The 461,373-nt window shown below is 31.7% G+C and carries 351 protein-coding genes, 9 tRNA genes, 9 rRNA genes, 1 other RNA gene, 4 pseudogenes, 4 riboswitches and 1 other annotated feature (2 of these 379 running past the window's edge); of the genes and pseudogenes, 283 read left to right on the top strand and 91 right to left on the bottom strand.

Translation table 11 applies throughout. The features are described from left to right. The 11 genes and pseudogenes from ACWJJ2_RS13070 to ACWJJ2_RS13020 all read left to right on the top strand — a co-directional run. Window positions 1-1,346, top strand: a 16S ribosomal RNA gene (locus ACWJJ2_RS13070); it begins 172 nt to the left of the window's first position. A gap of 292 nt (window positions 1,347-1,638) precedes the next feature. Continuing rightward, a 23S ribosomal RNA gene (locus tag ACWJJ2_RS13065) occupies window positions 1,639-4,564 on the top strand. 85 nt (window positions 4,565-4,649) lie between these two features. Beyond that, window positions 4,650-4,766, top strand: a 5S ribosomal RNA gene (gene rrf, locus ACWJJ2_RS13060). Together the 16S, 23S and 5S rRNA genes form the textbook arrangement of a ribosomal RNA operon. A gap of 455 nt (window positions 4,767-5,221) precedes the next feature. After that, window positions 5,222-6,545: pseudogene (locus ACWJJ2_RS13055) on the top strand (group II intron reverse transcriptase/maturase). A gap of 264 nt (window positions 6,546-6,809) precedes the next feature. Then, complete coding sequence (locus ACWJJ2_RS13050; protein ID WP_216304604.1) at window positions 6,810-7,094, top strand: Tn3 family transposase; 285 nt, start codon at window positions 6,810-6,812, stop codon at window positions 7,092-7,094. A gap of 156 nt (window positions 7,095-7,250) precedes the next feature. Beyond that, window positions 7,251-8,075: a MerR family transcriptional regulator gene (locus tag ACWJJ2_RS13045; protein ID WP_216304603.1), complete on the top strand. Its 825-nt coding sequence runs from the start codon at window positions 7,251-7,253 to the stop codon at window positions 8,073-8,075. Window positions 8,076-8,096: 21 nt separating this feature from the next. Then, complete coding sequence (locus ACWJJ2_RS13040; protein WP_165415006.1) at window positions 8,097-9,071, top strand: serine hydrolase domain-containing protein; 975 nt, start codon at window positions 8,097-8,099, stop codon at window positions 9,069-9,071. A gap of 877 nt (window positions 9,072-9,948) precedes the next feature. Beyond that, a 16S ribosomal RNA gene (locus ACWJJ2_RS13035) occupies window positions 9,949-11,466 on the top strand. Between the two features lie 292 nt (window positions 11,467-11,758). Then, window positions 11,759-14,684 (top strand): 23S ribosomal RNA (locus ACWJJ2_RS13030). A gap of 116 nt (window positions 14,685-14,800) precedes the next feature. Then, window positions 14,801-14,917: ribosomal RNA gene (gene rrf / locus ACWJJ2_RS13025) — 5S ribosomal RNA — on the top strand. 166 nt (window positions 14,918-15,083) lie between these two features. Next, entirely contained in the window at window positions 15,084-16,544 is a 1,461-nt protein-coding gene (locus ACWJJ2_RS13020; RefSeq protein ID WP_268064015.1) for an IS1182 family transposase, read from the top strand. Window positions 16,545-16,720: 176 nt separating this feature from the next. On the opposite strand, the gene ACWJJ2_RS13015 is transcribed toward ACWJJ2_RS13020, so the two are convergent. Further along, a complete protein-coding gene (locus ACWJJ2_RS13015) occupies window positions 16,721-17,452 on the bottom strand; it encodes an NAD-dependent protein deacylase (protein WP_216304651.1) in 732 nt (243 codons plus the stop codon). 549 nt (window positions 17,453-18,001) lie between these two features. Here ACWJJ2_RS13015 and ACWJJ2_RS13010 point away from each other — a divergent pair. The 6 genes from ACWJJ2_RS13010 (at window position 18,002) to ACWJJ2_RS12985 (ending at window position 24,095) form a co-directional block, all read left to right on the top strand. Next, a 16S ribosomal RNA gene (locus tag ACWJJ2_RS13010) occupies window positions 18,002-19,519 on the top strand. 292 nt (window positions 19,520-19,811) lie between these two features. After that, a 23S ribosomal RNA gene (locus tag ACWJJ2_RS13005) occupies window positions 19,812-22,737 on the top strand. A gap of 116 nt (window positions 22,738-22,853) precedes the next feature. Continuing rightward, window positions 22,854-22,970, top strand: a 5S ribosomal RNA gene (gene rrf, locus ACWJJ2_RS13000). Window positions 22,971-22,975: 5 nt separating this feature from the next. Beyond that, window positions 22,976-23,051: transfer RNA gene (locus tag ACWJJ2_RS12995), tRNA-Phe, on the top strand. 6 nt (window positions 23,052-23,057) lie between these two features. Next, a tRNA-Cys gene (locus ACWJJ2_RS12990) sits at window positions 23,058-23,132 on the top strand. A 462-nt stretch (window positions 23,133-23,594) separates the two neighbouring features. After that, window positions 23,595-24,095, top strand: a complete 501-nt coding sequence (locus tag ACWJJ2_RS12985) for a hypothetical protein (protein WP_165414588.1) — start codon at window positions 23,595-23,597, stop codon at window positions 24,093-24,095. A gap of 421 nt (window positions 24,096-24,516) precedes the next feature. Here ACWJJ2_RS12985 and ACWJJ2_RS12980 read toward each other — a convergent pair whose 3' ends face one another. Next, window positions 24,517-25,662, bottom strand: coding sequence for a zinc-binding metallopeptidase family protein (locus tag ACWJJ2_RS12980; RefSeq protein WP_216304504.1), 1,146 nt, complete (start codon window positions 25,660-25,662; stop codon window positions 24,517-24,519). 260 nt (window positions 25,663-25,922) lie between these two features. Here ACWJJ2_RS12980 and ACWJJ2_RS12975 point away from each other — a divergent pair, with 260 nt between their 5' ends. The 9 genes from ACWJJ2_RS12975 (at window position 25,923) to ACWJJ2_RS12935 (ending at window position 32,081) form a co-directional block, all read left to right on the top strand. Beyond that, window positions 25,923-26,135 (top strand): sigma factor G inhibitor Gin, encoded by a 213-nt coding sequence (locus ACWJJ2_RS12975; protein ID WP_165414586.1) that lies wholly within the window; start codon window positions 25,923-25,925, stop codon window positions 26,133-26,135. Further along, entirely contained in the window at window positions 26,114-27,562 is a 1,449-nt protein-coding gene (locus tag ACWJJ2_RS12970) for an aminotransferase class I/II-fold pyridoxal phosphate-dependent enzyme (RefSeq protein WP_216304503.1), read from the top strand. The genes ACWJJ2_RS12975 and ACWJJ2_RS12970 overlap by 22 nt, the downstream gene beginning before the upstream one ends. Window positions 27,563-27,589: 27 nt before the next feature. Beyond that, window positions 27,590-28,210: a dTMP kinase gene (tmk, locus tag ACWJJ2_RS12965; RefSeq protein WP_165414584.1), complete on the top strand. Its 621-nt coding sequence runs from the start codon at window positions 27,590-27,592 to the stop codon at window positions 28,208-28,210. A gap of 15 nt (window positions 28,211-28,225) precedes the next feature. Next, window positions 28,226-28,555 (top strand): cyclic-di-AMP receptor, encoded by a 330-nt coding sequence (locus tag ACWJJ2_RS12960; RefSeq protein ID WP_165414583.1) that lies wholly within the window; start codon window positions 28,226-28,228, stop codon window positions 28,553-28,555. Between the two features lie 57 nt (window positions 28,556-28,612). After that, window positions 28,613-29,557 carry a DNA polymerase III subunit delta' gene (locus ACWJJ2_RS12955; RefSeq protein WP_220286928.1) on the top strand — a complete coding sequence of 315 codons (945 nt, stop codon included), beginning with the start codon at window positions 28,613-28,615 and terminating at the stop codon, window positions 29,555-29,557. Between the two features lie 131 nt (window positions 29,558-29,688). Continuing rightward, on the top strand, window positions 29,689-30,600 hold the full coding sequence (locus tag ACWJJ2_RS12950; RefSeq protein ID WP_165414581.1) for a PSP1 domain-containing protein: 912 nt from the start codon (window positions 29,689-29,691) through the stop codon (window positions 30,598-30,600). Window positions 30,601-30,611: 11 nt separating this feature from the next. Next, on the top strand, window positions 30,612-30,815 hold the full coding sequence (locus ACWJJ2_RS12945; protein ID WP_165414580.1) for a heavy-metal-associated domain-containing protein: 204 nt from the start codon (window positions 30,612-30,614) through the stop codon (window positions 30,813-30,815). Between the two features lie 130 nt (window positions 30,816-30,945). Next, window positions 30,946-31,197 (top strand): YkuS family protein, encoded by a 252-nt coding sequence (locus ACWJJ2_RS12940; RefSeq protein ID WP_165414579.1) that lies wholly within the window; start codon window positions 30,946-30,948, stop codon window positions 31,195-31,197. A 227-nt stretch (window positions 31,198-31,424) separates the two neighbouring features. Then, entirely contained in the window at window positions 31,425-32,081 is a 657-nt protein-coding gene (locus ACWJJ2_RS12935) for a LysM peptidoglycan-binding domain-containing protein (RefSeq protein ID WP_216304499.1), read from the top strand. A 154-nt stretch (window positions 32,082-32,235) separates the two neighbouring features. Here ACWJJ2_RS12935 and ACWJJ2_RS12930 read toward each other — a convergent pair whose 3' ends face one another. Continuing rightward, window positions 32,236-32,892 (bottom strand): PIN domain-containing protein, encoded by a 657-nt coding sequence (locus ACWJJ2_RS12930; RefSeq protein ID WP_216304498.1) that lies wholly within the window; start codon window positions 32,890-32,892, stop codon window positions 32,236-32,238. 218 nt (window positions 32,893-33,110) lie between these two features. Here ACWJJ2_RS12930 and ACWJJ2_RS12925 point away from each other — a divergent pair, with 218 nt between their 5' ends. The 6 genes from ACWJJ2_RS12925 to ACWJJ2_RS12900 all read left to right on the top strand — a co-directional run bounded on the left by ACWJJ2_RS12925 (window position 33,111) and on the right by ACWJJ2_RS12900 (window position 40,402). Beyond that, window positions 33,111-33,860: a tRNA1(Val) (adenine(37)-N6)-methyltransferase gene (locus tag ACWJJ2_RS12925; RefSeq protein WP_462953383.1), complete on the top strand. Its 750-nt coding sequence runs from the start codon at window positions 33,111-33,113 to the stop codon at window positions 33,858-33,860. Window positions 33,861-33,914: 54 nt separating this feature from the next. After that, window positions 33,915-34,757: a 16S rRNA (cytidine(1402)-2'-O)-methyltransferase gene (rsmI, locus tag ACWJJ2_RS12920; RefSeq protein ID WP_462953382.1), complete on the top strand. Its 843-nt coding sequence runs from the start codon at window positions 33,915-33,917 to the stop codon at window positions 34,755-34,757. Between the two features lie 117 nt (window positions 34,758-34,874). Continuing rightward, window positions 34,875-36,002, top strand: coding sequence for a C40 family peptidase (locus tag ACWJJ2_RS12915; RefSeq protein WP_216304495.1), 1,128 nt, complete (start codon window positions 34,875-34,877; stop codon window positions 36,000-36,002). Between the two features lie 988 nt (window positions 36,003-36,990). Next, window positions 36,991-37,584 carry a DUF1836 domain-containing protein gene (locus ACWJJ2_RS12910; RefSeq protein WP_216303293.1) on the top strand — a complete coding sequence of 198 codons (594 nt, stop codon included), beginning with the start codon at window positions 36,991-36,993 and terminating at the stop codon, window positions 37,582-37,584. Window positions 37,585-37,801: 217 nt separating this feature from the next. Further along, entirely contained in the window at window positions 37,802-38,008 is a 207-nt protein-coding gene (locus ACWJJ2_RS12905; protein WP_216303294.1) for a hypothetical protein, read from the top strand. A 480-nt stretch (window positions 38,009-38,488) separates the two neighbouring features. Beyond that, complete coding sequence (locus tag ACWJJ2_RS12900) at window positions 38,489-40,402, top strand: EAL domain-containing protein (protein WP_216303295.1); 1,914 nt, start codon at window positions 38,489-38,491, stop codon at window positions 40,400-40,402. 80 nt (window positions 40,403-40,482) lie between these two features. Here ACWJJ2_RS12900 and ispF read toward each other — a convergent pair whose 3' ends face one another. The 3 genes from ispF to ACWJJ2_RS12885 all read right to left on the bottom strand — a co-directional run bounded on the left by ispF (window position 40,483) and on the right by ACWJJ2_RS12885 (window position 43,466). Then, the gene (gene ispF, locus ACWJJ2_RS12895) at window positions 40,483-40,950 is read right to left on the bottom strand and encodes a 2-C-methyl-D-erythritol 2,4-cyclodiphosphate synthase (RefSeq protein ID WP_216303296.1); all 468 of its coding nucleotides are present in this window, start codon (window positions 40,948-40,950) and stop codon (window positions 40,483-40,485) included. Between the two features lie 1,025 nt (window positions 40,951-41,975). Further along, window positions 41,976-42,755, bottom strand: coding sequence for a 23S rRNA pseudouridine(2604) synthase RluF (gene rluF, locus ACWJJ2_RS12890; protein ID WP_462953381.1), 780 nt, complete (start codon window positions 42,753-42,755; stop codon window positions 41,976-41,978). Window positions 42,756-42,893: 138 nt separating this feature from the next. Next, complete coding sequence (locus ACWJJ2_RS12885) at window positions 42,894-43,466, bottom strand: anti-sigma-I factor RsgI family protein (protein ID WP_220286924.1); 573 nt, start codon at window positions 43,464-43,466, stop codon at window positions 42,894-42,896. 226 nt (window positions 43,467-43,692) lie between these two features. Here ACWJJ2_RS12885 and ACWJJ2_RS12880 point away from each other — a divergent pair, with 226 nt between their 5' ends. Then, entirely contained in the window at window positions 43,693-43,821 is a 129-nt protein-coding gene (locus tag ACWJJ2_RS12880) for a hypothetical protein (RefSeq protein WP_268064034.1), read from the top strand. An 82-nt stretch (window positions 43,822-43,903) separates the two neighbouring features. Here the strand turns inward: ACWJJ2_RS12880 and cls are convergent, their stop codons facing one another. Next, window positions 43,904-45,358 carry a cardiolipin synthase gene (gene cls / locus ACWJJ2_RS12875; protein WP_216303299.1) on the bottom strand — a complete coding sequence of 485 codons (1,455 nt, stop codon included), beginning with the start codon at window positions 45,356-45,358 and terminating at the stop codon, window positions 43,904-43,906. A gap of 337 nt (window positions 45,359-45,695) precedes the next feature. On the opposite strand from cls, the gene ACWJJ2_RS12870 reads away from it, so the two are divergent. Both ACWJJ2_RS12870 and truA read left to right on the top strand, forming a co-directional pair. After that, window positions 45,696-47,228 carry a YiiX/YebB-like N1pC/P60 family cysteine hydrolase gene (locus ACWJJ2_RS12870; RefSeq protein WP_216303300.1) on the top strand — a complete coding sequence of 511 codons (1,533 nt, stop codon included), beginning with the start codon at window positions 45,696-45,698 and terminating at the stop codon, window positions 47,226-47,228. Window positions 47,229-47,342: 114 nt separating this feature from the next. Continuing rightward, entirely contained in the window at window positions 47,343-48,080 is a 738-nt protein-coding gene (truA, locus tag ACWJJ2_RS12865) for a tRNA pseudouridine(38-40) synthase TruA (protein ID WP_216303301.1), read from the top strand. Between the two features lie 164 nt (window positions 48,081-48,244). On the opposite strand, the gene ACWJJ2_RS12860 is transcribed toward truA, so the two are convergent. Together ACWJJ2_RS12860 and ACWJJ2_RS12855 are read right to left on the bottom strand one after the other, a co-directional pair. Continuing rightward, window positions 48,245-48,430, bottom strand: a complete 186-nt coding sequence (locus ACWJJ2_RS12860) for a hypothetical protein (RefSeq protein WP_216303302.1) — start codon at window positions 48,428-48,430, stop codon at window positions 48,245-48,247. Between the two features lie 112 nt (window positions 48,431-48,542). Then, window positions 48,543-49,403, bottom strand: a complete 861-nt coding sequence (locus ACWJJ2_RS12855) for a putative ABC transporter permease (protein WP_216303303.1) — start codon at window positions 49,401-49,403, stop codon at window positions 48,543-48,545. A 178-nt stretch (window positions 49,404-49,581) separates the two neighbouring features. On the opposite strand from ACWJJ2_RS12855, the gene ACWJJ2_RS12850 reads away from it, so the two are divergent. The 13 genes from ACWJJ2_RS12850 to ACWJJ2_RS12790 all read left to right on the top strand — a co-directional run bounded on the left by ACWJJ2_RS12850 (window position 49,582) and on the right by ACWJJ2_RS12790 (window position 64,858). After that, window positions 49,582-50,157 carry a nucleoside recognition domain-containing protein gene (locus ACWJJ2_RS12850; RefSeq protein WP_220286922.1) on the top strand — a complete coding sequence of 192 codons (576 nt, stop codon included), beginning with the start codon at window positions 49,582-49,584 and terminating at the stop codon, window positions 50,155-50,157. 49 nt (window positions 50,158-50,206) lie between these two features. Further along, entirely contained in the window at window positions 50,207-50,743 is a 537-nt protein-coding gene (locus tag ACWJJ2_RS12845) for a spore maturation protein (protein WP_165414495.1), read from the top strand. A gap of 247 nt (window positions 50,744-50,990) precedes the next feature. Next, a complete protein-coding gene (locus ACWJJ2_RS12840) occupies window positions 50,991-51,716 on the top strand; it encodes an ABC transporter ATP-binding protein (RefSeq protein WP_216303305.1) in 726 nt (241 codons plus the stop codon). After that, window positions 51,709-53,373, top strand: coding sequence for a putative ABC transporter permease subunit (locus ACWJJ2_RS12835; RefSeq protein WP_462953380.1), 1,665 nt, complete (start codon window positions 51,709-51,711; stop codon window positions 53,371-53,373). The genes ACWJJ2_RS12840 and ACWJJ2_RS12835 overlap by 8 nt, the downstream gene beginning before the upstream one ends. Before the next feature lie 505 nt (window positions 53,374-53,878). Continuing rightward, window positions 53,879-55,819 (top strand): methionine--tRNA ligase, encoded by a 1,941-nt coding sequence (gene metG / locus ACWJJ2_RS12830; RefSeq protein ID WP_220286921.1) that lies wholly within the window; start codon window positions 53,879-53,881, stop codon window positions 55,817-55,819. 159 nt (window positions 55,820-55,978) lie between these two features. Further along, window positions 55,979-57,496 carry a DUF445 family protein gene (locus ACWJJ2_RS12825; protein ID WP_462953379.1) on the top strand — a complete coding sequence of 506 codons (1,518 nt, stop codon included), beginning with the start codon at window positions 55,979-55,981 and terminating at the stop codon, window positions 57,494-57,496. A 221-nt stretch (window positions 57,497-57,717) separates the two neighbouring features. After that, window positions 57,718-58,485 carry a TatD family hydrolase gene (locus ACWJJ2_RS12820; protein WP_220286919.1) on the top strand — a complete coding sequence of 256 codons (768 nt, stop codon included), beginning with the start codon at window positions 57,718-57,720 and terminating at the stop codon, window positions 58,483-58,485. Window positions 58,486-58,754: 269 nt separating this feature from the next. Continuing rightward, a complete protein-coding gene (locus tag ACWJJ2_RS12815) occupies window positions 58,755-59,795 on the top strand; it encodes a 3D domain-containing protein (protein ID WP_216303310.1) in 1,041 nt (346 codons plus the stop codon). Window positions 59,796-59,995: 200 nt separating this feature from the next. Then, window positions 59,996-60,559, top strand: coding sequence for a ribonuclease M5 (gene rnmV / locus ACWJJ2_RS12810; protein WP_165412902.1), 564 nt, complete (start codon window positions 59,996-59,998; stop codon window positions 60,557-60,559). Further along, window positions 60,540-61,376 carry a 16S rRNA (adenine(1518)-N(6)/adenine(1519)-N(6))-dimethyltransferase RsmA gene (gene rsmA, locus ACWJJ2_RS12805; RefSeq protein WP_220286918.1) on the top strand — a complete coding sequence of 279 codons (837 nt, stop codon included), beginning with the start codon at window positions 60,540-60,542 and terminating at the stop codon, window positions 61,374-61,376. The genes rnmV and rsmA overlap by 20 nt, the downstream gene beginning before the upstream one ends. Window positions 61,377-61,453: 77 nt before the next feature. After that, complete coding sequence (locus tag ACWJJ2_RS12800; protein ID WP_462953378.1) at window positions 61,454-62,971, top strand: DUF7922 domain-containing protein; 1,518 nt, start codon at window positions 61,454-61,456, stop codon at window positions 62,969-62,971. A gap of 111 nt (window positions 62,972-63,082) precedes the next feature. Then, window positions 63,083-63,667 (top strand): hypothetical protein, encoded by a 585-nt coding sequence (locus tag ACWJJ2_RS12795; protein ID WP_216303313.1) that lies wholly within the window; start codon window positions 63,083-63,085, stop codon window positions 63,665-63,667. A 360-nt stretch (window positions 63,668-64,027) separates the two neighbouring features. Further along, the gene (locus ACWJJ2_RS12790; protein WP_220286916.1) at window positions 64,028-64,858 is read left to right on the top strand and encodes a hypothetical protein; all 831 of its coding nucleotides are present in this window, start codon (window positions 64,028-64,030) and stop codon (window positions 64,856-64,858) included. Window positions 64,859-64,923: 65 nt separating this feature from the next. Here ACWJJ2_RS12790 and ACWJJ2_RS12785 read toward each other — a convergent pair whose 3' ends face one another. Further along, the gene (locus ACWJJ2_RS12785; protein ID WP_165412906.1) at window positions 64,924-65,103 is read right to left on the bottom strand and encodes a hypothetical protein; all 180 of its coding nucleotides are present in this window, start codon (window positions 65,101-65,103) and stop codon (window positions 64,924-64,926) included. 222 nt (window positions 65,104-65,325) lie between these two features. Further along, on the bottom strand, window positions 65,326-65,526 hold the full coding sequence (locus ACWJJ2_RS12780) for a cold-shock protein (protein WP_071611001.1): 201 nt from the start codon (window positions 65,524-65,526) through the stop codon (window positions 65,326-65,328). A 496-nt stretch (window positions 65,527-66,022) separates the two neighbouring features. On the opposite strand from ACWJJ2_RS12780, the gene nrdD reads away from it, so the two are divergent. Both nrdD and nrdG read left to right on the top strand, forming a co-directional pair. Then, complete coding sequence (nrdD, locus tag ACWJJ2_RS12775) at window positions 66,023-68,131, top strand: anaerobic ribonucleoside-triphosphate reductase (protein ID WP_462954343.1); 2,109 nt, start codon at window positions 66,023-66,025, stop codon at window positions 68,129-68,131. A gap of 93 nt (window positions 68,132-68,224) precedes the next feature. Continuing rightward, the gene (gene nrdG, locus ACWJJ2_RS12770; RefSeq protein WP_220286914.1) at window positions 68,225-68,713 is read left to right on the top strand and encodes an anaerobic ribonucleoside-triphosphate reductase activating protein; all 489 of its coding nucleotides are present in this window, start codon (window positions 68,225-68,227) and stop codon (window positions 68,711-68,713) included. 98 nt (window positions 68,714-68,811) lie between these two features. Here nrdG and ACWJJ2_RS12765 read toward each other — a convergent pair whose 3' ends face one another. Then, entirely contained in the window at window positions 68,812-69,447 is a 636-nt protein-coding gene (locus ACWJJ2_RS12765) for an MBL fold metallo-hydrolase (RefSeq protein WP_220286913.1), read from the bottom strand. A 168-nt stretch (window positions 69,448-69,615) separates the two neighbouring features. Further along, a complete protein-coding gene (locus tag ACWJJ2_RS12760; RefSeq protein ID WP_216303341.1) occupies window positions 69,616-71,514 on the bottom strand; it encodes a type I glutamate--ammonia ligase in 1,899 nt (632 codons plus the stop codon). Window positions 71,515-72,078: 564 nt separating this feature from the next. Continuing rightward, window positions 72,079-72,297: a binding site (T-box leader), on the top strand. Between the two features lie 127 nt (window positions 72,298-72,424). Between ACWJJ2_RS12760 and ileS the strand changes: the two genes are divergently transcribed. The 5 genes from ileS to ACWJJ2_RS12735 all read left to right on the top strand — a co-directional run bounded on the left by ileS (window position 72,425) and on the right by ACWJJ2_RS12735 (window position 82,730). Next, a complete protein-coding gene (gene ileS / locus ACWJJ2_RS12755) occupies window positions 72,425-75,526 on the top strand; it encodes an isoleucine--tRNA ligase (protein WP_462953377.1) in 3,102 nt (1,033 codons plus the stop codon). A 221-nt stretch (window positions 75,527-75,747) separates the two neighbouring features. Continuing rightward, window positions 75,748-76,746: a LacI family DNA-binding transcriptional regulator gene (locus ACWJJ2_RS12750; RefSeq protein WP_462953376.1), complete on the top strand. Its 999-nt coding sequence runs from the start codon at window positions 75,748-75,750 to the stop codon at window positions 76,744-76,746. A 123-nt stretch (window positions 76,747-76,869) separates the two neighbouring features. Continuing rightward, on the top strand, window positions 76,870-80,934 hold the full coding sequence (locus ACWJJ2_RS12745; protein WP_462953375.1) for an AAA domain-containing protein: 4,065 nt from the start codon (window positions 76,870-76,872) through the stop codon (window positions 80,932-80,934). A 117-nt stretch (window positions 80,935-81,051) separates the two neighbouring features. Next, on the top strand, window positions 81,052-81,465 hold the full coding sequence (locus tag ACWJJ2_RS12740) for a hypothetical protein (RefSeq protein ID WP_216303320.1): 414 nt from the start codon (window positions 81,052-81,054) through the stop codon (window positions 81,463-81,465). A 197-nt stretch (window positions 81,466-81,662) separates the two neighbouring features. Next, window positions 81,663-82,730, top strand: coding sequence for a mannose-1-phosphate guanylyltransferase (locus ACWJJ2_RS12735; RefSeq protein ID WP_216303321.1), 1,068 nt, complete (start codon window positions 81,663-81,665; stop codon window positions 82,728-82,730). A gap of 41 nt (window positions 82,731-82,771) precedes the next feature. On the opposite strand, the gene ACWJJ2_RS12730 is transcribed toward ACWJJ2_RS12735, so the two are convergent. From ACWJJ2_RS12730 to ACWJJ2_RS12720, 3 genes are all read right to left on the bottom strand, one after another. Next, window positions 82,772-84,460 carry a sugar phosphorylase gene (locus tag ACWJJ2_RS12730; protein ID WP_216303322.1) on the bottom strand — a complete coding sequence of 563 codons (1,689 nt, stop codon included), beginning with the start codon at window positions 84,458-84,460 and terminating at the stop codon, window positions 82,772-82,774. A gap of 15 nt (window positions 84,461-84,475) precedes the next feature. Further along, window positions 84,476-87,085, bottom strand: a complete 2,610-nt coding sequence (locus tag ACWJJ2_RS12725; RefSeq protein ID WP_216303323.1) for a glycoside hydrolase family 38 N-terminal domain-containing protein — start codon at window positions 87,083-87,085, stop codon at window positions 84,476-84,478. 70 nt (window positions 87,086-87,155) lie between these two features. Further along, window positions 87,156-89,111: a fructose-specific PTS transporter subunit EIIC gene (locus ACWJJ2_RS12720; protein ID WP_462953374.1), complete on the bottom strand. Its 1,956-nt coding sequence runs from the start codon at window positions 89,109-89,111 to the stop codon at window positions 87,156-87,158. A 197-nt stretch (window positions 89,112-89,308) separates the two neighbouring features. Here ACWJJ2_RS12720 and ACWJJ2_RS12715 point away from each other — a divergent pair, with 197 nt between their 5' ends. Beyond that, complete coding sequence (locus ACWJJ2_RS12715; protein ID WP_462953373.1) at window positions 89,309-90,058, top strand: MurR/RpiR family transcriptional regulator; 750 nt, start codon at window positions 89,309-89,311, stop codon at window positions 90,056-90,058. A gap of 130 nt (window positions 90,059-90,188) precedes the next feature. On the opposite strand, the gene ACWJJ2_RS12710 is transcribed toward ACWJJ2_RS12715, so the two are convergent. From ACWJJ2_RS12710 to ACWJJ2_RS12695, 4 genes are all read right to left on the bottom strand, one after another. Continuing rightward, window positions 90,189-90,875, bottom strand: a complete 687-nt coding sequence (locus ACWJJ2_RS12710; protein ID WP_216303326.1) for an ABC transporter ATP-binding protein — start codon at window positions 90,873-90,875, stop codon at window positions 90,189-90,191. Window positions 90,876-90,887: 12 nt separating this feature from the next. Beyond that, entirely contained in the window at window positions 90,888-92,417 is a 1,530-nt protein-coding gene (locus ACWJJ2_RS12705; protein ID WP_216303327.1) for an ABC transporter permease, read from the bottom strand. A 112-nt stretch (window positions 92,418-92,529) separates the two neighbouring features. Next, window positions 92,530-93,987 carry a sensor histidine kinase gene (locus ACWJJ2_RS12700; protein ID WP_216303328.1) on the bottom strand — a complete coding sequence of 486 codons (1,458 nt, stop codon included), beginning with the start codon at window positions 93,985-93,987 and terminating at the stop codon, window positions 92,530-92,532. Beyond that, window positions 93,980-94,669: a response regulator transcription factor gene (locus ACWJJ2_RS12695; protein ID WP_216303329.1), complete on the bottom strand. Its 690-nt coding sequence runs from the start codon at window positions 94,667-94,669 to the stop codon at window positions 93,980-93,982. The genes ACWJJ2_RS12700 and ACWJJ2_RS12695 overlap by 8 nt, the downstream gene beginning before the upstream one ends. Window positions 94,670-94,982: 313 nt before the next feature. Between ACWJJ2_RS12695 and ACWJJ2_RS12690 the strand changes: the two genes are divergently transcribed. The 9 genes and pseudogenes from ACWJJ2_RS12690 (at window position 94,983) to ACWJJ2_RS12650 (ending at window position 105,160) form a co-directional block, all read left to right on the top strand. Further along, window positions 94,983-95,675, top strand: a complete 693-nt coding sequence (locus ACWJJ2_RS12690; protein ID WP_462953372.1) for a response regulator transcription factor — start codon at window positions 94,983-94,985, stop codon at window positions 95,673-95,675. Between the two features lie 88 nt (window positions 95,676-95,763). Beyond that, window positions 95,764-96,686: pseudogene (locus tag ACWJJ2_RS12685) on the top strand (ABC transporter ATP-binding protein). After that, window positions 96,679-97,434 (top strand): ABC transporter permease subunit, encoded by a 756-nt coding sequence (locus ACWJJ2_RS12680; protein WP_462953371.1) that lies wholly within the window; start codon window positions 96,679-96,681, stop codon window positions 97,432-97,434. The pseudogene ACWJJ2_RS12685 and the gene ACWJJ2_RS12680 overlap by 8 nt, the downstream one beginning before the upstream one ends. 204 nt (window positions 97,435-97,638) lie before the next feature. Next, window positions 97,639-98,556, top strand: coding sequence for a sensor histidine kinase (locus ACWJJ2_RS12675; RefSeq protein WP_462953370.1), 918 nt, complete (start codon window positions 97,639-97,641; stop codon window positions 98,554-98,556). Window positions 98,557-98,838: 282 nt separating this feature from the next. Continuing rightward, window positions 98,839-99,681, top strand: coding sequence for a lysostaphin resistance A-like protein (locus tag ACWJJ2_RS12670; protein ID WP_462953369.1), 843 nt, complete (start codon window positions 98,839-98,841; stop codon window positions 99,679-99,681). A 298-nt stretch (window positions 99,682-99,979) separates the two neighbouring features. Next, complete coding sequence (locus ACWJJ2_RS12665; RefSeq protein ID WP_216303342.1) at window positions 99,980-101,371, top strand: beta/alpha barrel domain-containing protein; 1,392 nt, start codon at window positions 99,980-99,982, stop codon at window positions 101,369-101,371. Between the two features lie 52 nt (window positions 101,372-101,423). Further along, window positions 101,424-103,358: an aconitate hydratase gene (locus ACWJJ2_RS12660; RefSeq protein ID WP_462953368.1), complete on the top strand. Its 1,935-nt coding sequence runs from the start codon at window positions 101,424-101,426 to the stop codon at window positions 103,356-103,358. Window positions 103,359-103,362: 4 nt separating this feature from the next. Next, window positions 103,363-104,367: an isocitrate/isopropylmalate dehydrogenase family protein gene (locus ACWJJ2_RS12655; protein ID WP_220320331.1), complete on the top strand. Its 1,005-nt coding sequence runs from the start codon at window positions 103,363-103,365 to the stop codon at window positions 104,365-104,367. Window positions 104,368-104,479: 112 nt separating this feature from the next. After that, the gene (locus tag ACWJJ2_RS12650) at window positions 104,480-105,160 is read left to right on the top strand and encodes a pseudouridine synthase (RefSeq protein ID WP_216303337.1); all 681 of its coding nucleotides are present in this window, start codon (window positions 104,480-104,482) and stop codon (window positions 105,158-105,160) included. Window positions 105,161-105,217: 57 nt separating this feature from the next. Here the strand turns inward: ACWJJ2_RS12650 and ACWJJ2_RS12645 are convergent, their stop codons facing one another. After that, the gene (locus ACWJJ2_RS12645; protein WP_216303338.1) at window positions 105,218-105,538 is read right to left on the bottom strand and encodes a DUF1540 domain-containing protein; all 321 of its coding nucleotides are present in this window, start codon (window positions 105,536-105,538) and stop codon (window positions 105,218-105,220) included. 398 nt (window positions 105,539-105,936) lie between these two features. Here ACWJJ2_RS12645 and ACWJJ2_RS12640 point away from each other — a divergent pair, with 398 nt between their 5' ends. The 3 genes from ACWJJ2_RS12640 (at window position 105,937) to ltrA (ACWJJ2_RS12630) (ending at window position 110,509) form a co-directional block, all read left to right on the top strand. After that, on the top strand, window positions 105,937-107,577 hold the full coding sequence (locus tag ACWJJ2_RS12640) for a family 14 glycosylhydrolase (protein ID WP_216303339.1): 1,641 nt from the start codon (window positions 105,937-105,939) through the stop codon (window positions 107,575-107,577). Window positions 107,578-108,138: 561 nt separating this feature from the next. Continuing rightward, the gene (locus ACWJJ2_RS12635) at window positions 108,139-108,585 is read left to right on the top strand and encodes a hypothetical protein (RefSeq protein WP_253198201.1); all 447 of its coding nucleotides are present in this window, start codon (window positions 108,139-108,141) and stop codon (window positions 108,583-108,585) included. A gap of 514 nt (window positions 108,586-109,099) precedes the next feature. After that, window positions 109,100-110,509, top strand: a complete 1,410-nt coding sequence (gene ltrA, locus ACWJJ2_RS12630) for a group II intron reverse transcriptase/maturase (RefSeq protein ID WP_462952630.1) — start codon at window positions 109,100-109,102, stop codon at window positions 110,507-110,509. 66 nt (window positions 110,510-110,575) lie between these two features. Here ltrA (ACWJJ2_RS12630) and ACWJJ2_RS12625 read toward each other — a convergent pair whose 3' ends face one another. Beyond that, entirely contained in the window at window positions 110,576-111,367 is a 792-nt protein-coding gene (locus ACWJJ2_RS12625; RefSeq protein WP_216304161.1) for a 3'-5' exonuclease, read from the bottom strand. 243 nt (window positions 111,368-111,610) lie between these two features. On the opposite strand from ACWJJ2_RS12625, the gene ACWJJ2_RS12620 reads away from it, so the two are divergent. The 8 genes from ACWJJ2_RS12620 to ACWJJ2_RS12585 all read left to right on the top strand — a co-directional run bounded on the left by ACWJJ2_RS12620 (window position 111,611) and on the right by ACWJJ2_RS12585 (window position 121,410). Further along, entirely contained in the window at window positions 111,611-113,773 is a 2,163-nt protein-coding gene (locus ACWJJ2_RS12620) for a DNA topoisomerase III (protein WP_462953367.1), read from the top strand. Between the two features lie 289 nt (window positions 113,774-114,062). After that, a complete protein-coding gene (locus tag ACWJJ2_RS12615) occupies window positions 114,063-116,330 on the top strand; it encodes an ABC transporter permease (protein WP_462953366.1) in 2,268 nt (755 codons plus the stop codon). Window positions 116,331-116,360: 30 nt separating this feature from the next. Next, a complete protein-coding gene (locus tag ACWJJ2_RS12610; RefSeq protein ID WP_462953365.1) occupies window positions 116,361-117,119 on the top strand; it encodes an ABC transporter ATP-binding protein in 759 nt (252 codons plus the stop codon). A gap of 15 nt (window positions 117,120-117,134) precedes the next feature. After that, window positions 117,135-117,821: a response regulator transcription factor gene (locus tag ACWJJ2_RS12605; RefSeq protein ID WP_462953364.1), complete on the top strand. Its 687-nt coding sequence runs from the start codon at window positions 117,135-117,137 to the stop codon at window positions 117,819-117,821. 4 nt (window positions 117,822-117,825) lie between these two features. Next, window positions 117,826-119,214, top strand: coding sequence for a sensor histidine kinase (locus ACWJJ2_RS12600; RefSeq protein WP_462953363.1), 1,389 nt, complete (start codon window positions 117,826-117,828; stop codon window positions 119,212-119,214). Window positions 119,215-119,329: 115 nt separating this feature from the next. Then, window positions 119,330-119,551 carry a YdbC family protein gene (locus ACWJJ2_RS12595; protein WP_216304148.1) on the top strand — a complete coding sequence of 74 codons (222 nt, stop codon included), beginning with the start codon at window positions 119,330-119,332 and terminating at the stop codon, window positions 119,549-119,551. A gap of 271 nt (window positions 119,552-119,822) precedes the next feature. Beyond that, a complete protein-coding gene (locus ACWJJ2_RS12590; protein WP_462953362.1) occupies window positions 119,823-120,392 on the top strand; it encodes a sigma-70 family RNA polymerase sigma factor in 570 nt (189 codons plus the stop codon). Then, complete coding sequence (locus ACWJJ2_RS12585) at window positions 120,382-121,410, top strand: DUF4179 domain-containing protein (RefSeq protein WP_462953361.1); 1,029 nt, start codon at window positions 120,382-120,384, stop codon at window positions 121,408-121,410. The genes ACWJJ2_RS12590 and ACWJJ2_RS12585 overlap by 11 nt, the downstream gene beginning before the upstream one ends. Before the next feature lie 123 nt (window positions 121,411-121,533). Here the strand turns inward: ACWJJ2_RS12585 and ACWJJ2_RS12580 are convergent, their stop codons facing one another. From ACWJJ2_RS12580 to ACWJJ2_RS12570, 3 genes are read right to left on the bottom strand one after another with little or no spacing between them, the layout of a single operon-like run. Then, a complete protein-coding gene (locus tag ACWJJ2_RS12580) occupies window positions 121,534-122,010 on the bottom strand; it encodes a zinc ribbon domain-containing protein (protein ID WP_462953360.1) in 477 nt (158 codons plus the stop codon). A 13-nt stretch (window positions 122,011-122,023) separates the two neighbouring features. Beyond that, window positions 122,024-122,329, bottom strand: coding sequence for a hypothetical protein (locus ACWJJ2_RS12575; RefSeq protein ID WP_462953359.1), 306 nt, complete (start codon window positions 122,327-122,329; stop codon window positions 122,024-122,026). Then, on the bottom strand, window positions 122,319-122,891 hold the full coding sequence (locus ACWJJ2_RS12570) for an RNA polymerase sigma factor (RefSeq protein ID WP_462953358.1): 573 nt from the start codon (window positions 122,889-122,891) through the stop codon (window positions 122,319-122,321). The genes ACWJJ2_RS12575 and ACWJJ2_RS12570 overlap by 11 nt, the downstream gene beginning before the upstream one ends. A gap of 239 nt (window positions 122,892-123,130) precedes the next feature. On the opposite strand from ACWJJ2_RS12570, the gene ACWJJ2_RS12565 reads away from it, so the two are divergent. The 6 genes from ACWJJ2_RS12565 (at window position 123,131) to ACWJJ2_RS12540 (ending at window position 131,448) form a co-directional block, all read left to right on the top strand. Next, complete coding sequence (locus ACWJJ2_RS12565) at window positions 123,131-124,870, top strand: ABC transporter ATP-binding protein (RefSeq protein ID WP_462953357.1); 1,740 nt, start codon at window positions 123,131-123,133, stop codon at window positions 124,868-124,870. 10 nt (window positions 124,871-124,880) lie between these two features. Then, entirely contained in the window at window positions 124,881-125,786 is a 906-nt protein-coding gene (locus ACWJJ2_RS12560) for a CPBP family intramembrane glutamic endopeptidase (RefSeq protein ID WP_216304144.1), read from the top strand. A gap of 349 nt (window positions 125,787-126,135) precedes the next feature. Beyond that, window positions 126,136-126,345, top strand: coding sequence for a helix-turn-helix transcriptional regulator (locus ACWJJ2_RS12555; protein ID WP_462953356.1), 210 nt, complete (start codon window positions 126,136-126,138; stop codon window positions 126,343-126,345). A gap of 173 nt (window positions 126,346-126,518) precedes the next feature. Continuing rightward, window positions 126,519-129,239, top strand: a complete 2,721-nt coding sequence (locus ACWJJ2_RS12550) for a penicillin-binding transpeptidase domain-containing protein (RefSeq protein WP_462953355.1) — start codon at window positions 126,519-126,521, stop codon at window positions 129,237-129,239. Between the two features lie 286 nt (window positions 129,240-129,525). Further along, complete coding sequence (locus ACWJJ2_RS12545) at window positions 129,526-130,155, top strand: CAP domain-containing protein (RefSeq protein WP_216304141.1); 630 nt, start codon at window positions 129,526-129,528, stop codon at window positions 130,153-130,155. Window positions 130,156-130,605: 450 nt separating this feature from the next. Then, window positions 130,606-131,448 (top strand): CPBP family intramembrane glutamic endopeptidase, encoded by an 843-nt coding sequence (locus ACWJJ2_RS12540; RefSeq protein ID WP_216304140.1) that lies wholly within the window; start codon window positions 130,606-130,608, stop codon window positions 131,446-131,448. Between the two features lie 127 nt (window positions 131,449-131,575). On the opposite strand, the gene ACWJJ2_RS12535 is transcribed toward ACWJJ2_RS12540, so the two are convergent. Both ACWJJ2_RS12535 and ACWJJ2_RS12530 read right to left on the bottom strand, forming a co-directional pair. After that, on the bottom strand, window positions 131,576-131,848 hold the full coding sequence (locus tag ACWJJ2_RS12535; protein ID WP_369811875.1) for a spore coat protein: 273 nt from the start codon (window positions 131,846-131,848) through the stop codon (window positions 131,576-131,578). A gap of 22 nt (window positions 131,849-131,870) precedes the next feature. Beyond that, window positions 131,871-132,080, bottom strand: a complete 210-nt coding sequence (locus tag ACWJJ2_RS12530) for a hypothetical protein (protein ID WP_165413274.1) — start codon at window positions 132,078-132,080, stop codon at window positions 131,871-131,873. A 282-nt stretch (window positions 132,081-132,362) separates the two neighbouring features. Here ACWJJ2_RS12530 and ACWJJ2_RS12525 point away from each other — a divergent pair, with 282 nt between their 5' ends. The 3 genes from ACWJJ2_RS12525 (at window position 132,363) to ACWJJ2_RS12515 (ending at window position 135,713) form a co-directional block, all read left to right on the top strand. Further along, on the top strand, window positions 132,363-133,394 hold the full coding sequence (locus ACWJJ2_RS12525) for a glycosyltransferase family 4 protein (RefSeq protein ID WP_216304139.1): 1,032 nt from the start codon (window positions 132,363-132,365) through the stop codon (window positions 133,392-133,394). Window positions 133,395-133,398: 4 nt separating this feature from the next. Next, window positions 133,399-134,388, top strand: coding sequence for a lysylphosphatidylglycerol synthase transmembrane domain-containing protein (locus ACWJJ2_RS12520; RefSeq protein WP_462953354.1), 990 nt, complete (start codon window positions 133,399-133,401; stop codon window positions 134,386-134,388). A gap of 140 nt (window positions 134,389-134,528) precedes the next feature. Continuing rightward, window positions 134,529-135,713 (top strand): glycosyltransferase family 4 protein, encoded by a 1,185-nt coding sequence (locus ACWJJ2_RS12515; RefSeq protein WP_216304138.1) that lies wholly within the window; start codon window positions 134,529-134,531, stop codon window positions 135,711-135,713. A 25-nt stretch (window positions 135,714-135,738) separates the two neighbouring features. Here the strand turns inward: ACWJJ2_RS12515 and ACWJJ2_RS12510 are convergent, their stop codons facing one another. Then, on the bottom strand, window positions 135,739-135,852 hold the full coding sequence (locus ACWJJ2_RS12510) for an IS3 family transposase (RefSeq protein WP_369811874.1): 114 nt from the start codon (window positions 135,850-135,852) through the stop codon (window positions 135,739-135,741). A 195-nt stretch (window positions 135,853-136,047) separates the two neighbouring features. Between ACWJJ2_RS12510 and ACWJJ2_RS12505 the strand changes: the two genes are divergently transcribed. From ACWJJ2_RS12505 to larB, 12 genes are all read left to right on the top strand, one after another. Next, window positions 136,048-136,965, top strand: coding sequence for a DUF1861 family protein (locus ACWJJ2_RS12505; RefSeq protein ID WP_220286851.1), 918 nt, complete (start codon window positions 136,048-136,050; stop codon window positions 136,963-136,965). A 196-nt stretch (window positions 136,966-137,161) separates the two neighbouring features. Next, a complete protein-coding gene (locus ACWJJ2_RS12500) occupies window positions 137,162-138,961 on the top strand; it encodes an ABC transporter substrate-binding protein (RefSeq protein WP_216303393.1) in 1,800 nt (599 codons plus the stop codon). A gap of 55 nt (window positions 138,962-139,016) precedes the next feature. Beyond that, window positions 139,017-140,003, top strand: a complete 987-nt coding sequence (locus ACWJJ2_RS12495) for an ABC transporter permease (protein ID WP_462953353.1) — start codon at window positions 139,017-139,019, stop codon at window positions 140,001-140,003. Next, a complete protein-coding gene (locus ACWJJ2_RS12490; RefSeq protein ID WP_462953352.1) occupies window positions 140,004-140,915 on the top strand; it encodes an ABC transporter permease in 912 nt (303 codons plus the stop codon). A gap of 10 nt (window positions 140,916-140,925) precedes the next feature. Beyond that, on the top strand, window positions 140,926-141,918 hold the full coding sequence (locus ACWJJ2_RS12485; protein WP_216303391.1) for an ABC transporter ATP-binding protein: 993 nt from the start codon (window positions 140,926-140,928) through the stop codon (window positions 141,916-141,918). A gap of 1 nt (window position 141,919) precedes the next feature. Beyond that, entirely contained in the window at window positions 141,920-142,891 is a 972-nt protein-coding gene (locus tag ACWJJ2_RS12480; RefSeq protein WP_462953351.1) for an ABC transporter ATP-binding protein, read from the top strand. Window positions 142,892-142,949: 58 nt separating this feature from the next. Then, entirely contained in the window at window positions 142,950-145,217 is a 2,268-nt protein-coding gene (locus tag ACWJJ2_RS12475) for a hypothetical protein (RefSeq protein WP_462953350.1), read from the top strand. Further along, window positions 145,204-146,283: a glycoside hydrolase family 130 protein gene (locus tag ACWJJ2_RS12470; protein ID WP_216303389.1), complete on the top strand. Its 1,080-nt coding sequence runs from the start codon at window positions 145,204-145,206 to the stop codon at window positions 146,281-146,283. Before ACWJJ2_RS12475 ends, ACWJJ2_RS12470 begins: the two co-directional genes overlap by 14 nt. Window positions 146,284-146,374: 91 nt before the next feature. Beyond that, window positions 146,375-147,412, top strand: coding sequence for a LacI family DNA-binding transcriptional regulator (locus ACWJJ2_RS12465; RefSeq protein ID WP_462953349.1), 1,038 nt, complete (start codon window positions 146,375-146,377; stop codon window positions 147,410-147,412). A 47-nt stretch (window positions 147,413-147,459) separates the two neighbouring features. After that, complete coding sequence (locus ACWJJ2_RS12460; RefSeq protein ID WP_462953348.1) at window positions 147,460-149,049, top strand: alpha-amylase family glycosyl hydrolase; 1,590 nt, start codon at window positions 147,460-147,462, stop codon at window positions 149,047-149,049. A gap of 200 nt (window positions 149,050-149,249) precedes the next feature. Continuing rightward, a complete protein-coding gene (larC, locus tag ACWJJ2_RS12455) occupies window positions 149,250-150,503 on the top strand; it encodes a nickel pincer cofactor biosynthesis protein LarC (RefSeq protein WP_462953347.1) in 1,254 nt (417 codons plus the stop codon). A gap of 57 nt (window positions 150,504-150,560) precedes the next feature. Continuing rightward, window positions 150,561-151,307, top strand: coding sequence for a nickel pincer cofactor biosynthesis protein LarB (gene larB, locus ACWJJ2_RS12450; RefSeq protein WP_216303385.1), 747 nt, complete (start codon window positions 150,561-150,563; stop codon window positions 151,305-151,307). 108 nt (window positions 151,308-151,415) lie between these two features. On the opposite strand, the gene ACWJJ2_RS12445 is transcribed toward larB, so the two are convergent. Then, the gene (locus ACWJJ2_RS12445; RefSeq protein WP_220286857.1) at window positions 151,416-152,549 is read right to left on the bottom strand and encodes a glycosyltransferase family 4 protein; all 1,134 of its coding nucleotides are present in this window, start codon (window positions 152,547-152,549) and stop codon (window positions 151,416-151,418) included. A gap of 185 nt (window positions 152,550-152,734) precedes the next feature. On the opposite strand from ACWJJ2_RS12445, the gene ACWJJ2_RS12440 reads away from it, so the two are divergent. From ACWJJ2_RS12440 to ACWJJ2_RS12425, 4 genes are read left to right on the top strand one after another with little or no spacing between them, the layout of a single operon-like run. Then, entirely contained in the window at window positions 152,735-153,745 is a 1,011-nt protein-coding gene (locus ACWJJ2_RS12440) for a CotS family spore coat protein (RefSeq protein WP_462953346.1), read from the top strand. 4 nt (window positions 153,746-153,749) lie between these two features. Continuing rightward, window positions 153,750-153,974 carry a hypothetical protein gene (locus ACWJJ2_RS12435; RefSeq protein ID WP_216303382.1) on the top strand — a complete coding sequence of 75 codons (225 nt, stop codon included), beginning with the start codon at window positions 153,750-153,752 and terminating at the stop codon, window positions 153,972-153,974. A 53-nt stretch (window positions 153,975-154,027) separates the two neighbouring features. After that, window positions 154,028-154,780 (top strand): protein kinase family protein, encoded by a 753-nt coding sequence (locus ACWJJ2_RS12430; protein ID WP_220286858.1) that lies wholly within the window; start codon window positions 154,028-154,030, stop codon window positions 154,778-154,780. 32 nt (window positions 154,781-154,812) lie between these two features. Continuing rightward, window positions 154,813-155,868, top strand: a complete 1,056-nt coding sequence (locus ACWJJ2_RS12425) for a CotS family spore coat protein (RefSeq protein ID WP_216303380.1) — start codon at window positions 154,813-154,815, stop codon at window positions 155,866-155,868. A gap of 71 nt (window positions 155,869-155,939) precedes the next feature. Here ACWJJ2_RS12425 and ACWJJ2_RS12420 read toward each other — a convergent pair whose 3' ends face one another. Continuing rightward, on the bottom strand, window positions 155,940-157,070 hold the full coding sequence (locus ACWJJ2_RS12420) for a glycosyltransferase family 4 protein (RefSeq protein ID WP_462953345.1): 1,131 nt from the start codon (window positions 157,068-157,070) through the stop codon (window positions 155,940-155,942). A 139-nt stretch (window positions 157,071-157,209) separates the two neighbouring features. Here ACWJJ2_RS12420 and ACWJJ2_RS12415 point away from each other — a divergent pair, with 139 nt between their 5' ends. From ACWJJ2_RS12415 to rho, 18 genes are all read left to right on the top strand, one after another. Further along, entirely contained in the window at window positions 157,210-158,214 is a 1,005-nt protein-coding gene (locus ACWJJ2_RS12415) for a CotS family spore coat protein (RefSeq protein ID WP_165413253.1), read from the top strand. 120 nt (window positions 158,215-158,334) lie between these two features. Beyond that, window positions 158,335-159,249, top strand: coding sequence for a sporulation peptidase YabG (gene yabG, locus ACWJJ2_RS12410; RefSeq protein WP_216303378.1), 915 nt, complete (start codon window positions 158,335-158,337; stop codon window positions 159,247-159,249). A gap of 262 nt (window positions 159,250-159,511) precedes the next feature. After that, window positions 159,512-159,787 (top strand): Veg family protein, encoded by a 276-nt coding sequence (locus ACWJJ2_RS12405; protein ID WP_369811873.1) that lies wholly within the window; start codon window positions 159,512-159,514, stop codon window positions 159,785-159,787. A 403-nt stretch (window positions 159,788-160,190) separates the two neighbouring features. Continuing rightward, complete coding sequence (locus ACWJJ2_RS12400; RefSeq protein ID WP_216303377.1) at window positions 160,191-161,753, top strand: DUF3794 and LysM peptidoglycan-binding domain-containing protein; 1,563 nt, start codon at window positions 160,191-160,193, stop codon at window positions 161,751-161,753. A gap of 283 nt (window positions 161,754-162,036) precedes the next feature. Further along, a complete protein-coding gene (ispE, locus tag ACWJJ2_RS12395; RefSeq protein WP_165413250.1) occupies window positions 162,037-162,879 on the top strand; it encodes a 4-(cytidine 5'-diphospho)-2-C-methyl-D-erythritol kinase in 843 nt (280 codons plus the stop codon). 187 nt (window positions 162,880-163,066) lie between these two features. Further along, window positions 163,067-163,258 (top strand): CLC_0170 family protein, encoded by a 192-nt coding sequence (locus tag ACWJJ2_RS12390; RefSeq protein ID WP_216303376.1) that lies wholly within the window; start codon window positions 163,067-163,069, stop codon window positions 163,256-163,258. Window positions 163,259-163,445: 187 nt separating this feature from the next. Beyond that, window positions 163,446-164,906 carry a spore germination protein gene (locus ACWJJ2_RS12385; protein ID WP_165413248.1) on the top strand — a complete coding sequence of 487 codons (1,461 nt, stop codon included), beginning with the start codon at window positions 163,446-163,448 and terminating at the stop codon, window positions 164,904-164,906. 36 nt (window positions 164,907-164,942) lie between these two features. Then, window positions 164,943-166,064 (top strand): GerAB/ArcD/ProY family transporter, encoded by a 1,122-nt coding sequence (locus ACWJJ2_RS12380; protein WP_220286859.1) that lies wholly within the window; start codon window positions 164,943-164,945, stop codon window positions 166,062-166,064. Further along, window positions 166,054-167,229 carry a Ger(x)C family spore germination protein gene (locus ACWJJ2_RS12375; RefSeq protein WP_258876438.1) on the top strand — a complete coding sequence of 392 codons (1,176 nt, stop codon included), beginning with the start codon at window positions 166,054-166,056 and terminating at the stop codon, window positions 167,227-167,229. The genes ACWJJ2_RS12380 and ACWJJ2_RS12375 overlap by 11 nt, the downstream gene beginning before the upstream one ends. Before the next feature lie 61 nt (window positions 167,230-167,290). After that, complete coding sequence (spoIIR, locus tag ACWJJ2_RS12370; RefSeq protein ID WP_165413245.1) at window positions 167,291-167,920, top strand: stage II sporulation protein R; 630 nt, start codon at window positions 167,291-167,293, stop codon at window positions 167,918-167,920. 72 nt (window positions 167,921-167,992) lie between these two features. Further along, entirely contained in the window at window positions 167,993-169,363 is a 1,371-nt protein-coding gene (gene ypeB / locus ACWJJ2_RS12365) for a germination protein YpeB (protein WP_216303373.1), read from the top strand. Between the two features lie 407 nt (window positions 169,364-169,770). Beyond that, the gene (locus ACWJJ2_RS12360; RefSeq protein WP_462953344.1) at window positions 169,771-170,802 is read left to right on the top strand and encodes a D-alanine--D-alanine ligase family protein; all 1,032 of its coding nucleotides are present in this window, start codon (window positions 169,771-169,773) and stop codon (window positions 170,800-170,802) included. Between the two features lie 78 nt (window positions 170,803-170,880). Further along, complete coding sequence (locus tag ACWJJ2_RS12355) at window positions 170,881-171,864, top strand: tRNA 4-thiouridine(8) synthase ThiI (protein WP_216303371.1); 984 nt, start codon at window positions 170,881-170,883, stop codon at window positions 171,862-171,864. Between the two features lie 14 nt (window positions 171,865-171,878). Next, window positions 171,879-172,301 (top strand): YwiB family protein, encoded by a 423-nt coding sequence (locus tag ACWJJ2_RS12350; RefSeq protein ID WP_462953343.1) that lies wholly within the window; start codon window positions 171,879-171,881, stop codon window positions 172,299-172,301. Between the two features lie 155 nt (window positions 172,302-172,456). After that, window positions 172,457-172,750 (top strand): ribose-5-phosphate isomerase, encoded by a 294-nt coding sequence (locus ACWJJ2_RS12345; protein ID WP_216303370.1) that lies wholly within the window; start codon window positions 172,457-172,459, stop codon window positions 172,748-172,750. A gap of 245 nt (window positions 172,751-172,995) precedes the next feature. Further along, window positions 172,996-174,594, top strand: a complete 1,599-nt coding sequence (locus tag ACWJJ2_RS12340) for a CTP synthase (RefSeq protein ID WP_220286863.1) — start codon at window positions 172,996-172,998, stop codon at window positions 174,592-174,594. A 281-nt stretch (window positions 174,595-174,875) separates the two neighbouring features. After that, window positions 174,876-175,220 carry a hypothetical protein gene (locus tag ACWJJ2_RS12335; protein ID WP_216303368.1) on the top strand — a complete coding sequence of 115 codons (345 nt, stop codon included), beginning with the start codon at window positions 174,876-174,878 and terminating at the stop codon, window positions 175,218-175,220. 207 nt (window positions 175,221-175,427) lie between these two features. Continuing rightward, window positions 175,428-176,897 carry a transcription termination factor Rho gene (gene rho / locus ACWJJ2_RS12330; RefSeq protein WP_216303367.1) on the top strand — a complete coding sequence of 490 codons (1,470 nt, stop codon included), beginning with the start codon at window positions 175,428-175,430 and terminating at the stop codon, window positions 176,895-176,897. Window positions 176,898-176,962: 65 nt separating this feature from the next. Here the strand turns inward: rho and rpmE are convergent, their stop codons facing one another. Then, window positions 176,963-177,181, bottom strand: coding sequence for a 50S ribosomal protein L31 (gene rpmE, locus ACWJJ2_RS12325; RefSeq protein WP_165413047.1), 219 nt, complete (start codon window positions 177,179-177,181; stop codon window positions 176,963-176,965). 195 nt (window positions 177,182-177,376) lie between these two features. Between rpmE and ACWJJ2_RS12320 the strand changes: the two genes are divergently transcribed. The 9 genes from ACWJJ2_RS12320 to upp all read left to right on the top strand — a co-directional run bounded on the left by ACWJJ2_RS12320 (window position 177,377) and on the right by upp (window position 184,874). Next, entirely contained in the window at window positions 177,377-177,961 is a 585-nt protein-coding gene (locus ACWJJ2_RS12320; protein WP_165413048.1) for a thymidine kinase, read from the top strand. Between the two features lie 2 nt (window positions 177,962-177,963). Further along, window positions 177,964-178,872, top strand: coding sequence for a DUF1385 domain-containing protein (locus ACWJJ2_RS12315; RefSeq protein ID WP_462953342.1), 909 nt, complete (start codon window positions 177,964-177,966; stop codon window positions 178,870-178,872). A gap of 54 nt (window positions 178,873-178,926) precedes the next feature. Continuing rightward, complete coding sequence (gene prmC, locus ACWJJ2_RS12310; RefSeq protein WP_216303365.1) at window positions 178,927-179,778, top strand: peptide chain release factor N(5)-glutamine methyltransferase; 852 nt, start codon at window positions 178,927-178,929, stop codon at window positions 179,776-179,778. A gap of 130 nt (window positions 179,779-179,908) precedes the next feature. Further along, window positions 179,909-180,985, top strand: coding sequence for a peptide chain release factor 1 (gene prfA / locus ACWJJ2_RS12305; RefSeq protein ID WP_216303364.1), 1,077 nt, complete (start codon window positions 179,909-179,911; stop codon window positions 180,983-180,985). Window positions 180,986-181,533: 548 nt separating this feature from the next. After that, window positions 181,534-182,262, top strand: coding sequence for a ZIP family metal transporter (locus ACWJJ2_RS12300; protein ID WP_216303363.1), 729 nt, complete (start codon window positions 181,534-181,536; stop codon window positions 182,260-182,262). Between the two features lie 127 nt (window positions 182,263-182,389). Then, the gene (locus tag ACWJJ2_RS12295) at window positions 182,390-183,436 is read left to right on the top strand and encodes an L-threonylcarbamoyladenylate synthase (protein ID WP_216303362.1); all 1,047 of its coding nucleotides are present in this window, start codon (window positions 182,390-182,392) and stop codon (window positions 183,434-183,436) included. Window positions 183,437-183,490: 54 nt separating this feature from the next. Next, a complete protein-coding gene (locus tag ACWJJ2_RS12290) occupies window positions 183,491-183,688 on the top strand; it encodes a hypothetical protein (protein WP_216303361.1) in 198 nt (65 codons plus the stop codon). 79 nt (window positions 183,689-183,767) lie between these two features. Continuing rightward, a complete protein-coding gene (gene rpiB / locus ACWJJ2_RS12285; protein WP_216303360.1) occupies window positions 183,768-184,217 on the top strand; it encodes a ribose 5-phosphate isomerase B in 450 nt (149 codons plus the stop codon). A gap of 27 nt (window positions 184,218-184,244) precedes the next feature. Beyond that, window positions 184,245-184,874, top strand: a complete 630-nt coding sequence (gene upp, locus ACWJJ2_RS12280; RefSeq protein WP_165413055.1) for a uracil phosphoribosyltransferase — start codon at window positions 184,245-184,247, stop codon at window positions 184,872-184,874. 86 nt (window positions 184,875-184,960) lie between these two features. On the opposite strand, the gene ACWJJ2_RS12275 is transcribed toward upp, so the two are convergent. Both ACWJJ2_RS12275 and ACWJJ2_RS12270 read right to left on the bottom strand, forming a co-directional pair. Continuing rightward, window positions 184,961-185,506: an NADH peroxidase gene (locus ACWJJ2_RS12275; RefSeq protein WP_216303359.1), complete on the bottom strand. Its 546-nt coding sequence runs from the start codon at window positions 185,504-185,506 to the stop codon at window positions 184,961-184,963. 203 nt (window positions 185,507-185,709) lie between these two features. Continuing rightward, window positions 185,710-186,405: a Crp/Fnr family transcriptional regulator gene (locus tag ACWJJ2_RS12270; protein ID WP_462953341.1), complete on the bottom strand. Its 696-nt coding sequence runs from the start codon at window positions 186,403-186,405 to the stop codon at window positions 185,710-185,712. 189 nt (window positions 186,406-186,594) lie between these two features. Here ACWJJ2_RS12270 and ACWJJ2_RS12265 point away from each other — a divergent pair, with 189 nt between their 5' ends. From ACWJJ2_RS12265 to mreB, 19 genes are all read left to right on the top strand, one after another. Next, window positions 186,595-187,323, top strand: a complete 729-nt coding sequence (locus ACWJJ2_RS12265; protein ID WP_216303357.1) for an ATP-binding protein — start codon at window positions 186,595-186,597, stop codon at window positions 187,321-187,323. A gap of 234 nt (window positions 187,324-187,557) precedes the next feature. Next, a complete protein-coding gene (locus ACWJJ2_RS12260) occupies window positions 187,558-188,046 on the top strand; it encodes a deoxycytidylate deaminase (RefSeq protein WP_216303356.1) in 489 nt (162 codons plus the stop codon). Window positions 188,047-188,162: 116 nt separating this feature from the next. Next, window positions 188,163-189,191 carry a glycosyltransferase family 4 protein gene (locus tag ACWJJ2_RS12255; protein WP_216303355.1) on the top strand — a complete coding sequence of 343 codons (1,029 nt, stop codon included), beginning with the start codon at window positions 188,163-188,165 and terminating at the stop codon, window positions 189,189-189,191. 43 nt (window positions 189,192-189,234) lie between these two features. Then, window positions 189,235-190,365, top strand: coding sequence for a non-hydrolyzing UDP-N-acetylglucosamine 2-epimerase (wecB, locus tag ACWJJ2_RS12250; protein WP_220286867.1), 1,131 nt, complete (start codon window positions 189,235-189,237; stop codon window positions 190,363-190,365). A 716-nt stretch (window positions 190,366-191,081) separates the two neighbouring features. Beyond that, window positions 191,082-191,456 (top strand): ATP synthase subunit I, encoded by a 375-nt coding sequence (locus ACWJJ2_RS12245; RefSeq protein WP_216303353.1) that lies wholly within the window; start codon window positions 191,082-191,084, stop codon window positions 191,454-191,456. Window positions 191,457-191,460: 4 nt separating this feature from the next. Beyond that, window positions 191,461-192,141, top strand: a complete 681-nt coding sequence (locus ACWJJ2_RS12240; RefSeq protein ID WP_165413063.1) for a F0F1 ATP synthase subunit A — start codon at window positions 191,461-191,463, stop codon at window positions 192,139-192,141. A gap of 27 nt (window positions 192,142-192,168) precedes the next feature. Beyond that, window positions 192,169-192,417: an ATP synthase F0 subunit C gene (gene atpE / locus ACWJJ2_RS12235; RefSeq protein WP_165413064.1), complete on the top strand. Its 249-nt coding sequence runs from the start codon at window positions 192,169-192,171 to the stop codon at window positions 192,415-192,417. A gap of 94 nt (window positions 192,418-192,511) precedes the next feature. Next, the gene (locus tag ACWJJ2_RS12230) at window positions 192,512-192,985 is read left to right on the top strand and encodes a F0F1 ATP synthase subunit B (RefSeq protein ID WP_187351425.1); all 474 of its coding nucleotides are present in this window, start codon (window positions 192,512-192,514) and stop codon (window positions 192,983-192,985) included. 1 nt (window position 192,986) lies between these two features. Continuing rightward, entirely contained in the window at window positions 192,987-193,520 is a 534-nt protein-coding gene (locus tag ACWJJ2_RS12225; protein WP_216303352.1) for a F0F1 ATP synthase subunit delta, read from the top strand. A 16-nt stretch (window positions 193,521-193,536) separates the two neighbouring features. After that, on the top strand, window positions 193,537-195,054 hold the full coding sequence (gene atpA / locus ACWJJ2_RS12220; RefSeq protein WP_165413066.1) for a F0F1 ATP synthase subunit alpha: 1,518 nt from the start codon (window positions 193,537-193,539) through the stop codon (window positions 195,052-195,054). Window positions 195,055-195,172: 118 nt separating this feature from the next. After that, window positions 195,173-196,027: an ATP synthase F1 subunit gamma gene (gene atpG, locus ACWJJ2_RS12215; protein WP_216303351.1), complete on the top strand. Its 855-nt coding sequence runs from the start codon at window positions 195,173-195,175 to the stop codon at window positions 196,025-196,027. Between the two features lie 15 nt (window positions 196,028-196,042). Beyond that, on the top strand, window positions 196,043-197,437 hold the full coding sequence (gene atpD, locus ACWJJ2_RS12210) for a F0F1 ATP synthase subunit beta (RefSeq protein ID WP_216303395.1): 1,395 nt from the start codon (window positions 196,043-196,045) through the stop codon (window positions 197,435-197,437). A gap of 45 nt (window positions 197,438-197,482) precedes the next feature. Further along, the gene (locus ACWJJ2_RS12205) at window positions 197,483-197,881 is read left to right on the top strand and encodes a F0F1 ATP synthase subunit epsilon (protein ID WP_462953340.1); all 399 of its coding nucleotides are present in this window, start codon (window positions 197,483-197,485) and stop codon (window positions 197,879-197,881) included. Window positions 197,882-198,173: 292 nt separating this feature from the next. After that, window positions 198,174-198,893, top strand: a complete 720-nt coding sequence (locus ACWJJ2_RS12200) for a YwmB family TATA-box binding protein (protein ID WP_462953339.1) — start codon at window positions 198,174-198,176, stop codon at window positions 198,891-198,893. A 26-nt stretch (window positions 198,894-198,919) separates the two neighbouring features. Further along, on the top strand, window positions 198,920-200,185 hold the full coding sequence (gene murA, locus ACWJJ2_RS12195) for a UDP-N-acetylglucosamine 1-carboxyvinyltransferase (protein WP_216303348.1): 1,266 nt from the start codon (window positions 198,920-198,922) through the stop codon (window positions 200,183-200,185). A gap of 325 nt (window positions 200,186-200,510) precedes the next feature. Continuing rightward, window positions 200,511-201,554: a stage II sporulation protein D gene (gene spoIID / locus ACWJJ2_RS12190; RefSeq protein ID WP_216303347.1), complete on the top strand. Its 1,044-nt coding sequence runs from the start codon at window positions 200,511-200,513 to the stop codon at window positions 201,552-201,554. Window positions 201,555-201,791: 237 nt separating this feature from the next. Then, the gene (locus tag ACWJJ2_RS12185) at window positions 201,792-202,571 is read left to right on the top strand and encodes a M23 family metallopeptidase (protein WP_216303346.1); all 780 of its coding nucleotides are present in this window, start codon (window positions 201,792-201,794) and stop codon (window positions 202,569-202,571) included. A gap of 119 nt (window positions 202,572-202,690) precedes the next feature. After that, window positions 202,691-202,945 carry a sporulation transcriptional regulator SpoIIID gene (gene spoIIID, locus ACWJJ2_RS12180; protein ID WP_165413074.1) on the top strand — a complete coding sequence of 85 codons (255 nt, stop codon included), beginning with the start codon at window positions 202,691-202,693 and terminating at the stop codon, window positions 202,943-202,945. A 126-nt stretch (window positions 202,946-203,071) separates the two neighbouring features. Continuing rightward, window positions 203,072-204,106 (top strand): rod shape-determining protein, encoded by a 1,035-nt coding sequence (mreB, locus tag ACWJJ2_RS12175; protein WP_216303345.1) that lies wholly within the window; start codon window positions 203,072-203,074, stop codon window positions 204,104-204,106. A gap of 125 nt (window positions 204,107-204,231) precedes the next feature. On the opposite strand, the gene yyaC is transcribed toward mreB, so the two are convergent. After that, entirely contained in the window at window positions 204,232-204,786 is a 555-nt protein-coding gene (gene yyaC, locus ACWJJ2_RS12170; protein ID WP_216303344.1) for a spore protease YyaC, read from the bottom strand. 357 nt (window positions 204,787-205,143) lie between these two features. Between yyaC and ACWJJ2_RS12165 the strand changes: the two genes are divergently transcribed. The 9 genes from ACWJJ2_RS12165 to ACWJJ2_RS12125 all read left to right on the top strand — a co-directional run bounded on the left by ACWJJ2_RS12165 (window position 205,144) and on the right by ACWJJ2_RS12125 (window position 211,254). Continuing rightward, window positions 205,144-205,218, top strand: a tRNA-Thr gene (locus ACWJJ2_RS12165). Between the two features lie 5 nt (window positions 205,219-205,223). Beyond that, a tRNA-Tyr gene (locus ACWJJ2_RS12160) sits at window positions 205,224-205,308 on the top strand. 42 nt (window positions 205,309-205,350) lie between these two features. Continuing rightward, a tRNA-Val gene (locus tag ACWJJ2_RS12155) sits at window positions 205,351-205,426 on the top strand. Window positions 205,427-205,458: 32 nt separating this feature from the next. Further along, window positions 205,459-205,533, top strand: a tRNA-Thr gene (locus ACWJJ2_RS12150). A 5-nt stretch (window positions 205,534-205,538) separates the two neighbouring features. After that, window positions 205,539-205,623: transfer RNA gene (locus tag ACWJJ2_RS12145), tRNA-Tyr, on the top strand. Between the two features lie 102 nt (window positions 205,624-205,725). After that, window positions 205,726-205,828: riboswitch (SAM riboswitch) on the top strand. A gap of 85 nt (window positions 205,829-205,913) precedes the next feature. Next, the gene (metK, locus tag ACWJJ2_RS12140) at window positions 205,914-207,089 is read left to right on the top strand and encodes a methionine adenosyltransferase (protein ID WP_220286871.1); all 1,176 of its coding nucleotides are present in this window, start codon (window positions 205,914-205,916) and stop codon (window positions 207,087-207,089) included. 206 nt (window positions 207,090-207,295) lie between these two features. Then, the gene (recD2, locus tag ACWJJ2_RS12135; protein WP_216303969.1) at window positions 207,296-209,527 is read left to right on the top strand and encodes an SF1B family DNA helicase RecD2; all 2,232 of its coding nucleotides are present in this window, start codon (window positions 207,296-207,298) and stop codon (window positions 209,525-209,527) included. 45 nt (window positions 209,528-209,572) lie between these two features. Further along, window positions 209,573-210,601, top strand: coding sequence for a hypothetical protein (locus ACWJJ2_RS12130; RefSeq protein ID WP_216303968.1), 1,029 nt, complete (start codon window positions 209,573-209,575; stop codon window positions 210,599-210,601). Between the two features lie 53 nt (window positions 210,602-210,654). Next, complete coding sequence (locus ACWJJ2_RS12125; RefSeq protein ID WP_268064027.1) at window positions 210,655-211,254, top strand: ComF family protein; 600 nt, start codon at window positions 210,655-210,657, stop codon at window positions 211,252-211,254. A gap of 305 nt (window positions 211,255-211,559) precedes the next feature. Here ACWJJ2_RS12125 and ACWJJ2_RS12120 read toward each other — a convergent pair whose 3' ends face one another. Next, window positions 211,560-212,978, bottom strand: a complete 1,419-nt coding sequence (locus tag ACWJJ2_RS12120; RefSeq protein ID WP_462953338.1) for an IS1182 family transposase — start codon at window positions 212,976-212,978, stop codon at window positions 211,560-211,562. Between the two features lie 334 nt (window positions 212,979-213,312). On the opposite strand from ACWJJ2_RS12120, the gene hpf reads away from it, so the two are divergent. From hpf to prfB, 3 genes are all read left to right on the top strand, one after another. Beyond that, window positions 213,313-213,846, top strand: coding sequence for a ribosome hibernation-promoting factor, HPF/YfiA family (hpf, locus tag ACWJJ2_RS12115; protein ID WP_165413081.1), 534 nt, complete (start codon window positions 213,313-213,315; stop codon window positions 213,844-213,846). Window positions 213,847-214,043: 197 nt separating this feature from the next. Beyond that, window positions 214,044-216,545 (top strand): preprotein translocase subunit SecA, encoded by a 2,502-nt coding sequence (gene secA, locus ACWJJ2_RS12110; RefSeq protein WP_216303966.1) that lies wholly within the window; start codon window positions 214,044-214,046, stop codon window positions 216,543-216,545. A gap of 138 nt (window positions 216,546-216,683) precedes the next feature. Beyond that, a protein-coding gene (gene prfB / locus ACWJJ2_RS12105) for a peptide chain release factor 2 (protein ID WP_216303965.1) occupies window positions 216,684-217,791 on the top strand; the annotation gives its coding sequence in 2 pieces (ribosomal slippage) (window positions 216,684-216,761 and window positions 216,763-217,791; 1,107 coding nt in all). Between the two features lie 171 nt (window positions 217,792-217,962). On the opposite strand, the gene arcC is transcribed toward prfB, so the two are convergent. The 4 genes from arcC to arcA form a co-directional block, all read right to left on the bottom strand. Beyond that, window positions 217,963-218,913, bottom strand: coding sequence for a carbamate kinase (arcC, locus tag ACWJJ2_RS12100; protein WP_165413083.1), 951 nt, complete (start codon window positions 218,911-218,913; stop codon window positions 217,963-217,965). Between the two features lie 85 nt (window positions 218,914-218,998). Continuing rightward, window positions 218,999-220,411, bottom strand: coding sequence for a basic amino acid/polyamine antiporter (locus ACWJJ2_RS12095; protein WP_216303964.1), 1,413 nt, complete (start codon window positions 220,409-220,411; stop codon window positions 218,999-219,001). 95 nt (window positions 220,412-220,506) lie between these two features. Continuing rightward, on the bottom strand, window positions 220,507-221,505 hold the full coding sequence (argF, locus tag ACWJJ2_RS12090; protein ID WP_253198256.1) for an ornithine carbamoyltransferase: 999 nt from the start codon (window positions 221,503-221,505) through the stop codon (window positions 220,507-220,509). A 27-nt stretch (window positions 221,506-221,532) separates the two neighbouring features. Beyond that, window positions 221,533-222,756, bottom strand: a complete 1,224-nt coding sequence (gene arcA, locus ACWJJ2_RS12085; protein WP_216303963.1) for an arginine deiminase — start codon at window positions 222,754-222,756, stop codon at window positions 221,533-221,535. Between the two features lie 710 nt (window positions 222,757-223,466). Here arcA and aroD point away from each other — a divergent pair. Then, window positions 223,467-224,231: a type I 3-dehydroquinate dehydratase gene (gene aroD, locus ACWJJ2_RS12080; RefSeq protein WP_462953337.1), complete on the top strand. Its 765-nt coding sequence runs from the start codon at window positions 223,467-223,469 to the stop codon at window positions 224,229-224,231. Between the two features lie 74 nt (window positions 224,232-224,305). On the opposite strand, the gene ACWJJ2_RS12075 is transcribed toward aroD, so the two are convergent. After that, a complete protein-coding gene (locus ACWJJ2_RS12075; protein WP_462953336.1) occupies window positions 224,306-225,646 on the bottom strand; it encodes a Na+/H+ antiporter NhaC family protein in 1,341 nt (446 codons plus the stop codon). Window positions 225,647-225,892: 246 nt separating this feature from the next. Continuing rightward, entirely contained in the window at window positions 225,893-227,329 is a 1,437-nt protein-coding gene (gene proS, locus ACWJJ2_RS12070; RefSeq protein WP_216303961.1) for a proline--tRNA ligase, read from the bottom strand. Window positions 227,330-227,776: 447 nt separating this feature from the next. On the opposite strand from proS, the gene ACWJJ2_RS12065 reads away from it, so the two are divergent. Beyond that, window positions 227,777-229,945, top strand: coding sequence for a Tex family protein (locus ACWJJ2_RS12065; protein WP_220287803.1), 2,169 nt, complete (start codon window positions 227,777-227,779; stop codon window positions 229,943-229,945). 57 nt (window positions 229,946-230,002) lie between these two features. Further along, a riboswitch (FMN riboswitch) is annotated at window positions 230,003-230,181 on the top strand. A gap of 91 nt (window positions 230,182-230,272) precedes the next feature. Further along, window positions 230,273-230,902 carry an ECF transporter S component gene (locus ACWJJ2_RS12060; RefSeq protein WP_216303959.1) on the top strand — a complete coding sequence of 210 codons (630 nt, stop codon included), beginning with the start codon at window positions 230,273-230,275 and terminating at the stop codon, window positions 230,900-230,902. Window positions 230,903-231,013: 111 nt separating this feature from the next. Here ACWJJ2_RS12060 and ACWJJ2_RS12055 read toward each other — a convergent pair whose 3' ends face one another. The 4 genes from ACWJJ2_RS12055 to tsaE form a co-directional block, all read right to left on the bottom strand. Continuing rightward, window positions 231,014-231,931, bottom strand: coding sequence for a polysaccharide deacetylase family protein (locus ACWJJ2_RS12055; RefSeq protein ID WP_216303958.1), 918 nt, complete (start codon window positions 231,929-231,931; stop codon window positions 231,014-231,016). 131 nt (window positions 231,932-232,062) lie between these two features. Continuing rightward, entirely contained in the window at window positions 232,063-232,512 is a 450-nt protein-coding gene (rimI, locus tag ACWJJ2_RS12050; RefSeq protein ID WP_216303957.1) for a ribosomal protein S18-alanine N-acetyltransferase, read from the bottom strand. Further along, window positions 232,505-233,218 (bottom strand): tRNA (adenosine(37)-N6)-threonylcarbamoyltransferase complex dimerization subunit type 1 TsaB, encoded by a 714-nt coding sequence (gene tsaB / locus ACWJJ2_RS12045; protein WP_216303956.1) that lies wholly within the window; start codon window positions 233,216-233,218, stop codon window positions 232,505-232,507. Before tsaB ends, rimI begins: the two co-directional genes overlap by 8 nt. After that, window positions 233,215-233,673 (bottom strand): tRNA (adenosine(37)-N6)-threonylcarbamoyltransferase complex ATPase subunit type 1 TsaE, encoded by a 459-nt coding sequence (tsaE, locus tag ACWJJ2_RS12040; RefSeq protein WP_216303955.1) that lies wholly within the window; start codon window positions 233,671-233,673, stop codon window positions 233,215-233,217. The genes tsaB and tsaE overlap by 4 nt, the downstream gene beginning before the upstream one ends. A 130-nt stretch (window positions 233,674-233,803) precedes the next feature. Here tsaE and ACWJJ2_RS12035 point away from each other — a divergent pair. The 10 genes from ACWJJ2_RS12035 to nth all read left to right on the top strand — a co-directional run bounded on the left by ACWJJ2_RS12035 (window position 233,804) and on the right by nth (window position 242,383). Further along, window positions 233,804-233,879: transfer RNA gene (locus ACWJJ2_RS12035), tRNA-Trp, on the top strand. A 40-nt stretch (window positions 233,880-233,919) separates the two neighbouring features. Continuing rightward, a tRNA-Trp gene (locus tag ACWJJ2_RS12030) sits at window positions 233,920-233,995 on the top strand. A 114-nt stretch (window positions 233,996-234,109) separates the two neighbouring features. Continuing rightward, window positions 234,110-235,090 (top strand): NAD(P)/FAD-dependent oxidoreductase, encoded by a 981-nt coding sequence (locus ACWJJ2_RS12025; protein WP_216303954.1) that lies wholly within the window; start codon window positions 234,110-234,112, stop codon window positions 235,088-235,090. A gap of 597 nt (window positions 235,091-235,687) precedes the next feature. Continuing rightward, entirely contained in the window at window positions 235,688-236,599 is a 912-nt protein-coding gene (gene cysK, locus ACWJJ2_RS12020; RefSeq protein ID WP_216303953.1) for a cysteine synthase A, read from the top strand. A 283-nt stretch (window positions 236,600-236,882) separates the two neighbouring features. Next, window positions 236,883-237,476, top strand: coding sequence for a serine O-acetyltransferase EpsC (gene epsC / locus ACWJJ2_RS12015; RefSeq protein ID WP_187351438.1), 594 nt, complete (start codon window positions 236,883-236,885; stop codon window positions 237,474-237,476). Between the two features lie 14 nt (window positions 237,477-237,490). Next, window positions 237,491-238,483, top strand: a complete 993-nt coding sequence (gene queG, locus ACWJJ2_RS12010) for a tRNA epoxyqueuosine(34) reductase QueG (protein WP_216303952.1) — start codon at window positions 237,491-237,493, stop codon at window positions 238,481-238,483. 38 nt (window positions 238,484-238,521) lie between these two features. Next, a complete protein-coding gene (locus ACWJJ2_RS12005; protein WP_165413622.1) occupies window positions 238,522-239,229 on the top strand; it encodes a lysophospholipid acyltransferase family protein in 708 nt (235 codons plus the stop codon). 223 nt (window positions 239,230-239,452) lie between these two features. Continuing rightward, on the top strand, window positions 239,453-240,646 hold the full coding sequence (locus tag ACWJJ2_RS12000; protein ID WP_216303951.1) for a glycine C-acetyltransferase: 1,194 nt from the start codon (window positions 239,453-239,455) through the stop codon (window positions 240,644-240,646). A 122-nt stretch (window positions 240,647-240,768) separates the two neighbouring features. Then, window positions 240,769-241,728, top strand: a complete 960-nt coding sequence (locus ACWJJ2_RS11995) for an L-threonine 3-dehydrogenase (RefSeq protein ID WP_220287729.1) — start codon at window positions 240,769-240,771, stop codon at window positions 241,726-241,728. 19 nt (window positions 241,729-241,747) lie between these two features. Then, a complete protein-coding gene (nth, locus tag ACWJJ2_RS11990) occupies window positions 241,748-242,383 on the top strand; it encodes an endonuclease III (RefSeq protein WP_216303950.1) in 636 nt (211 codons plus the stop codon). A 126-nt stretch (window positions 242,384-242,509) separates the two neighbouring features. Here the strand turns inward: nth and trhA are convergent, their stop codons facing one another. Next, a complete protein-coding gene (gene trhA / locus ACWJJ2_RS11985; RefSeq protein WP_216303949.1) occupies window positions 242,510-243,163 on the bottom strand; it encodes a PAQR family membrane homeostasis protein TrhA in 654 nt (217 codons plus the stop codon). A gap of 351 nt (window positions 243,164-243,514) precedes the next feature. Between trhA and ACWJJ2_RS11980 the strand changes: the two genes are divergently transcribed. Both ACWJJ2_RS11980 and pepT read left to right on the top strand, forming a co-directional pair. Beyond that, entirely contained in the window at window positions 243,515-244,105 is a 591-nt protein-coding gene (locus ACWJJ2_RS11980; protein ID WP_165413627.1) for a DUF1836 domain-containing protein, read from the top strand. A 178-nt stretch (window positions 244,106-244,283) separates the two neighbouring features. Next, a complete protein-coding gene (gene pepT / locus ACWJJ2_RS11975; protein WP_462953335.1) occupies window positions 244,284-245,510 on the top strand; it encodes a peptidase T in 1,227 nt (408 codons plus the stop codon). A gap of 117 nt (window positions 245,511-245,627) precedes the next feature. Here pepT and ACWJJ2_RS11970 read toward each other — a convergent pair whose 3' ends face one another. After that, window positions 245,628-247,046 carry an IS1182 family transposase gene (locus ACWJJ2_RS11970; protein WP_462953334.1) on the bottom strand — a complete coding sequence of 473 codons (1,419 nt, stop codon included), beginning with the start codon at window positions 247,044-247,046 and terminating at the stop codon, window positions 245,628-245,630. A gap of 402 nt (window positions 247,047-247,448) precedes the next feature. On the opposite strand from ACWJJ2_RS11970, the gene ACWJJ2_RS11965 reads away from it, so the two are divergent. Both ACWJJ2_RS11965 and ACWJJ2_RS11960 read left to right on the top strand, forming a co-directional pair. Continuing rightward, complete coding sequence (locus ACWJJ2_RS11965; RefSeq protein WP_216304583.1) at window positions 247,449-248,735, top strand: S1C family serine protease; 1,287 nt, start codon at window positions 247,449-247,451, stop codon at window positions 248,733-248,735. A gap of 172 nt (window positions 248,736-248,907) precedes the next feature. After that, window positions 248,908-249,099: a hypothetical protein gene (locus ACWJJ2_RS11960; RefSeq protein WP_165413630.1), complete on the top strand. Its 192-nt coding sequence runs from the start codon at window positions 248,908-248,910 to the stop codon at window positions 249,097-249,099. 137 nt (window positions 249,100-249,236) lie between these two features. On the opposite strand, the gene ACWJJ2_RS11955 is transcribed toward ACWJJ2_RS11960, so the two are convergent. Beyond that, window positions 249,237-251,237: a fructose-1,6-bisphosphatase gene (locus ACWJJ2_RS11955; RefSeq protein WP_216304582.1), complete on the bottom strand. Its 2,001-nt coding sequence runs from the start codon at window positions 251,235-251,237 to the stop codon at window positions 249,237-249,239. Between the two features lie 259 nt (window positions 251,238-251,496). Further along, window positions 251,497-253,170 carry a SulP family inorganic anion transporter gene (locus ACWJJ2_RS11950; RefSeq protein WP_462953333.1) on the bottom strand — a complete coding sequence of 558 codons (1,674 nt, stop codon included), beginning with the start codon at window positions 253,168-253,170 and terminating at the stop codon, window positions 251,497-251,499. Window positions 253,171-253,579: 409 nt separating this feature from the next. On the opposite strand from ACWJJ2_RS11950, the gene ACWJJ2_RS11945 reads away from it, so the two are divergent. The 3 genes from ACWJJ2_RS11945 to ACWJJ2_RS11935 all read left to right on the top strand — a co-directional run bounded on the left by ACWJJ2_RS11945 (window position 253,580) and on the right by ACWJJ2_RS11935 (window position 256,360). Continuing rightward, complete coding sequence (locus ACWJJ2_RS11945) at window positions 253,580-254,596, top strand: MarR family transcriptional regulator (protein ID WP_462953332.1); 1,017 nt, start codon at window positions 253,580-253,582, stop codon at window positions 254,594-254,596. Window positions 254,597-254,916: 320 nt separating this feature from the next. Further along, complete coding sequence (locus tag ACWJJ2_RS11940) at window positions 254,917-255,486, top strand: LemA family protein (protein WP_462953331.1); 570 nt, start codon at window positions 254,917-254,919, stop codon at window positions 255,484-255,486. Window positions 255,487-255,496: 10 nt separating this feature from the next. Then, the gene (locus tag ACWJJ2_RS11935; RefSeq protein ID WP_462953330.1) at window positions 255,497-256,360 is read left to right on the top strand and encodes a TPM domain-containing protein; all 864 of its coding nucleotides are present in this window, start codon (window positions 255,497-255,499) and stop codon (window positions 256,358-256,360) included. Between the two features lie 195 nt (window positions 256,361-256,555). On the opposite strand, the gene ACWJJ2_RS11930 is transcribed toward ACWJJ2_RS11935, so the two are convergent. Next, window positions 256,556-257,275: an IS3 family transposase gene (locus ACWJJ2_RS11930; RefSeq protein WP_462953329.1), complete on the bottom strand. Its 720-nt coding sequence runs from the start codon at window positions 257,273-257,275 to the stop codon at window positions 256,556-256,558. A 354-nt stretch (window positions 257,276-257,629) separates the two neighbouring features. Between ACWJJ2_RS11930 and ltrA (ACWJJ2_RS11925) the strand changes: the two genes are divergently transcribed. Then, window positions 257,630-259,039, top strand: coding sequence for a group II intron reverse transcriptase/maturase (gene ltrA, locus ACWJJ2_RS11925; RefSeq protein WP_462952630.1), 1,410 nt, complete (start codon window positions 257,630-257,632; stop codon window positions 259,037-259,039). A 248-nt stretch (window positions 259,040-259,287) separates the two neighbouring features. Here ltrA (ACWJJ2_RS11925) and ACWJJ2_RS11920 read toward each other — a convergent pair whose 3' ends face one another. Beyond that, the gene (locus ACWJJ2_RS11920; protein WP_462954342.1) at window positions 259,288-259,554 is read right to left on the bottom strand and encodes a helix-turn-helix domain-containing protein; all 267 of its coding nucleotides are present in this window, start codon (window positions 259,552-259,554) and stop codon (window positions 259,288-259,290) included. Between the two features lie 367 nt (window positions 259,555-259,921). Between ACWJJ2_RS11920 and ACWJJ2_RS11915 the strand changes: the two genes are divergently transcribed. Next, on the top strand, window positions 259,922-260,143 hold the full coding sequence (locus tag ACWJJ2_RS11915; protein ID WP_462954341.1) for an IS3 family transposase: 222 nt from the start codon (window positions 259,922-259,924) through the stop codon (window positions 260,141-260,143). A gap of 783 nt (window positions 260,144-260,926) precedes the next feature. Here ACWJJ2_RS11915 and ACWJJ2_RS11910 read toward each other — a convergent pair. The 4 genes from ACWJJ2_RS11910 to ACWJJ2_RS11895 form a co-directional block, all read right to left on the bottom strand. Beyond that, the gene (locus ACWJJ2_RS11910; RefSeq protein WP_462953328.1) at window positions 260,927-261,670 is read right to left on the bottom strand and encodes an IS3 family transposase; all 744 of its coding nucleotides are present in this window, start codon (window positions 261,668-261,670) and stop codon (window positions 260,927-260,929) included. 132 nt (window positions 261,671-261,802) lie between these two features. Next, window positions 261,803-263,503 carry an ABC transporter ATP-binding protein gene (locus ACWJJ2_RS11905; protein WP_462953327.1) on the bottom strand — a complete coding sequence of 567 codons (1,701 nt, stop codon included), beginning with the start codon at window positions 263,501-263,503 and terminating at the stop codon, window positions 261,803-261,805. A gap of 50 nt (window positions 263,504-263,553) precedes the next feature. Beyond that, window positions 263,554-263,820, bottom strand: a complete 267-nt coding sequence (locus tag ACWJJ2_RS11900) for a thioesterase II family protein (protein ID WP_462953326.1) — start codon at window positions 263,818-263,820, stop codon at window positions 263,554-263,556. Window positions 263,821-264,288: 468 nt separating this feature from the next. Continuing rightward, a complete protein-coding gene (locus ACWJJ2_RS11895; RefSeq protein WP_462953325.1) occupies window positions 264,289-264,984 on the bottom strand; it encodes a 4'-phosphopantetheinyl transferase family protein in 696 nt (231 codons plus the stop codon). A 680-nt stretch (window positions 264,985-265,664) separates the two neighbouring features. Here ACWJJ2_RS11895 and ACWJJ2_RS11890 point away from each other — a divergent pair. After that, window positions 265,665-265,799, top strand: a complete 135-nt coding sequence (locus ACWJJ2_RS11890; protein ID WP_462953324.1) for a hypothetical protein — start codon at window positions 265,665-265,667, stop codon at window positions 265,797-265,799. A gap of 404 nt (window positions 265,800-266,203) precedes the next feature. Here ACWJJ2_RS11890 and ACWJJ2_RS11885 read toward each other — a convergent pair whose 3' ends face one another. The 5 genes from ACWJJ2_RS11885 to ACWJJ2_RS11865 form a co-directional block, all read right to left on the bottom strand. Continuing rightward, window positions 266,204-266,878: a tyrosine-type recombinase/integrase gene (locus ACWJJ2_RS11885; protein ID WP_462954340.1), complete on the bottom strand. Its 675-nt coding sequence runs from the start codon at window positions 266,876-266,878 to the stop codon at window positions 266,204-266,206. A gap of 216 nt (window positions 266,879-267,094) precedes the next feature. Further along, window positions 267,095-267,274 carry a hypothetical protein gene (locus ACWJJ2_RS11880; RefSeq protein WP_462953323.1) on the bottom strand — a complete coding sequence of 60 codons (180 nt, stop codon included), beginning with the start codon at window positions 267,272-267,274 and terminating at the stop codon, window positions 267,095-267,097. Window positions 267,275-267,635: 361 nt separating this feature from the next. Then, window positions 267,636-268,481 (bottom strand): group II intron maturase-specific domain-containing protein, encoded by an 846-nt coding sequence (locus tag ACWJJ2_RS11875; RefSeq protein WP_462953322.1) that lies wholly within the window; start codon window positions 268,479-268,481, stop codon window positions 267,636-267,638. Between the two features lie 140 nt (window positions 268,482-268,621). Next, entirely contained in the window at window positions 268,622-270,397 is a 1,776-nt protein-coding gene (gene ltrA, locus ACWJJ2_RS11870) for a group II intron reverse transcriptase/maturase (RefSeq protein ID WP_462953321.1), read from the bottom strand. A 551-nt stretch (window positions 270,398-270,948) separates the two neighbouring features. Then, window positions 270,949-271,185 carry a reverse transcriptase domain-containing protein gene (locus ACWJJ2_RS11865; RefSeq protein ID WP_462954339.1) on the bottom strand — a complete coding sequence of 79 codons (237 nt, stop codon included), beginning with the start codon at window positions 271,183-271,185 and terminating at the stop codon, window positions 270,949-270,951. A 159-nt stretch (window positions 271,186-271,344) separates the two neighbouring features. Between ACWJJ2_RS11865 and istA (ACWJJ2_RS11860) the strand changes: the two genes are divergently transcribed. Next, the gene (gene istA, locus ACWJJ2_RS11860) at window positions 271,345-272,940 is read left to right on the top strand and encodes an IS21 family transposase (RefSeq protein ID WP_462953320.1); all 1,596 of its coding nucleotides are present in this window, start codon (window positions 271,345-271,347) and stop codon (window positions 272,938-272,940) included. Then, the gene (gene istB / locus ACWJJ2_RS11855) at window positions 272,937-273,701 is read left to right on the top strand and encodes an IS21-like element helper ATPase IstB (RefSeq protein ID WP_258876041.1); all 765 of its coding nucleotides are present in this window, start codon (window positions 272,937-272,939) and stop codon (window positions 273,699-273,701) included. Before istA (ACWJJ2_RS11860) ends, istB (ACWJJ2_RS11855) begins: the two co-directional genes overlap by 4 nt. 202 nt (window positions 273,702-273,903) lie before the next feature. Here istB (ACWJJ2_RS11855) and ACWJJ2_RS11850 read toward each other — a convergent pair whose 3' ends face one another. The 4 genes and pseudogenes from ACWJJ2_RS11850 to ACWJJ2_RS11835 all read right to left on the bottom strand — a co-directional run bounded on the left by ACWJJ2_RS11850 (window position 273,904) and on the right by ACWJJ2_RS11835 (window position 275,931). Further along, window positions 273,904-274,164, bottom strand: coding sequence for a reverse transcriptase N-terminal domain-containing protein (locus tag ACWJJ2_RS11850; RefSeq protein ID WP_462953319.1), 261 nt, complete (start codon window positions 274,162-274,164; stop codon window positions 273,904-273,906). Window positions 274,165-274,687: 523 nt separating this feature from the next. Then, entirely contained in the window at window positions 274,688-274,924 is a 237-nt protein-coding gene (locus ACWJJ2_RS11845; protein ID WP_462954338.1) for a DDE-type integrase/transposase/recombinase, read from the bottom strand. Between the two features lie 132 nt (window positions 274,925-275,056). Beyond that, window positions 275,057-275,101, bottom strand: a pseudogene (locus ACWJJ2_RS11840) (hypothetical protein); the annotation flags it as partial. A gap of 341 nt (window positions 275,102-275,442) precedes the next feature. Further along, window positions 275,443-275,931 (bottom strand): helix-turn-helix domain-containing protein, encoded by a 489-nt coding sequence (locus ACWJJ2_RS11835; RefSeq protein WP_462954337.1) that lies wholly within the window; start codon window positions 275,929-275,931, stop codon window positions 275,443-275,445. Between the two features lie 253 nt (window positions 275,932-276,184). Here ACWJJ2_RS11835 and ACWJJ2_RS11830 point away from each other — a divergent pair, with 253 nt between their 5' ends. The 23 genes and pseudogenes from ACWJJ2_RS11830 (at window position 276,185) to ACWJJ2_RS11720 (ending at window position 342,953) form a co-directional block, all read left to right on the top strand. After that, window positions 276,185-276,610, top strand: a complete 426-nt coding sequence (locus ACWJJ2_RS11830; RefSeq protein ID WP_462954336.1) for a transposase — start codon at window positions 276,185-276,187, stop codon at window positions 276,608-276,610. After that, a complete protein-coding gene (locus tag ACWJJ2_RS11825; RefSeq protein WP_462954335.1) occupies window positions 276,606-277,250 on the top strand; it encodes an IS3 family transposase in 645 nt (214 codons plus the stop codon). Before ACWJJ2_RS11830 ends, ACWJJ2_RS11825 begins: the two co-directional genes overlap by 5 nt. Before the next feature lie 28 nt (window positions 277,251-277,278). Then, entirely contained in the window at window positions 277,279-277,488 is a 210-nt protein-coding gene (locus ACWJJ2_RS11820; protein ID WP_462953318.1) for an IS3 family transposase, read from the top strand. Window positions 277,489-277,940: 452 nt separating this feature from the next. Further along, window positions 277,941-278,309 (top strand): MFS transporter, encoded by a 369-nt coding sequence (locus ACWJJ2_RS11815; protein WP_462954334.1) that lies wholly within the window; start codon window positions 277,941-277,943, stop codon window positions 278,307-278,309. A 110-nt stretch (window positions 278,310-278,419) separates the two neighbouring features. Next, the gene (locus tag ACWJJ2_RS11810) at window positions 278,420-279,016 is read left to right on the top strand and encodes an MFS transporter (RefSeq protein ID WP_462953317.1); all 597 of its coding nucleotides are present in this window, start codon (window positions 278,420-278,422) and stop codon (window positions 279,014-279,016) included. Window positions 279,017-279,248: 232 nt separating this feature from the next. Beyond that, window positions 279,249-280,445: a pyridoxal phosphate-dependent aminotransferase gene (locus tag ACWJJ2_RS11805; RefSeq protein WP_462953316.1), complete on the top strand. Its 1,197-nt coding sequence runs from the start codon at window positions 279,249-279,251 to the stop codon at window positions 280,443-280,445. A gap of 523 nt (window positions 280,446-280,968) precedes the next feature. Beyond that, window positions 280,969-281,109, top strand: a complete 141-nt coding sequence (locus ACWJJ2_RS11800; protein ID WP_462953315.1) for a hypothetical protein — start codon at window positions 280,969-280,971, stop codon at window positions 281,107-281,109. Window positions 281,110-281,258: 149 nt separating this feature from the next. Further along, on the top strand, window positions 281,259-281,690 hold the full coding sequence (locus tag ACWJJ2_RS11795) for a reverse transcriptase domain-containing protein (RefSeq protein ID WP_462953314.1): 432 nt from the start codon (window positions 281,259-281,261) through the stop codon (window positions 281,688-281,690). A gap of 180 nt (window positions 281,691-281,870) precedes the next feature. After that, window positions 281,871-282,613 (top strand): annotated as a pseudogene (locus tag ACWJJ2_RS11790) (transposase); the annotation flags it as partial. A 585-nt stretch (window positions 282,614-283,198) separates the two neighbouring features. Further along, window positions 283,199-284,368: a group II intron reverse transcriptase/maturase gene (ltrA, locus tag ACWJJ2_RS11785; protein ID WP_462953313.1), complete on the top strand. Its 1,170-nt coding sequence runs from the start codon at window positions 283,199-283,201 to the stop codon at window positions 284,366-284,368. A 202-nt stretch (window positions 284,369-284,570) separates the two neighbouring features. Beyond that, window positions 284,571-284,885, top strand: coding sequence for a hypothetical protein (locus ACWJJ2_RS11780; RefSeq protein WP_462953312.1), 315 nt, complete (start codon window positions 284,571-284,573; stop codon window positions 284,883-284,885). Between the two features lie 345 nt (window positions 284,886-285,230). Further along, window positions 285,231-285,737 (top strand): group II intron maturase-specific domain-containing protein, encoded by a 507-nt coding sequence (locus ACWJJ2_RS11775; protein WP_462953311.1) that lies wholly within the window; start codon window positions 285,231-285,233, stop codon window positions 285,735-285,737. Window positions 285,738-286,159: 422 nt separating this feature from the next. Then, window positions 286,160-290,713, top strand: coding sequence for an amino acid adenylation domain-containing protein (locus tag ACWJJ2_RS11770; protein WP_462953310.1), 4,554 nt, complete (start codon window positions 286,160-286,162; stop codon window positions 290,711-290,713). 66 nt (window positions 290,714-290,779) lie between these two features. Continuing rightward, entirely contained in the window at window positions 290,780-299,773 is an 8,994-nt protein-coding gene (locus tag ACWJJ2_RS11765; protein WP_462953309.1) for an amino acid adenylation domain-containing protein, read from the top strand. Window positions 299,774-299,986: 213 nt separating this feature from the next. Continuing rightward, a complete protein-coding gene (locus tag ACWJJ2_RS11760; RefSeq protein WP_462953308.1) occupies window positions 299,987-303,889 on the top strand; it encodes an amino acid adenylation domain-containing protein in 3,903 nt (1,300 codons plus the stop codon). 69 nt (window positions 303,890-303,958) lie between these two features. Beyond that, window positions 303,959-312,652, top strand: coding sequence for an amino acid adenylation domain-containing protein (locus ACWJJ2_RS11755; RefSeq protein ID WP_462953307.1), 8,694 nt, complete (start codon window positions 303,959-303,961; stop codon window positions 312,650-312,652). Between the two features lie 57 nt (window positions 312,653-312,709). Continuing rightward, a complete protein-coding gene (locus ACWJJ2_RS11750; RefSeq protein ID WP_462953306.1) occupies window positions 312,710-321,040 on the top strand; it encodes an amino acid adenylation domain-containing protein in 8,331 nt (2,776 codons plus the stop codon). A gap of 138 nt (window positions 321,041-321,178) precedes the next feature. Continuing rightward, window positions 321,179-325,003 carry a non-ribosomal peptide synthetase gene (locus tag ACWJJ2_RS11745; RefSeq protein WP_462953305.1) on the top strand — a complete coding sequence of 1,275 codons (3,825 nt, stop codon included), beginning with the start codon at window positions 321,179-321,181 and terminating at the stop codon, window positions 325,001-325,003. A 48-nt stretch (window positions 325,004-325,051) separates the two neighbouring features. Further along, window positions 325,052-337,714, top strand: coding sequence for an amino acid adenylation domain-containing protein (locus tag ACWJJ2_RS11740; RefSeq protein WP_462953304.1), 12,663 nt, complete (start codon window positions 325,052-325,054; stop codon window positions 337,712-337,714). Window positions 337,715-337,922: 208 nt separating this feature from the next. Next, on the top strand, window positions 337,923-340,421 hold the full coding sequence (locus tag ACWJJ2_RS11735; RefSeq protein WP_462953303.1) for an FtsX-like permease family protein: 2,499 nt from the start codon (window positions 337,923-337,925) through the stop codon (window positions 340,419-340,421). A gap of 12 nt (window positions 340,422-340,433) precedes the next feature. Continuing rightward, window positions 340,434-341,126 carry an ABC transporter ATP-binding protein gene (locus ACWJJ2_RS11730; protein WP_462953302.1) on the top strand — a complete coding sequence of 231 codons (693 nt, stop codon included), beginning with the start codon at window positions 340,434-340,436 and terminating at the stop codon, window positions 341,124-341,126. Window positions 341,127-341,323: 197 nt separating this feature from the next. Further along, entirely contained in the window at window positions 341,324-342,244 is a 921-nt protein-coding gene (locus tag ACWJJ2_RS11725) for an ABC transporter ATP-binding protein (protein ID WP_462953301.1), read from the top strand. Continuing rightward, on the top strand, window positions 342,237-342,953 hold the full coding sequence (locus ACWJJ2_RS11720) for an ABC transporter permease (protein ID WP_462953300.1): 717 nt from the start codon (window positions 342,237-342,239) through the stop codon (window positions 342,951-342,953). The genes ACWJJ2_RS11725 and ACWJJ2_RS11720 overlap by 8 nt, the downstream gene beginning before the upstream one ends. A gap of 5 nt (window positions 342,954-342,958) precedes the next feature. Here the strand turns inward: ACWJJ2_RS11720 and ACWJJ2_RS11715 are convergent, their stop codons facing one another. From ACWJJ2_RS11715 to istA (ACWJJ2_RS11675), 9 genes are all read right to left on the bottom strand, one after another. Continuing rightward, window positions 342,959-343,885, bottom strand: a complete 927-nt coding sequence (locus ACWJJ2_RS11715; RefSeq protein WP_462953299.1) for a sensor histidine kinase — start codon at window positions 343,883-343,885, stop codon at window positions 342,959-342,961. Window positions 343,886-343,887: 2 nt separating this feature from the next. Beyond that, window positions 343,888-344,595 (bottom strand): response regulator transcription factor, encoded by a 708-nt coding sequence (locus ACWJJ2_RS11710; RefSeq protein ID WP_462953298.1) that lies wholly within the window; start codon window positions 344,593-344,595, stop codon window positions 343,888-343,890. A gap of 702 nt (window positions 344,596-345,297) precedes the next feature. Beyond that, window positions 345,298-345,429 carry a hypothetical protein gene (locus tag ACWJJ2_RS11705; protein WP_462953297.1) on the bottom strand — a complete coding sequence of 44 codons (132 nt, stop codon included), beginning with the start codon at window positions 345,427-345,429 and terminating at the stop codon, window positions 345,298-345,300. Continuing rightward, a complete protein-coding gene (locus ACWJJ2_RS11700) occupies window positions 345,416-346,147 on the bottom strand; it encodes a thioesterase II family protein (RefSeq protein ID WP_462953296.1) in 732 nt (243 codons plus the stop codon). Before ACWJJ2_RS11700 ends, ACWJJ2_RS11705 begins: the two co-directional genes overlap by 14 nt. A gap of 98 nt (window positions 346,148-346,245) precedes the next feature. Next, window positions 346,246-346,443, bottom strand: coding sequence for a 4'-phosphopantetheinyl transferase superfamily protein (locus tag ACWJJ2_RS11695; RefSeq protein WP_462954333.1), 198 nt, complete (start codon window positions 346,441-346,443; stop codon window positions 346,246-346,248). Between the two features lie 62 nt (window positions 346,444-346,505). Continuing rightward, entirely contained in the window at window positions 346,506-346,682 is a 177-nt protein-coding gene (locus ACWJJ2_RS11690) for a 4'-phosphopantetheinyl transferase family protein (RefSeq protein ID WP_462953295.1), read from the bottom strand. After that, the gene (locus tag ACWJJ2_RS11685) at window positions 346,679-346,852 is read right to left on the bottom strand and encodes a hypothetical protein (protein ID WP_462953294.1); all 174 of its coding nucleotides are present in this window, start codon (window positions 346,850-346,852) and stop codon (window positions 346,679-346,681) included. Before ACWJJ2_RS11685 ends, ACWJJ2_RS11690 begins: the two co-directional genes overlap by 4 nt. Before the next feature lie 788 nt (window positions 346,853-347,640). Next, window positions 347,641-348,384 (bottom strand): IS21-like element helper ATPase IstB, encoded by a 744-nt coding sequence (gene istB, locus ACWJJ2_RS11680; RefSeq protein WP_462953293.1) that lies wholly within the window; start codon window positions 348,382-348,384, stop codon window positions 347,641-347,643. Then, on the bottom strand, window positions 348,372-349,934 hold the full coding sequence (istA, locus tag ACWJJ2_RS11675; RefSeq protein WP_258280587.1) for an IS21 family transposase: 1,563 nt from the start codon (window positions 349,932-349,934) through the stop codon (window positions 348,372-348,374). The genes istB (ACWJJ2_RS11680) and istA (ACWJJ2_RS11675) overlap by 13 nt, the downstream gene beginning before the upstream one ends. A 173-nt stretch (window positions 349,935-350,107) precedes the next feature. On the opposite strand from istA (ACWJJ2_RS11675), the gene ACWJJ2_RS11670 reads away from it, so the two are divergent. From ACWJJ2_RS11670 to ACWJJ2_RS11655, 4 genes are all read left to right on the top strand, one after another. Continuing rightward, on the top strand, window positions 350,108-350,620 hold the full coding sequence (locus tag ACWJJ2_RS11670) for a LemA family protein (protein WP_462953292.1): 513 nt from the start codon (window positions 350,108-350,110) through the stop codon (window positions 350,618-350,620). Window positions 350,621-350,663: 43 nt separating this feature from the next. Continuing rightward, entirely contained in the window at window positions 350,664-351,494 is an 831-nt protein-coding gene (locus tag ACWJJ2_RS11665) for a TPM domain-containing protein (RefSeq protein WP_462954332.1), read from the top strand. Between the two features lie 368 nt (window positions 351,495-351,862). Next, window positions 351,863-352,195, top strand: a complete 333-nt coding sequence (locus tag ACWJJ2_RS11660) for a PadR family transcriptional regulator (protein ID WP_462953291.1) — start codon at window positions 351,863-351,865, stop codon at window positions 352,193-352,195. After that, window positions 352,188-352,715: a DUF1048 domain-containing protein gene (locus ACWJJ2_RS11655; protein ID WP_462953290.1), complete on the top strand. Its 528-nt coding sequence runs from the start codon at window positions 352,188-352,190 to the stop codon at window positions 352,713-352,715. The genes ACWJJ2_RS11660 and ACWJJ2_RS11655 overlap by 8 nt, the downstream gene beginning before the upstream one ends. A 488-nt stretch (window positions 352,716-353,203) precedes the next feature. On the opposite strand, the gene ACWJJ2_RS11650 is transcribed toward ACWJJ2_RS11655, so the two are convergent. Beyond that, a complete protein-coding gene (locus ACWJJ2_RS11650; protein WP_462953289.1) occupies window positions 353,204-354,118 on the bottom strand; it encodes a class I SAM-dependent methyltransferase in 915 nt (304 codons plus the stop codon). A 1,469-nt stretch (window positions 354,119-355,587) separates the two neighbouring features. On the opposite strand from ACWJJ2_RS11650, the gene ACWJJ2_RS11645 reads away from it, so the two are divergent. The 3 genes from ACWJJ2_RS11645 (at window position 355,588) to ACWJJ2_RS11635 (ending at window position 359,113) form a co-directional block, all read left to right on the top strand. Beyond that, window positions 355,588-357,396, top strand: a complete 1,809-nt coding sequence (locus tag ACWJJ2_RS11645; RefSeq protein ID WP_462953288.1) for a reverse transcriptase domain-containing protein — start codon at window positions 355,588-355,590, stop codon at window positions 357,394-357,396. A 444-nt stretch (window positions 357,397-357,840) separates the two neighbouring features. Next, a complete protein-coding gene (locus ACWJJ2_RS11640) occupies window positions 357,841-358,530 on the top strand; it encodes a reverse transcriptase domain-containing protein (RefSeq protein WP_462953287.1) in 690 nt (229 codons plus the stop codon). A gap of 13 nt (window positions 358,531-358,543) precedes the next feature. Further along, window positions 358,544-359,113 (top strand): reverse transcriptase domain-containing protein, encoded by a 570-nt coding sequence (locus ACWJJ2_RS11635; RefSeq protein WP_462953286.1) that lies wholly within the window; start codon window positions 358,544-358,546, stop codon window positions 359,111-359,113. A gap of 305 nt (window positions 359,114-359,418) precedes the next feature. Here the strand turns inward: ACWJJ2_RS11635 and ACWJJ2_RS11630 are convergent, their stop codons facing one another. The 5 genes from ACWJJ2_RS11630 to ACWJJ2_RS11610 form a co-directional block, all read right to left on the bottom strand. Continuing rightward, window positions 359,419-360,573 carry a glycerate kinase gene (locus ACWJJ2_RS11630; RefSeq protein ID WP_462953285.1) on the bottom strand — a complete coding sequence of 385 codons (1,155 nt, stop codon included), beginning with the start codon at window positions 360,571-360,573 and terminating at the stop codon, window positions 359,419-359,421. Between the two features lie 43 nt (window positions 360,574-360,616). After that, complete coding sequence (locus ACWJJ2_RS11625; protein ID WP_220287252.1) at window positions 360,617-361,939, bottom strand: 6-phospho-alpha-glucosidase; 1,323 nt, start codon at window positions 361,937-361,939, stop codon at window positions 360,617-360,619. A gap of 20 nt (window positions 361,940-361,959) precedes the next feature. Then, window positions 361,960-363,582 (bottom strand): PTS transporter subunit EIIC, encoded by a 1,623-nt coding sequence (locus ACWJJ2_RS11620; protein ID WP_216302333.1) that lies wholly within the window; start codon window positions 363,580-363,582, stop codon window positions 361,960-361,962. Window positions 363,583-363,650: 68 nt separating this feature from the next. Next, entirely contained in the window at window positions 363,651-366,215 is a 2,565-nt protein-coding gene (locus ACWJJ2_RS11615) for a glycoside hydrolase family 38 N-terminal domain-containing protein (RefSeq protein ID WP_462953284.1), read from the bottom strand. Between the two features lie 155 nt (window positions 366,216-366,370). Then, a complete protein-coding gene (locus ACWJJ2_RS11610; protein WP_165413641.1) occupies window positions 366,371-367,093 on the bottom strand; it encodes a MurR/RpiR family transcriptional regulator in 723 nt (240 codons plus the stop codon). Window positions 367,094-367,490: 397 nt separating this feature from the next. Between ACWJJ2_RS11610 and ACWJJ2_RS11605 the strand changes: the two genes are divergently transcribed. From ACWJJ2_RS11605 to ACWJJ2_RS11595, 3 genes are read left to right on the top strand one after another with little or no spacing between them, the layout of a single operon-like run. Continuing rightward, window positions 367,491-368,063 (top strand): GNAT family N-acetyltransferase, encoded by a 573-nt coding sequence (locus tag ACWJJ2_RS11605; RefSeq protein WP_216302331.1) that lies wholly within the window; start codon window positions 367,491-367,493, stop codon window positions 368,061-368,063. 22 nt (window positions 368,064-368,085) lie between these two features. After that, on the top strand, window positions 368,086-368,193 hold the full coding sequence (locus ACWJJ2_RS11600; protein ID WP_216302330.1) for a LemA family protein: 108 nt from the start codon (window positions 368,086-368,088) through the stop codon (window positions 368,191-368,193). 10 nt (window positions 368,194-368,203) lie between these two features. Further along, complete coding sequence (locus ACWJJ2_RS11595; protein ID WP_216302329.1) at window positions 368,204-369,082, top strand: TPM domain-containing protein; 879 nt, start codon at window positions 368,204-368,206, stop codon at window positions 369,080-369,082. Window positions 369,083-369,217: 135 nt separating this feature from the next. Here the strand turns inward: ACWJJ2_RS11595 and ACWJJ2_RS11590 are convergent, their stop codons facing one another. Next, on the bottom strand, window positions 369,218-369,817 hold the full coding sequence (locus tag ACWJJ2_RS11590; RefSeq protein WP_462953283.1) for a DUF4230 domain-containing protein: 600 nt from the start codon (window positions 369,815-369,817) through the stop codon (window positions 369,218-369,220). A gap of 314 nt (window positions 369,818-370,131) precedes the next feature. Here ACWJJ2_RS11590 and glgP point away from each other — a divergent pair, with 314 nt between their 5' ends. The 4 genes from glgP to ACWJJ2_RS11570 all read left to right on the top strand — a co-directional run bounded on the left by glgP (window position 370,132) and on the right by ACWJJ2_RS11570 (window position 375,093). Beyond that, complete coding sequence (glgP, locus tag ACWJJ2_RS11585) at window positions 370,132-371,751, top strand: alpha-glucan family phosphorylase (RefSeq protein ID WP_220287261.1); 1,620 nt, start codon at window positions 370,132-370,134, stop codon at window positions 371,749-371,751. 479 nt (window positions 371,752-372,230) lie between these two features. After that, a complete protein-coding gene (locus ACWJJ2_RS11580) occupies window positions 372,231-372,386 on the top strand; it encodes a recombinase family protein (RefSeq protein WP_220320379.1) in 156 nt (51 codons plus the stop codon). 217 nt (window positions 372,387-372,603) lie between these two features. Then, window positions 372,604-373,164, top strand: a complete 561-nt coding sequence (locus ACWJJ2_RS11575) for a VanZ family protein (RefSeq protein ID WP_462952628.1) — start codon at window positions 372,604-372,606, stop codon at window positions 373,162-373,164. A gap of 567 nt (window positions 373,165-373,731) precedes the next feature. Next, window positions 373,732-375,093: an NAD(P)/FAD-dependent oxidoreductase gene (locus ACWJJ2_RS11570; protein WP_220287266.1), complete on the top strand. Its 1,362-nt coding sequence runs from the start codon at window positions 373,732-373,734 to the stop codon at window positions 375,091-375,093. Between the two features lie 234 nt (window positions 375,094-375,327). Here ACWJJ2_RS11570 and ACWJJ2_RS11565 read toward each other — a convergent pair whose 3' ends face one another. The 3 genes from ACWJJ2_RS11565 to ACWJJ2_RS11555 form a co-directional block, all read right to left on the bottom strand. Further along, window positions 375,328-376,356, bottom strand: a complete 1,029-nt coding sequence (locus tag ACWJJ2_RS11565) for a branched-chain amino acid aminotransferase (protein WP_216302323.1) — start codon at window positions 376,354-376,356, stop codon at window positions 375,328-375,330. Window positions 376,357-376,625: 269 nt separating this feature from the next. Beyond that, window positions 376,626-376,769, bottom strand: coding sequence for a hypothetical protein (locus tag ACWJJ2_RS11560; RefSeq protein WP_462953282.1), 144 nt, complete (start codon window positions 376,767-376,769; stop codon window positions 376,626-376,628). Between the two features lie 127 nt (window positions 376,770-376,896). Next, entirely contained in the window at window positions 376,897-377,535 is a 639-nt protein-coding gene (locus ACWJJ2_RS11555; RefSeq protein WP_462953281.1) for a RusA family crossover junction endodeoxyribonuclease, read from the bottom strand. Between the two features lie 539 nt (window positions 377,536-378,074). Between ACWJJ2_RS11555 and ACWJJ2_RS11550 the strand changes: the two genes are divergently transcribed. The 5 genes from ACWJJ2_RS11550 to tsaD all read left to right on the top strand — a co-directional run bounded on the left by ACWJJ2_RS11550 (window position 378,075) and on the right by tsaD (window position 383,266). Further along, window positions 378,075-379,202 (top strand): tyrosine-type recombinase/integrase, encoded by a 1,128-nt coding sequence (locus tag ACWJJ2_RS11550; protein ID WP_462953280.1) that lies wholly within the window; start codon window positions 378,075-378,077, stop codon window positions 379,200-379,202. Next, on the top strand, window positions 379,195-381,177 hold the full coding sequence (locus tag ACWJJ2_RS11545) for a tyrosine-type recombinase/integrase (RefSeq protein WP_462953279.1): 1,983 nt from the start codon (window positions 379,195-379,197) through the stop codon (window positions 381,175-381,177). The genes ACWJJ2_RS11550 and ACWJJ2_RS11545 overlap by 8 nt, the downstream gene beginning before the upstream one ends. Further along, the gene (locus tag ACWJJ2_RS11540; RefSeq protein WP_462953278.1) at window positions 381,177-381,551 is read left to right on the top strand and encodes a DUF6262 family protein; all 375 of its coding nucleotides are present in this window, start codon (window positions 381,177-381,179) and stop codon (window positions 381,549-381,551) included. Before ACWJJ2_RS11545 ends, ACWJJ2_RS11540 begins: the two co-directional genes overlap by 1 nt. A gap of 57 nt (window positions 381,552-381,608) precedes the next feature. Then, a complete protein-coding gene (locus tag ACWJJ2_RS11535; RefSeq protein WP_462953277.1) occupies window positions 381,609-382,070 on the top strand; it encodes a GNAT family N-acetyltransferase in 462 nt (153 codons plus the stop codon). A gap of 173 nt (window positions 382,071-382,243) precedes the next feature. After that, entirely contained in the window at window positions 382,244-383,266 is a 1,023-nt protein-coding gene (tsaD, locus tag ACWJJ2_RS11530) for a tRNA (adenosine(37)-N6)-threonylcarbamoyltransferase complex transferase subunit TsaD (RefSeq protein WP_216302320.1), read from the top strand. 105 nt (window positions 383,267-383,371) lie between these two features. Here the strand turns inward: tsaD and ACWJJ2_RS11525 are convergent, their stop codons facing one another. Then, entirely contained in the window at window positions 383,372-384,478 is a 1,107-nt protein-coding gene (locus tag ACWJJ2_RS11525; protein WP_216302319.1) for an AI-2E family transporter, read from the bottom strand. A 317-nt stretch (window positions 384,479-384,795) separates the two neighbouring features. Here ACWJJ2_RS11525 and ACWJJ2_RS11520 point away from each other — a divergent pair, with 317 nt between their 5' ends. The 15 genes from ACWJJ2_RS11520 to kamE all read left to right on the top strand — a co-directional run bounded on the left by ACWJJ2_RS11520 (window position 384,796) and on the right by kamE (window position 402,191). Beyond that, complete coding sequence (locus ACWJJ2_RS11520) at window positions 384,796-385,419, top strand: TetR/AcrR family transcriptional regulator (RefSeq protein ID WP_216302318.1); 624 nt, start codon at window positions 384,796-384,798, stop codon at window positions 385,417-385,419. Between the two features lie 24 nt (window positions 385,420-385,443). After that, window positions 385,444-387,555, top strand: coding sequence for an efflux RND transporter permease subunit (locus tag ACWJJ2_RS11515; RefSeq protein WP_462953276.1), 2,112 nt, complete (start codon window positions 385,444-385,446; stop codon window positions 387,553-387,555). A gap of 42 nt (window positions 387,556-387,597) precedes the next feature. Continuing rightward, complete coding sequence (locus tag ACWJJ2_RS11510; protein WP_462953275.1) at window positions 387,598-389,925, top strand: methyl-accepting chemotaxis protein; 2,328 nt, start codon at window positions 387,598-387,600, stop codon at window positions 389,923-389,925. A 347-nt stretch (window positions 389,926-390,272) separates the two neighbouring features. Beyond that, complete coding sequence (locus tag ACWJJ2_RS11505) at window positions 390,273-391,367, top strand: hypothetical protein (RefSeq protein WP_220287271.1); 1,095 nt, start codon at window positions 390,273-390,275, stop codon at window positions 391,365-391,367. A gap of 38 nt (window positions 391,368-391,405) precedes the next feature. Beyond that, on the top strand, window positions 391,406-391,663 hold the full coding sequence (locus ACWJJ2_RS11500) for a cysteine-rich small domain-containing protein (protein WP_216302314.1): 258 nt from the start codon (window positions 391,406-391,408) through the stop codon (window positions 391,661-391,663). 105 nt (window positions 391,664-391,768) lie between these two features. Beyond that, window positions 391,769-391,949: riboswitch (Lysine riboswitch) on the top strand. A 201-nt stretch (window positions 391,950-392,150) separates the two neighbouring features. After that, complete coding sequence (kal, locus tag ACWJJ2_RS11495) at window positions 392,151-392,531, top strand: 3-aminobutyryl-CoA ammonia lyase (RefSeq protein ID WP_216302313.1); 381 nt, start codon at window positions 392,151-392,153, stop codon at window positions 392,529-392,531. Between the two features lie 158 nt (window positions 392,532-392,689). Further along, window positions 392,690-393,514 (top strand): 3-keto-5-aminohexanoate cleavage enzyme, encoded by an 825-nt coding sequence (kce, locus tag ACWJJ2_RS11490; protein ID WP_216302312.1) that lies wholly within the window; start codon window positions 392,690-392,692, stop codon window positions 393,512-393,514. A 48-nt stretch (window positions 393,515-393,562) separates the two neighbouring features. Then, complete coding sequence (atoD, locus tag ACWJJ2_RS11485; protein WP_220287272.1) at window positions 393,563-394,216, top strand: acetate CoA-transferase subunit alpha; 654 nt, start codon at window positions 393,563-393,565, stop codon at window positions 394,214-394,216. 1 nt (window position 394,217) lies between these two features. Beyond that, entirely contained in the window at window positions 394,218-394,883 is a 666-nt protein-coding gene (locus ACWJJ2_RS11480; protein WP_165412589.1) for a 3-oxoacid CoA-transferase subunit B, read from the top strand. Window positions 394,884-394,895: 12 nt separating this feature from the next. Further along, window positions 394,896-395,933 carry an L-erythro-3,5-diaminohexanoate dehydrogenase gene (gene kdd, locus ACWJJ2_RS11475; RefSeq protein WP_216302310.1) on the top strand — a complete coding sequence of 346 codons (1,038 nt, stop codon included), beginning with the start codon at window positions 394,896-394,898 and terminating at the stop codon, window positions 395,931-395,933. Between the two features lie 142 nt (window positions 395,934-396,075). Beyond that, window positions 396,076-397,329, top strand: coding sequence for a lysine 2,3-aminomutase (gene kamA, locus ACWJJ2_RS11470; RefSeq protein ID WP_220287273.1), 1,254 nt, complete (start codon window positions 396,076-396,078; stop codon window positions 397,327-397,329). A gap of 37 nt (window positions 397,330-397,366) precedes the next feature. Further along, a complete protein-coding gene (gene kamB, locus ACWJJ2_RS11465) occupies window positions 397,367-398,374 on the top strand; it encodes a lysine 5,6-aminomutase reactivase subunit KamB (RefSeq protein WP_216302308.1) in 1,008 nt (335 codons plus the stop codon). 1 nt (window position 398,375) lies between these two features. Beyond that, a complete protein-coding gene (gene kamC, locus ACWJJ2_RS11460) occupies window positions 398,376-399,836 on the top strand; it encodes a lysine 5,6-aminomutase reactivase ATPase KamC (RefSeq protein WP_216302307.1) in 1,461 nt (486 codons plus the stop codon). A gap of 10 nt (window positions 399,837-399,846) precedes the next feature. Next, window positions 399,847-401,403, top strand: coding sequence for a lysine 5,6-aminomutase subunit alpha (gene kamD, locus ACWJJ2_RS11455; RefSeq protein WP_216302306.1), 1,557 nt, complete (start codon window positions 399,847-399,849; stop codon window positions 401,401-401,403). Next, window positions 401,403-402,191 carry a lysine 5,6-aminomutase subunit beta gene (kamE, locus tag ACWJJ2_RS11450; RefSeq protein ID WP_220287274.1) on the top strand — a complete coding sequence of 263 codons (789 nt, stop codon included), beginning with the start codon at window positions 401,403-401,405 and terminating at the stop codon, window positions 402,189-402,191. The genes kamD and kamE overlap by 1 nt, the downstream gene beginning before the upstream one ends. A gap of 93 nt (window positions 402,192-402,284) precedes the next feature. On the opposite strand, the gene ACWJJ2_RS11445 is transcribed toward kamE, so the two are convergent. After that, window positions 402,285-403,631, bottom strand: coding sequence for a short-chain fatty acid transporter (locus ACWJJ2_RS11445; RefSeq protein WP_220287276.1), 1,347 nt, complete (start codon window positions 403,629-403,631; stop codon window positions 402,285-402,287). Between the two features lie 172 nt (window positions 403,632-403,803). After that, window positions 403,804-405,153, bottom strand: a complete 1,350-nt coding sequence (locus ACWJJ2_RS11440) for a TIGR00366 family protein (RefSeq protein ID WP_216302303.1) — start codon at window positions 405,151-405,153, stop codon at window positions 403,804-403,806. Window positions 405,154-405,422: 269 nt separating this feature from the next. Between ACWJJ2_RS11440 and ACWJJ2_RS11435 the strand changes: the two genes are divergently transcribed. Next, a complete protein-coding gene (locus ACWJJ2_RS11435) occupies window positions 405,423-406,694 on the top strand; it encodes a M14 family metallopeptidase (protein WP_216302302.1) in 1,272 nt (423 codons plus the stop codon). Window positions 406,695-406,756: 62 nt separating this feature from the next. Here ACWJJ2_RS11435 and abc-f read toward each other — a convergent pair whose 3' ends face one another. Beyond that, window positions 406,757-408,682: a ribosomal protection-like ABC-F family protein gene (gene abc-f / locus ACWJJ2_RS11430; RefSeq protein WP_216302301.1), complete on the bottom strand. Its 1,926-nt coding sequence runs from the start codon at window positions 408,680-408,682 to the stop codon at window positions 406,757-406,759. A gap of 281 nt (window positions 408,683-408,963) precedes the next feature. Here abc-f and ACWJJ2_RS11425 point away from each other — a divergent pair, with 281 nt between their 5' ends. The 12 genes from ACWJJ2_RS11425 to ACWJJ2_RS11370 all read left to right on the top strand — a co-directional run bounded on the left by ACWJJ2_RS11425 (window position 408,964) and on the right by ACWJJ2_RS11370 (window position 420,840). Then, the gene (locus ACWJJ2_RS11425) at window positions 408,964-409,602 is read left to right on the top strand and encodes a redox-sensing transcriptional repressor Rex (protein ID WP_165412578.1); all 639 of its coding nucleotides are present in this window, start codon (window positions 408,964-408,966) and stop codon (window positions 409,600-409,602) included. Between the two features lie 193 nt (window positions 409,603-409,795). Continuing rightward, window positions 409,796-410,575 (top strand): short-chain-enoyl-CoA hydratase, encoded by a 780-nt coding sequence (locus tag ACWJJ2_RS11420; RefSeq protein ID WP_462953274.1) that lies wholly within the window; start codon window positions 409,796-409,798, stop codon window positions 410,573-410,575. Window positions 410,576-410,657: 82 nt separating this feature from the next. Beyond that, window positions 410,658-411,797 (top strand): acyl-CoA dehydrogenase, encoded by a 1,140-nt coding sequence (locus ACWJJ2_RS11415; RefSeq protein WP_165412576.1) that lies wholly within the window; start codon window positions 410,658-410,660, stop codon window positions 411,795-411,797. 14 nt (window positions 411,798-411,811) lie between these two features. After that, window positions 411,812-412,594 carry an electron transfer flavoprotein subunit beta/FixA family protein gene (locus ACWJJ2_RS11410; protein ID WP_216302299.1) on the top strand — a complete coding sequence of 261 codons (783 nt, stop codon included), beginning with the start codon at window positions 411,812-411,814 and terminating at the stop codon, window positions 412,592-412,594. Window positions 412,595-412,614: 20 nt separating this feature from the next. Beyond that, entirely contained in the window at window positions 412,615-413,622 is a 1,008-nt protein-coding gene (locus ACWJJ2_RS11405; protein WP_462953273.1) for an electron transfer flavoprotein subunit alpha/FixB family protein, read from the top strand. 118 nt (window positions 413,623-413,740) lie between these two features. Continuing rightward, window positions 413,741-414,589, top strand: coding sequence for a 3-hydroxybutyryl-CoA dehydrogenase (locus ACWJJ2_RS11400; protein WP_165412573.1), 849 nt, complete (start codon window positions 413,741-413,743; stop codon window positions 414,587-414,589). 201 nt (window positions 414,590-414,790) lie between these two features. Beyond that, entirely contained in the window at window positions 414,791-415,957 is a 1,167-nt protein-coding gene (locus ACWJJ2_RS11395; RefSeq protein WP_462953272.1) for an iron-containing alcohol dehydrogenase, read from the top strand. 410 nt (window positions 415,958-416,367) lie between these two features. Further along, window positions 416,368-417,237, top strand: a complete 870-nt coding sequence (locus ACWJJ2_RS11390; RefSeq protein WP_462953271.1) for a sulfide/dihydroorotate dehydrogenase-like FAD/NAD-binding protein — start codon at window positions 416,368-416,370, stop codon at window positions 417,235-417,237. Further along, on the top strand, window positions 417,237-418,619 hold the full coding sequence (gltA, locus tag ACWJJ2_RS11385; protein ID WP_216302295.1) for an NADPH-dependent glutamate synthase: 1,383 nt from the start codon (window positions 417,237-417,239) through the stop codon (window positions 418,617-418,619). The genes ACWJJ2_RS11390 and gltA overlap by 1 nt, the downstream gene beginning before the upstream one ends. Window positions 418,620-418,731: 112 nt before the next feature. Further along, window positions 418,732-419,154: a C-GCAxxG-C-C family (seleno)protein gene (locus tag ACWJJ2_RS11380; protein ID WP_220287509.1), complete on the top strand. Its 423-nt coding sequence runs from the start codon at window positions 418,732-418,734 to the stop codon at window positions 419,152-419,154. Window positions 419,155-419,165: 11 nt separating this feature from the next. Beyond that, complete coding sequence (locus ACWJJ2_RS11375; protein WP_216302344.1) at window positions 419,166-420,047, top strand: DNA-3-methyladenine glycosylase family protein; 882 nt, start codon at window positions 419,166-419,168, stop codon at window positions 420,045-420,047. A gap of 79 nt (window positions 420,048-420,126) precedes the next feature. Beyond that, entirely contained in the window at window positions 420,127-420,840 is a 714-nt protein-coding gene (locus ACWJJ2_RS11370) for a TVP38/TMEM64 family protein (protein ID WP_216302293.1), read from the top strand. Window positions 420,841-420,871: 31 nt separating this feature from the next. Here the strand turns inward: ACWJJ2_RS11370 and ACWJJ2_RS11365 are convergent, their stop codons facing one another. Then, the gene (locus tag ACWJJ2_RS11365; RefSeq protein ID WP_220287507.1) at window positions 420,872-421,582 is read right to left on the bottom strand and encodes a TIGR01906 family membrane protein; all 711 of its coding nucleotides are present in this window, start codon (window positions 421,580-421,582) and stop codon (window positions 420,872-420,874) included. Window positions 421,583-421,874: 292 nt separating this feature from the next. Between ACWJJ2_RS11365 and ACWJJ2_RS11360 the strand changes: the two genes are divergently transcribed. The 8 genes from ACWJJ2_RS11360 (at window position 421,875) to ACWJJ2_RS11325 (ending at window position 432,663) form a co-directional block, all read left to right on the top strand. Next, on the top strand, window positions 421,875-422,162 hold the full coding sequence (locus tag ACWJJ2_RS11360) for a co-chaperone GroES (RefSeq protein WP_165412565.1): 288 nt from the start codon (window positions 421,875-421,877) through the stop codon (window positions 422,160-422,162). A gap of 78 nt (window positions 422,163-422,240) precedes the next feature. Then, entirely contained in the window at window positions 422,241-423,869 is a 1,629-nt protein-coding gene (gene groL, locus ACWJJ2_RS11355) for a chaperonin GroEL (protein WP_165412564.1), read from the top strand. Between the two features lie 199 nt (window positions 423,870-424,068). Then, a riboswitch (purine riboswitch) is annotated at window positions 424,069-424,166 on the top strand. A 153-nt stretch (window positions 424,167-424,319) separates the two neighbouring features. Beyond that, window positions 424,320-425,774: an IMP dehydrogenase gene (guaB, locus tag ACWJJ2_RS11350; RefSeq protein WP_165412563.1), complete on the top strand. Its 1,455-nt coding sequence runs from the start codon at window positions 424,320-424,322 to the stop codon at window positions 425,772-425,774. A 73-nt stretch (window positions 425,775-425,847) separates the two neighbouring features. Next, window positions 425,848-427,377 carry a glutamine-hydrolyzing GMP synthase gene (gene guaA, locus ACWJJ2_RS11345; RefSeq protein ID WP_216302343.1) on the top strand — a complete coding sequence of 510 codons (1,530 nt, stop codon included), beginning with the start codon at window positions 425,848-425,850 and terminating at the stop codon, window positions 427,375-427,377. A gap of 336 nt (window positions 427,378-427,713) precedes the next feature. Further along, window positions 427,714-428,154 (top strand): hypothetical protein, encoded by a 441-nt coding sequence (locus ACWJJ2_RS11340; RefSeq protein ID WP_462953270.1) that lies wholly within the window; start codon window positions 427,714-427,716, stop codon window positions 428,152-428,154. Between the two features lie 478 nt (window positions 428,155-428,632). Next, window positions 428,633-430,042 (top strand): group II intron reverse transcriptase/maturase, encoded by a 1,410-nt coding sequence (gene ltrA / locus ACWJJ2_RS11335; RefSeq protein WP_462952630.1) that lies wholly within the window; start codon window positions 428,633-428,635, stop codon window positions 430,040-430,042. 307 nt (window positions 430,043-430,349) lie between these two features. Then, entirely contained in the window at window positions 430,350-431,060 is a 711-nt protein-coding gene (locus ACWJJ2_RS11330; protein WP_165412561.1) for an ABC transporter ATP-binding protein, read from the top strand. Continuing rightward, a complete protein-coding gene (locus tag ACWJJ2_RS11325) occupies window positions 431,053-432,663 on the top strand; it encodes a hypothetical protein (protein WP_462953269.1) in 1,611 nt (536 codons plus the stop codon). The genes ACWJJ2_RS11330 and ACWJJ2_RS11325 overlap by 8 nt, the downstream gene beginning before the upstream one ends. A gap of 172 nt (window positions 432,664-432,835) precedes the next feature. On the opposite strand, the gene ACWJJ2_RS11320 is transcribed toward ACWJJ2_RS11325, so the two are convergent. Together ACWJJ2_RS11320 and ACWJJ2_RS11315 are read right to left on the bottom strand one after the other, a co-directional pair. Next, a complete protein-coding gene (locus ACWJJ2_RS11320) occupies window positions 432,836-433,027 on the bottom strand; it encodes a hypothetical protein (RefSeq protein ID WP_165412559.1) in 192 nt (63 codons plus the stop codon). 298 nt (window positions 433,028-433,325) lie between these two features. Then, window positions 433,326-434,606 (bottom strand): glycoside hydrolase family 18 protein, encoded by a 1,281-nt coding sequence (locus ACWJJ2_RS11315; protein ID WP_216302289.1) that lies wholly within the window; start codon window positions 434,604-434,606, stop codon window positions 433,326-433,328. A gap of 386 nt (window positions 434,607-434,992) precedes the next feature. Here ACWJJ2_RS11315 and ACWJJ2_RS11310 point away from each other — a divergent pair, with 386 nt between their 5' ends. The 12 genes from ACWJJ2_RS11310 (at window position 434,993) to ACWJJ2_RS11255 (ending at window position 449,675) form a co-directional block, all read left to right on the top strand. Continuing rightward, window positions 434,993-436,342, top strand: a complete 1,350-nt coding sequence (locus tag ACWJJ2_RS11310) for a glucose-6-phosphate isomerase (protein WP_216302288.1) — start codon at window positions 434,993-434,995, stop codon at window positions 436,340-436,342. Between the two features lie 17 nt (window positions 436,343-436,359). Further along, window positions 436,360-436,797, top strand: coding sequence for a YaiI/YqxD family protein (locus ACWJJ2_RS11305; RefSeq protein WP_216302287.1), 438 nt, complete (start codon window positions 436,360-436,362; stop codon window positions 436,795-436,797). Window positions 436,798-437,131: 334 nt separating this feature from the next. Further along, the gene (locus ACWJJ2_RS11300; protein ID WP_220287495.1) at window positions 437,132-439,138 is read left to right on the top strand and encodes a triple tyrosine motif-containing protein; all 2,007 of its coding nucleotides are present in this window, start codon (window positions 437,132-437,134) and stop codon (window positions 439,136-439,138) included. Window positions 439,139-439,269: 131 nt separating this feature from the next. After that, complete coding sequence (locus ACWJJ2_RS11295; protein WP_462953268.1) at window positions 439,270-439,986, top strand: pseudouridine synthase; 717 nt, start codon at window positions 439,270-439,272, stop codon at window positions 439,984-439,986. A gap of 486 nt (window positions 439,987-440,472) precedes the next feature. Continuing rightward, window positions 440,473-442,659: a ribonuclease R gene (rnr, locus tag ACWJJ2_RS11290; RefSeq protein ID WP_462953267.1), complete on the top strand. Its 2,187-nt coding sequence runs from the start codon at window positions 440,473-440,475 to the stop codon at window positions 442,657-442,659. Between the two features lie 178 nt (window positions 442,660-442,837). Continuing rightward, complete coding sequence (gene smpB, locus ACWJJ2_RS11285) at window positions 442,838-443,338, top strand: SsrA-binding protein SmpB (RefSeq protein WP_216302283.1); 501 nt, start codon at window positions 442,838-442,840, stop codon at window positions 443,336-443,338. 225 nt (window positions 443,339-443,563) lie between these two features. After that, window positions 443,564-443,917: a transfer-messenger RNA gene (gene ssrA / locus ACWJJ2_RS11280) on the top strand. Window positions 443,918-444,334: 417 nt separating this feature from the next. Then, window positions 444,335-445,114, top strand: a complete 780-nt coding sequence (locus ACWJJ2_RS11275; RefSeq protein ID WP_216302282.1) for an ABC transporter ATP-binding protein — start codon at window positions 444,335-444,337, stop codon at window positions 445,112-445,114. Further along, entirely contained in the window at window positions 445,089-447,035 is a 1,947-nt protein-coding gene (locus tag ACWJJ2_RS11270; RefSeq protein ID WP_216302281.1) for an FtsX-like permease family protein, read from the top strand. Before ACWJJ2_RS11275 ends, ACWJJ2_RS11270 begins: the two co-directional genes overlap by 26 nt. A gap of 319 nt (window positions 447,036-447,354) precedes the next feature. Then, complete coding sequence (locus ACWJJ2_RS11265) at window positions 447,355-448,026, top strand: response regulator transcription factor (protein WP_216302280.1); 672 nt, start codon at window positions 447,355-447,357, stop codon at window positions 448,024-448,026. Further along, the gene (locus tag ACWJJ2_RS11260; RefSeq protein ID WP_216302279.1) at window positions 448,023-449,042 is read left to right on the top strand and encodes a sensor histidine kinase; all 1,020 of its coding nucleotides are present in this window, start codon (window positions 448,023-448,025) and stop codon (window positions 449,040-449,042) included. The genes ACWJJ2_RS11265 and ACWJJ2_RS11260 overlap by 4 nt, the downstream gene beginning before the upstream one ends. Window positions 449,043-449,462: 420 nt before the next feature. Continuing rightward, window positions 449,463-449,675 (top strand): hypothetical protein, encoded by a 213-nt coding sequence (locus tag ACWJJ2_RS11255; protein WP_216302278.1) that lies wholly within the window; start codon window positions 449,463-449,465, stop codon window positions 449,673-449,675. A 115-nt stretch (window positions 449,676-449,790) separates the two neighbouring features. Here ACWJJ2_RS11255 and ACWJJ2_RS11250 read toward each other — a convergent pair whose 3' ends face one another. Continuing rightward, window positions 449,791-450,846: a 3D domain-containing protein gene (locus ACWJJ2_RS11250; protein WP_216302277.1), complete on the bottom strand. Its 1,056-nt coding sequence runs from the start codon at window positions 450,844-450,846 to the stop codon at window positions 449,791-449,793. 435 nt (window positions 450,847-451,281) lie between these two features. Between ACWJJ2_RS11250 and ACWJJ2_RS11245 the strand changes: the two genes are divergently transcribed. From ACWJJ2_RS11245 to ACWJJ2_RS11205, 9 genes are all read left to right on the top strand, one after another. Then, the gene (locus ACWJJ2_RS11245; RefSeq protein WP_216302276.1) at window positions 451,282-451,965 is read left to right on the top strand and encodes a response regulator transcription factor; all 684 of its coding nucleotides are present in this window, start codon (window positions 451,282-451,284) and stop codon (window positions 451,963-451,965) included. A 105-nt stretch (window positions 451,966-452,070) separates the two neighbouring features. Continuing rightward, window positions 452,071-453,078: an ATP-binding protein gene (locus tag ACWJJ2_RS11240; RefSeq protein WP_216302275.1), complete on the top strand. Its 1,008-nt coding sequence runs from the start codon at window positions 452,071-452,073 to the stop codon at window positions 453,076-453,078. A gap of 72 nt (window positions 453,079-453,150) precedes the next feature. Continuing rightward, on the top strand, window positions 453,151-453,915 hold the full coding sequence (locus tag ACWJJ2_RS11235) for an ABC transporter ATP-binding protein (RefSeq protein ID WP_216302274.1): 765 nt from the start codon (window positions 453,151-453,153) through the stop codon (window positions 453,913-453,915). After that, window positions 453,902-455,824 carry an FtsX-like permease family protein gene (locus ACWJJ2_RS11230; RefSeq protein WP_216302273.1) on the top strand — a complete coding sequence of 641 codons (1,923 nt, stop codon included), beginning with the start codon at window positions 453,902-453,904 and terminating at the stop codon, window positions 455,822-455,824. The genes ACWJJ2_RS11235 and ACWJJ2_RS11230 overlap by 14 nt, the downstream gene beginning before the upstream one ends. Then, window positions 455,817-456,788, top strand: a complete 972-nt coding sequence (locus ACWJJ2_RS11225; RefSeq protein ID WP_216302272.1) for an alpha/beta fold hydrolase — start codon at window positions 455,817-455,819, stop codon at window positions 456,786-456,788. Before ACWJJ2_RS11230 ends, ACWJJ2_RS11225 begins: the two co-directional genes overlap by 8 nt. Before the next feature lie 252 nt (window positions 456,789-457,040). Continuing rightward, on the top strand, window positions 457,041-457,910 hold the full coding sequence (locus ACWJJ2_RS11220) for a DUF1002 domain-containing protein (protein ID WP_216302271.1): 870 nt from the start codon (window positions 457,041-457,043) through the stop codon (window positions 457,908-457,910). A gap of 496 nt (window positions 457,911-458,406) precedes the next feature. Further along, a complete protein-coding gene (locus tag ACWJJ2_RS11215; protein WP_220287718.1) occupies window positions 458,407-459,054 on the top strand; it encodes a TetR/AcrR family transcriptional regulator in 648 nt (215 codons plus the stop codon). Further along, the gene (locus ACWJJ2_RS11210; protein WP_220287716.1) at window positions 459,047-460,396 is read left to right on the top strand and encodes an MFS transporter; all 1,350 of its coding nucleotides are present in this window, start codon (window positions 459,047-459,049) and stop codon (window positions 460,394-460,396) included. The genes ACWJJ2_RS11215 and ACWJJ2_RS11210 overlap by 8 nt, the downstream gene beginning before the upstream one ends. 18 nt (window positions 460,397-460,414) lie before the next feature. Further along, window positions 460,415-461,373, top strand: partial view of an FtsX-like permease family protein gene (locus ACWJJ2_RS11205; protein WP_462953266.1) — the 5' portion only. 1,396 nt of this gene lie beyond the right edge of the window; 959 of the gene's 2,355 nt are visible here — the first part of the coding sequence; the start codon lies at window positions 460,415-460,417; its stop codon lies beyond the right edge, outside the window.

Here is a 461,373-nt window from a genome sequence, read left to right as displayed (position 1 = left end):
ATATGTTTTGGTCGCATGATCGAAACATCAAAGGATTTTTCTTCGGAAAATTCCACTTTGAGATGGACCCGCGGCGCATTAGCTAGTTGGTGAGGTAACGGCTCACCAAGGCGACGATGCGTAGCCGACCTGAGAGGGTGATCGGCCACATTGGAACTGAGACACGGTCCAGACTCCTACGGGAGGCAGCAGTGGGGAATATTGCGCAATGGGGGAAACCCTGACGCAGCAACGCCGCGTGAATGATGAAGGCCTTCGGGTTGTAAAGTTCTGTCTTCTGGGACGATAATGACGGTACCAGAGGAGGAAGCCACGGCTAACTACGTGCCAGCAGCCGCGGTAATACGTAGGTGGCAAGCGTTGTCCGGATTTACTGGGCGTAAAGGATGCGTAGGCGGACATTTAAGTCAGATGTGAAATACCCGAGCTTAACTTGGGTGCTGCATTTGAAACTGGGTGTCTAGAGTGCAGGAGAGGTAAGTGGAATTCCTAGTGTAGCGGTGAAATGCGTAGAGATTAGGAAGAACACCAGTGGCGAAGGCGACTTACTGGACTGTAACTGACGCTGAGGCATGAAAGCGTGGGGAGCAAACAGGATTAGATACCCTGGTAGTCCACGCCGTAAACGATGAATACTAGGTGTCGGGGGTCGAACCTCGGTGCCGCCGTTAACACATTAAGTATTCCGCCTGGGGAGTACGATCGCAAGATTAAAACTCAAAGGAATTGACGGGGGCCCGCACAAGCAGCGGAGCATGTGGTTTAATTCGAAGCAACGCGAAGAACCTTACCTAGACTTGACATCCCCTGCATAACCCAGAGATGGGCGAAGTCCTTCGGGACAGGGTGACAGGTGGTGCATGGTTGTCGTCAGCTCGTGTCGTGAGATGTTGGGTTAAGTCCCGCAACGAGCGCAACCCTTATCATTAGTTGCTACCATTAAGTTGAGCACTCTAGTGAGACTGCCCGGGTTAACCGGGAGGAAGGTGGGGATGACGTCAAATCATCATGCCCCTTATGTCTAGGGCTACACACGTGCTACAATGGTGAGTACAAAGAGATGCAAGACCGCAAGGTGGAGCCAAACTCAAAAACTCATCCCAGTTCGGATTGTAGGCTGCAACTCGCCTACATGAAGCCGGAGTTGCTAGTAATCGCGAATCAGCATGTCGCGGTGAATACGTTCCCGGGCCTTGTACACACCGCCCGTCACACCATGAGAGTTGGTAACACCCGAAGTCCGTGAGGTAACCGTAAGGAGCCAGCGGCCGAAGGTGGGATTGATGATTGGGGTGAAGTCGTAACAAGGTAGCCGTAGGAGAACCTGCGGCTGGATCACCTCCTTTCTAGGGAGTAGATGTATTGACTTCGGTCGATGCAATAGAAGAATATTAATTTGTTCTTCAAAAATATCTATTGTAATTAATCGTACCTAGTTCTCTGTTTAATTTTGAGAGACTAATTTTATCTAACTCTTAGGAGTTAGATAATGAATAGTTTTTCTTAAAATGTTCTTTGAAAATTGCACAGTGAAAAAAGTTGTTTTAAAAAAATTAAAACTACGCAAGTAGTTTATAAATTGATTTAATACAATTTCGCAAAATTAATATAACCGTCTATGTAAATAGACAGAATCAAGGTCAAGCTACAAAGGGCGCATGGCGAATGCCTTGGCACTAGGAGCCGAAGAAGGACGCGTTAAGCTGCGATAAGCTTTGGGTAGGCGCAAATAGCCTGTGATCCAAAGATTTCCGAATGGGGGAACCCACATAGTAACAACTATGTACTGCATACTGAATAAATAGGTATGCAGAGGTAGACCCGGGGAACTGAAACATCTAAGTACCCGGAGGAAGAGAAAGAAACATCGATTTCCTAAGTAGCGGCGAGCGAAAGGGAAAGAGCCCAAACCCAGGTCTTTGACCTGGGGGTTGAGGATAGATCATAAATACTGCAATTCCTTAATTGAAGATAGCTGGAAAGCTGCTCCGCAGAAGGTAATAGGCCTGTAAATGAAAAGGAAGAACAGTCAGATCTAATCCAGAGTACCACGAGACACGTGAAACCTTGTGGGAAGCTGGGAGGACCACCTCCCAAGGCTAAATACTACCTAGTGACCGATAGTGAAGAAGTACCGTGAGGGAAAGGTGAAAAGAACCCCGGAAGGGGAGTGAAATAGAACCTGAAACCGTGTGCCTACAACCGGTCGAAGCACTTTATATGTGTGACGGCGTGCTTTTTGTAGAACGAGCCAACGAGTTACGATATGTAGCAAGGTTAAGTACTTAAGGTACGGAGCCGAAGGGAAACCAAGTCTGAATAGGGCGCATAGTTGCATGTCGTAGACCCGAAACCGGGTGACCTATCCATGGCCAGGATGAAGCGGAAGTAAAATTCCGTGGAGGTCCGAACCACGTTGGTGTTGAAAAACCATGGGATGAGCTGTGGATAGCGGAGAAATTCCAATCGAACTCGGAGATAGCTGGTTCTCCTCGAAATAGCTTTAGGGCTAGCGTCGATTAATTGAGTAATGGAGGTAGAGCACTGAATGGGCTAGGGGCTGACAACAGTTACTGAACCCTATCAAACTCCGAATGCCATATACTTTTATTTCGGCAGTCAGACTGCGAATGATAAGATCCGTAGTCAAAAGGGAAACAGCCCAGACCATCAGCTAAGGTCCCAAAGTGTAAGTTAAGTGGAAAAGGATGTGGGATTTCTAAGACAACTAGGATGTTGGCTCAGAAGCAGCCACTCATTTAAAGAGTGCGTAATAGCTCACTAGTCAAGAGATCCTGCGCCGAAGATGTCCGGGGCTAAAACTTACCACCGAAGCTATGGGTGTACACAATTGTGTACGCGGTAGAGGAGCTTTCTGTACTGGCTGAAGTCATACCGTAAGGAGTGGTGGACGGTACAGAAGTGAGAATGTTGGCATGAGTAGCGAGAGTTAAGTGAGAATCTTAACGGTCGAAAACCTAAGGTTTCCTGAGGAAGGCTCGTCCTCTCAGGGTTAGTCGGGACCTAAGCCGAGGCCGAAAGGCGTAGGTGATGGACAATCGGTTGATATTCCGATACCACCAATGGACGTTATTAGAAATGGGATGACGCAGGAGGATAAGATGTGCACACTATTGGATGTGTGTCTAAGCATTTAGGCGGAGCAAGCAGGCAAATCCGTTTGCTCTTAACGCTGAGATGTGATGGGGAAGGGAATTTATTCCCGAAGTATCTGATTCCACGCTGCCAAGAAAAGTCTCTATCGAGGATATTGGTGCCCGTACCGCAAACCGACACAGGTAGGTGAGGAGAGAATCCTAAGACCATCGGAAGAATTGTTGTTAAGGAACTCGGCAAATTGACCCCGTAACTTCGGGAGAAGGGGTGCCTACGTAAGTAGGTCGCAGAGAATAGGCCCAAGCAACTGTTTAGCAAAAACACAGGTCTCTGCTAAAGCGAAAGCTGATGTATAGGGGCTGACGCCTGCCCGGTGCTGGAAGGTTAAGGGGATTACTTAGCGCAAGCGAAGGTATGAACTTAAGCCCCAGTAAACGGCGGCCGTAACTATAACGGTCCTAAGGTAGCGAAATTCCTTGTCGGGTAAGTTCCGACCCGCACGAATGGCGTAATGATTTGGGCACTGTCTCAACAACACATCCGGCGAAATTGTAGTGCAAGTGAAGATGCTTGCTACCCGCGATTGGACGGAAAGACCCCGTAGAGCTTTACTGTAGCTTAGCATTGAATTTCGGTATTGTCTGTACAGGATAGGTGGGAGACTGAGAAACATGGGCGTCAGCCTGTGTGGAGTCATCCTTGGGATACCACCCTGACAGTACTGAGGTTCTAACTGGAGGCCATGAATCTGGTCACAGGACATTGTTAGGTGGGCAGTTTGACTGGGGCGGTCGCCTCCAAAAAAGTAACGGAGGCGCCCAAAGGTTCCCTCAGCGCGGTTGGAAATCGCGCGAAGAGTGCAAAGGCAGAAGGGAGCCTGACTGCGACACTTACAAGTGGAGCAGGGACGAAAGTCGGGCTTAGTGATCCGGTGGTACCTCGTGGGAGGGCCATCGCTCAACGGATAAAAGCTACCTCGGGGATAACAGGCTGATCTCCCCCAAGAGTCCACATCGACGGGGAGGTTTGGCACCTCGATGTCGGCTCGTCGCATCCTGGGGCTGAAGTAGGTCCCAAGGGTTGGGCTGTTCGCCCATTAAAGCGGCACGCGAGCTGGGTTCAGAACGTCGTGAGACAGTTCGGTCCCTATCCGTCGCGGGCGTAGGAAATTTGAAGGGAGCTGTCCTTAGTACGAGAGGACCGGGATGGACAAACCTCTGGTGCACCAGTTGTCACGCCAGTGGCATCGCTGGGTAGCTATGTTTGGAAGGGATAAACGCTGAAAGCATCTAAGCGTGAAGCCCACCCTGAGATGAGATTTCCCATAACTCGCACGTAAGTGCGATGTTAGTAAGACTCCTGGAAGACCACCAGGTTGATAGGTTAGAGGTGTAAGCATGGTAACATGTTCAGCTGACTAATACTAATAAGTCGAGGGCTTGACCTAAATAATTAGAAATAACGCGAAGCTTCGGACGTAAGGAAGAAGACTAATTCACTGTGCAATTTTCAGAGAATATTTATATTCTCAATCTGGTGATTATGGCATGAAGGTAACACCCGTTCCCATACCGAACACGAAGGTTAAGCTTCAATGCGCCGATGGTACTGCAGGGGTGACCTTGTGGAAGAGTAGGTTGTCGCCAGGTAAGAAAAAAACCGCTAAGTTATACTTAGCGGTTTTTATTGTGCGCCCGGCATGGGCGCAATCTAATGGGTGAAAGTCCCTAGCACGGGTTAATAGTGCCAAGTGCATAGCTTAAGACAAGGGTGTCCATCGTGAGATGGAATCTGAAGGAAGTTGGCGGCCAAACTCCGGTCTGACGAACAGAAACTACATATAAGGCATATGCTTGTGGGTAAGTTTGCAATACAAAACGAAGCCCAAAACTATTCGAAACAAGTGGTGTAAATGTAGCAGATAGATGGAGTGAAAGATTGCGTTCTTACCCGGGGAGATCTGATAGGTAAGTTGTGGATATGAATTTAGAAATAACAACCCATACAGTGATGTATGGCTGAACTATCAGAAGTCAGCAGACGTCATAGTACCATGCAAAACGCGTTAGCGTGGGAAGGACTGAACAATAGGAGGTTTGGAATTTTGAAGGATACGAGAAAATATGATAAAAGCAGACAACTTCATAAAGAAGGCTCTCTACGAGAGAATAGAGTGGAACTCGAAGGTAATGTAGAAGTGCATAGTATTTCCTCTATGTCAGAAGAAGGAAGAAACGATGTGAATGAATATGATAATGGTTTACTCGAGCAGATATTATCGAGAGATAATATGAATAAAGCATATAAAAGAGTAAAAGCCAATAAAGGAAGTCATGGGATTGATGGTTTGACAGTAGATGAACTTCTACATTATCTAAAAGAGCATGGACAAGAATTAAGGCAATCATTATTAGAAAGTAGATATAGACCTCTAGCCGTAAGAAGGGTAGAAATACCAAAACCTGACGGTGGAATTAGGCTACTTGGAATACCTACTGTATTAGATAGAGTTATTCAACAAGCGATATCACAAACTCTAATACCAATATATGAAAAGAAATTTTCTGATAATAGTTACGGTTTTAGACCTTTAAGAAGTGGAAAACAAGCTGTTGAAAAATGTAGGGGATATATTAATGCTGGACATACATGGACGGTGAATATAGACCTTTCTAAATACTTTGATACGATAAATCATGATAAATGGGGTATTTATGAATACAGAAGAAGGAGCACCTCAAGGCGGGCCTTTGTCCCCATTATTAAGTAACGTAATGTTACATGAACTCGATGTAGAACTAACAAAACGAGGACTAAACTTTTGTAGATATGCTGATGATGCGAATATATACGTCAAAAGTGAGAAATCAGCAAATAGAGTAATGAAGAGTATTACGAGATTTATTGAGGAAAAGTTAAAGCTTAGAGTGAATAAAGAAAAGAGTACAGTAGATAGACCTTGGAAACTTAAATTTTTAGGATTTTCATTTTACCGAGCAAAAGGTGAATACAGAATGAGAGTTCCTCAAAAACCTATAATCAAATTCAAAGCAAAGCTAAAAGAATTAACTTCAAGAAGTAATGCGATGAGCATGAAATATAGGTTTATGAAACTTAAGCAAGTGATAGTTGGATGGATAAATTATTTTGCTATTGCAGACATTAAAAGTATTCTTAAAACACTTGATGAATGGTTAAGGCGAAGAATTAGAATGTGTTTTTGGAAACAATGGAAAAAGATTAAAACAAAATATGGGAACCTTGTTAAATTAGGAATACCAAACAATAAAGCTTTGCAACATGCAAATACAAGGAAAGGCTATTGGAGAACATCCAATAGCCCTATATTAAACAAAACATTGACCAATAAATACCTTAAAAATATAGGATTAGTTTCTATATCTGAGACATATTTATTAAAATATTAATTTCTATTGAACCGCCGTGTACCGAACGGTATGCACGGTGGTGTGAGAGGTCGCTAAATAAATTAATTATTTAGCTCCTACTCGATTGTACGCCTGAAATTGGCGCTTACCTGTCGGTGAAAGTCCGATGCGGGGGAATGGTACCAACCGTTAGATTAAGACAAGGGTGTCCACCGTGAGGTGGAATCTGGAGGAAGTCGGCAGCAAAACTCTGGATAGAAAATTGTAGGGGATATATCAATGCTGGATATACATGGGCAGTAGATATCGATATACTGCCAACATAAACAGCCCTATGCTAAATATTGGGGAAATGGCAGTACTTCGTCGTCAGATGGTGTAAGAGTTAAATCGGCAATTGAAGCTTTAAATGAATGCTATAACCCTCATTATGACTTAGAGAAAGGTGTGACAATGTACTCAGCTGTAAGTGATCAGTATTTAAGATTTGGAATAGGTATTATAAATACAAATTCAAGAGATGCAATTCATATAGTTGATATAATTCTCAACTATAAAATAGAACTTGAGATTGAAGAACTAGAGTAAAGTAATTAGGAGCAGGCAGATTATTTAATAATCTGGCTGTATTCATAGTAACAGAAACTATTTATTTTTTATAAGTGTAATTGACTTTAACCTTAGGGGAAGGTTTATTATTGTATTTGAGGATAGATGAATATGAAAGGAGGATGAGTTGGATTTATGCTTTCAATTGGAGAGTTTTCGAAGATATGTCAAGTGTCCACCAAGACACTTAGGTATTATGCAGAGATTAGTCTAATTAATCCGGAAGAAATTAATCCAGAGAATGGATATCGATATTACTCTATAAAACAGTTAGAAACAATGCTTCTTATTAAGCGTTTAAAATCGTATGAAATTTCATTAGAAGAAATAAAAACCCTTTTACAATTAGAAAAAGATCAGTTTGAAGAAAAATTAATAGTGTTGTTGAATAAAAAGAAATATGATATTCAAGCAAAGGTAACAGCCTATGATATAATGCTGCAACAACTAAGTAACGATATACAAAATCTTCAAAAAGGTGAATCTGTATTTAGCAATATAAAAGATTTAGATATTATGCTTGTAGAAGTACCGGCTATGTATATTTTATCAATTCGTAAATTAGTAAGTATAGAAGAATGCAATTTAGGATATGACGTATTTTTTAATCAATTGTATAAAAGAATAGCAGAAGATGGTCTTACAATGATAGGTCCGCCAATGACAATATATCATAGTGAGGAATATTTATTTGAAAGGTATGATATTGAATTTGCAATTCCAATTAAAGAATATGTCACCGGTACAAAAGATTTTAATCCGGGATTGTGCATTAAAACCCGACTTAAAGGAGCCTATTCAGAAATTACTTCAGTATATGCAAAGCAACATGAATGGGTAGAACAAGAAAGATATTGTGTGGCAAAACCTCCATTTGATGTTTATGTAACAAATCCTCTGGAAACTGAGAGACCGAAAGATTTTATCACAGATGTGTATTTACCCGTGAAGAAGGTTTGATTAATGTGAGGAGGAAATAATGTGTTTAAAAAAGAATACTTTCATGGTGATCTAGAAGAATTAATAGCAAAGAAATATAAAAATATAGCAGGTATTGTTGTTGTGAAAGATAGCAACACGATTTATGAAAATTATTTCAATGGTTATAGAAGAGGAGATACAGTTCATGTTGCTTCGGTAACAAAAAGTGTATTATCTGCACTGATAGGAATTGCTATTGATAAAGGATTTATAGAGAGTGTAAACCAAAAGGTGCTGGATTTCTTTCCAGAGTATGATAGCACACTCGTAGATAGTAAAAAGCAAGAAATAACGATAAAACATCTTATTACAATGACAGCACCATATATTTATAAGCGAGAACCTTTTAAAGAATTATGTAGTAGTTCAGATTGGGCAAAATATGCGCTTGATTTATTAGGCGGAAAAGATGAGTGCGGTACATTCAAGTATTCTACAGCCGGAGCGCATTTATTATCTGTAATACTTACAAAAGCAACCGGAAAGACAGCAAGAGAATTTGCAAATGAATATTTATTTGAACCAATTGGAATGAAACAACCGCCAAATTATGAAATGACTACTGCTACCTATATGGATTTTATTAAGGGTAAGAATGTTTGTGGATGGGTATCTGATCCTAAGGGGAACAGTACCGGTGGTTGGGGAGTTACTTTATCAGCAGTTGATATGGCTCGATTTGGACAACTCTATTTGAATTATGGAAATTGGAATGATAAACAGATAATTTCAAGAGAATGGATTGGGGAATCTCTACAGGATAATTCAAATCATTATGGATATCTTTGGTGGCTATTTAAAGAAGATGAATTTGCGTATTGTGCTATTGGGGATGGAGGTAACGTGATTTGTTGCTTACCAGAAAGAAATATGGTAGTTGCTATTGCTTCTAAATTTATGATGCTACCAAAAGATAGAATGAAATTAATAAAAAATTATCTGCTGCCATTATTAGATAAAGAAAAAAGTATATAAGTATAATCTCCACGTCAAATTCCAATTTGTAGAGTTAATGTAACATAAGTTTAGATTCAGTTCTGTCGTATCTTTCTTATTTTATGTCATTCCATACCAGCCATAAAATAGTAGTCTGTTTTTGATTTATAGTTCATCAAAAATGGAGAGTAATATCTTGTAGCTGTTTTTTCACGAATCGTTTCAATACCCCATATATTTAGTCTATCAGAGTTTTGGAAGTCGAAATGGACTTACTTGTTTTGGAAAAGTTGGAATACTCGGAGTATTGATTGAGAAGCTATTTACTTTTATAAGTGGAATAGTTATTATGAAGAATCATGTAAATATATTAACATGACTATTAGTAGCAACGAATTTTGGTAATCTGTACAAAGGTCTTATAATATTAAACAGAGTATCTAGATTATTAGTATAAATGATACTTACCCATGTGTATCAGGATGCGGAATATTGAATTATTTAGACTTATATGTAGAAATATGAATATAATCTAGCTAGAGCACCTATGTTGTGAAATTATACTCTTATTTATATGATAGAATACTCCTTGTCGTCACAAACGAGTGCACGATAAACTAAGTGTTGATAACTATTTAATATGTTTTCAAATGAAAATAAGTTTTAAAAAGTTGTTGACAAAACAAGAAATACCTAGTAATATAGTAGAAGTCGTCACATGATGACAAAGCAAATTGGTCTTTGAAAATTAAACAGAGAAATAGGTAAAGATAGCGAAATAATATTTCGTTAAACCAGTTAATTACTTTAGTATAAAGTAAAATTTAGTCGTAAGACTAAAAGTATGTAATGAGCTTGCGTAACAACTTAACAGTTGTCGCAGATTAATCATTTCAACTAAAAAAGTGTAAACTTTTAAATTGAGAGTTTGATCCTGGCTCAGGACGAACGCTGGCGGCGTGCCTAACACATGCAAGTCGAGCGATGAAACCTTTCGGGGTGGATTAGCGGCGGACGGGTGAGTAACACGTGGGTAACCTGCCTCAAAGAGGGGAATAGCCTCCCGAAAGGGAGATTAATACCGCATAATATGTTTTGGTCGCATGATCGAAACATCAAAGGATTTTTCTTCGGAAAATTCCACTTTGAGATGGACCCGCGGCGCATTAGCTAGTTGGTGAGGTAACGGCTCACCAAGGCGACGATGCGTAGCCGACCTGAGAGGGTGATCGGCCACATTGGAACTGAGACACGGTCCAGACTCCTACGGGAGGCAGCAGTGGGGAATATTGCGCAATGGGGGAAACCCTGACGCAGCAACGCCGCGTGAATGATGAAGGCCTTCGGGTTGTAAAGTTCTGTCTTCTGGGACGATAATGACGGTACCAGAGGAGGAAGCCACGGCTAACTACGTGCCAGCAGCCGCGGTAATACGTAGGTGGCAAGCGTTGTCCGGATTTACTGGGCGTAAAGGATGCGTAGGCGGACATTTAAGTCAGATGTGAAATACCCGAGCTTAACTTGGGTGCTGCATTTGAAACTGGGTGTCTAGAGTGCAGGAGAGGTAAGTGGAATTCCTAGTGTAGCGGTGAAATGCGTAGAGATTAGGAAGAACACCAGTGGCGAAGGCGACTTACTGGACTGTAACTGACGCTGAGGCATGAAAGCGTGGGGAGCAAACAGGATTAGATACCCTGGTAGTCCACGCCGTAAACGATGAATACTAGGTGTCGGGGGTCGAACCTCGGTGCCGCCGTTAACACATTAAGTATTCCGCCTGGGGAGTACGATCGCAAGATTAAAACTCAAAGGAATTGACGGGGGCCCGCACAAGCAGCGGAGCATGTGGTTTAATTCGAAGCAACGCGAAGAACCTTACCTAGACTTGACATCCCCTGCATAACCCAGAGATGGGCGAAGTCCTTCGGGACAGGGTGACAGGTGGTGCATGGTTGTCGTCAGCTCGTGTCGTGAGATGTTGGGTTAAGTCCCGCAACGAGCGCAACCCTTATCATTAGTTGCTACCATTAAGTTGAGCACTCTAGTGAGACTGCCCGGGTTAACCGGGAGGAAGGTGGGGATGACGTCAAATCATCATGCCCCTTATGTCTAGGGCTACACACGTGCTACAATGGTGAGTACAAAGAGATGCAAGACCGCAAGGTGGAGCCAAACTCAAAAACTCATCCCAGTTCGGATTGTAGGCTGCAACTCGCCTACATGAAGCCGGAGTTGCTAGTAATCGCGAATCAGCATGTCGCGGTGAATACGTTCCCGGGCCTTGTACACACCGCCCGTCACACCATGAGAGTTGGTAACACCCGAAGTCCGTGAGGTAACCGTAAGGAGCCAGCGGCCGAAGGTGGGATTGATGATTGGGGTGAAGTCGTAACAAGGTAGCCGTAGGAGAACCTGCGGCTGGATCACCTCCTTTCTAGGGAGTAGATGTATTGACTTCGGTCGATGCAATAGAAGAATATTAATTTGTTCTTCAAAAATATCTATTGTAATTAATCGTACCTAGTTCTCTGTTTAATTTTGAGAGACTAATTTTATCTAACTCTTAGGAGTTAGATAATGAATAGTTTTTCTTAAAATGTTCTTTGAAAATTGCACAGTGAAAAAAGTTGTTTTAAAAAAATTAAAACTACGCAAGTAGTTTATAAATTAATTTAATACAATTTCGCAAAATTAATATAACCGTCTATGTAAATAGACAGAATCAAGGTCAAGCTACAAAGGGCGCATGGCGAATGCCTTGGCACTAGGAGCCGAAGAAGGACGCGTTAAGCTGCGATAAGCTTTGGGTAGGCGCAAATAGCCTGTGATCCAAAGATTTCCGAATGGGGGAACCCACATAGTAACAACTATGTACTGCATACTGAATAAATAGGTATGCAGAGGTAGACCCGGGGAACTGAAACATCTAAGTACCCGGAGGAAGAGAAAGAAACATCGATTTCCTAAGTAGCGGCGAGCGAAAGGGAAAGAGCCCAAACCCAGGTCTTTGATCTGGGGGTTGAGGATAGATCATAAATACTGCAATTCCTTAATTGAAGATAGCTGGAAAGCTGCTCCGCAGAAGGTAATAGGCCTGTAAATGAAAAGGAAAAACAGTCAGATCTAATCCAGAGTACCACGAGACACGTGAAACCTTGTGGGAAGCTGGGAGGACCACCTCCCAAGGCTAAATACTACCTAGTGACCGATAGTGAAGAAGTACCGTGAGGGAAAGGTGAAAAGAACCCCGGAAGGGGAGTGAAATAGAACCTGAAACCGTGTGCCTACAACCGGTCGAAGCACTTTATATGTGTGACGGCGTGCTTTTTGTAGAACGAGCCAACGAGTTACGATATGTAGCAAGGTTAAGTACTTAAGGTACGGAGCCGAAGGGAAACCAAGTCTGAATAGGGCGCATAGTTGCATGTCGTAGACCCGAAACCGGGTGACCTATCCATGGCCAGGATGAAGCGGAAGTAAAATTCCGTGGAGGTCCGAACCACGTTGGTGTTGAAAAACCATGGGATGAGCTGTGGATAGCGGAGAAATTCCAATCGAACTCGGAGATAGCTGGTTCTCCTCGAAATAGCTTTAGGGCTAGCGTCGATTAATTGAGTAATGGAGGTAGAGCACTGAATGGGCTAGGGGCTGACAACAGTTACTGAACCCTATCAAACTCCGAATGCCATATACTTTTATTTCGGCAGTCAGACTGCGAATGATAAGATCCGTAGTCAAAAGGGAAACAGCCCAGACCATCAGCTAAGGTCCCAAAGTGTAAGTTAAGTGGAAAAGGATGTGGGATTTCTAAGACAACTAGGATGTTGGCTCAGAAGCAGCCACTCATTTAAAGAGTGCGTAATAGCTCACTAGTCAAGAGATCCTGCGCCGAAGATGTCCGGGGCTAAAACTTACCACCGAAGCTATGGGTGTACACAATTGTGTACGCGGTAGAGGAGCTTTCTGTACTGGCTGAAGTCATACCGTAAGGAGTGGTGGACGGTACAGAAGTGAGAATGTTGGCATGAGTAGCGAGAGTTAAGTGAGAATCTTAACGGTCGAAAACCTAAGGTTTCCTGAGGAAGGCTCGTCCTCTCAGGGTTAGTCGGGACCTAAGCCGAGGCCGAAAGGCGTAGGTGATGGACAATCGGTTGATATTCCGATACCACCAATGGACGTTATTAGAAATGGGATGACGCAGGAGGATAAGATGTGCACACTATTGGATGTGTGTCTAAGCATTTAGGCGGAGCAGACAGGCAAATCCGTTTGCTCTTAACGCTGAGATGTGATGGGGAAGGGAATTTATTCCTGAAGTATCTGATTCCACGCTGCCAAGAAAAGTCTCTATCGAGGATATTGGTGCCCGTACCGCAAACCGACACAGGTAGGTGAGGAGAGAATCCTAAGACCATCGGAAGAATTGTTGTTAAGGAACTCGGCAAATTGACCCCGTAACTTCGGGAGAAGGGGTGCCTACGTAAGTAGGTCGCAGAGAATAGGCCCAAGCAACTGTTTAGCAAAAACACAGGTCTCTGCTAAAGCGAAAGCTGATGTATAGGGGCTGACGCCTGCCCGGTGCTGGAAGGTTAAGGGGATTACTTAGCGCAAGCGAAGGTATGAACTTAAGCCCCAGTAAACGGCGGCCGTAACTATAACGGTCCTAAGGTAGCGAAATTCCTTGTCGGGTAAGTTCCGACCCGCACGAATGGCGTAATGATTTGGGCACTGTCTCAACAACACATCCGGCGAAATTGTAGTGCAAGTGAAGATGCTTGCTACCCGCGATTGGACGGAAAGACCCCGTAGAGCTTTACTGTAGCTTAGCATTGAATTTCGGTATTGTCTGTACAGGATAGGTGGGAGACTGAGAAACATGGGCGTCAGCCTGTGTGGAGTCATCCTTGGGATACCACCCTGACAGTACTGAGGTTCTAACTGGAGGCCATGAATCTGGTCACAGGACATTGTTAGGTGGGCAGTTTGACTGGGGCGGTCGCCTCCAAAAAAGTAACGGAGGCGCCCAAAGGTTCCCTCAGCGCGGTTGGAAATCGCGCGAAGAGTGCAAAGGCAGAAGGGAGCCTGACTGCGACACTTACAAGTGGAGCAGGGACGAAAGTCGGGCTTAGTGATCCGGTGGTACCTCGTGGGAGGGCCATCGCTCAACGGATAAAAGCTACCTCGGGGATAACAGGCTGATCTCCCCCAAGAGTCCACATCGACGGGGAGGTTTGGCACCTCGATGTCGGCTCGTCGCATCCTGGGGCTGAAGTAGGTCCCAAGGGTTGGGCTGTTCGCCCATTAAAGCGGCACGCGAGCTGGGTTCAGAACGTCGTGAGACAGTTCGGTCCCTATCCGTCGCGGGCGTAGGAAATTTGAAGGGAGCTGTCCTTAGTACGAGAGGACCGGGATGGACAAACCTCTGGTGCACCAGTTGTCACGCCAGTGGCATCGCTGGGTAGCTATGTTTGGAAGGGATAAACGCTGAAAGCATCTAAGCGTGAAGCCCACCCTGAGATGAGATTTCCCATAACTCGCACGTAAGTGCGGTGTTAGTAAGACTCCTGGAAGACCACCAGGTTGATAGGTTAGAGGTGTAAGCATGGTAACATGTTCAGCTGACTAATACTAATAAGTCGAGGGCTTGACCTAAATATATAATTAAAAGTAATGCGAAATACTTCTTTCGTAAGAAAGAAGCGAGGCTTTGAGCGTGAGCGAAAAGACTAATTCACTGTGCAATTTTCAGAGAATATTTATATTCTCAATCTGGTGATTATGGCATGAAGGTAACACCCGTTCCCATACCGAACACGAAGGTTAAGCTTCAATGCGCCGATGGTACTGCAGGGGTGACCTTGTGGAAGAGTAGGTTGTCGCCAGGTAAGAAAAAACCGCTAAGTTATACGAGGCCACTGAAAAACTATATGAAAAATCGTCATCTAATTAAAGATGGCGATTTTTTTATATAAAAGACTAAAAAACAAAAAGGAATTTTAAAAGATATGTCGAATTAGTATAGTAGAATAAAATAAAAGGGGCTAAACTATTATGCTAAAAGGACAATTGGAAATAAAAATAAATACATACCATAGCTTATATTCGTTAATTATTCCGAAAGATAACATTTTAAAGCAAATTAATGACCTTGTTGACTTTTCATTTGTTTATGACGAATTGATGATTAACTATAGTTCATCTATGGGTAGAGGTGCTATTAACCCCATAATGCTATTTAAATATTTACTTTTGAAAGTAATATATGAATTGTCTGATGAAGATGTTGTTGAAAGAACTCTTTATGACATGTCCTTTAAATATTTTCTAAATTTAGCCCCAGAAGAAACAAATTTAATAAACTCAAGTACACTAACTAAATTTAGAAAGCTTCGCCTTAAAGACATGAATTTATTGGATTTATTAATAAACAAGACTGTAGAACTTGCTATAAAAGAGGGAGTTTTAAAAAGTAAAGCAATAATAGTTGATGCTACGCATACCAAGTCACGTTATAACCAAAAGTCAGCAAGCGAGGAATTATTGAAACGTGCAAAAAACTTAAGAAAAACATTGTACGGAGTACATCCTGGTATTAAAGAAGAGTTACCTAATAAAGTTACAACTGGAGTACTTGAAGATATTCTTGAGTACTGCAAATTATTAATTGATACCATAAACGAGAAGCCAGAAACTGCAGCAAATCCAGCTGTGAAAACTAAATTAAACTACTTAATTGAAGCTATTAATGATGACTTAGAAAATCTAAAAATATCAAAAGATGAGGATGCAAAAGTGGGGCATAAAACTGAGGATAGTTCTTTTTTTGGATATAAATCACACCTTGCTATGAGTGAAGAACGTTTAATTACAGCAGCTGTTATTACAACTGGCGAAAAAAGTGATGGAAAGGAGCTCATAACCTTAATAGAAAAAAGCCGTGAGGCTGGTATAGATGTAAATGAAGTAATTGGAGATACAGCTTATTCTGAAAAGAAAAACCTAGAATATACAAAAGAAAATAAAATTGCATTAATTTCAAGACTAAATCCTGTAATTTCACAAGGAATGCGAAAAAAAGAAGATGAATTTGAGTTTAATAAAGATGCTGGTTTATTTGTATGTCCGGCAGGTCATATGGCTATTAAAAAAGCAAAACAGGGAAAGAAGAATGTTGGTAAAAATCAAGTGCTAACCTACTATTTTAATGTAGAAAAGTGTAAAAATTGTGTTCATAAAGATGGGTGTTATAAAGAAGGCGCTAAATCTAAAACTTATTCAGTTTCAATAAAGTCAAATACTCACAAAGATCAAATAGAGTTCGAAAAAAGTGAATATTTTAAAAAACGAGCTAGGGAACGTTATATGATAGAGGCTAAAAACAGTGAACTTAAGCACCAACATAGCTATGATGTAGCAATATCGTCAGGCTTAATTAGTATGCAAATTCAAGGTGCATTATCAATCTTCACTGTGAATCTAAAGAGAATAATTAAGTTGAAAAGCATGAAATAGGGCTTTTAAAACTTAATTATAAAATAAAAAGCATGAGATATCCAAAATATGAATATCTCATGCTTTTTCTATTCAAGCTTGAAAACTCTACTAAATAAAGAGTGCTTTTTTCAGCGGCCTCAGTTATACTTAGCGGTTTTTATTTGGTTAAAAAACTGAATTTATATTCGACTAAATTAAAATTTACATACTGTACTTAAAACTTTACCTATGCTATCATGAATTACTAAATTTGCTTGTTTGTCGTAAGGGGTAGAAGACTTGTTAATAAGAATTAAATTATTTCCTCTGAAATATTTTATAAGATTTGCAGCGGGATATACCACAAGAGAAGTGCCACCCACAATCAGTGTATCAGCAATACTTATCGATTTAATAGAGCTGTTTAAGACAGACATATCTAAACTTTCATCATAAAGAACTACATCTGGTTTAATAATACCACCACAGACATTACAGTTAGGAACTATGGTTTTACTATTTAACACATAATCTAAGTTAAAAAATTTATTGCATTTCATACAGTAATTTTTATGTATAGATCCATGAAGTTCGTATACAGTTTTGGATCCTGCCATTTGATGCAAACCATCAATATTTTGAGTGATTATAGCTTTTAATTTATTCTTTTCTTCTAGGGTAGATAATGCAATATGCGCATCATTGGGAATTGCATCTTCAAAAATCATGTTGGATTTATAAAATTTAAAAAAGTCCTCGGTATGATTTATAAAAAAAGAATGACTTAAAATAACTTCAGGAGGAAATTTCAAATCAGTTTCTATATTATATAGACCCTTTGCAGAACGGAAATCAGGAATACAACTTTCTGTAGATACGCCTGCACCTCCAAAAAAAACTATACTAGCAGTGTTTTTTATAATTGTTTTTAATAATCTATAGCACATAAGCTCAACTCCTTAACTATAGTATAACAGTCTAAAAAAGTTAGTTGTTGTTAATAAGAAAATAAAATATAATAGGAACTTCAAAATCTACAAATATAGTTAAAAAACTATATACTTATCCTAGTGTATCAATATGTGATATTATTAGAATTAATAGTGAATAGTGGAGAGAAATGAGAATAAATTGAATATATGAGCCATAATTCAAATATACGATTATTTTGTTGTGTTAAAATAATTCTTGTCGTCGAAAGAAAGTGATGATGTCGGGTTTGAGGATGTTAACATATAAAAAAGTGTTGACAAAATTAAAACTAAACAGTAAAATAGTAGAAGTCGTCACATGACGGTAGATACGAATAACAAATTGGTCTTTGAAAATTAAACAGAGAAATAGGTAAAGATAGCGAAATAATATTTCGTTAAACCAGTTAATTACTTTAGTATAAAGTAAAATTTAGTCGTAAGACTAAAAGTATGTAATGAGCTTGCGTAACAACTTAACAGTTGTCGCAGATTAATCATTTCAACTAAAAAAGTGTAAACTTTTAAATTGAGAGTTTGATCCTGGCTCAGGACGAACGCTGGCGGCGTGCCTAACACATGCAAGTCGAGCGATGAAACCTTTCGGGGTGGATTAGCGGCGGACGGGTGAGTAACACGTGGGTAACCTGCCTCAAAGAGGGGAATAGCCTCCCGAAAGGGAGATTAATACCGCATAATATGTTTTGGTCGCATGATCGAAACATCAAAGGATTTTTCTTCGGAAAATTCCACTTTGAGATGGACCCGCGGCGCATTAGCTAGTTGGTGAGGTAACGGCTCACCAAGGCGACGATGCGTAGCCGACCTGAGAGGGTGATCGGCCACATTGGAACTGAGACACGGTCCAGACTCCTACGGGAGGCAGCAGTGGGGAATATTGCGCAATGGGGGAAACCCTGACGCAGCAACGCCGCGTGAATGATGAAGGCCTTCGGGTTGTAAAGTTCTGTCTTCTGGGACGATAATGACGGTACCAGAGGAGGAAGCCACGGCTAACTACGTGCCAGCAGCCGCGGTAATACGTAGGTGGCAAGCGTTGTCCGGATTTACTGGGCGTAAAGGATGCGTAGGCGGACATTTAAGTCAGATGTGAAATACCCGAGCTTAACTTGGGTGCTGCATTTGAAACTGGGTGTCTAGAGTGCAGGAGAGGTAAGTGGAATTCCTAGTGTAGCGGTGAAATGCGTAGAGATTAGGAAGAACACCAGTGGCGAAGGCGACTTACTGGACTGTAACTGACGCTGAGGCATGAAAGCGTGGGGAGCAAACAGGATTAGATACCCTGGTAGTCCACGCCGTAAACGATGAATACTAGGTGTCGGGGGTCGAACCTCGGTGCCGCCGTTAACACATTAAGTATTCCGCCTGGGGAGTACGATCGCAAGATTAAAACTCAAAGGAATTGACGGGGGCCCGCACAAGCAGCGGAGCATGTGGTTTAATTCGAAGCAACGCGAAGAACCTTACCTAGACTTGACATCCCCTGCATAACCCAGAGATGGGCGAAGTCCTTCGGGACAGGGTGACAGGTGGTGCATGGTTGTCGTCAGCTCGTGTCGTGAGATGTTGGGTTAAGTCCCGCAACGAGCGCAACCCTTATCATTAGTTGCTACCATTAAGTTGAGCACTCTAGTGAGACTGCCCGGGTTAACCGGGAGGAAGGTGGGGATGACGTCAAATCATCATGCCCCTTATGTCTAGGGCTACACACGTGCTACAATGGTGAGTACAAAGAGATGCAAGACCGCAAGGTGGAGCCAAACTCAAAAACTCATCCCAGTTCGGATTGTAGGCTGCAACTCGCCTACATGAAGCCGGAGTTGCTAGTAATCGCGAATCAGCATGTCGCGGTGAATACGTTCCCGGGCCTTGTACACACCGCCCGTCACACCATGAGAGTTGGTAACACCCGAAGTCCGTGAGGTAACCGTAAGGAGCCAGCGGCCGAAGGTGGGATTGATGATTGGGGTGAAGTCGTAACAAGGTAGCCGTAGGAGAACCTGCGGCTGGATCACCTCCTTTCTAGGGAGTAGATGTATTGACTTCGGTCGATGCAATAGAAGAATATTAATTTGTTCTTCAAAAATATCTATTGTAATTAATCGTACCTAGTTCTCTGTTTAATTTTGAGAGACTAATTTTATCTAACTCTTAGGAGTTAGATAATGAATAGTTTTTCTTAAAATGTTCTTTGAAAATTGCACAGTGAAAAAAGTTGTTTTAAAAAAATTAAAACTACGCAAGTAGTTTATAAATTAATTTAATACAATTTCGCAAAATTAATATAACCGTCTATGTAAATAGACAGAATCAAGGTCAAGCTACAAAGGGCGCATGGCGAATGCCTTGGCACTAGGAGCCGAAGAAGGACGCGTTAAGCTGCGATAAGCTTTGGGTAGGCGCAAATAGCCTGTGATCCAAAGATTTCCGAATGGGGGAACCCACATAGTAACAACTATGTACTGCATACTGAATAAATAGGTATGCAGAGGTAGACCCGGGGAACTGAAACATCTAAGTACCCGGAGGAAGAGAAAGAAACATCGATTTCCTAAGTAGCGGCGAGCGAAAGGGAAAGAGCCCAAACCCAGGTCTTTGATCTGGGGGTTGAGGATAGATCATAAATACTGCAATTCCTTAATTGAAGATAGCTGGAAAGCTGCTCCGCAGAAGGTAATAGGCCTGTAAATGAAAAGGAAAAACAGTCAGATCTAATCCAGAGTACCACGAGACACGTGAAACCTTGTGGGAAGCTGGGAGGACCACCTCCCAAGGCTAAATACTACCTAGTGACCGATAGTGAAGAAGTACCGTGAGGGAAAGGTGAAAAGAACCCCGGAAGGGGAGTGAAATAGAACCTGAAACCGTGTGCCTACAACCGGTCGAAGCACTTTATATGTGTGACGGCGTGCTTTTTGTAGAACGAGCCAACGAGTTACGATATGTAGCAAGGTTAAGTACTTAAGGTACGGAGCCGAAGGGAAACCAAGTCTGAATAGGGCGCATAGTTGCATGTCGTAGACCCGAAACCGGGTGACCTATCCATGGCCAGGATGAAGCGGAAGTAAAATTCCGTGGAGGTCCGAACCACGTTGGTGTTGAAAAACCATGGGATGAGCTGTGGATAGCGGAGAAATTCCAATCGAACTCGGAGATAGCTGGTTCTCCTCGAAATAGCTTTAGGGCTAGCGTCGATTAATTGAGTAATGGAGGTAGAGCACTGAATGGGCTAGGGGCTGACAACAGTTACTGAACCCTATCAAACTCCGAATGCCATATACTTTTATTTCGGCAGTCAGACTGCGAATGATAAGATCCGTAGTCAAAAGGGAAACAGCCCAGACCATCAGCTAAGGTCCCAAAGTGTAAGTTAAGTGGAAAAGGATGTGGGATTTCTAAGACAACTAGGATGTTGGCTCAGAAGCAGCCACTCATTTAAAGAGTGCGTAATAGCTCACTAGTCAAGAGATCCTGCGCCGAAGATGTCCGGGGCTAAAACTTACCACCGAAGCTATGGGTGTACACAATTGTGTACGCGGTAGAGGAGCTTTCTGTACTGGCTGAAGTCATACCGTAAGGAGTGGTGGACGGTACAGAAGTGAGAATGTTGGCATGAGTAGCGAGAGTTAAGTGAGAATCTTAACGGTCGAAAACCTAAGGTTTCCTGAGGAAGGCTCGTCCTCTCAGGGTTAGTCGGGACCTAAGCCGAGGCCGAAAGGCGTAGGTGATGGACAATCGGTTGATATTCCGATACCACCAATGGACGTTATTAGAAATGGGATGACGCAGGAGGATAAGATGTGCACACTATTGGATGTGTGTCTAAGCATTTAGGCGGAGCAGACAGGCAAATCCGTTTGCTCTTAACGCTGAGATGTGATGGGGAAGGGAATTTATTCCTGAAGTATCTGATTCCACGCTGCCAAGAAAAGTCTCTATCGAGGATATTGGTGCCCGTACCGCAAACCGACACAGGTAGGTGAGGAGAGAATCCTAAGACCATCGGAAGAATTGTTGTTAAGGAACTCGGCAAATTGACCCCGTAACTTCGGGAGAAGGGGTGCCTACGTAAGTAGGTCGCAGAGAATAGGCCCAAGCAACTGTTTAGCAAAAACACAGGTCTCTGCTAAAGCGAAAGCTGATGTATAGGGGCTGACGCCTGCCCGGTGCTGGAAGGTTAAGGGGATTACTTAGCGCAAGCGAAGGTATGAACTTAAGCCCCAGTAAACGGCGGCCGTAACTATAACGGTCCTAAGGTAGCGAAATTCCTTGTCGGGTAAGTTCCGACCCGCACGAATGGCGTAATGATTTGGGCACTGTCTCAACAACACATCCGGCGAAATTGTAGTGCAAGTGAAGATGCTTGCTACCCGCGATTGGACGGAAAGACCCCGTAGAGCTTTACTGTAGCTTAGCATTGAATTTCGGTATTGTCTGTACAGGATAGGTGGGAGACTGAGAAACATGGGCGTCAGCCTGTGTGGAGTCATCCTTGGGATACCACCCTGACAGTACTGAGGTTCTAACTGGAGGCCATGAATCTGGTCACAGGACATTGTTAGGTGGGCAGTTTGACTGGGGCGGTCGCCTCCAAAAAAGTAACGGAGGCGCCCAAAGGTTCCCTCAGCGCGGTTGGAAATCGCGCGAAGAGTGCAAAGGCAGAAGGGAGCCTGACTGCGACACTTACAAGTGGAGCAGGGACGAAAGTCGGGCTTAGTGATCCGGTGGTACCTCGTGGGAGGGCCATCGCTCAACGGATAAAAGCTACCTCGGGGATAACAGGCTGATCTCCCCCAAGAGTCCACATCGACGGGGAGGTTTGGCACCTCGATGTCGGCTCGTCGCATCCTGGGGCTGAAGTAGGTCCCAAGGGTTGGGCTGTTCGCCCATTAAAGCGGCACGCGAGCTGGGTTCAGAACGTCGTGAGACAGTTCGGTCCCTATCCGTCGCGGGCGTAGGAAATTTGAAGGGAGCTGTCCTTAGTACGAGAGGACCGGGATGGACAAACCTCTGGTGCACCAGTTGTCACGCCAGTGGCATCGCTGGGTAGCTATGTTTGGAAGGGATAAACGCTGAAAGCATCTAAGCGTGAAGCCCACCCTGAGATGAGATTTCCCATAACTCGCACGTAAGTGCGGTGTTAGTAAGACTCCTGGAAGACCACCAGGTTGATAGGTTAGAGGTGTAAGCATGGTAACATGTTCAGCTGACTAATACTAATAAGTCGAGGGCTTGACCTAAATATATAATTAAAAGTAATGCGAAATACTTCTTTCGTAAGAAAGAAGCGAGGCTTTGAGCGTGAGCGAAAAGACTAATTCACTGTGCAATTTTCAGAGAATATTTATATTCTCAATCTGGTGATTATGGCATGAAGGTAACACCCGTTCCCATACCGAACACGAAGGTTAAGCTTCAATGCGCCGATGGTACTGCAGGGGTGACCTTGTGGAAGAGTAGGTTGTCGCCAGGTAATGTGGCTGGATAGCTCAGTCGGTAGAGCAGAGGACTGAAAATCCTCGTGTCCCTGGTTCGATTCCTGGTCTAGCCACCAAGTTATGGCGCTATAGCCAAGCGGTAAGGTCAAGGTCTGCAAAACCTTTATTCCCCGGTTCAAATCCGGGTGGCGCCTCCAAAACACTTTGTAAATATTACAAAGTGTTTTTTTTGTGGTGTGCCCAGCAGGCTTGTGGAGCCAATAGGCTGAGAAGGGTCTATCTAACCTAACTAACGGAGGGTTGTACAATAAATATTTGAACCTAATTACACGATGTCTACCTACTTCATTATTTGTTATAGTAAATGGTAAAGTTTTGCTTATTTTAGATATGCTCAGTTAATTTTTTAGTGGATATAAATAAATAAAATATCTATAACTTTTATTTAAATTAAGAAATATAGCGAAAAAGCTAGAAATACCTATATTGATACATATGGATTAGTATAAATAACATATATGGGCATATATTATGGTATACGCACTATAGGGAGCTTAGTACAAGTAGATTAATATATGAAATGCTAGTATAATCACATATGTTGGTCACAAAACTATTTATATCTAGTATTTTTAATTGATTTAGGGGGTCTGGCTTTTATGTATAAAGAGATGGTTCAAAGAAAAAAGTTTCCAGCTATAGTATTGTTATTTATTACATTAATTGTATTTATATGCTTATCAGACGTATTCACTAAAGTAAGTATAGGCAGAATAAATATTAAGACGTTTGTAACTATGTTCTTTAATACACTAATGATTGCTCTTTGCTATATGGAGTTTTCAAAATGTAAGGTTAAGTATAAGTATTCAATCGTAGCAGATCAATTCATTATCCATAAGATAAAAGGTGAAGAGGTTAAAATACTAGAAGATATTAAATTAAAGGATATAGATTATATTGGTAAATATAAAAACTACAGTGCAGGTGTTCATATTAGTAGCAGTAAAAAGTATATTTGTTCTACGTTTATTGGGAGTAAGTTTTGTTGTATATATAAAGTAGGAGATAACTTTAAAAAATTTTATTTTGAGCCTAGTGATGGGTTTATGAATAAAATTAAATTACTAAAAGAAAAAGCATATTTTAAAAATAAATAATAGATATATATAAGAAGTATAATTGAGTTATGATTATACTTCTTTTTTATATGTGCCAGGCAGGGAATTAACTAGGTTGTGAAAGTCCACTGTGTGGGTCTGTAGTTGCCGATCACTAGCTGAAGGAGGCCCTAGGTAGGGTTCCAACCTAAGGAATACGAATATTTAATGGATAATACTGTATTATTTGTAGAAAAAGAAACTATTTATTAAAGTAAAGGGTGAGAAAACAAAGGTAGACCGAGTATGGAAATTAAGTTTCTTGAGCTTTCATTTTATAGGTCCAAAGATTAAGTTAGGGTGTAGAATACATCCAAAATCTATTGCCAAGATGAGAAAGGGCTATTGGAGAATCTCCAACAGCCCAATTATGAGTCGCTCATTAACAAATGATACTTTAAAGAAACGTTTTAATTGCATATTATTTTAATTCAAGTCCAATTTCTTTTAATAACTCTTCTTTCTCAATAATATCGAGGCCTGTTAAGGCAAGAGCTTCTGCAGCTTTTATCATATTATTTTTACAAAAATCTGTTTGAGTTTCTAGAGCAAATGCAGGTGAGGGGCAACTCAACGAGGAATCTTCTGTAATAGATATGGATGGATATATGCATGGAGTAATATGACTTATAGAACCTATTCCCAGACCATATAGAGTATTTTTACAACAAGCAATATCGATGATGCCGCATTCTTTTAAGTTGTGTGTAAATATTCTTGATAAAGATTTATTTGTCAAAAGCTCTTGTGAAGGCAATTCAAATATGCTTATTTCTCCGGTTATATTCATTATTTGAGATAGTGATTGAATAAAGGTTACAATAGTTTTTTCTAGAGATTTAGCTTCTTTTAGGCTAGGAGCTTTTAAATAAAATTTGGCCTCTGATTCAGAAAATTCATTAATGCGCGAAGAGGCATTTTCTATAGAAATGCTATCAATAAAATACCTGTTGTGCAATCCTTTTAATAATTGACTTAATGTATTAAGTATAAATAAATAGGAATCCAAAGATGAAAGGTTACTAAGAGCTTCATTGTTATTATTAATAGTTTGGGTACATTTAAGTTTAAGTGGAATTGTAGCCATGGAGGTGCCGCTTTCCGCATTGCTTGTATCACAGTGAGGAGCAATAATAACATCCATATCATCAAAACATTTTTCCTTTGCTAAAGCTAATTCTGCGCCGTTTGTGTACTCGCCTGGGCATCCTAATAGAAGTACACTTCCACCGCTTTTAGATATTACTTTTGATAATCCTAATGCTGCCGCAATAGAAATGCTAGCATTCACGTTATTACCAAAAATATGACCTACATTTTCAGTAGACGTGTATTTGCATATATAGCATATCTTAGGGTGGCCATTTCCATATTGAGCATAAAAAGAAGTAGGAATATTACAATAATTTTCTTGTATTTCAAAACCATGAGCTTTTAACATATTTATTATGTAAGAATAACCTTTATACTCTTTATAACTCGTTTCTGGATTAGTATAAAGATAATTAGATAAATTGTGGATATCTTCTTTTATACTGCTTATATAACTTATAATTTCTTGTTTCATAGCCTTCGCTCCTTTCAAAATGTTCATACCTATTAACACATTTAGTATAACCAAAGGTACATAAATATATTGATAATAATAAATAATATTTTATAAGTTTAAATAATAATTTTATATAGCTATTTATGGCATAAAATGTAGATAAATATATTTTAAATTATTAAGTGGACAAAATAAGAAACCGTACTTAGTTGAATAAAATATAGTATAAGAGGCTATACTGTAGGTAATTTTTAATTAGCAAGTTTAAGGGGGAAATTATGAAAAAAGAAAAATGTATTATATGTAGAAAGCCTCTAAATGATGGTATAATAATAAATGGAAGAGGGATTTGCAATAATTGCGAAGGAAGAATTATAGAATCAAAGGCTAATACTGATTTTTATGAATATTACAAGAACTGTATAAGAAAGACTTTGGTGCAGTTTATACCAAGAGGAGTGACTAAGGATTGTCAAGATTACCACTTGTAGATGGAGTGTTAAAATATATAAAAGAAAAAAATGTTTCCTTTTGTATGCCAGGGCATAAGGGAGGGCTTGGGTTTTTTAAAACGATAAGAGGCAAGGAGCTTTACGAAAATTTTATAAAGGGAGATATTACTGAGGTCGATGGACTAGATAATCTCCACCATGCAGAAGGAATAATAAAAGAGTCTCAAGAGTTATTGAGTGAATACTATGGAAGTATTAAATCTTATTTTCTAGTGAATGGTAGTACTAGTGGGAACTTAGCTATGATTTTTTCATCCTTCAATGAGGGTGACAAAATCATTGTAGAGAGAAATTGTCATCGCTCGATATTTAATGCCATTATTATGAGAAAACTAAAGCCAGTATATATTAAAAATGAAATTCATCCAAAATATGATGTTCCTTTTCCTTTAGATAAGGAGCATTTTTCCACTTTAATTAATGAAAATAAAGATGCTAAAGGGATTATTGTTACCTACCCTAATTATTATGGTATATGCTTTGATTTATCATACATTACTCAAATTGCTAGAAAATATAATATTAAGGTATTAGTAGATGCCGCTCATGGTGCGCATTTTGGTGCCAATAAGTTATTACCCGAAAACCCTTTGAAAATGGGAGTTAATATGGTAGTTATGAGTGCGCATAAAACTCTACCTAGCCTAACGCAAACAGCTTTTTTACATGTAGGAAAAGGCACGGATATCAGTAAGGTAGATTTCTATGCAAGTGCCTTTTTAAGTACAAGTCCATCTTATATGCTTTTATGTTCTATGGATTATGCAAGATTTTATCTTCAAGAGTGTGGTGAAAATGATTATGAAGAGTTAATTAAAATATGTAAATTTAATAGAGAGAGAATCAATAGATTAGGCAAATTTCACATTATAGGTGAGGAAGATTTATTAGTTGTATCAGAGAATTCCACTAAATATGATAATAAGTATACTATGGATTTAACTAGATATATATTAAATGTACCTAAGGGGTATAGTGGACATAAGTTATTAGAATATTTAAGAATAAACAATATTCAAGCTGAAATGAGTGATAGTAGAAATGTAGTTTTAATATTTTCACCCTTTAATAATCAGCAGGATTTTGAAGTGTTATACATAGCCCTGAAAAACTGTGATATGAACAATTTAAAGGGGAAATATGTAGAATTAATAGATTATGGTATGCCAATGCCAATTATGTACCCATATGAAGTAATGGATAGAGAAAAAACTATGGTAGAGTTAAAAAATTCACAGGGGAAAATAAGTGCAGTAGCAATAGTTCCATATCCACCAGGAATACCTATTGTAATGCCTGGAGAAAGACTAGATGAGGATACTATAGCTGTTATAGAATATTACTTGCAATGCAATGTAACAGTACTTGGAATTAATGATGGGAAAGTAGCAACAGTAGAAAAATAGACTATTAATATTGGTGGAGGGGATTGAATGGAAAGAGGGCGTCTAATAGCACTAGAAGGCCCAGATGGTTCAGGGAAAACTACTCAAATACAATTACTAGAAAAGCATCTAAAAGAATTGGGATTTGAAGTAGTAAGAACTAGGGAACCGGGTGGCACAGAAATTAGTGAGAAAATCAGAGAAATAATATTGGATAATGATAATTGTAATATGAGTTATATGTGCGAGGCATTACTCTATGCTGCGTCTAGGGCTCAACTAGTTAGCGAGGTTATAAAGCCAGCCTTAGACATGGGTAAGATAGTTATATGCGACCGTTTTGTATATTCTTCAATGGTGTATCAAGGCATTGGCCGCGGACTCGGATTGGAAAGAATAAAGAGCATGAATGAAGCCGCTTTAGATGGATTAGAAGCAGATTTAATATTTATGATTACTATCCCATATGAAGAAGGATTAAATCGAAAAAAAATGCAAAAGACTTTAGATCGTTTAGAAAATGGCGGGAATGAATTTCATAAAAAAGTTTTTGAAGGTTACTTAGAAATTTGTAGGAAATATGGTAAAATAGAAGTAATAGATGGTAATAGGAATGTAGATGAAATACATAAAGATATAATAAACAGAATAAAAAAAATAAAATTATAAAAAGGGTGGGGTTAAATGAAATTAGTTATTGCAATAGTACAAGATGATGATGCAAATGATTTAATTAAGGAAATAACAGACAAGGGTTTTAGGGTTACAAAATTAGCTACAACCGGAGGGTTTTTGAAATCAGGCAATACAACATTACTAATGGGTGTTGATAAAGAAAAGGTAGATGAAGTTTTAGCCATTATCGAGGAAGTATGTAAGGAAAGAAAGCAAATAATATCATCACCTTCACCTGTAGCTGGTTCTACTGGAGTATATATGCCATTTCCTATTGAAGTGGAGGTAGGTGGAGCAAATGTATTTGTAGTTGACGTAGACAAGTACATAAAGGTATAACTAATTAGAAGCAAGTATATATAAATCTATACTTGCTTCTATGTATGGAGGATCAAAATGAATTTTGAGAGCATAATAGGTCATAATAGTATAAAAAATCAAATAAGTAAATCTATAGAATCGGATAGGTTATCACATGCTCACCTTTTAGTTGGGGAGGATGGAATAGGCAAAAGTATAGTAGCTAAGAATATAGGGTTAAAGGTTTTAGGAAAAAATCAAGATAGACAATATGTTGATTTGGTAGAATGGAGAATAGAAAAAAACAAAAGTACCATAGGGGTTAACTCTATAAGAGCTTTAATTGAAGAAATTAACAAAAAACCTTATGAAGGTGATAGGAAAGTTATTATTATTTACAATGCCCATAAAATGACGGTGCAAGCTCAAAATGCTTTTTTAAAAACAATCGAAGAGCCACCTAAAAACGTGATTATACTTTTATTATGTGAAAATCTTGAAGTTATATTGGACACAATAAAATCAAGATGCCAAATACATAAACTAAAGAATTTAAACGTAGATGAGATGAAAGAGTTTTTAAAAATAAATTATTATGATTTATCTTTAGAGGAGATAAGGGTTGTTATAGCTTTTAGTGATGGAATACCAGGAAAAGCTGAAAAGTTTATTCAAGATAATAATTTCAAGGATATTAGAAATATTACCTTGGAAATATTGCTTAATCTTAATAAAGTTGGAACTGAAGAGCTAATTAAATATGAAAAAAAATTATCTAATCAAAAAGAAAATTTTGAAGAAATATTAACTGCATTTCTTTCGTATATTAGGGATACCATAATATATAAAGAAATTGAAGAAGAAGATTTAATTCTTAACATAGATAAGTTATTAAGTATAAAAGAATTGGCTAATATATTTTCATTTATTAAATTAAATGGTATTATAAGCATAATAAATGATACTAGGGAGAATTTAGTTAGGAACGTTAACCCGGGGTTGACGTTTGAAGTAATGCTATTTAAAATGCAGGAGGTTTAACGACATTTCAGAAGGTAAGGTTCCCACTTATATAAGTGGGAGTTACCTACCTTAGCAAAAATAAAACTTCAGTGGTAGTTAAATCCCCTTCTGAAGTCGTTAATATGCAGCTGCGAAGGAGATGATTTAACATGGTTACAGTAATAGGAGTACGATTTAAAAAAGCTGGTAAAATATATTATTTTAGTCCAAATGGTATAGATATTCAAAAGGAAAATAAGGTTATTGTTGAAACCGTAAGAGGGATAGAATTCGGAGAATGTGTTATTGGCATAAAGGAAATACGAGAAGATGATATAGTATCTCCCCTTAAATGCGTTATCAGAAAGGCTACAGATGGAGATGCAGAAAAAGACTTAGAAAATAAAAGAAAAGAAAAGGAAGCCTATGAAGTATGCTTAGATAAGATACATAAACATGAACTAGATATGAAACTCATAGATGTAGAGTATACTTTTGATAATAATAAAGTTATATTTTACTTTACAGCAGATGGAAGAGTGGATTTTCGTGAATTAGTAAAGGACTTAGCGGCGGTATTTAGAACCAGAATAGAACTTAGACAAATAGGAGTTAGGGATGAAGCAAAAATGATAGGTGGGCTTGGACCGTGTGGTAGACCTATGTGTTGTTCAACTTTTTTGGGCGAATTTGCACCAGTGTCTATAAAAATGGCTAAAGAGCAAAATTTATCATTAAATCCTACAAAAATTTCAGGTATTTGTGGTAGACTTATGTGCTGTTTAAACTATGAGCAGGACACATATGAAAGAATAAGAAAAACTTTACCTACTTTAGGATCCATAGTAGACACACCTTATGGTAGAGCAGAAGTTATTGGGAATAGTGTTGTAAAAGAAACTGTGAAAATTAAGATAAAACTTAATGGGAGCGATGAAGAAATAGTAGAGGTTAAAATCGAAGACTTAACATTAATTTCTGGAAGATATGAAGATTCTGTTATCGTGGAGAATATTAAATTGGAGTTAGATGGAAATGAGGAAGATTCATATGTTGTAAAAGAACTATTTAAAGATAACTAGGGGGGGGGAAGATGAAGTCGGTTATAAAAGTATACAATATGAATACTTCGGAGGATATTAGTAACATTAATGTAGCAATATCTAATAATCAAGGGGTAGTTGCTTGCCAAATAAATAGTGTAAGCAAAGAAATAGAAATAATATATGATGATTATTTTGTTTCATTGGATAATTTAATTGAGGCAATTGAGGTAGTCGGGTATACAGTTATATAAAGAAATCAGAGAAACTTTCTCTGGTTTCTTTTCTTTGTTTTTTGCTATGTTAAAAAGTAAAGTATAAATGGATTCATATGAATACGCATTTTAGAATTGGAGATAATAATTTTGAAGGGAGGCTTAAAATATGAAAAAATTAGCAGTGCAAAAGGGATTAAACCCAATTAAGGATTACTTGAGTGACGAGGGATATACAGTCAAAGAGTTTGATAATAGAAAAAAAAATGCAGGTAATTTTTTTAATAAATATGATGCTGTTATTGTCACGGGCGAGAATCAAGATATTATGGGTATAGAGAATACTATATCAAAAACTTCAATTATTAATGCAACTGGAATGACGGGTGAAGAAGTTAAGATGCAAATAGAAAAAAAATAGTATTTAACAAAAAGTAATATATTGGGATATAGAGGCTGTTAACTTACATTCAAAGGTTAACAGCCTATTTTTCTGTTGAAATACATTTAAAATATACTGATAATTTTTGCAAAAATATAAATTAGTTTTAAACAACAATAAAATAATTTGGAGGTATGAGAATTTTAAATTAAGTCAATAATTTAAATGTAAATCATTGACTAATAAATATGAAAGGGGTTTTAAATATGAGTATGAAAAAAGGAATAATTAGTATATCTACGATTGCTGTAGTAATGTTAGGAGTGTTTTTTTCTATGAAGTTCATTGGAGGAAGAGAAAATGTTGCTAATGTAAAATTACAAGATGATAGTATAGTGCAAAGCAATAAAATAATACCTACAGATAATAATGAGACGGTAACAAATAAAAATACTCAAGGGGAAAGCACTAATGAAATGGATGCTGCTTATATAAATGACAAAACTAACGTTGGAATGTATACTGTTAAAGAAAATGACACAGTGTTTAGTATAGTAAAAACGTATACACCTAGTCAGGACAAAAGCAAAATGGTTGAATTTATTAAAAGTAGGAATGGTATAAATGAATCTTACAAAATTGCAGCGGGTCAGAAAATAGTAATTCCTTATGAAAAAGCAATTAAAGATTCAACTGCTGTAGTTGAAAAAGCTAAAACAGATAAAACAGCTAAAACAGCTGTAGTTAAAAAATCTAAAACTGGTGACTACACTGTTAAAAGCAAAGATACATTAACTTCAATCGCCAAAAATAATATGACTTCATATAATGTGAAAAAAGCGATAGAAATGTTAAAAGAAACAAATAAAATTACAAATGAGGATGCTATAAAAGAAGGCACAATTATTAATATTCCAAAATAATAGCTATAAAAAAGAAGTGTAATTTTGAGTCTCTCAAAGTACACTTCTTTATTTATAGTGCAAGTAATTGATGCATTAAATCATCTCCTGTGGAGTTACACAGCTTCGAAAAAAATGAATTAACGACGGTAAAGTTGAAACAAATATTAGTTTGTTAAATCCTAAGTATTTGCATTTTACTACTTTCAGCAAAAATAAAGTCACCATCCAAAGTTAGTAAAAAGTCTATATTATTGTACTCCGCAGTAGCTATGTGGAAAGCATCATTTACAGATAATAGGTTTTCACACATGAATTTTTTAACTAGAGATATACACTCTTCAGGAATGTTAAGATATTTTATATTTATAATTTTTTCTAGTTCTGAAATTATTTCTACGGACTTATTGTAATAGATATTCAATAAATCTCTTTTCATAGAATTTTTAGAAATATTATCAAAATACCTTTTATATGGAATATGAATAAGTCTGTCTTTTTTCTTTTCCTTTAATATTTTTGTATCATGACGGCTAAAGCTATTTGCTATAGATCTAATGTTGACGGCTGAGTTATAGGGTCTATTATTGCTTATTTTACATTGGATGTCACTAATGAACAATTTATAAAGTATTTTATTTAAAACTTCTGCAGAGATGATACTGGTAGTGTAAAACTCACAACTTCCTTCAGAAAGTTGCTTTAAGCATGATAAACAATCACTATGCTTAATATCATCATCATATATTAAGCTGAGCAAGAAGGAGGCATCTAATAAAACAGAATTCTTATTGAAAACTATATTTTTAAAAGGATATAATATTAATTGCATTTTTAACCTCATTATAATCGATTATTATATAATTAATGTATATTCAACAATGGTTACTAATAGTAGTTTTATAATAAATTAGATTGGTGATAAATAAAATAAAATATATTTATTATTTTATAATCTGTATTCTCTTGATTTAGCAACAAAAATTGAGGTATACTTCTGTTGTTGTTATGTATAAAGTAAATATAGATTTCATAGAAAGGAGATACATAATGGGGTTTTTAGGAGATGATGAAACTTTAGATGATCTTAATTTAAAGGGAATTCATGTTATTCAAAAAAAACATGCTTTCCGGTTTGGGGTGGATGCAGTATTACTTGCTAATTTTGCTAAAATAAGAAGAAATGCTAAAGTTGTTGATTTATGTACTGGTACAGGAATAATTCCTTTCATATTAGCAGGTAAAACATATGCAAGTAATCTAATTGGTGTGGAAATTCAAAAGGAATTTGTTGATATGGCGAATCGATCTGCACGATATAATAATTTAGAACATAAAATAAAATTTATAAATGGAGACTTAAAGGATATAGAACTCATTAAAAGCATTCCCAAGGTAGAAATTGTTACAGTTAATCCACCTTATAAACTTCAAAATTCAGGATTAATAAGTTTAGATGATAAGAATGCTATAGCAAGACATGAGATTTGTTGCACATTAGAAGATGTAATTATTGCATGTAGAGCTTTGTTGAAGGATAATGGACGGATGTATATGGTACATAGGCCTGATAGATTAGTTGATATTTTATGCGCTATGAGAAAACATAGAATTGAGCCTAAACGTATAAGAATGGTGCATCCTAGTGTAAATAAGGCGCCTAACATTGTACTCATCGAGGGACAAAGAGATGGAGGAACCTTTTTAAAATGGGAGCCCCCTCTTTATGTTCACACTGAGGATGGTGGGTATACTCAGGAAATTGCTGATATGTATAATTCAAATACAATAGAATATTAAATAATTTAAAGGTAGAGCCAATTAATGCAAATATTAAAGTAAAGGGTGATAAGAATGTCAGGAAAATTATACTTAGTTCCAACCCCTATAGGCAATTTAAAGGATATAACGCTCAGAGCATTAGAAGTGTTACAAAATGTAGATATAATAGCGGCAGAAGATACGAGGCAAAGCTTAAAATTACTAAATCATTTTAATATAAAAAAGCCACTTATAAGCTATCATCAACATAATGAACAAGGAAAAAGTCAAAATATAATTGAGCAGATAAAAGAAGGTAAAAATATAGCTATAATTAGCGACGCGGGATCGCCGGGAATATCAGATCCGGGAAGCGTAATAGTTTTAAAGTGTATAGAACAGAACATAGAATTCGTAGTGCTTCCTGGTGCCACTGCAATTACTACTGCACTTGTATATTCAGGACTTAATACTACAAAATTCATATTTAGAGGATTTTTACCTAGGGAAAATAAAGATAGAAAGCCTATTATTGATGATTTAATAAATAGGAGTGAAACTTTAATTTTCTATGAGGCTCCTCACAGACTCTTAAAAACTTTAGAATTTTTATATGAAAGTATTGGAAACAGAAAAATATCAATGTGCAGGGAACTTACAAAATTATATGAAGAGATAATTAGGTTGAGTTTAGAAGAAGCTGTGGAATATTATAAACAAAACGCCCCAAGAGGAGAATATGTATTAGTAGTTGAAGGTAAGAGTAAGGAAGATATAGATAAAGATGAAAGAGCTAAATGGGATTTACTAACTATAGAAGAACATATACAAAAACATATGGATGAGGGAATAAATAAAAAAGATGCAATGAAAAAAGTTGCAAAAGATAGAAATATGCCTAAATCAGAAGTATACAAGCATTCATTGGAAATTTAACCTATGTTCCCAATGAATACTTGCGCAAAATAGTGTTATAATAAAAATGTCGTTTTAAGAGTGAATAAATTATAAAAGTACATATATATATATATTTTTTGATATGGGGGGATTAAGTTGCGAAAAAAAATAATATCGCTTATAGTAACAATTGGACTGGCTGCTACAATAAATATACAGGTATTGGCAGATCCATTATCGGATAAGCTTAGTAATCAAAAGGGCCGGCTTGAGGAGCAAAAAAACGAGTACAAGAAAATACAAGATAATGTTGCGGATATAGAAATTTCAATTGAAAAATTGGATTCGAGCATAGGAAAAATGGGCATAGAAGTGGATAAAACAAAAGATAAAATAGGTGAGACCCAGAAGCAAATAGAAAAAACAACAAAGGATATACAAGTTGCAGAGGCTAATATTAAAGAAGAAGAGGACTTATTTAATAAGAGAATGCGAAGCATGTATATGAATGGTGCGGATAGCTATTTGGAAGTTTTATTGGATTCCGAGGGAGTAGAAGATCTTATTTCAAGGGTTGACAACATTAAAAAAATTGTGGAATATGATAATAAAATTATTGGACAATTAACAGCTGAAAAGAGTAAAATTGAAAATAAAAAGGTTGTGCTTGAAGCTGAAAAAACTAAGTTATTAGTGTTGAAAACTGATAATGAAAATAAGATAGGCAAGCTTAAAGAAAAGAAGCAAGAACAAGATGCATTAATCAAGGAAGCTGAAAAGAAAAAACAATTATATGCTGGCAAGATTAGTGATGGACAAGCTACCGTAGATGCTACTATGAAGCAAATACAACAAATAAGAGATAATGCAGCTAAGACTGCTCAATCTAATGTTACTCCATCTAGAGGATCAGGATCAGCGTCAGCGTCACTTAGCTCTAATGCGATAGTTGCTTATGCAAGTAATTATTTAGGAACACCATATGTTTGGGGTGCTGCTGGTCCTGAATATTTTGATTGTTCTGGGTTTATGCAACATATATATAACCATTTCGGAGTTTCATTAAGCCGAACTACATATACACAGATAAATGAAGGATCATATGTATCTAGAGAAGCTTTGCAACCAGGAGATTTGATTTTCTTTGGTTCAGCGTCAGATCCACATCATGTGGGAATGTATGTAGGAAATAACTCATATATTCATGCACCTCGTACGGGAGATGTGATTAAAATATCAGAATTGACACGAGGAGATTACCTTACTGCAAGAAGAGTTAAGTAATTTTGAATAAAAAAACAGGCTATTTTAATAGTCTGTTTTTTTATTCACGAGAAAATTGTAAAGTTTGATTTTTATAAAACCGTAAATTGACCACAGAAAATATAAGATGGATGATATTTTCTGTGGCTAATTATCGAATACTAATATAAACGAGTTCAAGAAAAATTGCAATATTAATAGCAAAAGAGGGAATAGAAAAGATATGTGGTATTGCTGAGGGGGGGTAATAAGTTTGAGTGTATAAAACATAGCTGACTAAAGCAGGAGTGGATTAGTCAGCTGTTTTTTGGGGAGATTAGATAGTATAGGGAGGGTTAGTTTGCAAGTGATTTCAGATATAGCTAAAATCACTTGCAAACTATAATAATTTATTTAAATAAGATAAAAATCAAATGGCAGAAAAAGATAAAAATTGAAAGTAGAAAAATAATTTAATACTCTTTTCTCCACACAAGGATTAACAGTTTATGAACAGGTGATAATGTATAATGTGGATAAGAAACTTGTCAGAATTACTTTTAATATGTAAATGCTTTTAAACAAGGCTTTCCGTGTAAACTAAATTGTCCACAGCTTCTGTTGATTAAATGTTAAAAACAGTGGATAACTTAATTATAATGGTTAAAATTTAGATGTTTGCAATATTAACTGTGAATTAAATCAAATTGCATAACGAGAATCTTGTAAAAGAGTAGAGTATATTGCGTATTATAAATAATGTTAAAAATTAGTGGGTTTTCAAACTAATAATTTATATTAACCGCTATTTATTATTAAAGTATACAGAGCGAAGAAAAAACAACATTAATATGGTAATATTTTTATATGCGAATCTTAGGTTAGTTATTTTCAAATTTCTACAGAAATAATGCAAATTATAAAAAAAAGAAAATAACTTGTAATAGTATATACATACCCTATAATATAATTATATGATCAAGACTATAAAATATATTTTATTTAGTATATTAATTTTGGAAGGTGACAAATGGTGGATAAGGCTAAATTTACTCTAGATAATATAATTTCATTATCAAAATCGGTATCCGAAAACAGCATAATTCTGTATGAAGAATTACCTCAGTACGATTTGTTTTTATCACAAGTGATTGATTACTTAAATGATAAATTTGATGCTGATAATTACACTAATAATATAGTACAGAATTATATAAAAGGCGGAGTTATATCTAAGCCAGAAGATAGTAAAAAAAGAGGCTATACAAAGTTACACCTTGCCCAATTAGTCTTACTTAGCTACATGAGACCTATACTTACGTCAGAGGAAATTAAAAAAGTCTTTAGACTAGCGTTCAATGAAATTAATGATAGAGATGATGATATTATTTCATGGGAGAAAGCTTATAAAATTTTCTCTGATATGCAAAAGGAAAGCCTTAATCATTTCGTAGAAAATCAGTTTTGTGATAAATCAAAATTACAAAGTATAATTAATGCTTTAGATTTAAAAGAAAGTGACGAGGAAAGAATAACAGTGTTTTTAGTTGTAATGACATTGGTATCACAAGCTAGTGCAATAAAAAAATTAATAAGAAAAATTGTAGATGATTATGAAAATTAAAAAATATAGAAGTGTATATTAACTATTTTAAGCGGGGGGATAACAGAAAATAAAAATTAATATTTATTCAGAAATAGGAATGAAGATCCATTTATAATGGATCCAATGCCAAATCTTAAAAAAATAAATCAAAATTAATAGCATTTTCAGCATAAATAGTAGTACACCATAATATTTATTAACTTATAGTTAATAAATATTAAAGGGGTAGATGAATATGATTGGTAAGGTACCAACATTAATTTATGATCTGTGTGGGGACAAAGTAGAAGTTATGAATTACACGAAAGTTTTTTTTGAAAATCAGAATGAAGAGGGTTATGTGCTTCATGTAGAGCAACATGATAGAGTTACATCTATAAGTGAATTTGATTTAGAGAAAAGAGAAGATAAGTATTATTGCACTAGGAAGTTGTTTAGCTAACTAAATTTTTGAACATAGTTTTAACGACATTTCAGAAGGAAGGTCTCCTACTTCTATAAGTTGGAGTTACATGCCCTAATAAATAGAAAACTTCAGTGGGAGTATAAATCTCCTTCTGAAGTCGTTAATATGCAGCTCCGCAGGAGATGATTTAACGTCATTTATTTAATCACACAAGCTTTATAATTAATAAAGCTTGTGTGATTTTCTGCGTTTATAGTAATATTATATATTTGTAGTATAATCAAATAATGATAAGTATATTTTAGCTTATAAAAAGAAAACACTGTTTATAAATATAAGGGTGAATTAACCGATAAATAGTGTAAATCATATATTATAGTGAAATTAATAGTTTATACACTGTTAACTTAACTCGAAATAGTTTATAATTTATAAAATTAACATATGAAATGCAATAAGTCTGGATAAAGGTATGTTTAGCTATAGTATAATAATAATTGGTGTAGGGGGTAAAATATGCTAAGCCAGAAAGAGAAAACAATGATTTTAGAAAATTTTGCAGAAGAAAATCAACCTATAGAAATAATAAATAAATTAAATGATGGACAATCTGAGGCGGCGGTATATACTGTGGAATTTAGTGAATCGCGTAAATTAGGAGTTCTAAAAATTCAGGAAATGAATGAAAGCGGATTACATAATAAAGCATTCTTACAAGCAATAGAGAATGGAATTGAAGGATATATTCCTGAAATTATTGATGAAGTGGAAATACAATGTGAAAATAATTTAAAGAGATTTGGAGTTTTATATGAATTAGGCGGAGATAATGTACTGGGAATTAAAACATTGAAATATTCAATGGAAAATGAATTAGCATTAGTTAAGCAAACTTCAGAACAAGTAGCTAAATTTTTATATAATTGGAATAAGCCTCATATCTCTGAAATTAAATCTCCTATTGATATAATGAAAACTTCCTTAGGTTATAGATTTATGGATGAGAAATTTATAAAGGGTTTTGAAACATTAATGATCGATGAGGATAAAAAATGGCTAGTCATTGATGGAGTTGATAAATTTTTTCCGAATCCATATAAATTTTTTGCAGATGAAAAGGTATGGTGTGGTCGTAAAATAAAATATTTAGATTCATGCATACATGGTGATTTGCACGGAGGAAATATAATTGTTTCGGTGAAAAAACCGTCTATTATTGATTTTGGAAGTTACCAACTTCATAGTAATATTTTTTATGATACAAGGTATTTAGAAATACATTCTTTAATGGACTATTTAAAATTCGATAACAATAAACAAAGAAAATTTTGGATTAGTTTATGTGACGAATTAACAAAAAATGTTAAATATGTTGATATTCCAGATGGAGAAGGAGCTAGTATATTGAGAGATATAATACCAGAATTAAGACATGGTATAGACTATTTGCTCTCGGATTCTAGAAATAAACTATATGAGCCATCTTTTTATTTAGCTGGAGTTTCTGCAGGATTGAATTTCATTCGTAAAACAAAGGATGAAAATAAAAGGATGGCAGCAATGATATATACAATGTATAACTTAAGAGCAGTTTTAAAGCATGAACTTATAGATTTATATAATCCTAGCTTATTATCGAGCACTAGTGTTCAATGGTTTTTAGATGAAGCTTCAATAAGTGAGTATCTAGATAATGATTCAATATATAAAATTGACGAAAAGGCATATCACATTTCGGGTATAATAAAAAATAAGTCTATAGAGCTTACAGTTGAGCCTATTATAAACTTAAACAGTGGCAGGGTTAAATCATTAGAAATACTAGTTAGGGATTCAAGATTAGAATTTTTCCCGGATGAAATGTTTGAAAAAGCTAGACTTACCGGGGATTTGGAAAACCTTACTATGCTAGCTTGTGACAAATTAAATAACTATCTAAACAAACTTGAACCATTTATTGAAGAAGGATTATTTTTTAAGCTTCAATCGGATACAACTAGGCATACTATAAAAAAAGTTATAAAGAAATTGGAAGGGACAAACTTAGTTTTAGAAATTACACAACGTATACCAAGAAGTGCATTTTGGCGTAATTTTGCTGATGAATTAAAATTCAAATTAGCTATGGATAACTTTGGAGAAGGTAACTCTAATATGGTAGAATTGATAAAAATGAAGCCACATTTTATAAAAATTTCTCAGGAGATAGTAAAAGATGTGCATAAAGATGAAATAAAAGCATTGATGATAGAACATATGGTTAAAATGGGGATAAAAACAGGAATGAAGATTATAGCCGAGGGAATACGAACCTTGGAAGAAAAGGAAAAGCTAATGGAACTAGGTGTTGAATATGGACAAGGTACGTATTTTTCTTCAGCCATGCTTATTGATCATGCAGATTATGGAATTTGGAAACAAGGATTTTAGAATTTTAACGACATGTCAGAAGGAAGTCTCCCACTTCTATAAGTGGGAGTTACAGACCCTAACAAACAGAAAATAAAATTTTATTTTAAAAGACAGATGGCATTAGAAGAGATCCCTTCTAGGCGGCCAGTAAAACCAAGGCCTTCCTCTGTAGTAGCTTTAATGTTAACTTTATCTATAGGTAATTGTAGAGCAGTTGCAATATTTATTACCATAGGGGGTATATGGGGCGCCATTTTAGGGTTTTGTGCAATTATTGTAGCATCAATATTTTCGATTATGTAATTCTTATTTTTTATTAAACTGCCTACATATTTAAGTAGGACAATGCTAGACATGCCTTTATATTTAGCATCAGTATCGGGGAAATGATTTCCAATGTCACCAAGAGCCGCAGCACCTAAAAGAGCATCTATGATAGCGTGAACAAGAACGTCTGCGTCTGAATGCCCTAGTAATCCAGCCTCGTGCGGTATGGTTACTCCACCAAGTATTAAACTTCTACCCTTAACTAATTTATGAACATCATAGCCCATTCCAATTCTCAAGCGAATTACCTCTTTTCAATTTAATTTATAAATATTTTAAATATATAGAAATGTAACAGTAGGAATATATACTTTTCTTTATATAATATAGCATTTCATGAGAAGGTAATCAAGAAAATTTATTCGCGCAACACATTAAAATATGTAGTGAGGCACTCACGGATTTAGTAATAGGAAATATGATGAGAAAATAGCCAATAAGTTATTAACATGTTATCCACAAAACTGTGGATAGTGTGCATAACTTAATAATAAAATTTAGAAATATTTTATTTAGAATGCAAGTATTTACATAAAAAATTCTAAAAACGTCTATAATTAATACTATAAAGTATTCATTAACATCAACCCCACATATTATCCACACAAAAGCTGTGGATAATGTGTATAAGCCTTAAATGTTTTATATAAATTTACAAAAACATACATAATTTTAGTGTATTTGTGGATTAGTAAATCTTAATGTGTACAATCTGTTAGTCTAAATAAAAAATAGTAAAAAATTTCAAATTATTAGTAAATTTATGAAAATAATAGAGTGAAATATAACGTAATATTTATAGAAAAATAAATATTAATTACTTAGAAAGGATTTTAAAAGGTTGAGAAAAAGTTGTCAAGTTTTTTAGTGATAACTATAACAAATTGTTTAGTAGCGTGCCTAAGCACCAGAAATGTAATTAAAATGTAATAGCTATAAAACAGTAAAAAATTAAAAAGATCTCAAATTGTAGGGAGTCCCATAGAAGAAATTACCTTTGAGTCAGTAAAAAAATATTGGATAATATCTCATAGAAAAAGACTAAAGAAATATTTGAATTCAAGGGTAATAAAGAGATAATTACTAATAAATTTAAAGATATATTTACAAAAAAAAGCAGAAGTTAAATAAGATAGTTATTATTAACTAAGACTAACAAGTTATCCACAATTTCTGTGTGAATAATGTTGATAACCTTTATATAAGCCAAAAAGCACACAAATTTGTGTGCTTTTTAACTACATTTAAGCATAGAAGATGATGTTTAAGCATTTTCAGTTTTAATAGAATCAGAAATTAACTTATTAATACCGACTAGTTCTTTTGGCGTTAGATATCTCCATTTCCCAAGGGGTAAGTTGTCTATAGAAACATTCATAATTCTAAGCCTTTCAAGTTTCACAACAGCATACCCTAAATGCTCACACATTCTTCGTATTTGACGGTTAAGTCCTTCTGTTAAAGTTATTTTAAAAACATATTTGCCTTCTTTTTTTACAAAACATTTTTTAGTTATAGTATTTAGTATAGGAATACCATTTGCCATACTCTTTATGAAATTAGGGGATATAGGTTTATCTACAGTAACAATATACTCTTTTTCGTGGTTATTACCTGAACGTAAAATTTTATTCACAATGTCTCCATCGTTAGTTAGAAATATAAGACCTTGAGAAGGTTTATCAAGGCGACCAATGGGGAAAATTCTTTTTTTAAAATTTATAAAATCTATGATATTTCCATTAACTTTATGCTCAGTAGTGCAGGTTATTCCAACGGGTTTATTGAAAGCTAAGTAGACAAATTCTACTTTATGTTTTAATGGTTTACCATTTATTTCAATGTGATCAGCTGCAGATACTTGAGTGCCCATTTCAGGGATTTTGCCATTTAAGGTGACATTGCCTTTGTCAATCAGTTTATCTGCTTCACGCCTAGAGCAAAAACCCGTTTCACTTATAAATTTATTTAATCTAATTTTTAAAGCACTATTTTCATAGGGCTGAATAATGTTTTTCTCTTTTTCATTAGGTGTGGTTTTCATTTTGCACCGTCCTTTGGAATTATAAAATAAGATTAAGGTATACAACTCATATTATATGGTTAAATCATCTCCTGCGGAGATTAAATGTCGTTAAATAATCATACAAATAGTTGTAAGGGTATCTTAAGCGGGATACCCTTAGTCAATTACAGCTTGACCATTATTATTTAGTGATACCTTGAAATTATGTGTACCAGCATACCTATTAAACTCAGTTAAGTTAATTGGAGTTTTATTTTTATTTTCAGAAACAAATATATAAATTTTTAAACCGTCGTCCGCATGTGCTTTAGTTAGGTATTTTTGTTTAAGCGATTCATCTAAAATTAAATGAAGTGCTTCATCCAAGGATTTATTTTCTAAATTTACAAGTTGTTTTATTTTATAGCCTCCAGGACTTCTGCCTTCTACTTTTGTAATTTTATTTGAACCGTTTACCTCCATTTTTAGAGAACAATTCATGTCGACTATAACAGAAAAATTATATCTATTATCCAAATATAATTTTCTTATTGAAAATAAAAGTAATAGGATGCAAGAAATAGCCAATAAGTACTTCCAAACGGAAATGCTTCGAAATTCTTTACCTACATATAGTTCGCCTATTTTAGGATGAGCCGTATGCTTTTCAAGGGTTACAAATTCATTATTTTGGGTTATGATATAGACCTTATTTTTTTCAATGTTAATTATTTTACCAGATTTTTGCATAGTGGCACCCCTTTTATATGCTGTAAGTGTATTTAAAAATGATAATGGATTGGAACTTATGCCTGCCACGGTTATGGCGAGGAGATAAACCTAAGTAACTATTTACAGGAGGATAAATGTAATAAATTGATTTTATAATTATAGAGGCTGATAAGCATTATATTCAGGATTTAAGGAAACTAGAATATACAAAGTATGCACTGAGTTTCAATTATTATTATATCACATGAGAAGCTTATTAATAATTCCATTAGTTCATAAAGATAAGAAATATGGATTAGTAATAATTCTAAATCATAAAATGGGAGCATACAATGAAATTAAGAGGGCTAATGATTTCCCTTTTGTTATTTAGTATATATTTTAGGGTCAAAATAAATTAGGAATATTATAATAAAAAACCTCACAAACATTAAAAAAGTTTGTGAGAGTTTTTATTACAATATAGGCGAAAGTAATCTTGAAATAGATTCCTTAAATTTAACAATAAAACTTCTATTAACATATTTTTCGAGAGTTAATTCATCGCAAAATTTTAAATCGTCCATAAAAAAATGTTCTAAGTCGGAAGTTATTTCTTTATCATATATAAAAGCATTAATTTCGAAGTTTAAAGTAAAGCTTCTAATATCTAAATTAGCGGTGCCTATGGAGCTTATAGACTTATCAATAGAAAGAAATTTACTGTGAAGAAAGCCCTTAGTGTAGGTATAACATTTTACGCCTGATTCTAGTAGCTCTCCCATATAAGATGTAGAAGCCCAATACACAAAGGGATGATCTGGTTTACTAGGTATCATTATGCGAACATCGACTCCGGATAAGGATGCTATTTTTAAAGCTTCTAATATACTGTCATCTGGAATGAAATAAGGAGTTTCTATAAAAATATTGGTTTCAGCTTTGCTAATCATTTTTAAATATCCATTTCTAATAGACTTCCAAGTTGAATCAGGACCGCTTGAAACTATTTGTAGACCTGTATTCCCAAGGTGAGCTCTGTGAGGGAAATACTTGTTATCAAAAATTGAATTTTCATTGGCGGCAAATCTCCAATCCATTAGGAAGTGCAATTCCAATGCATCTATTGCATCGCCCTGTATGAATAAATGGGTATCTCTCCAAAACCCAAATTTTTTAGAAAGACCTAAATATTCATCACCAATATTAAAACCACCTATAAAGCCATATTGACCATCGATAGTACAGATCTTACGATGATTTCTAAAATTTACTCTTAGATTTATATAAGGAACAAAGGGTGGGAAGAAACAAACAACTTTTCCGCCAGCCTCAATTAGTGGGGCGAAAAAGCGCTTAGGCACTTTAAGGCATCCCATACCATCATAGAGTAATTCTACCTCCACCCCTTCTTTAGCTTTTTGGGATAAAATTTCAAGAATAGTTCTTCCTAGATTATCATTTTGAAATATATAATACTCCATATGGATATATATTTTTGCATTTTTAAGGTTTTCTTTAAGTTGATCAAATTTTGATTTGCCATCAGTAAATATGGTTACCTTGTTATTATTAGTGTAAAAAGAATTATCACTGCAAAGATTAAGTGTCATAATGTCAGAGTATTTACTTAAAAAAGGATTAGTTTTAATTAAATCTTCATTATTTAAGAACTCCTTTTGTTTATCAATAATTGAGGTAAGATTCTCTTTTTCTTCTTTTTTTAGAGAAAATAATTTTTTTCTTTTCAAATTTTGACCAAGAAATAAGTATAGAATAAATCCTATGGTAGGTAAAAATAGTAATACCATAAGCCAAGTCCAAGTACTTGCAGGATTTTTGCGTTCAAGAAATACAACTGCCAAGGCGAAGAGGATATTGATAATAAATAATAAATTTAAAAAATGTAACAATAGTTCATTTGTAAACATATGTGCCTCCAAAAATTCATTTTATCTTATAATGATAGTATACATATAAAAGCGTATAAAAAAACATTAAAAATACGTATAAATAGAATATCTATTTTTTTATTAAATGTTTTTTGAGTAAAATAGAAATATTTCAGTATTATAATTTATATTATTAAAGGAATAGTAAGTTTTATGGTATAATAAAATTAAATTGCTGAAATCAACTTATGTGAAGAAGTATGTTTTGAATTGAATTTATGAATATATTAATAATATGTATTGTTTTTTTATTTGTGCATGAAGGTTTATACTAGATTGCTACTTTAAAAATGAGAATGGAATCGGGGATAAGGATATGGGGTTAGTTCATAGAATAGTTGATGAGGAAATAAACAAATCCTTAGAGCTTATAAAAGAATTAGAACTTGTGATGAATGAGATTCAAAGTAGCGAAAGTCTATTTAGTTCTAATATTCAAAATATGTCTTTAACTAACAAACAAAGTATATTAGAAAAGTGGGTTAGTTATGTAGGATGTTATAATGAATTGAATGAAACACGGGAAAAATATAAAAATAAACTTATATTAAAACATACAGAAGATTCACACACTAAATATAAAAATATATTATTAATTTATGCCTCTACCATAGCGATACGTAAAAATGCTGTATTGTTAGCTAACATTATAGAAAAAAATAAGTATTTGGAGTCAATGTTAAATGAGGCTAGGCCCGAATATAATATTAATAAAAAACAATATTATTATATTACACAAGAAATTACAGAAATTTATTATATGATATCTTTGTTTAGGAATAAGCATTACTTTGATTTTATGGTAAATCACTATGAAGTTTATGGATATGAAAGAGATGAAAACGAAGAAGAATTATTAAATTATGCAAGTTATAATTATTTAAATGTTATAAAACTTGTTAAAAATCATAGAAATATTGTTAAAAATAATATGATTAATTTTTTTGGAAAAAATATTTTTGATTTTTGGTTCCCATTTCAAAAATGGATCGCTATAAGTATTACTGGAGTTGATTACTCTAGTAGAAAAGAGAAATATGTTAGTAATGAAGATATTAATATTATAAAAGAAGAATTGCTACCAGGGGATATACTTTTAAAGAGGAACAATTATCAACTAACCAACCTGGGATTACCAGGATTTTGGACTCACACTGGGATTTATATAGGCTGTTTAGAAAAATTGGACAAGTATTTTAACGACATCCCACTGGGGGATTGTTTGTGTGTTTCAGAGTATGTAAAAGTAATTTATCCTAAAGTATATGATAGTTTATGCAATGAAAATAATGGAGAATATATTATAGAAGTTATTGCCCCTGGTGTGGTAATAAATCCTCTAGATGCTATTGCAAAAGTTGACTATTTTTCTGCATTACGTCCTAAATTACCTAAAGAGGATAAATTAAAAGCATTGTTTACAGCGTTTGAATCTTTAGGGAAGGCATATGATTATAATTTTGACATTATGACAGATAATGCTTTGTTTTGTAGTGAATTAATTTATAAATCGTATTTATGTTCAAGGAATAAGAAAGGGCTTACATTTAACTTAGAAGCAAAAGCTGGCAGGCTATTACTTTCACCTAATAATATTATTAAAAAATTTGATTCAGAATTTGATAGTGAAAATGCAGAATTTGATTTTGTAATATTTTATGATGGTAGTGAAAGAGAAAGAAAAGCTATAAGGAAAAACGAAAATGATTTAAAAATAACTTGGAAGCTATCTAAGTGGAGAATGTTAAGGAGAAGGGTTATTTTAAAAACAGAAATAAGGTATCCTATAGTAATATTAAATTCAGCATTATCAAAATTAAAAATTATTTTATATGGTGTGTTTTATTAATTATGATATATGTATATAATATAAGCATTGTATTAAAAATATGGTTAAGTATTAAAAAATATAGTTAAAATATTAGATTAAATTCTAAAACAGAAAGTAGGATAAATAATAAATATGAGAAATATAAAAATTGTAATAGAATATGATGGTACTAGGTATAAAGGATGGCAAAGACTTGGAGATAGCGATAATACGATTCAGCACAAAGTAGAAGCCGTTTTAAGTAAGATGGCAGAAGAAAATATTGAAATTATTGGGTCTGGAAGAACAGATGCAGGAGTACATGCAACAAACCAAGTAGCAAATTTTAGAACAGAATGCACAATGCCAGATCATAAAATGCGTAGTTATTGCTATGAATATTTACCAGAAGACATTGTAGTGAAGACGGTCGAAGAAGTGGATCTCAATTTCCATGCTAGATATAATGCTAAAGTTAAAAAATATGTATATAATATTTGTAATAACAAAGCACACAATGTTTTTACTAGAAAATATGATTATCATGTGCCACAACCTCTAAATATTGAAAATATGAGAAGAGCAGCAGAAATTTTAATAGGAGAACATGATTTCCAAAGTTTCACAACACTTAAAACAAAGAAAAAGTCTACTATAAGAAATATTTATACAATAAATATCGTAAATGATGATGGAAATATAGAAATTAGTGTTCAAGGAAATGGATTCATGAAAAATATGGTGAGATTAATAGTTGGGACACTTGTTGAAGTGGGCCTGGGTGAAAAATCTGTAAATGAAATTAGTGATATTTTAGATAAAAAAGAAAGAAAATATGCTGGACATATTGCACCAGCAAAAGGCTTATTTTTAGAAGAAGTTAATTATTAAAAACCAATAAAATGGTTAATATTACAGCACCAAAGGTGATGATTTAAAAGAGGCACATAAGTATTAACTTATGTGCCTCTTTTTAGTTTTATGTTTAGTTAAAACATCTCCTGTATAGATGAGCATCTTATTTGAATATACCTTATGTAGCTATATATGCCAAACTACAGTATTCCTTCATTCTTTAATATATCTTCAATTTCATCAACTTTTCTAGAGAGAATATAAAAACTATCTTTTAATATATTTTTTGGAAGAGGAGTTTCTTTTATAGTTTTTTCTAACACGTCTATAGTGTCGAGTGCATCATCAATGCCCTTTTGTGCTAGTTTTAGATTAGCTTCTTTCATTTTTTAATCTCCTTTAACTTATGTTATTTCATTAAATATACTTAAAACCTAACATTAGTAATTACTAATTTCAAGTTAAGAATGACTTTTATTTTATGTAAAACTGAAAAAATTAACTTTTCTTATTCTTAAGAATTTTATTTTTAACATCTTTCAAAATAGAATCGAAACCTTTGAATTTTACGTCAGGAAAGGCTTTTATAAGTCTTGAATAATCGGGGGATTTTTTGAAAACCAAAGAATCATATTTTACTTTCAATTCTTTTATGATAGTCTCAACGTCAGATTTTTTCTTACTCATCTTAATTTCGGCACTTTCTATTAACTGGTCCAATTTAATTTTTAATTCAGACATATCCTTAGTATTCCCTAAATTTAATTTAAAATCTGGAAGTTTATCGATTAAATCTGAATATACTGTATTTAATTGGGTTAATAGGGACCTTAATTTAAATATTGTATTCACAGTAATTATAAAATCAATGAAGAAATATAGGAATAGAATATAAAAAAGTGTTATGCCTGGGATAGGTGGTATTAAATTTACTATGTAAATAATATAGGGGTGAATTACCTTCAAAATAAATATGGAAACAAAGCCCCATATTATAGAAAAGGATAAGCAAATTCTACCCTTAAGATTGTATGGCTCATCACTGTAATCCCACCAAGTACTATTAAATGCAGTTTCTAGAATATAACCTGTCATATACTCTAGAGCAGAGGTTAAAAATACTGAACCTAAAAAAAGGAAAATATAATTAGTTTCAATATGCTTTAGCAAAACAATTATTGCCAAAGTACCAAAACCATAAATAGGACAAAAGGGACCGTGGAGGAAGCCGCGGTTAATGAATTCTTTTTTCTTAACTGTAGCATATACTGTTTCAAGACACCATCCCATAAAGGAATAGATAATAAAATAATAAAAAAGCGTAAATACGCTAGAATTTAACAAAGTCATATTAATCATAGATTAACTCCCTTTTTTTTAGCCCATTGTACATTGAATAAGAAAATGATAACACAAAAAGCGTTTTTTTTATAGTATATGGGATGAATAAATATTATTATATGCAATTTTATAGAAATAACTACATATATATTAATTAAGCAATGATAATTTAATTTGAATTCTAGGAGGAAAATACATGATAAATATTATTTGGTTTTTAATTTTATCATTTGGGACAATTATTGGTATTGTTACAGGAAAAGGAGAGATTTTATCAAAAGTTATTGTTTCATCAACAACTAGTGCTGTGGAATTAGTAATGGGACTCGTTGGAATGATGTGTCTTTGGTGTGGGATAATGAGAATTGCTGAAAAAAGTGGATTAACTGATAAATTGGCAAGGCTGCTTAGGCCAATATTAAAAATAATATTTAAAGAAGCTGGAAAAAACCAGAAGGCGATGGCTAGTATTACCATGAATTTAACAGCCAATATGATGGGACTTTCTAATGCAGCCACACCCTTGGGCATAAAGGCTATGGAAGAGATGCAGAAAATTAATAATGAAAAAGATATAGCTAGTGATGACATGGCTTTATTTTTAGTTTTAAATGCTGCATGCATTCAGCTTCTGCCTACAACGGTGATATCTATTAGGGCTGCGTATAACTCTCAAAATCCAGCAATTATTATAATACCTGCAATAATTGCAACAGGTACTGCTGCAGTCTTAGGCGTGGTTTATTGTAAAATTCTACAAAGGTATTTTTAAATATATAGAAATATTAATGTTTAAATTTAGATGGGGTAGGTGAAATAGGATGATTATAGCTAATTTAGTATCGTATATTTTAAAGGGAATAATTCCAATTATCATAACGCTTGTGGTAATATATGGAGTTATTAAGAAGGTGAAGGTATATGAGTGTTTTGTTGAAGGCGCAAAGGACGGAATAACTATTTGCCTGAAAATTTTTCCGTATCTTTTGGCTATGATTATAGCTGTTAATGTATTTAGGGCTTCCGGGGCTTTAGACTTTTTTATTTATTTAGTAAAACCAGTTGTTGTGTTTATTGGACTCCCCCCTGAAGTTGTTCCTTTAGTTTTAATAAAACCACTTTCAGGAAGTGGAGCTTTAGGAGTATTCACTGATATTATAAAGCAATATGGAGCAGATAGTTACATAGGACGCGTGGCATCCATAATAATGGGATCAACAGAAACCATTTTTTATACCTTGACAGTATATTTTGGAGCGGTAAATATAAAAAAAATAAGGCATACACTAGTAGCAGCAATATTAGCAGATATTACAGCAATTATAATGGCAGTTAACCTGGCTAAGTTCTTCTTTTAAGGACATTTTAAAAGGGAAGTTCCCCATTTATATAAGTGGAGATACATAATATAAGAAAGAGAAAACTTCAGTGGGGTATAAATCTCCTTCTGAAGTTATTAATGTTGCAGCTTCGAAGAAGATTAAACTTATAACACAAATTGTAAAAGAAAGAAAAAGTATGATATTATAAATATACTGGAGTAAAATAAGGTAGATAACAGATATAATTGTTATTTATATTAGAAGAATGTAAGGGGGATATAATATGATTGAAATTACTGGCGTAAATAAGAGCTATAATGGTAAGAATAAAGCTGTAGACAACATAAGTCTAACTATAAGGGACGGAGAGATATTTGGATTTTTAGGCCCAAATGGAGCAGGTAAAACTACTACCATAAAAATGATTACTGGAATATTAAGTGCTGATAGCGGAAGAATCAATATCAATGGAATTGATATTGAAAAAAATGATTTAGAGGCTAAAAAATTATTTGGCTTTGTACCAGACAATCCGGACATGTTCTTAAGACTTAAGGGTATTGAGTATTTAAACTTTATGGCAGATATTTATGATGTGCCAAGTATTATTAGAAAAGATAGGGTCGAAGCTTTAGCAAATAGATTTGAAATGAGCAATGCGCTAACGGACCAAATTCAAAGTTATTCTCATGGTATGAGACAAAAGATAATTATTATGGGAGCACTTCTTCATGAACCAGAAGTTTGGATTTTAGATGAGCCAATGACGGGCCTTGATCCTAAATCTTCATATGTTTTGAAGGAAATGATGAAAGAGCATGCAAATAACGGGAAAACCGTATTTTTCTCAACTCACGTTCTAGAAGTAGCTGAAAAAATATGCGATAGGGTTGCTGTAATAAATAAGGGGAAAATATTATTCTGTGGAACCCTTGAAGAACTAAGGGAACATTTTAAAGCCAGTGGGTCACTTGAAAAAATCTTCTTGGAGATGACTGAAAATGTATAAATTTATAGCGCTAACTAAGGTATTATTAAAAACAGGAACTGGATCCCCTAGTAGTAAGAAAGATAAAAAAAAGATAAAAGGAATATTGCTTGGATTACTTTTAGTACTAGCATTCACACCTATGGCTAAAGGGTTTGGAGAGTTTATATTTACGGCCTATGATGGATTACATCAAATTGGTCAAGAAGCAGTTATATTGGGATTTGGATTATCTATTGTTAGCGTTGTAATTTTCTTTTTTGGTATTTTTTATGCTATGAGTATATTTTATTTTTCTATGGATGTAGAAAATTTATTACCACTACCTTTTAAGCCATGGCACATTATGGGAGCTAAATTTGCTGTAGTATTAATTTATGAATACTTCACAGAAATAATATTTTTTTCGCCTACAATAGTTGCATACGGTATAAAGAGTAATGCAGGGGTGTTGTATTATGGCTATGGAGTTATTATATTTTTACTCTTGCCTATAGTTCCTTTAGTAATTGCATCTGTAATTAATATGATTATAATGAGATTTACTAATATAGCTAAAAATAAGGATAGGTTTAGATTAGTGGGTGGACTTATGGCTATGTGTTTTGGTGTAGGAATAAACATATATATCCAAAGGTTTTCACAAAATCTAAGCCAATCAGAAGTTACTAAAATGTTTGCACAGGGAAATAATTCCTTAGTTGGTTTGGCAACAAAGCTATTTCCTAGTACTAAGATAGCTGTAAATAGTTTAATTAATACTACTAATGTTCAGGGGTTTATCAATTTGATTTTATTTATAGTAATAACATTAGCTGCATTAATGATATTTATAATGTTGGGTGAAGCATTGTATTTTAAAGGTGTTATGGGGATATCTGAAACAACCTCAAAAAGGAAAACTCTTAGTAGCATTGAGCTTATAAAAAATACGGCACAAAATTCCTCACTAAAGGTATATATAATAAAAGAGTTAAAGCTTTTATTTAGGACACCGATTTATTTTATGAATTGTGTACTTATGAATTTTTTATGGCCAGTATTTTTGCTTATACCAATTTTTGCACAAAAAGGTGCTAGTTCTCAACTTAATATGTTAGCTAAGTTTTTACAAAACAACAAAAGTTCAGGCGTAGCATTAGGCGGCTTCTTTGCATTTATGATTTTTGCATCTTGCAGTAATGCAATTGCAACTACAGCAATATCAAGAGAAGGTAAAAATGTATTTATATTAAAATACATACCTATGAAATATAAAGATCAGCTTATGGCAAAGGTATTATCTGCAGTAGTTTTAGGAATAGCTGGTATGCTTATGGTAACTATAATTGGTTTAATATTTCTTAAGATACCGATAGATTTAGTTTTATTAATGATTATAGTTGGTTTTTTTGGAATAGTATTTACATCTTTTATAGGGATATTTATTGATTTGAATTTCCCTAAACTTCAGTGGAGTACAGAGCAAGAGGCAATTAAACGGAATCTTAATGTTATGATTAGTATAATTATTTGCATAGCTTTAGGTGGGCTTACAGTATTTATGGTTATCAAATTTGAACTAACTAAATGGACTACATTTGCTATAATAGCATCTTCATATGCGATTATAGATGTAGTGCTGTATTACCTGTTAGGTACAAAAGGGGTAGAAATATTAAGAAAAATAGAGTCGTAAAATATAAAATAATGTTGACCTAAGTATAATTTATTGATTTTAGGATAAAAATATTGACATAGTGATTTATTTGCAATATGATTATTATTAAACAAATGCAATGATGAGAAGAGTAATAAGCCTAATTGTTAAAAGAGAGCTGAGAAGGGTGAAAATCAGTAGCAAGGTAGCTTATGAAGATGGCCTTTAAGCATATTATCTAAGTGAAAAATTTAAAGTTTATTGTGAAAATATACTTTTAAATTTAATTGTTAGGATAATACGGGAGCAACCGTTATATTGACAGGTGATGATGGTCACCCATTGAGGTCTTTATAGTGATGTAAAGATAAATTAGAGTGGTAAAACGTTAAATACGTCTCTAAACAGAATTTTTTTCTGTTTAGAGACTTTTTTATTTTCCGGGAAATTATAATCTTTAGGGATTATTAAAGCTAGTTAATATATTTATATTCATGGGATTGAGAACTATAAATAATTTCAATACGAGAGGTAGGATAAAACTATGACTAAAAAAACTTTTTACATTACTACACCAATTTATTATCCATCAGCAAAACTACACATCGGTAATACCTATACAACTGTTGCGGCGGATGCAATTGCTAGATTTAAGAGACTTACAGGCTATGATGTAATGTTTTTAACGGGAACAGATGAGCATGGTCAAAAGATTCAAAGAATAGCCGCGGAAAAAGGGGTCACTCCAAAACAGTATGTAGATAAAGTAGTAGCGGGCATACAAGAATTGTGGGAGCTTATGGACATAAGCTATGATAAGTTTATAAGGACTACAGATGAGTATCATAAGAAGTCTGTTCAAAAGTTATTTAAGCAGCTATATGATCAAGGTGACATATATAAAAGTGCATATGAAGGATGGTACTGCACTCCCTGTGAATCTTTCTGGACAGAAACTCAGGCAGTAGATGGGAAATGCCCTGATTGTGGGAGGCCTGTGGAGAAAGCAAAGGAGGAAGCGTATTTTTTCAAAATGTCAAAATATGCTGACAGACTTATAGAATATATAGAGACCCATCCAGGGTTTATTCAACCAGAATCAAGAAAAAATGAAATGTTAAATAACTTCTTAAGACCAGGGCTTCAAGATTTATGTGTTTCAAGAACAACCTTTGACTGGGGAATACCGGTAGAATTTGATCCAGGCCACGTTATATATGTATGGGTAGATGCTTTATCAAACTATATAACAGCCCTTGGATATAATGGCGAAGATACATCTTTTTATGAGAAATTCTGGCCGGCGGATGTACACTTAATAGGTAAAGATATATTAAGGTTCCATACAATTTATTGGCCAATTATGCTAATGGCATTAGACCTACCGCTTCCAAAACAAGTATTTGGCCATGGCTGGCTTCTTGTTGACGGTGGAGTAAGAATGGCTAAATCCAGAGGAAATGTAGTGGATCCGGTAACACTAGTGAATCATTTTGGAGTGGATGCAGTAAGATATTATCTACTTCATGAAATACCATTTGGTTCAGATGGAATATTTACTAGTGAAATATTCATAAGGAAAACAAATTCAGACTTAGCTAATGATTTAGGAAACTTATTATCAAGAACAGTAACAATGGTAGAAAAGTATTTTGACGGCGTTATTCCAGCACCATCAGAAAAAGCTGATGTTGATAATGAACTAATAGAACTAGCGCTTGCAGTTCCAGGTAAGGTAGAGAAAGCGATAGGAGATTTGAAAATTTCTGAAGCATTGGACCATGCTTGGACACTTATTAGACGGACTAATAAATATATAGATGAAACAACCCCATGGATACTTGGAAAAGATGAATCGCAAAAGGGAAGACTGGGTACAGTATTGTACAATTTAGTAGAATCATTAAGAATGACATCAGTATTGATATCGGCGTTTTTACCAACTACAAGTAAGAAAATAAATGCTCAAATAAATGCAGAAATAACTACATGGGACAGCTTGGCATCCTTCGATGGAACAAGTGCAGGAACAAAAGTTAATAAAAGTGATATAATGTTCCCAAGAATAGATGTAGAAGCTAAAATAGAGGAGCTTGATGCACTTGTAGAAGCACAAAGAAAAGCGGCGCAAAAGCCTACTATGGAGAAATTAAAAGAAGAAATTACTATAGAAGATTTCGACAAGATAGATATGAGAGTGGTTAAAGTATTAGAGTGCGAGCCAATGAAAAAAGCTAAAAAGCTTCTTAAGCTAAAAGTAGATTTAGGTGGAGAAGTAAGACAAGTAATTTCAGGAATAGCTCAGCACTATAAGCCAGAAGAACTAATTGGAAAGTACGTAGTATTAGTAGCTAATTTAAAGCCTGTTACTTTAAGGGGAGAATTATCACAGGGGATGATAATTTCAGCAGCTACAGAAGACGATAGCAAGCTATTTGCAATATCGGTGCCGGGTGAATTACCTACTGGAAGTACAGTAAGGTAATTTGAGTTTAGAAAGCATGAAGTGCTAGTAAATTAGACTTCATGCTTTTGCATTTGAATGTGCCTTATTTAGGGTACATCGACCTATTGAACTTTAATAAGGATAGATTTATAATTAGTTGTTATAAATACTACTAAGAATTACAAGGAGGTAAATAATATGAAATTTATTATAGGTTCTTTAATCGGAGCTGTTATCGGGTATATAACCAATTGGTTAGCTATAAAGATGTTGTTTAGACCTCACAATGAGATTAGACTTTTTAAATTTAAAGTTCCATTTACTCCAGGTCTTATACCAAAAGAAAAATCTAGAATTGCTAAAAGTGTGGGTGAGTCTATAGGCCAACATCTTTTGACAAAGGAAACAATTATGGAGTCTTTATGCAGTGAAGATATGAATCAGCAATTGGATTCTTGGGTGAAAAGTAAGGTGTCTGCTATGGGGAATAGCGAGAATGTAGTAGAAGATGAGATAAAATCCCTATTAGGCGATGAATATTGTGCTTTTTTGCAGAATACTAACACTAATCTTTCTAAATTACTTATAGAGTATATAAATGAAGAAGATGTTAAACAAGGTATTGCTAAATATGCATATGCACAAATAATGCTAGAACTAAAGGTTAAACCACAAACCATTTGTGAAAGTGAATTATATAATTCAATAAAAAATAAAGCGTTAAACATGGTTATTGAGTATAAAAATTCGGAAGAATTTTATAAGGAAATTCAAAAAATATTAAAAGATAAGGTAGCTCAGTTAGTGGTTTTAGACAAGAATTTTGAGGAAGTTATACCTAGTAAGATGATAAGCAATTTAAAAGTGTATGTTTATGGGAAAAGATATAATATTGCCATGGAAATAAAAAAAACAATGAAAGAAGAAAAAAACAGTCAGAAATTAAGAAAAATTGTAGGGGAAACAATAAGTACTAAACTAAGCCCCATGATAGCAATGTTTATGAATGTGGATAGTGTTTATGAAAAAGTTGCAATTGGGATAGACGAATTCTTAGATGATACGAAAAATCATAATGATATTGCCTTAATTATTAATGATATAATAGACAAGTTGCTCAAAAATTCAATATCTACTGTGCTTTCTGAATTACCAGGAGAAGGGATAGACGGCGGTATAGAGCCTTTGATTAATTTATTTACAACAAAGGTTGTAGATGAAAAATTTATTAGTGACACTTTTGATAAGTTAGAGGGTAAATTTAATAAGTACATGTCTATTGAGGAGTTGCTCGAAAAAATAGGCATAGATTATAAAAATGAAATAGAAAAATTTATAAAAAGTCGAATAGAAGCTATGGCAAAAAGCAATTCTGCAAAAATAAAAATTACAGAAATAGTATCTGTAATGATTAATAGATTCTTACATATGGGAACTAAATCAATATTTAATGGAAAGGGGGATAAAATACCCCGATCTGTTTCCAAAGTAGCTCTTGAGCTATACAATAAATTCGTAGAGAATAAGTCTGCTGACGTAATTGAAGTGTTGAATGTAGCTAAGATAGTTGAAGACAAAATCAATGAATTTGATGTAGCTTTTTCAGAGAAAATTATATTAGACATTGCTAGCAAAGAGTTAAGAGCTATAACTTGGCTCGGAGCACTGCTAGGCGCAATTATGGGGTTATTATCACCTGTATTAGGGTCGCTTTAGTACATTACTAATTAATAGGTAAAAGTCACTTTCGTCGTAAAGTGGCTTTTATTTATTTTAACTAAATTGTCGATTATACAATTTTGCAAATAGTTGAATATTAGTGATATAATATCAAACAGACATTTGAATTATATTAAAGAATTTATTATTACATAGAAAGGATGGTGAAAACTGTAATTAAACTTTTGAAATTAACGGGTTTAACGACAGTATAGATTATGATATTTGATTCACATGCACATTATGATGATGAGGCCTTTAATGGAGATAGAGAAGAAGTAATAAAGGGGTTAAACGATAAAGGAGTAATAGGGGTTTTAAACTGCGGTGCATCACTTGACGGTGCAAGAATGTCAGTAGAGTTATCGAATAAATATGATTTTATATACTCGGCGGTAGGAATACATCCTGAATATGCAAATATTGTTAATGAGGAAATTATTGAAGAATTAAGGAATTTAACACATTATCCAAAGGTTAGAGCTATAGGAGAAATAGGATTAGATTATTATTACGACGAAAACCCGGATAGAGAAATTCAAAAAGCGGCTTTTAAACTTCAAATGGAGCTTGCAAAAGAACTTGGATTACCAGTGGTTATTCATGATAGGGACGCCCATAAAGATACGTTAGATATATTAAAGAAATTTCCGGAAGTAGTAGGGGTAGTTCACTGTTTTTCAGGAAGTGTTGAATTTGCTAAGGAGTGTTTAAAATTAGGGTATTATATAGGCTTCACTGGTGTTATAACCTTTAAAAATGCAAAGAAAACGGCAGAGATTGCAAGGATCGTACCAATGGACAGGATACTAGTGGAAACGGATTGTCCATACATGGCGCCTGTACCACATAGAGGGAAAAGAAACCAATCGGATTATATTCAGTACATAATAGAAAAAATATCAGAAGTTAAGGGTAAAACCATAGGAGAAATTGAAAATGCAACAATATATAATATAAAACAATTGCTAAAAATTTACAAATAGTGTAGAATGGTTATTAATACAATTAGTGTGATAATTTTACACGGAATTGTTGGTAATTAAAATTAAATTTCCAACATATGATTTTAATGGTGAATATTAATTTGCCGGGTTACCCTCAAGAATGGGCTAGTTGAGATGGTTTAAGAATATAATTATATGCAAAAAGATGCATTAAAAGTCGAAACTAAGAATAATTGGGTCGAAATTTGACATATTTAATGCTTCAAGGTATAATACCCAAGTATTCTTGACTAAGGGAGGGAATTTATATGATAAAAAACGCGAAAAATAATTTTAAGAACTATTTTTCAAATGGTCCCAAGACATTTTTTGTAGTAATGCTATTATTAACATGCATTTCAGTTACTATGTTTAACATGAAAAAAGCTATATCTGTTATTGTAGATGGAAAGTCTATAGAAGTTATAACTTTAAAAAGTAATGTTACTCAAATACTAAAAAGTAACAATATAGCATTAGGGTCAAAAGACCAAATAACAGTTAGTTTAGACAGTAAAGTAAAAGACGGAGATAAAATATATATAAAAAAAGCTGTAAATGTCAAAGTAACAGTTGATGGGAAAGAGTTAAATATACAAACTGCTGAAAAAACGGTAGAAGATATGCTAAAAGCAGAAAAAATTGTATTAGGTGATGAAGACAAGATTACCCCATTAAAAAGTGATTCGCTAAAATCAGGTCTCGCAGTAAGGGTAACAAGAGTAAACACTGAGAATGTGAAGGAAACTAAAGCAGTTAAATTTGCAACCGAAATTAAAAGCAGCGATGAACTAAATAAAGGTGTAAAGAAAGTTATTCAAAAAGGCATAACTGGTCAGAAGGTTATAACTTCAGCTGTTGTTTATGAAAATGGCAAAGAAGTATCTAGAAAATTAGTTAATGAAGAATTTAAAGCACAGCCCGTTAAGGAAATAATTGCATTAGGTACTACTAGTGTATATACACCATCCCGTGGAGGCGATATTAGTTATACTAGGAAACTGAAGGTTAGGGCAACAGCATATACTGCTGATTATAGTTGCACTGGTAAGAGTGCGGGCGACCCTGACTTTGGTATAACTAGCACAGGGGTGAGGGCGAAAAGAAACTCAGAGGGATATAGTACTATAGCCGTTGATCCTAGCGTTATTCCATTAGGAAGCAAGATTTACGTAGAAGGGTACGGATATGGTATTGCAGAAGATATAGGTGGAGCTATAAAGGGTAATCATATAGATTTGTATTACGACTCCAGTGATGAAATGTGGGGTTGGGGAGCACGAAATGTAAGTATTTATATTGTTAAATAGGAGCGCAAGCTCCTTTTTTTGTTTTATAGTTCACTATTAATAAGTAAAATGGTATTATAGATACAGCAATAAAAAGAAATACTAAGGGATGTTTTTATTTTTTATGATTATATAATAAGGAAAATGCCTTAGTTTATCATAGCAGGTCGATAACCACATAATAAGTGGTGCCCTGCGGTATGAAGAATTAGGAGGACAATATGATTAAAGAAGTGATAGTAGTTGAGGGAAGAGATGATATCACAGCAGTTAAAAGAGCGGTAGACGCTGAACTAATTTCTGTAGGAGGCTTTGGAATCAACGAAAAGGTAATTAGTAAAATAAGGGAAGCTCAAAAGCGAAAAGGGGTAATAGTATTTACAGACCCAGACTTTGCTGGAGAAAAAATAAGAAAGATTATTACCAAAAGAGTAGCAAATGTAAAACATGCGTACATATCTCAAAAGGAAGGTACTAAGGACGGAGATATAGGTGTTGAAAATGCATCACCTGAAACAATATTAAGGGCTCTCGAAACTGCAAAATTTGAAGTCCAAGAGAAAAGAAAAGAGTTTGACGTGCAAGATATGATATTTTTCAAGTTAACAGCAGATATTAGAGCTAAGGAAAGACGCCATGCGCTCGGAAACGAATTAGGTATAGGATACGGTAATTCGGCGCAATTTATAACTAGGTTAAACAATTATGGAATTATAAAAGAAGAATTTATAAATGCTGTACAAAAAATAAACAAGGAGATGAATTATGGCAGATTTGACGATTAGTGAGGTTAGTAAAAAATATGAATTTAGATTCAAAAAAGGTTTAGGCCAAAACTTTTTAATAGATGACTCTGTGCTAGACGATGTTGTAGAGGGGGCAGAAGTTAATGAAGAAGATTTTATAATCGAAATAGGACCAGGATTTGGTACATTAACTAGAGCACTTTTAAGGAGAGCTAAAAGAGTTTGTGCTATAGAGCTAGACGAAAAACTTTTACCGATTTTGCAAGATGAATTAAAAGAGTTCGATAATTTTGAGCTTATACATAATGATGCTTTAAAAGTGGATTTTAATGAACTAATTAAGGATGAAAAATCTGTAAAATTAGTTGCTAATTTACCATATTACTTAACAACACCAATAATTGTTAACTTACTTACTGGGGGTTATAATTTTAAATCTTTAACTATAATGATACAAAAGGAAGTTGCGCAGAGGATAGATTCAGAGCCAAATTGCAAAGCTTACGGAGCCTTTTCAATATTAGTTCAGTACTACTGTGACACGAAAATACTTCGGCTCGTGCCGCCTTCAGCATTTTTGCCGCAGCCTAAAGTAGAATCTATGGTTATAAGATTAGATAGATTAAAAGAGCCTAAAGTTAAGGTGAAGGATGAAGAATTATTTTTCTCTATAGTCAGAAAATCTTTTAATATGAGAAGGAAAATCTTATGGAATTCTGTTAAAGATATAGGAATTCCTAAAGAAGATTTACTAAAATGTTTTGAAAGAGCAAACATTGATCCTAAGAGGAGAGGCGAGACTTTATCACTGCAAGAGTTTGCAACGCTTTCGGATGAAATAGGACTTGTAAAATAAATTTCTATATAGTGTTCATTTTTTATAATATGGTTCATATATTATAATGAATAAGTTTTATATGGAGGTAAATGCAGGTGACACCTAAAAAAAATTATAGTAGGTACTTTATTATATTACAAGAAGATGAAAAAGGCTATTCATTAGAAGCTGACAAGATTCCATCTGGATATGCAAAGCTTGAGATGAAAAACAGTAAATGTAAGGTTTCATACTACGTGCAAAACCTAAGGAAGGAAAAACAACCTTATTACATGATTTTAATATGCGGCAAAAAAGATGTAAACAAAATTATAAAAGTTGGTAAATTGAACATAGACGATCACGGTAGGGTAGACATTTCCCATGAATATGATATGGACAATATAGCGGATACCGGCATTTCTGCTGAAAAAATTATTGGAGCTGCAATTGTAAAATTCTTAGATGTTAATGTGATTTCAATAATGAGTGGATTTTCAACAACAGATAAACCAAATGAGTGGAAAAACTATAAACTAGCGGATTGTAATAAGGATAAGAAGGAAACTAGAGCAGATGATATAAGTAATGAATTTGATGAATATGAACAAAGCATTGAATTAATTAAAGTGAAAAATGCTGACGTAGTCGAACATTTAGAAGCTCAGGAGAAGGTAGATGGAGCAGCGGACACAAAAGTAGACACAAAGAAAAGAGGCAATGCCGAAGATATTGGACCTCTAGACGCTCAAAATAAAGTAGCTGATGAAGTAGTCGAACATTTAGAGACTCATGAGAAGGTGGATGAAGCAGCGGATACAAAAGTAGACACAAAGAAAAGAGGTAATATCGAAGATCTTGGATCTTTAGAAGCTCAAGATAAAGTAGCTGATGAAGTAGTCGAACATTTAGAGACTCATGAGAAGGTGGATGAAGCAGCGGATACAAAAGTAGAAACAATGAAAAGAGGTAATACCGAAGATCTTGGACCTTTAGAAGCTCAAGATAAAGTCGATAAAGTAGACAAGGTAGATACTACGCAAAGAATTAATATTGAAGATGTTGAGATTTCAGACAAACTAAAGGGAAAAAATGAAGTTAAGAAACTTGAAGATGATTTTGATGTAAATAGAGATAAGGATAAAAAGCAACATAAAGAAGATAAAAAAGATGAGTGTAATTATAAGGAGAAAAAGTCTTCAAAAGAGGAATATCCTAAAGGCGCTATGGGAGAATTCTTCAAGGTAGTAGCGCAAGATTTTGATGAAGTACCTGATTTTTCTAATGAAATTAAATGGTGCAAATGGTATAAAGTACCGGTTAGTAATTTAGAGAATATGTATGATTTGAGTGACTATAACAAATATACAATAGCATATTATCCTATGATTTCGTATTATCCGTATATTAGAAACTATAAATCTTTTATGTTAGGATATAAATGTGACTCAAGTGGGAAAATGAAATATATTGTTTATGGAATACCGGGAAGTAGAGCTAAAACTCATCAACCTTATGGAGGGAAAACTGGTTTTGTAAGTTGGATTTCAGATAAGGAGAATGATGAAATGGGATATTGGCTGATGTTTTATGATTTTAAAAATTCTACAATTGTTGTACCTTTAAAAAAATAATATATGTAGAATTAAATGTGTGGCTAAATAATTTAGTCGCACATTTAATTTTTTAATATTCTTTTAATGTATATCATATAGTATATTAACATTAATATGTGGAGGGGTACAGTGAAGGTTATACTTATAAACAGAAAAAAAGTTGGAATTATAGTAATAATCCTCGGACTGATGATCACGCTTTTGGGGATATCAAAACAATTTGATGACAAGCTAAAAGCTACTATTCTTGTGGAGAATGATATTAAACTACTTAATGATTATACAGCTATAGACGGAAAGGTAAGTTACAAATTGCCGGTTGGATGGACGACTAAAGAAAAAAAATTTTCTGGTGGTGAGATTATGTATCATAACGATTTTCAATCAAATGATGCAGTTATTCATGGCTTTGTAGAAGTTTGGAAAAATAAACAGGACTTAAAAGCATTTTTAGATAGTAGCAAGGAGATATCACAGAAGCAAAATGCGATTAGAAATTATAAAATAGATGACACTATTATAAATGGGAAAAAGACATACTTAGTGAAATACTTAATTAATGTAAGCGATAATAATTGGTACAAGGCCTATGAATATTTTATTGATGATGGAAAAGAGTTTTATAGAATTTCTTTTTTTACAAGAAATGTTAATTTTAAAGAGACTTATGGAGCTATTTTTGAAAGTATAGTTGAGACTTTGAAAGTTCGATAGGATGGATTAGACATCTCTCCGAATGTCGTATGAAATTAATTAGAGTTGCTTAAAACTTTTTAAAGTATTATAATTTATTTAATGATATCTAAAAGACCGTCCATTACCATATTGTGAGTCATTAAGTCATCACCTGCGGAGCTGTTGCAGCACTGAAGGTGATGATTTAACAAGTCATGAGCTAAGAGGATCAATTATGATTCTCTTAGTATTTTATTGTGCTAAGCAGCTTAAATAAAGGGAATAAAAAGGAGATGAATTTTAAAATAACAAAAGAAACTTTGTGGAAATAATATTTGAGAGTTAGGATAACAATATATAATTGTTATTTCCTGCAGAGATTAGCTAGGGGGATAACAAATGATTAAAAATAAAAGCAAACTAATTATATTTTGTTTTATAATTATAACTTCATTTATATTTACTGGATGTAAAAGCTTTGATGTAATTAAAGTAAAGCTTGGAGTGAAAAATGTTGATTTTGATTATATTGAGCAGGGGAGAATTAAAAAAATAATAATACAAAGTACTAGAGATAAAAGCTTTAGATTTGTGGTTACGGATGAAATAGCTATAAAAGATTTACATAAAATTTTATCGTCAGCTAAGGAAGTTAATGAAAAATCAACACTAGAGGCTGATTATATTTTTGAAATGTATGAAGGTGTCGATAAAGTCCATAAATTTAGTTATATAGCGGGACTTGATAAAAAAGATGGAGCTAATTTATATAGTGCAGATAAAAGTTATATTGTATCTAAAAGGATTGACAATGATATCATCAAAAACTTTTGGAATATTAGAAAGCCTATAGATTTTGAAACTGTATATTATGATTCTATTTTAAAGGTATTAGATAAGTATATAAAGGATGATGATAAAAGCAAAAAAATATTTGTCGATATAAGTGAAGATAATGAAGTGGCTAAATTTATATTATCAACTGATTTAGAATCATTTAAAAGTAAGCTATTAAATGATTTTAATGCACTATTGGTAAAAGATAAAAATACAGGATATGATGAGTTAGTAAGTGTTAAAACGGAAGGATACAAATCCACTATATACAAATCTTCTGTGACGATTAAGAATAAAGCGAATGAGAAGGAAAAGAAGTATTACGTAGTAGCGAAATACGATAAAGGATGGAATATTGAAATTTTTGAAGATGAAAAACCTAATGGATTTTAATAATTTGCAAAAAATAATAAAAAACTGTATTTAAAAATAAATGCAGTTTTTATTATTAAACTTAATTAGAGAAAATTTATCATTGTATCGTTAAGCATATTAGTAGGAGCATCAATATTTAAATCAATAGTATCTCCTATTTTTGAATTTTTAGGTAAGCGGGAAACACTTACGTTTATACTAGTTCCATTTAAAAAATTTATAAAAGCATCAGTATTGCTCATATCTATTATTTTACCAAACATTATAAAACCATCCTTTCATAATAAATAAACTATATTTATTATAGTTTTAGCAAAGAACACTATTATATTCATGAAAGTGATAATGTTTTTATGTATAATATGAACAAATGGACTTGCGTGCGAGAGAGTATGATTTATATTATACATAAACTAAGAAACACCTATCACAAAGTGATAGGTGTTTTTTCTATAATTAATTTATATTATAGATTAGATTTTGAATTATAATCTAGTAACGTTTGAAGCTTGAGGGCCTCTAGCGCCAGTAGTTATTTCGAATTGAACTTGTTGTCCTTCTTCTAAAGATTTATATCCGTCTCCTTGAATAGCTGAAAAATGTACGAATACATCCTCTTCTCCTTCTACGGATAAGAAACCAAACCCTTTTTCTGAATTAAACCATTTAACTGTACCTGTTTTCATATAACTTTCCTCCTGAATAAAAAAATTTGTAACATTTGTAACATAACTATTATGATACTACACTTTGGTGAATTTTTAAATAGTTTTTTGAAAATAATAATATTATCTATGTATTTATACTATTTTTTTACTAAAATGTATCTAAACACAACTTATATTATAATATCATAGCTATTTATAAAAATATATTCACCTACAACACTTTATTATTTATAATAGGTTTTAATCTAAATTGTATATATAGTTTGGCTTTTAATATGTTTTTTATACTATTTTATTTTTAAAGTTTTTATCAGGATGATATTATCAAAATTGAGCGGGTAGGTTAACTAATTATGTTAATAAGGCGATAACTATAAAAAATCAAAGGATATCGAGGTAACTAAAAATTAATTGGCTGTATTATATGATAGAAGTTAATTTAGAAATTGATATAAATTTTTTACTAGAGTATAATAAGCAAAGTAAAAGATACTGTGTTCGGAGGGGTCAAAATATGCTACATGTTGTCAAAAGAGATGGACGAGAGGTTCAATTCAATTCAATTAAAATTACAAATGCCATAAAGGGAGCGATGGATGAAATCGCTTTTAATTTAAAAGAAAGTGAAGTTATAGAGCTAACTCAAAAGGTCATAGAAAAAATTGAGGATTTGCAGAAACAGCAACTAACTGTTGAAGAAATACAGAATATTGTTGAAGGTACGCTTTTAGAAAATGGTCATAAGGTTATTGGAGTAGCTTTTTCTAATTACAGACGTGAACGTAACAAGATTAGAGAAATAAAATCAGACCTTATGAAAGCTATAGAAAAAATAGGAGTAGAGACAGATAGAGATAATGCTAATGTTGGTAATAACTTTAGTTCTAAGTTACTTAGAATTGCTAGCGAATCAAACAAATGGCATAATTTATCTATGATGCCTAAGCATTTATCAAAAGCACATGAAAATGGTGACGTATATTACCATGATCTAGATAGCTATAATTTAACTGTAAATTGTTTGCATATACCAACAAGAGAAGTATTAGAAAGAGGGTTTAATACAGGATACGGATATATAAGAAAAGCAAAAAGGATAGAGTCTGCAGCAGAACTTTCATGCATTTTACTTCAATCAACGCAGAATGATATGTTTGGAGGTCAATCACATCCCGATTTTGACAATGACATGGCGGCATTCATAGAATATACAAGGCAAGAAATTAGACAAGAAATTAGAGAACTTGGTGTAGATGAGCACAAAATTTGCGAATTTGCGGAACGTAAATTAAGAAGAGCTGTAGAACAATCTATGCAGGGCATAGTATATAACCTAAACACAATGCATAGCAGAGCTGGATCACAAGTGCCTTTTAGTTCGATGAATATTGGAGTGCCGGAATCTAAAGACGCAGCACTCGTATGTGAAATATTTTTAATTGAATACGAAAAAGGACTTGGGAAAGGGGAACAACCTGTATTTCCAAACATAATTTTTAGGGTTAAAAAAGGGGTCAATAGAGAAAAGACTGACCCATATCACTACTTATATAAGCTTGCTTGTCGCGTTGCTAGTAGGAGAATGAATCCTACCTTTATGAACTTGGATGCTGATTTTAATAAATTCTACTATGATCAAGGGATTACTCCGGCTACCATGGGATGCCGTACTTATATTTGCTCTAATGCAAATGGAGAGGCAGGAACAAAAGGGAGAGGAAATATTGCTCCAGTAACTTTAAATCTTCCTAGACTTGGTATATTAGCGAAGGGAGAGGTAGATAAGTTTTACAAATTACTTGACAGTAAATTAGAACTTTCTAGAGAAGCACTTATGCATAGATATGATGTTTTAAAAAAATTAAGAGTTAAGGATCTACCTTTTGTAGCAGGGCAAGGTCTTATGGTAGGTAGTGAAGGGTTATTACCTGAGGATTCCATAGAACCTATTTTAAAAAATGGATCATGGGGTATTGGTTTTATAGGGCTTGCAGAAACGGTAGCGTCGCTAACTGGAAAACATCATGGAGAATGTGCAGACTCCAGAAAATTAGGGGTTGAAATAATATCTTATATAAGGAATTATACTGACAAGCTGATAGATGAAACTAAGCTTAATTGGAGTGCTTATGCTACGCCGGCTGAAGGATTAAGTGGTAGATTTATACTTCAAGACAAGGCTGTATTTGGTGAAATACCAGGGGTTACTGATAAAGAATATTATACAAATAGTTATCATATTCCAGTAGGGTATCCAATATCAATTAAGGAAAAAATAGATATCGAGGCGCCTTATCATAAATTATGTAATGGTGGACATATTAGTTATATAGAACTTGACGATTATCCAACAGAAGAAATTATAATGGACATATTAGATTATGCATATAAGCAAACGAACATTAGTTATATGGGCATAAATTTCCATATAAGATATTGTAAAGACTGTGGAACATATCTCCAAAGTGGAGCACATAAATGTAGCAAATGTGGAAGTAGTAATATACAAGGGATTTCAAGAGTAACAGGTTACTTAAGTTTGGATGAGAGATTTGGTAACGGGAAGACAGCAGAGAGAGCAGATAGAATATCTCATACTGCGGGTCATGTATGTACATATTAAAAATCGACTAAGTACGATGAAAATGATGGGCAATTGTATTAAACAATTGCCCATCATTTTCATATGATTATTTTATAAAAGGTGGTGGATTGAATGAAACTTCAAATAGGCGGATTTCTAGATAATTCATTAGTTAATGGAGATGGACTTAGGTCTGTAATTTTTGTGTCTGGATGCATGCATAACTGTAAAAGTTGCCAAAATGAATTTATGCAAGATTTTAATTATGGGGATTCTATTTCAATAGATGATATTGCACAAAAAATAGAGAATAATATGCCTATAATAAAAGGGGTTACCTTTTCAGGAGGAGAACCTTTTGAGAGTGCGATAGCTTTAACGAAACTATCAGAGAAATTAAAGGGCCAGGGATTAAATATTTGGTGTTATAGTGGATACACTTTCGAAGAACTAATGCATAGCGGAGATAGTGACAAACTAGGGCTATTAAGTTGTATTGATGTACTTATTGATGGCAAATTTGATAAAGAATTAAAGGAAGGCGCTAGTAAGTATACTGGATCATCTAATCAGAGAATCATTGATGTTAAAAAAAGTATTTTAGAAAATCAAATTGTATAATGGAATAAGCGAATATAAAATTCATTATTAATATTTTGATCCAATGTGAAATAAAAAAGGAAAGCCCACCACTTATTTAAAAATGGTAGGCTTTTCTTCTAAATATAGTTTAATATTTTGACAGACATGGATTCTTTTATTTCATCGTTAACCACTAAAGTATTACTATCTATCTTTGAGGCGTTTTTCATATGCATAAGATATGTTTCTACTCCCTCTAATGGAAGAGATAGTTGTGAAGTTTTATAGTGCATAGGTATAACTATTTTGGGGTTTATTTTTTTAGTAACTTCCGACGCTTCCTTGCCATCAATTGTATAATTACCCCCTACTGGGATAAACAATATATCTACATCTCCAAGGGAGGATATATCATCATTTGAAAGAGTGTGGCCTAGATCTCCTAAATGACATAAGGAATACCCATCCATTCTAAAGGTGAATATTATGTTATCGCCCCGTTTTGCACCTTTATTTTTGTCGTGATAAGAAGGGGTACCTTTTATAGATATATCATGTAAAGTGGAAATACCAATTTTATCTATGATTTTATAATTGCCAGTTAGCTCTTTGATATAATTATGATCAAAATGTTGATGACTTATAGTTACAATATCTGGACTACCTTTATAAATATCATACCCTAAAGTATTGTCAAATGGATCTGTTAAAAGCTTCACACCTTTTGAATCTTCCAAAAGAAAGCATGAATGACCTAACCAAGTTATTTTCATGTAAATTCTCCTTTTGTTAAATGGTTTCTCTTTGTTATGGTATGTGACTCCCACTTATAGAAGTGGGAGTCTTTCCTTCTGAAATGCCTTTAAAATTAATATATTGTGTAGTAAAAGAACATTTTATACGGTCATTTCATGACTCACAATATATAATTTTGATTTTTATTAAATATCTAATAAATTCTTTTTATAGTTAGAATAATAATGTCTAAGCTCTTCCATTTGTGCATCTAATTGTATTTGTAATGATGAAAGTTCTTCATAGTTTTCAAGTTTAGAGGCTTCTTTTATTTTAGTAAATAGGCTTTTCTTAGAATAAGTATCCTTCATAAGAGAATGTCTAAGGTCATTAATTTTTTGCCAATTTGCTAAATCTAAATCTAAAGCTTTTTCAGCAGTGTGAATCATTTCAGATTTTCGAATCTCTTCTGCATAATTATTTAATAACCTATTATTTATTTCAGTAACCCATCTACTGGTTATTGCCATTTTAAAGCTATTTATTATGCTAGTAGTAAATACATTGGAAGTCGTAAGAACCTTAAGCTTTTCAGGATATTCTTCTAATGTACGAACATTTTCATAAACAGTTTTTGGTGCTTTTCCAAAATATTTTGCGCGCTCTTCTTCTGTATAGAATTCGAATACATCTTCTTCACTTCTGTAAGCTCTATCTTTTTCTAAATAATCGCTGTCGTCTCCTGGTGCTTTAGATAATTCTTTCAAAAGGTCATCTTCAGATTTATTGTTTTCGATGGCATATACAATCCCATCGAGCATTGTCATATATAGGGTAGATAAAGCTAAATAGGCATTAGTATGTGGACATGGAGATCTAAGCTCAAATCTTGTAGCAAGTGGATTATCAAGGTCTCTTATTAAGGCTAAAAGTATAGATCTGTTTCTCGATGGAATATCTACACTGTGACCAAGTGAAGTTACTATGCAAATAGGAGCTTCAAAACCAACTTTTAATCTTCTTAAAGAATCATTTGTTGAAGAAACAAATGGATTTATTACTTCATAATTTTTAAGTACGCCCATCACGGAAGCATAACCTAAAGTGCTTAAAAAATGTTTTTTATTTGAATTGAATAAGTTAACTCTCTTTCCATTTTTTAATCTTACAGCGACTCCAACATGAATATGTTCACCGCTTCCAGCCACATCATGTACAGGTTTTGCTAAAAAATTAACATCTAGACCGTTAAGTCTGAAGGTTTCCTTTACTAAATTTCTGATAAATAGCTCATTATCTGCACATTGTAGAGCATTTGAAAACTTCCAATCTATTTCAAGTTGTTCCATAATATGTGTTAGAGTACCAGCTTCACCTATTTGAGCTTTTACCCCACCAACTTCTTTATGGCCCATTTCAGGTTCGAAACCATACTCTTCCATTAAAAGAAGTGTTTGCTCGAGAGCTGTTCGAACATTTCCTTTAGTTTTACTCCAATATTGCTCTTTTAGTACTTGCGAAGTAGATAGTTCTTCTATATCGGCCTTATCATTAGGTGTTTTTACCCAAAATTCTAACTCAGTAGCAGAAGTGAGCATTAGCTCATCAATATCTTTATATTCAAAATTAAAAGAAGTTAAAGATGATGGATTTTCTTTGAATAAATTAAGAAGGGTTGTTTTAAAACATTCAACGGATCTTTTTAAGATTGATCTTGAATCTACTGGGAGATTATCATGTAATAATATACATGGAATTTTTAATGTACCTATAGGTAATGTTGTTTCAGGGTCAATGTTTTCATAATTGTAGTCGACGTACCAATTACAGTCAAAATCTGCTAGCATGTCTAATTTAGCATTGTTTAGAGTTGCAATACCTGGCAATACTACAGATGAACCATCAGTTTGAATAGCACCGTCCGCGAAGCCACTAATATCATTTAAGAATATTTTCATTGGAATTCTCTCGTCAGTGTCATTACCTGATAAGTCAATACCAACTAGTGAGACGAATTTCACCTCAGGGTGAGCAAGTAAAGTTTCTTTAATTTCTTTTTCAGAATGCTTTTCTTTAGGAATTACATAAATTAATTTTTTCAAAATAATATTCCTCCTTTAAAGTATATAAATTGCTTAAAAGCCACTAAAGTGACTTGATTAACCTTTTTAGAAATAGAATCATGATCTTAGCAGAATACTTGAATTGCCTGTAACAAGGCTACCACATATAGAAGTAGAGAGCTTTTCTTAGAAATACAACAAAATTTTATTTGTAAATAAAATGATTTTATTATGAAAATGCAAGTATGTCAATAAGAAAACATCACAAAACACAATAAATTATAAATCAATGGCGCTGATTTGCAAGTTATTACAAATGAAAAATCATTTATAAATTCAAATCATAACAAAGTTTATTTTTAACTAGTATTATATCACATACATCTATGAAAAGGTGATATTTAAATAATCAAGGTGTTATTGAAGGTTTGTAGAATAGTATTACCAAAATATCAAGATATAGGATTTATAACACAAATTTTAAATTTTAGATATAGACCTCTTTTTTTTCATGGTAAATACAAGAGAATTTAAAAAGAAATTGACAATGAAAATTCATTATAATATAATGATAAGAAGTTCATAGTAATTATTGATTATGACTAATAAAAAGCTTTGATTAGGAAAAGTATTTAAGCAAGTAACTTACAGAGAATGGGGCAGGTTGAGAACCCATAGTGAAGGTTTAGAGAAAATCACCTAGGAGCTGAGAGCTGAATGTTTAGTAAGCTTATCCGTATTTCTGCGTTAAAGAATAAGGTATTATTGTACTTGAATTTATATGTATTATATAGGTGGTATAACGAATTTAACTTCGTCCTATTTAGGGTGGGGTTTTTTTATATTTAAAAATATTGTAGTACCACAGGTGATGATTTAACGATATTTCAGAAGGAAAGTTCCCCACATACAAATAGTAATTATTAAATAAAATAGGGAAAGGAGTTTTATTATGTATAAGAAAAATGATGCTTCAAAAAGTTTTATGGATATAGAAAAAGATGTGCTTAAGCTTTGGAAAGAAAAAGATATTATTCAAAAGAATTTTGATTTAAATGAGGAAGGAGAGTCCTTTACTTTTTATGATGGTCCACCAACGGCTAATGGAAAACCACATATCGGGCATGTTTTAACAAGAGTTATGAAGGATTTAATTCCAAGATATAAGGTAATGAAGGGATATAATGTTCTTAGAAAAGCTGGGTGGGATACCCACGGATTACCGGTAGAACTTGAAATAGAAAAAAAACTTGGAATTAATGGTAAGCCTGGAATAGAAACTTATGGTGTGGAAAAGTTTGTGAAAGAATGTAAGGACAGTGTTTTTAATTATGTAAATATGTGGGAAGAAATGTCGGATAGGGTAGGATACTGGGTAGATATGGAGAAGCCATATGTAACTTATCACAATGATTATATTGAATCGGTTTGGTGGGCATTAAAGCAAATGTGGGATAAGGATCTATTATACAAAGGTCATAAAGTAATGCCTTATTGTCCAAGATGTGGAACATCTTTATCATCTCATGAAGTGGCTCAAGGATATAAAGATGTAAAAGAAATGTCAGCATATGTGAAATTTAAAGTGAAGGGTGAAGAAAAATTTATACTTGTTTGGACTACAACTCCTTGGACACTTCCAAGTAATGTAGCACTTGCAGTAAACAAAAAATATGATTATGTTGAGGTAATTGAGGAAGGTGAGACTTTAATACTTTCGAGAGATTTATTAAGTAAACTCGTGGGAGAGTATGAGGTAGTACGTGAATTTAAAGGAGAAGCTCTAATAGGCCTTGAATATGAGCAAATGTTTAATTTCTATACTCCAAAAGAAAAAGCTTTCTATGTAGTACACGGAGATTTCGTAACACTCTCAGATGGTACAGGGATAGTCCATATTGCTCCGGCTTATGGTGAAGATGATAATTTGCTTGGTAAAAAATATGATTTACCACTTATTAATTTAGTTGATGTAGAAGGAAAATTTGTAGATTGCGTTGCTCCATGGAAGGGCATTTTTGTTAAAGAGGCTGATGCTAAAATATTAGAATACTTAAAAGAAAACAATATTTTATATAAAGCAGAGAAATTTGAACACTCATACCCACACTGTTGGAGATGTGATACACCACTTTTATATTATCCAAGAGAAAGTTGGTTTGTAAGAATGTCTTCAGTAAGGGACAAACTTATAGATAATAATAATAAAATTAATTGGATGCCAGATAACGTGCGAACAGGTAGAATGGGTAAATTCCTTGAAGGCGTTATAGATTGGAGTATAAGTAGATCTAGATATTGGGGGACTCCACTTCCAATTTGGGAATGTGAATGCGGTCATCGCGAACTTATTGGAAGTATAGCAGAACTTAATGAAAAGGGAATAGATGTGCCAGGAGGAATAGAGCTTCATAAACCATTTATAGATAAGGTAAATTTAAAATGTCCAAAATGTAGCAAATCTATGACTAGAGTAGAAGAAGTTATAGATTGTTGGTTTGACTCAGGATCAATGCCATTTGCGCAACATCACTATCCATTTGAAAATAAAGAAATATTTGAAGCTAATTTCCCAGCTCAATTTATTTCAGAAGCAGTAGATCAAACAAGAGGATGGTTCTATACGTTACTTGCGGTATCTACAGCTGTATTTGATACAAACCCATTTGAAAACTGTATTGTACTAGGGCATGTATTAGATAAAAACGGAATTAAAATGTCTAAGCATAAAGGGAATGTGCTAAGTCCATTTACAGTGCTAGAAAATCAAGGAGCAGATGCTCTAAGATGGTACTTTTATACTGCTAGTGCGCCATGGTTACCTTCAAGATTTTATGAAGGCGCGGTAATTGAAGCACAAAGGAAGTTCATAGGAACTCTTTGGAATGTATATTCATTCTATATTCTATATGCTGAAATAGATAATTTTGACCCAACTAAATATGATAGCTTTGAATCTGAGAATATTATGGACAAATGGATGATGTCAAAATTAAACACATTAGTTAAGAATATAGATGACCATTTGACAAATTATAGAATAACTCAAGGTGCTCTTGAACTCGAAGGTTTTGTAGATGAACTTTCTAATTGGTATGTAAGGCGCAATAGAGCAAGATACTGGGTAGAGTCACTTACAGATGATAAGATAGGCGCTTATATGACATTATATAGAGTTATCACAACTTTTGCCAAAATATCTGCTCCATTTATACCGTTTATAACAGAAGAGTTATATCAAAACTTAGTAGTTGCATTTGACAAAAGTGCACCAGAAAGTATTCACTTATGTGCATGGCCTGAATATAGAGAGGATCAAGTGGATAAAGTATTAGAAGAAGAAATGGATATGGCTTATAAGACTGTTAAATTAGGAAGAAGTGCACGAAATGCTGCTAATATAAAGAATAGACAGCCGCTTTCTAAAATGCTAGTTAGTTCTAAATCTCTTCCGGAATATTATGGAGATATAGTAAAAGAAGAACTTAATATTAAAGAAGTAGAGCTAGGAGCTGATATTTCTAAATATGTTAAATTTGAAATTAAACCAAATTTACCTGTGCTAGGTAAGCCATATGGTAAGCTAATACCAGGAATTAAGAAAGCAATAGGAGCTATGAACCAAATGGAGCTTGCTCAAACTATAAATAACGGGAGCATAGTTACTATAAATGTAGCGGGAACAGAAATAGAACTCAATAGCGAGAAATTACTTGTTACAATGCAAGGGCTTGAAGGCTATGCATTTGCTGGGGAAGGTGAAATGGGAGTAGTCTTAATGACTAACATCACCGAAGAACTTAAAGAAGAAGGAAACGTACGTGAGATCTTAAGCAAGATTCAAAACATGAGAAAAGAAAGTGGTTTTGAAGTTGCTGATAAGATTAGAATTTACGTATCTGGAAATGAAATGCTTCAAAATGTAATTTCGAGATTTGAGGAACAAATCAAACGGGATACTTTATCTGTAGAAGTTGTATATAATGGTGAAAGAGAATATACGACGGTTAAGATAAATGGTGAAGATTTAAAACTAGATTTAGAAAAATTGTAATTAATGATTTAGAAAGTATGTGATATTAAGCACATACTTTCTTTTTTAGTAATAATAATGTGCGGGTACACTTTATGAGATATATTTATAAATATCATTGTAAACTTGATTTAATGGGAACACTATAACTATACTAATAGTAGCAAGTTCATATATAACTTGAAATGACAGGCTTTTATCAGTATAATGATAAGATAAGAAAATAGTAGGAGTTGAGAAATATGGCTGCGTCAATAAAAGATGTTGCAAGAGAAGCGGGAGTTTCTATTGCCACAGTATCCAGAGTTTTAAATGATATAGATGTGGTAAATGAAGACACTAAGAAAAAAGTAAATGATGCTATAAAAAAATTGTCGTATAGGCCTAATATAGTTGCAAGAAGCTTAAAAACTCAAAAATCTAGTACTATAGGGATAATTATACCGGATATATCAAATCAATTTTATCCTGAAATTGTTAGAGGCTGTGAGGATGTAGCTAATATTTATAAATACAACATTATGCTTTGCAACGCGGATTTAGACGTAGATAAAGAAATGGAATCTTTAAGAATACTTAAAGAGAAAATGATAGATGGGGTTATATACATGAGTAATTCCATAGAGAATAATGTTATAGACTTAATAAAAGAGCTCGAAATGCCGACGGTTCTTGTAGAAACTACAGATGCTGGAGGAATATTACCTAGTGTTACTATTGATAATGTAAGGGCAGCGGCTGATGCGGTAAAATATTTGATAAATAAGGGCAATAAGAAAATTGCATATGTAGGTACTGATATAGAAAAAGTTAATGCGCTAGCTAAAAGGCACACTGGCTATATAAAAGGGCTTGAGGAAATGGGAATAACACTTGATAAAGAGCTAATTTATCTTGGCGGAGTTAAGGCTAGAGATGGGTACAAGGGGATTAATGCGATATTAGATAAAGGTGTCCAAATAGACGCAGTATTCTGTGCTAGTGATGAAATTGCTATGGGAGTAATAAATGCATTAAGAGATAAATCTATTAAAGTTCCGGAGGACATAGATGTTATGGGCTTTGATGATATTTATTCAGCTTCAATATTCTATCCTAAATTGACTACAGTGGCTCAACCAATGTATGACATGGGATCTGTAAGTATGAGAATGCTTATAAAAGCTATAAATAATTTAGAAGTTGAGGAAAAACATTTTGTATTACCATATAGAATAGTGGAGAGAGATTCCTGTAAATAAATATAAGTCTTATTAAAACAAAATAAGTTTTAATAAGACTTTTTACATTATTTTCATGAGCCTTGAATATACAATTAGGTGATTTTATAAATGTCAAATTAACAAGTTGGAGGTAACGAAGTTTTGAATATTAATAATAAAGTAGAAAAAATATTTTCATATTTACTAAGTATAAAAAATATGAATCAAAAAACTATAAGAAATATTAATGAATATGAAAATGTACATTGGCAAAAGGAACTCCAAAATATTAGTGGGTGCACTTTTAATGTTGATGAAAATAAGGATTATTGGTTAACTATAGATGAGAGAGCAGGAAAATTATACGCTCAGTTTCAGAAAACATATTTAAAACTAGAAAAAAACAGTGAAGATTTAGAGGTGATTTGGTCAAATGGGCTTTTAACTTGGGAAAAAGAGGGCAAAAAAGTAGTCCATCCTATTTTTACGACTAAAATAGAAATAAAGCTTGATTCAATGAAAAAAATATTTACCCTAAAACCATATAATAACCAAACCAATGTGGAGCTTGAATTTTTAAATGAATACCTCGAAGTAAACTTAGACAGTTTACTAAGCATTCGCAATAAAGCAAAAGATATGGCTCTGGATGTAAGAAATATTGAAATGGCTTCGAAAATATTCGAAGAGATAGCTATGCTTTTAAAAGCTCACAGGTCGGGTTTTTATATTGAGGAGCTAAGCGGTGAATCAGATATAAAGATTCAAAGTAACATGCAATTTTACAATGCCCCATGCATCATACTTCGTAAGGTTGACACAAGACTTTGGAATATGGAACTAAATGATGTATTAACGCAAATAAGAGCGGGATTTCCTATTCCTAAAACTATAGAAGCTTTAGTTTCAGAGGAAGATATGGTGCAAGATATCGAGGAACTTAAAGAGTGGGCGGAAGTGGGACAAGATGTATTATTTCCTTTGCCTGCAAATCAGGAGCAAATGGAAATAACTAAGAGACTCGCTGAAAACTTTGGCATTGTTGTACAGGGACCGCCAGGTACTGGTAAAAGCCATTCTATAGCTAATTTAATATGCCATCTTTTGGCACATGGCAAGAGGGTACTAGTGACAAGCCAAACAGATAGAGCATTAAGGGTTTTGTCTAATAAAATCCCCGAAGAAGTTAGGGCATTATGTATAAGTATATTGGGAAATGATACGAAATCACTAGAAGAATTGGACGAGTCTGTTAGAAAAATAACTGAAAATTTATCAATGGATACTAAAGAATTACATAAAGACATAAAACTCTTAAAATATAAACTTAGTAAGTGCATCGAAACTCAAAAAAAATTATATGAAGGGTTAAAATGCATTGAAGATAGAGAAAACGACAAGGTAGAGTATGAAGGTCAAAAATACACATTAATGCATATGGCTAAGTGGGTTAAAGATAATGAAGATGCTCATTCTTGGCTAGTAGATAAGGTTGATTTTAATAAACAAAATCCCTTAGGTCATGAAGAATTTAATAAGTTAGTTACATTATCAAGTAGAATTACAAAAGAGCAAATACATGAAATAAATAACATAGATAAGTACAGAGCGATATTGCCTAAAGAAGACGAGTTATGTTATAAAATATTAGAATTATTTAAATTAGAACAGTATCAACATATTCATGAGAATAATATTAAAGACTGGAATAATGTTAAGTCTATAGATTATGGAAATAGAAGATTACTAAAACTTGTAGATGATGCAATAGAAAGACTAGAAGAGTTTGAAAATAGCTGGCTAAATAATGTTATGACACATTATTATTCTAATAACGAATCACAAGGTGTTTGGCAACAATTAGTTAATAAGTGTAATGAATATATAAGAAGTATAAGTGAAATTAAGCAAGAATTAAATGATCACAAGTTAGAAATACCGACTGATGTTGATATAAACAAATTTAAAAATGACTTTGATGTTGTATCAAAAACAATAAATGAAAAAGGCAAACTGGGAATTGTATTTAAAATGATCCATGGTAAGTTTAAATATATATTCGCGGGTTGCAAGGTGGATTATGAGCTTATAAATAATAGTGAACAAATAAGGGTAGTTAATTTATATATAAAGCTACAGCTATTAGAAAGAGAACTTAAAAATACTTGGAATAATACAATAGAAGAGTATGGGGCAAAGATTATAGATGATTCAAACTTAAACTATGTAAGTGAAGTCGCGGGTTGCATTAGGGGTATTGAAACGATTATTAACTGGGACAAAGACTTTAGAAATAATATAATTAATTTTTTACCAGATAAAAACCTGACGATTAGTTTACGTTGGTATGAAAAAGAATCATATATCTATCTAAAAAATGGATTTGAGAGTTTAAGGCTTATAAATAAATATAATAAATTAAAACTAGAAATGGAAGGGATAGAGAAAACATTCAATAATGTAGGGTGCATGCAAAAGTTACACAATGCTATAAAAACAAGAGACGTTGATAGTTTACATTCTGTTTATATGGAGATTGATAGTCTAATGCAAGTGGCGAGTAGTGTGTTAGAATTAACACAATTAAGCAAAAAGATAGAAAAATGCTGTCCGATATTACTTGAAAATATCACAAATGATAATAAAAAGGCCATGAAGAGTTTAGAAAATTTAAATTGGGAAAAGGCATGGAAGTGGAAAAAATGGAATGATTTTTTGTGCGAATTAGAAGAAATTGATGTAGAAGCTTTAGAGAAAAATATAGCCCAGGAAAAAATTAAAGAAAAATATATTATAAGAGAACTTGTTTCTAAAAAAAGTTGGTTTAATCAAATAGAGCGTACTACTGAGGCTCAAAAAAGAAGCTTATTTACTTGGATGGAAGCTATAAAAAGAATAGGAAAGGGCACAGGAACTCAGGCAGTGAAATATAGGAAAATTGCACAAAAGGAAATGGAAAATTGTAAGGATGTAATTCCTGTATGGATTATGCCAATAAATAGAGTCATGGAGAATTTAAAGCTTACGGATAATTTATTCGATGTGGTAATTGTGGACGAGAGCAGTCAAAGTGATATATCAGCTATAACAGTTTTAATGAGGGCTAAGAAGGCAATTATTGTAGGAGATGAAAAGCAAATAAGCCCAGAAGCCATTGGAAAGGACCATGTTGCTGTAGAAACTTTAATAAACACATATTTAGAAGACATTCCACATGCAGAATGGTTTGATCTAAAAACTAGCTTGTACAATACAGCCCTAAGGGTATTCCCAAATAGATTATTATTAAAGGAACACTTTAGGTGTGTTCCAGAGATAATAGGATTTAGTAATGAATTGTGCTATTCGGGCGAAATAATACCTTTAAGAAGAATAGACGCTAAAGAGATAGTTGGCCCATTTATAGTAACCTCTAAAGTTACTCAGGGATGTAGGGATGAAGCTAAGGCTATAAACGCAAACGAAGCAAAAAGCATTGTAGATAAGATAGTAGAGTGTTGTAGTGATGAGAGGTATAATGGCATGACAATGGGAGTTGTATCGTTACTAGGGGACGCTCAAGCTGAATTAATACTGGGCATGTTGGTAGAGACACTTGGCATGGAGGAAATACTGCAAAGAAGACTTATATGTGGAGATGCTTATTCCTTCCAAGGGGATGAGAGAGATGTAATGTTCCTATCGATGGTTATTGCAAATAATGCTAAATTTACAGCTTTAACTAAGGGATCAGATATAAGAAGATTTAACGTAGCGGCAAGCCGTGCAAGGAATCAAATGTGGCTATTTCACTCAGTCGATTTAGATAACCTCAATAATAAATGTGTTAGATACTCACTATTAAAATATTGCCTTGAGGAGAATGAACCTAAGGAAGAAATTAAATCACAACAATATTTATTATTAAACGATTTTGAGGAGCACATAGAAAAATGCATAAAAGAAAATGGATATAAGATCACACCAAAGGTTAAAGTGGGAAAATATACTATAGACTTTGTTGTAGAAACGGATTTATCCTTGGATATTCCTGGAGGTCATTATAAAAAAATAGCAGTTAAATGCATTGGAATGCCACAAGATGAAAATTATAATTGGCAAAAGCAGTATGAAATGCAAATGTGTCTTGAAAGGGTTGGATGGGAGTTTTATAAAATACGTGCCAGTGAATTTTATAGAAATCCTAGTGTAGTTATGGATAGATTATCACAAAAATTAAATAACTAGAAAACACATAAAACCTACTTAGTGAAATTTTTGTTTGCATATTATTCCAATTAAGTTATAATAAGTATAATGGCAGAGCATGATAATAGTATGATTTTTAATAAGAGGGTGAGAGGAATGACTAGCAAAGTGAAGAACGTAATATGGATGATATGGAAGAATGAACAAGAAGAAACATTTAAAGTAGGCGAATTAAGTAAAGGACCGGAAAAATATTATTTCAAATATGATATTGAGGGTGTTAAAAAGGCTGAAGCATATGGATTCTCTCCATTGCCGTGTTTTCCTATAGTAAATTCAAAGTATTTCAGCGAAGAATTATTTCGTTCATTTGTAACGCGACTACCATACCAGGGAGAAAAGGATATGACCTCTGTTTTAAAGGAATATAATATTGACGAATACGATGATTTAGAATTACTTGGAAAAAGCGGAGGCAAAATGTCAACAGACAGATTTGAATTTGTTTCGCCTTTTGATGAAGAGCGTATTGTTTTAGATAAAGAAGGTATTATCTCGGATGAGAAATAAAAACATCTAGACAAAAAGTGTGTAGGATGAAAAATATATTTTTCAGCCTACACATTTTTTGTTTTTCAAAATATGATAAGAAGTATAAGCAATTTTCAAATTTATAAAACTAAATACTTAAACAATATTATAAATTGTTCTCACAACATAGACTTATGAATCATAAAATGAAATGAGTAATAATTTGGGGTGGTATTTTGCTATACGTACTAATCTTAGCAGGTGGAAAAGGAACAAGACTTTACCCTCTATCTCGTGCACAAAACCCGAAGCAGTTTTTGAATATTATCAATAATAAGAGCTTTTTAAGAAGCACTGTGGATAGAATAAAATGTTTAGTTAGAAATGAAAATATTTATGTAGTTACAAATGAAGATTATTTTGATAAAATATGTGAGGAACTTCCAGAAATTAATAAAAAAAATATATTTGTGGAACCTAGTAATAAAGAAACTGCCACTTGTATAGGTCTATCCGCTGCCAAGCTAGTGAAGCAGGACAAGGAAGCAACCATGATAGTTTTACCTTCTGATCATTATATAGAAAATGAAAAGGAGTTTAAAGAAACTATTTTACAGGGAGTTGAAATTGCAAATAAAAAAAGAGGACTAGTCACCATAGGTGTACAGCCCACAAGACCAGAAACTGGGTATGGTTATATAGAAATGGGAGATAGGGTAAACGCTGATATGCCTACGTTCAAAGTAGAACGATTTTTAGAAAAACCTAATACCGAAGTAGCCAAGGATTTGCTCTTAAAAGGAAACTTCCTTTGGAATAGTGGTATGTTTGTATGGAGAGCAGATGTGTACTTACGAGAGATGGAGAAGTATTTACCTAAGATGTATAAAAGATTAATGACTATATATCAAGCTTTAGAGACTGATGAAGAAACCGAGGTAACAAAAGAACAGTACAATGAAATAGATGGAATATCAGTAGATTTTGGCATAATGCAGAAAACTAGAAAGGCATTTGTTATAAAATGTGACTTTGTATGGGATGACATAGGAACTTTTGCAGCACTTTCAAGGTTTCTAAGTAATTTACGAGGTAACAATGTATTGGGTAACACGTTTATGGAAGAGAGTGAAAATTGCTCAGTATTTGGTAAGGACAGACTTATAATTGGGTTTGGTGTAAAGGATCTTATAATTGTCGATGCAGGAGATGTAATACTCGTAATGGACAAGAATAAGGATCAGGAGATTAAGCATTTGGTTAATGAACTTAAAGAGTATGAAGAAACGGAAAAATATATATAATTTAATTTTAATAAGCCCCACCTATAGGGGGGGCTTATTGGTTACTTTATCCATACAAATTCATAGGGGTTTAGATCAATATTACCCTTTATTTCTCTGCCTGTAACTATGTCAATTCCCACAATATTAGGGTTGATTTTTACTGTTTTTGAGTCTACATTTACTATAAATGTTATCTTTTCTTTAGTATGGTCATTATATCTTTCTAATACAAATATATTTTCTCCTAAATCTAAAACCTCTTGAGATGCAAAAGGTGAAAATGCTGAATGTGTTTTTCTAATTTCAACTAATTCCTTTGTTCTATTAAATATAGCCTTTTTTCTTTCATCATTATCTAATTCATTAGATAGCTTGCTAAATTCAAGCTTTTCTCTATTAATTCTTCTATTTATTCCTGACGATTCTAAGCCCTTATAATCATTTCTTGATCCTAATAATGAATGATAGTATATAGCAGGTACTCCTACAAAAGATAGTAATATTGAAATTGAAGCTATTATCTTATTAACTTCATCCTCTAAAGTAATATCTTCATCTATATTTATAATAGCATCATTATAATTAATATTAAGTTCATATACCGACCTACTTCCATCCGCATTATTCTTATAAGAAACTCTTCCTCCATTTTTATTAACCTTATCTACTAAAACTTGTCTTTCATTATCAGTTAAGATTCCTTCTGTTGGTCTCATCCCTATTCCATCATGACTTGATAAGAAGTTAAAATATGTAGCTGTATCAGATACCTTATCTATAGTATTTGCCCACTCTGTTAACTTTTTAGAATTATGGGTTGTAAGAGTGTATAGTACTAGTGGTGGTAACGGAAATTGATATACCATATTTGCTTCATTACTCTTATCTCCAAAGTAACTTATATTTTCACTGTGAGGTACATTAGTCTCCGTTATTATTTGAGTGTTTTCTTTAAAGTAATCAAACAATAGTCTCCAAACCTCAATAACTGCATGGGTTTGAGGGAGATGCATGCAGTTTGTGCCAGACTGCTTCCATAAGAAACCTATAGCATCTAACCTTATTGATGTTGCGCCATTTCTAGCATAGTTTAATAATATATCTGTCATTTCTAATAAAACTGCAAAACATCCAAAGTTCACATCGATTTGGTCTTCACTGAACGTTGTCCATACTGTTTTTATTCCACTTTCGCCTTCATACTTATGGAATAATGGTGATGTTCTGGGCCTTATAACATTTTTAGTATTAAAATTATTATCTTCTTTTATAAAATAATTTTCGTATTTTTTTTCATTACTTAAGTAGCCCTTAAACCAGCTACTTGATTTAGAAATGTGATTAGCTACAAAATCAAACATTAATCTATAATCCTCAGATAAATTTTTTATACATCCCCAATCACCTAAATCTTTATTTATTTCCATATAATCAACCACAGAAAATCCATCATCAGAGGTATAAGTAAACATTGGAAGAATATGAATGTCTGTTATAGTGTTTCCTACCTTTTTATTTAAGAACTTCTTTAAAGTTCTTATTGTTGGAACCCCCTCCTCATAGATGCTATCTCCATAAGTTATCAAATATACATTTTTTTCTGAAATAGCATCTGCCTTTGTAAGTCTTATTTCTTCCCACTTATTTATCAGTTTTTCAATTTCATCTTTAAATTCATCTTTATATTCTGATCCATAAATAAACTTTAATTTTTCAACTACAGCGCTAGTTAATTCTAAATTATTCATAAAAACCTCCACTTCTTATACTATTATCTTTATAGTTACATATCCTCTAGGCTTAACTTTAATTTCTCCATTAACTTCTTCAATCTCTTTTTCATAAAGATTAGTTAACTTTATGGATTTAAATTTATCACAATATAAGTTAACCACTTCTTCACTATATCCTGGATTAAATAATCTTACTATAAACCCATCTTTCTCGTAGGATTCTTTACATACACTTTGTATTATATTTGCGTTATCTATTTTCATTAATGAATATTCATCTCCATTAACATCAAGATTTAATGGAATCTCAAACCTTTCTACTCTCTCTTCAAATAAATTCAGATTCTGCTTTTGGTAACTTGTATATCTTCCAATGAATTTGTCAACTTGTTTAAATAATTCTTCCGAGGAATCCCTTAGAGTTATGGCATATTCAAAATTCATTTTTTTGATCATTTGTGCATCTGGAGTGTAAACAACCTTATTGTTTATTCCAGAAGCTCTACCTGGTCTCCAGAGTAAATCATCACGTCCAAGTAACCCAACACTTCTAAATAGTGTTAATGCTATCTTTGAATTCTCTAGAATTTCATATTCTTTAATGCCCTTGGTAATAACCCCATAAGTATACTTTTCATCCTTTAACATAACCATATTCTCTAAGGCATATATTGGTACTGGTGCTTCTACAAATCCACTTTCTCTCCAGTTTTTTAGATATTTATTAGTATTACTTCTTTCAATAAAAGAGAATCCCTGGTCACTTAGTGAAGTTGAACTAACTACATTAGTATTTAAAACAACTCTTACTCTATGATCCTTTGCCGTATTATCTATATGATGCTTGATTCTTATAGTGGATTCACCATTTCTAAGCTCTATTTCTGTGTTTACAATTATCTCACAAGATTTATAATTAACTCCTCTATGCTGAATAATCATCTTGTTTATGTTCTTAGATTTTTTAACTTCTAAAAGAATAGCCTTACTTATAACTGTGCGTTCTCCATTTGAAGATGGAGAATAATCGTAAGAATCTCCACAATCTTCACTATCTTCAAAATAGAAGATGTCCGTAACTTCTTCACTTGTTTTTTTGTTTATTAATGTAATTTCATTATCCTTTAACCTTATTTTATAGAAGTTATTTTCTATTTCATGGTCCTCAATAACTTCTAGTATATTTTCACTGTTTATTTCACCTTCATTAACGATAAGGGTCTTATATCCCAAAGCTTTAAGCTCTTCATTTTTTATAATTACTTCACTTCTATAATAGCCAGGAAGCTCTATTTGAGTATCTCCATCAGCACTTGCCACTACTTGCTTTCCGCCACTTATATAATCTCTTTTAACTATATCAAACTCGGCCGAATTTCCTTCTATTGTATTTAAGTTAAAGTTTTTTTTCACACTAAATATAACTGTTTCAACATTTTCTACTGAGCTATAAACTTTAGTATTAAATAATACAACTATATTTTCATTTCTTACTTTTTTACTAATAGCTGTAGTAATTTGCTTTTTAATTACATTAATTAATCCTGAGCAAATCCTATCAGACTTCTCGATCCTATTTAAAATTCCTCTATTTGTAGCATCAGAATTACATCCACCTATACTATCATGAGCATGAACATCAAATAATGATTTCCACATTATATCTACCCATGGAGTTGGATATTTTAACCCTAAGGAGTTCCCTATAACAGCAAGTGGCTCTAATATATAAAGTATCTTATTTTCCACATCATAGTTAGCTTTTTTAATATCATACCTTTGAGATTTTATAGTATTATGTATCCTTGATTTTTGACAAGCTATTAGTTCTCCTTTTATCTCATTTTCAAAAGATTTATTCATTGTATCCTTCATAAAGTCTTCATAGTTAGACAATATAAACTCATACTTATACTGCTTTTCATTAAGCTCTTTTATAGTTTTTGGAAAATGATTTCTAACTAGAACTTGGTCTCCTCCTGCTGGCAATAATAGGTCATCTGAGCCCACATTTAAAGATTCCAACTTTTCTAACATTGGTATAAGTTTTTCTTCTATATATTTATCATCTGTAGTTAGAAATTTACCCGGGCCATAACCCAAGAAAATATTATTAGCCTTAACTCTTTCTCCATCAGGTGATGACCATCTAAAGTTTAAATTATCTTTTAAATCCTCTGTGTATACTCCTCTTTGAAGTATGCTGTCTTCTATATCAAAACCCCTAAAAATTGAAGGTAAATATTGATTTTGTCCAAATACATCGGGTAGATATCCTACCGTCATAGAGTGGCCAAATTTATTTCCTAGTCTTGTTCCATATAATAAGTTTCTTATTATTGATTCTTTATTTACAAGCAATGTATCAGTTTGAGTATACCAAGGCCCTACAAATATTCTTCTTTCCTTAATCAATTCTTCTAATTTCACCCTATCTTCTGGATAAAGCACTAAATATTCCTCAACTATTGATAATTGTGCATCTAATGTATAAGAATTAAATTCTGAGTCCTTTTCTAACACTTCAATAAGGTATGGAATGTTTTGGCTTAGCAGTACGTTTGAATCCTCTATTGTAAAGTACCATTCTCTATCCCAATGAGAATGTGGTACTATATATACCTTTTTCTTTTTATTCATATTCTCCTCCTAAATCATAATCACTAGTGAAAGAACTAAAAGCTATAAATATAGCTTTTAGTTCTTTTATTTATAAAGCTGTCTTTTTCTCGTGTTTTCTAATAATATGATATCTTATAAAAATATTAGCAAAAGCTATGAATAATACACCTACTATTAATCCTATTATGTAAGCCCATAAATTTTCTACTAAAGGCCATCCCCATATTGCTGGTAATGGATTCCATTGAACAGCGCCTAGCGCAACAGCTGTACATGAACCAATTATTGCACCAATTACATTGATTGGAATGGTTATTAATGGATTTTTTAACATAAATGGTATTGCGCCTTCACTAACTGCTATGAGCCCTAACACAATAGATGTATTACCAACAACTCTTAAGTTTTCATCAAATACTCTTCTTCCAACTATATATTTATCTAAAACTGTTGCAAGTCCAAGCCCTATTGGAGGAATTACTATAGATAATACTCTTCCTGTTAAAGGGAATATTTCATCTGCTGCAAGCCCCATAGCTATAGCACCTGCTGCCTTGTTTACTGGCCCTCCAAGGTCAAATGCTGTACAAGCTGCTATTATAGAAGTTAATATTAATGTACTTCCAGTATTAAAAGAAGCAATTAAATTTGATAACCAACCATTTAAACCTCCAAAGACAGGATCAATAACATAGAAATTTAGCACAAAAATAACAAATACAACTATACCTGGTAATAAGAACATTGGCTTCATTGCTCGAAGATCTTTTGGTAACTTGATCTTTTCATTTAAGAACTTGGTTAAGTAACCTGCGACTAAACCAAGAATTAAAGCACCTAAGAATCCTGAAGGTATCCCTCCTTTGATTTCCCAGAAGGTATAATGCAATCCACCGGCAAAAGCACCACCTATAAATCCTGGTACAAGACCCGGTCTATCTGCAATTGAATATGCTACATATGCTGCGAATACTGGATATATAAACTTAAATATTAATGCACCAAACTTATCTAAATAATATAAGAATACGTATAATTGATTTGCGCTTTCTCCTAATTTATTCAAGTTATCTATTTGACCTAGGCCCATAGCCCAAAGTTTTGCTATACCCATCATAAGACCAGCTGCAACTATAACTGGAATCATATAAGAAATACCAGTCATTATAGCTTCCATCATTCCAGATAAGAAGCCTTTTTTAACACGGCTATCCACAGAGGATTCTGATACAGCTCCACTCTCTACTTTGCCATCTGGATTTTCTAAAACTCTCACAATTAAACCCTTAGCATCCTTTAGTGGTTCTGCTACCTTTACCTTTACAAATGATTTACCATTGTATCTTTCAATGTTTTTAACGGCTATATCACAGGCAAATATTACTCCATCTGCATTTTTTATATCGTCCTGGCTATGTCTATCTTCTATACCGTTAGCGCCTTGCTTTTCAGTAAGCACTCTAACTCCCATTTCCTTACCGGCCTTTTCTAGTGCTTCAGCAGACATATATGTATGAGCTATTCCTGCTGCACAAGATGTAACAGCTAAAACTGTCTTATTATATTCTACAACTTCATTATTAACCTTTTTATAATCTAGCGCCGCTATAAACGCTTTAATATCTTTAGCCTTCTTTAAATTTGTGGTAAAGTCTTCATACATTAAAGCTGATGCAAGTTCACCTAACAATTTTAAGTGAGTTGAGCCTTCTTCTGCTTTGGGGATAGCTAATAAAAATACTAATTCAACATCATTATTTTCCGTTACACTTTCCCAATCATTTATAGGACTTTCTAACCTAGCCACTGCAAAAGCTGCTTTATTTACTGAAGTTGATTTACCATGTGGTATTGCAACCCCTCTTTCTAGTCCTGTTGGAGACTGTGATTCCCTCTCCATTACAGTTTTAAAAAATTCTTCTTTTGATGAAAGTATACCTTGATCATAAAGTTTGTCTATTAGTTTTTTTATAACTTCTTCTTTTTTTAAAGATTTTTGATTTAAAATGATTAATTCACTATTAGTCATATTTTTTAAATCCATGATCATTCTCCTTTATCATTTTATATATGAGGGCTTATTGATTTGTGAAATCTTTTACATTTACAAGATAATTATTACATAAAGAGATAAAGTTTTGTTATACAAAGAAAGTATAATTTTACTTTTCCGCATTATGATGTGTATAATGTAATTATAATATTCGTTATAAAACATCATAAAAATTGGAGGTATTATATTTGAGTGTTGTTGTTAACTATTTCGCTGATAAGTTAAATTACTTAACTTATGCTGAAAAACATATTTTCTATTACATAGACTCAAAATTAGAAAAGGCAAAAGAACAATCTCTTACCAAGATGGCTGAAGAAAACAATGTCAGCAATACCACTATTGTTAGAATGTGTAGTAAACTTGGACTATCTGGTTTTTCAGAGCTTAAATATATATTAAAAAATATTGACATACCATCTACTCCTAACATATATAACTATATAGGTGTAATTAAAAACAATATCAATCACTCTCTTGATAAATTATCTATAGGAAACATTAATAAACTAGTCAAAATGATAAAAGGGTCTCAGAAAATCATTATAGTCGCTGTTGGCCTCTCAAAGCCCATGGGTGAATATTTTTCAAAACTATTAATGCAGTCCAACAAGAGTAGTTTCTATATATATGAATCTCAGATAATTGATCTTTTAGATAAAAGTTCAACCCATGATGATTTGATAATTTTTATATCAAACAGTGGAGAGACTCATACATTAACTACTATTGCTGAAAAACTAAGCTATAGGAATTTTAAAACTGTTGCTATTGTTAATACTCCTGATTCTACTTTATCTAAACTTGTAGATATTTCTATAAATGCTTATTCTGAAAAAAACAATTTATATGGTTATGATATAACAGCACGCTCTACTCTTTTGGTTATTATTGACATAATTTTTGCTTATTATATTAATAACACAAAAATAACATAAATAAGGAAAATTGATGATGTAATTAATCTATATAAGCCAATATTAATACGAAATTAAACCCTCTTAATTAAATAAGAGGGTTTAATTTCATTTAAAATGGAAGTCATCTACGGAATAAGTGGGGTGGATTTTAAAGCGAAGATAGCTTGCTATCATCGTTATTATCGAATTTTCCGTTAGCAATCATTATTTTTTTGTCAGCGAATGTAGCTACTTTTGATGAGTGAGTAACGATAATTACACATTTGTCTTGCTGCCTTGCCAGTTCTAAAAAAATCTTCATTATGCCTTCTTCTGTGTCTTTATCAAGGTTACCTGTTGGCTCATCAGCTAAAATTATATCTGGATTATATGATAATGCTCTTGCTATTGCAACTCTTTGCTGTTCACCACCAGAAAGCTTTAGGACTCTACGCTTTGATTTTGTTTCATCAAGTTCTAAATTTGATAACATATTTAGAGCAATTTCATTTTTATTTTCTAGTTTCTTTCCAGATACATCAAGTGATAATACCACATTTTCCTGTGCTGTCAGTTGAGGCAACAAATTGTATCCTTGAAATATAACTCCCACCATTCGGCTCCTATATTGGTATTTATCTATTTTTTTAATATCTTTACCATCATATAAAATCTTCCCTTCAGTTGGAGTAGTTAACCCCGATAATACAGATAAAAGTGTACTTTTACCTGCGCCTGATTTTCCAATAATTGCATAGATTTTGCCCTTTTCAAATTCAAAATTAATATCATTTAAAATCTTTTGATTATTACCATCATAAGAATAAGACAAACTTTCAAGTTTTAATATACTCATATACCTCTCCCCCTAATTCCTATTTGACAATATCTTAAGCGGTTCATAGCGTAAGATAAATATTGTTGCTCCACAACTACTAATTATTGTAAGTAGTATACCAATTCCAATTAACTGCAATATTACATTAATATCAGTTACTGCTGTTATATTTTTAATATAGCTGACATCGTTATTTTTTGAAGAATTTCGAATTTGAACACTTCCTCCAGCTTGACCCATTCCCGGTCTTCCAAAATTTTCATTTTGGGTGGATTGCTGTGTTTGAGCTGATGTTACTTGGCTTTCAAGTAATGTGTTTGCAATTGGTACAGAAGCTATTGCTCCAATTGATGTCCCAATAATTATTGCAACAAAAGTAACTAAAAATAGCTCTATAACAAACTGAAATGCAACTTTTATTTTCTTCATTCCAATAGCAGTCAATACTCCTACCTCATATTTACGTTCACGAATATTGAAAATGTTAAGTACAACTAAAATCGTTCCACCGATTATAAAAACAAGTAAAAGAAATATGTCTGCGAATTTGTTTAAATTTTTAAGTGGAACTAAGCTTTGCTCGTAATTGGTTACATCTTCTGATGTAACCGTATAGTCTTTGGATAGTCCAAGTGATACCACATCAGTTTTAAAGTTATTAAATTGTTCTATATTTGAAAAAGAATATATACCACTAGTTTGGTATCTTAAAGCTGTTGTAGTTTCGTTTTCATTCTGATCAGTAGATTTTTGCGCCTTATTTTCTGAGTTATTAGTAATTGCTTTTAGTGTGTTGTAGTTTGTATAAATATAATTTGCAGGATCCTGCGATGCGGAAAATCTCATCATTTTATTATCGCTTGTAGCGGTTGTGCTATAAATGCCCTTTATGGTGAGTTCATATGTTTCCGTACTTAAATTAGGGTTTGATAACTTTATTTTATCACCAACCTTTAAATTGTTAAAAGTTGATAGTGTATCACTTATTAGGCAGGAGTTATCTGCTTTATCAAATGAAAAAATTCCACCGGATGCAATTTTATTTGTACCATTTACAAATGATGTCATCGCATTTTCTGTGTTATATCCCCTAATTGTGAAATCACCCTGTTGCCCCATACCTCCAAAGTCTTTTTTGTCACTAGTGACAACTTTAAATCCATTTGTATCTCCGGTTGTCGTGGTCTCAGTTTCAGTGTATGGCTCGATGCCATCACTTTTTGAAATAGAACTTTCTAATGAGTAATTAAAATCTTTAACATAGCTTGAATTTGAGTATTTTTGCATTTCAGCTAAGGTAATAGCCGGATTGTTTTGCATAAGCTGACGTAATGCCTGTCTGTCATTCTTAGCTTGTTCTTGGATTTTTGTCATGTCCACTCCAATTGTGGCTGTAATTGATAAGTCTTTTAGTCCCTCATTCTGGGCAGTTTTTGCTGCTTGTTTAATAGATAAAGCAACACAGCTAGAAACTGCGATTACAAGCGCAATAATTCCTATTAAAATATTTCGACCTAGATTTCTCGAAATATTTTTAAGTGCATTTTTGAAAATATACATAGTGACTAATCATCTCCTTCTTTAATTCTAATTATATTTAACAGTTGTGATGTTTTTGTGAGCTTAAATAAAAAAATCTGCTTAACGCCTAAGCGTTAAGCAGATTAAATTATTAATTTGTGCTTTTCAAAGAAAACCAAAATTCAACGCCACCGTCATGATTTATAACACCATAATCGCCTTCATGAGCGTTAATAATTGTTTTAACAATGTAAAGCCCTAATCCAACATTGTTTTCGTCATTTCTTGTTCTTGCTTGATCCGTCCTATAAAAGCTGTCCCATATCTTGTCGATATTCTCAATAGGAATATTTACGCCCTCGTTATATATTGAAAACACCACATTTTCTTGTTGTTTCTTAACAGATATCTTAACCATATTATTTGGTTTTGTGTGTGAAATTGCGTTTATCATATAATTTTTCATCACTTGCTCTAAGTGTATTTTATCACCACTAACGCAGCAATCATTTTCAAAATGCGGACTATAGATAATATCTTTTTTTGCAAACAATACATGGTTTTTTGCAGTAAGAAGTGATGCAACTTCTCCCAATTTAATATTTTCTTTTTTTAATTTAACCAAATTATTTTCAATGCTTGAAATATCAAGCAAGCTCTTAACAAGCTGATCCATTTTTTGGCTTTCATCAATAATTACATCATAATAAAAGGTTTTATCGATACCCTCTACATCATTTTTTAACATTTCGGAATATCCCAATAATAATGAAAGTGGGGTTTTTAACTCATGGGAAACATTCGCAATAAATTCTCTTCTCATTTTTTCTATTTGCTTTTGGTAATCAATACCTTTCTGCAGGACTTGATTTGCGCTTGTAAGCTTTGAAATCATTTGTGAAAGTGTATTCGACATGATATTAATGTTCTTAGCTAACCTTCCTATTTCATCATCAGGCAAATTTTCATCTGCTTTTTTAGTAAAATTCAAAATAGCCACATTTCGTGCCACTTCATCAATTTGTTTAATAGGTTTACTGAATTTCGAAGCAAATATATATGCTGCAAATCCACCAAATAGTAATGCAAAAATAGAAATAAACACACTAAATTTAGCGAGAATTTTTGCGCTCTGTTCAACTCCAGAAATGGGTGTTTCAATTACAATGAATCGTTTTCCATTTTTAGAATTTATTATTCCGTGAAGCATTAAGCTTTCTTCATTTGTTCTATAGTTCACCTGCAACTCAGCGCGTGGATTTTCAGAAAATATTACTCTACCCTTTTCACTTTTAAAACGAGGAGGTGCATCTGGGGGAAATGGATTATTTCCCCCATAACTATTATAAATAACATTATTTAATTTATCTAAAATTGTAATTTTTAAATTATCAGTTTCTTCGCGGTGGTTAACGATATTGTATAAATTTGTATCATCATCACTGTAATTTTGATTGATTTGACTAAATAGTTGCTCAATTACATTGCTTTTTTGTGCCTTAAAATATGGATTTGCTAAAAATATATTGAATATTACTTGTAATATTACAATTGAAAAAATAATTAGCCCAACAAATATAGTAACTTTAGTTTTAATTGTCTTATTCATTTTTCACCTCAAAGCGATAACCAACGCCATGGACGGTTTTGATATATTGGCAATTGAATACAAGTTTTGCTCTTAATTGCTTTATGTGTGTATCAACTGTTCTTGCATCGCCTACATAATCATAATTCCAAACGGCATCTAAAATTTGTTCTCTGGCTAAAACTAGTTCATTATTTTCAATAAAGTATAAAAGTAAATCATATTCTTTGGGTGTAAGGTCTAATTTTTCATTGGCACAAACTACTTCTTTTTTTAACTTATCAACTGATATATTGCCTATAACAACATTTTCGACCTTTCGCTTACCAGTTCTTTTTAATACAGCTTCAAGTCGTGCAAGAAGTAATGACGGCGAAAAAGGTTTAGATATATAATCATCTGCACCAAATTTAAATCCAGCCAATTGATCATATTCCTCCCCCTTAGCAGTAAGCATAATAATTGGAGTAATCGAGTCTTCACGAATTTCAGAAAGTACATCAAATCCATTCTTCATTGGCATCATTACATCTAATAAAATTAAATCTATCTTACTGTTATTAGAATAAAACATTTCCATCGCTTCTTTTCCATTGCTTGCCTCAAGTATCTCATATTTATGACTAACGAGAAAGTCCTTAAGCATTCGTCTAATTCTACTTTCATCATCAACAATAAGAATCAGACCTTTTATTACATCCATTATTATCACCGCCTTAAAATGATAGTATACCATAACTATGATAAAAATATGAGAAGTAAACATTAGTCACTACAGACCTTTTTCAGGTGACTGTCCAATAGATATTACTTGAATTAGTAACGTAGTGAACAATTTATATTAGCTAATTATCAAGATTCAGATCCCCATAATAGGTATTATAAAGGAAATACTTTAATAATTTTACAAATTAATAAAACAAAAGTATACTGAAATTATATAAATCTAAACTATATATGGATAAAATTCCATATGTAAGATGATGTATGAAATTAATTTATAAAGGATGAGTAGGATGAATGATAATATAAGTGTATTGGTGGTAGAAGATGATATAGATATAAATAATTTGTTATGTGGAATATTGAGTAAACATGGATACTATGTGAAAACTGCATATTCAGGATCGGAAGCAAGAATGTGCATAAATCAGTATGATTTTCACATTATCTTATTAGATTTAATGATACCGGGTATATCTGGGGAGGAGCTTATATCAATCATAAGAAAAATTAAAACTATGCCAATAATAGTTTTATCTGCGAAGACAGCACAGGATACAAAAATAGAAGTACTAAGACTAGGTGCAGATGATTTTGTGTCCAAGCCTTTTGATGTAAATGAAATTCTAGCAAGGGTTGAATCACAACTCAGAAGATATATGATATTTTCTAATAAAAGTAGAAGTGAAAATATTTTAAAGTATAAAGATTTAATTTTAAATAGTGAAGCAGTAGAGGCACTAGTTAAAGGAGAAAATATTAACATTACACCAAGAGAGTTTCATATCTTAGAGATGTTAATGTCTTACCCAAATAAGGTGTTTACTAAAGCAAATATATTTGAGACTGTATGGAATGATGAGTTTTTTGGTGATGATAACACTGTAAATGTTCATGTGAGCAACCTTCGCTCAAAAATAGCAAAAATTGATCCAGATAGTGAGTATATTCATACAGTATGGGGAATTGGTTATAAGATGAGCTAGAAATCTTAATACTTTCTTAAGGATTTCCTTAAGGTTTCTTATACTTTAAGTACTATTATAAATATATAAGATAAGGGGAGGGAATTTAATGGGGGATATAATTTTAAAAACAAAAAAATTAACTAAAAAGTATGGTAAGGACTTTGCCGTAAACAATGTTGATTTAGAATTAAAACAAGGGGATATTTACGGACTTGTAGGTAAGAATGGTGCAGGAAAAACAACCATACTTAGGATGGTATCTGGATTATCTATACCAACAAGTGGAGAAATAGAACTTTTTAATGAAACATCAAAAGCTGGTTTAAATAATTCAAGGGCAAAGCTTGGATGTATGGTTGAAACACCAAGTTTTTTCAAGTATTTATCAGCAAAGAAAATTTGGAATACTATAGATTGCAAAGGGGCGTTGTAGAAAAAGAATGCGTGGATGAGGCAATTAAAATGGTAGGTCTTGAGGATGCGGGCAAGAAAAAATTCAAAAATTTTTCACTTGGCATGAAACAACGATTAGGACTCGCACTAGCTATAATGACAAGTCCTGACTTACTAATTTTAGATGAACCTACCAATGGTCTTGACCCTACTGGAATAATAGAATTAAGAGAACTCTTATTAAGATTTAATAGAGAAAGAAATACAACAATAATTATATCTAGCCATATATTAAGTGAGCTGTCTCAACTTGCAAATACCTATGGCTTTATTAATAAGGGCGAATTTGTAGAGCAAATATCTGCAAAGAATCTAGAAGAAAAATGTAGAAGGCACTTATTAATTAAAGTAGATGATACCTCAAAAGCCACCGTTATAATAGAAAATAAGCTAGGATCTATGGAATATGAAGTGTTAAATAGAAATGAAATTAGATTATATCAGCACATAGATACCCCAGAGATTGTGTCAGAGGCGCTTATTAATAATGGAATTAAGCTATTTTCAATTAATAACAGTGGCGTGAATTTAGAAGAGTACTTTGTAAATTTAATTGGGGGTAATAAACATGATTAATTATATAAAAGCTGAACTTTATAGAAGTTTTAATAGAGTATCTTTTTGGGCTTATACAGCTTCTATAGGTATTTTAGCTATATTAGCTAATGTTATGATTTTAAATGTACATTGTCATATTCCCATTGATAGTATTAATAGTATGTTTGATAAGTTCATTATGTCAACCCTTATTATTCCAATATATTTAGTAGTTGGATTTGTGGATATAATTACATCGGAGGAAAACAAAAATGAAACGCTTAGAAATGTTGTGGTTTTTGGAGTTACAAGAAGTAAAATAATTTTATCAAAGCTTATAACTACAGTTATCCTTGCATTTATAGCAGAAATTATTATATTAGTTTTGTTTTTCGGTAGTGCATTTATATTAGTCGGAGTAAATAACGAACTAATTAGTACTATAATAAGTTTTTGTAAAAAATCATTAGTAGCAACCCCTCTATGGATAGCATCTATAGCAATAGGTACTTGTTTAGCTGTTATTATTAAAAATAATACTATTTTTGCATTTGTCTATGCTGGAATATTTTTACTTACAGACAAGATTATAATGGCACTTTCATTCTTTGTTTCTGATAAGTTTAAATACTTAGGAAATATCCTTATCACAAAAAAAATAAATGAAATTTCAACTTCATCATTAACAAGCGAAACTATAATATCCTCGGTTTTAATGGGAGTTATTTATACATTAGTATTTACAACTATAACTATATTGTATTTCGAAAAAAAGGAAGTTAAATGATCTCCTGCGGAGCTGCAACAGCTTCACAGAAGCTGTATTATCGACTTCAGAAGGAGATTTATATTCCCACTGAAGTTTTCTATTTATTAGGGCAAGTAACTCCTACTTATAGAAGAGGGGGACTTTCCTTCTGAAATGTCGTTAAATAAATTAGATTAGCATACGGATAATATATTTTAGATATTAGAGGAAGGGGTGATATTTATGCAAAGAATAATAATAATTTTATTACTAGCTGCGGTAGTCATATCTGTTACCCTTTATGTTTTCCTATATAGTGAAATTAAAAGTATAAACAGCCAATTAAACAAAATTAATAAGACTAAGACTAATTCCAAAATACTATTATCTTGTGATAATAAGCAATTACGTGAGTTAGCACTAGGAATAAACAAAAATCTAGAAGAAAAACAAAAATCACAAGCTAAATATAAAAAGATGGATTTAGAGCTTAGAAAAGCTATTTCAAATATATCTCATGATTTAAGGACTCCATTAACTTCGATAATGGGGTATATGCAATTAATTGATAATAATAGTTTATCTGAAGATGAAAATAAGAAATATATAGATATAGTAAAAAACAGAACAAAATCCTTAGAATCCTTAATAACTAGTTTTTATGATTTATCAAGACTAGAAGGTAATGAATATAAATTTGATATGAAATCATTAAACTTAAATAATATATTGTGTGAATGCGTGGCTTCATTTTATAATGATTTTTTAAATTGCGAAGTGGAACCTAAAATTGATATAGAAGAAAAACCTTATTTTATTATAGGAGATGAAGTTGAAGTAAAGAGAGTGTTTTCAAATCTAATACAAAACATTATTAAATATGGTGAAGGATATGCAGCCATCTCTTTAAAACGCAGTAATGAATACATTGTTACAATATTTCAAAATGCTGCCCAAAATTTAAGTGATGAAGATGCGAAGCGTTTATTTGAACGATTTTTTACAGCAGATAGAGCAAGAACAGGGAAAAGTACAGGGATTGGACTTGCTATAACAAAACAACTAGTTGAACAAATGGGGCATGAAATTTCAGTGGAACTAGTAGAAGGAAATCTTAGCATAATAATAAGGTGGAAATGTTTAAAGTCTATTACAGAGTAGATAGTCCTAATTTAAAGTAAGTCATCTTCAAAAAAATAACAAGCCACCTTCTGGCTTGTTATTTTTTGATTATATAGGAAACAGCTTTCGGAAAACAATGTGGATAACTTTTTTCATCTATATAATATATATTTAATGTAATATACACCTTTATTAAAATAACCAATTTGGTAAGTAATATAATATATGTAATTTAACGACAGTTAAACACATATATAGTATACTTAGGATGGTATAAACTGCAACTATGTTAAAATATAATAAGTTAGAGGGTGTTATAATATGAAATTTTTAAAAAATATAGAAAATCAAGCGATAACTGTTAAACAAATGACTATAATTAAAGCTTTTCTTGTAATGCTTACAGCAATTTTATTGGAGATATTAGGTCAAATACCCATAGAAATTTTAAATTTATTTTTTAAACATTTTACAAAAGTAGCCCCCTATTTGAAATTTGTTACAGGAGTGTTAGTTAAATATTTCATTATTACTCTTTTATTAAAGTGGCATAGTAAAAATTCCTGTGAAAAAATTCATAAAAAAAGGTTTAATAGAAAGAATTTTATTTATGTTGCTTTAATAATTATAGGCTTTCGTATAGTATATGATAATAGTTTAATTTACTGGGTTAATAAGATACCTATGCCTGATTTTATAAATCAAGCATTTGAGGAGCTGGCGATGTCACCTATTATAATGATACTTAGTGCTGTTGTTATAGCACCTATATATGAAGAAATTGTTTTTAGAGGGATATTGCTAAGGGGTATGGCTAACAAAATAAATCCAACATTGGCACTTATAGTATCAGCCTTATTTTTTGCGTTGATGCATATGAATATTCCTCAGGGCATAAATGCATTTTTGCTAGGATTAATTATTGGATCTATATATTTGAATACAGGTTCAATTTATTTAAGTATATTTGCACACTTTATAAATAATTCTACGGCGATCTCAATTTCAGGAGCCTTCCAATTAATAAGCGGAAAGTATGCTACATTAATTCATGGTACAGCTTTTATTGTAGGAAGCATAATTTTAATTGTTGCCTACAGATGGCTTAATCAAAATAAACCAGGAAATAAGCTAGATATATACAAAGAATCTATAGAAATATAATATTAGGCCACAAAACAAAATCCTCCATTATAAAGATAATTATCTTTATAATGGAGGATTTTGTGCATTTTATTACTTTAAAGAAAGATACAATTATTACTTAAGGGTATAGGGAAATATTGATATGAACAAAAAAAATGACGGATTAATTATAAGAAATTGCAGAATATCTTTACAAAATTGCGTTTAGGCTATATAATAATAAATAAATTGAAAGTTTAATGAATATAAAATTCAAATATGTATATTCTATAAATAGAGATAGGGTATACAGCAAGGAGGAAAATAAATGAAAGAGATGAAGATAACAAATTACAATGATTACCATAAGAGGGTAATAAATAATTTTAAGGCAAGTAATGAAGAACAACCGAGGTTATTTAAAGAAATATTTCCATACTCAGAAATTCCAAAAATGGTTTTTAATAATGAACAGATTCCAATGTTTATACCTGAAGATATTTGGATTACGGATACTACTTTTAGAGATGGGCAACAGGCAATGGATACCTATACTGATAAACAAATAATTAAAATATTTGATTACCTACATAAACTTGATAATAATTCAGGGATAATAAGACAAACGGAGTTTTTTTTATATACCGAAAAAGACAGAAGAGCGGTTGAAAAGTGTTTAGAAAGAGGATATAAATTTCCAGAGGTAACTTCGTGGATAAGAGCCAACAAGGAAGATCTTAAGCTAGTGAAGGACATGGGGCTCAAAGAAACGGGAATACTTATGTCTTGTTCTGATTATCATATATTCAAAAAATTGAATAAAACAAGACAGCAGGCCCTGGATTTGTACATCTCATTGGTAGAAGAAGCATTAGAAAATGGCATAACTCCAAGATGTCATTTCGAAGATATAACTAGAGCTGATTTCTTTGGATTTGTGGTGCCACTAGCACAAAAACTTATGGAACTTTCTAAGAAATCGGGTATCAAGATAAAGATTAGAGCATGTGATACATTAGGCCTTGGGTTACCTTACTCGAGAACCGAGTTACCAAGGAGTGTACAAAACATCATACATGGATTAAGAATTTATGCAGGAGTTCCGCCTGAGTGTATTGAATGGCATGGACATAATGATTTTTATAATGTAGTGACCAATGCTACTACAGCATGGACTCATGGATGTGCAGCTATAAATACGTCGCTTTTTGGTATTGGTGAGAGAACAGGTAACTGTCCACTTGAGGCTATGATTATAGAATATGGTCAACTAAGAGGAAATGTAAAAGATATGAATCTTAAATTGATAAGTGAAATTGGCAAATACTTTGAAGGTGAGTTTAAATATAGTATTCCACCTAGAACACCATTTGTAGGGAGTGAGTTCAATGTTACGAGAGCTGGCATACATGCGGATGGAATATTAAAAGATGAAGAAATATATAATATTTTTGATACTGAGAAAATATTAGGCAGGCCAATTGTTGTAGCAGTTAATGAACATTCAGGACACGCAGGTATAGCAGCTTGGGTTAATACTTACTTTAGATTAAGGGGAACAGACAAGATAAGTAAAAAAGATGAGGGAATTAATGTTATAAAAGAATGGGTTGATAAGCAATATGAAACTGGAAGAAATACTGTAATGAAAAGTGAAGAGCTTGAATTAATTGCAAAAGAGATTATTCCACAGCTAAGTGTAAAGTCACAAAAGACTGCAGCTTGTTAATATAAGTTAGACATTGTAAATTCTATTTATAAATGAAAAATGGAGGGATATCATGGCATTTACTGTTGCACAAAAAATAATTAAGGCTCATTTAGTTAAGGGTGAAATGATTTTCGAACGTGAAATCGCAATTGAAATAGATCAAACGTTAACACAAGATTCTACAGGTACAATGGCTTATCTTCAATTTGAGGCTATGGGAATTGATAAAGTATTAACCAAAAAATCAGTTGCATATATAGACCATAATATTTTGCAAACCGGGCCTGAAAATGCAGATGATCATTTATATATACAAACTGTTGCTAAAAAACATGGCATATATTTTTCTAAACCTGGCAATGGTATTTGCCACCAAGTTCATTTAGAAAGATTCGGAGTTCCAGGTGAAACTTTACTTGGCTCGGATAGTCATACTCCCACTAGTGGGGGAATAGGGATGCTTGCTATAGGTGCAGGAGGATTAGATGTTGCGGTTGCTATGGGCGGTGGAGAATATTATATAACAATGCCTAAAATTGTAAAGGTGGATTTATTAGGAAAGCTTAACCCTTGGGTTTCAGCTAAAGATATTATATTAGAATTATTAAGACTCTTAACGGTTAAGGGCGGAGTTAATAGAATATTTGAATATGCTGGCTCCGGGCTGAAAAATCTAAGCGTACCAGAAAGAGCAACAATTACTAATATGGGCGCAGAGCTTGGAGCCACAACTTCAATCTTTCCGAGTGATGAGATTACACATGAATTCTTAAAAGCACAAGGTAGAGAAAAAGATTATGTGGAACTTAAAGCAGATGATGGTGCAGTATATGATGAGATAGTTGAAATAGATTTAAGTAAAATTGAGCCTCTTGTTGCTTGTCCTCATAGTCCGGATAGGGTAGTCTCTGCATCATCTTTAAAAGACATAAAGGTAGACCAGGTGTTAATAGGAAGCTGCACTAATTCTTCTTATGTTGATATGATGAAGGTGTCGAAAATACTTCTAGGAAAAACCATACCTGATGAAGTGTCACTTGCTATTGCACCAGGCTCAAAACAGGTTCTAAATATGCTTTCCAAAAATGGTGGACTCGGAGATATGATTGATGCTGGTGCAAGAATTTTAGAGAGTGCATGTGGTCCATGTATAGGAATGGGACAAGCGCCTTCAACTGGAGCAGTATCACTTAGAACCTTTAATAGAAACTTTAAAGGTAGATCTGGAACGGTGTCTGCGAATGTTTATATTGTAAGTCCAGAAGTGGCTGTTGCATCGGCACTTACAGGATATATAACGGATCCAAGAGAGCTCGGTGAAGCAATTAAAGTGCCCATGCCAGAAAAATTCTTGATTAATGATAATTTAATAATAAACCCAGCAGAGGATGGTAAAAATATAGAAGTGAAAAGAGGACCGAATATAAAGCCATTCCCTAAAGCGGAAGAATTAAAGGGAAATGTGGTAGGAAAAGTTTTAACTAAATTAGAAGATAATATTACAACGGATGATATAATGCCATCTAATGCAAAATTACTTCCATTTAGATCTAATATACCTTATCTATCAGAATTTTGTTTAACTCCGTGTGATGAGAGATTTCCAACTAAGGCTAAGGAGAATAGTGGTGGAATCATAGTTGCCGGATCAAATTATGGGCAAGGCTCCAGTCGTGAACATGCGGCATTGGCACCTCTTTACTTAGGTATTAAGGCCGTTATCGCGAAATCTTTTGCAAGAATTCATAAGGCTAATTTGATTAACAATGCTATAATCCCATTGGTATTTGAAGACATTAAAGATTATGAAGATATAGCTATTATGGATGAATTAATAATAGAAGGTGCCGTAGATCAAATTAAAAAAGGCATAGTTATTGTAAAAAATATAACAAAAGGATCTGAGTATAAAACTCTACCTGAAGTAACTCAAAGAGAAAAAGAGATGCTTATATATGGTGGATTAATAAATCTTATAAAAAACAAGAAAAAGGGAGGGGTTTAGAAGTATGGAACATAATATTACACTTATACCTGGTGATGGAATTGGGCCGGAAGTAACTTCTGCTGCAGTTAAAGTAATAGAAAAAAGTGGAGTCACAATTAATTGGGAAACGGTGCGTATGGGAGCCGCGGTTATAGAGGAATTTAATACTCCTATGCCTTCCTACGTTTTAGAAAGCATTAAAAAGAATAAAGTTGCACTTAAAGGGCCTGTAACTACACCGATTGGTAAGGGGTTTAAAAGTGTTAATGTTACATTAAGACAGGAATTAAATCTTTATGCTAATATAAGGCCTATAAAAACACATGAGGGGGTTCCATCAAGGTTTGAAGATGTAGATCTAATAATAGTAAGAGAAAACAGTGAAGATTTATATGCAGGAATAGAACATATGATTACAGAGGATATTGCTGAGAGCATAAAGGTAATAAGCAAGAAAGCTAGTGATAGAATAGTAGAATATGCTTTTAAATTGGCAAAAGAGCAGAATAGAAAACAAGTAATAGCTGTTCATAAAGCAAACATTATGAAACTTTCCGATGGATTGTTCTTAAGATGTGCAAGAAACATAGCGACCATGCACAAAGATATAGGCTTTGGAGATGTTATAGTAGATGCGATGAGCATGAAGCTTGTAATGAACCCAGAAAAATATGATGTGCTTGTAATGCCTAACCTATACGGAGATATATTATCAGATATGGCAGCGGGGTTAATTGGTGGGCTAGGACTAGTTCCAGGTGCAAATATTGGAGAAGAAGGTGCGGTTTTTGAGCCAGCTCATGGATCTGCTCCAGATATAGCTGGCTTAAACTTAGCAAATCCTACTGCGTGTATTCTATCAGGTGTTATGATGCTAAGATTTATAGGAGAAGTAGAAGCGGCAAATAAAATAGAGAAAGCTGTGGATGATGTTTTAAAAGAAGGCAAACATTTAACTTGTGATTTAGGTGGAAATACTGGGACTCGCGAGTTCGCTGAAGCGATCATTGGAAAAATGGGGAAATAAAATAATTAACAACAAATAACTCATGAGCAACTTGCTCATGAGTTATATTTGGTATAATGATACAAAGAGATTAAAGTAGTTTAGATGACTAGTGAAAGGATAAAGATTTATTATGAGAATAAATAAACTGCTTAGCAATTATGGTATTTGCTCAAGAACTGATGTTAATAGGCTTATAGATGAAAAAAGGATAATGGTAAATGGGAAGCTTTGCACCACCGGGCAGTGGGTAGAAAAAGAGGATAACATTCTTCTTGATAATGAGAATATTGTAGTGAGAGAGAAGATTTATATTGCGCTAAATAAACCCGTCGGGATTACATGTACTGCAGAAAAAACAGTAGAAAACAATATAATTAATTTCATGAACTATCCAGAATACATATTTCCAGTTGGAAGATTAGATAAGGCATCTCAGGGGTTAATACTTATGACTAATGATGGTGATTTGGCAAATAATATTTTAGAATCTGAAAATGAACATGAGAAAGAGTATATAGTAACTGTGAATAAGCATTTTGATGAATCTTTTCTCAAAGCAATGTCTGAAGGTGTTCAAATTTGTGGAGTTAAAACAAGACATTGCAAAGTTATCGCAGTTAGCGATGATACTTTTCGTATTATTTTAACACAAGGACTAAATAAGCAAATTCGCAGAATGAGCAAAACTTTTGGATATACAGTTGTAAGATTAGAACGAGTTCGAATTATTAATATAAAAATTGATGAGACAGATATTGGCATGTGGCGTTACCTAACAGAGAAAGAGGTAATAGAATTAAGGAATAGTTAGAAAGGGTACCTTAGTAAAAATATTAAGGTACCCTTTGTTTTTTATGAAAAAACTCAATTAGGTGGTTTTAAAAGTCAAACAATCTGTTTCTGAATAGAGATTAACATTTTCGCCACTAACGTCTATAGATTTAGCATTACAGAGCTGATTAGAGTTATAGGTGCAAGTACATACATTACAAGCAATTACGTCGCATCCATTGCTATTGGAATTAATGATATTTGTAAGAGAACTATAGACAATACTATCTAAAAAAGTAGCACAACAAGTATCAGAATCTTTTTTAGCACTTTTTCCACCAACATTTATTATGTTAGCATAACATGTGTTTTTGTCATTATGGGAGCAATTTGAAACGCTACAATTGATTTTTGACATTATATCTCCTCCTTAGTGTATCTACTAAGAAGTTTAACCAAAAGGAAAAGAAAATATTTATAATATAGGGTTTGTTTAAAATTTCTATTTGATAGATTTTTTATAAGAATGTTGCCGTAAAACATATTTTCGATTGAATATTGTTGTATTTTCATATATAATTAGAATTAAGTAAGAAAATGTAACGATATACATATTATTCAAAGTATATCGTTTATTAAATTATAGGGAATATATATCTATTGTCGCTTGTATTTTATCATGAAAACGAGTGCAATAGGTATTGATGGACCCCTTTGACTTCAGTATAAGTTAGCTTAACCCCTTGCTATTGCAAGGAGTTATATAAATAAACAGATAGTGTTAACATTATCAAAAAATATGAAGGGGGAGAATTTATGAGGTATGTTAATAAAACATTAAAAAGATATGGTAGCTTTGCTTTATCTTTAGTGATAGCTCTTAATTTAATGCTATCTTTTTCATTTAAAACGTATGCATCAACTATACAATCTGACTACAAGTCATTTGTAATGGCTCCATTGGAAAAAGTAACAGATTGGAATGCGTTCAAAAATCAATTAATAACCATTAAGAACAATGGAGTCTATGCCCTTACCACAGATGTGTGGTGGGGAGATGTTGAAAGTGCGGGTGACAATCAGTTTGACTGGAGTTACTACAAGACTTATGCAGATACTGTTCGTGCTGCAGGATTAAAGTGGGTGCCTATTATGTCCACTCACCAATGCGGTGGTTCTGTGGGGAATTCAGTAAATATACCTTTACCTACATGGTTATGGAATAAAGATAGTGCTGAGAATATGCAGTTTAAGGATGAAAAAGGAAATTATGATAAGGAATCTCTTAGTCCATGGTGGTCTGGTACAGATAAACAGTACAATGAACTTTATGTGTCTTTTGCTGAAAACTTCAGCAGCTATAAAGATATTATAGCTAAAGTTTACCTTTCTGGTGGTCCATCAGGTGAATTAAGATTTCCTTCTTACAATCCATCATTAGGTTGGTCATATCCAGGTCGTGGATCTCTACAATGCTACAGCACAACAGCAAAAACAGATTTTCAAAATACGATGAAAACTAAATACGGCACTATTTCGGCAGTTAATAGTGCATGGAATGCAAGTCTAACAAGCTTTACACAAATTATGCCTCCAACAGATGGGGATAATTTTTTTGAAAAGGGTTATAAGTTAACTTATGGTAATGACTTTTTAACTTGGTATCAAAGTGTACTTGCAAAACACTTGTCGAATATAACGGCTATAGCGCATAACAGTTTTGATTCAGTTTTTGATGTTAGAATAGGAGCAAAAATAGCAGGTATACACTGGCTAATGAATAGTCCTACTATGCCACATGCTGCGGAGTACGGTGCAGGTTATTATAAGTATAGTACTTTACTCGACCAGTTTAAGACATCAAATGTAGATTTAACATTTACATGTCTTGAGATGGATGATTCAAACGCATATGTTAGTCCAAGCTATTCAGCTCCTAAAAGTCTCGTTATAAATGTTGCCAATTTGGCTACATCGAAAGGTATAAGACACTTTGGAGAGAATGCACTAGCTATTTCTAATAATAATCAAGCGTATCAAAATGCTGCTGAAATGCTATTTAATTATAATTTCTCTGGATTTACACTTTTGAGATTTGCAAATGTTGTTAACCGCAATGGAACAGCTACTTCTGAAATGGCTCCCTTTGCAGATACTTTAGTTATGAAGCCAGTTCCTGTAACTTTTACAGTGAACAACGTTAATCCAGGCAGTGGTCAAAATGTATACTTATCAGGGAGTAGATGGGAATTATCTAACTGGACTACAGGCGTATATCCTTTGCCACTTACTAATAGCAATGGAAGGTATACAGGAACCACATATCTTGGTGAAGGCCGTGACTATCAATTTAAAGCAATTATGAAAGATGGTGATGGAAACGTAACCTGGGGAGGTGGCAACAGTCAATCTTATACTGTTCCTACAAGGGGAGGTTCCTATACCTGGAACTGGTAGCTAGAAAAAATACCATTATAATTTTTTTGCACGTATATTGGCAGTTTTAAAAAAAAGTTTAAGTTTATCGTAAAATTAAGAGCCACTACTCTGATAAATATGATATAATTAAAATAATGTAGAAAAATAAACATGTGTGTTCTAGAGAAAATTGAATTGTTATTAAAAAATTAGGGAAATATTAAAGTTATATATAATTTTAAATCCCTTACAAGGCATATGAAAAAAATAGACTAGCGTGCTGACTGGTTATTTTTTTGAAGATGCCTAAATAGAAGAAAGAGGTGTCCTATCATAAAAAACGAAAATGAAAATAAAAAAGAAACTACTAAAGTAGAAATTAAATCAAACAAATATCAGACGCTAGAAAATATTACATTTTTAAAAATAGTTAAAAAAGATGGAACAACTATTGATTGTAAAATAGATACTGAAGATTTACAAAAGGTATTAGAAAAAGGTCGTTGGTTTGCAGAGTGGAATAAAGATTTTAATAATTTCTTAGCGCAGAATCTAGGCAGTTATTATATCGAAGAAAAGAAATATAGAAGAAAACAGAGTTTGCAGTCATTCATATTAGATGTTCATCCAAAAGCACCTGTAAGACATATCAATGGAGACACTCTAGATAATAGAAAATGCAACTTAGAAGTATATAATCAAAATACAATTAACGATTATGAAGAATTAGATGAAGAAACTGTTGCTATAATATTAAGAGATAGATATGGTAAAGAAAAATCTAGGACTATAATCGATAAAGAAGATTTAAGCAGAGTGGTTAATAATAGTTATACATGGGTTCTCTTTAAGAAAGATACAGAACCTTATGCTGTAGCAAACACTCCTGAAGGAAAAATTTATTTGAATAGATTTATAATGAGTACAACTGAAGATATGGTTACTCATCCTATAAATCTTAATACATTAGATAATAGAAAAGCTAATTTAGAAAACAAAAAAGTTGAGTTAGAATTTGATAAACCAACTGAAGAAACAGAAGTTTAATGACAGTTTAGAAGGAAAGTCATTAATCCAGCTCCGCAGGAGATGATTTAATAAGCATTGTAAAGCAGTATAGAAGATAATTCTATACTGCTTTTATTGTGCGCCCGGCATGGGCGCAATCTAATGGGTGAAAGTCCCTAGCACGGGTTAATAGTGCCAAGTGCATAGCTTAAGACAAGGGTGTCCATCGTGAGATGGAATCTGAAGGAAGTTGGCGGCCAAACTCCGGTCTGACGAACAGAAACTACATATAAGGCATATGCTTGTGGGTAAGTTTGCAATACAAAACGAAGCCCAAAACTATTCGAAACAAGTGGTGTAAATGTAGCAGATAGATGGAGTGAAAGATTGCGTTCTTACCCGGGGAGATCTGATAGGTAAGTTGTGGATATGAATTTAGAAATAACAACCCATACAGTGATGTATGGCTGAACTATCAGAAGTCAGCAGACGTCATAGTACCATGCAAAACGCGTTAGCGTGGGAAGGACTGAACAATAGGAGGTTTGGAATTTTGAAGGATACGAGAAAATATGATAAAAGCAGACAACTTCATAAAGAAGGCTCTCTACGAGAGAATAGAGTGGAACTCGAAGGTAATGTAGAAGTGCATAGTATTTCCTCTATGTCAGAAGAAGGAAGAAACGATGTGAATGAATATGATAATGGTTTACTCGAGCAGATATTATCGAGAGATAATATGAATAAAGCATATAAAAGAGTAAAAGCCAATAAAGGAAGTCATGGGATTGATGGTTTGACAGTAGATGAACTTCTACATTATCTAAAAGAGCATGGACAAGAATTAAGGCAATCATTATTAGAAAGTAGATATAGACCTCTAGCCGTAAGAAGGGTAGAAATACCAAAACCTGACGGTGGAATTAGGCTACTTGGAATACCTACTGTATTAGATAGAGTTATTCAACAAGCGATATCACAAACTCTAATACCAATATATGAAAAGAAATTTTCTGATAATAGTTACGGTTTTAGACCTTTAAGAAGTGGAAAACAAGCTGTTGAAAAATGTAGGGGATATATTAATGCTGGACATACATGGACGGTGAATATAGACCTTTCTAAATACTTTGATACGATAAATCATGATAAATTAATAAGGATACTATCGGAAGATATTAAAGATAGTAGAGTAATTTCTCTGATACGAAAGTATCTACAAAGTGGAGTGATGATAAATGGGGTATTTATGAATACAGAAGAAGGAGCACCTCAAGGCGGGCCTTTGTCCCCATTATTAAGTAACGTAATGTTACATGAACTCGATGTAGAACTAACAAAACGAGGACTAAACTTTTGTAGATATGCTGATGATGCGAATATATACGTCAAAAGTGAGAAATCAGCAAATAGAGTAATGAAGAGTATTACGAGATTTATTGAGGAAAAGTTAAAGCTTAGAGTGAATAAAGAAAAGAGTACAGTAGATAGACCTTGGAAACTTAAATTTTTAGGATTTTCATTTTACCGAGCAAAAGGTGAATACAGAATGAGAGTTCCTCAAAAACCTATAATCAAATTCAAAGCAAAGCTAAAAGAATTAACTTCAAGAAGTAATGCGATGAGCATGAAATATAGGTTTATGAAACTTAAGCAAGTGATAGTTGGATGGATAAATTATTTTGCTATTGCAGACATTAAAAGTATTCTTAAAACACTTGATGAATGGTTAAGGCGAAGAATTAGAATGTGTTTTTGGAAACAATGGAAAAAGATTAAAACAAAATATGGGAACCTTGTTAAATTAGGAATACCAAACAATAAAGCTTTGCAATATGCAAATACAAGGAAAGGCTATTGGAGAACATCCAATAGCCCTATATTAAACAAAACATTGACCAATAAATACCTTAAAAATATAGGATTAGTTTCTATATCTGAGACATATTTATTAAAACATTAATTTCTATTGAACCGCCGTGTACCGAACGGTATGCACGGTGGTGTGAGAGGTCGCTAAATAAATTAATTATTTAGCTCCTACTCGATTTTTTGATATTGGGTCAGAAACAACTTGAAATTGATTTGTTTTTCCCATAATATAAGCTAAATTAATTATAGACTTTTCTTCCTCGGTCATTTCCCTTTTGAACATTTTTTCGAATTGTTTCATTAAATTACAAGTGTCAAGTTTGTAACTTTCAGCAGCGGGTCTAGTTACCCTTGTGTTTTTATGAGGATTATATATCCTAGATTTAATTTCACTGCTATAAATTTTCTTGAAAACTTCAGCTGTATAGAATGCATCATTATAAGCATTATGAAACTTACTTTCAATAGGTATGCCTAATAGCTCTGCTGCATTACCTAGCCCAATGTTAATTCCTTTTTGACAATTAAGCTCTTTAGAAGCGTAGGACTGAATGTTTATGTATTTTGTGGGTACAATCAAGGTATCTAATTCATGATATTCTATATTTCGAAATAATTCTTTTATATCAGCGACTCCCCATACACACAATATGCTTGAGTCAGCGTTTATAAACTCTGAAAGTTCTTTATACAGTTCTTTAAAAGGTTTGCCTTTATCTAATTCATCCATTGTTATTCCGGTAAGTTCTTTTACAAAGGGATTGATGATAGTATATATTTCCGGTTTTATTAATACATCTAGAGTCCCAATCGTTTCAAAATTATCATTTAGTTTTATGGCACCTATCTGAATTATTTCGAAAGGACATTTAGGATTTGTTATGTTCGTAGTATCTTTTGTGTAATTGTAGCCTTGATTAAACTCTAAGTCAAATATTATATAATTCATGTAATTACCTCTAAACTTATTTAATATTATAGTGCATAGTGATATATTACTATATCATGTAGTATATCATTTTCTTTAGTAAAAAACACCTGCACTATTACAGTTTTAGCTGCAAAAAATTGAATGTTGTATATAAAGTAGTTTATAATGAGTATAGTTGCTATATCATATTTTAATAAAATAAGTGAAATCAATCCGTGCAGCGTATGCTACACGTGATATATAAGAGAGGAAGTTTTATATATGGGAAAAATATTGGTGCTTGCAGAGAAACCCTCTGTAGGCCGTGAACTAGCGAAAGTTTTAAATTGCACTCAAGGTGGAAATGGGTATTTAATGGGACAAAAGTATATTGTAACTTGGGCACTCGGACATCTTGTTACACTAGCTGGTCCGGAGGATTATGATCAAAAATATAAAAGTTGGAAAATGGAAGATCTTCCTATGCTGCCAAAGGACTTAAAACTGGTAGTTATTAAGGAAACTTCAAAGCAATATAAGATTGTACATGAACTCCTAAAAAGAACTGATGTAGATGAGCTTATTATTGCTACAGATTCGGGACGTGAAGGAGAACTAGTAGCACGTTGGATTATTCAAAAAGCAGGATTTAGAAAGCCAATTAAAAGGTTGTGGATTTCTTCTCAAACTGAAAAAGCAATAAAGGATGGATTTGCGAATCTTAAACCTGGAAAAGATTATGAAAACCTATTTTGGGCAGCGCAATCAAGAGCAGAAGCAGATTGGCTAATAGGGCTTAATGTTACAAGAGCATTAACTTGTAAATATAACGCTCAATTGTCTGCAGGAAGAGTTCAAACACCAACTTTGGCACTTATTGTTGAAAGAGAAAACGAAATTAAGAGATTCATTCCAAAGGATTACTGGACAGTAAATGGAAAGGTAAATAATTTTACAGTTCATTGGTCTAGTAAAAATGGTGAAGCACGTACATTTGACAAGCAAAAGGCAGAAGATATAGCTAATAAGGTAAATAATCAAATGGGAACCGTTTCCGAGTTAAATAAAGCATCTAAAAAAGAGCTCCCTCCACTTGCATATGATTTAACGGAGCTTCAAAGGGATGCAAATAGAAAATTTGGATATTCTGCAAAGCAAACTCTTAATATAATGCAGAGATTATATGAAAATCATAAGATATTATCTTATCCAAGAACAGACTCTAGACATATTACCACAGATATTGTAGCAACGCTTCTCGACAGATTAAAGAGCATTGCTATAGGACCATATGAGAAAGCTGCTAGAAGTATAATAAAAGGAAGGATACATACTACAAGTAGACTTGTGGATAATAGCAAGGTATCAGATCATCATGCTATAATTCCAACAGAGCAACATGTAGATTTATCAAGCCTTAACAAAGAAGAAAGAAGCATTTATGACTTAGTTGTAAAAAGATTTTTAGAGGTTCTAAGTCAACCTTTTGAGTATGAGCAAACTACTGTGAAAATAAATGTTAAGGGTGAGACTTTTTCTGCAAAAGGAAAAATAGTTAAGTCAAAGGGCTGGAAAGAAATAAGTAGTTCTGAGGGTGGAGAAGACAAAGATCAGTCACTTCCACCAATTAATAAAGGTGAAGAAGTTAAACTTACTTTAGTTAAATTGGAAAATGAAAAAACTAAGCCACCAGCTAGATATAATGAAGCAACGCTGCTTACAGCTATGGAGCATCCAGGAAAAGATATCCAGGATGAAAGTCTAAGAGAAGCATTGGATAATACTTCGGGACTTGGGACGCCTGCTACGAGAGCAGATGTTATTGAAAAATTATTTAACATCTTTTATATGGAGAGAAGAGGCAAAGATATATTCCCAACCTCAAAAGGAATACAGCTAATAGGTTTAGTTCCGCAGGAATTAAAATCCCCAGAGCTTACGGCTAAGTGGGAAAAACAGCTTCAACTTATAAGTAAAGGAAAAGCTAATTCCATGAATTTCGTAAAAGATATGAGGGAATATGCAGTGAAGCTTGTGAAGAATGTTGCAGCTTCTGGCGAAATATATAAACATGACAACGCCACAAGAATGAAATGTCCTGAGTGTAGTAAGTATCTTCTTGAAGTTAACGGCAAAAGGGGAAAGATGCTAGTATGTCCAGATAGGGAATGTGGATATCGTAAAGGAGTTTCACAAGTTTCTAATGCACGTTGTCCTACTTGCCATAAGAAAATGGAGATTAGAGGAGATGGAGACAATAAGATATTTGTTTGTGGCTGTGGATATAGAGAAAAACTTTCAGCCTTTAACAAACGTCGCGACTCAGAAAAAAGTGCTTTAAACAAAAAAGATGTCAGTAGATTTTTGAATCAGCAGAATAAGAAAGATGAACCAACTGGCAATTCTGCTATGGCTGAGGCTTTTGCTAAGTTTAATTTAAAATAGTAAGGAAAAACACAATGTATAAGATTTTTATGCGTTGTGTTTTTTTATTCTCGAAATATATCTCAAGCGCGCTTAATTATTGATTAAGCTTAATTAAAAGGCTAAGGATATTTAATGGTGATTTTATTCATAATTATTCATAATTATCCTATTTTTATTTAATAATTAAATTGTATGATAATCTTATGATGATAAATAAGTTATTCATTAATAATATTAATAATAAAAGAAAGGACGATTGTAAGGTATGTGGGTTAAAAAATTAAGACAACGAAAAATGCAGAGCATTATGATTTTTTTTATCATATTAATTTGTACCATGCTAATGTCAAGTTCTATAATGATGATATCATCATTACAAAAACCCTTTGAAGATCTCCAAAAAGAGTGCCAATCTCCGAAAGTAAAAGTATTTCCTCTTGAAAAAGGAGAAAAAGAAATCGGTGAGTTATCCAAAAGAATAGAAGGATTAGACTCTGTATCAAAAACAGTATTAATTAACAGACATTGGATAACAGAAAAAATATCTTATAAAGGTGAAAATGTGGAAACATTTGCAAGTTTAACCAAATATGAGAGAAGTGTATATGGGAAGATAAGATCTATTAGCAATAAAGTTGATGTGCCTAAGGAAGGAGAGTGCTTTATTCCAGCTGCACTCTCAAATGAATATAATATAAAGGTTGGCGGAAAAATTGTTTTATGGAGTGGCAGTAGAAATTATACTTACAAAGTAGCAGCCATTTATGCAGATCCATACTCTATATCTTTAGCATTTAATTGTGAATTTCTTGTGAGTGAAATTCCAGAAGAGTTAGAAACTTCAAAGGTCATAGCAGTGTTTAGCGATAAGAGTATTACTGGAAAAGATATTATTAGCGAATACCGCGTGAAAAATCATGGCGTATTAGAAGGAAGAGCCATGACAATAGAAGATAGTATGAGTAACAGTGCTATATCAGAGAAGATTTTAGGCGGTATATTGCTGGCAGCAAGCATTCTTGTGCTTTTAGTAAGTAGCATGATGATTCGCTATATGATTAAAAATGCTCTAATTCAAGATAGCAAAACTATAGCTATTTATAAAACCATTGGTTATTCATCAAAATCTATTATGAGAATTTATATGGAACTATATTTCTTTATTGTAGCAAGCGGAAGTGTTCTAGGAATCATTTGTTCTTCATTTATTTCAAGTAAATTTACTAAGCAAATCTTTGCTAATATTGGTGAAACTAATCATGCTAGTATATGGTTTCCTGCATCAATATGTTTTTTCTTAATCAATGGCTTTGTATTACTTCAAGTTTATTTAGTAATAAATAAATTGAAAGATATAAAACCGGTTATTGTGCTAAATGGAAGAGAAAATCAGTTTGGCACTCGTAAAACAAAAAATCATCCCTTTACAGAAAAATTAAGTTTTTCTCCACTAGGAATAGCAGTTAGAAATATGCAAAGAGATAAAAAGAACACTTGCTATATTATTCTCACTTGTGTGATTTCTGTTTATTGTGTAAATTTTGCTTTAGCATCCTTTTCTTTATTAGATACAATGAAGGACGATAATTATTATTGGATTGGTTTTGATAAATTTGATGTTGCAGCAGTTGCCACCAATCAAGTAAAATTTGATGATAATTGCCACATTTTATTAACAGACCCAGCTGTTAAACGTGTTATTAAAACAACTCCAGAAAAAGACGTTATGGTAAAATGGGCAAAAGGAATGGGTGATCCCACTATTGGAAGCATGGTGTATGAGACTTATAAAAATATTGATATGCCAGTGGTGAAAGGGCGCAATCCAATACACAGTGATGAAATCGTATTAGGTAATTTAATTGCAAAGGAAATGAAAAAAGATGTAGGCGATTATGTGGATATTTATTTAACCGCAGATAAAAAAGTAAGCCTTCTTGTTGTAGGAACTAGCCAAGGGTACTATGAACTTGGTAGAATCTGTAGATTATTAGGCTCTACCTTCGAAAAAAATGGAGTAAAGCTTTCTTACAATGAAGCCTCAATTTATCTAAGTAAGAATGTAGATAAAAATAAGTTTATAAAGAAATATAATACTATGATGAAAGATAATTTGAAAATTATAGATCGATCAAATAAATACAGCAATATTATGGATATGATATGTGGGCCTCAAAAATTAGCAATTGGGCCATTTATGGTATTGGTTATGATTATCGGAGCACTCAATCTTTTCTGCATAGTATATTTAAAAAATATAAAAGACCGAAAGAAACATAATATTTTCAAATCAATTGGTTATTCCGGAAAACATTTATTGTTAACAAATTTATATTACATTGGAATTATTGCACTAATATCGATTTTAGTAACTGTCCCAATCTTTATTGTAGCGTTTCCTAAAACTATGGTTCTATCCACATCTATGTTTGGATTTGAACAATATCTGGTGACTTATAATGTTGCAACTATGGTTATAGGAAATATTGTGATATTGTTTGTGTTCTTACTAAGCGCTGTATTATCATCAACTGGATTATTTAGTAATCACCTAACAGAGCTCGGGCAAGAATAAAAAAATAAAAAAATAGTGAGGTAGAATTTTATGGATAATGTTATAATTAAAACAAGCTTATTGTGCAAAAGTTTTTTAAGTGATGGTGAAGAAAATAACGTAATCAAAAACTTAAATCTTGAGATAAATAAAGAAGACTTTACAGTAGTTATGGGAAGTTCCGGCTCTGGTAAATCCACTTTGCTTTATCTGTTAAGCGGTATGGATGGAGCAACTAGTGGAGAGGTATTTATAGGTGATGAAAATATTACAAATTATAAGGAAAGTGAAATGGCTGATTTACGAAGAAACAAAATCGGATTTGTATTTCAAGGGATTAACCTTATTCCTGATCTAACCATTTATGAGAATATTGTAAGTCCGACCTATAAAACTAATAAAAAGAAATTTGACATTGATAAAAAAATTGATGAGTTATTAGAGAAAATGGAGTTAACAGATCACAAAAAAAAATTCCCCAGTCAATTATCTGGTGGACAAAGTCAGAGGGCGGCAATTTGCAGAGCGCTTATAAATGAGCCTGAACTATTATTTGCCGATGAACCTACAGGTGCACTTAACTCAGCTCAAGGAGAAAATGTACTAGATATTTTTTCTGATATTCATAAGGGAGGTCAAGCAGTTGTTATGGTTACCCATGACTTAAAGGCCGCGCTTCGAGGCACTCGAATTATATTCTTAAAAGATGGCTATTTTGATGGAGATTTAAAATTAGATGAATATAAAAAAGAGACAGCTGATGAAAGAGAAAAAATAGTTTATGAATTTTTAAAACAAAGAGGATGGTAAAAAATAGGAGATATTATGGAGCAAAAAACGATTTTAATTATTGAAGATGAGAAAGAGTTGGCTGAAATATTACGCGATTATCTAGAAATAGAAGGTTTTAAAATATTCATTTCATTTGATGGCGAGGAAGGATTAAAACTTTTTAAATCCAAAAAACCAGAACTTGTACTTCTTGATATTATGCTCCCTAAAGTAAATGGTATGGAGGTTTGTAAGCAAATTCGAAATAATTCTAATATACCTATAATAATGGTATCTGCTAAAAGTGGAGAGATGGATAAAGTGATTTCCCTTGGAATTGGAGCAGATGATTATGTCACAAAGCCCTTTAGTCCGTTGGAACTTGTGGCAAGAGTAAAAGCCCATTTAAGAAGGTATAAAGAGCTCGAACAATCGAAAGCTCCTTCTGTAATTATTAATATTGGTAAGATTAGAATTAGTAAGGAAAGCTATGAGGCAAGTATAGATGGAAAAATCATAGATTTTACCACAAAAGAATTTGAAGTCTTATATTTTTTTGCAAGGCATGTAAACCAAGTATTTTCAAAGCAGCAAATATACCAAGAGGTTTGGGGTATGAATGAATTTGGTGATATTAGTAGTGTGGCAGTTTATATAAAAAGAATTCGAGAAAAGTTGAATGATTTTGAACTTTGTTATATCAAAACAGTATGGGGAGTAGGATACAAGTTATCTGTATAAAATTATGAAAAATAGAATTTTCAAGCAACAAATAGGGTTACATTTTTTTATAGTGCTCATTTTGGTAATATCCACATTAATGTCCATGATAAGATATTCAAATAATAAAGAGGAAATTCTTTATAATAAGTCCAGAATTCTAGTAGCCAGTCAAGTCAATGAACTAGAATCAAAACGATATAAACAAGGTGAGTTTTCTTATACAGTGTTTGATTTAGCTGGAATAGTTGTTTATACCAGTGACAAAAATGATTATAAACAAGGGGGATTTATAAATCTTAAAGAGGTTCTCCAAACTGATAAAAGTTTTTATGAAAAGAATAACAAACAAATTAAAGTTTCCTTTGTTTTGTTAAGTGGGAAAAAGGTAGACAAATTTGCTGTGTTTACTATACCAAGACAGCAGATATTAAAGCGTACAGAAATAGAAAACTTGTTCTATTTATTTGCTCCAATTATTTGTGGAATTATCCTTGTGCTACTTATACTAATTGCCATAAATATTTATATGAAATACCATGTCTTAGATCCACTGCTTGAAATAAACCAGTCCTCAAAAGCAATTATTGAAGGTAATTATGACATTCCAGTAGCACGCGCAAGAGGCAATAGATTGCTACAGAATGAAGTGGCTGAATTAACATATGGGTTCGAATTAATGCGAGATCAATTAAAGGAAAAGAGAGAAAAAGAAAAGGAATTAAAAAGGTCCCAAAAGGAACTTATTTCCTGCATTTCTCATGATTTGAAAACACCTATATCGACAATTAAAGCGTATAGTGAAGGCATGCGAGATGGCATTTCAAACACTGAAGAAAAACGCAAAAAATATGTTGAAGTTATTATTCGAAAATCTGAGGTAATTACTAAAATGGTTAACGATTTGTCAGAACATTCAAATGCGGAATTGAATGAACTGAAAATTGTAAAAAGTGAATGTTATTTGGATATATATTTAAAAAAGGTAATATTAGAATTAAAGCTTTTAGTGGAACATTATGGACTTACCTTTGAATATCAGTGCAATGCTGCAAATGTAATGGTTTCTATGGATAAAAGCCGTATAACACAGGTAATTTACAACCTTATAGAGAATAGTATAAAATATACTAATCATGAAAATGGCAAGATAAAAATTACTGTTTTTTATCTTGAAACTGAAAATAAGATAGCTTTTTCTGTAATGGACAATGGAAGTGGTATTAGTTTAGGAGATATGACCTATGTTTTTAATAAATTCTATAGAGCAGAAAAATCTAGAAGTATGAGCATCCCGGGTTCTGGACTCGGATTATCAATATGCAAATATATTGTAGAAGCCCATGGCGGAAACATTAAATGTAAGAATAACCAAGTAGCTGGGGCAGAATTTATATTTACTATTGATATATAAACATCCCTTGTGTGCTTATTTTTATATTTATGAGAAAATAGTAAGTAAACTTTGCGACGATTTTGAGAAATAGATTTTCGAATAAATAAAAAAACTATTATTGGAGGGATTTTAAATGGCAGAAATTAAATTTGAAATAAAAGAAAAATCAGGGGTGATTTCCGAGTCAGCAAAGGGATGGACAAAGGAACTAAACCTTGTCTCTTGGAATGATAAAGATCCTAAATATGATATTAGAGATTGGGATTGCGAGCATAAGAAGATGGGTAAGGGGATTACTTTATCTGTAGAAGATTTAAAGAAACTTAAAGATATTTTGAATAGTATGGAAATATAAGAATATTACTATGGGGATATTGACTTCTTAAAATGAAAATGGATAAAAGAATGTGTTAATTAAAATTAACATTTCTTTATCCATTTTTTTTAGTGAAATAATAAAAGGAAAAGCTCCTATAGAAAGTTATTTATCCTACTTTAATACAATATTAATTCTATAAAAAGTATAATTTATTTAAATTATTGATAGATATCCTAATTTAATAAGCGAAGTATTAAGTGTAGGGCGATATACTCTATGCAAGCTTGCTTTAGAAAGAAGGTTTAAAATGAAAATCCAAGAAGAAAATTTTGTTATTCAGTTAATAAATAAGAATGAAAGGGCGCTCGACTATGTTATAGAAAACTATGGATGGATTATTAAATGTATTGTAAAAAAACAACTTTACAATTTGCAGAGTGTTCAAGGAGAATGTATTAATGATATACTTCTCGGAATTTGGAATAACATTGGTAGTTTTGATAAAAGTAAAAATGAATTTAAAAATTGGGTAGCTGGAATAGCTAAATTTAAATGCATCGACTATAAGAGAAAGTATCTAAAAACGTTAGGACATGAAAATATAGATGAATTAGAACTAGGCATTCCAGATACCACTCATGAAGATATTATTAAAAATGAAGTAGAGGATGATATTAATGATATTTTAAATTGCTTAAAAGAGAAGGATAAGAACTTGTTTTATAAGCTATATGTTGAGGAGAAAGAAATGGATGATATAAGCAAAGAAACAGGTATTAAGAGAGAAGTTATTTACAATAGATTATCTAGAGGGAAGAAAAAGATAAAAAGTATGCTTAAAATTAGCGAAAGTGGAGGTATTAAATATGAAAAATAATATATACACTATGTTAAATGAAGCAGACATAAATTTAGATGATTATAAAAAAGAAAAATTTAATGAAATAGAAGAGAAAAACATAAAGAATAATTTTAAAAAATCAATTAATAAAAAGAAATTCTACAATAGAAAAATAGTGGCAGCGGTGGCAGTTGTAGCATTAACTGTTGGAATGCTTGGAAGTAATGTTCAAGTATCAGGATTATCAACGTTTAGCAGTAATATAGGTGCTTTTTTAGGAATACAAGAGAAGTTGGATGAATATAACACCGTTGTAAATAAAACTATAACTGATAATGGAGTAACAGTTAAATTAAATGAAGTAATATTGGATGGAAATGAACTGAATGTTTCTTATAATATAAGTTCTAATAAAAAGTTAGGAAAAGATCAATCCTGGCTTGATTCCAACGAGATTTATGTGAATGGAAAAAGCGTAAATGGAGGAAGTGGGGGAGGAGCTTTTAATATTAATGACTATACTACACAATCGGTTATTACTTATGATTTAGGTAAAGTAGATTTAAGTGGAGATTTAAATATAAAAATCTCATCTCATGCTATGAATTTGAATGATAAGAAAACCAAGGGTTCTTGGGTCTTTAAATTTAAGACCAGTGGTAGTGAGTTAAAAGCAAATACCAAGGAAATATTACTTAATAAGAAGTTTTCACTTCCAAACGGCGAAGAATACACTCTAAAAAAGTATACAAATAATGCCGTAGGTCAAAAAATTTATGCTTCAATATCCAACTTTACAACAAAATCAGCATATGATGTGAATTTGAAAGGATTTGATGATTTGGGTAATGAAGTTGAATTTTACTTATCTCACTCAGAGAAAGAGGAAGCATTATTTAAAATAGAAAATATAGATGGAAATCTTAATAAAAATGCAAAAACATTAACACTTACCCCCTATGCAGCTAAATATCCAGATAAAAGCGGTAGGATGGATGGTGAATATAAACAAGTAGGAGATAAATTTATAATAGATTTATCACAATTAAAATAATGATGAATATATATGCAAGTATATTGTAGAAGCCCATGGCGGAAATATTAAATATAATGAAAAAAGATAATACACACTGTATTATCTTTTTTTCTTATATTTAATTAATAAAGTGATTTTACCCTACTTTAATTTAGAGGCACACTTGGGACAAATATTCCACTCAGGTTCTACTGGGAATCCACAAGAGCTACAATTATCTTTAAGCTTAAATCCACAGAGGGGACAATTCATAAAGTGGTCATCTACAGGATTTCCACAGCTTTTGCAGATTTTTTTAGTGTAGGAATTCCTTACGACTAGATAGATTATTAAACCTATAAGGTTTGGAACAAATAGTGCCACCATTGTCCAAAGCCAAGGGTCCATACCCCTTTTCTTTGAATCCATAAATACAAAATGACCAATTAAATAAATTACTCCAAAGATTAATAAAAGTATTAAAGGTAGTATTATGAGAGGTGGAACTATTCCAGAGATATTTGTGTGCCCATGTCTATAGTCTGAGGCTATAGCAAAAGATATGAAAATAATAAAAGATAAAAAGAGTAGGGAAAGTATTGTTATAAGGATAAAAAATATTTTTTTTGAATTTTTCATTTTAATCTCTCCTTTAAATAATAGTTGAAAATTTTAGCCTGATCTGTTCTTTAAAAAGTATTAGAGGTAATATTGATAAGCTTGAAATTAAACTGTATAAAATATATAGACCTATAATTCCTTTAAAATTAAATTTGAAATATACAATAATAATTAAACTTATAAGTGAAATAATATTAAAAAAAACTGACATACAAACAATGGGCAAAAAGTGTATGTTACTTATTTTTTCTTTAGTATTTTGAACTAAATTTTTAGGAAGATTAATATCTTCATTACCTAGTTCAAAGAGAAGCTCTTCTAAATGTTTATCTTCCATAGTTATTATCCTCCATATATTCTTTTAATAACTTTTTAGCTTTATTTAATCTGGATTTTACAGTTCCTTCAGGTATTTTAAGAATTTCTGAAATTTCTTTTTGCTTTAATTCGTTGTAATAAAATAGTATTATTACCATTCTAAATTCATCTTTTAAATTATTCACACTATTTCGTAACTGTTGCTTATTTTGGTTATTATCATAAGACTCCTCAGGAAGAAAGGTAGTTGACTTTATATTTTCCATTACAATGTTTTTCTCGTTAATATCAAAAAAATCTATAGATTTTGAAACCCACCGTTTTACTTTTCTATAATTATCTTTATATAGATTAATAGCAATTGTAAAGAGCCAAGGTTTAAAATTCTTAATTCTGTTAAAGTCATCCATATATTTAAAAGCTTTTATCCAAGTATCTTGAAATAGATCTTCAGCACTAGTACTGTTTTTATGCAAATGTATACAGAACTTATAGAGAGGAATTTTATATTTTTCTATAAATAGTGCAAGCGCTTGATTTCTATCAGTATCAAAAGTTATCCAAATAAACTTATCATCCAAAACCTTGCCCCCTTTCACTATTTACTACGCGTGAAAATATAAAAGGTTCATTTAATAATTTAGAATCAACCTTCGTTAGCGTAGGAAATAATATTATAAAATATATTTTACACTAAATAATATAGTAATATAAAGAATCATTTTAAGAAGGGTCATTGAGAATGAAATAAATAATCATTCTCAATGAGTTTAGTGATATAATAATAAACAAACTTTAAGGAAAAGGAGTTACAATAATAATGAATATTTTTAAAAAATTTAAAAGTTACTATAGACCATACAAGGGGCTGTTCTTTGCAGATATGTTTTGTGCATTAATTTTATCTGTAATTGATTTGGTGTTTCCCTTAATAGTTAGATATTTGCTAAATGATGTTTATGTATTAAATGATGGAAATAAGATATTTAAATATGTTTTATATGTGGGGATAGCACTATTACTTATGTATATTGCAAGGTATTTTTGTCAGTATTTCATAACCTCATGGGGACATATAATGGGAGCAAAAATGGAAGCGGATATGAGAAAAGACATTTTTAACAATCTTCAAAAACAATCTTTTTCTTATTACGATGAAGCGAATACCGGAAAGCTCATGTCGAGAATAGTTACAGACCTTTTTGATATATCAGAACTTGCACATCATGGGCCTGAGGATGTATTCATATCCATACTAAAAATAGTTGGGTCTTTTGTTATACTCGCAAATATAAATTCAAGAATAACACTTATACTTCTTTTATTTACACTGGCAATGTTATATTTTTCATATTTCTATAATCAGAAAATGCGAAATGTTTTTTCGGAAAACAGGGAAAAGATAGCAAGCGTAAATGCCCAAATTCAAGACAGTTTAGCAGGTATTCGCGTGGTGAAATCATTTGCTAATGAGAATATAGAAAATACTAAATTTGCTAAAGGTAATAACGAATTTTTAAAGACAAAAGAGGAAAGTTATTTTATAATGGGCAAATTCCATAGTGGTAACAGCTTTTTTCAAGGATTACTTTATCTTAGCGCTATACTTGTAGGGGGTATATTTATAAGTGATGGCTCATTAAAAGTATCTGATCTTGTAATTTACATACTTTATATAAATACATTTTTAAATCCTATTGATAAGCTTGTAAATTTCACGGAGCAGTTTCAAAGAGGGCTTTCGGGATTTGAAAGATTTGTTGAAGTCATAAATACAAAGCCAGACATAATCGATAAAGAAGATGCAGTTGAATTGGTTAATCCAAAAGGAGAGATATCTTTTAATAATGTATCATTTAGTTATAATAATATGCATAAAGTATTAAGTAATATAAATATAAAAATACAATCAGGTAAGAATATTGCACTTGTTGGTCCATCGGGTGGTGGTAAAACAACCTTTTGCAGTCTTATACCAAGATTTTATGAGGTAAACCATGGTTCAATAACAATAGATGGCATCGATATAAAAGATATAAAACTTAAATCACTTAGAAAATCTATTGGGATAGTCCAGCAGGATGTTTATTTGTTTTCGGGAAGCATTAAAGAAAATATATCATATGGCAGACCGGGAGCATCGGAAAAGGAAATAATTGAGGCGGCTCAAAAGGCAAATATTCATGAGTTCATTATGAGTCTTGAACATGGGTATGATACTTATACTGGAGAAAGAGGAGTAAGACTTTCTGGTGGTCAAAAGCAAAGGATATCTATAGCAAGAGTATTTTTAAAGAATCCAGCAATTTTAATACTTGATGAAGCTACATCAGCTCTTGATAATGAAAATGAACAATATATTCAAAAATCATTGGAAGACCTTACAAAAAACAGGACGACGCTCGTTATTGCTCATAGATTAAGTACAATAAAAAATGCGGATGAAATAATTGTACTTACTGATGAAGGAGTAAACCAAAGAGGAACGCATGACGAACTTATAAAGCAAGAAGGATTATATTCTTATCTTTACAATATGCAGTTTAAGCAAATAGAGTAGGAGTGATAATATGTTTTCGAATAAAACTGGTTTATTTAGAGAAGCAAAACAAGCGAAGGTACTTCCTAATATTATTTTATGTTTATTTTGGGTATTGCTTTTTCTAATTGGAGGGCAAGGAATAGGTGAAATATTGGCTCATTTTACAAAGAAAATTATTGGCAATGATCCTTCCGTTTTATTACTAAATCAACTTATTTGTGGTTTTATATTTATAACATTATTAGTATTTGCTAGAGTAAAGTTTAGAGAAAAAAGAAGTATTTCAAGCATGGGATTAAAAAAAGAAGGATTTATAAGAAAGTATTTAATAGGTTTTGGCATAGGAATTTTAATGTTTTCAATAGTAGTTTTATTGCTTAGTGTTAGCGGGCATACTGTAGTAAATAGTAATCCAGTAGGTCTTTCAGGTGTAGCAGCTTTAAGTGGTGTGCTAATTGTTATACCAGGGTGGATGATACAAAGTGCTGCAGAGGAGATTCTTTCAAGAGGATGGTTTATGAATGTTTTAGGTGCAAGATACAATGTAGCTGTAGGTTTGATTGTTTCCTCTACGTTTTTCGGATTTATGCACCTTGGAAATCCAAATGTAAGTGTTTTAGCTATAATAAATATTGTTTTAGTAGGTTTGTTTTTTGGCGTATATGTTATAAAAACTAATGATCTGTGGGGGGCTTGTGGACTTCATGCTGCGTGGAACTGGACTCAGGGAAATATTTTTGGGTTTGAGGTAAGTGGACTAAAAGTAGCAACAGGTAGCTTGATGAATTTAAAGTTAACTGGTGCAGAATTGTTCACTGGTGGAGTATTTGGTCCTGAAGCCGGTATGGCAGCAACCATAGTTCTTTGTATAGGAATTATAATTGTATATTTTATTCCACTACATAGAAAATTGGAATCTGCGAGGAGTTTATAGAAATAATACCAAAAAATAATTTATGTTTGTAATTAACACAATACAATAACTATTTTCTCTTTATTAGGTGGGCCAATTGAACAGTTATATTTACTTATTAAATAAAATAACAACATTTTTTTAAAAATGTTGCTATTTTTTTATGAGACAAAGTATATAATATACCCTCCAAAAAACTATGGAGGGTACCACAGTAATTTTTTTTATCTTTTTCTGAAATAAACATAGTTAATAGGGCAAGTATTGCTATATTAGTGACAAGTTATATTATATAAATGACAATATAACTTGTCCCAAAAACTAAATGGTAGTATACTATATTTTGATAACAATTTAAGGATGTGACTTTATGAAAGAAGAATTAATATTAAAAAATAAACTTAAAGTAGCTAGAGCAGAAAACAATCTGTCTCAAGGAGATTTAGCGGAAATGGTTGGCGTTTCCAGACAAACAATTAGCTCAATAGAAACAGGTCAATTTAATCCAACTGCAAAGTTAGCGTTGATATTTTGTATTGCATTAGATAAAAAATTTGAAGATTTATTTTACTTTGAGTAGGGTAATGAGCTATAGTAAAAGAGTTTGTTAATCATGAAAAAAACACAACAAAGCACTAATAAGGCTACATTCCTTTAAACTATATTTATAGATTTAACTATAGTGAAAATATATTGAATTATATATTATATTATATTTATAAAAATAAAATGAAAGTTTAAAATGGTGATGAAATGAAAAAAAGAAAAAAAATTAATAGACATAATGTCCTATTTGTAATTATGTTAGCTATATTTTCAATAATAATTGCAAAGTTATATTATTTACAAGTATTAAATGGACAATATTACAAGAATACAGCAAATGCCAGTGCTCAAAAGGTCATAACTGTAGAGGCCCCAAGAGGACTCATAACAGATAAAAATGGGATAAGCCTTGCAAATGAAACGCTAGGATATAACCTTACATATACAGACACAGCTAATGCTAGTACTCAGATATTTACAACTTTACAAAAAATATTTGCAATTTTGGACGAAAATGAAGAAGTTCAGACAGATAGTTTTCCTTTAAAAATTGAACCATACAGATTTGAATTTAGTTCAAGTGATCCTAAGGCAATACATACCTTACAGTTAAGATTTTTAAAAGATAGAGGGATTCAAGGTAATATATTGAAATCAAAATTTGAAAATAAAAAAGAGGAAGATTTAAATTCTTCTGAAACTACAAAACTTAATAATGAACTTTTGAAATTAACCCCAGAGGAAGTATATAATGAACTGCTAAAGGAATACGGTGTAATAAAAGGAGTTTCAAGTTTACATATACAGGAAACACCAGATTTAATAAGAAAATATTTAATTGTAAAAGATGATATAAAAATGAACTTTTTTTCTTCATACAAATCAATTAACATAGCAACTAATATAAAGAAGGATACGTCATTTATATTCGAGCAAAGTCTCTCAGATTTACCTGGAATTAAAGTAGAAAATATGCCTATGAGACAATATCCCTATGGACAGCTCGCTTCATCGGTTTTAGGATATATAAGCAAAATAAGCCCTGCTGATAAGGAAAAATATTCAGCAAAGGGTTATGATACAAGCACAGATTATGTGGGATACTCTGGAATTGAAGCTGTAATGGAGAGCAGTCTCAAAGGAGTTAACGGAGGAGAAAAGATACCAGATGCGAATCAGGGTAAGGTAAAAAGTGAAATCACTAGTAAGAAGGCAACTCCTGGAAACAATGTTCAGCTTACAATAGATGCAAATTTGCAATATGCCACAGAAAGCGCTTTAAATAGTGAAATGAAGAGATTAAGAGGACTAGGAATGGTAAATGGCTTAAATGTATCAAACGCTACAAGAGGCGGAGCTGTTGTAGAAGATATTCACACTGGTGACATATTAGCACTTGTTAGCTTACCGGGTTTTAATCCAAATGATTTCTCTACGGCGCAAGGATTAACTGAAGCTCAATCAAAAAAATATTTTAGTCAGGATTATGAAGCCATGGCAAAAGCTCAGGGAAAACCACAAAGTTTAATTGATTATATGTTCCCAATAGACAAAAGTATAAAGGGAAATACCACAATTAGAAAGGACAAATTTGATTACTATCCAAAGTATTTGTATAATTATGCAACTATGTCGTTAATTCCTTCTGGTTCTATTTTTAAGCCAATGACTGCAATTGCAGGTCTTGAAGAAGGAGTTATAGATGCTAATTCCACATATGATGATAAAGGTGGGTATGATATGGGTGGTGATAATAAAGTTGGGGGTGTAAATTGGAATCCTTTCGCAACAGATGGAGCACTTGGTATTGTAAACGTAGTACGTGCATTAGAAAAATCAAGTAACCCATTTTTTATGAATGTAGGTGATTTATTAAGGTCAAAATCTGGAGATGACATTTTAGCTAAATATGCATGGATGTTTGGACTAGGAGCTGACCCTAAAGTAGTGAAACCTAGTACTGGGATAGAAATAAACGAAAATTTTGGGCAAGTATATAATACAGTATCCCAGAAAAATCTATCAGCATCGCAATATCTTTTGACTATTGAGGATGATTTAACTAATGGAGTTTCTGGTATAGGAACAAAATTCTCCCCATTAGATTTGTACGATAGAGAGGGGGATGTTCTTATTGTTTATAAGGGGAAAAAACTTTCAGAAATAAAAACTGAAATTAAAAATAAAATAAAAGACTCTGTAAAGAATGGAACTTTTTCAAAGAGTAACTACGAGGTTTTATTTAAGCAATTAATTGCTGCCGATCCTAAGAATAAAGATAAGAAGTTTACTGATGCTGATATACAAGCAATTGTAGATGATGTATATTACCAAGCTGTACAGACAGGGCATGGTTCTTTAAGCTTACCATACAATATGTATATTGCATCTATTGGTCAAGGTATGGATAATTTCACGCCGCTTCAGATGGTAAATTATATAGCAACCCTTGCAAATGGTGGAACAAGATATAAACTTAACTTGATTGATAACATAAAAGATTTTAATGGAAAGTTAGTATCTCAATCAAAACCTGAGGTGTTAAATAAAACCAATATGAGTGCAGAAACAAGAAATCTAGTTATGCAGGGCATGAACAACGTTACAGGGCCAGGCGGTAATACCGACGGTACTGCGTCTAAAGCACTTGCTGGATTTCCTATACCTACAGGTGGTAAAACGGGTACAGCGCAGTTTAATAAACCTGAAATACAAAATAAAGTCGGTAGAGGAGATTATGCTTGGTATGTAGGTTATGCACCGGCTGAAAATCCTGAAATTGCAATATCTGTAGTTATATTTGACGGTGGTTATGGTAGTGACGCTGCAAATGTCGCTAGAGGTATGTACGAGAGTTATTTTAAAAATGATCCTCGGATGGCAAAGTATAAGAATACGTATGACATAAAATTAAAACGTATGAATTAGAGACCTTAGAAAATACTAAGGAGATGAAAACTTTAATTGTATTGCATTAAAAAAGCACTCTATAACAATAAATTGGATTATTCAAAATATTAATTATATTTTCCGTTTATAGCTTAATTCAAAACAGTTAAACTAACACAATAAGTGTAATTACATGAATATATGACATAATACAACATAAATTCCATCAATAAAAAAACTATAAACCTCATTTAGATGATAGAATGTGTATACAAAGTAAAAATCACGCTTTGTATATTATAATTAGAAAGGTGAGGTAAGAAAGATGAAAAAAACATTAAGATTATGTATATTAACTTTAGGAATTTTAGTAACAACAGGAATAAGTTCAGTAGCGTACGCAGCAGGGGATACCATAAATTACACAGTTAAGTCAGGAGATTATTTGTGGAAGATTTGTGTTAATTATGAGGTTGGAGTTTCAGAGGTTTTAGCTGTCAACCCTCAGATAACTAAGCCTGATCAGATAAACGTTAACCAAATAATAAAAATACCAAACTTAGTTGGGGATAAAAAATTGGAGAAAGATGTAGTAATACTAGTTAATCAAGAAAGAGCAAAACAAGGACTAGCTCCATTAAAAGATAATTGGGAACTTTCCAGAGTGGCTAGATATAAGTCACAAGATATGGCAGATAAAAACTATTTTTCTCATACATCACCAACTTATGGATCACCTTTTGATATGATGAAAAACTTCGGCATAACATATAAATCTGGTGGTGAAAACATTGCAATGGGTCAGCAAACAGCGGCTTCAGTAATGAGCTCTTGGATGAATTCTCCAGGACATAAAGCTAATATTTTAAGTAAGAATTTTACTGAAATAGGAGTTGGGGCGGCAAGAGATAAAAATGGAACTATTTATTGGACTCAACAATTTATAGGAAAATAAATAATTTAATTACATTTCAGAAGGAAAGTTTCCCACCTCTATAAGTGGGGGTTAACTACCATAGCAAAAATAAAACTTCAGTGGGAGTATAAATTTCCTTCTGAAGTCATTAATATTACAGCTCCGCAGGAGATGATTTAATATGATCTGTGTTTTTAAATATTGAGTTTTAACAATATTTAGAAACTCAGATTTTTTTTGTTAAATGAAATATTCTAGCTAGATAATAATATTGATTATACATAACCAAAGTTGCCATTATGTTCATATATCATCTTATAAAATTATGTTACACTTAAAAATATAATATGAGAAAGGATAGTGAATATATGATGAAAACAATAAGCATCTAATGGAGTTTATAAGGGAATATAGCCCGAAGAGGGACGATTATATATAAATAGAATAAAGGAAAAAAACTACATTAATTTAAATAGAGAGAGTGATCGAATGAATTTTTTAAGAAACATAGAAAATGGAGCTATAAATATTAAAAAAATGGGAATCATTAAAGCTCTTCTTGTCATGTTTCTATCAATTTTGTTGGAGGGATTAGGGCAATTACCTGTAGAAGTTTTAAATTTATTCTCTGGGAGATTTGAAAAAGTAGTGCCTTATATAATTTTTGTTTTTGGGGTATTGGTTAAATTGTATGTTATTATCATTTTATTCAAGTGGCTTAGTAATAAAGCAAATGATCAAAAACCTAAACAACAATTGAATTGGATGGATTTTGCTTATGCAGCCCTCATGATTATAGCCTTCCGTCTGCTATTTGATAACAGTGTAACTTTGTGGGTTAGCAAGATATCGATGCCAAATTTTATAAAACAATCATTCGAAGAACTACCTAGTTCGCCAATTATATCAATATTTAGTGATATTGTCGTAGCGCCTATATATGAGGAAATTGTTTTTAGAGGAATATTATTGAAAGGAATGACTAAAAAAATAAATCCAACTATAGCGCTTGTAGCATCTGCATTATTGTTTGCTCTAGTTCATATGAACATTCCTAAAGGTATAAATGCATTTTTACTAGGACTAGTTGTCGGAGTTATATATTTAAGAACGGGCTCAATTTATTTAAGCATATTTGCGCATTTAGTAAATAATATTCTGGCTATTTTGGTTTCTCCGCTGTTTTCATTAATAGGAGGGAAATATGCTGTGGAAATTCATGGGATGTTTTTGACTGTAGGGGTCATACTTTTAGTTATAGCTTGTAGTGGACATAATCATAATAAAATTAAAAACAAACCAGGCATATATAAGCAAGTTATAGAAATATAGATATTGTTTTTTGTTAAAAAGAAAAATAGGTGAAATGAAAATTATATATATACATAAAGAAGCCTCTAACAACTTAATCTGTTAGAGGCTTCTTATAGTTAATGAAAAATTATTATATTATAATTAATTATTTTAATTCATTCATCATTTGGTTAGCTTCATCTTTTAATTGTTGAACTTCATTATCTGCAGCATCTTTTGTAGGATACCATCCTTTTTGTTTCATAGCGTCAAATATCATATATTGAATGTTTTGATCGTTTTTAAAATTGTCAATTAGGGTACTCCTCAAATTTGTACAAGAAGATTCAGTTATTCCTGTACTATAAGCAGAAATAACCTGTTTTTCTGTAGCAAGTAAATCATGCATCAAATCTTTTTCGCACATACTTGTATTCATATAATATCCCTCCATTTATATATTATTGATGAGAATCAAGGTAAGTTTTTAATGTATTAAAGTTTTGTTTATGTGTTTGGCTAGCTTCAGTGCAAAGATTTTTTAAATTTTGATCTGTACATTGTGAACCATATTCATTAAATTTTTTATTAAGTAATGATTCATATCCTAATTGGTCTTTAATAACTTTTAGGTTGTTGCTTTCAATTTGTTTATTTTCAGCATTCATCATATTTATTACCTCCAGTCTTTTATTTAAATCGGAACAAGAGTATTATCTGCTTTTTGTATTAAAATATAACTGGTAAATTAATGTAATATTAATGTAGAATTAACTTATCGAATAAAGGTAATTTATAACAAAAATGTTTAAATAAAAATTTATTATAAATAGATTTTTATTGAAAATTAATAAAAATTAAGAAAATTTTAAGGTAACATTAATCAATATTTAATAATAATGGAGTACAATATATATATAATAAGAAAGTTAGATTAGACGGGAGTGACTATTATGCCTACTATAAATATGCTGTCAACAGCTGATAAAGTCAAAGGTCAAGGAGTAGGCTCAGCTTATTTAGAACAAGTAAATTTAGTCCAAAACGGATTAGATAAAGAATATAAAGTTGTAATAAATAAAATAGCAAGAACCGAAATAATGCATTATCATAGTATTGATTTTAAGCATTATTTGAGTATACCTTTTGCTAAAAGAAAAGGGGTAACAGTGGGATATGTGCATTTTTTGCCTGAGACTATTGAAGGAAGTATTAAATTACCCAAGTTAGTTGAAAAGATTTTTTATAAGTATATAATAAGTTTTTATAATAGTATGGACTATTTAGTTACAGTAAATCCTAATTTTATAACTAAACTTGAATCCTATAATATTGATAGAAAGAAAATTACTTACATTCCTAATTTTGTTTCTACTGAAAAATTTTATAATCTTTCAATTGAGGATAAATACATAGCAAAGGAAAAAATGAAAATTGCAAAGGATGCCTTTGTTGTGCTTGGAGTAGGCCAAATACAAACAAGGAAAGGTGTTATTGATTTTATTGATATCGCAAAAAAACTTCCAGAAGTACAATTTATTTGGGCTGGTGGGTTTTCTTTTGGAAATATTACGGACGGATATAAAGAACTAAAAAATGAAATAGAAAATGCACCTGAAAATATCTTATTTACAGGGATAGTTGAAAGAGATTTGATGAATGATATATATAATGTATCAGATGTTCTTTTTATGCCATCTTATAACGAGCTTTTTCCTATGTCAATACTTGAGGCAATGAATACTCACACTCCAGTACTGCTAAGAGACTTGGAACTATATGAGGACATATTATTTGATTATTACTTAAAAGAACATGATAATGAAGGGTTCATTAAGGCTATAGAAAAATTAAAAAATGATGCAACTTATTATAAACAGGCTAAAGAAAAAGCTATAAGAGGGCACAGTTTTTATTCTAGAGAGAATGTACTTGCTATGTGGAAAAAATTTTACGAAAAGGTATATAGAATAAAGGGTAGGTAATCTAATGAAAAAATATAAATTTAATATTATTTTGGGGATAGCTTCTGGGGTTATATTTGTTTTGTTGATCATTTTCACAAACGGTTGGATGGATTTAATTCATCAAATGAAAAATTTGCAAATCCAATGGATATTCGTAGCAGTTATTTCCATGATGCTATATTGGATTTTTGAAGCTAAAACTTTGCAAAGTATTATACTTTTAATGAAAAAAGACTATAAATTCAAACATGCATTTAAAGTTACTATGGTAGGGCAATATTTTAATTCAATTACTCCATTTGCATCTGGGGGTCAGCCAATGCAACTATATTCACTTACAAAACAAAAATTGGGAGCTGGCAAATCTGGTTCAGCGCTGATGATTAAATTTATTATCTATCAGACGATATTGACTATATATTCTTTAATTCTTATATTTTGGAAAGCAGCTTTTTTCAAAAGTAAAATGAGCAATTTATTTTATTTAATAGGGTTTGGATTTACAGTTAATGCTAGCGTGATTATATGCTTAATTATATTTTCTAAGTATCGGAAATTAACACGAAAATTAATAATAGCTTTTTCTAAAGTATTAGGAAAATTTAGAGTGGTAAAGAATATATCAAAGCTAGAAATACGTATTAATGAGAATTTAGATCAATTTCATGATAATATGGAGATAGTAAAGCATAGCAAGGGATTGATGCTTAAAGCTGTTGTTTATACAGTATTTCAACTGACAATATATTTTAGCATCCCTTATTTTATTTATCTTAGTTTTGGAATGAAGGGTGCTAGCATAGGCAGTATGATAGCTGCAACCGCGTTTGTAATTATGCTCACAGCGTTTATACCATTGCCTGGAGCTATTGGTGGAGCAGAGGGTGCTTTCTATATGTTTTTTAGTTTGTTTTTCGTATCTAATAATATAATGGCTGCTATATTATTATGGAGGATAATTACATTTTATTCCTGTATAATTTTTGGGTTTTATGCTACTGTAAAAAATTAGCTTCATTGGGAGTATAAATATCCTTCTGAAGTCGATAATGCAGCTTCTGTGAAGCTGTTGCAGCTCCGCAGGAGATGATTTAATGCATATTAAGCAAGAAAATTTTATAAGGAAATTATAGTGTTTAAAGGGGATTGATTATGAATATTGGAATTTTTACTGATGCTTATTATCCACAAGTAAGTGGGGTAGTTACTTCTACTATTATATTGAAAAATGAATTAATTAGACTTGGACATAATGTAACCATTATTACTGTTGCACACCCAGATGTAGAGGAGCAGGAGGGTATCATTAGATTGCCTAGCATACCATTTTTTCTTTTACCTTCACAAAGAGTTGGGATGATATATTCACGTAAAATTATGAATAAGATAAAAAAAATAGACCTAGATATAATACATACACAAACGGAATTTAGCATAGGAATATTTGGAAGAATAGTTGCTAAAAGATTAGATATTCCTGTAGTTCACACCTATCATACTATGTATGAGGATTATATCCATTATATATCTCATGGCATAATGCTTAAGCCTGCTTCGCAATTAGCTAAGAAGGTAAGTGAGCTATATTGTAGAGATTGTAGTGCTATAATAGTTCCTACAATAAAGGTGAAGGATGCATTGGAAAATTATGGCTTAACAAGGCATATAGATGTAATACCAACTGGAGTTAACATTGAACCATTCAAAAGAAGTAATTACAATAAAGAGACTATCAAAGATGAAAAGAGATCTTTTGGAATAAATGAAACCCAACCAGTTGTACTATTTATTGGGAGAATAGCAAAAGAAAAAAGTATAGATATAATTATAAATAGTATGAAAGAACTAACTAAGAGAATACCGAATTGTAAATTGCTCATTGTAGGTGATGGACCAGAACGTGAAAATCTAGAAGATTTAGCTAAGGCATTGGGCATTGAAAAATCTGTAGTATTCGCAGGAGAAAAACCTTGGGAAGAAATTGGCAGGTATTATCAGATGGGAGATGTGTTTGTAGGTGCCTCACTAACTGAAACGCAAGGCTTAACATTTGAGGAAGCTATGGCGGCACAAATTCCTGTGGTAGCTAAATACGATAAAAATTTAGATGGTATAATTCGCGATAAAATTAATGGAAGATTCTTTTATAAAGACGAAAATTTAGCTGAAATATTATTCCAAATATTAATGGACAAAGAGGAATCTGCATTAATGGTGAAAAATGCTTATGATAGAATGGAACCATTATCGTCTAAGTGCTTTGGAGAAAACGTTGAGAAAGTTTATATGGAAGTTGAAAAACAAAATTGTATGCTACAAAATCAAAAAGTAACATAATGAATTTAACAAAAGAGAATTAATTCTAAGCCACATTCCTATATTCTATAGGAATGTGGCTTTTTAATGTCAGCTGAAAATTTTCGTAGTTATACCAATGAATATATCTTCTTACCCATAATAAAATGCTGTCACACAAGTTAAGGTCTAAGTATTTGGGTAGTAGCGCTTTACATCATTTGGTATAAACTGCCTGTATTCTAATTTATTTCAAGTAATTATAATTGTAAGAATAAATTGAAAAAAACCGAAATTAAAGTAAAAGTATATTGAAATTAAAGTAAAATGTTGATAAAATAACAATTGAAAGGTTTACAAAAGGAGGGAGACTAATATGAAAAGAAAAAAATGTGATGAATTATTAAATGAATTCAAACTTCAAAAAGTTGAATTTAAAGCTAATAAATTAAAATTTGTTTTAAATGACAATAAAGATATATATAACATAACAGCACCATTTGAAATTGATAATGAAGTAGTTATAGCAGGAAGAGTTGAAGCAAGGGATTCCGAACATTCGAAAATAATGTTCTTTAAAGAGATTGAAAATGAGTGGAGAGTAATTGAGGGAACCCCGATTTTTGATTTGCAAGATCCATTTGTAACTAAAATAAATGGAGAATTAGTTTTAGGTGGAGTAGAGATTTACGAAACAGGAAATGAAGACATGCCTATATGCTATAGAACTGTATTTTTAAAAGGAAATTCATTAAAAAAATTAGAAAGATTTGCTGTTGGACCAGACAGAATGAAGGATATAAGACTACTCGAGTTATCAAATAATAAAATATTAGTATTTACAAGACCGCAAGGTGAAATTGGGAATAGAGGTACTATAGGTTACTTTATTATGAGGAGTTTAGAAGAGCTTACTATAGAAAACATAGAAAGTGCGAAACTTTTAGATAATATGTTTTATGAAGAAGAATGGGGTGGAGCAAATGAGCTTCATTTACTTGAAGATGGTACTATAGGAGTTTTATCTCATATAGCTAAGTTTGATAATGAGGGAAATAGACATTACTATTCATCAGTATTTACATTTAATCATGAAACTTCAGAATATAGCAAAATGAAGTTAATTGCAATAAGAGATAATTTTGAAGAAGGGGCAGCAAAGAGACCTGATTTAATAGATGTAATATTTAGTGGTGGATTAATAAGAAAAGAAAACGGACAAGCGGAACTTTACTGTGGAGTAAGTGATGCAGAAGCTCACAAAATATTAATTAGAGATCCTTTTAAATTTTAACTGCATTTCAGAAGGCAAGTCTCCCACTTCTATAAGTGGGAGTATCTACTATAAGTAGGAGATACTTGCCCTAACAAATAGAAAACTTCAGTGGGGGTATAAGTCTCATTCTGAAGTAGTCAATGCATCTTATGCGAAGCTATTGCAGCTGCCCAGGAGATGATTTAATGAGAAAATAGTAAGGGAGAAATTTAAAATGAGAAAAAATAAAGTAGTTGCAGTTTTAATGAGTTGTTTATTAGGAACGTCATTATTAGTAGGGTGTGGTGGAAGCAATAAAGCAAACTCAAGTAATAATCCGGATGGAACACTAGTTATTAATGGTGATTACATAGTGCCTCCAGCTGCACATGGCAATCCATTTATAGGCGGATTTGTAAACGGTATCGAACCGTATATGCAAGATAACCTATTTGTATATGCACCATTTCCGTCAGCAAAATTTAAATCTCATTTAGGGGAAAGTTATACATTTGAAAATAAAGTTTTAACAGTTAAATTAAAAGATGGACTAAAGTGGAGTGATGGGTCACCATTAACTACTAGAGATGTTGAGACTACTTTCTATATGAATATTGGAAGAAGACAGGTTTGGGAATTTTTAGAAAATATACAAATTGTAGATGATACAACTATGAAGTTTAACTTTAAAACAGAAAGTCCATTAATAATAAATATGGCCTTTGATATTAAAATTAATGCACCTACATCAGTATATGGTAAGTGGGCAGAAAAATATAAAGAAATAGCAATGACAGGAAGAAAGTATCATCCAGAAACACTAACTTTCTGGTATTTAGAAGAGTCTAATAAGAAGTTACAAGACTTAAATATTCAATTAGAAGGATTTAAGCCAAAAGTAGAGGAAACTATTGGATCAGGCCCATTTACTGCAAAAAATATTACAACTTCAGAAGCGTTATTAGTTCAAAATCAAAATTACCGTGAAGAATTAGATATTAAACAATTAAGGGTTATGAGAGTAGTTACACCGGAAACAGCGGCAACAGCTATGGTGGATGGAACGCTAGATATGCACAGTGGTGGTATTGTTAGAGATGTAGAAGAACAAATTAAAAAGGGTTTAGACACATATAAAGCGCAGTATGTTTCAGAATTTAGTCAAATGTCAGTTGTATTTAACACACAAAAATATCCTGCAAATAAAAAAGAATTTAGACAAGCTATGGCTTATTTAATTAATAGAGAAGAAATAATGCCATTAACAGAACCAGGTAGTTTAAAAAGTGAGACTACATTAACAGGTCTTCCAGCTACATTACAAGAAAGCTGGGGAGTAAAAGATTTTGCGAAAAATGAATTAACAGATTATTCATTTGACCCTGAAAAGGCAGAAAAATTACTAACATCGATTGGTTGGAATAGAAATGCTGCTGGTACTTGGACAAATGAAAAAGGCGAAGTTGTAACATTTGAATTAGCTTGTAACAATGGGTGGGGTTCAGCTATGTTGCCAGGTGAAGCAATTGCAACAAAACTTAAAGAGTTTGGATTAGATGTTCAATTTAGGCCAATGGAAGGTTCAGCGTTTAATGATTACTTTACTAAGAAAGAGCACACTGTAATTATTGAATTTGCCCCAACTGGAAATGTACTATATGCACATCCATATGGAAGTTACGAAGCAATTTATAGATCGAGACCATTCTTAATGGGATTAGAGACAAACGAAGAAGGAAATATAATTATTGAGTCAGAAGGTGAAGAAGTAAATGTAACTGATTTAGTTAAGAAACTATTTACAGCCAAAGGTGATGAAGTACAAGAAATAACTAAGAAATTAATGAAAATAACTAATGAGCAAGCATATTTTATTCCTTATTTAGAAAAAGGATTCCCGATAAGAACTCTAAAAGATAATGTTACTTTAGGGTTTGGAAATGATGAAACAATAAAAGATGTTAGATACTCCGGTGTAGGAGAAAATCTACTTGCAACTTTAATAAAAGAAAAGACTATAACTTTGGGAAAATAATATTAAAGGTGTCTTATACATATTATAGGACACCTTTTTTCAAGGGAGGATCATTATGATAAAGAAAATTTTAATGTTATGTTTAACTGTTATATTTGCAGTTATAGTAACATTTTTAATAATAGAACTTATGCCCGGAGATCCTGTAGATGTATTAGCTAGGGAAATGGTTAGTACACAAGGAGTGCCTTATGAGGAAGCATATAAAAGAGCTGTTATGCAGTTGAATTATGATCCAAATGTTCCACTAGCTGAAAGGGTTTTAGATTTTGGTGAAGGAATATTAAATGGAGATTTAGGACAGTCATTAAAGTTTAAAACAGATGTTAAAGATATAGTAATGTCAGCATTGCCATGGACATTGCTTATAACCGGTGTTTCAACAATACTAGCATTTACAGTAGGTATAAGCATTGGGATGGTTGCTGCGTGGAAAAGAAGTAAAAAGCTAAATCTTTTATTAGATACCTCGGCATCGGTTTTAGGAGCTATACCAGAGTATATTATAGGGTTTTTCTTAATATTAATATTTGCAGTGAATTTAAGGATGCTACCATCTAAAGGGGCCTATTCAACAATGGTTGATGTCGGATTTAACATGGCTTTTATAGCAGATGTTGCAAAACATGCTATTTTACCAATACTGGCATTCTTCATTGTTAACGTAGTGAACTGGATAGTAAATATGAGATCAATAGCAGTTGGAATATTAAGTGAAGATTATATTCAATATGCAAGGGCAAGAGGAATAACTAATAAAAAGATAATTTTTAAATATGTAGGTAGAAATGCAATGTTGCCAATGGTTACATCATTAGCAACTACTTTTGGATTATTAGTAGGTGGTTCACCACTTATAGAAAATTTATTTTCATATCCAGGGGTTGGTTATTATTTAAATAATGCAACAGCAAATAGAGATGTTACTTTAATGCAAGGGATGTTCTTTGTAATAATAATAACAGTTATTTTATGTAACTTCTTAGTAGAATTATTATATGGGTTTGTAGACCCTCGTTTAAGAAGGAAGGGGAGAGCATAAATGAAAAACAAGCTAAGTTCATTATGGGAAGGGATAGTTAATTTCTCGAGAGTAATAGTTACAAATAAACAAGCAACTTTTGGAGCTTTTATATTAATCATATTTACATTGATGGCAATATTAGGACCAATTATGTTAACTCCTGATAAGGCTAACTATGTAAATAGATTACAAGGAGCATCATTTCAACATTTATTAGGTACCGATTTTGCGGGAAAAGATACGTTGAAACAATTTATATTAGGTTCAAGAGAGGTTTTAACAATAGCTCTTTATGCAGGTGTTTTCACATTGAGTGTCGGGGTTACAGTAGGAATTACATCAGGATTACTTGGCGGAATAGTTGATGATATTTTAATGATGATAACTAATGTAGTTCAGACAATACCTAACTTTCCTGTATTAATGGTTATGTCATTAATAGTAAATATTGATAGTTCATTAAAGTTTGGGCTTATATTAAGTATATGGTCATGGGCGGGACTTGCAAGGGCAGTAAGGTCACAAACATTATCTTTGAAAAATAGAGATTTTATTGAGGCAAGTAGGATTTTAGGTATGAGTAAGATTTATATTATTATAAATGATATTTTACCAAATATTATATCATACATAGCAGTTAACTTTATTATGATAATGAAATCATCAATACTAGCAAGTGTTGGATTAATGGTATTAGGATTAGCTCCGTTTAAAGGAGATCATTGGGGAATAATGCTGGATATGGCATTAAACAAAACGGGAGCATTATTTGGTTCAAAAGCGATAATATATCTATTAACACCAATTGTAGGGATTGTTTTATTCCAATTAGGATGCTTTATGTTTAGTAAAGGGTTAGAGGACGCATTTAACCCAAGAATAAAAACTACTATAGCTATAAAAAGAAAAACAAAAGTAATGGGAGTTTAGGGGTGAGAGTATGGAAAAATTATTAGAATGTAAAAATATAACTGTAGAATTTGACGTAAAATATTTTAATGAAGATAAAGTTTTAAAGGCCGCAGATAATATTACTTTAGATATTTATAAAGGTGAAATGTTAGGGATAATAGGAGAAAGTGGAAGCGGTAAATCAACTTTAGCTTCAGCCATGTTAAATTTAGTAAGAGAGCCAGGTAGAATATCAAGCGGAGAAGTTGTTTATTTTAATGGTGTAAATTTATTAGCCCTTTCGGAAAAGGAATATAACAAATATAGATGGAAAGATATATCAACAGTATTTCAAGCTGCACAAAATTCACTTAATCCAATAGCAACGATAAAAGATCATTTTGTTGAAACTTATACTACACATTTAGATAAAGTATCTAATGAAGTAATGATGAACCGTATAAAAGAGTTATTGAACTTTGTTAGGTTAGATGAAAAAGTTCTAGATTCTTATCCGTTTGAGCTAAGTGGTGGAATGAAGCAACGTGTATTAATAGCATTAAGTTTATTACTTGAACCAAAGTTAATAATATTGGATGAACCTACTACTGCTTTAGATGTAATAACCCAGTGGTATATATTGGAGATATTAAGAAAAATAAATAAAGAAAATGGAGTTTCTATAGTGTTTTTAACTCATGATATATCAATAATAGGCTCTATGGTTGATAGAATAGCTGTAATGTACGCAGGAGAATTAGTAGAAGTTGGTGATGTTTTAGATGTATACGAAACGCCGAAGCATCCATATTCAAAAGCATTATTAGCTGCAATACCTTCATTATATGATGATGTAACCACAAGAAGATCTATAAAAGGGGCACCTATTAATATGTTAGATTTAAAAGGTGAATGTAGATTTAAAAATAGGTGTATTTATAAGGGAAAGGTTGGCTGTGATGGTTCGGATGAAAATAGTAAAGAGCTTATCAAGGTAAAGGATAATCATTATAGTAGATGTAAGTACTGGGAGGGAATTTAAAGTGAGTAATTTAATAAAAATAGAGGGTGTAAGTAAAAGTTTTGGAGAAGGAAAGGAACAGGTTAGAGTATTAAAGGATATTAATCTAGAAATTGGAGACGGTGAAATATTAGCTGTAGTAGGGGAAAGTGGTTGTGGTAAAACTACTTTAGGAAAGATTATCGCAGATGTTCATAAACCGACAGAGGGGAAAATACTTTATAAAGGAACAGATATAAATGTTCTAAAAAGGGGGGATTATAAGGACTTTAGAATGGGGGTGCAAATGGTGCATCAGGATTCATTTGCAGCATTAAATCCAAATAAAACTATCTTCCAATCATTAAGCGCCCCTATACTAAAACATAAAATTGTTAAAACAAATGGAGAAGCTTTAGATCTATGTACAGAATATCTAGAGGAAGTAGAATTAACTCCAGTTGATCAGTTTTTACATAAATATCCGCATCAATTAAGTGGAGGACAAAGACAAAGAATATTATTAGCAAGAGCTTTATTAGTGAAACCTAAGCTTATAGTAGCAGATGAGCCAGTATCGATGGTAGATGTATCATTAAGAATTTCGTTATTAGATTTAATGGCAAGGATGAACAAAAAACATGGAATTTCTTTTGTTTACATAACACACGATTTAGCTACAGCAAGATATATAGCTAATGAGGGGAGAGTTCTGGTTATGTATTTAGGATCAATTGTGGAATTAAATAATATAAATGATGCAATAACAAATCCTAAACATCCATATTTTAAAGCTTTATTAAAAGCGGTTCCAGTTGCAAATCCAAGAAATAAAAATATGATTTCAAACTTACCGTTAAAGACAATGGATATTCCAAGTCTTAAAGATTTACCAAGTGGATGCAAGTTCAATCCAAGATGTATTTATTCAAATGAATTATGTGAAAAAGAAGAACCAAAACTAAGAAAACTTGGGGATGGATTTGTTGCATGTCACCATACAGAAACTATTTAACGACATTTCAGCTCATCAGGGGATGATTTAATATAGCAAATAGGAGTGTGTTATTACGGTGGAGCGAATTTCTATAGACATTAGTAAAGATGAAAACAAGAAATACACAGTAAGTTTGTTGAATAGTAACAAAGTTGTAGCAAAGGATGATATTAAAAATATAAAGATTACTATAGAAAATGAAGATAGATCATATAGAGAGGTTATAAGTAATATAGATATTGATACTGTTGGTTATTATGAAAATGAAATTATCTGTAATTGTAGATATTACTGCAAGATGCTAGAAACGTATATAGATATTCAAGTTGTTTATAAAGTAGTTAATGAGGCCTTAGTGGAGAAAAGAATAATACTTAAGCAAACAAATATACCTATGCTGTTTTATAGTATAGAGAACTCTATAATTCCAAGTGAGGAGCCAAAATGTTATTGGAGTTTTGATAATGATAATAACAATGGTGGTGTGGTGAGAGAAGTATTTCCAGCAGCGGGATATGTAGTGGGAAAAGCATATGTTGGATTGCTGACAGATGCTGGACACAGAAATTATTGGACAAGAAATATTAGAAGAAGGCCACATTATAACAAACTAGGATTTACAGCAATAAAAGAGGCTTGTGATATTAATCTTTATAGAGTTTCAACTTTATCTGATAGAGAAAAAGGTGATCATTATGTGAAGATAACTTTAGGAGAATTAATAGATTTTAATAACGGGAAAAAAGAAGTTGTTGAAGTAGATAATGATTTTATAAATAAAGATAATGAAGGAAGTTTAATCATAACACTAGATCTTGAAGATGGGTATTATGATATAAGTTTTGATCATAGGATAAATGGAGAATTAAGTGTAGTTGTTTTGAAAGAATTAACAAAAGATAATTACGAAGTACATGGTTTTGATTATCAGAATAATATACCATCTTATAAGGAAACATGGACTAGCTTCCAAGATGGATTAATACTATCAAATACGGAAAATAAAAAGAGCCTCTTAGTGATAAAGAGTAATGATAATGAATCTATTGATATAAAAAACTTAAAGGTAACTAAGGTAAATGGTATAGAAAAACCATTTCATAGGTTGGAACAAGGTAAAAGTTGTGAGAAGAAGTTATTCATACTTATTAAGCAAATGGATGGTCTTCGAGATATACGTTACTACAGCCAAGTGTTATTAGCAGATGGGTTAGGGTTTAATGGAAGTGATGTTGAAAAAATTCTTTTTGCAGATATGCAGATGTTAACATGGATAACTAGTGCATATGACTTTTTGCCATTAAATGTACCTAGCTTAAATTATGCCCCAGATATGTATAATAGAGATTCTTTTTGGAGTGTAGCGGGGGTAAATGATAAGGAATTGAGCAAAAAACTTTGGGAAAAGTGGGGTTCAACTCAAAATGAAAATGGAACAATAGGAACCATAATAACCCCATATATGGGAAGCTTAGAAGTAAAAGGTAACGAAGCTACTTGTGAATGGATATGGTGGGCATATATAAATAAAATCAAGTATGGAATAGAACCTAATATGAGCAAAGTTAAAAAAGCTTATAACTATTGTATTAATGAGTTTGATGAAGATGGTGATGGTATAGCAAAATCACATTTTGTATTAGGTCAAAATGATGTTCAAACATATTTTGAAGGTGGAAAAACATCAAGTGTATCAGTTAATCAGGGTGTATTTGCAGTGACATTAAAAGTTGCTAAGGCCTTAGGCATAGATGTGCCAGATGATTATATAGAGAAAGCTAATATTGGGTATAAAAGCTTTTATAGCAATGAAAAAGGATACTTATTAAATACTTTAGACTATAAAGATGCTATATCAGTAGGTGATTTGATGCCTGAATTTGTTTCATTATGGTTCTTTAATGAAGGGTTACTTAATGAGGGAATTGTAAAAAATACACTTGAAAAAATACCAGTTATTAATGATTGCGCAACTTTTATAGGACATGTTAATAACAAGTATTTTAGTGGGGTTGATAGTCCTTTTGATGAAAAGTTTAGCTGGAGTGATGGAGTATATTATAATGGTGGTAGCTGGCTTAGAGAAGAGATAATGGCATATGCAGTTGGAGTGAGATATGGATTAGATGACTATAAGAACAGGATTTTAAATAGAATGGATAGAGAGATAAACCTAATTAAAGATGATCCGGTAAGTCATGAATTTTTACCAACGGATTTATCTAAGGAAGGGTGTTTATGGAAATCTATAAGGGTTTTTTCTTGGAATGTATTTGCAATAACAGCATTAGAGGTAGCAGGAATAAGAAAAACAAAAGGGTGTGTTAATAATGAGTTTTGCTAAAAGAAGTAATATGAATCCCCTTATAAAACCAAGTGACGTGAAACCAAGTAGAGAAGATTTTAAAGTTGATGGCGTATTTAACTGTGGTGTTTGTAAATATGATGATGAATATCTATTATTATGTAGAGTTGCAGAATCTGTTAAAGTTGATAAGGAAGATGAAGTAAAGATACCTGTAGTAGTAAACATAGATGGAAAAGATGTAATAGACATAGTTTCATTTAATAAAGAAATAGATACGCAATATGATTATTCAGATGCACGTTCTTTATGGATTACGCATATTGGAGGAGTAAGAAAAATTGCTTATTTAACTTCATTATCACATATAAGGATAGCAAGATCAAAGGATGGAGAAAATTTCATCATAGAAGATGAAGCTTTTATTAAACTTACAGCTTCAGAAGAAGAATGGGGAATGGAGGACCCAAGAATAACTAAAATAGAGGATACATATTATGTTAATTATACATCTGTGACTAGAAATGGTGCAGCCACTTCGTTAGTTTCTACAAAGGATTTTAAAACTTATGAAAGACATGGAATTATATTTGCCCCAGAAAATAAAGATGTAACTATATTCCCAGAAAAAATAAACGGGAAATATATAACATTTAATAGACCCGTTCCATGTGCAATCGGCGGAGCAGATATGTGGATAGCAGAATCACCTGATTTAGTACATTGGGGAAAACAAAAACATTTTTATGGTGGTTCAAATGAAGGAGCATGGGAAAATGGAAGGGTTGGAGGAGGTGCAGTACCATTCTTAACAGAAAAAGGTTGGATAAAAATTTATCATGCAGCAGATAAAAATGATAGATATTGCTTAGGAGCATTCTTACTTGATAAAAATGATCCTAGCAAAATATTAGCCAAAACAAGTAGAGCTATATTAGAACCAAAAGCTACCTATGAAAAAGAAGGTTTTTTTGGTAATGTAGTATTTACATGTGGATGTTTATTTGAAGATGGTATTGTTAAAATATATTATGGCGCAGCAGATGATAAAGTTTGTAGAGCAGATATAAAAATAGAAGATATATTCACTTTAATGGATAAATAACACATAAATCCTTAATATTGTAGCTCCGCAGGAGATAATTTGATAAAATTAACTGATAGCCTTATAGTATATTTATGGTAGGAGATATTAGATGAGAAAAGTAATAATGAAAGATATAGCAGATAAATTAAATATATCTATTAATGCAGTATCATTAGCATTAAATAGAAAGGCAGGAGTTAGTGAAGAAACAAGAAAGACAGTTCTTGATGTGGCAGAGCAGATTGGTTATTTGGAAAAATCAACTAAATTCATTCTGTCATATGCAAGTAAAAATATATGTGTTTTAATAAGAAAATTATATTTTGAAGATAATTATTTTTATTCTAAGATAATGATGGGGATAGTTGAGGAAGCGAGAAAAAATGGATACGACATAATTACGTGTATGATTGATGAAAATGAGGAAAATATTCCAAGTTGCATTGAACATAAGAAGGTATGTGGAGTAGTTGTAATAGGTGCAATAGATGATGATTATTTGATAAAGCTAAAAGGTTATAAGGCGCCAGTAGTTTTAGTAGATCATACATCGTTATTAGAAAGTACAGATAGTATTTTGACAGATAACAAGCTTGGAAGCTTTAAGATTACGAAATTACTTTTAGATCGTGGATATAAAAAAATAGGTTTTTTTGGAGAGCTAGAATATTCTCTAAGTGTAAAGGAAAGATTTTTTGGATATCAAGAAGCTATGAAAAAATTTATAAATTTCAAGGAAGAAAATAAAATGATTGATTTTATAAATAGATATTCAGTTTTAGATAATTTAGAAGAGTATGTAATAAGACAAGATTTAGAATGGGTAAAAGAAAAAATAAAGTGCTTAAAGGATATGCCAGAAGCATTTGTATGCTCAAATGATAATGCTGCTATTATTCTAATTTCATCACTTAAGGAAATGGGATATTCAATTCCACAAGATATAGCAGTTGTAGGCTTTGATGATATAGTGTTAAGCTCATTTGTTGTGCCTAATATTACAACAGTGAGAGTAGAAAAGGAATTAATGGGACGTAAAGGTTTAAATAAATTATTATGGAGGTTAGATCATAAAAACGAACTAAATGAAAATATAATTATGAGTGTAAGTGTAATTGAAAGAGATTCAGTAGGTGTAAAAGAGTAAAGTATAGATTAATTTATAATCTGTTCAAATAGGGAGAAGTAAAAAACATGGATAAAAAGTGGTGGAAAGAATGTGTGTTCTACGAAATATATATGTCAAGTTTTATGGATGGAAATAACGATGGAATTGGGGATTTTAAAGGAATAACATCTAAATTAGATTATTTAAGTGAATTAGGTATTAAGGGGATTTGGCTTACACCATTTTATCCATCTCCTAAAGTTGATAATGGTTATGATATATCAGATTATTATAATATTGATAAATGTTATGGTACTTTAGAAGAATTTAAAGGATTCATAAATAAGGCACATGATTTAGGAATAAAAGTAATAGTTGATATAGTTTTAAATCATACATCAAGTGAACATTCATGGTTTAAAGAATCAAGAAGCTCTAAAGATAATGAAAAAAGAGATTTTTATATATGGAAAAAAGACAAACCTAACAACTGGGAGTCATTTTTTGGTGGAGATGCTTGGGAATTTGATAAGAAAACAAAGGAATATTACTATCATGCATTTGCAAAAGAGCAAGTAGATTTGAATTGGGCAGAACCTAAGGTTTATGATGCAATGAAAGATGTACTTAAATATTGGATTGACCTGGAAGTAGATGGATTTAGATTTGATGTAATTAACTTTTTAACAATAAAAAATGACTTTAATAAAGATAATCCATATGATGAAAAAGGTGAACAAATACATAGAAATGATAAAGATCAAGATGGAATTATAGACGTTATAAAAACTTTAGTAAAAGATATAAGAGAAATAAAAGAAGATATTTTCCTCGTAGGAGAAATTGGATCAGATGAGTTAATTGAACTGAAAAATTACTCCGGTAAGAATTTATTAGACGTAGTGTTCAATTTTAACTTAGGTAGTATGAAGGAATTTTCAGCGGAGAAAATATATAAAGAAATTAAAGCTATGAATGAGGAATACAATTCAGAGCAAATACCAACAATATTTTTTAATAGCCATGATATGGGAAGAAGTGTTTCAAGATTTAATCCAGATGGAGAGAAAAATGGAATTGAAAGAGCGATGGCAGCTTTATTATTAACAACTTATGGTGTTCCATTTATGTATTTTGGAGAGGAAATTGGGATTAAGGATTTGGTTTGCCTCGATATAAACAAAATGAATGATGTTCAAGGGATTACAAAATATAATATAGAAATTTCAAAAGGGAAAAGTAGAGAAGAAGCATTAGCTAGTGCAAATAAGAGTTCTAGAGATAAATCAAGAAGTCCAATGCAATGGGAAAATTCGGAGTTTTATGGATTTAGCAAGAGTAAATCTTGGATAAACATAGAAGATAAGGTAGATGACATATCAGTAGAAGTTTGTAAAAAAAATAAAAAAAGTTTATTATACTTGTATAAAGACCTTATTAAAATAAGGTATAATAATCCATGTTTATTATATGGAACATATAAAACTATTTTCTTTAAGAAAAATATACTTATTTTAGAAAGAGAACTTCATAATGAAGTAATTAGAATTGTAATTAACTTTGGTATTAAGGTATATATAGAAAATAGCATTGGTCAAGTTTTATATTGTAGCAATAGTATAGAAAATGGGCTGAAATTGAATCAGTTTGATTTTATAATAATTGAAAAGAAATAGGTATATCAAAGCAGATATACCTATTTCTTTTCAAATATTAAGGCTTTTGTTTTAGAATTTAAATAAAAAAGTCAGACATAGTAATAAATATATCGCATAATAATAAGTGCATATTTTTTTATAATTTATATATATATAACCTATAATATTTATTTATTTGGTACAATGAGATAAATACAAAAGAAATGGAGTGGATGAGAATGAAAATGCTTTATTATGATTGTTTTTCAGGTATTAGTGGTGATATGAATTTAGGAGCGTTGCTAGACTTAGGTATAGACGAGAAATATTTAATCGAGGAATTAAAAAAGCTAAATATAAATGGGTATGAAATAAAAGTATCGAGAGATAGTAGAAAAGGTATAGAGGGCACTAAGGTGGATGTAGATTTAGAGGAGCATCATCATGTACATACTCAGGATGGAAGTGAAGGAGAACACTCTCATGGGCATGTGAGCAATAATCATAGCCATGAGGAACATAGAAACCTTAAAGATATTGAGAAAATTATAGATTGTAGTGAGTTAAGTTCTAAAGTGAAAGAATTAAGCAAAAAAATGTTTATGAGGGTTGCGAGAGCTGAGGCAAAGGTTCATGGAAAAACATTGTATGAAGTTCACTTCCATGAGGTAGGTGCAATAGATTCTATTGTGGATATAGTAGGAGCTGCTATTTGCATAAGTCATTTAAATGTTGATAAAATAATGAGCTCATCTATAGAACTTGGTGGTGGGTTTGTTAAATGTGCTCATGGACTTATACCAGTACCAGCACCTGCTACTGTGGAAATTTTGAAGGGGATACCGGTAAAAATGGGAGCTGTACCTTTTGAAACTACAACACCTACAGGTGCTGCAATTCTTGCAGCTAACGTCTCTGAATTCAAAGATGATAACGATTTTATTATTAAGAAGATCGGCTATGGCATTGGTAACAGAGATACTGAAATTCCTAATGTACTGAGGGTCATGTTAGTAGAAGAGGTAAATAATTTGTCTGATACTGAAAAGAAAGAAAATGAAGGGGAAGTATTTCAAGAAATTGTGGAATGTAATATAGATGATATGAATCCAGAGATATATGAGTATATTCTTGATAAGCTTTTTACAAAGGGTGCTTTGGATGCATACTTAACTCCAATTATAATGAAAAAAGGCAGACCAGGCGTAAAAATAAGTGTTTTATGTAAAGAAGATAAAATTGAAAAGATGAAAGAAGTATTATTTAGAGAAACTACTACATTTGGAGTAAGAAGTTTTAAAGTACATAAAACAATGCTCCAAAGAGAATTTACTAAAATGAACACTAGCTATGGTGAAGTTACTGTGAAAGAAGCTTACTACAAAGGTGAAAAAATAAAGAATAAGTTAGAATATGAGGAGTGTAAGAAAATAGCCCGAAGTGTGGGACTCCCTATAAGCAAAGTATATGAGACATTAAGGAATGAAATATAACATTATAGATATAAAAACATAAAACTGTAAGCTTAAATTAAAAAAGGTGGAGAATATATGAATACAGAAGAAATGAAGAAATTCCTTAAGTCCGTTAAAAATGGTAATATATCCATTGATGATGGTGTAGATAAGTTAAAAGATTTGTCTTATTCAGATTTAGGATTTGCAAAAATCGATAATCATAGAGAACTTAGAGTTGGTTACCCGGAGGTTATATATTGTGAAGGGAAAACTGTGGATCAAATAAAGGGTATAGTTAGTTTAATGATTACTAAGGATATAAATATTCTTGGTACAAGGGCCTCTAGGATCATGTATGAAGGGGTAAAAGAGGTATGTGATGATGCCGAGTACAATGAACTTGCAAGAACAATTGTAATTAAAAAAAAGGACGTAGAGATTCCAAGTACATATATTGCATTAGTAACAGGAGGAACTTCTGATATATCAGTAGCGGAAGAGGCAGCTATTACAGCAGAAATCTTTGGGAATAAAGTTGAAAGAATTTATGATGTAGGAGTAGCGGGTATTCATAGGTTGTTTGAAAATCTAGATGTTATAAGGCGCGCGAAGGTAGTTATTACTGTGGCGGGAATGGAAGGCGCTTTAACTAGTGTAGTTGGAGGCTTGGTGGATAAACCAGTTATAGCTGTTCCAACTAGTATAGGATACGGAGCTAATTTTAAAGGACTTTCGGCATTGCTATCAATGTTAAACAGCTGTTCTAGTGGAGTTAGTGTTGTTAATATTGACAATGGCTTTGGCGCAGGATATTTAGCAAGTATTATCAATAAACTATAAATTAATTTTTAAAAAGGAGGCTTGCATACTCATTATGCAAGCCTTAATTATGGTGTGTTTGAAAAGTGTATATTACATAAAATATAGTTGCAGTAATATATACTTTTCTTATTGAGCAGGGGATTCGCGATTGTATATATCTGCATAGACTTTGAGAGTGCATTGTGCAGTGTTCTGCCATGAAAATTTTTTAGATCTTATTAATGCTTTAGAACTTAATTCTGATCTTAGAGCTTCATTACTTAATAAGTTACCTATGGCGAGAGACATCTCTGAGATATCATATGGATTTATTAAAATCCCACCGTCACCCACTACCTCGGGAATAGAAGTAAGGTTAGATGCTATTACAGGAGTGCCGCAATTCATTGCCTCTAAAGGGGGGAGTCCAAAGCCCTCATAAAAAGATGGATAGATGAAAGTATCACAGCAATTATAGAAAAGTGGTAAATGATCTTCAGGTACAAAACCGATAAAAATAACATGCGAGCCTATTTTCAATTCATTCGCAAGTTTTATGAGTTTTTGACCGGAATCTTTATAGCCACCTACAATAACTAAATTATACTTTTTATTTAAATCTTTATATATTTTAGAAAAAGCAATTATGACAGAAGCCACATTCTTTCTTTCACTAAATCCTCCTAGGTAGAGTATAAAGGGATCTGTTAAATTATATACAGCTTTTAGGAAATTCCTACAGTGGACCTTATCTAAAGGAACATATTTTTTATCTGCAGCTAAAGGAGTTACAAAAATCTTACTTTCGTCTACTGGGAAAAATTTTAAAATATCGCGTTTAGAGAATTCGGATACAGTTATTATCCCATCAGAGCCTCCTATAATCATTGGCATCTCTTTTAAAAATTTCAGCAAATAGCCTCGGCCTACTGTTTCGGGCATAACATATGGAATTAAATCATGTATCGTGACTACTTTCTTGCAAGTTATTTCCTGAGAAAAACCTATACCATTTTGGGGCATATGATATATGTCTATGTTTTCTTTTGAAATGTTTTCTGGAAAATAGTAATCTTCAAAAAATCTTTGATGCTTTTTAGAGGTCATTACTATTTTGCAGTTTTCTTTTTTTATAATTTCATAATTGTTGCCTGACCAAAAAACATGGTAATTATTTACATTATCTATGTTAATTAAATTTTTAAACACATTTTCGGTATAAGTTCCTATACCTGTTCCACTATAGAAATTGATGCCTCTAGCATCAATTGCAATCTTCATAGGTTTCACTCCTTAAAATTATTATAAAAACCCTATATTTATAATTATAAATTTCATTTGAAAGACAATATATATTAATATATTGTTTTTACTTAAAAAGTGTGCTAATTATAAAAATATAATTAAGCACAAATTATTGAGAAAGTTCATATACTGAAATAGAACAATATTGCGGAGGCATGCATTTGGAAATCCAGGAAGTAAAGGAGACGGTACAAGATAATTATTCTCTTTGTATTAATGATATAGTGAAAATAAAAAATGTTTACAGGATAGAAACTGAGAATGACATGTATTGTTTGAAAATCATTAATTATGACTTTAAGCATTTTTTATTTATTATTGGTGCAATAAAACATCTGCAGGGCAATGGTTTTGAAAATATACCGGAAATTATTGAGACTATCGATAACAAGGAGTATATAGCCATTGAGAATAAATACGCTTATTTAACACCTTGGCTAAAAGCAAGGGAATGTAATTATGATAATCCAGTGGAAATAAAATTATGTACTTTAAAGCTTGCAGAGCTCCATAAAAAAAGTTTGAATTTTAAAGTTACGCCGGACATGTCGCCCAGAATAGGATGGCTTAAATGGATAGAAACTTTTAAAACTAGAGAAAGAGAAATATTGGATTTTAAAAGAAGAATAGGTGAAAAAGAATGCATTACGGAATTCGATAGCGATTATTTAAGAATAATGGGGGAAGAGCTCGCACGGAGTAATAGATCAATAGAAAATTTATGCAAAAGTGAATATGTAAGTAAGATGAAAGGAGAAATTAAACATAGGGGATTCTGCCATCACGATTATGCTCATCATAATGTATTATTAGATAAAAGTGGTGGCGTGAATGTTATTGATTTTGATTATTGTATTCTAGACACTCATTTACATGATTTAAGTAGCCTTCTAATACGAAGAATGAAGAATGGCAAATGGAGTCCTGAAAATGCGCTTTTTATAATGGAAGCGTATGATGATGCATTTTCGATATATAAAAGTGATATAGAAGTAATGGCAGCATTTATGGAATTTCCTCAGGAATATTGGCAAATAGGAATTCAATATTATTGGGAAAAAAAGGATTGGGGAGAGGAGTTTTTCTTAAGGAAACTTGAAAAAATGCGTGAGGATAGAGTGGATAAGCAAATTTTTATTGAGAAATTCATAAAAATAAAATATGGGAGGTAGTATTGTGGGGAAAAATAAAAAGGATGGGTGCATTGATGAGCTTGAAATTGATGTAATTGATCCGCAGGAATCCACTGTAGAGGAATATGACATAAGGCTCGAGAATATGGAAGAGGAAGTTAAAAAACTGAAAAAAATAAGAAAAAGGAAAAAGAAAATTAGTGAGCTTGAATTGCAGCAAAGAGAGATATTAAAGAAAATGGACAAAAATTATAAAAAGACCAGATAGTACTTGGCTATTATATATCAATTGACTAATAGATTTAAATTGAGGTGGTGCGAGTGGCGATAAGCATCTATAATGAATTTTCAGATTATATGATGTTTAAAGGTATTAAAAATGTAGGTGAAATTGAATCTAAGAACATAGACGTAACTGAAGAAGCAATAATAGAACAATTTCGTGCTATTTATGCTTTGCATGAAAAATCTCTTGGATTTAATGGGTACCTAAGGAATAAGTTAAATAACAATACAGGGAAAATCATAGAGGATTATAAAATTTCTATTAAAAAGTTGGCCGGAGACATAAATAATATTATAAAATATGAACCGAAAAATTCATTTGAACAATTAATTGTTAAATATGGAAAGGAAGTTATAGATAGAGGGCAGCGGTGTATAAGAGAAGTATACCAATCAGATTATTTAGGGATTATAACAAGAAGCATGAGGCGTTGCGAAATATGCTTAGGAAATACAGATTTTAAAAATATTAGAAAAAATAATTTTATTGAAGTGGTTAGTTTTAAAGACTGTAGTTACAATATGGTGGAAATGGATTGTTTCCTTTTGCTTAGTAAGTTAAAAAGAAAAGGAGTGAAACTTGATTTTCATAATCTTACTCAAGAGTTCTGCTACATTGAAGGGCTAGACACAAGAAGTTCAAAATTTTTAATAGCTTTAATTTCTTACCCTCATGAATTCATGAGATGTTGTAATAAGCATCGGGCAGGTAAAAAGAATTGGAATGAAGAAAGGTTTTCTGAGAAACTTATAAAGGCTTTGATTCAAGATGGGGATTCATTAATTTAAGTTATTAATGCAATGATAAAAGAGGTGAGAACATGTTAGATGTTAGATTTAAAGATAAGGCTTATTTAAGTAAATATGATTTAGATGTAGATTTATTTAGCGAGTTCGATCTAGTAGTTGATGATGTTATTCCGGTAAGAAAAGTATTCATACTTAATACGGATAAAGGTGATAAGGTTTTAAAAAAAGTAAACTATAGCATTTCCCAACTTGAATTCATTAATTATGCGATTGAGTATATTAGAAATAATAATTTTAATAGGATCATTGAATTCGAAAAGACAAAATCCAAACTCATATATGTCCCTTGGAAAAATGATATATATTGTATTATGAATTTAGTAGAAGGGAGAGAGTGCGAGTATAGTAACCCAGTGGATGTAATGCTCGCGTCTAGGGCAATAGCTGAGCTTCATAAGGCATCGGAAGGGCTTGTATATGAAGGTCCATTTGAAAGGTTACTCGCAAAAAATGAGCAACGGTACTTATGTGGTAGAATAATACAAAATTTTAAAAAAAAATTAAATGATCTTATGTTCTTTAAAAGCATAGCAACTCGAAATGAAAATAAAAATGAATTCGATTATATATTTCTAGAACATGAGGAATATTATGAGAAAAATATAATGCAAAGCATAGATATTCTAAGCGAATCAGATTATTACAATTTATGCAAGGAAAAAGAGAAAATTGTATTTTGCCATCATGATTTAGCTCACCATAATATATTGATTAATAGGGAAGATGTATATTTCTTAGACTTTGATTATGCAGTTATAGACTTAAAGGTGCATGATATTTGTAACTTTACAAATAAAGCCATCAAAAATTCTGCTTATGATATAGAAAAGGCCAATGGTATTTTAAGCGAATATATTAAAGTATTACCATTAGATAATCGCGAATTAAAGGTATTGTATGGCATGCTTAGCTTTCCAGAGGACTTTTACAGTATAGCTAGAGATTATTATACAAGGAAAAAACAATGGAGTGAAGAGGTGTTTTTAAGCAGATTAAAGAAGAAAGTGGAAGGCAGAGAAGACAGAGAAGGGTTTTTAGAGGCCTTTAAGAATCATTATAATTGTTAGTTTAAAAGCCCTACATAGTTGTAATTACACTATGTGGGGCTTTTGTTTTGATAATTTGATAATAAGGACATTTATTTAGGTGTCCCTAATATATTTTGATAAGCACTTAGAGTAGTTGCAGCTGTATGTTCCCAAGTTAGGGTGGAGGCTCTTTTTAATCCTCTAGTTATTAGGGATTGTCTTAGGTCATTATCAAGGATCACATTATACATTTTTTCACTTAAGGAATTAATATCATATGGATTTACAAGTAAAGTTGAGTCCTTAACTATTTCGGGGATAGAGGTGGCGTTAGAGGCGATTACAGGAACGCCACAAGCCATTGCTTCAATTGGAGGTAATCCAAAACCTTCATAAAATGAAGGGTATACAAACAGCTCACAAGCGTTATACATGAAGGGAATATAGGTCATGGATATAAAACCTGGGAAAATTACTTTATCGTCAATGTGTAAATCTTGTGCTCTTTTTTTATATATATCATATGATTTACCTTTGCTACCTGCAATGACTAATTTAATATCTTTTTTTAATTTTGGTAAAAGCAGACTAAATGAATTTAGTAATCCGAGAATATTTTTTCTGGGACTAAATCCTCCAATATAAAGAATATAGTCTCCTGTAATAGAGTAATTTTTTTCGATTATAGATTTACTAAGAGCTTTGTCATAAGGTTTATAAATATCTTCACTAGCTAAATAAGTGACATATATTTTTTCTCTTGGGTAGTTAAAAGCTTTAATAATATCTTCCTTTGAATATTCAGACACAGTAATTATTCCATCACATAAGGGAATGATATTGGGCAATTTTTCATTGAAAATTTTTAAATATTGCTCACCAACTGTATCTGGCATTTTATACGGAATAACATCATGTAGCGTAATAACGAAGGGACAGGTTTTCTTTGACGGCAGCCCAATGCCGTTTTGGGGAACGTGATATATGTCCAAAGATTTATCTATTAATTTGTTAGGAATATTCACCTCGTTCCAAAAGTTATTTTGACTATCTTGCTTAATGCTTTCTATATGAAAATTTTCTTTAAAGGGTATGGCAAGCTTACAGTCGTCTGGCACAAAAAGCGAATAATCATTAAAATTGTCTATTTTATTTAAAGAATTAATTAGCTGGTAAGAATAAGTTCCTATACCAGTTCCTCTATACCATTTTGCAGCTCTAGCATCAATTCCAATTTTCATTTTAAGACTCCTTAAATACTGATTTAATAGATGGATATATTTTATTATATTAAGCGAAAGCATAAATGTTGTTAAAACATACAATAATTTATTCTAAAATGAAATATTAGTAATATAAATTATAGGGGGGGTGAGTAACATGATGAGGGAATTTGAAATTGAAAGACAATATGGTATTAAGATAGAAAGTATACGTCCCAATAAGGGAGTGTATTTTTTAAAGACGGATGACGGAGCTAAGTGTCTAAAGAAAATCAGTTACGGGACACAAAAACTTTTGTTTGTATATGGAGCCAAAGAGCATCTTGCAAAAAATGGATTTGACAAGGTTGATAGATATTTTTTAAATACTGAAGGAAATCCTTATGCATTAGTTAATGAAGATATTTATACACTATCAACCTGGATAGATGGTCGCGAATGTGATTTTCACAATGAGGAGGATTTAGTTGAGGCCGCAAAAGAATTAGCTTATATGCATATTGCATCCAAAGGATATGATCCACCAGAAAATAGTAAGTTAAAAACGGATCTTGGAAGATGGCCACATCTGATGGAAAAACGAATAAAGTCCTTTGATAAAATGCAAGGTATGATTAGAAAAAAGAAGAATTTTAAAACAGATTTTGATATGAATTATATCAGGAGTGTTGATGATCAAAAAGAATTAGCCAAAAGAGCTATGGCAATACTCGATGACTCTAGGTACTTCGACATATGTAGGCAAACAGAAGAAGAAAAAGGATTTTGCCACCATGATTATACTTATCATAATATTATTATTGATAAAAATAATGATGTTAATATAATTGATTTTGATTACTGCAAAAGAGAAGTAAAAGCATACGATTTATCTAATTTTTTGATCAAGATGCTTAAAAAGCAGGATTGGGACATAAAATATGCTGAAATAGTATTAGAGGCGTATAGCAGTGTAAATCCTCTGTTAGAAGAAGAGTACAGACTCATATATGCATTTTTAGTATTTCCACAACGATATTGGAGGCTTTGTAATAGGTACTATTATAATGAAGTTACCTGGATTCAAAATACTTTTAACAAGAAGATGGAGGAGTTAATTTCTGAAAAAGAAAAGTATATGGCATTTATTGAAGAATATAAAAAAGTCTTCAATCAGAGGTAGAATAAACCATGGTATTTATTAAAGTTATGTAAATATAATGTTTACATAACTTTTTTTGATTTCACCTATTCACTATATTTTCATAATATATATTATGGGTTTAAATATGGAGGTGGTATTGTGAAAATAGGCGACATCGTAGTAAGAAAATCTTATGGCGGAGACATTACATTTAAAATAATAGATATTGTGCCAGGAGATAATGATGAGGTGTATTTACTTAAGGGAATAAATTTAAGAATAGAAGCTGACTCTTTAAGTGAGGATTTAGAATTAGTAGAAGAAGATGCCATTTATGAAATTGATAAGGTTTTTAATAAAAAGGTAAATGCATCTATTAAAAGAGTATTAATGAATAGAATTAAAGGGAGCAGGGGAGACAGAGGATCGGCTATAGATTTCAAAGGGAAAATTAAAGATTTGCAGTTAAAACAAGAAAAATACAAAGAGTACAAAAATAAAGATATGGTTTTTGGAAGACCCGGAAAAATACTGCACGTTGATGGTGATGCAGAATATTTAGAAGTGTGCTTAAAAACTTATAAGCAGTTATCATTAAATGCTGTAGGGATGATAATATCAGAAAAAAATCAACCAAATGAAATAGTGAATTTAGTAAAAGAAGTTAAGCCGGATATAGTAGTAATAACAGGACATGATGGTATGGTAAAAGGAATAAATGATTATATGAATTTAAATAACTACAGAAATTCAAAGTACTTTGTAGAGGCGGTTATGGCTCTTAGATCTTATAATAGCAATTATGATGATTTAGTAATATTTGCAGGGGCATGTCAATCCTGTTATGAGGCAATTTTAGATGCTGGTGCTAATTTTGCTAGCTCTCCAAATCGCGTCTTAATCCATTGTTTAGACCCCGTGTTAGTTTCTGAGAAGATTGCTTATACAAATATAGAAAATGTTGTAGCTATAGAAGATGTTATACAGAACACTATAACAGGATTAGATGGAATAGGTGGATTACAAACTAGAGGAAAGTATAGAGAGGGGTTTCCTAAGTCTAAGTATATATAGGTGCGTAGGTTATCTTTAAAAAATTTACTAGAATGCTGGTTATTTTATTTTGAGTAGTTAAACAAACTATCATAGATTGTATTAAAAATGGTATGTAAGTATACTACATTAGTGATTTATAAGGTAAATGCTCATAAAATAGATAATAATTAATTATGCGACGAATAATCGATGAAAATGAATTTTGTTAACATAAAATCAACATTGACAAAATTGTTAAAGTAGTGATAAAATATAAAGCTTACTTGACAAAGAGGAATATATGATATATAATGTAAAGTGTGGAAAGAGGGTGTTTGCTTTGGAAAAAATAAATGTACTGACTTCAATAAAAGATGAAATTGAAAGTCATGTTGGCGAAAGAGTAACATTAAAAGCTAATGGTGGAAGAAGAAAGATTCTTGTGGATAATGGAGTTATTGAAAAGACTTATCCAAATATTTTTGTTATTAGATTAGAAAAAGACACCCACAGGACAGTGACGTATAGTTATTCAGATGTTTTGACAAAAACAGTTCAAATAGTTTTTGCAGGATAAAACGATACTGTATCATAGTATCGTTTTTTATATTTATAAATAGAGAATAGGCATATGAAAACAAATAACAAGTAAAATATACTAGCTTGTTATTTGTTTTCATGTGACTGATATAAGATTAACAGAGCATATATTAAAGGGAATGCATTGGGTTATTAATAACTGTGTATTCCCTTTATTATATGGTTTTTTATTATGTTTAAAATGTATTACCGATTTTGAGCATTAATAGTAATATATACTTTTTTCTTTTTTATTAGAGAATTATGTTGAATTTTGCAATACGAATAAAAGTATTAAATATCATATTTAAGTGTCTATTTCTATATATATTAATAGTAGGTATTTTAGGAGGGTAACAACCTATAAGTGGTACCCCAATAGAAATACGAGGAGGCATAATGTGGAAATAAATTTGAAAAGAGAAAACATAGAGTATGAACAATTGTTAGGAGAAAATACTGTTGATACAGTAGTGAAAGAAGAATATGTAATACCGGATACTCATCCTGATGTTAAGGAAATTCTTATGTTAGATGTTAAAGCCTTAATAAATTCTAAAGAAATAATTCAAGATAAGGTATATTTAGAAGGCGAAATTCAATATAATGTACTTTATATTACAAAAGGTCAAGAACGTACTGATGTGGAGAACGTTGTATATAGTTCAAAGTTCTCAAATACAATAGATATAATGGGCGCGATGCCTGAAATGCTTTGTGATGCTGAATGTTTTGTAGAACATATGGAGTGTAGAATAGTTAATGAGAGGAAAATATGTCTAGAGGGTATTTTAAAATCAAAATCTGAGGTATATAAAAATTTCAATTTCCAAATAGTTAAGGATATTGAAGCAGTTAAGGATATTCAATATTTAAAAAATCCTACGAGTATAGATAAAGTCATAAGGAATTTTAATGGTGAGCTTATTGGAAAGGCTAATATAAAAGTTCCAATGGAAAATCCAGAAATTGCTAAAGTTATAAAATGTGATGTTAATATTCATAAGAAAGAAGTGAAATTGTACGAAGGAAAAATTCAAATAAATGCTTATGCAGTTATTAATATGATATATAAGGGCAAAGATAGCAGGGAATTAATTTATATTGGGCATGAGGTTATGCTAAATAAAGAGTTAGATTTTCAAGATGTGAATCCTTACATGGATCAGTATACAGACTTTAAGGTAGATGCTATGGAATATGATATTAAGGAAGATGATTTGGGAGAAAAAAGAATTATTGATGTAGAGTTTTTGATAAAAACTAATACGAGAGGCATGCACAAAGAGGAAGTGGATATGATTGAGGATGTATATTCACCGACTACAAAGCTTGAGATGGATAAAAAGGATTATGGACTTAATGTAATGCAAGGACAATTATTAACGGAGACCTTAGTTAAAGGAGATATAGAACTAGATAGCAGCAAGGGTAAGCCTAGCAAGGTCATTATGTGTAATGCCACCGTTTGTGTAACAGATAAAAAGGTGATTGAGGATAAGGTTATAATTGATGGCATAATGAATGTAACTATATTATATAGAAGTGATGATGAAGAAAAATATCTTTCCGCTGTGACTGATGAGATCCCTTTCAGCTGTGGGGCGGATATATTAGGTGCTAAGATAAATATGAGCAGCATGTGTAAAGTTTCACTCGAAAATATAAATGTAGATATTGAGGCAGCGAATATGGCTGTTAGAGCTGTGGTTAAAGTATATGTAAGAGTAAATTATATGGTACAGAAAAAATTTTTAGTTGATGTTTATCCAATAGAAGGGGAGGCGCCTAAGAAAAAGGCTAGTGTTACTATTTATGTAGTTCAATCATCAGACACCTTGTGGAAAATAGCTAAAAAATATAATACAACAATGCAAGAAATTGCAAGAGTGAATCAAATAGAAGACCCTAATATTATAAAAGTTTCACAAAAACTTATAATACCAGGTAGAATAATCATATAAAAAATAATATGGCTGACTGAAAATTGATTGTATAAATTAGTTTTCAAGTAGCCCTAACCCCTATGTGGTATAAATAACACATAGGGGTTTTATTATGTTTGGCATAGCATTTTTTAAATTATAGGTAGCAATATTAAATTTGTTGTAATATACTGATTTTATTAACAATGTTTCACAAGAAATGATTCATCTTATATAAACCTTGGAATCCCTTAAGGGGGGGCTGAACAATTATTAATTGAATTGCTTTTGTGAATTATCAATAAAGAGTTGGAGGAAAATCATGTTAGTAAAAGCTTATGGAAAAATAAACATATCTTTAGATATAGTAGGTAAAAGAGAAGATGGATATCATTTACTGAAAATGGTTATGCAAAATGTAGATCTATATGATTCTATGTCCTTTCAAAAATGTAACAAAGGTATTAATATAAGCTGCAATAAGCCGTACATACCTACAGATGATAAGAATTTAGTATATAAGGCTGCAAAACTTTTTATGGACACCTATGATATTAGCGAAGGTATAAATATATATCTTAAGAAAAATATTCCTGTAGCAGCAGGTATGGCAGGTGGGAGTGCGGATGCAGCAGCTGTTTTTAAAACATTGAATCAAGTATTCAAAATAGATGTAGATGACAATGAACTTATGAAGTTAGGTGTCCAAATAGGTGCAGATGTCCCTTATTGTATAACAGGGGGGACTGCCTTGTGTGAAGGTATAGGAGAAATTATTACCCCGCTCGCGCCTTTTAAAAATTATATTTTAGTATTGGTTAAGCCAAATTTTGGAGTATCTACTAGGGAGGTTTTTAAAAACTTAGATATTAGTAAAATTTTTAAGCATCCAGATACAAATGCATTAATAAAAGCTATGGAACAAGAAAAATTAGCAGATGTATGCAGTAGTATGAAAAATTTACTTGAAAATGTTACACTAAGAAAATATCCAGTTCTCAAAAGAATAAAAGAAGATATGGTTAAAATGGGTGCAATGGGTTCAATGATGAGCGGAAGCGGACCGACGATATTTGCTTTTTTTGATGACATGTTAAAAGCCCAGAGATGCTATGATAAATTTAAAATTCAATATAAAGAAGTATATATAACAAGAACGATATAAATATAATTTTATAGTGAAATATAAGAACGTGTAAAAACCCTTTGTGGTTTTTGCGCGTTTTTATATTTATATAAGTGAATATTTTCTACCAGTGTCGTAAAAGCTAGTTAAAACAAAGTAGGGTTAAGTTGCTTAATCATAAAGTTTATATTGTTTTGATAATTATACTAAAATAGGGAGTAAAGGTATGAGAGTTTTAGAGTTGTTTGATATCTATTTTCTTACAATGATGGTAGTTCAAGGCGCCGTTGTACTTGCTGTGGATGTGAGAAACTTTAAGAAATCTGGAATGGGAATTATTAGTAAAAAAGCGCGTGTCTTAGGATGGCTTGCAATTATTACAGCTATCGTTCTATTTACACTGAGGTGGATATTTTAACGACATTTCAGAAGGAAAGTTTCCCGCTTCTATAAATGGGAGTTATATGTCCTAGTAAATAGAAAACTTCAGTAGAGGTATAAATCTCCTGCTGAAGTCGTTAATGCATTTTCTACGAATATGTTGCAGCGACCCAGGAGATGAGTTAATGCTATAGTCGATCAATACATATAAGGAAGTGAAGGATATGAAAGAGAGCATTAATGATAAAATTGAACTTGATGCAGGAAAAAATATAGAGTACTTAAAAGAACTTTTACAAGATAATTCAGATGTTATTTTTAGAATTTTTAATGTGGGAGAGTGGAAAGCCGCATTAGTTTACATTGATGGGATGGCAAATAACCAGCTACTCAATCATTATGTATTAGAGCCATTAATGTTATGGTCAAAGGGGATAGAGAATGTAGAGGAAATAAAAGACACTGTACTTGCAGTGACTGATATGCGGGAAGTGAAAAAATTAAGTGAAGGAGTTAATGCTGCCCTTTCTGGGGACACATTAATGTTTATAGATGAACTAAATTGCGCATATGTTATTGCTACCCGAGATTGGCCTGCTAGAGGGGTAGGTGATCCATCTGGTGAAACGGTAATTAGAGGAGCGAGAGAAGGATTTACAGAAACTATAAGATTCAATACGGCATTAATTAGAAGGCGAATTAGAGATACAAAGCTAAGAATTAAACCTAAAGCTATAGGAACTAGATCGAAAACCGATGTGGCTATTATGTATATTGACGATATAGTAAATAAAGAAGTACTTCAAGAACTTGAGGATAGAATAGAAAGAATAAACATCGATGCAGTTTTTGATAGTGCTTACATCGAGCAGCTAATAGAGGATAATAAATATTCTCCATTTCCTCAAATACAAAGTACAGAGAGACCAGACGTAGTAGCAGCAGCTTTATATGAAGGTAGAGTAGCATTGGTTGTAGATAATTCTCCTTTTGCAATTGTTGTTCCAGCTACATTACCTAATTTATTTCAATCCCCAGATGATTATTATCAAAGGTGGATGCATAGTTCTATGGTTAGAGTTATTAGAATGCTTTCTATATTTATTTCTCTTACTGCACCAGCACTTTATGTAGCAATTACCTCTTTTCATACAGCTATAATACCTACTAAATTAGCTTATGCTATAGCAGCTTCTAGGGAAGGAGTGCCATTTCCTGCATTTGTAGAGGCTATAATTATGGAATTATTCTTAGCGCTTCTTATGGAAGCTGTGGTTAGATTACCGAGGCCCATTGGAGCTACTATTGGAATAGTAGGAGGACTTGTTATAGGTCAATCTGCAGTGAGTGCGGGAATAGTTAGTCCAATTATGACAATTATTGTGGCAATTACAGCTATTACTACATTTGTAACTCCTAATTATGAAGTTACTACAGCTTTTAGACTTGTCAGGTTTCTGCTTATTATTGCGGCGGCAATTGTAGGATTTTATGGAATAATGATTGGGCTCATTATACTTCTAATTCACCTAGTTAGGATGAAAAGTTTTGGAATACCTTATTTAGCGCCAGCGGTGGATATTAACATTAAGGATTTAAAAGACATGTATATTAGAGCGCCAATATCTTCTCTAAAAGAGAGGCCTAAATATATGAAAACGGGAGATAAGATAAGACAAAAATAATTTGTACATCTTTTATGTGGAGGCTAAAGGGATATTATGAGAGATAAAAAGATAATTGGAGACTTTGGGTTGTTTACTACTGTAGTGGTAGCTATAGTAGGCGTAGGGATATTTTCCAGCCCAAGAGAAGTCATAGATAAAGTAGGTAGTGACGCGTGGATAGTTACTTTAGCCGGCGGAATAGTTGTTTTTTTATTACTGTATCTTATGTACATGGTTATGGATAAAAACGATTTTGAAGAACTTACAAATATATTGCAGAATAATTTTGGAAAGCTTCTTGGAGGCATATTTGGGATTACATTTGCAATTTATAGTATATTTATTGCTTCTCTTGGAATGAGGGAGTTTGCTGAAGTAATTAAATTGCATTTATTAAGGCGAACTCCTACAGAATTTATTTTGATGATTACTATTTTAACAGGAACTTACTTAGTTAGAGGTGAAATATGTGATTTAGTTAAGTTTAATGAAATTGTATTTTGGATTATGTTTATTCCCGCTTTTACAGTTTTCATACTTATCGCAATAAATGCAGATTTTACAAATTTATTACCAGTACTTAATAATAAGCCGTCCGATTACTTTAGGGCTTCTAGGTATATTTTATTCTGTTTTGGTGGGATTGAAATAGCCTACCTTATTCTCCCTTATGTTAAGAATAAGAGCAATTCACCCCGTGTGTTAAAAAAGAGTATTATGTTTGTAACAATCTTTTATCTAATTGTAATGATACTTGTTTTAGCGGTGTTCTCTAAATCGCAGAGTAGAATTTTATTATGGCCAACTATTTCCATGATAAGATCATTATATATACCAGGTTCATTTATAGAACGGTGGGAAGGAATAGTAATGGCGTTCTGGATATTTTTTTATTTCGCCACCTTTGTTAATGCTTATTTCTTTTCGGGGGAGATTGTAAAAAATGTATTTAAATTGAAAGATATTAAACTATCTTCACTTTTAATTATGCCTATTATTTATGTCGTAGCACTATATCCACAAAATATAGCAGAACTTTATGCTTTGCAATTTAAAACGACACCAGTTATATTAACGGCGATATTTCTTTTTCTACTCTTGCCGATACTCATCTTATTGGTAGGTAAATGTAAAAGTAAGGGTAAAGGGGGGCGGAAAAGTGCGGATGAAATTTAAGAAGGTTTTACCGGTTATCTTAAGCTGTATGTTGCTTAGCGGATGCTGGGATAAAGTAGAAATAGATAGGCTTAATTTCATATCTACTATAGCTGTTGACGCAGGGGAAGATATTGATAAAGAAAAGGAATTAAAAAGTATTAATCCGGAAGAACCATTTGCTGAGGCGAAGATTAAAAAAATTGATGTAACTTATGGATTTCCAGACATGAGTGTGATAGGGGGGGATAAAGGTGGGAGTCCACAGGAAAAATACATTAATACGCAGGCATCCTCTATGGAGGATGCTGCGTCAGAAGCCATAGCTAAAAGTAGTAGAGAGATATATATGGGGCATGCTAAGTTACTTATATTAAGCGATGATGTATTAAAATATAAAGATACTGTCAAAGAGATTGTGGATTATATGCAACGAAATCCTAGCATAAATAGAATGCTTCAGGTAGTTGTTTCGGAAGGCATAGCTGAAGACTATATAAAATTTAAACCTATGACAGAAAATAGCACCCAATATTATATTTCTGGACTTATGGATAACAGCAAGAGAAATTCTAGAATTATGAGCATAAATTTAAATGAATTTCTTATTCTTTTAAGCGAAAATGGAAGTGCGTTACTACCTAGAATAACTTTAGATAAGGGGAAAAAAGAATTGATTTTAACTGGTGCTGCTATAATTAAAGATTATGAATTAAAAGGATATTTTACGCCAATCGAGCTGATGGATATCCAATTGTTAAGTGGGAAGTTTAAAGCTGGTAAAAAAGTTATATACATGGAAGGACACCCTGTTGATTATATAATAGACGGATATGAAAGGAAAATGAAAGTTACGCAGGAAGGAGGTAAGTTAGCTATTGATATAGATATAAGCCTTGAGGGTCAGCTGGGTGGCTATTATGTAGGTAAAAGAATACTTGAAAAAGGTGAGTTGCAAAGACTGCAAAATACTTTTAATAAGTCAATTAGTGAAGAATGTGAAAAAAACATGGGAATTGCTATAAAAAAATTTGAGATAGATCCATTTGGAACCCGTGAAAATATTGAAAAATTTAACCCTTCGTTATGGAACAAAATAGAAAAGGATTGGGATGGGAAATATAAAAATGCAACAGTAAATGTGACTGTTAATACTAAAATTCGAAGAATCGGAGCAGTTCAATGAATAAAATTGCATAATATGTTAATACTTTTAATGTGAATCATTATATCCGGGGGGGATAAACATGAAAAAATTTATATTAACAAGCATTACCATAATTATTTTAATTTCCATAGCTTTAAATACAAATAATATGAGTGGAAAAGTAAACCAAAGTGATGTTGCTGGTAAACTTATAAGGTTTCATGTAATAGCTAATAGTGATGACAAAACAGATCAAAAGTTAAAATTAAAAGTAAGAGATTCTGTTTTAAAATATATATCACCAAAACTTAAGGATTGCAAGAGCATAGAAGAATCAAGAAAGATTATAAAGAATGAAAATAAAAACATTAAAAAAATTGCGGAAACGGTTATAAAGAAAAATGGGTTTAAATATTCCGTAGCATCGACACTTTCAGAGGAAAACTTTCCAGTTAAAACCTACGGAAATATAACTTTGCCTCAAGGTAAATATGAGGCTTACAGAATTATTATTGGAACTGGCACAGGCCAAAACTGGTGGTGTGTTATGTTTCCACCATTATGTTTTGTAGATATTACTAAAGGAAATGTATCATATGAAAAAACGGAAAAAGAAATGAAAACAGTATTGTCGGATGATGAGTATAATTTGGTAGATAATACTGTAAATAATAAAAAAATAGTTGTTAAATTTAAAATTGGCGAGATTTTTAACAAATTATTTAGTTGAAAAAATATCTAGAAGACTACTAGGAGGATAATAATTATTATCCCCTTATGAAGAATACCGGGAGGGAAACATATGAAAATGCTAAAGAAAAGAATTTTGTATACAAGTGTTGTAACTATAATTGTTGTATTTTCAACAACTTTTGCTATACTAATGTTTTTGGAAAGATTAGATTATAGAAATTATCTTCAAGGTCAATATAGTAAAAATATGTATGAACTTGTTAGTTCTGTACAAAATATAAGGGTAAACCTAGGTAAATCTGCTATTGTGGGGTCTAGAGAACAGAGCATAGTAGTCTTTGAAGAAATATTTAGACATTCAGCCACCGCAAATGATAAATTACATTCGTTGCCACTCGAACAATCAGTTATTTCGGATACTAGTGAATTTTTAACTCAAGTAGGAGATTTCTGCTACACTTTAGGCAAAGCATCATCAGAAGGAAAGGAACTTAATGATAAGGAATATGAATTAATTGACAAATTAGAGATGCAATCGTATACGCTCCAGGAACAATTAAATGGAGTGCTTTCTGAAATAAATGAAGGTAAAGTCAAATGGGGAGAGATTAGGAAAAAAAGTAGTGGAGTATTTGCAAAAGAGGGTAAGAGCCTTGTGACTGAAAAATTCACGGGTATACAAAAACAAATAGTTCAGTATCCAGCATTAATTTATGATGGGCCTTTCTCAGATAATGTATTAGAAATAAAGCCTAAAATAATGTCCCAAAAGGAAGTAAGCGAAAAAGAAGCAATCAAGATAATAAAAAATATATTTGGAGAAGATAAAATTGAAAGCATTGAAAGTAACCCACAAGAAGGGAAGACTAAAATACCTGCTTACAACTTTCATGTAGCATTTAAAGGTAGAGGTAAAGGTGATGGTAAAGCAGTAATAGAAGTAAGTAAAAATGGAGGTAGAATAGTATATTTATTAGATAATAGGGCTATAGGAAAACCAACTTTGAATGCTGATAAGGCAATACAAAGTGGAAGTAAGTTTATTAGTAAAATAGGATATAAAAATATGGAGTCTACATACGTGCTGAATTATGATAATACAGTAGTGGTAAGTTATGTGTATAAACAAGGAGAAGTGGCGATTTATCCAGATCAAGTAAAGCTTAAGATTGCGCTAGACGATGGTAGTATTATAGGAATTGAATCTGAAAAATTTCTAATTTCTCATGTTGAAAAAAGGAAGAACGTTAAACCAAAAGTAACAGCAGCAAAAGCGCAAGAAAAGGTTGGTAAAAGGCTGAAAATAAATAAAATTAGTTTGGCTGTCATACCAACCGAGACTAATAAAGAAGTATTGTGCTATGAGTTTTTAGGGTTATATAAGGAGAAAAATTTTATAGTGTACATTAATGCTGATACTGGTTATGAAGAAAGAATAATGGAAATAATAGACACGCCTAATGGCAAGTTAACTATTTAGTATAATAAAAGGTTAAGAGGACGAAAATATTACATGTAGTCAATTAAAGAGAGGATATATGTGCGATTTATGTACGTATATCCTCTCTTTAATTGAGTTGTTTTAACGACGTTTCAGACGGGAAGTATCCCACTTCTATAAGTGGAGTATAAATCTCCTTCTGAAGTCGTCAATTCATCTTCCTCGAAGCTATGCAGCGACCCAGGAGATGATTTAATTTGCCATTATAATTTCGAGTGGTGTTATTAGAGAAAGTGAGTTTTGAAAATTAAAATACAAAGGAATAGATAAAAATGATATAATATGATACAATACTAAAAAAAATTAGTATTATATACTAAAAAACTAGTATGTAATACTAAATTTATTTGGAAAATGGTTACTATGGTTATAAGGAGTGAGCGTTAATGAAAAAGAAGATAGCAGTGTTATTTGGTGGTCAGTCCACAGAACATGAGGTTTCGAGAATGTCAGCAACATCAGTATTGAAAAATATTGATCAAACAAAATATGATATATACCCTATAGGAATAACTAAGGATGGGCTATGGTTTGAATATACTGGTAAATTAGATAACATAGAGAATGGTGAATGGGAAAAGGACGAATATTATAAGAGGCCAGAGGGACAAAAAATTATATTTAATAAAGAAGTGGATGTAGTATTCCCAGTATTGCATGGTTCATTTGGAGAAGATGGAACTATTCAAGGTATGTGCAAATTATCCAATATTCCTTGCGTGGGTCCCGGAGTAATGTCCTCTGCTATTTGCATGGATAAAGTATATACAAAATACTTATTAGAAAAATTCAATGTAAAGCAAGCTGATTATGTGGTAATAAATTCGAGCGAACATGCAAAAGACAAAGAAATATTAATAGAAAAGATAGAAACAAAATTGGGCTATCCAGTATTTATTAAACCGTCTAATGGAGGGTCCTCTGTAGGTATAACAAAAGCACACAACAAATATGAATTAATGCTTGGAGTAGAAGAAGCTCTAAAATATGATAGAAAAATTTTAGTTGAACAGGCCATTAATGCAAGGGAAATTGAGGTTGCTGTAATAGGGAATGATTATCCTGAGGCGGCTATTCCGGGAGAAGTAATCCCCGCAAAAGAATTTTATGATTATGAAGCTAAATATAAAAACGAGGAATCTAAACTTTTAATACCTGCAGCGCTCTGTGAAGCTAAGCTACAGACCATTAAAGATGAAGCTATAAAAATTTATAAAATACTAGATTGTGCTGGAATGGCAAGAGTGGATTTCCTAGTGGATAAAGAAACAGAAGAAGTTTATTTAAATGAAGTTAATACTATACCGGGTTTTACTCAAATAAGTATGTACCCTAAAATGTGGCAAGCTACAGGGAAAACTTATGTGAAGCTTATTGATGAACTTATTGAATTGGCTATCAATAGGAACAATAAATAGTAGTTTTAACGACATTTCAGCTCCGCAGGAGATGGTTTAATAGGAATTATTAAAATACAGTAAAGAGAGGTATTGCTTATGACAACAGCTTTGGCTATGATTTCTGGAGGCCTTGATAGTATATTAGCAGCAAAACTTGTAAAAGATCAGGGAATAGAAGTCATTGGGATATGCTTTAAATCACACTTTTTCAATGAGGAAAATGCATTGAAAATCGTTAAACAAATAGATATACCATTAGAAGTTATAGACTTTTCAAATGAACATTTTGAAATGGTAAGAAATCCAAAACATGGATATGGGAAGAATGTGAATCCTTGTATCGATTGCCATGCTATGATGATGAGATATAGTGGAGAGCTATTAGAGAGATTTCATGCGGATTTTATTATAACAGGAGAAGTGTTAAATCAAAGACCTATGTCGCAAAATAGATCAGCTTTAGATATAGTGAAAAATGAATCGGGTATAGGAGATAAAATCTTAAGACCATTATGCGCTAAGAATCTTAATCCAACTCAAATGGAGATTGAAGGGTTAATAGATAGAAATGCTCTTTTGGATATAAAAGGGAGAAGCAGAAAGACTCAAATGGAACTAGCACAAATGTGGGGTATTCTAGAGTATCCATCACCTGCTGGTGGATGTAAACTTACGGAGCCTAACTATTCTATAAGACTTAAGGACCTCTTCGAGTATAAAGAAGATATATCAAAAAAAGATCTAGAATTATTAAAAATAGGAAGACATTTTAAGGTATCTAAGGATGCTAGGATTATATCTACAAGAACTCAGGAAGAGGGGGAATTATTAAAACAACTTTTAACGCAGGAAGATTTAGTATTCTTATCTGCGGATTATAATGGGTCTACTGTTGCTATAATTGGCAAAGAGACAAATGAAGATATTGAATTTGCAGCTAAAATTGCGGGGAGATATTGTAAGGGTAAGGATGAAAAAAATATATCTATTAGTTATGGCAGTTATGATCAGCCTTTAAATAAATTTATAGATATAACGCCTGCAACTGATGAAGAAATAAACAACTACATTTTAAAATAGCGAGGGGTAAGGGTATGAAGAAAAACGCAATAATTTCAGTTGTTAGCAAACAAGCTGACAATGAAGATGATGGTGAAGCAATTGAGGTGGTGACACCGGGTAAATTTTATAAAGAAGATGATTGCTATTATGCAGTATATGAAGAGACCGAGATTTCAGGAATGAAGGGAACTACTACTACTTTAAAAATTGATGAAGAAAAGTTTACACTTATAAGAACAGGAACTACTAATACTGAAATGAGATTTAAGAAGTATGTAAGGGACTTAACTTTATACAATACGCCCCATGGAGCATTAGATCTTACTGTGGATACTAAGGAGTTAAAGATGAATGTGGACGATAACGGCGGAGATGTATTTATAGATTATGATATGATAATAGGGAATCAACAAGTTTTAAGTACGACTTTGCAAATTAACATTAAAGCACAATAAAAATAAAGGCTATGTTCTAATTTTAGAACATAGCCTTTATTAACATGATACACTTTTTTTTTAACAACAAGTTAAAGTTATGTGTATAGTTTTTGTGTATAAGTGTCAATAATTTAAGTGACAACATAATATATAGAAAATCTAGGAGTGATTTAATGTTAAAAAATATTAATTATGAGAAGATAATAGAAGCTATTTGTTACGTTAAAGGCATAAAAAGTCATGAATCATTAAAAATATTAAAAGACAGAGAGTGTAAGTATATTTTATTCTTATTATTAAAAAAGTATAAATGTGGAGATGAAGAAAGCGCTTATAAGAATTTTCTGATTTCAAACAAAAGAGCTGCTAATTATGGGTTAAAAAAAGCAGAGGAACGATTTTTCATTAATAAAGAATTTAGAGAGAGGTATTTCGAAATAGAAAACATATTAGATAGAGACAACTAGAAATGTAAATATTTGAGATTTTACATAACAAAACTCAAAAAAAAAGAAAAACAAAAAAACACTGGTGAATGACAAAAAAATATGCTAAAATAATATTATTATTTTAATAATAAATACGCCATGATACCATACTATTCAATTTATAGGGTAATTCCTATTATAGAATTATAAAGAACATTTGTCAAGTTGTTTTTTATAATAGTTAAATAACTTATGATGAGCGATAAAACATAGGGGGAGTAATTATGAGTGCTAAGTACATATTTGTTACAGGGGGAGTAGTGTCATCTTTAGGGAAAGGAATAACAGCAGCTTCGTTAGGAAGGCTTTTAAAAAATAGAGGGTTAAAGGTTTCTATTCAAAAATTTGACCCATATTTAAATGTGGACCCGGGCACCATGAGTCCATATCAGCATGGTGAAGTTTTTGTTACGGATGATGGTGCGGAAACAGATTTAGATTTAGGGCATTATGAGAGATTTATTGATGAGAACTTAAGCAAGAGTAGTAATGTAACCACAGGGAAAGTATATTGGTCAGTCATATCAAAAGAGAGGCGAGGGGACTATTTAGGTGGTACAGTGCAAGTAATCCCACATATAACTAATGAGATAAAAGAAAGGGTCTATCGAGTAGCTAAAGAAAAAGACGTAGATGTTGTTATAACTGAAATCGGTGGAACTGTTGGGGATATTGAGTCTTTACCTTTTTTAGAGGCTATAAGGCAGGTGAAATATGAAGTAGGAATAGAGAATGTTTGCTTTATCCATGTTACATTAGTGCCATATTTAAGGAAGGCTGGAGAACTTAAAACCAAGCCAACCCAACATTCTGTAAAAGAATTGAGAAGTATAGGCATTCAGCCAGACATCATAGTATGTCGTTCTGAGAAGGAGATATCTGATGATTTGAAGTCCAAAATAGGTCTGTTCTGCAATTTGGAGGCGAACTGCGTAATTCAAAACTTGGATGCTGAGAATTTATATGAAGTGCCACTTATGCTTCACAAAGAAGGATTAGATACCCTAGTGTGTAAAAAATTAAAATTTACTTGTCTTGAAATAGATAATAGTGCGTGGATTAATATGGTAGATAAATTAAAGAGTTTATCTGGAAATGTAAAAATAGCTTTAGTAGGAAAATATGTAGAACTTCATGATGCATATATTTCTGTTGTTGAGGCATTGAGTCATGGAGGTCTTTTTAACGATTGCAATGTAGAAATTAAATGGGTAAATGCCTGCGATATAACTTCAGAGAATGCAAGTGAAATATTGGAAGATGTTGACGGAATATTGGTGCCTGGAGGATTTGGTGATAGAGGAATTGAAGGCAAAATACAGGCGACTCGATATGCTAGAGAAAATAAAGTGCCGTTCTTTGGGATATGCCTTGGTATGCAATGCGCTGTTATAGAATATGCAAGAAATGCGTCGGGACTCAAAACCGCTAATAGTTCAGAAATCGATGCGCAGACGAAGTATCCAGTAATAGATTTAATGCCAGACCAAAAAGATTTAGATGAAAAAGGAGGTACAATGAGACTAGGGCTATATGCATGTAAATTAGCAAAAGATTCTAATGCTTATGAAGCGTACAAAGATGAAGTAATATATGAAAGACATAGGCATAGATATGAATTTAATAATGAGTATAGAAAAGAAATGATTGACGCAGGACTTTTGCTTACAGGAACAAGTCCTGATGAAAAATTAGTAGAAATAGTTGAAATTAAAGATCATCCTTGGTTTGTTGGAGTTCAGTTTCATCCAGAACTTAAATCTAGACCTAATAAACCACATGTATTATTTAGTGCATTTATTAAGGCCTCGCTTAATAAATGATATAGTTAAAGGGCTGTAAGTAACATAAGCAGCCCTTTATTTTTTTACTCCATAACAAATTATTAAACAATTTTAAATTATAATGATTTTTATATAAAACTTACTAATAGTTTCAATTTAAATTTAGCAGGAATTTAATTAAATTTATAGAATTTAGTATTAAACACTATAGCCAAGAAAAATGGATTTGTTTTAACGGCATTTCAGCACTGCAGGTGATGATTAGTAATCCTTATGTAAAAAAATTCACATAAGAAGTATAAAATATGGAGGTGAAGTAATTGGTATTTGATACTAATATTGCTATGGCTTTGAAAAATCCTAATGGTGAGTATAAAGTTTGCGAACTGACAATATTTGAAATAGAGAACATGGAAACTGTATTTCCCTCTTTAAAAGTTGAATTACATAAAGGTACTGAAATATTAATTAAGGTTAAGTGTTCGCTATGTGAGGAGTTTCATTTTTATCATTATAATATTAATGAGTTTTTTAAAATAAATATGGTTATAGGAGGATGTGAACAATTAGCCTTACCTATATTTTTAATTGGCAAGAATCAAAAAGTTATTGAAAAAGTAAATGAATATAGACAGACTATAGAGAAGATTTACGCTATGATATAAAAGAAAAAACAAGTAATTAGGCGGGACATGGAACAATATAGGTTGCTGGGGAATTTAAATATAGTGGATTAAAATTGTGAAATAGGATATAATTTAAAGAATATATCATTTCAAGAAAATTCATTGGATAGTAGACTCGTTTTAAAATTCCCATGATATTTATTAAATAGATATTATATATGAAATACCCTTCGGAGGTGCAGATTTTTGATAAATAAAGATTTTGATAATAGGACAGTAGTCGAGCTGCGGGAACATTGCAAAGAACTCGGCATTAAAAATATTTCTAAACTTAAAAAAAGTGAATTAATTGAGGAAATAAAAAAGATAACGCCAGTTTCTATGCAAAAGGATGGAGTTATTTTAAGAGAAAAAATAAGTCCCAAAAACACTTCTACAGCTGGAGACAATATTATAGGAAATTCAGAGAAGCAAATCGAAATTAACCCAATTCAAACTACTCAAGCTACCAATAATTCAGAACATGATACAGGTTTTAAAAATCAAAATGAAAATAAAAAAGAAAAATTACAAGAAATGATAAATGAATCGGGATCGGCAAGAGGAGTTCTGGAAATAATCGAAAACAATAGTTATGGGTTTCTAAGAGGGAATAATTACTTATCAGGCCCTGACGATATATATGTTTCGCCATCTCAAATTAGAAGATTTAACTTAAAAACAGGTGATGAAGTAGAAGGTAAGGTTAGAACGCCTAAAGAGGGTGAAAAATTTAAAGCTCTGTTGTATGTACAACAAGTAAATGGAGAAAATCCTGACAGAGCTGTAGGTAGAAGACCTTTTGAAAAGTTAACTCCGATTTATCCAACTCAAAGATTGACACTAGAAACATGTGCAACTGATTTGTCTTCGAGAATGATGGATATTATTTCTCCTATAGGAAAAGGGCAGAGAGGCATAATTGTAGCACAGCCAAAGGCGGGAAAAACAACACTTCTTAAAAAAATCGCTAACAGTATCTCTATAAATCACCCAGAAGTAAAACTAATTGTTGTTTTAATAGATGAAAGGCCTGAGGAAGTTACTGATATGCAGAGATCTATTAATGGTGAAGTTATTTATTCAACTTTTGATGAAGAACCAGATCATCATACAAAAGTAGCTTCTATGGTTCTTGAGAGAGCTAAAAGAATGGTAGAACAAGGCCAAGATGTAGTTATTCTATTAGATAGTTTAACTAGGCTTTCTAGAGCTTACAATTTAACTGTGACCCCTTCAGGAAGAACTCTATCCGGAGGACTCGATCCTAGTGCACTTTTGATGCCAAAGAAATTTTTTGGAGCGGCTAGAAATATAGAAGAGGGTGGAAGTTTGACAATTCTTGCTACTGCTTTGGTAGAAACAGGAAGTAGAATGGATGATATGATTTTTGAGGAATTTAAGGGTACAGGAAATATGGAAGTTCACTTAGATAGAAAACTTCAAGAAAGAAGAATATTCCCAGCGATAGATATTTATAAATCAGGGACAAGAAGAGAAGATTTATTGCTTACTAAGATTGAAATGGAGACTATATATAATTTAAGGAAGATAATGTATAGAGAAGGTAATGCATTAGGTGTAACAGAAAAACTCCTAAATTTATTAGCTACAACAAAGAGTAATAATGAATTTTTTGAGATGATAAATAAGAATTTTGAATTATTAGCTAGATAACATAATTTTTAAATTAGTATAATTAAAAAAATGGAAAAGATAATTAAATCTTTTCCATTAATATATTATTCTGCATCTTCGTTTTTTATGTTAAATTTCTTCATGAATCTATCAACTCTTCCACCGGCATCAATATTCTTTTGCTTACCAGTGTAGAATGGATGGCAATTAGAACATACGTCTACTTTAAGTTCTTGTTTAGTAGATCCTGTAGTAAAAGTGTTTCCACATGCGCATTTAACAACTGTGTCGTGATGGTATTCTGGATGTATTGCTTCTTGCATATTTTTCACCTCTTTCAAAAAAAAATATATACCCGTATTGTCAACTCTTTAATTTTATCATATAATTAATAATTAAGTCAATAAGAATAAAAATATATTAAAGTAAAAAAACATGTGTAAGATTTGCCATAAAATTATAAGGCATACTTAAAGCTATGCTTTTAAAACATGGATTAACAAATTGGAGGGAAAAATATGTACGGACCAAAAAATCATGGCTGGGTGGAAGTTATTATAGGGCCTATGTACAGCGGGAAGTCTGAGGAGCTTATACGTAGGATAAGAAGAATTAAAATTGCAAGACAGAAAGTGCAGGTTTTTAAACCTGAAATTGACAATAGATACAGCAGGGGAGACGTGGTGTCTCACTCCGGAACTAAGGTAGATGCAGTTCCGGTTAAGGATAGCGCACAGATGTTGCAGCTCTTAGATGCGGATACACAAGTTATTGCTATAGATGAGGTACAGTTTTTTGATAAAGGTATAATTGATGTAATCACTACCTTAGCTGATAGCAATAAAAGGGTTATATGCGCGGGTTTAGATATGGATTTTAGAGGGATACCTTTCGGACCGATACCTACACTTCTGGCTGTGGCGGAATTTGTTGACAAAATTCAGGCGATTTGTGTAGTGTGTGGCAATCCGGCTACTAGAACTCAACGTTTAATTAATGGGAAACCGGCTAAATATGAAGATCCCATTGTCTTAATTGGAGCTACGGAATCCTATGAAGCGCGATGTAGAAAGTGTCACATTGTCCCAAAAGAAGGGGTGTAACTATGGCTAAAAACATAAATGTCGGAGGTCAGGCAGTAATTGAAGGGGTTATGATGAGAGGAAGCGCGGGAATTGCCACCGCGGTGAGAACTGAGCAAGGGGAAATTGTAGTGGAGAAAAAAGGATACACAGCTTACACTAAAAAAAATAAAATTTTAGGGCTTCCAATAATAAGAGGGTTTGTTTCTTTAATTGAGTCTTTAGTTATAGGTGTAAAAACTTTAAATTATTCAGCTTCTTTTTTTGAAGAAGAGGAAGAACCTTCAAAATTAGATAAATGGATAAAAAAAGTATTCAAGGAAAAAAGCAATGATGTAATTGTGGGGATATCTCTCGTCATTTCATTGATTATATCTATAGGGTTATTTTTTATTTTACCAACTCTTGTAGCTAGTTTTTTTAGTAAGGTGGGCGCAAGCACAATGGGTATGAATATTGTAGAAGGAATTATTAGAGTTTTAATATTTTTAATATACGTATATTTAATAGGAAAAATGGAAGATATCAAGAGGGTATATCAATACCATGGCGCAGAACATAAAACTATATTTTGTTATGAAAACAATGTTGAATTAACTCCAGAGAATGCAGCTAAGTTTGGAAGACTGCATCCAAGATGTGGTACGAATTTTTTGTTTTTAGTTATGATAGTTAGTATAATAATGTTTTCTTTAACTGGTTGGAATTCAATCTGGGAAAGAATAATGTATAGAATAGTACTTCTTCCTTTGATTTCGGGTGGAAGCTATGAAATTATTAAATGGATGGGGAAAAGCACAGGCACCCTAGCTAAAATCCTTTCTTATCCAGGACTGAAATTGCAGAACCTAACTACGAGGGAACCGGATTTGTCTCAGATAGAAGTGGCAATAAAGGCGCTTAAAGTAGCTGAGGGTATTGAATGTGTCTAATATAAAAAACAAATATATTCATCCCGTGGTAATCATAAATGAAGGTGGTAGGAAATGAATATAGGAGAAATACTTCTAGAATCGTATGAAATTTTAAAAAAAGTTCAGATTGAAAGTTATTTGTTGGATTCACAACTCTTACTTGCTAAGGTTTTAAATAAGGATAAATTGTTCATAATGCTTAATAGAGATTTTAATCTTAATCAAAAGCAGGAAAATGAATTTTCGCGGTTAATTCAGATTAGAAAAAGTAAAATGCCTATAAAATACATTCTTGGTGAATGCGAATTTATGGGAATGGATTTTATAGTAAGGCCAGGAGTTTTGATACCGAGGCCTGACACTGAAATTTTAGTTGAAGAAGTAATTAGGCATATAAATGAAAAAGCTTATACTGAAGTGTGTGATGTTTGTAGTGGAAGTGGAGCTATTGGCATAGCCATAGCTGAATTCATTAAAAGTACGAAGGTAACGCTGTATGATATAGCTGATGACGCTTTAACTGTGGCAAAATTGAATATAGAAAGATTTGACTTGGCTATTAGAGTTAACGTGGAGAATAGTGACTTATTGAAAGCTCCTATTGAACAAAACAAGAAATTTGAAGTGGTAGTTTCCAATCCACCTTATATAAGAGAAGATGTTATACCAACTTTAATGGATGATGTAAAGGAATATGAACCGTATATAGCCCTTAGTGGTGGAAGAGATGGTTTAGATTTTTACAGGAGGATTACAGAAGAGAGTTTACAGGTTTTGAAAAAGGGAGGGCTCTTAGCTTTTGAAATAGGATATGATCAAAGAGAAGAAGTTAGCAATATTCTTTTAAAATCAGGATTTAAGAAAATAGAATGTATTAAAGATTTGGCTGGGAATGATAGGGTCATTAAAGCCATTTTAGTGTAATAAATGTTAAATCATCTCCTGCGGAGATACACAGCTTCGACGAAGGTGTATTAGCTAGATGCAATTTGTATTTTGAATCTAATTGTGATAAAATAATATGATGTGAAAATATATATACGGAGTGATAAATATGTTGGGTAGGCTTGATTTTACAGAAAATAAATACGATGAGATTTCAATTAAAATTTGCGACCCGTTGGTTATAGCTAATCAAAAGGAATGGCAAAAGTTATGCAAAGAACATGCAGAATTGGAAATACTCGTTACAAAATATAGAATATATAAAAAAGCTAAGCAGGATTTAGAATCAAACAAAGAAATGCTTAGAGAAGAATCAGATAAAGAAATGAAAGATATGATTCAAGAAGAGATGAAGGACTTAACTCAAACTAAAGAAACTATGCAGGAAGAATTAAGAATTTTACTTTTGCCTAAGGATCCAAATGATGATAAAAATGTATTTGTTGAAATTAGGGCAGGAGCAGGTGGAGATGAAGCAGCATTGTTTGCAGCAAATCTATTCAGAATGTATACAAGATATGCAGAGCGTAATAGATGGAAAGTTGAAGTAATGAGTGCTAATGAAACTGATATTGGCGGATTCAAAGAAGTGGTATTTATGATAAAAGGTGAATCTACATATAGTAAATTTAAATACGAAAGTGGAGTACACAGGGTTCAAAGGGTTCCAGATACAGAGTCGAGCGGAAGAATTCATACGTCTACGGCTACTGTAGCAGTGCTGCCAGAGGTTGAAGATGTAGACATTGAAGTTAGTGCTAACGATTTAAGGATAGATGTGTTTAGAGCATCTGGTAATGGCGGACAGTGTGTTAATACAACAGATTCAGCAGTAAGAATGACACATATCCCTACAGGACTTGTAGTTTCTTGTCAGGATGAGAAGTCTCAGTTAAAGAATAAAGAAAAAGCACTAAAAATATTAAAATCTAGATTGTTTGATAAAGCTGAGGCTGAAAGATCGGCAGGAATAGCTGAAGATAGAAGGAGTCAAGTAGGTACGGGAGATAGAAGTGAGAGAATAAGAACTTACAACTATCCTCAAGGAAGGGTAACAGATCATAGAATAGGGTTAACATTGTATAGATTAGAATCTTTTCTTGATGGAGATATAGATGAAATGCTAAATACCTTGATAACTGCTGATCAAGCAGAAAAGATGAAATCCATGGGTAATAATGATTAGAATTTAGTGTAGGCACATGAAAATAGACTAGCATATTGATTTGTGTTTTATAAGGACTCTAATTATTATAAGTGAAAGGTGAAATTATGAATATAAATAAAGCCATTAGAAAGCAAAAGAGGACTTACAAATGTTTATGCTATCAATGTGCTTTATTTTTGTTTTATCGCCAAATATATTAATAGATCAAAGATTATAAATATATTTTTTTATAATATATTTAGTTTGCATCGAGCTGATGATTACGTTTGTAGTACTTCATAACAAATTAAAATTCAAAATTTAGAGGAAACTTATTTCTATTTTATAATTAATAAAGGTGGATTTAAGAAATATATTTTACTAGATAACTTATATAGACCTTGTGTTCAAGCAGTCTTTTCTGATGATGATATAGAAAAAATTAAAGATTGCGGCATAAACCCCCACTGACACAAATAAAATTAGTGTATAGGGAAATAAGCATAAAGCTAAACGCTTCTATACTTTATTCTCATATGGAATTGTAGCATATATGATTATAATTCTATAAAAGTGGGGGTATAAATTTGAATAGTAGTATTGTTTTGATAATCATATTTTCAGGAGTAATAGCTTTGATTGGTACTATGACAGGGGCGTTTTTAGGTGTTATTATAAACAAACCTTCACAAAAGTTCTTAGGAAATATTATAGGATTTTCATCAGGACTTATGCTTTCTATTGTAGTTTTTGAACTTATTCCAGAAGCTACAGAAAAAACAGGATTGCTAGGAACCTTATTATTTTTAATCCTAGGAATTATTGTTGTTGTAACAATAGACAAAATCAGCAATTTAAGTGGCAATGCAAATTCTCAATATACAAAGGTGGCTTTTATGGTTGCCATTGGAATAATGATTCATAATTTTCCAGAAGGTCTAATAATGGGATTTGGGTTTGTTAACGGAGAGAACTTAGGACTTAAAATGAGCGTTATAATTGCAATACATGATGTGCCGGAAGGCTTGGCTGTGGCAGCACCTCTAATGCTTTCGGGGACAAAAAGCAGAAAAATATTATTTTACGCATTTTTAACAGCCTTGCCTACTGCAATTGGCGCTTGGATAGGAATTTATATTGGCAGCATATCTGTAAATATATTAGGTGGTGCTCTAGCATTTGCGTCAGGTGTTATGTTATATGTGATTTACGGAGAGATGATTCCACAGTCTAAAAAGCTTTGGTCAGGAATCACAAACACATTGGGAATACTTTTGGGGATAATAGTTGGGTTAATAGTGACTAATGTGCTTTAACGACATTTCAGAAGGAAAGCTTCCCACTTCTATAAGTGAGGGTATAAATCTCCTTCTCAAGTCGTCAATGCATCTTCTTCGAAGATGTGCAGCACCGCAGATGATGATTTAATTAAGAGGTGTAAGGATGAAAACGAAGATAACAATAATAGATGAAAATAATATTGAACAAAATATAATTAATGAGGCTGGGCTCGTTATAGCTGAAGGCGGATTAGTTGTTTTTCCTACGGAAACAGTTTATGGTCTTGGTGCGAATGCCTTAGATAAGATTGCTGTAGAAAAAATTTTTAAGGCTAAGGGAAGACCACAGGATAACCCCCTTATTGTGCATGTGGCAGATTTTAATATAGAGTATTTAGTTAAAGAAATACCCTATATAGCCAAAGAAATTATGAATAGATACTGGCCTGGACCAATAACGCTTATTTTTAATAAGTCTGATTTGATACCTATAACTACAAGTGCGGGACTCAATACTGTAGGTATACGTATGCCAGCGAACCTCATTGCAAGAAAACTTATTGAGGCAGCTGGAACACCTATTGCAGCCCCATCAGCTAATATATCTGGTAGACCCAGTCCAACTGATGTAGAAAGTTGTATTGAAGATTTAAATGGAAAGATAGAGTATATTCTAGGGGGAGATAAAAGTAAAGTAGGCCTTGAGTCAACAATAGTTGATTGTACTTGTACCCCTATATGTATACTAAGGCCGGGGGCTATAACCATTGAGATGTTAAGAGAGATAGATGAGAAAATATATATTGATAAAAATATAATGTCTAAACCAAAGGACGATTTTAAACCTAAAGCACCTGGTATGAAGTATAGGCATTATGCACCAAAATCTCCAGTTAAAATTATATGTGGAGATTTAGAAAAAACTGTTGCAAAAATCAATGAAATAGTGCAGAATAATATGGGCAATAAAAAAATAGGGATTATAGCGACAGATGAAACTAAAGCTAAATATTGTTGCGGCACTGTTATTTCCTTAGGTAGCAGAAAGCACTTAGATAGCGTGGGCAAAAATCTTTTTGAAGTTTTAAGAAGTTTTGATGATACCGATGTAGATTTAATATTATCAGAAGCGTTTGAGGAAAAGGGTATAGGTGTTGCTATAATGAATAGGCTTAAGAAATCTGCAGGCTTTGATATGATTGAAGTATAGTAGATAACAATTTATAGTTGATATCTATTCCAGATGAATATGAGGAGGATAACTATGGGTATATCGTATATTTGTAATGAAAAAATGCGAAGAAACTATATGCTAGAAGCTATTTATAGTAAAATATATACTATAAATATTATAGACCCATATGTTAAAGATGTCTTAGTATATTCGAAAGAATTTAGTGGATTAAAGAATAATGTATTCTTATTATTGGATAAGATAAAGAAGATAATAGTATTTAAATAGTTTATTTAAATACCGATATCTTCTTTTTTTGTAACATAATATCTTTAGATAATAAAATATTTCTTGGAGGTGTTTCATAATGAAAATAGCATTAGGTAGTGACCATGGTGGTTTAAGTTTGAAAAAAGAGATTATTAAACATCTGGAGAGTAAAAACATCCAGATAGCGGACTTTGGTACTTATACTGAGGAGTCTTGTGATTATCCAGATTATGCTCTAAAAGTTGCACAGGAAATAGCAGTTAAAAATTTTGAACTTGGTATACTAATATGCGGTACAGGGATTGGAATAAGTATTGCTGCCAATAAAGTACCTGGGATAAGAGCTGCACTATGCAGCGACACTTTTAGCGCCCATGCAACGCGCGAGCATAATAATGCTAACATACTAGCGCTTGGCGAGCGAGTTATTGGCACCGGGTTAGCCCTAGATATTGTAGATACTTTTATCGCTGCAAAATTTCAAGGGGACAGACATCAAAAAAGAATTGATAAAATAAATAAAATTGAGGAAAAATACTCTAAATAAACATTAAAAAAGCAGGAGGAATTACATATGAGTAAAGTAACGCAAATCACACATCCACTTATACAACACAAATTGGCATACATAAGAGACAAAAACACAGGTTCAAAGTATTTTAGAGAGTTAGTTTCAGAGGTCGCAATGCTTATGGCTTATGAAGTTACACGTGATATACAATTAGAAGAAGTAGAAATTGAAACTCCTATTTGTATTACTAAATGCAAAGTTTTGGCTGGAAAGAAAATGGCTATAGTACCTATATTAAGAGCAGGTTTAGGAATGGTTGATGGTATGCTAAATCTTATACCGGCAGCTAAGGTTGGACATATAGGAATGTATAGGAATGAGGAAACGTTGCAACCAGTTGAGTACTTCTGTAAATTGCCTCAGGACATTAGTGAAAGAGATGTAATTGTTACGGATCCTATGATTGCTACAGGAGGTTCTGCGATAGATGCAATTTCAGCTCTTAAGAAAAGAGGAGCAAAAAATATAAGAATTATGTGTCTTATAGCTTCACCTGAGGGAATTAAGGCTATTACGGAGGCACACCCAGATGTAGATATATATGTAGCCTCAATTGATGAAAAATTAAATGAAAAAGGATATATTGTACCGGGTCTTGGTGATGCTGGAGATAGATTATTCGGAACTAAATAGTTAAATATTATAATTTATATATGAAAACTTAAAAAGCAACTTACAGAAAATTATCTGTAAGTTGCTTTTTTTTACTTAATTGAATTTTATTGAAAATATCTATTAAGTAATCCCTTAAATGCGCAGCCGTGACGTGCTTCATCTTTGCACATTTCATGTACTGTATCATGAATTGCATCATAGTTAAGTTTTTTAGCTAAAGTAGCTAAATCTTTTTTACCTTGACAAGCTCCGTGTTCAGCATCAACTCTCATTTCAAGGTTTTTCTTAGTGTCTGCGGTTACAACTTCTCCAAGCATTTCAGCGAATTTTGAAGCATGTTCAGCTTCTTCAAAAGCTATTCTCTTATAAGCTTCTGCAACTTCTGGGAAGCCTTCTCTATCAGCTTGACGGCTCATTGCTAAATACATACCAACTTCAGTACATTCTCCAACAAAGTTAGCTCTTAATCCTTCTATAATTTCTGCATCTACGCCTTTAGCAACTCCAATGACATGTTCATCTGCCCATGACATATCATTTTCAGTTTTCTCTATAAATTTATCGCTTTTTGCACCACAAACTGGACAAACGCTAGGTGCGGAGTCTCCCTCGTGAATATATCCACATACTGTACAAACAAATTTCTTCATATTAATTTCCCCCTCGTATTCTTTTGAGTAAGATAACAATTATAAATTGTATCCCCTCGTATATTAGTTATATAATTTACTAAATAAATAAAAAATATGTGTTTATCTTTGCTACAATTACTACTATACACTAACGGATAATAATTATCAAGTAAAATTTAATATCTTTTAGTAGAAAAAGTTCGAGCATATTCGACAAGTTGCTAATTTAATATATTTTCTATGCCAGCTAAATCTTTTATTTGAATTAAATTCTTGTTGAAATCTATTAAGCCATCAGCTCTCATATTCACGAGCTCTCTTGAAAGAGATGGTCTCTGTACACCTAGATGATCAGCAAGGCTTTTTCTAGAAATAGGAAGTAGGAGTGCTAAGTTTTTTTGAATTTCATATTGAGAAAGTAAGTAATTAGATATTTTTTGCCTTAGGGTTTCAAAAGAGAGTTCTTTAATCTTTTTATTTAATAAAAGAATTTTACTTGATAATAATTGCATGAAGTTGTTTAGTACTTTAGGGTAGGAGCTACACATAGCTATAATATCTTTTTTTGAAATATAAAGTATAATTGAACCTTTATAAGATACTATAGTAGCTGGGTATATATTTGTCTCTGAAAAAGCGATTGCTTCTCCAAAAATTTTTCCTTTATCTAATTTTGCAAGGGTAACAACTTTTCCACTAGCATAATGTTTTTGTACTTCTAGTTTACCTTCAATTACAATGCCTAGAGATTCACAGATTTCACCCTCAAGAGCAATAATGCAGGTTTGGCATTCAGTACAATTTTTGCAGTTATTGGAAATTGAATAATTTATACTTGTAATTAAATTTTGCAATTCGTCACAAGTTAAACCTTTAAATAAAATACACTGTTTTAAATGATTTACCAGTTTATCCATCAAATCACCCTCAAATTTTTATTTTGGTAACGTAAGTTACATATTAGTATAAGTAATTTTAATATAATTAACATATACAGTCAATTAAAAAATTAATTAGGTACATGAAGATAAATAAAATAGTATACGAATTGTTATTTATTTGAATGGGCATCAATGTGAATATATAAAAAATGGAGGAGTTAAAATATGAAAAGGAATATTATTAGTATAGATGAAAATAAATGTAATGGTTGCGGATTATGCATAAATGCTTGTCATGAAGGAGCCATAGAGCTCGTTAGCGGTAAGGCTAAATTAATAAGCGATGAATATTGTGATGGTCTGGGAGATTGTCTGCCAGGGTGCCCAACAGATGCTATTAAAATAATACAAAGAGATGCTGTAGAGTATGACGTACAGGCCGTTGAAATAAAAAAGAAACAAAATGATGCTAAACCAAATTTACCCTGTGGATGTCCTGGTACAATGGAAAAATCCATAAAAAGAAATGTGAATTTGAATGTTAAACTAGCTGCAACTAAAATAAGCAGTTACGATGCTTCGCCACTAGAGTCAGAATTAAACCAATGGCCAGTACAGTTAAAGCTAGTTAATTCAAAGGCAGGATTTTTAAAGGGTGCAGATATATTAATTGCTGCAGATTGCACGGCGTATGCTTATGGGGGTTTTCATAAGGAATTTATTAAAGAAAGAGTAACGTTAATAGGATGCCCAAAGCTCGATGATAATGATTATTACAGACAAAAAATTTCAGAGATATTAGAAAATAATAATATTAAAAGCATTACGGTAGTTAGAATGGAGGTACCTTGTTGCGCGGGTATTGTTAATTCTGTAAAGGAAGCTATGCTTCGAGCTGGAATAATAGTTCCATACAAAGAGGTAACTATTGGTATAAACGGAGTAATAATTTAGTATTGATATAGAGGGCTGCGAACCCACCCCCTTTCTATACTTGAGCACGTCAAGGAGGCATATAATATATGTTTCTCTTGACGTGCTTTATAGTAAGTTAGCATATATAGTTCATTAAACACTTTAAATCATCGTTGTTTTAGTGTAAAATAACAGTGATTGATTATTAGATTATAAATTTAGTTTTTAATTTTTAATCTACATAATTAAAATATGTTTATATGAGGTATAATTATGGAAAGAATTGATAAGCATAATTATTATTTGGATATATGCGAAACAATATCTGAACGAGGTACTTGTTTACGTAGAAATTTTGCAGCTATAATAGTGAAAAATGATGAAATTATGTCTACTGGATATTCAGGAGCGCCTAGAGGAAGAGCGAATTGTTGTGATTTAGGGGTCTGTAGAAGAGAAGAATTAAAAGTCCCAAGAGGGACAAGGTATGAACTTTGTAGATCAGTACATGCTGAGCAAAATGCAATTATATCAGCCCGGAGAAATGATATGTTAGGGTCGACTTTGTATTTAGTTGGGAAAGAGGTTAATAGCGGTGAATTAGTTATAAATGCGTCTCCATGTTCTTTGTGCAAGAGGTTTATAATTAATTCGGGTATAGAGAAGGTAATAATTAGAGATAACAAAACGCAATATAAAATTGTATATGTAGAGGAATGGATAGAAAATGATGATTCAATTCAAGGTGATGGTGGATATTAATTATGAAATTCTGTAAATTGGTTTCATAAACTTTAACGACATTTCAGCTCCGCAGGAGATGATTTAATCTATATTTATCAAATAGAAACAATATTTTTGTGAAAGAAAGGTTTTTTATGAGTAATAGGTATATTTTAGCAATAATTACAGCTTTAATTTCTTTTATAATTACCCCTTTAGTTAAGAAATTAGCAATAAAGGTGAATGCCATAGATATTCCTAAAGATGAAAGGCGAGTTCATAATAAGCCTATTCCAGTTATGGGAGGGCTCGCTATATACATAGCCTTTGTTATAGGAATAATTTTATATAATGGCATCCTAACAACTTCCCAAATAGGTATAATTATTGGAGCAACTATTATTGTTATTGGGGGCATTATAGATGATATTAAAGATTTAAGTCCTAAATATAAGGTTTTAATACAGGTTATAGCGGCCATATGCCTTTTAGTATCAGGTATAAGGATATCAACTGTAACTAACCCTTTTAGAGAATTTTACCCTTATCTAAGTATAGGATGGGTTTACATCCCGGTAACAATAATATGGATTGTAGGTGTGACTAATGCTTTTAATCTAATAGATGGATTAGACGGTTTAGCAGCAGGTATAGCATTTATATCTTCTGTTACCTTAATGATAGTTTCTTTGCTTAATGGAAGACTCGAAGCAGCATTTTTGACTGCTGTCTTAAGTGGTGCTGTTTTAGGATTTATACCATACAATTTCAATCCAGCTTCTATATTTATGGGGGATACGGGATCTCAATTACTAGGGTTTCTTCTGGCAGCTATTTCAATTGAAGGGGCTATTAAATCTGCAACATCTTTTGTTATTGCAGTACCAATTTTAGCTTTTGGATTACCTATTTATGATACTCTTTTCGCTATGATTAGAAGGAAAGTTAATGGGAAATCTATGATGCAAGCAGATAAAGGCCATTTGCACCATAGGCTTTTGGATATGGGCCTCAGCCAAAAACAAGCAGTTATTATCATGTATTTTATAAGCGCTGTTTTAGGTGGGATTGCCATTATAGCTATGCAAATTAGTAATCAAAGGGCATATTTTTTGTTAGCATCAGTAATGGTTATAATAGTTTTAGTGGCTTGGAAATATGGAATTTTTCAGCAAAAAGAGTAATTTAGTTAACATGTGGTTATAAATTAAAATTAGGAGGTATCTGGTGGAAAATATTAAGGTTATAGTAATATTTGGTACAAGACCTGAGGCTATAAAAATGGCACCTCTTATTAAGGAATTAGAAAAAAATTCTCAAATACAATGCACGGTATGTGTCACAGCGCAGCACAGAGAAATATTAGATCAAGTCTTGGAAATTTTTGATATTGTACCTCAGTATGATTTAAACATAATGAAAGCGAAACAAAGCTTAACGGGGATAACATGTTCTGTTCTTCAAGGTTTAGAGGAGATTTTTGAAAAAGAACAACCGGATATAGTACTTGTACATGGAGATACAACAACAACATTTGCAGCGTCTCTGGCAGCTTTTTATAGAAAAATACCTGTTGGTCATGTAGAAGCAGGGCTAAGAAGTCATAATAAATTTTTTCCTTACCCAGAAGAAATTAATAGGAAGTTAACTGGCGCTTTAGCAGATTTGCATTTTGCACCTACAACGACCTCTAAAGAAAACCTATTAAGAGAGGGAATAGAGGGAAGTACTATTTTTGTTACGGGAAATACAGTTATTGATGCTATGAAGTTTACAATTAAAGAGAAGTATATTTTTGAAAATTGTGAGCTAAATGAAATTGATTATGAAAACAAAAAAGTCATAATGGTTACGGCTCACAGAAGAGAAAATTGGGGAATTGGAATTGAAAATATATGTAATGCTTTGAGAATTGTTGTTGAAGAAAATCGAAATGTCGAAGTATTATATCTAGTTCATCCTAATCCAGTAGTGAAAGATACGGTTTACAGCATTTTAAAAGGCGTAAGTAGGATACATTTACTCCAGCCTATAGATACAAAAGAAATTCATAATTTAATAAAAAAATGTTATCTAGTAATGACCGATTCAGGAGGAATTCAGGAAGAAGCTCCTCATTTAGGTAAACCAGTTTTAGTTCTTAGGCAAGTTACGGAGAGAGTAGAAGCGCAGCATGCTGGCACTGTAAGGCTAGTTGGGACAGATATAGATAAAATTGTATTGCATGCTAATAATCTTCTTAGAAATGCAGATGAGTATAATCACATGAGTAATTCAATTAATCCTTATGGAGATGGAAATGCTTCTGCTAAAATAGTAGATGAACTAGTGAATTACTTTGATAAAGATAAAACATAAAGGTATATGGGAAATGCAATTAAGGTACTAATAAATAATTTTTAAACTAAGTCTAAGGAGGCAGAAATTAAATTCTTAGACTTATTTTTTTGCGGTTTTTACAAGTGAATAAGCTTAAAATAACAGTTTACGAAGTGAAAAAAATCAAATGCATGTATAACAACGAAGTAGACTTAAATATATCGTTTATTATAATATACGGTATTTAAAAGCTTATACCTACTAAAATATCTAAATACAATGTATATTTTTACCGTTAGATGATAATTATAAGGTGAAATACGTAAAATAGCATAAAATTTTTGAATTAAAAGAATATATATATTGCAATTGTTTTAAAAATTAAAAAAAATTAATAGAATATATATCTATTAATAGATTTTTTGTAAATGTTTAACTGAACAGAATCTATATTTTAAAGTTATTAAAAGTTAATAAAGCCACTAATATTGAGAAGAATAGTGAGAATATTACGAACATTTAGTACATTGAGCACATTGAAAGAAATAGATTAATTGAATAAAACAAGTATGTATTATTCTTTAAGCCTTAAAATATCTTAAAACAGAGATATACAGAAGAAACATAAGATTATTAATATAAAATCGACTTATAGCGCTATATAGCTTTGAAAATTAAGAAATACTAGGCTTTGTTTATGAAAATTAGTAGACTATAATATAAAAATATTAGCGAATGATGAGAGGAAGAAAAAAGTGAATGTTAAATCAGCACAGATGTATAAAAAAATTAATTTTTTTAACTTTTTTATAGCACTTATTGGGACTGTGGTAATTTATTTTATTAATAAGGAATACGCAGTATTTTTTTTATTAGGTTTAATATTGGCAAGTATTAATTTGTTATTTAATTTAATATCTGTTAATTTTATATTATGCAAAGTAAAAAACAAATGTGGAGTTGTTACTTTATTTGGCTTTGTATTTAGGGTGATTATAGTATGCGTAACAGGCTTGATGGTTTTTAATTATTCTAATTTTGCTATAATTGCGTTTATATTGGGGTATAGTTCACAATTGATTTCTCTAGTACTTTACGGAATTAATATTAAAGAGTGTGAAGGGAAGTGAGTAAGTGGCAACGATCGCACAACTACCTAGTGTGAATTTGTTTGGATATAATTTTCAAATTACAGCTAGTTTAATAACACAGTGGGTAATAGTTTTGGTATTGATATTACTAATAGCATTTATTAATAGAAATCTAAAAAAAATACCAGACAAAAAACAGAGTGTAGTTGAAATTTTTGTAGAATTTGTTCAAAAAACAATAGAAGAGACCATGGGTAAAAATTTTAAGGCTTTTGTTCCATTTATTGGTACATTAGGAATTTATCTTTTATCAATGAATTTAGTAGGTATACTTGGAATAAAACCACCTACTACAGACTATAGTGTAACTTTGGGAATGAGTTTAATTACATTTATAGTGATACAGGGTTATACAATTAAGAAATCCGGTGTTATACAGTATTTTACTGGCTATGCAAAACCATTACCTTTATTACTTCCAGTAAATATAATGGAGAGAATTATGTTGCCGGTATCTTTAAGTCTAAGATTATTTGGAAATATGTTTGCGGCAACTATAATTATGGAATTAGTTTATAGTGCATTGAATAGCGTTACTTGGGTGGCGCAACTCGGAATACCGATACCGTTACACATGTATTTTGATTTATTTGATGGTACTATCCAAATGATTATTTTTGTAATGTTAACAATGATTAATATTGTAATAACTTCAGAAGAGTAAAATAAAAATGAATAGGAGGAATATTTTATGGTTTCAACAGGATTTGTCGCAGGAATGTCAGCAATAGGAGCTGGAATAGCAGCACTTGGGGTTATAGGTGGTGGTATAGGAACAGGAAATGCTACAGCGAAGGCTGTGGAGGGTATTGCAAAACAACCAGAAGCTAGTGATAAAATAACAAGAGTGTTAGTTATAGGTGGTGCACTATCGGAGGCAACAGCTATCTATGGTTTCTTAATAGCGTTATTATTAATTTTATTCGGTGTAAAAGGTTAAAAAGAAATAGGTAAAGGGAAGGTAGGTGAAAGTTTCGGTTTCGTAATGGTAAAAGAAATTTATAAACCGAGATTTTATATATATGGAGATAGGGATGGACTTAGGTAATATTATAGCTGCAATGATAAATTTCCTTATACTACTTTTTATTGCTAAACGTTATTTATTTACACCAGTAAATAGGATTTTAGACACAAGAAAACAAGAATTAAACTCTTCTTTTGAACAAGCGAGGAATGATAAAGAAGAAGCTAAGAGATTGAAAATAGAAAATGGTGAAAAATTAAACTTAGCAAAAAAAGAGGGTAAGGAAATAGTTGAAAAATACAAACAAAAAGCAGAAAAGATATCTGGAGAATTAATTAAAGATGCAAAAAAAGAAGCTTTGCTTATTATTGAAAGATCAAGAGTCGAAATAGATAGAGAGCGAGAAAAGGCGCAAAGTGAAATTAAAAAGCAAGTCATAGATTTATCTTTAGTATTATCTGAAAAAGCTCTTGGACAGCATATAGGTGAAGAAGAACACAGAAGACTGATTGAGGATTTTATTTTTAAGGTAGGTAGCTAAAATGTATGAATACTTAGATAAAAGATATGCACTTGCACTATATACAGTTGCCGAGGAAAAAGGGAAAGTTGAAGAATACTTAAATGACTTGCGAGAAATAGTTTCACTTATGAAGAATGACTCTGAGTTCCTAAAAGTTATTAAATACCCACAAATAAGTACTTCTGCAAAAAAGAAGATGTTTATTAGGATTTTTAAGGGCAAAATTGATGAAGATCTTTTATCTTTTTTACTTATTCTTATAGAAAAAGACAGAATATTGTTTACAGCAGAAAAACTTAAGCAGATGGAAAAAATCCACTTAGAGCGTAATAACACTTTAATGGTGGTGGTTAAAACAGTAATACCTCTCAAGGAAACCGAAAGAGAAAACTTGCGCATGAAATTATACAAAATGTATGATAAAAAAATCATATTTGATGAAAGATTAGATAAAAGCGTTATAGGCGGAGTGTATATAAGGGTTGGCGATGACGTTATTGATGGCACGATAAAAAGTAAATTAGAGGAAATGAAAAAATTAATGTTTAAATAGGAATGGAGGTGAGTTTATGAATATAAAACCAGAAGAAATAACATCCATAATAAAGAAAGAAATTGAAAGATATGAAAAGACGATTGACACTGTTGACTCAGGAACAATAATTCAAATAGGTGATGGAATTGCCAGAGTATATGGGTTAGATGAATGCATGGAAAATGAACTTTTAGAGTTTCCTAATGGAATATTTGGTATGGCACTAAATTTAGAACAGGATAATGTAGGATGTGTACTTTTAGGACCAGAAGAGGGCATCAAAGAAGGGGACATAGTAAAAAGAACTGGTAGAGTAGTAGAAGTTCCTGTAGGTGAGGCTTTAATAGGAAGAGTTGTAGATGCTCTAGGTGTACCAATAGACGGTAAAGGCCCAGTTAAGACTACGGAGACAAGAGCAGTAGAAGTCGAAGCGCCTGAAGTTATTGAAAGACAATCAGTTAAAGAACCACTTCAAACTGGAATAAAAGCAATAGACTCTATGGTACCAATTGGAAGAGGTCAAAGAGAACTTATAATTGGAGATAGGCAAACAGGTAAAACAGCTTTAACTATAGATACTATTTTAAATCAAAAGGGCAAAGATGTTATATGTATATATGTAGCTATTGGTCAAAAGCAATCTACTGTTGCACATATTGTTAATACCCTATCTGAAATGGGAGCACTAGATTATACAATAGTTGTAGCGGCTACAGCTTCTCATTCGGCACCATTGCAGTATTTGGCACCCTATGCTGGATGTAGTATGGGAGAATACTTTATGCATAATGGTAAGAATGTGTTAATAGTATATGATGATTTATCTAAACATGCGGTGGCATATAGAGCTATGTCTCTATTACTTCGTAGACCGCCAGGTAGGGAAGCTTATCCAGGAGATATATTTTATATTCATTCAAGACTACTCGAAAGAGCAGCAAAGCTTTCAGAAAAATTAGGTGGGGGTTCATTAACTGCCCTTCCTATAATAGAGACTCTTGCAGGCGATGTTACGTCATATATACCAACTAACGTTATTTCCATAACGGATGGGCAAATATTTCTTGAAGCTGAATTGTTTCATTCAGGGCAAAGACCGGCAGTTAATGCTGGAATATCTGTATCAAGAGTTGGTGGAAATGCTCAAATAAAAGCCATGAAGCAAGTTACTGGAACTTTAAGGTTAGAACTTGCTCAGTATAGGGAGCTTGCAGCTTTTGCTCAATTTGGTACGGATCTTGATAAAGATGCAAAAATGAGACTAGAAAAAGGGAAAAGATTAATTGAAATATTAAAGCAAGATCAATATATGCCAGTGTCAGTAGAGAAACAAGTTATGATCTTCTTTGCTGGGACAAATAACCATCTTATGGATATTCCGGTACATCAAGTAACGAGATTCGAGAGTGAGTTTTTGGAGTATATGGACACACATCATAGAGAAGTAGGTAAAGCAATAATGGATAATAAGGTACTAGATGATAAAATAAAACAACAACTTATTGAAGCTATAGATGAATTTAAAAAAATGTTCTTAGTTGAAAAATATTAACGACATTTTAGAGGCGAGTCGTTAGTGTAGCACCTAAAGGTGATGATATTAATAGCGCCTTTAGGTGATAATTAATTTGTCTTGATAATATATTATCAAGACTAAAGAGAGGTGAAACATGGCAGGTATGGGGCTTATTGCAATTAAGCGAAGAATAAAATCCATAACAAATACTACAAAAATTACCAGAGCCATGGGATTAGTTGCCACATCTAAATATAAAAAAATAAGAAATAAGGTGGATGTTAACAATAATTATCTATATAGGCTTGAGGAAATTGTTAAACAGGTTAAAGATAATTATGAAGATGATAGTATCTATACACGAGGAAATAATAACAGCAAAAAATTGTATGTTGTATTGACATCAGATACAGGTCTTTGTGGTGGATTTAATTGGTCAGTAGTTAATGGACTAACTAATAGCATAAAAAGCAATAAAGAAGATTACAATGTAATAATTGTAGGTCAAAAAGGTAGAGCTTTACTTAAAAAAATTAATATTGAAACTGTGGCTGAATACGTTGAAATTTTAGATGTGCCTACTCAAAAGGAAGCTTCTACTATTAGTAATCGTGCACTTGGTATGTATAGTAGCGGAGATGTTGGTGAAGTTTACATTGTTTATAAAAAGCTAATTTCGGCATTGAAAAATGAAGTTATAATTGAAAAGTTACTTCCTCTAGGTTCTGATAATGAAGAGAATGGCAGTAAAGAGTATGTAGATATTGAGGCAATAGATGAAAACGCAATATATGAGATTACCTCATTATTTTTAAGTGGTAAAATGCTGAATTCTATGCTGCATTCAAAAGCAAGTGAGCACAGAGCTAGAATGGAGTCTATGGGATCGGCTACTAACAACGCCAATGATATACTTGATAAACTTAATTTAAGTTATAATAGGATTAGACAAAGTGCAATTACACAAGAGATTTCAGAAATAGTTGGAGGAGCGGAAGCTCAAAGGTAAAAGGGAGTGAAAACAATGCCAGGACATATAGGAAAAGTAGTTCAAATAATAGGGCCTGTTATAGATATAAAGTTTGACTCAGATAGTCTTCCCAATATTTACAACAGTATTGAAATTCAGATGAATGATAGAGTGGTTGTAGCCGAGGTTGAACAGCATATTGGTGATGATATTATAAGAGCAATAGCTATGGAAGGCACAGAGGGATTAAGCCGTGGTCTTGAGGCAGTTGATACAGGTAGTCCAATATCAGTTCCAGTTGGGAATGTAGTACTAGGAAGGCTGTTTAATGTTCTTGGAAAGCCTATGGATGAAATGGGAGAAGTTAAAGTAGATAAATATATGCCTATTCACAGGTTAGCCCCAACATTTGCAGAACAGTCTGTTGAGCCAGAAATGTTTGAAACAGGTATTAAGGTAATAGACTTAATAGCGCCATATCAAAAAGGTGGTAAAATTGGTCTTTTTGGTGGGGCAGGAGTTGGTAAAACGGTTCTTATTCAAGAACTTATGAATAATATTGCAAAAGAACATAATGGACTTTCAGTATTTACCGGAGTTGGTGAGAGGACTAGGGAAGGTAATGATCTTTATAATGAAATGAAAGAGTCAGGAGTTATATCTAAAACGGCTTTAGTTTTTGGACAGATGAATGAACCACCTGGAGCTAGAATGAGAGTTGCGTTAACAGGGCTTACCATGTCAGAATATTTTAGAGATCATGGTCAAGATGTACTTTTATTCATAGATAATATATTTAGATTTACACAAGCAGGTTCAGAGGTGTCTGCGCTACTTGGCAGAATACCAAGTGCGGTCGGGTACCAACCAACACTTGCTACGGAAATGGGACAATTACAAGAGAGAATTACATCTACAAAACAAGGATCTATTACATCTGTTCAGGCTGTATATGTACCGGCAGACGATTTAACTGATCCTGCACCAGCTACTACATTCAGTCATCTTGATGCTACTACAGTGCTTTCTAGAGGGATAGTTGAATTGGGCATTTATCCAGCGGTAGACCCACTAGAATCTACTTCAACAATGCTTGATCCTAGAATAGTTGGTAGGGAACACTATGATGTTACAATAAAAGTTAGACGTATCCTTGAAAGATATAAAGAACTTCAAGATATTATTGCAATATTAGGGATAGATGAATTATCTGAAGAGGATAAGATGGTAGTATTAAGAGCGCGAAAGGTTCAAAGGTTTTTATCTCAACCATTTACTGTAGCGGAGCAATTTACAGGAATGAAAGGTAAATTTGTACCAGTAAAAGAAACGGTAAGAGGATTTAAAGAAATCATTGAAGGAAAGCATGATGACTTACCTGAAGCGGCATTTATGTTTGTTGGATCTATAGAAGAGGCCGTAGAAAAAGCGAAAACTATGGCTGGTTAATAAAGTATTTTAAGAATATGTGCATAGAAATGGAAGTGTATTTATATGGAAAATCATATAAAGCTTACTATACTTACTCCGGAAAAGGAGTTTTATAGTGGTGAAATACTGAGTTTGAACACGGAGAGTGATGATGGCAGATTTGGTATTTTTGCCAATCATGTTCCTATGATATCTCCATTAAAACCTACGGTGACAACATTTACAGATGTAAGTGGTAAAAAGTTAAAAGCTTTTACATCAACGGGAGTTTTAAGAGTGATTCAAGGTGAGGTAGAAATGTTATGTAGTGCCTGTGAATGGCCAGAGAATATAGATGTTGAAAGAGCAAGGCAGGCTAAAGAAAGAGCAGAAGAAAGATTGAGACATAAGCATGGAATTGGTTTTATGAGAACAGAGAATGCTATTTTAAGAGCGCTTGAAAGAATCAAGACAAAAGGATAGAGATTATAAAATGAGGATATTAATATATCTTCATTTTTTTTGATAAAAAATGGCATTTCATTTTTTTTAGCACATTTCCACTAAAATTTTATATATTAATAATATAAAGAATGGATATATACTAAATATCAATTTTTAAAATAACCCTACCTATATAATGAATCAAATAGCCCTCTTCACACTTGTGCTGGGGGATGATTTTATTAATAACATGAATATTAAAAAACCATTATTTATAGAATAAAAAAATAAATTATGGTCAAGAATTTAATTGAAGGGTAGGGGGATTAAAATGAAAAGAAAAAGTATCGCACTTTTGTGTATAGTATTAAGTCTAATTATTTTACAAATTAATGTTAAAATCTCAAATGCACAGGAGGTAGTTAATTTATTCGATGAAATATTACTCCAAACTAAAAGCAAAACTGTGGAGTATGGATTGAAAACATGCTTTAAAACTGGAGAAAAACCAAAACAATTTTGTGACTATTTAGTTAAGTCTTTAGAACTTAATAACAGAAAAATAAAATTAAACATTTCCGAAAATGAGAATTCTTATTGTATAGAGTTTTCTGGTGAAAATGTTGAAGGATATATAGAAGCATTAAAATACAAAAATGAGAATGATATAACGATAAACATAAGTAAGATAGGTAACGAAAATGGACTAGTATCTCTTAAAAATAAAGTTAGCACTAGTATTGGCTATAGAGGCAAAAACATCAAATACTTTCAATACCTAAAGGCGAAAATGGGAGAGAGTAGTTCAAGTGTTAAAAATGAAGACATTTATGGTGTTAATAATAGGATAATAAAAGTTTTGAAATCCCATGGGACTTACAATATTGAGACTGTGAGTATAAATAATGGACTAAGTACTATAGCATATACTAAAAAATACGATGAGCTGGTAATCAATAAAAAGTCAATCGATTTTAATTATGCTGTATGTAATTATTCATCTGGAAGATACATTATCATTGGTACACCTGAAATAATTACAACTTATTAAAAATAACAATATAATGGAGGAAGTAAATGAATAAATTAGTTATAAAAGGTGGGAAAAAATTAGAAGGTGAAGTGGATATAAGTGCATCTAAAAATTCGGTTCTTCCTATACTTGCAGCAACAATATTAAACGGTAATAGTTGTACCATTGAAAATGCTCCTATGCTTGAAGATGTATTTGTAATTTGTGATGTATTAAAATCTCTTAAAGCAGATATTAATATAGATAAAATTACTAAAATGGTGAAAATTAATACTACTAATTTATTTAATAATGGAGCTAATGATGAATTAGTTAGAAAAATGAGAGCATCTTTTTTAATAATGGGTCCTATGCTTGGAAGATTTGGAAACTTCAAAATTTCTCTGCCGGGTGGATGCAATATTGGAACTAGGCCTATCGATCTTCATTTAAAAGGATTAGCAGCTTTAGGTGCAGAAGTATCAGTAGGTCACGGGTATGTGGAAGCAAAAGCAAAAAAACTAATAGGCAGCAATATATATTTAGATTATCCGTCAGTTGGGGCAACGGAAAATATAATGATGGCAGCAACGCTAGCCGAGGGAGAAACAATAATAGGAAATGCAGCAGAAGAACCAGAAATTGTAGACCTAGCAAAGTTCTTAAGGGCTATGGGAGCAAAAATATATGGAGAAGGAACAGACACTATAAGAATTTTAGGCGTTAAAGATTTTAAAGAAGTTGTTTATAAGCCGATATATGACAGGATAGAGGCGGGTACATTTATGATAACTGCTGCAATAACGAAAAGCTTGTTTAAAATTAATGGTATTGATGAAATTCATTCAAAACCAATAATAGCAAAACTTACAGAGATGGGAGTAGGAATAGAAATTAATAAAAATAGCATAATAGTTGATGGTAGGAAAAAGTTAAGCCCAATAGATATAAAAACTATGCCATACCCTGGGTTCCCTACAGATATGCAAGCTCAGATGATGAGTTTACTGTGTACAGTAAAAGGAACGAGTATAATTACAGAAACTATTTTTGAGAATAGATTTATGCATGCCACAGAATTAAAGAGAATGGGAGCAAATATAAAAATAGATGGTAGAAGTGCCGTAATAGAAGGTATAGATAGGTTTACAGGTTCAGAAGTTACAGCTACAGATTTGAGAGCGGGAGCGGCATTAATACTTGCAGGACTTACAGCAGAGGGCACAACTACAATAAATGATATATATCATATTGATAGAGGCTATGTTTCTATTGAGGAGAAATTAAAGGGACTAGGAGCAGACATAGAAAGAGTGAGTTCTCATAAATAACAGGGAAATTCAATAAGCGATAAAAATATATGGCGGTTCACTTATAATTTAAACTTGGATAGTTGGAATATATAAGTGTTATATTCCAATTATTTTATAATAAGCACCTAAAAATAATAAACTAGCACAATGACTAGTATATTATTTTTGGGTGCCTTTTGGTTACAACTGGTCTAAATCTTTTTATCCGTTATCTCTTTTAATAAATGCATAATAGTATGCACTATTATTTTACAGGGATTTAGTCAATGGAAAAAAGTAATATTTTTTATAGTTATTTAATATGTATAAGGTAAAGGTTGTTTTATAACGAGAGGAGAAAAAAATGAGAAGAGTTTTTATTACAGTACATTTAAAAAATATCCTTCTATTAATAACTGCATTTATTGCATTTATAGTTATTACTTCTGTTTTAATAGTGGGGGTAGGAAATAATAAAAGTATAAATAAGGGTAAAAACTCTGCAATTAAGGTAGAAGACAATGAAAATATTATAAAATATGGTTCACTAGCCAAAATCACTAAAGTTAAAGTTTTTATGTCAAAAGAAAATAATATAAAAGAACTTAGTTTAGAAGAATATGTTACGGGAGTTGTTGCAGCGGAAATGCCAGCTGATTTTGGAATAGAAGCTTTAAAATCTCAAGCAGTGGCGGCTAGGACTTATGCTTTAGCTCATGTCACAGAAATGGGTGGAACCCCATGTAAAAATGGTAATGGAGCTGATTTATGCGATACAGTCCACTGTCAAGTTTATAGGACTAAAGAAGAGCGTATAAAAGAATGGGGAACTTCTGGTGAAAAAAATTGGAATAAGATTAAAATGGCGGTTAAAGGAACATTAGGACAAGTTTTAACATATAACAACAACTTAGTAATGGAACCTTATTATTTTGCAACTAGCAGTGGGAAAACGGAAAATTCCGAAGAGGTATTTAGCGATAGCATACCTTATTTAAGGAGTGTAGAAAGTCCAGGCGAAGAAAGAGCAGGAAGCTTTAAGAGTAGTAAAATTTTAAAGTATAAAGATCTAAGTCGAATTATAAATAAAAACTATAATAATGCTAAGGTAACATCAACTAATGTTAAGAAACAAATAACAGTAATTGATAGGACTGAGGCAGGGAGTGTTAAGAGTATTAAGGTAGGGAATATAACCATGACAGGCAGTAAGTTTAGAACAATGCTCGGTTTAAAATCATCGAATTTTGAAATGAAGTTTAATTTAAGCAATATAGAAATAGATTGCAGCGGATATGGTCATGGTGTAGGGATGAGTCAATGGGGTGCGGATGCGATGGCGAAAGATGGGAAAACCTATATTGAAATATTAACTCATTATTATCAAGGGACTGTTATATCCAAATGAAAAAAAATACACATAAGCTGGTTATCCTATATAAAAAATGGATAATCAGCTTTGCTTTTTATAAAAATAAACTTGAAGATGATTTAAGTAAAACTAAGGGTGAATAATTTAAAATTTAAAATATGTTTTAAACTATAAAATATAAATATTATTAAAATGTAGATTAACTTAAATAAATTTTAGGAAATATGTATGTTTTAATAAAATATGGACAAAAATACAAATGGAGGTGTTTGTATGAATAAGAATGAAAACAATAAGACATTAAATTTTTTTAAGAAGGAAGGATTCTATGTAATTTTATTTGTTTGTTTATGTATAGTAGCTTCAGTGGCGTCTATAACAGCAAATAATAATAAGAAGCTTTCAAGCAAGCAAGAAGCATTACAAAAACAACAAGCAAATGCAGGAGATGTTATAAAAGCGCAACAAAAAGAATATGAGGGTGCTCTTCAAGTAAAAGAAGAAAAGAAAGCTAAGGCTGAAGCGCTTAAAGCGGTACCAGATATCAAAAAGGTTACAACAGGAAAAGCGGCATCAGCAGTATCTAAATCAGTTAATGCTAAATTTGAAAATCCCGTAGCAAATGGATTACTCGCAAGGGCATATTCAAAAGATATTGATTCAGTAGTGTGGAAGACTGATGGAAGCTATAGGACAAATTTAGGTATTGACATTCAAGCAAAAATAGGGGAGCCAGTTGTAGCGGTTATGGATGGAATAGTTAAAGAAGTTGGTACTGACGTTAATGGCCAAAAAGGTAAGATGGTTAAGATAGATCATCAAAATGGATTTATTACTAACAGTACTAATCTAGATGAAAAAATATTAGTAAAAAAAGGCGATAAAGTAACTAAAAAACAGCAAATTGGTACAGTGGGAAACACTAGTTTAAATTCATTTAAGGAAGAATATGGATCTCACTTACACTTTGAAGTTCTGCAGAGTAATAAGAATGTTGATCCTGCTAAATATGTAAAATATGAGAAATATCAACCTGCAGAAACTAAGAAATAACCAATAACCATCTCAATTAGCCATTTTTTAAAAATATATTAGAAGATGACTAATTGGAATGGAATTTAAAAGCAAGATAATGCATATTTATAAATATATAAGGGTTAAGGAGGCAACACTTGAAAGACTATATTGAAGATCGAGTACTAGAAGTTGCTAAGTACATTATCGAGTCAAAATCTACAATAAGAAGAACTGCCAAAGTGTTTGGCGTTAGCAAGAGTACTATACACAAGGATATGACGGAAAGATTACCCACAATAAATCCTCAAATTGCCAGCGATGCAAAAACAATTTTGGATATAAATAAAGCTGAGCGGCATATAAGAGGCGGAAGAGCAACTAAATTGAAATATAAAGAAGCACAAGGATAAAAACATTCGAAGCTAAAAACTATAAAAAAATTTTAAAATTAAAAGAGGGTTTTCTTATAGCTTTATAGAATAGAGTTTAGTGTAATTTAAATATTGAATATACTAAAGAGCAGGAGTGGTTTTGAAATGTTTTTTTTTAGAATGGGTACAGATATGGGAATAGATTTGGGTACATCTACAGTGCTTGTATATATTAAAGGAAAAGGTGTTATATTAAAAGAACCTTCTGTTGTTGCCATAGATAGAAATAATAATAAGGTATTGGCAGTAGGAGAAGAAGCTAGGCAAATGATAGGAAGGACACCAGGCAATATTGTGGCAATACGCCCTATGAGGGACGGTGTTATTTCGGATTATGACATAACTGAAAAAATGTTAAATCATTTTATCAAGAAGGCTTGTGGGAAAAGAAGGCTATCTTCTCCAAAAGTTGTAATATGTGTACCTTGCGAAGCAACGGAAGTAGAAAGAAGAGCGGTAGAAGATGCAGGTAGAAATGCCGGAGCTAAGAAAGTTCAACTTATAGAAGAACCACTAGCAGCGGCAATCGGAGCGGGACTCGATATTACTAGAGCAAGTGGTAATATGGTTATTGACATTGGTGGAGGCACGACTGATATTGCAGTTATTTCTTTAGGAGGCATGGTTGTACGTGAATCAGTTAAAGTAGCTGGTGATAAGTTTGATGAAGAGATTATAAAATATATCAGAAAAAAACATAAATTAATGATTGGTGAGAGGACTGCAGAGGATTTAAAAATCAACATAGGTTGTGCTTATAAACAAGAAGAAAAGACAAGCATGGAGATAAGAGGGAGAGATTTAATTACAGGTCTTCCTAAGAATTTAGAAGTATCATCAGAAGAAATGAGAGAAGCTTTAAAAGAGGCGGTATATTTAATAGCAGGATGTGCACATTCCGTATTAGAAAAAACACCACCTGAGCTTTCAGCAGATATAGCTGATAAAGGTATAGTTATGACTGGTGGAGGTGCATTGTTAAAAGGCTTAGGTAAGCTCATACAAGAGGTTACTAAAGTTCCGGTATATCTAGCGGAGGATCCGATTTCATGCGTAGCACTCGGAACAGGTAAAGTATTGGATTATATGGATAAGTTAGATAATTCATTCAATGGAAGAGAATTATGCTTAACAGAATAAAAAGTATAAGCAAGCTATAAAAATAAGCAATACAATTATTAGTTTAATTGCATTGCTTATTTTTATATTATATAAGATTTGTAAGTTTAAATTGTGGATAATTATTTAAAACTAATTAAAGCATGTTAAACAGGGCTCAAATTATTTTCTTCATTGGTAAGGGAGTGCAAATAGTATGAATGCAAGAGGGATCTGCTTAAAACATTAGCAATATCCATTACCAAGCTCAATCTTATGTTTCTATTTGTAAATAATTCACTATCATCACTTGAATCTACTATACCTATTAATGAAAGAGTGCCTACCTTAGGAAGGGTTTTCCCTACACCTTTGCCAGGATGAATTGGATAATTTCTAGCTTGGAGTTCTCCAATATTTGAAATGTCTCCTAAACAAGCATCTACACCTATTATAGTACAATTTGGGTGCAATGCATTTATTTTAGATAATTTACTATCTATGTTTAAGGCATGAATTGGATTATCTATAGTGCCATATACAGGTAATGGAAAGGAACTATTTTTTAAAAGTGTACCAACTAAAGGACCTAGACAATCGCCTATACATCTATCGGTACCTATGCAAACAACTAAAGTATTTTTGTCAATATAGTCTTTTAGAAAATTAGAAAGTGTATAGTATGCTAAAGGATCTTTATAATGGGTTTTAGCTTTACTCAAGAAATATACCTCCTTGTATTGCGCTGGGGAAAAATTATTAGTTTCCTATGAATAATTTATATGAATAAATCCCGTGTATTATTATAATAAAGAATAAAAAAATGATTAATTAAAAAATGATATATAAGTATATTAACTATATGAAGGAAAACCAAATAAAAAATATAATAAATTATTTGTGCAAATAGTAAGTTGTATCAATGCTTAATATTAAGCAAATATGCGAATAGTATAGTTATGGAGAGAAGAAGTCGTTTATTAAAGGATAATAGACTTGAAATTAATTAATTAAAGTTGTATAATAATTCTTGTCGACACGGTAAAACGGTAAAACGGCAAAATGATAAAACATAATATGCTGGCATGGCTCAACGGTAGAGCAGCTGACTTGTAATCAGCAGGTTGTAGGTTCAATTCCTATTGCCAGCTCCATAAGTGGAGGAGTTCCCGAGTGGCCAAAGGGGGCAGACTGTAAATCTGTTACGTAATGTTTCGATGGTTCGAATCCGTCCTCCTCCACCATTTATAATGGTTTACAATAAATTATGGTTTACAATAAATTATGGGAGCATAGCTCAGCTGGGAGAGCATCTGCCTTACAAGCAGAGGGTCACAGGTTCGAACCCTGTTGTTCCCACCATAATAATCTTTTTAAAATAGAATAAAATGCATGCTGGCATGGCTCAACGGTAGAGCAGCTGACTTGTAATCAGCAGGTTGTAGGTTCAATTCCTATTGCCAGCTCCACATATGGAGGAGTTCCCGAGTGGCCAAAGGGGGCAGACTGTAAATCTGTTACGTAATGTTTCGATGGTTCGAATCCGTCCTCCTCCACCAAAAGACATCTATAGATGTCTTTTTTTATTTTTTACAGGGTTTAGATTCTGTTGACACCATAGAATGCATATGGTATTATAATTAAAAGTTAATAATTGATAACTCTTATCAAGAGAGGTGGAGGGAAAAAGGCCCTATGAAACCCGGCAACCGGTGCAATGCACCATGGTGCCAATTCCTGCAGTTATAATCTGCAAGATAAGGGAGATGATTAAATCACCTCTTCTTATATTTGGAAGAGGTTTTATTTTTTTATAGGGAAATTTTAGAGAATAGAAGGGAGAATTATAATGAAAAGATTATTTACATCAGAATCCGTTACAGAAGGACATCCAGACAAAATTTGTGACCAAATTTCAGATGCTGTACTTGATGCTATTTTAGAGCAAGATCCTTATGCTAGGGTTGCTTGTGAAACAGCGGTTACTACAGGAATGGTTTTAGTAATGGGAGAGATAACAACTAGTTGTTATGTAGATGTTCCTAAGGTTGTTAGGAATACCATTGAAGGCATAGGATATACTAGAGCAAAATACGGGTTTGATGCTAGCACATGCGCTGTACTTACGTCTATTAATGAACAATCAACAGATATAGCTATGGGAGTAGATGAGGCATTAGAATCTAAAGCAGGCGAGATTGATAAGGTTGACGCAATAGGTGCTGGTGATCAAGGCATGATGTTTGGATTTGCAACTAATGAGACACCAGAATACATGCCACTACCAATTGCTATGGCTCACAGATTAGCAAGAAAGTTAAGCGAAGTAAGAAAAAATGGCACATTAGATTACTTAAGACCGGACGGAAAGACTCAAGTTACTGTAGAGTATGAAGATAATAAGCCAGTAAGAATAGATACTATTGTTATTTCAACTCAACATGCAGAAGAAGCAACTCATGATCAAATTGAAAATGATTTAAAAGAGCATGTAATAAAACCTGTAGTTCCAAGTGGATTATTAGATGAAAATACTAAATATTATATAAATCCTACAGGCAGATTTGTAATTGGAGGACCGCAAGGAGACTCTGGTTTAACAGGAAGAAAAATAATAGTAGATACTTATGGTGGATATGGAAGACATGGAGGTGGAGCATTCTCAGGAAAGGATGCAACAAAAGTTGATAGATCCGCTGCATATGCTGCAAGATGGGTTGCTAAAAATTTAGTTGCTGCAGGAGTTTCAGATAAATTGGAAATTCAGTTAGCTTATGCTATAGGTGTAGCTAAACCGGTATCTATAGAGGTCGAAACTTTCGGAACAGGAAAAATTGACGATGATAAAATAGTTCAAATAGTTGAAAAAGTATTTGATTTAAGGCCAGCTGTAATTATAAGAGAATTAGAACTAAGAAGACCTGTTTATAAACAAGTAGCTGCCTATGGACATTTTGGAAGAATTGATTTAGATCTTTCATGGGAAAAACTAAACAAGGTTGATGAAATAAAAAAGTACGTATAATATAAAAAAAGGGATAACAATTATTAATTGTTATCCCTTTTTAGTGCATGTGATTATTAAGTAGTATTTTGATAAAACCTAAGATAGGGGTATACTGAACATAAGAGATGTAAAATACATATGATATAATAACATTAATAATAATATTATTGCTAATAATATTATTATTAATGTTATTATATGAATTTATAAATAGGAGAGATTTTATGCCGGAAATACAAGGGATAATCGAAGATGTAGTATTTCATAATGAAGAAAATGGATATATAATTGCTCATTTGAATGATAATAAAAAGCAGATAACTGTGGTAGGCATTGTGCCATATATAAGTGAAGGGCAGAACCTGAAATTAACGGGGGAGTGGGTTACTCATCCTCAATTTGGCAAGCAATTTAGAATAATACAATGTGAGGAAATAATACCTAGTTCACTTGAAGGTATAGAAAAATATTTAGCTTCAGGAGTTATTCAAGGAATTGGACCAATAACTGCTAAAAAAATTGTACAGCACTTTGGTGAAAACACCATGAATATATTAGATAATGAAATTGAAAGATTAAAAGAGATTGATGGTGTAGGACAAAAAAAGATTCAATTAATTTTTGAATCATATTCTAAGCAACGAGAAGTTAAAAATATAATGATATTTCTTCAAACATATGGAGTAACACCTAACCAATGTGTGAAAATTTATAAAAAATATGGAGGAGACTCTATAAAGGTAGTACAGGATAATCCTTATGTGTTAACTGAAACCATTTCTGGAGTAGGATTTAAAATTGCAGATAAGATAGCACAAAGTTTAGGCATTGACAAAGAGTCGCCTTTCAGAATACAAAGTGGAATTAATTATGTGGTAAATGAATTTTGCGCTATGGGAAATACTTATATGCCCTTAAACAAATTATACAAAGAATCTAAAAATATTCTTGGGGTTACGGCTGAAGAAATTGAAAAAAATGTTTATGATAATGTATTGCAGGGAAAATTGAAAGTCGAAAATATTGATGAAGAAGACTGTGTTTTCACTATGCCGTTCTATTACTGTGAATTAGCTATTACTAAAAAAATTATAACCTTATCTATAGAAAAGTATGACGAATTAGAAATAGACATAGAAGAAAAGATTAATGACTTCGAAGAAGAAAAAAACATAAAATTTGCAACGTCTCAAAAGACTGCTATTTGTGGTGCTGCAGAAAATAGTATTGAAATAATAACGGGAGGTCCAGGTACTGGCAAAACTACTATAATTAATTGCATTATAGAGGTATTTGAAGAAGCAGGAATGAAAGTTTATATGGCTGCGCCCACCGGAAGGGCTGCCAAAAGAATGACAGAGGCTACTGGTCGCGAAGCCAAAACCATACATAGGTTATTAGAACTTGGAGTAGGCAGAGATGATGGGTCGCAGTTCTCTAGAAGTGAGGAATCGCCTTTAGATTGTGATGTGCTAATTATTGATGAAGCATCTATGATAGACATAATGCTTATGAATAGTTTATTAAAAGCTATCAGCGTAGGAACTCGACTTATAATTGTTGGTGATGTTGACCAATTGCCATCTGTCGGACCGGGTAATGTACTAAGAGATATTATTGACAGTAAATGTGTTAAAGTAGTTAAGCTTAAGGAGATTTTTAGGCAAGCACAAGAAAGTATGATTATTGTGAATGCCCATAAAATTAACAATGGCGAGATGCCTATTTTGAATAAAAAGGATAAAGATTTTTATTTTATTGAGAATAATGAGCCGGAGAAAATCTTGGACAGTATAATTGCTTTAATTAATACCAGATTGCCGAAATTTAACAAAGAGTGGGATAAGATGAAGAACATTCAAATACTCTCTCCTATGAGAAAAGGGATATTGGGTATAGAAAATCTAAATGGAAAGCTTCAGCAAATATTGAACCCTAAATCTAAGTATAAAAAGGAAAAGGAATATAGGAATACTATATTTAGGGTAGGCGACAAGGTTATGCAAATTAAAAATAATTACTCTATAAAATGGAAAAAAATTAATGCAAAAGCTGAAGATGGAGTGGGCATTTTTAATGGTGATGTAGGGTATGTTGAAGATATTGATGAAGATAATGAAAATGTTATTGTGATTTTTGATGATGACAAACGGGTAGAATATGAAGGTGTATATTTAGATGAACTAGCTTTAGCGTATGCTATTACAATACATAAAAGTCAAGGTAGTGAGTTTGAAGTTGTAATTATGCCTATGTTTATGGGGCCCCCACTTTTAATGAACAGAAATTTACTTTATACAGGGATAACTAGAGCAAAGAATATGGTTGTTTTAGTGGGAGCAATAAAAGCTGTTAATTTCATGAAAGATAACAACAGAAGTTTCGAGCGGTACTCCGCTTTGGGCTGGAGAATAAGGCAAATAGTAGATGCAAATGTGGGCCATGATGAAAATTAGATTGATTTGTTTGGAAGAAATATTAAATTGCAAAGGAGATTTTACATGCTTTTCTACGCAAAATTAAACCTTAGTAAAGAAAAAGATGAGATTAGCAAAGAAATTTTAAGATGTTCTTTAAACAGCAAAAAAAGAATTGATGTTGTATCTATGTTTTACAATTCCTCTGATATATTGTTAGAAACTATAATTGAATATGTTAATGAAAAGAAAAATATATTGTATATAACTAATGAAAACCAGAGGAGTATTGATATTATTTACTTCATAAATAAATTTAGTAATTTAGGTCAATATGTATATTCACCTGAAACGAATTATGGCAGTGTGAATGAGTATTTACATATATGCAATCATGAAAATGCGTTAAAACTCCAAGAAAAATTTGATTTGATTATTTATAATGATATTAGAAGTTTTCCTAAATACACTAAGCAACAAATAAAAAAAGTGTTATTAAGAATGTGTAAAGCAAATAGTGTAGCTATAGCCTATTCTGTAGAGAATGTTTTAAGCGAGGGCACGCCAATAATGTTTCCGTTAAAAAACAATAATATTCCGATTATAGAGCCTAGAATCATAACTACGAGGATAAATCTTAGTACGGATATACCTTTGGTTGTTTATCAATATTTGAATTGGTCAATTATATCTAATAGAAAGGTAATAATATTTACACCAGATGAGGAAAAAACTATAGCGGTCTTTGAGTATCTATGTAATTTCAAAGAAAAGTTAAGTGAAAATATTTTTTTGTTTATTAGTAAAAAAAGCGATGCTAATATTAAAGTAAAGTTCATGAATGAAGATGAGGGGATAATAGTCACTAATGACTTTGAAGAAAGTTATTTAGAATTTCATTCAATTGATGTTATAGTTTATTTTGCTGATAATGATAAATATAATCATAAGCAACTATTATATTTATCAAGTAAGGTTGGGAGATATGAAAGTATACAAAGGGGAGAGGCTATATTTTTAGCTAATGTTGAAACTGTGCAAATGGATAAAGCTAAAAATATAGCTAGAAAATTTAATGAGAAAGCGTGGGAGCGAGGATTATTAAATATATAAGAAAAATACTTTATTGTTTAGTTCAGCTCATATATTCAGGCGATGAACAGTGCGTGATTTGTAGTGGATATAGTGAGGAAAGTGAAGCTTTGTGTACTAAATGCAGAGAAAAATTGAAGCGCTGTGCGCAAAGCTTTTATATAGGTCGCAATGAAGAAAAATATCTTGTTTGGTCAGTGTTTTATTATTCTAATATAGTAAAAGAATTAATTATTAGGCTTAAATATAAAAGCGATTTTATATGCGGTGAAATCTTAGCGGAATACATGTTACAACTTGTAAAAAGCAATGAATTACAGTTTGACTTAATATCTTATGTACCTATGACTAAAAAAGCTTTAAAAAATAGGGGGTATAACCAAAGCGAGTTTTTGGCAAGCTATTTATCGCGATTTTTAAATATTCCAGTGATTTGCAACTTAATTAAAACTGAGGATACTAAAGATCAAATAGGTCTCAATGGCGAAGAAAGATGGAACAATATGGAGAAATGTTTTGAGATCCAAAAAAATGAAGCTATAAAAAATAAAAATATTTTGCTCATTGATGATGTTATAACCACTGGGGCTACAGCGTTTCATTGTGCTCACAAACTGAAAGAAAGTGGGATAAATAATATTTATATATTGACAATAGCCAAAAGTAATGTATAATACGTATTGTAGTAAGTTAGGTTTGTGGTTGAAAGTCGATGCCAGTCGCAGGCGAAACGATCCACGTAAGTTAAACAAAGTTTAGCGAGCATGGTGCGGCTTAGAGGTTAGTCCTGCCGTTTAGTAGACGAGAGTGTTAGTAGTGAGAGGGTAATTCTGGGTAGCAAAAGCTCCAGCAGGCGAGTGTGGGGTCAAAGACCAGGTCAACTAACTTAATATATAAAAACTCCTAATATTATATTAGGAGTCAGGTTGCTTACAAACCCAGTATAATTTTTTTATTATACTGGGCTTTTTACATGCAATTATGCGATAGCATTTTGAGTTATGGATAAATGTAAAATAACAACTATCTTCTTAGTTAGAAAATCAAAAAACAGTAAAGATAGCAGGCTAGCTATCTTTTTCATATTCTGCACTGCTGCTGTAAGCAGACACTGCTCTTGCACATTTTCTAATCCACGCATATGGCAATAGCGAAGCCCATGCAGTTGTTTTGAATCTGCGAAGCTTCGCTCTATAGTTTCTTTTCTTCTTCTATATATATTTCTGCCTTTATCTGTTCTGGTGAACTTTACAACATCTTCTTTATACGTTTCCCAAACATGTCTTCTAATAGTTTTAAACTTGCTTTTTGCAGAAAAGCATTGAGCTCTATTTGGACATATCTCGCAATATTTTGCATTACCAACATATTCTTTATATCCTTCTCTTGTTGTCGTTTTATAATGTAAAGCCCTTAGGTCAGGGCATACGTAAATGTCCTGTTCTTTAAGATATTGGAATTTATTTTTTGTGTACATTCCTTTTGTATGTGGAGACCTACGGTATCCCATTACAGATTTTAATTCCCTCTCATATAGTTCTTTACATATAAGATTTGTAGCATAACCAGCATCTGCACCAACATATTTTGTATTAAAATTAAACTTTTTTATTTGCACATCTAATCTATCGATATAAGGATCAACATCATTTATGTTTCCAGGAGTAACATACACATCAGTAATTATATTATGTCTGCTATCGACAGTTCTGTGATCTAAATATGAGAAGCCTTCCGGCTTGCCATCTCTCATCATATATCCACTGTCAGGGTCGGTTGTGCTAACTTTAGTTTCTTTTATTTTGGTGACAGGTTCTTTTTCCTTTAAAGGTTTTTTACCATGGTTTATTCTATCTTCTTCCACTGCTTTATTAAGTTCAGCTACATATTCTTTCGGCGTTTTTTCAACTTCAATTTTCACAAGCTTTCGCTTATTAGCATTTGCTTTTAGGTGTGTAGAATCTGTGTAAAGTATTTTACCGGTTACCATCTTAAGATTTATAGCCTTAAATACTACTTCGTCAAATATTTTTTGAAACACATCTGTACCTTTAAACCGTCTACGTCTATTTTGGCTAATTGTTGAATGATCTGGAATAGGATCAGTAAGACTTAGTCCTAGAAACCATCTATAAGCCACATTTACTTCAATGTCCTTTACAAGTTGTCGTTCAGATTTTATTCCAAATAAGTACCCAATAAACAGCATTTTAAAAAGTATAATAGGATCTACGCCAGGTCTTCCATTATCTAAGCAGTAATATTTTTTAGTCAGTTCTCTTATAAAAGAGAAATCCATGTATTTATCTATATTTCTCAGAATATGGTCTTTAGGAACTAAATCTTCTAAATACACCATTTCTAGTTTTTGTTGTGTAAAATTCTTTTCATTAATCATAATAATGCCCTCCGAATTATAAAGTTTGTATACTATATATATTCGACATTGATGTCCTAAAATCCTTTTTGAATATAAAAAAAAACACTCCAATTTTAAATTAGAGTGTTTTACATTTTATGTTTGTCAACGGTCTGACTCCTAATATTATATTAGGAGTTTTTATTTTATTGGTACCTAAAAATATCGAATATAATTTAAATTGTATTAATATTATGTGAATTCTGATTTTAATGGTTGCTATTTAGCATTAAAAGTAATAGAATTGAAATATAAAACATATATCATGCTTAGCAATTAAGCAGTATGTAGATATTAGAGAGGGGCTGTAAGTATGAAAGTCAAAGTAATAGGAAGAAATATAGAGATAACAGAAGCCTTGAAAAATATTATAGACAAGAAAATAGCAAGATTGGATAAGTATTTTAGTCCAGATGTGGAAGCACAGACAACATTAGGCGTTTGTAAGAATAGACATACAATAGAAGTTACAATCCCTTTTAATGGAGTTATTTTAAGATCAGAAGAGCAAAATGAAGATATGTATACATCATTAGATATTGTAGTTGATAAATTAGAAAGACAAATTAGAAAAAATAAAACAAAATTAGAAAAAAGGAATAGAGGAACATCTCTTAAATTTCAAGGCATACCAAAATATGATAAGAACGAAGATGATGGTATAGATCCTAAGATAGTAAAGATGAAGAAATTTGCATTTAAACCTATGTCAGCAGAGGAAGCAGTACTTCAAATGGAACTCGTTGGTCATAGTTTCTTCGTATATATGAGTGATGGTAGTTCAGAGGTAAATGTAGTATATAAAAGAAAAGATGGAAATTATGGTTTGATAGAACCAGAATTTTAAAATATATTAAATTTAAAGGATTAAAGTAAATTTACTTACTTTAATCTTTTTTTAACTTAAAAAAAGTATAGTGAAAAATTATTAATGATAATTTACAAAATTTATAAATTCGTATAAGTTGAACAGTAACAAATTAAGTGGTATAATTTTAAGTATATATTTAGGGACTATTAAAATGAATAGTGAGGATGAAAAGTATGAAATTTTTTGAAAAGTTATTTGGTAGTTATAGTGATAGAGAGATAAAAAGAATAATTTCAACAGTAGATAAAATAGAAGAATTAGATCCGTTGATGACTAGTTTAAGCGATGAAGAACTTAAATCAAAAACAGAAGAATTTAAAACTAGATTAAATAAAGGAGAGACTTTAGAGGATATATTACCTGAAGCCTTTGCGGTGGTTAGAGAAGCTTCATGGAGAGTTCTTAACATGAAGCATTTTAGAGTACAACTAATTGGTGGAATAGTACTGCACCAAGGAAGAATAACAGAAATGAAAACGGGTGAAGGAAAGACCTTAGTGGCTACACTTCCCTCATATTTGAATGCGTTAACTGGAAATGGTGTTCACATAATTACAGTTAATGACTACCTTGCCAAAAGAGATAGCGATGACATGGGACGAATACACGAATTCTTAGGTATTTCTGTAGGCGTAATTATTCATGATTTAGATCAAACACAAAGGCAAGCGGCCTATAATTCAGATATAACATATGGGACAAATAACGAATTTGGGTTTGACTATTTAAGAGATAATATGGTTGTTTATAAAGAAGAAAGAGTTCAAAGAAAATTAAACTTTGTAATCGTGGATGAGGTTGATTCTATATTAATAGATGAAGCTAGAACACCGCTTATAATATCTGGAGAAGGAGAAAAATCTACGGATTTTTATAAAGTAGCAGATTATTTTGTTAAGGGTCTAGTGAAGGAAGAAGATTATACTATAGATGAAAAAGCTAGTGCTGTTATATTATCTAATGCTGGTATAGATAAAGCGGAAAAATATTTTCATTTAGAGAATTATGCTGATGCAGAAAATATGGGTATACAGCACCATACAGTTCAAGCTTTAAAAGCAAACTTCATCATGAGAAAAGATAAAGATTATATGGCAAAGGATGGTCAAGTTATCATAGTGGATGAGTTTACTGGAAGACTCATGGAAGGCAGAAGATATAGCGATGGGCTTCACCAAGCTATTGAAGCAAAAGAGAGCGTCAAAATTGAAAAAGAGTCAAAAACTCTTGCAACTATTACCTTCCAGAACTATTTTAGAATGTATAATAAGTTATCGGGCATGACTGGAACTGCGCTTACAGAAGAAAATGAATTTAGAGAAATATACGGATTGGATGTAATAGTAATACCTACAAATATGCCATTAACAAGAATTGATAACGCAGATTTAGTGTTTAAAACTGTTAATGGGAAATATAAAGCTATAGTAGATGAAATAGTTGAAACTTATAAGAACAAGCAGCCCGTTCTCGTAGGAACTGTTAGTATAGAAAAATCAGAATTATTATCTGATATGCTTAAAAAAAGAGGAATTCCTCATCAAGTACTTAATGCTAAATATCATGAAAGAGAAGCGGATATAGTCTCTCATGCAGGAGCACGTGGCATGGTTACCATAGCAACTAATATGGCGGGCCGTGGTACAGATATTAAGCTTGAAGAAGGCGTTGTTGAAGTTGGTGGACTCAAGATAATTGGAACTGAAAGACATGAATCTAGGCGTATTGATAATCAGCTTAGGGGTCGTGCTGGTCGTCAGGGAGATACTGGAAGCTCAAGATTTTACATATCACTCGAAGATGATTTAATGAGAATATTTGGGTCTGAAAGACTTCAAGGGGTTGTAGGAAAATTAGGATTAACTGATGAGGACGCTATTGAAAGCAAGATGGTAAGTGGTGCTATAGAAAGTGCTCAAAAGAAAGTTGAAGGAAATAACTTTGATATAAGAAAAAATGTTGTTCAATATGATGATGTAATGAACCAACAGAGAGAAATAATTTATAGACAAAGAACAGAGGTTCTTCAAGGCGAAAATATAAAAGATCAAATTGAAGAAATGATACAAGATGTTGTTTTCTCTGCAGTTGATTCACATATTAGTGGAGTTGAGGAAAGTTTTGATGAGGAATTAGTAAAACTTATTAACTATCTTGAAGAAATATATCTTCCAAAGGGTATGGTTTCAATAGAAGAACTTTCTAAAACATCTAATGAGGAAATTAAAAATACTCTTTTAGAAATAGCTAAAAAAATCTATGAACAAAAAGAAGAAAATTTTGGTGACGAACAAATAAGAGAAGTCGAAAGGGTTATTCTTCTAAGGGTAGTAGATAGTAAATGGATGGATCATATCGATGAGATGGAACATTTAAAGCAGGGCATTGGACTTAGAGCTTATAAGCAACAGGACCCATCACAAGCCTACCAAATGGAAGGTAGCGATATGTTTGCTGAAATGATTGAAAATATAAAGACGGAAACTGTTAAATACTTATTTCATGTGCAAATAGAAAAAGCACCTGAGAGAGAAATGGTTTCTAAGATTACATCAACAAATCATGATAATTCCATTAAAAATGAGCCAATTAAAAAAGTTACTAAACAAGGAAGAAATGATGAATGTTCTTGTGGTTCAGGGAAAAAATACAAAAATTGCTGTGGCAGAGGTTAATAATTATTAATAACTTCAAACAACCGCATAAGGGATAATAATAGTTGGAAATATAAAACCGTCAATTTCCAACTGAAAAGGGATGAGCAATTGATTCTTGCTTATCCCTTTTCAAATATAATGAAAGAGGTGCTATAATTGATAATACTAATCGAAGAAACAATAAGTGAATTAAACGTATTAAAAAGTAATGTAGAAGAGATTAGGGTGTCTCTTTGACGTAGCGTCTATGGAAAAACAATTAAAAGAACTTGAGTTTACAATGCAGGAGACGAGCTTTTGGCAGGATATAAAAGCGGCACAACAAGTTACTCAAAAAGCTAAGGGTATTAAAGATAGAATTGATAGATTCAATTTAATAATTAGTAAGATAGAAGATTTGGAAGTGCTAATTGAACTAAGTGAGGAGGAAGAAGATGATTCCTCTATAGCAGAAATGAAAAGTGAATTAAAAGACCTAACGCTGGATACAGATAGGTTCAGGATAGAAATTTTATTAGCTGGGAAATATGATATAAATAATGCGATTTTAACGCTTCATACCGGTGCAGGTGGAAGTGACGCTCAAGATTGGACAGAAATGCTTTATAGAATGTACTCAAGGTGGTGTGAAAAGAAGGGATATAAGATCGAAGTTTTAGATTATCAGCCATCTGATGAAGCGGGTATTAAAGCAGTGACATTAAAAATAACTGGCGAATATGCCTATGGATATTTAATGGCCGAAAAGGGAGTGCATAGGTTAGTGAGAATTTCACCTTTTAATGCAAATGGTAAGAGGCAAACCTCGTTTGCATCTTGTGAAGTACTTCCAGAGCTTACCGATAATCAAGATGTTGAAATAAAGCCTGATGACCTGAGAATAGATACTTATAGATCTGGAGGGGCAGGAGGTCAACATGTAAATAAAACTGACTCAGCCATAAGGATTACCCATATACCTACGGGTATAGTAGTACAGTGTCAAAATGAAAGAAGTCAGCATAGTAATAAACAAACTGCGATGAAGATGCTTATGGCAAAATTATTGGATTTAAAGGAAAGAGCTAAAAAAGATAGAATAGAAGACTTAACCGGGGATTTGAAAGAAAATGGTTGGGGAAGTCAAATTAGATCTTATGTATTTCATCCATATAATTTGGTAAAGGATCATAGGACTAATACAGAAATGGGTAATGTAGATGCAGTTATGGATGGGGATATTGATATTTTTATCGAGGCGTACTTAAGGCAGAACAATAAATAACATCAGGTATAGCTACAATAAAGAAGGGTGGTACCATTATAGAAATGTAGACACATTTCTATTTGAACCTAAAAGATCCAGCAGAATATATTGTATATTCTGCTGGATCTTTTATTTTTGTTATGTATAGGTCATAAGCATTTTCATCTTATGACTTACATTTAAAGTTTATTATTTTGTTATCACTGTTCCTGCTGTTCCGCTTATTGCTTCTCTAGCTTTTTCGAGTGATGTTATAATTGCTTTTCTGCCTTCTTGTGCTTCAACGAAAGCAAGAGCCGCTTTTATTTTTGGAAGCATAGAACCAGGAGCAAAATGTCCTTCTTTAATATAAGTTTTAGCTTCTTCAACAGTTATTATTGAAAGATTCTTTTGATTTGGAGTACCAAAGTTAATAGCAACCTGTTCAACGGCTGTAAGTACAACTAATGCATCAGCATTTAGTAATTCAGCTATTTTAGAAGAAGCAAAATCTTTATCTATTACTGCTGGAACGCCCTCAAGGTTTCCATTTCCATTATCAATTACAGGTATACCGCCACCGCCAACAGTTATAACAATATGTCCAGCTTCAACTAATGTTTTGATAATAGGTTCTTCAACTATAGCCATTGGAAGTGGTGAAGCCACTACGCGTCTCCATCCTCTATTTGAATCCTCTTTCATTATATATCCTTTTTCAATCATTAATTTCTTAGCCTGTTCCTCTGTAAAGAAAGAACCTACTGGCTTAGTTGGATCCTTAAATCCTGGATCATTCTGATCAACAATTACCTGAGTAACTACTGTTGCAACGTCCTTATTTATTCCTCGTTTTCTCATCTCTGATCTAATGCTTTGTTGCAGATGATAGCCTATATAACCTTGGCTCATAGCACCACATTCAGGAAAAGGCATTATTGGGCTATTTTCATTTATAGAAGCGGCTGCTTCATAAGTAGCTACGAGTTGACCTACTTGAGGTCCATTACCATGAGCAACAATAACCTCGTGACCCTCTTCAATTAAATCTACAATGGCTTCTGACGTCTGTCTTGCTGTTACTAATTGTGCTTCTGATGTAGTATCCTTTGGATTTGCTTGAAGGGCATTTCCACCAAGTGCTATTACTATTCTTGACATATATATTTCTCCTTTTATATTATATATAAAATATAATTTATTTAATAACTTAAAAATATTTTATAAAATTTCATTGAAATAATGTTTAAAGTTGAATTTTGCCAATTGAAAGCAGTATAATCATTAAGATTGCAACTACCATAATGGCTACCATTCCTATTTTCTCGTTTATTTTAATAGGTTCATTCTTTTCTTTCCTAGCCTTTAGATATACAAATATACCCACTGCATATAGTATTACTGCTGCTCCTAGATAATTTATTCCTACTGCGTAAATTACATATAGTGAATAGGTACAGGCTAATATAGAAACTATCTTATCTTTAGCTCCTAGGACATCTGTAAATGCAACTTTAACTGCATATAGTGATGAAAGCAAATATGGAATTAAAATACATGTTGTTGAAATTAAAAACACACTACCATATGCAGACTGAAGTGCTGGTAAAAGTAGCGAAAGTAAAAATATTTGAGTTAATCCATCAGTTAGTAATAATGAATTTACTGCAGCACCATTGTCATTTTGTTTAATAAACCATTTTGGCATTGTGCCACCCTTTGCCGCAACATAAGGAATTTCTGCTGCAAGCATAACCCAACTAATTAGGCAGCCTACAAGTGAAATAATTAAACCAACTTTAACGATTACAGCTCCAATACTGCCAAGTACAGTAATTGATAACATATCTGCTAGAGGGGTTTGTGAACTAGCAAGAGTATTAGCTGAAATTACTCCCATAGCGGTTGTTGAAACCAGTATATAAAGCACTAAAGTTATAATTAAACTTATTATTGTAGCAGTTCCGACAGTCTTTTGAGATTTCGCTCTCTCAGAAAGCACTGTTGCAGCTTCGATACCAATAAAGCACCACAAAATTGTACCCATTGCTCCTTTAATTTGCAAGAACACGGTGGTAGAACCCCCCGTAGAAGCTAATATTGTTTTCCAATTATCAACATTAAAAGTTCTAGTTTTAAATATTGCAAGACCAAATACAATTACCATTAATAAGGGTATGATTTTTGCAACTGTGGCAACGGCATTTATTATTCCGGCGCTCTTAACTCCACGCATTTGTATATAATGAATTATCCATAATAGTGCAGATGCTAATAAAAATGTTACTATAGGTTTTACGTCACCTACTAAACTATTAAAAGTTTTAAATATAAGAATAAAAAATGCAACGTTTCCAAGCCAAGCGCTTAACCAATATCCCCAGGCTGAATTGAATCCAACAAATTCTCCAAAGCCTTCTTTTGCATAAGTGAATATGCCCCCTGTAAGCGCTGGTCTTTTGTTTGCAAGTAATTGAAATACTAGTGCTAAAAATGCCACGCCAAGTCCACCAATTACCCATGCAATAATTACTGCTTGAGGGTTTGCTTTACCGATAAGATCAGTTGGGCTATTAAAGATGCCACCACCAATCATGGAACCAACTCCAAGAGCAATTAATAGAGACAAGCCTAGCTTCTTATCTTTATCCTTTTCCATTTTATAATCTCCTTTTGATTAATGTATTAGCCATATTTTAAATTGGTGAGAGCAATAATATTGCCCTCACCAATTAATTTTATAATTATTTTAGGCTAGTTTCCAAGTGTAGCAACCATAATTGCTTTGATTGTATGCATTCTGTTTTCTGCTTCATCAAATACTATAGAATGTGTACTTTCAAATACTTCATCTGTAACTTCTAAACCTTCAAGACCATATTTTTCAAATATATCTTTACCTACAAGTGTCTTTAAATCATGAAAAGCTGGTAGGCAGTGCATGAATTTAACGTTTTTGTTACCTGTCTTATTAAGCATTTTCATATTAACTTGGTATGGCCTTAATAATTCTATTCTTGATGCCCATACTTCGTCTGCTTCGCCCATAGAAACCCATACGTCTGTGTAGATTACATCTGCATTTTTAACTCCTGCATCCACGCTATCTGTAATAGTAATTTTTGCTCCTGTTTCTTTAGCAATTTCATTGCATTTTGAAACTAATGCTGTTTCAGGGAATAAGCTCTTTGGTGATACTATTCTAAAGTCCATACCCATTTTAGCAGCACCAATCATCAATGCATTTGCCATGTTGTTTCTTCCATCTCCAGCATATACAAACACAATGTCGCTTAATGGCTTGTCAAAGTGTTCTTTTATAGTTAAAAAATCTGCAAGAATTTGTGTTGGGTGGTCTTCAGTTGTTAATCCGTTCCATACTGGAACTCCTGCATATTTTGCTAGTTCTTCAACTATTTCTTGGCCATATCCTCTATATTCTATTCCATCATACATTCTGCCAAGAACTCTAGCTGTATCTGCTACAGATTCCTTTTTGCCAATTTGAGTTCCTGTAGGTCCAAGGTAAGTTACATGAGCTCCTTGGTCTAGTGCTCCTACTTCAAAAGCACATCTTGTTCTTGTAGAACTCTTTTCAAATATTAGCGCAATATTTTTACCTTTTAATTTCTGTTGTTCTGTACCTGCATACTTAGCTCTTTTTAAATCTCTAGCTAAATCTAAAAAGTAGTTTATTTCATTTGGAGTAAAGTCCATCAAAGTTAAAAAGTTTCTGTTTCTTAAGTTAAACATAATAAATTCCTCCTAATATTGTTGTTTTTATAAGTTATCTCTATTTAGTGGCATACTCATACATCTTGGGCCGCCTCTTCCTCTTGAAAGTTCGGCACTTGGCATTGTGAGTACTGTTACACCATGTTTTGATAAAATTTCATTAGTAACATAATTTCGTTCATAAGTTATAACTTTTCCTGGTGCAATAGCTAGAGTGTTTGATCCGTCGTTCCATTGTTCTCTTGCTGCTACAATAGCGTCACCACCGCCGCATCTTATTAAATCAACTGAAGGCACTTTTAATGCAGATTTTAATACATTTTGTAATATATCTTTTTCTTGCTTAATATTTAATTGTCCATTGACACCTTTTGTAATTTCGAAAACATTAAGTGGTCCTTCTATCTCTGGGTGTATTGTAAATTTATCATAATCAACCATAGTAAATACAGTATCAAGATGCATAAATGCTCTACTAGATGGAATTTCTAATACTAATACTTTTTCAAAAGTAGTATGTTTTTCAAACAAATTTCTTGCTACAACTTCTATAGCTTCAGGTGAAGTTCTTTGACTACACCCTATTGCAAGGGTTGTGGCAGATAATATAAGTTCGTCTCCACCTTCGATATTACTTGGAAGGCTTCTATCATACCAAAGTGGCACTTCATTTTGTTTGAAGGAACTATGATATTCATGAATAAATTCTAGGAACAAAGTCTCACGTCTTCTAGCTTCAGTTTGCATAGTATTTATAGTAATACCATTTCCAATTGAAGCACCTGGATCGCGAGTAAAGTAAAGATTAGGCATAGGATCTAAGTAGAATGGATACTGGGTTCCTATTAATCCTCTTAGAGAATGAATCTCCTTAACAGCTATTTCGTTTTTTCTAACTCCAGCCATAAGTATATCAATCATTTCTCTTGTAGGCTTTGACATTAAATAATCATAAAGAGATTTATATATTTCTTTATTACTAATGTGACTTTCAAGTAAAAACTGTTGTAAAAATATTTTTTTGGTTTGATCCTCGATTAAAGCCTCTGTAACAAGTTCTTCTAAATAAAGAACTTCCACATCGTTTTCTTTTAATATTTTTGCAAATATATCATGTTCTTTTCGCGCTACTTCTAAATAAGGAATATCATCGAAAAGTAATCTTTCAAGAAGATTCGGTACTAAATTTTCTATTTCTCTACCGGGTCTATGTAGCATTACTTTATTAAGTTTTCCTATTTCAGAAGTTACATTTATAAATGATTCCATTTAATTTAGCCCCCTATTCGTTTTTGTTTATGCCATCATTATAAAGTGTACATTTATATAAGGAAAACCGAGAATTCTACTATAATTCCATATATATCGTACATGTAAGCTTTGTTATTGATTTAACACTGCTTATTTATGCTAAGCTTTATTTTACTCGGTAATACTATGGATGTTTCTGCTTGAAAATTTAGAATATTAGATTATGTGTATATATATTCATAATGTTTTAGTTTATTATGCATAATGCTAGAAATAAGGTATAAACATTCATAAAACTTTTTTTTGGTTATTTATACCTATAAATGTATAGCAATATCTAGATAAAGGTTACATAGCCTATATATTATTAGTTATTGCGTTAATAATTATGCATATAAACCTATTTTTCATCATAATATCGCACTGAAATCGTTAATGATATTATTTATTTACAAAATGTTCATAATGTTGATATATAAAAGGTGATGATGTGAGATAGAAAAAAAATAATTAAATTCCGGGAAGGCATCTATAAGGGGATTATTGTATTAAATAACAATTAATTAGATTGAGGTGGCGAAGTTCTTTTCTTTCCCTTGATTTTGAGTGATTTATTAATAGTTTATAGGGGGAAGAAAAAATAAGAAACCTTTACTATATTAGTAATGACTGGTATTATATCTAGAAAAGAATTAGTGTCGCAATTTATTTTGATGGGGTGGGTATTAATGAAAAAAGTAGTTACTATTAAGGATGTTACAATTGGTGAAGGCTTACCTAAAATTTGCGTTCCAATGGTTGGAGAAACTATTCCACAGCTTATAGAAGAAGCTGAAATTTTAAAAGGGATTGACTTAGATGTTGTAGAATGGCGTGTAGATTTTTTCGAGAACGCTACAAATATAGAGAGAGTTAAGAAAGCATTACAAGCAATTAGGAAAGTGCTAGTTGACAAGCCCATTATCTTTACGTTCCGTAGTGCTAAAGAGGGTGGACAAAAGGAGATTAGTACTGCATTTTATTTTGAATTAAATAGATTGATTTCTGAAACAAAGCTTGTTGAAGTTATAGATATTGAGTTATTTAACGATGAAAAAGATATAAAAGAATTAGTTGAATCAGCACATGAAAATGGCGTAGCGGTTATTATATCTAATCATGATTTTCATAATACGCCAGAGAAAGAAGAAATTATATCTCGATTACGTAAGGCTCAAGGATTAGGTGCAGATATTCCTAAAATCGCAGTAATGCCTAATTGTGCAGAGGATGTGATTGTACTGTTAGATGCAACGCGTATTATGAATGAAAGATATGCGAATGGCCCTATTATTACAATTTCTATGGCAGAAAAAGGGCTTATTAGTAGATTATCAGGTGAATTATTTGGCTCTGCATTAACATTTGGCGCAGTCAAGAAGGCTTCTGCACCAGGTCAAATTGCTGTAGTAGAATTACGTAGAACTATTCAATTACTTCATAATAATACGTAAAAAAATTAGAATGCAATAGGATGATTTAACGACATTTCAGAAGTCGTTAATATTACAGCTCCGCAGGAGATGATTTAATGATTGATATTTATTTCTATATTGCTAGTATTTGATTTAAATCGGATTAAGATCAAATTTGTTATAGGTACCATATATATATATAAGAGGTATGGCATGCAGGAAAGATTAGCACCTAAAATCGTAAGTGGAGCAAGTAAAGCAATATTCCAAGGAATCAAAGCGGAAATCATTATTGCTGTATTTTCTAAATCAATGGCTAAGAATGAGTTATCTAGTTCATTTTTCTCATAAGCCTTTTTATTTAACATATGAGTTAACATAACAGCAACGGATTGGCTGCAGCCTACAGTAGCGGTGAATATGCTTGAAATGACTATATTTTGAAAGACCCCATACCTAGAATTTGCCTTCAAAGTTATAGCTTCAACACTGTCTAACATTTTACTTCCCTCTATTAAACCTGCAAATGCAGAGCCTATATATATCACGAGGGATGATTTTAGCATAGAAATGATTCCTCCGCCTTTAAGTATCGTGTAAAGGGGACTTGATTTGTCTGTGTTATATCCGAAAACAGTAAACTTTATGCATTGTACTAGGGTTTCGTGTTGGATAAAGATGCTTAATAAAAAAGCCGTTAATATGCTTACAATCATAGATGTTTTAACATTTATCTTAAATGCTGAAAAAACAAGTATAACCAAAGCAGGAAGCAAAACAATTATATTTATAGAGAATGCATTAATTATTTCACTATTTATCCCGTTTGCAGAACTATGCAAGGGAAATATACTTGACACTATAGTGTAGAAAATAATTGAAATACCAAAGGGAACTATGCAGGTTTTAAACATGTTTTTTATATTTATATATATATCTGTTTCTGTAAGATACGCAATAAGGATTGCACTAGAAGACATAGGAGAACACCTATCACCAAAGTATGCTCCAGCAATAATTGAGCCAGCTGTGGCAGCAAGGTTTACACCACCGCTTCTTGCAACAACCATAAGGGCCACACCTATTGTACCGGACGTTCCGAGAGATGTACCTATTAAAAAAGATACGAAACAACTGGTTAAGAATGCAGATAAAATAAACATATTGGGCCTTATTAGAGTTATACAATAATAAACTATTGCAGGTACAGTGCCAGAGACAATCCATATAGATGTAATAGCCCCAATAAGAATAAAAATCTTTATAATTATGAGAGATTTTTTGCCCCCATTAAAAGACATATTTAACAAGCGTTTTAGGGGAATTCCTCTTTTAAACTCCACTAAAATAAAGAGGATTAGCCCAGATATTAATGGATATGCAAGAAATATGCCTTTTAAAACACTCAAAACTAAAAGTGCAAATGTAACAATAAAAGCTATAATTAAATCCATTGTCATCACCTACTTTAAAAAAATTTAAATTAAGCCTATAAGCATTTCATTTATTGTCATTAGTATAACAAAAATAATACAGGTATTCAATAAAAAGTATAACCATAAGTTGCTAATATTGCATCGCTACAGGTAACGATTTAATCAATTTACCAAGAGGGTATAGAATTATATCGCGATTTATTAAGGTATAAATTTAAAAAATTAAAAGCGATTGGCATAAACCAATCGCTTTTATATTTAAATTTAATAAGCTCTTCCCCAAATAACTGTAGCTTTAGATGGTTTTCCACAACATAAGCAAACGCCTTTTTCTTCTGGCATATTAAATGGCATGCATCTAGAAGACGCACCGGCTACTTCTTTTACTTTTTCTTCGCAAGCGAGTTCTCCACACCATGGAGCGCTAACAAATCCTAAAGTTTTATCAAGAAGTTCTTTTAATTCTTCTACGGTGCTCGCGTTAAAGGTTCGGGTATCTTGTGCATTTTTAGCTTTTTCAAATAAAGATTTTTGAATATCTTTTAAAATCTCGGGTACTAATGCTTCTAGTTCTGACATTGGAACAATTATTTTTTCGCGGCTATCCCGTCTCACAAGTACTACTTGGTTGTTTTCTATATCTTTTGGACCAACTTCTAAACGTAGCGGAACACCTTTCATTTCGTATTCGCTAAATTTCCATCCAGCCATTTTATCGCTAATATCCATTTTTACACGTGAAAGCTTTGATAATATATTTTTAAGTTCTGTAGCTTTTTCAATTACGCCTTCTTTATGAGGTGCAATTGGAACTATGATAAGTTGAATTGGAGCTACTGCTGGTGGCAGTATTAGACCATTATCATCACCGTGAACCATAATTAAAGCGCCGATAAGTCTTGTAGACATTCCCCAAGAAGTTTGGTGAACATAAGCAAGTTTACCTGTTTTATCTGAATACTGTATGTTAAATGCTCTTGCAAAACCGTCTCCAAAATTATGAGAAGTACCACATTGAAGTGCTTTTCCATCATGCATTAAACTTTCAATTGTGTAAGTTTCATTTGCTCCTGCAAACTTTTCTTTTTCTGTTTTCTTACCTTTTATAACTGGAATAGCAAGGGTTTCTTCACAAAAGGTTGAATATATATTAAGCATTCTAAGAGTTTCCTCTTTTGCTTCTTCCGCCGTTGCATGAGCGGTATGGCCTTCTTGCCATAAAAATTCTGAACTTCTAAGAAAAGGTCTTGTGGTTTTTTCCCAACGAACAACGGAACACCATTGATTATATAATTTAGGGAGATCATTGTAAGATTGAATTATTTTTGAATAGTGGTCACAAAATAATGTTTCAGAAGTTGGCCTAACGCAAAGCCTCTCTGCTAGTAGCTCGTTGCCTCCGTGTGTTACCCAAGCAACCTCTGGTGCAAAGCCTTTAACATGATCTGCTTCCTTTTGAAGTAAGCTCTCAGGAATGAACATTGGCATATATACATTTTCATGACCTGTATCTTTAAACATTTGATCTAAAGTTTTTTGAATATTTTCCCAAATTGCATAGCCATAAGGTCTTATTACCATGCAACCTCTAACGCTCGCATAATCAGCAAGTTCCGCTTTTTTTACAATATCGGTATACCATTTTGCAAAATCTTCTTCCATAGAGGTAATAGATTCTACAAATTTTTTTCCTTTTGCCATAATTATTTTCCTCCGATTCAATAAAATATTTTAAAATAAATACAAAAAAACCCGTAAAAGGGCACTATAAAATCAATCATAGAATAAAAATAATAATATGTCAAGAAAACAATTCGTAAGGATTATTAATACCGCTTGTAAAGTTAACAAAGCATTTTTTTGAATCTATATAGGGTATAATATATGTGTTAACTATAAAAAAGCAATATAAGACAAAGGGTTAAAAGACAAGACCATATTAACCTTTCGAATATTTCTCCTAAAAATTTCTATATAGTGTATAGATATGAGGATAGAATTCGTGGTATGATTAAATATGTTGATTTTAGTCCATTAAATTTAAAATATAAATTATGTGAGGAGGAATAGCTATTTAGGTACATGAAAATAAAGTATCATAGTGCTTGTTATTTATTTAAATGTGACTTGCAAAAATAGCTAAAAAACATGGGGAATATAACTAACAGATTAATTAAAGAATTTTCAATAACTAAAGAACAGGCGGAAAGTGTAATTGAATTATTAGATGAAGGGAATACAGTTCCTTTTATAGCTAGATATAGAAAAGAGAGAACTGGGGGACTTGATGATATAATCCTTAGAAACTTTACAGAGAGGCTTATATATCTTAGGAACTTAGAAGAACGAAAAACAGATGTAGTACGTCTTATCGGTGATCAAGAAAAACTAACCGCGGAAATTGAGGAGTCAATAAGAAAAAGCGAGACATTGACAGAAATAGAGGATATATATAGACCCTTTAAGCCTAAGAAAAGAACTAGAGCTATCATTGCGATAGAAAAAGGGCTTAAACCTTTAGCTGAAATTATTGTATGCGGCGAGTTTAAGGGTGATATAAATGAGTATGCAGAGAAATTCTTAAGTGAAGAAAATGCAGTAAATAGTACTTCGGACGCACTTCAAGGTGCTGGGGATATTATTAGTGAAATGATTTCAGATGAAGCTGATTACAGAAAGTGGATTAGAGCATTAGTGCATAATCAAGGAAATGTTGAAACTAAAGGCGGTTCTGATGACACTACTCCATTTGAAATGTATTATGAGTATAAAGAAGGGGTTAAATCTATTCCACCGCATAGAATTCTTGCTATAAATAGAGGCGAAAATAGTAAGATACTTTCTGTGAAAATCAAAGCCGATAATGATAAGATTACTCAGTACTTAAGAGCTAAATGTTTAAAAGGGAATAATGAAACTGATAAGTATATAGAGTTAAGTATAGGTGATTCCGTAAAAAGACTTATATTCCCATCAATTGAGAGAGAAATAAGGTCCGGACTCACAGAAAAGGGTGAAACTAGCGCTATTGAAATATTTAAAGCTAATTTAAAGGCACTCTTAATGCAGTCACCTATAAAAGGAAAGGTAGTGCTTGGATTTGATCCTGGGTTTAGAACAGGGTGCAAAATAGCGGTGCTTGATGATACTGGTAAGCTTTTAGATATAGCTACAGTATACGCTACTGCGGGCAGTAAGGACGGTATTCAAAAATCTATAGATATTATTAAAAAATTGGTAATTAAGCATAATGTAGAAGTAGTGTCACTCGGTAATGGGACTGCTAGTCGTGAATCTGAAGAAATTTTAGCGCAGATAATTAAAGAACTTAAGGATGAATGCTCAAAAGATTTGTACTATGTTATAGTCTCGGAAGCGGGAGCCTCAGTATATTCAGCGTCAGAGCTTGCATCTAAAGAATATCCAGATATAGATGTATCTATTAGAGGAGCTATTTCTATAGGGCGAAGACTTCAAGATCCATTAGTGGAGCTTGTGAAAATTGACCCGAAAGCTATTGGAGTTGGACAATACCAACATGATGTAGCAGCTAAAAAACTCGATGAATCCTTAAAAGGAGTAGTTGAAGATTGTGTTAATGCTGTTGGCGTAGATCTTAACATTGCAACACCCTCTTTATTAGCTTATATATCAGGGATAAATGCTGCTATAGCTCAAAATATTGTAGCGTATAGAGAAGAAAATGGTAAGTTCAAAACTAGAAAAGAATTATTAAAAGTGAAAAGATTAGGAGCAAAAGCATATGAGCAATGTGCAGGATTTTTAAGGGTTATGGAGAGTAATGAATTTTTAGATAACACCTCAATTCATCCAGAAACGTATAATGCTACTAAAAAATTATTGGATTTTTTAAGGTACACAAGAGAAGATCTTAAATCTTTAAACTTTAAAGATTTGGATGATAGACTAAAAGATATTAATATTAATATGGATGAGCTTGCACAAATATTGGAGATAGGTGTTCCAACTCTTAGAGACATTATTAAAGAAATTAAAAAGCCTGGTAGAGATCCAAGAGAAGAACTACCGAAGCCGATATTAAAAACGGGTGTAGTTCAAATGTCCCATCTTAAACCGGGAATGAAACTTATGGGTACTGTTAGAAATGTGTCTGACTTTGGAGCTTTTGTTGATATTGGAGTTCATCAGGATGGGTTAGTGCATATAAGCCAGTTATCAGATAAATTTGTAAAGCATCCATTGGATGTGGTTAAGGTTGGCGATATAGTAGAAGTTAGTGTGATAGAAGTTGATGAGAAAAGAAAAAGAATATCATTATCAATGAAAAATAATTAATTAATATGTTGCTTATTTTACTGTATTTATATATAATTAAATTATAAAATAAAATTTAATAATCTTCAGGGCGGGGCTAATTTCCCCACCGGCGGTAAAGCCCGCGAGCCGTAAGGCTGATTCGGTTTAACGACATTTTGGAAGAGAGTTTTCCTTCCGAAGTCGTTAAGACAGCACCCTTGGGTGATGATTTGATTCCGAAGCCGACAGTATAGTCTGGATAAAAGAAGATGTGATATATATATAAATTTGCCCTGGCATAGTACTATGTCAGGGCTTGTATTATATCCATCCCTAGGAGATATAGTTAATTAGGGGGCACTAAAAATGAGAGACGAAAAACTTGTTAAACTAATCAAAATATCACTTTTATCTGTTATGGCTTTTCTTTTGATGTACATTGAGTTACCAATACCGATTTTCCCTGATTTCTTAAAAATTGACATCAGCGACCTGCCAGCACTTTTAGGGGCCTTTGCATTAGGACCAATAGCGGGAGTAGTTATTGAACTCTTTAAAAATATATTACATGGAATGCTAGCTACTAAAACAGCCTTCGTTGGAGAAGTAGCAAATTTTCTAGTGGGTTCATGTTTAGTATTAGTATCGGGATATATTTACAAGGCCCGCAAAAGCAAAGGTGGGGCTATTGCTGGATTATTAATAGGAGTAATTTGTATGTCGATTTTTGCAGGGATATTAAACTATTTTGTTGTTTTACCTTTATATGAAAAAGTATTAGGATTCCCAGTAGCTAGCGTTATAGAAATGGGATCAAAAATAAATCATAACATTGTCGATTTGAATTCTTTCATTATTTGGTCAATTATTCCTTTTAATTTACTTAAAGGAATGGTATTATCAGCAATGACCTTAGCTTTATATAAGAGTGTTTCGCCTATACTTCATAAAGAGAATATGGAGAGAGAATACAAAAGTAGAGAACAAAAAATATAAAAAACACTGGTATATAAATAGGGACTTATTTCAAAGATTTTAAAAAAAGGGTATTAACAAACTAAAGGATGACTTCTGCACAATGCAGAAGCCATCCTTTAGTTTTATTGTTCACCATTCACAATTAACCATGCTTTTAAATGTAGATATGGATGTTTTAGGATATATTCCATATCTATTTAGCTCTAGTAAAGAATCTCCTCTCTTTACGCTTCCATTATTAACAGTAACAGCCATTCGTATTCCTATTTTAGGCAGAAGGGTTAATACATCATCGTTATGGTGTCCATAAGGATAAGATAGATAATGGCTGCCGGTTAGTTCCGTATTTTTTATTAAATCTTTTTTTACATAATCTAAAGGTTTTGTAATTAAATAACCCTTGTTATTCTCTGTTTTATGTAAATTATGGGTATGGTTTGAATATTCAAATACATCAGTAGTTTCAGAAATATTTTTCCAACTTAAGAATTGTTGTGTTTTAGGATTAAATTCAACACTATTATCCTTGACATAAGATGTAATTAAAAATTGTGCAGCTTTAAAATTATATTTCTTCAAAATAGGATAGGCATAAATGTAGCTACTTAAATATCCATCATCAAATGTTATACATACTGATTTTTTAGGTAGTTCCAAATTCCCTAAAAGCCACTGTTCTAATTCAGCTAGATTTATTGTAGTGTATTTATTAGTGTATAAGTAGTCCATTTGTTGCTGAAAATTTTCAAGATTTAATACTACACCATTATTTGTAAATGTGTTTTCTTTTTTCTTTAGTAGATGATGATACATCAATATTGGTATTTTTTTTGACACACCTTCAGTTTGATCAAATGTTCTAACAATCGGATCTTTAAGCGTTGTTGATAAGCGTGGGATGTTAGATGAATTATCTACTGGTTTTGGTGATTTACTCTGAGAATCATCTGAAACTATTGTGCTTTTACTGGAAGTTGGACTAGCTAAGGAATTGCATCCAACCAATAGTAATGCAAAAAATAGTGCTAATATAATTTTTTTGGTCATAAATATTACCCCTTACTCTAATATATTTTAAACAGTTCACCCACATTATACCATTTTATTCTCATGCTTGCTAAATTTTTAGTAGAGAATAAAAAAAAGACTGGCAAGAGCTAGTCTTTTTACGCTATCTGCTATAGGTGTCGATTCCACATAATTACTGCATCTTCCCCGTTATCTTCATAATAATGACGTCTAATGCCTTCATTTTCAAAGCCATACTTTTGATATAAGTTTATAGCAGCGAAATTTGAACTTCTAACCTCTAAGGTTATTGCTGTAACTTTTAGTTTCCTGCAAATTTTAAATAAGGCTTCCACGATGAGGTCGCCGCCGCCATGACCACGGGCATCAGGGTGAATTGCAACATTAGTAACATGGGCTTCATCTATAATTAGCCACATTCCTCCATAACCTACTATAGAATTGCCCTTTTTTAATACAACATATTTAGCAAATTTATTATCTAGTTCACTTTGGAGTGATTCGTAGCTCCATGAAATAGGAAAGCTTAACTCGCTAATATTGAGTATGGATTTAATAGATGATGCGTCCATTGGGCAAATTTTAAAATCGCTATTCATTTTTTATTTGCCTCATCTTTTCTTCGTACTCCCTCTCAGCTTGCGGCTGCCTAAGGTAAATAGGCACTGACGAGTATATATCATCGAATGTTCCATTAGATAAAAGGTTGAGCCCTAATTCGCCTAGGGATGAAGCCTTAGCTAAGTTTAAATGCGCTGGAGCAAAATTGGCTTTAGGTAAATTTGCTATAAGTTTTTCTTTGAATTTGAAAGTTCCATCTCCTACAAAGGAAATATTGCAATTTTTCTCTTTAAGCATATTTATTAATTCATCTAAGGAAATATTAATATAGTCACTGATGCGGGTGAGCTCGTAATTATTAAAAGTATATAAGGCAGTATAAACATTATCTCTTAAAGCATCTAGCAAAGGACAAATAATTCCATCTGTATATGCTAAGTTATATGCTAAAGAATCTAAGGTAGATACAGTTACAAAAGGCTTTTTTGAGCCTTGGCTTAACCCCTTAATGGTAGCCATCCCTATTCTAAGGCCTGTAAAGGAACCGGGCCCCTTTGATGCTACAAAGGCATCAATATCACTTATGGTTATTCCTGTATTTTTTAATAATTCATCAATTATAGGCATAAGTATTTGAGAATGTTGTTTTTTATAATTAAAAGTTATTTCACCAAGAACTTTGTTATCGTCAAGGATAGCACAAGTTGCTGATTGTGTAGCAGAATCCAGACTTAAAATCTTCATAGTTTTATCTCCTTTATATAATCATATCTTTTATCAGAATATCGGATGTTGATCTTTCTGAAATCATCTCCCAATCTAGGAAGTTTTTCTATGGTAATGGATAAATTATTGGGTGGAATCAGTTCTTCAATATAATTAGCCCACTCAATAATACTAACGCCATCACTAAATATATATTCATCAAAGCCTATAGCTGCTATTTCGTCAGGGTCATTTACCCTGTAGACATCAAAATGATATAATTTCAAGCGACCTGTATATTCATTTACAATTGTAAATGTAGGGCTTGTGATATGATCTTTTATATCTAAGCCTTTTGCAATTCCTTTTGTTAAATGAGTTTTGCCAGTGCCTAAGTCACCAATTAAGCAAACTATGTCCCCTGAATTTACATGTGAACCTATTAATTCGCCTATTTTATAAGTTTCGTCTACTGTAGTTACTATGTATTCCATAAGTTTCACCTCACTAAATATTTTATCCTAAAACATAGAAAAAGAAAAGGCCTCAGTGTTTCCTAAGAGATTAAAATATAAAAAAATCTTGCATTTATTTATAACACGTGATATAATTCAGATGTATTTTAGGGGTATGGCTCAATTGGTAGAGTAGTGGTCTCCAAAACCATTGGTTGTAGGTTCGAGTCCTACTACCCCTGCCATTTTTACATTTTTACATTTTTGCATTTTAAAAGTTAATAAAGGGGTATGGCTCAATTGGTAGAGTAGTGGTCTCCAAAACCATTGGTTGTAGGTTCGAGTCCTACTACCCCTGCCAAATAAAACCTGTGAAATTATTTTCACGGGTTTTTACGTTACTTATTTAAATATGCATTATAATGAATCATTAAATTTTAATGTTAGGCATCTGAAAAAAACTGGAGGGTATGTAATGCAACTATATGACATAGTAGTAATTGGGGGAGGTACAGCAGGCCTTGCAGCAGCTATTTCAGCTAAAGAGCACTATAAATGTAGAATTTTGATTTTAGAAAGAGAAAATCAATTAGGCGGAACAATAAATCAGTGTATTCATAATGGATTTGGCAAGAATATTTTTAGTGAAGAATTGACAGGACCGGAGTTTGTGCAGAAATTTATAGATAAAGTTAATAAATTGGGTATTTCATATAAATTAAATACTACTGTTTTAGATTTAAGTAATACTAAAGAAATTAATGCAGTGAATGCGTGTGATGGGATTTTTAAAATTGGAGCGAAAGCTATAATAATTGCGACCGGGTGTAGAGAAAGGCCAAGAGGATTTTTGAATCTGCCAGGTAGTAGATGTGCAGGTATATACACGGTGGGGTGTGCACAGAAATTTATAAATATAGAAGGATATATGCCAGGAAAAGAAATAGTTATATTGGGTACAGGAGATATTGCATTAACAGTAGCAAGTAGGCTAGCAATTGAAGGAGCTAATGTTAAAGCTGTAGTTGAAAGTAAAGATTTTATTGAGGCAACTGACAAAAAACTCATTGATTCCCTGAATGATTTTAATATACCTTTAAAAATAAAACAGAAGGTGGCGGATATCAAAGGCAAAACAAGGCTTGAGGGGATAACTTTAGTAAAAATTAATAAAAATAATGAAGTTATTAAAGATAGTGAGGAATATATTTCTTGTGATGCGTTACTATTATCTGTAAACTTATACCCGGACAATGAATTAGCAAAACAAGTAGAAATACTAATTAATGAATCAACAGGGAAAATTGAATTAAATGAAAGTTCACAAACTAATATAGCCGGCGTCTTTGCCTGCGGAAGCGTAGCTATTGGTTATGATTCTTCTGAAAATGTGGTAAAGCAAAGTTATAACATAGGTATTAGCACTTCGCAATACATAAAGAATTCTAACATCTAGTACGTAAACTTTTATGGTTTACCAATATAAGTGAATTTAAAACTGTTAGCTTATTTTAATGGTTTTTTTTATTTGTGTAAATATAAACGTGAAAAATAATGACATAAAAACAAAAAAATAGTATTGACATATTTTGATGTTAAGAATATAATAAAGAAAAGTAATTCATACTGAAATACTAGGAAATACTTAGAAGAAGGAAAGTAATATAAGAAGAATTTACAGAGAGAGAGTCTAAAGCTGAGAGGATTCTTATGGTCGACTTATATGAAGTGCCCTTTGGAGTTATGCACCGAAAAAGTCACATGAATGTGTCTTTGGTAGGCTGCATCGGGATTCACCCGTTATAGTGATAGAGCATAGCGCTGTGCTTGAAAAAGTGGCTTTATAATCAATTTAGTGGTTATAACTTAGAGTGGACCACGAAGTAAAACTTCGTCTCTAAATTAGAGGGAGTTTTTTTTGTACCCAAAAACTTTTGAAATATTAAAAATATAATTATATACGTGATGATTTTTATTTAAAATACTAAGGATGCAGGAATATAGATAGCTTTTGAAGGTAGATTACTTATTTTAAAATTGGAGGGATATTATTATGATGTATAACAATGTTTTAGATATGATAGGAGCAACACCGGTTCTAAAATTAAATAAATTAGTTGAGGGTGATATGGCTGATATTTTTGTGAAATTAGAAAAATACAATCCAGCTGGAAGTATAAAAGATAGAGCTGCCCTTGGAATGATAGAGAAAGCTGAAAAACTAGGAATATTAAAAGAAGGATTTACTATAGTTGAACCAACCAGTGGAAATATGGGAATAGCTTTGGCTATGATTGGAAGAATTAAAGGGTATGAAGTAATTATTGTTATGCCAGATAGCATGAGTGTTGAAAGACGCAATTTGATTAAGTCTTATGGAGCACAACTTGTACTTACAGATGGGATAAAAGGGATGAAGGGTGCTATAAATAAGGCAAAAGAAATAGCGGAGGGGAATTCTAGCTTTTTTATGCCACAACAATTTATTAATTTAGCAAATCCAGAAAAACATTATGATACTACTGCAGAAGAAATTATTAGAGATGTAGAGGACGTAGATATTTTTGTAGCTGGAGTAGGAACTGGAGGAACAATTGCTGGGATAGGAAGAAGATTAAAAGAAGCTAAACTTGGAATTAAAGTAGTTGCGGTTGAACCAGAAAACTCTCCCGTATTATCAGGAGGGGAACCTGGACCTCATAAAATACAAGGAATAGGAGCAGGTTTTGTGCCAGATATCTATGATAGTAGTGTAGTTGATGAAATAATAAAAATTTCTGATGAAGAGGCTTTTGAAATAGCAAAAAGAATAGCTAAAGAAGAAGGCATATTAGTAGGGATTTCAGCAGGGGCTAATATCGCAGCAGCTATGAAAATTGCGAGTAAAGTAGGCAAGGGTAGAAAGATTGTAACTGTTGCACCTGACGGAGGAGAAAAATATATTTCAATGGGAATCTATGATTAAATTTTTAACGACATTTCAAAAGGAAAGTCTCCCACTTCTATAAGTGGGAGTTACTACCCTAACAAATAGAAAACTTCAGTGGGGGCATAAATCTCCTTTTGAAGTCGTTAATTTATCTTCTACTAAGATGGTGCAGCTCCGCAGGAGATGATTTAACAAGGTGAAAATATTTATTTCTACTCTATAGATAAGTAGTCTGTGGGTTAACATATATGGAAATTTATATCTAAGAATATGAATTTCGATATTCACAAAATATAATTCTATAGGAGGGAATTATCATATGTTTAAAATGTTTAAATTGCTAGGATACGAAATTAATAATGTATTAGAAAAGGATCCAGCAGCTAAGAATTGGGTAGAAGTAATATTATTATATCCGTCTATCCATGCTATAATAATATATAGAATAGCTCATTTATTATATAATCATAAAATCTATTTTATATCTAGATCTATATCTCAATTAGCTAGGTTTTTTACTGGAATAGAAATTCATCCAGGGGCTAAAATAGGAAAAGGATTATTTATAGATCATGGGACGGGAGTAGTAATTGGAGAAACTACAGAAATTGGGGACAATGTGACCTTGTATCAAGGAGTTACACTAGGTGGAACAGGTAAGGATACAGGAAAAAGGCATCCTACTTTAGGCAGTGATGTGGTGGTGGGTGCTGGTGCAAAGATTTTGGGACCAATTAAAATAGGAACTGGTAGTAAGATTGGTGCCAATGCTGTAGTTTTAAAAGATGTATTAGCTAAGGCCACTGCTGTAGGTATTCCTGCTAGAATAATTTTTGTAAAGAATTCAACTATAATAGAAATTAAGGATTATGCAGGTGAAACTAAAAGAATGTACAACGATATGGTAATATAAAAGGGAAAGACAATATGGATATTAAAGAAGAAATAATAAAGTTTTGTAAAAAAAATGGCTTAGATGTAATAGGATTTAGCAAATGTAGAATTTTCTATGAGCTAAGTCCTTATTTTGAGAAAAGAAAAGAACTAGGGCTAGAAAATGAGTTTGAGGAGCAAATTGTAGATAATAGAATAAATCCATTTATATATATGCCCAGTGGGAAAACTATAATTTCTATTGCGTTTCCATATCTATATGATTTAGATTTTAATCAGAGAACGCATTTTTCAAAATATACCATGGGTAGAGATTATCATGTTGTTACAACTGAGTATATGGAAAAAATTTGCAAATTCATTGAAGGCATGGGTGCAAAAGCTATGTGCTTTGTGGATAGCAATGCGCTTCCGGAAAGATACATTGCGTGCAGTAGTGGAGTGGGATTCATAGGAAAAAACAATACTTTGATAACTGAAAAGTACGGCTCATATGTTTTTTTAGGAGAAATAATAACAGATCTAGTAATAGAGCCAGACAAGCCACTTAAGCAAAAATGTGGTGATTGTGAGATGTGTTTAGCAGCCTGTCCTACAAATTCTATAGTCAAAGGGAGAGTAGGAATAAATAATGATGCAAATATATGTCTATCCTACATAACACAGAAAAAAGATATAGAGGATTCTTGGTTCGGAAAATTAAATGGTAGACTATTTGGTTGTGATACCTGTCAGAGAGTATGTCACTTTAATAAAGAAATTGAATTTAGCTCTATTGAAGAATTTAAACCTTATGAACATATGAAGAGAATCGACGTGCAAGCATTAATGAATATTGATAATCAGTTATTTAAAGATAAGTACAAAATAACTTCTTGTGGATGGAGAGGTAAAAATATACTTAAGAGGAATGCAATGATTAATGAGGTTATTACAGAAAAATGTAAAATTATAACTATAGAGAAGGATACATCGCCTTATATAAGAGATTATTATTATAGACTTTTAAAGCTTTTAAAATTATAATAATGTTATAATTATTTATTATGAAAGGTGGAATTGTGATGGTTTCTAAAGCGGTGTTAAGAATAATAGACATTTTGCCAGATAAAGTTGTATCCTTTATAGCAAATAAACTAATTGATTCATATATTAATAAATACGCAAACATTAAAACTCACGGAATAGAGAAAATTAATGATATAAAATCTCCTATAATTTTCATATGCAATCATTTAAGCAATGCAGATGGTATAGTTATGAATAAGTTATTAAAGGACCACAATGTAACTTTTGTTGCCGGCGTAAAGCTAACAGATAATAAGCTTACAAAATTAGGTTTTCACGTTGCTAAGACAATAAAGTTAAAACCTAATTCAGCAGATAAGGAAGCTATATCTAAAATTGTTAGTACGCTAAAACAAGGCAATAACATTATGATTTTTCCAGAGGGTACTAGAAGTAGAAATGGAAAAATGATAGAGGGTAAGAAGGGTCTTATATTAATGGCTAAATTATCAAAGGCAACAATTGTTCCAATAGGTATTTGGGGAACGGAAAAGTTACTATCAATTAATGACAATGACATGGCGTCAGAAAGATTTAATTATGCAGATGTAAACATTAATATTGGTGGGCCTGTTTTACTCCCAAGTAAAAACCAAGATGAGGATAAAAACGAGTATTATGATAGGGTTATGCATGAAATAATGTCAAGTATAGCTGTGATGCTACCAGAGCAGTATAGGGGAGTATATTCCGATTGTAAATGAAAGAAAAGTTTCATTAGTATAAAAAAATGAAGAAAAAAACTTTATGATGGATTTTATTTGATCGAAAAGTATATAAAAAACATTTTTTACATTAAATTGGAATAAATTTTATAAATTAAAGGCATTTTACTATTAAATGATATATAATAGAGTTATGATTAAATATGAAATTCTCATGGATTATAATGAGAATTTCAAAAATAAAAAGTTGGAGGTATGTTACATGGGAAGTAAAGTACTTGGGAAATTTTTAAAAGAAAATTTAGAAGATTTGAAAAGTAAAGGTTTATATAATGTGATAAATACCCTAAAGAGTTCAAATGGGCCTGTTATTACAATTGGAGATAAAAAATTAATTAACTTATCTTCAAATAATTATTTAGGTCTTGCTACTAATCCTAGAATGATTGAGGCTACTATTGAAGCAACTAAAAAATATGGTGCAGGAGCAGGTGCTGTTAGAACAATAAATGGTACTTTAGAAATTCATATCGAATTAGAGCAAAAACTTGCTAAATTTAAACATACAGAAGCAGCTATTGCTTTTCAGTCAGGGTTTAATTGTAATATGGGCGCAATTTCAGCAGTAATGAATAAAAAAGATGCAATTCTTTCAGATTCATTGAATCATGCATCAATAATAGATGGATGTAGATTATCTGGTGCGAAAATCATAAGAGTAGAACACTCTGATATGGTAGATTTAAGAAATAAGGCAAAAGAGGCAGTAGAATCGGGTTTATATGAAAAAATAATGGTTATTACCGATGGCGTATTCTCTATGGATGGGGACATTGCGAAACTTCCGGAAATTGTCAAGATAGCAGAAGAGTTTGACTTAATAACATATGTTGATGATGCTCACGGTTCAGGAGTCCTTGGAAAAGGGACAGGCACCGTACATCACTTTGGATTGTCAGATAAAATAGATTTCCAAATTGGGACTTTATCAAAGGCTATTGGAGTTGTAGGTGGATATGTAGCTGGATCGCAGAATCTAATTGATTGGCTCATGGTTCGTGCTAGACCATTCCTATTCTCAACATCACTAACTCCAGGAGCTGCAGGTGCGGCTATTGAAGCTATTAATATTCTTACAGAAAGCACTGAGTTACATGATAGGCTTTGGGAAAATGCAAATTATTTAAAGAATGGTTTAAAAGAACTTGGCTTTAATATTGGAAATAGTGAAACTCCTATTACTCCATGTATAATAGGAGACGAAGTTAAAACTCAAGAATTTAGTAAGAAACTTTTTGAAGAAGGCGTTTACGCAAAATCGATAGTATTTCCAACTGTTAGAAAGGGAACTGGGAGAGTAAGAAATATGCCCACGGCAGCTCATACAAAAGAAATGTTAGATGAAGCTTTAGCTACTTATGCAAAAGTTGGCAGAGAAATGAACATAATAAAATAAGGAATATGCAGCTCCGCAGGAGCTGATTTAATTTAGGTATAACACATAATTACTAGGTGTTATACCTAAATTAATATTAAATATTAGGAATATTTATTTAATGTAGAGAGGAAGGGTGTAAAATGAAAAAAATATTAGTAACAGGGGCATTAGGACAAATAGGTTCTGAACTCGTAATGAAAATGAGAGAAATTTATGGCAGTAATAATGTAATAGCTACAGATTTAAGGAAATCTGAGGATAGTCAAGTAGTTACTTCAGGACCTTTTGAAATACTGGATGTAACTGACCATAAAGCTATGCTTGAGCTTTGCAAAAAATATGAAATAGATTCATTAATTCATTTAGCAGCCTTATTATCAGCAACAGCTGAAGCAAAACCACTACTCGCTTGGAATATAAATATGGGTGGACTTGTAAATGCTTTAGAGGTTGCTAGAGAACTTAAATGCAAGTTCTTTACACCTAGCTCTATAGGGGCGTTTGGACCATCTACACCTAAAGATAATACTCCTCAGGATACAATCCAAAGACCAACAACTATGTATGGTGTAAATAAAGTTTCAGGAGAATTATTATGTGATTATTACTATAAGAAATTTGGGGTTGATACAAGAGGAGTACGCTTCCCAGGTTTAATTTCTTATGAAGTTCTTCCAGGTGGAGGGACAACAGATTATGCTGTTGATATATATTATGAAGCATTAAGGTCAGGTAAATACACTTCATTCATTGGCAGCGGGACAAAAATGGACATGATGTATATGCCAGATGCAATAAATGCAATAATTAAGTTAATGGAAGCTGATGCATCAAAATTAATACACAGAAATGCATTTAATATTGCGGCTATGAGTTTTGAACCAGAAGAAATAGCTAATGAAATTAAAAAACATATTCCAGGGTTTATTATGGATTATAATGTAGATCCAGTAAGACAAGGAATAGCTAATTCATGGCCAAATTCAATGGATTCAACCTGCGCTAAAAATGAATGGGGATTTACTGCTGAATATAATTTGCCTAAAATGACTATTGATATGCTCGAAAAATTAAGAGCTAAAGGAATTGGCGCTGAGTAATGAAAAGTAGGTGACTTATATGAATAAAAAAACAATAAAAGCAGTGCTTGAAATTCTTAACGAAACGTATGCGGGGACAAAGTGTGGCTTGGATTTTACAACGCATTATGAACTTTTAGTATCAACCATACTATCAGCACAGTGCACAGATGATCGAGTAAATATTGTTACAAAGAAGTTGTATAAGAAATATAATACACCAGAATCCATGATCGCTTTATCAGACTTAGAACTAGGTGAAAAAATTAAAAGCTGTGGATTTTATAATAATAAGAGTAAAAATATTTTGGGAGCTACAAAATTAATATTAGAAAAATATAATGGAGAAGTGCCAAGCACGATGGAAGAATTAATAGATCTTCCAGGAGTTGGGAGAAAAACTGCTAATGTGGTTTTATCTAATGCATTTGGTATTCCGGCAATTGCTGTAGATACTCACGTTTTTAGAGTATCAAACAGAATAGGGCTTGCCCCAGGAAAGAACGTTTACGAGGTAGAGCAGAAGCTTATGAAAAATATTCCTAAAAAAATGTGGAGTGATGCTCATCATTACATTATATGGCATGGCAGAAAAATATGTAAAGCTAGGAAACCTAATTGCGAGGTGTGTCCAATAGCTCCTTATTGTGAATTTCTAAATGGAAAAGGAAAATAGGTAGCAAACTTTAGCTAGCTGAAAATCGAAAAATAAAAGCCCTTTATATTTTGAAAATATTAAAGAGCTTTTATTTTTTGAATATACTAATGGGATTATATTTTTAAAATTTTTACTATATTAAATTTAGTTAATGTACATTATGTACTTAAACATAAGTATAAAATGACAAAGGCTTCCAAGCATAATAAAAATATGAAATATCTCGTGAAATCCAAAAAGCTTTAGGTTTATTTTGGGACGTTTAGTAGCGTATATAACAGCTCCTACAGTATAAAAGAGCCCACCGGCTAGTAGCCAGATAAATCCACCTAAGGATATAGCCTTTATAATAGGGACAATAGCAATGACAGAAATCCAACCCATTAAAATATAGAATCCAGTGTATAGCGATCTAGGGGCATCAAACCAAACTATCTTCAAAACAATTCCTATAAGAGCTAAAATCCAAATACCAAAAAAAAGGAGGGTTCCAATGGTGCCTTTTAAAGCGATTAAGCATATAGGAGTATATGTCCCTGCTATTAGAACATATATCATAGAATGATCTACTCTTCTAAGTATTTTTATAACCTTTTGTGAAGATAAGGACTGGTGATATGTTGAACTCGCACAATAAAGGAGTATTGAACTTACCCCAAATACTGCAAGTATAATAGTGTTATACATATTTGAAATGATTAAGGAATATTTAATTAGAAGAATTAAACCTATTAGGGATAAAAAAGCGCCAGCTAAGTGTGTAAGGCTGCTTACAGGTTCTCTAAATTTTGATAACAAATCACTCACTCCTTTAAAATTAAAATTTATTATTTAAATCTAATGATTTTAAAAAATAAGGATAAACTTTTTGTAACATTTACTAGTTAAATATAGGTTTCAGTTATAGTAAGTCGATATATAGTTTTTGAAACTATATTAGCTATGTATTAATACTACATTATAAAGTGATAAAAATCAATAGTAATAATATTAAATTTATAGTTAATATTGTAACATCTAAGATGATGATTTAATTATTACAAACACCATCAAACAAAAGTCATAAGTTAGAGTGCTTATAATTGTAGATTATTCATAATTGTGGATTATGAGTAATCTATGCTATATAATGAAGGCGAGGTGGAATAAATGGATTATAACAAGGAAAGTCTAAATGAATTAGTTGAAGAGATTATAGGAACAAAAGATATCAATTTAATGGAAATACCGTGCGTAGATTTATATATGGATCAGGTTACAACTTTTTTTAATGAAAAGCTTGGAAGTCTTAGAAGAAATGAAGAAGATAAAATTCTTACAAAAACTATGATTAATAATTATACTAAAGGTAAGGTTTTGATGCCAGCAAAAAATAAAAAATATACTAATGAACATATGATTCTGCTGACACTTATCTATAATTTGAAGCAGACTATATCAATTAATGATATTAATACAATATTTGATCCTATTATTGATATAAAAGCTCCTCAAAGTATGAGTATTCCATTAAAAGATTTATATAATAATTTTTTAGCAATTAAAGAAGTTCAAAATCAAGAGTTTGCAGAAGATATAGATAAAGATACCGAATTTATAAAAGAGAGAATTAAAGAAATGGGAAAAAAAGATGGGGAGTTAATAGAATTAATATTAATGATATTACTACTTATTAATAAAGCTAATATGCAAAAGAGAATGGCGGAAAAATTAATTGATAACTTTTTGAAAAAAAAATAATAAATTTTGTACATATTTCATTTATGGAGTTCTGATATAAAACTTAGTAATGAAAAATAAACTATTAACAGTTATTTTATTTAAATATGCTTATAAAAAGTGTTTAAAATTCGAGCTAATTGTAATATAATGGTATATATCTAGTGAATTAGTTTATGAATGATAAGGAGATGAGCATATGTCAAAAGTTGTAGAAAAATTTTTAAAGTATGTTAGTTACGATACTAAATCTGATGAGGAATCAACTACGGTTCCAAGCACAACTGGCCAAATGAGACTTGCGACAGAATTAGTTAAGGAATTAAAGGCAATGGGGCTAAAACAGGCAAGTGTAGATGATAATGGATATATAATGGCGACTGTCCCCGCAAATGTACAAAAAAACATACCAACTATAGGATTTATAGCACATATGGATACCGCTCCAGATATATCAGGAAAAAATGTTAACCCTAAATTTGTGTACAACTATGATGGCGAAGACATAATATTAAATAAAGAAAATAATATAGCACTGTCTCCAAAAGATTTTCCGGAACTAAAGAATTACGTAGGGAAAACCCTTATAACCACCGATGGAACTACGTTACTGGGGGCTGATGATAAAGCAGGAATTTCAGAAATAATGTCTGCTGTAGAATACTTAATAGAAAACCCCCATATCCCACATGGTACTATTCGTATTGGATTTACACCAGACGAAGAAATAGGCCGTGGTGCAGATATTTTTGACGTGAAAAAATTTGATGCAGATTTTGCATACACTATGGATGGAGGAACTATCGGAGAACTAGAATATGAAAATTTCAACGCCGCAGGAGCAAAAATTTGTATTCATGGAAGAAATGTTCACCCGGGTTCGGCGAAAGGAAAGATGATTCACTCTACACTTATAGCAAACGAATTTGTAAATTCAATGCCACAAAATGAGACACCCTCAAATACAGAAGGTTATGAAGGATTCTATCATTTGATTAGTCTTAATGGTGAAGTTGAGGAATCAAAACTTCAATATATTATAAGGGATTTTAATAGTGAAAGATTTGAAAATAGGAAGGTATTTATCAAGGATGTAGCATATAAACTAAATAAAAAATATGGTAATGGTACAGTTGAAATAGATGTTAAGGACCAATATTTTAATATGAAAGAAAAGATAGAGCCGGTTAAACATATTGTAGATACAGCATTCTTGGCTATGAAAGAAGTAGGGATAAATCCTATAACGCAACCTATTAGAGGCGGTACGGATGGTGCAAGGCTTTCCTTTATGGGACTTCCAACGCCCAATATATTCGCAGGTGGACATAATTTCCATGGTAAATATGAATTCATTCCAACATTTGCTATGGAAAAAGCTGTTGAAGTGATACTTAAAATAGTTGAGTTATATGCTGGTAAATAATACGGTGAATCTTTACAATAAAGAAAACCATTATATTTTTATATAATGGTTTTCTTTATTCAGGTTGTTTACAAACCCAGTATAATTTTTTTATTATACTGGGCTTTTTACATGCAATTATGCGATAGCATTTTGAGTTATGGATAAATGTAAAATAACAACTATCTTCTTAGTTAGAAAATCAAAAAACAGTAAAGATAGCAGGCTAGCTATCTTTTTCATATTCTGCACTGCTGCTGTAAGCAGACACTGCTCTTGCACATTTTCTAATCCACGCATATGGCAATAGCGAAGCCCATGCAGTTGTTTTGAATCTGCGAAGCTTCGCTCTATAGTTTCTTTTCTTCTTCTATATATATTTCTGCCTTTATCTGTTCTGGTGAACTTTACAACATCTTCTTTATACGTTTCCCAAACATGTCTTCTAATAGTTTTAAACTTGCTTTTTGCAGAAAAGCATTGAGCTCTATTTGGACATATCTCGCAATATTTTGCATTACCAACATATTCTTTATATCCTTCTCTTGTTGTCGTTTTATAATGTAAAGCCCTTAGGTCAGGGCATACGTAAATGTCCTGTTCTTTAAGATATTGGAATTTATTTTTTGTGTACATTCCTTTTGTATGTGGAGACCTACGGTATCCCATTACAGATTTTAATTCCCTCTCATATAGTTCTTTACATATAAGATTTGTAGCATAACCAGCATCTGCACCAACATATTTTGTATTAAAATTAAACTTTTTTATTTGCACATCTAATCTATCGATATAAGGATCAACATCATTTATGTTTCCAGGAGTAACATACACATCAGTAATTATATTATGTCTGCTATCGACAGTTCTGTGATCTAAATATGAGAAGCCTTCCGGCTTGCCATCTCTCATCATATATCCACTGTCAGGGTCGGTTGTGCTAACTTTAGTTTCTTTTATTTTGGTGACAGGTTCTTTTTCCTTTAAAGGTTTTTTACCATGGTTTATTCTATCTTCTTCCACTGCTTTATTAAGTTCAGCTACATATTCTTTCGGCGTTTTTTCAACTTCAATTTTCACAAGCTTTCGCTTATTAGCATTTGCTTTTAGGTGTGTAGAATCTGTGTAAAGTATTTTACCGGTTACCATCTTAAGATTTATAGCCTTAAATACTACTTCGTCAAATATTTTTTGAAACACATCTGTACCTTTAAATCGTCTACGCCTATTTTGGCTAAGTGTTGAATGATCTGGAATAGGATCAGTAAGACTTAGTCCTAGAAACCATCTATAAGCCACATTTACTTCAATGTCCTTTACAAGTTGTCGCTCAGATTTTATTCCAAATAAGTACCCAATAAACAGCATTTTAAAAAGTATAATAGGATCTACGCCAGGTCTTCCATTATCTAAGCAGTAATATTTTTTAGTCAGTTCTCTTATAAAAGAGAAATCCATGTATTTATCTATATTTCTCAGAATATGGTCTTTAGGAACTAAATCTTCTAAATACACCATTTCTAGTTTTTGTTGTGTGAAGTTCTTTTCATTAATCATAATAATGCCCTCCGAATTATAAAGTTTGTATCCTATATATATTCGACATTGATGTCCTAAAATCCTTTTTGAATATGAAAAAAAACACTCCAATTTTAAATTAGAGTGTTTTACATTTTATGTTTGTCAACGGTCTGAATAAAGAAAACCATTATATTTTTATATAATGGTTTTCTTTATTATTTCATCATCTCAAGCGATGATGAAATGTCGTTAAACAAATAATATTAATTAAAAGTTTGTTAACAAGTTTGTCACTAAATTGTAACATAAAGGTCTTAGAATGTAATTAAAGATAAAATAAAAAAAAGTATATATAAATCAAATTTTATTATAATGTTTGAGGGAATAATAGTTAATGACTAATATCTATACACCGGGGTAAATGAGGAGGAAAATAATATGAGCGACGATACAAATAACAATGAAACGAACGAAAACATAATCCATAGTGAAGGGGTTAACGAAAAACTTACGGTAAATGCAGATAATGATGGGTATAACGAAAAAGAAAGTGAAAACACTAATCTTAAGCTAGAAAATATTAATTATACGGAAGTAAACAATAAAAAGGTGAAAAAAAATAAATGTGGGATGGGTAAGAGAATATTATCTTACATAATAGTAGGTATAGTATGTTCTGCGCTTGGAGGTGTAGGTTCTGCTGTTGTAACAATGAATATGATTAAGGACACAAGAACGACTGGTACACCTGCAACTAATACACCGGCGTCTAGTAATTCAAATGTAAAGCTTACTACTGCTAATAGTACAGAGGAGTTAACTACACCTGAAATTGTAAAAAAGGTAGGGCCCGCTGTAGTTGCAATTTCTACAAATACATCTAGTGTAAGTAAGGATGTTAGGAGGCAAGATCAACAGCAAGAAGGTGTTGGAACTGGAATAATATTTAGTAAAGACGGATATATTTTAACTAACTATCATGTCGTAAGCGGGGCTCAGAATATTAAAGTTATGCTTAGTGATGGAAAGGAAGTTTCTGCAAAAATAATCAACTATGATGCTACAGCTGATGTAGCTGTAATTAAATTAGCTGATAATACTAATGTTCCAGGTGTGGCTGAATTTGGAGATTCAGATACGCTTCAGGTAGGGGAATCTGTGGTAGCAATAGGTAACCCTTTAGGGAAAGAATTACTGGGGTCTGTTACTAAAGGAGTTGTTAGTGCAGTTAATAGGCAAATAAGTATTGAAAATAAAGATTTAAAGTTTATTCAAACGGATGCAGCAATTAATCCAGGTAATAGTGGTGGCCCGCTTGTGAATTCTAAGGGACAAGTTATAGGGATAAATACTGCTAAAATAGGTCAAGAAGGAGTAGAAGGATTGGGGTTTTCAATACCGATTAATACAATAAATCCTAAAATTGAGAGTTTGCTTAAACCGGTTCTTAACATAGGAATTTCTTGCAGAGACATCACTGAAGATATTTCAAAGGAATACAATATTCCAGTGGGAGTATACATTGCACAAATTAAAGAGTTTAGTGCCGCAGAGAAATCTGGAATGCGAGTAGAGGACACAATTATTAAATTTGATGGTAAAAAGATTAAAACTGTGGAAGAAATAAATAAGATTAAAGGTACACATAAAGCAGGTGACATAATTAAAATAGAATTGGTTAGAGAAGGAAAGACGATAAAAGTAAATTTAACACTTTCTGAGTAAATTTAACGACATCAATTCGCGGCTCCACAGGAGATGATTTAATGTATAGGATAAATAAAAGAAGCAGGGAATCATACGATTCTCTGCTTCTTTTATTTATTAACAAATTTTTAAATTTAAAACACATAAAAAATATCTTTTGTGGGAAAATAGCAGTGAAGGAGTGATGAAAATGGAAATGAACACCAGAGACACTATTATGAAAAAATTATTAGATGCACAAGAAAATACTAGAGATTATCAATCATTTGCAAGAGAAGTATCGGAAGAAACAGTAAGTAATACATTTAGGGAATTTGCAGAACAATCTGCAATGCAAGCTCAAAAATTGCAAGAATTATTAAATGTGCATGACGGAAAGTAGAAATATTAGCTATTTAAATTAAGTTACTTATAACTCATATTATATTGCAGCCCTAAAAGTGATAATTAACAAGGGTAAAGCCACTTGGCTCATTGAGCATCAGGTGGCTTTAAATTCTAAGTTTTATAAAACTCTTTTTATAAGTTTACTCGTTGTTCTTTAATAAGTCCTTTTCTGTATGCTGTAAGAAGCGACTCTAAATCTTTAATTTGATCCTGAATGTCGAGACCTACATCCGTATCTATTACACGTATACGATACGTAGATTTTTCTAGAACTATAGTAGAAGAAAGAATATCCTTACCTTCATCGATAGCCTTTTGCGTAGATTCAAAAGGTGCATGGGATGCTAAAAGCAATCCATAGGAATTATAAATAAGTGTATAGCCTGCGATGCCTGTTTCTGGTTGGTAAGCCTTAGAAAAACCACCATCAATAACTAAAAGTTTACCATTAGCTTTTATAGGACTCTCTCCTTGTATAGTTCTTACAGGAACATGACCATTTATAATATGTGAATCATGGGGGTTTAACTCAAATTCAGCCAATATATTATTGCATATTGTTTCATCATCCCTATATTTATAGTATGGATTTTTAACTTCTGTATGAGCGCTTTTGTCATTTATAAAATATCGCTCAAAGGTAGTCATTCTATCCTTTCCAAATAAAGGCGAATTACAACCACACCACAAATACCATATGGTGTCCAAAGCATAAAGCTTAGATTCTGAATTTGCTTTCCCAAAATAGGCTTCTCTTGCGACACGTTCAGTTCTATCTATATAGGATTTTCCACTATAAGTGATGTTATCTATTTTCATTTTCTTAAAACTACCATCATCAGTCAGTGCAACGCATCCATGATAAAGCAAATTGGAGTTATATCTTAAGTACATACTACCTTTAGAATATAAGAAACGTATATGCTTTTGGAGCTTTTCACTATTTGAGAAAGAGGATTTAAGTTTGTCAATAAGTTCCCTTTCCTCTTCAGATAATTTATAAGGGTTACTTGGATCTATAGTTGGGAAATTAGTATCGTTTAGCGTATATTCTTTTCCCTCAATTTTAATGATACCCTTTTCATAGTCTATCTCATCAAGAAGTAGCCTGTCCTGCATTTCATAATTAGGACGCCTTTTTATTATCGCACCTTCAAGCTTAAATTGAATTATAGAAATGGCTTTATGCATTTGAGACATTAGGTTAAGGTCTTTTTCTCCATAATTATCTTCAGAAAGAACTTTAGGCTTAAAGGATTTACATGGGTCATCCTTATAAAAATGTAGAGCGAAGGTTGCCAGGGGCAATAAGTTAATGCCGTAACCTTCTTCTATAGTATCTAAATTTGCATACCTCGTTGAAATACGAAGAACAGTAGCAATACAACTTTCAGAGCCGGAGGCTGCTCCCATCCAAAGTATATCGTGGTTACCCCATTGTATATCAATAGAGTGGTAACGCATAAGGGTATCTAAGATTATATGAGCTCCAGGTCCTCTATCATAAATATCGCCTAAAATATGAAGCCTATCTACAGTAAGCCTTTGAATTAGGTTTGAAATAGCAATTATAAATTCTTTAGCTCTCCCAATTTTAATTATGGTTTGAATAATTCCATTGTAATACTCCTGTTTATTAAAAGTGCTTTGTTGTTCGTGAAGTAATTCTTCAATAATGTACGAAAAATCTACAGGCAGTGCTTTCCTGACTTTAGATCTAGTATATTTTGAGGAGATGGTTCTACAAATTTTAATAAGTTTATGAAGAGTGATTTTGTACCAATCGTCTATATCATCCTCTTCTTTAAGCGCTAGGTCTAACTTTTGTTCAGGGTAATATATAAGGGTTGCTAGTTCTTTTTTTTCACTATCTCTCAGTGAATTACCAAAAATATCATTAATCTTTCTTTTGATTACGCCAGAGGCATTCCTAAGAACATGGTTGAAGGATTCATATTCGCCATGAATATCTGTAAGAAAATGCTCAGTTCCTTTAGGTAGGTTTAAGATAGCTTGTAGATTTATTATTTCGGTACAAGCATCTGGAATTGTGGGATACTTGCTAGCCAACAACTTAACATATCTCAAATCTTCCTCTATAGCATCAATTGGTGTCTCACTAGAAAATATCATTTTTGACTCTCCTTTATAATGGAAATAATTCTATTGGGGTAGCCCATTTAATATAAAGGCTACAGTTAATAGTATAATACATTTATATAGATTATTGTAATATTAAAGCAAAATATTTTTTATTTTAAATATAGGTTAATTTACAAAAATATGATTTTGGAGAGTACTTGTATTTGAAACAGGTAGGGCTTAAACAATAAAAAGTACACTGACTTATGCCAATGTACTTTTTAGTATAGGTAAGATATCTCTTACTATTTTATAAAATTTGATGTTTTAATGAGACTTTAGGAGTTTTCAGTAGTAAATTAGCCCTAGCAATAGCTTCTTCAACATTACTGCAGAAATTTTCTTTTCCTAGAATATCTATAAACCCATATTTTTCAAGAACATTAGTAGGCTGTCCTTGAAGATTTAATATTATTAACTGAGTGTGATGTTTTGTGCAAAGGGAGTGAAGCATTTTTAAAGCGTGGTATCCCGTAGCATCTATAGCAGGTACATTGGGCATTTTTACAATTAATATTTTAGTAGGAATACCTATTTCTCTAATAGCATGTACAAATTTATCTGCTGCACCGAAAAAGAAAGGTCCATTAATTTCATATAGAGATACATTTTCTGGAGTCTTTATGCTATCTATAAGTTCTACTTGGTCTTCGTCTTTATGTTCATCTAGAACAAATCGTACGTCTGTAACATCTGCCATTCTTCTCATAAATAGCAATGATGCAAGAAGTAAGCCTACTCCTATAGCGATTACTAGATCGAGGAAGAGTGTCAAAAAAAAGGTAACTAAGAGCACTAAAGCATCACTTTTAGGAGCTTTAAATATTTGCTTAAAGGATTCCCATTCTCCCATATTGTACGACACTATAATTAATATTGCTGCCAAAGACGACATAGGTACAAGTTTTACATATGGCATAAATAATAAAAGTATTACGAGCAGTGCTAAAGCATGAACAATACCCGCAACAGGAGTTCTGCCACCGTTTTTTACATTAGCGGCAGTTCGTGCTATTGCACCAGTTACAGGAATGCCTCCCACAAGACCAGAACAAATATTAGCAAACCCTTGAGCTACAAGTTCCATATTAGATCGGTGTGAACCACCAATCATACCATCAGCGACTACTGCAGATAGTAAGGACTCTATACCACCTAAAATTGCAATTGTTAGAGCTGGAAGCATGAGTTCTTTTATCATACTAAAAGAAGTATGAGGAAGAGAAATACTGGGCAATGAACTTGAAATCTCACCAAACCGGCTTCCGATAGTTTCTATATTTAAATTAAATAAAAGGGTTAATATAGTGGCTATCACTATCGAGACAAGCGTCCCTGGAATTTTTTTATTTACTTTAGGCCAAAATATAATTATTAAAAGTGAAAGAATACCAATAATCATACTTTGCATGTTTAAAGTGTTTAAATTATTAAAGTAAGCAATCCATTTAGGAACAAAGTCTGAAGGCACGGTTTGCATGGTTAGCCCAAAGAAGTCTTTAATCTGAGTGGAGAAAATAATAATAGCGATACCGCTTGTAAATCCGGTGGTAATAGGGTAGGGAATAAATTTTAACATACCACCAAATTTAAGAAGTCCCATTATTATAAGAAAGATGCCTGCGAGTATTGTCGATACAATTAGGCCATCGATGCCATATTTTTCAACAATACCAAATACAATAACTACAAAAGCACCAGTAGGACCACCAATTTGAACCCTGCTTCCTCCAAGCAAAGAGATTACAAATCCGCCGACGATTGCTGTATAAATCCCTTTTTCGGGAGAGGCACCAGAAGCTATGGCAAGAGCGATAGATAAGGGGAGAGCAATAATAGCAACAATAATTCCAGCAACAAAATCTTTGATAAACTGCTCTTTAGAATAATTTTTTAAACAGGTAAATAGTTTTGGGACGAACATAATTTTCACTCCTCTATTTTAATTAGCATTCGAATATTAAAAATAACTATAAAAGAGTATTATTTTAATTAGCATTCGAATATTAAAAATAGATACATATGAGTACTACTTTACTCCAAATATAATTATTTTTAATATTATTATACTTGAATATTACTTTACTCCAAATATATTAGTTTTTGATATTAAAATTCTATAAACAACAAAACTGTATTTAGGTATACGTGATATTAAATACTGTATAACATATTTATTATATCATATTTTACACAAAAAAAATATATTTTGTTATAAGAGAAAATCCTTTTATTGATTTGGTATAACATTTTTGATACAATATTGAATGTTAGATAGGCGTGTGAAATAATAAATCCTATTAATGCTAAACTAACATATAAGGGGACATATTATGGAACAAAATGAGCATTTGTTTAATATACATTCGTTATATAATCTAGCGAGATATGCTTTTTTAAAAATTGAATCTAATTACGCAAGGATGGTAGAAACTTCAGGTATAACTTTGCCACAACTTAGAATTCTTTGGATTATCAAAGTGTTTCCAGGAATTTCACTTAGTAGCGTCGCAAGGATTGGATGCTGGACTTCGCCTACTGTTAGTAATATGATTAAAATTTTGATGAGTAAAAATTTGATATTTAAAGAAGAAGCTAATAATAAAAAGGCATATAAATTTCAATTAACAGAAAAGGGTAATTGGTTTATTTATATAAATAAACAGGATAAGAAAAAAAAGATCTATCTTTTTGACTTAATAGGATTATTTTCACATAAGGAATTAGATTTTATTATAGAAATTTTTACTGGAATTATAATAAAAGAAAACAAAGAGTTTATTTTTGATTATATTGAGAAGCTTAATGAAATGAATTTAAAGATTGATTTAACAGATTTTGATACAAATGAAGTTAGTATTATAAAAAAGACTATTAGTGTATATAATCTTTCAAGAACATTCATATTAACTATTAAAAGCAATCATAGTGAACCACTTAAGGAATTTAATGTAACTTATGCTCAGCTTAGAGCCTTGTGGATAATTGCTGCATTCCCAGGTATTACATCAAGTGAATTAAGTGAAATTAGCTTTTGGTCACCTTCTACAGTTCATGTAATAGTAAAGAATTTAAATAGTAAGCATTTTATTCATAAAGAAAAAGCTCTAATAAAAAATGCCTATTACTTAGATATATCTCAGCAAGGCGAAATGTTAATAATAGAAGATTATAACAAGAATCAAAAAACTTTACTAATCTTTGAAGAATTGAAAGAGATTAGTCCGCAGGATATTTTAAGGTTAAATTCTCTTTTAGTGAGAATGAATATTAGATTAGGAAATTACAAAACAGAAGAATACGTAAAAAAAACTTTTGCGTTTATTGAAAGTAGTGCATTGGGAGATTGAAAATTTAGACTCTGTTTAAGGAAGCTGTTGATAATTTAGTGAAATAAAGGAATCTATAATGGATTCCTTTATTTTATTAAATTTTACAATTGTTTGAAAATTATAAAAGGTTGTTACCTAAAGGATACATTTAAATAATATATTTTTGAAATAGTACATAATTTCAGAGAATAAATAGCAAAGTAGTATAGTACGCTTAATAAATTCATAAATTATTATATAAGGATAGATTTGCTTTAATAATTATATCTATTATAATTAGATACATCAAATAGTTGATAACTATTATATATTCTATAAAACAAAAAGGTGGTATAGAAATGAATAAAACATTAAGAACGATTGCAATTGTTGCAGCAATATTTCTAGTAATAACAATGCCCATTATTGGAGGTTACAACAAAATTGTAAGTTTAGAACAAAAGGTAAAAGTGACAGAAGGAAACATAGATACACAATTGCAAAGAAGGTCTGATTTAATTCCTAATTTGGTAGAAACGGTGAAAGGCTATGCTTCTCAGGAAAAAGATATATTTATAAAAATAGCAGATGCCAGAGCTAAACTTGCAGGAGCAAAAACGGTGCCAGAAAAAGCTCAAGCGGATAGCGAACTTGGAAGTGCGGTTTCAAGGCTTTTAGTAGTTGTAGAAAATTATCCGGATTTAAAATCTAGTCAGAATTTTAGGGATTTAACGGTAGCTCTAGAAGGTACAGAAAATAGAATAGGAACAGCGAGGCAGGATTATAACACAAATGTTTCAAGTTACAACAGCACAATTAAAAAATTCCCGACGAACATTATTGCAGGGATTTTTAGATTTGATGAAAAGGCATATTATAAGGCTAGTGAATCAGCTAAAGTAGTACCAAAAGTTGACTTTACTAAGTAGGAGATAGAATATGAAGACTTATTTAATGAAATTAATTAGGAAGATTCATAATTTTTCATCAAACATGATTACGAAAGCAAAAATCAGCACGAAAATTGTTTGTGTAGTTATGATAAGCGTATTTTTACTGAGTCAAGTAACAGTTATGAATATAGTGAATGCAGAGACCAAATATCCTAAAGCTACAGAATTAAAATATGTTAATGATTACGCTGGAGTGATAGATAGTAAATCTACAGAATATATTTTGTCAGTGGGTAAGGAATTAGAAGCTAAAACAGGTGCACAGGCTGCTGTTGTGGTTGTAGATTCGCTTCAGGGAGAGCCTATAGAATCTTATACTACTGGTATTTTTAGAAGCTTTGGTATTGGACAAAAGGATAAAAATAATGGGCTATTGATTTTATTATCAATGAAAGAGAAAAAGTGGAGAGTCGAGGTAGGAACAGGTCTAGAAGGTGCTGTTACGGATATATACTCCTCAAGAGTTATGAATGATTTTGCAGTGCCAAAATTTAAGCAAAATCAATATGGAGAGGGTCTTAGGGCAGCATATTCCACTTTAGCAGATAATATAGCTAAAGAATACAATGTAAAACTAGATAAGAACGTTAATGTTCCACAATATGTTGAAAGTTCAAATGTCTCTAAAAAGGGAAGTGGAATTGTAGCAATAGGATTTATTGTATTAATTTTTCTTGATTTTGTTCTTAATAGAGGAAGAATAACTAGATTTATTATTACATTGCTATTTTGGAGTTCAATCGGTAGACGAGGTGGCGGAAATGGTGGTGGCTTCGGAGGTTCCGGAGGTGGTTCTGGAGGCTTTGGAGGCGGTTCATCAAGTGGCGGAGGATCTTCTGGAGGTTGGTAATAAAATAATTTGGTGGAATTAAATATTAAAAAGCAGAAAAACAATGTGATATGCTCCCCTTAAAGTGAATTGAACCCCAAAAGTTGAACAAGATATTTCATGTATGGTACCAGTAGTTTAATGTAACTGCTGGTCGTTTTACGCTACTGATTTTCTATAATTAACTGGACTTAACCAATTGAAACTCTGTTTGATTCAATCATTGTTAGAGTATTTGATATAATGGATTAATTCCCTCTTTATTTCTTCCATTGATGTAAATTCCCTTATATACAATAGCTCAGTTTTTAAAATACTAAAAAAATTTTCTACTACTGCATTATCATGACAGTTTGCTTTACGTGACATACTTTGTTGAAGTCCTTTTGCTATTAATTTATTTCGATATGATTTTTGTTGATATTGCCAACCCTGATCCGAATGCAAAATAAGTCTCGTGTTATCGGGTAGCTTTCTAAAAGCTTGTTCCAATGTATGATTAATTTGCATCATATTTGCATGGTCATTAAGATCATAACTAATAATTTCACGATTATATAAATCCAGAATTACTGATAAGTATGTTTTTTGACCACAAAATGAAATTTGACTGATATCCGTTACCCATTTTTGATTAGGTTTGTTCGCTTTAAAATTCCTGTTTAATATGTTAGGTGCAATTTTCCCAACATGACCCTTATAAGAGTTATATTTCTTTATTCTTACACAACAAAACAGTCCCAGAGAATTCATTAATTTTAGTACTGTCTTATGATTAATTGTATATCCGAATTTGTGTAACTCTGCTGTAATACGTCTGTAACCATATCTTTTTTGATTCTTACCAAAGATTTCTATAATCTTTGGCTTTATTGTGCGCCCGGCATGGGCGCAATCTAATGGGTGAAAGTCCCTAGCACGGGTTAATAGTGCCAAGTGCATAGCTTAAGACAAGGGTGTCCATCGTGAGATGGAATCTGAAGGAAGTTGGCGGCCAAACTCCGGTCTGACGAACAGAAACTACATATAAGGCATATGCTTGTGGGTAAGTTTGCAATACAAAACGAAGCCCAAAACTATTCGAAACAAGTGGTGTAAATGTAGCAGATAGATGGAGTGAAAGATTGCGTTCTTACCCGGGGAGATCTGATAGGTAAGTTGTGGATATGAATTTAGAAATAACAACCCATACAGTGATGTATGGCTGAACTATCAGAAGTCAGCAGACGTCATAGTACCATGCAAAACGCGTTAGCGTGGGAAGGACTGAACAATAGGAGGTTTGGAATTTTGAAGGATACGAGAAAATATGATAAAAGCAGACAACTTCATAAAGAAGGCTCTCTACGAGAGAATAGAGTGGAACTCGAAGGTAATGTAGAAGTGCATAGTATTTCCTCTATGTCAGAAGAAGGAAGAAACGATGTGAATGAATATGATAATGGTTTACTCGAGCAGATATTATCGAGAGATAATATGAATAAAGCATATAAAAGAGTAAAAGCCAATAAAGGAAGTCATGGGATTGATGGTTTGACAGTAGATGAACTTCTACATTATCTAAAAGAGCATGGACAAGAATTAAGGCAATCATTATTAGAAAGTAGATATAGACCTCTAGCCGTAAGAAGGGTAGAAATACCAAAACCTGACGGTGGAATTAGGCTACTTGGAATACCTACTGTATTAGATAGAGTTATTCAACAAGCGATATCACAAACTCTAATACCAATATATGAAAAGAAATTTTCTGATAATAGTTACGGTTTTAGACCTTTAAGAAGTGGAAAACAAGCTGTTGAAAAATGTAGGGGATATATTAATGCTGGACATACATGGACGGTGAATATAGACCTTTCTAAATACTTTGATACGATAAATCATGATAAATTAATAAGGATACTATCGGAAGATATTAAAGATAGTAGAGTAATTTCTCTGATACGAAAGTATCTACAAAGTGGAGTGATGATAAATGGGGTATTTATGAATACAGAAGAAGGAGCACCTCAAGGCGGGCCTTTGTCCCCATTATTAAGTAACGTAATGTTACATGAACTCGATGTAGAACTAACAAAACGAGGACTAAACTTTTGTAGATATGCTGATGATGCGAATATATACGTCAAAAGTGAGAAATCAGCAAATAGAGTAATGAAGAGTATTACGAGATTTATTGAGGAAAAGTTAAAGCTTAGAGTGAATAAAGAAAAGAGTACAGTAGATAGACCTTGGAAACTTAAATTTTTAGGATTTTCATTTTACCGAGCAAAAGGTGAATACAGAATGAGAGTTCCTCAAAAACCTATAATCAAATTCAAAGCAAAGCTAAAAGAATTAACTTCAAGAAGTAATGCGATGAGCATGAAATATAGGTTTATGAAACTTAAGCAAGTGATAGTTGGATGGATAAATTATTTTGCTATTGCAGACATTAAAAGTATTCTTAAAACACTTGATGAATGGTTAAGGCGAAGAATTAGAATGTGTTTTTGGAAACAATGGAAAAAGATTAAAACAAAATATGGGAACCTTGTTAAATTAGGAATACCAAACAATAAAGCTTTGCAATATGCAAATACAAGGAAAGGCTATTGGAGAACATCCAATAGCCCTATATTAAACAAAACATTGACCAATAAATACCTTAAAAATATAGGATTAGTTTCTATATCTGAGACATATTTATTAAAACATTAATTTCTATTGAACCGCCGTGTACCGAACGGTATGCACGGTGGTGTGAGAGGTCGCTAAATAAATTAATTATTTAGCTCCTACTCGATTCTTCATACCTATCTAGTCTGTTCATTCGTTTTATATAATAATAGTAAACACTGTGTGGAATTCGTGCTATATCTAAAAGCAGCGTGATTGTGTATTTATGCCTTAATTCATAGATTACTGTTACCTTTTCTTTGGTGCTTGTCTGGATTGAATTAAGGAATTCAATTTTTTGTGTATTCTAGCTCCGCACGAAGACGCTCGTTTTCATTGTAAAGAGCTCTCTCCGTTTTTGTTTGCAAATCGCTTAGTTTTAAATTTTCACAAGCACTGATTATATACTTTATAGGTTCTCCTTTTTTTCGACCACGATGATCTATAGCTAAAAATTCTTTGCCGTTTTCAATATATAGTCTTTTCCATCTAAGAACTAAAGATTCATCAAGATTATATTTAGAACATACCTCATGTTTTGAAAGACCACTATTTATTAATTCTTCTGCAACCTTTATGCGAAAGTCACCTGTATATTTATTCCGTTTCCCATTACGAGGTACAAGCGCACCGTTGCCATGTAATTCCTGAATTTTTTCCCAGCCTCGTATTGTTTGGGGAGCGACATCATATTTTCTTGCTAACCATTGCGTGATCCATTATTAGCTTTCTTCCATTCATCAAGTATTTCTAAACGTTTTTCAAGCGTGTATTTTACTTTCAAAAAAATCACCCCTTCTATAAACAATTATAATACTTTGTCCAATAAAAGGGGTTCAATTCAGTGCAAGTCCAATAATACATAGTGATCGTAGATATCAATACACTTCCCATGGATTTAAAAATAAATTGGCTGATGCAGAAATGACGCATAGCATGTCACGAGTAGGAAAGTGTATCGACAATGGATCAATGGAAGGCTTTTGGAGAATTCTCAGGTGTGAAAAGTACTACTTGCACAAATATAATGCATATGAAGATCTTTTTAATGCAATTGATGAATATATCATCTTCTACAATACCAAGAGACTACAAAAAAAATTAAACGGCCTTAGCCTCCTGCAATTTAGGGCTTTAGCCGCTTAAGTCAATTTTATTATTTGACCTGTCTACTTGACAGGGGGCAGTTCAGAATGATATTACTCTTTTGGTACATTTTGTTTATTTGTCTATTTTTTCTGGTATAGATCGCAATAGGGTGCAGTTCACAATACAGGACTCATATTTTAGTATTGGTATAGGTCATTTTTTAGAACTGTCTAGTTTATGGGTTACAGTTCAGTGTTTTCTGCTTTTTAATATTTAGAAATAATCACTATGAAAGCTTATGAGTTTTATGGTAAGTTTTTATTTCTAATTTTTTTACTCTGTTTTAATGACATTTCAGAAGGAAAGTCTCTCACTTTTATAGTTGGAAGTTCCATACTATAACAAAGAGAAAACTTCAGTGGGAGTATAAATATCCTTCTGAAGTCGTCAATTCATCTTCTTCGAAGCTGTGCAGCTCCGAAGGAGATGATTTAATGTGGCAATAATGATTTTAGCAATATTCTTAATAAGAAGTATAATTTATTAGGATTTAATAAACTTCAATACTTCTTTGAAAGAGGTATAAAAGTAATAATACTTGATATACCTTTAGTAAGTACATAAGATAACAAACTGGACTACGCTATAATAATATGCTTATTAACTTCTTATCTTATATAGCAGACAAGGAGAGGGAAAAACTAGCATTATCATAAGGACAGCCCTTGTTACTAAAAGAGTGAGTTACTATTTACAGGCTGTTAAGAGAGATTTTTTGAATTCTAAGCTTGTGTATTGTCAACCAAGATCACTATAAAGTATTAAGGGTTTAGTAGGTTTTTATAGCGTCAAGGCATTTTTGACGGCTTTTAATGCCAATTTCGTATCTATATATTTAGACATAGAATGGCCTAGTATTTTTCTGGTGTGAAAGTCCATTACTGAGGCTAGGTAACTCCAACCATATTTAATCGTATATATGTAAGTTATATCAGTTACCCATTTTTCATTTATTGTACTTGTGGTGAAATCTCTTTTTAATATATTTTCTTTTTCCACAACTTTGTTTTTGGATGAAGTTGGTCTATATTTTTTAATAATTATAGATTTTATACCCAGCTTGGTCATTATTCTCTGCGTCCTTTTCAAACTAATATTTATACTGAATTCTTGAAGGGCTTTATTAATTTTCGGGGATCCATAACGCTTTTTACTTTCAATCATTTGGTTTTCTAATTCACGCTTGCATGGCTTCTTACTTAGATGCTTGTAATATGAACTCCTGGAGACCTTTAGGAGTTTGCACATGATTTTAATACCATGCTCCTTCTTATTATTAGTAATGAAATCAAATATCCAGGTTATTTCCTTGCGAATATGGCAGTGGCTTTTTTTATATTTCATTTTCCTCTTCAAGTATTGCCACTTTTTTAACATTTTCTGATATTCTGCTGTAGTTATAGTTTTATCTTTATCTACAGCTATTGGTTTTAATTTATTTATCCATACTGTTACTGTTGATTTTGCTATGCCATATTCGCGACTTAAATCTGCCAAGGACTTTCCAGGATGATATAGTTCCACCAAAGCATTTTTAAATTCATAAGTATATTATTTTTTACTGCTTACCATTGGAGACAATTCTCTTCAACTCTTATTTTATACCGTTTGAGTTTTCGTGTCGACAATACTATACTAACACTACTCATTGCATTATCACATTTCTGACACATTATATAAAGAATAAAATTGTCCGCGTTTTTCTAATAATTCATCAAAGCTACCCATCTCTGTTACTTTTCCATTTCCCATCATAATGATTGCATCATATTGCCTAAGTAGCTCTTCATTTAATTTATGTGTTATAACAACTTTTGTTATCCCTTCAAACTGAAGAATCTCTTTTTCAACCATGGTTGCGGTAGTATTATCTAGTGAAGCCATTGCCTCGTCCATCATTAAGATTGGCGTTTCTTTTAATAAGCACCTTGCTATTGAAATGCGCTGTCGTTCGCCGCCAGAAAGCTTGCTTCCATTTTCACCGCACATATAGTCAATCCCCTTCGCCTGAATAAGCGCAACTAGACCTGACCTTTCAACTGCAAGCCGCACCTTATCTTCACTAAACTTTTTATACATGGTAATGTTTTCTTCAATCGTTCCATCAAATATAAATACGTTCTGCTGGATGATAGATAGTAAATCGTATAAACTTTCCGACTTTATATCATTTATATTGACTCCATCAATCGTTATATCCCCTTGAAACTCAGGATAATAATCAAGCATCAACTGAAGCAGTGTAGATTTTCCACTTCCACTAACACCTGCAATTACATAACTTTTCCCCTTTTCAATGAGTAGATTCAAGTCAGAAATAACAGGATTTCCTTCTTGATAGCCAAATGCCACATTTTGAAATCGAATTTCATTTTTAAACTCAGATAGTTCTACTTCACCACCTCTTCCCACATCTTCTTCAATCTGGTTTTCAATCTTAGCAATCAACTTATTTGCTGCACCAATTTTACTAAGTAATGTAGGGATTTCTTGTATTGGACCTATTACATAGTTAAGAAGCTGTATAAATGCTATAATCGTGCCTATGGTCATAATTCCACGAAGACAAAACACTGCCCCTACTGCAAATACTACAAATAGTACAACTGTTCCGGCCATGCCTGATAAAATGCCAATCGTATCTTCTGAACCTTTTCTCTTCTTTTTTATTTCTTCAAGTCCTTTATTTGTTTTGTCAAACACTATCTGGATTTCATTCTCTGCCTTAAAACTCTTTATTACTGAAAAGCCTGAAACCATATCCTTAACACAACCAATAAATCCTTCATTACTATCCGAAAGTTCTTTTTCAGCTTTAATTACACGGTTTCCAAATATTACAGATACTATCACTGGAAATAAAGATGCAACTACTACACATAAAAACAGTATAGGATTTAGTACAAGCATAACGCCCATACCACCAATTAATAAAGAAAATTGCTTCACTAATGATATGCTGGCTTCGATATAGTTGGTTTCAATTGATTTAACATCATTACTCAGTGCAGAAATATATTTGCTTGTAGCACTTTGATTAAATGCATTAACATTTTTACAAAGCATTCTTTCAAAAACAAATTTTTTATAACCCATCAATGCCTTATAATAAAACATGTTTCTGAAATGTTTTTCAATAAAGCCAACAATTACATTAAGTACAACAAATATTACACCACTTATTAACATTCGTATTAGATCATCCATCGTGCCTTTCGTTGCTACATTTATTAAATTCATCAATAGAATTGCTACATATACATTAAATGCCATAAGAACTATTGACAATATTACTGTAGCTACAAAATATAGCTTATTGTTTTTATAAAACTGTGCTTTATAAACTGATTTTTTCATTCTTATCCACTACCTTCTCGTTCTTAGATTTATATTTCCTGCTTTCTCTTTCATCTGATATACTTTATATGATTTTTTTCAGCCAAAGTAGCATTTATAATACTAGTTATATTTTCAATATTGTTATTTATAAAAAAATGATTTCCCTCAAAGCTATAAACTTTGAAACATTTACACACATGATTTTTCCAAGCTAATATCTCTTCCAAATTAATAGAATCTTGTTTTCCATTTAAAATTGAAACAGCACACTCAATTTTATCTTCTCTTTCTTTATAGTTATAGGTTTCTAAAATCTTAAAGTCACTTCTAATCATGGAAAGATATATTTGAAGTAACTATTTGTTCTTCATCAACTCTTCCGGGGTTGCACCAATCTCCATTACTTTTTTCATAAAATCATAATCTGGCAAATCATATGTGTTTTCTCCTTTTTTTATTATACTTGGTGATCCGTATCCTGAAAAAATATATGTTTTGGTTTTCTAAGATTTAACTCACTTAATTTATAATAGAATTCATAAGCTAAGAGACTTCCCATTCTATGTCCATATATGGACATAGCATCATTTATTATTTTTTCTTTAATATTTTCAAATATATCATCAACTGCTTCTTCTAAACTTTCATAGAAAAATTCACTAAATTTTTTCCCTCTTCATTTTAACTCTATTAGAACTACTTGAATTGAAGGATTTAAGTTGCTTTTCCATTTATAATATATGCTTTCTGATCATCCTGCATATGGCAAACAAAATAATTTCATTATTAATTTCACCCCATTATTAATCTAGTTTGTAATACTCATCAATTAAAAGAAACTGATCTATCTTTATTATGTCATTTGGAATGGCCTTATTTAATGAACAAATAGCCATTTTATAACCTGCTTCGATATCAAATTTCTTAAATACATGCTCGTTATATTGATTATTAATAATCATTTTAATATTCTGATATTTATCTATATCAATAGAAAATGATTTTAATGGTATTGATAAACCTTGTCCACAATATTTAATGTAACTTTCTTTCAATGTCCATATTTCATAAAATTTACTTAATTGAATACCTAAATCCGCTTTAACAATATAATTGAATTCACCCACAGAGAAAAAGTTTTTAGCTAGCTCTTCATATTCAATATGATTTACAGCTTCAATATCAATTCCTATTGGTTTATCATCAATTGCACATACCACAAAATCCCCAGAATGAGATATGTTAAAATTGAATTTGGGATGCCCTTTCAAATATGGCTTCCCATATTGATTTTTCTCAAACTTTATATGTTTATTTCCAATATTCAATTCTTCAGCAATTATAGTTCGTATCAATATTTCCCCAATTAATGTTCTAACCTTATCTTTTTTATTAATAAATTTTTCAATCCTATATCTTTTCTCTGAATCAATCAATAAAGAGATATTATCGAGTTTTTCTTCGCTAATATCTAAAGTCTTGACAGTATAAATTTTCATAAATCGCCCCATTATACATTTTTATTTATATCTAATATCCCTCATGTTTTTGTTGCAAAATTCATTTCACTTACATAATACTTCTTTTAATGGCGTTTTTATGTAATAACCTGTATGAATATTACATAATTTTTCGACAAATAATTCTATTCTAAGTATTTAATGTTATATTATGCTTATTAAAAAGAAGTTTTCGCAATTCTTATAGTTTAATTTTATTGTTTCACAAAACTTTAATTTGTGCATTATTCTGCAAACTATTTTCTTCCCATATAGAAAACTAAATAGTATATAGGAGGATGTGAAAAACTCCAAGTTTATTAGGAAAAAGAGGATCAACCTCTAACCTACTCATTATCACTCTGCTAAAGGCGTGTTATAGTAAGAACAAAAGGGTGATAAAATTGCTAAGAAAAAGACATAATCTTTATCGGGGGTTCTACACCTAAAACCCCGTAATTTTTGATGATACAATTTTTGCGGATTTATTCTAAAACTAAATCTGAAATTATTTTATCCAAATCAATTGCTTTTGATTATTATATTTTGATATTTTTCAAGTATTATTGATAATAACGCAGAATTGCAATAAATAATATTATTAGCAATCCCCTGTGCTAAGATAGTTGTCGTAGGTAATAATATATGATATTCTCGAACAGAGGAGAGAGGATTATTTTATGCCAAGACAAATAAATAAATATATTAAAGAAGAAAAGGACGGCTTAGTGGCAAGGTTGTTTCCACCAGAAAACATTTCTGTAGGAATTCTATCAAATGAAACAAGTATAAGTAAATCTACTTTAGTTACCTAGAAGAAAAAGGCAGAGGAATTCAATGGAAATATTAAGCCAAAAAGAAGATTAACTCCAAATGATAAATTTTTAATAGTCAGGGAGACGTACAACATGACTGAGATAGCGTTAGCAAGATATTGCAGAGAATAATGACTATATTATGATGAAGTAAAAAAATGGTCTAGTATTTGCGTGAATACAAATAATAACGCGGGTGATACTGTTGATATAAAAGAGTTAAAAGCATTTAAGACTGAGGATTCAAAACTGATCACGCCTCTTGAAAAAAACTTAAAATAAAAGAAAAAGCCTTAGCAGAAGCTGCTGCTCTACTGATCCTTAGAAAAAAGTCACAAGCGATCTTAATGGAAAACGTGGAAGAATAGTAAATCGCTCTAATCGCAGTAAAGTAGTTAATTTAATTAAGGAATCAAGGTAACCTGGTGCAAGGCTTTATGAATTGAAATATTCCCTACATTACAGTAAACTTTCTTATGAGAGGCACTGGAATGGCCTGATAATTTTATATACGGAGCTTTGCTACGCAGAAAAACATATGGTTCTTGGGATTCCGGTCTACCGTGTAACAGGTAATCAATTATTGCATTACCTGTATCCGCTAGCAAAGGAATTGTTAGAGCATATCCAGTTTTTTGTTGAATTATCTCAATTGTATTTGCTCGCCACTTAATATTTTTAAGTTTCAAATTAACTATATCACCAGCCCTTAAATCAAGCCTCAAAGCAAGTAATAATATAGCGTAGCTACGTTTGCCAGCCACGGTTTGGCAGTTAATTGTTGCAAGAAGTTTGTCTTCTTCCTTAAAAGTAACCATTGGAATCATGGTTGTTTTTCTTGCGAATATGGTTGGAATTGAATGTGATAAGTCGGTCGTAGTAATTTGCACTGAATTAAGAAACGCCAGAAATGGTCGAAGGGCTGAGAGACCTGTTCCCATGCTTGAAGCTTGGTAATAATTTGAAAGATACGGTATGAATTTGCTTACATTACCAAGCTCCAATTCGGATAAATGGTTAATTTTTTCATCTTTTAAATAACTCAAGAACTTTTTACAGATAGTTCTTCGTTGTTCAATAGTTCCCTGTCCATAGCCTTTGAGTTTTAACTGATTAATATAATTGTTTAAGACAGAAATATTTTCAGATGACTTTAAACTTATTTTACTCCATAAAGGTAAAATGGCTCATTTAACAACACTAGATTCATAACATTGCATTAGCATAGTTACGGTTTTTGGAATGAGTTTAAATTTCCATTGGGCTGTAGTCCCAGTTTCGTACTTTTGGTGATTTTACATTACATATTGATTGGCCAATTCATTTGAAAATTGTGGTGTACCATGTTTTTCAAAGTAATTACAAAGCCCTCTCCAAGCGTAGTTGTATTGCCATCGTGTCGATTGACTGTGTTTAAAAGACTTGATTTCATTCCTCGTTTTATCAATTAAATCAATAAGTGATATTTCTTTCATTAAGATGACCTCCATAATATATTCCAGATAACTATCTGGTATTATAATTATGGGTTGAATTTAAGAATCTCAATCAGTAAAAATATTATCCCGAAGTTTTAACTTATGAATACTGTATGTATAGCCTGATATCGTAAATATAGCATTATTCATAGATAAATTCGGGATAAGTAAATTATCGGGATAATCGATACATTTATCTACTCGGGACATACTATGTGTCATTTCGGCAGCAGCCGATTTTTCTTTGAATCCATGTGAGGTATAATCGATTAAGAAAAAGGGATTGCTCCCTTTCCCTCATCTAAGAACCGTACGTGAGAGTTTCCCGCTCATACGGCTCAAGCATTTCTTCACCTTTTCAGGCGGCAACAAGCGCATGCAGTTTCATCTTTCTTTGGTCAAAATAGTCCTTGCCCAAGAACGGTGTTTTTGAAATCTGCAGTTTTGGGTGTCTAACAATTTTAATCCGCCTCAAATTAATTAGACTGTAATCGTCCGTCGTGAAAAGCCATCTTTTTACGTTTTTTTCATGCCAGTATTTATTTAACCGCCACCATTGGTTCTTATTAGGGTGTCTGTGTTTTTCCCATTGCTGTAATAGGTGATAAAGGGTGTTATTAATATATGAAAAAGCTTTGCTAGCAACAACGTGTTTGTGATAATTTGTCCAACCTCTTATGACTTGATTAAGCCTTCGTATTAAATCAGATTGAGTGCTAGCTTTTCCCTCTTTAAGAATTATTGTGGAGCATTTTCTAATTATGTTTTTAATGGAGCTTTTAGAAGGTTTAACTATTAATTTCTCTTTGGATTTCTTAAATGTCCAGCCAAGAAAGTCAAATCCTTTGTCAATATGTGTAATCATAGTCTTTTCTTCTGATAGTGTGAGCCCTCTTGATTGAAGGAATTGACTAACGGTAGTTTTAAGTTCTTCGGCAACTTCTTTTGAGTTTGCAGTGATAACAAAGTCATCCGCATATCGAATTAGATTCACTTTAGTTTTGGCTCTGTAGTGATTCTCTATTTTACCTTTTGAATTTCTGTGGTATTTGTCTTGAATCACTTTTTCTAGTCCATCTAATGTCATATTTGCATATACACTAGAGATAGCTCCACCTTGTGGCGAGCCTGTTTCTGTCGGAAATAGTTTTTCTTCATATACATATCCTGATTTTAGGAACTGCTTCATAATGCTTTTATCCATTTGTATATTGTCTTGCAACCATTCATGGTTGATGTTATGTCGGGTAAGAGTGGAGCATTACTGCTCCCTACTCCCCTTGGAACCGTACTTATATGTTTCCATATATACGGCTCGAGCATGCTTTCATCCGAGACTTCTGTTCAAATTATTCCTGCAAGTTTCTTATTCAGTATACTTTTGTGGCAGTCAAATATTTGCTTTTTATTTGGTTCTGTTAATGTGCTAGAAAAGTAATTACTATACTCTTCATCACAGCTTTTGTGTACCAGTTGTATATTTTTATATTCATTAGTACCACCAAATATTTTAGGTATTTTATAGTGAGTTACCAGGATTTCTTTTCCATTTGTAATATCTTTTTTACATAAAGGGCATAAGTATTTCTGTTTTTTAGCTAATTTTTGTCTCGATTTAATATTATTTTTATCGAATTCTTTAGTCTTTCTCTTTTGAAAATAATCATTAAGTCTTTCATCAAAAGGAGTAAAGTCATGCTTTATAAGTACATGTCTGACAATCGGCGTCCACTTCATTTTAGTTAACTGTCTGCCTGTAATCGGGTCTGTAAGTATCCATTTATCCTTACTTTGTCCTGCTATATCCGGTTTGAAATATTGACTCTTTTTCCATTTATTACTTTTCTTTGGATGCAACCTATTAAGGAATCGTCTGGTTTTTATCCATAGATAATTATCTATATCGCCAAAGATTTCTTTAGCTACTTGTGTATTCCAATAATTGGCTGTTCCTATAACAACAGGATTAAGCTTTCTAATTAAATCTCCTACATTATTTCCAGTACACTCTTTAAATTTATCTGATATTTTACTTTTTAGAGTTTTAATACTCTTTTGGGATGGTTTAATTAGGAGTTTGGTTTTATTTCCGTTTTTATATGTTCTAATATTAAAGCCTAAAAAGTCAAATCCCTCTGCCACATTTGTTATTTTCGTTTTTTCTTCTGCAAGTTCTAAACCTCTTGCATTTAAGTAACCGGATAATGAATTATATACATTTTCTGCATCTTCTTTTGTATAGCACATAATTACAAAATCATCAGCATAAACAGATAGTGTATATTTCCCTCTATTTTCATACTTAATAACGCCGGTAGCAGTCTGTGTTGTTTTGTACTTGACGCCAAGAGCCTTTCCCATTCCATTAAGTGCAATATTAGCAAGTAACGGTGACGCAATCGAGCCTTGAGGTGTTCCATTATCTGTTTCATTGAAAATATTGTTATCAACATAGCCTGCTTTCAGCCAGTTATAAATGATTTCATTAGCTGGAAATGTTCCTATTTGTTCCATGATGTAGTCATGATTTAACGTTCCAAAACAGTTCTTAAAATCACCCTCAAATATCCATTGTCTCTTTTTCCTCGCCAAGGAAAGATAAATTCTCAGGATGGCGTCTTGACAACTTCTTTGAGGTCTAAATCCATACATAGTGGGTTCAAAACGAACTTCCCATTGAGGTTCTAATGATATTTTAACAATATTTTGATATACTCTATCAATGATTGTGGGAATACCTAAAGGTCGTAACTTGCCATTTTTTTTCTTTATGTAAACTCGATATGCTGGTTTAGGTTTGTGTAAATATATACTCATTTTTTGCATTTTTACATAGAGGTTATATCTTGCTTTTGAATTCAATGCTACAAATCCATCCACACCAGCTGTTTTTTTTCCTTTATTAGATTGAGTAACTCGTTTAATTGATAGTAACAAAGCACCTTGACTGTGAATAAGTAACCTTTGTAAGTCTCTTACTTTTCTTTTTTGTCCAAGTTTTTCGGCATGATATATTCGTTGTTGTAATTTCCCTACATATTTTTCAATGGATTTCCAGTCAAACTGTTGCCATTGATTATTAGTGTTAGATAATGCGGACTTCTGTTTAGAAGCATTCATCGACTGTTACCTCCCTTTTGGACATTACTTTACGCTTTATATCATGTTGCATACCTGTTTAGAAATTCAGCTCTCTTTCGAGTGTGAAAAAAAAATCACTATCCCTCCAGTTATTTCCTTTCCTGTTGTCTTTCGACTTAAGGGCATTTGCTTATTTCAACATCCTTTACCCACTGTGGAAATTAGGCTTTCCTTGCGGAAGGCTTACCATTTTTATGGACCACATTGGGCTTACCAAGTTTGACTTCTGTCAGACACGAATGGGTTAGGTCTTCCTTATATGCCGGTAGATATATGGGTTGATGCCTATATGCACTTCGATACATATTTTCCTATCTACATCAATAGCAAATATATCCCAACTATTGTCAAAGGTTTCGACACTTTATACAGAATTCATTTGCATTAACCATACCATTCTTCCCTTAACCAACTTTGTCTCGGATACTAGACATTGATTAGGTATTTCCTCATGCAACCCACAAAGGAATTACTGCCCTTGCAGTTTCAGATAGGGATATCCTTTCAACTAGGATAGGATATAGGATTAACTATATCCACTGACAATTGCGGAAGAAGTCACTTCTTGTCGCACCAAAGCAACCTTTAATATCACCTTCAAGTATCCATGTCGGAGAGCATTTTCTAGCTAATACACAAAATATTTGCTCACAAGCATCTTTTGCACTTCTTCCACGACGGAATCCAAAGGAAATAGAATCGCCCTTTGTCTCTGCGATTGGTTCAAGTGCTAGTGCATATAAGGTTTGCATTGCTCTATCATATATTGTTGGTATACCTAATGGACGTTTTTGATTTTTGCCTTTCTTTGCAATATATACTCGTTGTATATGTTAATCTAAAACTACCCCACAATTCTAATTGAAATATCCCCCACCTTACAGTAAACTTTCTTATGAGATGCATCATAAGAGGGGGAAATGGAGATGATTAAATTGAGCGAAAAACAACACATCATAATATCGGCACATCTAAACGGAAAGTCTCAAAGGTCCATAGCTAGAGAGACTGGAATTGATAGAAAAACCATTAGTAAATATGTTAAAGAATACGAAGTGGCAAGACAAGAAATTTTGAATTTTAATGGAGGAATTGATGATATAAGAGAACTTCAGGACAGTATTGTTGAGAAACCTAAATACAATTGCATAAATAGAAAAAAGAAAAAATTAACCGATGAAATTATAAATAAGATAAAGGGGTATATTGAAGAAAACCAGCAAAAACGGCATGCCGGGAGGCATAAGCAGCAAAAAAAGAAAATTGATATATATGAAGCGTTAAAAGAAGACGATTACGATATAAGTTATCCAACTGTGAGTAACTATATAAATAAATTACTTGAGAATGGAGCCGAGGCATTTATAAAATCAGAATATGAGCTTGGGGATATTTGTGAATTTGATTGGGGGGAAGTAAAGTTAACTATTAATGCTGTGGATAGAACATTTCAAATGGCTGTATTTACATCTGCAAAAGGGAATTATAGATATGCACAGTTATTTGCTAAACAAAATTCAGAGTGTTTTCAAGAAGCTCATGCTTTGTTTTTTGAACATATAGGACAAGTATATAGAACAATCGTTTATGATAACATGAGAGTTGCAGTTAAAAAATTTGTAGGACCTACTGAGAAAGAACCTACGGATGCATTGCTTAAAATGTCCATGTATTATGGCTTTGATTTTAGGTTTTGCAATACTCGAGCTGGAAATGAAAAAGGTCATGTCGAGCGAAGTGTAGAGGTAGTACGACGTAAGTCTTTTTGTAAAAATGATAGTTTTAAATCATTAGAAGAAGCTAATAAATATCTGATGGAAACATGCGATAAATTGAATAGCCAACCACATAAAATAAAAAATATGAAGACTGCAAAAGAAATTCTTAATGAGGAAAGACAACATATGGGGCCTTATATTGCAAAACTTGACACTGCTAGGATAGAAGAACCTAGAGTGGATAAATATTCGACATTCTCAGTGAATACCTGTCGGTATTCTGTACCTGATATATATGTTGGAAAAAGAATATTCATAAAAATATATTCCAATGACATTGTTTGCTTTAGTGAGGGTAAAAAAATAGCTTCCCATGAAAGGAAGTTAGGATTTTATGAATGGTCTATTAAGCTTGAACATTATCTTAATACCTTTAAAAGAAAGCCAGGATCATTAGCTTCAAGCACTGCAATGCTACAAGCAGACCCTAGGATTCAAAACATCTATGATACCTATTATAACAAAAAAGAGAAAGATTTTATAGAATTACTTTTATTTATAGGTAAAAGTAATATCTCTAAGGTCCTAAATGCAATAAATTTATTAAATAAAATAAATCCTACGGATATAACAACCGAAAAAATAAAGTCTATTTGTAATAGAGATTATACTAATTTTATCGAAAATAATGTTATCCAACTAAATTCAACTGTTGAATTTGAACCTAACGGTTTACTAGATGTGTATAAATCTTTAATACCAATATCAACGGAAGATTTTAATAATGAGGTGGCTATAATATGATAAATAAGAAGAAATTATATAAAGATATTGAAGAATTAGCAATAGATCTTAAACTTGCAGGTATAAAAAACAACTTTGAGGTGGGTGCGAAAGATGCTTGCATTAATGACATAAGCTATGAAGAATTTCTTTACAAATTATTGGAAAAAGAATCTGTTTTAAGAAGTGAAAGTAGTAAACAAAATAGAATTAGAATAGCAAAGTTTCCTTATAAAAAATATATCGAAGATCTTGTAGTTGAAGATTTACCAGTTGATGCTAAAAAGAAATTAAAGACGTTAAGTTCACTTGAATTTATTAGTACAGGACAAAATGTAATTTTAGCTGGAAATCCTGGGACAGGCAAGACCCACATGAGTATTGGCCTTGGAATAAAAGCTTGTTTAGCTGGCTATAAAGTTCTTTTTATTACGGTATCATCGCTTATCACCCAATTAAAAGAAAGTCGTTCTCAGAAAGTATTAAGAGCATTTGAAAATAAATTTGATAAATATGATTTAATTATTGCTGATGAATTGGGATATATTTCTTATGATAAAGAAGGTTCAGAACTTTTATTTAGTCACTTATCATTAAGAGCAGGTAGAAAATCAACTATAGTAACCACAAATTTATCCTTTGAAAGGTGGAATGAGATATTTAAAGACCCTATTATGACCGCTGCAATGATCGATAGACTTACGCATAAGGCATATATAGTAAATATGAATGGTAACTCCTACAGATTAAAGGAAACTAAAGAATGGCTCGCAAAACAATAATAAAATTTCCCTTCACTATATAATTAATTTGGAGGGAATATTATTTTTTTTACAATTTTTGGTGGAGGAGTTTTGGGTTAGAATATGGGGGAGTTTTCACTTGACAAATACACTCGTCTTAAAGGTTTTGCTTTATAGTTTTTATCAGTGAGAGAAAGCACTGCTTTCATCTTTGAAGCAGTGGTAGACCATAGTTTCTTATCTACTCCTGGTGTGTTTTCCCTTTATTTGTCATTACTTTTCTTACAGCGTAAGCTTTAGCCGAAAAAGAGTGGGTTAATAGATATTGTAATCTTTTGGCTTTATTGTTATCTCCGTTTACTGTTGCCTTAGCGATTCGGGTTTGTAGTCTATTAACATCGTTTTCAACTTGTTTCCAATCAATAGTTTCCCATTGAAAGGCAAGTGATTTGGCGTCTTTTAGTCTCTCGGTTTTATCCGTCGTTGAATTACTAAAATTCATAAATATATAATCCTTTCCTGCTAAGAAATACCATAGGATAAGTCTGCACCCTTTCGGGTTAGGGCAAAGTTTGAACCCCTATCTGTTTTCGTTACAAAATCAACATTCGCTTTTTATCCTTTTCTTCTGCCCTCTATGTCGTTTCGCCCCTTGCGGTTAGATACCTCTTGGTAGAGGAACATATAGGGTTTACCAAGTTCCACGCAATATATAATTGTGAGTGCCTTAGGAGTCATCTTTAAACCGGGAGTTCTTTATCCATTCGCATTGGTTTACCAGTCCGCCTTTGCTAGACTCCTTACCATTTTGGTTAAAGCGTTTCAGCCTATTTCGCTTTCTCCGCGTAACGATTCCTACAATGATTCACTTTACGTTCTCCATAGCATTCTACTCTAGCAGTTGTCCCAATTTAGGCTATTCGAACTTCCACATTGTCTCGTGAGCTTTCTAACCCGAGCGTTACCATTCACGCTAGTCACAATAGAGTTACCCCGAATGGATAGGGTAGTCTTTCGACAATATATTACGCGACTTCTTGTCGCACCTGGTAGCCGCGATCACTATGTATCATTGAACTAGCACCAGGGGAAGCCTCTAGAGCCATATCTATGGTCTTAAATACAAGGTCATTATTGTTAGAATGTCCAAGTACATATCCAACAATAGATTTATCGTGAAGATCTAGTATAGCGCTCAGATATGCTTTTGGGGAATTACCATACTTAAATTCAGTTACATCTGTAAGCCGATTCTGATTCAATTTATCGGCAGTAAATTCTCGTTTTAGAATGTTTTCTTCTACATACTGTGAATTAGATTTAATATAACGTTTTCGTTTCCTCCGAATAACAGATTGCAACCCTGAAATTCTCATAAGTCGATAGATACGTTTGTAGTTAAAACTTTGACCTAACCTTCGATTCAAGTTTAGTGTCATTTTCCGATAACCGTAAATTCCGTCTACCTCTGCATAGAGTTAAATAATCTGCGTCGTCAACATCTTATTTTCAGTCTATAGAACAGACTATTTACTATTTAACCACTTATAGTATGAAGAGCGCGGAATCATTGCTACCTCACATAATAATAAAATAGAGAACTTCCCTTTTTCATGAAGTTGTGAGATTGCAATATACTTATTTTCATGTCCTATATAGCTTAATATCGCCCCTTTTCTATCTCCGCCAATTTTTTTAAAAATGTATTCTCTGCTCTTAATTTCTTATTTTGTTCTTCCGGTATTTTCATTGAGAGCCTAGTTCTGTCTTCAGGCGTTAGTTACTCTTCAAGCTTCTTCCTGACTCGTTTATCCGTCAGAGCATTTTCACTACCAGATTCATATCTTTTAACCCAGTGATATACTTGCTGGTAGGACGCTTTATAAATCTCAGCAGCTTGTTGATAGTCGTTGCTTTGAGCAATACAGTACAATGCAATTTCAATTCTTTCTTTCCAAGAAGTAACTCTTCCCTTAGTCATAGATTGTCTCATTCCTTTCGTAACTGCCTTTATTTCTCTATGACCATTATACTTGGTTATCCATTTTCTTAATACTAATCTATCTGTTAATTCATATTTTTTTATTACCTCACTCTGTGAAAATTTTCTTGATATATAGTCTTTTGCAGCCAGCCCTTTTAATTCATTTGAATATTTTTTACATGTTCTCGATTCTTTTAATCCATCTATTCCATATTTGCTATACTTATATTCCCAATCGTAAAAAGCATACTCACTAATACTAAATTTAGTGAAAGTTTCCTGCATTGCCACATATCTATTCTCATACGCATCTAAGATTTTACGCTTTCCTCTGTTGTATATTTAGCCCTTTTAGACATAAAAATGCTCGCCTTTCTAGTAGAGATTTTTATTATTTAATCTGTCTACTTTGAATTGAACCCCTTTTATTGGACAAAGTATTATAATTGTTTATAGAAGGGGTGATTTTTTTGAAAGTAAAATACACGCTTGAAAAACGTTTAGAAATACTTGATGAATGGAAGAAAGCTAATAATGGATCACGCAATGGTTAGCAAGAAAATATGATGTCGCTCCCCAAACAATACGAGGCTGGGAAAAAATTCAGGAATTACATGGCAACGGTGCGCTTGTACCTCGTAATGGGAAACGGAATAAATATACAGGTGACTTTCGCATAAAGGTTGCAGAAGAATTAATAAATAGTGGTCTTTCAAAACATGAGGTATGTTCTAAATATAATCTTGATGAATCTTTAGTTCTTAGATGGAAAAGACTATATATTGAAAACGGCAAAGAATTTTTAGCTATAGATCATCGTGGTCGAAAAAAAGGAGAACCTATAAAGTATATAATCAGTGCTTGTGAAAATTTAAAACTAAGCGATTTGCAAACAAAAACGGAGAGAGCTCTTTACAATGAAAACGAGCGTCTTCGTGCGGAGCTAGAATACACAAAAAATTGAATTCCTTAATTCAATCCAGACAAGCACCAAAGAAAAGGTAACAGTAATCTATGAATTAAGGCATAAATACACAATCACGCTGCTTTTAGATATAGCACGAATTCCACACAGTGTTTACTATTATTATATAAAACGAATGAACAGACTAGATAGGTATGAAGAAATAAAGCCAAAGATTATAGAAACTTTGGTAAGAATCAAAAAAAGATATGGTTACAGACGTATTACAGCAGAGTTACACAAATTCGGATATACAATTAATCATAAGACAGTACTAAAATTAATGAATTCTCTGGGACTGTTTTGTTGTGTAAGAATAAAGAAATATAACTCTTATAAGGGTCATGTTGGGAAAATTGCACCTAACATATTAAACAGGAATTTTAAAGCGAACAAACCTAATCAAAAATGGGTAACGGATATCAGTGAAATTTCATTTTGTGGTCAAAAAACATACTTATCAGTAATTCTGGACTTATATAATCGTGAAATTATTAGTTATGATCTTAATGACCATGCAAATATGATGCAAATTAATCATACATTGGAACAAGCTTTTAGAAAGCTACCCGATAACACGAGACTTATTTTTGCATTCGGATCAGGGTTGGCAATATCAACAAAAATCATATCGAAATAAATTAATAGCAAAAGGAATTCAACAAAGTATGTCACGTAAAGCAAACTGTCATGATAATGCAGTAGTAGAAATTTTTTTTAGTATTTTAAAAACTGAGCTATTGTATATAAGGGAATTTACATCAATAGAAGAAATAAAGAGGGAATTAATCCATTATATCAAATACTATAACAATGATCGAATCAAACAGAGTTTGAATTGGTTAAGTCCAGTTAATTATAGAAAATCAGTAGCGTAAAACGACCAGCAGTTACATTAAACTACTGGTACCATACATGAAATATCTTGTTCAACTTTTGGGGTTCAATTCACTTTAAGGGGAGCATATCACTATAGGGTACATTATATTATTATAAGTGTTTTTTAAGAAAAGTTATTTAGCGGAAAGTATTGCATGTGGTCGGGAGATGAGTTATAAGCTTAAAGTCATAATATTAATTTTTTTTATTGAAATTTACAATATTTTCATTTATAATAGAAATTACAACATAATCTTTATATGTTTAAAAATGCTATTACTTCAAAACATTATATAATTTTAGACTTTATTTACTAATCTTAACTTTTTGATTTATATTTTAAGACAAATAACGCTTAATTTTTCGATTATCTTTAAGTTTATTTAATTTTGCACATTAAAAAATAAAAGGAATCAGATTTATATGAATTTTGTAATTTTGAAACAAAAAAATTTCCGTACTACTTTTAGCTAAATTTATTTCATTATTAGGGGCTAGTATTCAAACTTTTGCTTTATCCCTGTATGTAATGAAGAGTACAGGTTCTTCAACTATTTTTGCTATAATTTTAATTGCCGGTTTACTCCCGCAATTATTATTATCTCCGATTAATGGAGTCTTTTCTGATTGGTTTGATAGGAAAAAAATTATTATCTATTTAGACATAATCGCCGGGTTGGTAGTATGTATATTTACATGTTTTTACTTTTTTCGCGGAAAACTATCGTTGTTAGACTGCTACATGCTTGTAATAACACTTTCTGTTATATCTTCATTGTATCAACCTTGTACAGGGGGCCATAACTACTTTTATCATTAATAAAAAAGATTTAATTTATGCCAATGGAATTAACTCCATGACTTTTAGTTTAGTCAATTTAATAGGACCTGTTTTGGGTGCAGCCATTTTAACTTTATTTGGGCTACCAGGTGTATTGTATATTAAATACCGCAAGTTTTTTTATAGCTGCATTTCTTGAAATATTTATTAAAATACCAAAAACAAATATAGCCCCTAAAACTATCAATTTAAATGATTTTGTTACTGATTTTAAGGAAGGTCTTCACTTTATTAAAACAACCAAACTTTTGATTCCAATAATAGAAATATATTCTATTGTAAATTTTGTTTTTAATCCAATTTTATCTATAGGAACTCTTAGGGTATCAATGGATCTATTAAGAATATCAAATATGCAAATATCTTTTTTAGAAGGATGCCTTGCCCTTGCAATGATAGTTGGACCTTTTTTTGCTGTTAAATTTGGTAGAAAATATTCTTTAGAAAATTTAATATTTTCTTTATTAATGTTTGCATCACTCTTGTTATTAATAATATCCTTATTGGTTTCAAAACAAAACATAACGATGTTTAACACGAATTTAATTCCTTATATTGAATTACTTGTATTAACTTTCATTTTTGGTGGTTTATTTTCAGTAATTAATATAAACGTGGGGACTACATTCCAAAAGATGGTACCTTTGAATATTATAGGAAGAGTGTCAACGGTTATGTCAACTTGATGCATGATTTGCATTCCTTTTGAAAATATAATATTCGGAATAATGGTTGATAGGTATATTGCTACAATTTATGTTATGTCTGGTGCGGTAATACTATTTCTCTTTACATTATTTTTAAAATATCATTGTGTAATTAAAAAAGAGAATTTATATATCGCAAATACAAATAAAGAAGTTGTTTAGAAAATACTTTGTTGAAAAATTTATATTAAATTAGAAGGAGTGAATAAAAATGAATACAATTTTTAAAAATGAAGAAAAAAAACTATCAGATGAATTTCAATATGTATTGTCCTATATCAAAGAGGCTGACAATTATAAACCGCCTATTTTCGAAAAAAATGTATGTGGGTTGTATATGAATTATAGCTTATATGGTCCTTCACCAAAATGCATAAAAGCTCTGGATAATATTGACAAGAAAGACTTTTTTGAGTATCCTTATGGTGGAAATTTTATGATAAATAAAATTATTGCTAGTTATTTAAATATCGATAAGGATGAGGTACTAGTAGATCACGGTGCAGCAACGGTTTTAAACCAAGTCTTTCGAGTAGTCATAAGTAAAGATGATAATGTTTTAATTCCTAATCCTGGATGGTCATATTACAAAAGTATAGCTAGTATCTTAGGAGCTAACTGTGTTGAATATAGTGTTCTTGAAAAAGAGGACAAGTATGTATATTGTGAAAATGAAATATTAAAAAAAATAAAAGAAAGCAAAGCAAAACTCTTAGTTATAACATCACCTAATATGCCAACTGGTAACACTATTACACAAAGCCAATTAGAATTCATAGCTAAGAATGCAAAAGATACTTTGATACTAATTGATGAAGCCTATTATGGATTCACGGATGAATATGGGTTAGATATCAATTACCTTATTGAAAATTATTCGAATTTAGTATTTGTTAGGACTCTATCTAAGTTATATGGTTTAGCAAGTGAAAGAATAGGATTTTTAATTTCTAATATAAAGTTAACATCCATTATCAGAAAAGTTGCTCCTTTATTTGGGATTTCCTATACCTCCCAACGAATTGCTGCGGCAGCATTACAAGATGTAGAGTATTATGAAAATGTATCTAAAAGCACAATGAAATCAAGGGATAAACTTACAAATGAACTTGAAAAATTAGGTGGTTATATAGTATATAAATCAGAAAGTAACTTTCTATTAATTAAATTACTAAAGTACTCTCCAGATGAATTAGTAAAGTATTTCTTTACTAATGGTTATGCTATAAGAAATTGTGCAAACGGTTATAATTTAACATCACATATTAGAATTTCAATTGGAACAGATGAAATAAATGAACTTGTTATCCTACTATTTAAAGAATTCGAGAAGATACATAATTACAACAATTTAAGTATTGCAAATAAAGGTATTGTTGTTAATGACGAAGAAGACTTTGGATTTTAACTCCGCTTTCATAGTTTAGAAATAAGCATTTATTATAAAAGTACCTAAATTTATTTCACAAAAATTAATTTTTAGAAAGGTGTCCTATAATTTAATATGGACACTTTTTTGTACGTCCAGCATGTTTGCTGAGCCGATAGGCTGAAAGAAGCATATGTCACCTAACCAACGGGAGGGTCTGAAGGAAGCCGCAGGGGAAATGTGGAACATAACGAAAGTAAACCGAATATGGATTATAAAGTGGGTAACCCTGCAAAATATGGGAAAGCCCCAAAGTTGGATAACTTTATAAGTTAAGATGGATGCGTTCGCATTTAGGCAGGCAAACCCATCTGGAGAAGCCTGTATTATCCTATTTTAATAGGTAAGTTCAAACAAGTGGGAACACAAGGGAGGTACGATGGAGTGCAGGTGGCAGATGAATCCATAGTAGTGGTTAACTTTTAGCCAATGAAAACTGGTAATAGTATGGAGGACAAAATTAAGAGGACATTGTGCGGAAGTTATTATATTACCAGTCATAATGAGGTATAGATTAGCAAAGTATCTATGTTTGCAAAGGGAGGAAGGCAAAATAAAGTTTGCAATTCAAAATTGTAAATTTATAAACTTATTAGAAAAGATAATCGAGGTCGAAATACTAAGAGGTACTTGTAACTGGTGATGACGAATCTACTGGAAATATAGTCCGTTCTAAACAGAGTAATTAGGCTAAGCTAGATATATTGCCGAAAGGCTAAAAAGGTCAGCAAAACTAATGAAGAAACTGTGGTTTATAAGGGAATAATTTAGACCGCGAAGCGAGAGGGGTTCATGATGAAAAAGTGGTATAGCTTGATTGATAAAGTTTATACAATTGTTAACTTAAGAAAGGCTTTCAAAGCGGACAAAAGCAATAAGGGAGACCCTGGTATAGAGGGGGAGACTATTGAAATTTTTGAAGCTAATATTGAAGCTGATATAGTCAAGCTAAATCATGAACTCAAAACCGAAACGTATGAGCCACTTTCAGTACGTAAGGTATATATTGATAAAGATGATGGCACTAAAAGACCGTTAGGTATTCCTACGGTTAGAGATAGGGTTGTCCAACAAGCACTAAAGAATATTTTTGAACCTACATTTCATCCTTCAAGCTATGGTTGTAGACCGATTAGGTCTTGTCAAAAGGCAGTAGCTAAAGCTGAAGGATTCATGAACAAATATGGATTAGATCATGTAGTAGATATAGATTTATCTAAATGATTTGACACACTTGACCATGGAATAATAATTAAATCAGTGAATGAAAAAGTAAGCGACAGTAGAATTTTAAAATTAGTAGGTAAGTTCTTGAATGCTGGAACTATGGAAAATGGAATTTTTGATGAATCTGATATAGGTTGCCCGCAGGGCGCCGTTATTTCACCATTGCTAATGAATATATATTTAGATCACAGAACTGTCGATAGCAGACATAATATAATTACTGATGTGTATGTCACTCCTGGAAACATAAATGATGTTGATCCTTATATCGATAGATTAGATGTGCAAATAAAAAAGTTTAATTTTAATATAAAATATGTTGGTGCAGATGCTGGTTATGCTACAAATCTTATATGTAAAGAACTATATGAGAGGGAATTAAAATCTGTAATGGGATACCGTAGGTCTCCACATACAAAAGGAATGTACACAAAAAATAAATTCCAATATGTTAAGAACAGGACATTTATGTATGCCCTGACTTAAGGGCTTTACATTATAAAACGACAACAAGAGAAGGATATAAAGAATATGTTGGTAATGCAAAATATTGCGACATATGTCCAAATAGAGCTCAATGCTTTTCTGCAAAAATCAAGTTTAAAACTATTAGAAGACATGTTTGGGAAACGTATAAAGAAGATGTTGTAAAGTTCACCAGAACAGATAAAGGCAGAAATATATATAGAAAAAGAAAAGAAACTATAGAGCGAAGCTTCGCAGATTCAAAACAACTGCATGGGCTTCGCTATTGCCATATGCGTGGATTAGAAAATGTGCAAGATCAGTGTCTGCATACAGCAGCAGTGCAGAATATGAAAAAGATAGCTAGCCTGCTATCTTTAAGGTTTTTTGATTTTCTAACTAAGAACATAGTTGTTATTTTAAATTTATCCATAACTCAAAATGCTATCGCATAATTGCATGTAAAAAACCCAGTATAATAAAAAAATTATACTGGGTTTGTAAACAACCTGAAGCAACTCGTAAGAGTTGCTTCAGGTTGCTGTGCTATACAGATGATGGAGGAAGGCCCTCCCAAATCGCCATACAGGTGGAGATTTCAAACTACCTTAAGGTGCTGTAATCAAAAGTTATGGTATTGAGCGTTAAGGAAAAGGCAGAGGTAAATCTGTCAAGTATGTACTAAAGAGATGAATGAGCGAACCACTTACGAAAATATCGAAAGCGTAGAGATTCCATCAAAACCAGAGGGTTGTCGTTAATCTGGGATAAGTCTAGAGGAAACCTGTTTACTGTCTAGGCGGTGAGCGGCATAAAGCTGGCATGACTTTAGTATGGGCATTTGTATGGAACGTGGGAACCTACGGCTTGATGTTAAGAGAGTATTTCAAGCAGAAGAACTGTGAGAAAAGAGTATCGATGCAAGCATGGTGGCAGATTGAGTCGTAGTAGTGAAGAAATTTCTGTAATGGAAATGGAGCGAAGGACTTCAAGTTATTCAGTTTCAGAAATAAGTCAACTTTGAAAAGGAGGAGGATCTTATGACAGAAACAAAGCCGTTTAATATTTCTAAAAGAGCTGTAGTTACAGCTTATGAAAAAGTGAAAGCAAACAAGGGAACATATGGAGTTGATGAACAGTTAATCGAAGATTTTGGAAAGAAGTTGAAAAACAATTTATATAAAATCTGGAATAGGATGTCATCAGGAAGTTATATTCCAAAGCCTGTAAGGGCTGTTGCAATTCCAAAGAAAGGTGGAGGAATTAGATTACTAGGAATACCTACTATTGAAGATATAACTGCTCAGACAGTAGCTAAACTATATTTTGAACCAGAAGTGGAGACTATGTTTTATGAGGATTTCTACGGATATAGACCTAATAAATCTGCAATACAAGCACTTGATGTTACAAGAAAAAGGTGTTGGAGAAAAGATTGGGTTCTTGAATTTGATATAAAGGGACTATTTGATAATATCAAACATGAAATTTTAATTAAAATGGTAAAGAAACATACAAATGAAGAATGGATTATTCTATATATTCAAAGGTGGTTAATTGCACCATTTCAAATGGAAAATGGAGAACTAATGCCAAGAAATTCTGGAACTCCGCAAGGGGGCGTCATAAGTCAAGTACTTGCGAATCTGTTTCTACATTATGTGTTTGATGACTTTATGACGAAAGAATTCAGAATAATTCCGTGGGCAAGATATGCAGATGATGGAATAACACATTGTATATCTCTAAAACAGGCTAAATATCTACAAAAACGACTGAAAGAAAGATTCGAAGAATACGGATTGCAGCTTAATCTTGAGAAAACAAGAATTGTATACTCTAAATATGATGATAGAAAGGGAGATTACCCAGATATATCATTTGACTTTATAGGGTATACATTTAAGCCTAGAGGCGCTAAGAGTAAATACGGAAAGTATTTTACAAGTTTCTTACCAGCGATAGCAGATATGGTGAAGAAATCAATTCGAAAAGAGGTTAGAAGTTGGCGAGTACAGTTGAAGGTAGATAAAGACTTGTGGGATATATCAAGCATGTTTAACAAAAATATACAGGGATGGATTAACTATTATACACATTTCTATAAAACAGAAATGTATGCAGTATTAGGATATATCAATAATGATTTAGTTAAATGGGTTCGAAGAAAGTATAAGAAACGAAAACACAGACGAAGAGTAGAATATTGATTAGGAAGTATTGAAAAAAGAGATAGAAATTTGTTTGCACACTGGAAAATGGGAATATTACCAACAGTCGAATGATGGGAGCCGTATGAGCTGAGAGGTTCACGTACGGTTCTGAGAGGAACTAAGGGGGAAGTTCCCTTGGTTTATTTACTCAGTAACACACTGTGTATCTCTAAAACAGGCGAAATATTTACAAAGACGATTGCAAGAAAGAGTTGAAGAACATGGACTACAGTTAAACCTTAGTAAAACAAAGATTGTATACTGTAAAGATGATGATAGAAAAGGAAATTATCAAAATATGTCATTTGATTTTCTAGGATATACATTTAAACCTAGAGGTGCTAAGAATAAATACGGCAAATATTTTACAAGTTTCTTACCAGCGATAGCCGGTAAGGCGAAGAAATCAATTTGTAAAGAAGTAAGACGTTGGAAATTACAACTGAAGGTAGATAAAGACTTATGGGATATATCAAAGATATTTAACAAAAAAATACAGGGGTGGAGTAACTAGTACACACATTTCTATAAATCTGAAATGTATGCAGTATTAAGATATATCAACAATGCCTTAGTAAAGTGGGTTCGTCGAAAGTATAAGAAGCGAAAACGCAGACGCAGACGAAGACGAAGGGCAGAGTATTGGTTGGGAAGTATTGCGAAAAGAGATAGAAATTTGTTTGCACACTGGAAAATGGGGATATTACCAACAGCTGAATGATGGGAGCCGTATGAGCTGAGAGGTTCACGTACGGTTCTTAGAGAAACTAAGGGTGAGGTTCCATTGGTTTAGTTTCAGTATGAGAACGAAGCTCAGGAATTCTATAAACTTTTAAAACAAAGGCTTGCAGTGTTCAAATTGGAAGTAGCAGAGGATAAAACTAAAATAATCAGATTTGGAAGATTTGCAGAAGTAAACATTAAAAGCTTAAGTAAAGAAAAGCCACAGACATTTGAGTTCCTAGGATTTACACATTATTGTAGCAAGAGCGAAAATGGAAAATTTCGAGTTAAAAGAAGGACTAGTAAAAAGAAATACAATGCCAGTCTTAAAAGATGCAAACAATGGCTAAAGGAGAATTTAACCACTCCAACAGTAGAAATAATGAAGAAATTGACAGTAAAACTAAATGGATACTATCGTTATTATGGAGTTACTGATAACACCACAATGATGAGTAAATATCGAGATACAGTAAGGAAAATGTTATATAAGGCTCTGAATAGAAGGAGTCAAAGGAAAAGGTTTAATTGGGATAAATACTTACTATTTCTAAGAAAGCATCCATTAATTCGACCTAAAATTCATGTGAATATCTATGAATTGAGACAAGAACTTAACTACATTGTGCGAAAGATGACATGAGGAGCCGAATGCGTTAGTAGCGCAAGTTCGGTTCTGTGAGGGTTTAAGCTCGCGAGAGCTTATTCTACCCGAACGGGGTCCGCACGTACGGTTCTGTAAGAGGAAAGAAGTCGGAAATTAAATTCCCACTTCTACCGACTTGATTTATTTTATTAATTTAGTATCATTTATGGACATTGTTAGATATTTATCAATTTCAATTTATTTTGTAAGTTTAATTTGAATTACGTAGTTTAATAAGAAAAAAACAATGAAAAATGTGTTAATTAGTTGACATGGCCAAATATATGTAATATTATAAAAATATGTTATAAATCTCTTTTTTTTTTAAAAAAAACATATAATTACTATATTTTCTATTTTAACTCAATTATCTAAGTGTGGGATATTTAAGACTAGAAAAAATAAACAGAGGTGAGCTTATGGAGAAAAAAAATAAAATAAAAACTATGTATTCATTAACTCCTATGCAGCAAGGTATGTTGTATCATTATTTAATGGATATGAAAACAAATGAATACGTAGAACAAATATGTATAGATATAAAATCTAAGAAGATAAACAAAGATATATTTGAGAAAACGGCAAATAAAGTTATAGAGAGGCACGATGCTTTAAGAACAATATTTGTTTATGAAAATGTAGATATACCAAGACAAGTTGTATTGAAAGAGAGAAGTATTAGAATTAAGTATTTGGATTTAAGTGATTTTTCGCAAAAAGAAAAGCTGGAATCCTTGGAATATAGTAGAACTAGAGAAATAAAAGAAGGTTTTGATTTATCAAAGGATATATTAGTAAAAGTAAGTTTATTTAAAGTAAACCAAGAGGAATATAAAATAATATGGAGCTTCCATCACATTATAATGGATGGCTGGTGTTTGCAAACTGTTTTTAAAGAATTTACGGATATTTATAGAGCGTTGAAAAATAATAGTCAAATCCCAATTAAGCTTTCACCAGAATACCAAGAATATATAAAATGGGTACAAGAAAAGCCTTATTTGGATGGATTAAATTATTGGAAAAATTACTTGCAAAATTATTACAATAAGGCAGTTGTTCCTAAAAATAATAGTATTAATAATAAAAATTTCAAAAGAGGATACTATAATTTTGTATTTAACGAAAGCATAACAAATGAAATAAAAAATTTAGCCAAAAAATATCAAGTTACAATAAGCAATATTACACATAGCATTTGGGGGATATTGTTACAAAAATACAATAATATAGATGACGTTGTGTTTGGAAGTATTACTTCTGGTAGACCTTCAGATATAGAGGGGATAGATAAGACTATAGGGTTATTTATAAATATAATTCCATTAAGAATAAAATGTGATAAGAATACTTTATTTTCAGAGGTGATTACGAATGTAAAGAATGATTTCAGTGAGAATAATAGTTTTTCTCATATAAGTTTATCAGATATTCAAAAATCTACTTCAATTTGCACAAATTTAATTGATAATATTTTAATATTTGAAAATTATCCTTTTGAAGAGTGTAAAAACTTATTTAAAACTAATGATTTTGAGATTTTAAATTTACAGGGAACAGAAGTAACAAATTACGATTTAGATGTGAATGTGTTTGCTGACAATTGCTTAAGATTTAGAATTAGTTATGATAAAGGAATCTATGAAGAAAATTTCATTGCTGATATAGAAAGCCACGTAAGAAGAATTATTAGTTTAGTTATACAAAACCCGGAGATTCTAGTTAATGACATATGTATAGTTAGTGAAGAAGAAAAGACAAAAATATTAGTAGATTTTAATGATACTAAAGCAGAATATCCAAAGGATAAAACAATACATGAATTGTTCGAAGAACAGGTAGAAAAGACACCAGAAAATATAGCAGTTGTGTATAAAGACAAAAAGTTAACATACATGGAACTAAATGAGAAGTCAAATAGCTTGGCAAGAGTATTAAGAGAAAAGGGGGTAAAAGCAGATAGTATAGTGGGAATAATGGTAGGTAGGTCTCTAGAAATGATAATAGTTATAATTGGAATATTGAAGGCAGGAGGAGCCTACTTACCAATTGACCCTGAATATCCACAAGAGAGAATAGAATATATGCTAGAGGATAGTAATAGTAATATATTATTAACACAAAATTGTCTTATGGATAAGGTGAAATTTGGGGGAATTATAGTAGATATAGAAGAAAAAGAATTATACAAAGCAAGTAAAGATAACTTGGAGAAAGTAAATAAATCAAGTGACCTTGCATATGTAATCTATACCTCAGGTTCTACAGGGAAGCCTAAGGGGGTTATGATTGAACATAGAAATGCTGTTAACTTCATAGCTGGAGTTACTAGTAATATACAAATGGATGAGAAAAAAAGTATATTAGCTTTAACAACAATCTCATTTGATATATTTTTTCTTGAGACAGTACTTCCTTTAACAAAAGGATTAAAAGTAATAATTGCTGACAGCAAACTACAAAAAGATGCCAATGAATTAAGTAAATTTATTTGTGAAAATAATATCAATATTATTCAAGTTACGCCTTCGAGGGTTCAGTTATTAGCAAATAGTGACAATGGTTTAATAAGCTTAAGCAAATTAGAAAAACTTCTTGTTGGTGGGGAAGATTTGCCTCAGGGGTTGTTTGATGAATTAAAGAAACTTAAGATACCTAAATTGTATAATATGTATGGACCTACAGAAACTACAGTTTGGTCATCAATTAAGGAATTAACTAATAGTTACAATGTTAATATAGGAAAACCAATATCAAACACAAGGATATATATACTGGCAGCTAATAATAAACTGCAGCCAATCGGGGTAGCAGGAGAATTATGTATATCAGGAGATGGATTGGCAAGAGGATACTTAAACAGAGAAGAATTGACAAAAGAAAAATTTGTAGAAGATTTATTTGAGACAGGGAAAAGGATGTACCGAACAGGAGACTTGGCAAGGTGGTTATCAGATGGAAATATAGAATGCATAGGCAGAATAGACAATCAGGTAAAGATAAGGGGATTCAGAATAGAACTTGGTGAAATAGAAAATCAGCTACTTAAACATGAAGATGTAAAAGAAGCGGTGGTAGTAGACAAAGAAGATAAAGAAGGCAATAAATATCTGTGTGCGTATATAACAGGTTGTAGAGAAATAGCAGTAACAGAATTAAGAGTATATCTGTCAAAAAAACTGCCGGATTACATGATACCAGCATATTTTATATGGATAGAAAAATTGCCACTAACACCAAATGGAAAGATAGATAGAAAATGCCTTCCAAAACCAAACGGAAATATTATAGCGCAAGAGGAATACGAAGCACCGAGAAATGAAATAGAAAAAAGGTTAGCGGAAACCTGGAGTAAAATATTGAGAGTTGAAAAAATAGGTATAAGTAGTAATTTCTTTACAGTAGGTGGAGATTCTATAAAAGCTATACAAGTTTCATCTGCATTGATGAAACTTGGGATAAAGCTAGAAGTAAATAACTTAGTAAAATATCAAACAATCAAGGAATGTGCTAAATATGTAAAAAGTACTAATAGTTCTGCTGAACAACCGGTCGTTCAAGGAGAAGTGGAATTAACGCCTATACAAAAACAATATTTTGAAGAGAACTTTGTAGAAAACAATCATTACAATCAATCTATATTATTGTTTAGTAAAGAAAAAGTAAATGATAAGTATTTGGAAGAAGCCTTTAAAGAAATAATAATGCATCATGATGCATTAAGAATGCAGTATAAGAATTTTAATAAAGTCTTTATACAATATAATCAAGGGATTGAAAATTTGGATTTTAAATTAGAGGTATATAATTTAATCAAAAGCCAAGATTATAAAAAAGATATGTTAAAAATAACAAAAGAAATTCAAGAGAGCATAACAATTCAAGCGCAATTATTAATTCAAGCAGCCTTATTTAAAACCGAAGTTGGAGAATATTTATTTATAGCTATACATCATTTAGTTGTAGATGGTGTATCCTGGAGAATAATTTTGGAAGACCTGGATACAGTTTATAGTAAAATGAGCAACAATGAAAAAGTAGAATTAGAAGCTAAGACTCATTCATTTAAATATTGGTCGAAAAACTTAGCTAAATATGCAAATGGTAAGGAAATTTATAATGAAATTTCATATTGGAGTGAATTAGAAAAAAATAAAGTGGTAGATTTACTTGTTGATAACGAAGTAACTAACAGAGTAATTAAAGATTCACAAGTTGTAAAAAAAGAATTATCAAAGGAATATACGGAAAAGTTATTAAGAAATACGAATAGGGCATTTAATACAGAAGTAAATGACATACTACTAACTGCTTTAGCAAGAGCGCTTTACAAGTGGAATGGATATAATAAAGTTCTAATAAATATGGAGGGGCATGGAAGAGAAACTTTAGATGTTAGCGTAGATGTGTCGAGAACAGTTGGCTGGTTTACAACTGTATATCCAATAATACTGGAATTAGCAGACAAAAGTGGAATTGATATTCAGATTAAGACCATTAAAGAAAATATTAGATCCATACCTAACAAAGGTATAGGATACGGATTGCTTAAATACTTAAGCAATGAATCGCATTCATTAGGAGTGAATTTTTCTTTGAAACCACAAATTATTTTTAATTATTTAGGACAATTTGATAATGTAATAGACACAAATATTTTTAAAAGTTCTGATGTAGAAGTATATAGAGATAGAGGAGATGACATACCTTCACACGTTAAATTAATTATAGATGCATATATTATTAATGATATTTTTAATGTTGAAATAAAATACAATAGATATGAGTTCTTAAATGAAACAATTGAGCGTATTGCTGAAAAATATGTGGAAGAATTAATGGAAATAATTGATTGTTGTTTGGATGTAAAAGAGACAAGATTTACACCAAGTGATTTTCAACATAAGGAAATTTCACAAGAAGACATGGATGATATTTTGGATTTTGTAGATGAATTAGAATTTATTGATTAGGCATCTTCAAAAAAATAACAAGTGACATGTTATTTTTTTCAACTACACTAAAGGAGGATAATATTTATGAGTAAACAGGTTCAAGATATGTATCCATTATCGCCTATGCAAAATGGTATATTATATCATTATTTAATTGATAAGACTTCAGATAACTATTTTCAACAAATGAGTATAACTGTGAAGTCAGATATAAGCAGCGATTTGTTTGAAAAATCATTGGATGTATTAATTCATAGACATGATGCTTTAAGAACATTATTTATTTATGATAAATCAAAAGTACCAACTCAGGTTGTTTTGAAATCAAAAAAACCACAAATACAATATCACGATATAGAGGATTTAAAAGATTCTATAAAAAAAGAATATATACAATCTGTTAAAGATAAAGATATTAAAAAGGGTTTTGATTTAACAAGAGATGCACTAACTAGAGTGCATCTAGTTAAATCAAATAATAATGTGTTTGAAATAATTTGGAGTTTTCATCACATAATAATGGATGGCTGGAGCCTACCAATAATTATTGATGAGTTTATAAAAATATATAAGTCATTAAAATATGGAACTTCTTTGATATTGGAACAACCAATTCAATATTCTAGATATATAAATTGGTTAGAAAAGCAAAACAAAAATATAGCAATTGAATACTGGAGAGAATATTTAAGTGGATTAACAGAAAAAACCCAAGTTCCTAAAAAAAATAAAAATAATAATAAAAAGAATAAAAAAGGAATATGTCATTTACGTTTGTCAGAGGAGTTAACACAAAATTTAAAAAAGATAGTATTAAACAATGAGACAACTTTAAATAATTTACTGAATTGCATATGGGGAATTATATTGCAGAAATATAATAATACCACAGATGTGGTGTTCGGAAGTGTAGTTTCAGGAAGAAATGCCGATATTCCTGAAATAGATAGAATGGTAGGTTTATTAATTAATACTCTTCCCGTCCGAGTAAAAACTAATGAAAAAGATACTTTTAAAGATTTATTAAATAAAGTGAAAATGGATTTGCAAAAAAGTCTATTATTTGGATATATATCTTTGGCAGATATTCAAAATTGTACAGAGGTTAAAGAGGGATTATTTGATAATATTATAGCTTTTGAAAACTATCCTGTAGAAAATATAAAAGAAGATGCATTTGAGATTCTAAAGGTAGAATCAAAAGAACAAACCAATTACGACCTTAGTATAACCATGTCTGTAGAATCTAACTTAAATATTAATTTTACATATAACTCTTATGTGTATGAAGATATATTTATCGAAAGGATGAAAGGTCATATAGAAAGGGTTATATACCAAATTATTTCAAATGAAGAAATAGAAATTAATAATATTGATATAACAACAGAAGCTGAAAAAGAGTTAATCATAAATGTATTTAATAAAGAAGATCAGGAGAATAAATGTAAGAAGAATATTCATGATTTATTTGAGGAACAGGTTAGAAAAACTCCAGAAGCAATAGCTGTTTCTTATAAAAATGAGCATATTTTATATAATGATTTAAATAAAAAGGCAAATCGTTTGGCAAGAAAATTGAGAGAGTTGGGAGTTAAGCAGAATAAAGTTGTTACACTGTTAGCAGATAGATCTATAGAAATGATAGTTGGAATGTTAGGGATTTTAAAAGCCGGTGGGACTTATTTGCCTATTGAAATCAGTTATCCTAAGGAAAGAATAAAATATATGATAGAAGATACGGATTCTCATATACTTGTTGGACATAAACATTTAAAAGATAACTTAGAGTATGATGGATATTTTGTGGACCTAGAAATGATTGATAAGTTGGAATATGAAGATACTAATTTAGAAAATATAAATCAATTGGACGACTTAGCTTATATTGTTTATACATCGGGAACTACCGGTAAGCCAAAAGGAACAATGATAATGCATCAAAATGTACCAAGAGTTGTAAAGGATGCTTTGTATACAGAGATAAATAAAGAAGATGTTATTTTGCAATTATCCAATTATGCATTTGATGGCTGTGTTTTTGACATATATGGTGCACTTTTGAATGGTGCCAGATTAGTAATGATACCCAAAGAATATCTAATGGAGATTTCTAAAATTGCAGAGTTAATAAAAAAAGAAAGAGTTACGAAATTCTTCATTACAACCGCGTTATTTAATGCTTTAGTAGATATTGATATAGAGTGTTTAAAAGGAATTAAAAAGATTTTTACTGGAGGAGAAAAAGCTTCTATTCAACATTTTAGAAAGTTTTTGAATACATATGGTCAAGGGAAATTAGTCCATGTATACGGTCCCACTGAAACTACGGTTTTTGCAACATATTACAATGTGAATGATTTAGAAGAGTTTGCAAATGCACCGATAGGAAAGGGTATAAAAAATACTAAAGTGTATATATTAGATAAAAATAGAACGATCCAACCTATTGGCGTAGAGGGAGAAATATATATATCAGGGGAGGGAGTAGCAAAGGGGTATTTAAACAATGAAAAAATTACACAAGAAAAGTTTATGGATAGTCCCTTTAATAATAATGAAAAGTTATATAAAACAGGTGATATAGGAAAATGGCTAATAGATGGGAATGTAGAATTCGTTGGAAGAACGGACAATCAGGTAAAAGTAAGAGGTTTTAGAATAGAATTAGAAGAAATTGAAAATTTTATAAAAAAACATGAGCATATAGAGAATGCAGTTATAAAGCCTATAAAAGATATACTTGGTAATACTTGTATATGTGCATGTTTTGTATCCGATACTAAATTAAAACCTGAAGAGATAAGGGAGTTTTTAGATAAACAATTACCAGAGTATATGATACCAACATATTTTGTACAAATGGAAAGTATTCCATTAAATGCAAATGGAAAAGTGAATGTGAAAAAATTACCTGATCCGAAGGATATAAATGTTGAAGATAAATATGAAGCACCTACTACTGATGTAGAATGTTTACTTGCAGAGATATTCAGTCAGGTATTAGGAAGTGGGAAAGTAGGGGTTAGCGATAATTTCTTTTACTTAGGTGGTGATTCCATAAAGGCTATCCAGATATCTGCCAGAGTGTATAAATTAGGATATAAATTAGAGGTAAGCAGTATATTAAAACACATGACGATAAAGCAAATATCCAAATATGTAAAACAATTAAAAAATGAGATCAGTCAAGAAATGGTACAAGGGGAAGTAATGCTTACACCTATTCAAAAATGGTTTTTTGATAAAGAATTCAAAAATGAAAATCACTTTAACCAAGCTATGATTTTATATAGTAAAAAAGGATTTGATGAAAGGCATATTAGAAAAGCGTTTGATTGCATACTTGAACATCATGATGCTTTAAGAATGGTGTTTAGTAGAATAGGAGAAGAAGTAATTCAATCTAATCAAGAGTTTAAGAAACAAAACTATTCATTAGATGTAATTGATCTAATGCAGGCAGAAAATCATACTGAAAAAATTAAAAAAATATCAGAAAAAACACAAGAAAGTATAGACATAAATAATGGACCATTAGTAAAAGTAGTCTTATTTAAGACGAAGGAAGGCGATTTTCTCCTAATTGCAATACATCATTTAGTGATTGATGGAGTTTCTTGGAGGATTATTTTAGAGGATTTTGAAAATGCATATACTCAAAGTGTAGGTGGAGAAAAAATAGAGCTACCACAAAAAACAAGTTCCTTCAAGCAATGGTCAGAAAAATTAATGGAATATTCAAATGGTGATGAGATAATCAAAGAAAAAAACTATTGGAGTAGACTTGAAGAGTTAAAGATTACCCCGTTAATAAAAGATCACAGTATTTTAAAAAGAAAGGCAAAAGATTCTTCAACTTTCTGGATCGAATTAGATCAAAAGTATACTGAAAATCTTTTAAAGGAGTCGAACAAAGCATTAAATACGGAGATAAACGATTTACTTATTTCAGCCCTTGGAATAACGATAGACAGCGTATTTAATAGCGAAAAGGTGTTTATTAATTTAGAAGGTCATGGAAGAGAAGAAATAATAAAAGATGTTAGTATTGAAAGAACGGTAGGCTGGTTTACAAGTGCATACCCAGTAGTGCTGGATATTAAGAAAAATGATTTAAAAGAAACTATAAAAGGTATTAAAGAAACATTAAGAGCTATACCTAATAAAGGAATAGGTTACGGGATTTTAAAATATCTTACCGATTCTAAATTGAAGGAAGACATGAAATTCAACCTTCAACAAGAGATAAGCTTTAACTATTTAGGACAATTTGACAATGATTTCAATTCATCAGTATTTAGACACTCAGATATGGATATTGGAAGAGAATTTAGCATAGAAAATGAGGAAGAATATTTGCTAAATATAAATGGTCTTGTTATAAATAATAAGCTTAGGGTTGGGTTTAAATATAATGTGCTTGAGTATGATCTAAATACAATAAAGGAAATTGGAAATAAATTTGTAGAAACTTTAAAGCAGATTATAAGATTTTGTTGTAATCGAGAGAATAGAGAAATAACTTTAAGTGATTTTAAATTTGATAATGGACTTACAGAAAAAGAATTAAAGTATATAATATCAAAGTTTGAAAAAGTTTCTGATATATACCCTTTATCTCCTATGCAAAAAGGTTTATTTTATCATTACCTATACAATAAGAAATCTAATGCATATTTTGAACAAAGAAGTATTAGTGTTAAAGGGGTATTAAATATTCAATTAATAGAAAAAAGTCTGAATCAACTAATAGCAAAACATTCTATTCTCAGAACAAGATTTTTAAGTGAAGGGTTGAACGAACCAAGACAAATAGTATTAGAAAAGAAAAGTATAACTGTTGGATTTATTGATTTATCTGCACAAGAGGAAAAAGAAGTTTTAAGTTATATAAAAAAATATAGAGATGAGGATAGAAGTAAGGGCTTTGATCTATTAAAAGACAATCTGATTAGATTGCATATAGTTAAGAAAAGTATGGATTATTATGAGGTTATTCTTAGTTTCCATCATATCATTTTAGATGGGTGGAGTGTATCCATAATATGTAACGACTTCATTAATGTATACAGAAATTTATGCAAAAATGAAGAAGTAGTAATGAGTAGCAATAATGATTATGGAGAATATATAGGCTGGATTGAATCACAGGATAAAAAACAAGTCTTAAAAAACTGGGAAGAATATTTAAATGGTTATGATAACAAAGCTATAATACCTGAAAGCTTTAATAGTAAATCCGATTTATATATAAAAAAAGAACATTCTTTGGTAATTGATGAAATTACAACTGAAAAATTAAAAGAATTAGCATTAAGTAAACAATCAACCATGGGAAGTTTAATGCATGCTGCATGGAGTATTCTGCTAATGAAATACAATAATACAGAGGATGTTGTATTTGGTAGCGTAGTTTCGGGCAGACCTTCAGAAATAGAAAGTATTGAAAATATGGCAGGTTTATTTATAAATTGTATACCTCTCAGAGTAAAGGGTAAGCCAAATAGTACAATTGATGATTTATTGAGAAGTATAAATAATGATTTAAATAATAGTGTATGTAACAATTGTATTAGTTTAGGAGAAATACAAAATTGCTCTGAGTTAAAGCAGGAGTTGATAGATCATATAGTTGTGTTTGAAAACTATCCTAAAGATATGAATAGTGGACTTAAGGAAAAGCAAAAGGTAGCAATAAAAAGTGTTGATGTAACAGATCAAACCAATTATGACTTTAATATAATTATAACCTGTAATAGAAATATGGAAATACAATTCGGATATAATTCCAATAAATATAATAAGGATTTTGTTAACAATATAGGTAACCATTTGAGAAAAATAATAAATGCTATCTTGGAGAATGAAAATGTGCTTATTCAGGATATAGAATTAGTGTCTAATGAAGAAAAAATAAAAATATTGAATGAATTTAATAATACTTATGCAGAATATCCGAAAGATAAAACAATAGATCAGTTATTTGAAGCACAGGTAGAAAAAACGCCAGACAACACAGCAGTAATCTTTGAAGAGAAGAAGCTAACATACAGAGAATTAAATCAAAGAGCAAATAAACTAGCAAGAACGTTGAGGGAAAAAGGTGTAAAAGCAGATGCTATAGTAGCAATTATGGTAGAACGTTCTATGGAAATGATAGTAGGAATCATGGCGATATTAAAGGCAGGAGGCGCTTATTTACCTATAGATCCTAAATATCCAAAGGATAGAATAGAGTATATTATTGAAGACAGTAAATCTAATATACTTTTAACACAAAGAAAATATGTAGGGGAAGTAGATATAATTAAAGAAATCATAGACTTAGACAATGAAAGTTTCTATGCTAATGATGAGGAAAATTTAGAAAATATAAATAGTCCTGAATATTTAGCTTATGTAATTTATACATCTGGTTCAACGGGAAAACCAAAAGGAGTTATGGTTCAGCATGGTAATGTGATTAATATTCTGTTTGCACTTAAGGAATATTATCCGCTTTCACAGAAAGATTGTTATTTATTAAAAACTAACTATACTTTTGATGTATCAGTAAGCGAGATATTTAGTTGGTTTTTATGTGGTAGTAAATTAGTTATACTTGCACAAGAAAAAGAAAAGGATGTAATGGAACTTATTAGTGTAATAAACAAATATGAAATAACACATATAAACTTTACTCCTTCAATGTTAAATATATTTGTGAAATTAATTGATGAAAGTTCTAAAAAATGCTTAAAAAGCTTAAAATATATTTTTTCGGCAGGAGAAGCTATTCAAAAGGATACAGTAAAAGCTACTAAAGAAAAATTAAATTTTGTTCAGTTAGAAAATTTATATGGGCCAACGGAAGCTTCAGTATATTCAACTAAATGTTCAGCAAGTAATTTTAACAATGATATTATTCCAATAGGTAAACCTATAAATAATGCTAAATGTTTTATATTAGATAAAAATAATAGTATGGCACCTATAGGTGTAGTAGGAGAGTTATGTATATGTGGATTAGGACTAGCAAGAGGATATTTAAATAAGCCAGAATTAACAGCAGAAAAATTTGTTGAAAATCCATTTGTACTTGGAGAAAGAATGTATAAAACAGGGGATTTGACAAGATGGTTAGATGACGGAAATATAGAATTTTTAGGTAGGATAGATCATCAAGTAAAAATACGAGGTTTTAGAATAGAACTTGGAGAAATTGAAAATCTGCTATTAAAATGTGAAGTAATAAAAGAAGCAATTGTAATAGATAGAAAGGACAAAAGTGGAGAAAATTATTTATGCGCTTATGTGGTGACAGATACAGAACTAGTAATTGAAGAGGTAAAAAAACAGTTATTAAAAGGGTTGCCGGAGTATATGGTGCCATTCTATTTTGTACAAATAGAAAAAATTCCATTAACCCTAAGTGGAAAAGTGGATAGAAAAGCACTTCCCAATCCAAAGGGAAATGTGAACTTAAAAACAATTTATGAAGCACCAAGAAATGATACAGAAGATAAGCTTACAGAAATATGGAAAGAAGTATTAGGAGTAGAGAAGATTGGCATCAATGACAATTTCTTTGATCTTGGAGGACATTCTCTTAAAGCAACTGTTCTTGTATCCAAAATCCATAAAGAATTAAGTGTGGAAATATCTTTAAAAGAGCTATTTAAAGCATCAACTATAAAAGGAATAAATGAATATATAACAAAGGCGGAAAAAAGCATATATAAACAGATAAAAAGGGTAGAAGAAAAAGAATATTACGAAGCATCTTCAGCACAAAAAAGGATGTATATGCTGCAGCAGTTTGATATACAAAGCATTGGATATAATATGCCATCAGTAATGCTGGTAGAAGGCAAACTTGATAGAGAAAAGTTACAAAAGGTTTTTAGTCAATTAACAGAAAGACATGAAGCATTAAGAACTTCTTTCGAAAATATAGAAGATAAAATAGTACAGAGAATAAACAAAACTGTAGATTTTAAAGTAGAGTATGTAGAAAAAAAAGATAAAGATTTAAATGAAATAATAAAAGGAATTGTAAAAGCCTTTGATTTAAGTAAAGCACCATTATTAAGAGTAGGTCTTATAAAATTAGAAGAAGGAAAACACATACTAATAATTGATATGCATCATATAATTTCGGATGGTGTATCTATGATGATATTAACCAATGAATTTGTAAAGCTTTATGAAGGAAAAGAATTGGAGAAGATTACAGTTCAATATAAGGATTTCTCAGAATGGCAAAATAATATGATAAAATCTAACATTTTTGAGAAACAAAAAGAATATTGGTTAAATCAATTCAAAGGAGATATACCTGTACTTAATATGATAGTTGATTATGCAAGACCTGATGTACAAAGTTTACAAGGCGATAGAATGTCTTTTCAGATAGACGAAAAATTAACAAAAGGAGTATACAACCTTGCATCAGAAACGGGAACCACCTTATATATGGTCTTGTTAAGCGCATATAATGTGTTGCTATTGAAATATACAGGTCAAGAAGATATTATTATAGGAACTCCAATAGCTAGTAGATCACATGCGGATCTGCATAATATAATAGGTATGTTTGTAAATACCATTGCAATGAGAAACTATCCGCAACAAGAAAAAAGTCTTAGAGAGTTTTTGGAAGAGGTGAAACAGACTGCATTAGGAGCATATGAAAATCACGATTATCAATTTGAAAAATTGTTTAATGAATTAGATGTAAATAGAGATTTTAGCAGAAATCCTTTATTTGATACAATGTTTGCCGTACAAAATGCAGATTTAGAAGATATAGAAATACAAGGATTACAATTTAAGCCTTATAAATTCGAAATAAATATATCTAAATTTGATCTTACTTTAATAGCAATAGAAACTAAAAGCAATATAATATTAAATTTAGAATATTGTACGAAAATATTTAGGAAAGAGACAATAGAGAAATTGTCGGAGCATTATTGCGAGATTTTATGTAAATTTATAGAAAATATAGATAGTAAAATAAAAGATGTTAATATTTCATATGAAGTGATTTTTGCAGAGCAAGATGAATTTGATGAGGGGGATTTCGCATTCTAAAAATCTTTTAAAAAAAGGGACAGGCTTCTCGAAAGGAGTTGGTTGTTGCTTTAAAGGATGAACTTCAATAGGTGTTCATCGATGAGATGAGCGCTTATCTATGAGGTAGTAGTCAGCATTTTTCAGAGCTAGTTTCGAAAATAATGTCAATTAGGCATTTATACCGACATATAGTTAGAGGCCTATACAAAACTTATAAGAGGGTGATGTGGTTTGAAAGAAATATTTGATAAAGATATAGTACTTGCAAGTAATATATTGAATAAAGAAAAAAAGTATTGGTTAGAAAAGTTATCTGGGGAATTTGTTAAAACTGCTTTTCTATGTAGTAGTTATAAATTAAATAAATGCGAAGACAAGAAAAAAATAATTCAATATATAATTCCAAAGGAGATAAGTTTAAAACTTATAAAATTAAGTAGTAACTCTGATCAAAGGTTATTTATGACTCTACTGAATACTTTGATCATAGAATTATATAAATACACGAACAATAGCGATATTATTGTTGAAGTTCCTATCTATAAACAAAATAGGGAGGGCAAGTATGTTAATACTATTTTACCTATAAGAAATAAGCTGGCAGAGGAACTGACATTTAAGGAACTATTAATACAGGTCAAGGGGGTTTTACAGGAAGCAAGCGATAACAAGAATTATCCTATTAATACGTTGTATGATATTTTAGGACTGCCATTTTCAAAGGATAATTCTCCGTTAACGGATGTAGGAATAGTAATGAGAAATATACACGAAACAAGATACCTTGATCAACTAAAATGCAATATTATGTTTTTATTTGACAGAAAAGAAAACAACATTGAACTAACTATTCAATATGAACCATCATTATATAAGGAAGATTATGTACAAAGCATTTATAAGCACATGATAAATATATTAAAAGAAGTATTTGAAGATATAAATAAAAATATATTTCAAATTGAAATGATGGATGAAGAAGAAAAAAGGAAGATATTATATGATTTCAATAATACAAAAACAGAATATCCAAAGGATAAAACAATACATGAATTATTTGAAGAACAGGTAAAAAGAACACCGGATAATATAGCAGTGAGTTTTGAAGATATAAAGCTAACTTATAGAGAATTAAATGAAAAGACCAATAGTTTAGCAACAGTGTTAAGAGAAAAAGGAGTAAAGGCAGATAGTATAGTCGGAATAATGCTAGAAAGATCTCTTGAGATGATAATAGGGATAATGGCAATATTGAAATCAGGAGGGGCATATCTACCAATAGATCCAGGGTATCCGAAAGAAAGAATAAAATACATGCTGGAAGATTGTAAAGTGAAAATACTGCTTACTCAAGAACATTTAAGCAAAATAGAATTTACGGGAGAAATAATAGAATTAGAAAATGAAAAATTATATTTAAGTAGTATGGAAAATTTAGAAAATATAAACAAAGCAACAGACTTAGCTTATGTAATATATACATCCGGTTCAACAGGAAAACCTAAGGGAAATGAAACGATGCATTATAACGTAATTAGGGTTGTAAAAAATACAAACTACATTTCTATAACCTTAAAAGATACAATACTACAACTATCAAATTATGCTTTCGATGGATCTGTATTTGATATATATGCGGCGTTATTAAATGGATCCAAACTTGTTTTAATTGATAGAGAAACATTACTTGACATGGATAAACTTGGAGATTTTATAATTAATAAAAAAATAACCGTATTTTTCATAACAACGGCGCTATTCAATACTTTAGTGGATAATAAAATAGAGTGTTTTAAAAATATAAGAAAAGTATTGTTTGGAGGAGAACGGATATCTATTTCTCATACAAAGATGGCACTAGACTATATAGGGAAGGATAAAATAATACACGTATATGGACCGACAGAAAGTACGGTTTTCAGCAGTTATTATTTTATAAATGAGATAGATGAAAATGTAGATAATATACCCATTGGAAGTCCAATTTCAAACACCAAAATGTATATAGTCAGAGATCGCAAATTAAGCCCTATAGGTGTAAGCGGAGAAATATGCATAGCAGGAGATGGATTGGCAAGAGGGTATTTAAATAATGCTGAATTGACAGCAGAAAAATTTATAGACAATTTATTTGTTCCAGGAGAAAAAATGTACAGTACCGGAGACTTAGGAAGATGGCTAGCGGATGGTAATATAGAGTTTTTAGGAAGGATAGACCATCAAGTAAAACTCCGTGGTTTTAGAATAGAACTTGGTGAAATAGAAAGTGAATTATTAAAGAATGAATCAGTAAAAGAGGTAATTGTAGTAGATAAAGAAGATAAAAGAAAAAATAAATACTTATGTGCCTATATAGTAGCCCATAAAGAAGTAACAAATAGAGAGTTAAGAGAGCATTTATCAAAAAATCTTCCGGAATATATGATACCTGCTTATTTTGTACAACTAAAAAAGATGCCAGTAACATCTAATGGAAAAGTGGATAGAAAGTTATTGCCAGAATCGGATGAAGATATGGTAACAAAAATACAATATGAAGCACCTAGGGATCAAATAGAAGAAAGACTTGCAGAAATATGGAGTAATGTGTTGGGAATAGAGAAGATAGGAATAAATGATAATTTTTTTGAATTAGGAGGACATTCTCTTAAGGCAACTGTTCTTGTAGCTAAAGTTCATAGAGAATTAAATGTACAAATTCCTTTAAAGGTGTTATTCAAATCGCCGACCGTAAAGGGAGTAAAGGAATACATAGTAAATACAGAAAAGAGTATATATAAACAGATAAAAAAAGTAGAGGAAAGAGACTATTATGAAGCATCTTCAGTGCAAAAGAGAATGTACATAATGCAGCAGTTTGATTTAGATAGTATCGGATATAATATGCCTGCAATTATGATTGTAGAGGGGATGCTTGATAGAGAAAAGGTAGTAGAGGTATTTAATAAATTATTACAAAGACATGAAGCACTAAGAACATGCTTTGAAAGCATAGAAGAGAAAATTGTACAGAGAGTAAATAAAGTTGTAGATTTTAAAGTAGAATATATAGAAAAACCGAATAAAGAGATAAATCTAATAGTAAAAGAATTTATAAGGCCATTTAATTTAAGCAAAGCGCCATTATTAAGGGTGGGGATTATAAAATTAGAGGAAAAGAAATATGTACTAATGCTTGATATGCATCACATAATTTCTGATGGCGTGTCAATGGAAATATTAACAAATGAATTTTCTTGGCTTTATGAAGGAAATGAGTTAAAGGATCTTAGAATTCAATATAAAGATTATTCTCTGTGGCAAAATGAATTTTTGAAATCGGAGCACGTTAAAGTTCAGGAAGAATACTGGATAAGCAGATTTTCAGATGAAATACTTGTATTAAATATGCCTACCGATTATGAAAGACCCAAAGTACAATCCTTTGAAGGAGATAATATAAAAATTAAATTAGATAAAGAATTAGCGAAAAGTTTGAAGAAAATTGCACAAGAAACAGGCAGCACATTGTATATGATTTTTTTATCAGGAATAAACATACTACTTTCAAAGTATAGTGGTCAAAAGGACATAATAGTGGGAACTCCTATAGCGGGCAGACAACATGTGGATTTAGAAAAAGTTATAGGAATGTTTGTAAATACACTTGTTATGAGAAATTATCCAGATGGAAACAAGAGATACAAAGAATTTCTAAAAGAAGTAAAAGAAAATGCATTAAGAGCTTATGAAAATCAAGATTATCAATTTGAAGAATTAATAGACAAGATTAATATAAAAAGAGATATAAGTAGAAATCCATTATTCGATATTATGTTTACAATGCAAAATATTGAAAGTCCGCATATGGAACTAAAAGATTTGAAATTTAAACCTTATGGGCTGGAATATAAAATATCTAAATTCGATATAACATTTGCAGCGATTGAAGTAGGAGAAGATGTATTCATAAATTTAGAATATTGTACAAAGCTATTTAATAAGGAAACTATTGAAAGCTTGGCCAACCATTATAAGGAAATCTTGGCTAAGATAGTAGAAAATATAGATGTAGAATTAAAAGATATAAATATTTCATGCAATGTAGCATTTTCAGATAAAGTTCAAGTTGATCAAGGTGATTTTGTTTTTTAACTCTATACCTATAAATTTTCGGATAAAGATTTTATATTTAATGAAACTATGGGAAGAAGGTAATGTGATATGAAAGAAATAGTAAGTAGAGATGTACTGCTTGTAAGCAATATGATGGAAAAGGAAAGGGAATACTGGTTACGGAAACTATCTGGTGAATTTACTAAAACTAGTTTTCTCAGTAGCAATTATAAGGAAATTGAAAATGCATGTGGAAAGAATACTCTTAAATTTACGGTTCCATGTGAAACAAGCTTAAAACTTATAAAGCTGAGTGGTAATTCAGATCAAAGATTATTCATGATTTTATTAAGCGGGCTAATGATAGAACTATACAAGTATTCATCCAATAATGATATTGTTGTTGAAGCACCAATTTTTAAGCAAACCGATAATAACGAACATATTAATACTACATTGCCGTTAAAAGGCGAATTTGAAGAAAATTCGACTTTTAAGGAATTGCTAATGCAAATTAAAGAAATGTTATATGGAGCAATGGACAATCAAGATTATCCCATTTCTCAATTATACAATTCTATGGGATTATTTTATTCGAATGAAGAAGATCCTTTAACTGATGTTGGAATCGTACTAAAAAATATACATGAAACGAAATACATTAATAATCTAAAGTGTACGATTAAATTTTTATTTGAGCGAACAGAAAATGAAATTGAGGTTAGTATTGAATATGATTCTGTATTATATAACGAAGTCTATATAAAGAAAGTTTACCAACATATGATAGTTTTGTTAGAAGAAATTATCAATAATATAAATATCAAAATATCTGATATAGAAATGTTATCAAAAGAGGAAAAGGTACAGCTATTATACGATTTAAATGATGCGAATGCCAGCTATCCAAAAGATAAAACAATACATGGGATTTTTGAAGAACAGGTAAAAAAGACCCCCAATCATATAGCAGTAGTATTTGAAGATAAAAAATTAACTTATAAAGAGTTAAATGAAAAGTCAAATAAGTTAGCAAAGGTTTTAAGAGGCAAAGGAGTAAAACCGGATAGTGTAGTAGCGATGATGGTAGAACCTTCCCTGGAGATGATAGTTGGAGTAATGGGTATACTTAAGGCTGGAGGAGCATATTTACCAATAGATCCGGAATATCCAGAGGATAGAATAAACTATACTCTACAGGATAGTAAAACAAAACTACTTTTGACAAAAAGTAATTTATTACTTCAAATTTCTTTTAATGGGGAAATAATAGATTTAGAAGAAGAAAGAATAAATCTCCAAGATTATGAGGATTTAGAAAAAGTAAATGTACCAGAAAATTTAGCATATATTATATACACTTCCGGAACTACAGGTAATCCCAAGGGAGTAATGATTGAACATAAGAATGTAGTACGATTAATGTTTAATGATAAAATGCAATTTGATTTTAATGAAAAAGATGTATGGACAATGTTTCATTCCTATTGTTTTGACTTTTCTGTTTGGGAAATGTATGGAGCACTACTTTATGGAGGAAAATTGGTTTTAATCCCTAAGAATAAAGCAATGGATACAGAAAATTATTTGAAAATCTTAAAGAAACAAAAAGTTACAGTGTTAAATCAAATCCCAACACCTTTCTATAGCCTTATGAATAAAGAATTAAATTGCAATACAAGAGAATTGAATTTCAGATATATAATATTTGGTGGAGAAGCATTAAAGCCTGAAACGTTAAGGAAATGGATAGAAAAATATCCGGAAACAAAATTGATTAATATGTATGGAATAACAGAAACAACGGTTCATGTTACTTATAAAGAAATTAGAGAAGAAGAAATAAATCAGAAGATAAGTAATATAGGTAGACCTATTCCTACAGTAACAACATATATAATGGATAAGAATTTAAAACTTTTACCTGTGGGAGTACCTGGTGAATTATGTGTTGGTGGCGATGGAGTTGGAAGAGGATATTTAAATAGAAAGGAATTAACGGAACAAAAATTTGTATATAACCCATATAAGCCAAAAGAAAGAATTTACAAATCTGGTGATTTAGCTAGAGTATTGCCAAATGGAGATATAGAATACTTGGGTAGAATAGACCATCAAGTAAAAATACGTGGATTTAGAATAGAGCTTGGAGAAATAGAAAGTCAACTATTAAAATATGAATCGATAAAAGAAGTAACTGTAATAGATAGAGAAGAAGAGAACGGAAATAAATATTTGTGTGCTTATATAGTAGCGGATAAAGAAATAACAGTTGGAGAATTAAGAGAACATTTATCTGAAAATTTACCGGAATATATGATACCTTCTTATTTTGTGCAACTAGAAAAAATGCCTTTAACATCTAATGGGAAAATAAACAGAAAATTGCTTCCGGAGCCGGATGGAAATATGGTAACTGGAGTAGAGTATGAAGCACCAAGAAACGAAACAGAAGAAAAATTGACAGAAATATGGAGCAGTGTGTTAAATGTAAAAAAAATAGGGATAAACGACAATTTCTTTGAATTAGGAGGACATTCTCTTAAAGCTACTGTGGTTGTATCAAGAATACATAAGGCTTTAAATAAGGCAATACCTATAAAGGAGTTATTTGAATATCCAACTATAAAGGGAATAAGTGATTATATTGGAAAAACAGAAAATAATATCCATGAGGAAATAGGACTGGTAGAAGAAAAGGAATATTATGAAGCTTCTTCAGCGCAGAAGAGAATGTATATGTTACAACAGTTTGATTTGGAAAGCATAGGATACAATACACCAGGAATAATGTTAGTGGAAGGAAAACTGGATAAAGAAAGGGTAGAGAATGTATTTAATAAATTGGTGCAAAGACACGAAACTTTAAGAACGTCCTTTGAATGTAAAGGAGAAAAAATAATACAAAGAGTGAATAAGGATATAAAGTTTAAAGTAGAGTATATAGAAATATTGGATAAAGATGCAGATGAAGAAGTGCAAAAATTTGTAAGACCATTTGATTTAAGTAAAGCACCTTTGTTAAGAGTAGGAGTTATAAGATTACAAGAAGAAAAATACATTTTAATGCTTGATATGCACCACAGTATTTCAGATGGTGTGGCTATAGCAATATTAACAAATGAATTTGTGAATCTTTATGAAGGCAAGGAATTAGAAAAACTCAGAATTCAATACAAGGATTATTCAGAATGGCAGAATAAGCGCTTAAAATCAGAAGAGATGAAAGCGAAGGAGGAATATTGGATCAATAGATTTTCAGATGAATTACCTGTATTAAATATACATACAGATTTTGTAAGACCATTAGTGCAAAATCTTGAAGGGGATAGCATAAATTTTAAATTAAATAAAGAAATAACAAAAGAAATAAAAAATATTGCAAAGGAAACAGGCAGTACCATTTATATGGTTCTTTTGTCAGCAATAAACATACTAGTTTCTAAATATAGCGGGCAGGAAGATATAATAATAGGAAGTCCTATTGCAGGTAGGTATCATGCTGATTTAGAAAAAGTTATAGGGATGTTTATAAATACTCTTGCAATGAGAAACTACCCAGAAGGAAATAAGAACTATGAACAATTTTTAAAAGAAGTAAAAGAAAATGCATTAAAAGCATATGAGAATCAAGATTATCAATTTGAAGAATTGGTAGATAATCTAAACCTACAAAGAGATATAAGTAGAAATCCATTATTTGATGTTATGTTTGCAATGCAAAATATTAACTTTGAAACTGTAGCTATTAGAGATTTAACGATTAAAGAATATAAGCAAAATCATAATGTATCTAAATTTGATATGGCATTTTCAGCAATGGAGTTAGAAGAAGAAATTATAATTAATTTACAATATTGCACAAAATTATTTAAAAGAGAAACTATAGAAAGAATGATAGAGCATTTTCAAAATTTACTAAAATTAATATCGAAGGATAGAACCATTAAGCTAAGTGAAATAGATATGCTTTCAGAAGAAGAGAAGAATTTGTTGTTGTATAAATTAAATGATACAAATATATCATATCCAAAAGATAAAACAATACATCAATTGTTTGAAGAACAAGTAAATAAAACACCGAATAATATTGCAGTAGTTTATGAGGGTAGTGAAATTACTTATAGAGAGTTAAATCAAAAGGCAAATAAGTTAGCAAAGGCTTTAAGAACAAAAGGGGTAAAAACAAATAGCATTGTAGGCATAATGTTAAGAGAATCCATTGATATGATTGTAGGTATATTGGCTATTTTAAAGGCAGGAGGCGCATATTTACCAATTAATCCGGAATATCCTCAAAATAGAGTAGTAGCAATGCTGAATGACAGTAATGCATCAATTCTTATAACGGTGGGAGAAGCAATAAAGGACTATTCTATAATTAGGCTTCAAGGATTCAATAATAATTCTTTAGTACCTACAGTTACTTGTAAAAGACCACAAATTAATAAATTTGATGATATTTCTTTTCCGGATAGGTCTTTAGTAAATTATGAAAAGTATCATAATTTTATAGGCCAGGCAACAGTAAAAAATTCTATAGCCATTCAGGCTACTCGAGGATGTCCTTATAACTGTGCTTATTGTCATAAAATATGGCCCAAAGGTCATGTCGTACGGTCACCAGAAAATGTAATTGAAGAAATGAAAATATATTATGATATGGGAATAAAACGATTTGTTTTCATTGACGATATATTTAATTTAAATAAGGAGAATAGTAGTAATATTTTTAAACTTATAATAGAGAAAAAGATGAAAGTTCAAATATTTTTTCCGAATGGTATGAGAGGCGATATATTAACAAAGGAATATATAGACCTCATGGTTGAAGCTGGGGTAGTAAGTTTAGCCATTGCACTAGAAACAGCTTCATCTAGATTACAAAAGGTTATTAAGAAAAACATAAATCTTAACAAGTTAAAGGAAAATATTGAATATATTACTGGAAAGTATCCTCAAATTATACTTGAATTATTTTCCATGCATGGTTTTCCAACTGAAACAGAAGAAGAGGCTAAAATGACGTTGGATTTTATAAAAAGCATAAAATGGATACATTTTCCATATTTTCACATACTTAAGATATATCCAGGGACAGATATGGCTAATATAGCATTAGACAACGGTATAACTGAAGAGGCCATAGAAAATTCAGTAGAATTAGCATTCCATGAGTTACCTGATACTTTACCTTTTTCAAAAGAATTTACAGTGGCATGTCAAGCTGAATTTTTACATGACTATTTTCTTTCAAAGGAACGTATGCTAAAGGTTCTTCCCTATCAAATGCAAGTTTTATCTGAAGAGGAAATGATACAAAAGTACAACAGTTATATAGATACAGAAATTAATAGCTTTTCTGATTTACTGGATTTAGCAGGTATCTCTAGGGAGGAACTTGGAACTATAGAATTTGTAGATAATAATTTTAGCAAAGTACCAAATTTGAATAAGAAATTAAAAAATCATTTTCCAAAAAAAGAATCTAACGAAAAAGGTACGAGAGTGTTGTTGCTAGACTTATCACAGTTTTTTAAAAGCGAAAATAATGATATGTTATATGATGTTGTTGAACCACCATTAGGTCTTATGTATTTACTGACATATTTAAACCATATGTATGGAAGTAATATTAACGGTAAAATTGCTAAATCAAGAACAGATTTTAATAGTTATGACCAATTAAGAGAGCTGATAGAGGAGTTTAAACCAGATGTGATAAGTATAAGAACCCTTACGTATTACAGAGATTTCTTTCATAAGACAATATCAATGATTCGTCAATGGGGAATAGACGCACCTATTATAGCTGGGGGGCCTTATGCTACCAGCGATTATATGAGTATACTAAAGGATACAAATGTAAATTTAGTTATCCTGGGAGAAGGGGAAATAACTTTTGGCGAAATAATCGGAAAATTTATGGAAAATGGAAAGAAGATGCCAGAGGTGGAGGTTTTAAAAAGCATACAAGGAATTGCTTTTGTAGAGGGAAATATAAAAAATAATATTAAGGATAGGCAAATTGTGTGGTTAGATCAGTCATATGATCAATTGGTATGTGAAAATGAGGAACACTTAGTGAATAAAAACGACCCGAAGGATTTAGCATATATCATATATACCTCAGGAACTACCGGTAATCCAAAGGGAGTAATGATTGAGCATAAAAATGTAGTACGATTAATGTTTAATGAAAAAATGCAATTTGATTTTAATGAAAAAGATGTATGGACAAAGTTTCATTCTTATTGTTTTGATTTCTCTGTTTGGGAAATGTATGGAGCACTGCTTTATGGAGGGAAATTAGTACTAATTTCTAGGGATAAAGCAATGGACACAGATAGCTATTTGAAAATCTTAAAAGAACAAAGGGTTACAGTCCTAAATCAAATTCCAACTCCTTTTTATAGTCTTATGGATAAAGAATTAAATTGCAAATCAAAAGAGTTAAATTTGAGATATGTTATATTTGGTGGAGAAGCATTAAAACCTGAAATGTTAAGGGATTGGATAAAAAAGTACCCGGAAACTAAAATAATTAATATGTATGGAATAACAGAAACAACAGTCCATGTTACTTATAAAGAAATTAGAGAAGAAGAAATAAATGAAAAGGTAAGTAATATAGGGAAACCAATACCTACAGTAACTACTTATATAATGGATAAAAACTTAAGGCTTTTGCCAATAGGAGTACCCGGAGAGTTGTGTGTTGGTGGTGAAGGAGTTGGAAGAGGGTATATAAATAAAAAGGAATTGACGGAACAAAAATTTGTATCTAATTCATATAAACCAGAGGAAAGGATCTACAGATCCGGTGATTTGGCAAGAATACTATCTAGTGGGGACATAGAATATTTGGGAAGAATAGATAAGCAAGTGAAAATTCGGGGGTTTAGAATAGAACTTGGGGAAATAGAAAGCCATCTATTAAAGCATGAATCAATAAAAGAAACCATTGTAGTTGATAGAGATGATAAAAACGGAGAAAAATATTTATGTGCTTATTTTATAGGCGATAAAGAAATAACAATTGGAGAATTAAGAAATCACTTATCCAAAAATCTGCCGGAGTACATGATACCGTCTTATTTTATACAACTGCAAAAAATGCCCTTAACTTCTACTGGAAAAATAAATAGAAAATCACTTCCTGAACCGGATGGAAATAGAGTGAAAGCAAGTGGATATCAAGCACCAAGAAACGAAATAGAAGGAAATCTAGTGCAAATGTGGTGCAATATATTAGGTGTGGAAAAAGTAGGAATAAATGATAATTTTTTTGAACTTGGAGGACATTCTCTTAAAGCAACAACTCTTATCTCACAAATATATAAAACCTTAGGTGTAGAAATACCTTTTAGAGAGATATTCAAATCCTTAACTATAAAGGGAATAAGCGAATATATAAAAAAGTCGGAAAAGAGTATATATGAAGCAATAACCTTGTTGGGAGAAAGAGAATACTATAAAGCATCTTCAGCGCAAAAAAGAATGTATATGTTACAACAGTTTAATCTACAAGGTATAGAATATAATATCCCTGAAATTATGGTAGTAGAAGGAATATTAGATATAGAAAAGGTGGGAAATGCATTCTGTAAACTGATACAAAGACATGAAGTTTTAAGGACCTCCTTTGAAATTATTGAAGAAGAAATAGTACAGAAGATATATGATGTTGTAGATTTTAAGTTGGAGTATATAAAAAAATCAGATAAAGATGTAAAAGAAGAAGTAACACAATTTGTAAGAGTTTTTAATTTAGCTAAAGCACCTTTATTAAGAGTATGTCTTATCAAATTGGAAGAGGAAAAACATATATTGATGATTGATATTCATCACATCATATGTGATGGAGTATCCATGGAAATATTAACAAATGAATTTATAAGTCTTTATGAAGGAAGAAAATTAGAAAAAATTAGAAGTCAATATAAGGACTACACCGAATGGCAAAGCAAGCTTTTAAATTCAGAAAAAATGAAAAGGCAAGAACAATACTGGATTAATAGATTTTCAGATGAAATATCGGTATTAAATATGCCTACAGATTATGAAAGACCAATAATAAAAAGCTTTGAGGGAGAAATTATAGATATTAAGTTAGATAAAGAACTAACGGAAAAGTTAAAAGAGATTGCAAAAGAAACAGTATGTACAATGTACATGGTTCTTTTATCAACAGTAAATATACTTCTTTCAAAATACAGTGGTCAAGAAGATATAATCATAGGAAGTGATATTGCAGGAAGACCTCATGCAGATTTAGAAAAAATCATAGGGATGTTTGTAAACACTCTTGTCATGAGAAATTATCCTAATGGATACAAGAGTTATGAGGAGTTTTTAAAGGAAGTAAAAGAAAATGCATTAAATGCATATCAAAATCAAGATTATCAATTTGAAGAATTAGTAAATAAGGTGAATTTACAAAGAGATGTAAGTAGGAATCCATTATTTGATGTTGTGTTTGCAATGCAAAATAGACCAGATGAAGCAATAGCAATGAAGGAATTGACTTTTAAACCTTATTATCAAGAACATAAAACATCTAAATTTGACATAACTTTTTTAGCAAGTGAGGTAGGAGAAGAAGTACTCATAAACATAGAGTATTGTACTAAGTTGTTTAAAAGAAACACTATTGTAAAAATGGGAGAACGCTATGTAGAAATATTAAAACAAATAGTAAATAATAGGCAGATTAAACTAGATGAGATAAATATTTATAGTGATTTAAACATAGCAGGTACAGGAGTTGTTATAAATGACGGTGACGATTTTGGATTTTAAGTAAAAAGATTAAAAAACATGAAATAATAATTTTTGAGTGAAGGCGGTCTTAATATTATGACAAAAGACATTAATCAAGATACAGCGATTATAGTGAATCCATTAATTAAAGAAAAAAAGTATTGGTTAAAAAAACTGTCTGGGGAACTGGAAAACAGTTCCTTTCCTTTTGATTTTACTAAACCGGATAGATATGAAAATAAAAGGCAGTATGTAAAGTTTAAAATTTGTGATGAGTTATTTTTAAAACTAAGTATATTGAGCAATAAATCTGATGCGAGGTTGCACATGATATTATCAACAGCATTGATCTTATTAATAAATAAATATACCAATAATAAAGATATAATAATTGGAACTCCAATATACAAACAAAATGCAGAAGCGGAATTTATAAATACAGTAATAGCCTTAAAAAATCAAATAAGTGATAGCAACACCTTTAAAGAAGAATTACTGAATTTTAGACAGGTTTTAACAGAAGCCATTGAGCACCAAAATTATCCCCTCAACAAAATATTGCTTGATTTAGGAATGGGATTTAGAGGAGAGTTTTTTCCGATTTTCGATATAATTATAATTCTGGAAAATATCCACCATAGAGATTATATCAAAGACATAACAGTAAATACCATATTTTCTTTTGTAAGAATGGAAGATCATATAGAAGGAACCATAGAATACAATGAAATAGTATATAAAGAAGATACAATAAATAGAATTGCATTTCACTTTTTAAACTTATTGGGGGAAGTACTAAATAATATAGAAATATTGGTAAAAGATATAGAGATACTTTCAGGGAAAGAAAGATTCACACTATTACATGAATTTAACAACACTAATATAGAATATCCAAGAGATAAAACAGTACAGGAGTTGTTTAAAGAACAGGTAGCAAGGACCCCTAATAATATAGCAGTGATTTATAAAGAACAGAAGTTGACATATAAAGAGTTGGATGAGAAGTCCAATCAAATTGCGCAGCTTTTAAGGGGAAATGGAGTGGAAAGAGAAGTGCTAATAGGAGTACTTTTTGAAAGATCAATTGATATGCTTGTTTCAATAATTGGAATTCTAAAGGCAGGAGGAGCATACATACCTATGGATGTAAATTATCCTATTAGCAGGATAAAAACGATGTTATCAGATTCAAAGGCTAAATATTTAATTACCAAATCCAATGTTATGGCAAATAAGTATGAGTTTTACTGTGAGGTTGCTTCCAGTACAGAAATAAGCCATATCATATACCTTGATAATATTGAGGATGTAGAAAGGGATAATGATTTATTTAGAACTCTTAAATTTGCAGAAGGTCTTACTAAAGGGCAGGATCTACAAACGAATACATCAGAAGAGATAAGTGATATTAAATGTAAGAATAGTAAAGCTTTTGCCTCTATTTGTGATTTTGATTCTATAAATGCATGTTCTAAGGAAGATGTACAATTTATAAATATACCTAATGATATTAGTTATGTAATATATACGTCAGGTTCATCAGGTAAACCTAAGGGAGCTATGGTAGAGCAGGCTGGTATGGTAAATCATCTTTATGCTAAGATAAAAGATTTGAAAATAACAGAAGATAGTGTAATTGCTCAAAATGCATCCCATTGTTTTGATATATCAGTATGGCAATTCCTTGCAGTACTAGTTTGTGGTGGTAAAACAGTGATTTATTCAAATGATACCGTTATGAAGCCAGAAGAATTTGCAAGCAAAGTTATAAAAGATAAGGTGACAATACTAGAGGTAGTACCTTCATTTTTAGAGGTAATACTTAGTTATTTGGAAGAAAAAAAAGAAAGAAAAGAAAGATTTGAAGACTTAGAATATTTACTTGTTACCGGTGAAGAGTTAAAAGCAAAATTAGTTAAAAAATGGTTTTTTATCTATCCCAATGTTAAAATGGTAAATGCCTATGGACCAACAGAGGCTTCAGATGACATAACACATTATATTATGGAACGAGATCCCAATTTGAGTAGTATACCTATTGGTAAACCTATTCAAAATTCTAATATATACATAGTAAATGAACAAATGAAACTATGCCCAATAGGTGTAAAGGGAGAAGTTGTTGTATCTGGAATTGGAGTGGGCAGAGGATATTTAAATGATGAACAAAAAACTAAGAAGTCCTTTATGAAAGATCCTTTTATAGAAGACAAAGATGTAAGATTATATAAAACAGGAGATTTGGGAAGGTGGCTTTCAGATGGAATCCTTGAGTTTTTTGGAAGAAAGGATTATCAAGTAAAGATAAGGGGATTTAGGTTAGAACTTGGAGAAATAGAAAGTAGATTAATGGAATGTAAAGATGTAAAATCAGCTGTGGTAATAGATATTGAAGATGGCAATGGGGATAAATATTTATGTGCTTATGTGGTATCAGATATAAACATAAATAGTTCAAAAATTAAAGAAGAATTAAAAAACACATTACCGGATTATATGGTACCAGCGTATTTAATACAACTTGAAAGGTTACCACTGACATCAAATGGGAAGGTAAATAGAAAAGCACTCCCTAAACCTGAAGAAGATATAAATATAAGAGTAGAATATGAGGCACCAAGAAATGAAATAGAAGAAAAGCTAGCAGAAATATGGAGTATTGTATTAGGGGTAGAAAAAATAGGAATAAATGATGACTTTTTTGAGCTTGGAGGACATTCCCTTAAAGCGACAGTCCTTATATCAAAAATCCATAAGGAATTGAATACAGAAATACCTATTAATGAATTATTTAAATTACCTACCATAAAGGGAATAAGTGAATATATAGAAAATACTGAAAAGAGTATATACATGGAAATAAGCTTAGCAGAAGAAAAAGAATACTATGAAGTATCTTCTGCACAAAAGAGGATGTATATATTACAGCAGTTTGATTTGCAAAGTGTTGGATACAACACACCACTAGTAATGATTGTAGAAGGAAAGCTTGATAAAAAAAAGGTAGAAAATTCATTTATAAAGCTGGTAGAAAGACATGAAACATTAAGAACCTCTTTTGAAAGCATAGAAGAAAAAATAATACAGAAGGTCGACAAAAATGTAGAGTTCAAAGTGGAGTATACAGAAAAATTAGATAGAGATTTAGAGCAGATGGTAAAAGAATTTGTAAGATTCTTTGATTTAAGTAAAGCACCTTTATTAAGAGTGGGAGTTATTAAATTAGAAGAAGAGAAGCACATATTAATGATTGACATACATCACATAATTTCCGATGGAATATCTATGGAGTTATTAAGAAATGAATTTGTAACATTATATGAAGGAAAAGAATTAGAAGAACTTAGAATTCAATATAAAGACTATTCAGAGTGGCAAAACTCTCTTTTAAAGTTAGACAAAATAAAAGTGCAAGAAGAATATTGGATAAATACATTTTCAGATGAAATACCGATACTAAATATGCCTATCGATTATGAAAGACCACTAGTGCAAAATCTTGAAGGCGATAGCATCAATTTTATAATAGATAGAGAAGTGACCAAAAATTTAAAAATAATTGCAAAAGAAACAGGAAGTACAATGTATATGGTTATTTTATCAGGGGTAAATATATTACTTTCAAAGTATAGTGGACAGGAAGATATAATAGTAGGAAGTCCTATAGCAGGAAGACCACATGCAGATTTGGAAAAAATGATAGGAATGTTTGTAAATACTCTTGCAATAAGAAATCGTCCAAAAGGAAGCAACACCTATGAAGAATTCTTAATGGAAGTAAAGGAGATTGTATTAAGCGCATACGAAAACCAGGATTATCAATTTGAAGAATTGGTAGATAAGTTAGATTTGCAGAGAGATGTAAGTAGAAATCCATTGTTTGATGTTATGGTTGCAATGCAAAACATGGATCAATCTAATAATAAACTTAGAGAATTAACCTTTAAAGAATATAATCAACACCGTAAGATTGCTAAATTCGATTTAACTTTTTTTATAAGTCAATCAGATGAAGATCTGTTTATAAATTTAGAGTATTCTACTAATTTGTATAAGAGAGAAACAATAGAAAGGATGATAGAACACTTTAAAACTATACTTAACTTAGTGGGGAAAAACAGAAACAGCAAGATAAGTGAAATAGATATTATTTCAGAGCAGGAAAAGAATAAGATTCTATCCCAATTTAATAACAATTATGTAGAATATCCTAAATATAGAACCCTACATGAATTATTTGAAGAACAGGTAGAAATAACGCCAGATAATACAGCAGTAGTATTTGAAGGTGAAAAAATAACATATCGAGAATTAAATGAAAAATCAAATCAAATAGCAAGGGAGTTAAGAGCTAAAGGGATAGGTGCTGATAACATAGTTGGAATCATGGTAGGTCGCTCATTAGAAATGATAATAGGTATAATGGGGATTTTAAAAGCAGGGGGAGCGTACTTACCAATAGATCCTGATTATCCGGAAGACAGAATTAGATATATGTTAAAAGATAGCGGCACAAAGATATTATTGACGAAAGATAGCTGCAAGAGAAAAGTTAACTATGAAGCAAGTATATTAAATCTGGAAGATGAAAAATTATACAAAAGCAGTAAGGAAAATTTAGAAAATATAAATAAAGCAAATGACCTTGCCTATGTGATTTACACATCGGGCTCAACAGGAAAACCTAAAGGCGTTTTAATTGAACATAAAAATGTGGTAAATCTTGTATTTTCTTTATCTAAAGTTGTTTATGGAAAGTACAATACTGCATTAAAAATTGCTTTGGTTGCACCATACATATTTGATGCATCTGTTCAGCAAATATTCCCATCTCTATTGCTCGGTCATAAATTATTTATAGTTCCTGAAGAGGTGAGAAGAGATGGAAATGCATTGTTAAGCTATTACAATGAACATTTAATTGATATTTCAGATGGAACACCAATACATTTAAATATGCTTGCAACTGTGAGTGATGAAAAGATAGAAATGAGAGTAAAAGAGTTCATTATTGGTGGAGATGTACTATTATCAAAAGTAGTGAGTGAGTTTTATGAAAAGTTTCAATGTGATACTACCCGCATAATAAATATATATGGTCCTACAGAATGCTGCGTAGACTCAATAGCGTATGAAATAGATAATAACAAAATAAAAGACCTTCATACAATTCCAATTGGTAAGCCTATGGCAAATGAAACCATTTATATATTGAATAAAGATGGATTAATTGCTGCAGAAGGCGTAATAGGGGAGCTATATATTGCCGGTGATGGTGTAGGTAGGGGGTATTTAAACCAACTAGAATTAACGGAAGAAGGATTTTTAATTAATCCTTTTGTAAAAAATCAGAAAATGTATAAAACAGGAGACTTAGCAAAATGGTTACCGGATGGTAATATAGAATTTTTAGGAAGAATCGATTATCAAGTGAAAATCAGGGGATTTAGAATAGAGTTAGGGGAAATAGAAAGTAAACTATTAAATTACAATATAAATTTAAATACAGCTAAAACTTCAATTACTTATTGTAAAAGTTGTTTGCTTCCTTCTAATTATCCCAATATACATTTTAATGAGGAAGGCGTATGCAGTATTTGTGATGCTTTTGATAGATATAAAGATAACGCAAAGGAATATTTTAAAGATGGTGATGAATTAAATAAAATTATTGACCACGCTCGAAAAAGTAAAACATCAGAATATGACTGTTTACTTCTTTATAGCGGTGGTAAAGATAGTTCTTATGTATTATATAGATTGGTAGAAATGGGTCTAAAGGTGCTTACCTTTACTTTTGATAACGGATTTATTTCAGCTACTGCGTTTAAAAATATAAAAAGAGTTACATCAGAACTTAATGTAGGCAATATCGTTTGCAAAATAGAAACTATGGATCAAATATTTGTAGAAAGCTTAAAATCAGATTGTACTGTATGCACAGGATGTTTTAAAGCACTTACGGCTATTAGTACTAAAATAGCTGAGGAAAAAGGAATTAATATTGTTTTTACCGGATTATCTAGAGGACAAATATTTGATACAAAGTTACATGGTCTATATGAGCAAGGCATATGCGATGTGACAGAAATAGAAGAAAAACTTTTACTTTTTAGAAAGATGTACCACTATGCAGCGGATAAAACTTCACAATTATTAAATATTGATTTGAAGAATGAAGAGATTTTTAACAATATACAATTTATTGATTTTTATAGATATGAAGATAAATCTGCAAGAGAGATAAAAGAATATTTAAAAGAAAAGGATGTATTTTGGAGTTTACCAGGAGATACAGGTTTCTGTTCTACCAATTGTGTTATTAATGATGTGGGTATTTACATCCATTTAAGGGATAAAGGATACCACAACTATGCAGCACCTCTAGCTTGGGATTATCGTATAGGACAAGCAAGTAAGGAGGATATTATCGAAGAATTAAAAACAGAATTCAATTTAGAAAAAATACAAGAAATACTTAATAAAATAGGATATGTAAATGGCTCGATGGAACAAATTGTTAAAGAAACAGTGGTTATAGATAGGAAGTATGAAGATGGAAATAAATATCTTTGTGCATATTATGTTTCCGATAAAGAAATATCTGTGGCTGAATTAAGAGCATATTTATCAAGAGAATTACAGGAATATATGATTCCATCTTACTTTGTTAGAGTAGAAAAAATGCCTTTAACAACTAGTGGTAAAATAGACAGAAAATCACTTCCTCAACCGGATGGAAATATAGTAACAGGAAATGAATATGAAGCACCAAGAAGCGAAATAGAAGAAAAATTAGCAATTGTATGGAAAGAAGTTTTAGGTGTAGAGAGAGTAGGTATAAAAGATAATTTCTTCAACCTTGGAGGAGATTCTATAAAAGCGATTCAAATTATTGCAAGAATTAAGAAATATGGATATACATTTGAAATGAAGGATTTATTTAAAGAACCTGTAATAGAAAGCATAAGCAAATATGTAAGAGCTTCTAACATTATAATTGATCAAGGACTTGTAGAAGGAGAGGTAGAACTAACACCAATTCAAAGCTGGTTTTTCGAACAAAACTTTACAGATATGCACCACTTCAATCAAACAATGATGTTATATAACCAATCAGGATTTGCGGAAGAAGTTATAAGAAAAGTATTTGATAAGATAACTTTACATCATGATGCTCTTAGAATGGGCTATAAAATAGAAACAAACTCTATAGTTCAATTTAACAAGGGAATAAATGAAGATGCATATAGCTTAGAGGTCTTTGATTTTAGAAATATGGAAGACTACAAGGAGAAAATAACAAAAATATGTACTAGAATACAAAGCAGCATAGATTTAAATTGTGGACCACTTATGAGGTTAGCTTTATTAAAAACAAGCGAAGGCGATCATTTGCTCATGGTAATACATCACTTGGTAATTGACGGAGTATCTTGGAGAATACTATTTGAAGATTTTACACAGGGATATAGCCAGACTGTGAAAAATGAGGAGATAGTATTCCAAGAAAAAACAACATCTTATAGACAATGGGCAAAAACATTAAAAGAGCATGTAGAAAGTAAAGATGTGCTAAATGAGTTGGAATATTGGAATCAAATTGAAGCTGTTCACATAAAGCCTATTCCTAAGGATCATGTGGTAGACAGAAGAATAACAAAAAACATTAAAAATAAAACAATAACTTTTTCAAAAGATCAGACAGCGTTATTACTTAAGAAAAGTAATAAAGTATACAATACAAAAATCAATGATCTTTTAATTACTGCATTAGGATTGGCAATTAAAAAGTGGACGGATCAAGATAAAATATTAATAAATTTAGAAGGGCATGGAAGAGAGGAACTTTTTGAACAGTTAGATATAACCAGAACAATAGGATGGTTTACAGTTCAATATCCTGTAATTATTGATATGAAAAAAGAGCATGATTTGTCCTATAATATAAAAACGGTTAAGGAAGACCTACGACATATCCCAAATAAAGGTTTTAACTATCAAATGTTAAGATATCTGACGGAAAAGGAATTAAAGAAAGATATAGATTTTAAACTTAAACCGGAAATTTGTTTTAACTACTTAGGACAATTTGACCAGGATGTGTCATTAGAAGTATTCAAAATGTCAAATATATCTACAGGAAAAGCAATAAGCAATAATTGTGAGAGAATATATGCTCTTGAAATTACAGGGTTGGTTGCAAATGGAAGTCTTAATATAACCTTTGAATATAGTAAAGAAGAATATGATGGAAAAACTATAGCAAAATTAGCGGAATACTATAAGGAAAGTTTAATAACTATAATTGAACATTGTACAAGCAAAGAAGAAATAGAAGTTACTCCATCGGATTTCAGTTACAATGAATTCACATTAGAAGAATTTGAGGATGCTATCAGTGAAATTAGCAATTTAGATTAGAAAGAATTTAAATTTTAAAGCCAGAAGTGTTAAACTTCCATAGGCGTAAAGCAAGGATTTGATTTACGCACGTGGATTTGACTTTACAACTCGGGTAAGTTGTAATTTTAAAAAGTCTTAATAAAAGGAGGAATATTGATGGGTAAAAAATCAGAGATTAAAGATATATATACCCTGTCACCTATGCAGGAAGGGATTTTATTTCACTCATTAGTTGATGAAGAATCAAAGGCATATTTTGTACAAAGCAATATAGAGGTAAAGGGAGAAATAAATTTAGAAATATTTGAAAAAGCCTTTAATGTGTTAATTGAAAGGTACGATATATTAAGAACCAATTTTGTTCATGAGAAAGTGAAGAAACCAATACAAATCGTATTTAAGAAAAAGACGGCAGGTATAATTTATAAAGATATATCAAATATAGATGAGGATAAAAAAGAAGAACAAATAAAAGCTTTTGTAAACGAGGATAAAAAGAAAGGCTTTAACTTAAAAAAAGATATTTTAATTCGAGCATCTATTCTGAAATTTGATAGGGAACATTATAAAATTATTTGGAGTTTTCATCATATCATTATTGATGGTTGGTGTAATAGTATTATTGTGAAAGAGTTTTTAGAAATTTACCAATCATTGAAATATGAAATCACATTGACAGAAAAAGATATATATCCATACAGCAATTATATTAAATGGTTAAATAAACAGGATAGGGAAGTGGCATCAACATACTGGAAGAGATATATTGAAGAGTATGAACAACAAGCTACTTTACCGAAAAGTAATACACAAATAGGGAAAGAATATAAGCAAGAAGAAGTAAATTTTATCATTGATGAAACAGTAACAAAAAAACTAATAAATATAGCCAATAACCATAATGTAACATTAAATACAGTTTTTCAAACTTTGTGGGGCATAGTATTACAAAGATACAATAATGTGGATGATGTTATATTTGGAGCAGTGGTATCAGGAAGAACATCTGAAGTAATTGGAATAGAAACTATGGTAGGATTATTTATAAATACAATTCCTGTTAGGATAAAGTGTGATAAAGAAACAACCTTTTCAGAGTTAATGAAGAAAGTTCAAAGTGCTGCAATTGAATCAGAAAAATATAGTTATTTTGCACTGTCAGAGATTCAATCTAGTTCCCAATTAAAACAAAATCTGATGAATCATATAATAGCTTTCCAAAATACACCTGTCCAACAGAGGGGAAATGGTGGTAAGGATATTGGATTTGCAATAGAAAAGGTAGAAGACTTTGAACAGACTAATTATGATTTCAATATTATAGTAGGAATAGGACGGGAACTAATTGTAAAGTTAGATTATAATACTTTAGTTTATGAGACCGGTTTTATAAAAGGAATAGAAAATCACTTGAAAGAAGTAATAAAGCAAGTGATATCCAATATAGATATCAAAGTAAAAGAAATAGATATAATACCACAAGAAGAAAAACATAAATTGATATATGAATTTAATGATACCCATGCAGATTACCCAAGGGATAAGACTATACATGAGCTATTTGAGGAGCAAATAGAAAGAACACCAGATAATATAGCGGTGGCATATGAGGAAGAGAGACTGACTTATAGAGAGCTTAATGATAAATCAAATAGACTAGCAAGAACCCTAAGGAAAAAGGGAGTAAAACCAGACAGTATAGTTGGAATAATGGTAGAGCGCTCATTAGAAATGATAGTAGGAATAATGGGAATATTAAAGGCGGGAGGAGCTTATCTGCCCATAGATCCAGAATATCCAGAGGAAAGAATAAATTATATGCTAGGAGACAGCAGTGCAGATATTCTGTTAACACAAAAACAGCTAGTAGGTAAGATTAAGTTTAGAGTAAACATAATCGAAATAGACAGAGAAGATTTATATGTAAGAGATGGAAGTAACTTAGAGAATGTAAATAAACCAAATGATCTTGCATATGTAATCTATACATCAGGAACAACAGGCAGACCGAAAGGTGTTATGATTGAACATAGAAGTGTTATAAGGTTAGTAAAAAACACGAATTATGTTAGTTTTAAAGAAAATGACAAAATACTTCAAACGGCTGATATTGTATTTGATGCCACAACATTTGAAATTTGGGGGACTCTATTAAATGGTATATGCTTACATGTTGTAAATAAGGATTTGATTTTAGATCCACAAAAGCTTGGAGATTCTTTAAGTACATGTGGAATTACTATACTGTGGCTTACATCGTCATTATTCAATCAGTTAGTAGACCAAAAACCAGAAATATTTAAAAATCTTAGAACTCTTTTAGTTGGTGGAGATATATTATCACCAAAACATATAAATACTATATTAAAAAAATATAAGAACATACAAATAATTAATGGCTATGGTCCTACTGAAAATACAACATTTTCAGTTTGCTTTAAAATTGATAAGGAATATGAACGAAATATCCCTATAGGAAGACCAATAAATAATTCTTCAGTATTGATAGTTGATGATAATAATAATATAGTGCCTATAGGAATTGTTGGAGAATTATGTGTTGGAGGAGATGGATTAGCAAGAGGGTATTTAAATAGGCCAGAATTAACAGAAGAGAAGTTTATACCAAACCCATATGAGCTAAGAGAAAGAATGTACAAGACAGGAGATCTAGCAAGATGGCTACCAGATGGAAATATAGAATTCATAGGAAGAATAGACCATCAAGTAAAAATAAGGGGCTTTAGAATAGAACTTGGAGAAATAGAAAGCCAGCTATTAAATCATGAAGGAGTAAAGGAAGCTATAGTTATTGACCGAGAAGATAGTAATGGAGTTAAGTATTTGTGTGCATATATAGTAGCAGAAAATGAAATGACAGTAGGGGAATTAAGAGAGTATCTAGGAAAGAAGCTGCCAAACTATATGATACCATCACACTTCGTTCAGCTTGAGAAGATGCCATTAACAGGAAATGGAAAGATAGATAGAAAGGCTTTGAAAGAACTAGATGGAAGTATAGCTATAGAAACAGAATATGAAGCACCAAGAAATGAAATAGAAGAAAAATTAGTAGAAATATGGGAATGTGTATTAGAGAAGGAGAAAGTAGGAATAAATGATATTTTTTTTGAGCTTGGAGGGAATTCATTAAGAGCTATTATTATTGCGGGAAAGATAAAAAAAGAACTAAATATAAAAGTACCGTTAATAGAGGTAATTAGCAAGCCAACAATAAAAGAATTTTTAAAAAAAATATTTAACTCGGACTTTAACAAAGGATTAGAAAGTATAACCAGATTAAATGATAAAAAAGAAAAGAACCTATTTGCATTTCCACCTATAAGTGGTTTAGGTATTTCCTTTAAGGAATTGTCAAATTTAATAAATTCTTATACCGTATATGGTTTTGATTTCATTGAAAATGAAAATAGAATTAATGAATATGTAAAACTAATAACCAATGTGCAGAAAAAAGGGCCTTATGTTTTAATGGGATATTCAGCAGGAGGGAAACTCGCAATTGAAGTGGCAAAAATGATGAATAAGGAAGGCTATGTTGTATCCGACATTATATTGATTGATTGTGTTGTAAAACAAAAAACAGATAAAGACAACGGAGACGAGGATGATAAAGAAGTAGAAGAAATTATGAAAAATATCAAATCATTTATATTTGAAACAAATCCACTAATGTGGCAATATGTTGGGCAATCAATGGAAAGAAAAGTTAGAACTTATTTGATATATTCGAATAAGTTTGTTAGTAGGGACAAAATAAATACAAATATTCATCAGATATTAAGTACAGAGGAAGTAGATCAGGAAACCTTTAATTTGAAAAAGAAATGGGGAGAATTAACTACCCAATCTTTTAAAATGTATGATGGATTTGGTAGACATTCGGATATGCTGATAGATGGGAAGAGTCTCAAAGAAAATGTAGAAGTAATAACACTGATATTAAAAGGAGTGGATTAATCCATAGTGGGTTTTTATTAAAAATGTTATACAAGAGAGGAGCATACAATGATGAAAAAAGTTCATAAAAAAGTTAAATTGAAAAAAAAATTAATGCCTAATTTAGTATCAGGAGAAGAAAAAAACAAACTTTTATATCAGTTTAATGAGACCTATAGGGAATATCCAGAAAAAACAATACATGGATTATTTGAAGACCAGGTAGAAAAGACACCCAATAATATAGCAGTAGTATTTGAAGACAATAAATTGACTTATAGAGAATTGAATGAAAAAGCAAATAAACTGGCAAGAAATTTAAGAGAAAAAGGCATAACAACTGATGATATAGTAGCAATTATGGCAGAACGTTCATTAGAGATGGTAGTGGGGATGTTTGCAATATTAAAAGCAGGAGCAGCCTATTTACCAATAGATCCTGCATATCCAAAAGAGAGAATAATGCATATGCTTGAGGATAGTAAAACTAATATTCTAATTACGCAAAAGCACTTATTACCATTCAATTTTAAAGGACAAATAGTAGAATTAGAAGATCAAAGATCATATGACCATAATGGAACCAATTTAGATAAAGTAAGTGGGCCAAAAAATTTAGCTTATGTAATATATACTTCAGGCACTACGGGGAACCCTAAAGGGGTTATGATAGAACATAGTAGTATTTCAAATACTCTGCAGTGGAGAAAAAAACAATATAAGTTCAACTCGGATGACAGTGTAATCGAGTTGTTTTCTAATGCTTTTGATGCATTTGTAACCAATTTCTACACTCCCATTATAGCCGGTGCAAAGACAATTATTCTAAGTGCTAGCGATGCTAAAGACGTATTTGTAATAAAAGAAAAAATCATAACACATAAAATAACACATTGTATAACGGTTCCGTCAATGTGTTTGGCAATTATGGAGCAATTGAGCTTTGATGAAGCAAAAATCTTAAAAGCTATGACACTAGGAGGGGAAAATTTAACAGAAAGGCTAGTGCAAAGATGTAAAGAAATCAATCCTGAAATGGAAATAGTAAATGAATATGGTCCAACAGAAAATAGTGTTATTTCCACTATGTTAAAAGATGTACAACTTAGTAAACCAATCACAATTGGAAAACCAAAGGATAATACAAAAATATATATAGTAGATAAACATAATAGGTTGCAGCCAATAGGTACAGCAGGTGAAATTTGCATATCAGGTAAAGGATTAGCAAGAGGATATTTAAATAGACCGGAGTTGACGGAGGAAAAATTTGTAAAAAATCCTTTTATTTTAGGAGAGAGAATGTACAAGTCTGGTGATTTAGGACGATGGATGCCGGATGGAAATATAGAGTTTTTAGGTCGAATAGATTACCAGGTTAAAATACGGGGATTTAGAATAGAGATTGGAGAAATAGAAAGCCAATTATTAAAATATGATGCGGTGAACGAAGTTGTAGTAGTAGATAAAGACGATCAAAGCGGAAATAAATATTTATGCGGGTATATAGTTGCAGATGAGAAAGTGGAAGTAGAAAAATTAAAAAAATATTTATCAAAGAGCTTACCAGAATATATGATACCTTCTTTTTTTATGCAATTAGAAAAAATGCCATTAACAGCAAATGGGAAGATAGATAGAAAGTCTCTACCAAAACTAGAAGTAAGTAGGAATTTGGAAAGGATTTATGAAGCCCCAAGAAATGAAATGGAAGAGAAGCTGGCAAATATATGGAGAAGAGTATTACATGTGGAAAGAGTAGGAATTGATGATACTTTCTTTGATTTTGGAGGGAACTCTCTGAAAGCAATGGAGCTTGTATCTAAAATTAGCAAAGAGTTAAATATAGAAATTTCATTAAAAGAATTTTTTAAACTGTCTACAATAAAAGAAATAAGTAAATTTATTGAAACTAATGAAGAAGTAAGTGTGGCAGTAACATACCCTAATAAGGTTACAGATCTGAATAATATTCATGAAGAATTTCCATTAACAGGAGTGCAATTGGCTTATTTAATAGGAAGAGACGAAGTCTTTGAGATGGGTGGAGTAGCTACAAGTGGGTATGCGGAATTTGAGCTGGATATTGATATAGATAGATTTAATATAGTGTTGCAAAAAATTATTAATAGACACCCAATTCTTCATACTATAATATCTGATAGTGGTATGCAGAAGATTTTAGAAAATAATTATGATTATAAAGTAGAGGCGTTAGATTTGAGCCAGTTAGAAGAAAAGGAATTAAAAGCATATCTTCATGAACAAAGGGAGATTATGTCTAATAAAATCATAAATCCTTATACATGGCCTTTATTTGAAATAAATGCTTTCAATCTATCTAATCATAAAAAATACTTTTGTATGAATATGGATCCATTAATTTGCGATGATGGTAGTTTAAAAATTTTAATAAAAGAATTTAAAATGTTGTATAACAATCCAATGCTTGAATTAGAGGATTTAATGTTTAATTTTAGGGATTATGTATTAGCCTCTAAGGAGTATAGGAAATCTGAAGTATATAAGCGAGATAAGAAATACTGGTTAAACAAGCTCGATAATTTCCCAAATGCACCTTTACTTCCTCTAAAATGCGATCCCGATAAGATAGCTGTACCAAGCTTTAAAAAGCTTTCGAAATTTTTTGATGGTTCTAAATGGGAAATGTTAAAGGAAAAAGCAAGAAAGAAAAATTTAACGGGCTCATCTATACTTTGTGCTGCATACGCCTACATGCTAGCTTATTGGAGTAACCAGAAGCATTTTGCTATTAATTTAACCGTATTTAATAGACTTCCATTCCATAAAGATGTAAAAAATATAGTTGGTGATTTTACAACATTATTGTTATTAGATGTAAATATAACAAATAAAATAGATTCCTTTTGGGATTTTGCATTAAATGTTCAAGATACATTATTAGAGGCGCTTCAATATAGACATTATGATGGAGTAGATTTTATAAGGGAAATAGGAAGAAAATACAACATGGATAATAAGGCAATAATGCCTATTGTATTTACAAGCGGGTTAAATGAAGATGAAAGAGATTCGTTGGACAAATTAATTGATTTTAGCAAGCTAAAATATTTAACTACAAAAACGTCACAGGTCTATATAGATAATCAGGTATATGAAATAAACGGAGGTATATATATAACCTGGGATTATGTAGAACAATTATTTGAGGATGACATTATAGAAACTATGTTTAATCAATATGTGGATTTGTTGGATCAGATTTTAGCGAATGAACAGATAGCGGATCTAAAACTTAGAGCAAAAGATGTTCAATCGATAGAATGTTATAATTACACGGAGCAAGATATAAAAGGAACCACATTGCACCATCTATTTATAAATAGAGCAAAACTAATGCCAGATAAAGAAGCAGTAAAACATCATGAAAGAACAATAACATATAAAGAATTAGATGAAAAATCAAATCAAGTTGCAAAATATTTAATGGAAAATGGCATTCTAAAGGGAGATTATATAGGAGTAATTGGAAAGCGATGTATAGAGACGATAATCAATTTGGTTGCTGTATTAAAGGTGGGTGCAGCATATATACCTCTTGATCCTAATTATCCAGAAGAAAGAAAACAATATATAATGGAGAAAAGTAATTGTAAGCTTTTTATAACGCCGGATGTATATAAGGAAAAAGGAATAGATAAATATTCTAAGAAAGCGGTAGAAGTAGAAGTAAATACAGAAGATATGGCTTATGTAATATTTACATCAGGAAGTACGGGAGCACCTAAAGGAGTGCAAATAACTCATGGGGCTGTTACAAACACAATCATAGATGTGAATAAAAGGTTTAATGTTACAGAGAAAGATAGAATAGTAGGAATATCTTCTATGTGCTTTGATTTGTCTGTATATGATATATTTGGTTCTTTAAGTAGTGGAGCAACCCTTGTAATGATAGATGATCAAAGGGATGTACTTAAGTTAGAAGAAATAGTGGCAGAGGAAAAAATTACTATATGGAATTCAGTGCCTGCTATTATGGATATGACAGTAGACGTAAAGAGGGAGCTAGAGGAAAAATCTGAAAATGAAACCTTAAGATTGGTACTATTAAGTGGTGATTGGATACCGCTAGAACTGCCTGGAAAAGTAAGTGATTCTTATAAAAATGCAGAGGTAATAAGTTTAGGAGGTGCCACTGAGGCGTCTATATGGTCAATATATTATCCCATAAAACAAGTAGAAAAAACTTGGAGTAGTATACCTTATGGAATGCCTTTAGGAAATCAAAATTTTTATGTGTTAAATAATAATGAACAATGCTGTCCTGTAGGAGTAGAAGGAGAACTACATATAGGAGGAGTAGGAGTTGCAAAGGGATATATAAATGACATAGAAAAAACAAAGGCTGCATTTATAACCCATCCAAGATTAGGGAACCTATATAAAACCGGAGATTATGGAGTATTAAGAGAAGAGGGATATATAGAATTTTTAGGAAGAAAAGATAGTCAGGTAAAGATAAGAGGATATAGAGTAGAATTAGGAGAAATTGAAAATAGTTTAGTAAAGCATGAAGCAGTTAAAAAAGCAGTGGTTATAGATTATACGGATGACAAGAAGATTAAAAATTTGTATGGATATATAGTAACAGATAAGGGTGTTGATTCTAAGGAGTTAAAAGAATTTTTGGAGAAAACATTGCCTGATTATATGATACCAGTAAAATTTATTAGAATAGATAGTATACCGTTAACCATAAATGGAAAAGTAAATAAGAATGCTTTAGTAGAAATAGCTAAAAATGAGAAAATAGATAAAGTAAATAAACAGGAAGGAGTTACACTTAGGCAACCAAAAAACCCTATGCAAAAGTTGTTAGTTGATATTTGGAAAGAAGTATTTGAAATAGAAAACATAAGCATAGAGGATAGCTATTATGAAATAGGTGGAGATTCTTTAAAAGCAATAGCATTGGTTTCGAAAATAAGTAGAAAAATGAATATTAAGGTACCAATAAGAGAAATATTTAAAAATTATACTATAGAAACCTTATCCAATTATATGGAACTTCATAATAATAATAATAATAAAGAAAACGGTATAAAGAGAGCGGAGCAAAGAGAATATTATGCTACTTCTTCTGCACAAAAGAGAATGTATACGCTATCGAAGATTAATAATGATAGCATAACATATCATATACCGATGGCATTATTTATTGAAGGTGAATTAAAATTATCTGAGCTTGAAAATGCATTAAAGAAAATTATAAAAAGACATGAGATTTTGAGGACTGGGTTTGAGGTTATAGATAATGATTTAATTCAAAGAATATACACTGAAGTGAAGTTTGTTTTAGAATATGAAACTCTCGATGTACAACTTCAAGATAAGGTTATGATAACGCATCTTACTAGTGAATTATGTAAAGAATTTGTGAGACCTTTTGATTTAATAAAACCGCCTTTAATGAGGGCAAAAGTAATAAAGGTAAGCGAGAATAAACATGTATTTATGATTGATGTTCATCATATTGTAGCAGATGGAATATCTCAAAGTATATTAATGAATGAACTGATACAATTATATGATGGTAAAGAATTGCCGGAGGTTAAAGCCCAGTATAAAGACTATGTTGAGTGGTCTAAGGAGCTTAGTCAATCTAGAGTGATAAAAGAACAAGAGCAATATTGGTTAAATTTGTTTAAGGAGAAAACTTCTAATATAAATTTACCGATAGATAATAAAAGAACAAATATACAAAAGTTTGAAGGGGATAATGTACATTTTAATATTAGTAGTCAATTAACGGAGGAACTAAGGAAAATAGCAAAAGAAACGGGAACAACACTATATATGCTTATGTTGAGTGCATATTATGTTTTACTTTACAAATATACAGCACAGGAAGATATAGTAGTTGGAACTGCTGTTGCCGGAAGGTCACATGAAGATTTACAAAAAGTTTTTGGTGTATTTATCAATACAATTGCCTTAAAAAACAAAGTAGAGGGCAGAAAAAACTTCAAAGAATTTTTATTGGAAATTAAAGAAACTACCCTTAATGGATTTGAAAATTCTGATTATCCATTTGATGAACTAGTGAGTAAAATAGAATACGATAGAGACTTTAGTAGAAATCCATTATTTGACACTATGTTTGTATTAGAAGATACTAAAATATTTAAGGTAGAGAGTGATACTCTTAAATTTAGCCCGATTATCTTTGATTTAGATGTAGCTAAGTTTGATGTTACTTTTACAGTACTAGACACCGCGGATGCAATTGAATTTAATATCGAATATTGTACAAGCTTATTTAAAAGATCAACAATGGAAAGATTAAAAATACATTTCATAAATATTTTAGAGGAAATAACAAAAACATTAGATAAAAGCATTGATGGAATAAATATATTGTCTGAAGAAGAAAAGAATAAATTGCTTAAAGAGTTTAACGAAACTGATTTAGAATATCCAAAGGATAAGACTATAGTAGACTTATTTAGAGAGCAAGTAAGAAAAAGACCGGAACAAATTGCTGTAGTCTATGAAGATAAAGAAGTAACCTATTTAGAATTGGAAAAACAATCCAATGCTATAGCCAAAATACTAAAAGAAAAGGGAGTAGAAGAAGAAGATATAGTAGGAATTATTACAGGAAAGTCAACAGAGATGATAGCTGGAATTATGGGAATACTAAAAGCAGGGGCATGCTATATGCCTATAGATTTCCAATATCCTAAAAACAGAATTAATTATATCCTAGAAGATAGTAAAGCAAAGTTAGTAGTAACGGAAAAAAGCTTAGAGTGCAAATATGATTTTTCAGGAGAGAAATTAATTCTTGAGGATATGATAAAAAATGATATATCTGTAGACGAAATAAATTTAGCAGAACTAAATAATGCAGCCTATGTGATATATACATCCGGGACCACAGGAAGGCCAAAAGGAGTTACGGTAGAGCATAAAGGACTAATGAATTTATGTATGTGGCACAATAACTATTACAAGGTTACAGAAAAGGATAAAGCCTCAAAATATGCAGGAGTGGGTTTTGATGCGTCGGTGTGGGAAATATTTCCTTATCTTGTGGCAGGGGCCTCTATTTATATAATTCATGATGAATTAAGATTAAATATAAAAAAACTAAATGAATACTTTGAAGAAAAAGGAATAACAATAGGATTTTTACCTACTCAGGTTTTTGAGCAATTTATAAAGCTGGAAAACAAGTCATTACAGAGATTACTGACAGGCGCAGACAAGCTTAAATATGTAGAAAAGAAAAATTATGATATATACAATAATTATGGTCCAACAGAGTACACCGTAGTAGCTGCAAGTATTAAAATAGACAGGGAATATGAAAATATACCAATAGGAAAACCAATAGGCAATACAAAGATATATATAGTTCATAAAAATAATGGAATTCAGCCAATAGGTGTGGTGGGAGAAATATGTGTATCCGGAAGTAGCCTTTCAAGGGGATATTTAAATAATGAAGAATTAACAAAAGAAAAATTTATTAGAAATCCTTATGAATTGGGAACTTATATGTATAAAACTGGTGATTTAGGTCGATGGTTATCAGATGGAAATATTGAGTTTTTAGGAAGAGTAGATAAACAAATAAAAACAAGAGGCTTTAGAGTAGAACCGGGAGAAATAGAGAGTGTACTTATAAAAACAGAAGGGATAAAAGAAGCGGTAGTAGTGTTAAATGAAGAACGGTTATGTTCTTATATAGTAAGTGATAAGGACATAAATATAGAGGAGTTGAAACAAAGCCTAAGAGAAAAGCTTCCAGATTATATGGTCCCTTCTTATATAAAACAAATGAATAGTTTACCAATAAATGAAAATGGCAAACTTGATTATAATAAGTTGCCTGCACTGGAAGAACTCATTGATCGAAAGGCATATGTTGCCCCGGAAACAGAAACAGAGAAAATAGTATCACGAATATGGAGTGAAATACTAGGGATAGAAAAAATAAGTACTTCCGATAGCTTCTTTAACATAGGAGGAGACTCTTTAAAAGCAGCGATTATGTTATATAGAATCAATAAAGAACTGAATATAGATATTAATATCAAAGATCTATTTGAAAAAGGTACTTTAATGGAATTGGCTAGATATATAGATCAGTCTGCCAATAAAATAGAATTCTCAAGGATAGAAAGAGCTTCATTCAGAGAGTATTTTAATTTATCACCTGCTCAGGATAGAATATACTCTGTTGCATTATTAGATAAGGGGGCTACCAGTTATAATATACCTCTGGCTATCTTGATCAATGGGAATATTGATGTGAATAAATCAGAAAATGTAATAAATAAGATAATCGAAAGGCATGATATATTAAGAACTTCCTTTTATGTACATGAAGATGGAATTGTTCAAAAAGTCAAGGATATAGAACACTTTAAACTGGAGTACGAAGATATTACTTATAAAGAAATAAATATAAATTCTGAAAGCTTTGACTTTGGAATTTTCTTGGATGAATTTATAAGACCTTTTGACTTAAGCAGTGGTCCATTAATGAGGGTAAAGATAGTTAAGATAAATGATGAATGTTATATGTTGTTAATTGATACGCATCACATTATTTCAGACGGTATATCAATGGGTATATTTATGAAAGAATTTGCTACCTTATATAAAGGAGAAGAATTAAAACCACTTTCCATGCAATATGGTGATTATGTAGTATGGCAAAATAAATTAAAACAATCAGAAAGAATTGCTATGCAGGAAGTCTATTGGATAGAACAATTTAAAGGGGATATTCCGTTACTTAATCTGATTACCGATTACCAAAGACCGAGTATTAAGAGTTTTGAAGGAGAAAACATTGACTTTGTAATTGAAGAGAATATTTTAGAACAATTAAGATACTTAGCCGCAGAAACAGGAACAACATTATACATGTTAGTACTAAGTGCATTTAAAGTTTTATTATATAAATACACCACACAGGAAGACATAATAGTAGGAACAGTTACAGCAGGTCGCTCTCACTTGGATTTACAAAATACCATAGGAATGTTTGTAAACACTTTGGCTCTTAGAAGTTATCCAACAGGAGACAAGACCTTTAGACAATTTTTAAAAGAAGTAAAAGAAATAAGTATAGATGGATTTAAAAATAGTGATTATCAATTCCAGGATTTGATAAACAAATTATCTTTACAAAGAGATATGAGTCGAAATCCTTTGTTTGATGTAATGTTTGTTTATGACAATATAGATATTACAGATTTTGAAATAGACAATAGTAAATACTCAATCATTCCAAAATCTAGTAATTATTCTAAATTTGATTTAACTCTAACTGTATTTGAGACAGAAAAGGCATTAAATGTTAGCTTTGAATATTGTAAGATATTGTTTAAAAAAGAAAGTATTTTTTCAATGAAAGAGGCGTTTATAACGATATTGTTATCTATAATTCACTCTGTAGATAAAACTATAGATAACATGAATTTATTATCTTCTTTAGAGGAGAATAAAATACTTCATCAGTTTAATAATAGTGAGGTTATTTATCCTTTAAATAAAACTATTCCTGAAATGTTTAAAGAACAAGTGAATAAATACCCGCATAAAAAGGCAGTAGTTTATAACAATATAAGTATGTCTTATGAAGAAGTGGATAAAAAATCCAATAGTTTGGCAGCAATATTAAGAGAAAAAGGAATAAAAAACAATTCGGTAGTAGGACTTATGTTAAACCGTTCTGTTGATATGGTAGTTGGAATTTTAGCCATACTAAAAGCTGGTGGGGCATATTTACCTATACTGCCGGAATATCCTCAAGAAAGAATTGAGTACATGTTAAATAATAGTGATGCCAGTGCTCTAATTACAGAACAACATTTAATGAATACTATTGAATTTAATGTAAAGATAAACATAGAAGATCAAAGCATTTATAAGAATAATATCGAGGATTTAGAAATAATATCAGAAAAATCCGATTTGGCTTATATAATATATACTTCAGGAACTTCGGGAAAACCTAAAGGTGTTATGGTAGAGCATAGAAATTTAAGCAATCTTGTATATGCATTGAATGACATTATATACAAAAGGTATTCAGGGGATATAAACATAGGTCTTGTAGCGCCTTTTGTATTTGATGGGTCTATAAAACAAATATTTGCGTCTTTATTATTAGGGCATACCTTATACATTACTTCTGATGAAGAGAGGATGGATGGCAATCAGCTTTTAAATTTCTTACTTAAAAATAAAATAACGGTAAGTGACTGTACACCAGTTCATATAAAAATAATGATTGGAACAGGTAGAGTAATAAAAGATAACCTCTATATTAAGCGATTATGTGTAGGTGGGGAAGCTTTGTCTACAAAGTTAGTTAATGAGTTTATAGATATGTTTAATCCAATTAAACCATTGATAACGAATGTGTATGGTCCTACAGAAGCTACTGTAGATGCTTCATATTTTAATTTTGCAAAAGAAGTAGATACAATGGTAGTTCCTATCGGGAAACCTATAAATAATGTTAAGTTGTTTGTTTTGGATAAGAAAAACAAATTAGTTCCTGTAGGTGTTACCGGTGAATTGTATATAAGCGGGTCAGGCGTTGCAAGAGGATACGTAAATAATGAGGAATTAACGAAAGAAAAATTTATTGAAAATCCATACGTTGAAGGGGAAAAGATGTACAACACAGGAGATTTGGTAAGATGGTTGCCAGATGGAAACATCGAATACTTGGGGAGAATGGATAGACAAGTAAAAATAAGGGGATTTAGGATTGAGTTAGAAGAAATAGAACAGGAGCTTTTAAGGCATGACTTAATAAGACAAGCTGTTGTCCTTGATAAAGAGGATAAAACAACAAGTAAAATCTTATGTGCTTATATAGTACCCAAAGGAGAAGTAAACATAGAAGGCATAAGGAGATTTTTAGACAAAACTTTACCACAATACATGATACCTGCACAATTTTGTATTATAGATAAAATTCCTGTAACTACCAATGGAAAAGTAGATAGACATGAATTGTTAAAAGTAAATTGTGTAGAAGAGAATATAAACCATGAAGAAGCTAGTACAGATTTAGAAAAGATGTTGCTTAATATATGGTCGGATGTATTGAGAGAGGACAAAATAGGTATAAATGATAATTTTTACAGTCTAGGAGGAGATTCAATAAAGGCAATTCAAATTTCATCTAAGCTTCAAAAATCAGGTTATAAATTAGAGATAGGAGACATACTTAAGAAACCATATATAAAAGAATTAGTAAATCATATTAAGCCATTAAAAATTGAGGCAGAACAGGAAGCCATTAAAGGAGGAGTGAAATTTACACCTGTTCAAAAGAATTTCTTTAAAGTGAGATATACTAAACAAAATCATTTTAATCAATCCATCATGTTATTCAATAAAGATGGAATTGATGAGAATTATACAAAAGAAGCAATGAATCAAATCATGAAACATCATGATGCATTAAGAATGAAATATGATATATCACAAAAAAGTATAAAGCAAACCATTATGCCTTTTGATGAAAATATATATGTTATGGATACTTATGATTTAAGAGAAGATAAGAATTACCTAGAAGTCATGGACATATTATGTAATGAAAAACAAAAAATGGTATCTATTGAGGATGGTCCAATTGTAAGAGTCTGTATTTTTAAAACGAAAAACGGAGGAAATTTATTAATAACAATCTCTCATGTCGTAGTAGACGGAGTTTCTTTCAGAATTATACTTGAAGATTTTGTGGATATTTATATGGGTTTACAAATTGGGAAACCTATATATTTGCAAGCAAAAACCCATTCTTATAAAGTATGGGGAGAAAAAATGGTAGAATATGCAAATAGCAATAGGTTACTAGAAGAAAAGGAGTATTGGAAGCAAGTTCAATATGAAGATATAGGAAGGTTGTTTAAAAAATCCATTATAAAAAATAGAATTACAGAATTGGTGGAAACGACAACGGGAAGTTTATCAAAAGAATATACTCAGAAACTTTTGAAAGATACAAATAAGGCATTTAATACAGAGATAAATGATATTTTAATTACAGCATTATGTTTAACAATGAATGACTTTTTATATGGAAATAAAAAGCTATTGATAAACATGGAAGGTCACGGAAGAGAAAATATTTTTAATGATATTGACGTATCTAGAACAGTAGGTTGGTTTACATCTATGTATCCAGTAACTGTTAATATTACCGAAAATAGCATTAAAGAGCAGATTATATTGACGAAAGAAACATTAAGATATGTACCGAGCAAAGGGGTAGGATACGGTATTCTTAAATATTTGACGGGAAAAGAGTTTAAGGAAGATATGAATTTTAATATTAACCCTGAAATAAGTTTTAATTATTTAGGGGATATAGGGATGAATACTACAAGTGGTAACTTTCAATTATCCAATACCTTTATGGGTAAACAAGTAGGAGATTTAATAAGAGAGCCTTTTGCAATTAATATTAATGGATATATTAAAGATAATAGATTTGTCATAGGATTTGGTTACAGTATCTTAGAAGTTGAAGAAAAAATAATACAGGATATGGTACAGAAGTATATGAGTAACCTTCAGAAAATCATAGATTACTGTACAAATGTACAGGACTTATGTTTAACTCCTAGCGATTATGAGGGAGCAGATAATTTGTCTTGTATTGATTTAAAAGAAATAGAAAATATGGTAGATTCCTTTGTTTAATATAAGGTCAATGTGATAATTTGAAGACTGTAGATAGGTTTCAGTAAAAATAAAGCCTATCTACAGTTCTTTTCTATTAAGTTTAGAAGTTACGTATTCATAATAGTAAGAAAAACTTAAGAAATAAGTAAATGCTTTGTAAGATAAAATCTATATACTTAAATTAAGGAAAGAGTAAAAGAAAAACTTACAGGAGAGGGGAATTTGAATGAATATATTTTTAAAATACTTGCTAAAGTCTTCGGTTAGTAAAAAAGGGCGAAGCCTCCTTTTGATATTTACAATAACAATTTCAACATCACTGTTAATTGGCGCGATGGGAGCTTTAAATATCGGTAGAGGCGCTTATGAAGAACAGGTTAAAAAAGTGTGGGGTGGTTATGATGTTTTAATTAGTGCAAACAAAACAAGCAAAACACCTTTTTTTAACAAGGATAAAATCTCTAAAGAGGATTTTGAAGTTTTTGTTCCTGGTATAAAAGTAAGAGGATATTTAAGTGCAGATGAAACTGTAAATATTGTGCTTGGCGGAGTTGCAGCAGAAAATTATAGTAAGTTGGCCAATATGAAAATATTAAAAGAAAATAATTTAAAGCCTTTGGTTGGGGATAAGGCAATAATTTCTGAAAAAACTTCAAAAGCGTACAATTTAGGGGTAGGAGATAAATTAAGAATAAATGTAAAAGGAAAAGAACGAACTTTAAATATAAGTGCCGTTGCGGAAAATAATGGAGAGTTTTTTAATGACTTGAAAAATCAATTTTCAGTAATTGTAAATCAAAACACGGTATCGGATTTGTGGGGAATAAATAATCTATATAATGTTATGCTTGTTAAGCTAAAAGAGGGTGTTAACAGCAAAGAATTTGTTAAAAACTTCAATGAGAAAAACAGTGAATGTATGGCAAAAATAACATTTGATAAAGATGGGCTAGACGAAGATGCAAAACCGGTAGCTGCATTTCTTTATTTTATATCATTAATAGTGGCATTTATGAGTTCATTTATAATATATAGTTGCTTTAAACTTATAGTTATAGAAAGAATGTCTGTTATAGGAACATTTTTAAGCCAAGGAGAAACAAGATGGGGAATAATAAAATTATTGTTAGGTGAAAGCTTGATATATGGAGTAGTAGGTGGCGTGCTTTCTATGTTCCTAGGTGCAGGATTAATATATTTACTATCAGATGTAGTAAATAAATATAAAGGATATGGAGTATCTACAAAAGTAGACTTTAATATAAAGTACTTTGTAGTAGCATTCATTTTTTCCATAGGTATTTCTTTAATATCAGCAATTTTACCTATAATATCCACTAGAAAGCTACAAATTAAAGATATTATATTGAACAAGATAAACGTATCTCATAAAAAATCATACAAATCCTTTATATTTGGAACTATGCTAATTTTGATAGCTATTTTTATAAATGATTTAGACAATAGTATATCAATAAAATTTTCACCAATTGTTTTCTTTTTATTTATTATTGGTGCTGTTATTGCTATACCAGGAATAACAAAGATCATAACTTATCCGTTAATGAAGATATTCGGTAATGTAAGTGTATTGTTTAAGTTAGCTGTAAATAATATTAGAACTTCAAAAATATTATTAAATAATATAAGGCTTATCGTCATAGGAATGATTTCAATCATGGTCATAATTTCGCTTTCATCTTCTTACAAGAATACAATGCTTGGAATGGCAAAATCTTATAAATATGATATTTCAGTATATCAGGCAATGGATCCAACAAGGATAGAACCGGAGGATCCAACAAAATTAGAGCTAGCTATTAACAAAAATGTAAATGTAAAAAAAGTAATAGAAATATTCTATGTTAGGGATGGACAGATAAAAGTACCAAATAAAAATATTTTAATTCAAGGAATAGAACCTCAAACCTATAAATATTATGATAACTATTTTGAGATTAAGAATAAAGATGAGTTCTATAGAGAACTTGATAAAAATGAAAGAAATGTTGCAATAAATGATAAGGTTGCAAAGGAAATAAGTAAATATAAAGGAGATACCATCATCTTAAGAATTAATAACAAAGAAGTATCGTATAAGATAATAGATACTTTTAATGCTAAATTAAGTTCTGATGTAGTTTTAATAAATAAAGAAAATTTAATAAAAGATTTTGGAATATCCGTGCCAACTATGTATAGTTTACAAATTGATGGTAATGCAAATGAAGTAAAAAAATCGCTGCAAAAAGAATTCAAAGGAACTTTGGCACAAACGAAGACCTTTGATGAAGATGTGGCAGAATCGATTGGAGGTATTAGCTTTTTTACAAAGATATTGTTGTTTTTCTCATTAATGACAGTCATATTAGGCATGTTTGGAATGATAAATAATATAGGCGTAAGCTTTATTCAAAGAAAAAGAGAATTTGTAGTATTAAATTCTATTGGAATGAATAATGAAGAGCAGAGGAGGATGATATTGATAGAGGGAGTAGTTACAGCTATTCTTGCAACATCACTTGGTGGAATTATATCTTACTTTGCAGTGAATATATCTAACAATTTAATTAAACTTGTAGGGCTACCTTTACCAATAGAATATGATTTTAAAGCCTTTTTTATAATTGGTATAGGCATATTTATTGTAATGATCTTATCAAGCGTATTTATTATGGTTAAAAATTCGAGAGTATCAATTATGCAGGAATTAAAATATGAATAGGGAGATGAATACATGGTTAATAATTCTATTGAAGTTAAAGGTATGTATAAACACTTTGAATTAGGCAAGGAAAAAATTGATGTATTAAAAGGGCTGAGTTTTAATGTGAAAAAAGGTGAGTTCTTATCTATTATGGGACCATCTGGCTGTGGAAAATCCACTCTTCTATACTTATTAGGAGGACTGGATAAACCTACAAAAGGAAATATAATAATAAATGGAAGAGATTTATCAACAATGAAAGAAAAGGAAAAAAGTATAATGAGAAGAAGAGAAATAGGTTTTGTATTTCAGTTTTACAATCTTGTCCCTAATTTATCTGTGGAAGATAATATTTTACTGCCGCTACTTATTGATGGTAGGAAGGCTAAGGACTTAAAAAAAGACTTGGAAAAAATATTACAAATTATAGGGATGACAGATAGAAGAAGACATACGCCAAGTGAGTTATCTGGAGGGCAACAGCAAAGGGTAGCAATCGCAAGAGCTCTACTATTTAATCCTGAAATCATATTAGCAGATGAACCAATAGGAAATATGGATTCCAAAACAGGAACCGAAATAATGAAGCTATTTAAAAGTATTAATAAAGATTTTAACAAAACAATAGTGCAGGTCACCCATTCACAAGAAGCGGCAAGTTATGGGACGGATATTTTAAACATTAAAGATGGGGAAATTGAGAGAAAAGAAAAGTTTGCTTAAATTCAGTTCCTACTCAGAAAAAGAGGACTTTTAAAATTAAAGTCGCAATAAATTGCTTAAGTCTAACAACCTTGGAAGGAGATTTGGACTCACACCAAATTGATTTTCCTAGGGATGGAAACTTCTAACTAGAGAGGTTGGTAGACTTGACGCCTTATGAAATGTTGTTAAAAATAAGATAAACTGGAGGAATATGAATGGACACTATATTAAAAATCCGAGATGTTACTAAAAAATATAAGAATACAAATGTAGTAAGTAATTTGAGTATGACAATAAAAAAGGGAGAGATATATGGTTTTTTAGGTCAAAATGGAGCAGGAAAAACAACTACATTAAAGATGATAATGGGGCTTGCAAAGCCAACCAATGGCATTATAGAAGCTTTTGGTGAACAAATAAACAGTAAAAAATATATGTATAAAAATAGAATAGGAGCATTAATAGAAACTCCAGGATTTTATCCTAATCTTTCTCCCTTAGATACATTAGAAATTCATAGAAGATCAATGGGACTTCAAGACAAAAAATGTATAGAGGAAGCTTTAAATTTAGTAGGGTTATCTAAGGTGAAAAACAAGAGTGTGAAGAATTTTTCATTAGGGATGAAACAAAGACTAGCAATAGCCAGAGCATTATTACAAAAACCAGAATTATTAATACTGGACGAGCCTACTATTGGATTAGATCCAGTAGGAATAAGTGATATTAGAAAAATTATATTAAATCTTAACAAAGAGAGAAAAGTTACGGTGATTATGTCTAGTCATGTACTAAGTGAAATACAGCAAATGGCAACTAAGATAGGAATTATACATAAAGGTGTTTTGTTAGATGAAATTGAGTATAAAGAATTAGAAGAGAAAAATAAAAATTATTTGCAGATTAGGGTAAATGATGATAAAAAAGCTGCAATTACTTTAGAGCAAAAGTGTGGTATAAATCAATATAAAGTATATGAAAATGGGATTATACGAATTTTTGAAAAATTAGATGAAATTGAATTTATTAATAAGCAAATGCTTAGCAATGGAATAGGCGTAAGAGAATTAAACCTGAATAGTGAAAAACTCGAAGATTATTTCTTGAGATTAATTGGGGGTGGGGAAATTGTTTAATTTAGTATATTGTGAAATTTTAAAGTTGAAAAAATCATCTACCGTGTTGTATTTAGGTTTAGGCAGTATTGCTTTTCCGATTTTTTTCATTTTGTTAATGTTCATTACAAGAAATAAGCTGAGTTGGAAAAGCTATGCTAATAATCAGGAGGATGTAATGTTCATGGCCGTTGGAATAATAATTTTTACTTTATTATCCTCCTATATTTTTTTAAGAGAATATTCCGATAACACTATCAGGATATTGTACAGCTATCCAGTAAGTAAAATATCAATATTCATAAGTAAAATACTAGCAATATATATAATAATAGCGCTAGTATATATTTTACACTTCATAGTTGTGTTTGCAGGAGGAATATTGACACTGAAGGAGCCGCTTAGTTCAGAGTTTTTTTTAGTACATCTGGACGCATATATATTTTCCGTGATATTGCAATTTTCAATAATTCCTATTTTAATTTTCCTTATTAATATAAGTAAAAATCCGGTAGTATCAGCTTTATTAGGTGTATTTGCTTTAGGAATAAATTTTTATGCCTATGTGACACATAGATATGAGTATTGTCCATTTATGTTACCATATATGCCATTTATGAAATTTTATAAGCCAATATGTATAACTACTACAGTAGGATTGGCATTAGGAGTCTTTGGACTTGGAGTGATACTATGTATATTTCAATCTTTAAAAGTAGAGGAACTTTAACAACTTCAAGATGCCTTAACCAATGTAAAAATGAAGGATGTTTTTGTGAAAGGGATACTAGCTACAGCTATAGTTCCCTTATTTTTTTTAACTAATTGTTTAACTATGCTAAGCCCTATTCCTGTTCCACTTAGCTTTGCATTTCTTGAATTTTCAACAGTATACAATCTATCGAATATTAGTGACAAGTCTTTTTCAGGAATTCCTTTACCATTGTCCCAAACTTCTATATATATGTTAGTATCTTCGGTTTTTAGAGATATTCCCACTTTATCTCCGTCTCTTCCATATTTGAGGCTATTTGATAGTAAGTTATTTAGTATTCTGCTCACGGAAAGTTTATCAGCTAAAACAAAAATGTCATCCTCAGGGATATCTATAGATGGTTCTAAATTTAAATTTAAAAAGTCATTGTAAAAAAACAGAATTTGCTCTTTCAACATATCTGATAAATTAATTTTTTCTAAATTAAATTTTTCATCATTTGACTCTAGTCTGGATAAATAAAAAAAATTGTCTAAAGTAGCATTCAAAAAATATGCCTTAGCATGAGCGATATCCAAATATTCCCTTACATCTTTTTCATTTAAGTTTTTATTTTCTTTAATTAATTCAATATAACCTACTAAAGAGGTAAGTGGAGTTTTCAAATCATGAGAGATATTTGAGATCATTTTTTTTATTACTATTGATTGTTTAGCTTTTTCATTATCTATTTTACACATATTTTCTACAAGCTGATTTATGTTGTTAACCAAATGAGATATTGATTTTAAATTATTGTTTAGCATAATTCTTCTATCGGTGTTTCCAGATAATATATCATCAAGAATGATCTTTATATGATTTAATTTTTTGTTCATTGAAAGTAGTGTTTTATATAGAAGTCCTATTATAATTATACTGATGAGCAGTAAAACTTTGTATATCATATTTACTCTCCTAATTTATAACCTATTCCCCAAACTGTTGTTATATATTCCAGCTTGTTTATATCATCTTCAATTTTATCTCTAAGTCTTTTTATATGTACCATAATTGTATTATCATTTTTTATAGCATCTATCCCCCATATACTATCGTATATTTGAGATTTAGTGAAAACCTTGTTGGGATTTAAAAGAAATAATTTGAATATCTCAAATTCTGTAGGAGTGGATTTTATTAAATTCCCTTCTTTTACAATAGTATAGTCATTCATATTTATTACTAAATCTTTATAATTAATAATAGAATCTTGAGAGTCCTGTTCATTATTAAAGTATATATATCTTCTTAATAAGGCCTTTACTCTAACTATAAATTCATTCAAAGAAAAGGGTTTAACAATATAGTCGTCTCCACCCATACTGATTGCTGCAACCTTATCCATTTCCGTATTTTTTGACGATATTATGAGTATTGGTACAATACTTTTTTGTCTAATTCGTCTTATTATTTCGAAGCCATCAATATAAGGGAGCATTAAATCTAATATGACCAATTGGAAGGCTCCGTCGAATCGAAAATTATCCATAGCAGCTATTCCATCATATACTTGAACTATGTCAAAGCCTTCAGTTAGCAAAATTTTATAAACTAGTGTATTTATTTCTTTATCATCCTCAACAAGCAGAATTTTCACATTGTTTGCTTTATTCATTGTGTCACCTCTTTCATAGAAAATATTTTGATTGGTACGATTCAGCATACTAAGATTGAGAAGGTACTTTTTTAATTTTTACACCCTACATTATTATAGTGAATTTTCTAAATATTTACTGATATATTTTATGGTGCTAATTTTCAATAAGTGGTATCTCTTAAGTAAAAAAATCACTTTTATTTTTTTTACCGTTCTTCCAATTATAGAATGTGCCAAACTTATCTCCAAAGCACTGCCGACTTCAGAATACCATTTTTATTAACATAAGATAACTTTTCCACTGATAATAGGATCTATCACTTATCACTGCTCTTTATAGGTAATGTTGTTTTAGAAAACTCCTCAATTTTTTTAAACAAACATTCGAGAATTGAATCATTAATGTAGTTAAAACAGGCATGAAAGAGAATGAAGACGAAATATTAGAAATTAAAAAAGTGAAAAACATTAATGGAAGTAATACTTGGGATATTTAAATTAATAGAAGTGAAAAAAATAAATGGTATAATTTATAGACGTTTTTGGAAGAATTAAATTATAGCCAAGAAACAAAATTGAAACATTTTAAATTCACAGACAATAATTAACAAAAAAATATTGTCTGTGAAATAATTTGTGAAAACTTGGGATTTATTAAGAGCGGTATTGTTTTAATTCACCAGAATACGAGATATAAGTAAGCTTGCTAAGGTTAAGAAGTTACTTCAACTTATCAACAGTAATGCTGACATTTAGGTTTAAACAGCCACCAATATTATGAAGTGTAGAGTTTGAATTACCATATTTTTTAAGATGAGTTAAATTATGATAATAGCTCTTATTGCACTCCATAATAAAACTCCCTTTTTATATGATTATTTTCAACCAATGTAGTATTTATAATGCTAGTTATATTTTCAACATTATTGTTTATAAAAAAATGGGTTCCCTCAAAATTATAAACTTTGAAACATTTACACACGTGATTTTTCCAAGTTAATATCTCTTCCAAAGTAATAGAATCTTGTTTCCCATTTAAAATTGAAACATCACACTCAATTTTATTTTCTCTTTCTTTATAGTTATAGGTTTCTAAAATCTTAAAATCACTTCGGATTATGGGAAGAAATAGTTCTAATAACTCCTTGTTCTTCATCAATTCTTCTGGTGTTCCACCAAGTTCCATTACTTTTTTCATAAAATCATAATTAGGCAAAGTATATATATTTTCTTTTTCCCTTATAATACTTGGTGCTTTATATCCTGAAAAAAATATATGTTTAGGTTTTCTAAGATTTAACTTACTTATTTTATAATATAATTCATAAGCTAAAAGACTCCCCATACTATGTCCATATATAGCATAATTATCATCTAATATTTTATCTTTAATACTTTCAAATATATCGTCAACTGCCTCTTCTAAACTTTCATAAAAAATTTCGCTAAATCTTTTTCCTCTTCCTTTTAAAGCTATTGGAACTAGTTGAATTGAAGGATGTAAGTGATTTTTCCATTTATAATATATGTTTTCTGATCCCCCTGCATATGGTAAACAAAATAATATCATTAGTATAACACTCCTTATTCTAGGTTAAATGTAAAATAGTTGTTAATTAAGCTATTTTGATCTGTCATTATTATGTTATTTAAAATCTTTTTATTTACTTAACACACGGCCATTTTATAACCTAACCCTATATCAAATCGCCTAAATACATATTCATTATTAATAATCACTTTACTATTTTCAGGTTGATCTATATTAATAGAAAATGATTTTAAGGGTATTGATGGATCCTTTCCATAACATTTAATATAGCTTTCTTTCAATGTCCATATTTCATAAAATTTCTTTAATTGAATGCTTAAATCTTTTTTAACAATATAAACAAATTCACTTATTGAAAAAAACTTTCAGCTATCTCTTAATATTCAATACATTTTACTTTCTCAATATTAACTACAATAGCGTTATCATCAATAGCACATACCACAAAATCTCCAGAATGAGATATATTAAAATTGAATTTTGTATACCCTTTCAAATATGGTTTACCATATTGATTTCTCTCAAATGTTATATGTTTATTTCTGATATTCAATTCCTCAAAATTATAGTTCTTATTAATATCTCCCCCATTAGTGTTCTAACCTTATCTTCTTTATTAATAAAATTTTTAATTTTAAAGCGTTGCTGTGAATAAATCAATAAACATATCTTTTTTAGCGTTTCTTCGCTAATATCTAAAGGTTTTACAGCATAAATTTTCATAAAGTACCTCATTATATATTTTTATTTATACGAACTTTCAAAATAAAATATATTTACTTATAGAAATTACTTCAATTGCAGTATACTCCTTCTTAATGTAATTTGTTGTAATATCTTGTATTTATATAATGTTTTTTTTCGACAAATGACCACTTTTATTTACATATTATGCATGAGCTTATTTATATGTCTTCCTTTTTTATTGTTTTTATAATCCGATTTTATTATTTTATAAAACTTGACTTTATATATTATGGGGGTAGTAACCGCAAAGCGTAAATTCACTACTGTAAGACATATATTTTCAAAACTCCGATATATTAAAATGGTTTCTAATTTTAAAAAAATAACTTTAAGATTTAAGAGAATATTAGTGAAAATATTGGTATAGCTCGAGCACCATACTGAGATAGGGTTTGAATCAACATAATATGGAATACTTATGTTGATTTGATATAGCATTTTTGGTGCAATCTATATAAATGCTAACTAACATATAAAGGAATATTATATAGAATAAAATGAGTGTTTGTTTAATACACATTCGTTATATAATCTAGCAAAATACGCTTTTTAAAAATCGAATCTAATTATGTAAGGACGGTGGAGACTTCACCTACTGTTAGTAATATGATTCAAATTTTAATGAGTAAATAGTTGATATTATATAAAATAGAAAGGCGGTATAGAAATGAATAAAACATTAATGTTATTGGCAAGTACTTTTGGAGAAATTTCGGCAAACTATTTTACTGAATTTATCCCAGTATATTTTTCCCATTTAGCTGCTAGAATATAGATTTTCTGTGCTCCAATCTATAGCTCTTTCCAATCATGTTAAAAAGTTCGCACCTATAAGATATTCTATCTAATACAGCTGTTGTTAATGCTTGGTCTCCTAAAAGTTCTACCCATTCTTCAAATCCTTTGTTAGAAGTTATAATTAGTGATGCCTGTTCATGAAGGGATGATATTAATTGAAAGAACAAATTAGCCTCATCTCTAGTTATAGGAAGATATCCGACCTCATCAATTATAACGAGGCTTGAAGAAAGGATTCTATTTAGTTTACCTTTGCTTTTTCTTGATATCTGCTGAGTTTTCAAAACATGCATCAGATTATCCATAGTTACAAAACTTACCTTATAACCTGCCTCAACGGCTTTATAACCCAAGGCAATAGCTGTGTGAGACTTCCCAACGCCCGGTGGGCCTAAAAATATAAGATTATACATCCTATCTATCCATTCCATTTCCATGAGTCTGTTTATTTGTTTCTTTGTTATTGATTTTTGAAATAGAAAATCAAATTCCTCCATTGTCTTTTTAACTGGAAAGCCAGCATATTTAAGTCTTTTTTCTTGTGTTTTCTGATCCTTCAAACCAACCTCATTTTTAAGTATTGATAACAGAAAGTCTTGATAGGAAACATTACCTAACTCGCCTTTTTCAATAATTTTATCTGCATCTACATTTAAATAGTTTAGCTTAAGATTTTTGGCATACTCTTTGATTAATTCTAATTTCTCCATGATTGCTTGTCCTCCTTCAAAGCATCAATATAGTCACTTATACTTCTTACTTCCGGTTTTAACCCTCTATACTTTGATGGTATAGATAACTTGTCAATTACAGATTTTTTATCAACTTTTGCAATATCCTGTATCGCAAGATATTCAAGGGTTTCTTTAAACATTCCAGCACTCCACAAGTTTCGTATAACACAATAATTCAATGCTTGTTCTATTAGCGAAGCTTCATATGAATGTACTATATTTAGTATTGATCCAAATTGATCTTTGCAGTATCTTGGTTTTTCACGTTTTATGCCATCTAGTAGCATTTTTGCATTTTCAGTTTTACCGAGAGCAAAAAACAATCTTTCATAAACTTGGTCAATAGAACTGTGAATATCCCTTTCGGGATGAATTATTTTTATAAGTTCACCCTGCCTTGTACTTACTTGATGACTTGCTATTAATACACCTGTATCAAAATCAACTATATTCATTTTGGAGCCTTTTATCATTAATTTAAGTTCTTTACCTGGGCTATAAGTTCCTTTGGGCACTTGATACCTGTTCTGTTTATACAAAATTACATTGTTTTTTCGTACAGCATAAGTTAAACTAGTATTAGATGAATTTTTTTCAAAGAGTTCAGGTACTGGTAGCAAGTGTTTCTTTTCGAGAGCAAACACTTCTGCCGGTATTTTTTTCGTTATTTCATGTTTTTTACCATTGCCTGTTCTATCTAGCCATTTGAATGAGTCTTCATTAAAGGAATCAACATCTATAAATACTCTGTTTATAGCAAAGTTATATTTTGAGTATTTTACCACAGATTCTATTTTCCCCTTACTTTGAGGATCAAAACCTCTACAAAGCCTAACTTTATATTTCATAGTATTAATATAATTTTGAAAACCTTCGGTATAAATAATGTCTCCAGAATTCTCGGCTACTGCAAGCACACGATCTTGGTCATACACTATTTCAATAGGCATACCACCAAGATATTCAAAAGCTCGATTATGAGCATCAATAAAAGAGGCGGTAGTAAATGGTTTGTCTGTCCAAAGTATGTATTTATACCTTGAATGTGATAAAACCATTGCAAAGCAATACACTTTTACTTTGTTTCCATTTAATCTTTTGAGCCATATTTGACCCATATCAACCTGAGCTTGGTAGCCCATGGGAAGTTCATGTACTTCCTCAAATTGTCTTATTGGCGAAGCCTTAGGCAGATTGTATTCTTTCCTTAAATTACTAATATAAAGCCTTAAAGACCTTTCTTTAAATTTTACATCACCATATCTTTCCTTTATCCAATCAAGTACTTGTGCTGCTGACATATCTCTGAAATCAGTAATCCATTCTAAAATATCATCTTTGTAGATATCAATTTTTTTATGTCTATTCTTCGATTGAATAGTGACTTTAGCATATTCACCAGGATCCATGTCCCAATACTTTTGAACTGTTTTGTAATTTATATTTAGAGCTCTTTCAACCTGTGATTTATTAAATCCAAGTGCTTTATATTGTTTTATTTCACTAAACATATTCCATCCTTTCAATTTTAAATTCCCCCTCTGTAAAATATATCTCTAATTGTATCAGAGAAGGAATTATTATTGTACTTAACTGGAAATTATTCTCCTTTTTTGTTTGCCGAAATATCACCCTTTTAGTTTACCGCTAACAATTAAGAACCATTGAAATTGTTGCAGCAATATTTCTAGTAATAACAATGCCTATTATTGGAGGTTACAATAAAATTGTAAGTTTAGAACAAAAGGTAAAAGTTACAGAAGGAAACATAGATACACAATTGCAAAGAAGGTCTGATTTAATTCCTAATTTGGTAGAAACGGTGAAAGGCTATGCATCTCAGGAAAAAGATATATTTATAAAAATAGCAGATGCCAGGGCTAAACTTGCAGGAGCAAAAACGGTGCCAGATAAAGCGCAAGCGGATAGCGAACTTGGAAGTGCGGTTTCAAGGCTATTAGTAGTTGTAGAGAATTATCCGGATTTAAAATCTAGTCAGAATTTTAGGGACTTAACGGTAGCTCTTGAAGGTACAAAAAATAGAATAGGAACAGCGAGGCAGGATTATAACGCGAATGTTTCAAGTTACAACAGCACAATTAAAAAATTCCCGACGAACATTATTGCAGGGATTTTTAGATTTGATGAAAGGGCATATTATAAGGCTAGTGAATCTGCTAAAGTAGTACCAAAAGTTGACTTTACTAAGTAGGAGATAGAATATGAAGACTTATTTAATGAAATTAATTAGGAACATTCATAATTTTTCATCAAGCATGATCACGAAAGCAAAAATCAGCACAAAAGTTATTTTTGCAGTTATGATAAGCGTATTTTTACTGAGTCAAGTAACAGTTATAAATATAGTGAATACAGAGACCAAATATCCTAAAGCTACAGAATTAAAATATGTTAATGATTACGCTGGAGTGATAGATAGTAAATCTACAGAATATATTTTGTCAGTAGGTAAGGAATTAGAAGCTAAAACAGGTGCACAGGCTACTGTTGTGGTTATAGATTCGCTGCAAGGAGAGCCTATAGAATCTTATACTACTGGGATTTTTAGAAGTTTTGGTATTGGACAAAAGGGTAAAAATAATGGGCTAATAATTTTATTATCAATGAAAGAAAAAAAGTGGAGAGGTGAGGTAGGCACAGGTCTAGAAGGGGCTGTCACGGATATATACTCCTCAAGGGTTATGAATGATTTTGCAGTGCCAAGATTTAAGCAAAATCAATATGGAGAGGGTCTTAGGGCAGCATATTCAGCTTTAGCAGATAATATAGCTAAAGAATATAATGTAAAACTAGATAAGAACGTTAATGTTCCACAATATGTTGAAAGTTCAAACGTCTCTAAAAAGGGAAGTGGAATTCTAGCAATAGGATTTATTATATTAGTTTTTCTTGACTTTGTTCTTAATAGAGGAAGAATAACCAGATTTATTATTACATTGCTATTTTGGAGTTCAGTCGGTAGACGTGGTGGCAGAAATGGTGGTGGCTTCGGAGGTTCCGGAGGTGGTTCTGGAGGCTTTGGAGGCGGTTCATCAAGTGGAGGAGGATCTTCTGGAGGTTGGTAATAAAATAATTTGGTGGAATTAAATATTAAAAAGCAGAAAACAATGTGTTTTCTGCTTTTTAATATTTACAAATAATCACTATGAAAGCTTATGAGTGCTATTGGTATCGAAGGGATAATTATCAGGTTTACAAGTGCTATTCGCAACCTCTGCATCCATAAAGGAGAATAAGCAATTCCCATGCTTTAATTTTACCTTATCTGCTATATAAGATTAGAAGTTAATGAGCATATTATTTATAGTGTAGTCCAGTTTGTTATCTCCTGTACTTACTAAAGGTGTATCAAGTATTCATGTACTTGACATAGCAACATAGTTGCAATACAATATAGTGACTATGTTGTTCATTACATGGTAGGTGATATAAAATGGCAAATTATTCTCAATTATTAAAAGGAATTTTAGAAGGTTGTATATTAAAAATAATTTTAAAAAAAGAAACCTATGGATATGAATTATATAGTTCATTAAAAATTAGTGGTTTTGATGACTTATCTGAAGGAACTTTATATCCTTTGCTAATTAGGTTGAAAAAAAATGGGTTATTGTCCTCGGTAAGCAGGGACTCACCGCTGGGACCAAAACGAAAATACTATTCTCTTACTAAATTAGGGGAACAGGAATTTTTAGACTTTTGTAGCTCCTGGGGTAAAATTTCAAAATCAGTTAATAAGATATTGGGGGACGACCTAAATGATTAAAACAAAGGCATTAATAATGCAATTAAATAAAGCATCTGAAAAATTATCTTTAGAAAGCAAAGATGTATTTGATGACATTGTAGTCTATGTAAGAACATCCAATATAAAAACAAGGGACGCTGAAGAATTTCTACAACAGATACTAGACAGCTTTTTAAATGCAGAGCAGCAAGGTGTAAGCATTGAAAATGTACTAGGAACAACAGATATTAAGCATTACTGTGAAGAAATAGTAAATACCTATAAATCAAACTATCATTACTCATCACTATGTAGCGAATATGTTATGTACACAGGTATGATCATAACAATATTATCAATTATTAATTATATTACACAAAATTTAGAAGCAATTATAAAATATGGTATTAATGATTTTACTCTCATTCTAAAATTTAATTTAGGAATTATTTTGCAATTTTTGATTATAGGTATTACGATCTTTGCTATTATCATTTTTCTCAAAAAAAACTGCTTTAAGAAAACTTTCAAAGTTAGCAAAACAAAAGAGTTTTTTTAACTTTGGGTAATAGGATGTCTATGGTTTTGTATTATGTATGCTTGCACATTTTTAAGGGAAATATTAGAATTTAAATTAAATATAATTTTAGTTCTTATTCTTGGAATCGCTTTATATTTTGTAGGGAAATATGCATCAGAAAAATAAAGACAGACTTTGCATTTGTCACTTTAAAATATTTAAATGCAACTTTATTGGAATCTAGGGCTTGCACCTTCAATTGTATGAACAAAGTTAAAATTGAAATTAACCAATTTTACTGGTTTTCAAAAAACAATACAAATTATGTGAAACGTACATTTTCTGTCATAAGCAGTTATTTTCATATAAAACCCATTTAATTGGAATGAGAAAATAACAATGACGCGAAAAGAGACTTTAACGACATCCTTAATATATTAAACCCCATATCTAATGATATGGGGTTACTTGAGACGATATTTGTTGTACATAAGTTCAACCTATTATTAGGTTTTCTCATTTTGGTTTTAGTTTCTCACTGCCAAGCAATAATTTACATTATCAAAGGCTGTTATAGGATGCTCTGGATTTAATTTATTATATTTTTTGAAATACTGCTCTGTTATTTCATTTGGTGTCAAATGCTCATAAATCAAGAAATTACTATCAGCTAATAAATTCTCCAACTCTGAATAGGAATAGCTTGCAAGCATTTTCTCATTAGCCCCATCAGCCAGTGCTACTTGTTTTTTTGTTCGTTCTCCTGCTTTTGGGGTATATGAATCCTCATCTGGATAATCAAAAATAATAACACTGCCTCCTGGCACAATATATGAAATAGTGTTGAGTGTTTCAGCAAAAGTCCGCTTAGACAAATAGTAGCTTATCCCAAGCAAACTGCAAAAACTGATTTTACTTTGATCAAATTCAAAGCAGTCAATTAAATTGCTTTCCCAGTTGTTTTCTGTAAAATCAATTGATACGTAGTGCAGATTGGTAGGTTTTTCTGATAATACTGATTGAATACGTTTTTGTTTGTCAGAACCAGTGGCCGGATGGTCAAGTTCAAAAATTTGAATGTTTGATGCCCAATCAGGCTGACGATATGCAAATGTATCATAACCGGCAGCGAAAATTACATATTGTTTTGCGCCAACTCTCACAGCATTTTCAAGTGCTTTCTCCGCAAATGCTGATCTACCAAGTGGAGTTGGAGATAACTGATTATCTACAATCCAATGTAATGCTTCTTTCTGTGTACCGTCAAATAATGGATTGAAAAAATTGATTCCTTTTGACATGTTACTTGAAATTTGTTCGTATTCATTCTCAGTTAAAATGTCTTTTGCCAAGTAATCATCAAATACTTTTTCTGTATTTTGTACTGAATGATATGCCCTTGAAAATGCGCTTATCAATGCGGTCATGCTTTTTTGATCCATAAAATTATCACCTCTAATAATTAATACCATTTCATTATCAACAGTACAAGACTTGAAATTTTCCTTATTTTGTAGTATAATATAGGATAAAAATATAAAAGTTTACAAAATAGTAACATTTATAACGATGGCTTTTAGAATTCAGTAGAATAACAAAAGCCATCGCATCTATGAAAGAGTATATAAAAAACAAAATCAATAAATAACCATGAAAAGAGACAAATGACGTGAAATAAAAATTAAACTAAACCGCTAACAGCGGTGGCAGACGAGTGCTAATACGTTAATTTAATTTTTACTTAAATAGAATATAAAGAATTATCTTAAGTAACTAAGATAATTCTTTATTAGAAGGTGCACTTCCTACATACTTTTATTGTCGAAATAAGAAATAAGGGAGTATTATTATTTATGTCAGAATTAAGAGAAGATTGAAAATGGATATACAACCGAAAATGTTAAGCATTAAGCGATTCTCACGACGGTTTACTCCGCAGGATTAAAGGCCAGCGAAGTTTGTAATTAGAAAATTGAAGATATTGATAGTAAAAATATGCAAATATTAATAAGGGGAACCGAGATACGCGGTGCGTCCCGACAGGGCGTATATTCTAGCAGGTGGGAATACTGTCAAGGTAAGATTTAGCAAATCGCTTTGTATCGAGTCTTAGAGATGTTGCGGTAACGTAACATTTTAAGCGTAGACAGAAAGTTAGCGAGGGAGAATTGACTGGGTGTGCGACCTTTTTAGTTAGCGAAAACGTTGTGTAGTAGTGACGATAAGCTTTCTAGGCTGATAGAATAGTTACTTAAGAAATGGTTTCTGTTAGTTAACTGATATTTTCGAGTCCGGCATAGGAGCCAATAATCTTATGGATACTGAGGCTTACTAATACTCCTGCCAGCGTTGCAGTAATGTAATGTTGCGAAGCATAGGTGAAGACGGAGACACTGGCTGTAAAGTCACACTTCGGGTACTGTTGCATATGAATATAATTTCCTTGTTGTTAAATTTCGTAATCAATGATGCCTATCCCTAGTTCAGATGGGAGGTTGAATTAATTTTTCTACTTCAATGTATATACCTGGGTACAGATGGAGGATAACCTTATGGTGGTTATAGATTAGGTGTAAAACCTAACCAGGTAAGAACTGAGAAAAACGGAGTAAAGAGGAGTTCTAAGTGCAATATTTAAGGAGAATATATCGGTAAAGGTGATTGACCTAACGGATAAGGATTAATAAGTCGATTCTGTAATGTTTGAGGACTAGTTGCACCGAAAGGGTAAGCTAAGAAAGAATATTAATAGGTTAACAGAGGGGCCGTAGTACCGCTTGGATATCATATTAAGAAATGTGGTAAAGGAAAGGGCCTTAGACGTTTTAGTGTATAAAATTATTTTTGTAAATTCTAATTCGCCAAATTAGATGAAAGAGACTATTCGTACAGAAAGGAGGTGGAGCCTCCTATGAGTATAAACAATATTTATTATGTAGATATGAAAAAAAGATTTGAAAATTTCCAGAATAATGGAATAGATATGCGTAAACTGCACGAATTAGTTTGCTCGGAAGAGAATGTTATGTTAGCAGTAAGACAATTAGGGAAAAGTAAAGGTCGTATGACAAAAGGCCCTGATGGCTCAAACTATGATACTTTAACGGAACGATGTTTTTGTGAACTAGCAGTAATAGTTAGAGAGAGACTATATAACAAGAAAATGGATTATGTAAAACGTGTGTATATTCCTAAGGGGAATGGAAAGAGAAGACCAATAGGTATTTGCAGTGTGTGGGACAAACTAGTTGAGAAATGTATACAATTAGTTCTAGAACCGTACTGCGAAACTAAATTTGTTCCTAGTTCATTTGGATTTAGGGAGCAAGTATCTACACATAATGCAATAGCTAAAGTTAAAAATCAATGCACAACTATGCCTTATGTATTATCAGTTGATATGGAAGACTATTTTGGAACATTAGATGCTGATGTAATGTATAGAGAGTTATGGAGTATCGGTATTAAAGATAAAGTGATTTTGAATTATATATATCGTTTCATTAAAAAAGGATACTTTGAAAAAGGGTGTAAGATATATGACCCTAAAGGAAGTGCACAAGGAAGTATATTAGGACCTTTACTATCTAATATTTATTTGCATAGATTTGACGTTTGGTTAAGAGACCAAGGTGATGATTGGCATGATAAGAGTACGGAAAAGTTTGTTAATAGTAATGATAACTGTAGAAGAAATATGAGATATACTAATTTGAAAATTGGTATTCATGTAAGATATGCTGACGATATACTTATACTTTGTGAAAGTAAATATCACGCTGAAAAATTTAAATATAGCGTAAATAGGTACTTAACAAAGAACTTGAAATTGAAAATCAATCAAAATAAGACGAAAATATATGATTTGAATAATGATAAAATGAAATATCTAGGATATAACTTTAGTTTAAGGAAAGTGAATAATAAATATAATAAGACTAGAAATATGCATTGTGTCAATGACTTACCAGAAGATAAAGCAGATATAATTGTTAATGAATGTAGAAAAAAGTTGAGTAAGATTAAGAAAGAACCTAAATATGAAAACATAATGGCTTGGAATATCTATATAATAGGGTTACATAACTATTTTAGAGGGATGAATGAATTTAACGAAAGCTTTGGAAAGCTAGGATGGCGGATTTACAAGAAATTTTATAACACAATGGAGGATAAAACTACATTTACAACTAATCAAGAATTTAAGGATAACTTTATGAATGGAAAATATAATAGTGGGGGTAAAACTGGATACTATTTGTATGGAAGTAGTGAAATTCCTATAGTGCAGATAGGTTGGGCTAATTGGGATAGTAATCTAACACATGCTATTAGAGGTAAAGTAACTAGGCCTAACCCATATGATTATGGAGAAAAGAAAAATCATAAACCTGGAGTTTCACTGGAAGATATAAAATATCTAGTAGAAAATGCGAAGTGGTCAAATGAGAGCAGTAAGTATTGTGAGTTTAGAATTAGCAAATATAGTAGTTGCAAAGGTAAAAGCTATTTGTCGGGCGATTTTGTGTCTGTTGAAGAATATCATTGTCACCATAAAACACCACGTGGTAAAAACGGCAAAGATACGTTTGACAACTTGTGTGTAATAAGTGTAGAAGAACATAGGATACTACATAGTAAAACTCCCGAAAGACTATTAACAATAGTAAATAAAAAATTTCATAAAAGAGTTAAAGAATTGATTGATTTAGTAGCTTAGAAATAAGCAATATAAATATGTTGGAAATTCATAGAAACGTTGGAAAGCTGTATGCGATGAAAGTCGCCCGTACAGTTTGGGAGAGGGGAAAAAGTCGAGGTAAAAATATCGGAGCTTTACCTATTCTCATGGTAACCCAGCAGTGAATGGTATTGAGCTTCGAAAAATCGGTCAATGATGTGGCAGAAACGTTCACGTACGTGGAAAGCAACATTTATTTGTGCGTTAAAGCGAGTGCAAATAAACGCATCCGTAGTCAGAGGCCCTACCTAGCTAAACATTGAGAATATACGGAAACTCGGGGAGATCCTACTTGGTCTTTTCAAATGAAAAGTATGCAGTACAAACTGAAGAAGTAAGGAACGCAAATGCCAGTAGGAAGTCGGATACTTTCATAGTACTGAAGATAACGGGTAATTCCGGAGGAAGGAAGGAGAGTAACATATGGAACTGCTTAAAAGAGAAACACTGCCCGGACTTAGAACTGGAATAACAGTGAGAACAAAACTTGTAAGCATAGCACAAGTAGCTCGCAGAAATAAAGAAGCAAAATTCTGTTCATTGGCTTATTTAATGAACAAGAATACTTTAAAAGAATCATTCAATAGACTGAATGGCTCGGCCTCTGCGGGTATAGATAAGGAAACTAAAGAAAGTTATAAGAGAAACCTAGATGAAAATTTGAATAATTTAGTAATCAAATTAAAGAAATGTTCTTTCAGACCTCAACCAGTAAAACGTTTATATATCACCAAAGTAGGTAGTAATAAAATGAGACCACTTGGTATACCTATACTAGAAGATAAAATAGTACAAGGTGCTTTAGTTATTATTTTGCAGAGCATTTACGAAGAGGACTTTCTACCAATATCATTTGGTTTCAGACCAGATAAAAGTTGTCATGATGCACTAAAGAATTTAAGTGATGATATAATGACAAAGAAAGTTAACTACGTAGTAGATGCTGATATAAGTGGTTTCTTTGACCATGTTAACCATGAATGGATGATGAAATTTCTCAAACTTAGAATAAGTGATAGTAAGATACTTGCTTTGATTAAAAGATTTTTAAAAGCAGGCACAATGGAAAAAGGTAATTTTAAAAACAACAGAAGGTGTTCCGCAGGGCGGTAGCTTGTATCCACTTTTGGCAAATATATACTTGCATTGCACTTTTGACCTGTGGTTTACAAAAGTTGTAACTAAGCATTGTAAAGGCGAATGTTACATAACAAGATATGCAGATGATAGTGTAACCTGTTTTCAATATGAAAATGATGCAAAAAGGTATTATGAAGCACTAAAAGGTAGACTAGCAAAATTCGGATTAAGTATAGCAGAAGAAAAGACTAAAACTATAGAATTTGGACGCTATGCTAAAGAACGATTAAACCGAAGAGGAATAAAGAAACCGGAAACCTTTGATTTTCTTGGGTTTACACACTATTGCAGTAAAAGTAGAAATGGAAACTTTAAATTAAAATGGAAAACAGCTTCAAAAAAATTCCATGCTAAAATGAATGACTTTAATAAGTGGATAAAAGAAAATCGTAATCTACCACTAGGTTTAATATGGAAAAAGGTGAACCTAAAACTAAGAGGTCATTATAATTATTACGGTGTTAGTGATAACTGGAACAATCTAGTAAAATATAAAAGGCAAATTGTAAAAGTATGCTCTATTGGCTTCAAAAGAGAAGTCAGCGAACTAGCTTAAACTGGGATAAAATGAGTAAACTTTTAAAACATTATCCTTTAGAAAATCCTAAACCAAAATCTTTAGTTAATCTAAATCCTGCTTATGTGTAAAGAGGTTCATATGGGGAGCCGGATGCCTAAATTGGGCACGTCCGGTTCTGAAAGGGGCGGTATCTGTGAAGATTACCGTCTACTTACCTAAAACCGGTAATTTAATGTAAAAGTTTTCCATCAAATTACCGGTTCAATTATTTCTTCATCAAGACTTCCCCATTCTATTACACTCGAAATTTTCCCCACAACAACTGTTGGTTCTGCTATAATTTACTCTTTTCCGTTAAAATACAATACTTTTATCAATCTAGCAATATTTTCAGATGCTTTTTTAATGCTATTATATCCATCTTTCAGCGCTTCCTCTAAGTTTTTAGGCTTATCTACTATACCAAAAACTGAAGTTACTCCCATTGAGTATAATTCGTCTATATCATCTCCAACTTTGCCAGCGAGCACAATGGTTGGTATATTATACTTTTTAGCAATGTGTGCAACTCCAGCTATGGTTTTTCCATACTTTGTTTGGCCATCTATACTTCCTTCACCAGTTATAATAAAATCTGCATCTTTAATTCTCTCCTCAAATTTAGTGTGCTTTATAACTAAATCTACACCTCTTAATAAACTACCATTTAATAAAAGGAAAGCCCCACCTAATCCGCCTGCAGCACCGGTCTTTGGTATATTAGAAATATCAAAGTCAAAGGTTTCTACTAATGCCTTGGCAAAATTAATCATTCCAAGTTCGAGTTCATCTGCAATTTCGCCTTTGGCACCCTTTTGAGGTCCAAAAACTTTAGTTGCCCCATTTTCCCCAACAAAAGGATTTTGGACATCACAGGCTACTTCTATACTTATTTTTTTTAGTCTAGTATCCATCTTAGAAATATCTAATTTATGAATTTTAATTAACTCTTTTCCACCAAGTCCTAATTCATTACCCTCCGTATCTAGAGCTATCACTCCTAATGCTTGTAACATCCCTAGACCTCCATCGTTTGTAGAAGATCCTCCAAGTCCAATTATTAAGTGATCTGCTCCTTTATTCAAAGCATCAAGAATCATTTCTCCAACTCCAAAAGTTGTTGTAAACATTGGATTTCGTTTAGAGTGTTCCACTAAATACAGCCCACAAGCTTCTGCCACTTCAATTACTGCCTTTTTTTCTTCTACTAACCATCCATATCTAGCCTCTGTCTTTTCACCTAAAGGACCTGTAACTATTTCGTTTCTAAATTCTCCTTTTTGAGCATTTACTATAACCTCAGAGGTCCCTTCCCCACCATCCGCCATAGGAATAATATCAAATTCTGCATCTTTAAAGATACTCTTTATGCCACTTTTCATAGCATGGGATGCTTCAAATCCACTTACACTTTCCTTAAAAGAATCAGGTGCAATCACAAATTTAAGTTTTTTCATTATATCCCCTCTTTATAAATCGCTTATAAATCAATTGCAAAGTTTATTTAAGTTCTGGCCAATATCCTTTATTTGCTAAAATTAACGCATCAAGTACTTTACGTGCTTTTTCAGCAGATACTACTGTTCTATTTAAAGTTAGAGCTTGCAAAGCTTTTTGGTATGAACCTTCCATATATGCATCGACAGTTAGCTTTTCATAAGCTAATTGACCCTCCATTAATCCTTTATAGAAAGTAGATATATTTCCTACAGCGAGGGGTCTTGGTCCATTAGATGTCATTACAGCTGCTACTTCTACCATTGCATCATCTTGAATATTTGAAATCACACCATTATTTTCAGTTATTACTATATATATACGTTGTTTATTATAAGCAATAGACTGGGCAACTTCTATCATGAATTCACTATGTGCATCATTGTGTACAAGTACCGAACCTCTTGAAGTACCCACTTGTGTAACTCGTATGCATTCTTCAAACACTTTTCTTTCTCTACCATCCATTACTTCATTAGCACGAGTATAATTTGGATCTGAGTGTGCTACTTTTTCGCTTGGATATAAATAATATTGTAAGTAGGTATTTGGAAGATACTCTGGGAAGTCTTTAAGCATCTTTGAAACATTCTCATAAGTTGCAAGCCAAGATTTGTCGCGTTGCTCTGCATCAACAGGCTTAAACCCATTTTCACATATTAATTCTCTTAACTTTGGAGCTAAGTCTGTTCCATCTTTATCAAATAAATGTGTAAACCAACCAAAATGATTTAATCCAAAGTAAACTGGTTCAAACTCACTAGAATCCATTCCTAAAATTTTACCGTAAGATCTTAATAAATTTACAGGTTGATCACACATGTTCAATATTTTTTTATCATCCGGAAATACTCTTCTAACTGCCTCTGCCACTATAGCTGCTGGATTTGTATAGTTTAAAATCCATGCATCTTTTGAGTATTTACGGATATCATTAATAGTGTTTATCATATCACCTATAGAACGTAATCCATAAGCAAATCCACCCGCACCACAAGTTTCTTGTCCTACAAGCCCCATACTTAATGGTATTTTTTCATCTTTTTCACGCATTTTAAATCCGCCAGTTCTCATCTGCATAAACACAAAATCCACGTCTTTATAAGCCTCTTCTACATCTGTTGTATAATAAAATTCTAATTCTGGATAGTTTTCTGAAAATAACACCTTTGCAAATTCACCAATAATTGATTGTCTTTGCGCATCAATGTCAAACAGGACTAACCTATTCATTGGGAATGTTTCTTTCATTTTACATAGGCTTTGTAATAGTCCTGGAGTCCATGTACTTCCTCCCCCAACTAGCGTTACGTTAAACTTTTTCAATTGAATCACTCCTATTTATATTATTTTACTGATTTTAAATTGTAAATATAATCATCTACCATGTTTCGTATTTTTGTAACTCTTCCCCCATAAACAATATGAATTGTATTTGGATCAGGAATAATTATACCATTTGGTTTTGTCTTTTTTATTAAATCCTTATTTATTTTTGAACCATCTTTTAACTCAACACGCAAACGTGAAATGCAGTTATCTACATCCACAATATTGTCAAGACCGCCTAGGCCTTCAACGATATTACGTGCTGAAATTTTATCATCACCAGTTAAAGCTTCTCCAGTTCCCGTTTCTTCTTCAGAATCTTCAAAGTCAGATTTACTTCTTCCAATTGTCATTACGTTGAATTTAGAAATAATAAAGCTAAATGAGAAATAATACATTGCAAAGAAAATCGGGCCTAAAAACAAGTAAATAACCCATTTCGTTTGTGCACCTTGTAATACTCCGAAAACAAACCAGTCAATAATTCCACCTTGAATATTTCCAATAGCAGCATGAAACATAGCAGGTACTAAAAATGAAAGACCTGCAAAAACAGAATTCACAATCCATAAGAGAGGAGAAATAAATATGAATGTAAATTCAATCGGTTCTGTAATTCCTGTTAGAATAGCCGCAGTTAAACCAGCTAAAAAGAATTTAATCACTTTGTCTCGTTTCTCTGGAAGAGCTTTACGGTAAATAGCATATACTACAGCTGGCATTCCAAATGCCATGTGTAAGATTTTACCTTGTGCTAAATACTGTGTTGCATTTGTTGAAAACTGTAAATTGTTATCTAGTTGATAAAGATAAATCTGCATTGCACCAACTAAATTATTCCCATCGATAGTCTCTATCCCACCTAATGCCGTAAAACGGAATGTTTGGTTTAAAATATGATGTAATCCTGTAGGATTGATGATCTTTTCTGTAAACCCATAAAGGAAAACTCCAAATAGTCCTGCTTCACTGATAAGTTTTCCTGTGGAAATAATTGCTGCATTAATCGCTGGCCAAACAAATGCTAGTATCATACCCACAATTACCATGATAAGTGCTGAGATAATTGGAACAAATCGCTTACCACTATAAAATGATAAGGCTGGATGTAATTCCGTTTTTCTGAATTTATTATGGATTAGAACTCCCATAAGACCTGCTATAATACCGCCAATCACATTCATGTTATAGACAAATATTCCAAGCATATTTGTAAATAATGAATTCTTCAAGATTGCATCCACTTGACTCATTGATTTATTTGCCGTTAAATATTCAACAGTTGTTGTTAATGGTGTAAGTCCTTGCACGCTTAAAATATAACTTATACCAACAAGCATTGCAATATAGCCAACAACTGCAGAAAACACTGCAACTTCTTTATCACGTTTTACCATTCCAAGTGGGATTGCCATAGCAAACAATAAAGGAAGTTGTGCAAATGGCAGTCCGGATACTTTACGGATAAGTCCTAAAAAGATTTGTAATGGCTCATTTCCTAAAAAAGGTATCGCTTTAATAATGTTTGGATTCTGAAGCGCTGCAGCCAGCCCCAAAAATATTGCCATAAAGGACAATAAAGAAATTGGAAATAATAATGACTTCCCAAAGCTTTGAAAATTCTTCTTAAAATTTGACATTTAATAGCCCCCTAATATTTAGGTTAATTTTAAATTTATGTTATTAATTAGTTATAACTAAAAGAATTCTATTTTTTAATTATAATGTTTAAAATTTCTTGTGGTTTAATAGTGTAGGCTGTTATTTTCTCTAATTTGTTTTCGGTTGGAGTTGCTAAGTAAGTTTCTTCTGTGAAAACAAGTGAAACATTCTCATCCTTAGGGTTAAACATCCGTATAAAAAGATCATTTGTTTGTTCTGTAAGTTTTAATGCAGATACAACGCATCCATTTAAATCCAAATTTAAACTTGTATTAATATTGGTTGTAAACCTAGGTATATTAACATTAAAACGATTAAATTCCTTTAATTGATACCCCATAATAGGAGTTAAAAATTCTTTTCCTTCAAAGGCTTTATTAACCTTTGGCTTATGGAAAGTAAATGCTAAGTTAAATGTAAATTTCTGATTTTGGAGTTGATTATCAGGTGTTTCAATTTCAATGCCTGAAGGTCTTCCTGGCCGATTTATAAGTTCACGTTTTCCAAGGTGGGAAAAGCATCTAAAGAGTGTAATATAAATGTTTTTATCGTAAACCTCATATTCTTTTAATCCATAAGCAAAAATAGTTCCTTGCTTATCTTCATTTTCTAAAGAAATATAGGATTGAAAAGTTTCAATAGAGACAGGTTTTTCCACCCATTTTTCTTCTTTCCAAACTGAAAGTTCTTTATGGTTATACACAGGCTTTTTAACAACAGATAAATGAGAATCTACCTGGACTGTATCGGAAACAATCTCTGTATTAAATACCAATCGATATCTGGCATCCATGGCCATATTGGTATGCCTTATTTGCACATAACCTTTTGCATCTCCCTTATATAAGGTTATGTTAACTTCAAAACATACCTCTGTGCTAAGCTTGCCTTCTGCTCTTTCATTAAGGTCATTTGGTACAATATAATTAAGCTTACATTTTAGTACTTCTAAATTACTATCTTTGATGGTGGTAATATTTGTAATGTTAACATTTTGATGATTTATAAGTATATCTTTGTGTGGCGGTGAATAATCATAACTATCACCTGCATCACCACTATTCTCAATGGAAATTACATTTTGTACAACTTCACCGGTAGATTTATTTTTCAATGATATTGTATTTTCCTGAACTAGCAGTTCATAAAATTCATTTTCAATGGACTCATCATTGTTTATATTTACCTGCTTATTCCCCTCAAGGTCTTTATAACTTAAATAGCGAATACTAAGCCCATCTATTTCATTTATTTTTGCTTTTACTTTACTTTTATAGACTTTTATATCCAATAAGCGAGCAGCCACTTGACGATCAATAAGTCCCGCATCAACCAATTCTTGTTCTAATAACACATATTCAATATGATTACTTTCTTCATCTAGGATCTCGAAATTACTTGAACGGGTAATCAATTCAATTTCTACAAATTGATCTTTTCTTAAATGCGGTAAAAAGTTGTAAATTGTAATAGTTTTTTCATCTTGATTCTTATTTCCTAAAGAAATTAACCTCATATACAACTCAGTTTGTGTATCCACGGCCTCTTTCACATTTAGTAATCTTTTCTTAATATCTTGATTTACATAATCTGAATTACAACCGCCTATACTATCATGAGCATGAGCGCCAAACATCTGTTTATAACATTTAGCGAATAGTGCATGAGGGTAGTCTAATTTTAAATGCGATGCTAAAACTGCTAAAGGTTCTAAAATATTGTACATTTTATATTCAATTTCAGTATTAAGTAGCTTAATATCCATTCTTGTAGAATTGATGGTTCGATGAATTCGTGCATGCTTGCTATGGATAAGCTCTCCTTCTACAACTTCAAGCTTACAATCCCTTAAAGAATCTACGTAACTCTCAAAATCACTAACGCTTATATTATCGTCGGGATATATTTTTTTTAAGTGTTTTATAATAAGATGTATATCTTTTTGGATAGGCATCTGATCGTGACCGTTCATAACAAGCCTGGCATTACCTGCACTGTAGTTATCTAGTACCTCTAGAATTTTCCCCGTACGCTGCTTCAAAGCATCATAATCAGACTCTAAATATTTGGCTCCTTGATAACCAGTGGCAAGATTAATTCCATAAATTCTACTTCCATCAATTCCTTCCCAAATAAAGTCTGATTTTGGGGCCATTAATTCACTGAACCCTCGCCAAAAGACTGTACTTTCAATACCAAACTGTTTGTAAATCTGTGGCATCTGACTGGAATGCCCAAAAGTGTCTGGCGCATACCCAACTTTCATCGCGTCTCCATATTTAAGTGCGGTTTTAATCCCATAATATAAATTACGAATTATTGATTCTCCATGGACAATCAGTAAGTCTGTTTGGGTGTACCATGGTCCAGTGCGAAGCTGATTTGACTGTACTACCGCCCTTAACCGATCCTCCCATTCTGGTGCCACCTCCAAAAAATCATCTATCATGACACTTTGACCGTCTAATATATATATAATATCTTCATGTTCCTCTAAAAACTGAATTACTTCCTGGAAATGGTTTCTGAGCAGCACCTGTGTTTCATCTTTTGTAAAATACCATTCACGATCCCAATGCGTATGCATAAGTATCTTTATATCTCTTTTCATTGTGACCCTCCTACTGCGATGTAATTCTTTACATTTTCATTATACGACGTTTTATTACCTTGTTATCTCCAAGTTTACGGATAATTATACATAAAATTGTGCAAAAAAAAACATAGTAGTGGTTCTACTATGTGAAAAGACTACAATTCATTTTTTTATAATACCTTGGCTATTTGATCAATAAGCTCATTTACCATAATAATCATATGAATTTGTTGTTCCCTAGAAATACCATCTAGTTTATCCATATTAACTTCATGGTAAAAAACACCATCACTAATTTGAGCAAGGCTACTATCTTTTTTAGTAATTGATACCAGCTGCATATTGTAACTCTTAGCTTTCCTTGCTATTTGATTTATCCTAAGAGTTTCCCCAGAGCTTGAAAAAATAACAATTACATAATCCTTAAATTGATCAAGCATTTTTATTTCGCTAACAAATACTGTAGGAATTCCGAGGTATAATAGCTGTCTTTGAAAATATTTAGCTGAAATTTCTGATCCTCCAAGACCATAAATCAATAATTTCACATAACTCCCTTTGAAATATTTAATAATATCTTTTGCACTTTCGAAATTTATTTTTTCTAGAAAAAATTCTGTTTTATTAATACGCTCTTGACTGTGAGTTTCGATAAATGATAGATCTTCTTTAATTGCATACTTCAGTTCACTATAACCATTAAACCCTAAAGTTTTGCATGCACGATTAATGGTTGCTTGCGATGTAAAACTTTTCTCACTTAGTTCTATAACTGACAACCGAGGGATAGAATTAAAATGCTTTTCTAAATAGTCAAATACTGCCTCTTCACTTTTAGAAATTTTATTAATAAACCTACGCTCTTTCAATTTATGAATCACTTTATACTGCAAAGCTCTCCTCCTCTAATCTTCCACCCACCTGGTTCGTGTTCTTTCTTATTAAAATGGAAGCTCCTCATCACTTATTTCATTATTTTCAACTAACCCATTTTCAAAAGCCTGCTCACATGTTATACCAAAAGGAAACCCAATAAAAGTATATCATACTATACTCAAACATCGCACATGTAAAAATTTGATAATTATCTTTAAATACTGTCGCAAAATATAAAATTCATAGTTTTGTGACATCAAATAATGCCAACAAAAAAGGTTTACTTTTGTGACATTTATAGGTTTGTAAAAACAGTATATAATGGTATAATATTCTTAGAAGCTATGTCTGATTGGTATTGTATTATTACATAATGGTAGAAAAACACAAATTGTATATAATGAGGTGCAGAACATGATTGATTATAGTGAAATTATAAAAGAGAACTCTATCTTAGAATCAAACAGATTAATTCTGAGACCATTTTCTATAGAGGATGTAGATGATGTATTCTTATATACCAGTGATGATATTGTAACAAAATATTTAACATGGCCGTCGTATAAGGATATATCACAAACTGAGGACGTAGTAAAAAAAATTTATATAGGTAAAATTGGAGTTTTTGCAATTGAATTAAAATCAGAGCATAAATGTATTGGATGCATTGATTTAAGACTATGTATTCAACATAATAAAGCAAGTTTTGGGTATGTATTGAATAGGAAATATTGGAACAATAATTACATGTCAGAGGTGTTAAGTTTAATATTAGACCTTTCATTTTCAAAATTGGAATTGAATCGCATTGAAGCTACACATTATGTAGGAAATGAAGGTTCGGGTCGTGTTATGCAGAAATGTGGAATGAAATATGAAGGAACAGGTCTACAGGAAGTAAAGGTTAAAGGTACTTTTTATGACGTTGTTCATTATGCAATTTTAAGAGAACATTGGATTAATCCAACACAAGTTCAAAACTTATAAATAGAAATTACAAACTAAGAAGTTGTTTCCTAACTCCATTATTGCAGGGGTTTTTAGATTTGATGAAAAGACATATTATAAGGCTAGTGAATCAGCTAAAGAATTACCAAAAGTTGATTTTAATAAATAGGAGTTACAATATGAAGAATTATTTAATGAAATTAATTAGGAAGATTTATGATATTCCATGGAGAATACTTAACAAAGAAAAGATTAAGATGAGAATTATCTTTGTAGGTATGATAAGTATATTTTTACTGAGTCAAATAACAGCGATGAAGCTAGTGAATGCAGAGACCGAATATCCTAAAGCTACAGAATTGAAATATGTTAATGATTACGGTAAAGTGATAGATAGTAAATCAGCAGAATATATTTTGTCCATAGGTAAAGAATTAGAAGCTAAAACAGGTGCGCAGGCTACTGTTGTAGTTATAGATTCACTGCAGGGAGAAACTATAGAATCTTATGCTACTGGCATTTTTAGAAGCTTTGGTATTGGACAAAAATATAAAAATAATGGATTATTAATTCTATTATCAATGGAAGAAAAAAAGTGGAGAGTGGAGGTAGGCACAGGTCTAGAAGGGGCGGTTACGGATATATATTCCTCAAGTGTTATGAATGATTTTGCAGTTCCCAAATTCAAGGAAAATCAATATGGAGAAGGTCTTCGTGCAGCATATTCAGCTCTAGCAGATAATATAGCTAAAGAATACAATGTAAAACTAGATAAGGACGTTAATGTTCCACAATATGTTGGAGACTCAAATGTCTTTGAAGACTCAAATGTACTTGAAAGCTCAGATCTTGTTGAAAGGGGTAAGAAAAGCCTGGTAATAGGATTTTTTGCATTATGGCTTTTTCAATTTGTTCGTAATATAGGGAACGGTGATGGCTTCGGAGGAGGTTCATCAAGTGATGGAGGATCTTTTGGAGACTTCGGAGGTTCTGGAGATGACTCCGGAGGCTTTGGAGGCGGTTCATCTAGTGGGGGAGGATCTTCTGGAGGATGGTAATATAATGATTTTGTAAAATTAAACATTAAAAAGCAGAAAAACAATGTGTTTTCTGCTTTTTTATAATTAGAAATAATTACTATTAAATTTTAGGAGTCTCATATGCGCCTCATATGGATGTATCCTTTTTATTTTTCATTTGAAAATTATTGTTACATTTTTAAAACCCATATTTGATAGCATGCCTTGTAAAAGTAATTTAGTATTAGCATTAGCGCTATCTAAAAATCCTGTTTTTATTAAATCAGCTTCAACCTTAACTTTTTCATTACTGATTTCGTTTATCATATCTTGCATACTAAGCTTGTTAAACATTGAGGATTTTTCATCATAAATGAATAAGTCTTTACTATTTATTACATGATCTAAGATTTTAGCTTTTTTTAAAGTTATAGTAACGCTATCATTAGTGACAAGAACATCTAAATCTTTTAAATCTACTCCAGCTTTAATATAGCCATTGTATTTTATTAAAAATGATTTTTCAGTAAATGGAATAGAGTAATCTTTTAATTTTTTATTATCTCTTAGAGATATTATGTTTGAATAATTATACCTTAATGTAGAAAGTTCTGAAATTTTAGATAATCTTTCCGATATAAGGGTAGAAGTTATAGATTTATCATTATTAAATTTGATTATAATCGAATTAATCATTATTACCCCGATTATTAATATTAAAAAAATAAATTTATTTTTACGATTTAGGGGGTTAAAGGCGGATTTTAAATTCATACTAACACAACTCCTTATAATATGTGGTGATAACGATTAAAGGGAATCTTAGAATTAAATAATAAGTACAGTTATTGTATTATATGGTACTAAAGCATAGTTTTAAAACTAGAAATTCAAAAAAAACTGAGGAACCTTAATAAAGTATTTTTAGGAAAATATGTTTTTTGTGCAAACGCGTGCATTAAACTAAAAAATTATGTATAATGATTATAAAAGATACAATTACAACAAATACAAAAGAAAACAACCAATTAAAAATTAAATTTAATTTTTAATTGGTTAGTGCTAAAAAAGTATAGGAGGGAAAATTAATGGATATTAACAATCTTCCAAGAGTTGCTTATTTTTGTATGGAGTATGGACTACAATCAGACTTTAAAACTTATGCAGGCGGACTAGGAATACTTGCAGGTGACCATTTAAAAGGAGCTAAAGATTTAAATCTACCACTAGTGGGAATAGGTCTCAAGTGGAAACAAGGGTATACTGAGCAACTTGTAGATGAAAATGGAAAAGTATACGATACATATCATAATTATAATTATGATTTTTTAAAGGATACAGGGGTAAAAGTAACTGTTAAAATCAGAAATTTGGATGTAGTGTGTAAGGTTTGGAAATTAGAGGAATTTGGGAATAACCCAATATACCTTTTAGATACTGATATACCGGAAAATGGTGACAATTGGATAACTGGACAGTTGTATGGATGGTTTGGAGAAGAAAGAATTGCTCAAGAAATGGTGCTAGGTATTGGTGGAGTAAAAGCTTTGAGGGCATTGGAAATTCCTATAAATGTATACCATTTCAATGAAGGGCATGCGGCACTCGCGGCTACAGAGCTTATTAAAGAAAAAATGCAATCAGGATATAGTTTTGAGGAGTCTTGGAGTAAAACACGTGAGGAAGTAGTATTTACAACTCACACTCCAATAGTTGAAGGTAATGAATCTCATGATGTTTCCAAATTAGAGTACATGGGAGCATTTAATGGATTAACTAGGCAGCAAATGATTAGATTTGGTGGAGAACCATTTAATATGACAATAGCAGGACTTAGGCTTTCAAGAAAGGCTAATGCCGTAGCTCAACTCCACATGGAAACTGCAAATAAAATGTGGAAAACAGTTGCTGGAAGGCCATCTATTATTGGGATAACTAATGGAATTCATAAACCTACTTGGGTAGATAATCGAATCACTAAGGCATATGAAAATAATGGAGACCTATGGGGTACCCATATAACTGTTAAAAAGGAATTAATAGCATTTATTAAAGAAAGAACGGCCATAACGCTTGATCCGGATAAGTTACTTATCGGATTTGCAAGAAGAGCTGCACCGTATAAGAGAAGCGATTTGATATTTACTGATGAAGAAATTATTTCTCCATTACTCCAAAGTGGAAAAGTTCAAATCGTATTCTCAGGAAAAGCTCATCCACTTGATGATACAGGAAAAGAAATAGTAGCAAAGCTTGTAAGGATGATGAAGAAGTATCCAAATAGCGTAGTGTTTTTAGAAAATTATGACATGAATATAGGAAGGATGCTAACTAGGGGCTCGGATGTTTGGTTGAATAATCCAAGGAGACCTTTAGAAGCTAGTGGCACTTCGGGAATGAAGGCTGCGATGAATGGTGTACTTAACTGCTCTATTCTAGATGGGTGGTGGCCGGAAGCTTGCAAGGACGGTGTAAATGGATGGCAGTTTGGAGATGCAGTGGGTCTTGATGATTTATCAGAAGTAGAATTAGATAAACATGATACAGAAGCTCTTTATGATACTTTAATAAATAGGGTTATGACTACCTATTATGAAAATAGAGAAAAGTGGATAGAGATGATGAAAGAAAGTATTAAAACTACAAGCTATGAATTTTCAGTAGAGAGAATGTTAGACGAATACTATAACAAGATGTATATAAAATAAAATATAAAAACAACTTTAAAACTATTTACAGTCTCTTCAAAATGAAATTTTTAAGGAATGGGAAATAGACTCAATGTGAAAGTAACACAATTAGTATTGTGTTACTTTCAGTTTGAATGTTACTTAATAATAATATTTGATATTATTATGTAATATATTACTTTTAAGTACACAGGGATGCCGTACTGCCTCATATTAACAGGCTAATATACCTTTTCGGGGGGGCGGGTACAGCCAACATACGGGTAAAAATAGGCCACATGATGGAAGTAATATCCAACATGTGGCTATATATTGTTTTATAAGTGTTGCAACAAGCCTATTTCTATTTGAAACATTTCATATGTCCTTTTTATAACCCCAGTGAAACATATTTTAATAGTGTCATTAGGTACGCCCTATTGGTATAATTGATTAGTAATGGTAAAATAAGTATTTGGACTGTCCCATAAGACTTGTATCAGAATGGAGGCGGACATTTGAGAAAAATAGGATATGTTCGTGTAAGCTCACAGGACCAAAATGAAGAAAGACAAATTAAACAATTAAATGAAATTGGAGTAGATATTATTTATCAAGAAAAAATATCTGGAGCAACTTTGGATAGAGAGAAACTTAAGAATATTACTATATAATTCTATTTTAATCCATTTTTAATGATTTTTTATAGTATATAAAAATCATTACTACCGTAATATATCCTTCAACTATTGCAAAATGCATTTCTCTGTTGTAATATATACACTATCAGAAAAATAATAGCGTTTAAATAATAAATAAAATTTTTGTTATTCCTAATTTAAGGATATATAAATATAACAAGAATTGTTTAGATAATAGATAGGAGTAACTATGATAGAAATATATTACTATACGATTGTTATGATTGTTATAGCAACCTGGATAATAAGTAGAATTATAATTAATTCTAAAAATAAGCAAATTAATTGGAAATATGAACTTAAAAGAGCGTTTATATTCTTTTGTGTAGCTGTAATACTAAGATTTACTTTCTTTCCTTTTGATTTAGTCAATGGTCATATACAGCCACTTACTTTGGAAATGAATAAAATTTATCCATTCAGAATAAATTTTATTCCATTAGTTAATCTTTTTGATTATGAAGGCTCTATCCGAGATACACTGATTAATGTAATTGGAAATACTGCTATGTTTATCCCTATCGGTATCATAATACCTCTTACATTTTCAAAATTAGATAGTTTTTCAAAAGTGATTACAATAGGCTTTATTACTTCCTTAATCATTGAAATAATGCAACTTCCATTTATTGGTAGGGTATCTGATATTGATGATCTTATTTTAAATACAGTTGGATGTGGTATCGGATTTGCGTTCTATTATTTAGCTCATAGAGTTAAACAATATTATACTAAGAAACTAAGACTGTAAGTTCATTAGTATTGTAGAAAATATTGGTATATGTCCTAAAACCCCTCTTATTTTACAATTTAGGGAATAGTTAAAACGAAAAAGAGTGTATCCATTGAAATTAATTACTTTCATGAGGTACACTCTTTTTTTGTTCTCTCGTTTTCCATGAAACTTTATTTTTTAAACTTTTCCAAATTCTACTGGAACCAAAACGGCAATAGAATTACCATATTAGCCTATATTTATTACAACTACCATCTCCTTCGATAAAACAGTTCTTTGCATCAGCTTCATTTCTATAATACTTTGAAAATATTACTTTATAAATCAAATCATGTTAATATAAATAAGGGATTTATAAATTAACATGATTTTTAATTTGCATTGGGGGGCCTCTATGAAACGATACATACTATATATGTATAGTCTCAGTCTACTTAGTTTACACTCATATATCTAAAAAACAAAGAAAAGTTAGATGCCGTGAAACCAAAATTTAACTGCATAATTGGTGCCTAATTGACAATATCGGGTACAGCCCCCTAATATTAAAATATTTTTAAGAGATATGAAAGGAATAAATATATGTATGATATTACTATAGTAGGGTCAGGAGTTAGTGGGATGTTCCTCGCATATACTCTGGTACAGACAAAATCAAAATTAAAAATACTGATGATAGAAAAGGGAAGAAAATTTATAGACAGGGTATGTCCAATGGAAAACGGATTAAGCAAAAGATGTATCCATTGTAAACCATGTAATAAATTTCAAGGTTTTGGTGGTATGGGTAGGTCTGAGGGAAAATTTAATTACACTAATGATTTTGGTGGTTATTTAGGTGAAAAAATAGGAAACAGAACTGCACTAGAATTAATGGAATGTATTGATAATATCTTATGTCTATTTGGTGCAGACACAGTTAAATTATATAGTACAGAGAATGAAGAACTTAGTAGAAGAGTAAAAGAGAAAAATTATAATATACTAACTACAAAAGTAAGACATTTAGGAACAGCATTGTCTTATGGAATTTTAAATAAAATGTATTCACATCTTAAGGATAAGGTAGATATTAAGTTTGAGTTAGATATAACTTCTATAGATAAAATGAATAATGTATTTAACTTGAATAGTAAAGAAAATGTTTTCCAGTCTAAGATAGTTATATTAGCTACAGGTATAAGTGGAGGAGCGGAATTTCTGAAATATTGTCAAGCTTTTAATATTGAGCCCTATAGAAAAAGGCTGGATTTAGGGGTAAGGGTTGAAATGAAGGGTGATCAGTTAGACTCTATTCTTAAAGATTCTTTTGAAATTAAGATTAATTACAAAGGTGATGGATTTGAAGCTACAACTTATTGTATGAATCCTAAAGGAAAAGTAATCAAAAAGTTTCAAAAAGGCATCGTAATGGCTGATGGTCAAAATTATCTTGAAACAGACAGTCCGAGTTGTAACTTAAATTTTTCTATTCTTGTACCAAAATATTTTTCTTGTTTTATTGAGGCGAACGAATATGCCACAAGTATAATAAAATCTATAAATAAAGATAGAGAAAGAATAGTACTTCAAAGATTTGAGGATTTAATAAATAATAGGGCAACTACAAAAGAACAACTTACTAAAAATAGTATTCAGCCGTCGATTGAAGGTGAGGGTGGAAATCTATATAATGAAATTCCGAAGATTTATATAGATGCACTATTAAAAATTATTAAATCAATAGAAGATATAATAGGAAAAGAGATTTCTGAAGACACTTTATTATATGGAATTGATGCAAAATTTTATGAACCTGAAATTAGTACTAATGAATATTTTGAGACCAAACAAGAGGGACTTTATGTTTTAGGAGATTGTTCAGGAACAACCTATTCTTTATCACAGGCGGCTGCAAGCGCAGTATATCTCGGTAGGTATTTGTTAAACAATAATAATAAATAATAAGATACAAAAGGGTTTGTAATAACATTTTATATAGTTTAAAACGTATCTATAGGATTATGAATAAATATGACCTCTTTAAAATATCTTTCGAAATATTTGACATAAAAATACTCCTCCTACAATTTTTGATAATTAGCTTATCTCAATTATTGGCAAGAAAGAGTACTTTTTATTCTGTTTACACAAAATTACTTACAGGCCCTTTTGAAGTTGTTTTTTGTTATAAAATGATTATTTTACTTCCACAATCCAGCCTTCAGGAGATTTTATTTCTCCAAATTGGATTCCGTAAAGAGTATCATAAAGCTTTGTAGTAACTGGGCCCACTTCTGTCTCGCTGTGGAAAACATGAAGTTTACCGTTATATTCTATACCACCAATAGGCGTTATTACAGCAGCAGTTCCACAAGCACCTGCTTCTTTAAATTCACTAAGAGTACTTATTGCGACATCTCTTTCTTGTACTTCCATTTTTAAATATTCTTTTGCAAGATAAAGTAATGAGCGCTTAGTTATGCTAGGAAGTATTGATGGTGATTTTGGGGTTACAAATATATTATCATTTGTAATTCCAAAGAAGTTTGCAGAACCAACTTCTTCGATGGTGGTATGAGTTGCTGGATCAAGGTAGACACAGTCAGCAAATCCTTTTTCTTTAGCTTTTTCATAGGCAAGAAGGCTTGCAGCATAGTTTCCTCCAACTTTTACATTGCCTGTTCCATAAGGGGCGGCTCTATCATAGTCATCAGATGTCATAAAGTTTACTGGGGCTAGTCCTCCTTTGAAGTAAGCGCCTACAGGGCAACAGAATATTCCAAATAAAAATTCAGGAGCTGTACTTACGCCAAGGTTATCCCCAATACCTATCATATAAGGTCTAAGATAAAGTGTTGCTCCGGTTCCATATGGTGGAACAAATTTTTCGTTTGCTTTAACAACTTGGATACATGCATCAACAAATTTTTCAACGGGGATCTCAGGCATGAGAACGCGTGAACAACTGTTCATCAAACGCTTGGCGTTTTCGTAAGGTCTAAACAATTGGATATTGCCTTTTTTTGTACGATAAGCTTTTAATCCTTCAAAACATTGTTGGCCATAATGAAGAGCGGTTGAAGCTTCACTTATACAAAGTTTGTTATCTTCAACTAGTTTTCCGTCATCCCATTTGCCATTATTCCATATTGAAATATAACGTAAGTCTGTCTTGCTATAAGTAAAACCTAATTTATTCCAATCGATGTTAACATTTGCGGTCATATTAATCCCCCTATTTTGTAATTGGTTTTTATTTAAACGATGGTTTATACAACAGTATAAATATAATATTAAATTCTAAATGTTGTAAAAATTCGTATAAGATAGAATATGAGTATTATTGTAACATAAAATATGTACGGCTATAGCTTTTTCAGTATTTTCAGTATTTTAATAAGCTAAATTTAAAATATTTAAAGAATGAATAAAAAGTTGCATTAATGCAACTTTTTATTCATTCTTTAAATGTTTATTTTGAGATGATTAAGTTATTAATTTGACACTTCGGGAATATTATTTTTATCTTTACTCTTACTGCTACTAATATCATTTATAGATTGAAAACTTGTGCTGTTTTCCATATTAGCTATTGCGTCATTAACTTTTTTGTTTTTAGTCTTTTTATTTCTGTTCATGAGTTATATCTCCCTTCATATTTTTGTAGTAGGTATATTAATAGCATAGCCAGATTTTTTTGTAATATGTATGTGTAAATAGTAAAAGCTCAAACCATTTTACAAGTTAGAATGGTTTGAGCTTTTACTAAAATGATTTTTTGAAGCAGTTTTTGCATATAGTAGTTTTACCCTTATTGGCTGAAATGCATTCATCCTTTGACACCGGCTTTCTACATATTTCACATATTAGTTTTGACGTAGAGCTGTTAAGAGCCACAGATTTTGGCTTATTTACTTTAGCACCTATGGTGTTTTTTTTATTTGAGGGTGGATCGTAATTTATAGGTTGCTGTTTTTCTTTTTTTTCAACTATTGCGTAATTCATAGCATATGTACTTTCAGCAAAAAGTTCTAATTCAAATCTAGGATTTTCTTTATCATAAAACTCCTCAATAATAAGTCTTGTAACTTGGGCATCATTTACTATAAGACCACTTTTCTCTATACCATCGAAAATGCTTTTAGTTATGTTGTTTGTATCAGGATGCCTTTTTATACTTTTATAATATACTTTTAGAACAGCAATAAGGGATTCTGTTAAAAAAATATTACAGTTTTGGATTCTGCATTGATAAGCAATCTCTTCCTCATACAGAGCGTATCTATCATGGTACTTCCCGGAATTATAAGGTAAAATAGCTCTGCCATTCATGTTGAAAAGTTTAAAATTAGATTTTGAAATAGGTGAGCCTTTTATTATGACCTTTGCGTAGGTGTTACTCATATGTCCCTCCTAGGATCTATCTTAAATAGATAATAACTAATAGCCATATTCAAAAAAGTTTGAATATTTGATTTGTTATTTTTTGATGACTTAATTGAACTTTCTATAATATAATCATATATGCAATTATATCATAGAAAGATAGATACTTAGTTTAAATCTATTTATGTACACTTAAGTAAGTAAGTGAGTACACTTAAGTAAGTAAGTGAGTACACGTAAGTGAGTACACTTGGAAATGCATATAAAAATTTGATATGCTAAAGTTAATAAAGTATAATTAATTTATGTTATTAACAGATGTAAACATTCATTGAACATAAAGTTCTTAGGATGTTTTTATGAATATAGAGAAAAAATTATATAAAGTATATTAAAGGAATATAGTGTAGGTAATTAGACCGTATTTATAGTATTCCATGATACATTCTTATATAGATATAAGACGATAAGTACTAAATATATAGTTTGAACTATTATAGTATTTATAGTAAACTATACGTAGAATATAATCGAATTATAGGAGTGCATATAGAAATATGGAAGTAGTAAAAGTGAAAACAGAAGAGGGTAAGGAAAGATATTTTGTTGCAGATGATAATGGATTGCCTATAGAACCAATATTAAAGTTTATTAGGTTTAAGGATAATACTAACTTTGCAAGGAATACTTTAAGAATGTATTGTCAGCATTTAAAGTTATACTTTGAATACTTACAGCAAAGAGATTTAGATTTTCAAAAGGTAACTATAGATGATTTAGCTTTATTCGTGAACTGGTTACAGAATCCTTATAAGAGTTTAAAGGTAATTCCAACGCATCAAGTTGATGAGGCAAGAAGTCCAAGAACGGTAAATATTATAGTAAATGCAGTTTTATCGTTTTATGACTATATTTTAAGACATGAGGAATATAGCAATAACATTTCAGATAGACTTAAAAAGTTTGTATCTACGCCAAGTAGAAACTTTAAAGGTTTCTTATATGGAATAGCTCATGAACAGAAGAAAGTTACAAGCAATATATTAAGGCTTAAAGTTCCAAAATCTAACCCTAAAATACTTACTAAAAATGAAATAGGAACGCTCGTTAGAGCTTGTAATAACCTTAGAGATAAGTTTCTATTAATATTACTATATGAAACAGGAATGAGAATAGGCGAAGCCTTATCTTTATGGATTGAAGATTTTGATATAAGCGACATGATTATAGACCTCCAAGATAGAGGTGAACTTGAAAATAACGCTGAAATTAAAACAGTATCAAGTCCGAGAAGGATTGATATATCGCAGAATTTAGCTGATATGTTTATGGAGTATATAGCTGAATATCATACCGAGGAAGTTGAGACTAACCATATATTCATAAAAATAAGTGGTGAAAACAAATACAAAGCTATGGATTATGTTGATGTTGATAATTTATTTAGAACATTGAAAAAGAAAACAGGTATATATGTTACGCCACATATGTTCAGGCATAGTTCTTTGACAGTTTTAAGAATGTCAGGATGGCAACCAGAATTACTTAGAATAAGAGCAGGACATAAAAATATCTATACTACTATGAATACTTATATTCACCCTTCTGATAAAGAAATAACGGAAGAGTTTAATAAAACTCAACCGAATCTAGACTTAGATATATACAACGGAGGGGATGAATAAAGTGAAGAATTTACAAAAGACAAGTAGTAATCAACAAAGCAAGTATGATGAAATAATTGAGTATTTACAACAAGATAAAGGATACTGGTTAGAAAATGATAAATGGGATTTAACTAAAGATTTTTTCATGGGTAAAGTTACAAGAAATATTAGAAATGTGAATTTTTCTAATATTTCTAATGAATTTTTAAAAACTGAATTAAAATTCTATATTGTTTTTAGCTTCAAGGAAAATTTGCTTAAAAATTCTTATATTATAAGTTTAGCTTCAACATTCAAGCATTTTAGTAACTTCCTAAATAATAATTTTTTAAAATATATAAGTTTTAATGATATAGATAATAATAAATTTCAGCTTAAATTTAAAAATTATCTTGTAACTGTGGGATTTAGAATGTCAGACAAAGGAAAAATTAATTCTATGGAAATGAATAATATACCTTATGTTTTAGATTTTATTAAAGATTTTTCTGATGATAGAGAAGAAACTGAAAAAGATATATGGTATTCAAAGAATATTCCAGGTGCTAAAATCTCTGCAAGTGGGGGTAAATGTGGAAGTGCGTCTTTAAATTTTAATACATTACCTATTTATTACAAAGATATAGTAAAACGCTATTTTAGAACTATAGTAACAAAAAAATCTTGGAGTACTTGTTATGAATATTTACTAAGAATAAATTATTTTTTTAATTATTATTATCAAAACAATTACGGAGATGGATTTTTAGAGAATATAAGCAGAAATGATATAGAAAAATATATATATTATGTTGGTAATGACAGAAAAGATAAAGCTAAGACAGAAACATCTAAATATATAAGCTGGATTAGATTATTTTTAGAATATATTCAAATGGCTCAATATGATAAAGCTCCTAAAAAAGGAATATCATTTTTGATGTTTCAAGATGATATTCCTAAAAGAGAATTAAATAAAGATGAAGTTAAGAAAGCAAAATTTATTCCTGAGCCAATATTAAAGCAATTTGATAATAACATCATGGATTTAGATAGACCACAGTATATTCCTATATATATTCTTCTTAGAGAAACAGGATGGCGTGGTACTGATATATTAAACCTTAGATATCATAATTGCTTAGAACAAATATGGAATAGTAAAGAACAATCCTATAATTATTATCTTTGTGGTGAAATAACTAAAACAGGCATAGCACAACTTAAGATACCTATAAGAGATAAAGTAGCCGAAATGGTTGAAAAATGTATTGATAAAGCTAAGAAGCAAAGCACCGAAGAAAATAATCCGAAGAAATATTTATTTGATACCTATGAAGGTAAGTTAAAAGGAAGACCGTTAAGCAAACCATCTTTATTACTTACTATTCAAAGATTAATTAAACAAAAAGATATTAGAGGTGTTAATGGTGAATTATATCACTTAAACCTCCATTCACTAAGACATACAAGGGCTAAAGAATATGTAGAGCAAGGTATGGGAATTAGTATTATACAGCAAATATTAGGGCATAGAAGCCTTCAAATGACAGTTCATTATGCTACAGTTAGTGAAAATATGCTTTATGAGAAATGGAAGAATATCGAGGATTTAGAATTATTTAAAGTTAATACTGAAACTAATGAACTTATAGAAGTAGATGTAGCAACTGAGGCAGGAGAAAATCTTATTAGATATGAATATGTTAAAAAGAATTTAGATGCTGTAAGAGTTCCTTTTGGAGTATGTTTTAAAGCATCAAAGATACCTTGTAAGCAACAAATGAACCATTGTTTAACTTGTGCAAGTTTCTGTACTACTACCGAAAATGTCCCCGAATACGAGGAAGAAATACTAAAAGTTAAAACACAGATTGAAGTTAGTGATAAATTTGGCAGAGAATTATGGTCAGAAAAGAATAAGCAGTATTTAAATATATTGGAGAAAACATTAGGAAACGTTCGAGAACAAAAGTTGGTTCATAAGAACGGCAAATCGAGGGAGGATTCATAATGGAAGACCATACTAAAGGATTAAAAGAATATGCAAAAAATAAGAGTAAGATTACTTTGGAAAAGGTTGATAAAGCCATTAGGGAACTGTCTTTGACTGAACAAAAAATTAATTTTAATAGTGTTTCTCAATTAGGCGGTGTTTCTAAGACTTTTCTTTATAACAATGAAGAGACTAAGAAAAGGATTGAGGAACTTAGAGATAAGCAAACCAGTAGAAGTATGAACCAAAGAGCTAAATATGATAAAACAGCTAAATCTAAAGACATTATCATAATGGCTAAGGATAAAAAGATTAAAGAACTTGAAGAAGAGAATAAGAAGTTGAAAAAGCAATTAGAGATTCTTAGAGGTAAGTTATATGAAAAGATGTAAATGTCGCAATGGTAATCAAATACGTAATACTATATTTTATTAGGTAGGTGGATTTGTGTGGAAATTATAAAGTTGCAGAAAAATGATATCAAAAATGCTCTTAATTTAGTGTGGACAGTTTTTCAAGAATTCGAAGCACCCGATTACTCAAAACAAGGCATTGAAGAATTCAGAAAATTTATATCTTATAATTCTAACATTGAAAAGTTTGATAAAGGAGAATTATACTTTTGGGGATGTATAGATAATGATGATTTAGTAGGTGTACTTTCAACAAGAGGAATTAATCATATATGCATGCTCTTTGTAAATAAAGAGTATCATAGACGAGGTATAGCAAGAAGTTTATTTCAGATAGTTGAAGAGAACTGTAAAAGCCAGAATAATATTAGCCAGATTACATTAAATTCATCTCCATATGCAATATCAATTTATCATCATCTTGGTTTTTTTGATACAGACAAAGAGCTTACTATGAATGGTATTAGATATACCCCCATGTCATATTTATTAAAGTAAAAAAGCAATACTTGTGGTTGAAATTAAGTCGTAATGTTCTTATATTGCGTACTAATTATAATCATAATGGTTTAATTATAAATAACATAGTTTATATGTAGTCTATGTATAGATAAAGTAAAATCAATCGGTGTAGCATTTGTTACACTAGATATAAAAAGGTGGTAAAAACAATGGAAAAGGATATTAAAATACTTGCAATTGAATCGAGTTGTGATGAGACAGCGGCGGCAGTAGTCGTGAATGGTCGTGAGATTCTATCAAATATAATTGCATCACAAATTGATATACATGAAAAGTTTGGGGGTGTTGTTCCTGAGGTGGCATCTAGAAAGCATATAGAAGCAATAAGTGCTGTAGTTCAAGAGGCGTTGGACGAGGCTAAAGTTACATTAGACGATATAGATGCAATAGGAGTAACTTATGGCCCAGGGCTAGTAGGGGCACTACTGGTAGGAGTTCAATATGCTAAGGGGCTCGCATATGCAACGAATAAACCTTTAATTGGAGTTAATCATATAGAAGGTCATATAAGTGCCAATTTTATTCAATATAAAGAACTTGAACCACCATTTATGTGTTTGGTAGTTTCGGGTGGACATACATTTATTGTATATATGAAGGACCACGGTGAATTTGAGGTTATGGCTCAAACTAGAGATGATGCAGCAGGAGAAGCCTTTGATAAGGTGGCTCGGGCAATTGGGCTAGGATACCCTGGTGGTCCTAAAATAGATAAAATAGCAAAAGAAGGCAATGCAGGTGCTATAAAATTTCCAAAAGCTAAATTTCATGAAGATACTTTAGACTTTTCTTTTAGTGGGGTTAAATCTTCGGTGCTAAATTATCTGAATAAAATGAATATGAAAAATGAAACAATTAATGTACCAGATGTGGCCGCATCTTTTCAAAAGGCAGTGGTTGATGTTTTGGTTCATAATGCTCTAGAGGCATGTGAAATTAAAGGCGTAGATAAAATAACAATAGCGGGTGGTGTGGCATCAAATTCTTGCCTTAGAGAGACAATGATAAAAGAAGGGCAAAAGAAGAACATAAAAGTTTTGTTTCCAGAAATGATACTTTGCACTGATAACGCAGCTATGATTGGAAGTGCAGCTTACTTTGAATTAATTAAAGGAAGAATTTCACCGCTAACGCTAAATGCGATACCGAACTTAAAACTTGGAGAAAGATAGGATAATATAAATATAGAGTTACTAAAGAACGAACATAGTGAATTTTATATAAAAAAGGAATGCGGATATATTACAATATATCTGCATTCCTTTTTGAAAATATTCTTATAATTCAATATCCTTTTCCGCAAGCTTCCTGTTAATGAATCTTTCAACTATCAGTAAAATAATCGCCATTGTGGGTACTGCAAGGAACATTCCAAGAACCCCAAAGGTTCCGCCACCTATGAGTATTGCAAGGATAATAAGTAAAGGGCTTAAACCAACAGATTTCCCAAGGATCTTTGGCCCTAAATATAATCCATCAAATTGCTGAAGAATAATAATGAATATAAGCACCCAAAAAGCCTTTATAGGGCTAAAGAATAGGGTAATGAAAAAAGCAGGAACCATTCCAATTAATGGTCCGAAATAAGGAATCATATTTGTAATTCCAACTATTAAGCTTATAAGTATAGTATTAGGTATTCTAAAAATACTAAGTCCTACAAAGCATATAATACCAATGATAACAGAGTCAATAAATTTTCCGATAACAAAACCTGAAAAGATATAATTGGCTTCTTTGCTAAATTTTATAAAACCATCTGCATTTTCTTTTTTTAAGATAGCATAAATCAGTCTCTTTATATTTAATATTAAGGATTCTTTATCCTTTAAAAGATACAAAGATACAACAAATCCAAGCAGAAATTTCATAAAAGAAGAGGTGAAACCTACGGCTGTTAGCAAGGCAACACTGATACCGGTATTTAGATATTTACTTAAGTTAGACATAAGTGTTAAGGTAGTTTCGTCTAAATATTTAGTTACACCATATTTATCAAGCAATTGAACCTTATCCATATTTTCATAAAACCAAATTCGAGTTTTAGATATATATTCGGGAGTTGAAACTGTTAGTTCGCGAATACTTTCACCTATACTAGGCGTTAGTATAGTGATACTAAAAACTATTATGCCTAAAACACATATATACATAATAAGTAGAGTTAGATTACGCTTTGTATGGAACTTTTTTTCAATATTGACCATTACGGGGTTTAATAAGTAGGCTATACCGAATGCCCATATAAATGAACTTATGTATGATATAAAAATACTAAGGGCATTGGTAACTAATTCTATGTGGTATACTATTCGAAATAAAATAAGCGATAATAAGATTATAGGGATTAAATTTAAATAAGGGATTTTTTTATCTTTGAACAAGCTCAATTCACTTCCTTAATTAATAATTATTTTAAAAATAATACGATGATGTAAGTATATCATAAATATAAAAATTAAAGAATATTTATAACATATTTCAGGTCACTATAAGGTTTATAGTGAATATTTTTGTTTTTTGCGGGACGGTTAGTAAGTATTTAAGTTAGCAATTAATAAATAACAATATTATGGATATTTACAATATATTTACAATATTATTATTGACTAATGGTAATAAAAGTATATAATAAATAAGTATGGTGAACAAATGACCGATGGTCATAAATTAAAATTAAAACCTAGGTGGTAAATGCATTATGAAAAAAGTTGAAATTATTAAAGAAAAACAAAGTAAATCGGAAATGAACAAATTAAAGAAGAAAAAGAGATTATACGACTCAGCTTATGAACTTTTTACAACTAAAGGGATTAATGACACTGCTATAAACGATATTGTAAAAGGAGCAGGAGTTGCCAAAGGAACTTTTTACCTTTATTTTAAAGACAAATATCACATTATTGATTTGATAGTCTTAAGAAAGAGTTCAAAAGTTTTAAAAGAAGCTATTGAGGTATCTATGAATAAGGAGTTTGAAGAATTTAATGATAAAGTAATATTCTTTGTAGATTATATAATTGAATATTTAAGGGAAGATAAAAAGCTTCTAAGGCTTATATATAAAAATCTTTCTTGGGGTATTTATAGAAAGGTGATAGCAGAACCTTTGGAGTACAACGAAATGAAGGAAATCGCAAAAGTATTTATGGATAATATAGTGAGCGAAACGATGTGTATATCGCAAGCTGAAAAGATATTATTTATGATTATTGAACTAACAGGTTCGGTTTGCTATAGCTCAATTATTTTAGAGGAACCAGATACTATAGATAATATGAAACCTGTGTTATTTAAAACTATTAAGAAAATATTGCAAAATTAATTTTCTAAGGGAGGGATGACCTAATTGAAAAAGTTCGGACATTTTATAGCTAAAAATAGGATAATAATTTTAATTATTTCTACATTGCTACTGGTTCCATCCGTAATTGGAATGGTAAACACAAAAATAAATTATGATCTTCTTACCTATCTACCACAAGAACTTGATTCCATGAAGGGACAAAATATTTTAGACAAAACATTCTCAAACGCAGCCACTTCAATGCTTATTGTTGATAATATGGAAGGCAAGGATGTTTTAAAAATAAAAGAAAAGGTTTCAAAGGTTAAAGGTGTAGAAAAAATTATTTGGGTAGATGATATTTTAGATACTACTATACCTAAGGAGATTTTGCCAGATGAAATTAAAAGCTCTTTTTATAGTGGCAATTCTACTATGTTAATAATTAAATTTAAAGAATCAGCATCTTCAGAAGCCACACAAAATGGTATAACCAATATAAGGAAGGTAACAAATAAACAATGTTATTTAAGTGGTATATCGGCAATTGTAAAGGATACTAAAGATTTATCGGATAAAGAAACACCATTTTATGTAATGATTGCAGTAATACTATCAGTCGTAGTTTTATCTTTAACAATGCAATCAGTTATAATTCCATTTATTTTCTTGTTAGGGATAGGGTATGCCATATTATATAATATGGGAACAAATATATTCTTAGGGCAAATTTCTTATGTAACAAAGGCATTAGCAGCAGTACTTCAACTTGGTGTAACTATGGATTATTCAATATTTTTACTTCATAGATACGATGAGGAAAGAGAACTTATGCCAAATGATCGTATAGGGGCAATGGGTGATGCTATAGCAAATACCATGGTCGCTATATCCGGAAGCTCACTCACAACTATAGCAGGTTTCTTAGCATTATGTACCATGCAACTTGCATTAGGTAAGGATATCGGGCTAGTAATGGCAAAGGGCGTTTTGCTTGGGGTTATAACTACGGTAACAGTATTGCCTGCATTAATTTTAGTGTTTGATAAACCTATTCATAGATTTAGTCACAAAACCATATTACCTGAATTTGATAAAACATCAAAACTGGCTACCAAACACTATAAAGTAATAACTATAGTATTTTTACTTGCATTTATACCAGCTATTTACGGAAATAACCACACTAAGGTTTATTATAACTTAGATGAATCGCTACCAAAGAATTTGGATTCTATTGTGGCAACAAATAAACTAAAGAAAGATTACAATATGACTTCGACACACTTTATTGTAATAAATGATAAGCTTGAAACTGATAAAGTTAAGGAAATGGTAAAGAAAATAGAAAAGGTAGATGGAATTGACAAGGTACTTGCTTCAGATAAGTACTTAGGACCACTTATTCCAGAAAGCTTTATCCCAGAAGATATTAAAGCCATTGTTCAAAAGGGCGGATATAAACTAATAATGGCAAATTCTAAATATAAGGCAGCTACAAAAGAAGAAAATGATCAGATAGATGAAGTAATTAAAGTTACAAAACAATATGACCCGAAATCAATGGTTTCAGGAGAAGGACCTCTTACTAAAGATTTGACAGAAATAGCGGATGTTGACTTTAAACATGTTAGCATAGCATCTATTGGCGCAATATTCGCTATAATACTTATAGTGTTTACATCTGTATCTTTGCCAGTAATTCTGGTCTTAGCTATACAGCTCGCAATATTCATAAATATGGCAATTTCATGTTATATGGGAAATGTGATTCCATTTGTAGCATCTATAGTTATTGGAACTATACAGTTGGGGGCTACAGTTGACTATGCAATATTACTGACAACAAGATTTAGAGAAGAAATGAGAAATGGATACGAGAAAAACAAGGCTATGGAAATCGCAGTTAAGGGCTCTGCTAAATCTATTGTAACCAGTGCATTAACCTTTTTCGCAGCTACTGCAGGGGTAGCGATCATTTCTGACATGGAAATGATAAGTTCACTATGCACAATGATGGCAAGGGGAGCAGTAATAAGTATGGGAATTATCCTTTTTGTTCTTCCATCTATACTATTAGTAAGTGAAAAATTAATAATAATTACGAGTAGAAATTTTAAATCTAAAACACAAGCAAGTAGTGAACTAAAATCAGAATCACAATCAGAAAATTAAGAAGAACTTTTGAAAGCAAAACTATAGGGGAGATGTATTAACGTGAAAAATAAATGTATGTCAAAAAGATTATTAAGTATCGTGTTAATAGGTGCATTAGTTATTCCAAATATGACTTATGCTAGTGAGTTAATTCAAAAGGATGAGACTGTTTATGTTACGTTAAATCAGCAAGGGGAGGTTAAAGAAAAAATAGTAAGTGATTGGCTTCACTCTAACGAGAAAAATATTGAAATTCATGATAAATCTATATTAAAGGATATAAAAAATGTAAAGGGTGAAGAAAAACCAAATGGTATTGGTGAGAGTTTAAATTGGAAGATAAGTGGTAATGATGTCTATTATAGAGGTACTACTGATAAAAAACTTCCTATTGATGTAAATGTTAAATACTTGCTTGATGGAAAAGAAATTAAACCAGAGGATTTGGCAGGTAAAAGTGGAGAAGTGAAAATAAAAATTGATTATAAGAATAATGAAAGCCGTATGGTTAATATTAAAGGGAAAAACAGAAAAATATATACTCCATTTAGCACTGTAACTGTACTAGATTTGCCAATAGATAATTTTAGAAATGTTAAGATTAGCGGTGGGAAAATGATTAATGATGGGAATAATCAAATAGTCACTTTCATTTCTCTTCCAGGTATGAAGGAAAGCTTGGATTTAGAAAAGACTACTTTAGACTTAAAAGAGAATTTAGAAATTACTGCACAGGTAGAAAACTTTGAAATGGGTCCTATAATGATAACAGGGACGCCAGAACTTCCTGATATGGAAGAGTTTAAAAGTGCCTCATCTTTAGGGGATTTAACTAAAGGCATTAATAACATACAAGATGCTAGTACCAAGCTAGCTGAGGGAACAGGCAAATTAGACCTTGGTCAAAAGGCTTTAGCTGATAATATGACATTATTTAATGGTGGAGTAACTAAGCTAGGCGTTGGGGTTTCAGGATTTAATACTGGTATGATAAAGATTGGCGACGGTACAAGTGCAGCACAAAGTGGTGCTCAGAAGGTGGCAGGTGGATTAAAAGCATTTGAGGCAGGAACTAGAAAACTCGGTAGTGGAGCACAGCAGTTTGGATCAGGTACAGTAGAATTTGCTGCAAATTCAAAAGCATTTGCAGATGGAGCAGGTAAGGTAGCATATGGAACAGATAAATTAGTTGCAGGTTCTAAAGGGCTATCAGATGGAGCTAATAAGTTAGCTGAAGGGACTAATACAGTGTCGGCTAAAATGGAATCACTAAGTGAGGGACTAGATACAATGGTGAATTCTACAGGGGATCTACAGCAAGGTCAAAAAAAAGTAACAGATGGTGCAGAGCAAAGCTTAGAAGGTATAGATAAACTAAAAAAAGGTAAAGAGTCAGAGATAAAAGCTACTGATTCTTTAATATCAGGAATTGAAAAATTACAGGGACTTATTGGGTTCCTTGGGGAAATTCCTGGTACAGGTGAAATAGCAGGAAATTTAAATGGTGGATTAGAAAATGAAAAAGGGGGCCTTGTAGCTTTAAAGGATGGCGGCAATGAATTGTTACAAGGATTAAATGAACTTGAAGAAGGCATAGAAAAAATCAAAACTGGTTCACAGCAGGTAGATACAGGTATGGGCCAGCTTCAAGAAGGACAAAAAAATGCAGTGTCAGGGTCAAAAGAATTAGCTAAGGCCACAAAACAAATATCAGATAAAACTGGTGAATTAGCTAATGGAGCAGGAGGACTTGCGCAAGGCACAGAACAATTAGGAACAGCTGCAGGAAAGCTTAAAACTGGTAGTCGGGGACTCATAGGTGGAGCAAATAAGTTAAATAATGCAGCTGAAGACTTAAGCGCAGGAACAAAAGTTATGGGAGAAAACACTAATAAATTAGTGGTAGGATCTCAAAGCGTGGCAGATGGTTTAACAAAATTAAATAATGATGGGATAAAACCATTAACACAAGGATCAAGTAAACTAAATTCAGCGGTGGGTGAACTTTCTGTAGGGTCAGGAAAATTAAAAGAAGGTGCCAATAAATTAGCAAATGGAAATAAAGAATTAGATAAAAATATGAAAAAATTTGATAAAGAGGGTATTCAAAAGATAAGTGGCGAAATTGACAGCAAAATGGGAGATGTGCGAGATATTATTGATGTGAAAGATGAACTTGTAAAAATATCTAATAATTATGGTACATTTTCAGGTGTAGGTGATAAGATGGATGGTAAAGTTAAATTTGTTATGAAAACTGATGGGATAAAAGTAAAGACTGTGGCAACTAAAGAAGATAAAAAAGTTGTAGAGATAAAAGAAGAAAAGAAGGGCTTTTTAACATGGGTAAAGAACATATTTAGCAGTAATGATCAAATGAAAAAATAATAAATCTAAAAATGAAGGTAGATACCGATTTAAATCGGAATGTAGAATTTATGGAAAGTATCTATAACAAATGCGAAAATAATTTCAAAAGTAATAAAGGGCGTTAGTTTAAATTTAAACTAATGCCCTTTATTACTTTTGAACGGATAAACCAATGTTAATATTTACAAAAAATTCATAATTAAAAGATAAAATAAACATTGTATATTTTTAAATTGTAAACATATAAATAACAGTGTAAAACACAAAAGAATCCAGTTGATACACTAATATAAGTGGAGTATAATAATCTAAGTTTCAATGATTTAAAATAATAATTATTATGAATTTAAATGAGGAGCAAAATTATGACTGGCCATAAAAAAATAACGAAAAAAAAATTAAAGTTACTCATTGTAGCGATGTGTTTATCGCTAAGCATATTGACACTGAGGGCTTATTTAAATAAAATCAATAGAAATTCGAGTAAAAATATAGAGACTATATCTAGTAAAGATGCTGAAATTAAAAGTAAGGATCAAAATGCAAAGCTAACAAAGATAGCATTCGAGAAGAATAATAATGTTTATCTTTATGATGAAATAAATGAACAGATTAAATCTTTAGGGGATAATTCAAATTCAAAAGATCTATTACAACTTTCTCCAGATAAAACAAAAATAGTATTTAGATCTTTTAATGAAGAAAAAGAAATAAATCCCCCACATATAATTGTTTATGATATTAAAACTGAAAAATCAACAGAGATTGATATAAATAATAAAGACGTTCAACAAATTATTGAACTCAAGTGGATAGATAATGAAAACATTTTGATTACGGGTCATATTAATCCGTCAGCTTCAGGTTATGCAATATATAACATAAAAAACAAATTGGAGTTAATATCATGCGTTGGTACCATAAGAGATATTATTATAAATAAAAAAAGCATCCTTTATAGCGTTACACCTCATATATTTCCAAAACCTAGGGCCAATTTATATATTAATGGTAATAAAATTTTTGAAAGTATAGAGGATAAGGAAGAAATATATGATGGAGTGATATCTAAAGATGGTAAAATGCTTGCCTTTAGAAGTTGGCTTTCAGATTCAAAGAATTCGAATGGTGAAGTAAGTGCTTATATTAATGTAGCTAAAATTAATAATGATGGAAAATCAATAAGTGATTTAAAGAAGACAAGCATAAATAGTGACATAACTGGAGATTTAAAATTTGATGATAAAAATAATATAAATATTATAGGGGACAAATTTATATATAAATTAGAAGCAGGCAATATTATTAAGGAAAAAAATAATTTGCCAAAGCAAGCAGAACTTTCTGCTGCGCAACTTAAAAAATTTAAACAAATTTTGAACAAGCAATTCCCCGAAGAATCTATTTTAGAGCAAACAATATTAGAAGATATAGATATATATAATGTGGTAACTTTTTAGAATTCGGAACTAACCTAGAAATTAAAGGAGGGTTAAAAATGAATAATAACTATAAATTTTTTAAAAATAAAGATTGCGAATATTTCCCATGCCATCAAGTTAAAGATGATGAAAAATTTAATTGTCTATTTTGCTATTGTCCACTATATTTTCTAGAGGAGTGTGGTGGAAATGGGAAATTCGTAAGTGGTGTTAAAGATTGCTCAATTTGCATGATTCCACATTCTGAAAATGGATATGAGTATATAGTAAGCAAGATAGTGGAAGTAAACAAAGCAAAAAGAAATAATAACTAAGAAAAAGTATTTTTTACTAAAAAAGTATAATTTTAAAAAAACATTGCATTTGAAACGTTTACGTATTATAATTAAGTAAGAGTTAAAAATAAAATTTAATAGTTTCACATAAATAGAGGTGCAGATAAAGAGGTAATTTTTGAATGATAAGGATATGAACATCCAATGTCAAAAATGAAGTATTTGTTTGCCGAAAGAATATTTTGGTTCTTCAATTTATTCTTGGGGATAGAAAGTAGTATTTCTATCACTGCCATAAGAGTTCTTATGGAGAGCTATTTATGTAATGAAAAGATGTTTTTTCATTGCATTAATAGACCTAGTACTTTGGTTAATTAAGGCGCTGAAAAATCAGTGCCTTTTTTTATTTCAAAATAAATTAACATAAGGCATTTTCTAAAAGATACACAACACAGATTTGTTGTTTTTTACAAAATTCCTAAAAATTACAAAATGAATAACTACAATAAACGAGGAGGAAAATAAAATGAAGTCTTTAATAAGGTTAAGAATGAGTGCACATGATGCACATTACGGTGGAAATTTAGTAGATGGAGCAAGAATGCTTCAATTATTTGGGGATGTAGCTACAGAACTTTTAATTATGAACGATGGTGATGAAGGATTATTCAAAGCATACGATGCTGTAGAATTTTTAGCACCAGTTTATGCAGGTGACTATATAGAAGCTGTTGGAGAAATAGTGAAGGTAGGGAATTCATCAAGAAAAATGATTTTCGAAGCAAGAAAAGTTATAGTACCAAGACCAGATATAAATGATTCAGCTTGTGATGTATTAGAAGAACCAATAATAGTTTGTAAGGCAAGCGGAACTTGCGTAGTTCTAAAAGAAAACCAAAGAAAATAATATGCAAGAGAATTAATGTAAACTTTTTCACCTAGTGGTTAATATTTTAGTTGCTAAATAAGTTTGTGCAAAATTATCATAATATACATAACTTATCATAAATATTATGGTAGATAGTAATTATTTTTGCACCACGAAGCACTATAAGGAGGTAGCACATGGAAAAATTAATAATTACTGCAGCTATATCTGGAGCGGAAGTTACAAAAGAACATAATCCAAATGTACCCTATACTGTTGAGGAAGTGGCAATAGAAGCGGAAAAAGCTTATAAAGCAGGAGCTAGCATCATTCATTTACACGTAAGGAAAGATGATGGAACACCTACTCAAGACAGGGAAAGATTTAGAGCTTGCATTGAAGCTATTAAAGAAAGATGTCCGGATGCAATTGTTCAACCATCAACAGGCGGAGCTGTCGGAATGAGTAATGCAGAAAGATTACAACCAGTTGATTTAGGACCAGAAATGGCAACCTTAGATGCAGGTACTTGTAATTTTGGTGGAGATGATGTATTCGTAAATACTGAAAACACTATTAAAGAATTTGGTAAAAAGATGATTGAAATGGGTGTAAAACCAGAAATTGAAGTTTTTGATAAGGGCATGGTAGACATGGCAATAAGACTTCAAAAGAAAGGTTTTATAAAAACACCAATGCATTTTAACTTTGTTATGGGTGTAAATGGTGGGATAACTGCTTCGCCAAGAGATTTAGTATTTATGGCAGGAAGCGTGCCAGAGGGAAGTACTTACACTGTATCAGGTATTGGTAGATTTGAATTTCAAATGGCAGCTGTGACTATTGTAATGGGTGGTCATGTAAGAGTTGGATTTGAAGATAATGTGTATATTGAAAAAGGTATACCAGCTAAATCAAATGCAGAATTAGTAGAAAAAGTAGTTAGACTTGCGAAAGAACTTAACAGAGAAATTGCCACTCCACAAGAAGCAAGAGAGATATTGGGTTTAAACAAAATATAAAACTGATAATTGTTATATCTTCAAGATAAATAAGAGGAGGTAAAATAAATGAATAAGGTTGTATCTTTAGAACAAGTTAGGCCATTACTCAAAGATGGAATGTCAATAATGATAGGTGGATTTTTAGCCTGTGGAACACCTGAAAAGATGATAGATCTATTAATAGAAACAAATGTAAAAAACTTAACTATAATAGCAAATGATACAAGCTATGTAGATAGGGGCATAGGAAGACTTGTAGTAAACGGTCAAGTTAAAAAAGTTGTGGCTTCTCATATAGGAACAAATGCTGAAACGGGAAGACTTATGACAGAAGGAAAAATGGAAGTAGAACTTGTGCCACAAGGAACACTAATTGAAAGAATAAGAGCAGCGGGAGCTGGGCTTGGTGGAGTGCTTACCCCTACAGGAGTTGGTACTATGATAGAAGAAGGAAAACAAAAACTTACAATAGAAGGAAAAGAATATCTATTAGAGCTTCCAATTAAAGCAGATTTAGCACTTGTTTATGCAAGCGTCGTAGATGAAATTGGAAATGCAGTTTATTATGGAACAACAAAAAACTTTAATCCAATTATAGCTACTGCTGCAGAAACTGTAATAGTAGAAGCTGAAAAAATTGTTAAAATTGGAGATTTAGATCCAAATAATATTGTGACTCCATGTGTATTGGTTGATTATATTATAGGGGAGGCTAACTAATATGATTACAGATAGCAAGATTGCAAAACAAATTATTGCAAAAAGAATTGGTAAAGAATTAAAAGATGGACAACTTGTTAATTTGGGCATAGGGCTTCCAACATTAGTTACGAATTATATTCCAGAAGGCGTCCATGTTACTCTCCAATCAGAAAATGGAATGGTTGGAATGGGAGCTTCTCCAGCAAAAGGAGAAGAAAACAAGGATGTAACTAATGCAGGTGGTCAATTTACTACAATACTTCCTGGCGGAGCATACTTTGATACCGCAATGTCTTTCACTTTAATAAGAGGAGGACACGTTGATATGACTGTTCTTGGAGCATTGGAAGTAGATCAGGAAGGAAACTTAGCTAATTGGATTGTGCCAGGCAAAATGGTTCCTGGTATGGGTGGAGCAATGGATTTAGTAGTAGGAGCCAAAAAGGTTATTATTGCAATGCAACATACAGCTAAAGGGACTCCTAAAATATTAAAAAAATGTACGCTGCCATTAACAGCAAAGGCACAAGTTAACCTTATAGTTACAGAACTTGGAGTAATGGAATTTACTGAAAAGGGACTTGTACTTACTGAAATTCATAAAGATACAACAGTTGAAGAAGTTAAATCACTTACTGAAGCTGAATTAATAATATCAGAAAATCTAAAAATAATGGATGTATAGGAGGAAGTTATTATGAACAAAGGATGTAAATACGGAACTCACAGGTCACTTGAACCAAAAGGTGCATTGCCACAACCAGCAACTAAAATATCAAATGATATGAATATATTTGATAATGAAATTTTAATTGATGTTCAGGCTTTAAACATAGACTCAGCTAGCTTTACTCAAATAGAGGAAGAAGCAGGACATGACATTGAAAAAATAAAATCTAAAATCATGGAAATTGTAGCTGAAAAAGGAAAAATGCAAAATCCTGTAACAGGTTCAGGTGGAATGCTTATTGGAACAGTTGAAAAAATAGGCGAAGCTTTAAAAGGAACAACAGATCTTAAAGTGGGAGACAAAATCTCTACATTAGTTTCACTATCATTAACTCCTTTAAAAATAGAAAAAATTGTTGATATCAAACCAGATATCGATAGAGTTGAAATAAAAGGAAAAGCTATTTTATTTGAAAGTGGATTATATGCAAAACTTCCAAAAGACATGAATGAAAATCTAGCATTAGCAGCATTAGACGTTGCAGGAGCGCCAGCTCAAGTTGCTAAACTTGTTAAACCAGGTCAATCAGTTCTTTTACTAGGCGCAGCAGGAAAATCAGGAATGATTTGCTCTTATGAAGCAGTTAAAAGAGTAGGACCAACAGGAAACGTTATAGGCATTGTAAGAAATGAAGAAGAGAAAGCGAGATTAAAAAGATTAGGTCTAAAAATGCAAATAGTTATTGGAGATGCTAGAAACGCTATTGATGTAATGAACACTACTCTAGAGCACAACAATGGATGTGAAGTAGATGTAGCAATAAATATGGTTAATGTTCCAAATACTGAAATGTCATCAATTTTACCAGTAAAAGATGACGGAATAGTATACTTCTTCTCAATGGCTACAAGCTTTACAAAAGCAGCTCTTGGAGCTGAAGGTGTAGGTAAAGACGTTACTATGATCGTAGGAAACGGATACACTAAAGGACATGCTGAAATAACCCTTGAAGAGTTAAGAGAAAATGAAACATTAAGAAAAGTATTTGAAGAATTATACGTTTAATGACATTTCAGCTTCGAAGAAGATGATTTAATTGTGATTTAGAGAATACAATATAAAGTTATATTGTATTCTCTCTAAACCATATTGATATATCAACTACATATTATAAAATTAAAAATTATTATACGATGGAGGTACTAATATGAAAGTTAATAGAAGATTTGAATTATTTAAAGATGTAACTGATGAGCAATGGAATGATTGGAAATGGCAGGTTAAAAATAGAATTGAAAATGTGGATCAACTAAAAAAATATATACCATTAACGCAGGAGGAAGAAGAAGGAGCTAGGAAATGCGTTCAAACATTAAGAATGGCTATAACTCCTTATTACTTAGCATTAATAGACCCTAATGATCCAAACGATCCAATAAGAAAACAAGCTATACCAACAGGGCTTGAATTACATCAGGCACATGCTGATTTATTGGACCCATTACATGAAGATTCAGATTCTCCAGTACCAGGGTTAACTCATAGATACCCAGATAGAGTATTACTATTAATAACTGATCAATGCTCAATGTACTGCAGACACTGTACAAGAAGAAGATTCGCAGGTCAAAGCGATAGTGCTATGCCAATGGAAAGAATAGATAAAGCAATCGAGTACATTAAAAATACTCCACAAATTAGAGATGTATTATTATCAGGCGGAGATGCTCTACTTGTTTCAGATGATAAATTAGAATATATAATTAAAAAATTAAGAGCAATTCCACACGTTGAAATAATAAGAATGGGTTCGAGAGTACCAGTGGTTCTTCCACAAAGAATTACAAAAGAATTAGTTGATATGCTAAAGAAATATCATCCAATTTGGCTAAACACTCACTTTAATCATCCAAATGAAATTACAGAAGAAGCAAAACTTGCATGCGCGCGGCTTTCAAATGCAGGAGTACCTCTAGGAAATCAATCAGTTCTTTTAAGAGGGGTTAATGACTGTGCACATATAATGATGGACCTTGTACATGAGCTTGTTAAAATTAGAGTAAGACCATACTACATCTATCAATGTGATCTTTCAATGGGACTTGAGCACTTTAGAACACCAGTATCTAAAGGGATAGAAATTATTGAAGCTTTAAGAGGCCATACTTCAGGATTCTGTGTTCCAACATTTGTTGTTGACGCTCCAGGTGGCGGTGGTAAAATACCAGTAATGCCAACTTATATTATTTCTCAAAGTCCTGAAAAAGTGGTACTTAGAAACTTTGAAGGCGTTATAACTACTTATGAACAACCAACTAGTTATACTTCAGGTTGTCGCTGTGAAGTTTGCGAAGGAAAGAAAAAGGTTCATAAAGTAGGAGTGGCAGGGCTATTAAACGGTCAGCAAATGTCTATGGAACCAGCTGGACTTGAGAGAAATCTAAGAGGACATCACGAGTAAAATTAAGGACAGCATAAACAACCCAAGCATTTTCAATATGATTCAAAAATATGACAGTATTTCTATCATAGGAATGAATAAAAATGTAGGAAAAACAACCACCTTAAATCATATATTGAGGGAAGCCAGAGGGGAAATATCCCTTGGGCTTACCTCTATAGGAAGAGACGGAGAAGAGTTGGACCAAGTAACTGCTACTGAAAAACCTAAAATTTACATTGAAGAAGGAACTATAATTGCTACTGCAAAACAATGCTTATTGAATAGTGATATTACCAGGGAGATTTTAAAAACTACTGGTTTCAACACTCCTATGGGTGAAATAATTATATGCAGAGCATTAAGTGACGGATATGTAGATTTAGGCGGTCCATCTGTAAATTCCTATATGACTTTAATATGTGATGATCTTAAAAGGTTTGGAAGTGAGCTTGTAATTGTGGATGGTGCCCTTAATAGAAAAACCTTCGCCTCTCCATCAATTACAAATGCTACAATTTTATCAACTGGAGCGGCGCTGTCAAAAAGTATGGATAAGGTTATAGAAGAAACTAGTCATACTGTTAAATTACTTTCATTGGAAAATGAAAAGAATAATGAAGTATTAAATCTCGCTAATGAAGTTTTACGCATCGGCAGAATAGGTATTATTTGCAAAGATAATACTATAAAAATGCTAGATGCAATTACAGCATTGGGATCTTCTAAGGAAATTGTTGGGTCTTTAGATGAAAATGCCTCCTATGTAGTTATTAAAGGTGTAGTTTCAGATAACCTACTAGAAGATATTATGACATCTACAAATAAGTATAAAGGTGTAATTTTCCTAGTTGAAGATGGAACAAAGCTCTTTTTAACTAGGGAAACCCTTTATAAATTTAAAAAGCAAGGTGGAATTATAAAAACAATAAATCCCATTAATATAGTATGTGTTACATCCAATCCAAAATCACCTTATGGGTATGAATTTGATAAGCAGAAGTTTTTAGATGGGCTTAGGGATAAATTAAATATACCTGTATTTGATGTTATTGGAGGGGAGTAAAATGAAATTTTTAGATAAGCAGCAGAGGGATCAAATTGGTTTTTCTTTTGTTATGGATAAATTGGGGATAACTACTTCTTATGGGCTTGAGGAGAAAAAAAATATTAGACCATTTAAAGATTCAGAAATAAATGAATTAACTCATGAATTAAATAGTCTAGAAAATATGATTAAATCAATGAGAGCTCATAGTCAAGAGTATAATGGAATAGGACGAATATTTTGTAAACTAAAAGATATTAGAAATTCTATTAAAAGATGTAATGAATCAGAAACATTAGATGAAGTTGAATTATATGAAATTAAATATTTTTCAATATTAGTAACAGATTTAAAAAATATTTTGGATAAATTACAGCTTGATATAGAGGAGGTTCATCTAAACTCTTTAGATGAGATTATCTCCCTCCTAGACCCACAGAAGAAGGGAATGTCTACTTTTTATGTTTATGATGAGTATTCTAAAACTTTGAAAAGCATTCGTGAAAAGAAAAAACAAAAGGAAAAAGAAATTTTTACTGTGAAAACCGAGGAAGAAGTAAATGAACTAAAGAAGCAAAGGTTAGATTTAGTTATAGAAGAAGAAGAGGAAGAACTAAGGATTAGAAAAGAGTTAACACTCCAGATTTCTAAGGAAACTGAGATCATAAACCAAAATATAAAAGCGATAGGTAGATTAGACTTTTTGATTGCCAAAGCGAATTTATCCATAGATTATAATGGTTCCCGTCCGAAAATTTGTGAAGAAATGAAGATTAATCTTGATGAAGCCTTTAATCCTGAAATTAAAGAAATATTAGAAAAAGGTAAAAAGGTATTTACCCCAGTTAGTATAGAGCTATTTGGTGGTACAACTATTATAACTGGTGCTAATATGGGTGGGAAAAGCGTTACCCTTAAGACTATTGTTCTGAATTTACTGCTTGGGCAAATGGGCTTTTTTGTATTTGCAAAAAAAGCACAATTTCCAATCCTTAATTTTATTCATTTTGTTTCAGATGATATGCAGTCCATATCCAAAGGCTTAAGTACATTTGGTGCAGAAATAATAAAGTTAAAAGAAGTGGTAGAGTCTGCAAAAATAGGAAATGGATTTATAGCTCTAGATGAGTTTGCAAGAGGTACTAATCCAAAAGAAGGGTACTATCTTATGAAATCTCTTTCTAAATACTTGACTAAATTTCAATCAATAAGCTTAATTTCAACTCATTACGATGGAGTAGTTGAGGAGAATATGGAACATTATCAAGTAATGGGACTTAAAAATGTAGATTTTAATGCGCTAAAGTACAAGATAGATTTAAATAAAACTCATTCTGTTGAAATAATACAACAACATATGAATTACAAGCTAGAGAAGGTTTCAAAAGAAAATGAAGTGCCAAAAGATGCACTTAATATAGCATTATTACTAGGACTTGAAAAGGAAATAGTGGATATAGCAAAAAGTTTCTACAATTAGGAGGAATAAAATGGAAAGCAAATTAAATATGAATTGGGATGTTGTGAGTAAAGCTAGACAATCAGCTAAAAACATAGCAAAAGATACTCAAGAATTTATTGACATACATACTACAGTAACAGTAGAAAGAACGGTGTGTAGACTTTTAGGTATTGATGGGGTAGATGAAGTTGGAGTACCAATTCCAAATGTAGTAGTGGATAACATTAAAAATGGTAATGGATTAGCACTTGGTGCGTCAATGTTTATAGGAAATGCTATGGTTGAAACTGGTCTTTCACCACAAGAAATTGCTGAGAAAGTAGCAAAAGGTGAAATGGATTTAACTAAAACTCCTATGCATGAAGAATTCGAAATAAAAATGGCTGTAGATAAAGTAGCTAAAGAAATGGTTGCTAAAATTAAAGAAAATAGAGGCAAAAGAGAATCATACCTTGAAAAATTTGGCGATAAGAGTAGCCCATATCTTTATGTAATAGTTGCTACAGGTAACATTTATGAAGATATAACCCAAGCAAGAGCAGCTGCTAAGCAAGGCGCAGATGTAATAGCCGTAATAAGAAGTACAGGACAAAGCTTACTTGACTTCGTTCCATACGGAGCTACAACGGAAGGTACTGGAGGAACACTTGCAACACAAGAAAACTTCAGACTTATGAGAGCGGCCCTTGATGAGGTTGGAGAAGAATTGGGGAAATATATAAGACTTTGTAATTATTGTTCTGGATTATGTATGCCTGAAATAGCTGCTATGGGAGCTATAGAAAGATTAGATGTAATGCTCAATGATGCTTTATACGGAATTCTTTTCCGCGATATCAACATGCAAAGAACTATAGTTGACCAATATTTCTCAAGAGTAATAAATGGATTTGCGGGAGTTATTATAAACACTGGAGAAGATAATTATTTAACTACTGCAGATGCAGTAGAAGAAGCTCATACAGTGCTTGCTTCACAATTTATAAATGAACAATTTGCATTAGTTGCTGGAATTCCAGAAGAACAAATGGGACTTGGGCATGCGTTTGAAATAAGTCCAGATGTTGAAAATGGATTTATATATGAATTAGCACAAGCGCAAATGGCAAGAGAAATCTTTCCGAGAGCACCACTAAAATATATGCCTCCAACTAAGTTTAAGACTGGAGATATATTTAAAGGACAAGTACAAGATACATTATTCAATATGGTTACTATTATGACAGGACAAAAGTTACATCTTCTTGGAATGCTTACAGAAGCAATACACACTCCATTTATGTCAGATAGAGCGTTATCAATAGACAATGCTCAATATATATTTAGAACTATGAAGGATTTAGGATCAGAAATCACCTTCAAAAAAGGTGGCATGATGGAAACAAGGGTTGATGAAGTATTAAATAAAGCAGCAGATTTAATTGGAGAAATTGAAAAAGAAGGCTTATTCAGTACGATACAGCAAGGGAAATTTGCAGGAATTAAGAGACCTTATACTGGTGGAAAAGGACTTGCAGGAGTTGTAGAAAAAGAAAAAGCTTACTTTAACCCATTTATAGATTTAATGTTAGGGGGAAATAAATAATGAGCGAAGGACAATATTCATTAGAAGTTAAAGAGTATGATCAAAATTTGGATTTAACAAAGATTAAACCCTATGGAGATACTATGAATGATGGTAAGGTACAAGTGAGCTTTACACTTCCAGTAGAAGATAATGAAAGAGGAGTAGAAGCAGCACTTCAACTTGCTAAAGCTATGGGACTTAAAAATCCAAACTGTGCTCATCATGCATCTTTAGATAAAGAATTTTCTTTTTATGTTATTTATGGTTCATTATCGCATTCTGTAAACTATGAAGAAATTCATGTTCAAACTGTAGAAGTAGAAACAATGGATATGAAACAAATCGGAGAATATATAAAAGAAAACATTAAACGTGACGTTGTAATAATTGGAGCTAGTACAGGAACAGATGCTCATACAGTTGGGATAGACGCTGTAATGAACATGAAGGGATTTGCAGGACACTATGGTCTTGAGAGATACCCTATGATAGAAGCTTTGAACTTGGGAAGCCAAGTTGAGAATGAAGAATTTATCAAAAAAGCTATAGAGCTTAAAGCAGATGTTCTTTTAGTTTCTCAAACAGTTACTCAAAAGGATGTACACATCCAAAACCTTACTAATCTAGTAGAATTATTAGAAGCAGAAGGAATCAGAGATAAAGTTGTCTTAATTTGTGGAGGTCCAAGAATAACTCATGAACTTGCTAAAGAGCTTGGATATGATGCAGGTTTCGGACCAGGAAAATTTGCTGATGATGTAGCAAGTTTTGCTGTTACGGAGATAGTTGAGAGAGGTTTAATTTAATAAATTTATAATAAAAAAATAGGGGGTACATCTTTAATTGATTTATTTAATCATTTAAAGATGTACCCCTTTTGTTGTTATAATAAAAACTTCCTAGAAAAGGAATAATCCTAACCCAATAATAATACCTGAGTATAATAAGTCAATTACACAAAAACCCATTACGTCCTTAGCACTGAGTCCAGCAATTCCAAGAGCGGGTAATGCCCAAAAGGGTTGAATCATATTAGTCCATGCATCTCCCCAAGCAATAGCCATAGCAGTTTTCGCAGCAGGTACGCCTAAAGCTGCACCGGCAGGCATCATAATAGGAGCTTGAACAGCCCATTGACCACCGCCAGATGGTATAAAGAAGTTAACAAGTCCTGCACTTAGAAAAGTGAATAGTGGAAAGGTATGTTGATTAGATATACTAACGAAAGAAGTAGACATAACACCTGCAAGAGAAATTCCAGCAGCGCTTGTACCTACCATCATTCCCATAATACCTGCGTAGAATGGGAATTGAAGTATAATTCCAGCAGCGCCTTTGGCGGCGTCTGTAATTGCATTAACAAATCTTCTAGGAGTTCCATGAAGAGCAACTCCTAGGAACAAGAAAATAGCATTAACAATGTTTAGATCGAGGCTACCACCTTTAACAAAATAGTAAACAATATAACTAAAGCCCATAATTGCTAATAACATTGAGATAAGGGTGCTGTTTTCAAGTTTATCAGCAGGAGTCATTGCTTCTTTAGCTATTATAACTACTGGGTTCTCAACCAAAAGTTTTGTATCTATAGTGACAGTATGATCAATGTCAGGATGCATAGCTTTGTTTATAAGAGGCAATGTAATTAATAGTACAGCTAATATAATTAAATTGTAACCTGAAAACAATGTTGCACTAGTTGGTATAGGAGAAGTAACAACGCCTGCAGTAGCTTTTACAACTTCAGGACCACCAGAAGCAACTACTAGTGGGATAGAACCAGAAAGACCAGCGTGCCATACTAAAAAGCCTGAATAAGCAGAAGCTATTAAAAGCCTATAATCTACTCCTTTAACTTCTTTAGCTAATTCCTTAGCGAAAATAGCCCCAATAACTAAACCAAAGCCCCAGTTGATCCAACAAGCTATAGTAGAAATAAGTGTAACCAAAATAATTGCTTGACTCGGTGATTTAGGTATTTTTGCAAGGGTCTTAAGACCTTTTTTAAAAGATGGTGCATTGGCGAGAGCGTGGCCTGTAACTAATACCAATGCCATTTGCATTGAAAAAGCAAGTAATGTCCACAAACCTTTGCTCCAGTGAATAGTCATAGCCAAAGGACTTTGTCCAGTAAGAACTATGCCTAAAATTAATACAAAGAATGTTAAAAGTACAGCAAATATGAATGGGTCTGGTAAATATTTTTGGACAAGATTAACACAACCATTTGTAAATTTTTTGAACATTTTGATTCCCCCTTATTAGCTATATAAATTTAAAATACTCCTATGTAACAATATTCTATATTATGCAAAAAAAGTACCTGTAGATCAGACACTTTTACCAAAGTGTCCGATCTACAGGTATCGATATAAACTTAAAATAACTTTTAATCAGTTTGAGACAGTCCCTTAGCTATTATGATATAAACATTAGCCCTAGTCCAATAATAACACCTGAGTATAATAAGTCGATTATACAAAAGCCCATTACGTCCTTAGCACCGAGACCGGCAATTCCAAGAGCGGGTAATGCCCAGAAAGGTTGAATCATGTTAGTCCATGCATCTCCCCATGAAATAGCCATAGCAGTTTTTGAAGCAGGCACACCTAAAGCTGCACCAGCGGGCATCATAATGGGAGCTTGAACAGCCCATTGTCCACCACCAGATGGTACAAAGAAGTTAACAAGTCCTGCGCTTAGGAAAGTGAATAGAGGGAAGGTATGTTGATTAGATATACTAACAAAAGAAGTAGACATAACTCCTGCGAGAGAAATTCCACTAGCACTTGTACCAACCATCATACCCATAATACCCGCGTAGAATGGGAATTGAAGTATAATTCCAGCAGTTCCTTTAGCAGCGGATGTAATTGCGTTAACAAACCTTATAGGAGTTCCATGAAGAGCAATTCCTAGGAACAAGAAGATAGCATTAACAATATTTAAATCAAGACTACCACCTTTAACAAAATAATAAATAATATAACTAAAGCCCATAATTACTAATAACATTGAGATAATAGAGCTATTCTCAAGTTTATCAGCGGGAGTCATTTTTTCTTTAGCTATTATAATCATTGGTTCCTCCACCAAAAGCTTTGGATCTATAGTAATAGTATGTTCAGTGTCAGGATGCATAGCTTTGTTTATAAGAGGCAAGGTTACTAAAAGTATAGCTAATATAATTAGATTATAACCTGAAAACAATGTAGCGCTGGTTGGTATAGGTGAAGTAACAACACCTGCAGTAGCTTTTACTACCTCAGGACCACCTGTAGCAACTACTAGTGGTATAGAACCAGAAAGACCGGCATGCCATACTAAAAAGCCTGAATAAGCAGAAGCTATTAAAAGTCTATAATCTACGCCTTTAACTTCTTTAGCTAATTCCTTAGCAAAAATAGCTCCGATAACTAGACCAAAGCCCCAGTTAATCCAGCAAGCTATAGTAGAAATAATTGTAACAAGAATAATTGCTTGACTTGGTGATTTAGGGATTTTTGCAAGAATTTTAAGACCCTTTTTAAAAGATGGTGCATTGGCAAGCGCATGACCTGTAACTAATACTAGCGCCATTTGCATTGAAAAAGCGAGGAGCGTCCACAAACCCTTACTCCAGTGAATAGTCATAGCTAATGGTCCTTGACCAGTAAGCACCATCCCTAAAATTAATACTAGAAAGGTAAGGATTACAGCAAATATGAATGGGTCTGGTAAATACTTTTGGACAAGATTAACACAACCATTTGTAAATTTTTTAAACATTATTATTCCTCCTATTTTATTATGTGAAATTAATCTATACAAGAAAACATATTTATGATTTTTTGTGAAAAAATATTAATATGTATGACAAAATTATACATGACATCATATAATAAGTCAAAAAAGGAGAAATATATTTTTATGAGTGAAAATTTATATACAAAGGAGGAGGCAAAAAAAATAGGTGTGGTATTTTATTCGTTAAAACCTGCAACATTTTTATTAAAATTCATATAATAGTATTATAGAAAAATTTAGGAGGGTAAAAGTTGCAAACCCTAAAAATAGGCTCAAGAGGAACATCGGTAATGGAAATACAAGCACTACTTAATAAATTAGGCTATGATGTAGGAGGAATAGACGGAATTTACGGAACTAAAACGGCACAGGCAGTATTGATGTTTCAAAGATATTTTGGCTTATCACCTACAGGCACAGTAAATGATGATACTTATAAACTTATGAATAGATTTTTAATGGGTTATGATACTTATAGAATTAGACCGGGTGATACAATATACCTTATAGCAAGTAAGTACTTTGTGACCGTAGAAAGTATAATTACTGCAAATCCTCAAATAAATCCTAACAACTTGCAGGTTGGAGAGGTGATCATAGTTCCATATTCATTAGATGTAGTTTATACAAATATTGATTACACTTATGATATTATGAAAAAAGATTTAGAAGGGCTAAAGGCTAGATACCCATTTATTGAAGTGGCTAGTGGCGGCAAGAGTGAGCTTGGAAAAGAACTTTATTATGTGAAACTCGGTAATGGACCCAATAAAGTTTTTTATAATGGATCTCATCATGCTATTGAATGGATAACTACTGTGCTTTTGATGAAGTTTATTGAAAACTTTTCTAAAGCCTATGCAACAGGTGAAAATATAGAAGGGTATAGTGCCTTAGATATCTGGAATAAAAGTACTATATACATTATGCCTATGGTAAATCCAGATGGGATTGACTTAGTGCTTAATGGCCTAGAGAGGAGTAACCCATACTACAATGATTTAATTAAGTGGAATAATGGGAGTTCTGATTTTTCTAAAACATGGAGTGCTAATATTCGCGGTGTAGACCTTAATCATAACTATGATGCTATGTGGCAAAAATCAAAGGACGCGGAAAAAAGTTATGGCGTATATGGACCGGGCCCTACAAGATATTCAGGTACTGCGCCAGAATCAGAATCAGAGTCTAAAGCGGTAGCAGATTTTACAAGAAAACATGGGTTTAGATTAGTAATAGCGTATCACACCCAAGGGGAAGTAATATACTGGGATTTTCAAAATTTGGCAAGTGCTGAGGCTAGAAAAATAGGAGAGATATTTTCCTCTTTAAGTGGTTATGAATTAGCAGAAACCTATGGAATCACAAGCTATGCAGGATATAAGGATTGGTTTATAGAAAAATATAGAAGGCCGGGTTATACCATTGAGGTCGGAATTGGAAAAAATCCTCTGCCAATAAGTCAGTTTAATAAAATTTATAAGGACAATATTAAAGTTTTATTAGAAGGGGCATTAATTTAGGTATCTAAAAGAAAAAGCTCTTAGACCACAAATGTTTGATTGTGTGCTAAGAGCCTTAATTTTTAGTCCACTTCCGATATAAAGTCTTCCCAGTTTGCATAAAGAGTTTCAAGTTCGGTTTTAATACTAGAAATTTGATTGTTTGTCTCAACACTCCGACTAGGACTTGAATAAATCTCTTCAAGGCAAAGATCACTATTTAATTTTTCTAATCGCTGTTCCGATGAGGTAATTTTATCTTCTAGGTCTTTTAAATCGATTTTCTTTTGTTTTTCTAGTTTTTGTTCATCTCTCTTCTTTCTTTTATCAAGATTAATTTGAGTTTTTGACATGCCGTCGTAGGCTTCTTCTACTTGGAACCTTAGAGGGTTTTTCTTTTTTTCTATATAATAAGTATAATTACCTAAATACTCTTTAAGACCATCTTGTTTTAATTCAAGTATTTTAGTAATTACCTTGTTTAAGAAATACCTATCATGAGATATTACAAGAACAGTACCGTCATATCCAAGTATCGAATCTTCTAAAGCTTCACGAGACATAATATCTAAGTGATTTGTTGGCTCATCTAATAGTAAAAAGTTGGATTTTGATAGCATTATTTTTAGAAGATTAATTCTACATCTTTCACCACCACTCAATGTGGATATACTTTTAAATACATCTTCTCCTATGAATAAAAATGCAGCTAATGCAGTACGTACTTCTGTGGTAGTAAGTTTAGGAAATTCATCCCAAACCTCATCTATTATAGTTTTTTCTGGATTCAAATTTGATTGTTCTTGGTCATAATATCCTACAAAAATATTTTTGCCCAATATTTTTATACCTGTATCACTTGAAATTTTATCCATTATAATATTTAAAAGAGTGGTTTTGCCACGACCATTTTCACCAATAAGAGCGAACTTTTCGGATCTTTTTATATCTAGATTTAAATTCTCAAACAAAAGATTGTCTCCAAATCGTTTTGATAAATTTTCTGCATGGAGAACGTCATTTCCGCTTTTAATTTCTGTTTCAAATTTGATTTTAGTTTCCCTAGGAGCTGTGTCGGGGGAATCAACCCGGTCGAGTTTATCTAAGGATTTTTGTCTGCTCTCTGCAGCTCTTACACTTTTTTCTCTATTAAAGGATCTATATCTAGTTATGATGTCCTCTTGCCTTTTTATTTCTGAGCGTTGCAAATTGTATGCTTTTAATTGAACTTCATAATTTTTTTTCTTTAAATCAATAAAATTTGTATAATTTCCATTATAAGAATCTACATGACCGTTAGTAAGTTCAAAAGTTTTATTGGTAATAGCATCTAAAAAGAATCTATCGTGGGATATTATAAAAATAGTTCCTTTATAAGATTTCAAATAATCTTCTAACCATTCTATAGCATCTAAGTCTAGGTGGTTAGTAGGTTCATCTAATAAAAGAATATCGGGATTTTTAAGTAATAATTTGCATAGTGCAACTCTAGTCTTTTGACCTCCACTTAGTATGTTTATTGGCTTATTATAATCTTCTTCCATAAAGCCAAGACCTTTGAGAACCTTATTAATTTCAGCTTTATATGTGTAGCCGCCCCTGTTATTGTAAAGTTCACAGATTAATGTATATTCTTTTATTATTCTATTATTATATTCTTCTTTGGAAGTATCATAAGGTTCATTCATTTTTGATTCTAAATTGTTAAGTCTTTTTTCGAGGCCTAATAGATCGTGGAATACTAAAAGAGTTTCTTCATATATAGTATTACTTAAAGTTAATTCAAGATTTTGAGATAGATAACCAACTTTTTTATTTTTATCTATAAATAGCTCACCATTATCATAATCCAATTGTGATGTGAGTATTTTAAAAAGCGTAGATTTACCTGCCCCATTAGCACCAATAAATCCAATCTTTTCACCTTCATTTATACTTAAAGTTATTTTGTCTAAAATAACATCTATGCCGTAACTTTTGTGAATATCCTTGCAACTTAAAACTATCATTGTTTTCACCTTCCCTGTTATGTAGTATTAAAAAAATTCAACTTAATTAGTTATAAATATTAATTAAAGTTGCTTCATATATTATTGTACTATTTATATTTAATTTTTTGTAGTAAAAAAGAAATATATATAGATTAATTTTTAATAATAGTATATATATATATATAATGGTAATAATTTCACAATAACTACTAAATTTATAGCAAAAGTAGTTTTAATTTATAATAGTGTGTTAGTATAGATAGTATGTAATTTATGATATTCGTAGAGGAGTGTATATTGTGGAAAGAAAAAAGAATATATCAATGGCAGTTATTAAAAGATTGCCTAAATACCATAGATATTTAAAAGAACTTTTAAGAAATGATGTAGATAGGATATCCTCGAAAGAATTGGGCGAAAAGATTGGGTTTACAGCATCTCAAATTAGACAAGACTTAAATTGTTTTGGAGATTTTGGACAACAGGGATACGGATATAATGTTAAAGAATTGTTGAATGAAATTAGTGGAATACTAGGACTCTCAAAAGAATATAAGATGGTAATAGTAGGCGCGGGGAATATCGGGCAAGCTATTGCCAATTATACTAATTTTGAAAAGCTATCATTTAACTTGGCGGGTATTTTTGATGTTAACCCAAAGCTTATAGGATTAAAAATTAGAGATGTTGAAGTAATAGACTTAGATGAATTAGCGCGTTTCCTTAAAGCGACACCAATAGATATTGGCGTAATATGTGTTCCACATATTAGTGCTCAAAAAGTTAGTGACATAATGGTAGCAAATGGGGTTAAAGGTATATGGAATTTTGCACCTGTGGATTTAGAGGTGCCTGTAGAAACAATTGTGGAGAATGTCCATTTAAGTGAGAGCTTGCTAACACTTAGTTGTTTAATGAATGACAAATCATATTCATAAAATTTACAAAGTTTATAAAGTTTATGAAATCAACAAGATTAATTTAAAAGATTATGAATATTTCTTGTTGAAATAATTACTATAAAGAGATATAATGTAATTGAGGCGAAGGGCTTCAATTACATTTAGGTTTATTTGTTATATTATTAACAAATATTTAATGAATGGATTAATTCGTAAGGAGTTGATTGTTATGGAATACAAGAATATTGTTGTTCAAAAAGAAGACAAAGTCGCAATACTTACAATTAGTAGACCAAAGGCTCTAAATGCATTAAATACAGAAACATTAAAAGAGCTAGATTTAGCAATAGATGAAATTGCTGAAGATGATAAAATCTACGCAGTGATCTTAACAGGAGAAGGAAAAGCTTTCGTAGCAGGGGCTGACATCACCGAAATGAAAGATCTTAATGTTATGGGTGGAAGGAAATTTGGAAATCTAGGGAATAAAGTTTTCAGAAAACTAGAAACTTTAGAAAAACCTATAATAGCTGCAGTAAACGGTTTTGCGCTAGGTGGAGGATGTGAACTTTCTATGGCTTGTGATATTAGAATCGCTTCTTCAAAAGCAAAATTTGGACAACCTGAGGTAGGTCTTGGAATAACTCCTGGCTTTGGAGGTACGCAAAGACTTCCTAGACTTGTAGGACTTGGAATGGCTAAAGAACTAATTTATACAGCAAAGATTATTAATGCGGAAGAGGCATTAAGAATTGGACTTGTAAATAAAGTAGTTGATCCAGAAAATTTATTATCAGAAGCTAAAGCACTAGCAAATACAATTGCAGGACAAGCACCTATTGCTGTAAGCTTTTGTAAGGCAGCAATCAATAAGGGAATACAAATAGATATAGATTCAGCGCTTTCATACGAATCAGAGATATTCGGAGAATGTTATGCGACTGAAGATCAAAAAAATGGAATGACAGCATTTATTGAAAAAACAGAAAAATGCTTTAAAAATAAGTAATAAAAAGTATTCTGTAAAAAGAATAGGCAGATAACAATTAAAGATTATTATTTGTCTCAGAGAATAGTGAGGAGGAAAGTTCATGAATTTTGCATTGACAAAAGAACAAGAATTTGTAAAACAGATGGTAAGTGAGTTCGCATTAAACGAAGTTAAACCTTTAGCTGCGGAAATAGACGTGACAGAAAGATTTCCTAGCGAAACTGTAGAGAAAATGGCTAGATACCATATGATGGGTATCCCAATTGCTACTAAATACGGTGGAGCAGGCGGAAATAATGTATCATACATTATGGCTGTTGAAGAACTATCAAAAGCATGTGCAACTACAGGAGTTATACTATCAGCTCATACTTCATTATGTGCTGGCCCAATAGATGCTTTCGGTACAGAAGAACAAAAAATGAAATATTTAGTTCCACTTGCAAAAGGTGAAAAACTAGGAGCTTTTGGACTAACTGAACCTAATGCAGGAACAGATGCGTCAGGTCAACAAACTACAGCAACTTTAGATGGTGATAACTATATATTAAATGGTTCAAAAATATTTATCACAAACGGTGGAGTAGCAGATACATTTGTAGTTTTTGCAATGACTGATAAAACTAAGGGAACAAAAGGAATCACTGCTTTCATAGTTGAAAAAGAGTTTCCAGGATTCTCAATTGGTAAACACGAAGATAAATTAGGAATAAGAGCATCATCAACTACAGAACTTGTATTTGAAAACTGCATAGTTCCTAAAGAAAACATGCTTGGAAAAGAAGGAAGAGGGTTCGGTATCGCAATGAAAACCCTTGATGGAGGAAGAATCGGAGTAGCGGCTCAAGCCCTAGGAATTGCAGAAGGCGCACTAAATGAAGCTACTAAATACATGAAAGAAAGAAAACAATTTGGAAAACCACTTTCAGCATTCCAAGGTTTACAATGGATGGTTGCAGAACTTGATGTTAAAATTGAGGCTTCTAAACTTTTAATATATAAAGCAGCATGGAATAAAGATAATGGTTTACCATATACAGTAGAAGCTGCTAGAGCAAAATTATTTGCGTCAGAAACAGCTATGGAAGTTACAACTAAAGCCGTTCAAATCTTCGGAGGATATGGATATACTAAAGAATATCCATTAGAAAGAATGATGAGAGATGCTAAGATAACTGAGATATATGAAGGAACTTCAGAAGTTCAAAGAATGGTTATAGCTGGAAATTTATTAAAGTAGGAGGAGATTAAGGAATGAATATAGTTGTATGTTTAAAACAAGTTCCAGATACAAACGAAGTTAAAATAGATCCTAAAACAGGAACACTTATAAGAGAAGGCGTTCCATCAATAATAAATCCAGATGATAAAAATGCACTGGAAGAATCTTTAAGATTAAAAGATGAACATGGTGCACATGTAACAGTAATAAGCATGGGACCCCCACAAGCAGAAAAAGCTTTGAGAGAAGCTTTAGCTATGGGAGCTGATGAAGCAATATTAGTATCTGACAGAGCATTCGCAGGAGCAGATACATTAGCTACATCTCATGCACTTGCAGCGACTTTAAAGAAATTAGATTATGACGTAGTGTTTGCAGGCAGACAAGCTATAGACGGAGATACAGCGCAAGTTGGACCTGAAATAGCAGAACATTTAAATCTTGCTCAAATAACATATGTTGAAAAAGTTGATGTAATTAAGGGTGGATTAAAAGTTAGAAGAGCTTGGGAAGACGGATATGAAGATATAGAAGTTAAGACTCCTGTTCTTTTAACAGCAATAAAAGAGTTGAATGAGCCAAGATATATGAACATAAAAAGCATTTTTGAAATGTTCCAAAATAAAGAAGTAAAAGTTTGGAATGCAGCAGATATCGGAGCAGACATAGCTGTTCTCGGTCTTAAAGGTTCACCAACAAAGGTTAAAAAGTCTATGACCAAAGAAGCTAAGGGAAAAGGCGAATTAATACAATTACCAGCTAATGAAGCTGCTTTATATGTAGTTTCAAAATTAAAAGAAAATCACTTTATCTAAGAAGCAGGGAGGATTAAGTTATGAATATAGAAGAGTACAAGGGCGTATGGGTCTTTGCTGAGCAAAGAGACGGAGAACTTCAAAAGATTTCATTTGAACTTTTAGGTAAGGGACGTGAAATAGCAGATAAATTAGGAGAAGAATTAACAGCTGTATTACTTGGAGATAAAACGGATGATATGGTTAAAGAATTAGTAGCATATGGCGCTGACAAAGTAATAGTTGCTAGTCATCCATTATTGGGCCACTTTACAACTGATGCATATACAAAAGTAATATGTGATCTTGCAAATGAAAGAAAACCAGAAATTATATTTGTAGGAGCAAGTTATTTAGGAAGAGATTTAGGACCAAGAGTATCCGCAAGACTTTCAACAGGACTTACTGCTGATTGCACTTCATTAGATATAGATACAGAAAACAACAATCTAATGATGACAAGACCAGCATTTGGAGGAAACTTAATGGCTACAATAGTTTGTGGAGAACATAGACCACAAATGGCTACTATTAGACCAGGAGTTTTTGAAAAATTAGCTAGAGATGAAAAAAGAAGCTGCCCAGTTGAAAAAATAACTGTAAACTTAGAAGAATCAGATATCAGAACTAAAACAGTAGACGTTGTAAAAGTTGCTTCAGTTTTAGCGGATATCGGAGAAGCTAACATTATAGTATCTGGTGGTCGTGGAGTTGGAAGTAAAGAAAACTTCGCGTTACTTGAAAAACTTGCAGTTACCATAGGCGGAGTTGTTGGAGCATCAAGAGCTGCAGTTGAGAATGGTTGGATAGATAAAGCAGTTCAAGTAGGTCAAACAGGAAAAACTGTAAGACCAACTGTATACATAGCTTGCGGTATTTCAGGAGCAATTCAGCATTTAGCTGGTATGCAAGATTCTGATTTCATAATAGCTATAAACAAAGATGCAACAGCGCCAATCATGAAAGCTGCTGATGTAGCAATCGCTGGAGATTTCATAAAAGTTATTCCAGAAATGATAGGTCAGATTAATACATTAAGAAACAAATAATTAGATTTTAAAGTAGTATTTAAATGAACTTGCTCTAATGCTGAAATTTAGCATTAGAGTAAGTTTTAAAAATATTTATTACTTTTGGTTTTTAAAAAAATAAAAGGAGTGTGTTATTATGAAAAAGATTTTTGTACTTGGAGCTGGAACTATGGGAGCGGGTATTGTTCAAACATTCGCAGTAAGTGGTTGCGAAGTAATAATGAGAGATATTAAAGATGAATTTGTTGATAGAGGACTTGTTACAATTAAAAAGAATTTAGAAAGATTAGTTAAAAAAGAAAAAATTACTGAAGCACAAATGGAAGAAATACTTTCAAGAATTACAGGAACTACTGATATGGAATTAGCAGCAGACTGTGATTTAGTAGTTGAAGCAGCTGTAGAAATTATGAAAATAAAGAAAGAAATTTTTGCAGAACTTGATAGAATATGTAAGCCGGAAACTATATTATCATCAAATACATCATCACTGTCTATAACTGAAGTAGGAGCTGCTACAAATAGACCTGACAAAGTTATAGGAATGCATTTCTTTAATCCAGCTCCAATGATGAAGCTTGTAGAAATAATTAAAGGAATGGGTACGTCCACTGAAACTTTCGATGCAGTTAAAGAAATTGCAATTGCTATCGGTAAGGATCCAGTAGAAGTTGCTGAAGCTCCTGGATTTGTTGTAAACAGAATATTAATACCAATGATTAACGAAGCTGTAGGAATACTTGCAGAAGGTGTTGCATCTGCAGAAGATATTGATAAAGCAATGAAACTTGGCGCTAATCATCCAATGGGACCTCTAGCACTAGGAGACCTTATAGGTCTTGATGTATGTCTTGCTATCATGGATGTTTTATATACTGAAACAGGAGACAATAAGTACAGAGCTCATAGTCTTTTAAGAAAATATGTTAGAGGCGGATTGCTAGGAAGAAAAACTAAAAAGGGAATATTTGATTATTCAAAATAAGATATTATTTTAATATGAACAATGAATTTAGAGAGCATTACAACTTGTAGAGGGTTGTAATGCTCTTGTTTTAATGTTGACTTTGCATTGTTAATGATATATCATTAACAATATAACAAAGAAATGACAAAAGTTGGTATAAACAACTAGGCATAAACGTATAAAAGAATATAATATTTTTTAAAAATGGGGGGAAATATAATGAATAGATTTACGTTACCAAGAGATATTTATTTTGGAGAAAATTCATTAGAGGTGTTAAAAACCTTAAAAGGCAGAAAAGCAGTAATAGTTACTGGCGGAAGCTCTATGAAAAGATTCGGATTCTTAGATACGGTTGAAGCTTATTTAAAAGAAGCTGGAATTGAAGTTAAGAATATTACTGGAGTAGAACCAGATCCATCGGTAGAAACAGTTATGAACGGTGCAGCAGTAATGAGAGAATTCCAGCCGGACTTAATAGTATCAATCGGGGGTGGTTCACCAATTGACGCAGCAAAAGCTATGTGGATTTTTTATGAGTATCCAGAATTTACTTTTGAACAAGCGGTTATACCATTTGGTATTCCTGACTTAAGACAAAAAGCTAAATTTATAGCTATACCATCAACTAGTGGAACAGCAACCGAAGTTACAGCATTTTCAGTAATTACTGACTATAAAGCAAAAATAAAATATCCTTTAGCGGATTTCAACTTAACACCAGATATAGCAATAGTAGACCCAGCACTAGCTCAAACAATGCCACCTAAATTAGTAGCACATACAGGTATGGATGCATTAACACATGCATTTGAGGCTTATGTAGCAGGACTTAGGTCAAGCTTCTCAGATCCTCTTGCAATACAAGCTATAACTATGATTAGAGAAAATATATTAAAATCATTTGAAGGTGATGTGGAAGCGAGAAATGAAATGCACATTGCACAATGTCTTGCGGGAATGGCATTTTCCAACGCACTACTAGGAATATCTCATAGTATGGCACACAAAATAGGTGGCGTATTTCATGTTGCACATGGCTTAGCTAATGCAATATTACTTCCATATGTTATAGATTTTAACAAAAAATCTTGTGGAGATAGATATGCTACAATTGCTAGAAGTCTTAATTTAGCTGGAAATACAGAAGATGAATTAATTGATTCATTAACTGATATGATAAGAGATTTAAATAAAGCTATGAATATACCAACTTCTTTAAAGGAAAACGGAATGACAAAAGAAGAGTTTGATGCAAATGTAGATTTTATATCTGAAAATGCTATAAAAGATGCATGCACAGGATCTAACCCAAGACCAATAAATACTTGCGAAATGAAAAAGATATTAACTTGTACCTTTACAGGAGAAAAAGTTAAATTTTAACGACATTTCAGAAGGAAAGTCTCCCAATTCTATAAGTGGGAGTACCTACTTTAAGTAGGAGTATAAATCTCCTTCTGAAGTCGTTAATATGCAGCTCCGCAGGAGATGATTTAATATTAGGCACATTATGAAATTGTACCAATAGACAATAATTAAATGATTAATAAGAGGACAGGTAGTAAAGAGCATTAGTATTTAATACTCTTTACTACCTGTCTATTTTGACTTAGTATTTTCACTCTAATAAAAATTTCAAGTGAAATTTATTTTGACAAAATAGAGATAATGTAAAATGTATTTTAACAAATATATAATTTAGATTTTTGTGGTAAAATGAATATATAATAACGAAGGTTTTAGTGTAGGAACATAGGCAGACCAAAATCATAGATGAATATGGAGGATTAAAAATGTATAAAATAGTCGAAAATAGAGCATTAGCACCTCAGATATTCTTAATGGATATTGAGGCTCCGAGAGTAGCTAAATCAGCAAAACCAGGTCAATTTATAATTATAAAGATGGATGAAAAAGGCGAAAGAATACCTTTAACAATTAGTGATTATGATGCGTTAAGAGGTACAGTAACTATAGTAGTTCAAACAATAGGTTGTTCAACAAAAGAAATGGAAAAGTATGAAATTGGTGACTCATTTTCAGATTTTGTAGGACCACTTGGACAAGCATCTGAATTAATGAGTGAGAGCATTGAAGATTTAAAGAAAAAGAAAATTGTGTTTGTAGCTGGCGGGCTAGGAACTGCACCAGTTTACCCTCAAGTTAAATGGCTCAGAGATCAAGGTATTAAGGCAGACGTAATAATAGGCGCAAAGGCTAAAGATTATGTAATTATGGAAGAAGAAATGAAGAAAGTAGCAGGGAATGTATATCCATGTACTGATGATGGTTCATATGGATATAAGGGACTTGTCACAAATAAATTAAAAGAATTAGTTCAAAATGATGGCATAAAATACGATTTAGTTGTTGCAATTGGACCAATGATAATGATGAAATTTGTTTGCAAATTGACTGAAGAACTTGGAATATCAACTATTGTAAGCATGAATCCTATTATGGTTGATGGAACAGGAATGTGTGGAGCTTGCAGACTTACTGTAGATGGTGAGACTAAATTTGCTTGCGTTGATGGTCCAGAATTTGATGGTCATAAAGTTAATTTTGATGAGGCAATGAGAAGACAAACAATGTACAAAACTCAAGAGAGTTCTAAAGGTGAAGGCATTAAAGCAGGCTGCGGTTTAGGAGGTGCTAAATAATGGGTAAAATGAACAGAGTTGCAATAGGGGAACAAGATCCAAAAGTAAGAGCAACTAATTTTGAAGAGGTATGTTTAGGATATACAGAGGACGAAGCAGTTGAGGAAGCTACAAGGTGTTTAAATTGTAAAAAGCCAATGTGTGTTGGAAAATGTCCAGTAGCAATAGATATTCCTGGGTTCATAGCTCACATAAAAAATAGAGAATTTACAGAGGCAGTTAAGGTAATTGCAAAATATAGTGCGTTACCAGCAGTCTGTGGAAGAGTTTGTCCACAAGAAACTCAATGCGAAAGCAAATGTATATTAGGAATAAAGGGAGATGCCATAGCTATTGGTAAACTTGAAAGATTTGTAGGTGACTATTCAAGAGAGCATAATGTTGACCTTTCAGAAACAAAACCTAAAAATGGCATTAAGGTTGCGGTAATCGGAAGTGGTCCTTCAGGACTTACCTGCGCAGGAGATTTAGCTAAAGCTGGGTACGATGTAACTATTTTTGAAGCACTTCATGAAGCTGGTGGAGTTTTGGTATATGGAATTCCAGAGTTTAGGTTGCCAAAAGATACAGTTGTTAAACATGAAGTTGAAAATGTTAAGAAATTAGGAGTTAAATTAGAAACGAATGTGATAGTAGGACGAACTGTAACAATAAATCAGCTGATGGAAGAAGAAGATTTTAAAGCTGTATTTATCGGTTCAGGTGCTGGACTTCCAATGTTCATGGGAATACCAGGAGAAAATTTAAATGGAGTATTTTCTGCTAATGAATATTTAACTAGAAGCAATTTGATGAAAGCATTTAAAGAGGGGTATCAGACTCCTATAAGAACAGGTGAAAAGGTTGCTGTTGTAGGTGGAGGAAATGTTGCTATGGACTCTGTGCGTACAGCAGTGAGACTTGGAGCAGAAGGGCACATAGTGTACAGGAGATCAGAATCAGAACTTCCTGCAAGAGCCGAAGAAGTGCATCACGCAAAAGAAGAGGGAGTTATAATGGATTTACTTGTGAATCCAATTGAAATCCTAGGAGATGAAAAAGGGAATGTTATAGGCATGAAGTGTATAAGAATGGAGCTAGGAGAACCCGATGCATCAGGAAGAAGAAGACCTATAGCGATTGAAGGGTCGGAATTCATAATGGATGTAAATACGGTTATAATGTCTCTAGGTACATCACCAAATCCATTAATTCCTTTAACAACAGAAGGGTTAGAAATCAATAAATGGAAGTGCATAGTTGCAGAAGATGAAACAGGATTAACATCTAAAAAGAATGTATATGCTGGTGGAGATGCTGTTTCAGGAGCTGCTACAGTTATATTAGCTATGGAAGCAGGTAAAAAAGCTGCTAAAGCTATAGATGGAATGTTAACAAAATAATAATTTTTAAATTACAAACTCCATAAACAAAGGTTTATGGAGTTTGTTTTAAAAAAGTGAGGACAGGTAACAACTATTTGGTATAATAATATTGCATAGGAGGAGGTATATTATGTTAATAGATAAAATAAATAAATATTACACTAAGGAATATGATTTAAGTTGTGCTGAGGTGATGATTTACGCTGCTAGTGATGAATATAATATGAAATTAAAAAGCGAAACGTTTAAAACTATGTCATCCTTTGGTGGAGGAATGGGTATTGAGAGCGTATGCGGAGCAATAACAGGTTCTTTGGCAGTTATAGGTATATTATTTACTAAAGAAAAAGCGCATGAAGGTGATAGAGTTAAAAGACTATGTCAGGAATTCTTCCAAAAATTTGAATCAAAGTTAAGCACGAATAATTGCGCGGCTCTTAAAGCAAAATATAAAAAAGAGGATGGTAGTTGCAAGGTAATGATTGAAACTGCTACTGAAATATTAGATGAAATTGTGATACGCGAATTAAAAGTTAATAATTTAACTCAATGAAAGGAAAAATTATGGATTACAAAAATATTGAATCATTTAATGAAGGCATTATAATAAAAGATGTAGAGAACTTTGAACTAGACCATATATTCGAATGTGGGCAATGCTTTAGATGGGACAAGGAGCCTAATGGCAATTACATAGGGGTAGCATATGGGAAGGTAATAGAAGTAGAAAAAAAGGGGACGCAAGTAAAGATATATAATATAAATGAGGAAGAATTTAATGAGATTTGGTGTGATTATTTTGACCTTAAAAGAAATTACACAGTTATCAAAGAGAAATTTAAGATGGATCCTCTTCTTAAAAGATCTGTTGATTTCGGGTATGGCATTAGATTATTGCAGCAGGAGCCTTTTGAACTTACCATATCATTTATAATTTCTTCAAATAATAGAATCCCAATGATAAAAAGAGCTATAAACAATTTGAGCAAAAAATGGGGAAAACCAATAGAATATAAGGGGAAAACGTACTACACATTTCCAACGCCTGCAGATTTAGAAGAAGCTACTATAGAAGAAATTCAGAGTTGTAGTCTGGGGTTTAGATCTAAATATGTAAAAAACACAGTACATCAGGTATATACTGGTGAAGTGAATTTGGAGCTTATTAAAGCCGCGGAAGATGATATTTGCCATGAAGAACTAAAAAAACTTAGTGGAATAGGCCCAAAAGTGGCGGATTGTATTATGTTATTTTCTATGCAAAAATATTCTGCTTTCCCAGTGGATGTGTGGGTTAAGAGGGCGATGCAATTTTTTTATTTAGCACCAGATGTCTCTCTACCTAAAATAAGGACCTTCGCTAGAGACAAATTTGAAAACTTAGCAGGTTTTGCACAACAGTATTTGTTTTATTATGCAAGAGAAAATAATATTAAAATAGAATAAATTAAGCAAAGCAAGTAATACTATATAAAACTATGAGTTACTATTGAAATAAATACAAGAGTGAAGAGGATGAAAAACAATGAAAAGAATGTGGAATAGTATTAGAATGAAGGTATCAGGATATAAACAATATATATTACTATCAGCAGTTTTGCTAGCTTTCGCATACATAGGATATGAATATTATTTCAAGTATTCATATATATTGAGAAATCCGAATATATTAAAAGAAGTTATTCTTTCTTATGGAAATTTCAGTGTTTTAATTTTCATTCTTATGCAGGTTTTACAAGTAGTAGTTTTTTTTATTCCAGGAGAATTTATACAAATTGCTGGAGGATATATTTTCGGTGCATTTTTAGGCGGTATAATATCTTTAATGGGTATTACTTTAGGAGGTATAATAGTATATCTTATTGCTAATAGTTATGGTAGGCCTTTTGTGGAGAAGTTGTTATTAAAAAAGAAAGTGAAATTTTTTAGAAAAATATTAAAAATAGGAAGCAAAAAAAATGTTATATTCATATTTTTTTTAATCCCAGGAATACCTAAAGATGCTCTAATATACATATGTGGAGTATCTGATGTTTCTTTTAAAGATTTCTTTATATATTCAACACTCGGTAGAATTCCAGGGATTTTTATTTCTTCTTATTTTGGTCAAAAAATAGATGCATGGGATGTTACAAGTTTAATAACTATAGGCATAACAATGAGTATTATATCAATAGTAGGGATTTTTAAAGGAAATACTATAATAAAAAATGTAATTAAAAAGAAAAAATCTTATTAAAAAGTTACGATAACACATGTTTTATAAAATATTATAAAGAGCGTAGCTTTTTATATTGTGATTTATATATACACCTTAATATTATGCTACTTATAGTAATCAAAATAATTATTAATATTGCACAATGGAAGAAAAAATCCTGTGGAAGGATCGTTATTATTGGATCGTATTCAATATCAAATAACCAGTAATCATTTTTAAAGAAAATATGATGAAAAGCAGTGAAGCTTTTATCGAAATTAATTAAAAAGGGTATAAGTAATATTATAGGTACGATAATAAGAAAAATGGAACTAGTTAACAAGTATCTTATTGTTTTGTGTCTCTTATTTATGATTATACCTATAATACTTATTAATATGGAGAAAAATAGCATTACCTTAAGATTATCAAATATTATTTTAACTTCCTTAAAATGAATTTTACCATTATTGGATGAAGGTAGCGTTGGAAGAGTGAATTCTTCAATTTTATTTTGAGTTAAATATGTGATTACATAGTCATAATTAGTCTTTAGTTCCTTTTTATTTAAATTAGAAGATTCTTCAATTTTTAAAACATCAATATCCATATAGTATAATGGTTTAAAAAGCAAAGTAAGATTTATGCTTAAAATTATAAAAGAAAAAGTAAAACTTAAGATAAAAAACGTTTTGAATGAAAATTTAATAAGCGTTTTTACATTTCTGAAAATGGAGTCTCTAAAAAAATAGTTATTAAACCATTTATATAGACTATTCATAAAATCACCTCTATTAGTGATTTTAACAATAAATCAAAATATATTCAATGATAATAAAAATGTGCTAAAATTATAATTTCATTAAAAAGTAAGTAAACAAGAGAAAAACTATATAATGCAGTGATAACTAAACATAATATAGTTTAGTTGCGTATAAATGGTATAATATATGGAATAGGTGAAGTTGATATTATAATGATTATTAATTAAAATATTAGGTATAGAACTCATTAGCACTCAGATGTGATGAGTGCTAACAAAAACAACAAAAATATATAAGGAGGGGTTTAAAATGAATATTAGACCACTTAGTGATAGAGTGTTAATTAAAAGATTAGAGGCAGAAGAAACTACAAAAAGTGGAATACTTCTTGCAGGAGCTTCAAAGGAAAAACCACAAGAGGCTGAAGTAGTTTCAGTAGGACCAGGAAAAGTTGAAGATGGGAAAGTAATTAAAATGGAAGTTAAGGCAGGGGATATAATATTATTCTCTAAATATTCAGGAAGTGAAATAAAATATGATGGTATTGAGTATATCATATTAAAGCAAGATGAACTATTAGCTGTAATTGAAAAATAACATTAACGTAATAATAATTAAATAATAATTGATAGTAAATGATTATTTAATCATTAGCGTCGTATAGGAGGGTTTAAAATGGCTAAAGATATATTGTTTGGAGAAGAAGCAAGAAGAGCTATGCAAAGAGGTGTAGATAAACTTGCAAACACTGTTAAAATAACACTCGGACCTAAAGGAAGAAATGTTATTTTAGATAAAAAGTTTGGATCACCATTAATAACAAATGATGGTGTTACTATAGCTAGGGAAATAGAGCTAGAAGATGCATTTGAAAATATGGGAGCACAACTTGTTAAAGAAGTTGCTACAAAGACAAATGATGTAGCAGGAGATGGTACAACTACAGCTACATTGCTTGCCCAAGCTATAATAAGAGAAGGTTTAAAAAATGTTACAGCTGGTGCCAATCCAATGTTAATAAGAACTGGTATAAAAATGGCTGTAGATAAAGCTGTTGAAGAAATTAAAAAATCTTCTAAACCAGTTAATGGTAAGGAAGATATATCGAGAGTTGCTGCTATATCAGCTAGTGATGAAGTAACGGGAGCTCTAATTGCTGATGCTATGGAAAGAGTAGGCAACGAAGGTGTTATAACTGTAGAAGAATCAAAATCTATGGGAACAGAACTTGATGTTGTTGAAGGAATGCAATTTGATAGAGGATATTTAAGTGCATATATGGTTACAGATGCAGAAAAAATGGAAGCAAATCTTGATGAGCCATATATTTTAATAACTGATAAGAAAATTACTAATATACAAGACATACTTCCAATACTTGAGCAAATCGTTCAACAAGGCAAAAAGTTATTAATAATTGCTGAAGATATTGAGGGTGAAGCTTTAAGCACATTAGTTGTTAATAAATTAAGAGGAACTTTTACTTGTGTAGCTGTTAAAGCACCAGGTTTTGGTGACAGAAGAAAAGAAATGCTTCAAGATATAGCAATCCTAACTGGAGGAGAAGTTATATGCGAAGAATTAGGAAGAGAACTAAAAGATGTTACTGTTGACATGCTTGGAAAAGCAGAAAGTGTTAAAATATCTAAAGAAAACACTACTATAGTAAATGGCAAGGGTGAAAAAGATACAATACATGATAGAGTTTCCCAAATTAAAAAGCAAATTGAAGAAACTACATCAGATTTTGATAGAGAAAAATTACAAGAAAGACTTGCTAAACTTGCAGGCGGAGTAGCTGTAATAAAAGTTGGAGCTGCTACTGAAACTGAATTAAAAGAAAAGAAACTCCGAATAGAAGATGCTCTTGCAGCTACAAAAGCAGCAGTTGAAGAGGGAATAGTTCCTGGTGGTGGAACAGTTTATATTAATGCTATTTCTGAGATTGCAAAATTATCATCAGATACACCAGATGTTCAAGTGGGTATTAACATAATTAAAAGAGCATTAGAAGAACCATTAAGACAAATAGCTACAAATGCTGGCGCTGAAGCTTCAGTTATAATAGAAAAAGTAAGAGAAAGCGCTGGAGAAAATGGATATGATGCTTTACGTGGAGAAATGGTAAACATGATAAAAGCTGGGATTGTTGATCCAACAAAAGTTGTAAGATCAGCACTTCAAAACGCAGCATCTGTTGCAGCAACATTCTTAACAACTGAAGTTGCAGTTGCAGATATTCCAGAAAAGAATTCAGCACCAATGGGTGGCGCACCAGGAATGGGAATGGATGGAATGTACTAAAAATAATTTGAACAATAATTATTATAAATAAAGTATATTCAAATAAAAAATTAACTAGGGTTTTGCCTTAGTTAATTTTTTTATTTTGTTAAGCCTTATAATTATGTTTCTAGTATGTTCGCGAACTAGTTCATGAACATACTAGAAATATTCATTGACAAATGCTTAAACATTAACTATCATTATTGTAATAACAAATTCAAAGAACAATTACGCTACTCATATATACCTTGAATATGGCAAGGAGTATCTACCGGAAGCCGTAAATTTCCGACTATGAGTAATCTTAGTATGAGCTTATTTTTGGCATGCTAATTTTACTTTAGTTAAGGTAGGATTAGTATGCCTTTTTATACTTTATACCTTATTTTAAAATATCGTATATATAAATATTCTTATGCTAATTATAAAGACGAATGTAAAATAAAATTGTGAAAGGGTGTTAATTAAATGGCAAAAATATTAAAACAAGCATATACTTTCGACGATGTATTGCTAGTTCCCAATAAGTCTAAAGTATTACCTAAGGATGTTAGTTTAGTTACTTACCTTACGAAAAAAATAAAACTTAACATACCTTTAATGAGTGCTGGTATGGACACTGTTACTGAGTCTAGAATGGCTATTGCTATGGCTAGAGAGGGTGGAATAGGAACTATACATAAGAACATGAGTATTGAAAACCAAGCTATTGAAGTGGATAGAGTTAAAAGACAAGAAAATGGTGTAATTACAGATCCATTCTTCTTATCTCCAGATAATATTTTAGAAGATGCATTAGCACTAATGAGTAAATATAGAATATCAGGAGTTCCAATTACAACAAATGGTAAATTAGTTGGAATAATCACTAATAGGGATATAGTTTTCGAAACTGATTATAGTAAGAAAATTAAAGATATAATGACAAGTGAAAATCTAATTACTGCATCAGAAGGAACAAGTATGCAGGAAGCTAAAGAACTTCTTAAAAAACATAAAATAGAAAAGTTACCTTTAGTAGATAGCGAAAATTATTTAAGAGGACTTATTACTATAAAAGATATAGAGAAAACCATAAAATTTCCGAATGCTGCAAAGGATTCTAGAGGAAGATTATTATGTGGTGCAGCTGTTGGTGTAACTGTAGACATAGCGGAGCGAGTAGCAGCCTTAGTGAAAGCTGGAGTAGATGTAATAACTATAGATACAGCTCATGGACATTCTTTTGGAGTAATGGATGCAGTACGAAAAATAAAAGCTGTATACCCAGAACTTCAAATAATAGCAGGGAACGTTGCTACGAGTGAGGCAACCAGAGATTTAATTGAGGCAGGAGCGGATTGTGTAAAAGTAGGGATAGGTCCTGGATCAATTTGTACTACAAGGATTGTAGCAGGAGTAGGAGTTCCACAACTTACAGCAGTTATGGATTGCGTTGAAGAGGGGAATAAATATGGAGTTCCTGTTATTGCAGACGGCGGCATAAAATACTCAGGAGATATAGTTAAGGCATTAGCAGCAGGTGCTAAAGTGGTAATGATGGGTTCTATGTTTGCAGGCTGTGAGGAAGCTCCAGGTGAAATGGAAATCTATCAGGGAAGAAGCTATAAGGTATATAGAGGCATGGGTTCTCTAAGTGCTATGGCTTGCGGAAGTAAGGATAGGTATTTCCAAGAAGGAAATAAAAAGTTAGTTCCAGAAGGGGTAGAAGGAAGAATACCTTTCAAAGGAAGTGTTATAGAAACTATATATCAGATGATAGGCGGTATACGTTCAGGAATGGGATATTTAGGTTCTGAAACGCTAGAGCAATTATTTGAGACTTCAACCTTTGTTGTCCAAACATCAGCAGGGCTAAGAGAAAGTCATCCACATGATGTGTCAATTACAAAAGAAGCGCCAAATTATAGCGTGAACAACTAGTACAGATGAGAATAGATAAAATATATATAAATAGCTAAGTATAAAGCTTAAGTGTACAGGAGGAAAAACATTGATTAATAGAGAATTAATTTTAGTTGTTGACTTTGGTGGTCAATATAATCAACTTATTGCAAGAAGAGTTAGAGAGAATAATGTTTATTGCGAAATAATACCATATACATCTTCTGCCGAAAAAATAAAAAACATGAATCCAAAAGGAATAATATTCACCGGCGGACCAAATAGTGTATACGCAAAAGGTGCTCCAAAGGTTGAAAAAGAAATATTCGAACTAGGTATTCCTATTTTGGGAATATGTTATGGTGCTCAACTAATGGCTCGAGTATTTGGTGGAGAAGTTATAACACCTGATGTTCGAGAATACGGAAAAGTAGAAGTTGACCTATGCAAAGATGCTACTATTTTTGCAGGAATAGAAAAGAATCAATGCTGGATGAGTCATACAGACCATATTTCTAAAGTACCAGAAGGATTTGATATAATTGCAACTACTAAAGATTGTCCAGTAGCTGCTATGGCGAGTGTTTCTAAAAAACTCTATGGAGTTCAATTTCACCCAGAAGTAAAACATACTCTTTTTGGTGAAGAAATGATTAGAAAGTTCCTATATGATGTTTGCGAGGTTAAAGGCGATTGGTCAATGTCATCTTTTGCGCAGGAAAAAATCAAGGCTATAAAAGAACTAGTTGGAGATAAAAAAGTACTTTGTGCTCTTTCAGGAGGCGTAGATTCTTCAGTTGCGGCAGTGCTTGTACATAAAGCAATAGGAGATCAGTTAACTTGTGTATTTGTAGATCATGGCCTTTTAAGAAAAGATGAAGGCGATCAAGTTGAAACAATATTCAAAGGCGAATTTAAAATGAATATAATAAGAGTTAATGCCCAAGAGAGATTCTTAGGTAAGCTTAAAGGTGTAAGTGATCCAGAGAAAAAGAGAAAGATAATTGGAGAAGAATTTATAAGAGTTTTTGAAGAGGAGTCTAATAAACTCGGACAATTAGATTTCCTTGTTCAAGGAACAATATATCCGGATGTAGTTGAAAGTGGTACTGCTACTTCAGCTACTATAAAAAGTCATCATAATGTTGGCGGACTTCCAGAAGATATGCACTTTAAACTAATAGAGCCTTTAAGAGAATTATTTAAAGATGAGGTTAGAGCAGTAGGAGAAGAGATTGGAATTCCTCATTACTTAGTGTGGAGACAACCATTCCCAGGACCAGGTCTCGCTATAAGAGTACTTGGAGAAATAACACCTGAAAAATTATTTATAACTAGCGAAGCAGACGCAATATTCAGAGATGAAGTAGCTAAAGCTGGACTTGAAAGTGAAATATGGCAATACTTTGCATGTCTACCAAACATCCAATCTGTTGGAGTTATGGGAGACGAACGAACATACTGCCATACAGTTGCCCTAAGAGCTGTAACTAGTTCAGATGGAATGACTTCAGATTGGGCTAGAATACCATATGAAGTGTTAGATATAGTTTCTAGAAGAATTGTTAATGAAGTTAAAGGAGTAAACAGAATTGTTTATGATGTAACTTCTAAGCCACCTTCAACTATTGAGTGGGAATAGGTATGAACGTTGTTATACCTATATATATTAATGAAATAAGTTAATTAAAGGTGTTTATGAAATATACTATTAAATTAGTATTTCATAAACACCTTTTTTTATGTTTTTCAATAGAAGTATGGGATATAAGTTTAAAACAAGAAAAATATTGTAGCTCCGTAGGAAATGATTTAATTGATATATAGTAAGGTAATTATAAAACATAATATATATTAAATTGTGGCATAATAATTTTATAAATATTAGAGAGCAATAACAAAATGTAATATATCACCAAAATGAGTTAATAAGAAATTATTCGAAAAGTAAATAGATAAGAAAAGGGTGTGAAAAAAAATGAATAAATTAGAAACATTAATAGATGCAGGATATAAGATAGAAATTCAGTCAAATGCTAAATTTTGTTTGATTTTGCAGGATACAATCCCTTGTGTGAGTTTTAATGCGGATAATGTAGAGGAAGCTATTGATTCAGCTTATTACTTTGTAAAAGAGCTGAAAACAGGGGCAGATAAAACTGAAATCGAAACAGAAACACAAACACAAACATCAAAGCAAACAAAGGATCATAAAACTATAATTGATATACCGCAACCACAAGAATTAAAAATTGATGAAGATATACTTAATGGAGAATTTAAGATGACGACTACTATTAGATTATATTCAGAAGTTTGGGGGGCGTTTAAAGATTTTGCAGAGACATATAAAGAGTATAAAAGTATGGATTTAGTTAGCATGGCACTTCTAGAATATATTGAGAAATACAAAGAATAATTATCCTATAATTAGTAATTAGCATATAAAGTGGTTTGGCTTAGGCTGAACCTTTTTTTATTGTGCGCCCGGCATGGGCGCAATCTAATGGGTGAAAGTCCCTAGCACGGGTTAATAGTGCCAAGTGCATAGCTTAAGACAAGGGTGTCCATCGTGAGATGGAATCTGAAGGAAGTTGGCGGCCAAACTCCGGTCTGACGAACAGAAACTACATATAAGGCATATGCTTGTGGGTAAGTTTGCAATACAAAACGAAGCCCAAAACTATTCGAAACAAGTGGTGTAAATGTAGCAGATAGATGGAGTGAAAGATTGCGTTCTTACCCGGGGAGATCTGATAGGTAAGTTGTGGATATGAATTTAGAAATAACAACCCATACAGTGATGTATGGCTGAACTATCAGAAGTCAGCAGACGTCATAGTACCATGCAAAACGCGTTAGCGTGGGAAGGACTGAACAATAGGAGGTTTGGAATTTTGAAGGATACGAGAAAATATGATAAAAGCAGACAACTTCATAAAGAAGGCTCTCTACGAGAGAATAGAGTGGAACTCGAAGGTAATGTAGAAGTGCATAGTATTTCCTCTATGTCAGAAGAAGGAAGAAACGATGTGAATGAATATGATAATGGTTTACTCGAGCAGATATTATCGAGAGATAATATGAATAAAGCATATAAAAGAGTAAAAGCCAATAAAGGAAGTCATGGGATTGATGGTTTGACAGTAGATGAACTTCTACATTATCTAAAAGAGCATGGACAAGAATTAAGGCAATCATTATTAGAAAGTAGATATAGACCTCTAGCCGTAAGAAGGGTAGAAATACCAAAACCTGACGGTGGAATTAGGCTACTTGGAATACCTACTGTATTAGATAGAGTTATTCAACAAGCGATATCACAAACTCTAATACCAATATATGAAAAGAAATTTTCTGATAATAGTTACGGTTTTAGACCTTTAAGAAGTGGAAAACAAGCTGTTGAAAAATGTAGGGGATATATTAATGCTGGACATACATGGACGGTGAATATAGACCTTTCTAAATACTTTGATACGATAAATCATGATAAATTAATAAGGATACTATCGGAAGATATTAAAGATAGTAGAGTAATTTCTCTGATACGAAAGTATCTACAAAGTGGAGTGATGATAAATGGGGTATTTATGAATACAGAAGAAGGAGCACCTCAAGGCGGGCCTTTGTCCCCATTATTAAGTAACGTAATGTTACATGAACTCGATGTAGAACTAACAAAACGAGGACTAAACTTTTGTAGATATGCTGATGATGCGAATATATACGTCAAAAGTGAGAAATCAGCAAATAGAGTAATGAAGAGTATTACGAGATTTATTGAGGAAAAGTTAAAGCTTAGAGTGAATAAAGAAAAGAGTACAGTAGATAGACCTTGGAAACTTAAATTTTTAGGATTTTCATTTTACCGAGCAAAAGGTGAATACAGAATGAGAGTTCCTCAAAAACCTATAATCAAATTCAAAGCAAAGCTAAAAGAATTAACTTCAAGAAGTAATGCGATGAGCATGAAATATAGGTTTATGAAACTTAAGCAAGTGATAGTTGGATGGATAAATTATTTTGCTATTGCAGACATTAAAAGTATTCTTAAAACACTTGATGAATGGTTAAGGCGAAGAATTAGAATGTGTTTTTGGAAACAATGGAAAAAGATTAAAACAAAATATGGGAACCTTGTTAAATTAGGAATACCAAACAATAAAGCTTTGCAATATGCAAATACAAGGAAAGGCTATTGGAGAACATCCAATAGCCCTATATTAAACAAAACATTGACCAATAAATACCTTAAAAATATAGGATTAGTTTCTATATCTGAGACATATTTATTAAAACATTAATTTCTATTGAACCGCCGTGTACCGAACGGTATGCACGGTGGTGTGAGAGGTCGCTAAATAAATTAATTATTTAGCTCCTACTCGATTTAAATTAGGGAATTAGAGAAAGGGAGAATTATTATGGTTAATAAGACAATTATTACTATATTTATTGGCATAACTGGTGTAACATAAGAGATAAAGATAAAGTGTTTTTACCATTTTATCAGTGTGATGACTCTAGAAGTAAAAAGGCAAGTACTGGTGTTGGCCTAGGGCTGAGCATTGTTAATTTGGTAATAGAGAAAAATGAGGGTGGTAGAATAAAATGAAATTAGTACTTAAAGATATAGAAAAGAGTTATGGAGAAAAACAGGTGTTAAAAAAAGCATCATTTACATTTGAAAAAGGAAGAATATATGGACTTTTAGGAAGAAATGGAGCAGGTAAAACAACCCTTTTTAATTGCATAAGTGGGGAAACTAAATATGAGGATGGTAGCGTGAGTATAGTAGAAGATGGACAAGCATCAGTGGAAATAGATTATAGTAAGGTAGGATATGTTTTTTCAGATCCAGTGATACCAGAGTTTTTAACTGGATATGAGTTCTTAAAATTTTATATTGATATTAATAAGGAGAAAATTGAAAATTTGCTTACAATAGATGAGTATTTTGATATTATAAAAATTAAGGATGAAGACAGATATAGGTTGATGAAGGGATATTCCCATGGAATGAAAAACAAAATGCAAATGGTTTGTCTTTTAATAACTAGACCTGCTGTAATTTTGCTAGATGAGCCCTTAACCTCTTTTGATGTAGTGGTGGCTCTAGAAATTAAAAATTTGTTAAAGAAAATGAAAAGTGAGCACATTATTATTTTTTCTACTCATATTCTTCAGCTGGCTACAGATTTATGTGATGAAATATTGGTTTTAAATAATTGTATTTTAGAAGAAGTGGATAGTGAGGTTCTAAAGAGTCCTGAATTTGAAGAGAAAATCATGGAGATTTTAAAGGAGGGAGGAAATGATTAGTACATTTATAAATAGTTTTAAGGTATCTTTTGCAGAGCAGGCTAATACTTTTATATATTTTCTTAAAAGGATACCAATTTTGGGTAAAAAAATTCCTGAAAATTTGTATAAAAGAACCCATGCTAAACTGGTTATAGGGATTATACGTGAAATTTTAGGAGTGCTAGGTGGGTTTATAGGAAAAACTATATATTTAGGTGTAATGATTATTTTGCCATCCTATTTAATGACTAAGGATATAGCAAAGTTACAACCTTATTTTTTACATATTCTTTTCTTTTTAAGCTTTATTTTGGGACCAGTTATGAAAAATGTAATTTTTGATAAAACCAACAAAGCGGCCTTTAATATGATAACACTAATGAGAGCTGACGCAAGAGAATACTATCTTGGAGAAATAGTATATAAAAATATAACAGACTTTATATACTTTGTTCTTCCAGTAATAATTATAGGTTTAATAATAGGATTTTCACCATTAAAAGCTATGGTGCTTGTAGCGGAAATAATAGCATTTAGATTGATAGAAGAAGGGCTACAGCTTTTTATATATGATAAGACAGAAATAATACAAAAACATAAAGATTTATTTATGTCACTAGTAATCATAGGAGGACTTGTCCTTGCCTATGCACTACCTTTATTAAGAGTTACTATTGATTTTAATTTAATATTATTCAATGCTTTAGTGGCGATTATTGTATTAATTCTAGGCGTGGCAGCTTTTATATACTTATGGAAATTTAAGAAATATACTTTAATAGCAAAAGATTTATTAAATAAGGATAGTTTATTTGATGTAGAGGCTATTAGAAATCAAGCGACTTTTTCAACTGTGAAATTGGATGAAAAGAGAATGAGTAAGGAAGAATTAAATACAAAAAAATATGACCAAAAGAAGGGCTATGAATATTTAAACTCATTATTTTTTCTTCGTTTCAGAAGAATAATGGTAAAACCTGTAAAGGAAAGAGTCGTCTTTATAGGTTTTATATTTTTAATTACCATGTACTTTGTGATTTTTATGCCGAGTAAAAGGGTGGATATAGTGAACATAATTAAAAAAAGCATTCCCCCATTGGTATTTATAATGTACAGCATGTCAACGGGAGAAAGAATTTGCAAGGCTATGTTTTTTAATTGTGATGCAAGCCTATTAAGACAAGGCTATTACCGAGAGGCAAGTGTGATTTTATCCAACTTCACTTCAAGACTTAAGAGGGTAGTTATTCTTAACCTGATACCGGCTTTAACTTTATGTTCTGCTATAATTTGTATTATACTAGCTAGTGGTTATAGCTCCCAGCTTATTGGAATGATACCACTATTTTTGTGTATTATTTGTTTGGCTTGTTTCTTCTCAATACATCATTTGTTCATGTACTATGTATTGCAGCCTTATACAGCAGGGTTAACAGTGAAAAGTCCCTTATTTAAAGTCGTAAACATGGTTATGTATATCGGTAGCTATACGTGTCTTCAAATTAAGACGACTTCATATTATTTCACAGCAGGGATTATTATAACAACTATTGTATATATGGTAGTTGCGTTGATTTTAACATATAGAGTAGCGCCAAGAACTTTTAAGTTAAAATGGTGATAATATAAGCAAAATCGCTGGGCGAATAAATATATTACTGAATTCTTAAAAACATGCACACTTTATGGATAAATTGCATATAATACAATTAGTTTATTTAATAAAATAGGGATACCAGAGGACACAACAGATTAAGAATTAGTAGTAAAAAATAGATAGTACGCATAACTATCTATTTTGTTTTTTTATCATCCTTATGAACTTCGATACCAAATTCTGTTTCGGACTGATCAGGTAGTTTGGTACGCGCTTTTATATTAAAACTTATTCTATCTTTTGAAAAAAATACTACTGCGGAAGTTATACCAAGAACAGCTATTGAGGTAATACAAAACAGCTTGAACATTTGGGTAATCTCCGACATTTAATTCTCACCTCCCTTAATTTTTATTCCTTAGGTATCCCATAAAATAGGGAGGTGATAAATCTGTTGTGAAAATACCAATTACATAAAATTGATGTAAATATATGGTATAGTTATAATATATACCTTTAATAATTTTAATTCAATATTTACTATAATACAATAAAATACAAAAAATGCACTCTTAAGTAAACAAAAAGGATATGTTGCACAGAAAGCATCTTAGCAACATATCCTTTTGGTTATAGCATAATCAAAGAAAAACTCTTAATTCTTATTTGAAATAACAATCGCTTAACTAAATTACCTTTTTTACATCGAATAATGAATTTTGAACTAGAAAGGCTTGAGGGAAGTATTTCCCAATAGTCCAATAACTAACCCCGCCTAAATTATATGCATTAGCAGTCCTAAGTTTGACGTTCATACTCCTAGCATCTTCAAACCAAACTACATGTCTTTTGCCATTAGAATCGTAATAGTTAAAAAACGGTGCTTGAGCGGTATAGTCATATTGAATAGATGCAAATACCTTTCTCGCAAGATCAACTGCTTCTACATTACCGAGTACAGTTGCTTTAGTTCCTTTTACATAAGGTAAAGTCCAAACGTACCCATAATTAGGTATGCCCATAAAGATGTTTTTACTTGGAATTACGGTTACAGCATAATCAAGGATTTTTTTTACTTCATTAATTGGAGCCACCGCCATTGGTGGACCTGCAGTATAACCCCACTCATAAGTCATCAGTATAACATGGGAAGCTATGGCACCGTGAAATGGGTAATCATGCGCTTCATAAAGTAATCCTTTTATATCACCATTTGGCTTAGGGGCTAAAGCTGTAGTAACAATATAGCCTAAAGCCTTTAGTTTGATTACTGTTTTGCGTAAAAAATCATTATAGCTTTGTTTATCTTTTGGGAAAATATATTCTAGATCTATAGCTAAACCGTAATAATTTTTATTTTCCAAGATGCTGACTATGTTATCTAATAAAGTGTTTTGTATATTTTCATCTGTAAGTATAATATGGGCTAGGTCACTATCAAAACCACCACCCTCTTCTAAATTCGTAATTACCATCATAGGAGCTACTTTAGCTTTTCTAGCAGCAACTATTAAGGGGACATCATTTATTCCTTTTAGAGTTCCATTAGGCAGCACCTGATAACTGAATATACTAAGGTATGTGAGACTTGGAAGAGTCTTTGCGAGAACATCCATATCCGTAGTAGGAAGTGCATAGCCATTAACTTCAAGTGAGCCTAATTTTTGCGTTGATGGTGGTATAATAATAATTTCACTAGGATAAATTAGTATAGAATTTTTAAGGTTAGGATTTGCAGCATATAAATCTGAAATAGTTACACCATACATTCTAGCTATCATGTAAAGTGATTGACCAGGAAGAATTTTGTGTTTTCTTGTGACTTGAAGTATTACAAGCGTTTGGCCTACCACAAGTTCATCTGGGTTTGCAAGTTCATTATCAGAAGCAATTTTATTAGATGGAACTCCATATAATTTAGAAATTATATATAAGGTTTCACCACTTTTTACAACATGAATAATCAAAAAAAATCACACCTCTTATAGTAATATAATTTAATATATGCTATACAATACAAGGGAGTACTTACTATATTTTTATGGTGAATAAAGTCACGGTCAATTATTTGGAAAAGTCACTAGAATAAATGAAGCATTCACAGATAATACTATAGCTATCATGTATAGGCGACTCCAATTTTAGGGACTTTTATATTTAAGTTTATTTCTTAAAGTTTTAATAAATAAAAATAACAAAATTTGTTATAAATACAAAATTTTATTAAAAAACTTGATTTATTTAAATGAATAAACTAAAATTATAGTATATTGTTTTAGCGAGGCAATGCAATGCGATGAGCAAAATAATCAATGATTGTTTTGCTTCAAGATATAAGCAAGGAGGAATATTAATGGCAAAAATTTTATCATTAGATTTAAGCAAAACAATTCCATATTTAGGTGAACATGAAGTTTCTTATTTACAGCCAATGGTATCTGCTGCACACAAAATGCTTGCAGATAAAACAGGTGCGGGGAATGAATTTTTAGGATGGATGGACCTTCCTTTAAATTATGATAAATCAGAATTTAAAAGAATTAAACAGGCAGCAGAAAAGATAAAAAATAATTCTGAAGTCTTAATAGTAATTGGAATAGGTGGTTCTTACCTAGGAGCTAGAGCGGCTATAGAAACGTTGAGTCATAGTTTTTATAACAGTCTTTCAAGCGATAAGAGAAAGGCACCAGCAATATTCTTTGCAGGTAATAATATAAGTTCTACATATATGGCAGATTTAATTGATGCTGTAGAAGGAAAGGATATTTCTATAAATGTAATATCAAAATCAGGAACTACTACAGAACCAGCTATTGCTTTTAGAATATTAAAAGGATTATTAGAAAAGAAGTACGGAAAAGAAGGAGCTAAAGAAAGAATTTTTGCTACTACAGATATTTCTAAAGGAGCTCTAAAAAAATCAGCAGATGCAGAAGGCTATGAAACTTTTGTGATTCCGGATGATATAGGAGGAAGATTCTCAGTGTTAACAGCTGTAGGTTTACTTCCAATAGCAGTAGCGGGCATTGACATTGATGAAATGATGAAGGGTGCAGCGGATGCAAGAGAAGCATACAGTGTAGAGGATTTAAACAATAACGATTGTTATAAATATGCAGCAGCTAGAAATGCACTATATAGAAAAGGCAAGGTTACAGAAATTTTAGTTAACTATGAGCCATCACTTCAATATTTTGGTGAGTGGTGGAAACAACTTTGTGGGGAAAGTGAAGGAAAAGACCAAAAGGGAATATTCCCAGCATCAGTTAATTTCTCTACAGATTTGCATTCTATGGGACAGTATATTCAAGAGGGTGTAAGAAATATATTTGAAACAGTTATTAATGTAGAAAAGCCAAGGAAAGAAGTTGTAGTAGAAAAGGAAAGTGAAGATCTAGATGGATTGAACTTTTTAGCAGGTAAAACTATGGATTTTGTTAATAGAAAAGCTTTCCAAGGAACAGTACTTGCTCATAATGATGGGGGTGTACCTAACATTATTTTAAATGTGCCAGCATTAACAGCGTATAATTTTGGACATATGGTTTATTTCTTTGAAAAGGCTTTAGCAATAAGCGGATATTTATTAGGTGTGAATCCTTTTGATCAACCAGGAGTTGAAGCATATAAGAAAAATATGTTTGCTCTTCTTGGAAAATCAGGATATGAAGAAACCAAAGCAGCACTCGAAAAAAGGCTTTAAAAAATGAGAAAAATCATATGAGAATTATTGTAGATGCAGATGGTTGCCCTGGTAAACAGCTAATAGAAAAGGCAGCTAAGGAAAACTCTATAGAGCTTATTATGTATTGTGATATTAATCATATTTTGAGTAGCGATTATGCCTCGATAAGGTATGTTGATAGTGGATTTCAAAGTGTTGATATGAAAGTAGCTAATGAGGCGAAATCTAATGACATAGTAATCACTCAAGATTTTGGGGTTGCTGCTATGGTTTTAGCTAAAGGTGCATATGCAATAGGCCCTAAAGGACATATATATGATGATGATAATATTGATAAATTATTATTTGAGAGGCATTTATCCGGCAAACTAAGACGGAGCGGAGGTAAAACCTTTGGTCCTAAAAAACGAACAAATGAAGATGATGAAAAGCTTTATAACAATTTAATTAAATTGATTCTAAAAACGCAATAATGCACTTAGAATATACGAAATAGTTAGTAATAAAAATTACTAGCTATTTTTATATTTTTGAAAAGAATAATCGCGAATTCAGTCATGAGATGAATTTTTGGGTGTAACGTTCAAATTATAATGACGAATTTAATACATAAATAGCTATGAAATTTTAAATTTTATTATTTTATAATAAAACATTGAAAGTTTATGTCTATATATAAAAGAAAAAATATGGAATATACACTGTTACAAATAATGGAATTATAGTATAATATATTCAGTATAGAGATTGGTTTTTTAATAATATTTTTGTATTGTATAGCTTATTTATAAAGGTAGGTGAATTTAAATGAATGAAATGAATATATCGTTTAGCTTAGAAAACCCTGAAGAAAAATATAAAGAAATCGGAATAAGTGTTGAAAATATATTAGAGGATAATTTGAACTATAAATTTCTTGTAGGGATTGATGGAACATGGACTACTTTGAAGAAATTAAGTGGAGCCAGGGATGCTATATGGAAGCCACAGGCAGATGGTAAGTACTCCATAATGGTACAAGCTAAAAGAAAAGAAAGTAAGAAGCCCTTTGATTATATGTCAAAAACAGATTACCTGGTAGGCGAGGCTTACGAAAAGTTAATAAATGATATATACATAGATAAAATAGAAATAATGGCAGGTGAAAAAGTCACCTTAACAGTAGATGCCACAAAGATTCCTATTATGTATAGATATTGGGTACATGAAAGGGGGAATTGGCTACTTATAAAAGACTATTCATCAGAAAATATACTGACTTGGACTTCAAAATATTGTGGAGAGCAAGAGTTTTTGGTAGAATGCAGGAATTTAGATTCAAAAAATACATTTGATGACTCTATGAAAATACGATTTAATGTACAAGCCATACAATCAGTAGAAATTGTAAGTTTTAAATGTTTGACGGATGGTATGGTAGAAGGTGCGGAACTAGTTTTTGAGGTGGAGGCAAACTATGGGGATAACAGAATGGTTTTGTACAAATTTGTAAAAATTAATCCTAAGGGGAATACCAAATGCATACAAGATTATTCAACTAAGAAATTAGTTAGTTATGTTGAAGAAAACAAGGGTGATTATAAGCTACTATGTATGGCAAAGGATATGTATTCAATTCATGAATTTGATGATAGAGCATTGATTCATTATAGCGTTAAACCTTATGAAGAAATAAACATACATAGTTTCACTAGTGATTTAAGCTCACCGCAAGTATGTGGCACTCCTATAATTTTTAAGTGTATTGCTAGAGGTGGGAAAGAGTTATTATATAAATTCAAAATTGATGGAAAATGCATAGAGGATTCTGGTTACATTAGAGAAAATAATTTTTTTTGGATACCAAAAGAAGCGGGAGAATATAAAGCTTACTTATGGGTGAAGGATGCATCTTTTAAAGGAGAATATGAGAAGAAAGGTTCTTTAGATTTTCTAATTGACGATATAGGTAATGAAAATGTGGTTATTGATGATATAATTTTGGATAATAAAGAGACAGTACTAATAGGCCAAATAGTTCATGTAAAAGTCAAAGCAACAGGAGGAAATTCTTTAAGATATAGTTTTATAATTTCTAAAGATGATAAAGAGATAGAAAAAATACAATTTGGAACACGTGATTTTCTAGAGTTTACGCCAGAGGAGAGTGGAAAGTTCAAACTGGAGGTAAGAGTAAAAGATAAATATTCCAAAAGGAAATTTGATTGTCACGAAGTTCTATGTATTCAAGCTTTAGAATGCATTCCAGCTAAAATAGACTATGTATTAATGCCAACAAGAGAATACTTTATGGTTGGAGATACTATTTCTCTCCAAGTTATATCTGAAAATACAAAAAATACTCTTGTGAATTACGTTTTGAAAATAGATGGTCATTTAGTAGAACAAACAAATTTTGTGGAACATAAAAATTATGAGATTAAACCTAAATGTAGTGGAAACTATTTAATAGAACTTCTAGCAAAGAATAAATTGAGCACAAATGCATATGATAGTAAGAAGGAAATAAGAATAGAAATACATGAGACGCTACCTGTAAGAGATACAAAGATTCTATGTGATAAGGCAAATTTTATGGCTAATGAAACAATAACATTTGTAGCACAAAGTAAGGGTGGCAAGAATGTTGAATATGAGGTCTATCTCATGGAAAAAGGAGACTGGAGTTTGGTACAAAAATTTAGCAGGAAAAATGATTACATCTTTATGCCTTTTACTAAAGGGATTTACAGAATACTAGTATTATCAAAAAGTTCTTATAAGAGTATTTCATATGAAGATTATGATATAATGGAGATTGAAGTAAAAGAATAACTTTAAAACAGCTTTTAAAGGCTGTTTTTTTTATGAGTAAAAGATTTAATGTTAAGCTTCGAAGAAGATGAATAGTACCGTAGGTGATAATTTACCTGAAGTTTTAGAAATAGTTAAGGAGATGAATAGATATGGAAAGAATAGACAAAATATTATCAAATTTAGGGCATGGAACAAGAAAAGAAGTGAAGGCGTTGTTAAAAAAAGGGAAAATAGAGGTCGATGGAGTAATAGTTTCTGATAATACAATGAAAATTGATCCGGATAAGGCTGTAATAAAGGTAGCTGGTGAAGAAATAACATATAGAAAATACATATATATAGTCATGAATAAGCCAGCTGGGGTAGTTTCTGCTACAGTAGATAAGTATGATGAAACTGTTATTGATTTAATAGATCAAGAATACCATGCTTTTAATCCATTTCCTATAGGAAGATTGGATAAAGACACAGTAGGGTTATTGCTAATCACTAATGATGGTGAATTAAATCATAAATTGATAGCACCTAAGAATCATGTAGATAAGGCGTATTATGCCGAGATTAATAAATTTGTAGATCAAAAGGATATAGACACCTTTAAGAAAGGTGTTGTATTAGATGATGGTTATAAATGCATGCCGGCCATATTAAAAGTATTAAATGCGAATGAAAATGGATCTGAGGTAATGATTACTATTCAAGAAGGCAAATTTCATCAGGTAAAAAGAATGTTCGAAAGTGTTGATAAAAATGTTGCATTTTTAAGAAGAATTAGTTTTGGACCATTAAAATTAGATGAAAATTTATCTGAAGGACAATATCGAGAATTGTCGGAAGAAGAGTTGGATTTATTAAAACAGATTTAATTTAGTTAATAATATTATTTTTTATGAAAAAAATAAGTGAAATGTCTTTATTTTAAAATATTATTAGAATTAAATTTGTAAAAAACGCTTGCAAACATTAGTTAAATTTAATATAATTAAGTAGTAAAGTTAAATAGAGAAATAAATAGCCCCCTTTTTATTTGTTTAAAGCAGCCCAACCCCAAGGGCTGTTTTATTTTGTATAAAAAAGTCGATTTTTGTGAAGAATTCTTGATATAACATATTTCGATAAAATGCTCACATTAAATAGCATTATTTAATGTGAGCATTTTTTATTTGATAATAGGGAAGTATATAAGCACATAGTATATACTAGATGTATTTTTTGGATTATAATAAAAGCGAGTAAATATAGAAACACATGAATAATTTAACACAACATTTAGTGAGAAACTAAAGCAATACTAAATATTTTTTAAAATTTGAAAAATATATCAATATGAAAATTAGATAGGAGGAAATCTTATGGAGATAAAAGAAAATTTAATAAATTTTATGACAGAGCAGGCATATAAGCCTATGAATATAGCAGAACTTTCTAGAGTATTCGATATTAAAAAAAAGGATATGAAAGGGTTTTCTAATTTATTAGCTGAAATGGAAACAAATGGGGATGTGGTTAGAACACATGCCGAATATTATGGTATTCCAGAGAAGATGGGTCTTGTAATTGGTAAATTCCAAGGTCATCAAAGAGGCTTTGGATTCGTAATAGCAGAAGTAGAAAGACCAGATGTATTTATTCCTGCGGATAATTTAAATGGAGCAATGAATGGTGATAAAGTTCTTGCAAAAGTTTTAAAGGAAGAAAATAGCGGGAAAAAATGTGAAGGTGAAATTGTAAGAGTAATAGAAAGGTCTAATAAAACAATAATAGGAACTTATGAGGACAGTAGTAATTTTGGGTTTGTAGTAGCTGATGACAAGAGGATTGCTCAGGATATATTTGTTCCTAAATCAGAAAGAAATGGTGCAAAAACAGGGCAAATAGTAATAGCTGAAATAACTCAGTGGCCAGGACAAAAAAGAAATCCCGAGGGGAGAATTATAGAAATTCTCGGAAGCAAAGGTGACGCGGGCATCGATATATTAACTATAATTAAAAAACATAAGCTACCAGAGGAGTTCCCACAAAATGTTGAAGCATATGCCGATAATATAGCCGAAGTGATTCCACAAGAAGAATATACGCGCAGAACAGATTTAAGGGATTTACGTATGGTAACCATAGATGGCGAGGATGCTAAAGATTTAGATGATGCTGTGTCTATTGAAATTTTAGATAATGGAAACTATCGTTTAGGAGTTCATATAGCAGATGTTTCTCACTATGTAAAAGATAAAAATCCTTTGGACAAAGAGGCTTTTAAAAGAGCAACTTCAGTATACTTAATTGATAGGGTTATACCAATGCTTCCTAAAAAATTATCTAATGGGGTTTGCAGTTTAAATCCTAAAGTAGATAGACTAGCTCTTAGTTGTATTATGGAAATGGATAAAGAGGGTAAATGTGTAGATCATGAAATAATGGAAAGTGTTATAAAAACTAATGAGAGAATGACTTATACAGATGTTACTAAAATACTAAGGGATAAAGACGCCGAAACTATTAAAAAATATGATTATTTATATGAAGATTTTAAACATATGGAAGAGTTATGTGGAATTCTTAATAAGAAGAGAATGAATAGGGGCGCTATAGATTTTGATTTCGCTGAGTGTAAAATAATATTAAATGAATTAGGAAAGCCTGTAGACATTGTACCTTATGAGAGAGCTATTGCAAATAGATTAGTTGAGGAATTTATGTTAACGGCTAATGAAAGTGTAGCTGAGCATATGTTCTGGCTAAATGTGCCATTTGTATATAGAATTCATGAGGATCCAGATGAGGAAAAATTAATGCGATTTAGTGAATTTGCTCATAATTTAGGATATTCTATGAAGTGGGGAAAGGATATACATCCTAGAATGCTTCAGGAAGTAATAGGAAAAGTAAAAGGCCAAAAAGAAGAGATGGTACTAAGCACTTTATTATTACGTTCTATGATGAAAGCAAAATATTCTCCAGAATGTGTTGGGCATTTTGGGTTAGCAGCCAAGTATTATTGTCATTTTACATCACCAATTAGAAGATATCCTGACTTAATGATCCATAGGATAATTAAAGAAGTTATAAATGGAGGATTAAGTCAAGCGAGAACAGATAGATTAGGTAGAGAAGTAGAGATAGCGTCAAAACAATCATCAGATATGGAAAGAGTAGCTATGGAAGCTGAGAGAGAAGTAGATGACTTAAAGAAAGCTGAGTATATGAGTGAGCGAATTGGTCAAGAATATGATGGTATTATATCCTCAGTAACTAATTTCGGATTGTTTGTTGAACTTCCTAATACTGTAGAAGGGTTAGTTCATATGACTAGCTTGGATGATGATTATTATGTCTTCGATGAAAGACATTTAACCCTTATTGGTGAGCGAACTAAGAAAATGTATAAACTAGGAGAAGAAGTAAGAATTGTAGTTAGTAAAGTTGATTTAACTTCACATGAAGTTTATTTTGATATAATTGAAGCTGATGAAGAGAAAGAAGAAGACCAAGAAGTTGAATACTCTGTTAGTGATTTAAATGAGCTTATAAAGGAAGAGTAGTCAAAAAAAGAAGACTATAATATAGAATAATTTTAAAATACACAGAAGAGGTTAATAGCTTCTTCTGTGTATTATATTTAAAAGATATATTGTAAAAATAATCCATGCATTTCTTGAAAAAGAATACATAGTATAGTATAATAATATGTATTATACATAATATATATAATGTGTTCTTATGTATATTAATAAGAATAAAGCAGGTGAAATTGTGGCAAAGAAATCGGAAAACAAAACACTAGCAGAAAACAGGAAAGCAAGACATGATTATTTTATAGAAGAAGCAATGGAAGCTGGTATAGCGCTTGTTGGTACAGAAGTAAAGTCTATTAGATCTGGAAAAGCGAACTTAAAAGATGCTTATGCAGATGTTATAAATGGTGAAGTATTTATAAAAAATATGCATGTTAGTCATTACGAAAATGGGAATCAATTTAACACTGATCCTTTAAGAGTAAGAAAATTATTGCTTCATAAAGAGCAAATAAATAAACTAGCATCATTTACGGCTCAAAAGGGTTTTACACTAGTTCCATTATCCCTATATCTTAAGGATACTAAGGTAAAAGTTAATCTTGGTATTGTTCGCGGTAAGAAAGACTATGATAAGAGAGATGCGATGCTAGAAAAAGATGCTAAGAGAGACATGGATAGGCAGATAAAAGAGAGAATGAGATAACTAGCAATAATGCACATACATTCCATGATATTAGCACTTGATAAAGGATATAATATAGTGTATCATTAGGTTTATAGTAAGTAACAAGAAATTAGATTAGCAGTTGATATCTAATTAATTTATGGGTCATAAAAATTTAATAATTTAAATTTGCGTAATTACATGCAATAATAGTTATATATTATTGTAGTACAAAAGATTTTAGTTTAATCTTTTGACATATTAGGGGGCGTACTTGGTTTCGACGGGGGTACGTTGCATCGAGGAAGCGAGCCGAGGGAACCTATGGACCCGCGTTAAAAAACTATTGGAACAATTTAAACGCAAACGATAATTTAGCACTAGCAGCTTAGTTCTGCTACGTCTTACCTTTGAATACCGCGACTTAGGATAGGGCGCCGACAGCGGTGAACCGAGCTTGGGAAAGCTTTGACCCAGGAACGGAAAATATGAAGCTACCGGAACCTAAACCCCGTCAGTAGGGGTTAGGAGACGGGAATTTTAAAGTACTGACTACGCTCGTAGATGCCTAGGTGTTATGGCTTTCGGACAGGGGTTCGACACCCCTCGCCTCCACCAGTAAAACCCACAACTAATTAATAAATTAGTTGTGGGTTTTCTTATGCCCTAATTTAGTTGGATTAGTATAATGAAGTGTGAATTCGAAAAAGAAGACAAAAACTTAAATAAATTATGTTTCCATATACAGACCATGTGGAGACGGAGGTGAAGATAGTAAAGAAATAAGCTAATATCAAAGGCTTTGAAGGTTTTAAAGTAAATATTGAAGTGTGTTTTATGTGTCCTCAGACTTAAAGTGTCCGAAAAAATTTTTTTGCGGTTTTTTATCATTGAAATAATCAAACTTATGTTAACATAACAAAAATGTAATGTTAATGAAATATACATCGATGGCTGCTGCAAATAAAATTATATATAATAAGTACATCAGATGGAGTTAGAACAATTAAATTTAAAATAAAGGGAGGGTTATAAATGAAAAATATATTAAGTGTAGAAAAAATTGAAAAGTATTATGGAAATAAAGATAATGTAACAAAGGCTATAGACAGTATCAGTTTTAAGGTAGATGAGGGTGAGTTTGTTGGGATAATGGGACCTTCAGGAAGTGGTAAAACAACATTGCTTAATTGTATATCAACTATTGATAATGTCACTACAGGGAAAATAATAATAAATAATAGTGATATTACTAGGTTGAAATCAAAAGCATTAGATAAGTTTAGACAAAATGAGTTAGGTTTTATATTTCAAGATTTTAACCTACTAGATACCCTTACTGCTTATGAAAATATAGCTTTAGCATTAACAATAAAAGGTGAGAAAAGTTCAGAAATAGATGGGAAAATAAAATCAGTAGCAAAATATTTAGACATTGAACCAGAACTAAATAAATATCCTTATCAAATGTCAGGTGGACAAAAGCAAAGAGTTGCTTCTGCAAGAGCAATAGTAACAGATCCATCCTTAGTACTTGCTGATGAACCAACAGGGGCGCTGGATTCTAAAACAGCTAGATTATTACTTGAAAAATTAGAAAGTCTAAACAAAGATTTAAAGACCACAATACTTATGGTTACCCATGATGCTTTTACTGCAAGCTATGCTCATAGAATTCTTTTTATTAAAGATGGAAAAATTTTTAGTGAGGTAGTAAGAGGTAAGGATACTAGAAAAGAATTCTTTAATAAAATTATAGAAGTTATAACTCTACTTGGAGGTGATGATAATGTATTCCAAAATAGCTGTAGGTAATGTAAAGAAGAGTTTTAAGGACTATGCTATATATTTCTTAACACTAACTTTAGCAGTTTGTATATTTTATAGCTTCAACTCAATTGGGTCACAAAAGGCACTTATACAAATGAAATCTGTATCTAAATTAATGAAAATTATGTCTTATGTTTCAGTATTTATATCTATAATATTAGGTAGTTTAATATTATATGCAAATAATTTCTTGATAAAAAAACGTAAAAAAGAATTAGGAATATACATGACTTTAGGTATGGGAAAAAGAAAAATATCTATAATATTAGTAATGGAGACTTTTCTAGTTGGAGTTATATCTTTAATTAGTGGACTTATACTAGGAATTGGAGCATCACAAGGATTAGCCACCTTTGCATTAAAGTTATTTAATGTACCGATTAATGAATATAAGTTTACAGTTTCAACAGGTGCAATAGGTAAAACTGTATTATACTTTGGAATAATGTTTTTACTTGTTATGATATTTAATGTATTTGTTATATCTAAATACAAGATAATCGATTTATTAACAGCAGGTAAAAGAAATCAAGATATTAAATCCAAAAATTCTAGTATATATTTAATAGCATTTATTTTATGCGTAGTATCACTTGGATTTGCATATAAATCGATACTAAAAATAGGTTTAAATGTACTAGACCCTATGGTCTTAATATCAATAGCTTTTGGAATATTAGGTACAGTGTTATTTTTCTTTAGCTTATCTGGACTTATATTATATGTGGTAAAGAAAAATAAAAAGGTTTATTTTAAAGGGTTAAATATATTTGTAGTAAAACAGATAAATAGTAAAGTTAATACAAACTTCATATCAATGTCTTTAATATGCTTAATGTTATTCTTCACAATAGTAAGTTTATCTATGGGAATAGGATTTAAAACAGTTATGGATGCAGGAATTAAAAAGTCAACGCCCTTTGATGCCAGCATATCAGTAAAAAAAATGAATGGAGACTACAATATAGAAGATGTTTTAAATAAATTTAATTTGAAAATAAGTAAAAATGAAAAATCCGTAGCTCATAATGAATATCTTACAGGTATGAAAGCTAGTGAGTTTTTAACAACAGGAGATTTTAAAGAAGACTATGTAGTTTTTGTTAAAATATCTGATTATAATAAAATTTTAAAATTTAAGAATGAAAAAGAAGTAAATTTAACTAAGGATGAAGTTTTAATTTTATCAAATACTAATAAGTTTATGAAGCCAATAAATAAAAAAATAAAAAATAATAATAATAAAATTAATATTAAAGGTAAAGAATACCTAATAAAAAACCCTAAAGCTATAGAAGAAAATCTTCAAACTGCTTATTTTACAAGTAGTTTTTTCACAATAGTTATAAATGATGAGTTTTTATCAGGTTACAAAATTAGTAACTCAGTAATTAATGTAAATTATTTAGATAAGAATAGAGAAAAATATAATAAAAAATATCAAAAACGCGAGGACTATGGTAAAGGTGGTTTTATACTCGGTATCTCAAAGGATGCGGTTCATTCAGAAGGTATGGTATCAACAAGTGTATTGATATTTGTCGTAATATATTTAGGTATTGTATTTTTAATAACTAGCATGGCAGTACTCGCTCTTCAACAATTATCAGAAGCTAGTGACAGTATAGAAAGATATAAAGCTTTAAGGAGACTTGGTGCAAACAAAAAAATGATAGATAAAACAATTTTTGTTCAAACATTGATATATTTTAGTCTTCCAGTTAGTCTTGCATTAATTCATTCAGTGGTTGGAATTAAAGTAACTAGCGATTTAATAAATAGCTTACAAGAAACAAATATTAACTCTTCAGCATTAGTAGCAGCTTTAATATTTATTGTAATTTATGCAGGATACTTCTATACAACATATGTAGGATATAAAAATATTGTTAGGAATAATCTATAAAGGGATTTTACAAAAAAATGTTAATATTCAGCAACGAAGCTGATTAATAAGGAGCGTGATTATTATTAAAGTTTAATTATTAAAGTTTAAAAATAAAGTAAGTAATAAATTAAAGAGGTATTTGCTGAAAAGTAAGTACCTCTTTAAGGAGCTCTCAAAATGGCCACAAGCTAACGGGTGAAAGTCCCGATTAAGAGTGGATAGAGCTGAATATGTACTTTAATATTTAAGATATATAGGAAGTCTTATATTTTATAAAATTTGGAATATGTTATGATATTAGGGTACAGAATAAAATAAGCAGGAGGTAAGAGTACATATGGAAAAAATTATTATTATTGAAGATGATGAAGTTATAAGAGAAGAATTACAAAATTTTTTAAAAAGATATGGATACGAAGTAAAAGCTCCTATGAATTTTAATAATATAATACAATATGTTGAAAATGAGAATGCAGAACTTATATTGTTAGATATTAATCTTCCAGTGTTTGATGGTTATTATATATGTAGAGAAATACGAAAAACCTCAGGGGTTCCAATTATAATAGTTACAAGTAGAGATAGTGACTTAGATGAATTAATGAGTATGAATTTAGGAGCAGATGATTTTATAACAAAGCCTTATAATATAGAAATATTATTAGCAAGGATAACTAATATTTTAAGAAGAACAGGTGGAAGTTCAAAAACTAATAATATATTAAGCTATAAAGATTTTAATTTAAATCTTTTAAATGCAACGGTTATTTATAAGGATAAATGCTTGGAATTAACGAAAAATGAGGTTAAGATATTCTCTTACTTAATAAACAATAAGGGAGATATAGTAAAACGAGATTCGCTTATGGAATATCTATGGAAATCAGATTATTTTGTAGATGATAGTACCTTAACTGTTAATATTAATAGATTAAGAAAAAAACTTGAAGAGATAGGCATAGAAAATCCAATAGAAACAAGAAGAGGGTTAGGGTATATAATACCATGAGTATAGGTGAATTTATTAAAGAGAAAATGCTAGTAATAATATCTAACATGCTGCTATTTATTATATTAGCAACTATAATGATTATTATTAATGTTAATTTCGTTATAATTTTATATGTTTTTTGTATTTGGTTTTTGCCATTAATTTCTTATATGGCTTTAGAGTTTATAAAATTTAAAAATTATTATGATGAAATTAATAACATATTAGAAAATTTAGATAAGAAATATCTACTTCCAGTGGTAATAAAAGAAGCGAAATTTATACAAGCGAAAAAATTAAATTCTATACTTAAAGAGATAAGCCGCGATATGCACGAAAATGTAAAATATTACAAGGGTATACAGGCGGAATATAGAGAATACATAGAGACATGGGTACATGAAATTAAAACACCAATAGCTTCTACAAAGCTAATAATTGAAAATAATCAAGATGAAGTAACTAATAAAATAGACTTCCAGATAAATAGAATTGAGGGTTTTATAGAACAGGTGCTTTATTATTCTCGAAGCGATGATGTTAGTAAAGACTATATTATAAAACAAATTAATCTTGATAATGTAGTAAGGAATGTAGTTAAAGGAAATTATAGAGATTTTATTCATAAGAAAATAAAATTAGATATAAAAGATATAAATGAAATTGTATATAGTGATAAGAAATGGACTGAATTTATTATTAATCAGATAATAGGAAACTCTATAAAGTACTCAAGTAGTAAAGAGCCCATAATAAGTATATATTCAATTAAGAAAGCTAATTCAGTAATGTTAACCATAGAGGATAATGGGGTAGGTATAATAGATAAAGATATAAATAGAGTGTTTGAAAAAGGATTTACTGGTGAAAACGGAAGAAAATTTAGTAAAAGTACAGGAATGGGATTGTATTTATGTGAAAAACTATGTTCAAAACTGGGCTTAAAAATTACTATTGATTCTGAGGAGAATAAACGAACTAAAGTTACATTAATATTTCCTTTGTCTAGTATGGCAAATTCAACATATGACTAAGGATAAATTATTAAAATCTATAAGAGTTCATGTTTCTAAAATAGGGGGCTAATCCCGTTATTTTTGTATCTTATTATCAAAACACACTCAAGGGGAGTATGCGTTTACATAAAATGGATTTATTAAAGCTGATGTTGAGTTAAGAATAGAATTATAAATAATTTTTTAATTTATGAATAACCTAGATTTAAAGTATTAAATATTAGCTTCAAATATATATTATAGTCATGATGACTCTTACCTTAAAAATATGGTAAGAGTATTTTTATTCTAAGGGAGGTAGCAACGATGTTAGAAGTTGGTTATTTGAATGAAAAGGAAGGCTTAAAGTTGTGCCACAGGAGGTCCAAGAAACAATTCAAGGCATATTGAATATTCTAGACATAAAATACGGATTGGATAGATAGAAATACATAGATAATGGTCATAGTGGTAGAGGGAGAAGAGGACTTACTCCACATTGCCGTTGCTTTCAACGTTGTATCCAAACTATTATCTTTGTTTGGTCTATTTAGTACTAGTGCATTAATATTTGCAATAGCTGGCACAGTTGTAATCTTTGCAGTGTTATACGCTGTAGTTTATGGATTGACAGCTAAGACTTACTATAATATTGTTCAGCAAGAAAATTAGGAAAATTAAAAAACCACACCCCTATAGAATATAGGAATATGGCTTAGGAATAACTCGTTTTTTAGAGTAATGTCTAATTAATTGGGCTCAATTAGAACAATTTACACCATCTTTATTAGTCATTTATTATACGGATGTTTACATTTCTTCGGCCCCAATTAAGTGCTTCAGCTTCTGTATTAAAAAATACATCGATGATATTACCTTTAATAGCGGAACCAGTATCTGATGCAATAGCATATCCGTAGCCTTCTATATAAACCTTAGAGCCCGTTGGTATAACTGTAGGGTCCACAGCTATAGTGCTGTATCCATTTGGATTTCTGCTTGTCCTAGAACCTGATGCTGTAAAACCATCCGTTGAATATGCGGTCGATTCTATAATGAAGTAGTTATTTGATTTTGATGCATCACTAGGGATAGCATCAGATTTAGAGGGTGCACTTTTAGCAGAATCTAAGTGTCTAGATATAGTAATGGAATTTGTTGCTGCTTGCTTTTTTATTATTTTTGCAGCGGCTAATTCTTTTATTCTCGCATCAGCTAATTCTTTTGCATTTTTGTCAGCGATTAATTTAGTTTCTTTTTTAGTTACGTTGCTAATAAGCACCTTGTGTTCTTTTATGTCTTTACTTAATTTTGTTAGAATAATTTCATTATTTGTTTTTAGCACTGATAATTTATCATTTTCATTATTTAAAGTGGCTTTATGTTTTATTATAGAATTTCTTTGTTTTTTTATTTCATCAATGAGTTTTCTATCATGCTTTATTATCCTTTCAAGTGTATCTATCCTTGATATAACATCACTAAAACTAGTTGAATCTAAAATTACTTTAAGGTAACCATCTGAACCATTTATATACATAGCTCTTGCTCTTTTTTCAAACAAGGCTTCTTGATCGATAGCGTTTTTTTCTACAATTTCTAATTTAGTTTGTGTTTTTCTTATATCTTGAGCGATGTCATTCATTTTAGCTTTGTTAATGTCGATTTTATTTAATACTTTATCAATTTCAATGTCAAAATTATTTGCTTTTATCTGTAAAGCTTTTTTGCTGCTTTGAACTTGTTCTAATTCAGATGTTTCATTAGTACTTGGCGCAGCAAAAGTATTGACATTGATAGTTATTGTTAGCATCATAACAACAGATATTATTTTTTTTATCATTCATGAACCTCCTTAAAATAGCTATAAATATTAATAATATTTTTTATTATATTATAATGTTGTAAAGAATTATGTTGCAAAGTGAATATGGTTTAAAAAAAGGCTAATTAATCCCTCTTTTAAATTTTAGGCTATGTTAGACAATAATATATATAAAATTGACACCATTCTATATGGTTATCAATATAGAAAATTACACAAACACAATTAGCACAAACTATTCCTACAATTTATTATACAATTATTTCTAATCTTTATGCAAACTTTTTACTTATATGATTTATTTATTCCAATAATATAGTTGTCGTGGCTTCTATATTTCAAGAAGATAACTATCTTTTGTTTTTGAGAGAAAAGATGGTATAATAACAATAGCTCAAGAACAAAATTGTATAATAGACAAAGGAATAAATTAGGATGGGTTAGGGCGTTGAAATGAATAATACATATAAATTATTGATAATTGAAGATGATAAAAACATGTGTGAAGTGTTAAGTAATATTCTAAGTAAATGGGGATTTGAAGTAACCGTATGTGAAGATTTTGAAAAAATAATAGAGTGCTTTAAAGAATGTGAACCTAAGGTGGTTCTTATGGATATTAACCTTCCAATTTGTGATGGCTTTTATTGGTGTAAAAATATAAGAGAAATATCTAAAACACCAATCATATTTGTATCTTCAAGGGATAGTAATATGGATATAGTAATGGCAATTAATAGTGGTGGAGATGATTATATTCAAAAGCCCTTTGATTCAAATGTGTTAATTGCAAAACTACAAGCTATTATAAGAAGGACATATGAGTATAAAAATGAAGAAACAAGAGTATTAAAATGTGATGATTTATTATTAAATTTAGACAACACAACTCTTTTATATAATGGAAATTCCTTAGAACTTACAAAAAATGAAATAATCATTTTGCATTCTCTCATAGAGAGTAAGGGAAAAGGAGTTTCTAGAAGTAAACTAATGAAAAAGCTTTGGGATGATGATATATATGTTAATGAGAATACTTTAACTGTTAATATTAATAGATTAAGAAACCGCATAGAGCAAATTGGAATAAAAGATTTAATAATAACACAAAAAGGCATTGGATATATAATATTATGATATTAAGTCAACTGTTTGGATGAAAATTCTAGATGGTTGGCTTTTTCTTAAGATACAAGAAAGATATAGTTATTTATATGAAGGATAAAAAGGGGGAAATGATAGATGAAGATAATTGATTATATGAAGATTAATAAAATATGGTTAATAAGCAATACAATAATTTTTATAATAATTAATTGTATATTATATAGCAGTAGTACTATAAATAAGAGTTTTCAAGATATTATGTACATGGATATACTTATTTTATTAACAGTATTTATAGCTTTTACTTATGGATTTATAAAAGAAAAAAATAAATACAGTAATATTTTAAAGTGTAATGAGGAATTAGATAATAAAACAACTGATTTTCATTTAAATGTATTTTCAAATATTTTAAAAAAACAAGGTCTAGAACATCTAAAAAAGGAAGAAAGTTTAAAAAACAATATAAATGATTTTGAGGATTATATTACAAAATGGGTTCATGATATTAAAATTAATATTGCTGTTACTTACCTATTATTAGAAGACTTGGAAGAGGATGAGTCGCAAAAGGTAATATTTGAAATGAAACAAATGGAGTTTAGTGTAAATCAAGTGCTATATGTTACAAGGGCAAATAATTATAATTTAGATGTAAAAAGTGATCAAGTAGCAGTAGGAGATGAAATTAGAAGGGCAATAAAAGAGAATGCAGGATTTTTCATAAACAAAAATATTGAAATAATATTAGAGGTTGAAGGGTTTAATATAATAAGTGATAGAAAATGGATTCACTATATCCTTTCTCAAATTATTAATAATAGTAGTAAGTATACTAATGAAAATGGACAATTACACATTTTCAGTAAAGAGGATAGCAAGGCTTATTATTTACATATTAAAGATAATGGGATTGGTATTCCTAGAGAAGATATAAAAAGAATATTTAATAAAGGATTCACTGGGAAAAATGGAAGGTCAAGAACTAAATCAACTGGTATTGGTTTATATTATGCAAAAAAAATGTGTAATAATTTAAATATAGATTTGAAGGTAGAAAGTGAAGAGGCAGAGTACACTGAATTTATTCTAAGTTTTTACAAGTTAGCAGATTACTACAATGTTACACCAATGTCACATTAGAACCTGATTTGTAACCTTGATAGGTGGAGGAGTGGTCAGATATAAATTATACTATAGATACGAGGTGATAATATGAATAAAATTGTAGCGGTATCAAAGTTAATTAAAGAATATGGAAGGTTAACTAATAAACATAAAGTATTAAAGGAAGTAGATTTAGAAATTAATGAAGGTGAATTTATTAGTATAATGGGACCTTCAGGTTCAGGAAAAACTACCTTTTTAAATGTCATGTCAACGATAGACAAAGCAACTTCAGGAGAGGTTTTAATTGATGGTAAAGATGTTAACAGTCTAAAAGAAAATGAATTAGCTAGGTTTAGGAGAGACGTAATAGGTTTTGTTTTTCAAGATTTTAATTTGTTAGATAATATGACAATAAGAGATAATATTGCATTGCCATTAACACTAAACAATGAAAAGGTAGAGATAATATTAGAAAAGATTAATAAACTAACAAAGCTCTTAGGCATAGAAAAGCATCTGGATAAATATCCTTATCAATTATCAGGGGGCCAAAAGCAAAGAGCAGCAATTTGTAGAGCATTAATTACATCTCCAAAGGTGATTTTTGCAGATGAACCAACGGGTGCAATAGATTCTAAATCAGCTATAGAAGTTCTTGAATGCTTCGTAAATATAAATAAAAGTTGTAATACTACGATTATAATGGTAACTCATGATCCTAGGGCTTCAAGCTATTCAGATAGAGTGATGTTTTTGAAGGATGGAAGTATAAGTGGTGAATTAGATAGCAATGGAGATAAAAGTGAGATGTTTAAAAAGATTCTTAATATGATAGCTATGATGGGAGGAGTTAGTGATGAACTCATTTAAACTATCATTGATGCTTTTTAAGGATAACATAAAGGTATATAAACTTTATTTACTTATTACAATTGTATCTGTTGCAACTTTCTATAACTTTTTAGCAATAGGAGACAATGAGGCATTTATCGAAATTAGTGAAAGATTTCAGGCAGCAAGTGTAGCAAGTCTTTCATGTGGATTTATTTTAGTATGTACAGTAGTATATTTTATATTTAATGCAGATAAATTTTTCTTGTTAAATAGGCAAAAGGAGACTGCCTTATATATGTTAATGGGAATTACCCAATTAAAAATTGGACAAGTATTTGCAATAGAAAGTTTATTACTTGGAGCTACATCTATATGTAGTGGACTTATATTTGGAGTAATCTTATCTAAACTATTTTTTATGCTACTCGCAAAATCCATATTTTTAAATGTAGAAATACCTTTCAAAATTTCATTAAATGCTGTCTTTATAGTAATCTTAGTATTCTCATGTATTTTTGCAATATTAGGTTATAAAAAATATAGAGTAGTAAAGAAAAGTAAACTCATAGATATGATTAATGCTACAAAGGAAAAAGAAGAACTACCAAAGTTAAGATATTTTAAGGGTATCTTAGGGGTTCTATTAATTTTAGCTGGTTACTTAGTTGGCGTTATGATTAAAAGATGGGAGCTAGATTTGCTGTTTTCATCTATGACAGCGCTATTATGTGTTTCAATAGGTACATACTTTTTCTTTGGAAGTTTCATGTCCATAGTCTTTAATAAGATGATAAAAAATAAAACCATGGTATATAAGAATGTTATGTTAGTAAGTATTTCTAATATGTACTTTAGACTAAAGGGGAATTATCGTAATCTAGCTATGACAGCAATGTTATGTGCAGCAGCTATAACAGCCTTTGGAGTAAGCTTATCCTTTGAGAAAGTTGCACAAAAAGAAGCTATTAAGCAATCTCCATATAGTTTTAGCTATGAAAGTAATGATGAAAAATCAAAAGAAAAAGTAGTGGGAATAATTAATGAATCTAATCACGAGTTAATTGGAATTAATGAAAATAAATTTATTTTAGGAAAGATTGATTATATAAACTATCATAGAAAAGTAGATTATAAAAATGAAGCAATAATAATAAGCTATTCAACATTAAAAAAGAACTTAGAGTTTCTAAATTATAAAGTAACAGATAACATTAAGCCTAAGGGATGCGAGGCTGTTTTTATAATAAGTGCAACAACATTAGCATCTCCATTAAATGTTCTGAAAGAAGAAATTAAAATAAAAAATAGAGAGTATGTAATTAAAAAACAAGAAGATGCACCCTTTACTGGGATTATAGACAAATTAGGAACAAAAAATATATATATTTTAGAAGATGATGAATATGAAAAGGTTAAGGAAGGCTTTAATGAAACATCTTTAAATTGCGTTCAAATAAGTAAAGAGAAAGAGGCAGATCAATTAATATCCAATATAAGGGAAGTTATGCCAAAGGAGAAGGTATATCCACATATTAACGAATACACATGGGATTATTATGCAATAGAAATATTTCATTTTTTAGGGCTAATAATGTCTATAATATTTATACTTTCAACCTTTAGTACAATTTATTTTAAAATATTAAAGGATGCCTTCATGGATAAAGAGCAGTACAAAACACTGAAGAAAATAGGCATGAGTAAAGCGGAAGTAAAGAAATCTGTGCATGTACAAGTTGGAATTTCATTTATTTTACCTGGTAGTGTAGGAATACTGCATAGTATTATTGCAATTAAGATGTTAGAACAAATAATGAATTTTTCGTTTAATACTCAGTTAATAATTGCGCTATGCTTATATTCAATAACAATGATTTTATTCTATTTTTTCATAAGTAATGATTATGTGAAGATGGTCTATGAGGAAGGCGATAATAATGATTAAAAAGATACTAAAGATATTAAAAAACATTCTTATTGTCATATTAGCGTTATTAATAATTATATCTATAGTAGGTCAAGTTCGAAAATATCTAGAAAAAGACGATGTTAATCCTTTAGGTACATTAGTTGAGGTTGATGGTAAAAAAATGCACGTATATTCTGAGGGTGAAGGAAAGAAAACAATTGTTTTAATGCCAGGTTTAGGAAGTATTGCACCTTCAATTGATTTTAAACCTTTAATTAAAGAGTTTAAAAAAGACTTTAAAGTAGTGGTTGTAGAACCTTTTGGTTATGGATTTAGTGAAGAAACTTCAAAGGAACGTAGCGTAGAAAATATTGTTGCTGAAACCAGAACGGCATTGAAAGAGGCCAATATAGATGGACCATATATACTTATGCCTCACTCTATATCAGGGATATATGCTCAGTATTATGCAGAAGTTTATCCAAAAGAAGTTGAAGCAATAGTTATGATGGATACAACATTAGTTAAGGCATGTCTAGAAGAAGCGGATAAAATTGATTTACCCATGGGTAAAAAGCTATATATGGAAGCTACTGTAGGAAATTTTTTAGGTATTGATAGGATATATTATAATAATATTTACAAAGATGAAGCTTGTTTTTCAGAAGAGGATAAAAATGATTTAGTAAAAATGGGAGTTCAAAATACATTTAACAAAACTATAAAAAATGAAATTAATATGATATTAAAGAATTGTGGAACAGTGAATAAAACTAAAATGTCAAAGGAGTTGCCAATACTTAAATTTATTGCAATTAGATCTATGAAAGATATACCTAATGATAAATATACAAATATAATGAATAAAAATTTAGATGAATTTAAGGAGTATAATAAATTTAGTTATTCTGATCTAGAAGGAAGACATTATATTTTCTATACGAAATCAAAAGAAATTGGGAAAGAAACTCGAGGGTTTTTAGGCAAATATGATAATTAATATTATTAAAAAGAAAGGCGGAGTAGTGGATTTTAAAGGGACCAATAGAACTATAAATTATTAAATTTAATTCTCCAACCAATATTAGAAGTGATGAAGGAGTATATGTTGAAGAAATTTCCAAGTATTAAAGGGACCTATAGTTCATACAATTCAATGGAAAAAAATCCATTTACCAAATTAGTATAGTTTAGGTTATAATATATCTAAGTCACAACAGTTAAATAATGTGGAATATGGAGGTCTTGTCAAATGAATAAGAAATTAGTCTTAGGTGTAATGTTAACAGTAAGTTTGTTTGTAACACCTATAAAAAATGTATATGCTGATTCATATAAGAGTGTTACTATAGGGGATGATTTGACGAATCAACAGAAAGAAAACATGCTAAAGTATTTTGATGTAGATAGGAATAGTGCGAGTGTTGTTGAAGTTACAGCTAGTGAAGAGAAGAAATATCTGGGAGATACAGTATCTAGAGCTCAATTAGGTAATAAGGCGATATCATGTTCTTATATTGAGCCAACAACTACTGGTGGTTTAGTAGTCAATACAAATAATGTAACTTGGGTAAATGCTAGTATGATAAAGAATGCCCTAATTACAGCAGGAATTGAGAATGCTAATGTTAAAGTTTCTGCACCATTCACTGTATCCGGTACGGCAGCTATGACTGGCATATTAAAGGGATTTGAAAATAGTAAAGACGGTAAGAAATTAGATGAAAGTACAAAGAAAACAGCTAATGAAGAGGTCGCAGTTACAGGCAAACTAGGTGAAAAAATTGGACAAGATAAAGCAGCGGGATTAATCAATGAAGTAAAGAGTGAAGTTATAAAAGATAAACCTAAGAATGAGGCAGGTATAACAAAAATAGTAAATAATGTAACAAATAATTACAATTACAATCTGTCTAAAGATGATGTAAGTGGTATTGTTGGATTAATGAAAAATGTAAATAAATTAAACTTGGATTACAGCAAAGTAAAAGGACAGCTTGAGGGTGTAGCTAGTACAATGAAAAATACATTAGAGAGTGATAAGGCTAAAAGTTGGTTCTCAAGTGTATGTGATTCTATTGGAAATTTCTTTAAGGGAGTATCAGATAGTTTAAAATCATAAATGAGATGAGTGTGGGAGGTATAAGTTTAATAATAAAAAGGTAGACTTGAAAAGTGGTAACAGGGGTTCACTGGTTATTAGAGATGTCTTCTGTATTTAAGGAAGGCACCTTTATATAGTGGATTACACCCATCAGGCTTCGCCTCCACCATACATAAACAACAATTTTGTACAAATGAAAACCCTTGAATTCAGGGGTTTTCGTTGTTTTTTGGTGAAAATATAAGGCGAAACTTATGATTTGACCATAAGTTTTTGGGGTAAATTAAAATAAATGCATACTAAAATAAACCCCTACCGTAGAATATCTTGAATTTACGTAAGCTGACATCGCTGAAAAGAGGGGAGGATACTGACAGACCTATAGACCTGATGGACACCGTGCTTCGCAGACGGTTTTTAAGGAAATTTAGCACGCTCTCTTGACAACTTAAAACAAATATGACATTATATTATTAATAGACAGACAGTCAGTCTGTTGTAAGGAGATGTACAAATGAGGATAGTAAAAGAAGCTGAAGAACGCAGGAAAGAAATACTTGACGCGGCGGATGAGCTTTTCTGTCAGAAGGGCTTTGACGGCACAAGCACAAACGATATTATCGAAAAGGTCGGAATTGCGCGGGGAACACTATATTACCACTTCAAGTCGAAGGAGGGCATTATGGACGTGCTGATTGAGCGATATAACGTCCGTATTTTAGGCGCGGCGCAGAAAATTGCCGCAGACAAGAGCATGCCCGTAAACAAGCGCATTATGCGCGTTGTAATGGCACTGAACATAAGTGGCGGAAGCGGCAAGGAAATTATGGAGCACATTCACAAGCCACAGAACGCGCTTATGCATCAGAAAATACAAAAGGTAATATTAAACGGTGTTACGCCGATACTGACGGGAATAATCTGCGAGGGCATTGAGCAGGGACTGTTCAGCACGCCGTTCCCGTATGAATGCGTGGAAATGGTTATGTCATATACAAATACCGTTTTTGATGATGATATGGTTAAAATGACAAGCGCGGAGCGCGCTTCACGCATACAGGCGTTTGTTTTCAATGTAGAAAGGCTGCTCGGTGCCGAAAGTGGAAGTCTTATGTACGTTATGCAGATGTTTGGTAGCGGAGATGGAGGCAGCAATGAATAATTCGGGAAAATCCTTCGGAAAATTTCTGATTATCTGGCTGGGGGAACTGATATCTAATATCGGTACTGGAATGACGGCCTTTGGTCTTGGAGTGTATGTGTGGCAGCTGACACATTCAGCGGTGGATGTCTCAATGGTGGAAATGGCGGCGCTTCTGCCGATGATTTTATTAAGTCCGGCTGCGGGGGTTCTTGCAGACCGATTTGATAGAAGACTGCTCATGATACTGGGAGATATTGTATCAGCGTTTGGGCTGATTGTTATGCTGGGGCTTATGAACAAAGGGCATATTCAGGTGTGGCAAATCTGCCTTTGTGTGGGATTTAGTTCAGCATTTGTAGCATTGCTCGATCCGGCATATAAAGCAACAATTACGGATTTACTGACAGAGGATGACTATGCAAAAGCAAGTGGAATGGTGTCAATTGCATCCTCTTCCAAGTTTTTGATTTCACCGATTATTGGCGGTTTAATTCTGGCAGCTTCCGGTATGGAAGTGATACTTACCATTGATATTCTGACTTCTGTTGTAACGGTTGTTGCAATCTTTACCGTAAGAAAATCTCTTGCGGTAAAGTCACAGGTTAAGAAAGAAATGAGTTTTTTCAAGGACTTAAAAGAAGGATGGCAGATTATTATCCAGGCTAAGGGAGTCATGCTATTAATTATACTTGTTTCCGTCTTAATGTTTTATATGGGATTTATTCAGGTCCTGTCAAAACCAATGATCCTATCCTTTGCCAGTGAGAAAACAACTGGAATTCTGCAGACAGTAGTTGCCTGCGGTATGATGGTGTCCAGTATCATGATTGGTAGTGGAATATTAAAGAGCAAATATGTAAATGTCATGGTGGCAAGCTTTATTGCGAGTGGTATTACTATGGCAGGATTTGGTGCAACGACAAGCATGACCGTCATTATTATTTCTGGATTTTTATTCTTTGCTTCGCTACCATATGCGACTGCAAGTATTGATGTTCTCATAAGAAAATCCATTGATAATGATAAGCAGGGTAGGGCATGGGGACTTATTTCTTTGATTTCACAGCTGGGATATGTAATTGCTTATATTTTGGCAGGTGTTCTTGCAGATTATGTATTTAATCCAGCACTGGTAGAAGGCGGTGTGCTGGCGGATACTGTTGGAAAAGTCATAGGAACTGGTGAAACAAGAGGAATCGGATTCTTACTAATCCTTGCCGGAATAGGCCTTGTAATTACGGCACTGATTGTATCTAAATCAAAGACTATCCGTGGAATGGATTCCAAGAAAGAAGCAGAAGGTAGTTTGGAGGCAGAACAATCATTTAATGATGAGAGCTTTCGAAGCAAAGATATATAGTCAGAAGGAGAAAAAATAATGTTTTTTAAAATTGTAAAGAATGATTTCAGCAGGAAGAAAATCATAACTGTGACAGTATCTGTGTTTATAACCATGGCAGTTATTTTAGGAGCTAGTGCAACAAATATCATTGCAAATCTGATTCAGTCGATGTCCCAGTTGCAGGAACGTGCAGTCCCAGCTGACATTACTCAGATGCATTCCGGAAAATATGATCAGGCAGAAATCGATAAATTTACGAAAGAGCAGCGTGAGAATATAGCGAAGCAGGAGACGATGGTTCTTCTGGATTTTGATGGAGGGAATATCCATTTTGGCAAAAATAAAACGATGGCTGGAACGGTACAGGATATTTCATTTGTTGTACAGAATAAGAAATTTGATTTTATATTGGATCTGGATAATGAAAAGCTGGAGGTAAAGGCAGGTGAAGTGGCGGTTCCCATCTACTTCATGGAAAAACATGACTTGAAAATAGGTGATCCGATTACGGTGAAAAGTGAAGGATACCTGAAAGAGTTTGTCATTTCAAATTATGCAAGAGATTATGAGATGAACTCTTCCCTTACGTCTTCGAAGCGGTTTGTTATTAATCAGGCGGACTATGATGAAATGATTGAAAAGCAGGCAGGGGAAGTGGAATATCTTATTGAATTTAAACTGAATGAAAACGGGGATTCTCAGGCTGCTTTGACTGCATATATGGTTGCAGGTCTTCCGGCAAACGGTCCGACAGTGGTCGGAAAGATATTTATGGTGTTTAATGCTATGTCAGATGCGGCAGTTGCGATGGTAATTATACTTATCAGTATTCTGCTGATTATTATAGCGACCTGCTGTATCAGACTTACCTTTCTGGCAACTATTGATGAAGATTTAAGAGAAATTGGTGTTATGAAAGCGATGGGAATATCTAAAAAGGATATAAAGAAGGTATATCTTATCAAATACAGGGTTATGTCAGTAGTAGCCGGTAT

The organism is Clostridium sp. CM039 (assembly GCF_055081075.1).
Note: the sequence above shows the minus strand (reverse complement) of the source record. Positions and strands in the feature narration are given on the sequence as shown.

Bases quoted from the DNA above. Each gene is read 5' to 3' on its own strand.
- ACWJJ2_RS11340 (WP_462953270.1), top strand. From the start codon at position 427,714: ATGAATAAATTAGAAACATTAATAGATGCAGGATATAAGATAGAAATT.
- ACWJJ2_RS11575 (WP_462952628.1), top strand. From the start codon at position 372,604: ATGATAGAAATATATTACTATACGATTGTTATGATTGTTATAGCAACC.
- rpiB (WP_216303360.1), top strand. From the start codon at position 183,768: ATGAAAATAGCATTAGGTAGTGACCATGGTGGTTTAAGTTTGAAAAAA.
- ACWJJ2_RS12075 (WP_462953336.1), bottom strand. From the start codon at position 225,646: ATGGATTTAATTATAGCTTTTATTGTTACATTTGCACTTTTAGTTTTG.
- atpE (WP_165413064.1), top strand. From the start codon at position 192,169: ATGGTTTCAACAGGATTTGTCGCAGGAATGTCAGCAATAGGAGCTGGA.
- ACWJJ2_RS12790 (WP_220286916.1), top strand. From the start codon at position 64,028: ATGATTAAAAATAAAAGCAAACTAATTATATTTTGTTTTATAATTATA.
- ACWJJ2_RS12950 (WP_165414581.1), top strand. From the start codon at position 29,689: ATGGTTACAGTAATAGGAGTACGATTTAAAAAAGCTGGTAAAATATAT.
- ACWJJ2_RS11980 (WP_165413627.1), top strand. From the start codon at position 243,515: ATGGATTATAACAAGGAAAGTCTAAATGAATTAGTTGAAGAGATTATA.
- ACWJJ2_RS12930 (WP_216304498.1), bottom strand. From the start codon at position 32,892: ATGCAATTAATATTATATCCTTTTAAAAATATAGTTTTCAATAAGAAT.
- ACWJJ2_RS11260 (WP_216302279.1), top strand. From the start codon at position 448,023: ATGAGTATAGGTGAATTTATTAAAGAGAAAATGCTAGTAATAATATCT.
- ACWJJ2_RS11705 (WP_462953297.1), bottom strand. From the start codon at position 345,429: ATGGAGTGCAATAAGAGCTATTATCATAATTTAACTCATCTTAAAAAA.
- ACWJJ2_RS12445 (WP_220286857.1), bottom strand. From the start codon at position 152,549: ATGAAGATTGCAATTGATGCTAGAGGCATCAATTTCTATAGTGGAACA.
- ACWJJ2_RS11945 (WP_462953332.1), top strand. From the start codon at position 253,580: ATGGAACAAAATGAGCATTTGTTTAATATACATTCGTTATATAATCTA.
- ACWJJ2_RS12905 (WP_216303294.1), top strand. From the start codon at position 37,802: ATGATTGGTAAGGTACCAACATTAATTTATGATCTGTGTGGGGACAAA.
- ACWJJ2_RS11795 (WP_462953314.1), top strand. From the start codon at position 281,259: ATGATGAAAAAGTGGTATAGCTTGATTGATAAAGTTTATACAATTGTT.
- tsaB (WP_216303956.1), bottom strand. From the start codon at position 233,218: ATGAAGATTTTAAGTCTGGATTCTGCTACACAATCAGCAACTTGTGCT.
- ACWJJ2_RS12645 (WP_216303338.1), bottom strand. From the start codon at position 105,538: ATGTCAAAAATCAATTGTAGCGTTTCAAATTGCTCCCATAATGACAAA.
- ACWJJ2_RS11965 (WP_216304583.1), top strand. From the start codon at position 247,449: ATGAGCGACGATACAAATAACAATGAAACGAACGAAAACATAATCCAT.
- ACWJJ2_RS12230 (WP_187351425.1), top strand. From the start codon at position 192,512: ATGGACTTAGGTAATATTATAGCTGCAATGATAAATTTCCTTATACTA.
- ACWJJ2_RS12730 (WP_216303322.1), bottom strand. From the start codon at position 84,460: ATGAATAATTTAGAATTAACTAGCGCTGTAGTTGAAAAATTAAAGTTT.
- ACWJJ2_RS12765 (WP_220286913.1), bottom strand. From the start codon at position 69,447: ATGAAAATAACTTGGTTAGGTCATTCATGCTTTCTTTTGGAAGATTCA.
- ACWJJ2_RS11620 (WP_216302333.1), bottom strand. From the start codon at position 363,582: ATGTCAAATTTTAAGAAGAATTTTCAAAGCTTTGGGAAGTCATTATTA.
- ACWJJ2_RS12540 (WP_216304140.1), top strand. From the start codon at position 130,606: ATGAATTTTTTAAGAAACATAGAAAATGGAGCTATAAATATTAAAAAA.
- ACWJJ2_RS11850 (WP_462953319.1), bottom strand. From the start codon at position 274,164: ATGAATTTTAGTAATTCAACGACGGATAAAACCGAGAGACTAAAAGAC.
- smpB (WP_216302283.1), top strand. From the start codon at position 442,838: ATGTATATTAATAAGAATAAAGCAGGTGAAATTGTGGCAAAGAAATCG.
- ACWJJ2_RS12495 (WP_462953353.1), top strand. From the start codon at position 139,017: ATGATAAAGAAAATTTTAATGTTATGTTTAACTGTTATATTTGCAGTT.
- ACWJJ2_RS12655 (WP_220320331.1), top strand. From the start codon at position 103,363: ATGGAACATAATATTACACTTATACCTGGTGATGGAATTGGGCCGGAA.
- ACWJJ2_RS12565 (WP_462953357.1), top strand. From the start codon at position 123,131: ATGAATATTTTTAAAAAATTTAAAAGTTACTATAGACCATACAAGGGG.
- ACWJJ2_RS11540 (WP_462953278.1), top strand. From the start codon at position 381,177: ATGGAAGACCATACTAAAGGATTAAAAGAATATGCAAAAAATAAGAGT.
- ACWJJ2_RS12360 (WP_462953344.1), top strand. From the start codon at position 169,771: ATGAAAAAGAAGATAGCAGTGTTATTTGGTGGTCAGTCCACAGAACAT.
- ACWJJ2_RS12350 (WP_462953343.1), top strand. From the start codon at position 171,879: ATGAAGAAAAACGCAATAATTTCAGTTGTTAGCAAACAAGCTGACAAT.
- larB (WP_216303385.1), top strand. From the start codon at position 150,561: ATGAATACAGAAGAAATGAAGAAATTCCTTAAGTCCGTTAAAAATGGT.
- ACWJJ2_RS11940 (WP_462953331.1), top strand. From the start codon at position 254,917: ATGAATAAAACATTAAGAACGATTGCAATTGTTGCAGCAATATTTCTA.
- ACWJJ2_RS11710 (WP_462953298.1), bottom strand. From the start codon at position 344,595: ATGAATAAAGCAAACAATGTGAAAATTCTGCTTGTTGAGGATGATAAA.
- ispE (WP_165413250.1), top strand. From the start codon at position 162,037: ATGTTAGTAAAAGCTTATGGAAAAATAAACATATCTTTAGATATAGTA.
- kal (WP_216302313.1), top strand. From the start codon at position 392,151: ATGAAGTCTTTAATAAGGTTAAGAATGAGTGCACATGATGCACATTAC.
- ACWJJ2_RS12860 (WP_216303302.1), bottom strand. From the start codon at position 48,430: ATGAAAGAAGCTAATCTAAAACTAGCACAAAAGGGCATTGATGATGCA.
- abc-f (WP_216302301.1), bottom strand. From the start codon at position 408,682: ATGATAGTTTTAAGTTGCAAGGATATTCACAAAAGTTACGGCATAGAT.
- ACWJJ2_RS12385 (WP_165413248.1), top strand. From the start codon at position 163,446: ATGAAAGAGAGCATTAATGATAAAATTGAACTTGATGCAGGAAAAAAT.
- istB (WP_462953293.1), bottom strand. From the start codon at position 348,384: ATGGAGAAATTAGAATTAATCAAAGAGTATGCCAAAAATCTTAAGCTA.
- ACWJJ2_RS12690 (WP_462953372.1), top strand. From the start codon at position 94,983: ATGAATGATAATATAAGTGTATTGGTGGTAGAAGATGATATAGATATA.
- ACWJJ2_RS11820 (WP_462953318.1), top strand. From the start codon at position 277,279: ATGTCACGTAAAGCAAACTGTCATGATAATGCAGTAGTAGAAATTTTT.
- arcA (WP_216303963.1), bottom strand. From the start codon at position 222,756: ATGGAATCATTTATAAATGTAACTTCTGAAATAGGAAAACTTAATAAA.
- ACWJJ2_RS11565 (WP_216302323.1), bottom strand. From the start codon at position 376,356: ATGACCGCAAATGTTAACATCGATTGGAATAAATTAGGTTTTACTTAT.
- ACWJJ2_RS11325 (WP_462953269.1), top strand. From the start codon at position 431,053: ATGATTAGTACATTTATAAATAGTTTTAAGGTATCTTTTGCAGAGCAG.
- ACWJJ2_RS11615 (WP_462953284.1), bottom strand. From the start codon at position 366,215: ATGAAAAGAGATATAAAGATACTTATGCATACGCATTGGGATCGTGAA.
- ACWJJ2_RS11995 (WP_220287729.1), top strand. From the start codon at position 240,769: ATGAAAAAAATATTAGTAACAGGGGCATTAGGACAAATAGGTTCTGAA.
- ACWJJ2_RS11900 (WP_462953326.1), bottom strand. From the start codon at position 263,820: ATGATTAGAAGTGACTTTAAGATTTTAGAAACCTATAACTATAAAGAA.
- recD2 (WP_216303969.1), top strand. From the start codon at position 207,296: ATGCCGGAAATACAAGGGATAATCGAAGATGTAGTATTTCATAATGAA.
- ACWJJ2_RS12505 (WP_220286851.1), top strand. From the start codon at position 136,048: ATGAAAAGAAAAAAATGTGATGAATTATTAAATGAATTCAAACTTCAA.
- ACWJJ2_RS12595 (WP_216304148.1), top strand. From the start codon at position 119,330: ATGGCAGAAATTAAATTTGAAATAAAAGAAAAATCAGGGGTGATTTCC.
- murA (WP_216303348.1), top strand. From the start codon at position 198,920: ATGAATAAATTAGTTATAAAAGGTGGGAAAAAATTAGAAGGTGAAGTG.
- ACWJJ2_RS11400 (WP_165412573.1), top strand. From the start codon at position 413,741: ATGAAAAAGATTTTTGTACTTGGAGCTGGAACTATGGGAGCGGGTATT.
- ACWJJ2_RS12185 (WP_216303346.1), top strand. From the start codon at position 201,792: ATGAATAAGAATGAAAACAATAAGACATTAAATTTTTTTAAGAAGGAA.
- ACWJJ2_RS12120 (WP_462953338.1), bottom strand. From the start codon at position 212,978: ATGATTAATGAAAAGAATTTTACACAACAAAAACTAGAAATGGTGTAT.
- ACWJJ2_RS12530 (WP_165413274.1), bottom strand. From the start codon at position 132,080: ATGATGAATGCTGAAAATAAACAAATTGAAAGCAACAACCTAAAAGTT.
- ACWJJ2_RS11445 (WP_220287276.1), bottom strand. From the start codon at position 403,631: ATGTTCAAAAAATTTACAAATGGTTGTGTTAATCTTGTCCAAAAATAT.
- ACWJJ2_RS11550 (WP_462953280.1), top strand. From the start codon at position 378,075: ATGGAAGTAGTAAAAGTGAAAACAGAAGAGGGTAAGGAAAGATATTTT.
- ACWJJ2_RS12200 (WP_462953339.1), top strand. From the start codon at position 198,174: ATGAAAAGAAAAAGTATCGCACTTTTGTGTATAGTATTAAGTCTAATT.
- ACWJJ2_RS12405 (WP_369811873.1), top strand. From the start codon at position 159,512: ATGATATATAATGTAAAGTGTGGAAAGAGGGTGTTTGCTTTGGAAAAA.
- glgP (WP_220287261.1), top strand. From the start codon at position 370,132: ATGGATATTAACAATCTTCCAAGAGTTGCTTATTTTTGTATGGAGTAT.
- ACWJJ2_RS12870 (WP_216303300.1), top strand. From the start codon at position 45,696: ATGGGGTTAGTTCATAGAATAGTTGATGAGGAAATAAACAAATCCTTA.
- ACWJJ2_RS12345 (WP_216303370.1), top strand. From the start codon at position 172,457: ATGTTAAAAAATATTAATTATGAGAAGATAATAGAAGCTATTTGTTAC.
- ACWJJ2_RS11630 (WP_462953285.1), bottom strand. From the start codon at position 360,573: ATGAAAAAACTTAAATTTGTGATTGCACCTGATTCTTTTAAGGAAAGT.
- ACWJJ2_RS12060 (WP_216303959.1), top strand. From the start codon at position 230,273: ATGAGAGACGAAAAACTTGTTAAACTAATCAAAATATCACTTTTATCT.
- ACWJJ2_RS12355 (WP_216303371.1), top strand. From the start codon at position 170,881: ATGACAACAGCTTTGGCTATGATTTCTGGAGGCCTTGATAGTATATTA.
- ACWJJ2_RS11765 (WP_462953309.1), top strand. From the start codon at position 290,780: ATGAGTAAACAGGTTCAAGATATGTATCCATTATCGCCTATGCAAAAT.
- rluF (WP_462953381.1), bottom strand. From the start codon at position 42,755: ATGAAAACCACACCTAATGAAAAAGAGAAAAACATTATTCAGCCCTAT.
- ACWJJ2_RS12625 (WP_216304161.1), bottom strand. From the start codon at position 111,367: ATGAATTATATAATATTTGACTTAGAGTTTAATCAAGGCTACAATTAC.
- ACWJJ2_RS13045 (WP_216304603.1), top strand. From the start codon at position 7,251: ATGCTTTCAATTGGAGAGTTTTCGAAGATATGTCAAGTGTCCACCAAG.
- ACWJJ2_RS12900 (WP_216303295.1), top strand. From the start codon at position 38,489: ATGCTAAGCCAGAAAGAGAAAACAATGATTTTAGAAAATTTTGCAGAA.
- kce (WP_216302312.1), top strand. From the start codon at position 392,690: ATGGAAAAATTAATAATTACTGCAGCTATATCTGGAGCGGAAGTTACA.
- ACWJJ2_RS11365 (WP_220287507.1), bottom strand. From the start codon at position 421,582: ATGAATAGTCTATATAAATGGTTTAATAACTATTTTTTTAGAGACTCC.
- rimI (WP_216303957.1), bottom strand. From the start codon at position 232,512: ATGAATAGCGATTTTAAAATTTGCCCAATGGACGCATCATCTATTAAA.
- atpA (WP_165413066.1), top strand. From the start codon at position 193,537: ATGAATATAAAACCAGAAGAAATAACATCCATAATAAAGAAAGAAATT.
- ACWJJ2_RS11370 (WP_216302293.1), top strand. From the start codon at position 420,127: ATGAAAAGAATGTGGAATAGTATTAGAATGAAGGTATCAGGATATAAA.
- ACWJJ2_RS11880 (WP_462953323.1), bottom strand. From the start codon at position 267,274: ATGAAAGAAATATCACTTATTGATTTAATTGATAAAACGAGGAATGAA.
- arcC (WP_165413083.1), bottom strand. From the start codon at position 218,913: ATGTCAAGAATAGTAATAGCACTTGGTGGAAATGCCCTTCAAGCAAAT.
- ACWJJ2_RS12720 (WP_462953374.1), bottom strand. From the start codon at position 89,111: ATGGATTTAAAAAATATGACTAATAGTGAATTAATCATTTTAAATCAA.
- ACWJJ2_RS12545 (WP_216304141.1), top strand. From the start codon at position 129,526: ATGAAAAAAACATTAAGATTATGTATATTAACTTTAGGAATTTTAGTA.
- ACWJJ2_RS11570 (WP_220287266.1), top strand. From the start codon at position 373,732: ATGTATGATATTACTATAGTAGGGTCAGGAGTTAGTGGGATGTTCCTC.
- ACWJJ2_RS11650 (WP_462953289.1), bottom strand. From the start codon at position 354,118: ATGGATCAAAAAAGCATGACCGCATTGATAAGCGCATTTTCAAGGGCA.
- ACWJJ2_RS12205 (WP_462953340.1), top strand. From the start codon at position 197,483: ATGGAAAATCATATAAAGCTTACTATACTTACTCCGGAAAAGGAGTTT.
- ACWJJ2_RS11960 (WP_165413630.1), top strand. From the start codon at position 248,908: ATGGAAATGAACACCAGAGACACTATTATGAAAAAATTATTAGATGCA.
- ACWJJ2_RS12955 (WP_220286928.1), top strand. From the start codon at position 28,613: ATGAATTTTGAGAGCATAATAGGTCATAATAGTATAAAAAATCAAATA.
- ACWJJ2_RS12470 (WP_216303389.1), top strand. From the start codon at position 145,204: ATGAGTTTTGCTAAAAGAAGTAATATGAATCCCCTTATAAAACCAAGT.
- tsaD (WP_216302320.1), top strand. From the start codon at position 382,244: ATGGAAAAGGATATTAAAATACTTGCAATTGAATCGAGTTGTGATGAG.
- ACWJJ2_RS12825 (WP_462953379.1), top strand. From the start codon at position 55,979: ATGAAATTTATTATAGGTTCTTTAATCGGAGCTGTTATCGGGTATATA.
- ACWJJ2_RS12640 (WP_216303339.1), top strand. From the start codon at position 105,937: ATGAGGTATGTTAATAAAACATTAAAAAGATATGGTAGCTTTGCTTTA.
- larC (WP_462953347.1), top strand. From the start codon at position 149,250: ATGAAAATGCTTTATTATGATTGTTTTTCAGGTATTAGTGGTGATATG.
- ACWJJ2_RS12605 (WP_462953364.1), top strand. From the start codon at position 117,135: ATGGAGCAAAAAACGATTTTAATTATTGAAGATGAGAAAGAGTTGGCT.
- truA (WP_216303301.1), top strand. From the start codon at position 47,343: ATGAGAAATATAAAAATTGTAATAGAATATGATGGTACTAGGTATAAA.
- ACWJJ2_RS12555 (WP_462953356.1), top strand. From the start codon at position 126,136: ATGAAAGAAGAATTAATATTAAAAAATAAACTTAAAGTAGCTAGAGCA.
- secA (WP_216303966.1), top strand. From the start codon at position 214,044: ATGAAATTTTTTGAAAAGTTATTTGGTAGTTATAGTGATAGAGAGATA.
- metK (WP_220286871.1), top strand. From the start codon at position 205,914: ATGAAAAGATTATTTACATCAGAATCCGTTACAGAAGGACATCCAGAC.
- ACWJJ2_RS11390 (WP_462953271.1), top strand. From the start codon at position 416,368: ATGTATAAAATAGTCGAAAATAGAGCATTAGCACCTCAGATATTCTTA.
- metG (WP_220286921.1), top strand. From the start codon at position 53,879: ATGACTAAAAAAACTTTTTACATTACTACACCAATTTATTATCCATCA.
- ACWJJ2_RS12650 (WP_216303337.1), top strand. From the start codon at position 104,480: ATGAGAATAAATAAACTGCTTAGCAATTATGGTATTTGCTCAAGAACT.
- ACWJJ2_RS11605 (WP_216302331.1), top strand. From the start codon at position 367,491: ATGATTGATTATAGTGAAATTATAAAAGAGAACTCTATCTTAGAATCA.
- ACWJJ2_RS11225 (WP_216302272.1), top strand. From the start codon at position 455,817: ATGATTAAAAAGATACTAAAGATATTAAAAAACATTCTTATTGTCATA.
- ACWJJ2_RS12055 (WP_216303958.1), bottom strand. From the start codon at position 231,931: ATGACCAAAAAAATTATATTAGCACTATTTTTTGCATTACTATTGGTT.
- ACWJJ2_RS12515 (WP_216304138.1), top strand. From the start codon at position 134,529: ATGAATATTGGAATTTTTACTGATGCTTATTATCCACAAGTAAGTGGG.
- ACWJJ2_RS12535 (WP_369811875.1), bottom strand. From the start codon at position 131,848: ATGAATACAAGTATGTGCGAAAAAGATTTGATGCATGATTTACTTGCT.
- ACWJJ2_RS13015 (WP_216304651.1), bottom strand. From the start codon at position 17,452: ATGTGCTATAGATTATTAAAAACAATTATAAAAAACACTGCTAGTATA.
- ACWJJ2_RS11320 (WP_165412559.1), bottom strand. From the start codon at position 433,027: ATGTCGGAGATTACCCAAATGTTCAAGCTGTTTTGTATTACCTCAATA.
- ACWJJ2_RS11730 (WP_462953302.1), top strand. From the start codon at position 340,434: ATGGTTAATAATTCTATTGAAGTTAAAGGTATGTATAAACACTTTGAA.
- ACWJJ2_RS12315 (WP_462953342.1), top strand. From the start codon at position 177,964: ATGGCTAAAAACATAAATGTCGGAGGTCAGGCAGTAATTGAAGGGGTT.
- ACWJJ2_RS11240 (WP_216302275.1), top strand. From the start codon at position 452,071: ATGAAGATAATTGATTATATGAAGATTAATAAAATATGGTTAATAAGC.
- ACWJJ2_RS11700 (WP_462953296.1), bottom strand. From the start codon at position 346,147: ATGATATTATTTTGTTTACCATATGCAGGGGGATCAGAAAACATATAT.
- ACWJJ2_RS11220 (WP_216302271.1), top strand. From the start codon at position 457,041: ATGAATAAGAAATTAGTCTTAGGTGTAATGTTAACAGTAAGTTTGTTT.
- hpf (WP_165413081.1), top strand. From the start codon at position 213,313: ATGAAAGTCAAAGTAATAGGAAGAAATATAGAGATAACAGAAGCCTTG.
- ACWJJ2_RS11275 (WP_216302282.1), top strand. From the start codon at position 444,335: ATGAAAAATATATTAAGTGTAGAAAAAATTGAAAAGTATTATGGAAAT.
- ACWJJ2_RS12275 (WP_216303359.1), bottom strand. From the start codon at position 185,506: ATGAAGAAATTTGTTTGTACAGTATGTGGATATATTCACGAGGGAGAC.
- cysK (WP_216303953.1), top strand. From the start codon at position 235,688: ATGATGTATAACAATGTTTTAGATATGATAGGAGCAACACCGGTTCTA.
- ACWJJ2_RS11210 (WP_220287716.1), top strand. From the start codon at position 459,047: ATGAATAATTCGGGAAAATCCTTCGGAAAATTTCTGATTATCTGGCTG.
- ACWJJ2_RS11520 (WP_216302318.1), top strand. From the start codon at position 384,796: ATGAAAAAAGTTGAAATTATTAAAGAAAAACAAAGTAAATCGGAAATG.
- ACWJJ2_RS11670 (WP_462953292.1), top strand. From the start codon at position 350,108: ATGCCTATTATTGGAGGTTACAATAAAATTGTAAGTTTAGAACAAAAG.
- ACWJJ2_RS12620 (WP_462953367.1), top strand. From the start codon at position 111,611: ATGGGAAAAATATTGGTGCTTGCAGAGAAACCCTCTGTAGGCCGTGAA.
- ACWJJ2_RS12130 (WP_216303968.1), top strand. From the start codon at position 209,573: ATGCTTTTCTACGCAAAATTAAACCTTAGTAAAGAAAAAGATGAGATT.
- ACWJJ2_RS11235 (WP_216302274.1), top strand. From the start codon at position 453,151: ATGAATAAAATTGTAGCGGTATCAAAGTTAATTAAAGAATATGGAAGG.
- ACWJJ2_RS12985 (WP_165414588.1), top strand. From the start codon at position 23,595: ATGTATAAAGAGATGGTTCAAAGAAAAAAGTTTCCAGCTATAGTATTG.
- ACWJJ2_RS12500 (WP_216303393.1), top strand. From the start codon at position 137,162: ATGAGAAAAAATAAAGTAGTTGCAGTTTTAATGAGTTGTTTATTAGGA.
- kamE (WP_220287274.1), top strand. From the start codon at position 401,403: ATGAGCGAAGGACAATATTCATTAGAAGTTAAAGAGTATGATCAAAAT.
- kamC (WP_216302307.1), top strand. From the start codon at position 398,376: ATGAAATTTTTAGATAAGCAGCAGAGGGATCAAATTGGTTTTTCTTTT.
- ACWJJ2_RS12225 (WP_216303352.1), top strand. From the start codon at position 192,987: ATGTATGAATACTTAGATAAAAGATATGCACTTGCACTATATACAGTT.
- tmk (WP_165414584.1), top strand. From the start codon at position 27,590: ATGGAAAGAGGGCGTCTAATAGCACTAGAAGGCCCAGATGGTTCAGGG.
- ACWJJ2_RS11310 (WP_216302288.1), top strand. From the start codon at position 434,993: ATGGCAAAAATTTTATCATTAGATTTAAGCAAAACAATTCCATATTTA.
- guaB (WP_165412563.1), top strand. From the start codon at position 424,320: ATGGCAAAAATATTAAAACAAGCATATACTTTCGACGATGTATTGCTA.
- kamA (WP_220287273.1), top strand. From the start codon at position 396,076: ATGAAAGTTAATAGAAGATTTGAATTATTTAAAGATGTAACTGATGAG.
- upp (WP_165413055.1), top strand. From the start codon at position 184,245: ATGAGTAAAGTAACGCAAATCACACATCCACTTATACAACACAAATTG.
- ACWJJ2_RS11360 (WP_165412565.1), top strand. From the start codon at position 421,875: ATGAATATTAGACCACTTAGTGATAGAGTGTTAATTAAAAGATTAGAG.
- atpD (WP_216303395.1), top strand. From the start codon at position 196,043: ATGCCAGGACATATAGGAAAAGTAGTTCAAATAATAGGGCCTGTTATA.
- ACWJJ2_RS11755 (WP_462953307.1), top strand. From the start codon at position 303,959: ATGAAAGAAATAGTAAGTAGAGATGTACTGCTTGTAAGCAATATGATG.
- nrdD (WP_462954343.1), top strand. From the start codon at position 66,023: ATGCTACATGTTGTCAAAAGAGATGGACGAGAGGTTCAATTCAATTCA.
- ACWJJ2_RS12575 (WP_462953359.1), bottom strand. From the start codon at position 122,329: ATGGAAGATAAACATTTAGAAGAGCTTCTCTTTGAACTAGGTAATGAA.
- ACWJJ2_RS11740 (WP_462953304.1), top strand. From the start codon at position 325,052: ATGATGAAAAAAGTTCATAAAAAAGTTAAATTGAAAAAAAAATTAATG.
- ACWJJ2_RS11410 (WP_216302299.1), top strand. From the start codon at position 411,812: ATGAATATAGTTGTATGTTTAAAACAAGTTCCAGATACAAACGAAGTT.
- ACWJJ2_RS11215 (WP_220287718.1), top strand. From the start codon at position 458,407: ATGAGGATAGTAAAAGAAGCTGAAGAACGCAGGAAAGAAATACTTGAC.
- ACWJJ2_RS11500 (WP_216302314.1), top strand. From the start codon at position 391,406: ATGAATAATAACTATAAATTTTTTAAAAATAAAGATTGCGAATATTTC.
- ACWJJ2_RS12850 (WP_220286922.1), top strand. From the start codon at position 49,582: ATGATAAATATTATTTGGTTTTTAATTTTATCATTTGGGACAATTATT.
- ACWJJ2_RS12940 (WP_165414579.1), top strand. From the start codon at position 30,946: ATGAAAAAATTAGCAGTGCAAAAGGGATTAAACCCAATTAAGGATTAC.
- ACWJJ2_RS11800 (WP_462953315.1), top strand. From the start codon at position 280,969: ATGAGGTATAGATTAGCAAAGTATCTATGTTTGCAAAGGGAGGAAGGC.
- ACWJJ2_RS12585 (WP_462953361.1), top strand. From the start codon at position 120,382: ATGAAAAATAATATATACACTATGTTAAATGAAGCAGACATAAATTTA.
- ACWJJ2_RS11255 (WP_216302278.1), top strand. From the start codon at position 449,463: ATGGTCATAGTGGTAGAGGGAGAAGAGGACTTACTCCACATTGCCGTT.
- ypeB (WP_216303373.1), top strand. From the start codon at position 167,993: ATGAAAATGCTAAAGAAAAGAATTTTGTATACAAGTGTTGTAACTATA.
- ACWJJ2_RS11890 (WP_462953324.1), top strand. From the start codon at position 265,665: ATGCCAAGACAAATAAATAAATATATTAAAGAAGAAAAGGACGGCTTA.
- kdd (WP_216302310.1), top strand. From the start codon at position 394,896: ATGAACAAAGGATGTAAATACGGAACTCACAGGTCACTTGAACCAAAA.
- ACWJJ2_RS12935 (WP_216304499.1), top strand. From the start codon at position 31,425: ATGAGTATGAAAAAAGGAATAATTAGTATATCTACGATTGCTGTAGTA.
- prmC (WP_216303365.1), top strand. From the start codon at position 178,927: ATGAATATAGGAGAAATACTTCTAGAATCGTATGAAATTTTAAAAAAA.
- ACWJJ2_RS12375 (WP_258876438.1), top strand. From the start codon at position 166,054: ATGAAATTTAAGAAGGTTTTACCGGTTATCTTAAGCTGTATGTTGCTT.
- ACWJJ2_RS12610 (WP_462953365.1), top strand. From the start codon at position 116,361: ATGGATAATGTTATAATTAAAACAAGCTTATTGTGCAAAAGTTTTTTA.
- ACWJJ2_RS12700 (WP_216303328.1), bottom strand. From the start codon at position 93,987: ATGAATAAGACAATTAAAACTAAAGTTACTATATTTGTTGGGCTAATT.
- ACWJJ2_RS12520 (WP_462953354.1), top strand. From the start codon at position 133,399: ATGAAAAAATATAAATTTAATATTATTTTGGGGATAGCTTCTGGGGTT.
- ACWJJ2_RS11265 (WP_216302280.1), top strand. From the start codon at position 447,355: ATGGAAAAAATTATTATTATTGAAGATGATGAAGTTATAAGAGAAGAA.
- ACWJJ2_RS12320 (WP_165413048.1), top strand. From the start codon at position 177,377: ATGTACGGACCAAAAAATCATGGCTGGGTGGAAGTTATTATAGGGCCT.
- ACWJJ2_RS12485 (WP_216303391.1), top strand. From the start codon at position 140,926: ATGGAAAAATTATTAGAATGTAAAAATATAACTGTAGAATTTGACGTA.
- ACWJJ2_RS11380 (WP_220287509.1), top strand. From the start codon at position 418,732: ATGTTAATAGATAAAATAAATAAATATTACACTAAGGAATATGATTTA.
- ACWJJ2_RS12740 (WP_216303320.1), top strand. From the start codon at position 81,052: ATGACTAGCAAAGTGAAGAACGTAATATGGATGATATGGAAGAATGAA.
- ACWJJ2_RS11735 (WP_462953303.1), top strand. From the start codon at position 337,923: ATGAATATATTTTTAAAATACTTGCTAAAGTCTTCGGTTAGTAAAAAA.
- ACWJJ2_RS12295 (WP_216303362.1), top strand. From the start codon at position 182,390: ATGAAAACGAAGATAACAATAATAGATGAAAATAATATTGAACAAAAT.
- ACWJJ2_RS12820 (WP_220286919.1), top strand. From the start codon at position 57,718: ATGATATTTGATTCACATGCACATTATGATGATGAGGCCTTTAATGGA.
- ACWJJ2_RS12885 (WP_220286924.1), bottom strand. From the start codon at position 43,466: ATGCAAAAATCTGGTAAAATAATTAACATTGAAAAAAATAAGGTCTAT.
- ACWJJ2_RS12975 (WP_165414586.1), top strand. From the start codon at position 25,923: ATGAAAAAAGAAAAATGTATTATATGTAGAAAGCCTCTAAATGATGGT.
- ACWJJ2_RS12005 (WP_165413622.1), top strand. From the start codon at position 238,522: ATGGTTTCTAAAGCGGTGTTAAGAATAATAGACATTTTGCCAGATAAA.
- ACWJJ2_RS12490 (WP_462953352.1), top strand. From the start codon at position 140,004: ATGAAAAACAAGCTAAGTTCATTATGGGAAGGGATAGTTAATTTCTCG.
- nth (WP_216303950.1), top strand. From the start codon at position 241,748: ATGAATAAAAAAACAATAAAAGCAGTGCTTGAAATTCTTAACGAAACG.
- ACWJJ2_RS12750 (WP_462953376.1), top strand. From the start codon at position 75,748: ATGGCTGCGTCAATAAAAGATGTTGCAAGAGAAGCGGGAGTTTCTATT.
- kamB (WP_216302308.1), top strand. From the start codon at position 397,367: ATGATTCAAAAATATGACAGTATTTCTATCATAGGAATGAATAAAAAT.
- prfA (WP_216303364.1), top strand. From the start codon at position 179,909: ATGTTGGGTAGGCTTGATTTTACAGAAAATAAATACGATGAGATTTCA.
- ACWJJ2_RS12845 (WP_165414495.1), top strand. From the start codon at position 50,207: ATGATTATAGCTAATTTAGTATCGTATATTTTAAAGGGAATAATTCCA.
- rpmE (WP_165413047.1), bottom strand. From the start codon at position 177,181: ATGCAAGAAGCAATACATCCAGAATACCATCACGACACAGTTGTTAAA.
- ACWJJ2_RS11725 (WP_462953301.1), top strand. From the start codon at position 341,324: ATGGACACTATATTAAAAATCCGAGATGTTACTAAAAAATATAAGAAT.
- ACWJJ2_RS11595 (WP_216302329.1), top strand. From the start codon at position 368,204: ATGAAGAATTATTTAATGAAATTAATTAGGAAGATTTATGATATTCCA.
- ACWJJ2_RS12880 (WP_268064034.1), top strand. From the start codon at position 43,693: ATGAGAAGCTTATTAATAATTCCATTAGTTCATAAAGATAAGAAATAT.
- ACWJJ2_RS12780 (WP_071611001.1), bottom strand. From the start codon at position 65,526: ATGAAAACAGGTACAGTTAAATGGTTTAATTCAGAAAAAGGGTTTGGT.
- ACWJJ2_RS12660 (WP_462953368.1), top strand. From the start codon at position 101,424: ATGGCATTTACTGTTGCACAAAAAATAATTAAGGCTCATTTAGTTAAG.
- ACWJJ2_RS12835 (WP_462953380.1), top strand. From the start codon at position 51,709: ATGTATAAATTTATAGCGCTAACTAAGGTATTATTAAAAACAGGAACT.
- ACWJJ2_RS11405 (WP_462953273.1), top strand. From the start codon at position 412,615: ATGAATATAGAAGAGTACAAGGGCGTATGGGTCTTTGCTGAGCAAAGA.
- ACWJJ2_RS11590 (WP_462953283.1), bottom strand. From the start codon at position 369,817: ATGAATTTAAAATCCGCCTTTAACCCCCTAAATCGTAAAAATAAATTT.
- ACWJJ2_RS11715 (WP_462953299.1), bottom strand. From the start codon at position 343,885: ATGATATACAAAGTTTTACTGCTCATCAGTATAATTATAATAGGACTT.
- ACWJJ2_RS12580 (WP_462953360.1), bottom strand. From the start codon at position 122,010: ATGAAAAATTCAAAAAAAATATTTTTTATCCTTATAACAATACTTTCC.
- ACWJJ2_RS12840 (WP_216303305.1), top strand. From the start codon at position 50,991: ATGATTGAAATTACTGGCGTAAATAAGAGCTATAATGGTAAGAATAAA.
- ACWJJ2_RS12910 (WP_216303293.1), top strand. From the start codon at position 36,991: ATGGTGGATAAGGCTAAATTTACTCTAGATAATATAATTTCATTATCA.
- ACWJJ2_RS12945 (WP_165414580.1), top strand. From the start codon at position 30,612: ATGAAGTCGGTTATAAAAGTATACAATATGAATACTTCGGAGGATATT.
- ACWJJ2_RS12265 (WP_216303357.1), top strand. From the start codon at position 186,595: ATGAAAAGGAATATTATTAGTATAGATGAAAATAAATGTAATGGTTGC.
- ACWJJ2_RS12980 (WP_216304504.1), bottom strand. From the start codon at position 25,662: ATGAAACAAGAAATTATAAGTTATATAAGCAGTATAAAAGAAGATATC.
- ACWJJ2_RS12550 (WP_462953355.1), top strand. From the start codon at position 126,519: ATGAAAAAAAGAAAAAAAATTAATAGACATAATGTCCTATTTGTAATT.
- ACWJJ2_RS12380 (WP_220286859.1), top strand. From the start codon at position 164,943: ATGAGAGATAAAAAGATAATTGGAGACTTTGGGTTGTTTACTACTGTA.
- ACWJJ2_RS11300 (WP_220287495.1), top strand. From the start codon at position 437,132: ATGAATGAAATGAATATATCGTTTAGCTTAGAAAACCCTGAAGAAAAA.
- ACWJJ2_RS12600 (WP_462953363.1), top strand. From the start codon at position 117,826: ATGAAAAATAGAATTTTCAAGCAACAAATAGGGTTACATTTTTTTATA.
- spoIIR (WP_165413245.1), top strand. From the start codon at position 167,291: ATGAAAAAATTTATATTAACAAGCATTACCATAATTATTTTAATTTCC.
- ACWJJ2_RS11895 (WP_462953325.1), bottom strand. From the start codon at position 264,984: ATGAAAATTTATACTGTCAAGACTTTAGATATTAGCGAAGAAAAACTC.
- rnr (WP_462953267.1), top strand. From the start codon at position 440,473: ATGGAGATAAAAGAAAATTTAATAAATTTTATGACAGAGCAGGCATAT.
- spoIID (WP_216303347.1), top strand. From the start codon at position 200,511: ATGAGAAGAGTTTTTATTACAGTACATTTAAAAAATATCCTTCTATTA.
- ACWJJ2_RS11915 (WP_462954341.1), top strand. From the start codon at position 259,922: ATGACGCATAGCATGTCACGAGTAGGAAAGTGTATCGACAATGGATCA.
- ACWJJ2_RS12525 (WP_216304139.1), top strand. From the start codon at position 132,363: ATGCCTACTATAAATATGCTGTCAACAGCTGATAAAGTCAAAGGTCAA.
- ACWJJ2_RS12460 (WP_462953348.1), top strand. From the start codon at position 147,460: ATGGATAAAAAGTGGTGGAAAGAATGTGTGTTCTACGAAATATATATG.
- proS (WP_216303961.1), bottom strand. From the start codon at position 227,329: ATGGCAAAAGGAAAAAAATTTGTAGAATCTATTACCTCTATGGAAGAA.
- ACWJJ2_RS11955 (WP_216304582.1), bottom strand. From the start codon at position 251,237: ATGATATTTTCTAGTGAGACACCAATTGATGCTATAGAGGAAGATTTG.
- ACWJJ2_RS11250 (WP_216302277.1), bottom strand. From the start codon at position 450,846: ATGATAAAAAAAATAATATCTGTTGTTATGATGCTAACAATAACTATC.
- cls (WP_216303299.1), bottom strand. From the start codon at position 45,358: ATGTTTACAAATGAACTATTGTTACATTTTTTAAATTTATTATTTATT.
- ACWJJ2_RS12465 (WP_462953349.1), top strand. From the start codon at position 146,375: ATGAGAAAAGTAATAATGAAAGATATAGCAGATAAATTAAATATATCT.
- aroD (WP_462953337.1), top strand. From the start codon at position 223,467: ATGAAAAAAGTAGTTACTATTAAGGATGTTACAATTGGTGAAGGCTTA.
- ACWJJ2_RS11835 (WP_462954337.1), bottom strand. From the start codon at position 275,931: ATGCAGGAAACTTTCACTAAATTTAGTATTAGTGAGTATGCTTTTTAC.
- ACWJJ2_RS11935 (WP_462953330.1), top strand. From the start codon at position 255,497: ATGAAGACTTATTTAATGAAATTAATTAGGAAGATTCATAATTTTTCA.
- ACWJJ2_RS11480 (WP_165412589.1), top strand. From the start codon at position 394,218: ATGATTACAGATAGCAAGATTGCAAAACAAATTATTGCAAAAAGAATT.
- ltrA (WP_462953313.1), top strand. From the start codon at position 283,199: ATGACAGAAACAAAGCCGTTTAATATTTCTAAAAGAGCTGTAGTTACA.
- ACWJJ2_RS12095 (WP_216303964.1), bottom strand. From the start codon at position 220,411: ATGGAAAAGGATAAAGATAAGAAGCTAGGCTTGTCTCTATTAATTGCT.
- ACWJJ2_RS12675 (WP_462953370.1), top strand. From the start codon at position 97,639: ATGCAAAGAATAATAATAATTTTATTACTAGCTGCGGTAGTCATATCT.
- ACWJJ2_RS12415 (WP_165413253.1), top strand. From the start codon at position 157,210: ATGATGAGGGAATTTGAAATTGAAAGACAATATGGTATTAAGATAGAA.
- ACWJJ2_RS12925 (WP_462953383.1), top strand. From the start codon at position 33,111: ATGGGGTTTTTAGGAGATGATGAAACTTTAGATGATCTTAATTTAAAG.
- ACWJJ2_RS11745 (WP_462953305.1), top strand. From the start codon at position 321,179: ATGGGTAAAAAATCAGAGATTAAAGATATATATACCCTGTCACCTATG.
- ACWJJ2_RS11305 (WP_216302287.1), top strand. From the start codon at position 436,360: ATGAGAATTATTGTAGATGCAGATGGTTGCCCTGGTAAACAGCTAATA.
- ACWJJ2_RS11770 (WP_462953310.1), top strand. From the start codon at position 286,160: ATGGAGAAAAAAAATAAAATAAAAACTATGTATTCATTAACTCCTATG.
- ACWJJ2_RS12420 (WP_462953345.1), bottom strand. From the start codon at position 157,070: ATGAAAATTGGAATTGATGCTAGAGCTGCAAAATGGTATAGAGGAACT.
- epsC (WP_187351438.1), top strand. From the start codon at position 236,883: ATGTTTAAAATGTTTAAATTGCTAGGATACGAAATTAATAATGTATTA.
- ACWJJ2_RS12390 (WP_216303376.1), top strand. From the start codon at position 163,067: ATGAGAGTTTTAGAGTTGTTTGATATCTATTTTCTTACAATGATGGTA.
- ACWJJ2_RS11395 (WP_462953272.1), top strand. From the start codon at position 414,791: ATGAATAGATTTACGTTACCAAGAGATATTTATTTTGGAGAAAATTCA.
- ACWJJ2_RS12695 (WP_216303329.1), bottom strand. From the start codon at position 94,669: ATGGATGTAATAAAAGGTCTGATTCTTATTGTTGATGATGAAAGTAGA.
- ACWJJ2_RS11685 (WP_462953294.1), bottom strand. From the start codon at position 346,852: ATGAAAATTTATGCTGTAAAACCTTTAGATATTAGCGAAGAAACGCTA.
- ACWJJ2_RS11905 (WP_462953327.1), bottom strand. From the start codon at position 263,503: ATGAAAAAATCAGTTTATAAAGCACAGTTTTATAAAAACAATAAGCTA.
- ACWJJ2_RS11295 (WP_462953268.1), top strand. From the start codon at position 439,270: ATGGAAAGAATAGACAAAATATTATCAAATTTAGGGCATGGAACAAGA.
- ACWJJ2_RS12590 (WP_462953362.1), top strand. From the start codon at position 119,823: ATGAAAATCCAAGAAGAAAATTTTGTTATTCAGTTAATAAATAAGAAT.
- ACWJJ2_RS11640 (WP_462953287.1), top strand. From the start codon at position 357,841: ATGGAACTGCTTAAAAGAGAAACACTGCCCGGACTTAGAACTGGAATA.
- ACWJJ2_RS12680 (WP_462953371.1), top strand. From the start codon at position 96,679: ATGATTAATTATATAAAAGCTGAACTTTATAGAAGTTTTAATAGAGTA.
- ACWJJ2_RS11750 (WP_462953306.1), top strand. From the start codon at position 312,710: ATGACAAAAGACATTAATCAAGATACAGCGATTATAGTGAATCCATTA.
- istA (WP_462953320.1), top strand. From the start codon at position 271,345: ATGATTAAATTGAGCGAAAAACAACACATCATAATATCGGCACATCTA.
- ACWJJ2_RS11655 (WP_462953290.1), top strand. From the start codon at position 352,188: ATGATTAAAACAAAGGCATTAATAATGCAATTAAATAAAGCATCTGAA.
- atoD (WP_220287272.1), top strand. From the start codon at position 393,563: ATGAATAAGGTTGTATCTTTAGAACAAGTTAGGCCATTACTCAAAGAT.
- ACWJJ2_RS11660 (WP_462953291.1), top strand. From the start codon at position 351,863: ATGGCAAATTATTCTCAATTATTAAAAGGAATTTTAGAAGGTTGTATA.
- ACWJJ2_RS12705 (WP_216303327.1), bottom strand. From the start codon at position 92,417: ATGTATATTTTCAAAAATGCACTTAAAAATATTTCGAGAAATCTAGGT.
- ACWJJ2_RS12710 (WP_216303326.1), bottom strand. From the start codon at position 90,875: ATGAGTATATTAAAACTTGAAAGTTTGTCTTATTCTTATGATGGTAAT.
- mreB (WP_216303345.1), top strand. From the start codon at position 203,072: ATGTTTTTTTTTAGAATGGGTACAGATATGGGAATAGATTTGGGTACA.
- ACWJJ2_RS11415 (WP_165412576.1), top strand. From the start codon at position 410,658: ATGAATTTTGCATTGACAAAAGAACAAGAATTTGTAAAACAGATGGTA.
- ACWJJ2_RS11560 (WP_462953282.1), bottom strand. From the start codon at position 376,769: ATGAACAGAAATAAAAAGACTAAAAACAAAAAAGTTAATGACGCAATA.
- queG (WP_216303952.1), top strand. From the start codon at position 237,491: ATGGATATTAAAGAAGAAATAATAAAGTTTTGTAAAAAAAATGGCTTA.
- ACWJJ2_RS12290 (WP_216303361.1), top strand. From the start codon at position 183,491: ATGGGTATATCGTATATTTGTAATGAAAAAATGCGAAGAAACTATATG.
- ACWJJ2_RS12065 (WP_220287803.1), top strand. From the start codon at position 227,777: ATGGGGAATATAACTAACAGATTAATTAAAGAATTTTCAATAACTAAA.
- nrdG (WP_220286914.1), top strand. From the start codon at position 68,225: ATGAAACTTCAAATAGGCGGATTTCTAGATAATTCATTAGTTAATGGA.
- rsmI (WP_462953382.1), top strand. From the start codon at position 33,915: ATGTCAGGAAAATTATACTTAGTTCCAACCCCTATAGGCAATTTAAAG.
- ACWJJ2_RS12025 (WP_216303954.1), top strand. From the start codon at position 234,110: ATGCAACTATATGACATAGTAGTAATTGGGGGAGGTACAGCAGGCCTT.
- argF (WP_253198256.1), bottom strand. From the start codon at position 221,505: ATGTTTAACTTAAGAAACAGAAACTTTTTAACTTTGATGGACTTTACT.
- ACWJJ2_RS11245 (WP_216302276.1), top strand. From the start codon at position 451,282: ATGAATAATACATATAAATTATTGATAATTGAAGATGATAAAAACATG.
- ACWJJ2_RS12615 (WP_462953366.1), top strand. From the start codon at position 114,063: ATGATTTTTTTTATCATATTAATTTGTACCATGCTAATGTCAAGTTCT.
- ACWJJ2_RS11805 (WP_462953316.1), top strand. From the start codon at position 279,249: ATGAATACAATTTTTAAAAATGAAGAAAAAAAACTATCAGATGAATTT.
- istB (WP_258876041.1), top strand. From the start codon at position 272,937: ATGATAAATAAGAAGAAATTATATAAAGATATTGAAGAATTAGCAATA.
- ACWJJ2_RS12260 (WP_216303356.1), top strand. From the start codon at position 187,558: ATGGAAAGAATTGATAAGCATAATTATTATTTGGATATATGCGAAACA.
- ACWJJ2_RS12855 (WP_216303303.1), bottom strand. From the start codon at position 49,403: ATGATTAATATGACTTTGTTAAATTCTAGCGTATTTACGCTTTTTTAT.
- ACWJJ2_RS12270 (WP_462953341.1), bottom strand. From the start codon at position 186,405: ATGGATAAACTGGTAAATCATTTAAAACAGTGTATTTTATTTAAAGGT.
- ACWJJ2_RS11375 (WP_216302344.1), top strand. From the start codon at position 419,166: ATGGATTACAAAAATATTGAATCATTTAATGAAGGCATTATAATAAAA.
- tsaE (WP_216303955.1), bottom strand. From the start codon at position 233,673: ATGGAATACATAGTAACTACAGTAGACGAAACTTATAAAATAGGCGAA.
- ACWJJ2_RS12785 (WP_165412906.1), bottom strand. From the start codon at position 65,103: ATGTTTGGTAAAATAATAGATATGAGCAATACTGATGCTTTTATAAAT.
- kamD (WP_216302306.1), top strand. From the start codon at position 399,847: ATGGAAAGCAAATTAAATATGAATTGGGATGTTGTGAGTAAAGCTAGA.
- ACWJJ2_RS11950 (WP_462953333.1), bottom strand. From the start codon at position 253,170: ATGTTCGTCCCAAAACTATTTACCTGTTTAAAAAATTATTCTAAAGAG.
- ACWJJ2_RS11875 (WP_462953322.1), bottom strand. From the start codon at position 268,481: ATGGATAAAAGCATTATGAAGCAGTTCCTAAAATCAGGATATGTATAT.
- ACWJJ2_RS12815 (WP_216303310.1), top strand. From the start codon at position 58,755: ATGATAAAAAACGCGAAAAATAATTTTAAGAACTATTTTTCAAATGGT.
- ACWJJ2_RS12960 (WP_165414583.1), top strand. From the start codon at position 28,226: ATGAAATTAGTTATTGCAATAGTACAAGATGATGATGCAAATGATTTA.
- ACWJJ2_RS11505 (WP_220287271.1), top strand. From the start codon at position 390,273: ATGACTGGCCATAAAAAAATAACGAAAAAAAAATTAAAGTTACTCATT.
- rnmV (WP_165412902.1), top strand. From the start codon at position 59,996: ATGATTAAAGAAGTGATAGTAGTTGAGGGAAGAGATGATATCACAGCA.
- ACWJJ2_RS12000 (WP_216303951.1), top strand. From the start codon at position 239,453: ATGGGAAGTAAAGTACTTGGGAAATTTTTAAAAGAAAATTTAGAAGAT.
- ACWJJ2_RS11645 (WP_462953288.1), top strand. From the start codon at position 355,588: ATGAGTATAAACAATATTTATTATGTAGATATGAAAAAAAGATTTGAA.
- ACWJJ2_RS11545 (WP_462953279.1), top strand. From the start codon at position 379,195: ATGAATAAAGTGAAGAATTTACAAAAGACAAGTAGTAATCAACAAAGC.
- ACWJJ2_RS11330 (WP_165412561.1), top strand. From the start codon at position 430,350: ATGAAATTAGTACTTAAAGATATAGAAAAGAGTTATGGAGAAAAACAG.
- groL (WP_165412564.1), top strand. From the start codon at position 422,241: ATGGCTAAAGATATATTGTTTGGAGAAGAAGCAAGAAGAGCTATGCAA.
- ileS (WP_462953377.1), top strand. From the start codon at position 72,425: ATGTATAAGAAAAATGATGCTTCAAAAAGTTTTATGGATATAGAAAAA.
- ACWJJ2_RS12665 (WP_216303342.1), top strand. From the start codon at position 99,980: ATGAAGATAACAAATTACAATGATTACCATAAGAGGGTAATAAATAAT.
- ACWJJ2_RS12425 (WP_216303380.1), top strand. From the start codon at position 154,813: ATGTTAGATGTTAGATTTAAAGATAAGGCTTATTTAAGTAAATATGAT.
- ACWJJ2_RS12725 (WP_216303323.1), bottom strand. From the start codon at position 87,085: ATGAATAAAAAGAAAAAGGTATATATAGTACCACATTCTCATTGGGAT.
- ACWJJ2_RS11420 (WP_462953274.1), top strand. From the start codon at position 409,796: ATGGAATACAAGAATATTGTTGTTCAAAAAGAAGACAAAGTCGCAATA.
- gltA (WP_216302295.1), top strand. From the start codon at position 417,237: ATGGGTAAAATGAACAGAGTTGCAATAGGGGAACAAGATCCAAAAGTA.
- rsmA (WP_220286918.1), top strand. From the start codon at position 60,540: ATGGCAGATTTGACGATTAGTGAGGTTAGTAAAAAATATGAATTTAGA.
- ACWJJ2_RS12670 (WP_462953369.1), top strand. From the start codon at position 98,839: ATGAAATTTTTAAAAAATATAGAAAATCAAGCGATAACTGTTAAACAA.
- ACWJJ2_RS12560 (WP_216304144.1), top strand. From the start codon at position 124,881: ATGTTTTCGAATAAAACTGGTTTATTTAGAGAAGCAAAACAAGCGAAG.
- ACWJJ2_RS11270 (WP_216302281.1), top strand. From the start codon at position 445,089: ATGTATTCCAAAATAGCTGTAGGTAATGTAAAGAAGAGTTTTAAGGAC.
- pepT (WP_462953335.1), top strand. From the start codon at position 244,284: ATGTCAAAAGTTGTAGAAAAATTTTTAAAGTATGTTAGTTACGATACT.
- ACWJJ2_RS11440 (WP_216302303.1), bottom strand. From the start codon at position 405,153: ATGTTTAAAAAATTTACAAATGGTTGTGTTAATCTTGTCCAAAAGTAT.
- atpG (WP_216303351.1), top strand. From the start codon at position 195,173: ATGGCAGGTATGGGGCTTATTGCAATTAAGCGAAGAATAAAATCCATA.
- ACWJJ2_RS12340 (WP_220286863.1), top strand. From the start codon at position 172,996: ATGAGTGCTAAGTACATATTTGTTACAGGGGGAGTAGTGTCATCTTTA.
- ACWJJ2_RS12255 (WP_216303355.1), top strand. From the start codon at position 188,163: ATGAGTAATAGGTATATTTTAGCAATAATTACAGCTTTAATTTCTTTT.
- ACWJJ2_RS11555 (WP_462953281.1), bottom strand. From the start codon at position 377,535: ATGAGTAACACCTACGCAAAGGTCATAATAAAAGGCTCACCTATTTCA.
- ACWJJ2_RS11970 (WP_462953334.1), bottom strand. From the start codon at position 247,046: ATGATTAATGAAAAGAACTTCACACAACAAAAACTAGAAATGGTGTAT.
- ACWJJ2_RS13020 (WP_268064015.1), top strand. From the start codon at position 15,084: ATGCTAAAAGGACAATTGGAAATAAAAATAAATACATACCATAGCTTA.
- ltrA (WP_462953321.1), bottom strand. From the start codon at position 270,397: ATGAATGCTTCTAAACAGAAGTCCGCATTATCTAACACTAATAATCAA.
- ACWJJ2_RS11230 (WP_216302273.1), top strand. From the start codon at position 453,902: ATGAACTCATTTAAACTATCATTGATGCTTTTTAAGGATAACATAAAG.